Here is a 461,373-nt window from a genome sequence, read left to right as displayed (position 1 = left end):
CCACCGTGCCAGCGATCGGCTTTGCGTCACGTTGCACTGGCCGCACGCGCCGGCCCAGCTTCGCCGCCTCGGGTCTGATCTGTTGCTGTTCGATGGGCAGGGCCGACTGAGCCATATCAATACCGATAACGCCAGCCAGCACAACATCAGCCTGCACTGAGTGTGTCCGGCATCAAGGTGGCGATCAACGCCCGAATGGTGCCGGGCAACGCTTCCAACTCGCGCACCAGGATACTGCGCTCGCGAATCGCCCACGGCTCATCGAGCTTCACCGTCACCAACTGCATGGTCCGGCTGTGTCGCACGGCGGCGGACTCGGGAATGATGCCGATGCCCACGCCGGCCTCGACCATCCGGCAGATCGCCTCGAAGCTCGACACCTGAATGCGCAGCGATAAATGCTTGCCCAGGCGATCAACGTGTTCACGCAAAAAACTTAATAACGTACTGCCTTCGTGCAGGCCGATGTGCTGGTAGGCCAGGGTTTGCTCCAGCGTTACCGAAGGCTGGTCGGCCAACGGATGACCGACGGGCACCATCAGCACCAATTGATCGGTGCTGAAGTGCAACACCTGCAAACCCGCCGCCTCTACCGGCCCGGCAATGATGCCCATGTCGCTGGTGCCATCAAGCACGCCACGCACAATATCGCGGGACAAACGCTCCTGCAGGTCGACGGTCACGCCCGGGCGCTGGGACAGAAAACCCGCCAGCACCTCCGGTAGAAACTCGGTCACCGCCGTGGTGTTGGCGAAGATGCGGATATGCCCGGCCGAATCCACGCCGTATTGGGTGAACTCGCTTTTAAGGTAGTCCACCTGGCGCATGATCAGCCGCGCATGGTGCAGCAGCCGCTCGCCCGCCGGGGTGATCTCCACGCCACGGCTGTCGCGGTACAGCAGGCGCGTGTCCAACTGGCCTTCCAACGCCTTGATCCGCGCACTGGCGGCGGCCGGCGAGAGAAACGCACGCTTGGCGCCCTGGGTGAGGCTGGGGGATTCGGCGATGTGGATAAACAGGCGCAGGTCGGCGAGATCGAAATGCATGCAAACCCCTATTTTGGCAACGGTGAGGTTCAAGTGTGGGAGCTGGCGTGTTGTGGCGAGCAAGCGTGCTTGCGCTGGGGTGCGAAGCGGCCCCAAAAAGCCGGCTCCAGCTACGCTGTCGAGCGGGACGGTGCGACGACTCGCCAAGCTCCCTCGCCACAACAAGCCAGCTCCCACAGGATATGAGGGCGGACTCGAAGTTGGCGTTCAGCATAACCGAACGCTGGTTTATTGAAATGCAAATTCTCAGAACGGGCAGGCGCTTGCATGATCCGGGGCAGACACTCACTGCCCGAGGACCTGCACCCGATGAGCGCTACTGATTGGATCGGCCGAAGCGAGACCGCCCACGACCACTTGAGCCATAACCTGCTCAAACGCATTGCCGCCACATTCGGCGAGGCTGTGCCGGAACAGGGCGCCGATTTGCCGCCGCTGTGGCAGTGGTGCTTTTTCCAGGATCCACTGCCGGAATCGGCCTTGGGCACTGACGGCCACCCGGCCCGTGGCGGCTTCCTGCCGCCGGCCGACAACCGCAATCGCATGTGGGCCGGTGGGCGCATCGAGTTCCTGCACGCCTTGCGCGCCGGTGAGGCCGCCACTCGCGTGTCGACCATCACCCAGGTCGAAGAAAAGACCGGGCGAACCGGCTCGCTGCTGTTTGTCACCGTGCGTCATGACTATTCCCAGGACGGTCGCCTGGCGATCCGCGAAGAACAGGACATCGTTTACCGCGAACCGACGCCGCCCAAACAGGGCAGCGACGACGCCTTGCCCGATAGCGAATGGCAGGAGTCGATCAGCCCCACGCCAACCTTGTTGTTTCGCTACAGCGCCGTGACCTTCAACGGCCATCGCATCCATTACGACTACCCCTATGTCACCGACACCGAAGGTTATTCAGGCCTGGTGGTGCACGGCCCGTTGATCGCGACCTTGAGTCTGCGCGCGTTTTGCCGCGCCCATCCCCACGCGACCCTGCGCCATTTCGCTTATCGCGGCGTACGCCCGCTGATTGCGCCGCAGCCATTTGTGGTCGGTGGGCGCGTGACCGAAACCGGTGTGGCGCAGTTGTGGGCGGGCAACGCCGGTGGCCTGGCCCAGACCGCTCAAATCCACTTCGAATAATCCAAGAACAACAGGCGGAGAGCCGTTAATGAACCCCAATGACAACGAAGAACTCAATGCCATCCGCGAAGGCGTGCGCGCCTTGTGCGCCGAGTTCGATGCCGCTTACTGGCGCAGGATCGACGAACAAAAAGGCTTCCCCGAAACCTTCGTCAAAGCCCTGACCGACGCCGGCTGGCTGTCGGCGATGATCCCTGAAGAATACGGCGGCTCCGGCCTGGGCCTGGCCGAAGCCTCGGTGATCCTCGAAGAAGTCAACCGTTGCGGCGGCAACTCCGGCACCGTGCACGGCCAGATGTACAACATGTTTACCTTGCTGCGCCATGGCAGCGAAGCGCAAAAAAGCTTCTACCTGCCCAAGCTCGCCAGCGGCGAATTGCGCCTGCAATCGATGGGCGTGACCGAGCCCACCACCGGCACCGACACCACCAAAATCAAGACCACCGCGATCAAGCGTGGCGACAAGTACGTGATCAATGGGCAGAAGGTCTGGATCTCGCGCATCCAGCATTCCGACTTGATGATTCTGCTGGCGCGCACCACCCCGCTGGCCGAGGTGAAGAAAAAATCCGAAGGCATGTCGATCTTCCTGGTCGACCTGCGCGAAGCCATCGGCAACGGCTTGACCGTGCAGCCCATCGCCAACATGGTCAACCACGAAACCAATGAGCTGTTCTTCGACAACCTGGAGCTGCCCCTCGACAGCCTGATCGGCGAGGAGGGCAAAGGCTTCAAATACATCCTCGACGGCCTCAACGCCGAACGCACGCTGATTGCCGCCGAGTGCATCGGTGACGGCCGCTGGTTTATCGAAAAGGCCAGTGCCTATGCCCGCGACCGCGTGGTGTTTGGCCGCCCGATCGGGCAGAACCAGGGCGTGCAGTTCCCGATTGCCGAGGCGCATATCGAAATTGAAGCGGCGGACCTGATGCGCTGGCGTGCCTGTGAGGAATACGACAGCGGCAAGAATGCCGGGGCCAGCGCCAACATGGCCAAGTACCTGGCCGCCAAGGCGTCCTGGGAAGCGGCCAACGCCTGCCTGCAAACCCACGGTGGTTTCGGCTTTGCCTGTGAGTACGACGTGGAGCGCAAATTCCGCGAAACACGCCTTTATCAAGTCGCGCCGATCTCCACCAACCTGATCCTGTCCTACGTGGCCGAGCACCTGCTCGAACTGCCACGCAGTTTCTGAGGGCCTGAGCATGAGCCATACCCAAACGCTTTGCCGGTTCCTTGCGGACCTGAACTACGAACAATTGCCGGAAAAGGTCCTGGCACGCACCGAAGACCTGTACCTGGACTGGTTGGCCTCGGCGCTGGCCAGCAAGGGCGCGCACCCGATTCCCTTGTTCGAACGTTATGCGCAAAAGATGGGCCCCAGCAGCGGCCCCGCCCAAGTGATCGTCAATGGCGGCAGCACCAGTGCGTATTTTGCCGCGCTGGTGAACGCCGCATCCTCGCACCTGGTGGAGCAGGATGACCTGCACAACAGCTCGGTGCTGCACCCGGCGACCGTGGTGTTTCCGGCCGCGCTGGCTGCCGCCCAGGACCTTGGCAAATCCGGCCGCCAATTGCTGCTGGCTTCGGTGGCCGGCTATGAAGCCGGTATCCGCATCGGCGAATTCATGGGCCGTTCCCATTACCGCATCTTCCACACCACGGCCACCGTCGGCACCCTGGCGGCGGCGGTTGCCGTGGGCAAGCTGATGGATTTTAGCCAGGCGCAGTTCATCAACCTGCTCGGCAGCGCCGGCACCCAGGCCGCCGGGTTGTGGGAGTTTTTGCGCGATGCCGCCGACTCCAAGCAACTGCACACGGCCAAGGCCGCAGCGGATGGCTTGCTCGCGGCGTATTTGACGGCGGACGGGCTCACCGGTGCGCGCAATATCTTGGAGGGCGACCAAGGCCTGGCGGCGGGCATGTCCAGAGATGCTGAGCCTGGCAAGTTATCGGCCGGTCTCGGCAGCCGTTGGGCGCTGCTGGAAACCTCGTTCAAGTTCCATGCCTCATGCCGTCACACCCATCCGGCCGCGGATGCGCTGTTGGACTTGATGCAGCGCGAAGGCTTGGACGCCGATCAGATCAATCGCGTGCAAACCCATGTCCATCAAGGTGCCATCGACGTGCTGGGGCGCGTGAACGTGCCGACCAGCGTGCATCAGGCCAAATTCTCCATGGGCACTGTGCTCGGCCTGATCGCCGTGCACGGCAAGGCCGGGCTCACCGAGTTTCATGAGCGGGCACTGACCGACACCGCCGTCTCGGCCTTTCGCGACAAGGTCAGCATGACCCTGGATGCACACGTCGACGCCGCCTACCCGCAGCGCTGGCTGGGCCGCGTCACCGTCACCACGCTCGATGGCCGCACGCTGCAGGGCGCCATCGACGAACCCAAGGGCGACCCCGGCAACACCCTGAGCCGGGTGGAGCTGGCGGATAAATTCCAGCGCCTTACCCAATTCAGCGGCGCGCGCACACCCGCGCAGGCCAATGCACTGATCGAGAAGGTCTGGAACCTGCGCGATGCAGCGTCCATGGCTCACTGGCTTTGAGGAAGCGTTATGACTAACCAACGACCGCTGGACGGCATCACCGTCGTCAGCCTGGAGCACGCGATTGCCGCGCCATTTTGCACCCGCCAGTTGGCGGACCTCGGCGCCCGTGTGATCAAGGTCGAACGCCCCGGTGCCGGTGACTTTGCCCGTGGCTATGACGAGCGCGTGCGCGGCCTGGCCTCGCACTTTGTGTGGACCAACCGCTCCAAGGAAAGCCTGACCCTGGACCTCAAACAGGACGAGGCCAGTGACATCCTCCAACGCCTGCTGGCCGATGCCGACGTGCTGGTGCAGAACCTCGCGCCCGGCGCGGCGGCGCGCATGGGCCTGTCGTTTGAGGCGCTGCATGAGCGTTTTCCACGGCTGATCGTCTGCGATATTTCCGGCTATGGCGAAGGCGGGCCCTACGAGAACAAGAAAGCCTATGACCTGCTGATCCAGAGCGAGGGCGGCTTTTTATCAGTGACCGGTGGCCCAGGTGAAGACCAGATGGCCAAGGCCGGTTGCTCGATCGCCGATATTTCCGCCGGCATGTACGCCTACAGCGGCATCCTCTCGGCCTTGCTGCTGCGCGGCAAGACGGGGCAGGGCAGCCGCATCGACGTGAGCATGCTCGAAAGCCTGGTGGAGTGGATGGGCTACCCGATGTATTACGCCTTCGACGGCGCGCCCCAGCCACCACGGGCCGGGGCGGCGCATTCGACGATCTACCCGTATGGGCCGTTTCCCACCGGCGACGGCGGCACGGTGATGCTTGGCTTGCAGAACGAACGCGAATGGGCGGCGTTCTGCGACAAGGTGCTGCTCACGCCTGAGTTGGCTACCGATGAGCGTTTCTCGGCCAACTTCAAGCGTTCGGCCAACCGTGAGGCGCTGCGCCAGATCATCGTTGATAGCTTTGCGCAGTTGGACGCGCAAGCCGTGATCCAACGCCTGGAAGACGCGCAGATCGCCAGTGCCAGGGTCAACGACATGCAAGGCGTGTGGGACCACCCGCAGCTCAAGGCGCGTGACAGCTGGCGTGAAGTCGCAAGCCCGGCCGGGCCGCTGCCGTCGCTGTTGCCACCGGCGCGCAATGCCGCGTTTACCCCGCGCATGGACGCTGTTCCCGCCTTGGGCCAGCACAGCCAGGGCATTCTCGATCAGCTTGGGTTTTCGGCGCACACCATCGACGGCCTGCGCGCACGCGGCGTTATTTAATAAGGAATTCACCTGATGCCAAAGCCTTTAGTTCGTTCGGCCCTGTTTGTGCCCGGCAGCCGCCCGGAGCGGTTTTCCAAAGCCCTGGCCAGTGGCGCCGATGCGGTGATTGTGGATTTTGAAGACGCGGTAGAAGAACCCCTCAAGCGCCAGGCGCGGGATAACCTCGGGGTGTTTTTGCACGCGCATCCACAGGCTCAGGTGTGGGTGCGCATCAATGCGCCGGAGCATGCCGAGCATTTTGAGGATGTGGCGTTCTGTAAAGCTCATGCCAATGTGGCGGGTGTGCTGCTGCCGAAGGTGGAGAGCGCGGCCCAGGTTGCCGTGGTGGCGGCCGCTGGCAAGGTGATCTGGCCGATTATCGAAAGCGCCAAGGGCTTGCTGGCGGTGGCTGAGATTGCCCATGCGCCGCAGGTTGAGCGCCTGTCGTTCGGCGGGCTTGACCTGGCGCTGGACTTGAACCTGAGCAGCGGTTCTGCAGCTGCGCAGTTTGCGTTGGATCAGGCACGCCTTGCGCTGATTGTGCATTCGCGCGCTGCTGGCCTGGTAGCGCCGCTGGATGGCGTGCATCCAGCCTTCGACGACCCCGAAGGTTTGCGCCGTTCGATCCGGCATGCCTATGAAATGGGCTTTGCCGGGGCGCTGTGTATCCATCCCAGGCAGGTGGCGGTGATTCATGCGGCACTGGCGCCCAGCGCCGAAGACCTGGCCTGGGCCAAGCGCGTAGTAGAGGCGGGTGCCCATGGGGCCGGGGCTTATCAGATTGATGGGCAGATGGTGGATGCGCCCGTGTTGCTGCGCGCACAAAGGCTGCTGGCCGCCCAACTCTGACTGACACAACCGTGAGCAAAATGTGGGAGCTGCATTGTTCTGAAGTATGGCGTTCGGCCTGGCCGAACGCAGGTATCTAAAATTCGAAATTCACTACACGCGTCACATCAGGCACCTTGCCCTGTAACACAACAATAAGAAGGTGATTCCCCATGCTCAAGCTTTCTCGGGCGCTGCTGTGCGCCGCCACTTTATTTGCCGCGGGCCTGGCCCAGGCGGCCGACCCGATCGTGATCAAGTTCGCCCACGTGGTCGCCGAAAACACCCCCAAGGGCCAGGGCGCGTTGTTGTTCAAAAAGCTTGCTGAAGAGCGCTTGCCGGGCCGGGTCAAGGTCGAGGTGTACCCCAACTCATCGCTGTTCGGCGATGGCAAAGAGATGGAGGCGCTGTTGCTCGGTGACGTGCAGATACTGGCGCCGTCCCTGGCCAAGTTCGAGCAATACACCAAGCAAGTACAGATCTACGACCTGCCGTTCCTGTTCAATGACCTGGCCGCCGTCGACCGTTTCCAGGCCGCTCAGGGCAAGGCATTGCTGACCTCGATGCAGGACAAGAACATCCTCGGCCTGGCCTATTGGCACAACGGCCTCAAGCAACTCTCCGCCAATAAAGCCCTGCATGAACCCAAGGACGCCCGTGGCCTGAAGTTTCGCGTGCAGGCTTCCAGCGTACTCGAAGAGCAGTTCAAGGCGATCCGCGCCAACCCGCGCAAAATGAGCTTTGCCGAGGTGTACCAAGGCCTGCAGACCGGCACCGTAAATGGCACCGAGAACACCTGGTCGAATTATGAAAGCCAGAAGGTCAACGAGGTGCAGAAGTACTTCACCGAGTCCAACCATGGCCTGATCGACTACATGGTGATCACCAACGCCAAGTTCTGGAACGGCCTGCCGCCGGATGTGCGCACCCCCCTGGAGCAGATCATGGTCGAAGTCACCGTCGAGGTGAACAAACAGGCCGAAGCGTTGAACCAGTCGGCCAGGCAGAAGATCATCGACGCCAAGACCAGCGAAATCATCGAACTGACCCCGGAGCAACGCCAGCTGTGGCGCGAAGCCATGCGCCCGGTGTGGCAGAAGTTCGAGGGTGAGATTGGCGCCGACCTGATCAAGGCTGCGGACGCCTCCAACCAGTGATTGGGCGACCACCCAAAACTACTGTGGAAAGGGCTTTATGTGGGAGCTGGCTTGCCTGCGATGCAGGCAACTCGGTGTATCTGTAGCACCGAGTTGATCCCATCGCGGGCAAGCCCGGCTCCCACAGAGGTCCGCTTCGACATTTCGAGCCGGTTTCCACCCTGACATCTCATTGGTCTCGCGAGGTTTTGCCATGCAAACGCTAAGGCGCGTCTGGGAGCACCTGGAGGAAGGGTTTATCGCCTTCCTGCTGGCCGCCATGACCCTGGTGACATTCGTCTACGTCATGCTCAACAACATCTACACCCTGTTCTTTTCCCTGGCGGACAAGTGGGTGTGGAGCAGCAACTTTTTCAACGCCCTGGGCGACCACACCATGACCTGGGCCCAGGACATGACCTGGAGCGTGGCGCTGACCAAGGCCATGTTCGGCTGGCTGATTTTTTTCGGCATCTCTTACGGTGTGCGCACCGCCGGCCACCTCGGCGTGGACGCCCTGGTCAAGCTGACCAAACGCCCGGTGCAACGCCTGCTGGGCATGCTTGCCTGCCTGTGCTGCCTGGCCTATGCCGGGCTGTTCATGGTCGCCAGCTACAAGTGGGTGAGTGCCGTGATGACCGCGCATATCGGCGCCGAAGACCTCGACCAATACGGCGTGGACGTGGGCGATATCGTGATCATCGTGCCCATCGGTTTTGCCCTGGTGTTTATCCGCTACCTGGAAATTTTCTATCGCATCTTTACCCACCGTCAGGTCGGGTTGGGGCTGGCCGACGAGGCTGGTGAGGCCAGCAAGTTGGCCGGCAGCCATGAGGAGCGTCACTGATGGCCGTGCTCTGTCTGTTTTTGCTGTTGTTCGTGTTCATGTTCCTCGGCGTGCCGATCGCGATTTCCCTGGGGCTGTCCGGCGCGGTGTCGATCCTGATGTTCAGCCAGGACTCGGTGAGTTCGCTGGCGATCAAGCTGTTCGAAACCTCCGACGCCTACACCTTCCTGGCGATTCCATTCTTCCTGCTGTCCGGTGCGTTCATGACCACCGGCGGCGTCGCGCAGCGGCTGATCGACTTTGCCAACGCTTGTGTCGGCCACATTCGTGGTGGCCTGGCGATTGCGGCCGTGCTGGCGTGCATGCTGTTTGCGGCGCTGTCCGGTTCATCACCGGCGACGGTGGCGGCAGTGGGCTCGATTGCCGTGGCGGGGATGGTGCGCTCGGGTTACCCGAAGGAGTTCGGTGCGGGGATCATCTGCAACGCCGGTACCTTGGGCATCCTGATCCCGCCGTCGATTGTGATGGTGGTGTACTCGGCCGCCACCGAAACCTCGGTGGGCAAGCTGTTCATGGCCGGTGTGATTCCAGGGTTGCTGCTGGGCCTGATGCTGATGGTCGCGATCTACATCGTCGCGCGCATCAAGAAGCTGCCGGCGCAGCCACGTGCGACCTTGCGCGAGTGGCTGACCTGCGCACGCCGCGCGTTCTGGGGCTTGTTGTTGCTGGTGATCATCCTCGGCGGCATCTACAGCGGCATGTTCACGCCGACCGAAGCGGCAGCCGTGGCGGCGGTGTATTCGGCGTTTGTCGCGCTGTTTGTGTACAAGGACATGAAACTGCGCGATTGCCCCAAGGTGCTGTTGGAATCCGGGCGCCTGGCGATCATGCTGATGTTTATCATCGCCAACGCCATGCTCTTTGCCCATGTGCTGACCACCGAGCAGATCCCGCAGGAAATCACTGCCTGGGTGATCTCCGAAGGCCTCACGCCGATCGGCTTTTTGATTATGGTCAACGTGGTGCTGCTGGTGGCCGGCAGCTTTATGGAGCCTTCCGCGATTGTGCTGATCCTGGCGCCGATCTTCTTCCCGATTGCCATGAAGCTGGGGATTGACCCAATTCACTTGGGGATTGTGATGGTGGTCAACATGGAAATCGGCCTGGTGCACCCGCCGGTAGGGTTGAACCTGTTTGTGACCTCGGCGGTGACCGGCTTGACCCTCGGGCAGACGATTCGCGCGGCGTTGCCGTGGCTGATGATCCTGCTGGTGTTCTTGATCATGGTCACGTACTTGCCGTTTATCTCGCTGGCGCTGCCGCACTGGCTGGGCATGTAACGCGGTCTGAAAATGTGGGAGCTGGCTTGCCTGCGATAGCGGTTGTTCAGTCAGCCAATTCGGTGACTGATATACCGTCATCGCAGGCAAGCCAGCTCCCACATTTGGTTTTTGTCAGGTCTCAGTTATCCATCGCGCTCAAGATCGCATAAGCCAACTTCACCCGTTCGGCATTCGGGTAATTGCGGTTAGCCAGAATCACCACCCCCATGTCCTTGCTCGGCACATACGTCACATACCCACCAAAACCGCCGGTAGAGCCGGTTTTGTTGTACAGCACGTTGGCCGGTTGTGGCTGTGCCGGGGTCAGCCAATTGACCTTGTGCGGTTGCATCGTCATCTCGGTGGAGTTGCCATCCAGTAAGGCCTGCAGCTTGATCGGGTAGGGGTAGCGCTCCCAGCCCAGGCCCTGGGTCATGCCATTGACGGTGTAGTAACCCGCGTGAGTGGTCGCGATCGCTTGTTGCAGCGGTTTTTCCAGGGTCTCGGGGTGCAGGTTGGCGATCACGTAACGGGCGAGGTCCTGGGTGCTGGATTTGATGCCGTAGGCTTCGCTGTCGAGTGCGCCGAGGGTGACACGGACCGGCTTCTGGTCCTTATCGTAGCCTTGGGCATAGTGCTCGGATTTACCCGTGGGCACGCGCACATGGGTATTGCTCAGGCCCAGCTTGGGCAGCAGGGTGTTCTCCATGGCCGCGTCGAACGGCTGCCCCAGGCTTTGCGCCGCCAGGTAGCCGAACATGCCAATGCTGGGGTTCGAATACAGGCGTTGTTCGCCCGGCGCGTAAGTCGGTTTCCAGTGCTGGAAGTAGCCGAGCATGGCTTGGGCAGTGTCGGCCGCATCTGGAAACTGCAGCGGCAAGCCGCCGGCGGTGTAGGTCGCCAGTTGCAGCAGGCTGATGTGGTCGAACACGCCGCCGGCCAGGGCGGGCAGGTGCTGGCTGGCGGTGTCCGAGAGCTTGAGTTTGCCGGTGGCCTGGGCGTAGCCGCCGAGGGTGGCGGTGAAGGTTTTGCTGATCGATCCGATTTCAAACAGGGTGTCCTGGTTCACCGCTTGTTTGGTTTCCTTGGATGCTACACCGTAGTTAAAGTATTGGACCTTGCCTTGGTTGACCACGGCGATCGACAGGCCGGGAATCCCTTGCTGTTGCATCAGCGGTTTTACGCTGGCATCGACTACCGTGCGCAGGTCAGTGGCGGCCATGCAGCTGCCGGAGCTAATTAACAGGGCGCTGAACAGAATTTTTTGTAAGCTGTGATTCATGCGGGTTCGCTTCCATGTAAAGAATGTGCTGACGATCAAGGCCTGCGCAGGCGGGGTAAATCTAGGTGGATTTTGTTCGGCGGGCAAACGATGATATCTCGCATCAGCCATTAGTTAATTTAGGGTCAAGCATGCTGCGCTCCCATTTACCGCTGAATGCGTTGCGGGCATTCGAGGCTTCCGCCCGGCATTTGAGCTTCACCCGCGCCGCCATCGAGCTGTGCGTGACCCAGGCCGCGGTCAGTCATCAGGTCAAAAGCCTGGAGGCGCAACTGAATGTCACCTTGTTCAAGCGCCTGCCACGCGGCCTGATGCTGACCCGCGAAGGCGAAACCCTGCTGCCGGTCGTACGCGAATCGTTCGACCGTATTGCGCTGACTTTAGGCCAGTTCGAAGGCGGCCATTACCGTGAAGTGCTCACAGTCGGAGCGGTGGGCACCTTTGCCGTCGGTTGGTTGCTGCCGCGCCTGCCGGATTTTCAAAGCCGCTACCCGTTTATCGATCTGCGGCTGTCGACCCACAACAACCGTGTCGACGTCGCCGCTGAAGGCCTCGACTACGCGATCCGCTTCGGCGCCGGTGCCTGGCATGGTACCGAGGCCTGCCAACTGCTCGAAGCGCCGTTGACCGTGCTGTGCGTGCCGCAGATTGCCGAGCAATTGCACACGCCGGACGACGTGCTAAAACACACGTTATTGCGCTCTTACCGCGCCGATGAATGGAACCTGTGGTTCCAGGCCGCCGGACTGCCGGCCGACACGCCGGTGCCGCGCAGCATCGTATTCGACTCGTCGCTGGCGATGATGGAGGCCGCGCAGCAGGGCATCGGCGTGGCCTTGGCACCGGCAATGATGTTCTCGCGGCAACTGGAGAGTGATGTAATTCGCCAGCCGTTCACCGTAGGCATCAGCACCGGCAGTTATTGGCTGACGCGTTTGCAATCGCGAGCCGAAACCTCGGCCATGGCCGCGTTCAAAGGCTGGTTGAAAGCGCACACCGCCCAGGCTTGAAGTTTTTATTCTTGAAACAAAATGAAACATTTGTAACGGGCCAGCCTCTACCGTACCCCGTACCGAGTGCTTCCATGAAAATTCCGCGCCCCTCTGCCCGCATGCCCCACCTTATCCAACTGCGCAACCTCAAGATGGCGCGCTCGGCCCATGCTTATGTGCGCGGCAGCACGGTGCAGTTTTACGAGTGGTTGCACAGCCAGCCCGGTCGCCGCTTGCCCCATGGCCCGGCGATCTGGATCTGCGGCGATTGCCACGCGGGCAACCTCGGCCCGACGGGTGATACCAAAGGCCGTATCGACATGCATATCCGCGACCTCGACCAAACCGTGATCGGCAACCCGGCCCATGACCTGGTGCGCCTGGCGCTGTCATTGGCCACCGCCGCACGCGGCTCGGACCTGCCGGGCGTGACCACCGCGCGCATGCTGGAAGAAATGATGGTGGGTTACGAACAAGCCTTCAAAGACAAACCCGATGAAGTGCCGCCGCGTCCCTCCCAGGTCAAGGCCGGCATGCGCAGCGCGGTGGAGCGCACCTGGAAAAACCTGGCGCGTGAACGCATTGAAAGTGCGCGGCCAACCATTGCGCTGGGCAAGCACTTCTGGTCATTGTCGCGGGCGGAAAAGAGCGCGCTGGAGAGCGTCTGCGCCTCGGATGAAATCCATCAGTTGGTGACCTCGCTCAAAGGCCGACCCAAAGACGCCAAGGTGCAATTGCTCGACTCGGCCTATTGGGTCAAGGGCTGCAGTTCCCTCGGCTTGCTGCGTTATGCGGCCTTGCTGGGTGTGGGCGACAAGGACGACCAGGAATATTGCCTGATCGACATCAAGGAAGCCGTCGGCGCCGCCGCGCCCCGGGCGGCACGCGCGAAAATGCCACGCGACAATGGCCGGCGCGTGGTGGAAGGCGCCCGCCAGCTGTCACCGGGCCTGGGCGAGCGCATGCTGGCCACGCGTTTTCTCGATCACGGTTTCTTCATCCGGGAACTGCTGCCCCAGGACATGAAGCTGGAACTGGACGAATTGAGCGAGATCGATGCCATGCACGCCGCCGGTTACCTGGCCCGCGTGGTCGGCATCGCCCATGCGCGGCAGATGGACCGCGATACGCGCAAGGAGTGGATGGCAGTGTTGCAGGAAAACCGCTCCAGACAACTGGATGCGCCGTCGTGGTTATGGACCAGTGTGGTGCAGTTGGTGGGCAGCCACGAGCAGGGGTATCTCAACCATTGTCGGCGGTATGCGTTGGAACACTAGAAGCGGGGCATCATCGGTGCGGCTATTTATTGGGTTAAGAAAATTCCGCTATTACTTAGGAATCTTCTTAGTTGATTAGTCGCTATCTTGAAAGTGTCAAGTGAATCTCTATTGCCGCTTGTCGGAAAGGTGAAGTGTAAGAGGCACGCACATCGACTTTATTCGCATATATATCAATAAGTTAGTTGTTATTTTGTGATGGTTTTATGATTTGCCGGAATGTTGGCATATTCAAATTTCGATGATAGCTTCCCGCCTTCAATTACCGACGGATCGAATATGCACTTGTCCACGCCATGGATTCGGCCATTACTGTGCCTGACAGTGTTGTGCTTCAGCGCCCACAACAGCGCCTTCGCCGCGACTAATCCAGGTGACCAGGACCTGATTCGCGACCGGCAAAACCGCCTGCTGGAAGAACAGCAGCGGCGCCTTGAAGAACTCAAGGACCTGCCCGGCAAAGAGCTGAAACCGACGGCGCCCGCCACCCCCGTCGATACCCGTTGCTTCCCCATCCAGCACATCGAACTCAAGGGCGCCGACAACCTGTCTGCCGATGAGCGCGAGCGCCTGACCAAGCCCTATGTCAATCAGTGCCTGGGCGTTTCCCAGCTGAATGAATTGCTCAAGCGCGTGACCGACTATTACATCGACAAAGGTCTGGTCACCAGTCGCGCCTACTTGCCGCAACAAGACCTGTCCAGCGGTCGTCTGCAAGTATTGGTGGTGGAAGGCAAGCTCGAAGGGGTTAAAGGCGCCGACAACAGCAAGCTGTCCGAGCGCGAGTTGGCCATGGCTTTTCCCGGCCATAGCGGCGACTTGCTCAACCTGCGAGAAGTCGAGCAGGCCATCGATCAGCTTAATCGTTTGCCGTCCAACCAGGCACAAATGGAACTGGCGCCCGGCACTGTGGTGGGCGGCAGTACGGTGCTGGTCAAGAACAACCCGCAAAAACCCTGGCGTGCCAGCCTGTCGCGCAATAACGATGGGCAGCGCAGCACCGGCGAGCAGCAGTGGGGCACCGGCTTTGAGTGGGACAGCCCGCTCGGCCTGGCCGATCAACTGGTGCTGCGCGGCGGCCACGACGCGATCAGCGACCATCAAAAAACCTCTAAAAACGCCATGCTCTACTACAACGTGCCGTGGGGCTGGTGGAACTTCAGCTACAGCTACAACCAGAGCGATTACCGCTCGGTGGACCAGGGCGATGGCTTTGACTTCAAGCAAACCGGCGACAGCCAGAACCACCAGCTGCGCGCCGAACGGGTGATCCATCGCGACGCCTTGAGCAAAACCTCGGTGAACGTTGGCCTGGCGCACCTGCGCACCAACAACTACATCAACGACAGCCACCTCAAAGAGAGCAGCAACCGCCTCAGTGAGTTGCAGCTGGGCATCAACCACGGGCGCCGGATTGGCAGCGCCTTCGTCAACCTCGACGTCGGCATGCAGAACGGCACCGGCGCGTTCGACGCCCAGGGCAATCACAACCCCGGCCCGGGCGTGCCGGATGCGCGCTACCGCAAATACACCGCCACCGTCAGCTACCTGCAACCGTTCAGGCTGTGGGGCGAGTCCTTCAGTTTCACCAGCCTGGCCACCGGCCAACGCAGTGAAGACGTGCTGTTCAGCCCGCAGCGCATGAGCCTTGGCGGTTCCTCGTCGGTACGCGGTTACAAGGACCAGCAACTCAACGGCGACAGCGGCGGCTACTGGCGCAACGACCTGCGCTGGAGCCGCCCGGTGACGCTGGAGTGGCTGCGCCCGGTATTTGGTGAATACGGCGCCAGTGTCGGTTATGACCAGGGCGTGATTCGCAATGCACGCTACAACGGCGAAGTACACGGCCGGGTCTCAAGCAACTCGCTGGAGCTGTTTGCCCGTGGCCAATACGTGAGCACCAGCGTGACCTTTGCCCACTCGCTGGAACGACCGGCCACGCTGCTTGAGCGCGAAGCGCCGATCTACTTCCGCATGGATTTTTTCCTCTAATTCAACGCCCCGTTGCATCGAGAATTTGAAATGGATGTTCGCCAGTTTGCCTTCCTTGTTCGCCAGCCTTCGGCTGCCCTGAAAAGCCGTGACGCGTTCCTGGGCCTGCCCAAACGTGGCCTGGCCCTGATTTTGGCCAATGCGCTGTTCTGGCAGCCATTGTTGGCTCAGGCCGAAGGCATTGTGGTCAGCGCACCGGGCACCAGCGTCGGCCAGGCCGGCAATGGCGTGCCGGTGGTGAACATCGCCGCGCCCAACGGCAGTGGTTTGTCCCACAACCAGTTCAAGGACTACAACGTCGGCGCCAACGGGCTGATCCTCAACAATGCCACCGCCATCACGCAGTCGACCCAGTTGGGCGGGATCATCCTCGGCAACCCCAACCTGCAGGGCCGCTCGGCCAATATCATCCTCAACGAAGTCAACGGCGGCAGCCCCAGCCAGTTGCGGGGCTACACCGAAGTGGCGGGGCAATCGGCCAAGGTTATTGTTGCCAACCCTTATGGCATCACCTGCAGCGGCTGCGGGTTCATCAATACGCCGAATGTGACCCTGACCACCGGCAAACCGGTGCTCGACAACGGCCGCCTGGACCGTTACCAGGTCGATGGCGGCGCCGTGACCATCGACGGTCAGGGCTTGAACGCCAGCAACGTGGACCGCTTCGAAATCATCACCCGCTCAGCCAAGATTAATGCGCAGATCAACGCGCGCAACTTGACTGTGGTTGCCGGTCGTAACGACGTTAACGCCCAGACCTTGAATGCGACGGCACGTGCCGATGACGGCAGCGCCAAACCGGAATTGGCGATCGACTCGTCGGCATTGGGCGGCATGTACGCCGGTGCGATCAAACTGGTGGGCACCGAAGCCGGTGTGGGCGTGAAGCTCGACGGCACACTGGCAGCCAGTGGCGGCGATATTCAGCTGGATGCCAACGGCCATTTGAGCCTGGCGCAAACAGCGTCCACCGGCAACATCAACGTCACCGCGCAGAGCGTCGATCTCACCGACAAGGTTTACGCCGGTAACAACGTGCAGGTCACCAGCGCCCAGGCGCTGGTCAACCAGAAGAGCCTCGCTGCCCGCGACAGCATCACCGTGGCCAGCAATGGCCAGGTCACCAACAACGGGATCATCGAGGCGGGCGTCAACGCCGATGAAGCGCGCAATGCCAACGGCGATGTCAGCCTGTCTGCCGCCAGCCTTAAAAATACCCAAAGCGTGGTTGCCAGCCGCACCTTGACGGTGACAGCTGCACACAACCTCGACAACCAGAACGCGTCCTTGAGCGGCGCGAATGCAGTGGTCAACGCTGGCCAAGTGGATAACCGTGGCGGTCGCGTGCTGGGCACGGCATCGCTGAAGGTTAATGCCACGGGCCTGGATAACCGCGCCGGTGGTGTGTTGCACAGCGACAACAGCACCGACGTCACGGCGGCCACCCTGCAAAACCAGAACGGCCGCGTGATCGGCCTCAATTCCCTGACGCTCGTTGCCGGGCAAGTGGGCAATGACAACGGCTTGCTGGCCAGCCAGCAACAGGCCCACGTAACCGCCGGCCTACTGAGCAACCAGGCAGGCGAAATCTCCGCCAACCAAACCAGCGTTACCGCCACGACCCTGGATAACCGCGCCGGCAAACTGCTGGGCGCCCACCTCAATGTGCTCGCCAGCGGCGCGATCGACAACCGCCTGGGGATCTTCTCGGCCACCAGCCTGCTGACCCTGCAGGCCGCCAGCCTGGACAACAGCGGCCAAGGCACCGTCGCCAGCCAGGGCAACCTGACCGCGAACATCGCCGGGCTGTTCGATAACCACAATCAAGGCAACCTGGTCAGCCAGGGCGCCCAACAGGTCAGTGTCGGCCAACTCAACAACGCCCAGGCCGGGCTGGTATCGAGTAAAAACACCCTGGTACTGCACGGCGATACACTGGCCAACCAGGGCGGCCTGGTGATTGCCGACGGGGCAATGACCCTCACCGGCGGGAGTGTCGACAACAGCCAGCAGGGCGTGATCAGCAGCAAGGCCAATACCCGCGTCGAACTCGCCAGCCTCAACAACAGCACTGGTGGCCGACTGAGCAGCGACGGTGGCCTGATCCTCAGCGCCAGTCAAATCGAAAACGGCGCCGGCCGGATCAGCGCCAAGGGTGACCTGCTGGCAACCGTCGGCGTGCTCAACCAACAAGCCGGCGAATTAGTCAGCGAAGGCGTGCTGAGCTTCACCGGCACCGCCCTGGATAACCGCAACGGCGGCCTCATCGCTGCCACCCGTGGCGTCGACCTGTACAGCCCGAGCATTCTCAACCAGCAAGGTGAAATCTCCAGCCAGGCTCGCGTGCGGCTGGGTGCCGATCAACTCACCAACAGTGGCGGCAAGGTCATTGGTGACGGCGGCCTGGTGCTCACCGTGCAACGCCTGCTCAACCAGAACAAAGGCCTGTTGGCGGCGCGCCAAGGCCTGGAATTGAACGGCGGGCAACTGGACAACAGCCTCGGCGGCCGCGTGATCAGCCAAACGGGCGTTAACATCAACCTGAGCGGCGATCTGCTTAACCAAGGGCAGGGCGTGTTACTCAGTGACGGCGCGTTAACCCTCAATGCCGGCACGCTGAACAACAGCCAGGCCGGTGTCATCAGCGCCAAACAACAGCTTGACCTGCGCAGTGCGAGCCTTAACAACAGCCAGCGCGGCAGTATCAGCAGTGATGCCGGGATCCTGCTTAAAACCGGGCAACTGGACAACAGCCAGCAAGGCTCGATCTTCGCCAAGTCCGCTCTGCAGGCAAACCTCACCGGGCTGGACCAGCATGACCACGGCGAACTGGTCAGCACTACCAGCATCGACCTGGACCTGAACCACGGGCAACTGATCAACCGTGACCACGGCCTGATTGCCACGCCCGGCCAATTACTGCTGCGCAACCTCGGCAGCGTCGACAACAGCCAGGGCGGCGAGCTTTCCAGCACGCAATCCTTTGCGGTGGTGGCCGACACGCTGAACAACCGTGGCGGCAAAGTCATCAGTGGCGACAGCTTGCAGGTGCGCATCGCCCAAGCACTGGATAACAGTGTCGAAGGCGTGGTGTCGGCCAAGAACCTCTTGCAGGTGGCGGCGGGCAGCCTTGACAACCAGGCCGGTGGCGCGATTGCCAGCCGTGGCGCTGTGGACCTCAAGGTCAATGGCGCCCTGGACAACCGTAATCAGGGCCTGATCAGCGCGGCGACCACGCTGGATGCAACGGCGGGCGCATTGAACAACAGCGACAAAGGCCGGCTCTCGGCCGGCACTCGCCAAACCCTCAGCACCGGCGCGCTGGATAACAGCCAGGGCGGGCAACTGGTCAGCGATGGCAGCCTCACACTGACGGCGGCCGATGTCAGCAACCGCAACGGCGTGATCGGCAGCCAGCAGGCCTTGAGCCTGAACGTCGCCAACCTCGACAACACGGCGGGCCTGATCAACAGCCAGGGCGACCTCAGCCTGGCGGCGCAGCGTGTGGATTCAAGCCTTGGCGGTGAACTCTCGGCCAAGGGCAACCTGCAACTGGTGGTGCAACAGCTGATCCAGCGCCAGGGCCGCCTGATTGGCGAACGCGCCGTGGCGCTCGACCTGCAAGGCGGCGACCTCGACAACAGCGCCGGCCTGATCAGCGCCAAAGGGCCGCTGAGCTTTGCGCGCCTGGCCAACCTCACCAACCGCGAACAAGGCGAAATTTCCAGCAACATCGGGTTCAGCGTGGCCGCCCAGCGTATCGACAACAGTGATCGCGGGGTCATCCTCAGCACCGATCAACTGCGCGTCGAGGCGAACACCCTGATCAACGCCAACAAAGGCCTGATCTCCGGCTGGAACGGTTTGACCGTGGCCGGCGGCAGCCTCGACAACAGCGCCGAAGGCACGCTGTCGAGCAAAAACGGCAGCCTGCACGCCAACCTCAGCGGCGCCCTCGATAACCACGCGGCGGGCGCCCTGGTGAGCCAGGGCCTGCAAACCCTCAGCGCGGCGAGCCTCAACAACGCCCAAGGCATCATCTCCAGTCAGGGCGATGTGGGCCTCAGCATTGCCGGGCGCCTGGACAACAGCAACAACGGCTTGATTTCCTCCAGCCAGTTGCTGGGCTTCAACCACGCCCAAAGCCAGATCCTCAACCGTGGCGGCCAGATCAGCGCGGCCAACATCAACCTGATCGGCCAGAGCCTGGACAACAGCGGCGGCCAACTGATCAGCCAGGGCAGCCTGCAAGGCACCCTCAGCGGTGCACTGATCAACGCCAACAATGCGAGCCTGGCCAGTGGCGGCGCGTTGCTGCTCAACGCCGCCAGCCTCGACAACCGTGGCGGCCAACTGGTCAGCCAAAACCGGCTTGACCTGACCCTCGCCAACGGCGATTTGAACAACAGCGGCAAAGGCACCCTCGCCAGCCAGCAAGACCTGCTGATCAAACTGCTGGCCGGTGACGTCAACAACCAGCAAGACGGCCTGATCTACAGCCAGAAGGGCAAGCTTGAGCTTGCCGCACGCACCCTCGACAACCAGCAGGGCACCTTACAAAGCCAGACCGACAACCTGCTGCGTCTGAGCGGCGCCCTCAACAACCAGGGCGGCCGGGTCGATAGCCTCAGCGGCAACCTGGACCTGAACGCGGCCAATGTGGCCAACACCAGCGGCGGCATTCTCAACAGCGGCAAAGGCTGGATCAAACTGGTCAGCGGCCTGTTCGACAACAGCGGCGGCATCACCCAGGCGCAATCGCTGGATATCGACGCCAAGGGCGGTGTGCTCAACCAACTGGGGCACCTGTCGGCCCTGGGCGGTGAAAACCGCATTGTCACCAGCAGCCTGAACAACCAGGGCGGCGGCGTGTATGCCAACACCTTGCTCAAGGTGACGGCCGCAGACTTCGATAACCAGGGCACGGCAGCCAACAACGGCGGCAAGGTCGGCGCCCGCAGCATCGACTTCGGCCTCACCGGCACCTTGAGCAACCGCTTTGGCCTGATCGAAAGCGACGACACCCTGCGCCTTGCCGCACAAACCCTCAACAACGCCGGTGGCAACCTGCGCGCCATGGGCCGCGTGGGCAACACCGATATCAACGTGTCGGGCCTGTTCGATAACCGCTTCGGCGCGCTGGAAAGTGCCAACGAAAATCTCAACCTGCAAGCCGGCAACCTCGACAACAACGGTGGCCGTATCGTGCACACCGGCAGCGGCAAATTCGACCTGACGTCTGATCAAGTCACCCGCGCTGGCGGCAGCTTTGTCACCAACGGCCAGTTGGACATCAAGGCAGCGAGTTGGACCAACAGCAGCGTGATCCAGGCCGGGCGCTTGAACCTCGACATCGGCCAGTTCACTCAGACCGCCAGCGGCCAGTTGTTGGGCGCACAAAGCCTGACCGGCACGGGCGACACCTGGACCAACGACGGCCTGCTGGCGAGTGACGGCAGCCTCAACCTCACGCTCAGCGGCGGCTACAGCGGCAACGGCCGGGTCAGCAGCCTCGGCGCCATGACCCTCACCAGCGCCAGCATGGACTTGGGCGAAAACGCCCGCATTGCCGGCGGCGCGGTCACCCAGGTCAACAGCAGCACCCTGACCAACCACGGGCGCCTGACCGCCCTCGGCGACCTCACGGTAAACGCCACCACCCTGAACAACTACGGCACCTTGGGCGGCGCGGAAAAAGTCCGCCTCAACGCCACCCACCTGCTCAACGACAGGGGCCTGCTGTTCAGCGGCAACGACATGACCTTGCGCGCCAACGATGTGCGCAACAACTACGGCGACGTCTACAGCCTCGGCGGCCTGGACATTGCCCGCGACGATGCGGGCGCGCGCAGCAGCCTGATCGAAAACGTCTCCGGCAGCCTGGAAAGCGCCGGCAACATGCGCCTGCTGGCCGACACCCTGAGCAACCGCCGCGACCAGTTCAGCACGCAAAAGAAACTGGTTTCGGGCAACCTCAATATCTATTCCAACGACTTCTGCAAAGGCAAAGGCTGCGAGCTGTACTTCACCTCCGTAGAGAAATACGAAGACGTGCTGGTCGGCAGCTCGACCTCGGCGTTCATCAACGCCGGTGGCGACCTGACCGTCGGCAGCCAGACCTTCGATAACCTCTACAGCTCGGTGTCTGCCGCCAGGAACATCCTGATCAACACTGACGTGCTGACCAACCGTGGCGCGGCCGGCGGTGAAGAAGTGCACCTGAATTCGGGCTTTTATACCCGTGACCGCAGCTTCTACAACACCTTCATGGAGCGCCAGAACCAGTTCAACGTCTATAACAACCCCAACTCCGGCGACTACCGCCCAGGTGAGATGACCCTGGCCAAGATCATGGCCGGTATTGGTAACTTTTACGAAACCAGCACTTACGTAGTGCCGACCGCCGGCAGCGTCATTGCCCAGGCGGTGATTCAGGCGGCTGGCTCGGTGACGGTCAACGCCACGCAAAAAATCGACAACAGCGTGATTCGCCCCAACGCCACCGACATCAAGGCCCCGGCGCAAAACCACGACACCAACTCCGACGTGTTCGCCTCCACGGTGAAACCGGCGATTACCGCGCAACTGCCGCCAGACCTGGCTCAGCGCCAGGTCAACCCGGCCACCTTGCCCGGCTTCAGCCTGCCCACCGGCCAGAACGGTCTGTTCCGTTTGAGCGGCCAACAGGCCAAGGCGGACAGCGCCGCCAGCGCCTCCACAGGCAATGGCGATTTCAGTGTCGGCGGCCGCCAAATCGCCGGCAAAGACCGCGAAAAACCGCTGGACTACAGCGCCGTGCAAGAGCGTGGTTTCAGCGTCGATGGCCAGCCACTCAGCGGCGCGGTCACCGGCCAAGGCCCGCTGAACCTGGACAGCCGCGCACCGTCGGTAACCCGCGTACAAGGGTTGCCGCAAATCGCCGCAGTCGACAACAGCCACAAATACCTGATCGAAACCAACCCGGCGCTCACTGACCTCAAGCAGTTCATGAGCTCCGATTACCTGCTGGGCAAATTGGGCTACAACCCTGATACCGCCTGGAAACGCCTGGGCGATGGTCTGTATGAGCAACGCCTGATCCGCGAAGCCGTGGTGGCCCGCACCGGCCAGCGCTACATCGATGGCATCGCCAGTGACGACGCACTGTTCCGTTACCTGATGGACAACGCCATCAGCTACAAGGACTCGCTCAAGCTGCAACTTGGCGTGTCGCTGACCGCCGAGCAAGTCGCCGCGCTGACCCACGACATCGTGTGGATGGAAGAAGCCGAGGTCAACGGCCAAAAAGTCCTGACCCCAGTGCTCTACCTGGCCCAGGCCAACAACCGCCTGGCGCCCAACGGCGCACTGATCCAGGGCCAGGACGTAAGCCTGATCACCGGCGGTGACCTGCACAACAGCGGCACCCTGCGCGCCACCAACAACCTCAGCATGGTCGCCGGCAACATCGACAACAGCGGCCTGATGCAAGCCGGCAACCGCCTGGAAATGCTCGCCACCGACTCGATCCGCAACACCCGTGGCGGCATCATCAACGCCCGCGACATCAGCGCCACCGCCGTGACCGGCGACATCCTCAACGAGCGCACCGTCACTACCTTCAAGCAAGAAGGCGAGGACTACCAACTGCGCAACGACGTGGCCAGCGACGCCTCGCGCTTCGAAGCCACCGACACCCTCAAGCTCAACGCCGGGCGCGATGTGCTCAACGTCGGCAGCGACCTCAAGGCCGGTGGCAACGCCAGCGTGACCGCCGGGCGCGACGTGGTGATCGCCAGCCAGACCGAACAGGACGACTACGCCTACCAACGCCGCCGCGTCAAAGGCACCGAGCAAACCACCCTGCAATACGGCTCGAACGTGGACGTGGGCGGCAACCTCGCCATCGACGCCCGCCGCGACATCGCCGTGGTCGCCAGCACCGTCAGCGCCGCCAAAGACCTCAGCGTCAAAGCCGGCGAAAACCTGACCCTGGCCGCCGCCGCCAACGAACAACACGACTACTCAAAAGGCAAAAAAGGCGGCACCAAAACCACCACCCAACTCGACACCGTCACCCAACAAAGCGCCGAACTCAAAGCCGGCGGCGACCTCATCGCCATCGCCGGCACCGACCTGACCCTGGTCGCCAGCAAAATCAGCGCCGGCAACGAAGCCTACGTACACGCCGACAACGAACTGAGCCTGCTGGCCGCGCAAGACAGCAACTATTCGTTGTACGACATGAGCAAAAAGGGCGGTTGGGGCAGCAAGAAAACCCAGCGTGATGAAGTCACCCAGGTGACGAATGTGGGGAGTGAGATCAAGACCGGTGGCGACCTGACGTTGCAGAGCGGCGGGGACCAGAAGTATCAAGCGGCGAAGCTCGACAGTGGCGGGGATATTGCGATTGTCAGTGGTGGGGCGGTGACGTTTGAGGCGGTGAAGGATTTGCACGACGAGAGCCACACCAAGAGCAAGGGTGACCTCGCCTGGACTAGCTCCAAGGGCAAGGGCAACACCGACGAGACTCTACGCCAGACGCAGATAGTTGCGGAAGGCAACGTCGTGATTAAAGCCGTCGATGGCTTGAAGATTGATATCAAGCAGATCGATCAGAATACGGTTAGCCAGACGATTGATGCGATGGTTAAAGCCGACCCGCAGTTGGCTTGGCTGAAAGAGGCCGAGAAGCGCGGAGATGTGGATTGGCGCCAGGTTAAAGAGCTGCATGACAGTTTCAAATATAGCAATTCAGGCTTAGGCGCCGGCGCGCAAATCATCATTGCAATCATCGTGACGTACTTCACGATGGGTGCCGCCAGCGGTGCAATTGCTGCTGCAGGGACGGGGACGTCGATGGCAGGGGCGACGGCTGCTGCCACCGCTACCTCTGCTGCGGGCTGGGCCAATGCTGCGGGCAGCGTCGTTCTCGGCGGCATGGCGAGTAACGGTGCAATCAGCACCATCAATAACCGTGGCAACCTGGGCGCTGTCTTGAAGGATGTGACTTCGAGCGATGCGATGAGGGGCTATGTGGTATCCGGTGTCACTGCTGGCTTGACTGCTGGTGTTTATGACAAGTGGACCAGCACCCAGACCGGTACTTCCACCGCACTACCCAACACTGGCGCGGTAGCTACCACAAGTCCGTTGAGCACTTGGCAAGGTGTGGGGCAGTTCACGGCCAACCAAGCACTGCAAAACGGAACATCAGTCTTGGTGGATCGCGCGCTCGGAGGGGAAGCCCGTCTTGGGGAGGCGTTGCAAAATAGCTTGGCCAATGCATTTGCGGCTTATGGATTTAACCTGGTCGGGGATGTGTCCAAAGGCCGGTTTACAGAGGGTGGCATTACCAAGATTGGGTTGCATGCCTTGATGGGCGGGTTGGCAGCAGAGGCTTCTGGAGGCGACTTCCGCACAGGCGCGCTGGCAGCTGGCGTAACTGAAGCATTGGTAGATAGCCTCGCCAAGAACTACGCCGATATGCCCGATGACCAGAGGAAAGGTTTGCTGGTCATGAATTCGCAGTTGATTGGTGTGCTTGCGGCTTCGGTACTAGATGGTGCTGATGCGAAAAGCCTGCAGACTGGGGCATGGGTGGCGGGTAATGCAACACAGTACAACTACCTCAATCATGAGGAAAACCAAGAGCGCCGCGAGGCTAAGAAAGACTGTCAGGGAGGGGATAAGGCCGCCTGCGGTCGCGCTGACGCCTTGGACAATCTGGATAAACTTCGTGATCTGGAACTGAAAACCGCTTGTACTGCGAACGGCGCCAGCAGTACCTGCCGCGGTTTACGACAAAAAGCGGAAGAAGCCGCGCGGAGCCTTGTGGCCGCCAGGTTTGGTCCTGAAGCCAAAGAGCAGGCTAAGGAAACTGCCCAAAACAAGGAACTTGCTGCTTATTCGATTGAGGCTGAGCTTCGCAGTATCAAGGAAATAAACAACCCATTTGCTGCGGCACAAACGGCGCGGCTGGCAAAGGAACTTGCTGAGTTCGGTTCAGACTTTATCCCCATCTACGGTGACGCAAAGGGATTCTATGAGGCGCAGGATCCGTTCGATTATGCGATGGCAAGCGTTGGGTTGATTCCCGGGCTTGGAGATGCAGCTCAGAAAATTTTGGGTAAAGCGAAAAAGCTATACCTTGAAGGGAAAGTGGCCGAGTCGGCGGACTTGGTGGAAGGGCTAGCGAAGAATTTACCATCGGGAGCAGGTCCTAAAAACCCACTTCTTGGCGATTCGATATCGCGAAACGGTGAGCGTTTGGTCGTGAATCAGGGGCCTGTACCCACCTGCGGGCATAACTCCTGTGGAATGGTTTTGGATACCATGGGGAAAAAGGTTGACATAGGCAATTTGATAGAGAAACTTCCACCCGGAAAAGACGGTATTTTTCCTAACGATGTTGCAAGCTTAATGAAATCCGAGGGTATTAATGCTGCCGCCTATGCTGGCCGTAATGTTGCTGACTTGTCGAGATATACCTCAAATGGAACACCTGTCGTTGTTCAGGTGGTAGATAAAACTAATGGCACCAACTTTTCCCATTTTGTGGTGGTAGATGGCGTTACTCGGAGGAATGGTATCGATGTTGTTGCGATACGAGACCCCCATGGAAAGCAGTATTTTAGTCCGGTAACTACTTTTGAAAAGAATTTTTCCGGTTATGTTGTTGTCCCAAAGGAAGCTTTGAAATGAAATTAAATATTGTTTTTCCTCGGACGATGGTTGCCGAAAGCCTGCTTGCCCAGAGACTAATTCCGTGTGTGTGTAAAATATCAAAAGAATTTGAAATATGTTTTTTAGATCCGCTTCCTGAGGTGACAGGAGTCGTTTCGGAATGGGACCGTTCAGAACTCGAATTAAGAGCAATTTCCGGCGTGGGAGGGCAGTATTCGCACTATGCGCACAGTCGAGTAACATTAAAGAAAATACAAACTGACGTTTATCAAATTTTGGATCTTGAAATGTTTTATAGGCTTTTTGGATGGTGCAGTGTATTAAATGATGGCATCTATGCGCAGCCAGGAAAATTTTGGGATGATGAGTAGCAGGCGGAAATGGGGTGGGTTTATTTAGTCGCAAAAAAATGGGGTCAGACCCTGAGGGATCCCCACAAATTTACCCTAAACTCTGCGCTTGATGGCTTAGCTCATCACGCAGAGCCCGCTCCAATATTTCCAAGTGTCCTCGGCCCGCAAAATCTGTGCAGCTTCGCCTGGAAAAGGGCACAGATTTATTTGATTTTCATAGGGTGTTTGTGTCTAAGGTAGGCGAGTTTATTTAGGTGTAGTGTACTTTTTGGAGTTATACGTATTTTTTCGTTTGAGATATTAAAATCTAGTTCTTTAATAAATTGGCTTTTATTTTTTACATCTTGGGCTCTGAGTTTAGCCAGATCGGGCGGCTCTGCGCCGCCCGAATTTATTTATAAGTCTTGCGAAATCAATCTTCGTCCAATCACACCCATGAGATCGCAGCCATCACGCAATGGGGAAAAATGGGGTCAGACCACTATTCTTCTGACGGAGCACTAAACGTGGTCTGATCCCTATTTTTATAGTTCTGGGCATTACAAGCCGCCAGCATCGTTGAGTAGTAACTCCGGGCTGCCAGAAGATTTATTTAGCCCGAAGCGAAAAATGGAGTCAGACTACTATTCTTCTGACGGAGCACTAAACGTGGTCTGACCCCTATTTTTCTTTCAGGTTCCCGCTGGTCAAGGAAAGCACTTCATTATTGTTGACAGTGTTAAGTCTGTTGATGGCGTAAGTTACTATATGACGCGAGATCCGTATGTCGGACCAAGAGGTGTTCAGCAGGGGTTGCTGGATGGCGCAATTTCAACAGGCGTTAACGCCATTGTGATAGGAAAGTGATAATGAATGTTGGCGATATTGTTGAATTAGAGGGCTGGTTGGTTATTATTGATTATAAGCTTTTCCTTATACCAGAAAACTATTCAGAAAGTTATGAAGATGGTGAAATATTGAAATGTCTAATCCTGAAATAATGTTTTCTGTGATGGATGAAATCCTTCCCTTGGGCGGAGGGAAGAGCTTTATATTTTATAAGTCTAAGGTTTCAGGGGTCTTGATGGAGCTTTCGCCGATGAAGATTAAGCCAACAGCTTTATCTGTAGAGGAGAGAGGGCGTGGTTCTATTTCTGTAGATATCGAGGTTGATGTTGAAAAGCATAAAGCTCGGTACGAGGATTTCCTTAAGAATAGACAGAATATTAAATTCGGTGATTGGCTAGATTACTTGTAGAGAAAAATGCGGTCAGACCACTATTCTTCTAACCCCTATTTTTCCACGCAGCTATATCCTGCGAAGTTAGGTGCTGCTGACAAATTTGGTCAGAGAATAACCATAGATATGCCAATGACCGGGCCAAATGGTAATACGGCAACTGTTCGTACTGGCTGGATATTTGATCCAGGCTCGTCCACACCTAATATGACGACTCTTTATGTTAAGAGCACTAAACGTGGTCTGACCCCTATTTTTCTGGCGTGGCAACACCTACGGCGAATGGAATAATTCACTACTCTAAGGATGGTATCCACATTGTGCCAGCGAGGCCGTGAATAATGTGTTCTCTTGATGATGTGATCGTGATGGCCCGTCTGAATATTCAAAGGGCATTGTTAGGTAAGGTTTCAGGGAAGCTTCGTGCTGTTATATTTTCAGTATCGGGACTGATTCTGAATATTAGATTCTATTTTGACGGAGAAATCGATGATGATGATTTTGAGTCTGCCTCCTGTGTTGAAACTGAGGTGATTGCTGATTACGAGGATGACTGGACGGTTATAGTGAAGTGCTTGCGGCTAGATGCCTCGGAGCCCATACTTGATCAGGGAGTTTGGGTATTTAAGCGGCGTGAAGTTTAAGAGTAGCTAGGCTGGTACAAAAGCTACTGCTCCGAAAGTAACGGCAGAAGGTAAGATTGATGGTCAGGCGTTCACTGATGTTAACCAGACGGCGAGGCCTGGCTCTCAAGCCAAAATTGATCAGCCGACACTAATAGCTGATCGAGTAAATACAAAAATAGATTCATCTGGTAAACCTTGACCAAATGCGAATATGGCAACTGCACATGCCGAAATTGGAGTCATACAGCAAGCTTATAATGCTGGGAAAACCGAAGGGCTGCTATGACTCTTAAAGTTGAGGGGCAAGCTGTTTGCGGTTATTGCAGAGGGGATATTGCAGCAGCTGCGGAAAAAGCTGGCTTAAAGTCTCTTGAGATCAATGAGGTTGCTACAGGTAAAACTCTGTATTGGAGGCCCGGCATGCGTTGTATTAAAGAGCTAGATTGATGAAAAATTATTCGTTGTCGTGGGTGCTTGGCGTCGGTGATGAGGCTCATGGGGGGAATAAAAAACTCCCGGATTGGCAGGATATTGACTGCTATCTCAAGAAAATTAAGGAGGGGAAAGGCTCTCTAACGTTAAGTATTGCTGGTGGCTCAGATATAGGTCCACAGCTCCTGCAAGTTTTTTCGGATGAGGGTAAGTATGTTTTATTCCTGGGTGAAGATGATGGAGTGGATTATATTGTGCGTTCTTATTTGAACCCAGAGTTAAAAAATAGTAAATATGAGATTTTAGGTGATATTTGGAGTGGTGAGCTGGTCTGCTTGGACTTCTCCGTTGTAAAAGAGGCGTTTGAGACTTTTTTTCTGACAGGTGATGTTAGCCTAGAACTATTGAGTTGAATAAGCCTCCTCAATTTTATAGCGAGCTAAACGAGAAATGGGGTCAGACCCTGAGGGATCCCAAGCCAGCAGCGTGCAGAGCGAAAAATGGGGTCAGACTACTGTTCTTCTGACGGATCACTAAACGTGGTCTGACCCCATTTTTTTGTCAGGTCGCCAAACCTGATCGCCATATGGGCGACGGGCCGAACTACAAGCGCCGCGCCCAAACCCCCGCAAGGCATCAAAGTGCTGGCCCACGCACAACGCTTCACGTCTTCATCCCCACGGCCGATACCCTGGCGATGATTAAACGCATCAAAGAACCTGCGCTGACCAATCGCCGGCGCTCTCAACCCGCTCTACCGTCACACCACAAGGAAGAAGTACATGATCAAGCTGTTCTGCAAAGCTGCTGTTGTATTGTCCCTGGCCACGCTGTTTGGCTGCTCCTCGACGCCGTCAGTGGAGAAGATGCAGGCTGACGTGGCGAACTACTCGTTGCCCAAGGCCGCCGTCGCCGATAAAGGCCTGGTGTATGTCGTGCGCCCAAGCAACGTGGGGATGATGGTGCGGTTCAACGTGTTCCTGGATGACAAGGAAGCCGACTCGGAGATGGGTTACAACCGTGGTAACCAGTACATTTATTTCTTCGTGTCGCCGGGCCAGCACGTGATCAGTTCCAAAGCTGAAAACTGGGCTGACATGCCGATCAACGTCAAGGCCGGTGAGGTGGTTTACCTCAAGCAGGAAGTCGAAATGGGCTTCGCCGTGGCGCGCAACAGCCTCAAAGTGCTGAGCGATGTGGAAGGCCGTTATCTGGTCAAGGATGCGTCGTTGGGTACCGTGGCAAAAGAAAGCAAGTGAGTTAAAAAGCGCTTGAGGCGGCCGGGCGTTGAGCTTGGCCGTTGTTGCTGTTTACATAAGTAGGAGTGACACCGTATGGACGCAGTTACCCCCGCTAAACGGCCGACCATTCTGGCCAGCATCGGCCGTCGCGTGCTGGCCCGAATCATCGACTCTGGCATCGCGGTGCTGATCTTTTTCATCGTCAAGTTCGGCGCGGAGGTGCTGTCGACGTTTGTCCCCGCCGTGACGGCCAAGGGCGGGTTCCTTGCGGCGTTTTTCGCAGGTTTTGCCTACCTCTTGCTCGCAGACGCGCTGCCCAATGGCCAGAGCCTGGGCAAGCGCTTGCTGAGCATCGCGGTCGTCGACCGTAAAACCCGTAAGGGCTGCTGCATTTCTCAGTCGTTCACCCGCAATGCCGGGGTGCTGGTGATCATCGACTGGGTGTGGATTTTTCTTGAGTCCAGAACCCGCCTAGGCGATATGTTCGCCAAGACCATCGTGATTCAAACCGGCAACTTGACTAAGGTACGGAGTCTTGCCGACATCTATGACGACGGGAAGCCCGGCAAGGACTGAAAAATGACCGAAAATTTATTCGCTACACCTACGGCCAATCTTGAAATTACCCCGCAGACCACGCCAGAGTTTTATGTCGTTTCTGAGCGAAAGCTGTTTATTTTGTCTGTCTTGAGTTGGGGCCTTTATATGTATATCTGGTCCTACAAACATTGGAGTAACTACAAAAAAGCCACCCAGGACGATATTTGGCCTTGGGCACGCGGGCTGCTGTGTATTTTCTTCGTACATAAGCTGTACCGGCGCGCCGACCATCAGATTCGCATCACTGGGCGCTCGTATATTTTTGATTATGAGCAGTGGGCGACGATGCTAGTGGTGATCACAGTGGTGGCACATATCGTAGACAGAATGTCTGACCATATTGAAAACATGGCAGCACTTGCCGCCTGGCTTTTTATCGCGATCCCGCTGCGGGCTTACCTGATGCAAAAAGGCCAGGCGATGCTCAATTTTGCGGCGGGAGATGCTGAGGGTGAGAGTAATACCCGCTTTAACTTCTTGAACTACCTGATCATGGTGCCAGGCGCGGCGCTGTGGGGGGTAATGCTTTATGTCACGCTACGTTCGTACTTTTGAAGTGTGGCAAATGAGGTAAAAGAGATGAGCTTATTGAATTTTTTTGAGATTTTTCAAGAAAGTAAAATAAAGACGTCTTGGTGCTAAGTGTAGTGATCAAGTACGTGAAAGGTGCGAAAAAAGATAGCCCGCAAATAAGTAGTCTATATGAGGTTGTGAAATTGAAAAATTTAATATTGGTCGGTCTCGTTGCTTTGCATTTGACGGGTTGCACTTGGACAGATGCCAGTAAAATTGCACCGGGTGAGTACATGATTACCAGCAGTGGTAGTATTTTCAATTCAAGGGCGGGGCTGTTGGAGAATATAAATCAAGAGGCTAAAAAGGCTTGTGGTGGCGCGGGTTACCATTTGGAAGGCGACAAAGACGCTAATATGCTCGTTAGCACTGTATCTCATTTGGGACCTACGCCAACAACAATGCTTGGGCTAAAAGCAGTGTGTGAGGGGCGTGGTGAGTAGTTGGAGTGTAAACGAGTAGATAGAAGTTTTTCTCGCCTCTACTTGATGAGATTCTATATCCTATAGATAGGAAGCTTAAATTATGAAAGATGCCAGTAACTCAAGCTCCAGTTCTCGGCCTTGGTACGCTTCGCGTCCGGCCCCGGTCTTTATGATTGTTTTTTATTGCTTTATTGTATTTATGCAAACAGCTCTTTGGGTCGTAAGTGTCGGTTTTTTGCAGGCTCGACAAGGGGATATTTCGTTTCTGATGCTTGCGGGTGTAAGTGTAGTCGCGTTTCTGGTGTTCGCTGGTGGATTAATGTTGTTTGGAAGAACAAAGAGCAGTTCCGTATGTTTTATTGTCGCTCTGGTATTAGGAGTGGCTATTTCTCTCAGTCAGATGCGCGCTGGATCTTTTATTTACGCGCAGGCGCTTCCGATGTTTCAGCAATACGCTTTGATTTTCGGGGTCTGGGTATATAGCTTACAATTGCGTACAATTGGTTATTATTCGCCGGATAAAAAAGAATTGCCAGCAAGCTGAGGGTAAGCTTTGGGGCTTGCAGCCTCATGAAAAACTCGAGAGTAGTAGGGGGTAGTTGCAGCCGGAAGCTCTTTTCCCAAAAACATTACCCAAGTAGCTGTTATTGGATGAAGGATTATGCTTGTGATATTAAAAGCGCTTGTTTTGCTTGTTGGATTGCCAGCGGCTGTCTTAGCTGCCGAAGCCACTAGACTTCCCGGTGAAGCCGAATATCAGCAGGGAGTGGCGATTCTGAGCGAAACAGATCCTCAGGTCGTCGAATTGCTAAGAGCCTTTCATGCAAATAATAACGCCAAAGGTTCCGAGGGATTGATGGAGTCGTTGCGCGAAAAGAACACGCGTGCCGTCCAGTTGCTCAGTGAGTCTTCTGCACTTGGCCATCCTGTGGCCCAATATCGTCTTGCGCTCTACTATCAAGCCTATCTGGTTCCGAATGACGAAAAAGTGTGTGAGCTGTATAAATCTAGCTTGGCGCAGGGTTTTGCACCGGCTGCCCTGCGGGTCGGAAGCGCCTGTAAGATTTACACCCTTGGTCCCGAATACATGCCTTTGCTGGAAGAAGCCTTGGACAGATTTCCCCGGTTTGCGAAGTATTACCCGCAGCCAACGGTGTACCTGGAATGTGGAAAGTCAACGCCAAAAGATGTAGAGCTGCAATGGGGCAGACAGAATGACTATCTGGCTGAACTGTATAAACTTATGGCTAGTCAGTTTGATCGGACGACAGCAATGCCAAAGCGCATTGATTATTTAGAAAAAGCGGTGGCGACGAATGGTTGTCCCTCTGCGCAGAAAAAATTGGAGATCTACCAATCACCAAAATAGATTCTTTATCTGTACAGTAGAGTATGCGCTTGGTGTACTGATAGGCTGGAATACAAGGAAGCCCTGATATGGCTGCGGAAGAAAAAAAGAGGATGTTTTGGTATTGGGTTTGGGGGTTGATTGCCGTGGCATTGGTGGGGGATCCCTCAGGGTCAGACCACTATTGTTCTTGCTGAGGATTAATCGTGGATTGGCCCCTATTTTTCCAGAGTTGAAGAGTTAGGAATATGTACTCACAAGCCGATCTCGCTATGGCTTTAGAAAAAGCACTGGTTAACGGTTTCGATGTCTTTAGGATTTCTAAACTGGCATTTGAAATTTATCAAAACCATGGCTTAGAAATCACTGCTCCCATGGATCGAGCACTTCTCACATTGATGGCAATGGAGGACGGTGAGGAGTTTGAGTTGACTGAGTCCGAGCTTTTGGCTTTGATTTCAGCGATTAAAGCAGTGTAGATGGAGCAAAAGAGATCAAGTGGGATCAGACCACTATTCTTCTGACGGAGCACTAAACGTGGTCTGCCCCCTATTTTTTTGAAAAGCCTTCCTGAATCGGCAAATTGGCTCATGAGGGAAAGTGCTCAGTTCGGCTTGCTGGCTACGGCGGTGTATCAGTCATTAATCCCGCACTGACACACCACCTTCGCAGGCAAGCCAGCTCCCACAGTTGGTTTGTGGTGCGTCAGCAGGTTTTGGGTTGCAGGCACTCCAGCGCACGGTCGGCCAGGGTTTGGGCTATGACGATCAGGTGTTCGGTGGCACCGGCCATGTGGCGTTGATCGCCTGTCAGGCCTTGAGTGGTGTCGGCTGCGGTGGCGGCTGCGCAGCGCAGCAGGTCGCAGAGTTGGGCGAGGGCGTCTTCGAAGCTGAGGTCGTGATGCACCGTAAAGGACTGCGGTGAGGCGGGTTGCAGGTAGTGGCTCAGGGCGCGTTCAAGTATTTCGCGGCTGGGGGTGAAGCGCGTTGTATTGCTCATGCATAAGCTCCTGATAAGGGGCCTACTTGTTTCAGGTTTCCACACCTGTTCGCTGATAGGCAGCGACAGCGCACAGGCTAGCCAGTGGCATGAGCAGGCGCAAGGCCGAAGGGCTGCTTAGGAAGTTTCCTGCAAGTTTAAGGGATATGGATTGCTGGCCTTTTACACTGCATGTCGATCAGGCAACACCGATCAAAGCTGAGAGGCGGGATGTTGTGGCGAGCGGGCTTGCCCCGCGTTGGGCTGCGCAGCAGCCCCAGGAGAGTCAACGCGGTTTTCCAGATGTATCGCGTCGTGGGGTTTCAGGGCCGCTTCGCGCCCCAGCGCGGGGCAAGCCCGCTCGCCACAAGAAGTTAGCTCCCACAGTTCTGAACGTGTTCAGGCCAGGTATTTGTGGAACCAGCCGAGGGTTCTTTCCCACGCCAGATTTGCCGCCACTTCGTCATACCGTGGCGTCGAGTCATTATGAAACCCATGGTTGGCGCCTTTGTAGATATACGCCTCATAGGTCGTGCCCGCCGCTTTCAAGGCTTTCTCATACGTCGGCCAACCCTCGTTGATCCGCGTATCCAACTCGCCGTAATGCAGCATGATCGGCGCCTTGATACGTGGCACGTCCTTCGCATCCGGCTGCCTGCCGTAGAACGACACCGCTGCGCCGAGTTCCGGGTACGCCACCGCTGCCGCATTGGTCACGCCGCCGCCATAGCAGAAGCCGGTGATGCCGACTTTGCCGGTGCTGCTGTCGTGGTGCATCAGCCATTCGATGGCGGCGAAGAAGTCGTTCATGAGCTTGGTGGGGTCGACTTTTTGTTGCAGTTCCACGCCTTTTTCATCGTTGCCGGGGTAGCCGCCCACGGAGGTGAGGCCGTCGGGTGCCAGGGCGATGAAGCCGGCTTTGGCCAGGCGCCGGGCGACGTCTTCGATGTAGGGGTTAAGGCCTCGGTTTTCGTGCACGACCACCACGGCGGGCAGTTTGCCGCTGGCCTTGGCCGGGCGTACGAGGTAGCCGCGCACGGTGCCGTTGCCTTTGGGCGAGGGGTAGGTGATGTAGTCGGCGACGATGTCCGGGTCGGTGAATTTGACCTGTTCGGCCAGCGCGTAGTTGGGGCTCAGGGCCGCCAGCAGCGCCGAGGCGGTGAGGCCGCCGAAGGTGAACAGCGCGGCGCGGTCGAGAAATTCGCGGCGGTTGAGCTTGCCGTGGGCGTAGCCGTCGTAGAGTTCCAGCAGTTCGGGGGCAAAGTCTTTCGCGGTGAGACGAGTCATCGGAGCAGTCCTCGATTAGCGGTGGTCATCACTGTAGACCAGGATCAACGTTCGCGGCCATGGGCGGAATCCGACAGTTGCCGGGTATCGACGCGCACGAACACCGAGTCGCCGAGGGCGGTGAGCACGTCACCGGCGTACACCTCGCAGACCACGCGGCTTTTACGCCCCACGTCGCCTTCAACCCGCGCGCGCAGGGTCAACGTCACGCCCATGGGCGTGGGCTTGATGAATTTGATCCCCAGGTTACCGGTCACGCAGTCGATGCGCGGCAGGCTGCCGGGCTCGCGCTGCTCGTTGCGGTAGTGGTAGGCCATGGCCGTCCAGTTGGAGTGGCAGTCGACCAGCATGGCGATCAGGCCGCCGTAGACCAGGTCCGGCCAGCCGCTGTAGTGGGCTTCGGGCAGGTGCTCGGTGATCACGTGGATACCATCGGCATCCCAACGGCTTTTGATGTGCAGGCCATGGGGGTTGCTGCCGCCGCAGCCGTAGCAGATGCCTTCGGGCGCGGTGATGTCCTGCAGGGAAGGGGTGTGCATGCAAAGTCCTTATTGTTTCTTTTGGCGACTACTCTGTTTAGCAGGGCACGCTGCGAAAGGGAATAAAACCATGGCATGGCGTGTTAGCTCAGCACATCTGTTCATTTGTCTTGCGGAGTGTTGCATGAAGCGTCGAATGCCCCTGTTTGTAAGCCTGGCGGTGCTCCTTGGTGTGTTTCTCGGCAGCGCGCAGGCCGTGGAATACAAAGACGTCAACCGCACCGCCAGCCAGATCAGTTTTACCTTCCAGCAGTTCGGGCAGCGGGTGTATGGCACCTTCAGCGACTTTGAAGGCACCCTGACCTTTGATACGCAAAAGCCCGAGGCGGCGCATGCGTTGCTCAAGATCCAGCTCGCCAGCATTGACGCCGGCAGCCAGGACGCCAATACCCAGTTGCAGCAACCGGCGTGGTTCGACACCGCGGCTTATCCCGTGGGTGTGTATGAGTCCAACGGCGCCACGGCGCTGGGCGATAACCGCTACAAAATCAGCGGCAACCTGACGATCAAGGGCATTACGCGGCCGGTGGATATTGATGTGGTGCTCAAGGAGCAAAGCGGCATCGGCGTGTTTGACGGCGCGTTCATCCTCAAGCGCAGCGACTTCAAGATTGGTGAGGGGGAATGGGCGGGCAACAGCGTGGTGTCCAATGACATCAACATCAAATTCAAGATGGTTGCGCCGCAACGCTAGCGGGCGAACTTCTTCGCTCCGGCCACACAGCCGATCACCGCAACCGTCACCAGCAGCATGCCCAGGCTGACCTGCTCATGCAGCAGGCCCGCCGCCAGCGCCAGGCCGAAAAACGGTTGCAGCAACTGCAACTGCCCGACCGCAGCGATGCCACCCTGAGCCAGGCCACGATACCAGAACACAAAGCCGATCAGCATGCTGAACAGCGACACGTAGCCCAGGCTTAGCCACGCCGGCAGGCTGATGCCCGTGAGGGTTGCCGGCGCCAGTATCACGCTCAACGGCGCCACCACCGGCAACGACACCACCAGCGCCCAGCATATCACTTGCCAGCCGCCGAGGCTGCGCGACAGCGTGGCGCCTTCGGCATACCCCAGGCCGCACACCAGCACGGCCAACAACATCAGCACGTCGCCGGCAGGCGCGGCGCTCAAGCCTTGGGCAACGGCGTAGCCCATCACCAGCAGGCTGCCGAGAATCGAAAACACCCAGAACACCGGGCGCGGGCGCTCGCCGCCACGCAGTACACCAAACACTGCGGTGGCCAGCGGCAGCAGGCCGATGAAGACGATGGAGTGTGCAGACGTTACGTATTGCAGCGCGAGTGCCGTGAGCAGTGGAAAGCCAATCACCACACCCAGGGCGACGATCACCAGCGGCCCCCATTGGTGGCGTGCGGGGCGTTTTTCCCTGAACAACCACAACAACAGCACGCCGAGCACGGCGGCAATGGCGGCGCGGATCATGGTCAGAAACACCGGGTTGACCTCCATCACCGCCAGGCGCGTTGCCGGCAAGGAGCCGCTGAAGATCACCACGCCGATAAAGCCGTTGATCCAGCCTTGGGTGCTGGCGTGTGCTGCGGTGAGGCTTGAGGTGCGTTCCATGGTGAGGGCTCGAAAGAGGTGGTTGCGTAAAGGCCATCCTAGGGATCAGGATTAAGACAATCAAAAAATTGTCATGGATACATCGCCTATGCCGCGCGCCCGCTATAAGTCGCTGGTCGACACCTTTGCCCAAGACATCCGCAGCGGCGCACTGGCGCCCGGTACACGTCTGCCCACGCACCGGCAATTGGCCGCCGAACATGGCTTGGCGTTGGTCACCGCGAGCCGGGTGTACACCGAGCTTGAGGCCATGGGCCTGGTCAGCGGCGAAACCGGGCGCGGCACCTTTGTGCGGGAAATCGCTTTGCCGCCGGGGCAGGGCACTGGGCAGATGAATGTCGCCACCGGCATGCTCGACCTGAATTTCAATTACCCCTCGTTGCCCGGTCAGGCGGACCTGCTGCGCACCGCTCTGCGCCAATTGGCGCTGTCGGGCGACCTGGAAGCGTTGCTGCGTTACCAGCCCCATGCCGGCCGCTTGCACGAGCGGGCCGCTGTGGCACGGCATCTATTGAACCGAGGCCTGGCGGTTGAGGCGGAGCAGGTGCTGATGGTCAGCGGCGCCCAGCACGGCCTGGCGGTGACGATGATGGCGTTGCTCAAGCCTGGGGATGTAATTGCCGTGGATGCGCTGACCTATTCTGGCTTCAAGGTGCTGGCCGAAACCCTGCACCTGGAAATCGTCGCCATTCCGGTCACCGCCAATGGTCCGGATCTGGCGTTCCTGCACGCGCTGTGCCGCAAGCGCTCGGTGCGTGCGGTGTACAGCATTCCAACCCTGCATAACCCGTTGGGGTGGGTGATGAGCCTTGCGCAACGCGAGCAACTGATTGCCATCGCGCGTGAGCATCATCTTATGCTCATTGAGGACGCGGCCTACGCGTTTCTGGCTGAAGACGCGCCACCGCCGCTGGCTACGTTGGCGCCTGAGTGCACGGTGTATGTGGGCGGGCTTTCCAAAAGTGTCGCCACGGGTTTGCGCGTCGGGTTTATCGCCGCGCCGCCAGCCTGGGTAAAAAAGCTGGAGCGCACGATCATGGCCACCACCTGGAACGTGCCCGGTGTGATGAGCGCGATTGCGGTGGGCTGGATCGAGGACGGCACCGTCGCGCAACTCGAAGCACAAAAGCGCCAGGATGCACGGGCACGCCAAGCCTTGGCTGCGCAGGTGCTCAAAGGCGTGCCTTACATCAGCCACCCGTCTTCGTATTTTTTGTGGTTGCCGCTGGGGAACGAGGCGCGGGCCGATCAGGTGGCCATGGCCTTGCAGCGCGAGGCGATTTCCGTGTCCACCGCCGAGCCGTTTGCGGTCTCGGCCACGGTGCCGCACGCACTGCGCCTGGCACTGGGTTCGGTGAGCATGGCCGCGCTGGGCGAGGCGCTGGTGAAGGTCCGGGAAGCGGTGCGGTGGTGAGCCGCACCGCTTGGCGTCAGTATTTGTAAGCCTGACGCCCGATCAGCAGCCAATGGCCTTTTTGCTTCTGCCAGACCTGGAAGTTGTCGATATCGGTCGGCACTTCGACGCCGCTGTTCACGGCCAGGGCGTGAAAGTGGTTGCGTACCAGCGCGGTGTCGCCGTCCAGGGTGATGGTCTGGTTTTGCATTTCGAGGGTTTTGAACGCGCTGGTGTGGGTTTCCAGGTCAGCGATAAATTGCGCTTTGTTCTGCACCTTGCCGCTGGAGTGGCCATAGGTGAGCTTGTCGGAAGTCAGGGCGTGCAGCGCCTTGAGGTCCAGGTGCAACATGGCTTGGGTCAGTTGGTCGACCGCTTGGGCCACGTCCTTTTCGGCGGGGGCAGGCGCAGCTGCGACGTAGCCGGTGAACAGGCACAGAAAACCGATCAGCACTTTGACGTTTGGCATGGGTGTTTCCTTATTGTTGTTGGGGTGAACATGACGACTTAAGTCGTCGTACAACCATGCAATATTTCCGAGGGAGAAGGAAAGTGAAATTTTGAAATATCTTGAAAGGATTAGGCTTGGTCACGTTATAAAGAACTTGAGTTCTTGTACGACGTCCCAACACATCAAATAAGTGCGGGCGACGTGCCTTGTCGCTTCCAGGCCAACAAGCCGATCGCTATGCTACTGCGCAAATAACAAGCCGCCCGAGAGACAACATGGAATTTGACTGGCACAGCGACGTCATCACCCGCGCCACTCCCGTGACCCCTCACTACAAAAATACCCAGAACGTTCGCCGTTTCATGCTTGAACACTGTGGCCCGACGTTCAAGTTCGACCGGCCGTTCATGGCCTGGATCCGCAACGACTTGCCCAAAACCCTGGGCGATGTGGTGGATGAGTGGCAACGCCGCAACGAGGACACACGCCCATGACCCGCGACGAAAAATACCAGGCTGCGCAGGAGCGCATTGGCTACCGGCTGGAGGAGTTCAAAGTCGGCGGCAACTACACGCCGTTGGTGCGCGATGGCAACCACCTGTACATCAGCGGCCAGATTCCGCGTGTCGGTGACACCCTTATGCTGCCGGGCAAGGTCGGTGAAAGCCTGACCCTGGCCCAGGCGCAAATCGCCGCCAGTATCGGCGCGTTACGTTGCCTGGGGTTGCTCAAGCAGACGCTGGGTTCGCTGGATCAGGTCAAGACACTCGCGCGTATCACCGTGTATGTGCGCAGCGCCGAAGACTTTGATCAGCAGAGTGAAGTGGCCAACGCTGCGTCGGACCTGTTCCACGAAATCCTCGGCGCTGCCGGTGTGCACACGCGCACATCGGTGGGGGTGATGCAGTTGCCCAAATCGGCGGCCGTCGAGATCGACATGATCGCTGTTGCTCACGATTGAACCGGCGATGATCACCCAAGGGCTTGAGGTACTGATCGACTACGCCGTGCACTTGGCGCCGGGTCTGCTGCTGTTTGGTGCGTGGTTCGCGTTGACGCCAAGGGCGCAGGTGGCGATGCGCATCCTGATTCTGCTGGCGGCGTTTGTGCTGATGCGCGATGTGATGACGCCGCTGGGCATGTGGGCGGTGAGCCGCGATGTGCAGGTCGCGTTCAGTGGCAATGCCTTCGTGCTGGCGGTGCTCGGCGGGCTGTCGGTGCTGCTGATCATGCTGCTCTCACGCCTGGCACCGGAGTTATGGCGGTTGATGCGTTGGACCCTTGGCAACCCGTGGGTTGGCATGGCGGCAGGCATCGTCGTCGGCTGTTTGATCGGCTTGCCGCTGCGGGTTTATCAAGGCATCGATGCAAGCCAGCTCCACGGCTACTGGGTGTGGCTGCCGGGCATGGTGGTATTGGCCTATGGCGCCAATGCGTTGGAGGAGGTGCTGTTTCGTGGTTTTTTGCAGGGTTATCTGGAGCAACAGGTCTCACCCCTGCGCGCCGCATTGATCAGCGGCGTGGCCTTTGCAGCCTGCCATGCGTTCCTGGCCTTAAGCGTTACCCAACTGGGCTGGCCCGTGTTGCTGTTCACCCTGCTTGAAGGGTTGGCCTGTACGCTGGTGCGCATGCGTTACGGCGTACTGCCCGCAGCACTGGCCCACGGCACCGCCATCCTGCTGATCGCCGTGCCCTACATGGCCTGATCTGAAGCACAGTTCCCACATTGCCTGACTTGAAACACAGCCAAAAAATGTGGGAGCTGGCTTGCCTGCGATAGCGTCGGATCAGCCAGCATAGTTGTCCCTGGAAACCCGCCATCGCAGGCAAGCCAGCTTCCACAGGTTGACCGCGTTCAGGCCGTTGTGGCTCTACATGGCTTGACTTGAAATACAGTCAAATGTGGGAGCGGGCTTGCTCGCGAAGACGGCGTATCAGTCACCTGATGCATCGCCTGACACGCCGCTTTCGCGAGCAAGCCCGCTCCCACAGATTGACCGCGTTCAGGCCGTCGTGGCTCTACATGGCTTGACTTGAAACACGGCCAAAAATGTGGGAGCTGGCTTGCCTGCGATAGTGTCAGGTCAGCCAGCATAGTTGTCCCTGGAAAGCCGCCATCGCAGGCAAGCCAGCTCCCACAGGTTGATCGCGTTTAAGCAGTTGTGGCTCTACCTGGCTTGACTTGAAATACAGCCAAAAAATGTGGGAGCTGGCTTGCCTGCGATAGTGTCGGGTCAGCCAGCATAGTTGTCCCTGGAAAGCCGCCATCGCAGGCAAGCCAGCTCCCACAGGTTGACCGCATTCAGGCCGTTGTGGCTCTACCTGGCTTGACTTGAAACACGGCCAAAAATGTGGGAGCTGGCTTGCCTGCGATAGCGTCGGGTCAGCCAGCATAGTTGTCCCTGGAAACCCGCCATCGCAGGCAAGCCAGCTTCCACAGGTTGACCGCGTTCAGGCCGTTGTGGCTCTACATGGCTTGACTTGAAATACAGTCAAATGTGGGAGCGGGCTTGCTCGCGAAGACGGCGTATCAGTCACCTGATGCATCGCCTGACACGCCGCTTTCGCGAGCAAGCCCGCTCCCACAGGTTGACCGCATTCAGGCCGTTGTGGCTCTACCTGACTTGACTTGAAATACAGTCAAAATGTGGGAGCGGGCTTGCTCGCGAAGACGGTGTATCAGTCACCTGATGCATCGCCTGACACGCCGCTTTCGCGAGCAAGCCCGCTCCCACGATTTTTACAACGGCGGTGTGCGCGGTGGGATCAGGCGTTTGCTGCCGGTGGCTTCATACGCGCTGGCAAAGCTCAGCAGCGCCGAGTCATCGTACGCCCGGCCGGCAAAGGTCAGGCCGACCGGCATGCCGATGTCGGCCATCACGCCCATCGGCACGGTGACGGTGGGCACGCCGAGGTGGCGGATGGCGAGGTTGCCGTTGGCGACCCACACGCCATTGCTCCAGGCGATGTCGGCACTGGCTTCATTCACGTCGGCATCTGCCGGGCCTACATCAGCCACGGTCGGGAACAACACGGCATCGAGCCCAAGCCTGTCCATCCAGTCTTCCAGGTCGATGCGCCGGGTTTGCTCCAGGCCGCGCAAGCCGTCCGGCACTGTGCTGATCTCGTTCCACGGCGTGATGCCGCGCTGGGCCATGCGCACGTATTCGTCCATGCCGGCGGCCAGGTCATCTTCACGGTTGGGCAGGGTGCCTGGGTCGTGCGGAAAAATCTTCGGCCCGTCGACATCCGCCAAACGGTTGAGCGCCGGGTCGTTGTTGGCGCGCAGGAAGTCATCAAAAGCCCAGGCCGACAGTTCCCACAATTCGTCGTGCAGAAACTCTTTGGAGACCAGCCCACGGGTAAACACGGTTGGCGCGCCAGGGCGATCGCCTTCGCAGTTCGACACCAGCGGGAAATCCACCTCGATCACTTCAGCGCCGGCAGCTTGCAGCGCCTGGCGTGCAACTGCCCACAGGTCGATCACGCTGGCGCGGGTGTTGATCTTCTGCCCGGTCGGCCCGCCAATGCCGGGTTTTTCGCTGGTGCCCGCCTCGGGATCGGCATTGATGTACATGCGCGGCACGCCGAAGCGTTTACCGGCGAGGGCTTCACTGCTCACCGCCAAGTCGGCGTAAGACGCGGGGCGCACCGACGCCACGCTCGGGATCGGCACCCAGGGTTGCAGGCGCCACAGGTCGCCACGGGTGTCGGGGTCTTCGGCGACCACCACATCCAGCACTTCCAGCAGGTCGGCCATGGTGCGTGCATAGGGCACCACCACGTCCATGGTCGGCGTAAGCGGCCAGTTGCCGCGCACCGAAATCACGCCACGGGACGGCGTGTAGGCGCACAACCCATTGTTGGACGCCGGGCCGCGCCCGCTCGACCAGGTTTCTTCAGCCACGCCAAAGGCGGCGAAGCTTGCCGCCGTGGCGGTGCCCGCGCCGTTGGACGAGCCGGAGGCAAACGGTGCAGTCAGGTAGTCGGCGTTGTAAGGGCTTTCGGCACGGCCATATACACCCCGCTGCATCCCGCCATTGGCCATCGGCGGCATATTGGTCTTGCCCAGGCAGATGGCACCGCCCGCTCGCAGGCGTTCGATGGTGAAGGCGTCGCGCTGCGCAACCAGCTTGGCAAAGGCCGGGCTGCCGGATGCGGCCGTGAGGCCCTTGACCAGGTAGCTGTCCTTGGCGGTATAGGGAATGCCGTCCAATGGCCCCAACGTTTCGCCCCTGGCCCGGCGCGCATCGGACGCCTCGGCTTCTTTTAGCGCTTCGGGGTTACGCACCACCACGGCGTTCAACGCGGTGGCGGTCTGCGGGCCGTCATAGGCGTCAATCCGCGCCAGGTAGGCGTTTACCAGTTCAACGGCAGTGGTCTGGCCGGTTTCAAGCGCCGCGCGCAGTTGGGCAATGGAGACTTCGGTAACTTGCATCACGTTTTTTTCGCCGCCTTCAAGTGGGAGGTATGGCGGCAGTCTACGGACAGATATTTCACAAAACCAGCGCGGCATGCTCCGCATAGGCGGCGCGCATGACTTGCCACGTCAGCTCGTCAGCCGGAATCAGATGCTCGATACGCAGCGACGTGAGGGTGATGTCCTGGGGCATGCCGAACGTGGTGAAGGTCGACAGAAAGCTCAGTTCGCCCTGGGGTGAGCGGATGCGCGTCAGCACCAAGGGCGGCATGTGTTCGGGCGGTTCGGTGTGGGTGGGCGTCGGCAGACTCGCTAATAAAACCGCCAATTCAGGATTGCCCAGCGCCTCACGGCTGGCGCGTTGCCAGGCAAGCGTGCGGATCTCTTCGGCGTTGATCAGGTGGTCGCCCAAGCCGCCGGTTTGCAACAGCGTGGTCAGCAGGTTCAGCCCGTCTGCCGCATCCGGTTCAAGCCCCACCCGTTCAAACAGAACGCCGGTACTGGCATTCGCCGCGAGCACTTGCCACTGGCTGTCCAACAGAATCGCCGGGGCCGGGTTGTTGGCGTGCAACACATGGCTGACGGCTTCGCGAATCGCGGCCATGGCCGGTGAGGCGAGCGGGGTGGCGGTGTAGCGCGGCGCGTAGCCGGCGGCGAGGAACACGCGATTGCACTGCTCAAGCGGCACATCCAGCGCGGTCAATAAATTGTGCAACGTGCCCGGGCTCGGCTTGGCGCGGCCGGTTTCGATGTAACTGAGGTGGCGTTGCGAAACCCCGGTGATCAGGGCCAGGTCCAGCTGGCTGAGTTTGGCGTGGCGGCGCAGTTGGCGCAGCTGGTCGCCGGCAGTAGTGTCCATGGCGGGTTCATAACCTGTGAGGTCATTGCGAGGGCCAAGACCTTATCACTATCGTGAGCTTCATTCACTTCAAGGAAGAGACCATGCACAGACCCTCTATTGCCCTGGTCGGGTTAGTTGGATTTTCACTCTATACGCTGGCGACGATGCTCACCGCCGAGCAATCACTGCTGGCTTTCGGGCGGCAATTGATGTCGCGGCCGGACACCGCACAGGTGGTGATCGACCTGTACCTGATGGCGGTGCTGGCGTGTGTGTGGATGTATCGGGATACGCGTGGGCGCGGGCGTTCAGTCGTGTCTGTACTGCCGTATTTCGCGCTGACGGCGGTGTTTGTTTCGGTGGGGCCGTTGCTTTATATCGTCGTCAATGGGCTGCGCGATGAATGACCTGCTGGCTATCTACGCAGGCTGCGTGCTGGTGCTGTGCCTGAAGATGTTTGCGGTTTCCTGCTACCAGGGTTTTTGGCGGATTCGGCGGCGGGCGTTCACCCACCTTGAAGATGCGGCATTCTTCAGCCGCATGGCGCAGCCGCAAGAATTGCCGCAGGTTGTGAGGGCGCAAAGGGCGTGGGCCAATGACCTGGAAAATATCCCGCTGTTTTTTGTGCTGGGCGGATTGTGTGTGGCGCTGGGGAGTTCCCAGGGTGTCACGGGTTGGCTCTTTGGCGTGTTTACCCTGGCCCGGTTGGCGCACACGGTGACCTATCTGGCAGGGCTGCAACCCTGGCGTACGCTGGCGTATGCGGTGGGCGTGGCCTGCCTCTTCGGTCTCTGCGTCAGTGTGGCGGTGCATTACGACCTTTAGCCGAACGTGCCGGTCTGGTCCACCAGACGAATGCTGTCGCGCCCGCCAGGCTGGGCCTGCGAGACGTGCGCCAACAGGCGTGGTGCTTGCAGATCAAGGGCGCGATGGTCAGAACGCAGGAGGGTCGAGCGTCATGTCGTGCCGGGCTGCCTGGGTGTGTGCTGTCAATCGCGACTGTAAGCGCACACCCAGGTTTTTCGGAGTGCTAAACGCCTTTGGTCGAGGGCAGCAATATCGTGAGGATGCCCGCCAGTGGCAGGAACGAGCAGATCTTGTAGACGTACTCAATGCCGTGGTTATCGGCGAGCAAGCCCAGCAACGCGGCGCCAATCCCGCTGAAACCGAACATCAGGCCAAAGAAGATACCGGCGATCATCCCCACATTGCCCGGCACCAGTTCCTGGGCGAAGACCACGATGGCCGAGAAGGCCGAGGCGATGATAAAGCCGATGACCACGCTGAGTACGGCGGTCCAGAACAGGTCGACGTAGGGCAGGGCCAGGGTGAAGGGCGCAGCGCCGAGGATCGAGAACCAGATGACTTTCTTGCGCCCGATCTTGTCGCCAATCGGGCCACCGGCGAAGGTGCCCACGGCCACCGCGCCAAGGAACAGGAACAGGTACATCTGCGAACTGGCCACCGACAGCTGGAACTTCTCGATCAGGTAGAAGGTGAAGTAGCTGGTCAGGCTGGTCATGTAGAAGTATTTGGAGAACACCAGCAGCGCCAGCACCACCAGGGCAAAGGTCACGCGGCCTTTGGACAGGCCGTGAGTCGCCTTGCCACCTTGCTTGAGCTTGAACAGGTTGAGGTGGTTGCGGTACCAGCGGCTCAGGCCATAGAGCACCAGAATCGCAAACACGGCGAACAGCCCGAACCAGGCGATATGGCTTTGGCCGTAAGGAATGATGATCGCCGCCGCCAGCAACGGGCCGAAGGCGCTGCCGGTGTTGCCGCCAACCTGGAAGGTCGATTGCGCCAGGCCATAACGCCCGCCGGAAGCCAGGCGTGCGACGCGCGAGGTTTCCGGGTGAAAGGTCGACGAGCCGACGCCCACCAGGGCCGCCGCCAGCAAAATCGCCGGGAAGGTGCCGACAAACGCCAGCATCAGAATGCCGATCAAGGTGCACACCATGCCGGCCGGCAGCAGCCAGGGCTTGGGATGGCGGTCGGTGTGGTAGCCGATCCAGGGTTGCAGCAGCGAGGCGGTCAGTTGGAAGGTCAGGGTGATCAGGCCCACCTGGGTGAAGCTCAGCCCGTAGTTGGCCTTGAGCATCGGGTAGATCGAGGGCAGCACGGCCTGGATCAGGTCATTGATCAGGTGGGCCAGGGCGCAGGCGCCGAGGACGCGCATGACCAAGGGGCTCACTTGGGGTGTAGTGGTTGCAGCGGCGGGTGACGCGGTGACGGTCGTCATGCAGGCATTCCATACAGGGCAGCAAACTGAGGTGGCGAGTACTTGAGCTCGTCACCCATTTCTAATTGTTTCAGCGGTTATGCTAAATTCGGTGCCAATGCCTGTCTCACGAAATTCGGGAGGCAACTGTCGCAAAAAGGGCGAAATGATCAAACCACTGAATGAATTTTTGCAGGAAATCGACGCAGGCGACTGGGCTGTGATCAGTTCCGCCACCGATTACCCTGAAAACTGGGTGATCCCCGAGCATAGCCACGAAAAGCACCAGTTACTCTACGCCATCGAGGGCGTGATGGTGGTGCACTCGGCGCACAACCAGTGGACGGTGCCGGCCAATCGTGGCTTCTGGATGCCGTGCGGGCAGGTCCACTCGTTGCGCTGTGTAGGCCCGTTGAAAATGCGCAGTGTGTTTGTGCGTCCCGATGCATTCCCGAACCTGCCGACCGAGGCCAAAGCGGTGAGCGTTTCACCGTTACTGAGTGAGCTGATCAAGGCGTCGGTGAGTTTGAAACCGCCGTATGCCGAGGACTCACGCGATGCGCGGATCATGCACCTGATCCTCGATGAGCTGGCGATTCTGCCGGCGTTGCCGCTGTCGTTGCCACAACCGGGCGACCCGCGTATCAACCGGATTTGCCTGGCGCTGCAGCAGGACCCTGGGGATGCGTCGACGGTGGAGGATTGGAGTGGGCGGCTTGAGCTGGACCAGAAGACCATCCAGCGTCTGTTTCGCAAGGAAACCGGCTTGACCTTCGGCCAATGGCGCCAGCAGGCGCGGTTGCTGCTGGCGCTGGAGCGCATTGCGGTGGGGCAGAAGATTATCGATGTCGCCATCGAACTGGGTTACGAGAGCCCGAGCGCCTTTACCAGCATGTTCAAGAAGCAGTTTGGCAAGACGCCGAGTCAGTTTTTCAGGTAGAGCGGCTGGCCATCAACCCCGGCGCTGAGTGCCGCGCAGCCAGGCCTGCCAGCAGCGCAGCCAGCCCCAACGTGGCTGCGCTGAGTTCAAAGGTCGCCTGATATCCGCTGTGGTCGAACGCCAGACCACCGACAGTGGCACCGGCAGTAATCGCCAATTGAATGATCGCCACCATCAATCCACCGCCGGCCTCGGCATCGTCCGGCAACACCTGCGCCAGCCAGGTCCACCAACCCACCGGCGCGGCGGTCGCCACGAAGCCCCAGCAACCGAGCAACACGGCGGTGGTGATCGGCGAGCCGCCGAAGGCCACCAGGGCCACGGCAATCCCCGCCATGATCAATGGAATGGCCATCAGCACAGGGTACAGGCGGTTTTTCAGGACGCGCTCTATCAGCACAGTGCCCGCCAGCCCGGCCAGGCCGAGCACCAACAGCAGCAACGAGAGTGTGGCGGTACTGACGTGGGTGACGCTTTCCAGAAACGGACGCAGGTAAGTGAACAGCATGAACTGGCCCATGAAAAAGCCGCTGATGGCGAGCATGCCCAGGGCCACAGGCGTCTGTTTGAACAAGCGCAGCACGTTGCCAGTCCTGGCTTGGCCTTGCACCTTGATCGCTGGCAAGCTGAACAGCAGCCATAGGCCAGCCGCTACCGCCACCGGCACGACGCAGAAAAATGCGCCACGCCAACCGATCAGTGCGCCGAGAAAGCTGCCCAAGGGCGCCGCGATCACCGTCGCCAGTGCGTTGCCGCCATTCACGATCGCCAACGCGCGCGGTACTTGGTCGGTGGGCACCAGGCGCATGGCGGTCGCCGCCGACAGCGACCAGAAGCCGCCAATGGCCACGCCGATCAGCGCGCGACCGAGCATGAACGTCAGGTAGTTCGGCGCCAGCGCCACTACGGTTCCAGACAGGATCATCAGGACGGTCAGCGCCAACAGCAGACGCTTGCGCTCAACCCGCGCAGCGACGGCGGCGATGACCAGACTGGTGAGCAGGGCGAACAGGCCGGACACCGAGATGCCTTGGCCGGCCTGGCCTTCGGAAATCTGCAGGTCGGTGGCCAACGGCGTCAGCAGGCTTACCGGCATGAACTCGGAGGCTACCAGTGCGAACGCCGCCAGTGACATCGCAAACACCGCTGCCCAGCTATGCATGTGTGGTTTATCGGACATTATTTCAAGTGGCCTTTGAAGAAGGTGGCGAGTCTGTCGAAAGGGATCAGATCGACCCGGTCGTAAAGATCGACATGGCCTGCGCCCGGGATGATCACCAGTTCCTTGGGCTCGGCCGCCCGTTGGTAGGCGTCCTCACTGAACTCACGTGAGTGCGCGTCGGCGCCGGCGATCAATAACAGCGGGCGAGGGGAGAGCGTCTCGATATCGTTGAAGGGGTAGAAGTTCAGGAACTTCACATTACTGGTCAGGGTCGGCCGCGTGGTGGTTTGCGGTGAGCCGCCGACGGGTGTGAATTCGCCGCGCGCCGTACGGTAGAAATCGTAGAACTCATCACCCACCGCATCGCCGGTGAGCGTGGCTGGCGTGCCGCCGGTGTAGACGGTCTCGCCGCCCTGGAATTCTACATAGCGCTGGTTGGCGGCCTGGCGCAGCAGTTGCTGACGTTGCGCCAGCGTCACGCTATGTTTGAGGCCATTGCGGTTGGCCGCACCCATGTCGTACATGCTCACGGTTGCGATGGCCTTCAAGCGTGGGTCGATCTTCGCGGCGGCGATGGCGAAGCTGCCGCTGCCGCAAATACCGATCACACCGATGCGCTCGCGATCAACCTGCGGGCGGGTGCCGAGGAAATCCACGGCGGCGCTGAAGTCCTCGACGTAGAGGTCGGGCAGCACCGCATTGCGTGGTGAGCCTGCGCTGTCGCCCCAGAATGACAAGTCCAGAGACAAGGTGACGAAGCCTTGTTCGGCCATTTTGGTGGCGTAGAGGTCTGCGCTTTGCTCTTTGACGGCGCCCATCGGGTGCCCAACCACAAGGGCTGCGTTTTTTGCGCCGGGGGCGAGGTTTTTCGGCATGAACAAATGGCCCGCGACCGCCATGCCGTATTGGTTGTTGAAGGTGACGTTTTGCACCGTCACGTTGTCGCTTTTGTAGAAGTTGTCAGCACCGTTGGACATATCGGCTCCCAATGAAGAAAAAGACGTCAGCAGCACGCTCAGGGCGAGCAAAAGGCTTTTCATGGCGTGATCCCAGATGAGGTCGGTCCGCGCATTTTCCCGGCATGGGCCGGCGTTCTGTAGTGCGTTCCAGTGGATTACTTGCCTGATCCTCTGAGTCTTGTGGGTTGTCGGCGACACTTGCCTGCGGTGCGCGGTACAGTTCGGTCACGCGTTAAAAGAGCCTTTTATGACGATTAATCAATTGCCCCTGAACACCTTGATCCAAGCGATCAACGCGCAGGTCGCGGCGCCCGGCGACTACCCTATGCCAGTCCCGGGCCTGGGCTTTTATCGGCGTGAGCAGCCGGCAGCGCCGGTGGTGTGCATGGTCGAGCCGTGTGTTGTGCTGGTGGTCCAGGGTGAAAAACAACTGTGGGTCGGCGGTGAAGGCTACCCCTATGACCCGACGCGATTTCTGCTGACGTCTCTGGATATTCCGGCCAACTCCGAAGTGCTGGTCGCCAGCCCGACCCGACCCTGCCTGGGCCTGACCTTCAAACTGGACCTGCGCATCCTTGCCGAGCTGATCGCCCAGAGTGAGTTGCCACCCACTCGGGAGCGGGCGGTGATGAAAGGGGTGGGCATCGGCACGGTCACCGAAGGCATGCTGGCGGCGTTCGCGCGTTTGGTCGCTTTGCTGGACGAGCCCGAGGCAATACCGGTACTCGCGCCGTTGATTCAGCGTGAGATCCACTACCGGCTGTTAAAGACCGACCAGGCCGGGCGCCTGCGCCGGATCTGCGCCGTTGACGGGCAGGGTTATCGGATCGCCAAGGCGATCGATTGGCTGAAGCTCAATTACACCGTGCCGCTGCGGGTGGAGGAGTTGGCCGCGCGGGTGCAGATGAGCGCAGCCACCTTTCACCATCACTTTCGCCACCTGACGGCGATGAGCCCTCTGCAGTATCAGAAATGGCTGCGTTTGAATGAGGCGCGGCGCTTGATGCTCAATGAACATCAAGACGTGTCCAGTGCGGCGTTCAAGGTGGGCTATGAAAGCCCGTCACAGTTCAGTCGCGAGTACAGCCGGCTGTTCGGTGTGCCGCCCAAGCGCGACATAGCCGCCTTGCGCGGCAAGCTCACTGATCAGCCGAGCTCAAGTTAGCGAAGAAAATACAGCCGATCAGCCGCGCAAACAGGCTCAGGGTTTCCGGCAGATTGGGGTCTTCAAACAGCATCGCGCGCGAATCCAGTGCGCACAACGCGCCGAACAGGCGTCCATCGGGCAAGAAGATCGGCGCACCGGCGTAGCTTTCGATGGCGAACTGCTTGACCACCGGGCGCGCGGCGAAGCGGCCGTTGTGGCTGATCTGCGGGATGAACAGGGTCTGCGGGTTAATGCAGAACTCACTGCACAGTGTGGTCTCGAGGTCGAGCACGTCGTCGACATGAATGCCCATGTCGGCCGTGTCATGCACCGAACAGACGACCCACTCAAGGTCGGTGAATTTGGCGATGCCGGCAAAGCGCATGCCGGTCAGGCGGGTAACCAGTTGCAGGATGCTGGTGGTGGCTTCTATTTCGGCGATGGCAGCGCGTTCGTCGGCGCTGAGTAGCGAATGTGCTGCGGTGACGCTTGGAACCATGCTCAGGCACTCCAAAGGCATGGCGGCAGGGGCCGCCACACCAGGTCAGTAGTCAGTTGATGCGTGGGTGCTGCTGCACCAGGTTCTGGCGCTTGGCTTCCAGTTCGGCAATCTGAGTGTCGATGTCTTCGATCTTCTGCTCGATGTTGTCGTGGTGTTCTTGCAGTATTTCCTTGGCTTCTGCCATGTCCGAGGCCGCAGGCGCGGCGCCGCGCAGTGGCTTGTTGGCGGTTTCCTTCATGGTCAGGCCGGTGATCAGGCCAACCACGGCAAACACCATCAGGTAGTAGGCGGGCATGAACAGGTCGTTGGTGCTTTCCACCAGCCACGCCACGGCGGTGGGGGTGACACCGGCGATCAATACCGAGACGTTGAAGGCACTGGCCAGTGCGCTGTAGCGCAGGTGCGTGGGGAACATCGCCGGCAGGGTCGAGGCCATTACGCCGATGAAGAAGTTGAGGACCACCGCCAGGATCAACAGGCCGGCGAAGATCAGGCCGATCTTGCCGCTGGTGATCAGCATGAACGCCGGAATGGACAGGAACAGCAGGCCCACGCTGCCGGCGATGATGAAGGGCTTGCGGCCGATCTTGTCACTCACAAAACCAATGAACGGTTGCACAAACAGCATGCCGACCATGATCGCGATGATGATCAGCACACCGCTGTTTTCTTTGTAATGCAGGTTATGCGACAGGTAGCTGGGCATATAGGTGAGCAGCATGTAGTACGTCACGTTAGTGGCCGCGACGATACCGATGCAGGTCAGCAGGCTGCGCCAGTGCTGGGTGGCGACTTCCTTGAAGGAGACTTTGGGGCCGTGGGTCAGGCCTTGGCGGTCGCCTTGTTCGAGCTTGTCCATGTGCTGCTGGAAGGCCGGGGTTTCTTCCAGCGCGTGACGCAGGTAGAGGCCGATGATGCCCAGCGGCAGGGCCAGGAAGAACGGCAGGCGCCAGCCCCAGGCCTCGAAGTCGGCTTCACCGAGGATCGTCGAGATCAGCACCACGACACCGGCACCGAGCACGAAGCCGGCGATGGAGCCGAAGTCCAGCCAGCTGCCGAGGAACCCGCGTTTACGGTCCGGCGCGTATTCGGCAACAAAGATCGAGGCGCCGGTGTATTCACCGCCCACCGAGAAGCCCTGGGCCATTTTGCACAACAGCAGCAGGATCGGCGCCCAGATGCCTATCGAGGCGTAGCCGGGGATCAGGCCGATGGCGAAGGTGCTCAGGGACATGATCACGATGGTGGCGGCCAACACTTTCTGCCGCCCGTATTTGTCGCCCAGGGCACCGAAGAACAGGCCGCCCAGCGGGCGAATCAGGAAGGGCACGGAGAAGGTACCCAAGGCAGCGATCATTTGTACGCTGGGCGAGGCGTCGGGGAAGAACACCTTGCCAAGCACGTAGGCGACGAACCCGTAGACACCAAAGTCGAACCATTCCATGGCATTACCCAGCGCGGCGGCGGTGATCGCCTTGCGCACCTTGGTATCGTCGACGATGGTGATGTCTTTCAAACCAATGGGTTTGACGCTTTTCTTACGTAATTTCATGCGGGTCACTCTAAAACTGAACAGGGGAGGTGCCATCGTTGCGATGGCACCGCTCTGTCACTTCAGATACAAGCCGACACCAAATAATTCACCGCTATTTGCGTTTTTTTGCAGATGGGTTGAACTTTATGGCTTCAAGACGGAATTGTGCACATGCCTGACACCTCCTCACGGCTGATCTATCGCAAGCCAGAAGCCAACGATGTGCAGCGATTATTCGCGATCTTCGGTGACCCGCGGACAAACCTGTTCAATCCTACCGGGCCGATGGCCAGCCTGGAGCACGCCCAGCGCGTGCTCAATCACTGGCTGGAACAATGGGCCACCCAAGGTTATGGCTGGTGGGCGATTGCTCGCAAGGAACAGCCCGCACACCTCATCGGTTTTGGCGGCATAGCGCCGCTTAATTACCTGACCGAGCGGCGCATCAACCTGGGGTATCGCTTCGCCGTGGAGGCCTGGGGGCAGGGCTACGCCACCGAGTTGGGTCGGGATGCCTTGGCACTGGCTTTCCAGACACTGAATCTGCCGGAGGTTTTCGGCCTGGTGCGACCCGATCACGCCGCGTCGATCCGTGTGTTGGAAAAGCTCGGCATGCAGCCCTACGGCCTGCTCGACGATGTACCGGGCAAGGCGCCTAGTCGGGTGTTTAGCATTCGTCGTCCTACAACTACTTTGCGCTGATTGTTTGCACGCCCGTGTAATACCTGAATAAACGGCAATCTTTCAGATTGACACCGCCAAGGCGCCCGGCTATAAAAGTCGCAGTTGTACGACGACATATGACGTTACATATGTCCTATCTAACAAAAATAAAAAGTGATGCCATGAATTTGAATGAGCCCATCAACGCCCACCGGGTCGGCCAGGCCGTCGGCAACTATCGCTGGACCATCTGCGCGATGTTGTTCTTTGCCACCACCGTCAACTACCTCGACCGCCAAGTGCTGAGCCTCTTGGCGCCGCAACTGTCGACCCAATTTGGCTGGAGCAACACCGACTACGCCAACATCGCGGCGGTGTTCCAGTTCGTTTATGCGATTTCCATGCTGTTTGCCGGGCGGTTTGTCGACAAGATCGGCACCAAGGCTGCCTATGTGGTGGCCATCGCCATCTGGTCCACCGGCGCGATCATGCATGCGTTCTCGGTGCCGATGGGGGCGGGGATTGCCTCGCTCAGCGCCGCCATCGGCCTGGCGGTGATCCCGGTATCGATTGCCGGCTTTATGCTCTCCCGCGCGGTGCTGGCGATTGGCGAGGCGGGCAACTTCCCGATTGCGATCAAGGCCACCGCCGAATATTTCCCGAAGAAAGAACGCTCCCTGGCCACCGGCATCTTCAACTCCGGCGCCAACGTGGGGGCGATCCTGGCGCCGATCTGTGTGCCGCTGATTGCCGGAATGTGGGGCTGGGAAGCCGCGTTTATCGTGATCGGCATGCTCGGGTTTGTGTGGGTGGCGGTGTGGTCGATGCTCTATGAAAAACCGGAGCAGCAAAAGCGGTTGTCCGCCGAAGAACTGGCCTACATCCGCAGTGACCAGACCGTACAGCCTTTCACACCTGAGCCTGTAGGGGCGACGCCAAAAAAAGTCTCGTGGTTCAAGTTGCTGACCTACCGCCAGACCTGGGCCTTCGCCTTCGGCAAATTCATGACCGACGGCGTGTGGTGGTTTTTCCTGTTTTGGCTGCCCACTTACCTGTCGGCGCAATACAACATGAAAGGCGCGGATATCGTGATGCCGTTGGCCGTGCTGTACAGCATGACCATGGTCGGCAGTATCGGCGGCGGTTGGTTCCCCAGCTACTTTATGGCACGGGGTGATGCCCCGTATGACGGCCGCATGAAAGCCATGCTGGTGATCGCGCTGTTCCCACTGGTGGTGTTGCTGGCGCAACCCTTCGGTTACCTCAGCTTCTGGGTGCCGGTGTTACTGATCGGCGTGGGCGCCTCGGCGCACCAGGCGTGGTCGTGCAACATCTTCACCACCGTGTCGGATATGTTCCCGCAAAAAACCGTGGCGTCGGTGGTCGGCATCGGCGGGATGGCGGGTGGCCTGGGCGGTGTGGTGATGACCAAGATCGGTGGCTGGGTGTTCGACTACTACAAGTCCATCAACGACATTCATACCGGCTACATGATCATGTTTGCGATCTGTGCCCTGGCGTACCTGGTGGCGTGGAGCGTGATGAAAGCGCTGGTGCCGCGCCATAAGGAAATCACGGATTTGTAAAACTATCCTCTGTGGCGAGGGAGCTTGCTCCCGTTGGACTGCGAAGCAGTCCTATGCTCTTGAAACAAAGAGCAGGGGCCGCTTCGCAGCCCAGCGGGAGCAAGCTCCCTCGCCACAGTGAAAAGATTAAGTGGCGGTTATTTATTGCGCGTCACCCGCCAAACGGTGTTGGCCAGGTCATCGGCAATGATCAGCGCACCTTTGGGGTCCACCGTCACGCCCACCGGGCGGCCACGGGTCTTGCCGTCATCGCCGCGAAAGCCGGTGGCGAAATCAATCGGTTCGCCAGCCGGCTTGCCGTTGCTGAACGGTACGAAGATCACCTTGTAGCCCACCGGGTTGTCGCGGTTCCAGCTGCCGTGCTCGCCGACAAACACGCCGTCGGCAAATTGTTCACCCATGGCCGGGATCGAAAAATCCACGCCGAGTGCGGCAACGTGGGAGCCCAGGCTGTAGTCCGGCTTGATCGCGGCCGCGACTTTCATCGGGTTCTGCGGTTGCGCGCGCGGGTCGACGTTCTGGCCCCAGTAGCTGTAGGGCCAGCCGTAAAAGGCGCCTTCGCGTACCGAGGTGAGGTAGTCCGGCACCAGGTCGGGGCCGAGTTCATCGCGTTCGTTGACCACCGTCCACAATTGCCCCGAGCCCGGCTGAATGGTCAGCGCGGTCGGGTTGCGCAGGCCGGTGGCATAGGGCTTGTGTGCGCCGGTGGCCGCGTCGATCTGCCAGACCATGGCGCGGTCGATTTCCACTTCCATGCCGCGCTCGGTGATGTTGCTGTTGGAGCCGATGCCCACATAGAGCTGGCGCCCGTCTTCGCTGACGGCCAGGGATTTGGTCCAGTGATGGTTGATCTGCGCCGGCAGGTCGGTGATTTTGGTTGGCGCGCCGCTGGCTTTGGTTTGGCCGTCGGTATAGTCGAAGCGCACCAGGGCATCCTGGTTGGCCACGTACAGCTTGCCGTCGGCGAAAGCCAGGCCATAGGGCGCGTTGAGGTTGTCGGCAAACACGGTTTTGAGCTCGTATTGGCCGTCACCGTCGGCATCGCGCAGCAACGTGATACGGTTACCGCTTTTGACCTTGGTGTTGCCCTGGGCCTTGATCACGCTGGCGATCACATCTTTGGGCTTGAGCTTGGCCGCACTGCCGCCACGGCCTTCGGCGACGAGGATATCGCCGTTGGGCAGCACCAGGGTTTGCCGTGGAATGGCCAGGTCGGTGGCGATAGCGGTGACGCTGTAGCCCTGGGGCACTGTGGGTTTTTGCTCGCCCCACGGTGTCGGCTCGGCAATCTTCATGCTCGGCAGCAGGCTGCTTTGTTGCGCGGGCAATTTGGGGTCGGGGCCACGTGCCTGGGTCTTGTCGCCGGCGTCGCCACAGGCGCTCAGCAGCAGGGCCGCGCTCAGTAAGGTCAGTGTATTGAGTGGGTTCATTTGGCAGCTCCCGAGCGCAGGTTGGTCAGGCCGATCCACGTGGCAACGATCGCCAGAACTGTCACGATCACCGACAGCACCAGGCCCACAGGCATCATGGCGTAGGCGTCCTTGGCATGCTGAAACGCGTTGACCAGCCCGAGTACCCAGGTGATCAGCAACAGCAGGAAGTACGCGGCGGGGCGTCCGCCTTTATGCTCGGCACGCACCAGGTTGACCAGCGCGAACAACAATGCAAAGCCACAAAACACCAAGGCTCCGGCGATCAGCCAGGAGGCGAAGTTGGCCCATTGGATCTGATAGGTCTGGCCGTAGGCGATGTCACTGAGCAACGCGCCCAGAAACAACGGCACGGTGCCGGCCAACAGGGTCGAATGCAGCGGGCCAGGCCTGACGAGTGGGTAGGCGGGACGGGTGGTCATGGGGTCGCGGCTCCTTGTTTTATCCAACGCCCCGGGGCGGGGCAGCGCATAGGGAAGGAGCGTAGAGCCTGGCGGATAGTTCAGCGTAATTCGTGTCGAAATATTATTTGAGGGTTTGACCGGGGCTTAACGGGGCCATACATAGCGCACCTCTTCCAGCGTTACGCCACCGCGCACCAGCGTGCGACGGCTGCCGGGTTCTTCAGTGCCGCCAAGGCTTGTATAGAAACGAACGGCTCTTTGGTTTGCGGCTAAAACCCATAAAGAAATGCGTTTAAAACCCTGGTCAACCAAACGCTGGAAACCCGCCTGCCACAATTGCGCGCCGATACCCTGGCCCCAATAGTCGGCCAACACGTAGATAGCCATGACCTCTCCGGATGTCGCCTCGGGCGTGTCCGCATCACGGCAGCGGCCCATCGACAGCCAGCCGATAACGTTGCCATCCACGTCGGCGACTAAAGTTTCTGCCTCCTGGCTTTCAATTGAACGCGCCCAGTGAGCCTCCTTCTGCGGCAATGTTGTGGTCAGCGAGGCTAGAAAATCTGCCGGCATCAGGTCCACGTAAGCCTGCTGCCAACTGCGCACATGCACCTGAGCGATGTGCTTGGCGTCCTTGGGCAATGCATCACGAATCATAACCATCTCTTGTCGGTAATTTATCGAAACCAGGGTGCCCATTCACTGTTACAGAATAGGTTCTTATTATGCAGAGCACTGAAAACTGGCATGCTTCAGGGCCTGACAAAAGGAGCCGTGTCCATGCCAACCCTGCACCTGCTGTGCGGCAAGATCGCCTCCGGCAAATCCACCCTGGCCAACACGTTGGCCGCTGAACACGCCGCCATCCTGTTGAGCGAAGACCATTGGCTCGCCACACTTTACCCCGGCGAAGTCCTCTCGATTGCCGATTACGTGAGCTGCGCCCAGCGTATTCGGGGTGTGCTCGGGCCGTTGGTGATCAACGTGCTGCAATCGGGCATCAGCGTGGTGTTGGACTTCCCGGCCAATACGCTGGCTAATCGCGAGTGGCTGCTGAGTTTGGGCCAGGCTGCGCAAGCGCCGCACTGCCTGCACTATTTGGAGCTGGATGACGCCACCTGCCGCAGCCGTTTACATGCGCGCAATGCCCAGGGTGAGCATGATTTCGCCGCCACCGACGCCGAGTTTGACCTGATCACCCGCCATTTCTGTGTACCGAGTGAGGCCGAAGGCCTGGTGATTGAGGTGCATCGCCCATGAGTACGGTGACCGGTGTGGATGCCCAGGGCTGTGTGCTGACGCTCGACAATGCCGCCTTCCAGCCTGAGTTTGAGCCGCTGCTGGCGGACGTCATCGCCAGCCTCTCCCCGTCTGGGCTGGACGGCATTTATGTGTATGGCAGTGTCGCCAGGGGCGAAGCAAGCCCCGGCGAATCGGACCTGGACCTTAGCCTGATTCTGCTCGAACCGCCGGATGCATCGGTATTGGCCCACCTGGAAGCGCTGCGCCAGAGCCTGGAGCAACGCCACCCGGAGGTCACCAAGATCGACTTCGATATCGGCCACCGCGCCGAAGTGCTGGCGCCCGAAAACGCGAATAAATGGGGTTTCTGGCTCAAGCATCATTGCCGTTGTGTGTGGGGCGAGGATCTTTCGCTGCGCTTTGAACGCTTCCAGCCTTCGCGCGAAATCGCCCTGGCGTTGAATGGTGATTTTGAATCCGTGTTGAGCGGCTATCTCAACCTCATCCATCAGGCCAATACTTCAACCGAACGCCTGCGGCTGCAACGCGAAGCGGCTCGCAAACTGATTCGAGTGACCAACACATTGCGCACCCCCGACGCGCCCTGGCCGTACACCCTCGAAGAGCACGTTGCCTTGTTCGTACAGCACCACCCCGCGATGCGCATCCAGATCGCGTATTTCCTATTCGAGGCGCGCAACCCAAGTGCCGAGGGCGAGCCCTTCAGCGTGCGACTGCAAACCTTTATCGCGTGGATGGTTTCACAGCAGGTATAGACAGCAGGCATAGATAGGTAATTTGGCACTCAGGCTCACTTTGCCTACGCTGCGCACATTAGGATTTAAAGCGCCCCACCAGGCCATTCAGCTCCTGCGACAGGCTCGATAACCGCCCCGAATCATCCTGCGCAGCATTGGCCAGGCTCTCCACCAACCTTGCCTCGTCATAGATCTGCTGGATATGCCGGTTGATCTCTTCGGCCACGCTGTGTTGTTCCTCGGCGGCGGCGGAAATCTGCAGGTTCTGGTCGCGGATCTCGTTCACCGACAACTGGATGCCCTCGAAACTGTCCCGCGCGTTTTCGATGGACGACACGCTGGCGCGGGACAGGTCCAGGCAACTGCTCATCTTCTGGGTGACTTCTTCGGTCTTGCTGCCGAGGGTGCCGAGCAGTTGCTCGATCTCGCTGGTGGAGTCGGAGGTGCGCTTGGCCAGTGCGCGCACTTCGTCGGCCACCACGGCAAAACCACGGCCCTGATCGCCGGCGCGGGCGGCTTCGATGGCGGCGTTGAGGGCCAGCAGGTTGGTCTGTTCGGCGATGGCGCGAATGGTGCCAAGGATCTGGTTGATGCTGCGGCTGCCGGCTTCCAGCTCGACCATGGCCTGGGATGACTCGGTCAGGCGGCGGCCCAGGCGGTTGACGTTATCGGTGGTGACTTCGATCTGCTGTTTACCTTCGGCCACACGGCGATGGCCGTTCTCGGCCGACTCCGCCGCGCCACTGCACGAACGCGCGACCTCGTTGGCGGTGGCGACCATTTCGTTGAACGCGGTAGACACCAATTCCACCGCCTCACGCTGGCGCCCGGCGGCTTCGTTCATGTTGTGCGCCACTTCGCTGTTGACCCGTGACGCGTCCTGAAGATTGGTGGAGGCTGCGCCAATATGCTGGATCAGCTGACGGATTGCGGCGAGGAATTTATTGAACCAGCCCGCCAACTCGGCGGTTTCATCCTTGCCCTGTACTTGCAGCTCATGACGCAAATCGCCTTCACCCTGGGCGATGGACTGCAAGCCGGTGCTGACCTGGCCGATCGGTTTGACGATCACCTTGGAAAACGCCGCGGCGATCAGCCCGAAGATCAGCACCAGCACGGCCACGATTACCGTGGTCAGATAAGTCATGCGCGTCGCCGCCGCCATGACTTCGTTGTATTCGATCAGCCCCACATACCGCCAACCCAGGCCCGGTGAGGTCCACACGTTGGCCATGTAGCGCACGCCGTCGATAACCACCTCGGTTGAGCCCTGGGGCGTCTCGGCCAGGTGCGCATACGGCGCGCCGAGGTCCTTGAGCGGCTTGAAGTTGTGTGCGGCGTTGCGCGGGTCGACCAGCACCACGCCGTCCTCGATCAACATCACGTAGCCGCTTTCACCCAGCTTGATGCTCTTGAGCAATTCGGTGAGGTTCTTCAGCGACACGCTGACCACGAACACGCCCTTGGCCTTGCCGCTGCTGTCGAGCAGCGCACGGGCGGTGCCCACCAGCGCCACATCATCCTTGTCGTAGTAGTAAGCCGGTGTGCGCACGGTCTTGTTTGGGCTGGCCATGGCGGCCTTGTACCAAGGGCGGGTGCGCGGGTCGTACTTGGCCAGTTGTGGGTCATCGGGCCATTTGGCGTAGGTGCCGTCTTCAAGGCCGATGGACAGAATCGCAGCGGAAGGGTGAGTGGCGCCGAAACGGGCAAACTGGTCGATTACCTGCTGCGCCTGGGCGGGCATTGGCTGGCTCGCGGCGTTTGCAGGTTGATAATCCTTTAGAGTGTTCACGGAAGTGTATACAGGATCAGTGGACATTTGATCGACGTTCTGCAAGGTGCCGTCGAAGAATTGCCGGATATTGCCATCGATCTGACGTATTTCGCGGGTGCTGCCATCAATGAACTGATCAACCGCTTGAGTCCGCGTGTTCATGACGGAGATGACTGCAACCAGGCTGACCGGAATAAAGGCAACAGAGACGAACGCGAGCACGAGCTTGTTTTTTATTTTCATCGAGACGACCATCGGGCGAAGAGGCGATTTGATATCACTGACTGTTTCGGCCCGAGGGTTATAAAGCTTTAGCTTTATTTTGTGTACAACAAAAAATGTTTTTGTCCTGAAAAGTCCACCTGTCCAAGTATGGCGGCTTGTCAGGTTGAAAGTGTTGAGCCGCGTCGCGTTTTCACCGTTAAGATGCCTTCGATATTTTTCATTAAGGACGAGTCATGCCGCTGATCACGGAGCGTGTAGCGCTGGCCCGCAATGGCGCCAACGATAAGGTTATTTGCCGCATGGCCTCAGGTTGGGCGGTGATGGGTGATGTGCAGTTTTTGCCGGGTTATTGTTTGTTGTTGCCCGACCCGGTGGTTGCCAGCCTCAATGATCTGGACGCCGAGGCGCGTGCAATCTACCTGCTCGATATGGCGTGCCTTGGCGATGCCGTGCTGGCGGCTACCGGTGCTCTGCGCATGAACTACGAGATTCTGGGCAACTCGGAACCGGAGTTGCATTGCCATATTTTCCCGCGTTACGCCTCGGAGCCGGAGGACAAACGCAAGATGCCGGTGTGGTTCTACGACTGGAAAACCGCGCCACCTTACGCTGAAGATCAACACGGTGAGTTGCGCGACACGATCGCGCAGTTACTCAAATCCGCCATGGAAGCTGGATGATGCATAGAAATAATCTGGTCCCGGAATTGATGGTGACCGACCTGAACCGCAGCCTTGAGTTCTGGGTCGGTTGTCTGGGGTTCACCGTGGCTTATCAGCGCCTGGAAGACGGCTTCGCGTATCTTGACCTGGACGGCGCTCAAGTGATGCTTGAGCAAGTCGACCCACGCGCCAATCAATGGCTCACGGGGGCGTTGGAACGCCCATTTGGACGCGGCATGAACCTGCAGATTGATGTCGTGGCGGTGCATCCGGTTATTCAACGGCTGGAGAGGGCGGCACACCCGGTGTTCAAGGCCAGTAAAGACGCGTGGTACCGGGCAGGCGAAGTCGAGGTCGGGCAGCGCGAGTTTCTGGTACAGGACCCGGATGGTTATCTGGTCAGGCTGGTGGAGCGGTTGGGCGAAAGGGTTGTTGCCCATGCGTGAACGTCAAGCTGCGCGCCTGCTGGTGATCAGCCCTGCGCAAAAAGTGCTGCTGTTCCGGTTTGTGCACAAGAAAGGAGCGCTGGCCGGCAGGAATTACTGGGCGACACCCGGCGGCGGCGTCGAAGCCGGGGAAAGCTTCCACACGGCGGCGATCCGTGAGCTGCGCGAAGAGACTGGCATTGTGGTCAGTGACGTGCAAGCGCCGGTAGCAGACCGCCGATTTGAGCTGATGCTGCCCAGTGGTGAAACGGTGTTGGCCATTGAACAGTACTTTGTTGTTCAGGCGCAAAACGAGCACCTTTCGCGAGACGAATGGACGGCGCAAGAAGCCCAGGTCATGGCTGATCATCATTGGTGGTCGATTGAGGAACTGCGATCGACGGCAGACACGGTATGGCCGCAAGGGCTTGTCGACATGCTCGCCCAGGCCGGCGTTTTTTAAAGCAGGGCGAGGATATTGGCGGTGCCTGTGACCCTGGCGTAATCCATCGCCAGGTTGCTCAGCGACAGTGCATGCACATCCTCGGCAGGCCAGAGGCGGCCCGACAAATCAGCTTGATCAAAGGTGTAGCAGGCATCCGCCGCCACGGTGACCTCAAAACCCAGGTTGCCACCGGAGCGCGCCGTAGATTCGACAGAGTTGTTGGTGATCACCCCAACGATCACCAATTGCCGGATCCCACGCCCATGCAGCCAGCGCTCCAGGCCGGTGGCGGCGAATGCATCCGGGACGTTTTTTTCCACCACATGCTCATGCTTGAGCGGCGCCAGTGCCGGCTGGAACTCACAGCCTGGTTGGCCTGGCCAAAACACCGAGCCTTGGCTGCGGGACATATGCCTTACATGCACCACGGGGCGATTGGACTGCCGCCAGGCACGCAGCAGGTGGTGTATCTGCACCTCGGCGTCGGGGTTATTGCGGCGCCCCAGCGTGGGGTCATTCATGCCTTGCTGCATGTCGATGATCAACAATGCGGCGTTTGTGGCTAACGGTTCCATGGCACATCCTTTGGCTGGATCAGGGACGAAACATAGCAGCGATTGGGCGTGCTTAAACAGGTCTGTTGTTCGAAGCTCATTTGCACGATGCGCATCGATCCAAAGTGGGAGCTGGCTTGCCTGCGATAGCGGTCTATCAGTGCATACATCGGTGACTGACCCACCGCCATCGCAGGCAAGCCATCTCCCACAGTCGCCGATGCTCCCATCGAGCGCTGGTGCCTTCAATCGCCGTGTGAACCTTGCGCTACGGCTTCGTTAAGCAATCAGGGCCGATTGAGTGCATTCACATAAGCGCTGAACATGGCGGCCATGCCATCGGCGTACACCTCGATCTCGGCAGCGGTGCGCGGGCTGAAGGAAAAGTCCTTGCCCACGCAACCCAGCGTGCTGCGGATCAGGTCGCACGCCAGTGCGCGGGTTGCGTCGGGCACCTGGGGCAGCAACTCGAGCATGAAGGTCTCGAAGGCTTGCCGGCCGGCTGCGCGCACTTGCACGGCTTGCGGCGCATCGCGGTACAGCGGCGCCGCGTCGTGCAGCGCACCGCGCATCAGCGCCTCTTCGCACTCGGAATGGATAAATGCATGCACCAGGGTGCGCAGGCGCGTCAGCGGCGCTACGGCGGTTTTTTCGAGGATGTCGCGCAGCATTTGGGTGGTCTGCTGCCACTCATCGCTCTGCAATCGAAACAGGATCGCAGCCTTGTTGGGGAAATATTGATACACCGAGCCGACACTCACGCCGGCTTTTTCCGCGACCCGCGCGGTGGTGAAACGCGTAGCGCCTTCCTTGGCCAAAACCTGAATAGCGGCTTCGAGAATCGCCGCCACCAGCTCGGTGGAGCGTGCCTGTTGTGGCTGTTTGCGCGAGGCAATACGGGCAGTTTGGCGGGGCGTCATTTCGGGCTCCGAGCGCTGGGCGAACGCGAATAGCGAAGGCGATGAATCACTCGCATACTTTTAATGCGACGAATCAGTCGCATCTTAGTCCCCCTTCGACGGAAATCAATCATGACCACCCTGAGCACCCTGACCACCGCGCCTCTTGCCGCCTTGATCGAACGCCTCTACACCCAAGCCAATGCGGCGACCAGCCCGCTCATCGACACGGTGTCGCCGCAAGAACGCAACCGCCTGATGCACAGCAAAACCGAATACCTCGAGCTTTATACGATGCTCAAGGACCTGTGGCTGCCCGTCTCGCGTGACACCGGCAACCTGCTCTACATGCTGGCCCGCAGCAGCCGTGCAAAAGCCATTGTCGAGTTCGGCACCTCGTTTGGGTTGTCCACCTTGTTCCTGGCTGCCGCACTGCGTGACAACGGCGGCGGCGTGTTGATCGGCAGCGAATTCGAACCGTCAAAGATCGCCCTGGCCCGTGAGCATTTCATCCAAGGCGGCGTCAGCGACCTGATCGAAGTGCGTGAAGGCGATGCCCTGGTTTCACTGGCGACAAATCTGCCGCCATCGGTCGACCTGCTGCTGCTCGATGGCGCCAAGTCGCTGTATGGCAACGTGTTGAACCTGGTGGAGCAGCACCTGCGGCCGGGCGCGCTGGTGGTGGCTGACAACACCAACTACTGCCCTGACTACCTGGCGCATGTGCGCGAACCTGGGAATGGCTACCTGTCGGTGCCGTTTGCCGATGACATCGAACTGTCGATCCGCCTCGGCTGAACAGGCACCGATCGGCAGCCGATTCGCAAAACCCTGAGACTTCCCGGTGAAAATCTTCATAATGGCGGCCAATTTGTTTAGCTCGTTATTCTGGTGTGCCCGCATGGAAATTAAGGTCAACTTTCTCGACAACCTTCGGCTTGAAGCCAAGTTCGATGACTTCACGGTGATTGCCGACCAGCCGATTCGCTACAAAGGCGACGGTTCGGCCCCGGGTCCGTTCGATTACTTCCTGGCTTCGTCGGCGTTGTGCGCGGCGTACTTTGTGAAGCTGTACTGCGCAACGCGCAATATTCCAACCGAGAATATTCGCCTGTCGCAGAACAACATCGTTGACCCGGAAAACCGCTACAACCAGATCTTCAAGATCCAGGTCGAGTTGCCGGCGGACATTTCCGATAAGGACCGCCAGGGCATCCTGCGTTCCATCGACCGCTGCACGGTGAAGAAAGTCGTGCAGGCCGGGCCGGAATTTGTCATCGAAGAAGTGGAAAACCTCGACGCGGATGCCCAGGCATTGTTGATGCCCCATTCCACCTCCGAGGCGGGCACCTACATCGCCGGCAAGGACCTGCCGCTGGAGCAGACCATCGCCAACATGTCCGGCATTCTCGCCGGCCTGGGCATGAAGATTGAAATCGCCTCGTGGCGCAATATCGTGCCCAACGTGTGGTCGCTGCATATCCGCGATGCACACTCGCCGATGTGTTTCACCAACGGCAAGGGCGCGACCAAGGAAGGCGCACTGGCGTCGGCGTTGGGCGAGTTTATCGAGCGACTCAACTGCAACTTCTTCTACAACGACCAGTTCTGGGGTGAGGAGCTGGCTAACGCGCCGTTCGTGCATTACCCGGACGAGCGCTGGTTCCAGCCTGGGCCCAAGGATGAGCTGCCGAGTGAAATCCTCGACGCCTACTGCCTGAAGGTCTACAACCGCGAGGGCGAGCTGCGCGGTTCACACCTGTTCGACACTAACTCGGGCAATGAAGAACGCGGGATTGTTTCACTGCCGTTCGTGCGCCAGTCCGACGGCGAAGTGGTGTATTTCCCCTCCAACCTGATCGAAAACCTTTACCTCAGCAACGGCATGAGCGCGGGCAACACCTTGGCTGAAGCCCAAGTGCAGTGCCTGTCGGAGATTTTCGAGCGTGCCGTGAAGCGCGAAATCATCGAAGGCGAGTTCGCCTTGCCGGATGTGCCCGCAGCAGTGTTGGCCAAATACCCCGGCATTGTCGCGGGGATCGAAGGCCTGGAAGCCCAGGGTTTCCCGGTACTGGTCAAGGACGCATCCCTGGGCGGCGAGTTCCCGGTGATGTGCGTCACCCTGATGAACCCGCGCACCGGCGGCGTATTCGCCTCGTTCGGCGCGCACCCGAGCATGGAAGTGGCGCTGGAACGCAGCCTCACCGAACTGCTCCAGGGCCGCAGTTTTGAGGGCTTGAATGACCTGCCGCAGCCGACCTTTGAAGGCCAGGCAGTGACCGAGCCAAACAACTTTGTCGAGCACTTTATCGACTCGAGCGGTGTGGTGTCGTGGCGCTTCTTCAGTGCACAGTCGGACTATGAGTTTGTCGAGTGGGACTTCTCGGGCGAAGGTGAGAACTCCAACGCCGAAGAGGCCGCCACTTTGTTCGGCATTCTCGAAGGCATGGGCAAAGAATCCTACATGGCGGTGTACGAACACCTCGGCGCTACAGCGTGTCGGATCCTGGTGCCGGACTACTCGGAAATCTACCCGGTCGACGATCTGATCTGGGACAACACCAACAAGGCGCTGTTTTTCCGTGCCGATATCCTCAACCTTCACAGCCTTGACGAGGAGGCGCTGCAGGCGTTGGTCGAGCGTCTGATCGAAAGCGAGCTGGACGATTACACCGACATCACCACGTTGATCGGCATTGAGTTCGACGACAACACCGCCTGGGGCCAGTTGACCATCCTGGAGTTGAAACTGCTGATCTTCCTGGCCCTGCAGCAATATGAGGAGGCCAAGGAGTGCGTGGAGATGTTCCTGCAATACAACGACAACACCGCTGAACGCGGCCTGTTCTACCAGGCGATGAATGCGGTGTTGGAGATGCAGTTGGACGATGACCTGGACCTCGCCGATTACGAGGCCAACTTCCGCCGGATGTTCGGTCACGAGCGGATGGATGCGGTGATTGGTTCGGTGGACGGCAGTGTGCGGTTTTATGGCTTGACCCCGACCAGCATGAAGCTGGAAGGCCTGGATCGGCATTTGCGCTTGATCGAGAGCTATAAAAAACTGCACTCGGCGCGGGCCAACGTCACTTCAGCCTGACACACCCCCCCCTTGTGAAAGCTGGCTTGTGTGGGAGCTGGCTTGCCTGCGATAGCATCACCGCGGTGCAACTGATACACCGAGGTGTCGGTATCGCAGGCAAGCCAGCTCCCACAGGCGTCTAGATCAGGGCCAGCGCCTGGGCCAGGTCGGCTCTCAAATCTTCCACATCCTCAACCCCCACCGACAACCGCACCAACCCATCGCCAATCCCCAACTGCGCCCGCGTCGCCGCCGGAATGCTCGCATGGGTCATGATGGCCGGGTGTTCGATCAGGCTTTCCACGCCGCCGAGGCTTTCGGCCAGGGCGAAAATCTTCACGTTTTCCAGAAAACGTGTGGCACCCGCCAGATCACTGTTCAAATCCACCGAAATCATCCCGCCAAACCCGCGCATCTGCTGGCGCGCCAGTGCGTGCTGCGGGTGCGAGGCCAGGCCTGGGTAGTACACCCGTGAGACCTGCGGCTGCTGTTCCAGCCAGGTGGCCAGGTCCAGGGCGTTGCTGCAATGGCGCTCCATACGCAGTGCCAGGGTTTTTACCCCGCGCAGGGTCAGGAAGGCGTCGAACGGGCCAGCAATTGCGCCGACCGAGTTTTGCAAAAAGCCCAGGCGCTCGGCGAGGTCCGGGTTGTGGCCTACGATGGCGATGCCGCCGATCACGTCGGAGTGGCCGTTGAGGTATTTGGTGGTGGAGTGCACCACGATGTCGAAGCCCAACTCCAGTGGGCGCTGGATCCATGGGCTGGCGAAGGTGTTGTCGGCCACGCAGATGATGCCGCGATCGCGGCAGAGGCGCGCAATGGCGCTGAGGTCGGTGAGGCTCAGCAGCGGGTTGCTCGGGGTCTCGACCCAGACCATGCGCGTGTCTCTCTGCAGCGAGGCTTCAAAGGCCGACAGGTCGCTGAGGTCGACAAAGCTGAAACGGTGCCCGGCACTGCGTTGGCGCACCTTGTCGAACAGGCGGAAGGTGCCGCCATACAGATCGTTGCCGGAGACAATATGCGCGCCGGCATCCAGCAGTTCCAGCACAGTGGAAATCGCCGCCAGCCCGGAAGCAAATGCAAACGCCGCGCTGCCGCCCTCCAGGTCGGCGACGCAGCGCTCCAGGGCAAACCGCGTGGGGTTGTGGGAGCGCCCGTAATCAAAACCCTTGTGCACGCCGGGGCTGTCTTGCAAGTAGGTGGAGTTGGCGTAGATCGGTGGCATCAGCGCGCCCGTGGTCGGGTCGGGGGATTGCCCGGCGTGGATCACACGGGTGGCAAACGCGCTTTTATCGGGCAGGCTCATGCAAGGGATCTCCGTAGGTGGTTAAGCAGGTCGACACGGGTGATCAGGCCATGGAAGCCGGATGTGTCGGCAATAATGGCGACCAGGCCGCGATCCAGTTCCGCCTGCAGTTCGGCCAGGCTGGCGCTGGGGGCCAGGGTTTGCAAGGTTTTGCTCATGGCGTCTGCCACCACCATGGAAAAATGTGTGGCGTCCTGATGCAGGCCCAGCAGGATGTCGGATTCGTCGATGACGCCGACCAATTCACGCCCATCCACCAGCACCGGCAGTTGCGAGACATCCGCCAGGCGCATGCGCTGGAAGGCGGTGAGCAAGCTGTCGTCGGGGCTGACGCTGATCACTCGGCCGTCTTCAAAGCGCCGCGCGATCAGGTCGCGCAGGTCGCCGTAGTGTTTGTATTGCAACAGGCCTGCGTCGTTCATCCATTGGTCGTTGTAGACCTTGGACAAGTAGCGCGTACCGGTGTCGCAGACGAAGGTGACCACGCGCTTGGGCTCGGTTTGTTCGCGGCAATAACGCAGTGCGGCGGCAAGCAGGGTGCCGGTGGATGAACCGCCGAGGATGCCTTCGGCCTTGAGCAACTGGCGGGCGTGGTCAAAGCTTTCTTCATCGCTGATGGAGTAGGCATGGCGCACGCTGGAGAGGTCGGCAATCGAGGGGATAAAGTCTTCGCCGATGCCTTCCACGGCCCAGGAGCCGGGCGTTTCCATTTTGCCGCTGCGGCTGTATTCGGCCATCACCGAGCCCACCGGGTCGGCCAGCACCATTTCCAGCTCGGGCTGCACGCGTTTGAAGAAGCGCGTAAGCCCGGTGAGGGTGCCGGCCGAACCGACACCGACCACAATCGCGTCCAGATCATGCTGGGTTTGCGCCCATATTTCCGGGGCGGTGCTGGTTTCGTGGGCCAGCGGGTTGGCGGGGTTGTTGAACTGGTCGGCGAAGAATGAACCGGGAATGTCCTTGGCCAGGCGCGCGGCCACGTCCTGGTAATACTCGGGGTGGCCCTTGCCCACGTCGGAGCGCGTGATGTGTACTTCGGCGCCCATGGCCTTGAGGTGCAAGACCTTTTCAGTCGACATCTTGTCGGGCACCACCAGCACCACACGGTAGCCTTTGGCCCGGCCGACCAGCGCCAGGCCCAGGCCGGTGTTGCCGGCGGTGGCTTCGATGATGGTGCCGCCTGGTTGCAGGCGGCCGTCGCGTTCGGCGGCGTCGATCATCGCCAGGCCGATGCGGTCCTTGATCGAACCTCCGGGGTTCTGTGATTCAAGTTTGAGAAACAGCGTGCAAGGGCCAGTATCGAAACGGCTGACCTTGACCAGGGGCGTGTTGCCGATCAGTTCGAGCACGGCGGGGCGTGGGAGGCTGGGCATGAATTCACCTTGGTTGCGAGCAGACAGAGGTGGAGCAGCAAAGTAAACGCGTGCCTTGGAACATAGGCCGGGATCGCGCCGGTCGCAACCGGGCGGTCCGTTGGATGTCTTTTTTTGGCGCATGAACCCGACAGGGCGTTTACAGCAGCTCGCCCAACGCTTGCTTTACGCGCGCACTGGCAGCTTGCATCGGCGCGCGCAGTTCGCCGCCGATCAAGCCTTGCAACGCCAGCGCAGCCTTCACCGGCGCCGGGTTGGGCTCCATAAACAGAGTATTGATCAGCGGCAACAGCGTGAAAAACGTCGCCCTGGCCTCGGCCAGCTGGTGATCGCGCACTTGCTGGCACAGCGCCACAAAGGCCTCGGTGCGCACATGCGCCGAGGCCGCAATCGCGCCACTGGCACCCAGGCACAGCGCGTTGAAGATCTGGATGTCTTCGCCGCACAACACATCCACGTCACCACTGGCCAGCAACGCCAAGGTGTTGGCCAGGTTGCCGCCGCAATCTTTGATCGCAGCGATTCGCGGGTGTTTGACGATGCTTAACAGCGTGGCCTGCTCAAAGGTTACGCCGGTGCGGTAGGGAATGTCGTAGAGGACAATCGGCACGCTTGACGCATCCGCCACCGTGCGAAAAAACGCCTCAAGGCCAGCCTGGGAAGGGCGGATATAGCTGGGCGCGGGCACCAGCAGACCGGCGACCGGGCGCTGGAGAATTTCGCTTTGAAAGTGCAGCAGTTCAATCTGGTTGCTGCCCGCCAGGCCCATCACCACCCGTTGTGCGGGCACCCATTGCAGTACGGCATCGAGCACGGCGAGCTGTTCCTGGCGGCTCAACGCCGCGGCTTCGCCCGTGGTGGTGCAGACCATGATCCCGGCCACGTGTTTTTCCAGCAGGTGGCTGACCAGCCGGTGCAGGCCGATAAAGTCGATGGCGCCATCCTGAAACGGCGTGACCACGGGAACCCAGATACCTTGAAACGATGACATGCACTTTCTCCTGATGGTTGACCGCTAAAGTCACCGTCAGAAGGCCAGAGGGGATTGTGCAGAAGGAGGTGTGGTCCGTCGCGCTCAATGTCCTGTCAGCTCATCTGACGGGACAGCGCGCCCCGGTCACATGAGCGACTGTTTCTTCGATTTGAGGGCGTGCGCCACGCAACCTTGCGCCTTGGCAATCAAGCCAATGACGCAAAGGTTAACGAAAGACGCTGCTGACATGCGCTGGCACACCCTGAATAAGATCTGCATCTTCAGGGGATGTGACTGAATATGTCAACTCCGCCGAAGGTGCTCTTAGTTAAGCGACTCGGTCAACTGTGGGAGCGGGCTTGCTCGCGGATGCGGTGTATCAGTGACCGTTAAATTGACTGACCCACCGCTTTCGCGAGCAAGCCCGCTCCCACATTAGGCCTGTGTTGCGTTCAACGCCCAGCTACCGCAGCTTCGATAGCGGCCACGTCAATCTTGGTCATGGTCATCATCGCATCGAACGCACGCTTGGCGATGCCCAGGTCGGCGTGAGTCACCGCCTCAGACAAAACGCGCGGGGTGATCTGCCAGGACACGCCCCACTTGTCCTTGCACCAGCCGCAGGCGCTGGCCTGACCGCCGTTGTCGATAATGGCGTTCCAATAGCGGTCGGTTTCCGCCTGGTCGTCCGTGGCCACTTGGAACGAAAACGCCTCGCTGTGCGGGAACGCCGGGCCACCATTCAGGCCCAGGCAGGGAATGCCCAGCACGGTGAACTCAACGGTCAACACATCGCCTTGCTTGCCCGCCGAAAAGTCGCCGGGGGCGTGATGCACGGCCTTCACAATGCTGTCCGGGAAGGTCTTTTCGTAGAAAGTGGCGGCTTCCAGAGCGGTGCCGTTGTACCAGAGGCAGAGGGTGTTTTTGTTCATCTCGAGTCTCCACGGGGTGGTCGGGTGTAGAGAGTCTAGACGACAGTCGATCAAGGCTTATCGGGTGTCAGCTGTTGTGCTATCGCGGCTTTGTCGATGACTGACCAGACCTGCGCAATTTTGCCGTCGCGGCACTCGTAGAACACGTTTTCATCGAAGGTCACGGTCCTGCCATTGATCGGCAGCCCGAAGAATTCACCTCTGGGGCTCACGGTGAAATTCAACCGGCTGGCGACGGTAGGTGGGTCGGCTACCAGCAGTTGGATGCGAAATACCAGGTCGGGGATCTCACGAAAGTCGCGTTCCAGCATCGCGCGGTAGCCTGCCAGGCCGACAGCGGTGGCGTTGTAGGTCACCTGCGGGTGGACGAAGTGGCCCAGGTGCTCCCAGTCCTGACGGTTGAGGCAGTCGATGTAGCCTTGGTAAAAGTCGGCGAGCTGGGTTCGGGTCATGCTGCGTTCTCCTGGTTCAAAAGCGCTCGTCAAGGATGGCTGGCAAGGTGATGTCCTTGACGAAACTGGCCGAAGACAAACTCAAGGCCATCCGCACCACCTGCACCACATCGTGCACGGGAATCGAGTGGCCTTCATCGCGTTGCGCGGCCTGGGCGCGAGGTGTGCTCAGCGGGTCTTCGGTGTTCAGGTAGCCAAGGTTCAGGCATGTCACCGCCAGGCGCTGGTGTCGGTAGCCTTCGCGCAAGGCATCGGCGATTCCGCGCAGGGCGAATTTGGAGGCACCGAAGGCGACTTCCGGCCGACCACTTTGCGGCAGGCCGGAGGTGGAACCGGTGAGGATAATCCTCGGGTTGGCGCTCTTGAGTAGCACCGGCAGCAGGCGTTTGATCAGCAGGATGGTTGAAGTGATGTTGCAACTGACAATGGCTTCCAGCTGGTCGTCGCTGTCGGCGGTGAACAGGTAGGCCGGGTCGAAGGCTAACGCTTCCCAGATGCCGAGGTTGTAGATCAGCGTGTCCAGCCCTTGCTCTGCTACTGCGTCGGCAATGACCTGCGCAGCCTTGGCAGGCTCGGCCAGGTTGGCCTCGACCCAGTGCAGGTGCACACCGGCAAGCGGCGCGAGGGTTTCAGGACGGCTGCGGGACACACCGATCAGCGTGTCACCAGGCTCGCCAAGGCCTTCGATCAAGGCTTTACCAAGGCCTTTGCTTGCACCGACTATCAGGGTTTTCATCGACTTCTTCCTTGTCTGTGGTGTGATAATTAAGCCCTGCGCGCCATCAACAACACCGTCGCTGCCGCCGACAACAACCCGGCGCAGCAGCGATTGAAAAGGCGCTTGCCGCTGGGTTCAGCAAACCAGCGGCGCATGTGCAGGCCCATGTACGCGTAGGCGCTGATGGCGACCCATTCCAAGCCCAGGAACATCGCACCCAGCAGTGCGAATTGTGGGGTGATCGGTTGGCCTGGCACCACAAATTGCGGGAGGAACGCGGTGAAGATCAGGACGGCTTTCGGGTTGCCGGCCGCCACCAGAAACTCCTGACGCGCCAAGGCCCACAATCCCACCTGGTGCGTCGCTGATTCAGCTTCTTGCTCTGGGTTAGCCCGCCACAGCTGAAACGCCAGATAAAACAGATACGCCGCACCGAGAATCTTGATCCCGTAGAACAGCAGCTCCGAGGTTTGCAGCACCACCGCCAAGCCGGCAGAGGCGAGGGCGATCATGCCGGCAAAGGCCAGCAAACGGCCAATACCGGCAAGGCAAGACGTGCGATAGCCATAGCGCGTGGAGTTACTCACGGACAGCAGGTTATTGGGGCCTGGCGCCATGTTCAGGGCGAAGCAGGCGGGGACGAAGAGGGCGAGGGTGGCGAGGTCCATGGCGGCTCTGGGTTGGGGCGGATGGGAGCGCTGAGGATAAATGCAGTTGAGGCGCTTGAGCAATTAACACGTGAACCCCAACGTGCGTGGGGCACAATCACGAACGCTGCCCGTGAGGTCAAGCTTATCTTGGCTTACCAAGACACCTAGCCTGTCCCGCGCTTTACTTGAGCCGCCGTGCAAAATAACCTGCGCCCTGCAGGCATCGCTCTGGTTCATCAAAAACCGCGTTTTTCAGGGAGAAAATCAGTTGGTTACCACGAACATTGTTCACACGTTGGGTGTACCGACAGCGCTTGATTACTACGACCGCAGGTCGGTCGTGTTGCCCGCTGATATCACTGCACTGGAGGCGTGGAACATCATGACCGCCGAACCTGGGATGTTCATGCGGTTGGCCTTCCGAATCCGCGACCGGATTTCTTCGATGTTCGGTGTGAAACGCATCGGTGGGTTCTCGGGCTCACCGCGAAACACCGTGCAGGCGGGCGAGCGGCTGGATTTTTTCCTGGTAGAGCACAGCGCCCCGGACGTGTTGGTGCTGACCGAGCGCGACCGGCATCTGGATGTGATGATTTGTCTATCGATCAGTGAGCGGGTGTTTACGATTACCTCATCAGTCCTTACCCATAACACCTTTGGGCGTCTGTATATGTTGCCGGTGGGGCCGGCGCACAAGCTGATCGTCAACAGCAAACTGAGGCGACTCAAAAGCACGCTGGGGGGATAGAAGCGGTTGCGGTCTGACAGCGGTGGGCTCATTTGCTCTTTGCAGTCATCAGGTAATACACGACCATAGCGTTGGCATGGACATGGCCCATCCTGCATTCAGTTTTAAGCTGAAGGTTGGTAGGTGAGGCTAAAACATAGTGATCACTCTTAACGCTTTGTCGTCGGGACGGTATTCAAGTCCAACAAGTGTACGTGCAGGACTGGACGAGCCAGTGCGTGGCGTTTCTATGATTAAATTAAATTTTCTGGTGTTGTGCTCTTCAATATAGCTTAGATTATAAATGTAGCTTGATTCTATCTTGGCCCTGATAAGCGCGATCAAGTCTTTTTGTGTTGTTTGTGTTAGCCCGCTTTTAATTAGCTTTCCAGCGCTTAGTAGGTATTCGTATTTTCTATCTTCTAAAATAATTTCTAAGTTTGAAAGTTCTTGTACGTTTTCGGCAATTGCGTTAAGAGAGAAATGGGTGTCTGTTTCATGTTTTGTTAATGGCCTGCGCTCTATTTTGTAGCTGAGAAATTGAATGAAGTTAAGGCTTTTTAGGCTTTTTATACAGTACCCTTCTTTTTCAAAGTCGTAACTGGTGATGTTCACGTTCTCGTCGTTTGGTCGGTCATCCTCATGCGCTAAAATTATTGTCTTTTCACGCTTTATGCCCACGTGCACTAGGGTTGTGGAAAGGTATGTTTTCGCGGGGGAGTCATAGGTTGTGGGGATGAATCCTATGTAGGAGGCGGTTGTTTTAAGCCCTTCGTTTATTCTGTTGAGTGCCGCGTCCGTGAGATTGTTCAGATAAATGCAAAATATGTCGGAGCTGTAGCGGTACACATATTTTCTTGCTGCTTTTGTATGATTTTTTATGATTTCAAATACAAGGTTTTGCTGTTGGTTGCTAGCAATTAAATCTCCGGCGAGGATGCTTTGAGTGCTTTTAGGTTCGAGTAAAGGTAGCAAGGAGGACATGATCACTTGACCATAACTGCTGGCTTGAATCACCCGTGTGTCAAAAAGAAAGGCTGCCTCATTATTTTCAATGGAAGGGACGAGTGCGGTTTTAAGCTGCTGATAATTGACGCCGCTTTGTGCTAAAGCTTCTACGGTGCGTCGAAACATAGCCTGTATTTGGGGCCTCATTAGCTGTTGAGAAATTTCAAAGTGCTCGGTGATTACCTCAAGGAAAACGTTATTCCTAGCGTCTAGTGTAAAAATAGTTTCCATGTTTCAACCCATCCATGTTTTGTCAATCTTTAAGGGCGCTGGGAGCCAGTACTTCACACGCCGCGTAACTCACTGATGAAACCTCCTCCCCAACGCATCCAGCCGTACCGCAATCGGCGGCAACTGCTCACTGCTGCGCGCCAGGGTTTCCACATCGTCAGCGGTGCTTTGCGCAATGTTCTGCACGGACTGCAGGCGCCCGACAATCTCCAGGTTGGCCGAGGTCTGTTCGCGGGTGGTCGTCACGATTCGTCCGTTCAGCTCGTCGATATGCGCGATGTCGGCGCCTACGGCCTGCAACATTTCCACCGCCAGTTGGCTGTCCTGCACACAGCGCGTCACGCCGGCCTGACTGTCGTGCATCGCCTCGACGGCCTGGCGGCTGCCGTGTTGCAGGCCCTCAATGATCTGTTTGATTTCCTGAGTGGAGACGGCGGTGCGTTGCGCCAGGCTGCGGACTTCGTCGGCGACCACCGCAAACCCTCGGCCTTGCTCGCCGGCGCGGGCCGCTTCAATGGCGGCGTTGAGCGCCAGCAGGTTGGTCTGGTTGGCGATGCTGCTGATCACTTCAAGCACCGAGCCAATCTGTTCGGCCTGGGTGGCCAGGCCCTGTACGGTTTCGTTGGTGCCGTCGATACGTGAGGCCAGCTGGGTGATTTCATGTTGAGCTCGGCCGACGCTTTGCTGGCCGCGCACGATCTGTTCGCGGGCTTGACCTGCGTGCTCCACCGCGTGTTCGACGTGTTGGGTGATGTGGGCGGTGGCGTCTTCCATGCGCTGCATGGAGCCGGTCATTTGGTTGATTTCCGCCAACTGATGGCGCGCGCCGGTTTCCAGGGTGCCGCTGGCGCTGGCCAACGCCTGGCCGAGTTGGCCGAGACCGTGGGAGTCGCGGGTCACGCCATCGATCAGGTGGGTGATCTGCTGCAGGAAGTGGTCGAAACGCTTGGCCAGGGACACATGCGCCTTGCCTTCACCCTGGGCGGTTTCAACGGTGAGCTGGGAGGTCACGGCGAGCATTTTTTCCAGCATTTCCTGGCTTTCGACAGCCTCGGCCTGGCTATGAATGGCGAGGTAGAGCAGGGCGACCGTCTCCATCACTACGTAAAAGGCGTGTACGAACACCATGTCCCAGCCGCCATGATGGTCCATCACAAACACCGGGAAACCCTGGTGCTGTAACGCGTGAAACACCACGTGGTGGACGGCGATGGTCACTGCGGCCACCAGGATCGGCAGCCAGTCGCGGTAAAACGTCAGCACCGCCAGCAGCGCGAAGATCCCGAAGTGCGATTCGATCAAGCCCTCGGACTGGTTGATCTGCAGCGCGGCCATGACCATCAGGCCGGCGCCCAGCAAACAGCGCATCAATCGGGTGCCACCGAGGGCGCGATAGAGCAGCGTAAGCACCACGCTGGCGCCGCCGCCGACGATCACGGCTTGCAGCCAGGTGTCGTGCCAGAAGGCCAGACCCAGGGAGAATAGAAACATCAGCCAGATCAACGCCAGCATGATGCGGTCGGCTTTGCGGTAGTGCTCCAGGAAGCGTGCGCGTGCGGGCATTCACTCTTACTCCATGTGGTCGAGCCAGGAACAAAGCATGCGGCGTGCCACGATGGGCCGCCGGTAAAAAGCAAAGCAGGTATCAGGTTTTTTTGCCGGATCAGCTGTAACAAATCGTTATCGGCAGTGAATAGGAAGACTTAAGAACGGTCGCCCGAGCGGGCGACCGAAAATACAAACAGGATCAGAAGCTATATTTGGCGGTCACCATCATATTGCGCGGGGCGCCGTAGGAATCACCGCCGTAGCTCACGGAGTTGGAGATGGACTTGTAATACGTGCGATCAAAGATGTTGTTGGCATTGAGCTGCAGGTCCAGATGCTGGTTGACCTTGTAGCCGGCCATCAGGTCGGTCACGGCATAGGCGCCCTGCTTGAGGCGGTAGGTGCTGCCGTCGGCGACTTGGAAGTCGTTATACAGGCGGCTCTGCCAGGAGATGTTGCCGCCCACACGGAGCTTTTCCAGAGCGCCCTGGAAGTGGTAGTTGGTGGTCAGTTTGAACAAGTGTTCCGGGACGTCGGTGTCGAACTGTTTGTTAACCTTTTGCGGGTTGGCGTCATCCTTGATGGTGTGGGTGCGCGCATAGGTGTAGCCGCCGCCAACCTGCCAATTGGGGGTCAATGCGCCCTGCAGCTCCATGTCGATACCCTGGCTGCGAATCTCGCCTGAGGCTACCGCGCAGGATGCCTGCGGGCAGTTCGGCACCACCACCGCCACGGCACGGTTTTCCTGGTCTACACGAAACAGTGCGACGCTCGCATTCAGTGCGCCGCCCAGGTATTCGCCCTTGATACCGACCTCATAGTTCTTGCCGACAATCGGTTTGAGCGGTGTGCCGGTGCTGTCCTTGTCACTCTGCGGGGTAAAGATGTCGCTGTAGCTGACATACACCGAGTGGTGGTCGTCCAGGTCGTAGATAAGTCCGGCGTAGCGGGTGAGGTTGCGCGTTACATGGTAATCGCCATCGTTGCTGCCATGGGCATCGTAGTCATACCAGTCCAGACGGGCGCCGAGGATCAGCTTCAATGGGTCGGCCAGGCTCAGACGTGTGGTGAGGTAGACACCGTCCTGAGTGGTGACGTCGCGGTCGTTGGTGGTGTGGACGAAGTCCGGTTTGCCCGCCGTCAGCGGCCAGTTCAAGTTGTACGGGCTGTAGTTGTGGGTGGTCATGTCATAGAGGCGGCGGCTGGCGCCGACCACCAATTCATGGGTACGCCCGAAGGCCTGGAAGGGGCCGCTGGCGAAGGCGTCGACGCCGGCCTGGTTTTCATCGTAAGAGGCCTGGTAAACCGTGCGCGCCAGGGTGTTGTTGACCCAGCGCGACTGGTAGGAGCCCGAAAACAACGCGTCCTGCGCAGCGTAGTTGGCGTTGATCTGCAGTTTCCAGTCGTTGGCCAGGCGCTGACGCAGTTCGGCAAACACCGTGTTGATTTCCTGGTCCTTGTTCTCCCAAGTAGTCCCTGGGTTGTAGGAGCGCGGCAGGTTCAAGTGATGACCGTCCTGGCCGACCATCGAAGATCCCCAGAAGTAATTGGTCTTGTCCTTCTGGTTCGAGAAACCGAGGGTGAGGGTGGTGTCTTCGCTGAGGTCTGCCTCGGTGACGGCATAGAACAAGCCATGGTCTTCCTTGGCTTTATCGATAAACCCATTGGCGTCACGGTAAGAGGTCACAACCCGGCCGCGCCAAGTGCCGCTGTCATTGAGTGGGCTGGAGGCATCCAGTTCGCCACGGTAGTCGTCCCAGGTGCCGGCGGCGCCGGTGAGGGTGACTTTCTGCTCGTCCAGTGGTCGCTTGCGTATCAGGTTGATGGCCGCCGAAGGGTTGCCGGCGCCGGTCACCAAACCGGTGGCACCGCGCACGATCTCGACGCGGTCGAACATTGCCAGGTTCGGCTGGGCGCCGACTGAAACGCCGTTATAGCCGGTGGGGATGCCGTCATACATAAGGTTGTCGATGTCGAAACCACGTGAGGTATAGGCTTCTCGGCCAGGTCCACTGGAGAAATTCAGGAACAGACCTGGCGTGGCTTTTACCACGTCGTTGATGCTGGTCATCGCCTGGTCGTCCATCCGCTGACGGGTAATGACCGTGACCGCTTGCGGGGTTTCACGCAGGGTAAGCGGCAGTTTGGTCGCGGTTGCCATCGAGCCGGTGGTGTAGGACTGGCTGCCTTCGGTCGTCGCACCGAGGACTTGCTCAGTGTTGATCTGCGTCGCACCCAGCTCAACCACCTCTGGCGGCTGTTGCGCGTCGGCGGCGAAGGCCGCAGGTGAGGTGGCAAGACAAACCGCCAACGCCATCAAACTGGGTGTAAAAGCTTTGCCGCCATGAAGTTGCACAGACATGAAACGGAGTCTCCCCTGAACGCCGTCCCTAGCGAATAATAATTCTGTTGATAATTATTCGCATTAGTGTGGCAGATCGGGCCGAAGCAAAAAAGCCTTTGGGGAGACATAGTTAACAAAAATTTCACATTTTCCAGGGTGGCATATGGCTAGAACCGTCACAGCTGGTCGGCGTCTATGACGGCCTTGGCAAACGCCGCCGGCGCTTCTTGCGGCAGGTTATGGCCGATGCCGCCGCTGACCAGACGGAACTGGTACTTGCCGGTAAAACGTTTGGCGTAGTCCTCCGGTAGCGGGTGCGGCGCACCATTGGCGTCGCCTTCAAGGGTGATGGTGGGCACGCCAATGCTCGGCGACTGCGCCAGTGTTTGCTGCAGAGCAGCGTATTGCGCTTCGCCCTGCACCAGGCCGAGGCGCCAGCGGTAGTTGAATACCGTGATGGCCACGTGATCGGGGTTGTCCAGGCCTTTGGCGCTGCGCTCGAAGGTGGCGTCGTCAAAGGCCCACTTCGGTGAGGCGGTCTGCCAGATCAGCTTGGCAAAGTCGTGGGTATTTTTATGGTAACCGGCGGCGCCGCGTTCGGTGGCGAAGTAGAACTGGTACCACCACTGCAATTCCGCTTTGGGTGGCAACGGGTTTTTGCCGGCGGCCTGGTTACCGATCAGGTAGCCACTGACGGACACCAACGCCTTCACGCGTTCGGGCCACAGCGCCGAAACAATATCCGCCGAACGTGCCCCCCAGTCATAACCGCCCAGCACCGCTTGCTGGATCTTCAGCGCGTCCATGAAGTCGATCACATCCTGGGCCAACGCTGCCGGTTCACCGTTGCGAAGGGTCTTATCCGACAGAAAACGCGTGTCGCCATACCCACGCGCATACGGGATCAACACGCGATAGCCCTTGGCGGCCAACAGCGGCGCGACGTTGGCGTAGCTGTCGATATCGTAGGGCCAGCCATGCAGCAGAATCACCACTTGGCCATTGGCCGGGCCGACCTCGGCGTAGGCCACCTCCAGCAGGCCGGCCTTGACGTGCTTGAGCGTGCCGAAACCGGCTTGGTGCTGCGCTGCCGCGGGTTGCGGCTCGGGCATCTCGGCATGGGCCATGCCCACGGCAGCGAAGGGCAACAGGGCAAAGGCCAGGAACAGTGGGTGGCGTTTCAACTGAGCGTGCATGGCGAGCCTCCTTGGGCTTGATGTGTGCCGGGTGCTCAGTTGAACGTTGCGCTGTATCAGCTGTGTTTCAGGAAACGCTATGGGTTAAACGTTGTGTATCGCGACGCCTCCTGTACACAGAGTGATACAAACATGCGGTTTAGAAATCCATGCTGAGCCCCAGTGTGGCTTGGCGACCGTTGAGCGCGTTGCTGTCCAGGTTACGGTTGTAGCCCAGTTGGCTGTACAGGCTGATACCTTTGGCAATGGTCAGGTTGGCGCCGAGGTTGAGGTCCAGCGTGGTCGACTTTTGCTCAGTGTCGATGTCGGTAGCTTCATCGAAGCGCACCGTGTTGGTGCCGGCTCGGGCATGCCAGATGTTGGCGCGCATATACGGCTGCAGCGGCATGCCACGCAGCTCATAACTGCCGCGCAGGCGGGCACCGAGACGGCTGGTGACGTGGGTATCGGCGTCGTAGGCGACGGCGGAGATCCGGTCGTGCTGGCTGTCCAGTCGGGTGCGGTCGACGATGAGCTGGGCTTGTGGCTCCAGTTCCCAGTGTGCGCTCACGGTAAACGGCCAGCCCACTTCGGCGGACGCCAATGCATTGCTGCCTTTGGTTGTCATCTTGATGCCGCGGTCGGACTCGTTGTTGCCGGTGAAGCGGGTGCCCATTACCACCAGGTCCAGATAGGCGCGGTTGGCGCCGATCAGTGTCCAGTAGACGCCCAGGCTGTCGCCGCGCAAGGTGAGGCTGCCCGCGTGCTTGTTCTGGAAACCCGCGTTGAACCCCTTGACGTCGCCTTGCAAGCGGCTGTGGCCGACAAAAAAGCCGAATCGGTGAGTCTTGCCGTTGTCCGTGGTGGTGGCGTACAGGTCGCTGCCCACCTGGAACGCCGACACTGAGCTGTCCAGCGTCGGGCTGACCGTGCCGGCAAAGCTCTGGCGACTGTTGCCGCCGAACACGCGGGCCCAGCCGGTTGGAAACACTCCGGTCGGTTGCTGCCGACCCTGATCGCCCTGGCGTTCATGGTAGGTGCCCAGCATGCCTTGGACGATGTGTTCGGCGGCCTCAAAGAGCACCGAGTAAACCGGCACTTCAGCGCGGTAGAGGGGGATGGCGGCGCTGCCCGAGCTGGGTGGCAGTGCCGGTGTGCCAGGCGCAGGGGCGGGTGCCGCTATCACCGCACCGGGTGCGGGGAGGGCAGGCACAGTGGAGCGCAGGTAATAATTTTGCTCAGTACCGGCAGTCACGCCGCCTTTAAACAAGTGATAGTCAAACGCACCGGCAGACACGGGGCTTGCCAGCGAGAAGGCACCGACGCTGCTGGTGGCGCCCTGGGTTGCCTGCACCACCGCAATGCCGTCCTGTACGGTCAATGCCCCTGCACCGCCCAGGTTGGTAATGCTGATCGCCGTGGTGCCTTGCAGGGTGCCGTGGCTGACCACCAGTTTGTCGCTGGCTGAGTTATCCGCGCCCAGCACCGTTTGCAGTGCAAGTCGGCCACCCGTGCCCAGGTAATTGCCGTTGACCGTCAAACTGTCGGCGGCGCTGGAACTGTCGCTGGTCATGTCGATCAGGCCGGCGTTGTTCAAGCTCGCCAATTGCCCGGCCGTGAAGGGTGAGAGGGTGCCGGTGGTAACGCTCAATCGGCTCGTTGCATCGATGCTCATCGCGCCAGTCCCGGTATCACTGCCTCCCAACACGAATACGCCGCCCAGTGTCAGGGCTGAGCCATTGACTAAAAACACCCGTTCCCAGCCGGTATAGCGGTTCGGGGCACTGGTTTGTGTGGCGTCAAAGGTCAGTGTGTCGTTACCCAGGCCGCCGTCGAGTTGGGGGTTGGAGGCCAGCAAGGTCTCGCTGAGGTTTTTCAGCAGAGCAGCATCATCATCGGCACCCATGAGGATTGCCCCATTGATGATTCCCCCGTCGATCCAGATGAACTGATCGGCGCCGAAGCTGGTGAGGATTTGGCCGTTGACCCTGCCACCACTGACCCGAATCAGATCCACGCCGGCGCTGGTGCTGATGTTGCCGCCGATGATGCTGGTACCCGACACCAGAACGGTGTCCCTGCCAAGCCCTGTGACCAGGTTGTTGACGATGGTCCCGCCGCGCATATCGAAGACGTTGTTATCCAGTTTCATATCGACCCGGCCGATGGTGCCGCCGGTCATCAGCGCTTGATCGCCGTCTTCAAACGCGCCGATGATGGTGCCACCACGCATGTCGAATATGTCAGGGCCGTCACCTTGGGCCAGAGACTCGACAGTGCCACCGTGCATCACAAAACTGTCGATGCCCCCGCCCTGAATGATCGCCCCGGCCTGCCCGCCGCTAATCTGTACCAGGTCCGCGCCATCCCTTTGGGTGACGGCCCCGACGGTGCCCAACGTCAGGCGAAAGATGTTCGCGCCGTCGCCCTGGTCCAACGCCCCATTGATTGCCGCGGTCGCACCGTTGATGGCTACCAGGTCGTTGCCGGCACCGAAGGTGACAGTGCCGTTGACAGTGCCGCTGCCGCTGATGTTCAGCGTGTTGCTGCCGGCGGTGTCGGTAAAGCCCGGTGCGGTGCCGCTGTCGCAGGTCGAGGTGTCATTACCGGCGGTGGTGTTGATCGTGCAGGCGCCTGGCGACGGCAGTGGCCAAGCCGCCATCAACGTGATAGCCAAATACGTGAGAGAAACTGGCAGTGTGCGCATGACTGCTCCTTGTCCGAAGGTAGTTCCTGCACCTGGACAATCAGGTGCAGTTCTAGCCATGGCAAGGAAGTGCGCGATACGGAGCAGGGACTACAGGTTACCTGTTCGGCGAAAACACCGGCGAATGCAAGGGGTTGGCATGGCTTTCTCGACTGCACGTCAACCCGTGCAGGACTTTTTGCACCCTAGTCGCACATTGCGCCGGCCGCTACTGTGAGAATTAACAGGTACAGACGAGCGCTGCCCTAGGCAAACACGATCTCATAGGGCTCACGCATCCGCTCCAGCAATTCCTGGGCAAGCATCGGCGCCAGGCCGATCTCCGGGTCGCCGACCAATTGGCTGGCATACGCGTGGGTGGCGTGAAGTTTGCGCGCAACGCTCCAACTGTCCAGGCGCACTTTGCGCGCGCGTTGCCAGGGGATCACCGAGCCTTCGCGCAGCGGCCAGTGCCAGGCCCATACCGGCAGCTCATACAGGCGCGCGCCAGTGAGCATGCAAGCTTTGGCGCTGGCGCGGCCGACGGCGTCATGGTCGTCATTGCCGTCGTGGCGCCAGGTGGTAAACACCACGTCACCCGGTTGCAGGTAGCGCGCAATGAACTGGCTCATGGGCTGCTCGCGGGCGGCGAGGGCGTTGTCACAAAAACCGCCGCGAATCCACTTCAGGCTGTGCAGCGGCATGCCCAGGCGCCGCAACGCCTCGGCGCTTTCCTGCGGCCGGATCACACTCAGGCGGCTTGCCGGCCAGGCGTTTGAGCCTGGGTGGCTGGCGCTGCCGTCGGTGATCGAGATCAACTGCAGCGGGTGGTTGAGGGTGCTGAGCAGTTGCAATAAACCGCCACACGCCAACACCTCGTCGCCGGGATGAGGCGCGATGACCACCACGCGCGCACCGCGTGGCACCAGGGAGGAGGGCTTGATAAAGGGGATGTGCGCCAACTGCGGCGCACTGTTCCAGATTTGCGCAGGGCCGCGACGGCCCTCGCTCAATGAGGCAGATTTCATGGGTGTCACGTCCTTGTCGAATGATGCCGGGTCGTACCCCGTTGACGGGACGACGCTCTTGTACTCAGCACAGGCTCCGCTGCGATGAACTGCGGCCATCCAACCCTGGATGACCAGCAAGGCGATTTCAGCATAGTCAAGGATTCGGCGTTTTTACATCTTGCACGGCCGAAATTTTCAGGTGGCCTGCATCAGGCTCTTCAGGTAATCACCAAAACCGCCCTGTGCACGGCAGTCCAGGCGCGCGCTGGTAATCACCTGCGGTGTGTGGCTCCAGGCGATTGAGGCGCCGCAGCGTTCCAGGTTGCGCACCAGTTGCACATCCTCGTGGCAGGCCAGCGGCTCGAAACCACCGGATTGCACATAGGCAGCGGCACTCACGCCCAGGTTGGCACCGTGAATATGCCGATGGCCGTCGCGGGCCTCGTAGGCCTGGGTGTAGCGGATCTGCGCGGCTGCATCGAAGCCTTCGCTCCAGGCATCCACCGTTACCGTGCCGCACACGGCATCGGCGCCCAAAGCCAGTTGCGCCACCAACCAGTCGGGGGCGACACGGCTGTCGGCGTCGGTGCACGAAATCCAGCGCGCACCCTGGTTCAACAAGTGCCGCGCACCCACTCCGCGCACATGCCCGACGTTACGTGCTTGTACCTGCAAACACTGCACCGGATACGCCTGGGCAATCGCCGCGCTGCCATCACTACAACTGTCGAGCACGGCCAGGATCTGCACAGGTTCGCCGAGCAAGCCCGGGTGGCTGGCGGCAATCATTGCGGCTTTGAGGCAGTCGCCCAACAGCGCTTCTTCGTTATGCACCGGGATCAGAATGCCGATCATCGCAAGCCCTCATGGGTGGCGACCGAGGTGCCGTCACGGCTCCACAGGTCGAGTAGAAAGTCACTGTCGTGATGCTGGACGAGGTGGGCCATGCCCAGGCGTTGCGCGAGCATTTCGTGCACCTGTTCAGCCGTCTGCGGGCAGCCATCAATGCGCGGGCGCCAGTGGCAGGCGAGCAGTTGGCCGTTGTCGGTCAGTGCCTTGAGGGTGCAGTTGATCAGGCGCTGTAAATCGTCGGCATCGAGGTAGTAGCAAAGCTCGCTCAACACGATCAGTTCGAACTGGCCGGGCGGCCATTCCTGGGGCAGGCGGCTTTGCCGGACTTGGGCATGGGGAAACGCCATCAAGCGGGTTTGCGCCAGCGCCACGGCCGCGGCGGCCGTGTCGCAACACACCAGGCGGTCGCAGCGCGCTGCCAACTCGGCACTCAGCTCACCGTTGGCGCAGCCGGGTTCAAAGATCGACGTGTAATGGGGGCGGGTCAGCACGGCCAGGGTCATTGCGCGCTTGCGCTGTTCGTACCAGCGCTGGCGAAAGGCCCATGGGTCGTCATTGCCGGCGAACAACTGATCAAAATACGGCGTGGCCACGCTCATACAAACACCACTTCAAAAGGTTGCAGCAAACGCTCCACCACATAGGGTGCCAGCACCGGTGCCAGGCCCACCTGCGGGTCGCCTTCCAACTGGCTGGCAAAGGCATGAATGGCGTGACGTTTACGCGCCACCGCTTCAGGTGTCAGTGCGATCTTGCGCGCACGGTGCCACGGCACCTGGCTGTCTTCGGGCGTTGCCCAATGCCAGGTCCACACGGGCAGCTCGTAAAGGGTGGCACCGACCGCCTGCGCCGCCTTGGCGCTGGCGCGGCCAACGGCTTCATGGTCGCAGTGCCCGTCTTCGCGCCAGGTGGTGAACACCACGTCGGTGGGCTTGAGATAACGCTCTATGAATGCGCTCAACTCATCTTCACGGGCCGCGACCTGGCTGTCGGCAAAACCTGCGCGCAGCCACTGCAAACTGTGCAATGGCAGGCCGAGACGGTGCAGAGCCTGGGCCGATTCCTGCGGGCGCACCACGCTCAAACGCTTGACCGGCCAGCGCTTGGAACCTGGGTGACTGGCGCTGCCATCGGTGACGGAAATCAGCTGGATCGGCCGAGCCAGCAGGGCCAGGCCTTGCAACAGGCCTCCACAGCCCAACACTTCGTCATCCGGGTGCGGGGCAATGATGACGGCGCGGTGCCCCGCCGGCACCAACTGCTCGACACTGATCTGCGGCAACTGGGCAATCAGGGCGCAACCTTGCCACTGATGCAATGGCGTGCCCTGGCCAACGATGGGGTTGGGTTTCATAACAGCCACCTCCCTGTGGGTTCGTCCGCCACCAGCTTTCCCAACGCCGCCAGGTCGCGCTCGGCGTGGCTTTGGCGTACATACACGGGTAAGTCCGCCATCAACTGGGCGAAGTGCGGATCTTTGCAATAAGGCCCGGCACCCACCGCGCGACCGACATGGTGCATGACCTGTTCGACGGTATCCTCGATGCACGCCCGTGCCTGTTGGGCCAACTGCTGCGCATCGGCGCGAGGGTCGCGGTCGATCTGCTCAGCGGCGTCGCGCAGTACACAGGCGGCGCTGTTGAGCACGCTGTCGACCGCGCCCAAATGCGCTAGCGCATGGGGTTCAGGACGTTGGCTGCAATGTGCACGCAGCACTTCGGCCAGGCGTTGTGCACCGCCATACCAGCAGGCGGCGATACCGACGCCGCCGTGCCAGAAGCCCGGCCGTGACAAGTAATCGCCCGGCTCGCCAACCGCGATGCCGCGGGCTTCCTCGAAGAGGATTTCGACACTGCCGGTGGCCGCCATGCCCACGGCTTTCCAGCCTTCGTGGGTGACGGTGACAGCGGGCTGATCCATCTCTACCGCGACCAACTGCTGGCGGTCGTCTTCGTCCCAAGCCGTCAGTAAGCCATGGCTGACCACCGCTGCGCCGGAGCACCAGGCTTTGCGCCCATCGACGATCAGGCGCTGGCCATCACGGCGCACACGCACCTTGGCCGTCGGCGGTTCGGCGGCCCACATGCCCCAAACGCTGCCCAAGGGCGGCAAGGGGCTGTCGAGCTCGGCGATGATCGCCAGGGCATCAGTGTGGCCTTCGAACAGCTTGCACAGGCGCAGGTCATGACCTGCCACCTGTGCCAGCCGGCTGAAGCGCTCGAGCGTCTGGCCGCTGCCGGGCAATGGCAGTTGGTCCAGGCCTTCTTCCTGAAGCGCCTTCAGTGCAACGCCCAGCGCCTGAGTATCGGCGTAGCTGCGGTTGCCTTGAAGGAATCCATGCAGGGCCATGTCACACCTCATCGTCTCGTTGCAGTTCGAACAGCAGCAGGGAACGGCCCGTCACCGCGTATTCGTGCTCGAAATCAAAACGTTCCTGCCCGCGCACTGCCGGGGCATTGGTGTCGAGCATACAGGTCCAGAATTCACCCTGGGGCACCGGCGGCAGGCGGAAATTCACCATGTCGTGGTGGGCGTTGACCACCAGCAACAGGGTCGCGTCACCGCCTGGGCGACGAATCCCGGTTTCCTGGGCGCGGCCGTCCATCAGCATGCCCAGGCAGCGGCCATGGCTGTCTTCCCACTGTTCGGTGCTCATCTCGTTGCCATCCGGCGCCAGCCAGGTGACGTCTTTTACGCCGAGATCTTCGTTGTAGTCGCCCACCAGGAAGCGCCCACGGCGCAGGATCGGGTAGGCCAGGCGCAACTTGATCAGGCGTTTGACGAACTTGAGCAGTGCCTTGCCGTCGTCGTCCAGGTCCCAGTTGACCCAGCCGATCTCGCTGTCCTGGCAATAGGCATTGTTGTTGCCGTGCTGGGTACGCGCGAACTCGTCACCGGCCACGATCATCGGCGTGCCTTGGGCCAGCAGCAGCGTGGCGAAGAAATTGCGCATCTGGCGCAGGCGCAGGGCGTTGATTTCCGGGTCTTCGGTGGGGCCTTCGACGCCGTGGTTCCAGGACAGGTTGTTGTTGCTGCCGTCCTGGTTGTTCTCGTCGTTGGCCTCGTTGTGCTTGTCGTTGTACGACACCAGGTCGTGCAGGGTGAAACCATCGTGGGCGGTGATGAAGTTCACCGAGCTGTAGGGTCTGCGCCCCCGGTGGTTGAACATCTCGCCCGAGGCGGTCATACGCCCGGCAAAGTCCGCCAACTGGCCGTCATCGCCTTTCCAGAACGCACGCACGGTGTCGCGGAAGCGGTCGTTCCATTCCACCCAACCCGGTGGGAAGTTGCCCACTTGATAGCCGCCGGGGCCGCAGTCCCAGGGCTCGGCGATCATTTTCAGCTGGCGCAGCACCGGGTCCTGACGGCAGGCCACGAGGAAGCTGTGACGCTCGTCGAAACCGTCGCGGTAGCGCCCCAGAATGGTCGCCAGGTCAAAGCGGAAACCGTCCACGTGCATCTCGGTAGCCCAGTAACGCAGGGAGTCGGTGACCATTTGCAGCACGCAGGGATGGCTCAAGTCCAGAGTATTGCCGGTGCCGGAATCGTTGATGTAGAAGCGTTTGTCGTCGGGCATCAGCCGATAGTACGAGGCGTTGTCGATGCCGCGCATCGACAGGGTAGGGCCGCGCTCGTTGCCCTCGGCGGTGTGGTTGTAGACCACGTCGAGGATCACTTCGAGCTTCTGTTCATGCAGGTGCGCGACCATCTCCTTGAACTCGGCGATCTTGCCGCTGGCCAGGTAGCGCGGGTCGGGTGCAAAAAAGGCGATGCTGTTGTAGCCCCAATAGTTGGTCATGCCTTTTTGCAGCAGGTGCTGGTCGTTGACGAAGGCATGCACCGGCAGCAGCTCAACGGATGACACGCCGAGCTGGCGAATATGCTTGAGCACGTCATCTTCCATCAGCCCGGCACAGGTGCCGCGCACCGACTCGCCCACCGACGGGTGACGCATGCTGATGCCACGCAGGTGAGTTTCGTAGATGATCGTGCGGTCCCATGGCACCCGCACCGGCTGGTCGTTGCCCCAGGTGTGCGCCGGGTCGATGACCTTACACTTGGGCACGAAGGGCGCGCTGTCGCGTTCGTCGAAACTGAGGTCGTCGTCCGGGTGGCCGATGGTGTAGCCAAACAGCGCCTCGGACCATTTGAGTTCACCCACCAGCTGTTTGGCATAGGGGTCGATCAGCAATTTGTTGTGGTTGAAGCGGTGGCCATTGGCCGGGTCATACGCACCGTACACGCGGTAGCCGTAAATCAGCCCTGGGTGGGCGTCGGGCAGGTAACCGTGGAAGGTTTCGTCGGTGTATTCGGGCAGTTCGATACGTTCAAGCTCAACCTCGCCGGTGTCATCGAACAGGCACAGCTCAACCTTGGTGGCATTGGCTGAGAACAGCGCAAAGTTGACGCCCAGGCCATCCCAAGTGGCGCCTAAAGGGAAGGGCAAACCTTCACGAATCCGCGACGGCTCGTTTTCCGGCGTGGCTGAGTTGTTATCGGGTTTGCTCATTAAATTGCTCCTGCAAGGGTCTTTTTTCGGGCCGAGCGCTACCGTGCCGACGGTTGCTCAGCTGACGCACTGAAAAGTAAAAAGGGCCTCCTGCCGAGGGTGTCGGCAGGAGGCGCGTGGGCTGTTAAGGTTTCGGTTTTTTCGGCGCCGCAGGCTTTTTGGCCGCTGGCGGTGCGGGCTTGCTGGCTGCCGGGGCCGGCGGCTTGGCTTTTGGCGCAGGCTTGGGTGCGGTCTTGGGCTTGGCCCCAGCCTTGGGTTTGCTCGGGGTCAGCGCTTCGGCTTCGGCCAACTTGCGCGCCATCTCCCAGTGGCGTGCATCTTCACCGTGGGGCTTGCCTTCGGACTCCCAGATCTGATGCGCCAACTCGCGTATGCGTTTGTCTTCAGTACTCATCGCAATACTCCTCACAGAAAATTTTCAGCTTTCTTGATCATCGGAATTGATAAAGACATTGACCGGGAAATCCCCCAGGGCAGCGCTGATCAACAGCTCCTTGTTTGGTGTGACTGCGCCTGTATGAAAAAGTCCCTTCCAGTTTTGTGTTGTGGTGGCGAACGGTAATTTCACCCGCGTATCGCCCCAAACCTGCGCATTGATATGGGGTTGTTCACCGTTTTCCAGCAAGCGGTGTGGCCAGCGTGGCACCACCACCAGCAGGTGTTTGCCCTGATATTCGCGGCAAAATGCGACGACGTGATCGGCGTGTTTGCCCAGCACTTCCAGCGGGATGTAGCTGCCGCGTTGGAAGAGTTCGGCATTGGCCTTGCGCACGGCCAGCACCTGGGCAATCAGCGCCTGTTTGATACGCCCGTCGCGCCAGTGGGACAACAGCTCGCCGACGTTCGGTGGGGTCTCCAGCGCGTGTTGCCGTGCGTTGAAATCCACCGGGCGGCGGTTGTCCGGGTCCACCAGGCTGAAGTCCCAGAACTCATCGCCCTGGTACAGGTCCGGTACACCCGGCACGGTGATACGAAGCAAGGATTGCGCCAGGCCGTTGAGTGCACCCGCCGTGGCGATAGCCTGGGCGGCGCTGCCGATGGCGTTGCGTAGCGTGGCGCCGGCATCGCTGAGCAACAGGCGTGACAGGAAGGCTTCGACCGACTGTTCATAGGCTTCGTTGGGCGCGCTCCAACTGCTTTGCAACTTGGCTTCGCGCAGGGCTTTTTGCTGCCATTGCCACAAGCGTTGCTGGTAAGGCTGCATGTCCGGGTTGGTGTCCAGCGGCCAACTGCCGAGAAGCACTTGGTAAAGGATCAGTTCATCGCCCGCCGACGGGCTGTGTGCATCATCGCGCAACGGTGCGGCGAGGCGGCGCCACTGCTCGACCTGTTCGACATACCACGGCGCGCATTCGCTCAGTACCGCCAGGCGTGCCCGCGTGTCTTCGCCGCGCTTGTGGTCGTGGGTGGCAGTGGCCAGCAGGTTGTCGGGGAAGGTCTGCAGGCGCTGCTGATTGGCCGCATGAAAGTCCGCCAGCGGCGCACTGAACTGTTCGGTGCTGAAGCCCACATCGTTACGCGACAGCAGCACTGCCGAGCGGTAGAAAGCGGTGTCCTCCACCGCTTTGGCGGCCGCCGGCGACGTGAGCTGCTGGAAGCGCACGCAGGCATGCTTGAGCATCTTGCGCTCACGGCCCACCGGGCGATTGCGCCACGGCTGGCCGCCCAGCCATTTTTCCAGGTGGTCAAGCACCGGCCAGTCGCCTTCGCCCAAGGTACTGCGGGCACCGGCCAAGGCTTGCAGGAAAAACACATCATCGTGCGCACTGCGCCCACGGGCGCTGATGTAGGTGCGGTACACCGGAAAGTGCACAATCAGCGCCTGCAAGGCACGGCGGATCGCGCCCAGGGTCAGGTCGCGGGTCATCACGTCATCGCGGGCCACTTGCAGCAGCGCCTGAGCCACGCTCTCGAAGTCACCGGCCAGGGAACCGTTGAGAATCTGCTGGCGGGCCAGCCAGGCTTCTTCGATAAAGGCAGCAGGCCGTTCGCTGTGGCGCGTCCACAGCTCAGCCAACGGCCCGAAGCCTGCCGGGTCGTGTTGCAACAGCGACAGCTGGTTCATGAATTCATAGCCGGTGGTGCCGTCCACCTGCCAGTCTTCGCGCAGGGTTTCGCCTTCACCGAGGATTTTTTCCACGAAGATCGGCAAATGCCGGTTGGGCGAAAGGGAGTCCACGCGCCGCCGCAACTTGCGGCAATACCCGCGTGGGTCGGCCAGCCCGTCGATATGGTCGATGCGCAAGCCGTCCACCAGACCTTGGCTGATCAGCTCGAAAATCTTGCCGTGGGTGGCTTCGAACACGGCGCTGCGTTCAACGCGCAGGCCGCCCAGTTCGTTGACGTCGAAGAAGCGCCGCCAGTTGATATCGTCCGCTGCGGTGCGCCAACTGGCCAGCCGATACACCTGCTGTTCCAGCAAGGCGTGCAAGTGACTGAAGCCATCCGGCTGGCGCCCATCGAATTCGGCCAGCCGGCTTTCGATGGCGTGCAGCACCGAGGCTTGCGTGGCCCGTTCGGCCAGCACGTGTTTGAGCCAGCCGGCTTCGGTGTAAGCGTCATCCTGGAAGGCAAGGGCGCTGAAACGGTCGGCCAGGGGCTTTAACGGCTCATCGCTGCCCAGGATCATGGCGTAGTCACGCGGGCAAACCGGGAAGCGGTGCTCGTAATGCTCGACGTAAAACCCGCCTTGTTCGGCATCGAACTGGAGCGTCAGGTTGCCGCTTTGCAGCGCTTCACCGTAGTCGCTGCCCAGAAACGGCATCAGCAACTGGCCCTTGAGCAGCGGGTCCGGCGAGTGCCACTGGATATCGAAAAACTCACTGTAGGGGCTCAGGCGGCCCCATTCCAACAGGTCCAGCCACCACGGGTTGTCCGCGCCGCCGACGGCCATATGGTTGGAGACGATATCGAGGATCAGCCCCATCCCGTGCGCGCGCAGCGCCGCAACCAGCCTGTGCAGCGCCGGTTCGCCGCCAAGCTCGGGGTTGACGCGGGTTGGGTCAACCACGTCGTAGCCGTGCATGGAGCCGGCGCGGGCGGCCAGCAGCGGCGAGGCGTACAGGTGGCTGATGCCTAGCTGGGCAAAGTAGGGCACCAGGGGCACGGCATCATCCAGGGTAAAACCTTTATGAAATTGCAGGCGCTGGGTCGCGCGCAGGGGTAATGCATTCATCGGTCACGCTCATGGGCTTGGTTGCGCGCCACGGCCAGCAACTCCAGACGACGGGCGGCGCCGTTGTTGTCGAGCAGGCTGGCGGCCTCACCCGGCAGGCGGCGGCGCCAATTGGGGTGGGTGTCGGTGGTGCCGGGCAGGTTGGCTTGTTCCTCGATGCCCAGCGCGTCTTCCAGCGGCAACAGCACCAACGGCGCGCGGGTATGGCCCAGGTAGCGCACGCTGGCGTCGATCATATGGTCGGTGTCATTGCGGATTTCATCGACGAAGTTCTGCGGGTCCTGGCTCAAGGCCTGGCGCAGCGCCTGGCGTTCGCGCAAGCGGTGTTCGCTCCACTGCTCCACGGTGGGCGCATCGATCAGGCCCAGTTGGATATTCCATTCGATATCGCGGCTGTGCCACCAGCCGTTGAGGGTCGGCAAGTCGTGGGTGCTGGTGGTGGCCAGGGCGTTGTCCGGCCAGTCGAGGATCGGCGTGAAGTGGCCTTCGTGGTTTTGCTCAAAGAGCAACACGCGCATGCCCAGGATCGAGCGGCCGCTGAGTTTTTCGCGCAGGCCATCGGGCACCGTACCCAGGTCTTCACCGAGCACGATGGCCTGATGGCGGTGGGATTCCAGCGCCAGCAGGCGCAGCAGGTCATCCACCGGGTAATACAGGTAGGCGCCATCGCGCGGCGTAGCGTCCATGGGGATGACCCACAGGCGTTGCAGGCCCATCACATGGTCGATGCGCAGGCCGCCGGCGTGGGCGAAGTTGGCCCGCAGCATCTCGATAAACGCGCGAAAACCGTTGCGCTTGAGGCCTTCGGGGGAAAACGCCGAAATGCCCCAACCTTGCCCTGCGCGGTTGAGAATGTCGGGTGGCGCGCCGACGGTAAGGTTGGCCAGCAACTCGTCCTGCCGGCTCCAGGCCTGGCTGCCGCCGCCGTCGGCGCCCACGGCCAGGTCTGCGATCAGGCCGATGCCCATGCCACTGCCACGCGCAGCTTGTTGCGCGCGCTCCAGGCAGCGGGCGATCAGCCATTGGCAGAAGGCGAAATAGCCGATTTCTTGCGCATGCTCGGCGGCAAATTGCACCAGCGCCGGGCTCTGTGGCGAGCGCCAGGCTTCGGGCCAGTGGCGCCAGTCGAGCTCTTCACCGGCGGCAGCGCGCAGGGCCTGCACGGCTTCGAAGCGACAGTGGTTTTCCAGGGCTTCGCCGCCGGCCTGGCGAAAGCTCAGGAAGTCGGCGTGTTGCGGGTGCTGGCCGTGGCGGAAATCTTCATACAAGGCGCGCAACAGGCGCTGCTTGGCGCGGGCGGCGGTGGGCCAGTCGATCAGGCTGAGTTGCTCCAGCTCGTGCAGCTCATCGGTGAGGTCCAGTGCCTCGATGGCGTTGCGCACTTCACGCTCGCCAAGGATGCAGGCGGGCGAGGCATACAGGCTGTTGAGGAACAAACGGCTGGAGGGTGAATAGGGGCTGTAGCGCTCGGTGTCGGCACTGAACATGGCGTGCATCGGGCTGATGGCCAAGGCGTCGGCGCCGCGCTCGGCGGCGCTGCGGGCCAGGTGCTCCAACGCCAACGTGTCACCGAAGCCGCCGTCACCCAGGCGGCGCAGTGCATACAGCTGCGCACTCAGGCCCCAGGCGCGAGCCGATTGGCTGTCGACTGCTTCAGCGACGCTGTAGCAATGGGTCGGCGCCACGGCCAGGGTGAAAGTTTGGTCGTCGATATGCACCTGGTGATAACCCAGTGCGATCACGCCGGGCAGTTCGGCATTGCCATCCAGGCGCAATTCGAGGGTTTCGCCCTGTTCCAGGCTGACGCGGCAGGGCGTGTCCGGGGCAAAGTAACGCGCGAGGTCCAGACCCGCACCGGTGTCCACAGTCATCAGCGGCGGCAGGTGCTTGTCTTGTTGCACCCGTTCCATTTCGAGCAGGCTGGCATCGATCTCGGCGTCGGTATCGGCCGGGTGGCCCAGGCCTTTGAGTACGGCACGCAAGGCGGCGGGTTTGACATGTTGCGGGCGGCCGTTGGCGTCGATCCAATCGACGGCCAGGCCCGCGCGGCTGGCGAGTATTTCCAGGTTCGCTTCGCTCAAGGGTGATCTCCAACAGGGGATAAGGCGACGCGTGCACTCAATGGCGCCAGTTGCGCGCCTCCATGGGCAGACGTCTCGAATAGCAGGTGTGGCGGCGCCGGGTGATCCAGCGGCGTGGCGCCCAGGTTCAGGTCGATCTGCAACACGCTGCCGTTGCCCAGGCGCCAGCGCGCGCTGACGGCGCCGTCGGCCAGTACCTGCGCGCCCAGGGCCACGCTGCCCGGCAAGTGCGGCACGATATGCCGATGGCGCAGGCTCAGCAGCTGGCGGTAAAGCTGCGCGTGTTCGTTTTCGGTGAAGCGGGGCGCCGACTGTAGAAAGGTCGGCAGCGCATTCGGGTCTGGGATGTGTTCGCGCCGTTCAGGATCTTTAAACGCGGCGAAGTCGGCGAATTCGTTACGCCGACCTTCGCGCACGGCTTCGGCCAGCTCACCGTGGTGATCGGTGAAAAACAGGAACGGCTGCTCGGCGTTGACTTCATCGCCCATGAACATCAGCGGAATCATCGGTGACATCAGCAGTAAGGTGGTGGCTGCTTTCAGCGCCTGGGGTGAGCACAGTTGGTGCAGGCGCTCGCCCAAGGCACGGTTGCCGACCTGGTCGTGGTTTTGCAAAAACGCCACGAAGGCGCTGGGAGGCAGGTCGCCGCTGGGCTCGCCGCGCGTATGGCCGTGGCGGGTGGTGTGGCCTTGGTAGACAAAACCTTCGCCCAGGCAGCGCGCAATTTTCTCGGTGGGGTCTTGCGCGAAGTCACTGTAATACGCATCCGTTTCACCCGTGAGCAGCACGTGCAGGACGTTGTGGAAGTCGTCGTTCCACTGCGCATCAAAGTCGTGCTTGAGCAGGCTGGCCTGGTTGAGTTCGTTTTCCAGTACCAGCCACACGTGCCGGCTGGTGTCGACCTGCTGGCGTACCCGATGCGCGAGTTCCTTGAGGAAACCGGGGTTGTCGATGGCGTGCACCGCGTCCAGGCGCAGGCCGTCGAAGCGGTACTCGAGCAACCACATCAGCGCGTTGTCGAGGAAAAAGTCGCGCACCTCGCGGCGATCGAAATCAATCCCGGCGCCCCAGGGCGTGTGCACGTCTTCTTCAAAGAAGCCTTGGGCGTACTGGCCCAGGTAATTGCCGTCGGGGCCGAAGTGGTTGTAGACCACATCCAGGATCACCGCCAAACCGTGTTCGTGGGCACTGTCGATCAGGGCCTTGAGTTGTTCGGGGGAGCCATAGGAGGCTTGCGGGGCGTAGGGCAGTACGCCGTCGTAGCCCCAATTGCGCTCGCCGGGAAATTGCGCCAATGGCATCAGTTCAATGGCGGTCACCCCAAGCTCGGCCAGGCGGGGTAGCTGTTTTTCAACGGCTGCATAACCGCCCATTGCGCCGACATGCAGCTCGTAGATAACGGCCTCGTGCCAAGGGCGACCTTGCCACTGGCTGTGTCGCCATTGGTAGGCGAGGGGATCGACGACGATGCTCCAACCGTGTACGTCAGTAGCCTGAGCCCTGGAAGCGGGATCGGGCACGTCGTGTTCGCCATCGATGTTGTAGCGGTAACAAGTGCCCGCCGGGCACTTGGTTTCTACCTCAAACCAGCCATCTGCCTGGGGCAGCATGGCGATGGACTTGCCGTCTTGCAATTCAACGCTGACATAAAACGCGTCTGGCGCCCACAAGGCAAAACGCGTGTGTTGCGCGTCCAGCATGATTGCGCCGTGGGGCCAGGTTTCCAGAGTCCGTGACGGCATCTATGAAGACCTCCCTTTTTTTAAACAACAACTAAAAATTACTTCGTGGGTTTCCCCAGGGCCTTGGCCACCAGCTGTTCATACAGTTCAGCGTAGGGTTCTACCGCCTGGCTCCAGTTGAACGGCTGGGTCATGGCGCGGCTGCGCATGGCGTTGAGCAGGCCTTTATTGGCAAATACCCTGAACGCGCGGCTCAGCGCTTCTTCATAGCTCTCGACGGTGGACTCATTGAACAGGAAGCCGGTGACGCCATTTTCGATGGTGTCCGCCAAGCCGCCGGTATTGCGCGCCACCGGCAGCGAGCCGAAACGCTGGGCGTACATCTGGCTCAGACCACACGGCTCGTAGCGCGACGGCATCAGCAGGAAATCGCTGCCGGCGAACATGCGCCGAGCATCGGTTTCATTGAAGCCGATGCGCACACCCACCTGGCCAGGAAAGCGCAGGGCCAGTTCGCGCATGGCGTGTTCTTCTTCCGGCTCGCCGCGGCCGATAATCGCGATCTGGCCGCCGTTTTCAACGATGTAACGACTGACCGCTTCGGTCAGGTCCAGGCCTTTCTGGTACACCAGCCGCGATACCACCGCGAACAGCGGGCCGGTGGAATCGTGCAGGCCAAACAGTTCGCGCACATGGGCGGCGTTCACCGCCTTGCCGTCCCAGTCGCCGATATTGAAGTTATGGGTCAGGTGCGTGTCGGTGGAGGTTTCCCAGCTTTCATCGATGCCGTTGGGAATCCCACTGAGCAGGCCTTGCTGGGTCTTGCTGGCGAGGAAGCCATCGAGGCCGCAGCCGAATTCCGGCGTAGTGATTTCCTGGGCGTAGGTCGCACTCACGGTGGTGATATGGCTGGAATACGCCATGCCGGCCTTGAGGAACGACATTTTGCCGTAGAACTCCATGCCTTCCTGTTGCAGGGCGTGGGGTGGAATGCCCAACTCAGGGGTCGAGGCCAGGCTGACCACGCCCTGGTAGGCGAGGTTATGAATGGTGAACAGCGTAGGGGTGCGCGACCCACGCCAGTGCATATAAGCCGGCGCCAGGCCTGCGGGCCAGTCATGGGCGTGCACCAGGTCCGGGCACCAGTGAATCTGCGCGAGGTTGGCGGCCATGTCGGCGGCGGCCAGGCCCAGGCGGGCGAAGCGAATATGGTTGTCCGGCCAGTCGCGGCCGTTGTTGGCGCCGTAGGGCGTGCCTTCACGCTCGTAGAGCTCGGGGCAGATCAGCACATAGATGACCAGGCCATCCTTGAGGTCCATGCGCCCGATCTTGCACGGCGGCAGCGCCGCGTGGCCGCCCAGTTCGCCGATAATATGGATCGGGTTGTCGCTTTCCATCACCTGCGGGTAGCCGGGGATCAGCACGCGCACATCATGCAGGTGCGCCATGGCACGAGGCAGGGCGGCGGAGACGTCGCCCAGGCCGCCGGTTTTCACCAGGTCGGCGAATTCGGACGTCACAAACAGGACTTTCTTACGATTAGGGTTCTGACTCACGATCGGCCGCACAGTGTTGGGCAGGTCGGCCAACGAAGTCGGTCCCCCTGCCGGCTGACTAAAACGCTCTCCCTGAGTATCGACTGCAGCACTGATCATCGTTCTCTCCTACATATTGGGTCGGCTGATGGCCCGCTGCCATCGGCTCCGATTGGCCGCATCCTGCGGCCAGGCGCACAAGCACAGTACAAACTGGCAAGGCGTATGCCAGTTGCACTCATTGCGAAAAAAGAGTGGATGGACGGGCATTCGGCACAAGTGCCTTCGCTCGTCTCCCTTAAAAACTTGACCTGCGGCAGAGTTGTAAAGTTTCGATTTTTTGCGGGGTTTTTGTTTTGGAACGGACCCATCGGCCATGAGTCTAGGACAGATCCCAGAGCCTGTATGGTTTATAGGCGTTTTTTGTAGGACAAAAAACTTGTAACGATATGCACAGTTCGCAACTGTTGTGATTTTGCGAGAACGGCGGGGTGATGGTGGCGAATTGCCTGGGTGTGGTTAGCAGTCTTTTTGTGGCGAGCAGGCTTGCCCTGCGTTGGGTTGCGCAGCAGCCCCATAATGAACACACCCGATCTATCTGATGCACCGAATGGGCCATTTGGGAGCGCTGCGCGCTCCAACGCAGGGCAAGTCTGCTCGCCACAACAAGCCTGCTTGCAACAACAAGCGTGCATGCCAGAAAGGCCTGCTTGGCAAACCGCCTATAGGCTGCGAATCGGCTTCCCGCTGGCCCAGGCTTGAATATCTTCGATCATCTGCTGATAAAACTGCCGATAATTCTGTTCACTCACATACCCGACATGGGGCGTGGCCAACACATTCGGCAGACGCCGGAAGGGGTGATCAACCGGTAGTGGCTCTTCGCTATATACATCCAGCGCGGCCCCCGCCAGTCGCCCGGCGGATAACGCCTCGATCAGCGCTTGCTCATCCACAATCGGCCCACGTGATGTATTGACCAAACGCGCACTGGCCTTCATCCAGCTCAGCGCCTGGGCATCTACCAGGCCGCGACTGCGCTCGCTGAGCACCAGGTGCACGCTCAGAATATCCGCCTGTTCAAATAACTCACGCTTGCTGACCCAGCTCACACCCGCCTCGGCGGCACGCTCCGGCGTGAGGTTCTCGCTCCAGGCAATCACGCGCATGCCGAATGCCTGGCCAAACTGGGCGACTTTCTGGCCGATGCTGCCCAGCCCGAGAACCCCCAGGGTTTTGCCATACAGATCGCCGCCCAAGCCAACCTGCCAGCCGCCGGCGCGCAGTGAGTTGGCTTCGGCCAGCAAGTTGCGGGTCGAGGCCATGATCAGCGCCCAGGTTAATTCCGGCGCCGCCTGCTTGTAGCTGTCGGTGCCGCACACCTGGATGCCCAGGGCTTTGGCCGCGGCAATGTCGATGGCCGCGTTGCGCATGCCGCCGGTCACCAGCAGTTTCAGCTTGGGCAGGCCTTGCAACAGGGCCTGATCGAAGGTCGAGCGCTCGCGCATCAGGCAAATCACGTCGAACGCCTGCAAACGCTCGACCATCGTGGGGGTATCGGCGGGGTAATCGTGCAGAAAGTGCACCTGGCCCACCGCCGCCAGTGCCGACCAATCCACCACACCACTGGCTACATTCTGCCAATCATCAATGACTGCGATCTGTACCGACATTCACGAGTGCCTCGAAAAAGGTTGGATTAAAGGGCGTTCAACCCCTGCAACAGTGCCTGATGAAACTGCGCCGGTTCTTCCATCTGCGGTGCGTGGCCCAGGCCCGGGAATTCCACCAGGGTCGCATGGGGGATCAGCTTGGCCGCCTGTTTGCCCAGCACGTCGTAGTGACCAAGCCTGGCCTTGACCGCCGGCGGCGCGATATCGCTGCCGATGGCGGTGGTATCGCAGGTGCCGATCAGCAGCAGCGTGGGCATCTGCAAGTCCTTGAACTCGTAGTACACCGGCTGGGTGAAGATCATGTCGTAAATCAGCGCCGAGTTCCATGCGAACTGGGTGTGGCCGGGGCCTTTATTCAGCCCTGCGAGCATGTCGACCCAACGCTCGTATTCCGGCTTCCAGCGCCCGACGTAGTAAGTGTTGAGTTCATACTGGCGAATGCCATCGGCGCTGAGTTTCAGCTCGCGCTCATACCATTGGTCGACGCTGCGATAGGGCACGCCCAAGGCATTCCAGTCTTCCAGGCCGATAGGATTGACCAGCGCCAACTGCTCGGTTTGTTGCGGATACAGCAGTGCATAACGGGTGGCGAGCATGCCGCCGGTGGAATGGCCGACGAGGGTGGCCTTCTGAATGCCGAGTTTTTCCAGCAATTGATGGGTGTTGATCGCCAGTTGCTGGAAGCTGTACTGGTAGTGGTCCGGTTTGCTGGAGGTGCAAAACCCGATCTGGTCCGGCGCGATCACGCGGTAACCCGCTGCGCTCAAGGCCTTGATCGAATCCTCCCAGGTCGCACCGCAGAAGTTCTTGCCGTGCATCAACACCACGCTGCGGCCATTGGCACGGCCCTTGGCAGGCACGTCCATATAACCCATCTGCAGGGTTTTGCCTTGGGACTGGAAACTGAAGTGTTCGACCGGGTAAGGGTATTGAAAGCCTTGCAGCTCCGGGCCGTAGGTCGGCCCTTCGGTGACGGCAAAAGCGGGCAGGGCAGCGATCAACAGCAGGCTTGCGGCGCACAGAGAACGGATCGGCGTCATGGGTCAGGCTCCAGGAACAGTGCCCGGATGCTCTGACCAGGGGATTAAGCGAGGATTAACGGCTGCGCAGCGGCCTCGCTGCGCCCCGACGCAGGAGGGTTTAATACGCCAATAAACCCGGCATCAATGCGCTGTGAAAACGTTCGGGATCTTCCACCTGTGGCGAATGGCCAAAGCCTTCGATCTCCACCAGCTTGGCATTGGGAATCAACTGGGCGACGTGCTTGCCCAGGGTTTTGTAGTCACCGAGCTTCGCCCTGACTTCAGGTGAGGCCAGGTCGAGGTTGAGGGCGGTGGTATCGGAAGTACCAATCAAAAGCAGCGTCGGCACCTGCAGGTCCTTGAACTCGTAGTACACCGGCTGGGTGTAGATCATGTCCCAGATCAAGGCGGAGTTGCGTACCACTTGAGTGTGACCCGGGCCGTTGAAGAGCCCGACGAGCATATCGACCCAACGGTCATAGGCCGGCTCCCAGCGGCCGCCGTAATAATTGTCCTGTTGATACTTGCGCACGCCCGCGTAGGTGAGGTTGCGCTCCGATTGCGCCCATTGTTCGAGCGGGCGGTAAGGCACGCCCAAGGCTTTCCAGTCTTCCAGGCCGACAGGGTTGACGAGCCCCAGCTGTTCGGTTTGTGCCGGGTACATCAAGGCATATCGGGTGGCGAGCATACCGCCGGTAGAGTGGCCCAGCAGCGTGGCTTTTTTGATGCCCAGTTTTTCCAGTAACTGGTGGGTGTTGATCGCCAGTTGCTGGAAGCTGTATTGGTAAGCGTCGGGCTTGCTCGAGGTGCAAAAGCCAATCTGGTCGGGGACCACCACACGAAAACCATTGGCGCTCAGCGCCTTGATCGAGTCGTCCCAGGTGGCGCCGCAGAAATTCTTGCCGTGCATCAATACGATGGTGCGGTCTACGGGCTTGCCCGTGGGCGCCACGTCCATGTAGCCCATCTGCAACGACTGGCCCTGGGACGTGAACCTGAACCGTTCGACCGGGTAGGGGTATTGGAAGCCCTGAAGCTCGGGGCCGTAACTGTCATCTTTGCCGGTGGCGCAGCCGGTAAGGGCCGTAACCAAGAGCAAGCCAGTGAGATATAGCGTGCGCGTCGGTCGCATGGTGTGCTCCGTAGTGAAAAACCGGAGGCTGTCGGCACACGATTAATCGAGGATTAATTGTCTCTACCGAACGACAGACACAGCTTATTCCTACGGCAAAAGCACCTGCCACTGACAGTTGTTACGGCTTCGCCAAATGGTTCAGCGTCAACGCTGCCAGCACGGCGTAACGGGCGCCTTTTGCCAGCGTGACCAACAGCACAAAACGCCAGAACGGCTCACGCATGACCCCGGCCACCAAGGTCAGTGGGTCGCCTATAATCGGCACCCAACTGAGCAGCAGGGACCAATGCCCCCAGCGTTGATAGTGGCGGCGGGCTTTTTCCAGGTGCTTGGGGCTGACCGGAAACCAGCGCCGCTCCTTGTAGCGCTCAACCGAACGTCCCAGCCACCAGTTGACCACCGAACCCAACACGTTGCCGACCGTGGCGATCACCAGCAGCCCCCACAGGCTGTAGTGCCCGCTGAGCAGCAGGCCAACCAGCACGGCTTCCGATTGCAGCGGTAGCAGGGTAGCCGCGCCAAAAGCGGCGAAAAACAGCCCCAGGTAACCGGCGAGCATTAATCAACGGGCCGGGTAGTCGGCTACCACTACATCCTGACCCTCGCGCGTCAGGCCAATGACCTGGTAGGCCTCGCGCCGGTCACCCATTTCCATGCCGGGCGAACCCATGGGCATGCCGGGGGCGGCAATACCCAGCAGGTCATCGCGGGTGCGCAACGCCAGCACCTGTTCGGCGGGCACGTGGCCTTCGACGAACTTGCCGTCGATCACGGCGGTATGGCACGAGCCCAGGCGCGGCGCTACGCCCAGGCGCTGCTTGACGGCGCTCATGTCGGCTTCAACGTGGTCGTTGACCTTGAAACCGTTGGATTCAAGGTGACTGATCCATTTTTTGCAGCAACCGCAGTTGGCGTCGCGGTGTACGTCGATTGGGATCAGGTCGGCCGCCTGGGCCAGTGTGGTGGTGAACAGGGCGCAAAGTAAGGCCAGTCGCAACGGGTTTTTCATGCGGGTCTCGTGGGCAATAGGAGGGCGTCGGGATTTTGCGGCGATCATGACGACGTCATCGCAGGCAAGCCAGCTCCCACAGGGTGACAGGGCGTCAGTAATGTATCTGAATTATACGAAGGCCACATTTTCCAGGCGGTGCTTTAGCTGTTCCAGCGCAATGGCCGACAGCTCGACCATGCGCGCGTGCAAGGTGGCCAGTTGCAATTCGGTCTCGTAGGTGAGCACCCGTTTGAACAGCGTGCCGCCACGGTGGGGTTGCAGGAAGTAGTGAATCGAACCGTCTACTGCGAGGGAGGTGAACACGGTCTTGAATTCACTGGGGCGGCGGGCGATCTGCACGCGATAGCTCAAGGGAACGCGCACGCCCAGCAGGTCGATGATTTCGGTAAAGCGCGTGCCGGCCGGCAGTGAGCCGGTGGTGCCGGTGTCGGCACTCAGGGAGGTGGGGTGCCACTCGTGCCAGCGATCCGGCTGGGTCACGTAGTCGTAGATGACCTCGATCGGCGCCTGGATGAAGCGTTCCTGACTGATCCGCTCCAAGCGGACCGAATGCTCAGCAGCGTGCATGACACACCTCCTGTGTGGCGAGAGTTTGTCCTGAGACTGTCAGAATAGTCCCACTCCCGCGCATTGCACGGGAGTGCCTCAGTCTTTTATCAACGCACCTTGAAGCGCCCCATCAACGCAATGACCCGGCCATTGGCATCCAACAGGCTCTGGGTGTTGGTTTGCGTGGCGTGGCCACTTTCTACCAACTCATCGACCATCTGTCGGATCTGCACCATGCTGCGGTTGATCTCCTCGGTCACCGCGCTTTGCTGCTCGGCCGCCGTGGCGATCTGGGTGCTGAGGTTATTGATATGGCTGACGGAGCCGGCCATCTCGTCCAGCCCGGTGTTCACCCGTGCCGTGGCGTCGGCCGCCGACTGGCAACTGGCCTGGGTGTTTTCCATGGCCGCCACCGACGAACTCACGCCGGTAGTCAGGCGTGCGAGCATCTCGTTGATCTGCGAGGTGCTGGCCTGGGTGCGCGCCGCCAATGCCCGAACCTCATCGGCCACCACCGCAAAACCACGGCCTTGCTCGCCGGCCCGCGCCGCTTCAATCGCCGCGTTGAGGGCCAGCAGGTTGGTCTGGCCGGCAATCGCGCCGATCACCCCGAGGGTCTCGGTGATGCGTGCAGCGTCCTGGCGCATGGCCTCCACGGTGTGGGTGGCGCTGGCGACTTCGCCGATCAAGGCGCTGACACTGGTGGACGCTTCGCCCACCACCACGCGGGAGCGGTCGGCGTGCTCGTTGGCGCGCTGGGTGAACGAGGCGGTTTCCGCCGCGTTTTGCGCGACGGTGTCGGCAGTCGAGCTCATTTGCGTGATGGCGGTGACGGTCTGGTCGGTCTCCGAGGCGTGGCGCACCAGGATCTGGTTGGTGTGGGCCGATGTCTGCTGCAGTTGCGCCAGGCTCGACGACATTGCGCCCGTGGCTTGGGTCACTTCACCAATCATGTTCTGCAAGTAGACGATAAAGTGGTTGACCGAATGGCCGATGGCGCCCAGTTCGTCTTCGGCGCGAATGGTGATGCGCCGCGTCAGGTCGGCATCGCCGGCGGACAAGGCATCGATATTGGTCTTCAGTGACCGCATGCGCTGCACCAGTTGGCGGATCGCATAAGCGGCCAGCAGCACCAGCAGCAACACCATGGGGATTTGTATCAGGGCCAGGCTGCCGAGCACGTCATCGCGTTGGGCGGTGATCAACGAGGTGGGCAGGGCGGTGGCGAGGAACCACGGCGTGCCCTCGATCGGGCGCAGGTAGAAGGTGCTGGCCACGCCCTGGTTGTCGAACTCGGCGCGTACAAGCCCTTGGTCGCGGTGGGCCAGGGCTTTACTCACCTGGGCGGCAAACGCCGAGGTGCCGACCAGTTCGCTGATGTTCTTCAACACCACCGGGCCGCTGATGCGCGAACTGTTGCTGATGATCTTGCCGTCGCCTTCGACGATCAGCATCTGGCCGCCGATGTCTTTTTCCTTGCTGGCCACCAGCTCATTGAAGAACCCCAGGGTTACGTCAATGGTGGCCACGCCATAGGCTGCGCCATCGCGCTGAATGGCCATGGCACAGTTGGTGCGTGGCTCCTGGCTGGCGTCGTCCTTGTAGGCGGCGGCCCAGGCGCACTGGCCGCGCGGCGAGGCGAGGCCGCCTTTGTACCAGCTCTGGTCGTAGTAGTTGGGCGCAGCGTCGCTGTTCCAGAACGTGTTGACCGCCAACTTGCCCGAAGCATCGCGGTGCCAGAAGGTACTGAACTTGTTGCGCCCAGGCGCGCGCTGGTTGGGCAGTGGCCAGATACCGCCGCCGAAGACTTTCAGCTCGCCATACTGGTCCACCAGGCCGGGCAGCACTTTGTCGATGGCATCGCTGTCGAGCAGGGGAATGGTTTGGGTGATGCTGCGTTGTTGGGCTTGAACCTTGTTCAGTTCGCCCTGGATGCGCTCAGCCACTTCGGCGACGCGGTTGAGCACCACCTGTTCTTCGGTATGGCGCAGCGTGGGGGCCACCAACTGGCCGATTCCGACGACGGTCAACACCAATATCAGCAGGACGAACAGCACCAGAAACAGGGTGTAGCGGGTTTGGATAGAGCGCAGTGGAGGCATGGGGGTCGTCCTTACGAAGCGTTATTATCGACGCGGCTTTGTTAGAGCTTCGTAGGGCTATCGGCCTGGGGAGGAGGAGCTTTAGGTACGATGGTGCAAAGTTGTTGGGTTGGCGACGACCTTGCTGGCGTTCGTTGCGCAAGGTCGCCTGTTCGCAAAACGTGCTGCTGGGTTACCTGTTGCCCGCTTTGCCCGGGTTCACTTCAGTCAAGGGTGAGGAAGGGGGTCGGTGCCAACCGCCAGGGGCATGAATGAAAATTCGTTTTCACTGCGGCTATCCTGGATGCGGTCGGAACCTCCACCGTTGTAGCGGGTTGTGCGGTCATTCACAAACAGTTGGTTATTACCGTCGCCACCGTTCAGATGATTTTCGCCGTCAAGGGCATAGAGCACGTCATTGCCGTCGCCACCGAACATGAGATTTTTCGAGTCCTTAGCGCCGGTCTTGCTATAGATGCGGTCGTTGCCATTATTGCCGAACATGACGTTGGTGCCGTAGCCGCCCACGATCAGGTCGTTGCCGTCGTCCCCTTGCGCATAGCCGAATCCGCGACCCAACCACAGTTCATCGTTGCCACCTCCACCATAGAGTGCGCTGGGGCCTCCACCCGCCTTGAGGATGTCGTTGCCTTCGCCACCGTGAATTTCCACGACGTGCATGACGTCATCATCAATGCTGACCTTGTCATCGCCACCGTTGGTCTTGATCAAAAGGCTCGGCTGCGGGCCTTGTTGTGCTTGGGCGTCGAGCATATACGACCTGCCATTGACGAGGAACTGCAACTTGTCTCCAGGCCAACTGCGCACCTGAATGTCATCGGCATCATTGCCGCTTTCAACTATTATCCGATTTGACACAATCCTGGGCTTTTCGGAACCCACGGTGCTCCAGGTGATTTCCCGGCTGAAGGTCACATCGCCTTTTTTGAGCAGTTCATGTGTTCTAACGGCTTTTGCGCCTGGCGCCAAGTCAGACGGTGGGTCATAGGGTGAGCGTGCAGGGTTGACTGGCTCGACGCTGGGTACCAGGTGACGCGCGGTCGCTGGGGCGTAAGCGTAGGGAGAGAGCATGCGGATGTCCTTCTCGATGACCAAAGTAGAAAACCTGACAGCGTGTCAGGGCTTCTCTTACGTGGACGATCCATGCGCAAGCGTTCCTGGCAACCGCGCAGAGCTTGCGACTGGATATGTCGCTCGCGCTTGGATGGCTTCAAGCGTCACCTGGCCTATGTGCGGTGACGCTCGAACGCGCAGGGTCAGACCAGGTAGCTCTTGCGCAAAGGCCGGCCCATTTCACGGTGCATGCCATTTTCCGTGAAGTGTTCGGGATTGATGGTGGTGGGCGGGGTAGAGGGGTCGTTGTCGAAGTCAAACGGTTGCGCGGTGCTGCCCGGTAAGCCGACGACCTGAAACTCTGTGTTGTGGATGTAATCGGTAATGGCAGGATCGGACGCTGAACGGTCCAAGGTGTAGCCAGGCAGATTCGTGCCTGTAGCGCCATTGTAGGCGTGACCGATTTCATGGACCAAGTTGACGACTGGCGGGGTAAAAAAGCGTTCGTCACCGGTATCCATCGGATCGTAATTCACCGCCCCCGCATCAGCACGCGACCCGGGCTTGTTGCCAATGACCCTGCCGTATCGTGGGTCGTCAAGGTCGATTTTCTTGAACTGCTCACTCGGTAATCGACCCAGTTCAAAACTGCGAAACGAGTAGCTGTTTGCAACGGTTGCTTTCTGGATGGTGACTTTGGCCCCAGCTTTCGGGGCTTCCTTATCCATATCCGCCAGTATTTTTTGCCCATTGGGCGAGCTGCGCAGGAATTCGAAGTCGTCATCTACTCGTTGCTTGAATTCAGCATCACCACTGACTTCAAAGCCGTCATTACCGGCGAAGCTTGGTTTTACCTCGACAAATTTTGAGCCCTGAGACCGGTCGTAGGCGTCTCCAGCTTTTGCATAAATAAGATCGCCAGGTCGGTTGTTCCAGATCCGATCTCGGCCTTTACCCGTGTAAAAGGTCGTACGATCTGTTCCCAGCAGGTGATCGTCACCCTTGCCGCCGTGAAGGACAGAATGCCCGCTGCCGGCGTACAGGTGGTCGTCGCCGCTGCCGCCATCAACATAGCTTTGCTTGTCAGCCGGCCCTATACCGGCATAGAGGTGATCCTTGCCGTTGCCACCGTAAATGACCGCATTGCCGGTGCCGCCGACGATCAAGTCGTCACCGTCATTGCCTTCGGCGTAGCCTGTTCCCGAGCCCAGCCAAAGCTTGTCGTCACCTGCACCGCCTAGTGCCCTGGTCCTGCCTGCCCCGGCGATAAAGGTGTCATTCCCATCACCGCCTTCAAACGTGACGGGGTTATCGACTGTAGGGCTGATAGTCAGATGGTCATGACCGCCATTGGTTTTGATATGTAACTCAATGGGCTCACCGTTTTTACCCTTGGCGTCGAACCGGTAAGACTTACCATTGATCTGCACCTGCAAACTTCCATCGGGGTTATTGCCGACATGGAGCGTGTCGGCGGCATTACCGGTTTCCAGTGTCAGGGTGACGCGCTCGATTTTAGGCGGTTGGGCATAGATGTCCCATTTGGCCTGCTGGGTGATTTTTACGTAGCCATCATCGATTAAAGTCTCGGTTTTGGTTCGAGTTCGGCCAGTCCCGGGGGCGTAAAAATCCGGAGCGTTATAAATGGATTCCCGTGGAGCAGGGGCTGTTGTGGGGTGTGTGTTAGCGCGATTGCCGGACTGCGGGGCGTAAGCGAGCGAGGTCGGAGTCATAGTTCCAATGTCTGTGGGTCATGGACCCGCTGTGTGGAATTAACCCGCAACACAGTTCCATTATTTCTTACAGACGATGGTAAGAAAACCGACATTCGTGTTTGCTAATTCTGCCATTGACCTTTGCGATAAGCCCCAGGTTGCTGGCCGGTGGTCTTGTGGAACGCGCGAGTAAATGCCGCCACCGATTGGTAGCCCACGGCCAGCGATACATCGGCCACGGTCATGTCTTCTTTGAACAGGCGGCACGCATGGCGCATGCGCATCATCAACAGCACATGCCCTGGAGATTGCCCGCACAGTTCGCTGAAACGCTTAAAAAATGCCGAGCGCGACAAGCCGGTGCAGGCCGCCATGCTTTCCAGGGTCCATGGGTCTGCCGGACGCGCGATCAATTGCTCGAGCAACTCGGCGAACGCCGGTTGGCGGCCCAGCGCTGCCAAGCCGCCCAGTTCGGGGTTATCGATGACCTGCTGACGCAACACATACAGAAACAACAAATGGCACAGACGTTCGAGCAGTGCCGAGGAGGGCGCCGGGACGCGCTCGCACTCTTGCAGGATCAATTCGAACAGATTGCGCGCAGCGGTCAGCGATGGGTCGCCGGCGCGCAGGATGATCCAGGCGGGCAAGCCGTCGACGATCATTGCCGACAAACCGGTATGGAAGTGAAAAAAACCGCAGACCAGGCCCACGCCGTCGTCGGCGTTGCTGTCCAGTGCCAGCATCGGTCGGCGCGGGCATTCCTGCGCGGCCGCCGCCGTGGCCTCGCCGGACAGCCGATACTCAAGGTCACGCAGCAGAAATACCGCATCACCATTATTCAAGTGTAGGGGAAGGGGTTCGCCGTCAATATGCAACCAGCATTGGCCCTGCACAATCAGATGGAAACTCGCGCTGGCCAGCCCATGGGTGCTGGCGTGCCACGCGCCGCAATAGCGTCCGACATGGAACAGGCTGGTGTTGAGTTCGAGGCTGTCTAATAACCAATCAACGAGTGCACTGGACGAATTCATCTAACGGAAAGACTCTAGAGCAAGTAATCGCTACTTTAGCCTATTGAGGCGTTTTTTTATAACCAACAGACTTAGGTGATGAACCCATCAGGAGACCACTCCATGTCCCGTGTACCGTTGCTCACCCCCGAAACCGCCCCGGAAGCGGCCAAGCCCTTCCTGGAAAACGCCCTCAAAGGCTCGGGTTTCATCCCTAATCTGCTCGCCGTGTTGGCCAATGCACCGGCGGCGCTGGAAACCTACATCACCGTGTCCGGGCTCAACGCCAAGTCGCAGCTGAGCCTGGCCGACCGCGAAGTGGTGCAGTTGATTGCCGCCACCACCCACGGCTGCGATTTCTGTGTGGCCGGCCACACCGCCGTGGCGCGCAATAAAGCCAAGCTGCCCGAAGACGTGATTGACGCCTTGCGCCATCGCGGTGAATTGCCCAACGCCCGTTATGAGACACTCGCCGCTTTCACCCGCGAAGTGATCGCCACCCGTGGCGATGTCAGCGACGCGGGTTTTGAAGCGTTCCGCGCCGCCGGCTATACCGATGGCCAGGCGCTGGAAGTTATTTTGGGCGTCAGCCTGGCAACCCTGTGCAACTTCGCTAACGTGTTTGCCCGTACCCCGCTGAACCCGGAACTGGCGCAATACCGTTGGGAAAAACCGGCAAGCTGAATCGGCGATGGTCCACCTGCTGTAAAAAGGAGAATTGAATGCTTGACCCAATCTTGAGCCGTTGGCTCGATGTTCAAGCGCAGGCCCTGGATGTGGGCAGTTGCGATCCACAGGAAGTGCTGCCACGGCTGGCAGAGTCAAATGTATTAAGCATCGGCGTGCCCAAGGCGCTGGGCGGCCTGGGCGGTGATGTGACCGGCGCGGTGGAAGCCATCGCCAATGTGGCCAGCCATTCCCTGGCGGCGGCGTTTGTGTGCTGGGGCCAGCGCTCTTTTATCGAGTATTTGTTGCAGAGCCCGAATGAGCGGTTGCGCGAGCAACTGCTGCCGGACTTGCTCAGCGGCAAGCTGGCCGGGGCCACCGGGCTGTCGAACGCGATGAAGTTTTTGTCCGGCATCGAAACCCTGCAAATCAGCGCGCAGCCTACCGATGATGGCTGGACCCTCAACGGTCGCCTGCACTGGGTGACCAACCTGCGCAAGAACGGTTTTGTTGCGGCGGCGGCGATCGAGCATGCCGGCGGCGGCGCGCCGTTTATCCTGGCGATTCCGGATTCGGTCGCAGGCCTGCAGCGTTCGCGTGACCTGGAGCTGATGGGCCTGCAATCGAGCAACACGGCGGCCCTGGGCCTGGAAGGCGTGGAGCTGAGCCGCGACTGGTTGCTGCATGAAGATGCACGCAAGTTCTTGCCGGCCGTACGCCCGGCGTTCCTGGGGTTGCAATGTGGCATGTCCATCGGCTTGGCACGGCGCTCCCTGGCGGAGGTGGCCAACCACCTGGGCTCATCGCGCACGGTGTTGCGTGACGAGCTGGAAGCCTTGCGAGCGACCCTCGATCACCTGGTCACAGAACTCAAAAGTGGCCTGTTGGCCGGTCGTTTTGCCGTCGAGCCGGTGCCCTTGTTCAAACTGCGAATCGCGCTGGCCGAAACCGCCGCCAGCGCGGTGCAGCTGGAACTGCAAGCCAGTGGCGGCAAGGCCTACCTTACCGCCCATGGCAGCGGCTTTGCACGGCGCTGGCGCGAGTCGGCCTTTGTGCCGATCGTGACGCCCAGCCTGGTGCAACTGCGCACCGAGCTGCACCGCCAGGCCAACCTATGAGTCAGGTGGTAATGAACGCCCAGGGCATTTGCCTGGGCTATGCCAGCGGGCCGGTGTTGCAAGGCTTTGACTTGCAATTGCAGGCGGGTGAAGTGGTGTCGATCCTCGGCCCCAGCGGCGTGGGTAAATCCAGTTTGCTGCGTGTGCTTGCCGGTTTGCAGGCGCCCCAGGGCGGTAGCGTGCAGGTGCTTGGCGAGCCACTGGCCGGACCGCATCCACGGGTGGCCGTGGCGTTTCAAGACCCCAGCCTGTTGCCCTGGCTGAACCTGGAAAAGAACGTCGCCTTCGGCCTGGATTTCGCCCGTCAGCCGCACTTGAGCCCTGAGGAGCGCCGCCAGCGCGTCGACCACGCCATTGCGGCGGTCAGTCTGGAACATGCGCGCCAGCAGTTTCCAGCGCAGCTGTCCGGCGGCATGGCCCAGCGCACCGCGCTGGCCCGCTGCCTGGCCCGCCAGCCGCAGGTGTTGCTGCTGGATGAGCCGTTCGGCGCGCTGGATGAAGTCACCCGCGCCGACATGCAGCGCCTGTTGCTCAAGGTCAACCGCGAGCAGGGTTCGGCGGCGGTATTGATCACCCACGACATTGACGAAGCGCTGCTGCTGTCCGACCGCATCCTGCTACTGGGCAACCGCCCGGCGCGGACCTTGGGCGAATGGCACATCGAGTTGCCGCAACCACGCGACGAGCAGGTTGAAGCCATCGGCGCGTTGCGTATCGAGATTCTGAAAACCTTACGGCAGGCGAGCCGCCCTCAACCCCACCCCATTGACCAACAGGAGTTTTCACATGTGTCTGGATGACCTCACGCACTCGCGCCGTGACTTTCTCAAACTCTCGGCGGTGCTCAGTGCAGCTGGTGCCTTGCCGCTGCTCAGCAGCCTGCAGGCCCGCGCCGCCAGTGAGCCGGACGCACCGGTGCGCATCGGCTATTTGCCGATCACCGACGCCACGCCATTGCTGGTCGCGCATAACAACGGCTTGTTCGAGGCCGAAGGCATCAAGGCCGAGCGCCCGGTGCTGTTGCGCAGTTGGGCGCAAGTAATCGAGGCGTTTATTTCCGGGCAGGTCAACGTGATTCACCTGTTGTCGCCAATGACAGTTTGGGCGCGCTACGGCAGCAAGGTGCCGGCCAAGGTCGTGGCCTGGAACCATGTCGGCGGTTCGGGCCTGACCGTGTCGCCAGGCATTACCGATGTGAAGCAATTGGGCGGCAAGTCGGTAGCAATTCCGTTCTGGTACTCGATCCACAACGTGGTAGTGCAGCAACTGTTCCGCGACAACGGCCTTACGCCCGTGGCGCGTGCCGCCGGCTCTGCGATTGCGGCCAATGAGGTCAACCTGATCGTGTTGCCGCCGTCGGATATGCCGCCGGCCCTGGCCAGCAAGCGCATCGATGGCTATATCGTCGCCGAACCGTTCAACGCCCTGGCAGAGAACCTCAAGGTCGGCCGCGTGCAGCGCTTTACCGGCGATGTGTGGCGCAACCACGCGTGCTGCGTGGTGTTCATGCACGAGCATGACCTGACCAACCGCCCGGAGTGGTCGCAGAAGGTGGTCAACGCCATCGTCAAGGCGCAGGTGTGGACCCGTGATAACCGCGAAGAGGCGGTCAAGCTGCTGTCCAAAGACGGCCCTAACCGCTATACGCCGCATGCCGAGCCGGTGTTGAGCAAGGTCTTGGCCCCGGCCGCCGCCGACCGTGCCGCGTACCTGGCGGACGGCGCGATCCAGCATGCCAATTGGGACGAGCATCGCATCGACTTCCAACCGTACCCATTCCCCAGCTACACCGAGGAGTTGGTGCGGCGCCTGAAGGACACCTTGATCGAAGGCGACAAAAAATTCCTCGCCGACCTGGACCCAGCCTTCGTGGCCAAGGACCTGGTGGACGACCGCTTTGTGCGCAATGCCATCGAATCCGTGGGCGGCATGAAGACCTTCGGCTTGCCCGACGGTTATGAACGGCACGAGGAGATCGGCGTTTGAACAACGGCAGAATCCCTGGCTGGTGGCTGGGGCTGAGTGGTTTGGCGGGGTTGTTGCTGCTGTGGTGGTTGGGCGTGAAGGTGTTTGGCGACGCCGAGGGTTTATCGGCGCGCTTTTCACTGGCGGCAACCGCGAGCAGCTTGTGGGAATTGCTGGGGCGCAGCGAGCTGTACCTGCATATCGCGGTGAGCCTGAAGCGCATATTCGTTGGGCTGTTTCTGGCGCTGTTGGTCGGTGTGCCGTTGGGGCTGCTGGTGGGCAGTTCGCGCAACCTGGAGGCGGCGACTACACCGGCGTTCCAGTTTCTGCGGATGATATCGCCACTGTCCTGGATGCCCATTGTGGTGATGCTGATGGGCGTGGGCGACCAACCCATCTACTTCCTGCTGGCGTTTGCCGCGGTGTGGCCGATCATGCTCAACACTGCCGCCGGCGTACGCCAGTTGGACCCGCGCTGGTTGCAGCTGAGTAAAAGCCTGAGCGCCACGCGCTGGGAAACCCTGCGACGGGTGATCATTCCCGGCGTCGTCGGGCATGTGCTGACCGGCGTGCGCCTGGCCATCGGCATTTTGTGGATCGTGCTGGTGCCGTGCGAGATGCTCGGGGTCAGCGCGGGGCTCGGCTATTACATCCTCGACACCCGCGATCGGCTGGCATATTCGGAGTTGATGGCGATGGTGGTGGTGATCGGGTTGCTGGGGTTTGCGCTGGATGCGTTTGCGCGGTGGTTGCATCAGCGCTGGGTGCATGCTGGTTGAATGGCGCGCCTCTCGTTTTCCATCCTGGAAAGCGAGAGGCGCCCGGTATCAGCGACGTTCGTAGCCAGGGCCGCCATCGTAGCGGTGGTCGTGCCAGCCGCCACCGCCACCGCGTGGGAAAAAGAAGCAGCCGCTCATGGTCAGCATGATCAGCAATGGAATCAGCAATGTGATTCGACGGAGCATTTTCAAATCCTCTAAAGTTCCGACAGGTTCAATCAGGCGCGGAACAAGCCAAAATTTCTCAGCGCCTGTAACATATGACCCTGCCGAACCCGTGCCATCCCCGTAACCGGGTATGTGCTTGGCATGCTCGGCGGTACAAAGTGGATACATTCTTAAGGTTCAGGAACCCGTCATGACCCAAAAGCAACGTTTGAAATATTCGATTCTGATCGCCCTGGCAGTACTGGCGTCGATGTTTGGCCTGTCTTATCTGCAGAACACCGGCGTGATCAGCGAAAAAACGTTCCAGTACCTCGCGATTGCGATTGCCGTAGTGGTGGTGGTGATCAACGGCATCATGCGGCGCAAGGTCAAACCTCACTTCTGATGCCTGCTGGAGCGCCAGGCCAAAGCGTCAGGCGCGACCGTCCAGCACTTTGGCAGCCTCTGCATGGAGGCTGTAGCTTTTATCGGCATTGAGGGTGATCACGCCCTCGCTGCACAGGCGCTTGAGCACCTCACGCACGCTGAGAAACGACAGCGGGATGCCCAGCTCCAGCAAATGGCTGTGCACGCCGCGCACGCCCAGTGTGCGCTGGTTGTCGGCGGCGGTGAGCAGGGCGTCAATGACCTTCAGCCGGATCAGGCTGGTGCGCAAACCGAAGCACTTGAGCAAATGGCGGATACGCTGGTTACCGTGCTCCGGCGCTTTGCCGAATGCTTGTGCGCTGCCGCCGTAATTGGCGTCGGCAGCCGGTGAATGTCCATCCGTGGGCGGTTGCGGGTTGTACATGCAAAAAACTCCTTATCAGAGCCTGATCAGGAAAATGATGGCGCTCTTATTTGAATAAGACGAACGAGCGAGCGAAATCATGAAGTCCCGGATGTAGAAATTTTGTCGGTATCCGCTTTGTCACACTTCAACTGCCGTTTAATAAACACCCGTAGCGGCTAAATTATTCCCGGTTGCCTGCGTTCTTACGGTGGGGTCGTTGCCCCTTGTAAGGGTGTTCAATTTGACTGTGGAGCTTGCGTGATTATTTCCAACCGGTTGTCCAAGGCGTGCGTGGCAGGGCTGTTGCTGGGGCTGAGCCTGAACGCTTCGGCGCGTGAACAGGTGACACAGGCTGCTGCAGATATTCGTCGCACCAGCTTCGGCGTGCCGCACATCCGCGCCAATGATGAGCGCGGCCTGGGCTACGGCATTGGTTACGCGTACGCGCAAGACAACCTGTGCCTGCTGGCCAATGAAGTGGTCACGGTGAACGGCGAGCGCGCGCGGTTTTTCGGCCCGGACCAGGCGACCCTCGAAGAGCGCAACAACCTGGCCAGTGATGTGTTTTTCAAGTGGCTGAATACGCCCCAGGCTGTTGCCGCATTCTGGAAGGCGCAAACCCCGCAGATGCAGCAGCGCATCGAAGGCTATGTCGCCGGCTACAACCGTTATCTGAAAGAGCAGGGCGCGCCGACCCAGTGCCACGCCACGTGGGTGCGCCCGCTGGTAGCGGAAGACCTGGTCAAGCTGACGCGCAGGCTGCTGGTGGAAGGTGGTGTCGGCCAATTCGCCGAAGCCCTGGTCGGCGCCACGCCGCCTAACGCCACTGCCGCCGTACCGCAGGGCGTGAAGGCCTTTGAACTGGCAGCAGCCAATCAGCAACGCTTCAGCCTCGACCGTGGCAGCAACGCCGTGGCCGTGGGCCGTGATCGTTCGTTTAATGGCCGTGGCATGCTGTTGGCCAACCCGCATTTCCCCTGGGTCGGTGGCATGCGTTTTTATGAGATGCACCTGACCATCCCGGGCCAACTGGACGTGATGGGCGCGGCACTGCCGGGTTTGCCGGTGATCAATATCGGCTTTAACCAGCACGTGGCCTGGACCCACACGGTGGACACGTCCAAGCATTTCACCCTGTATCGGCTGACCCTCGATCCCAAGGATTCCACGCGTTATCTGCTGGATGGGAAATCCATCGCTATGGAGCATCGTGCGGTGAAGGTCCAAGTCAAACAACCAGATGGCAGCCTCAAAGAGGTCACTCATACGGTCTACAGTTCGCAATTCGGCCCGGTGGTGCAATGGCCCGGCAAACTCGACTGGGACAGCCACTACGCCTTCAGCCTGCGCGACGCCAACCTGGGTAACGACCGCGTGTTGCAACAGTGGTACGCGATGAACCGCGCCACCAGCCTTAAAGCGCTGCAAACCTCGGTGCACACCCTGCAAGGCATTCCGTGGGTCAACACCGTGGCCGCCGACGACCAGGGCCAGAGCCTGTACATGAACCTGTCGGTGGTGCCCAACGTCAGCGCGGCCAAACTGGGGCAATGCAGCGACCCACGCGCCGGCCTGCAAATGATCATGCTCGACGGCGCCCACAGCGCCTGCGCCTGGGAGGTTGACCCGCGTGCGGCGCAACCCGGCATCTTCGCTGCCGACCAACTGCCGCAACTGCAGCGCACCGACTACGTGCAACACTCCAACGACTCGGCGTGGCTGGCCAACCCCAAGGCGCCACTCACCGGCTTCTCCCCGGTGATCAGCCAGGACCACATCGGCCTCGGCCCCCGCGCACGTTTTGCCGTGCAACGCTTGCAATCCCTGGAGAAGCAACCGATCAGCGTGGCCGACCTGCAAAACATGGTGATGGACAACGAGGTGTACCTCGCCGGCCAGGTCATGCCCGACCTGCTGGAGTTCTGCGCCAAACACCTGGGCGCCGACGCCGCCGCACTGCAATCACTGTGCACCAGCCTGCAAGCCTGGGACCAGCACGCCAACCTCGACAGCGGCATTGGCCTGGTGCACTTCATCAACCTGGTCGAACACCTGCAGCAAATCCCCGACGCCTGGCGCGTGCCTTTCGACGCGGCGCAGCCGTTGACCACGCCGCGTGGCCTGGCGATCGACCGCAAAGAGGTGGCCAACGCCCTGCGCGAAGCCATGCTGGCCTCCAGTGCCGAGGTCAGTACACTCAAGGCCACGCGCTGGGGCGACATCCAGGTCAGCGGCCAAACCCCCATGCACGGCGGCCCGCAACAGCTGGGCATCTACAACGCCATGCAAACCGTGCCCCGCGCCGACGGCAAACGCGAAGTCGTCAGCGGCACCAGCTACCTGCAAATCGTTACCTTCGACGACCAAGGCCCCCAGGCGCTGGGCGTGCTGGCATTCTCCGAATCCAGCAACCCCGCATCCAAACACGCCAAGGACCAGACCCAAGCTTTCTCCGAGAAAAAACTGCGCGCGCTGCCCTTCACCGACGCCCAGATCAAGGCCGACCCGCACTATCAGCAGCAACGCATCCAGGAGTAGGGCAGGCCCGCAACCCCTTGATGGCTATACGAAATATTTTTGAAATCAAGGGGTTGCAGGTAAAAGCAAATACGTACATAATGGCGCCCATCGAACGCAACGAAGCATTTAAAACTTCAATGTATTCAATGAGTTAGAGTAGAGGCAGGGTTTTACAGCCCACTCAAGTTTTTATGCGGTGAATGTCAGCAGTCAGGGCATTGATCGTTTGAGGCCGAGTAGCAAAATGGTTATGCAGCGGATTGCAAATCCGCCTACGCCGGTTCGATTCCGACCTCGGCCTCCACTCTTAGAAACCCCGTAGATTAACGTCTACGGGGTTTTTTATTGGGCGCAGGAAAGTTAGAAGGCAATGGGCTGCCGGCATTTTCAAAGAGAATAGTGGTCTGACCCCGTTTTCTCTTGGATGGGTAGTTTCCAGCAAATTTGATCCGCACTACCGACCCCAAAGTAGGGCGAAAGGATTTATGAAAGCCTCGCCTTATGCAGGGCTTTTTCGTTTTCTGCCGTTCGTCCAGTGCTCGGCACTCACTGTGACCTGCCGACTCCCATGTTTAAGCGCGGATATTCCGCGCATAAAAACGGAGAGTCAGCATGGACATTGATAAAAGTGCCCCAGGCAACATTTCTCAGCAGGAAGTCACACGCGGCACTGATAACGAGACAGGGCATGACCCGAGGCGTAATGAGGACAAGATTCCACTGCCGCCGGACGATGATGCACCTCTTGAAGAGGATATGTCGGACGTAGATGCTGCCGATTCAGTAGCAAGCGAACACCCCGACAACTGAAGATTCGTAGATTAAAAAAAACCGGCCAGTCGCCGGTTTTTCTGAAAAGGTTTCGCCTAGTGTGCACCACAGGAACTTCTATCCTAATGCTCTTTGAGTCTTTAGGGGCGCTCGACCTTGCGGCCTATAGTTGGACTCTTCCAACCAATTGTTCGGACCTTTTTTGTGGCCAAATCCAGCGCAGTATTCGACTCGTTACGCCAGGACATAGACGCATTAGCTAAACAACTCGGTGTCAGCTCCATCCTTGTCATGCGTTCCCTGCCACAGCATATGCAGGTAGAAGCTTCGGGTGGTCATCATGAGGATACCTATCCGATAGGTGCTCAGGGCAAGAAAAGTAGCCTGGCCCACAACGGCCGAGCACTCTATTGCGAACGGGTGGTGGATACCGACCAGCCTTTATACGTAAAAGACTCGCGCTTGGAAGCCGACTGGGCCGGTAATGAAGATGAAGTAGAGTTTGGTCTCAGCAACTATTTAGGCTATCCAGTCCGCGGCCCAGACGGCGAGGTGTATGGCACTGTCTGCGCTCTGCACGAGGATCCCAAGGAATACACAGCCTCGGAGCAGGCTGCCTTGGACGAGTTCCGCAAAAAGGTTGAGGCATTGCTCGCCAGGGACTTGAAGTAACCCGTTTACGTAAGTCTTTAGCGGCCGCGTTGGCAGACTATGACAAAAAATCAGGAAGCCCGAACATGCAAGCCGGGCTTTTTTGGGTACCTCATTCAACTTTAAGCATTGTCCCGGCCATCGCCAGAAGGCTCGCCCGTTTTGCAAGGCCAATTGCGATGGCAATCCATCACGGACACATCTTGTCCCTGTGCATGCATGCGACGCAGGTAAGACACTGGCCGTATGTCGCCTCATGCCTTTCCTGGGGGATAACAATGCAAATATGGCTAATGGTTTTAGCCCCGGCGATGCTCACGGCTTGCGCCGACAGCGGTACTATAAAAGTGGGGCTTGACACCTACACCATTTCAACGCGAGTTCCCCTCGGCGGGCCGGCCTCGGCGAAAGGCCAGGCCCTGAAAGAAGCTAACCTGTTTTGTGATTCCCAAAGCCGGGAAATCCTGCTGGACCATATGCAGTCAAGCGAATGCGCCTTGCACGGCGGCTGCGGGGAAGCGGAGATATTCTTCTTTTGCCTGGCCAAAGGTGATCCGCAATTAAAACGCCAAAAATACAGCCCCGATCCAACGCAAAAAATAGAAATCGACCAGCGCTGATGCGGATAGAAGGGACGGACCTATGTTCAGTGACATGAATCCGTCCCTTTCTTTTGTTAAGCCGCGACCGGCGTAGCAGCCGGAACGCGCAGTGCTTGGTGTTCCTGATGGCTCAGCAACTGCCAGTTTTTACCGACGCGTTTATACAGATCGGCGTCGTGCGCAATCTTTACAGTCTTGAGCAACCGCTGTTGGTAGCAGCCATACAGGTGCTTCATAAAGCCGGGCGGCATCACGATGTCTGCACTTGGCACTTGGAATGAGATTGCCATGGGCCATTCTTTTTGAAGAGCGGAGCCCAGCAGAGCAGGGCTGACGTCTTCAGGCTTGCCAATAGACACCCAGGTGGCAGGGTGTTTGCCATCCATCCAATGGGCGAACCATTCTGGCAGGCGGCCGCGTTTTGCCGGATAGGGCATCAAAACGCCGGCCTGCATTTTCTTGATGAGATTTTCCCGAGTCAGTCGGTGGGTGATTCGTACGCTGGGAAGGCGGTTTATTTCCTCCAGAAACGCTTTGTTATCAGCGAGTGCGCCAAGGTGTGCAGCCACGCACATGATCATCACGATGAGCGCGAGAACCCCAAGGAAAAGCCAGAATTCAATGGACGGGTCCACATGGACGTAAAGGGGGAAGGCATAAACGACAGCGGCCAACGGGATGAACGCGGCGGTGCAATATAGAAATTTCTTGTTCACGCGGGGGCCTCAAAAGAAAAGCGGTGATGCTACATCGCTATCACTGTTTTAGCTTCTCCATTTCATCCATTTTTTTGTGTTACTACCCCAACTCCCTTCTTCCAAGGAGCACCCAGCCCATGTTCAATACTGCCAGCCTGATCACACGCCAGTTCCTCCACGGCGCCCGGGCTGAACTGGAGCTGGGTGACGGGCCATAACGGATTGATGTGGTAGAGCTCACGGGGCCGAGCCCACCTGAAGGCACAAAGTCTGGATGTGATCATTGACTGACTGCTCTCAAGCACATTAATCCCAGCGAACGTCCAGTTCAGAAATCTCCCGTTCCAACGGTTCCCTGGATTCAAACCATGCATCGAAACCGTTGAACTGGTCGTCGGACAGGTAGAGGTAATAACCTCCGGTTTCACCTGCGGTGTCATCCTGGATTGTTATCGTCCAGCCCGTGTGTTCCCCGGATAATATCGTTCCGCTGCGAGTGGTTTGCATGGATGGCGCACACGCCCTCGCAAGCGCCACCGCTGCGGTAATGGCCGCCCGCGCCTGAGGGCTGTTTTTCCAGCAGGTCGAGCCGACTCCTGCCGATGCCTGTGCAAGAATGTCACCCACGTCTGACTTTCCAAGCACTTCCAATGAGTCAATGCCCAACTGCTCCAGCCGTATAAGCACTGTGGGGCCTACGCCCTTGAGCGCGAGCAACGCGGTTCTTTCTTCCAATGAAAACGGCATGTATAAATTCCTTTTTATTGCTCACCAGGCCTCAGCGCGGATAATCCTTTGCGCCTTCACTTCTTCGGCATACACACCAAGCTTTTCCTGCTGCGCAGCCAGCAATGCGCATATTTTCATCAGCGCCACCGCTTCATCGGGTGTCCTGCCGTTCGCGGCCATCGCCGTCAGCTCAACCACCGACCAGCCGATAACTGCCCGTGCATCGTCAAGGTCGTAAAACAGTTCTTGTTGCGCGGTTCTGGGCCCGTCGAGGCCCTCTATCAGTTCGGCCATTTTAGCGCTGCGCCTGCTGTTTTAATTCCAGTCCCATAACGACCATCCCGATGTCGGCAAGGTCCGTGCTGAAGGGGATTTCGCCCATGCGCCGAAACCCGAACGCCTCATAAAAGCCCTGTGCATTGGCATTGGTTTTAAGTACGTTCAGCCACAGCAACGGTTCACCACGTTGCGCGACTTCATCGCGAACATACTGCAACAGTTGCTTGCCGTAACCTCTGCCGGCGGCGGATGTGAGCAAGTAGATTTTCTGCAGCTGCGCGCCTACTTCACCGTTTAACGGCGCAGGCACTGCCCAAATCACTTTGGCAAACCCGGCGGCTTTGCCTTGTTCATCGAAAGCAATGAACCAGCCATGGCTGCCGGGCAATTGGAGGGACTGGCTCAGGGCACTGGATGAAAAGTCCCGATCAAGAAAACCCTGCATACCGGCAGGCGACCATAACGTCGAAAAATGCTCGCGATAGGTCTGGCAGCCAACCTCGCGCAGCGTATCAATATCAGCTGTTGTCGCTTTATGAATGGTGATCATGCTCTTCCTTGGTCTTTGCACGTAGAACCCCTTACCGCGTCCAGCCTAACCCATGCGCCTTATACAGCGATGCAAAATCCTTCAACAGCTCGGCATCCGCGCAAATCCGGCTTTGATGGTCGAGGCACAAAAGCCAGCGCCGCACACTGTCGCCAACTGCTCAATAACGCCAAAGTGTACGCCTCGATCCGCCCCTGGCTGTACGGGGCGACAAGGGCTGTAACCCACTACTGTCGCAGGCATACCACTACCGTTTGGATGCCGCGCCATGTTCATGTCCACCAGCCTGTTGTCCGCTTTTGTACTGTTTGCCTTCGTGTCCTCGATCACGCCCGGCCCGAACAACACCATGTTGCTCGCCTCGGGGGTGAACTTTGGCTTTCGCCGTTCGATGCCCCACGCGCTGGGGATCAGCATCGGCTTCATGCTGTTGGTGATTTCGGTAGGTCTGGGCCTGGGCGAAGTGTTCAAGGTGTTTCCGTGGGCCTACACGGTTTTGCGCTATGTGGGCGCGACCTATTTGCTTTACCTGGCGTGGAAGATCGCCACGGCTGGCGGCATGTCCGAGAACCCTGACGAGCGTGGCAAGCCCATGACCTTTCTTGGCGCGGCGGCGTTTCAATGGGTCAACCCCAAGGCGTGGATCATGGCGCTGGGGGCGATCACCACCTACACGCCGGCCGAAGGTTACGTCACCAATGTGTTGGTGATCGCACTGGTATTTGCCGTGGTCAACCTGCCCAGTGTGTGCGTGTGGGTGGGCTGTGGCAGTGGCTTGCGCAACGTGCTGCGCGAGCCGCGTTGGTTGCGGGTATTCAATGGGTCGATGGCGGCGCTGTTGGTGCTGTCGTTGTACCCGATGCTTTTTGCGTGAGGCAGTGGAGTTGCGCTGAACCTCACACCGGCGAGATGGTTGCCAGCAAGCCGATGCCGATGGTCAGCACCAGAAAACCGAACAGGAAAAGTGCCATCTTGGTCATAAGGCCTCCGAAGGGAAGGGAGTCGACAGGAGTGTCGGGATGGCGCCCATTGTCCGCTTCACTGGCGTTTCGATACAGACGCAGATAGCAAAGAAAAAACCGTATCAGATAGGCCCGCAGCTGCCAGGCTACGGGCCTGGGAGGCGGGCGCTTTTGTAAAGATCAGGCTTGAAGGCCGTGTTGACTATCACCAGACAAGCATTCTTCATCGTGGCGGCTGCCAGTGAAGCGGCGCGCCGCATAGCAATTATTCTTTGCGGGAATGCGGCACGACAGCCGGCGCATTTGCCCCTAAGATAGCGCCCACTGCATCAATAATAAGAGTGGGCCAAGCCTCGATGGAAAGACGCCAGTTCAGCGGTGGCATGAAAGGCAAGAACCTGCGCTACCTGAATGAAAACTTCCAACAGCCGTCGCCGGTCACCCGCGTCGGTTTTTTGCTGCTCGAACACTTCTCCCTGCCGGCATTCACCCAGACCCTCGACACCCTGATCACTGCCAACCTGCTACGCCCCGATCTGTTTGCTACGCGCACGTTCGGCTGTGACGAGGGCGAAGTCATCAGCGACCTGGGCCTGGTGATCCGCCCGGATGCGCGGCTGGAGGCGTCGGCATTGCCAGACCTGGATTTGCTGGTGATCTGTGGTGGTTTTCGCACCGAGCTCAAAGCCGGCGATGAGTTCAACCAGCTGTTGCGCAGCGCCGCCGAACAAGGCGTGAGCCTCGCCGGCCTGTGGAACGGCGCCTGGTTCCTTGGCCGCGCCGGGCTGTTGCAGGGCTATCGTTGCGCGATCCACCCGGAGCATCGGCCGGCGCTGTCGGAAGTCTCCAAGGCTGCCCAGGTCACCAGCGAACCCTACGTGATCGACCGCGATCGCCTCACGGCCTCCAGCCCATCGGGCGCGTTCCACATGGCCCTGGACTGGATCAAAAGTCTGCATGGCAAAGCCTTGGTCGAAGGCATCGAGGACATCCTGGCGTTTGAAGAGTCGCGCTACCGGCGTATCAAACCCACAGAGAACATCAGCGTCAGCGCGCCACTGCGTGAAGTGGTGAAGCTGATGGACGCCAACCTTGAAGAACCCTTGGAGCTGGACCAATTGGCGGTCTACGCCGGCCGTTCGCGGCGCCAGCTCGAACGCCTGTTCAAGGAGCAACTGGGCACCACGCCGCAACGCTATTACATGGAACTGCGCGTCACCGAGGCGCGGCGCTTGTTGCAGCACACCGAACTGTCACAGGTGGATGTGCTGGTGGCGTGCGGGTTTGTGTCGCCGAGCCATTTCAGTAAGTGCTATAGCGCGTATTTCGGCTATCGGCCGTCCAAAGAGAAGCGCTTGGTCAAGTAGCGTTGGGGGCGAACACTGTCACTGTGATTGTCACTGTGGCAAGCCTGCTCGCCACAAAGCCTAAAAACGCGCCAATCGGTAAGGGGCCAGTTCCGGCAGCGCCATGCGCTTGCCCGGCGCGGCCAGTTGCACGATCATCTCCGCGGTCACCGCCGCCTGCGTCAACCCCAAGTGCTGGTGCCCAAACGCAAGCAATACCTTGCCATCCGCCACCCGATCAATGACCGGCAGCGAGTCCGGCAACGACGGGCGAAAGCCCATCCAGGGGGTTGCGTCACGGGTACTCAAGTCCTGGCGAAACAAGCCCTGGCTCAAGCGGTGCAACTGCCAGGCGCGTTGCATATTGGCGGGGCGCGCCAAGCCTGCGAACTCGACCGTGCCGGCCAGGCGCAAGCCATCGCGCATGGGCGTCATGATGAATTTGCGTTCGAACGAGGTCACGGCAAAGGGCAGGCGCTGGTGCTCGTGAGGCAGCATCAGGTGATAGCCGCGCTCGGTGTCCAGCGGGACCGATGTGCCGGTGAGTGCAGCGGTGAGTTTGGCCGAATGGGCGCCGCAGGCGATCAGTACCTGGCGAGCGCTCAGGCTGCCTTGATCGGTCAGCAGTGATACGCCGTCCGATTCCAGGCGCCCATCGAGCACGCGTTGCTGCACAAACTGCACACCGCAAGCCTTGGCCGCGCTCACCAGCGCGCACACCACGCTGTACGGATCGATAAAATGCCCTGTAGCGGGGAAGAACAGGCCGCCCTGGATCGCCTCGCTCAGTTGCGGTGCGGCCTTGCGTATGGCCTCGCGGGGCCAGAATTCCACCGGCACATGCTGCTGCTGCATGCGTTGGCGCAATGCGTCGATGGCTTGCCCGGACTGGGCGCGCTCGAACACTAACAACGAACCGTCCGTATGCAACAACTGCGGCTGCTCAATGGACAGCAGCAGGCGTTGCCACGCGCCCAGGCTGGCCTCATTCAGTGCGCGAATACCCGCCACCGTGCGCCGGTAGCTTGCCGGGCGCAGGTTGAGCAACAGCCGCGCAAACCAGGGCAGGGCGCGTGGCAGGTACTTCCAGTCCAGGCGCAGCGGGCCCATGGGGTCCATCAGCATGGCGGGCAGGCGCTTGAGGATCGACACGTCGGCAATCGGGAACACTTGCTCGGTGGCCAAATGCCCAGCGTTGCCATAGGAGGCGCCCATGCCCGGTGCCTGTGGGTCGATGACCACCACGCGCTGGCCTTGCCGGGCCAATTGCAGGGCGCAGGCGACGCCAATGATGCCGGCGCCGATCACAGCGATATCAGCACGGTTGCTGTCACTCATGGTTCAGGCCTCTCTGTGGCCGTCGAGCAAGCGCCGCAACAGCAGCGGGTTGGCGTGTTGCAGCGCAGCGGGCAACAAGCTGTCCGGGAAGTCCTGATAACACACCGGGCGCAGAAAGCGCAGGATCGCTGCGGTGCCAACCGAGGTGCTGCGTGAGTCGCTGGTGGCCGGGAACGGGCCGCCGTGGACCATGGCATCGCACACTTCCACACCGGTCGGCCAGCCGTTGACCAGCAGGCGCCCGGCCTTGCGTTCCAATACCGGCAGCAGGGCTTGGGCGCGTGCCAGGTCGGCGTCGTCCAGGTGCAGTGTGGCGGTCAATTGGCCTTCCAAATGCTCGGAAACCTGGCGCACTTCCTCGTCGCTAGCACACACCACCACCAAGGAGGCCGCGCCGAAGACTTCCGCTTGCAGATGCTCATTGCGCAAAAACGCGCTGGCCTGGGCCACAAACAGCTGTGCCTGGCCTTGATTCGGGCCTTGCGCCGCCATGCCTTTGGCAACGATTTGTGCGTGTTCGGTCAAGCTGCCGACGCCCGCTTCATAGGCCTGGAAAATACCTGGCGTCAGCATGGTCTGGGCGGCGCACGCCGGGAGCAACTCACTCGCCGTGGCGACAAAGCGCTCGAGTGCCGGGCCTGCGACCGCAATCACCAAGCCAGGGTTGGTGCAAAACTGCCCGGCACCTTGGGTCAACGAGGCGACAAAACCTTGGGCCAACGCCTCTGCACGCGTGTGCAACGCCGCAGGAAACAGATACACCGGGTTGATCGAACTCATTTCCGCATACACCGGAATCGGCTCCGGGCGCGCTTGCGCGGCCTGGGTCAGGGCGATACCGCCGCTGCGTGAGCCAGTAAACCCCACGGCTTTGATACGCGGGTCGGTGACCAATGCCATGCCGACTTCGCGACCCGAGCCATACAACAGCGAAAACACCCCGTCGGGCAAACCACAGTCCTTAACGGCCTTGGCCAGCGCACGGCCGACCAGTTCACTGGTGCCGGGATGCGCGCCATGGGCCTTGACCACCACCGGGCAGCCGGCGGCGAGCGCAGAGGCGGTATCGCCGCCCGCCACCGAGAAGGCCAAGGGGAAATTGCTCGCGCCAAACACTGCCACCGGCCCCAGCGCAATATGCCGCTGGCGCAGGTCTGCACGTGGAAATGGCTGACGCGCCGGTTGCGCGGTGTCGACGCGTACATCCAGCCATTCACCAGCGCGCACAGTGCGGGCGAATGTGCGCAATTGCGCGCAGGTGCGGCCGCGTTCGCCCTGGATCCGCGCGCGCGGCAGGCCGGTTTCGGCTGCGGCGCGTTCGATCAGTTCGTCACCAAGGGCTTCAATGTTGTCGGCAATCGCTTCTAGAAACGCTGCGCGCTCTGCCAGTGAGGTGTCGCGATAGGTGTCAAACGCAGCCCAGGCCAAGGCACAGGCTTGGTCGACGTGCTCGCCATCGCCGCCTGGGTAGGCAGGCGCCAAGGGCAGGTCGGTGGCGGGATTAATCGCCTGGATTGCTTCTCGATGGCCGAGGATTGCGTGCTGACCGATCAGCATCTTGCCCGTCAGAGTCATGGGGAGTCCTTGAAAAGTGAGGGTTGGCCGCTGTGAGAACCACAGCGGCGCGCGAGGGTGTCAGGCGACGTTCTGTTCAGCCGACCAGTTGGCGTACCACTGGCGGAACAACGCGTACTGGTGCTCGGCATAACGCTGTTGGGCGGTGCTGAGTGCGTCGGTTTCGTTGAAGTGCAGGGCGTAGCCCTGGTCGCCGTTGAGCACCATCAAGTGCTTGTAATACAGCACCAGATCGCAACCCTCGTCGAAGGACGACAGCACGGCCAGCGCGGCTTCCAGCTCTCGCGCCAGGCGCCGGGCCTTGGCGTCGCCTTTGGCGGCTTTTTTGCTCAGGGCGACCAGTTGCAGCACTTCGCGCGGCAGCGCGTTACCAATACCGGTGATGGCGCCGGTGGCGTTGCAATTGACGAAGCCGTGCACCACTTGGGTGTCGACGCCGACCATCAGGGTTACAGCATCGTCCTGGGAGGTGATGTTTTCTGCCGCGTAGCGCAGGTCGGCGCCGCCGCCGAACTCCTTGAAGCCGATCAGGTTGGGGTGCTCACGGCGCAGTTCAAAGAACAGGTCTGCGCGGGTGGCGAAGCCGTAATACGGGCTGTTGTAGATCACTGCCGGCAAGTTCGGTGCGGCCTTGAGGATCGCCGAGAAGTGCGCCTTTTGCGCGGTGGCCGAAGCGCCACGGGACAGCACGCGCGGGATTACCATCAAACCATGGGCGCCGACCTTGGCCGCGTGGGCGGCGTGGGCCACCGCTTCACGGCTGTTGACCGCGCCGGTGCCGACGATGGTCGGCACGCCAGCGGCGACCAGGCGGGCCACACCTTCCTGGCGTTCGGCTTCGGTCAGCAGCGGCCAGTCACCCATGGAGCCGCAATACACCACGGCGCTCATGCCGATATCGATCAGTTCACGGCCCTTGGCGACCAGGGCGTCGAAGTCCGGTTTGCGTTCAGGCGTGCACGGGGTCATCAGTGCAGGGATGCAACCGGTAAAGATGTTGTCGCTCATTGTTCTAACTCCAGCGTTCAGTTAAATAAGGCCCGGGCTCAGATGCCCCAGGCAAAAGGGTCCTGCTCGTCGATCAGCAACGTGCTGTCGGCGGTCATGTAGGCGCGGCCGGTGATGAAGGGGCGAATGCGTTCGCCATCCCATTCATAACGGCCTTCGAATTGGCTGCCGGTGATGCTGGCCTGCACCCAGGTGGCCCCGGGCGCGAGTTTGTCGTCAGCCGCCAGGCACGCCAGTTTGGCGCTGGTGCCGGTGCCGCACGGTGAGCGGTCGTAGGCTTTGCCGGGGCACATCACGAAGTTGCGGCTGTCGGCGTGGGCGTCGTCGGCGAACAGTTCGATATGGTCGATCAACGCACCGTCTGCACCGTGGATACCTTGGGTTTCCAGGGCCTTGAGCATCGCCCAGGTGTAGTCGGTGAGGGTGTCGACGTTGTCCATCGCCAGTCTGTGGCCGTGCTGCGACACCAGGAAAAACCAGTTGCCGCCCCAGGCGATATCGCCATGCACCACGCCATAGCCCGGCACGTCCACCGCTACCTGCTGGCGATGACGGTAGGCGGGCACGTTGCGCAAGGTCACGGCGCCGTCGTTGTGCAAGGTGGCCGCTACCGGACCCACCGGCGTGTCGATGGTATGCACGCCAGGCCCAATGCGGCCCAGGTGGTGCAAGGAGGCAACCAGGCCGATGGTGCCGTGGCCGCACATGCCCAGATAGCCGGCATTGTTGAAGAAGATCACCCCGCAGGTGGCGCCGGGCGTGACCGGCGCGCAGTACAGCGCACCGACCAGCACGTCATTGCCACGTGGCTCCAGCAGGCAGGCGCGGCGCCATTGATCGTGTTCGCTGCGCAAGGTGTGCAACTGGTCGGCAATGGTTGCGCCGGCGAGCGCAGGGAAGCCGTCCATTATCAGGCGCGTGGGTTCGCCGCCGGTGTGGGAGTCGATAACATGCAGGCGCTTCATGACAGGCTCCATCAGTGAGTGGCCGGGGACAGTGGTGCGCTGTAATGCGCATCGCTGACGGCTTCGCTTTCGTCGTCTTCGTGTTCCAGGCGCACCAGGTGTGCCGGTACGCCGGTGGCGGCGCCCCAGTAGTAGATGCCCAAGGCGCAGAGGGCGACGACCAGGGTGTCAAACGGATGGCTGATCACACCAATGCCGCCGAAACTGCCAAGCTTGGACAGCAGGATGGTCACCGCATAAAAGCCGATCAGCCAGGCCGACGAGCGCACTTGCTGCTTGAGATTCAGGTGCGCGGTGGGCACCCAGCGTGCGCACAGCAGGTACACCACAAACATCAGAATTTGCAGGCCAAGCAACCACGACACGGTGCTCCAGCCCGACCAGTAAACGATCAGCGCGGCGATGATGAACGACAGCGGGCCGAGCACCGCCATGCCTTTGACCCGGAACGGCCGCGCCATGCCCGGCGCATTGCGGCGCAGCGCGGCGACGGTGACCGGGGCCACCGCGTAGCTGAGAATCAGCGCCGCCGACACCACATTGATCAGCGCTTCCCAGGACGGAAACGGCAGGGTCCAGAACACCGACAAACCAAAGGTCAACCACAGCGCCGGACGCGGGATGCCGGACTTCTCATCAATGCGCGTAAAGATCTTGAAAAACGTGCCGGTCTGCGCCCAGCCGTACACCACACGCGGCGTGGCGTTCATGTAGATATTGCCGCAGCCGCTGGGCGAGATCACCGCATCGGCCACCACCAGGTACGCCAGCCAGCCCACGCCCAGCGCCAGGGCGATATCGCGATACGGCAGCGCCAGTTGCTTGCTGATACCCGCCCAGCCATCGGCGAGCATCTCGGTCGGCACGCCACCGAGGAACGCGGTTTGCAGCAGCACATAGATGGCGGTCGACAGCAGCACCGAGAGGATCAAGGCAATCGGAATCGTGCGTTGCGGGTTCTTTACTTCACTGGCCACCGAGATGATCGGCGTGAGGCCCAGGTAGGCAAAAATCACCCCGCCGGCCGACACTGCCATCTCGATGCCCGACAGACCGAACGGGGCAAAGCCCTGGGTCTGGAAGTTCGCGGGTTTGAAGAAGGTGAACAGCACACCAATCACCAGCAGCGGCACGATGAACTTGAATACGCTCACCAGGTTATTGGCGATGGCGAAGGTCTTGACGCTGCGGTAATTGAGCACAAAGAACAGGCACAGCAGGGCGAATTGCACCAGCCAGCCCAGGGTGGTCGGGTCGCTGGAACCGACTTTGGTCAGTTCGGGAAACCAGGCAGCGGCGTATTGGCGCGAGGCGACCACTTCGATGGCCACCAGGCTTGAAAACGCGATCAGCGTGATAAAGCCCATCAGGTAGCCCAGCAACGGGCCATGGGAGTACACCGGGTAACGCACCACGCCACCGGCGCGGGGCAGGGCGGCGCCGAGTTCGCAATACACGATGCCCAACAGCAGCACGGCGAACCCGCCGATCAACCAGGAAATAATCCCCGCCGGGCCGGCGATGGCGGACACGTGGCTGGCTGCAAATAACCAGCCCGAACCGAAGATGGCGCCTAACCCGATAAAGGTCAGGTCCATCAGTGAAAGTTGTTTCTTGAACTTGCCTTGAGCAGACATGGCGGCGCCTTCTTGTGAGTTATTGGATAGGCATGCAGTGGCGATATCCTGAACCGATCAAGGGGGGCTGCGATTGATGTTTTGCGTTGATGTGGATGACGAATTCGGCACAGTTTGAATCTGTAGATCCAGGCTTTTATGTGGGAGCTGGCTTGCCTGCGATGCGGTTGACTCGGTACATCAGGCACACTGAGTGGATGCCATCGCAGGCAAGCCAGCTCCCACAAGGTTGTGTGGATACTCAGGCTGGCATAGTGCAATCTGCCTAAAAAAACCGGAGCCTCAGGCCATGCTTCCCAGTGCATTTGCGAGCGTTCTACAGGCCAACCGCCCCAACAGCATCGAGCAACTATTGGCCGGGGTCGCGCAGTTGTTGCCCTTGCTCGACGTAATCCCCAATGCCGCGATTTTCATCAAGGATATCGACGCCCGTTACGTGCTCGCCAACCACACACTGGTGCAACGCTGCGGCCTTAAACAGCTGCATCCACTGCTGGGCAAAACCAGCGCCGAAGTGTTCCCCGCGCAATTGGGGCCGGGCTACACCGAGCAGGACCGGCGCGTGCTTGAGCAGGGTTTTGTGCTCGAAGACCAGCTTGAGCTGCACCTGTATGGCAGCCGCGAACCGGGCTGGTGCCTGACGCACAAATGGCCGCTGTACAACGACAAGGGCACGATCATCGGCCTGGCGGGTATCTCGGTGGACCTGCAATCGGCCAGCGAAACGCACCCGGCCTACCAGCGCCTGGCTGCCGTGGATGAACACATTCGCAAGCATTTCAACCGACGCGTCACCCTTGGCGAGCTGACCCGCATTGCCGGGATTTCCGTGGCGCAACTGGAGCGCTACTGCAAACGCGTATTCCACCTCACGCCCCGGCAGATGATTCAGAAGGTGCGCCTGGAGCATGCGCGTCGGCTGTTGCACACTGACCTGCCGATCACCGAGGTGGCGCTGCAATGCGGCTACACCGACCACAGCGCGTTTACCCGCCAGTTCAAGGCGTTGACCGGGTTTACGCCCAGGCAGTATCGGCAATTAGAGTAAATGCAACGAATCATGGCATCCGCTGCTCCTATGCTTACCAATAACCTTTTCACGGCAAGAGGAAACAGGCTTATGACGGCGGCGGACAACGATCATGTGAACTGGCTGGTGCAACAATCCATGCTCAATGCGGCGCGTCAGCGGGCCAGGTTGTATAGCGGGCAAGGGCGCTTGTGGCAGCAGCCGTATGCGCAGACCCGGCCGCGTGATGCCTCAGCGTTGTCGTCCGTGTGGTTCACCGCGTACCCGGCCTCGATTGTGACCCGTGAAAACGGCACGGTGCTCGAAGCCTTGGGCGACGAAAGCCTGTGGCAGGCATTGTCGAAGATCGGCATTCAGGGCATTCACAACGGCCCGCTGAAAAAGTCCGGCGGCCTGGACGGTACGCGGCATACGCCGACCATCGATGGCAATTTTGACCGCATCAGCTTCGAGATTGACCCACAGTTGGGCACCGAGGCGCAGTTGCAGGCGCTGACGCGCATGGCCGCCGCGCACAATGCGGTGATCATCGATGATGTGATCCCCTCCCACACCGGCAAGGGCGCAGACTTCCGCCTGGCCGAGATGGCGTATGAGGATTATCCGGGGCTCTACCACATGGTCGAGATCCGCGAGGAAGACTGGCCCTTGCTGCCGGATGTGGCCGAAGGGCGTGATGCGCAGAACCTCAGCCCCGCGCAGGTGGATGCGCTGCGCGACAAGCATTACATCGTCGGTCAGTTGCAGCGGGTGATCTTCTTCGAGCCCGGCGTCAAGGAAACCGACTGGAGTGCAACCCCGGTGGTCGTTGGCGTGGACGCCAAACCGCGCCGCTGGGTGTACCTGCATTACTTCAAGGAAGGCCAGCCGTCGCTGAACTGGCTGGACCCTTCGTTTGCCGCGCAGCAGATGATCATCGGCGACGCCCTGCATGCCATTGATGTGATGGGCGCCAAGATCCTGCGCCTGGACGCCAACGGCTTCCTCGGCGTGGAACGCAAGCTGGACGGCACTGCCTGGTCGGAAAGCCACCCGTTGTCGATTACCGGCAACCAGTTGCTGGGCGGGGCGATTCGCAAGGCGGGCGGGTTCAGTTTTCAGGAGTTGAACCTCACCGTCGACGATATCGCCGCCATGTCCCACGGCGGTGCCGACCTGTCCTACGACTTCATCACGCGCCCGGCGTATCAGCATGCCTTGCTGATGGGCGACACCGAATTTTTGCGCCTGATGCTGCGCGAGATGCACAGCCAGGGCATCGACCCCGGTTCCTTGATTCACGCGCTGCAAAACCACGATGAACTGACCCTGGAGCTGGTGCACTTCTGGACCCTGCACGCCCACGACAGTTACCTCTACCAAGGCCAGACCTTCCCCGGCAACAGCCTGCGCGAGCATATCCGCGAGCAGATGTACGAGCGGCTGGCCGGCGAGCATGCGCCGTATAACCTCAAGTTCGTCACCAATGGGGTTTCTTGCACCACCGCCAGCATTATCACGGCGGCCCTGGGCATCCGTGACCTGGAGGCGATCACGCCGGCCGATATCGAGCAGATTCGCCGGATCCATGTGCTGCTGGTGATGTACAACGCCATGCAGCCTGGGGTGTTTGCCCTGTCTGGCTGGGACCTGGTCGGCGCGTTGCCGTTGGCGGCCGATGCGGTTGCGCACTTGATGGGCGATGGCGACACCCGCTGGATTCATCGCGGTGCCTATGACCTGGTGGATTTGAACCCGGACGCCGAACTGTCCGCCGGCCAAATGCCAAGGGCGAAAACCCTCTACGGCAGCCTCAACAGCCAGTTGCAGGACCCGGACTCGTTCGCGTCACAGCTGCAGAAAATTCTCGCGGTGCGCAACGCCTATGGCATCGCCGCCAGCCGCCAGATTCTGGTGCCGGAGGTGGAGCATCCGGGGCTGCTGATCATGGTTCACGAGTTGCCGGCCGGGAAGGGCACGCAAATCACCGCGCTTAACTTCGGCAGTACAGCGCTGACCGAAACCCTGCACTTGCCCGACATTGCGCCGGGGCCGGTGGTGGACATTATTAACGAGCGGGTTGAGGGCGATCTGACTGCTGAGGGTGAGTTCACCATCACGTTGGACGCGTATGAGGGGTTGGCGCTGCGGGTGGTCAGCCTGTCGCCGATGCTTTAGGGGCGCGAGGCGCTGATCGCCTCGTCGATCAGCGCTGATTATGAATGTGCCGGGAGCACTCATAATATGCAAATTGAGCATTATTAAATTAATGAATATGCGCTTGATGAATTTTGTCGTTCGAGCTAGCGTAGTCTCAATGGCCACGTTTGAGCACCGGCCACTGACCTGCCGAGGGATTTCCCATGCCTTTAGTTCGAATCGACCTGGCCGCCGACACCTCCACTGAAACCGCCGCTGCGATTGGTGACGTGGTCTACGCCGCCATGACCAGCGTGGCCAACGTGCCTGAGCACGACAAATTCCAGATCATCAATCGTCACGCCAAGGATGAGTTGGTGTATCCGGCAGCAGGTTATCTGGGGATTACCTACACGCCGAACATCGTGTTTATCCAGGTAACCTGGAGCGCCGGGCGTAGCATCGCGGTGAAAAAGGCTTTTTATAAATTTATCGCCGAGGGCATCCACGCCAAGACCGGGCTGCGCAAAGAAGATGTGTGGATCAACCTGGTGGATGTGAAACGCGAGGATTGGTCGTTTGGCAACGGAGAAATGCAGTACGTGCCTGACGAGTGAGGCAGGCCCGCAAGCAGGCGGCGACTCAGTGATGAGTCGCCGTTGTTTTTATTGGGCGTTCAACGCTTGTAGAAACTGGGTGTGTTTCAGCGTTTGCGAGAACATCGGCAAGGTGAAGTTCTCGGCGGCGTGTTGTTGCTCATCACTGAAGGTGGCGGTGCAGTCGGTCAACGTCACCACGTCGTAGCCTTTCTCATAACCCGAACGAACCGTGCCTTCAACGCAGCAATTGGTCAAAAAGCCCGCGACGACCAGGTTCTGGATGCCGTTGTTGCGCAGCACCAGGTCCAGGCCGGTGGTGGCAAACGCATCCAGGCCGCGTTTGCCCTCGATCAGGATGTCAGCCGGCTCACGGCTCAGTGCCTCGCTGATTTCGGCGCCCCAGCTGCCGGCCCGAAAGGCGCTGCCGTCTGCCACACCCTTGAGAATGCCGTAGGAGCGGTGCGTCAGTTCGGGGTAGCCGTCGGCGAACTGGATCGGCATATGGATGATCTTCACCCCGAGTTTTCGGGCTTGTTCAATGGTGGTTGCAGTGTTTGCCAGCATGTCGGTGCTGTGCATGACGCCTTTGACTGCGTCGTGAAACACGCCACCCGCAGTGGTGAAGTCGTTTTGGAATTCAATCAGGACCAATGCGGTTTTCGTCGGGTTCATAGTGATGCTCCGTCAGGTGGTTTTTTCACTACAGCAGTTAGAGGTGCCAAATCCAAGGGCTGCACTCATCGTGTGGGAGCGGGCTTGCTCGCGAATGCGGTGGATCAGTCAGTGTTTACGTGTCTGACACACCGCATTCGCGAGCAAGCCCGCTCCCACATAAGAGCAGAATTGCGACTCGATGACCGCATTCATTTGGCATCGTGAAAGATGATGCCCAGCGTGTGGCGCTCTCCGCGATGCAGACGGCTCACGCCGTGACGCACGCTGACTCTGCAAAAACCACGCGCGGAACGTGCCGGGCGGCTGTTGACGGCAAAGATCAGTGCCTGGCCTTGTTCAAGGGGCACTACCTCAGCCCGTGCGGGTTTGCTGGAGCCGGAGTGGGTGAGGACGAACTCACCCCCTTCGAAGTCCACACCTGGCTGATCCAGCAGAAACACCGCCTGAAACGGAAACACCTGCTCGCCATACAAGTCCTGATGCAGACAGGTGTAGTCATCTTGCCGATAGCGCAGCATCAGCGGCGTGGGCCTGCATTGGCCGGCCCGGTGACAGATTGCCTTGAATTCCACATGGGTGTCGGGGAAGCGTTGACTCATCTTCAGCGCCGCATGCCAGCGGTTGGCGACCGGTGCGAGGTGCGCGTAAAGATGCGCGCGCAGGTTGTCGACGAGTGCCGGCAGCGGGTAGCGAAAGTACTGGTATTCACCTCGCCCGAAGGCGTAGCGCTGCATGACGATGCGGCTGCGAAAGTGGCTTTGATCGGCATAGAGCGCTGCCAGTTGCTGACAGGTTTGCCGAGTCAAGAGTCTCGGCAGCAGCGCGTAGCCGTCGTTCATCAGGGCCGCTTCGATCGTTGGCCAATCGAGGTTTTCCACGTGAGTGTTGATAAAGGCTGCTGAAGTTTCCATTGGCGATACTCGGCCGGCATGCACACGGCGCAAGGGCGATAGCCCGCTGCGATGGCGCTGGATTGGTTGAGGAAAAACACCCGGTGTTGCACATAGCCGCCATGGGCGATGGCGTGCAGCGCCGCGCGGCAATCCAGCAGGCCATAGCGTTTGCCGCGTCGATGACCAGCCAATGTGCCCGGTTCGGCGCTTGAGTAGGCTTGGCCATCACTGCCCAATAGCCGCCACATGCGCTCGTCAGTCATGCGCAGCCCCAGGGCATAAGTGAAAACTGAGCAAAAAACCGTGTCGTTCGCCGCTTCGGACCCTGCTGATCGCGTGTTTCATATTCACCCGGTAGTAACCCTTGCTGCCTTTGAACGGGCGGTAGGCAGTAGTGATTATTGCCAGATCACCTCGCTGCAACGGCACCACCATCGGCCGCGATTGCATTCTGGGCCGTTGCTCGGTGAGGATAAATTCACCGCCGGTGAAATCCTCACCGGGAGCCGACAGCACGCCGACCAGTTGAAACGGAAATACGTGCTCGCCCTCGGCGTCCTGCCCCAGCGCCTGGTGCTCGTCTTTGCGCAGGCATGTCAGTTGGGGCAGTGCGTGCTGTTGGCCGACGGCGCGGCACTGCGCGTGAAAGTCGGTGAGTTGGGGCGGGAAGCGGTAGGGCAATTGCAGGATGTCGTTCCACTGGTTGGAAACCTGAGCCAATGGCGGATAAAAGCCGTTCAGAAGGTGGGTGAAAAAGCCTGGGACCTCAAGCTCGAACATGCCGGGCAGCACGACGAAACCTTCGCGGTCGAGTTCCAGGCCGATGGTGTGCCAGTCCAGGCGTTCCAGGGTGGCGGCAAGGGGAGTCATGAAAGCCTCGGTCACTGTGCATTTGCGCCAGTGTAGGCAGGCGCCAAATCACTGAAACTCCGGTTCTTGCGACGCAATTCTCCCTGGCTGACCGAACATTGATCTCGGTCAGGTGCCCCGCCTGGCAGGCCTTTTAACCTTGTGCTTCCATCAAAGGCCAGGGACGGCTCAATGCGAGCCTGTGGCCGTGCACCTCAAGGAAGAGTCTGCCATGCGATCACTGAAGATCATCTTGTTGTCCTCTGCATTCAACGGTCTGACCCAACGGGCCTGGCTGGATTTGCGCCAGTCGGGGTTTGACCCCAGCGTGGTGCTGTTCACCGATGAAGCCTCGGTGTGCCGGCAAATCGAGGCATCGGACGCCGACCTGGTGATCTGCCCGTTCCTCAAGGACCGTGTGCCGCAGCAGCTGTGGAGCAACCTCGACCGCCCGGTGGTGATCATTCATCCGGGTATTGTCGGTGACCGTGGCGCCAGCGCGCTGGACTGGGCCATCACCCAGCAGGCCCGTCGCTGGGGCGTCACCGCATTGCAGGCGGTGGAGGAGATGGACGCAGGGCCGGTCTGGTCGACCTGTGAGTTCGACATGCCCGCCGAGGTGCGAAAGTCCGAGTTGTACAACGGCCTGGTGAGTGACGCTGCGATCACCTGTATTCGCGACGTGGTGGAAAAATTCACCCGTGGTGTGCTCCCTGCGCCACTGGATTACACGCAGCCCAACGTTATCGGGCGCTTGCAGCCGAACATGAAGCAGGTAGACCGTGCTTTCAGCTGGCACGACTGCGCGCGCTTCATCAAACGCAGCATCGACGCCGCCGACGGCCAGCCGGGTGTGTTGGCCAGCATCCAAGGCGAGCAGTATTACTTGTACGACGCGCACCTGGATGCACGCCGGGGCCTGCCGGGTGAAATGCTTGCGGTACAGGATGATGCGGTATTGGTCGCGGCGGGCGATCAGAGCGTGTGGGTCGGCTCACTTAAACGCAAGGCCCAGCCAGGCGAGGAAACCTTCAAGTTGCCGGCCCGTCACGTGTTGGCCGGGCGCCTGGCACGTGTGCCCGTGCTGGACAGCTCAATTGCCCACCAAGCCTTCAATGAGCAGGCCTATCAACCGATTCGCTACCGTGAACGCGGCGATGTCGGCGAATTGACCTTCGAGTTCTACAACGGCGCCATGAGCACCGAACAATGCCAGCGGCTGGTCGCTGCACTGCGCTGGGCCAAGGCGCGTAGCACCCAGGTGCTGCTGATCAAAGGCGGGCGCGGCAGCTTTTCCAATGGCGTGCACCTCAACGTCATCCAGGCCGCCCCCGTGCCGGGGCTGGAGGCTTGGGCAAATATCCAGGCGATCGATGATGTGTGCCAGGAGCTGCTGACGGCCCGCCAACTGGTGGTCAGCGGCCTGACCGGCAGCGCTGGCGCCGGCGGTGTAATGCTGGCTCTGGCGGCCGATATCGTCTTCGCCCGTGCCGGCGTAGTGCTCAACCCGCATTACAAGAGCATGGGCCTGTATGGCTCCGAATATTGGACTTACAGCCTGCCGCGTACGGTGGGCAGTGAAATTGCCCATAAGCTCACTGAAGAGTGCCTGCCGATCAGCGCCATTCAGGCACAGCAGTGGGGCATGGTGCAGGACATTGGGCCACGTTGCCCGAGTGCGTTCAGTGAATGGTTACTGCAAGCGGCCCAAGGCGCGCTGAGCGATGAGAAATACGCCGCGCAACGCATGCGCAAAGCCACTATCGACCTTGAGCCAATGGATCGCTGCCGCCAAAACGAGTTGGCCCAGATGGAACTGGACATGGTGCACAACCGCCAGCAGTTTGCCGAGAAGTGCCGCAACTTTGTGTTCAAGCGTAAAGCCTGCCAGACGCCGCAACGGTTGATTGCGCCGTGGGCGTTGGCGCGTAAGGGCGAACTGGTCGACTGAGCGGTACTGCGGTTTTAGTCCCAGTCCTATTTGTTTCTGTTTTGGCGCTGATAAGCTTTTTTCCTGAAACAATCTCGGGAAATTTTTGTCATGATCCAAAATGCCGTCGTGCCCAACGAGTTCAGCGCGCTACGTGTCGTCACGTTGGCATCCGATGCTGCCTGTGCGCATCGGCTCGCCTTCGCCTTGAGCAGCATGGGGGTAACTCCGATTGCCAATATTGGCACCTTGAGCGCCGTTGAGGCTTGGCTGCGCGAGTCCCCGATCGACGTCATTGTCTGCGAAATTCGCCCAGAGTGCGGTGATGGGCTGATGTTGCCGAGCCTGCTCAGGGGGCTGCACGAAGCAGGCACACTGGCCCGGTTGCCCTGCATCTTCTGGACCGGAGAGACGGCCTTGGACGCGCCCGCGGGCGAGGTCGACGTGACCCGTAAAACGCCTGCAAGCCCGCTCTGGATCAAGTACATGGGCGGGGTTGCGGTCAGTGCGCTGGAGTCCCATGCGCGGTTGGCGCGAACGGCGGGGATCTCCGTGCAAATCCTGCGCGAAGGCGCAACCCTGGCGCTGGGCGACGCCTTGCGCGCGGTCGTGCTGACGCGCGCGCAGCCGGATGCAAGGCTGAATATGAACACTTTTGATGACTTGGCCGAAGATGAGGTGATCAACGCGCTGACCACAGGCGAGGGCTTGCGTTTTGTGTTCCAACCGCAATTTGAGCTGCTGAGCCGGCGTATCGTGGGGGCCGAAGCGCTGGTGCGTTGGAAGCATCCACGATTTGGGGAAATCCCCCCTTCGGTATTGATGCCCTTGGTCAACCGCTTGGGCCTGGACCTGCTGCTGTTCAGCCTGGTGGAGATGTGGACGATCAAGGCCATGCTCGCGCTCAAACGCGAACATATCGGGATTCCCATTGCTGTGAACGCGTCGGCTAAAACCATTTGCACCCCCGATTTCTCCGAGCGCCTGGCCGCGCGGATGCGCCAGGCCGGCCTGCCGAACCGGCTGCTGAAAATCGAGCTTACTGAAGATGTACCCGAACCGGATGAGCTCTACCTATCCGCTTCGTTGACGGCGATTCGGGCCAAGGGGTTCCAGGTATCGATGGACGACTTCGGCACGGGCGCTGCTACGTTGAACCTGTTGGCGAACCTGTCGTTTGATGAGATGAAAATTGACGGATCGTTTGTGCGGGGGGTTGAACAGCACTCGTCTTCACGCAAAGTCATTGCCGGCATTGTCAATTGGGCGCGACTGCTCAGTTTGAATTTGGTGGCTGAGGGCATCGAAGACGAGTCGACGATTGCGTTGCTCTATCGTTTGGGTTGCCGAGTGGGGCAGGGTTACGCGTTGGCTCGCCCAATGGAAATGGACGATTTCTTGAACTTTGTTATTCAGCGGGAAAATAGTGCTGGTGCTGGGCGCTTTTAGGAGTGATCTGATACCCGAATGAGTGCCTGTGCATTAACTTTCGCATCCGCTCACTGTTTGAAAACTAGCGGTCACTGAGTGGGTTTGGCTGTTGTTATGTGTGTTATGTGCGATTGTTCAATATCACGGATGCCGTTGATTTTATAGGTTCGTCTGCGATGACGAGAACTTACTAAAGATGAGAATGTTGCAGGCCTCATCCTTTTGCTCGTTATAAAGAGTGCCTTCCACGTTATGAAATGCTTAAGAATCGCTTTGCTCGATGATCATGCAATCGTGCGGCACGGGTTAATCAATCGATTGCAGCAGGAACCTGATTTTGAAGTGGTGGGTGTCTACGCCCGCAGCCGTGAAGCGATGGCTGGGCTCGCGTTGCTGCCCGCCGATGTGCTGTTGCTGGATTTCGTGCTCGGGCCCAGTGAACTGGACGGCATCTTGTTGATTCGTGCGTTGCGAGTGAAGTACCCGCAATGCCGCATTCTGATGTTCTCCACGCATCACGATGCCGCCACTGTGATCCTGGCCCTGCGTGTCGGCGCGCGCGGGTTTCTTGGCAAAGGTGAAGATATCAACCAGTTGATCAGTGCGGTTCGGTTGGTGGCATCCGGGGAGGTCTACCTGAGCCCGGACATGGCCTACCGGGTAGCCGAAGCGACGGCGGTAAACCATATCGGTGACGAGCAGAACCGCGATGAAGCCTTGCGTTTTGTCAGCCTTTCCGCGCGTGAACAGGACGTGATTCGGTGTTACTTGACGGGTATGACCATTACCGATATCGCCGAAAAATTCAATCGCAGCATCAAGACCATCAGCTCACAAAAAGCCTCGGCGTTTCGCAAGTTGGGCGTGGTATCGAACAATGAGTTGTTCAGGATCAAACACATTATTGATGGTATTTGATCCTGGTTTCCGACACCCAGCAACGAGCGGGGTGTGATTTACCGATCCTTGCTTATACTCAAAGACGGGTTGAACGTTGTAGCGGTGGGGTATCCCAGTATTCCGACAGCGTTGTGCCGAGTGGGTCGATCACGATGAAACCAATACGTATTGCTTTGCTGGATGATCATGCAGTTGTTCGACACGGGCTAGCCGCCACGTTGGCGGCCGAGGCGAACTTTGAAGTGGTTGGCATTTATGCGCGCAGCCGCGACCTGATCGCCGGCCTCGCCTCGGCGCCAGCAGACCTGCTGCTGCTGGACTTCTCCCTGAACCCTGACGAGCTGGACGGGGTCTCACTGATCCGCGCCTTGCGGGTCAAATTTCCCAGCTGTCATATCCTTGTTTTGTCCACGCATCACGACCCGGCGACGGTCAGCCTGGCCATGCGTGTCGGTGCCCGTGGCTTTGTCGGCAAGGGTGAAGAAATGGCGCAATTGGTCAAGGCCATCCGCAAGGTGGCGGCGGGTGCGGTGTACCTGAGTACCGACATGACCTACCGCCTGGCGGAGACGGTGACCAGCGATACTGGCCAAGGCCGTGGCGATGCGCCTGACGCGTTGGTCCAGGCGGAGTTGACCAGCCGTGAGCAGGAAGTCATTCGCTGTTACCTGGCGGGCATGACGGTGAGTGAGATTGCCGAGAAATTCAATCGCAGCATCAAAACCATCAGCACCCAGAAAACCGCAGCGTTTCGCAAGCTTGGGGTCACCTCGAACAACGAGCTGTTCAAGCTGAATAAACTCATCGGCACGCCATGACAATCGGGTTGTGGAGGGCAGTGCTATTGGCGCTGATTGTGCTGGGCTCGCCGCTGGTCTGTGCGGCTGCCGTCGCGCTGAGCGACGAGCAACTGCAGTGGATAGCACTGCACCCGGTGTTGCGCGTCGGGGTGGTGGAGGGCTTGATTCCGTTCGAGTACATGAACGGTGGAGAACTGCGCGGGCGGTCCATGCAGTATTTGCAGTTTGTGACGGCCGCTACGGGCCTTCGTTTCAGCTACGTGCCCGGAAATACAATGGCCGCACGCGAAAACATGCTGCTGGCAGGTCAGGTCGACCTGCTGTCCTCATACTTGCGCTTTCGCTCTGAGCCTGCGACCCAGGGCATTGTTGCGCTGGTTTACCACACCACCTCGCCGATCATCGTCACGCGTGTCGACAGCCCGGGCATCTTCGACCTTGAACAACTGCAGGGCAAAAACGTGATGGTTCCCGATGTGGAATATTACGAGACGATATTCCGGGACAAGGCGACCAAGTCCCATCTGATCAGAAGCACCTCGGCCCTGCAGATGCTGACCATGGTGAAGGAGGGCAAGGCCGATGCGGTAGTGGCCTCGGAAACTTTTTTAATGCCTTACCTGTATCGACAATTCCAGGGCGTGCTGGAAGTTTCCGGCGTGGTCGGCAGCCAGATGCTGGATGTGAGCATGGCCGTGCGCGCTGATGACCTCATGTTGCGCTCCATACTTGAAAAGGTACTGGGCTCCATAACGGCGGAGCAGCGCAATGATATCTATGAGAATTGGTATCACGACCTGGAAGTGGACGTGCCGTCCCTGTCAAACATCGTCAATCATTATGCGCATGTGTTCATCCTCGGCGTGTTGGCGTTGGCCAGCTTGTGCGCGCAGGTCTATCGCGGTCATCGGTTGCGCCGGCGGGCGTTGCGCAATGAACAAGAAAAATCCATGTTCCTGGCGGTCATGAACCATCAAATACGTTCGCCCATGAACGCAGTGCTGGCGGCGATGGAGTTACTGGGGCACACACGGCTCAATCAGCAACAACGCCACTTTGCCCAGCTGGCAAATAGTGGTGCCGACGCGATGCTGCATTTGCTGGACGATGTCCTTGAAACCTCCGGGTCGCAGGTCAAGCCGAAACGCCTGAAGGTCGAGTCGACCGATGTGACAGCGTTGGTGCAGGCAGTCGTCGGGCTGCATCGCCTGCGGGCCAGGGAAAAACGCCTGGAGCTCAATGCGCATATCCAAGAGGCGTTGCCCCTGTTGATGCTCGACAGTGCGCGCCTGACGCAAATCCTGCATAACCTGCTCTCGAATGCGATCAAGTTTACCGATGCGGGCAGTATTGATATCGACGTGCGCCAGATTGGCCTGGACGCGAGCAACGGCCGCTTGCAGATCGAGGTCCGCGACACCGGCATCGGCATATCGGCGGCGGTGCAGGCGTCGTTGTTTCGACCCTACGCGCAGCATAGCCAGTCATACAAACGCGCGGGCGGCTCAGGCTTGGGGCTGGTGATCTGCCAGCAGTTGGTCAACTTGATGCACGGGACGTTGACGCTCAAGAGCGCGCCGGGCGCGGGCACCACGGTGACGATCTGCTTGCCCGTGATAAACGCCCCGCAACCCCTTGCATCGCAACCGGCAGAGGCGCCATTAACGGCAAACGCTGGCAAAGCATTGCAGATCCTTGTGGTGGAGGACACCCGGGCGAACCAGCAGGTGTTGGGCGCGCAAATCAACAGCTTCGGCAGCCTGCCGGTGATAGCCGGCGATGCCGCCCAAGCCCGCGCCTTGTTTGTGCACACCCGTTACGACCTGGTCCTGATGGACTGTGATCTGCCGGACCAGGATGGCTACAGCCTGACCCGCGAACTGCGCGGATTCGAACAGCAAGTGGACCGACTGCGTTGCCCGATCATTGCCATCTCTGCCTTGACCGGTGAGCAACATCTTCAGCGCTGCCTGGTGGCGGGAATGGACGCGGTGTTGAGCAAGCCTATTCGCCTGGGGCCATTGCGCGAGGTGATTGAGCGTTGGTGCGACGTCACACTGGCAGACCCTCGGTTAAACCTGATGGCCCCTGTGCTGGACCAGGCCGGGATCAATCGCGAAGTGGCCGCTGACCTGGGCAGCCTGACCAAGGCGCTTGCGCTGTGTGATCGCTCCTCCGCTCTGCACGTGACCCACCGTTTGCACGGCGCAGCGCTGATCATGGAATGGTCGGCGATGGGTCAGGCTGCCGAAAACCTGCAGAACCTGCTGCGCGCGCAGTCGGGATGGGATGACCCGGCGTATGCGCAGGCTTTGCGGTTGCTGCTCCAGCAATGGCGTGACCTGGGCGGCGATCGGCAGGTTGATGCACTGCCTGCCACTCGTTCGTACCGGATGCTGCCTTGATGTGGCGCTCGTTGGCGGTGTTGGCGCTGATGGGCCAGATTGGCCTGTGTGTTGCGCAGGCCAACGCGCCGGCGTTGGCGTTGACACCACAGGAACTCGATTGGATTGCAGCCCACCCGGTATTGCGTGTGGGGGTGTTCGATAACCTGTTGCCCTTTGAGTACATCAGCGGTGGCGAACTGCGAGGGCTGTCGGCCAAGTACCTGGACTTGATCGCACGGCGTACGGGGCTGCGTTTCAAGTCTGTGCCGACCACCTCACGCAGTGCGCGCAAAGACATGCTGCTCAGTGGCGAGGTGGATATCTTGTCCACCCGGCGCCGGTCTGACGACCCTGCTGAAGATCGCGGCGTCCTCTATACCGCGCCTTACAACAACAGCTCGACCATCCTTATCAGCCGTTTTGACGATCAGCCGTTTGCCGAACTGGGCCAGCTCGCCGGCAAACGCCTGGTGATGCTGGGGCGTGAAGGCTATTCGGCGTTTTTGCGTGAGCGGGTGCCGGGCATCACGATCATTTCGGCCCAGAACGCGATCGACATGATGGCAATGGTTAAGGACGGCGATGCGGACGCCGCCATTGCTTCGGAGTGGTTGCTGATCCCGTATCTGTCTCGCCAGTACCAGGGCGTGCTGCAGGTTTCCGGTGTGGTGCCCGAACAGCGTACCGGGGTAAGCATGGCGGTGCGCGACAACGACGTGATTTTGCTATCGATTCTGCAGAAGGTACTGGGGTCCATCTCGGGCGATGAGCGCCAGGCGATCTACGATGCCTGGTTCGCGGACATGAACCTCGATATCCCGCCCATCAAGGCCATCCTTGATCACTACAAAAGTGAGTTGTGGTTGCTGCTCAGCAGCGTGCTGATACTCATCACGCTGGTGTGGCAAAGCCGCGTGCAACGCCGGCGCGCCATCCATAACGAACGGGAGAAGGCGATGTTCCTGGCGGTTATGAGCCACGAAGTCCGTTCGCCCATGAACGCGATACTGGCCGCTGTTGAGTTGCTGGAGCACACCGCACTTGACGAACAGCAACATCACTTTGCGGCCCTTGCGAACAACGGCGCCAATACCCTGTTGCGGTTGGTGGACGATGTGCTGGATATCTCCAGGATGGAGGCCGGGCAATTGACGCTGAATGTGGAGGCTGTGGACCTGGGCGCGCTGGTCCAGCGCGTGGTGGACAGCCAGCGCGCGTCTGCCGAGGCAAAAGGCCTTGAACTGACGGTAACGGGTGAGCACCTGCACGCCCCGTTATTGCTGGATGAACTGCGCGTGGCGCAGGTCTTGCGCAATCTGATCGTCAATGCCATCAAGTTCTCCGACAGGGGCCATGTAGAGATTCGGCTTCAGGTGCTTGAGGGCGATCACCACCTGATGATTGAGGTCATCGACAATGGGATCGGGTTGTCCGACCAGGCACACGCCTCATTGCTGAGTTCACCCGCGCGTGCCAGGGGCAGTAACGGGCTGGGGTTGGTGATCTGCCAGCGGTTAGTGCAGTTGATGGGGGGCGAGTTGACGCTCAGCAGCCTCCAGGGCAAAGGCACCCGCGTGGGTGTGAGGTTACCGGTTCAATGGGCTGCGCCGCTTGATTCACCTGCACAGGTGATGCCTTCGCGCGACGAACCTGTGGGCTTGAGGGTGTTGGTGGTGGGGGGCACCAATGTCGACCAGCAAGGGCTGGTGATGCAGCTGCGCGCGTTAGGTTGCCATCCCGTACCGATGGACGATGCCAACCAGGGTTTAAGGTTTTTCAATGCACACAAGGTTGATTTGATACTTATCGACTGCGACCTGCCAGCAGGCGCTGGCTATAAACTGGCCGGTGAATTCAGGCAGGTGCAGAGCCAGCGACAGCGTACACACTGCCCGATCATCGCGGTCTCACAGCTTACCGGCAATGACATGCTGGAATGCTGCTTTGAAGCGGGTATGGATGGCGCGCTGAGCAAACCCATTGGCGAGGGCCTTCTACGCGAAACTATTGAACTGTGGTGCGAGGTCAACTTGCTGCAACCCTCATCGGCGCCGAGTACTTCCGGGCCTGAAATACTGCGCAAACAGCTTGGCGGCTTGCTTGAGGCGGCAGCCCTGCGTGATCGCAGCCTGGCGTTGCTCGCCGCGCATAACCTGCAGGCTGCCGCGCTAGTCGCGGGGTGGATAGACATCGCGACCACGGCTGACCTGATCGATGCGGCCTTGCAGGATAAAACAGCCTGGCCAACTGTCGTTATTGCCGGTCATCTCAGCCGTATGGTTGAACAGTGGGCAGCATTAAGCGCTTGAGTGTTGCCCTTGAGTTGTTGGGGTGACGGCGTTGTTTTTAGGAGTACTCCTATTGACCATAAAGTTGTCTGCAGAATAAAAACCCTCCTCGGTAGATTGATTTTTTTTGCGCGGCCATCGCCAAGTTAATTAATTAAAATCTGCAGGGCTTAGTTGCTTTTTCGGAGCAGTCCTATTTGGACAGTTCGGTGACTTCCTTACACTTAACTCCGCAACAACACAGCAGTTCTCCTGCAACAGGGAACTCACTCTCTACTCAGCATCTTGCGCTCTTGGAGTTACTCATGGATTACAAAGCCCGCGTCCTCGCTGTATTGGTCGCCGCCACCGCCACCTCCGCCGCCATGGCGTCGGACGGCACCATCAATTTCAACGGCGAACTGAAAGCCGAAACTTGCCAAGTCGCAGTCAATGGCGCGGCAGGCTCAGCAGGTAGCACCGTCACGCTGCCGACGATTTCGACCGCTTCGCTGGCTGCACAGGGCCAAGTGGCGGGCCAGACCGGGTTCAGCATTCAACTGAGCAAGTGCTCTGCGGCGCTTAAAACCGCTTCTGCGTTCTTTGAAGCAGGTGGCTCGGTGGACCCGGCCAGCGGCAACTTGAAGAACTTGAGCGGCACCGCCACCAAGGCGCAACTGCAATTGGTTGACGCCTCAAATGGTAAAGCCATCAAAGCCGGTGACACCGGGCAAGTGGCGTCTACCAGCCGTATCAGCATCGATACAACAACACTGAGTGCCGACCTGCCTTACGCCGTTCAGTACTACGCCCAGGCCGCAACTACGCCGGGCACCGTTATCAGTAACGTGACGTACTCCATTAATTATCAGTAAGTCGCTCGCCAATGAACACACGCCCTGTGTGGTCGATAAAAGGGCGTGTTTTCTGGCGGCGATGGGACACTGTCATGCCTTGCAAACTTCCACTTAAACAGTTGCTGCTGGCAAGCCTTCTGGCCCTGGCAAGCGCCCAAGCCATTGCGGGCGTGGTGATTACCGGCACGCGGGTGATCTACCCGGCTGGCCAGAAGGAAGTCACCGTCAAACTCAATAACAACGGCACGCAGCCTGCGCTGATGCAAGCCTGGATCGATACTGGCAGTGTCGAGTCCACGCCCACCAGTTCCAAGGCGCCGTTTCTGCTTTCGCCGCCGGTGGCACGTATCGACCCGGCCAAAGGCCAAAGCCTGCGGGTATTGTTCACGGGGGCGGCGTTGGCCTCGGACAAGGAGTCGGTGTTCTGGCTGAACGTACTGGAAATTCCGCCCAAGCCCGAGGCGGGTGAGGACCTTAACACCCTGCAAATGGCATTTCGCTCGCGAATCAAGCTGTTCTATCGCCCCACCGAGTTACCCGGAACAGCCACTGAAGCGATTGAACAGGTGCAATGGCAAGTGGTTTCCAGCCGTGATGGCTTGGGCCTGGCCTTGCAGGCGTTCAACCCGTCGGCCTTTTACGTGTCGCTGGTTGAACTGGAACTGGTGTCGGGCTCAGTACGTGCTCGCAGTGAGGACGGCATGGTCGCTCCGGGTGAAACCCGGCAGTTCCCGCTGCCGACTCTCAAGACTCGGCCTGCCGCCGATGCCCAAGTGGAGTTCAACGCCATCAACGATTACGGCGCGCTGATCCCGACTCGGAAAGCACTCAAGCCTTGATCAACTCCTGACGTCTTTACACGCGAGTTAATTATGCAAACCTCTTCCAGCTCCAGGCTTGCCCTGCGGGCGCAGCCTCGCTTTGCCTTGAATCCGCTTACAGCCTTGGTGCTCAAGGTGCTGGCCATCGCGCCTGGTGCATGGGGAATACAGGGCGCATTGGCGCAAGAGGTGCAGTTCAACGACGCATTCCTGCCTGAGGACTCGCGTAACCTCGACCTGGGTAAATACCAGACCGGCAACCCGGTGACGCCGGGGCAATACCGCGCCGATGTGTTGCTCAACGGCCAGTTGAACAGCCGCCAGGACATTCGCATTGAGGCCCAGCCCGACGGCAGCAAACCGGTGGTGTGCATGGACCATGGCTTGCTTGAACGTCAGGGCGTGGACATGTCCAAGCTGTCCGAACCGCTGGACACCACAGGCTGCGTGTCTTTGGGCAGTTTGATCCAAGGTGCCAGTGCGAGTTTTTCACCGGAGAACCAGGCGCTCGACCTCAGCATTCCTCAGGCCGCCTTGAAGCGTAATTCCCGGGGTTACGTCAGCCCTGAGTTATGGGACCGCGGTGTGACCGCCGGCATGCTCAGTTATACCTTCAACGCCAACCGTAATCGCACCCGCACGGGCGACTATGACTCGGCGTTCATGGGCCTTAATGCGGGCCTTAATCTGGGTGACTGGCGCCTGCGCCACAACGCGTCGATGAGCTGGCAGTCGCGTCAGGGCAACAAGTACCAGGCTCTGGACACTTACGCTCAACGTGATGTGACGGCGCTGAAAAGTCAGTTGACGGTGGGGGAGTCCAACACCAGCGGCGAGATCTTCGACACCTTGTCCTTTCGCGGCGTGCAGTTGGCCAGCGATGACCGCATGCTGCCTGATTCCATGCGCGGTTATGCCCCGGTCATCCGTGGCATTGCCCGCACCAACGCCCGCGTGACCATTCGCCAGGCCGGCAATGTCCTGTTGGAGACTACCGTAGCGCCGGGTGCTTTCGTGATCGATGACCTGTACTCCACCGGCTACGGCGGTGACCTTAACGTGAGCGTTGCCGAGGCAGACGGCACCGAACAGAACTTTATCGTGCCCTATGCCTCGGTCAGCCAGTTGTTGCGCCCCGGTACCTCGCGATTCAGCTTCACCGCCGGTGAAACCCGCAACAACTTTGTCGACCAACAGGCACGCGTGCTGCAAGGCACGCTGCAGTACGGCCTGAACAACACGTTCACAGGCTTCGGTGGCCTGCAGTCGAGCGACCACTACACGGCGCTGCTCACGGGCCTGGCGTTTGGCACGCCCATCGGCGCCATGGCGGTGGACGTGACTCACGCACAGACCGAGCTGGCTGCCGGGACGGCCAAAGGGCAGAGCATGCGCTTGTCCTATAGCAAGAATGTACTCAGTACCGGCAGCAACTTCTCGGTGGCGGCTTACCGTTTTTCTACCGGTGACTACCTGGATTTCAGCAATGCCGTGCAACTGGTGGATGCCGAGAAAAATGGTTGGGACACCCGTATGTTCGGACGTCCGCGCAGCCGCCTGTCCATCACCGCAGACCAGACGCTGGGGCCTTGGGGCCAAGTGACTCTTAGCGGCTATGCGCAGAATTACTGGAACCAGCCGGGCAGTGATGTGCAGTACCAGTTCAGCTACAGCAAGCAATTCAATCGCGTGAGTTTCAGCGTGAACGCCAATCGCAGCCGCATGGGCCTGGGCGATATGGAGAACAGCTTCCTGCTGACCATGAGCATGCCCCTGGAGTTTGGTGGGTCTGGTTATGGCCCACAGGTGACGGCGCAGGTTGGCCGTGACACGCGCGGCAACTACAGCGAGCAGGCCGGCATCAGCGGCACCGCGGGCGACGATCGCCAGTACGGCTACGGCGCAACCTTCGGGCATGACGGTGGCAGCAATAGCAAAAGTGTAGCGCTCAACGGGCAGTACACCGGTGCCAGGGCGATGCTCAGTGCCGCACTGGGGCGTGGCGACGGCTACACCAGTGCTTCCGTGGGGGCCAGCGGCACGCTGGTGGCCCATGCCGACGGTATGACCATGACGCCTTATCGCGGCGAGACCATGGCGGTGATCAGCGCGCAGGGTGCGCAGGGTGCCAAGGTGTCGGGCTATCCAGGTCTGAGGCTTGATGCAAGCGGTAACGCCGTGGTGCCGTATTTGCGCCCCTATGAATTGAACGAGGTCGCCATCGACCCGATCGGCAGTTCCCTGGACGTTGAGTTCAACGAAACCAGCCAGCAGGTCGCGCCGCGTGCCGGCGCCGTAGTGCACCTCAAATACACCACCAACCAGGGGCGGGCAGTACTGCTCAACGTGCGCCTGGACAATGGCAACAGCTTGCCATTTGGGGCCGGCGTAACGGATGGCGAAGGCGCCACGGTGGGCGTGGTCGGGCAGGGCGGTCAGCTCTACGCACGCATCAAGCCTGATACCCGGCAGTTGCTGATCAATTGGGGCAGCAAAGCGCACCAGCAGTGTGCGTTGGTCATTCCACCGGGCCCGGGCGAGGGCCAGCAGTTGCAGCAGCTGGACGCCGTGTGTGCGGCAGGCAAACAGGTCGCTGACCGCGTGCGGCCCAACACTATGCAAAAGGTACCGTTATGAACATCAGGGCTTTGATCAACTCGGGATTGGCAGTCATCGCACTGTGGGTAGCGGCCGACACGGCCATGGCGGTCACGTGCACCTACATGAATGGCATCCAGCCAGCGAATGGCTCCATGCCGTTGCAAATATCGTCGATCACCGTCGGGCGAGATGTGCCGGTAGGCGCCGAAGTTTATCGACAGAAGTTCAGCATGGCAGCGGGCCAGGCGGTAAAGCTGGAGTGCCTGTATGCTCCGTATGAACAGTCGACTGAGATTACGGTTGATTCGGGCTATGGCCTGGCCAACGTCACCAGCGGGGTGTATGCCAATAAAGTCTACAGAACCAGCATTCAAGGACTAGGGGTCGCCTTCACTAGCACGGGCGGCCCTCTGCCACGAGCAACGAGCAAAATTTGGACCTCGTGTACGCCGGGCTGGCGGTGCCTGGTCCCGTTTGACGGACCTTCCAATTTTGAATTGGTATTAATCAAACTGGGCGATGTGGAACCGGGCGTGTTGGTGGGCAATACGTTGCCGACCGTGAGCCTATTTGGCAGTTTTGGCGACGCCAGAATGCTGGGCTTCAAAATGGGTATCTCTGGCACTATCCAGATTGTCTCGCGCACCTGCAGCACGCCGGATGTGAACGTCCCTATGGGTACACATCAGACCAAGACATTTACGGGAGTCAACACTGCCAGCGCCTGGGTCGATTTTGCCATTCGATTAAATGATTGCCCGGCGTTTACGGGGACCTTCAGGACAACAGGTCCCGGTTGGATTTCCCAGAGCGGCAATTCACCCTCCGGCAGTAGCACGCCTGGCACCGTGGTCAATAACACCCTGCAATATCGCGTCGACCCGGCACGGGCAGCGATCAACGGCGGCAATGGCGTGCTGAGCCTCGACCCTACAACGGGCGGCAGTGCACCTGCCGCCACAGGCGTAGGTGTGCAGGTCGCAACCCCTAACGGAATCGGCTTGCCTTTAGCGACGAATCAAAACAGTGGCCTGGCCCTGCGAGCGACCGAGGGCAGCTATTCAATCCCGTTGCGCGCACGTTATCTGCAAACCCAGTCCAAGGTCACACCGGGGCCGGCCAACGCGTCGGCAACGTTTACGATTATTTATCAGTGATGGAGTACGTAAGACTAATCGCGAGGATGCGAAAGATGCCAAATAAAGCACTCAGGATTCTGATCGCAGATGACCAGCATTTCTCCCGGTTGAGGATCGAGCGTGCCCTGAACCATCTGGGTTACTACCGGATTGCGCCGATGCACCGGCTGGAGGAGGTATTAAGCGCGCTGGAGTATGACTGCGAACCCTTGGACCTGCTGATCATCAACGCTTCACTGGTGAAAGGCGTGAAATTTGATCTGTTTTCGTTCTGCATGGACAACCCGTACGTGCGTTGCGCAATGATCTACGATGAAAGGCAATCGGGTATCCCGGCGTTTCTGGTGTGCCGTCAGGACAAGGTATTGATCAGTGCATTGCCGTTGCCGGACCTCGACACGCTCACCCAGCTCATGGCCAGGGTTGATCCCAGCCTTGTGGCCACTGCACGCAACAGAGAAGTGGGGGTGTAGCTTCACGGTGGCTCACCGGTTGTTGCGAATGCAATCGCCCATGCGCGATGATCTGGCACTGTCAGCGCCTGGAGTACAGTAATGCAATCGCTACCCATCCCGCCCTCCATCAAGGGCGCGTTACTTGAGCTGCGCCCGCTGGAAGCCGGGGATTTTGAGGCCCTGTATGGCGTCGCCTGCGACCCGTTGATCTGGGCCCAGCACCCCAGCCCCACGCGCTACCAGGAACCGGTGTTTCGCGAATGGTTCGAGCAGGCGCTGGCATCCCCCAGCGTACTGGTGGTGATCGACCTTGAGAGCAACAGGGTGGTGGGCAGCTCTCGTTACTACGACTTCAGTGAGCCGCAACGTGAGGTGGCCATCGGTTACACGTTTCTGGCCCGTGAAAAATGGGGCGGCGGGGCCAATGGCGAGCTTAAGCAACTGATGCTCAAGCACGCCTTTCAGTGGGTCGATACCGTATGGTTCCACGTCGGCGCCGACAACATTCGCTCGCAACGGGCAATGGAGAAAATCGGCGGGCAGCTTTCGCATACTTCGGTAAAAACGTTCGCTGGGCGTTCGCAAGAGAATCGTTTTTATAAAGTTGAGCGTGCTGCATTTGAGCGCTCCGTAATGGGCGAGCGCTACTGATTTCGGCAATTCGATCTATATTCAAAAGGGCAGTCCCTTCTGGAGTGAATGATCATGTTCAAATCTCGCTCGTTGGCAGTCGTCATCACTTGCATTGCTCTGGTCGCGGGCTCGGCGACGGCGTTGGCTGATCCTGGTAACGGGAAGGGGCAAGGCCATGGCAACGGCAACGGCAACGGCCAAGGGGGGCAGGGCAAGAAGGGCAAAGGCGGCGATTCGCACTATGGTCCAAGCGTTGATCGAGGCAGCGTGCTGGGCGTGCTCGGTGGCTACCGTGATTATTGGCGGCCTGGCCCATCACTGCCACCTGGCATACAGAAGAACCTCGCTCGAGGAAAGCCGCTGCCTCCAGGGATTGCAAAAAAACTGGACGGCCGATTACTCGGCAGGCTGCCTCATTACGACGGCTACGAATGGCAGCAGGCAGGCACGGATTTGATCCTCGTGGCTATTGCTTCCGGGATCATCTACGAAGTGCTTAACGGCGCTTTTGACTAGTGCGCTGAAAGCCTGGCGCACGATAAACGTATCGTTCGCCGTCCTCTATGCAACTAGCCTAAATGGCAGGGCCCTTCAGCTCGATCCGGTTGTCATCCGGATCGTTGAAATAAATCGACCAGCCAGTCCCGTCTGCGCCATAGCGCTGCTGCGCCTTCTCAGCAAACACACCCGCCTCAGCCAAGTGGCTGAGAATGGCGGACTCATCAAAAGGCTCAACCCTGAGACAAACGTGATCGACGTTATGCCTCTGCTTGCCCGCCGGCTCCCCACCCTCACGACCAATCGACCCGTTCACATCGACCAGGTCAATCAGGGACGTCCCGGCGCTCAGGTGGATCATGCCAAGGTCGTCACGGCGCTTTTTGACCTCACAGCCCAGTACCGAGGTGTAAAACGCCAGGCTGCGGGTGATGTCTTTCACGCGTAAAACAACATGATCTATATGTTGGATTGAAAAGGTGCGCATTGCGATCATTCCTGTTTGATCATTGGGTTTGGTGTCGCCAAAGTCTTCAACTTAGCTGATTCTGGAAAACGAGTGCTGCATTTAACCCGTGGCATCGGCCCAGGACGGTCAGCCAACTGGCTGGGTGCAATGCCGGGTTCACTGCGTAGATCACTGATCTGACAAGCTTTTTCAGCTTGGAATGAGCACCATAAAGGTACGCTTCGACCTTGCGTCCAAGCGCCAGGGTCTATATATTCCCAACCCTGCAACACCGCGCTACCGCCCGAATGGCGAAACTGGTAGACGCATGGGACTTAAAATCCCCCGCTCGTAAGGGCGTCCCGGTTCGATTCCGGGTTCGGGCACCATAGATATCAAGGGCTTGCATGATTTTTCATGCGAGCCCTTTTTCGTTTGTGCTCCCCAAAATTTTAAAACTCCATCGCTCGTTTTGTCGGTATGACCTGTTTGCCGATCCTTTTGCGTGTGTAGCCATCCTGACATTTCCCTGATCCTTCGCGGCCTTTGCTTTAACTCAGAGCAAAGCGGCAACGCGTTGATTCTTTGTTCGGTTTTTGTAACAGATTGTTTGCGGCGCGCGCAGAAACCTATAAAGTTAACCTTTCGGTCAGCTTTGCACTGTCAATTCCAGCCTTTGGCTTCCAGCGAAAGCGCTCCTGCAAGGATCGATTCCCCAGAACATAACTAAAAGGGCGGACCCATAACCGCCCAGAGGATGATCCATGTCCAACCGTGATATCTCCCGGCGCTCGTTCCTTCAGGGCGGGCTGGTGGCGGGTGTGAGCGTGACGCTTACACCGCTCAGCACCCAGGCGCTGGCGGCCTTGATGGAAAACAGCGTGACCCTGCCGTCCGAGCAATGGCTCGGCAACAACGGCAAGGCGCGCTCGCGTAACGACGCCTTGTCCAAGGTCTGCGGGAGCAAGGTCTTTGCCCGCGACATCCGCGCCAAGGACATGCCAGGCTGGCCGCAGCAGCAGGGCCACGCCATGTTGCTGAAGACAACCAAGGCCGATCGCATCTACGCCGGCTACGATCTGTCGTGGCTTGGCGCCGAGTTGCAGCCTGACCGCATCGTCACCGCCGCCGACCTGGACAAGGACGGCATCGTCTTCCCGGAAGAGCACGCGCCAGATCCGCTGCTGCCGGAAGGCAAGGTGCCGATGTTCATCGGTCACCCTGTGGCGATCCTGATCTGGAACGACTTCGAGCGTTTCCGTCAGGCCAAGGCCAAACTCAAATTCAATGACAAAGCCATCCGTTACGGTGCCCAGGTGCCGTATTACGAGCGTGATCCTTACGGCAGCTTCCGCTACGTGCGCGTCGGCGGTGCGACCTCGGCGGACGCGGATGAATTCGCCAGCCTCAAGGATTCGATCCTGTTCCCGATGCTGAAAAACCGTCGCCCGGTGTGGAATTCCCAGCCGAACCTGCACGGCAACCTGACCGAGCGCGGGCTGTTTTACGCCGACCGGATGCAGCAGCAGATCGATTCGCCGCCCGATAACTGGCTGGTGTTCGACGAGCGCTACAAAACCCCGTCGATTGAACCGGCGGCGATGGAGCCGGACAACGGAAACGGCTGGTACGATCCGGCCACCAAGACGTTGCACTTTGTCGTCGCGACCCAGTGCCCGCTGGAAGCCGCCACCGAAACCGCGAAGATGATCGCGCAATCGCGCTTCGGCCTGGCGAATCTGAACATGCACCCGGGCTACACCGTCGGTTACGGTTCCAAGGACCACAACATTTTTGTCTACTACGCAGCCCTCGCAGCGCTGTACGGCGCCGGTGTGCCGGTGCGCCTGGCCAACGACCGCTATGAGCAGTTCCAGAGTGGCATCAAGCGTCACCCGTTCGACATCCGCTACCAATTGGCGGTGGACAAAAACGATCACAGTTTCCAGATTTTCCGCGCCGAGATGAACGTCGACGGCGGCGGGCGGATCAACTACAGCCCTTCGGTGGCAGCGGTTGGCGCCACGGCAGCGCAGTCGATCTACTACATGCCGCAGAACGATTTGCAGGTCACGGCCTACCATTCCCGCGCGGTTGAAGCGGGTTCGATGCGCGGTTACGGCACCCTGCAAAGCATGGCCTCGACCGAGATGATGGTCGACGAAATCGCCGGGCGTCTGGGCATCGATGCCATCGACCTGCGCAAGAAAAACGCCCTGCTGTCGGGCATGAAAAACACCCAGGGCGCGGTGCCGGCCGGGGCGTTGCGCTTACACGAGATACTCGACAAAGCGGCTGCCCACGACGTCTGGAAAAACCGCGACCAGATCAAAAAGACCCGCGAAGCCGCTGACCCGGATAACTGGTATGGCGTGGGTTTTGCCATCTGCCAGAAAGACTTCGGCACCGGTTCCGAGGCGCCGATGGCCAGCATCGAATTCACCGCCGAAGGCCACGTGACGTTGCGCCATATCGGCATTGAAATCGGCACCGGCATGTCAACCTCGCAAGCCCTGGTGGTGGCGGATTTCATCGGCATTCCGGCCACGCAAGTGAAGACCGGCGAAACCGAATGGGAAGAGTTGCAACTGATCACTGGCGGCAACCCTTACGTCATGAGCCAGGCCGAGCAGGATGGTTTTCTGCGCAACCCGCGTTGGGTCGGCAAACTGGCGTCGGCCTCGTCGGCGACCAACTCGGCGTATTACTTCAGCCACGCCACCCGTGAAGCCTCCCGGGTGCTGTTCAACCACGGCTTGTGGCCGGCGGCGTTGCAGATCTGGGGCCAAGGCCCTTACGGCGGCCAGGCCAACCCGTATGTGGTGCGCCGCGAAGACGCGCATTGGGTCGACGGCAAACTCACCGCCAACGGCATGCAGCCGCTGAGCTTTGAGCAATTGGCCAAACACGCCCACGAAAAAGGCCTGGTGACCGGCGCTACCGTGCACGGCTTCAACCGTTGGAGCTGGGCCGAAGCCGATTACAGCATCGACGGCGTGCGTGAACGCCTGCCGCTCGACGGCCTGGCCGTGAAGTACGGCGACGGCGCGCCAAACGCGAAGAAAGCCCAGATGACCAGCAACGGTTTCCACCTGCTGGATCGCCAGAACGTCCACTACCCGGACACCCAGTTGAACAACGCGGCGGTGACTTACTACAGCCCGGTCGCGACGCTGGTGGAATTGAAAGTGAACAAGGGCTCCGCTGAAGTGCAAGTGCTCAACCATCACTCGTGGGTCGAGTGCGGCCGGGTGCTGGTGGAAGAACTGGTCAAGGGCCAGCTCGAAGGCGGGATCGCCATGGGCATAGGCCATGCGTTGATGGAAGAGATGCCGCTGTACGAAGGCGGGCCGGGGGAGGGGGACTGGAATTTCAACCGTTACCGTTTGCCGATGGCCCGGCACGTTGCGGTGTGGAACCAGACGGCCGAGATCCTGCCGCCGCTGTCGCCGAGCGACCCGTCCAAGGGCATCGCCGAAGTGGTGATGATCCCGATCGTCGGCGCCATCGGTAACGCCGTGGCCCACGCCATCGGCAAACGTGTCCGCGACCTGCCAATCACTTCTGCGCGCATCAAGGAGGCCCTCAATGGCTAACCGTCCGTTTCAACTGACCCTCAACGGTCAATCCGTCGGCCCGGTGGACATCCCTGATGACCTGCCGATGATCGACTACCTGCACGAATACAAAAACCTCACTGGCTCGCGGCTCGGCTGCGGCCAGGGCATTTGCCACGCCTGCGTGGTGATCGTCGACAACCCGGACGGCACCAGCGAAGAAGTGCGCACCTGTATCACGGGGGCACACTATTTTGCAGGCAAAAAAGTCCGCACCATCGAAGGCCACGCAACCCGCGACGAGCAGGGCAAAGTCACTGAGCTGAACCCGATCCAGCAGCGCTTCGTCGATGAGTTCGCCTTCCAGTGCAGCTACTGCGCGCCGGGTTTCGTCAATGCCGCGACCGTGCTGGTGGAGAAGCTGCAGCGTCAGCCGATCGTCAAAAGCCAGCTGGAAAAAGTCATCGAGGACAGCCTCGGCCACCACATCTGCCGCTGCACCGGCTACGTGCGTTACTACAACGCGACCCGCAGCGTGCTGACCGATCTCGGCCTGGTCAAGGAGGGTTAAGCATGAAGCCACTACTTTCCCGCCTTGCGCTGGCGGTTGGCCTGGCTACGCCGGTGTTGCTGGCGCACGCGGACGATCAAGTCAAACGCGGCGAATACCTCGCCCGCGCCGCTGACTGCATGGCCTGCCACACCGCACCGGGTGGCGCGCCGTTTGCGGGCGGTCTGCCGATCGTTTCGCCGTTCGGCACGATCTATGGCACCAATATCACCCCGAGCAAAGAGCACGGCATTGGCCTGTACACCGATGACGAATTCTTCGCCGCGCTCACCGAAGGCAAGCGCCGGGATGGCGCGAATCTGTACCCGGCGATGCCTTACACCTCCTACCACCTGATGCCCCGTGCAGATTCGGACGCGATCCATGCGTACCTGAAAACCATCGAGCCCATCGAGCGTGCGGCGCCGGTTACCCGCCTCAGCTTTCCGTTCAACGTGCGTCTGGGTCTGATGGGCTGGAACATGCTCTACGGCAAGGATGTGAAACTTGCGCCGACCGAGGGCAAAAGTGAAGCATTCAAGCGTGGCCAATACATGGTCGAGGTGCTCGGCCACTGCGGCGAATGCCACACGCCACGCGGCTTGCCCGGCGCAATGCAGCAGGATAAACGCCTGACCGGCGGCGTGCTGAACGGCTATCTGGCACCCAGCCTGTTGGCCACTGACCTGGCCGCTCGCGGCTGGAATCATCAGGACCTGAGCACGTTCCTCAAGCACGGCATGAGTGCCCAGGGCACGATGTTCAACGAGATGTTCCCGGTGTTCCATAACAGCACCCAGGGCCTCAACGATCCGGACCTGGCTGCAATGGCGACCTTCCTGCTGGGCGATCAACCGCCGCAGGCCAAGGTGCTGAGCGAGACGTCGCTGGACGCCATGAGCCCAAGCGCACAACGCGGTCGTCAGGACTATCTGAACGTGTGCGCCGGCTGCCACGCGCCGAACGGCGAGGGCAAGCCGCACATCGCGGTGGCCATGCGCGGCAATACCACGCTGCGCCTGGAAGACCCGCGCAACCTGCTGCGGGTGATTGAGGACGGCATCGGCGAGCAGCAATTCACCGGGTTCGAGCGCATGCAACCGATGCCGGGCTTTGCCGACAAGCTCAATCATCAACAGCTGACCGACCTGCTCAATTATCTGCGCCAGGGTTGGGGCGGCCAGTCGGGTGAGCTGGCGGTCAGCGACGTGCAGAAGCTCGCGGCCGATGCGCCGCCCGCCGAGCACAAGGCGCACTGAACTGCCGACGCCGGGAACGACCGGCAATGCCTGTCAGTCTACCTTGATGTACTCATGGGTAAGGCGCAGCAAAATGGATAAGACAATCACGGTGGATCAACTGGCGATCACCGACCTTGGTGCAATCAACGAAATATGGCTCGGCGGAACTCATACCCAGCTATGCCTATGGCGTGGCGAACAGGTTTTCACCCACGAGATGATGAGCGAGGGCACTCACGATCAGAATGTCCGACGCCTGTGCTTGCAGTGGGTCAACGCTGACGATCAGGCTGCAGTGGCCCGGGTTGAGGTAATGGTGCGCGAACGCCTGAAAAAGATAGGGAAGGAGGGCGTGTTTTATCCCGCTGAGCAGGCGGACACTCACCTATAGGAAAAAGAGCATCGCCCAGGTGATCCTGGGATTTGAGGCACAAGAGGTTGAGTCGGTGTTGCCACAAGTGAGCAGCGCAGAGGTACGGATGCCGGTGACGAATATGCCCTGGGGCACTAAGTCTGCGCTGCTGCAGGATCCCGATGGGAACCGGGTTAATCTGTTTTCAACCCCTGAACAGCTTAGACAAATGGCTGCCCGCTGAAACCTCGTGGCAGGCGCTGCAGTCCAGGCAAGTCGGTGAGGCGTTGCGTCCAGGCACTGCGCCAGTCAACGACAGTATGGGTTTTGACCTTGCGCGCGGAGCGGCGGGCAGCGTTGCGCTGGGTGCGGCGCGCTTCTTTGTAGGCGTCGGTATTGCGGCAGGTACGGCATTTGACTCGGTTCAGCTCGGTGCTGGACGTGAGGTTGGTGCCGTGATGGCCGCAAGCCAGATGCCCGGCGACCTTGAAGTGAGTGACCATGTAAGCGTCTCCTTCTTATGGGGGTACGCGCGGCCAAAAACCAGCGGCGACGCGTGGGCAGGACCGGGGCAATCAACCCCGAGCCCTCAGGGTTGTGACCGCGCGGGCAGCGCGGCGTTCGGTTTTATTCCACGGGCGGTTCACGCTACCCTGTGGTGCCAACAATCATAAAAAGGAGTGAGTGATGAGCGTCGAAACCTTGCCGCTGGAGGGCAGTTGCCGCTGTAGTCGGGTGCGTTTCAGCGTGAGTTTGCCGCCGGTAATCACCATGGCGTGCCATTGCAGCGGCTGCCAGAAGATGACCGCCAGTGCGTTTTCCCTTAGCGCGTTGATTCCGGCCGCGGGTTTCACCGTGATCCAGGGTTGCCCGGTGATCGGCGGCTTGCACGGCGTGGACCGCCATTATTGCTGCCCGCACTGCATGAGCTGGCTGTTTACGCGCCCCCATGGCATCGATGAGTTCGTCAATGTACGCGCAACCTTGCTGGATAACGCCCGCGACTACGTGCCGTTCATGGAAACCTGGACCAGCGAAAAACTGCCCTGGGCTGCGACGCCGGCGGTCGAAAGCTTTGCGCAACTGCCCGAGCCGCAGGACTTCCCGCGCTTGATGCAGGCTTACGCCACGTTCAGTGCCGGCTGAGTTCAATCAACCAGGGCCAGCAAGTCGGTATCACCGACGTCCACGCCCGCCTGGGTCAGCAATGTGGTTGCCTGGCCCCGGTGGTGGGTCTGGTGGTTGAAAAAATGCATCAGCAGTGCAAAGAACGGCTTGTGGTTCGCCACGCCGCGCATGTTGTGGTACTGCAGACGCTGGTCGAGATCGGGCTCGCGCAGGCTGTTGGCCCAGTCGATGATCAGTTGGTCCAGCCAGGCGCGGCGGGCCTCCAGCTCGCGCAGGTTGGCGAAAGCCAGTTGCTTCAAGTCAGAAGGCGTGGCAATCGACGCTAATGGCGCCAGTTGGGCAAAGCCTGCCGGATGCTCGGCAAATCGCTTGAGCCACACCGTGTCCCCCAATGTCAGGTGATTGAGTGTGCCGAGGATCGAGCCGAAGAACGCCTGCCGGTCCGTGGTCAGTTCTGCGTCGGTTAGCTGGCTGGCGGCTGCATAGACTTTGCGGTTCATCCACTGGTTGTAGTCAGCCATCAACACTATGTGCTCAAGACGGTTCACGCGGTTTCTCCTTCAACGTGGTGGGGCCATCATAAGGCGTGCCCGCTCGGCGGTCTTGGTGTTCCTGCGCTGGCGGGCTATGGTTGTTGAACGCCAATACGACGCTGCGGGAGAGTGACACCATGAATACCGGCAATTTACTGGAACAGCTGCTGCGCGCCAGCCAGCAAAACGGCGGCGGCTCAGGCGGTGGACTGGGCGGCCTGGGTGGTTTGCTGGGCGGTTTGTTGAACCGCTCCGGCAGCGGCAACGCTGCGGCAGGTGGTGGCGGGCTGGGCGGTTTATTAGGTGGCCTGGGCGGATTGTTGGGCGGTGCGCCTGCCGGTGGCACCCCTCAAACGCGTTCCGGCGGGATGAATTATGCGGCGTTGGCCTCCTTGGGGATGGCGGCTTTCCAGGCGTATCAGGCCTGGCAACGCCAGCAGGCCAGTGCACCGCAGCAGGCCATTCAGACGGTTGATCAGCTCGATGGTCAAGAAGCTGAAGCCCATAGCCATGCGCTGTTACGCGCGCTGATTGCGGCCGCCAAAGCCGATGGCAGGATTGATGAAAACGAGCAGCAAATGATCTCAACCGAAATAGGCCGCCATACCGATGAGCCGCAGTTGAAGCAGTGGCTCAACGACGAAGTCGCCAAGCCGCTGAATGCCGCAGATTTTGCCGAATATGCCGCTGATCCAGGGTTGGCGTCCGAGATCTACCTGGCCAGCGTGATGCTGGTCGACGATCAGCAGGATGCGGAGCGCAGCTATCTGGACGAACTGGCCGCGCAGTTGCAGATCGATGCGAACCTGCAACTGCACCTGGAGCAACAGGCCAAAGCTTAAAACCGGACGGTCGCGCCGGTGGTCAGCCATTGGTTGTGATCACCGGTGAGGCTCTGCCCCACCACCACATCCACATCGACCAATTTGCCCACATGGAACCGCGGCCCGGCCTGCCACGCCTGGTCACCGCCTTCCTGGCCGTAACGCTCACCGATCAGCGTAAGCGCGTCTGCCAACTGGTACTCAACGCCGGTGCCCCACGTCAGGCGGTGGTTTTGTTCACCGCCGTTGTAGGCGTGGGTCCAGCCGCCATTGAGGCTCAGGCGCAATGCCTGCACCGGTTGCCAGGTCAACGGCACATTAAAGTCCGCGCCGTCGAATGCATGCTGGCGGTCCAGGGCAAAGTGGCCAGTGGCAGACACGGCCATTTGCAGGCCCAGGCTTTCCTGTGACCACACCTGCGCCTTTACTTGTGGACTGATTTGCGTCTCGGCATCCCCCGCATTACTGGCGCGCGACAGTGCGGCGCTCCATTCCACGGCAGGCAGTGCGCTGAAGGTACACGCCGGATTAAGCGTCTGGTTATGAATGTTGCCTTGATGCCGGTTGGCGGTGTACCAGGCGTCAACGCTGCATTCGCCCGGGTCGTTGATCCCGCCGTCGTCGACCACATATGAACCGCCGGCCGCCTGGGCTTTCGAAAACAGCGCGATGAGTAAGATAAGGCCGAGTGTGGTACCGATAAAGATCAGGTTACGTTGCAGTGCGCGGCGCTTGGCCGGTGGCAGCAGCAACAGGGTATGGCGAGCGCCCCGGTAGTGACGTTCGCGGTATTTGGCAAACCCGTCCGGGCGTTGTGGGCTGTGTTTTTTGTGCATGATGCACCTCGCTTGAATTCAGCTTTCTACGGTCAGCACCGAAATGCCGCTGGCTTTGGCCTGGCACACCAGCTCCGAGGTGTCGTCACCACCCGGCAGGGCGATGATCACGTCGGGGCGGCTGTCGGCGAGCATGAAATGGTTGCGCTGGCGTTCCGCCTGCTTGCCGTGGCGTTGCCAATTGGGCGGGTAGCGCACCACGTCGATGCGCATTTCCCGCGCCCATTCCTCGATGTCACTGCCGAGGAACTGGTTGCCGCCGTGAATCAAAACCTGCACCGGGCGCAGGCGGTGGTAGGCGTCCAGCACTTGGCGGGTTTTTTTGGTGTCAGCGTAATGACGACCTGCACAGATAAGCACGCGCATAGTCAGGGTCCTTGTGATGCACGGTGGCGGCCGGGCGACCGCCACCGTTTAAACGGCGGGGGTGATCAGTACCACTGCTTGAAGCGGCGGATGTAGATCGTTTTCATCAGTTGTGCCACGCAGCAGTAGGCGAGCAGGGTGCCGACCAGCCATGGGAAGTACGCGAGGGGGAGCGGTTGCAGGCCGACCAGGGTGCCCAGCGGCGAGAACGGCACGTAGATCCCCAGGCAGATGACGATGGCGGTCATCATCAACACCGGCCAGGCAGCCGTGCTCTGGAAGAACGGGATCTTGCGAGTGCGCAACATATGCACCACCAGGGTTTGCGAGAGCAGGCCCTCGATAAACCAGCCGGACTGGAACAGGGTCTGCATTTCTACGCTGTTGGCGCTGAACACGTACCACATCAACGCAAAGGTGGTGATGTCGAAGATCGACGAGGTCGGCCCGATCCAGATCATGAAGCGGCCGATGTTCTTGGCATCCCACTTGCGCGGTTTGGCCAGGTATTCCTTGTCCATCTTGTCCCACGGCAAAGCCAACTGGGAGATGTCGTACATCAGGTTTTGCAGCAGCAGGTGAATTGCCAGCATCGGCATGAATGGGATGAACGCACTGGCCACCAGCACCGAGAACACGTTGCCGAAGTTGGAGCTGGCGGTCATGTTCAGGTACTTCATGATGTTGCCGAAGGTTTCGCGGCCCTTGAGCACGCCTTCTTCCAGCACCATCAGGCTCTTTTCCAGCAGGATGATGTCGGCCGATTCCTTGGCGATATCGGTGCCGCTGTCCACCGAGATACCCACGTCGGCATCACGCAGCGCCGGGGCATCGTTGATGCCGTCGCCGAGGAAGCCCACGGTGTGGCCGTTGGCTTGCAGGGCTTTAAGTACGCGGGACTTCTGCAATGGCGTGAGTTTGGCGAACACCGTGCGTTCTTCCACGCGGCGCAGCAGCGTGGCGTCGTCCATCGCTTCGATTTCCACGCCCAGCAGCGGCTGGCCGGGTTCGAGGCCGACCTGGCGGCAGATCTTGCTGGTGACCACGGCGTTATCGCCAGTCAACACCTTCACGGCCACGCCGATTTGTTGCAGCGCGGCAATCGCCGGGCCTGCGGTTTCCTTCGGTGGATCAAGGAAGGTCAGGAAGCCCTGGATCACCAGGTTGCGCTCATCGGCGGTGGTGTACTGCTGGCGCGCCATGGATTTGGGAATATTGCGCGTCGCGACCACCAAGACGCGGAAACCGTCTTCGTTGTAGTCGTTGGCCAATGCCAGCAGTTCATCACGGCGTTGATCATCCAGCGGCACGGCGGTGCCACCTTCGAGCGTGTGCGTGGAAATGCTCAGCATCTCTTCCACGGCGCCCTTGCACACCAGCAATTGGTCGCCGGCCGTGTCGCGCACCACAATCGACAGGCGCCGGCGCACGAAATCAAACGGCAGTTCATCGACCTTGCTGTAGGCCAGCGGCAACTGGAACTTGGGATTCTGCTCCGAGAACTGCACCACGGCCTGGTCCATCAGGTTTTTCATGCCGCTCTGGTGGAAGCTGTTGAGCCAGGCCAGGGACAGCACCGCGTCATCGCGTTGGCCGAAGGCGTTGACGTGATGCTCAAGGATGATCTTGTCCTGGGTCAGGGTGCCGGTCTTGTCGGTGCACAACACGTCCATCGAACCGAAGTTCTGGATCGCATTGAGGCGCTTGACCACCACTTTGTGCTTGGCCATGGCCGTGGCGCCCTTGGCCAGGTTGGCACTGACGATCATCGGCAGCATTTCCGGGGTCAGGCCCACGGCAACCGCCAGGGCAAACAGGAACGCATCGCCCCAGTCACCTTTGGAGAAGCCGTTGAGGAAGAACACGATTGGCACCATCACCAGCATGAAGCGGATCAACAGCCAGCTGACGCTGTTCACCCCACGGTCGAAGGCGGTTTGCACGCGGGAGCCGACAATCGCCTTGGCCAAGGAGCCAAAGTAGGTGCGCGGCCCGGTGGCGACCACCACGGCCTTGGCGCGGCCGCTGACCACGTTGGTGCCCATAAAGCAGATGTTCGGCAGGTCCAGCAGGTTGCCTTGGTCGGCCGCCAGCGTAGAGGCGGATTTTTGCGTGACATCGCCGAGGGTGTCGTACTTCTCCACCGGCAAGGCTTCGCCGGTCAGCACGGCCTGGCTGATAAACAGGTCGCGGGACTCGATCAGGCGAATATCGGCCGGGATCATGTCGCCGGCAGACAGCTGCACGATGTCACCGGCGACCAGGTCGTGCATCGGCACTTCACGCAGGATCGGCTGGCTGCCGACTTGCTCGCGGCGCAATACGGTGGCAGTGGTGCGCACCATGGCTTTGAGGGCTTCGGCGGATTTGGCCGAGCGGTGCTCCTGCCAGAAACGCAGCAGGCTGCTGAGCAGCACCATGGTCATGATGATGATGACCTTGGTCAAATCCACTTCTTCACCGGCCTGCAATGGTAACCAGTAGTCAGTGACAAAGCTGATCCCGGCGAGGGTCAGCAGTACATAGATGAACGGGTTGTTCAGTGCCTGCAGGAACTGGACGATGGCGTGAGGCGGCTTGTCGTGGGCCACTTCGTTGTAGCCCTCGCGTTGCAGACGTGCCGAAGCGTCCAGTTCGGTCAGGCCATCCTGGGTGGCACGCACATTGGCGAGGGTGGCCGACAGGCCGTTTTGGGCTTCACGGGCGGCACGCATCGACAGTTTGGTGTCGGGTGCGGTGCCATCTTTCTTGTGCAGAGGCGTGTTTTTTACGGCGCTCATTGTCTGTACTCCTGTCGCCAATTCTCGACAAAACATACCCGGTACTTACCTGAATACAGGCGAGCGAAAGCATGCCGAGCCGCGGACTTCGCGATCGGTTTAAATAGGGTGTTCACATAACTTCTACAGTGCCCGCTTAGTGCGCGTTAGTTAACTGGCGCGCAGCGGGCTACTACTGGATGTGTTCATAACGAACTCCAGAATAATCATCAGGAAGTTGCTGTTTCCAGCTGGTTTAAGCGGCGCGAGTGCTCAGGTAAAACTCGAGCAACAGGCTGGCTTGAGCCAGGGTGGAAACCTGAGGTCTCTGCGGGTCTTGAGGGTCGGCGTGGTCCCAGTGCTGCAGCAATTGGCCGCTGGCAGGGCAGATACGCCAGTGCGCCAGCGGGGGAGCTGGGCGCAGTTGATCTTTGCTTGCTTGAGGGAAGGGTGCAGCAAAGGTTGAGCGCGTAGGTGAAAAGCCTACAGGCTCGCGGCACAGCTTGGCGCGCAGGGCTGCGGCTAGCGTGCGAATGTCAGGCAAAACAATCAGTTGAAAGGTCATAACACACCTCGGGACCGGACGGGCGACCGGCGAGGCAGTTACGGTGGAGCATCAAGCTCTAGCGCAGCTTACCGGACCTGGAAGGCGTCCTGTCATATTCTGGGTTTGGCGCCCGATGCCCGCGTGAGCGGTGCTCGGACAGCGACTAGATACTGTGTCCATTGGCTTCTTTTGTGAGGTTTAAAAAAGGCCCCAGTTGTGGGCAGGGGCAATCTACTCAGCGGGGTACAAAATGTCAACGCATAGTTGGTTAAATACATCGGTGTTCAGAGTTCATTCAGATAAGCCGCATCGACAAGTTGTGCGATATATAACTTCATATCCCTTGTGCAGCCAAAACGGCCAGATAGATCAATACCACACCGCAGGCGCCATAACTGATGCGTTGCCATAACGGTGAGGCGTTCTTGCGCAGCAGGTTGACCAACGCTGCAATCAGAAAGCACGACAACACCGATGCCAGCATAAAGCCCGCAAAAAACATCAGCGTTTGCCCATGGCTGGGCGTGGTGCCGACGATGCCGGACAAGGCGCTGCCCAGTGCACCCCAATAGACAATGTTTTTCGGATTGGCCAGGGAAATCGCCGCGCCTACCGCCAGCGCATTTTGCCCGGAACTGGCGGGCGCGCTGCTCGCCTCGGGCAAGCGCCAGGCATCGATCAAGCTGCGGATCCCCAACCAGGCCAGGTACAGCGCGCAGACCACCGTGAGCGGCACACGCACTGCGTCATGCTGGATCAGCAAGGCGATGCCGGTAAGGCCGATCACTGCCCACACCGCATCGCCTACCAGCGAGCCGATCTGCACCAGCAAGGCCGGGGTAAAACCGTGCAGCAGGCCCCGGCGCAGCGTCTCTGCCAGCACGGCGCCGGGCGAGAGGCAAAATACAAAACCGAATACCAGCGCGTAAAAGAAGATCGTCAACATGCCCGCGTTCCTTCAAGAGAGGGCGGGCAGTGTGGCGGCAGGTGGGGCAGGCGTCTTGAACCAGATTGCGCTTCAGCGTTTAAACAACACGCTTTGATAGAGGCCGGGCGTGATGCCATAGGCGGCGCGAAAATGCCGGTTGAGGTGGCTCTGATCAGCAAAGCCCAGGTCATGGGCGACTTCGCTGGCTGCTATGCCATTGCGCAACAAGCCTTTGGCGCGGCGGGTGCGCAGTTGCATCGCCCATTGCCGCGGGCTGAGCCCGGTTTCCTTCTGGAAGGCGCGCAGCAGGTGAAATTTGGACAATCCCAGCTCATCGCCGAGGTGGTCCAGGGGCAACACTTGATGCAAGTGCGCAGCCAGCAATTCCTGGGCGCGGCTGATCATGCTTTTGCCCGTTGCTGTGCTGCCAGGTACACGCACACCACTGACGCCGACCACTTCACCCAGTAGCAACACCAAGGCTTCCTCATTGAGATCGCGGACCAATGCATCGGTACTCATGGCGCCTTTCACCGCCACAGCCAGGCGCTGCGCCAGATCAGGCTGAAAGCACAACGAGCGATCAAACTCCAGCTGCCCCAGCCCCAGGTCAGCCGCCAATTGGTCGGCTGTGGCATACAGGCTGACAAACTGCCAAGGCGCGCCTTGCGCCGCGCCACCGCCCTGAATCTGACCGGGGTTGTACAGCGTAATGCTGCCCGGCCCGGCTTCGAATTCGCGGCGGTCGAGCCAGACCTTTTCCTCACCGACGAGGTTTACGCCGATCACGCATTCATCATGGCTATGGCGGGCAAAGGTCAGGCCGGTGCAGGCGGTGCTGCTGACTTCGTAATTGCCCAGCCAGGCGTGATATATGGCGCTCATGCGTCAGCTCGAAAGGAGTTCAGCGTGAGCATACGCTGACAGGGCCGCTCAAATCGACCGTTGGCTGACACGTTGCGTCAGGGTTGTGCTCGGATTTGGCAACCTGGTCATCCGCTTCTCCAGTTACAACTGCGCGATGTGGTCGAGTTCGGTCTTTAGCGCGGCAGGGCTAAGGCTGGCGAAGTGCAGAGCGAAAAACGCCCTGCAGCGCCTGGCGATGATGTCCAATGTTGTGTTGAAGGCCGCGTCGATACTTGCCTCGTTACCGTCAATGTCGGACGGGTCTTCCAAGCCCCAATGCGCCTTCACCGCCGGCCCGAAATACACCGGGCAGGCTTCGCCCGCAGCTTTGTCGCACACGGTAATCACTAGATCCGGCGGGCTGCCCTCAAAGGCGTCATTGCCCTTGCTGTACAGACCTTCGGTGTTGATGCCCGCCGCCTGCAGCGTGCTCAGGCTGCGCGGCAGCACCTGGCCTTTGGGGAAGCTGCCGGAACTGATCGCCTCGAAACCTGACGGCGCGAGGTGGTTGAACATCGCCTCGGACAAGATGCTGCGGCAGCTGTTGGCGGTACACATGAACAGGACTTTCATTGCGGTATCTCCTTCAGAGACTCAGGCGCAAGGCGAGGGCGGCGAGGGTGATCAACAGCACCGGCAAGGTCAGCACGATGCCGACCTTGAAGTAGTAACCCCAGGTGATGGTGATGCCTTTGCGCGCCAGAATATGCAGCCACAACAAGGTGGCCAGGCTGCCGATCGGGGTGATTTTCGGGCCCAGGTCGCTGCCGATCACGTTGGCGTAGATCATCGCGTCCTTGACCACGCCCACGGCATGGCTGGACTCGATCGACAGCGCGCCGATCAGCACCGTCGGCAGGTTGTTCATCGCCGATGACAACAGCGCCGTCAGCACGCCGGTGCCCATGGCCGCGCCCCATACGCCGTAGGTGGCGAAGGTGTCGAGCCAAGTAGCGAGGTAGGTGGTCAGGCCGGCGTTGCGCAGGCCGTAGACCACCAGGTACATGCCCAAGGAAAACACCACGATCTGCCACGGCGCTTCTTTCAACACTTTGCGTGTGGAGATCTTGTGGCCCTTGGCGGCGATCACCAGCAGCAACACAGCGCACACGGCGGAAATCGCACTGATGGGAATGCCCAGCGGCTCTAACGCGAAACAGCCCACCAGCAAGATGCCCAACACCCACCAGCCGGCGCGAAAGGTCGCACGATCATGGATGGCGCTGGCGGGGTCTTCGAGGTCGGCCGGGTCGTAGGCCTGGGGAATATCGCGGCGAAAGAACCACAGCAGGACCGCAAGGGTGGCGGCGACACTGACGAAGTTCACCGGCACCATCACCGCCGCGTATTCGTTGAAGCCGATCTTGAAGTAATCCGCCGAGACGATATTCACCAGGTTCGACACCACCAGCGGCAGGCTCGCGGTATCCGCGATAAACCCCGCGCCCATCACAAACGCCAGGGTCGCTGCCGGAGAAAAGCGCAAGGCCAGCAGCATCGACATGACGATGGGCGTGAGGATCAACGCGGCGCCGTCGTTGGCAAACAGCGCCGAAACCAGCGCGCCCAGCAGCACCATATAGGCAAACAGCCGCCGGCCACGCCCACGACCCCAACGCGCCACATGCAGGGCGGTCCAGGCAAAGAAGCCGGCCTCGTCGAGCAACAGGCTGATGACGATCAGCGCAACAAAGGTGCCGGTGGCGTTCCAGATGATGTGCCACACCACGGGGATGTCCGCCAGGCTGATGACCCCGCAGGCCAGCGCCAGGATGGCGCCCATGCTTGCACTCCAGCCGACTCCTAGGCCTTTGGGCTGCCAGATGACCAGAACGATGGTGAAGATAAAAATGCCAATTGCGACAAGCATGAATTAACGCTCCGATGGCTCAGCAGCAGGTGCTGGCCCGTTGTGGTCGGTCGCCCATGGCAGCAAGACGCTGCGCGTCGTGGTGCAACCAGGGTTGGTTGGCTTGCAAGGTGGTGTCCAGCACTTGAGTGACCCAAACGGGCAGTGCCGGGTTGATGCGGTAGTAGATCCATTGGCCCTGACGACGATCCAGCAACAACCTGCAACTGCGCAGTTGCGCCAGGTGACGGGAGATCTTTGGCTGGCTGTCGTCCAGAGCATGGATCAGTTCGCACACGCAAAGTTCGCCTTCGCGCAGGATCAATAACGTCAAGCGGGCACGGGTGGCGTCGGCCAGGCATTTGAACAGGGTGGGCGGGGAGAAGGGGTCTGACATGATGAAGGTCTTTTTCATATGCGTTTATTCGAATATACGTATGTCCATATATGTAGGTCAAATCCTGTATTCGATTGATATGGATCAAACCCCGCCCAATCAACCACAAGTGACTGAAATTAAAATGAAACACGAATGTCCTAAAGTGCCTGCCCATTGCTGATGAAGGATGAACCCGCGTGACCCGTGCCACTCGCAACCTGCGCAAGACCCTCGATTCCGTCGCGGACAATAACGAAATCGCGGCGTTTGACCTGATGCGCGCCGTCGAAAAACTCGGCGATGAAGTGCTGCGCCAACGCCTGCTCAATACCATTCACCGGCTCAATCAGGACGCCCATGAACTGCGTGAGGCGCGCGACTCGGTGGAGCAGGTGTCGGTCAAGCTCGCCTGAGTGCGCAAGATCGTTCAAGACAACCTGCTTTAAACGCTGGCATGCTTGTCGACTGTTTGTCGATGAGCCGTCTCCATGCCTGCTGCCTTACCGCATTACGCCTTCGCCCGCGGCGCCATCGCCGTTATTCCGTTATCCCTGGCCTGTGCGCCGTGGGGGCTGCTCGCCGGCTCCATGGCCATTGACGCGCAATTTACCCCACTGCAAGCCCAGGGTTTGTCCGCCATCGTGTTTGCCGGTGCTGCGCAGTTGGTGGCCATCGGCATGGTCAAGAGTGGCGCCAGCCTGATTTCGATTGTGCTGACCACCTTGCTGCTGACTTCCCAGCATTTGCTGTACGGCATGCATATGCGCCCGACACTCTCGTCACTTAACGCCCGCTGGCGCATGAGCCTGGGCTTTCTGCTCACTGATGAGTTCTTCGCGCTGGTCAACCACTATGACCGCCAGACGTTCAATCGCTGGTATGCGCTGGGGGTGGGGCTGACGTTTTACATCGCCTGGAACCTTTTTACCCTGGCTGGCATTGTGCTCGGCAAAAGCATTCCCGGGCTTGACCAGTTGGGGTTGGAGTTTTCGATTGCCGCGACCTTTATCGCGCTGATTACCCCGGTGGTGCGTGATGTGCCGACGGTGGTGTGTGTGGCGGTGTCGTTGCTGTTTTCGGTGTGGCTGAGCTTTTTGCACTGGGAGTCGGCGGTGGTGGTGTCCGGGGTGGTGGGCATGACTGCGGGGTTTGCCTGCAAACGGCTGGGGGTAGGGCAGAAGTGATCTACATCATGATTGTGGCCATGGGGCTGGTGGTTTTCCTTAACCGTTACCTGTTTATCGAGCCGCGTTTGCCGGTGCGGCTTAACCGTGGGGCGCGGGAGTTTCTGGGGTTTGCAGTGCCTGGGATGCTGACGGCGATTTGCGGGCCGATCATTTTTCTTGCTGACCATCAGTTGAATCTGAGTCCGGCTAATCCTTATTTGCTGGCGGGAGCCTGTGCGGTGGCGTTGATGTTTTGGACGCGTAGCGTGTTGATTACGGTGCTGTTGAGCATGGGGTTGTTTTATTTGTTTCGCTGGTGGTTTTGAGGGTACATATCCGTTGCTGCGGTAACGGCGGCCTATGGTTCCGCTCTTACAGCGGGTCACTTTTGCAAGGACGCAAAAGTAACCATGGACTTGTTCCCTCAAAACGTACGCCATGAAGCGAGTGTTAAGCAGTTTGCTTCAGTTGCTTTGCGTAGTCATTAGGTGAGCTGTATCCCAGCGCCGAGTGCAGCCGTGCCGCGTTGTAAAACCCATGGATGTAGCTTGCGATTGATGCATGGGCCTGTGCTTTGCTGGGATACACACCGATGGCTTCCTCCTTCTTGAGTGTGGCAAAAAAGCTCTCTGCCACGGCGTTATCCCAGCAATTCCCCTTACGGCTCATGCTTTGCACGAAGCCTCTTTCCGCGATCATGCTACGAAAACCGCTACCGGTGTATTGTCGGCCTCGATCAGAGTGAAAAATTACACCGTGATCAACTGGCGCTCTGGTCCAGGCGTTCATGAACGCCTGTTGTACCAAACCCTCGGGCATACGATCCGACAGGCTGTAACCCAGCACCTGCCGGGTCTGGATACTCAACACCACAGCCAAGTACAACCAACCCTGGCGAGTCGAAATATATGTGATATCCCCCACCCAGGCGGGTGCCGGGCTTGTCACGGAAAAACGTCGTTTCAACACGTTGTCAGAAATGGGTTGGATATACCGGTTATCCATCGAGTGTTTGAACCGGGCTTTGATTTTTCCTCGCAGCATCTCCTCTCTCATCAGACGAGCTACTCGCTTGTGCCCTATCGCGTACGAACGGTTATGAAGCGCCTTAACCATGCGTGGGCGCCCATAAGTGCCTCGGCTTGCCCGATGAATCGCACGAATTTCCAAGCGAATCGCCGCATCTGGATCAGGACGTTTCTGACGCTTCAAATAGCCGTGAAAGCCCGACACCGAGACCTCCATCACTCGACATAACAGCCTGACTGGAAAGTGAGTCCGTTCACGGGCGACGAAGGCGTATCTCAGTTGGACTCTCTGGCAAAGAACGCCGTCGCTTTTTTTAGGATTTCTCGCTCCATTTTGAGCGTGGCATTTTCAGCTCGAAGCCGAGCCAGCTCACTTTCCAGGTCAGAGACCGGATGCCGGGCAGGAGAACTGAGAGGACGCCCGTTGCGTGCGGCGTCCAGCCAATTACCTAAGGTTTTGACCGAGATATCCAACTGTCGGGCAGCTTCTCCTCGACCAATGCTTTCAGCGAGTGTCACTGCCTGAGCTTTGAAGTCATCGGTGTAACGGCGGCGAGTTTGCTGTGCCATAAGTGCCTCCAAGATTGCGATTAAAATATCGCTTCTTGGCGTCCGCTGCGAGGGAACAAGTCCACCAAAAGGTCCTCGCCCCACCACTCGGCACCTCGCTAATGCTCGGTGTGCCCTCACTCCGGCTTGAATCCGTGGGCCGCCGCGATGGGCCGTCCTTGGCCCAGCGCGGCTAACCCGGCGTCCTGCCGGGTTACCCACGGATTCAAGCCTGCGTTCGGCCAGCGTGGTTAACGGGGCGTCTTAGATCAAAAGCAGATCAAGATCAAAAGCAGAGCACGGCGGCCTAGTAGCCGACCTGAGTGGTTAGATCAAAAGCGAAAAGCGGATTTGCATACACCTGGGATCTGCTTTTCTGTGGGAGCTGGCTTGCCTGCGATGCAGACACCTCGGTGTGTCAGGTACACCGAGTTGATGCCATCGCAGGCAAGCCAGCTCCCACATTAGACCGAGTATGGCTTTGCTGTTGCTGTTGCTGTTGCTGTTGCTCTTACATCCTTTTGCTGGGCCGGCATTCCGGTCCCTCAAAAAGTAAGCCGCTGTAAGAGCGGAACCATAGGCCGCCGTTACCTAAATAATGGATATGCCCCCAACAAACATCACCACCGCGTGCTCAACCGCCGCCAAAAAAACCAGGCAAAAAAAAGCCCGCGGGAGAGCGGGCAGAAGGGATACTTCTTAAAAATGAGCCTGATGACTATAGGGGCCAGTCGCGCCCTTCACAGTGAAACAAAGTTCATGCACGCATCAGACAATCACCGGAGAGTGGTAGAGTCGCATTTTTTCCAAGGAAGCAATGGCATGCGAAAGCTGGTAATTGGCGCATTGGCAGTGGCCGCACTGTCCGGTTGTGCGGGCTCGAAGATGAAGGACGCGCGCAGCGGTCAGCCCTACAAGACCCTGGCGTCGGACAAGGCCACATTGGTGGTAGCCCAATGCATTCAGTTCGGCTGGCAGGACGAGGCTGTGTTCGGTATTGACGCGGGTGGCTTCAAAGAGCCGCTCGAAGCCGGTGGTTTTACCGTCTACACCACGGGCGGTGACTACTTTGCCGATGTGCGCGTAGCCGGTGGCGGTTCCAGCATCAAGTACTATGCCGCCCAGGACACGATGCCGGCCAAGCGTCGGTTGGCCGCACTGGCAACCTGTCTGTAGGCTGTCTCCTTAGCATTTTTCGGAAATGCCCGGCGGGACAGGCGCGGGGCATAGGTTTATCATTCGTTTCGCTCGCTCGACGTGATGGCTCTTTACCAGTACACGGACGTCGAGGCCTTATCGTCGAGCGGGCCTCGTTTTCTTCCTAGCGCGGCATGTAGCCCAAGTGCCAGCGCCGGGGAATCTTCAGTGACACCAGCCCCAGCACGGCAGCCAATGCGCCACTGACCAGCAGCGCCTTGAGCCCGAGTTGGTGCTCCAGCACCGCGCCAATCACGGCGCCCACGAACATGCCGACCCACGGCACCAGTTGCACCCGCCAACCATTACGCCGTTCCCCCAGTATCCAGCGCCCCAACCCGCGGCCAAAACGTGAGAGCGCGCCGGTCACATAGGTCAGGCCCACCGGCAAACCGTTGACCTCTTCCACGGCCGCATTGAGCATGCCCATGGCCAGGATCGCCGCCAGCAGCGCCGGCAACGTATCGTCGAAGGGCCACAGCGCTGCGCCGCACAACAAGGCGGCGATGCACAGCAGCAAAGGCAGCGCATGCCGGCGGCTGAAGCGGCTGACCACCACGCCCAGGGCGTTGCCCAGCACAAACATTGCCACCAGCAACAGCAGGCGCCCGGTCAGGCCCAGGTCACCGGCGCTGATTGCCACCGCCAGGCGCGTGGTGTTGCCGCTCATGAACGAAACAAAATCTCCGCTGGCCATAAAGCCAATCGCATCGGTCATGCCCGCCAGCACCGACAGGCTGGCCACCAGCATCAAGCCGACCCGCCCGCGCCAGCGTTGGCGATGGGCAAGCGCTGCATTGGCGTAAGGCCTTTGGGACGAAGGCAACATAGGACCGGGCTCCGCGGTGAGATTATTCGGCCACTACCGTAGGACGCTTTGGCGGTGCATGCAATGACCTCAGACACTTTCCAGTCGCCAGCCGCTGGGCTGCCAGGTCAAATGGTGGGTCGGCCGGATCGCCTGGATGAACGCCTCGTCATGGGACACCGCGACAATGGCCCCGGTAAACCCGCGCAACGCCTGCTCAAAGGCCAGTACCGATTCCAGGTCCAGATGGTTGGTGGGCTCGTCCAGCAATAACAGTTGCGCCGGGGAATCGCGCCACAGGGTCACCGCCATCGCAGCTTTCAAGCGTTCGCCGCCGCTCAGTTGGCCGGTGGGTTGGGTGACGCGCAGGGCATCCAGTTGCAACCAGGCCAGGCGCGTGCGCAGCTCGGCTTCGGCCAGGGGCGTGTCGAGCAGGTTGAGTTGTTCGACGATGGAACGCTCATCCATCAGCAGCGCCAGGTGCTGATCGATATACGCGGCGGGTATCGACACCGTACAGGTGCCGCTGACCGCTTGCCATTGGCCCGCCAGCAGCTTGAGCAGCGTGGACTTGCCGCAACCGTTCGGCCCACGCACGGCCACGCGTACCGGGCCGATCAGGTTGAGCGTGAGGTAAGTCGCCGGCTGGTGCGGGTCGAGCCACGGCAGTTGGGCATGCTCCAGGGTGAGTACGTGTCGGCCGTTGGGCAAGGCCGAGCCGGGCAGGGCGAGCAAGGTCGGGGTTTCATCGACGACACGTGCATAGGCTTGGCGCACCTGCCCATCCAGCTCATTCTTGTAGGCGTGGTGAGCGCTGCGCACCGTGCTGACGATTTCCTTGGCGGCGCCTTTCCAGCGGGCTTTGGTAAAGCGATCAACGTTGGCGGTTTCGGCATGCTTGCGTGAGCGTGCGGCATTGCGTTGCAGGCTGTCGTGATCTTTTTGCAGGCGCTTGCGTTCGCGGCTGCGTTGCAGGCGAGCTTGCTCAAGCGCCATGGCGGCAGCGTGCTGTTCGGTATCGCGTTGCTGGCGATAGGCAGCGTAATTGCCGCCATACACACGCATGCCAAGGGGCGACAGCTCGACGATGCGCGCCAGGGTATTGAGCAGCTGTCGATCATGGCTGACCACCACCAAACCGCCGCGCCACTCGCGCAAAACCCGCAGCAGCCACTCGCGCCCATGGCTGTCGAGGTGGTTGGTGGGCTCATCCAGCACCAGCAGATCCGGCGCTGCCAATAGCGCACCGATGACGGCAACCCTGGCCAGTTGGCCGCCACTCAGTTGATTGGCTGGCGCGTCAAAGCCGAGCGCGTGTAAACCCGCGTCATCAAGTGCGGCACGCAAGCGTTCGGCAAGGTCCCAGCGATCGTCAATCAGCTCAAGGTCACCGCCCCGGGCCTCGCCTCGGGCCATGCGCTCAAGCGCGGCCAAGGCCTGGGCAGTATCGGTGATCTGCGCAAGGCTTGCTCCCGGTTGCAGCGTCAGGCTCTGTGCGACGTAAGCGACGCGGGCCTTGCCGACCAGCGTACCGGAAGAGGGTGCAAGCACCCCGGCAAGCAGCTTCGCCAGGATACTTTTACCGCGACCATTACGGCCGACAATCCCGGTGGGTGTGTAATCAATGGACAGGGTGAGGTCGTCCAGCAAGGTTTCGCCATTGGCGAACTGGAAGCACACGTGTTGCAGGGAAACCAATACGGGCAGGCGTTTGACGTCAGTCATCAGCACCTCCAAAAAAATGTCGGACAGGCCAACAAGCGCGCCAGGCGGCTCGTTGCAGGTACATTTTGGAAGGCTTAGTGGTTCACGTCGGCGCTCATCCCGTGAGTCAGAAGGGACCCGAAGGCTAACCCAGCTTGGCGCCCTTGGGCAAGTCGGTGGCCAATTGCTCGAGGAACATCGCCAGCGCGACTTCTTCGGCTTTGAGGCCCTTGCGCACCCGTGGCTTGGGCAATTTGGACAGCTCGCCCAGGCTGAAATGCTCCAGCACGGCGGGGTGGATGTAGCACTTGCGGCACACCGCTGGCGTATTGCCCAACTGCTTGGCGACATCTTTAACCATCGCAACCACGTGGCGCTTGGCATCGGATTCGGGCTGCCACTCCAACTCGCGCAACACCGCCAGCGCCATCGCGGTGCCGGCCCAGGTGCGGTAGTCCTTGGCGGTGAAATCGGCGCCGGTGAGGCTGTGCAAATAGGCATTCACGTCGTGGGAACTGACGGTGCGGCGCTCGCCGTCTTCGTCCAGGTACTGAAACAGATTCTGCCCCGGCAACTCCAGGCAGCGCTTGACCACCGTGGCCAGGCGCCGGTCCTTGACGCTGACCTGGTGCTCGACGCCACTCTTGCCGCGAAACTGGAACTGGATCTCGCTGCCCTTGATGTCCACATGGCGGTTGCGCAGGGTGGTCAGTCCGTAGGATTTGTTGTCGCGGGCATATTGGGTGTTGCCGACGCGGATCAGTGTGGCGTCCAGCAGCATCACCACGGTGGCCAGGACTTTTTCACGGGTGAACCCCGGCGCGGCGATTTGCGCTTCCAATTGCTTGCGCAGTTTGGGCAAGGCATTGCCGAACTCTTGCAGGCGCGAGTATTTGTCGGTGTCGCGCACTTCGCGCCAGCGCGTGTGATAGCGGTACTGCTTGCGGCCTCGCGCATCACGGCCGGTGGCTTGCAGGTGCCCGCGCGGGTCGGCGCAGATCCACACATCGGTGTAGGCCGGTGGCACGGCCAACGCATTCAGGCGCTTGATTTCATCGGCATCGGTGATGCGCTGGCCTTTGGGGTCGAGATACTGAAACTTGCCACGCAGCTTTTTGCGGCGGATGCCGGGTTGGGTGTCGTCAACATAATGCAGGTCGCGGGGCAGGTCGGCAGGCAGCGCAGAGTCGGGCATGGTGCAGGTTCCTTGGCAACAGATCAGGCCGGTATACCTGATTGACCACAGGGTTTTGCGCGGGTGCCAAATACTTACGCCAGCACGGCTACCGCCTTGATTTGCGCCCACAACGCCTGGCCCGCATGCAGGTGCAGTTGGTCGCGGGAGAAGCGTGTAATCCTCGCCAGCAGTGGCGTACCGCCGGCATCCAGGCGCACCAGTACATGGGCGCTGTTGTCCGCCGCTATTTCCTGGGAGACCGTCACCGGCAAGCGGTTGAGGATGCTGCTGGCTTCTTCGGCGTGCAGGCTGAGGCTGACGTCGCGTGCCTGCACCTTGACCCGCAACGGTTTGCCCAACGCCAGCGGTGCATGAGCCACGCGCATTTGCAACGGGCTGTCGGGCAATTGCAGGGTGAGCAGTTGATAGTGTTCATCGTAGGCAATCACGCTGCCATTGATGACCACCCCGGCGTTATCGCCCAGCGCCATCGGCAAGTCCAGGCGTGCCAGGGTTTCGCCGATGGGGCCGCTGGCCAGCGCTTTGCCGTCGCTTAATAGCACGATGTGATCGGCCAGGCGCGCCACTTCGTCCTGGGCATGGCTGACGTACAGCACCGGAATATCCAATTCGTCATGCAGGCGTTCGAGGTAGGGCAGTATCTCGCTTTTGCGCTTGCTGTCCAGGGCTGCCAGGGGTTCATCCATCAACAACAGCTGCGGGCTGGTGAGCAGCGCGCGGGCAATGCCGACACGCTGACGTTCGCCGCCGGACAAGTGCTGCGGGTGGCGTTCAAGCAAGTGGCCAATGCCCAGCAGTTCGGCGGCCTGGGCCAGGTCCACGCGGCGAAGCGAGCGGGCAATACGCTTGAGGCCGAATTCCAGATTGGCGCGCACAGACAGATGCGCAAACAGGCTCGCCTCCTGGAACACATAACCCAATGCGCGCTTATGCGGCGGTACAAACACGCCGTTGCGGCTGTCTTGCCAGACCTCTTCGTTGATCTGGATAAACCCGTCTTCAGCCCGCTCAAGCCCGGCGATACAGCGCAGGCATGTGGTCTTGCCAGACCCGGAATGCCCGTACAGTGCGGTCACGCCACGGCCGGGCAGGTGCAGGTCTACGTCCAGCGCAAAACCTGGGTACTTCACGTTCAGGCGAACATCAATCATGGCGGTCAGCTCCAACCCATCCTGGTTTTACGGCTGGAATAGAGCGCCAGCAATACGAGAAAAGCGAACACCACCATGGAGCCGGCCAGCCAGTGGGCCTGGGCATATTCCATGGCTTCGACATGGTCGTAGATCTGCACTGAGACCACGCGGGTCTTGTTGGGAATATTGCCACCGATCATCAACACCACGCCGAACTCACCGACGGTGTGCGCGAAGCCCAGAATCGAGGCGGTGATAAAACCGGGGCGGGCCAGGGGCAGGATCACCGTGAAAAACGTGTCCCAAGGGTTGGCGCGCAGCGTCGCGGCCACTTCCAGTGGGCGCGTGCCAATGGCGGAGAAGGCGTTTTGCAACGGCTGCACCACAAACGGCATGGAATAGATCACCGAGCCGATCACCAGCCCGGCGAAACTGAACGTCAGGGTGCCCAGGCCCAGCCATTGGGTGAACTGGCCGAAATAGCCGTTGGGGCCCATGGTCAACAGCAGGTAAAAACCGATCACCGTCGGTGGCAACACCAACGGCAACGCGACAATCGCGCCTATGGGGCCGCGCCACCAGGAGCGGGTGCGCGACAGCCACAGGGCGATCGGAGTGCCGATGATCAGCAGGATCACAGTCGTCAATGACGCCAGTTTGATGGTCAACCAGATGGCGGAAAAATCGGCACTCGACAGCGGCATATTCAGTTGGCCAATTCGTAACCGTAGGACTTGATCACCGCAGCGGCTTTTGGCCCCTTGAGGTATTCAACCAAGGCTTTGGCCGCCGCACTGTCCTTGCCTTTATTGAGGATCACCGCGTCTTGTTTGATCGGGTCATGCATGGCCGCCGGCACGATCCACGCCGAACCGCTGGTGACCTTGCCGTCTTTGTAGATCTGCGACAGCGCGACAAAGCCCAGCTCGGCGTTGCCGGTGGACACGAACTGGTAAGCCTGGGTGATGTTCTGGCCTTCGACCAGCTTGTCCTTGACCTTCTCGCTCAAGCCTTCTTTAGCCAGCACTTGAGTGGCGGCCAGGCCATAAGGTGCCGCTTTGGGGTTGGCGATGGACAGGTGTTTGAAGTCGTTTTTCTTCAGCACATCGCCCTTGGCATCCACGTAACCTTCTTTGGCCGACCACAGCGCCAGGGTGCCGACCGCGTAAGTGAAGCGTGAACCTTTGACCGTGTCGCCTTCGCTTTCAAGCTTTTGCGGGGTGGTGTCATCGGCGCTGAGGAACACTTCGAACGGCGCACCGTTCTTGATCTGGGTATAGAACTGGCCGGTAGCGCCGTAGGCGGCGACCAGTTTGTGGCCGGTGTCTTTTTCGAAATCGGCGGCAATCGCCTGGATCGGCGCGGTGAAGTTGGCGGCGACAGCCACCTGGACTTCATCGGCGTGGGCAGAGCCGAAGGCAAAGGCGGCAATAAGGGGGGCCAGGCGTGAAGCGCGGATCATCATGAAGCAGCTCCTTGGGAATGTACGGCATGCTCTAGGCAGAAGGCTTTACCGCTATGTATGAGAATATATAGCGGTTGGCCATTGCCGGTACAGTGCAAAGTTGCCCCAAATGTCAGTCGCGCTTGAGCTTGGCAAGCACCTGTTCGGCCAGCTGACGGGTCAGGTCATACGTGGAAATATCTCTACCCAGACGCAGTGCCTGGCCTGCCCACAGGTTGCTGAAGCCGGCTTCATCCCTGGCCTTGAGCGGCATCAGGGCGCCGCCAGAGGTGGGGAATGCCGGTGCCGATGAGTTGATCGCGCCCAGTTCACGCATCACTCGATTGACGATGCCGCGCGCCGGGCGGCCGGTGAACAGGTTGGTCAGCGCGGTTTCGCTGGCCTGGGCGTTACGCAGTGCATGGTGGTGGGACGCGCTGACATTGGCTTCGGGAGTAAACAGGTACGCGGTGCCGATTTGCACCGCCGAGGCACCCAGGGCCAATGCCGCGACGACGCCGCGTGCATCGCCAATGCCGCCTGCGGCGATCACCGGCACCTTCACCGCGTCGACCATTTGCGGCACCAGCGCCATCAAGCCAATTTGGGTGTTGAGGTCGTCACTGAGGAAAATTCCTCGGTGGCCACCGGCTTCAATGCCCATCGCAATGATTGCATCGCAGCCATGCTGTTCGAGCCAAACGGCTTCTTCAAGGGTGGTCGCCGAGGACAGCACCTTGGCACCGGTGGCTTTAACCCGATCGAGCAAGGCTTGTTCCGGCAGCCCAAAGTGAAAGCTCACCACCTCGGGGCGAAATTCTTCGACGACTTTGCAGGCCGCTTCGTTGAACGGCGCGCGGTTGGACACAGGGGTGGGTGCATCAAAATCGGCGCCCAGCTCGCGGTAGTAGGGTTCCAGCAACGCCTTCCAGCGCTGGTCACGCGCTTGATCAGCCGCTGGCGGTTGATGGCAGAAGAAATTGACGTTGATCGGGCTCGCGCTGGCTTGGCGAATGGCGCTCAAGGCTTCGCGCAGTTGCTCGATGCTCAGCGCGGCGGCGGGCATTGAGCCCAAGGCGCCGGCCTGATTGGCGGCGATGACCATCGCGGTGGTGGTGGCGCCGGCCATCGGCGCCTGGATGATGGGCACGTCGATGCCCAGCAGGTCGAGAATGCGAGTGTCTGGCCAGGTGCTCATGGGGCGTCTCCAGCGTGAGTAAGACTTTGCGCTGTTTTAGCAGGGCCATTGGCACCCGGCCAGTCTGTTTTATTCACTGGACGAGGTAGCGGTTTCGTGCTTTTGCGTCAGTCGATGGCATGCCCCAACACCGTATGAATGCGCTCGGCGATATGCGCGGCGTGGGTTTCCAGGGCGAAGTGGCCGGTGTCCAGCAACTCGACCACGGCATTGGCATTGTCGCCCTTGTAGGCGTGGGCGCCGGGTGGAATGAAGAACGGGTCGTGCTCGCCCCAGATCACTAGCGTTGGCACCTGCGTGGCCTTGAAAAATGCCTGGAATTGCGGGTACAGGGTGAGGTTGTTGCGGTAGTCGAGAAACAGGTCCAACTGGATCTCGTCATTGCCGGGGCGCTGCATCAACAGCACATCAAGCATGTAGGATTCCGGCGCGATCAACTTAGGTGTACTCACGCCGTGCAGGTACTGGTAGCGCGTGCCCTCCAGGCTGATCACCGCGTTGCGGATCACCTCGCGGTTGGCCTGGCTGGGCTCGGCCCAATAGGCACGAATCGGTGCCCAGGCATCACCGAGGCCTTCCAGGTAAGCATTGCCATTTTGCGAGACCAGCGCGCTGACCCGTTGTGGGTGCGCCACCGCCAGCCTCAGGCCAACCGGTGCGCCGTAATCGAAGACGTACAGGGCGTAGCGCGTGAGTTTCAGTGCATCGACAAAATGCCCCACGGTGGTTGCCAGGTTGTCGAAGCTGTAGTGGTAGTCGCGTTCTGCGGGCACTTCGGTAAAGCCGAAACCTGGCAAGTCCGGCGCAATCACCCGAAACCGCGTGGCCAGCAGCGGGATCAGGTCGCGGTACATGTGCGAAGAACTCGGGAAGCCGTGCAGCAGCAAAATCACCGGGGCTGCCGGGTCGCCGGCTTCACGGTAGAACATGCGCACGCCGTCGGCATCGACGTGGTGGTAGCGAACGACAGGGGCTTGGATAGACATGATCAGTACGCCTTTTGTAACTTGATTGATTTGGTTTAGTGGTTACACGCCCTAAAAAGCTGCGCTCAAAAAAGTAACCTGTCAAATGATTTATACCGGTTATAAATTTGCCTGGTGTAACTACACAAAATTGGAAATAACGGTTACGATTGCGCCGTGATCAAGAGGATTCACCATGGCCATCTCTACGCCCTCAGTTGCACCGCTCGAACCTTATGTCCTGGCCGATGAGCCGGTGTTGGACATGCTCAATACCCTGGCGAACATCGACGGCGTGCCGTGGGATTTCTGGCAGGCGGACGCGGACGTGCAGCGTTGGCTGGTGCGTTTGCAGTGGGCCGAGGCGGGCGGCATTCCGGTATTTGATGACGGCGCGTTGCTGCGCGCCGCGCGGGAGCTGCGTGAGGTGATTCGTGAATTGGTCGCCGCACGCAAGCAGGGCCAGGCGGGCAACCCGGCGGCCCTCAATGGCTTTTTGCGCAAGGCGGTGAGCCACCCGCAGCTGCTTTGGCCGGCATCCGGCGCGCCGCAATTGGAGCGCCAACGCAAGGTGCAGAGCGCCGAGCAATTTTTGTCGCCGATTGCCGAAGCAGCGGCTAATTTATTGGTGGCTGGCGACTTCAACCTGATTCGCCGCTGCGAGCATCCGGAATGCATCCTGTGGTTTTATGATCGGACCAAGGCTCACAAGCGCCGCTGGTGCAGCATGGCGTTGTGTGGAAACCGGCATAAGGTGGCCGAATTCCGTAAACGAAAACTGGGGCTTTGAAGGCGAGGGCGCTGCAAGCGATCAAATAACAGCCGGTGTATATATCGGTATTCCCTAGCGTTTCACCGACTGTTCGCGCTCCAACAGTTGCCGTTTGCGCTCTACGCCCCAGCGGTAGCCCGACAGCTCTCCATCACTGCGCACTACCCGGTGGCAGGGAATCGCCACCGCCAGGCTGTTGGCGCCACAGGCCTGGGCCACCGCGCGAAATGACTTGGGCGCGCCGATCTGCGCAGCTATCTGTGCGTAGCTGGCGGTGCTGCCCACCGGGATGTCGCGCAGTGCTTGCCACACCCGTTCCTGAAAGGCGGTGCCGCGCAAATCCAGGGGCAAATTCAAACCCAGGGCAGGGGCTTCGATAAAACCCACGACCTGGGCGATCAACTGTTCGAATTCATGATCTGCGCCGACCAGTTCGGCTTTGGGGAACTGGTCTTGCAGGTCGCGCAGCAGGGCGTCCGGGTCATCGCCCAATAAAATCGCACACACGCCGCGTTGGCTTTGCGCCACCAGAATCGCCCCCAGCGAGCATTGGCCCACGGCAAACAAAATCGTGCTGTTGGTGCCGCCGGCTTTGTAGTCGCTGGGCTTCATACCGAGCAGTTGATTGGCTGACTCATAGAAGCGGCTGTTGGAATTAAAGCCCGCGTCATACAACGCGTCGGTCACCGAATGCTCGCCCTTGAGGCTGTGGCGGACTTTGCGCGAACGCAAGGCGCTGGCGTAGGCCTTGGGTGTAAGGCCGGTGACGGCTTTGAATACGCGATGAAAATGGAATGCGCTTAGGCCGGCGCCATGGGCGAGTGCTTCCAGGCTGGGCGCGGTTTCGGCTTGCTCAATCTGCCGGCATGCCTCGGCCACCAGTTGGGCGTGGTGGGCCGCCAATTGCGTCTGGTCGCCGGCCGTGCGTTTGCTCGGGCGATAACCCGCCGCTTCAGCCTGTGCCGGGGTGTCGAAGAACTCGATGTTTTCCGGGCGTGGCAACCGCGAGGCGCTGCTGGGGCGGCAATACACGCCGGTGGTTTTAACGCCGTAGACAAACAGGGCGTCGGCCTTGGCATCACGGGCGACGATAGCGGCCCAGCGAGGGTCTTGTTCGGTGGTCATGGCCTGCACTCTTGACGGATCACAGCCAGATTAACCGTGTTGCTGATGGCCGACACTCTGAAGCTTGCGGTCAAATTAGCCGGCAGTGCGAAAGGTCAGGTTGATGCGCTGCGGGCCCATGACCGCATGCACGCCTTCCTTGATGGGCATCACCCCATGAAAACGCAAGCGATCGACGCCACCCCAGACCACCACGTCGCCGTGGAACAGTGAAATTTTTTGGGTTTTGCTGCTGCGCTCATGGCCGCCAAACAGAAAGATCGCCGGCAGGCCCAGGGAGACTGAAACCACAGGGGCGTTATAGGCGCGTTCGTTTTTATCCTGATGCAGGGACATCTTGGCGCCCGGCACATAGCGGTTGATCAGGCAGGCGTCCGGGGCAAACGCGCTGAAGCCCGCTTCGGCTGCGGCAAGCGTGGCCAATTCACGCAACGTCTCGGGCATAGCCGGCCAGGGCTGCTGATTGCGTGGGTCAACCGGGCTGTAGCGGTAGCCGGCGCTGTCGGTGGTCCAACCCAATGCGCCGCAACTGCTCAGTGCAGCCGACATGGTGAAGCCGCCGGGCGTGACCATTTGCCGGAACGGCGATTGGGCCAACACCCGTCGCAACTCAGGCAGCAGGCGGTCAATCCAGGGCAAGGCGAAGCCCTTTAGCACGTAGGACTCTTCGCCAATCTGCTCGCGCCCCGCCGGTTGCTGCAAGGCGTCCTCAGCGAACAGATCAGCCGTCGGGCCTGGCATGGTTTACAGCGCCTTGCTCACGGTGATGTCGGTGATTTCATCGGTGGCATCGTGGATTTTTGCCAGGGCTTCCTTGGCTTCTTCAACGCTTCCCGATGGCAGCAGGGCGAATTCAAAGCGACGTTCGCCATTGAGCTTGTACTTCATAACGTATTTAGTCACAGCGGTTTTCCTGTCGAGGGTTCGGCTCAGCTCAGTTTGGTGCTGGTGCGGCGAACAATGCGAATCTTGTGGGACAACGCAGGTTTGCGGGTCACGCTGATGGCGCGGCGCGTGACCACATCCAGGGTAATGTTCCAGAATCCGGTGCTGGGTGCGGTGATTTTCGCCGGGAATTTGTCAAACGCGCCGCCATGGTAGGTGTGGCGGCCGCCGTTCTTGAAACTGCGGAAATTGGCATCGCTCATCAGGCGAATGTTGCAGGTCTGCGAGCATTCGATGACAACGATGTCGCCCTCGTTGAGGTGCTCGCGCTGGTGGATGAATTTCATGGGGGTGTCTCCAGAAGGGCTTTTTCTGAAAAATCAGAATGATACGTAGGTTAAGATAGAGTTTATCAGCCCTGACGCGATTATTATCGGGTCGTCGTCGACGACTTCGACAATTTAAAACAGTTATTTCCCGAGTTTTCAGAGATAAATCCTACATATGCGGGAGAAATTTTCTCTCTACGCTGTCGTAGGGTCTTTATCGGAGGTTTAAGTATGAAGTGGAGTGTGTTGGTTCTGGCCTTGGCGTTAGGTGGATGTGCTTCGGTTGCAGATATCAAGCAGACCCCGCCAACCTTAGTGGTTATTTCAGGCAAAAAACCGCCTGAATATGCCGCGTGTGTGGTCCGAAAACTGGAAGCGACGCGCCGGCCGCCGCAGATTGAGCCGCATAAGGACGGTGTACAAGTGATTGTGCCGCAGAAATTCTCGGCCGACCCTTCGGCGATCTTCGAGATCGAAGAGCGCTCCAGCGGCAGCAGTATCAAGCTCTATGAAAGCATGTCAAATGTGCCGATTCGCCCAGGCGACATCAAGAAAGCCGGGGAGGATTGCATCTCCGGCTGAGCCTCTGGTTTATCCGCGTACTGAACCCGATAAAAAAGCCTGACCCTGCCGTTGCAGCGTCAGGCTTTTTTTTGCGTCTATTCGAGTGTTGTCGCCTGAGGATCATTGCCCTACTATTTGTAAGCTTATGCGTTTGTAGTCTAAGCATATAACTATAAGGAAGGAGCCGTGATGATGTTTCTGGAACGACTGTTGATAGGCAGCGCGTTGTTATTGCTAGTGGGCAACGCCCACGCGCTGGAGGGAAAAAAAGTCTTTACCGAAGGCGGCTCACAGCCCGGCGCCATGCCCTGTGTGGCGTGCCACGGTGCCGATGGGCTGGGCCTGGCTGCCGCCGGTTTCCCCAGGCTGGCAGGGTTGCCGGCCGAGTATGTGCGCAAACAGTTGGCGGACTTCAGCAGCGGGGCGCGCAGCCATCCGGTGATGCAACCGTTGGCCAAGGCGCTGACTGAAGAGGAAGTGACGGCGGTCAGCGAGGCGGTGGCGGCAATGCCGTTTCCGGGCGTCGCAACGGCGTATCGCAGCGATATGCCTGTGGGTGCCGCGCAAAAGCTTGCACTGCAGGGCGCTTGGGAACGTCAGATCCCCGCGTGCGTCAGCTGCCATGGGCCTGCCGGTGTTGGTGTAGGTGATGCGTTCCCACCGCTGGCGGGCCAGCCTGCCGCGTACCTGGCAGCGCAGTTGATGGCCTGGCAGAACGGCAGCCGTCACAATGACCCCAATGACTTGATGGGCCATATCGCCAAGTCCCTGACGGCAGAAGAAGTGCAGGGCGTGGCCCAGTATTTCGCAGGGTTGAAACGGGAGGCCAAGCCATGAAGCCCTTCACGTTAGCGGCTGTACTCGGCTTGCTGGTTGCACTGCCTGCCCACTCGGCACCGATTGCCATGGAAGACCAGTCCCAATTGCAGCCATCGGCCAAGCTCGCAGCGGCCGACCTCTTCCAGCCGCCACAGGAAAGCGAGCTGCCCGACAATGCCTACGGCAAGCTGGTGCGCCAGGGCTACGCCTTGTTCGTCGACACCAAACGCCTGGCGCCACAATTTGTCGGCAATGGGCTCAACTGCAGCAATTGCCACCTGGATCAAGGTCGCCTGGCCAACTCAGCGCCGCTGTGGGGCGCGTACCCGATGTACCCGGCGTATCGAAAGAAGAACGACAAGGTCAACACCTTCGCCGAACGCTTGCAGGGCTGCTTCCAGTTCAGCATGAATGGCGGCACGCCACCGGCCGCCGACAGCCCGGAGATTACCGCGCTGTCAGTCTATTCCTACTGGTTGGCCAGCAAGGCGCCGCTGGGCTTGGAACTTGCGGGGCGCGGCTACCCGGACGTGGCGCAACCGGCCAAGGGTTACAACCTGGCTCAGGGCGCCGAGGTGTACAAGGGCCAGTGCGCGGTGTGCCACGGCGGCGAAGGGCAGGGGCAAAAAGTCGGTGACAGCTATGTGATGCCGCCGCTGTGGGGCAAAGATTCCTACAACTGGGGCGCCGGCATGCACCGAATCAACACGGCAGCCTCATTCATCAAGCACAACATGCCGCTGGGCAAGGGTGGGAGCCTGAGTGATCAGCAGGCGTGGGATGTGGCGGCTTACGTCAACAGCCACGAACGGCCGCAGGATCCACGCCTGGTTGAAGGCTCCATAGAGAAGACCCGGGTCAAGTTTCACGCCAATGACGGGGTCAATCTTTACGGTCAGACGGTAGAGGGCGTGCTGATCGGGCAGGGCATCCGTTAAACTGTCGGCCATTCAATGCGCCATTCAATGCAAAAATGCCGCTCAAACCCTGGGTTTGCGCGGCATTTGTCCTTCCTGGAAAGCCCGTCATGAAACGAGAACACGTCAAAGCCCGACATGCCGAAGGCCATATTTCGGCCACCCATGTTATCCAGAACCCCGCCGACCTGGGCGAGTGGATCGTATTTTTCAAGAAGAGCGGCGGTCGCAGTTACTTCCTGGTTGACGATCAGGACGAGGTTGAGTCATTCCCGCGCCTGGACGACCTTATCGAGACCTTGCGCGGCCTGGGGATCAAATTCGCCGAAGTTCATCTGTAGCGCGCAAGGTTACTTGCACACCACCACGACGCTGCGGCTTTTGAAGTTGCCCACGTCTTTACCCAGGGTCTTGTCGCTTTCCTTGAGTGCCGGCGTGCCTTCGGTGCCGACGATGCGGTAGCCGGTGCCTGCACACGAAGCATCAGCTTTTTCGTAGCAACTGGCCCACGAATTGGCCTCGCCCGAGCAGTCGATGGTCAGGCCTTGCTCGCCGTTTTTCAGGTAGGTGTCGGACGTGGTGGTGCAGCCGGTCATCAGCGCCAGGGCCGCAGTCAATGCCAGAATCTTGTTCATGAGTTGGGTCGTCGTTGAGGGTGTAGGTGGGGCGCAGACACTGTCGTGGGGCGTTTTCTGCAAGATTATAGCGAACGGCCATCAAGGTACAGACAAACACAAAAAAGCCCCGTCGACCGGGGCTTTGTGCGCAAGCAATGACGCTTACTTTTTATCTTTTGGGCGCTTGCTCGACGCGTGGCCGGCTTCGTCCACAAACACTTCAGCCACCGCAACGGCCATGCTTTCGCTCGCGAATACCCCGGCGACGCTGTCGCCGTGGAAGTTGATCAGGTGCCAGCCGTCCGCTCGCTTGGTGATCAGGTAGCCGTTTACGCCTTTTGGTTCTGACATCTATCAATCTCGTGGTGTGGTTCAGGCGAGCAATGATAGCGCCAATTGGCCCCGAGGCGCGCAAGTTGTTGCAGGCCAGTGCCGTGCAGCGAAAAGCGTGCTAAAACCATTGAGGCGCTCGTAAGCAAAGGGGCGATGACGGGTTATGTCGCGTCCTGAGTAAATGCTCTTCGTAGGATCAGCGGAACTTACGCGCACATTTTTTCTCTATGTTGACATCGCAACGCCAGCAGGACCCATTGTAAGGTGACTGCGGCCTGATTAGACTGCGCCGAATTCCGTACGCACAGCCCTTTGTAAGGACTTATATGATCAAGAAATGCTTGTTCCCAGCAGCCGGTTACGGCACTCGCTTCTTGCCAGCGACCAAAGCCATGCCCAAAGAGATGCTGCCGGTGGTGAACAAGCCACTGATTCAGTACGGCGTCGAAGAGGCACTGGATGCCGGCCTGAACGAAATCTCCATCGTTACCGGCCGTGGTAAGCGCGCGCTGGAAGACCACTTCGACATCAGCTACGAGCTGGAAAACCAGATCAAGGGCACCGACAAGGAAAAGTACCTGGTCGGCATCCGTAAACTGCTCGACGAGTGCTCGTTCTCCTACACCCGTCAAACCCAGATGAAAGGCCTTGGCCACGCCATCCTCACCGGCCGCCCGCTGATCGGTGACGAACCGTTCGCCGTGGTCCTGGCGGACGACCTGTGCGTCAACCTGGAAGGCGACGGCGTACTGACCCAGATGGTCAAGCTGTACCAGAAATACCGTTGCACCATCGTTGCGGTTCAAGAGGTCGACCCTCAGGAAACCAACAAATACGGCGTGATCGCCGGCGACGACATCGGTGATGGCCTGATTCGTGTGCGCGACATGGTTGAAAAACCCGCGCCGGAAGATGCGCCTTCGAACCTGGCGATCATCGGTCGTTACATCCTGACGCCGGACATCTTCAAGTTGATCGAAGAAACCGAGCCAGGCAAAGGCGGCGAGATTCAAATCACCGACGCCCTGTTGAAGCAAGCCAAAGATGGCTGCGTGATTGCCTACAAATTCAAAGGCCGTCGCTTCGACTGCGGTGGCGCTGAAGGTTACATTGAGGCCACCAACTTCTGCTACGAGCACTTCTACAAGACCGGTAAGGCTTACTGATTCACAGTAGCTCGCCCAAAAAGCCACCTTCGGGTGGCTTTTTCGTTTTTCAGCCCCATGTAAGTCGGTATGCTGATGAGCTGCCGAGGAGAGTGAAATGGCCTACGATTTTGATCTGTATGTAATTGGCGCCGGTTCCGGCGGTGTTCGCGCAGCGCGCTTTGCCGCAGGCTTTGGCGCAAAAGTGGCGGTAGCTGAAAGCCGTTACCTGGGCGGTACCTGCGTGAACGTAGGCTGCGTGCCGAAAAAGCTGCTGGTGTACGGCGCGCATTTCGCCGAAGACTTTGAGCAGGCCAGCGGTTTCGGCTGGTCACTGGGTGAAGCGAACTTTGACTGGGCGACCCTGATCGCCAATAAAGACCGAGAAATCAACCGCCTCAATGGCATCTACCGCAACCTGCTGGTTAACAGCGGCGTGACCCTGCACGAAGGGCACGCGCGTTTGGTTGATCCGCACCAGGTAGAGATCAATGGCGAGCGCTTTACGGCCAAACACATCCTGATCGCGACGGGAGGCTGGCCGCAGATCCCGGAAATTCCGGGGCGTGAGCACGCCATCGGGTCCAACGAGGCGTTCTTCCTTAAAGAGCTGCCCAAGCGCGTGCTGGTAGTCGGCGGTGGCTACATCGCCGTCGAGTTTGCGGGCATCTTCCATGGCCTGGGCGCACAGACAACCTTGCTGTATCGCGGCGACCTGTTCCTGCGCGGGTTTGACGGCGCGGTGCGCACGCACCTGAAGGAAGAGCTGACCAAGCGCGGCCTCGACCTGCAATTCAATGCCGATATCGAGCGCATCGACAAGCAGGCCGACGGCAGCCTCAAGGCCACCCTCAAAGACGGCCGCGTGCTCGAAGCCGACTGCGTGTTCTACGCCACCGGTCGCCGCCCGATGCTCGACAACCTGGGGCTGGAAAACACCGGCGTCAAATTGGATGAGCGTGGCTTTGTCGAAGTCGACGACCTGTACCAGACCGCCGAAGCCTCGATCCTGGCGATTGGCGATGTGATCGGGCGGGTGCAATTGACGCCCGTCGCGCTGGCCGAAGGCATGGCGGTTGCTCGTCGGCTGTTCAAGCCTGAGCAATACCGTCCGGTGGATTACGCGATGATCCCGACCGCGGTGTTCAGCCTGCCGAATATCGGCACCGTGGGCCTGAGCGAAGAAGATGCGAAGAAAAACGGCCATAAGGTGCAGATCTTCGAAAGCCGCTTCCGGCCGATGAAGCTGACGTTGACCGATTGCCAGGAAAAAACCTTGATGAAGCTGGTGGTCGACGCCGACACCGACAAAGTCCTGGGTTGCCACATGGTCGGGCCGGATGCAGGTGAGATCGTTCAGGGCTTGGCGATCGCGCTCAAGGCGGGCGCGACCAAGCAGCATTTCGATGAAACCATCGGCGTGCACCCCACAGCGGCGGAAGAGTTCGTCACCATGCGCACGCCTGTGGCGGGCTGATCAGGCCTCGGCGGTTGCCTCTGGCGGCGTTGCAACGACGGCCGCCAGGCGCAATGCCTCGATACTGGCCTGGGCCTTGATCAGGTCCAGCTCCAGGGTTTTGCTGACCTGCTGTTGCTCGCTCAGCGCCGCCTGGCGCGCTTGACTTTCCTCTACCGCAACCCGCAAACGCTCCTGAAGCAGGGTGCGTTCGCTTTCGATTCGGCCCAGTTGCTCGCTGAGTGTTTGCTGTTGCGCCTGCTCCTTGCGTGATTGCTCCTGCAGGGCGGTCAATTCCTTGCTCGTCACGCGGTGCTCGATCAACAGTCGCTCATTGTCGCGATGCAGCTGGGTGATCTCATCCTGACGCACCATGGCGCTTTGTTGCGCCTGGCGCAACTCGGCCTGCACCTGCTGCAACTGGCCTTCATGGCGCCGTTGTTCCTGCTCGCGTTGCTCCTTGACCGCATTGCGGTAGTGCTCAAGCGCGTCGCGGGCGTGCAGGTGCTTGTCTTCCAGCGAGCGAATCTGCTCGTCCTTGTCATTGATGCGCAACTCGTAATCGCTGCACGCCTGGCTGAGCCCCGCATTGCGGGTTTGTTCGGTTTGCAGGCTGGTGCTGGCGGTCTGCAAGGCGGCGCTTTCTTCGGCGAGTGCGGCGGCCTGGATATCAAATTGCTGCTTGAGCTGGCCGTGGGCTTCTTCAAGCGCTTGCACCTGGGCGAGCAGGGCGGCTTTTTGCTGTTCGAATTGCGCCAGCGCCAAGTCAATCGGCTCCTGGGCCTTGTCTTTAAGGCGTTGGGCCAGCCGCGCTACCAACTCGCCCAGCTCGTCGTCGATGGGCGCCTGGGTGATAGTCAGCCGGGTTTCGCTGTCATCCAGCTCCTTCAAATAGCGGTGAATGGTAGTTTTTGAGCCGGTATTGCCCATCTCGATGCGTACCGCATCGATGCTGGGGTTTTCGCCACGGGCCAGGATCGCCAGGCGTGCCGTTTGAACCACTGCTTTGTTTATGCCGCCGCGCGCCATGGGGTCTCCGTCGATTTAGTACTGTGGTACGTGGTATGTAGATACATACTGTATCACGAATAAAATACCGTTTAAATTCATGAATTAACAGATGGGATATTGGCGTATTATCCCGTGTCAGAGCGTTTTTAACCGTTAATACACCCGCCAGCAGTACGAATAGGCCTTTTATGAGCGACCTGGACCGTTACCTCAACGCCGCCACCCGCGACAACACGCGGCGCAGCTATCGCGCGGCGATCGAGCATTTTGAAGTGAGCTGGGGCGGGTTCCTGCCGGCCACCAGCGACAGCGTGGCGCGCTACCTGGTGGCCCATGCCGGGGTGCTGGCGGTCAACACCTTGAAGCTGCGGCTTTCGGCATTGGCGCAGTGGCACACCAGCCAGGGTTTCCCGGACCCGACCAAGGCGCCCGTGGTGCGCAAGGTGCTCAAGGGCATCCGGGCGGTGCACCCGGCGCAGGAGAAGCAAGCCGAGCCTTTGCAGCTCAAGCACCTTGAGCAGGTGGTGGCCTCCCTTGAGGTTGAAGCCAGGCAGGCCATTGAGGCGCGGGATCAGCCGCGATTACTGCGCGCCAAGCGCGACACCGCGTTGATCCTGCTGGGCTTCTGGCGCGGCTTTCGCAGCGACGAGTTGTGCCGCCTGAGCATCGAACACGTGCAAGCGGTGCCCGGCACCGGCATCAGCCTGTACCTGCCGCGCAGCAAAAGTGACCGCGACAACCTCGGCAAGACCTACCAGGCCCCGGCACTGCTGCGCCTGTGCCCCGTGCAGGCTTACAGCGAATGGCTCAGCGTTTCGGCCTTGGTGCGCGGCCCGGTGTTCCGTGGCGTAGACCGCTGGGGCAACCTGGGCGAGGAGGGCTTGCACCCCAACAGCGTGATCCCGCTGCTGCGTCAGGCCCTGGAACGCGCGGGCATCCCTGCGGATCAATACACCAGCCACTCACTGCGCCGTGGCTTTGCCACGTGGGCCCACCGCAGCGGCTGGGATTTGAAGTCGCTGATGAGTTACGTCGGCTGGAGCGACATGAAATCCGCCATGCGCTATGTTGAAGCGACACCCTTTTTGGGCATGACCTTGGCTACTCAACCGCTGCTTTGAGATTTCTTCTATTAATACAGAGACCTGATAGGGAAAACCAATCGTCAGCATCAGGTTTGCCAATGAGCCATCGACGGAAAGAGTGAGTAGGATTCATCTCATCAACTTTTCAACCACTGACGGAGAGTCACCGATGCCTATCATCAACAGCCAAGTAAAACCGTTCAAAGCGACCGCCTACAAAAACGGCAACTTCGTAGATGTGACTGACGCTGACCTGAAAGGCAAATGGTCGGTAGTTTTCTTCTACCCAGCCGACTTCACCTTCGTTTGCCCAACCGAACTGGAAGACCTGGCTGACAACTACGCCGAATTCCAGAAACTGGGCGTCGAGATCTACAGCGTTTCCACCGACACCCACTTTGCCCACGCTGCCTGGCACAACACTTCGCCAGCCATCGGCAAAATCCAGTACACCATGATCGGCGACCCAACCCTGACCATCTCGCGCAACTTCGACGTACTGATCGAAGAAGCTGGCCTGGCAGACCGCGGTACTTTCGTGATCAACCCGGAAGGTCAGATCAAGATCGTTGAACTGAACGACGGCGGTGTTGGCCGTGACGCTTCCGAGCTGCTGCGCAAAATCAAAGCCGCTCAATACGTCGCTGCTCACCCAGGTGAAGTTTGCCCAGCCAAGTGGAAAGAAGGCGAGGCTACTCTGGCTCCGTCCCTGGACCTGGTCGGCAAGATCTAAATCTGTGAAACATCAAGGGCGGATTGCCGCACCTTAAGTAAGCTGCACCGCCCTCAAAACGCCCGGGCGAGAGTCGCTCGGGCGTTTTTTTGTCTGCAATAAACCGAATTAACAGGAAATCGCCCGTATGTTGGACGCCAATCTTAAAGCTCAGTTGAAGTCATACCTGGAACGGGTCACCCAGCCGATCGAGATCGTCGCCTCCCTCGACGACGGTGCGAAATCCCAGGAAATGCTTGCCCTTTTGCAAGACGTAACCAGCCTCACCACGCTGATTACCCTCAACACCGATGGCAATGATGCGCGCAAGCCGTCGTTCTCCATCAACCGCCCGGGTGCCGATATCAGCCTGCGTTTTGCCGGCATCCCAATGGGCCATGAATTCACTTCGCTGGTGCTGGCCCTGCTGCAAGTCGGTGGCCACCCGTCGAAGGCCAGTGTCGAAGTGATTGAACAGATTCGTGCCTTGAAAGGCGAGTTCAGCTTCGAGACCTACTTCTCGCTGTCGTGCCAGAACTGCCCTGACGTGGTTCAGGCGCTGAACCTGATGGCCGTGCTTAACCCGAACATCCGCCACGTCGCCATCGACGGCGCGCTGTTCCAGGCTGAAGTCGATGAGCGCCAGGTCATGGCGGTGCCCAGTGTGTACCTCAATGGCGTGAACTTCGGCCAGGGCCGTATGGGCCTGGAAGAAATCCTCGCCAAGCTCGACACCAGCGGTATCGAAAAGGCCGCCGAGAAAATCAGCGCCAAAGACGCCTTTGATGTACTTGTTGTGGGTGGTGGCCCGGCCGGTTCTGCTGCTGCCATTTACGCCGCACGTAAAGGCATTCGCACCGGTGTTGCGGCTGAGCGCTTCGGCGGCCAGGTGCTGGACACCATGTCCATCGAAAACTTCATCTCCGTGCAGGAGACCGAAGGGCCGAAACTGGCCAGCGCGTTGGAAGCCCACGTGCGTCAGTACGACGTGGACATCATGAACCTGCAACGTGCCAGCAGCCTGGTGCCGGCCAAAAACGCCGGTGACTTGCACGAAATTCGCTTTGAAAGCGGTGCGACCCTCAAGTCCAAAACCGTGATTCTGGCCACCGGGGCCCGCTGGCGCGAAATGGGTGTGCCGGGCGAGCAGGAATACAAGGCCCGCGGCGTGTGCTTCTGCCCGCATTGCGACGGCCCGTTGTTCAAGGGCAAGCGTGTGGCAGTGATCGGCGGTGGCAACTCCGGCGTTGAAGCGGCCATTGACCTGGCCGGTATCGTCAGCCACGTGACCTTGCTCGAGTTCGACAGCAAATTGCGCGCCGATGCCGTGTTGCAGCGCAAGCTACACAGCCTGCCGAACGTGGACGTGATCACCAGTGCGCTGACCAGTGAAGTCAAAGGCGACGGCCAGAAGGTCACCGGCCTGGCGTACAAGGATCGTGACAGCGGCGAGTTCAAGACCATCGACCTGGAAGGCATCTTTGTTCAGATTGGCTTGTTGCCCAACACCGACTGGCTCAAAGGCACGGTGGAATTGACCCCGCGCGGCGAGATCATCGTCGATGCGCGTGGCGAAACTTCACTGCCTGGCGTGTTTGCTGCCGGTGACGTGACGACCGTGCCGTACAAGCAGATCGTGATTGCGGTAGGCGAGGGCGCGAAGGCTTCGCTGAGTGCTTTTGATCACCTGATCCGCACGTCGGCACCGGCATAAATTCAGGTACCGCACATAAAAAACCCCATGAGTGATCATGGGGTTTTTTTCGCTTACAGCGGCGCTGGCTGAATAATCTCTACCCAGTAAGCATCCGGGTCTTTGATGAACGCCAGGCTTTTCATGCGGCCATCGCTCAGGCGCTTCTGGAAATCGCAGCCCAGCGCTTCAAAACGCTCACAGGCCGCGACGATATCCGGCACCGAAATGCAGATATGGCCAAAGCCACGCGGGTCGGTATTGCCGTTGTGGTAAGCGAAGTCGGCATCGTTTTCGGTGCCGTGGTTGTGGGTCAGTTCCAGGATGCCTGGGATCGACTTCATCCACTGCGTGCGCGCAGCGGCGTCGGCCGGGATCTGGGCCTTGTCCACCAGGGCCAGGAAATACAGGCTGAATTCGGCTTCAGGGAAGTCGCGTTTTTCAACCAGGGAAAAGCCCAGGACGCGGGTGTAGAAATCCAGCGACTTGGTGATGTCCTTGACCCGCAGCATGGTGTGGTTGAACACGAAGTTCGCGGTGGCGGTGTCAGGTTGGGCAGTGACGCCCGGGAAAGTGTTCAGATCGTGCAGGCTCATGGGCCCTCCAGAAAAAATGGGGCAAACGCGACTCGTGACTTGAGTGGTCCCTTGGCTTGCGGCCGGCATCCGTGCCGCACCGTCATGATACGCAAGCGTGGCCGGCCGAGCCAAATGAAAAAGGTCACTCAGCCCTTGCGAGTCAAGGGTGCCAGGCTCAAACTTCGACGCTTGAACCTTGGGTGTTTGTCTTGATGATTGAATTTCGTAAACCGCTGTTGAGCGCTGTCTGTATGTTGCTGAGCAGCCCCTTTGTGTTGGCGGCCGATCCGGAAATTCATTGGCCCAGTGGCTGGCAAGTCGAGGAAGTCGTACCCGACGACGCGCCGGCAAAACCTCAGGCGGTGTCCCGTCAGCGCGCCATCAAGAATGATGAAAACGGTAACACCTTGATGGTCATGGAGTTGACCGGCACACCGATTGAGGCAGGTCATAAAGTTAATCTTGAAGGTGTACTGCTGGAAATGCGCAAATCCATCCAGAAGGATTTTGCCGGCAGCGGTTATCAAAGCGTGTGCACAAAGATGCACACCAGCACATTGAGCCGTCTTGACGCGCTGGAAACTACTTGCGTGATTACCGAGAACGGCCGGCACATATTGTCACAAACATTGGTTGGCGCAGTTGATACCGATAAAGCCTATGTCTTTTCATTTGCCGGCCAGGCCCAAGCCTATGAAGCCAGTAAGGACGAAGTCAATTCGGTGCGTGATAGCCTTAAACTTTGAACGGGTTATCTCGCTGGTTTTTGAACAACGTGAGCCGTTAATCAAGTTCGTTTTCGAAGCAAAAAAAACCCCGCTTCCGCGGGGTTTTTTGTACGCGTCTTTCGATCAGCCGCGCAACCAGGAATCTACAGTGGCAGCGCCATACTGTTCTTTCCAGGCTTTCAGGCCGCGGTGATTGCCGCCTTTGGTTTCGATCAGTTCGCCGGTGTGCGGGTTGTGGTAAACCTTGACCACACGTGCGCGGCGCTGTTTTGGTGCGGCGGCGGCAGCGCTGGCTTTGCCAGGGTTAGGATCAAGGATCGAGATGATGTCGCGCAGGCCTTTGCCGTAGTGCTTCATCAGGCCTTGCAGCTTTTCTTCGAATTCGATTTCTTTTTTCAGGCCGGCGTCGTTCTTCAAGGATTCCAGCTGAGCCAGCTGCTCTTGAAGGGCTTTTTCTGCTGCGCGAAATTCGGCGAGTCTGGACAAAATCTGTACTCCAATAGTGTAGTTGGCTGATATCAACTGCAGATAAAGCGTGTAAGCCAAGAGCTTTAAGGTAACTCAAAGAAAGAGGCCTTTCTGCGAGTTCAGCACAGGCAGGAAAAATTGTAGTAGTTAATGCCGCACGAGTAAATCACGGCGTTACCTAAATAAGATTATTTCATCCGGCGCACTAGATGGCTGTTCAATGGCTGGCCAGCGACTTAATGAACTCTTCACCGGGTAACGGCCGACCGAACAGGTAGCCCTGCAGGAAATCCACACCTTGGGCCGCGAGGTATTCGCATTGCTCTGCTGTTTCCACGCCCTCGGCCACAATACCCAGGTCCAGCTTGCCGCTGAGTTCTATGATGCTGTCCAGAATATGCCGTGAGAGTGCGTCGGCGCCGATCATGGCGACAAAGCTTTGATCGATTTTCAAGTAATCGACATTGAAGTTGCGCAAGTAACCCAGGCTGGAATGGCCGGTGCCGAAGTCATCAATCGCGATCATCACCCCCAGTTGATGCAGGGCCTCGAACAGGCGGGCGGTGGTGTCGGTCGGCTGAATCAGCTCACGCTCGGTCAACTCCAGTACCAGCGTCACCTGGCCCGGGGCGAAGGCGGCGAGAAACTCCCGACAGTCCTGCACCAGATCCAGGTCCTGGCAGTGACTGGCGGTGATGTTCACGCCGATATGGAAGCCCGGGCTGAAGCGTCCGGCATGCGGGGCCAGTTGCGCAGCGGTCTGGCGGAGCAACGAGCGGGTCATCGGCACGATCAGGCCCGAATGTTCGGCCAGCGGGATAAACAGGTCAGGGCGAACCAGGCCTTCCTTTGGGTGCCGCCAGCGCATCAGCACTTCACAGCCGGCCCATTCGCGGGTGTCGCCACGCACCACTGGCTGGAAATACGGAATGAATTCATTGGCCCCCAGTGCCCGCTGCAACTCATGGGTCGGCGCGGATGAGCGCTTTTGCAGCCAGTGGGCCAACACGCCCGCCAGCACCCCAAAGAACACCAACAGACTGAACAGCGCCGGGTAACGCGCCTCCATGTACCGCCACACTTCACCGACGGGCATGCCGGCATCGACACTGTACGGGTAACGCTCAGAGGCCAGGTGCTGATGGGCCACCGCAAACTGCGGCATTGCAGTGGTGTGCACCTTGCCGTCAGCGTCCAGCCAGTTGGGCCCCACGTTCAGGATCAGGTGCGCGTAGCGGCTGATCAGGCGCAAGGCGTTGGTCAGGTGGTAGCCGTCAACCGAGGCAAATGCGGCTTTATCGCCATCGACCAGGCGGTAAACCAACAACGCGGTATCGGGCGTTACCGGATTGCCGTTCATCAACCACAGCCTGCCCGCTACGTAGTCGTCCGGGTTGACCGGTGACTGGTAGCTGCCGCCGAACAACGAGCTGCAATAGATGTTTTTTTGCCAGGACAAGGTGGTTGCCCGCACAAAAGGGCGCCGCGTGACCTGCTCGCGCAGGGCCAGTTGCGCGCCGTTGTCGCACGGTTGGCCGGCCAGCGGCAGCAATGTCTGGGCGGCGAGGGCGGTGTTGTCGAGCATTAAATCGAACTGGCGTACAGCCTCCTGCGCGGTTTGGGCGGTGCTTTGCTCAAGGGTGCGCTCGGCTTGCCAATGAAGAATCACAACCCCCAATAAAACGGGAATCAGGCCGCAGGCACTGGTGATGAACGCGCGTGCGGTTCGGCTTCGGGGGCCTTTGGCGGTGAGGGGCATAGAGGCAGCCAATATCGGAATAAAAAGACGGGTGTGTGCCGATGATAGTTGGCATTGCGCAGTGCCGCTCACTTGTTTGGTGCGACGTGACCTAGCCGTTCGGTCAGTTGTTGCGATTGTCTCAGCTTGGCAAGATAAACATCGTTGCAAAAAGTAAGAGACTTCGGAGTACCGACCCTTCCAGCCTCTCTCTCAGCCGTTTCAGCCCACTTCTGGCGGGACGGTCGACCCTCGTCTTTCAATTGTTGAAATTCGTTTCGTAACCCGTTAACGCGACTTGATAAGGAACTACCTGCAATGAATAACCTCCGACTGGCCGCTGCCTTCCTGGCCGCTACCGGCGTCGCCGCGCTGCCTGCTTTTGCCGCAGACGGTACCATCAGCCTGACCGGTGAAATCACCGGCACCACCTGCAGTATCAGTGGCGGGGCAGGCTCGGCGCCTGGCGCCAGCCCGAACTTCGCCGTGGTGCTCAACAAGGTCCAGGCCAGCACACTCAAGGCAAAAGGCCAGACGGCCGGCACCACCCCTTTTGTTGTGCGTGTGGGTGCGTGCCCCAAGGATACGACGGTGGCGGTGTTGTTCGAGAGCGGCAGCCCGGCGATCAACCCGGCTACCGGCAACTTGAAGAATCAAGCGCCGGCCAACCCCGTGCCTGCCAGCCTCGTTGAGGTGCAGATTGTCGACGGCACCACCCAAAAGCCTATGGACCTGCGCCTGGCGCTCAATTCGAGCAGCGCAAAAGTCCCCGAGAAGGGTGAGGTGTCGCTGCCGTTTGCCGCGCAGTACTTCGCCACCGGCGCCGCAACCCCAGGCCCGGTAAGCACGCAGGTGCTGTACTCCGTCACGTTCCCCTGATCAGGGCCCGGAGCCTGGCGGTTCGCCAGGCACTGGACAGCGCCTTGGAGGACCGCCCCATGTTTTCCCGACTCCTGTTCGCAATTGCCTTGCTGTTCGCCATTTCGGTGTGCAGCGGATGGCCATCCATTGCCCATGCCGGCGTAGTGATCGACGGTACGCGGCACATTTACCCGCAACAGCGTCGCGAAATCACCTTGCGCCTGACCAACGACGACGAACGCGCTCCGCGCCTGGTTCAGGTGTGGCTGGACCAGGGCGACCCAGCGTCAGACCCCTCTAACAGCGAGGTGCCTTTCAGCCTTTCGCCGCCGGTATTTCGCCTGAACCCACAGAAAAGCCAGGCCGTGCGCCTGGTCTACACCCAAGAGCCACTGCCGGCGGATCGGGAATCGTTGTTTTGGCTGAATGCGCTGGAGATCCCGCCCAAGGTCAACACCGAGGCCGATGCCGATGCCGATGATGCCCCGGCCAACCACCTGCAGTTCGCCTTTCGTATCCGTACCAAAGTGTTTTTTCGCCCCACCGATCTGCCCGGCAGCCCGAACGAAGCGCCCACGCAATTACGCTGGACCTTGCGCCGCAGTGCCCAGGGGGCGCTGCTGGAGGTACACAACCCATCGGCCTATCACGTGACATTCAACGAGGTGGCGTTGGCCATGGGCCCGCAAAAAGACGCGCCGCTGCTGCAGGCGCAAGAGGGCATGGTGCCGCCTGGCGGCAACCTGACCCTGACGGTGCGCGAGGCCGTACAGGCCATCCCCGCCGATGCGCAAGTGCATTTCAAATTCATCAATGACTACGGCACGTTTTCCGCGCCGCAGCGTGCTCCTCTGAAGTTCTGACTATGCCTGCCTTGTTGCCATTCACATTCTGCCAAGGCGCTGCCTGGCTGCTGTCCCACCCTCGACTGCTGTTGCTGTTTGGCTTGCTGAGCACGCTTGTGTTATCGGCCGAGGCGGCCCCGTTGTTGTTTGATCTGGAGGCCTTTACCAGCGGCATGTCCAGCGCGGCGGATCTCTCGCGCTTCAATACCGGCAGCGTGTTGACGCCTGGGGTTTATCGCGTTGACGTGATACTCAATGGGCAATCACTGGGCCGTCGCCCGATCACCTTCGTAAACGTGGACAAACAGAACGCTGCGCAACCCTGTGTGAGCGCGCAACAATTGGCCGAACTCGGGGTGGTACTGCGCAACGCGCCGAGGCAGCCGCCGAGGAGGATTGTCGCGATTTCGCCGCATGGATTCCCATGGCCAGCAGCCATGTCGATGTCGAGTCCCTGACCCTGGACGTGAGTATCCCGCAGGTCTACATCAGTCGCTCTGCTCGCGACTACGTTGACCCCGCCCAATGGGACCCAGGCATTGATGCCGCGCTGCTCAATTACATCTTCAGCGCCGCGGCGGTGACCTCGGGTGCGGGTGAAGATCGTGGTTACCTGGGCCTGGACGGCGGGGTCAACCTGGGTGACTGGCGGCTGCGCCACCAGGGCGGGCAAGCCTGGGCTTCGCGAAGCGGTCATTTGCCTTATCAAGCCACGGCCACCTACCTGCAACGCGCCGTTGCCGCCTGGCAGTCGCAACTGACCGTGGGCGACAGTTTCAGCAGCGGCCAGATCCTCGACGGCGTGCGCGTGCGCGGCATTACCCTGGCCACTGATAACCGGATGCTGGCGCCGTCGCAACAAGGCTATGCGCCCCAGGTGCGCGGCGTTGCCGACAGCAATGCCACGGTGACGGTGCGCCAGAACGGCTACACCCTTTACGAAACCACGGTGGCGCCCGGGCCTTTTGTGATCGATGATCTCTACCCCACGGGCTACGGTGGCGACCTCGACGTCAGTGTCACCGAGGTAGACGGGCGGCGCAGCACCTTTGTCGTGCCTTATTCGGTGGCCCCGCAGCTCTTGCGTTACGGCGCCACGCACTACAGCGCAACGGTGGGGCAGGTGCAGCAGCATGGCGTCAGCGATGCCAACGCCTCGGTGTTTCAAGGCACGCTGCAACATGGGCTGATCGATAGCCTCACCGTTTACGGGGGCGCCACCCTTTCCCAGGGTTATAGCCAAGGCAAGGCGGGCCTGGCGATCAGTACAGCCGTTGGCGCATTCGCCCTGGACACCACCTACTCGCGCACACAGGTGCAGGGGCAGGCGATAGCGCGCGGACAAAGCCTTGGCCTGGCCTATAACAAGAACCTGCCGTTGTCGGGAACGCATTTTGCGCTCGGCGCCTATCGCTTCTCGACCGCTGGCTACCTGAACCTGCCGGACGCCTTGAATGTGCGCGAACTGGGCCGTCACGGCGGGAACCTGGACAGCTATGCCCGGCAAAAAAGCCGCCTGGACCTGACGATCAGCCAGCAGTTGGGGGAGGGCACCCTGAGTGTGTATGGCAGCTCTACTGACTACTGGGCCGGGCAGCAAGGGCGCCAGACCTCGTTCACCGCCAGTTATGGGGCCAACTGGAAGTCACTGAGCTGGAACCTTTCGGCGCAGCGTTCGAGGATCAGCGAGCTGTATCGGGCGAGCGACCGTGAGCGCGCCGAGGATGTTTTCTTCGGCCGCTCGGCGCGCACCGAGCGCGTGGAGAATCACTGGGTACTGAGCCTCTCCATGCCATTGGGCGAGGGCACGCGCGCACCGACCCTGAGCAGTTCACTGTCGCGGGATGCGGGTGATTCGCGCGGCAGTCAGCAACAACTCGGCATCAATGGCTTGCTGGGGGAGAAGGCGCACACCCATTACGGTTTGGTCGGCAGTCGTGGCAGCGGCGATCACGGCGGTTCAAGTTTCAACGCTTACGCAGGCTATCGCAGTCACGCCGCCAACCTGCGCGGCGGCTATGGTCAGAGCCAGCGCAATGCACAAGTGTCCATGAGCGCCGACGGCGGCCTGATCGCCCACAGCGGTGGCATCACCCTGGCGCAAAACCTCGGTGAAGCGTCGGCGCTGGTGCATGCGCCGGGCGCCCAGGGCGCGCAGCTCGGCGGTTCCGGGGTGCGTATCAACAAGCAGGGTTACGGGGTCATGTCTTCTTTGCGGGCGTACCAGCCCAACGCCGTGGACATCGACCCGCAAGGCATGCCCATGGACGTGGATTTAAAGGAGTCGAACCGTTCCGTGGTGCCGACCCTGGGCGCAATATCGCTGGTCAAGTTCGAGACCGTCAGTGGCCGGGCGGTGGTGATCAAGGCCACCCACCCGAACGGCAAGCCCCTGCCGTTCGCAGCCCAGGTATTTGACGCACAAGGTCATGAAGTCGGGGTGGTCGGCCAGGCGGGCAAGGCCTTTGTACGCGGAGTTGCCGACCACGGCAGGCTGACCGTGCAGTGGGCTGAAGCGGCGGGTGAGCGGTGTTTTATCCATTACCGTTTGCCGCCCCGGGCACCCGACGAGCGTCAGCAAAACGCCGACCAACTGGCCAGCCAGTGCTCGCCCGACACCCTTGCACACGAGGAAAACAGCTGATGAACCGCACGCGCTGCCAACGGCCGGCCCTGCTTGTTGCACTGGCCTGCCTTGCACTATTGGTCACGGCAAACACCCAGGCCAATGCCCGCTGCGAGCCCGGCGCGCCCACGGTGTTTTCGCTGCCGCGTATCACTGTGCCCGCCAACCCGGCGGTCGGCCAGGTTCTGGGCAACCCGGACGGCTACCCCATTGAGGCACCGCACGGGCTGAGCTGCACCTATTCCAACCTGGTCATCCAATACTGGTCGAGCATCGACATCTCCCGCGATATTCGCTGGACCGGGCGCTATTTCGGGCATTCATCGCTGGCCATGCCGGTGTATGAAACCGGCGTGCCGGGGGTCGGCTTTGCATTTATGGCCCAGGACCGTGACGGCGGCCCGATGAAAATTGTGTCGACGGGTGTCACCGTACTGCGTGGCCCCCTGCATCCCGGCCTTTCCACCTGGGGCATGCGCGGGCGCTTGTTTTTTGTGGTGACCGGCGCGATCCAGGGCGGCTTTGTCACGCCGCGAACCTTCTCGGGCCTTAACCTGTACACCAACCCTACGTACCACGCCTTTAACTTTGGCAGCATCGAAATCGGCGAACCCAGTCGGCCCACCTGCAGTGTGTCGACCTCCACCGTGGCGATTGCCTTGGGGGCCGTCGAAAGCCGAGCCTTCAAGGGCATCAACAGCGTCGCCGGCAATGGCAGCGGGACGATCACTTTGCAATGCCCCGTCGGCAGCCCGGAGCAGTATGTGCGGGTGACATTGGTCGACCAGACGCAGCCGGCCAACCGCAGTGACCGGCTGTCGCTGACCGCCAGCTCCACCGCCAAGGGCGTGGCCTTGCAGGTAGTGTTTGGTGGTCGCGTGATCACTTATGGCCCTGTGACGGGCGCTCGTACTGCCGATCAACCCCTGGGCCGCGCTCGCGCCAATGGCACTTACCAAGTGCCGTTGACGGCTCACTACATCCAGACGGCCGCGACGATTGAACCCGGCACGGCCAATGGCCTGGCGACATTTACCCTGGTCTATCGGTGACCCACTTCTGCGCAAGCGCGAGAAAAGCCAGTGTGGCAGGCGAGGCCTGGCGGCGATCCAGCACCGCCAGGCCGATGCGGCGCGGCACGGGCGGCGATAACGGCCGCTCGACATAACGGCCGTCGGCGTGTTCGGGCAGCGATGCCTGCGCCACGATGCTCACGCCGTCGCCACGGCTGACGGCCGCCAGCGTGCTGAGCAATTGCGCGCAACGAAAACGCACGTTGGGCCGCAAACCGGCGACGCTGAACAAGCGCATCACCAGTTCCGAAGAGCCGGCTTCGGTGAGGATGAACGGGTCCTCGCAGAGTGCCTGTAACGGCACCGACGCGCTGGCAACCAGCGCATGGGTGGCCGGCAACAACGCGACCAGCTGATCCTCGAACAACGCCACGGTGTCGAAACGTTCACTGTCTGTTGGCGTGTCGGCAAGCACCACAAAACCCACGTCGACGCGCCGCTCGTCCAGCCACTGGATGACTTGCCGATCTGGCCCCTCGTCCACATGCACTTCAATGCCGGGGTAGGCCAGCCGGAAGTGGCTGAGGATTGTCGGCAGCAAGCGCACCGACGCAGTGGGGCCGAAGGAGCCGATGCGCAAGGTGCCACGCTTCATGCCGCGGGCGTCGGCGGCTTCCTGCTGTAAGGTCGCGGCCAGGCCGAGCATGGCACGGGCGCGGCCGAGTAATTGCGCGCCGATGTCGCTCAGCTCCACCAACGTCTGGTGGCGCCGAAACAATTCCACGCCCAGCTCCTGTTCCAAAGCCTTGACGGCATGGGACACCGCCGACTGGCTGATGCCCAGGCGGTGCGCCGCACTGGTGAAGCCTTGCAGCTCAGCCACCAGAGAAAAAATTTCCAGTTGGGTCAAGGTCATGAGTAAAGGCTCATTTTACGATTACTGATCATTAGTCGAAGAATATGCCCATCCTGTCGCCTGTCGAGCAACTGCTGATGCAACCTCCGTCTGATCGCCTCACCTACCTGAAGCTCGCCGCTGTGACCATGATCTGGGGCGGCACTTTTGTCGCCGGGCGCTACCTGGCCAATCAAGTTGACCCGCTGCTGGCCGCCAGCCTGCGGTTTATCCTGGCCAGCCTGGCGCTGCTGCTGTTTATGCTGTGTGCACGCATCCCGCTGGCGCGGCCACGTCCCCGGCAACTGCTGCGTCTGGCGGTGCTGGGGTTTTTCGGGATCTTTTTTTACAACCTGTGTTTTTTCTACGGCCTGCATTACATCAACGCCTCGCGCGCTTCGTTGATCGTGGCGTTGAATCCGGCGGTGATCGGCCTGGCTTCCTGGTGGTTGTTCAAAGAGCGCCTCGGCGCTGCCAAGGTGCTGGGTATCGCGTTGTGCCTGGCCGGCGCTGCGGTGGTGATCGTCAGTCGCAACCCGCAGTTGCTGCAAGGTGCATCGAGTACCTGGCAGGGCGACGTGCTGGTGTTTGGCTGTGTGCTGGGGTGGGGGATTTACTCGTTGTTTTCCCGCGCGTTGAATCAAAGCCTGGGGCCGTTGCAAACCGTCACCTGGTCAGTGCTGCTGGGCACCCTGATGCTGACGGTTGTCACCGCGCTCGCCGGGCGCTTCACGCTTGCCGGGCTTGGCAGCCTGCACCTGCCGCAGGTTGTGAGCCTGTTGTATTTGGGCGTGCTCGGCTCCGCGCTGGCGTACATCGGCTATTACGATAGCATCCGGCGTATCGGCGCGACCCGCGCAGGCGTGTTCATCGCGCTGAACCCGCTGACGGCGGTGATCTGCGGCGCGCTGCTGCTCGGCGAACAACTAACGTTACCCATGGCGCTCGGCGGCGCGGTGATCCTGTTGGGCATCTATTTGTGCAACAAACCCCTTGCGCCGCCCAGCGCAATAGGGATTTGATGAGAGTGCGGACAAATACTGTTACGCTGTGTAGAATCGATTTACGCATACAAGAATATGGACTTGCGCTCACGCAAGCCTCGGCCGTCAGAGACTGATGTAATCATGAAGCTACTCGGCTCCCCCCTGATCTTTGGTGACTTCCTCGCCCGCAGCGTGCGGGGTCTGTCGTGCGCGCCACCCTGCAACCTCATCCTTGCCTGTAATTGACTGCTTGCTACTTACAAGAATGATGAGGTGCCGAAATGGCCGACCAATACGAAAACCCAATGGGCCTGATGGGCTTTGAATTTATTGAATTCGCATCGCCGACTCCGGGCACCCTGGAGCCGATCTTCGAGATCATGGGTTTCACCAAAGTGGCGACCCACCGCTCCAAGAACGTGCACCTGTATCGCCAGGGCGAGATCAACCTGATCCTTAACAACCAGCCCGACAGCCTGGCGTCGTACTTTGCCGCCGAACACGGCCCCTCGGTGTGCGGCATGGCGTTCCGCGTCAAAGACTCGCAGCAAGCCTACAACCGCGCGTTGGAACTGGGCGCCCAGCCGATCCATATCGAAACCGGCCCGATGGAACTCAACCTGCCGGCCATCAAGGGCATCGGCGGTGCGCCGCTGTACCTGATCGACCGTTTTGGCGAAGGCAGCTCGATCTATGACATCGACTTCGTGTACCTCGAAGGCGTTGACCGCAACCCGGTAGGCGCGGGCCTCAAGGTCATCGACCACTTGACCCACAACGTGTACCGCGGCCGCATGGCCTACTGGGCCAACTTCTACGAGAAGCTGTTCAACTTCCGTGAAGCACGCTACTTCGATATCAAGGGCGAATACACCGGCCTTACGTCCAAGGCCATGAGTGCCCCGGACGGCATGATCCGCATCCCGCTGAACGAGGAATCGTCCAAAGGCGCCGGCCAGATCGAAGAGTTCCTGATGCAGTTCAACGGCGAAGGCATCCAGCACGTGGCGTTCCTCACCGAAGACCTGGTCAAGACCTGGGATGCGCTGAAGAAGATCGGCATGCGCTTCATGACCGCGCCGCCCGACACCTATTACGAAATGCTCGAAGGCCGCCTGCCCAACCACGGCGAACCGGTGGACCAACTGCAGGCGCGCGGTATTTTGCTGGACGGCTCCTCGATCGAGGGCGACAAGCGTCTGCTGCTGCAGATCTTCTCGGAAACCCTGATGGGGCCGGTGTTCTTCGAATTCATCCAGCGCAAAGGCGACGATGGGTTTGGCGAGGGCAACTTCAAGGCACTGTTCGAGTCGATCGAGCGTGACCAGGTACGTCGCGGTGTACTGACCACCGACTAAGCGTCAAGCAACAAAAAAGCCCGGCCGAGAAGGTTCTCAGCCGGGCTTTTTAGTGCCTGCACATTTTAAGCTTTACGCTGACGCACCAAATGTTTGAAGCCTTCATACACCAGCACCATCACGGCCAGCCAGATCGGGATATACGTCAGCCACTGCCCGCCCTTGATGCCTTCGCCCAACAACAAGGCGACAAAGAGCAGTAACACTGGCTCCACATAGCTGAGCAACCCGAACAGGCTAAAGGCCAATAAACGGCTGGCGATGATGTAGCTCACCAGCGCCGAAGCACTGATCAAACCCAGCATCGGAATCAACGCATACAGCTTGGGGTACACATCGAGCACGGCAAAACCTTGTTCGCCGTGCTGCACAAACCACCAGGCCACCGGCAACATCAGCGCCATGTCCAGCCACAAGCCACCCAGGTGATCAGTGTGCAGGTATTTACGCACCACGAAGTACACCGGGTAACCGATGATCACCACCAGGGTCGCCCAGGAAAAACCACCGGCCTGGTACAGCTCATTGAGCACCCCAAGCGCGGCAAAAAATACCGCAATTTGCTGCAAACGCGACAAGCGTTCGCCGTACACCAGGCGCCCGGTCAGCACCATGGTCAGCGGCAACAGGAAATAGCCCACCGACACATCCAGGCTGCGCCCATTCAGAGGCGCCCACATAAACAACCACAATTGCACGCCCAGCAGGGCCGACGACAGCAACACGCCGCCGATCAATCGCGGTTTGGCCGCAAGCATTCGCAGCAACTCCCACACGCGTCGCCATTCACCGCTGACAATCATGAACACAGTCATACACGGCACGGTCAGCAGCATGCGCCAACCAAAAATCTCCAGGCCGCTCAAGGGCGTTAGCAGCGAGGTGAAGTAATACATCACGGCAAACAACACCGAGGCCAAGACCGATAAAACAACACCTTTAGACACACTGTCCTCGCGAAACTGTCTGATACAAAAAGAAGGGGAATTTCAGAAGGTGATTATGGTGCTTTTAGCGAGAGGCGGTTGCGCTGTTTAGGGGCGTTTTGCAGAAATTTACTCACGAGCAGGGCTTCGCTTGAAACGGTGGCGAGCAGGTTTACCTGCTCGCCACAAGGGCAGGGTGAGCGGTTTTTATCTGCTACGAGCGCGCAACGCGCCCCGAGACAAAATGGCTCACATCATTAAACCCCGGCGTAGACGAATGCCCCGGCGTCACCAGCGAGTCAATAAACGCCTCATCTTCTGCCGTGATGTTCACGTCCAGCGCCCCGGTGTATGCATCCCACTGCGCCTCGGTACGCGGCCCGACAATCGCCGAACTCACCGCCGAGTTGTTCAGCACCCAGGCAATCGCAAACTCGACAATCCCCACGCCACGCCCTTGGGTGTACTGCTGAATCTGCTGGGCGATGCGCAGCGACTCCACCCGCCATTCGGTTTCCAGGATGCGTTTGTCCTGGCGCGCCGCACGGCTGCCGGCTTCGGGTGTCACGTCGGGCGCGTACTTGCCGCTGAGTACCCCACGCGCCAATGGGCTGTAAGGCACCACGCCCAAGCCATAGGCGGCGGCTGCGGTGATCTGCTCGACCTCAGCCTGACGGTTGACGATGTTGTACAGCGGCTGGCTGATGATGGGTTGATCCACACCCAAACGCTCGGCCACGCGCATCACTTCGGCGATACGCCAGCCCCGGTAGTTGGACAGGCCCCAGTAGCGGATCTTGCCTTGGCGGATCAGGTCGCCAATCGCTGACACGGTGACCTCCAGCGGCGTGTCGTGGTCCTCACGGTGCAGGTAATAGATGTCCAGGTAATCGGTATCCAGGCGTGTCAGGCTGGCTTCCAACGCATTGAACATGCGCTTGCGGCTCAAGCCACTGCGGTTGGGCAAACCGTCTGCCGGGCCGAAACCGACTTTGGACGCCACCACCCAGTCCGCCCGATGGCGGGTGATCGCTTCGCCGACGATTTCCTCGGAGCGCCCGCCGGTGTAGACGTCGGCCGTGTCGATAAAATTGATGCCCTGGTCCCAGGCCTTGTCGATGATGCGCAGCGAGTCTTCCGTGTTGGTCTGCTCGCCAAACATCATGGTGCCCAGGGTCAGTGCGCTGACCTTCAACCCGGACTGGCCCAATGTGCGGTAAATCATGCAAAGCTCCTCGTGGCAGGGAAACGTTACCCATGCAATACCAGACTCGGCAGCTCTGGAACAAGCCCTGCGCGTGTTTCTTCATGGATTCAGCAAGGCCTGGCAACGCTGCTGTAAAAAGCCATGCAGCACTTTCACCCGTTCCGACACTTGCAGGCGGTGTGGGCACATCAGGTTGAACGGCGTGGGCTCGCCTTGCCAGTCGGGCAGCAACGGCACCAGCCGCCCGGCCTTGATATCGCCGGCAATATCGAGGTTGGCCTTATACGCGATGCCGTGGCCTGCCAGCGCCCAGCGCCGCACGATTTCACCGTCATCGCTCAGGTAGTCGCCCGACACCTCGACCTCCTGCAGCAAGGCGCCTTGGCGAAAGTACCAGGTGCTATTCGCCTGCCCACGGCGCATGTAGCGCAGCGTACTGTGCTGCGCCAGGTCAGCCGGCGTGCGCGGTGTGCCATGGCGCGCCAGGTAGTCGGGGCTGGCGCAGGGGATGCGACGGTGGCCAGGCACCACAGGCAACGCCACCAGGCTGGAATCCCTTGGCACACCAAAGCGCAGGGCGATGTCGACGGTGTCACGAAACAAATCCGCGTTGCTGTCGTTGAGCAGCAACTGCAGGCGGATAGCCGGGTGTTCGAGCTTGAACTCATCCAGCCAGCCCAGCAGTACGTTACGGCCAAAGTCCGAAGGTGCCGCCAGTTGCAATAACCCACTCAAGCTCTGGCCTTGTTGCTTGATCGCCTGTTCACCTTCGGCCAGCGCTTCGAGGGCCACCCTCACGCTGTCCAGGTAGCGTCGGCCTTCTTCGGTCAGACGCATGCTGCGCGTCGAGCGGGCGAGCAAGCGGATGCCCAACCGGGTTTCCAGGCGCTTGAGCGCAATACTTGCCGCCGCCGGGGTGAGGTTGAGGCTGCGCGCCGCCGCCGACAGGCTGCCGGTGTCGGCGGTACGCACGAACACTTCAAGGTCCAGGGTCGAGCTCATTTGTAAAAATCCTTTAAAGATCTTGTCGTTTTACCGGGATTTTTCGCCGATTGCCAAGCTGAGAAGATCAACGCTCACTTTCTTAGCCAGGTAGCAACCCCATGACATCTTCCCTCAGCGGTAAAACCGTCATCGTGATCGGCGGCAGCAGCGGCATCGGTGCCGCCGTGGCCAAGGCCGCCACCGCCCGTGGCGCACACGTGGTGCTGGCCGGGCGCCGTTTGACCTCCGGGGCGGACAATGGCGTACGCAGCGAACCCGTCGACGTAACAGACAGCGCTTCGTTGCGACGGTTGTTCGAAACGGTCGGGCGCTTTGACCATTTGGTGTACACCTCTGGCCCGTCGGTGCGGGCCAAACCGCTGATCGAGACGGACCTGGACGAGGCCCAGGACAATTTCAACGTGAAACTCTGGGGCGCATTGCGCGCGATTCAGCAAGCGCTGCCGTTTTTGGCAGAGCATGGCAGTATCAGCCTGACCTCGGGCCAACTGGGTCGTAAGTTGATGGCGGGTCAGTTCATCAAGACGGGTATCAATGCTGCAACTGAAGCGTTGGGCAAGCAGCTTGCCAAAGAGTTGGCGCCACGTCGGGTCAATGTGATCAGCCCGGGCGTGATTGATACACCGGCTTATGCAGGGTTGGCAGAAGAACAACGCCTGGCGATGTTCGCCAAGGCCGGTATGGCATTACCGGTGGGCCGAGTCGGGCAGGCAGAGGAGGTGGCGGCGGGGTATGTGCTGGCGATGGAAAATGGTTTTGTAACGGGCGCGGTCATCGATATCGACGGCGGCGGCCTGTTGTAAACACTGGATAGAAATGTGGGAGCTGCTTGTGTGGGAGCTGGCTTGCCTGCGATGGCATCAACTCGGTGCACCTGACACACCGAGGTGTCTGCATCGCAGGCAAGCCAGCTCCCACACAAGCCAGCCCCACAGTGTGCGCTATACCTTCAAGGTACGCGTCATGCGCAACGCCAACACACTGCCGGCCACAATTACCGCCGCCAGCAGGTACAACGCCATGTCTGTGGACCCGGTGGCATCCTTCACAAAGCCGACGATATACGGGCTCAGGAACCCGGCCATCTGGCCCATGGAGTTGATCAGCGCCAAGCCGCCAGCCGCCGCACCCGCACTGAGCAGGGCGGTGGGCACCGGCCAGAACATCGGCAGGCCGGTAAGCGCGCCCATGGTGGCGATGGTCAGGCCGAGAATGGCAAGGGCAGGGGTGGTGGCGAAGTTCACCGCAATCACCAGGCCAATCGCGCCCATCAACATCGGTACCACCAGGTGCCAGCGACGTTCCTTGCGCAAATCGGCGGAGCGGCCCACCAGCAGCATGAACACGGCGGCCAGCAGGTAAGGGATCGCACTCAGCCAGCCAATCACCAGGTTATCGCTGAAGCCCAGGTTCTTGATGATCGATGGCAGCCAGAAGTTGATGGCGTACACGCCGCTCTGGATGCAGAAGTAGATCAGCCCGAACGCCCAGATCGCCGGGTTCTTGAACACCTCGCCGAGCGAATCGGTGGTGGTTTTCGGCTTGTTGGCCAAATCCGTCGCCTGATCGGCTTCCAGCACCGCACGCTCACGGGGCGTGAGCCACTTGGCGTTGGCAAAGCTGTCGCTGAGCAGGAAGTAGGCGAGGGCGCCGAGTATCACGGTGGGGATACCTTGCAGCAGGAACATCCACTGCCAGCCCGCCAGGCCGCCCTGGCCTGCGGCGAAGTGGTTGAGGATCCAGCCGGAAAACGGGCTGCCCAGCAGGCCGGACACTGGAATGGCCGACATGAACAACGCCATGATCCGCCCACGGCGAAAGGTCGGGAACCACTGCGAGAGGTACAGCACCACGCCGGGGAAGAACCCGGCTTCTGCGGCGCCGGTCAGCAGGCGCAAGCCGTAGAAGTGGCTGGGGGTGGTGACGAACAGCAGGCACGTGGAAAGCGTGCCCCAGACAATCATCATCAGCGCAATCCAGCGCCGTGGGCCGAATTTGGTCAGCGCCAGATTGCTCGGCACGCCGCACAGCACGTAGCCGATAAAGAAGATCCCGGCACCGAGGCCGTACACCGTCTCGCTGAATTTCAACGCATCGAGCATCTGCAACTTGGCAAAGCCAACGTTCACCCGGTCAAGGTAGTTGAACAAGTAGCAGATAAAAATGAAGGGGATCAGGCGCAGGGTAATGCGCTTGTAGATGGCGTTTTTATCGTCATCGGTGGCCAGTGTGGCAGCGGCGCTCTGTGACATGGCAGTCTCTCTTTATTATGATTTTTCGCGATGCGAGGGTAACGTTGATCGCCCAAAGAGTCTCGGCCACCTTGTTGGGTGCTGTCTTTGTGCCTGTGCACTGTCAAGCGGGCTTTGCGCTGTGCCTCTGAACAACGGCATGAACAAGAGCATGAACAACAACATGAACAACACCATGAACAACCACGCCTTTAAAGGAACTCAGCCCCATGTTCGAGCTGGATCATGACCTGGCGCAGGATATCGTCAATCGCACCATGGCGATCCTGCCCTATAACGTCAATGTCATGGACAGTCAGGGCCTGATTCTCGGCAGTGGCGAACCGGAACGAATCAACACCCGGCATGAAGGCGCGCAGTTGGTGTTGGCCAACGGCAGGGTGGTGGAAATCGATGGCCAGACCGCCAAACACCTGAAAGGCGTGCAGCCCGGCATCAATTTGCCGTTGATGCACGACCAGCGCCTGATCGGCGTGCTGGGCATCACCGGCGAGCCTGAGTTGTTGCGCACCTACGCGCAACTGGTGCGCATGACGGCCGAAATGCTGGTCAGCCATCGGCATCAACAAGCCGAGCAACAGTGGCGGCGCCAACGCTGTGATGACCTGCTGGCCTTGCTGCTGGCCGACAGCGGTGACTCACCGCGCCTGGTCGATGAAGCCCGGCAGTTGGGGCTCAAACCCCAGCTGGCCCGCACACCGTACCTGTTCGAACTGGGTGCAGGCCAATCAGCGGAGGCCTTGGGTAACTGGCTGAGCAGCCGATTCCCGGACAGCTGGTGCGTCAGTTCTGCACAGTTTTCCTTACTGTGGTGCAGGCCTGCGGCGGCCCAAGTGGATAACCCAAAGCTGCTGGAAAAGCTTCAGGGCCTGGGCTGGAAGGTCTTGCGCGTGGCGGTGGGCGGGCAGGCCGATGGCCTGGCCGGGTTGCGCCGTTGTTACCGCCGTGTCACAGACTTGCTGGCCTATGGTCGCGATATCCTGCCGCAATCGCAGCTGTTGACCCTCAATCGCTATCGCCTGCCGGTGATGCTCTGGCGCCACCGCAACAACGACGCCTTGGACGAATTGCTCAACCCCTTGCGCAAAGTCCTGGCCAAGGACGCCAATGGCCAGTTATTGGCTACTTTGCGCAGTTGGTGTGAACACGACGGCCAAAGCCAGGCTTGTGCCGATGCCCTGGGCATTCATCGCAACAGCCTGCGTTACCGCATGGAGCGCATTGCCGAACTCAGTGGTGTCGACCCGCTGAAACTCGACGGCATGCTCGCGCTGTACCTCGGCGTACAGCTATTGCCCCAGGCTTTGTCGGAATGAACAACAAACCTCACCGGCACTTGTGCATCGGACCGGCGTCATTGCCGATGGCAACTGGCAGCATGGGCGTTATAAAAACCGGAGAAAGCCCATGAAAATCATCATCGCCCCCGACTCATTCAAGGACAGCCTGAGTGCCGAAGGCGTTGCCCAGGCGATTGCCGACGGGCTCGTTCAGGTATGGCCGGATGCGCAGTTAATCCAGTGCCCAATGGCCGACGGCGGTGAGGGCACGGTAGATGCGGTACTCGCCGCCTGCAACGGCGAACTGCGTCGCGAAACGGTGCGCGGGCCCTTGGGTGAGGCAGTCGAAGCACGCTGGGGTTGGCTTGCAGACAGTCACACCGCAATGATCGAAATGGCCGAAGCCAGCGGCTTGCAACGCGTACCGACTGGCCAGCGTGATGCGTGCATCAGCAGCACATTCGGCACTGGCGAGCTGATCCGCGCAGCCCTGGATGCCGGTGCGCAGCGCATCATTCTGGCGATCGGCGGCAGCGCCACCAACGACGGTGGGGCAGGCGCGATGCAGGCGCTCGGCGTGCAGTTGTTCAACGCCCAGGAACAGGCCCTTGCACCGGGCGGCCTGGCCTTGGCAGAGCTGACGCGCATTAGCCTGGAGCACTTGGACCCGCGCTTGGCCCAGGTGCGTTTTGAAATTGCGGCCGACGTGAATAACCCGCTGTGCGGGCCGCACGGCGCGTCCGCCATTTTTGGCCCGCAAAAAGGCGCTGACCCACAGCAAGTCGAACAACTTGACGCGGCGCTCGGGCACTTTGCCGATCACTGTGCCCAGGTTCTGCCCAAAGACGTACGCGATGAGCCGGGCAGCGGCGCGGCTGGCGGTCTGGGTTTTGCCGCCAAGGCCTTTCTCGGGGCGCAGTTCCGTGCAGGCGTAGAGGTGGTCGCCGAGTTGGTGGGCCTGGACGCGGCCGTGCGTGGAGCGGACCTGGTGATCACCGGTGAAGGCCGCTTCGATGCCCAGACCTTGCGTGGCAAAACACCTTTTGGTGTGGCACGGATTGCTCAGCGTCATGGCGTGCCGGTCATCGTGATCGCCGGCACCTTGGGCGAAGGCTATGAGCACATGTACGCCCATGGTGTGGACGCCGCGTTCGCCTTGCCTTGCGGCCCCATGAGCCTGGAGCAGGCGTGCAGCGAGGCACCGCGTTTGCTGCGTGAGCGCGCGGTGGACATTGCGCGGGTATGGCGCACAGCGCTCGGCCAGCGTGGCTGACAGGCGCCTCATGTAGCTGGTTGTTCTTGTGTGGGAGCTGGCTTGCCTGCGATGGCATCAACTCGGTGTACCTGATGTACCGAGGTGTCTGCATCGCAGGCAAGCCAGCTCCCACAGAAAAGCAGCTCTTCAGTGTATTCAGATAGGCTTTTGCTTTGCACTTGATCTGGCTTTTGATTCAACCACTCAGGTCGGCTTTCAGGCCGCCGTGCTGTAGATTTTGATCTTGATCTGCTTTTGATCTGAGGCGCCCCGTTAACCACGATGGCCGAACGCAGGCTTGAATCCGTGGGTAACCCGGCAGGACGCCGGGTTAGCCGCGCTGGGCCAAGGATGGCCCATCGCGGCGGCCCACGGATTCAAGCCGGAGTGAGGGCACACCGAGCCAGAGCGAGGTGCCGAGTGGTGGGGCACAGACCTTTTGGTTACTTTTGGGGCGTTTGCCAAAAGTGACCCGCCGTAAGGGCGGAACCATAAGCGGCCGTGACCGCAGAAATGGATATGTACACCGACAAACCGCCACAACCGTCAGCCCCTAGCCAGCATGCAGCCTCGGCCCCTACACTGGCCGGCCACTTGTCTTTCAAAGGATGAAGCACAATGCACGCACCTGAACCCCATATCGTGATCCAGCGCTTTACCGAAGCCCACCTTGAAGGCGTCGCTGCGCTCTATAACGACCCGGCCGTGTGCCGTCAGGTGCTGCAAATGCCTTATCAGTCGGTGGAGGCGTGGCGCAACAAGCTGGCACTCGATAATGAGCGGCGGCTACAGCTGGTGGCGGTGCATGGTGGCGAAGTGATTGGCCAGCTTGGCCTTGAACAGACCCTGCGCGTGCGGCGCAGCCATGTCGGCTCATTCGGTATGGGCGTGGCCACGGCCTGGCAGGGCAAAGGCGTGGGGTCGCGGCTTTTGACCGCCGCGTTGGAGGTGGCCGACAACTGGATGAACCTGCACCGCGTGGAACTCACGGTGTATGCCGACAATCAAGCCGCGCAAGGCCTGTACAAAAAGTTTGGCTTCGAGGTTGAAGGCCTGCTGCGCGATTACGCCCTGCGTGACGGCCAGTTTGTCGATACCTTGAGCATGGCGCGCCTGCGCCAGTCGGCTTAATCCTGCAGTGCAAACGCCACCGCAGCCTGCGCATGCAGCTCGGTGGTGTCCAGCAGCGGCAGGTGGCTGTGCTGCGGCTTGATCAGCAGGCCGATTTCCGTACAGCCCAGGATGATCGCCTGGGCACCTCGCGCCGCCAGTGATTCGATCACACGTTGGTAGACCTGGCGTGAAGCCTCGCTGATCACCCCGACACATAATTGCTCATAGATGATGCGGTGTACGGCCTGGCGCTCGTGTGTTTCTGGCACCAGCACGGTCAAGCCCTGCGCGGCCAGGCGGGATTTGAGAAAGTCCTGTTCCATGGTGAATGCAGTGCCGAGCAAACCCACGGTCAACGTACCGGCGTCGACCGCCGCCGCACCCGCGGCGTCGGCAATATGCAGGAATGGAATCGACACCGCCGCTTCGATACGCGGCGCCACCAAATGCATGGTGTTGGTACACAGCACCACACAGTCCGCGCCGCCAGCCTGCAGGCGGCGCGCGGCGTCTTCAAGGATCAGCGCGGTGTCGTCCCAACGCCCGGCATGCTGAGCCTGCTCCACCGGGCCGAAGTCCACGCTGTACATCAACAGTTGCGCCGAGCGCAGCGGCCCGAGTTGGTCACGCACGCGCTGGTTGATGATGCGGTAATACTCGGCGCTGGACTCCCAGCTCATGCCGCCGATAAGGCCGATGGTGCGCATGCGATACTCCGGACAAGGAAGGTTGCTTCACCTTACCCATCGGCCACGCATTAGTCATATGCAGTTGCCGGCGAAATCACCGGTGCAGTTTCGCGGGCGTTAATCATACGGCCGGCCGCCGCATCTGCCATGATCATGCCTCGCAACCTGGCTCACCCAAGGAAACTGGCAATGGACGATATACAACAACTGGGCGAGATGCTTCGTCATTACGCCGACAGCGAAGCGCATAAAAAACAGCAATTTGATCTGCAGTCGGCGCGCTGGGCACACAAGCTGGGTGAGCTGTTCGGGCACATTGAGCAGTGGCTGGAGCCGGTCAAGCGCGTCGGTTTGCTTGAAGTCCAACGTGAAGCTTATGTCGCCAGCGGCCCTGGCCTGCCGGCCGAGAGTTCGACCTTCAAGACCGAGAAGCTCACCGTGCATATCACTGGCAAGGCCGTGGAATTTGTGCCGGAAGTGATGGGGGCAGGCGGCTCGATAGCCGTGTCGGTAATGGGCTTGACCGCCGCGCGACACGGCAGTGTGTCACTGGTGCTGCCGGCGGACAAAAACGATTGGCTGTGGAAGAAAACCAACGGTTTGAAAGACCCGGACACCTTTGCCTTCGATGCCAACTTCCTGGCCGCGCAGCTGCAGAGCCTGATTCCACGTGACCGGGGCTGATCGCATAAGGTCGACCTGCGCGCTGGCCGGAGCCAGCCGCGCCCGCTGGGCTGGCAGAGCATTGCCAGGTTGAGATTGGCTTCAGCGCGTTTTTTCCAGGATTGGCTATACCTACAGTTCAGTGTCTCGACGATGACTGCCAGGGAGCTCAATGATGAAATCAAGGCTAATAACCAGCACGCTGTGCGTTGCAATCGCAATGGTCGGCTGTGCCAGCAAGGTAACGCAACCGGACGAGTATTCAGGCTTTCTCTCGGACTACAGCCAACTCAGAGAGGCGAAGTCGCCTTCAGGGACCGAGGTGATGCGCTGGGTTGACCCCGACCTGAACCTGAATAACTACACGGCAGTGTTCATTGAACCGACGCAGTTCTACCCCAAACCCCAAGCCACCGCGAAAATTCCCGACAGCACCCTCAACGGCATCAACACCTATTACAACCAGGCGCTCAAGCGTGAGCTGGCCAAGTCGCTGCCGCTGGCCAACGCGCCGGGCCCAGGTGTGATCGTGGTGCGCGCGGCCATTACCGCCGTCAGCAGCAAGACGGAAAGCCTCAAGCCCTACGAGTACGTGCCTGTGGCACTGCTGGCAGCTGCAGTGAGCACCGGCACCGGCATTCGTGACCAGGAAACCACCCTGGGCACCGAGGCGCAGTTCCTCGACGGTGGCAGCGCAAAAGTGATTGCCCAGGTGGTGCGCAAAGGCACCGGCAAGCCGTTGTCCAACGACTCGCAGGTGATGAAGGCCGATGACGTGAAAAGCGTGATAGACGGCTGGGCGTCGGACTTGCATCAGTCCTTTGTGAAGCTCAAAAAGCCCTGAGAACTGACTGTGGCAAGGGCGCAAGCTCCCTCGCCACTGGTTTCAGTCGTGCACGTGATGCTCCCATGTCGGCCTGATGTCTTGAGGCGCGTACCGGAGCATCACTTAAGCGGTGTCAGTGGCGGCAGCTTACATTGACCATTGCCCACCTCGGGCTTGGGCAGGTAAATCCGCAGCACGGCGTAAAACGGACCGGGTGGGGCCGGCAACCAGTTGCTCTGTTCGGCTTTTGGCGGCTCGTGGTGCTGCAAGGCCAGGGTCAGGCCGCCGTCGGCGTCCCGCTTGAGGTTGGGCAGCATCGCTGAGTTGATCAGGTAGCGCTTTTTGAGGTTGGGCGCCAACAGTTTGGTCTTGGCGTCGTACATGGTCAGCGACCAGAACGCTTCGGCCGGTGGCAGTTGGTCCTTGGCAAAATGTACGGTGTAGCTGTGACGTGCGCCGTTGGCCGGTTTACCTTCGCTGTCGACGAAGTAGGTCATGTAGATGGCTTCGTCGGTGGAGTTGCCGAAAATACCCAGGTTGGCGCCGGCGTAGCGGTACAGGTAGTTGTTTTTCAGGCGGTCACGGCTGCCGAACAGGTCGCTGCTGGTGACTTGGTGGGTATCGACTTTGTCTTTCTTGAACGCGGCAAACTCGGCGCGGCCGTCGGCGATCCCTTCTTCCAGGGCTTTGCGCTGTTCAGCGGTCAGGTCCTTGACCTTGAAGGGCGCACCGGGGGCGATACCAATCTTGGCAAAGCGCGCCATCAGGTCTTTTTCGCTGTCCTGGGGCGCGGCAAAGGCCAGCATGAAGTTCAGGTAGCGAAACAGCTGCGGGCCTTCGGTCATGGTTGCCATGGGTTTGGGCCATTCGATCTTCGCCACTTTGGCCGGCGCAGGCTGCTTCACGTAGGCACTCAGCGGCTGCACTTTGTAGCCATTCTGGATCTGCTTGACCTTGTTCAGGTCCTTTTCATCAAACAGCTGCGTGCGGTACAGCGCATAGGCGATATTGCTTTCGCTGTAGATCACGCGGTCGACGTCGACAGGCTGCTGACCTTTCCAGTCGGGCCCGGCGATCATGTAGTGGCCACCATTGTTGCCGGTGCTGCGGGTGCCCAGGTAGGCGATGTTCTGGGTGTAGAGGTCGATCAACTGCACCGAGTAGTAACGGTTGTCGTCGATTTTGGGCAGGGTCAGTACCAGCGGCTCTTTGCGCAGGTCCATCCATACGAAGGAGTAGGGCGTGTCCGCGTTCGGGGTGACGAAGGCGGTGTCCCTGGGCGTGAACACCTGGGCGGTATTGCCGATATGGTTGAACGGCGCCTTGTAGTTGGCACCGCCCTTGTCGACGGCCTGGGTGTAGAGCGTCTTGTACATCTCTACTACCGGGTAGCCATACAGGTAGGCTTCCTTGGCAATGGCCCGGGCTTCAGTCGGGGTCGCCGTAAAGTCGGCCCAGGCGCCGGTGCTCATGAGTATCGAGAGGCTCGCCAACAGCAGGCGCGTCGGTTTTCCAATCATGTTGTTGCGTCCTTCCTGAGTGCTTTATAGAGGGCGTGGGATCAAAGCGCCGAGTTTCCTGTTTTATTGGCCGAACGTCACGTTAATCCCTGCAAACAACGTGAACTGAGGTCATCCATCCCGGTCACCGGCAAGCGAACTGCAGCTAGCTGCCCGAAGAAACTAGTTTGTTCGTGTGGAGATGTTCACGGTTTGAGTGCCGCAGGTGTGGGGTACTATCGGTGAGGTATTGTTTGTGGGTCAGTGTTCTCAAGCAGCTAGCAACATCGATTTGACCTTGTCACGCAGTTGGTCGATGGAGAACGGCTTGGCAATTACCTGCATACCTGCGGGTACGTCGATGTTGTCGGCGTAGCCGCTGGCGAACAGAATCGGCAGGCCAGGGCGTAGTTCGCGTACTTTGGTGGCCAATTGCTTGCCATCCATGTCAGGCAGGCCCACATCGGTCATCATCAGGTCGATAGGCTGACCGGTATTTTCAACAACCTTGAGGGCTTCTTCGGCGTCGGGAGCCTCAAGCACCGAGAACTCCAACTCTTCGAGTACATCGACGATCAGCATGCGCACGATGGCGTCGTCTTCGACTACAAGGATAATGGAGGGGGCAGCGGACATAGGGAGAATTCCTGAAAAATGGAAGGGCAGGTATCTGGCGGTTGAAAGATCGCTCTCTAATGAGTCGCGGTCATCTCGGCAAGTTCCATTGCAGGGGCATTGTGAAGGGAATGGGGGCGAATGTCGCCTGGTCTGCGAGGCTCTGCCGGCAGCGCGGGCGAGGCGTCAATGGCGCGCTTGAAGCGCAGCCATTGACGCAAGGAGTGGGGTCACAGGGTCAAAACGCGACTTCCCGGGTGTTCATTTCAATCTTACCCATCAAGTGAGATCGTCGTAGTCATCAAAATCAATGTTTGGCACTTCACTTCCTCGTCTTTCGTTCAGTACGACAGGCTCTGGTACATAAGGCGCTTTAGGTGGTTTGAGGGGTAGCGGTTGGCCCAGCGCATCAAAATGGACTGGGTTGTAATTTGGATGCTGAGTGTAAGTGAAACGGCCGTCCTCAGTCATTCCTGTGGGGTGGAGTTTGGTGATGTGTTTTTTAGTGCCAATCACCGTATCGTTGATTAGCTCCTGCTGCTTGGCGCCTCCAACTTTGTAGCTGGCGGCTGCGATATCTTCTACCTCTTTACTTGTGTATATGATTCCCTCGAACGCCTCTGTCGGTTTTTTGGTAAGTCTGGAAAATTGCGCCGCAAATGATTGCGCCCCGCCCGTACCGGAATGGCACATCGTCAAACGAATCTCGGCGTATTCCTCCGTTTTGACACCCTTTGACTTGAGCTTTTCCAATAACTCATAGGGGGTTATAAACTCGCCATCTATCTGGATGAGCGCTGAGTTATGTCCTGGGGGTATAACACCATGAGCATCGACTGTTAGACGAAGCCCGCGTTTTGTTGTATCAACAGAGAAGCCTGCATCGTTTGAGAGCATTTTGAATTTTTCAATTTTTCCGCCCATGGCTACGCAATCGGGAGTAAACATCGCAAGCGGCTTGCCATAAGGGCGTCCGTTCACAGGGTTGTAGCCGTACCATTTACCATTGCAAAGTACGGCGGAGCCTTCGAAGGCTGCTTCTCCGATTTTGTAGGTCCCGATTGCGACGACGCCCTGGCTTTTACTGGCAGCCTTGAGCAGGTCGTAGCTGCCGCTTGCGCCTCTTAGCATATTCGCCAATTCAACACTTTTAGTGGCTCCCTTGGCGAGCAGCTTTCCACCCCCCGTTAGCAGGTTACCCACTAGAGTAGTAGGCAGGGGGTTGAGCGCCTGCAATGCGGACGTCCCTATGAATTTGATAACTTTTGAAGCTTTCTGGGTGACGCTCAAACCTTTACCCAAGGCGCTGGAGGCTTGCGCAGCCTTCCCCGCGCCCAGGGTCACGAATCCAAAAATATCAAAGGCCAAGTCTCCCACGGCTTCACCGTAGCGACCGTTAGACAAGTTAACGATGGCGGCGCGAAACGGGATCAGATTGAGAAGGAAATTCCCGATTGCCTGGTCACCCAGCCGATCCTTGTCGAAGGACGTTACGCCCCTCGCGTAGTTGAGGAAATCCTCTCCATCCAGCGCGAGGGCATTGACGTAGAAATCGGCAATGTTGTTGGTCCGGTCGGAGTTGTAGCTGTCGGGGATTCCAGGAGTGTCCGGTTTCTCTGCGCTATTGGGGGCAGGTGAATCGCTGAAAGGGTGATAGGGCCTTACCATTGAAACAATTTTTTCCGATTTCTCATTAGTTGTTTCACGGTGATCAAGCAGCGTTGCCAATCGATCGTTTTGTTTATTAATTGTTCCTTTTGTGGTGTCGAGTTCATACAGATTGGTCTCACCCTTGTGAGTGGTTTTCACAATCAGTGTATGCCCGCGCTTCACCAGTTTGAGTGGTTTACCTTCTGCGCTTTTGTAGTCATTGCTGTAGAAATACTCGAGCTTGCCGAACTCGCAGTTTTTGCGATCAGCCACTGGCAATTGGGAAATCAGGTGTTGGACCATTCCGTGATGGCCTTTTTTTTGCGCTTGTATCGCCGGCTCGAATTGAGCCTCGAAAACTTCGGGCGCGTGAAATCTTTCGGAGCGTGCAAAGTCGTTGAACACATCGATCGGAACGCGGCGGTCGTTGGTGACCCATTTGTAGTTTTCCCCTATCTTTTCCCCTTCCATCACAATATCAAGCATGGAACGTAACCTGGGGTCGCCGGCGCGGGCGCGGCCTGTGTAGAGCTTGGCTACCACTTGGGCTTCAAAAACCGCAGGATCAAGATTCGGAAACTCCGCTTTGAGGCATCGGAGTGCAACCTCCTTTCGAGTGGCCAGTGGCGTATACAAAGCAGTAGACGTGTCTACCAGCGCCTGCAACCGACTGTTGTAGGCCACTCTGACGCGTTCCATTTCGGACGCTGTCGGTTCGGGTTTTGAGGCAACCGGTACGAAATCCACCGGGGTCCAGACAGTTTGCACGATGGGCAGCAAACCATTAGCCACCCCCCACTCTTTCAGGGCTTCGCGTTGTGCATCTTGAACGCCGACGTTTGCGGCCGGCAGGGAGTCCGCTTGGGTAATGACCTCGGCATAGCTCATGCCAGGCACGCGGCCAGGCGTCTGGGCTTCGACCTTGGCTGCCGCTATTGCCAATTGGCCCCAGAGAACACTGCCAACCTTCACGGTAGGGGGAATATCTTTGATCAGAAACTGCGGCGCTTGGCTCGCCATCAGAATGTGGGTCGCAAGTTTAGCCGTCCAGGTTGCCGCCATACCTTGCTTGAGCAGATGATCGCTAAGGTCCTCGACAGCCAGCGAGGGTGATTGCCCCCAATACACGGGGGAGTCCAGATAGACACCGCCGAGTCTGTTGGGTTCTGGATACCCAAGGCTACTCACGTCGAGCCCGTCGATAATCGCGGTCAACAGATAGTCATAAATACTGCTGGGTGTGTCCACACCCTTCATGTGCTTCTGTAACTCCTGCCCCAATGCCTGAGCCCTGGGAGTATCGAGCAATTGTTGTAGCACCGCCTGAGGATCACCCTGCAAGTCACTGCGTGTCAACGAACTGCCTTGGATCAAATAATCCAGCGTGCCGTTGGTATGTGTTGCCCGCAACGGCAGGCCAGGCAACCCGCTCTTATCGGAAAGAAGGAACGAGCGAATACTCTGTCGATCCTCTTTGGACATTGGAAGTAGCCAGGACAGCCCGCCGCCCAAGTTTCCCAGCACAGGGGTTGAAGCCTTTTGCTTGATTTGCTGGGCCAACGTAGCGACTTGATCGGCGGTAACTGGGAGTACATAACCCAGGTCGGTAATGACGGTCGCCAATGTCGGCGGTGTGGAACGAGTCAGCGCGTAGGTTGAACCTACGAAAGGCACGTCGACTTGACTTTTTAAAGCGCTGGCAATTTGATCTGGAGTAAGGGGGGTGCCATCATTCTGGGTACTCATGAGCTTAAGCTGGTCGGCCAGTTGCCACAGGTTCTGTTGGTCTGCCTGTAGCTGGGCTACGGGCTTGGTGAGGGGCTTAGGTGTTGGCGGCGTGTTTTGAGCTTCTGGAGGTGTTGTAGAGCTGGAGGCGATTTCTACAGGGGGGGAACGCTCAGGCGTGTTTTGGCCGGCTGCGATGTTTGTGGTTTGCTGAGGAACGCTGGAAATATTCATTTATCTACCTAGTTGGGTCATATAAGACGCCTTCCAAAAGATCTTCCGTGTTCCTGAGGCGCAGTTCTGAGTGTCGAAACCCTTCCTCTACGTTCCGCCGCATCTGTGTGTATGTGTGTATGTGGCCTGACGAAATCGGCCCGGATTGGCGCGAAACTCACTTGCAGCCTGTAGGCAAGCACTTCAAAACTATGCACAAACATAGCCTTGCCCACTGCTATTCGGGCAAACTCCCCCTTTTTCTGCACTTGGCCAAGGCATGCCCATGACTCCCGCGTCGTCCGTCGATGAAAAGAGCTTCCGTACCCTGCTGAGCCGAAACGTCGCGTTACCTTTGGGCGTCGGCGTACTCAGCGCGGTGTTTTTCGTCTGCCTGATCACTTATTTGCTGTCGGTGATCCAGTGGGTGGAGCACACCGACCGGGTTATCAATAACCTCAATGAGTCGTCCAAGCTCACGGTGGACCTGGAAACCGGCCTGCGCGGCTACCTGATCACCGGCGACGAGCATTTCCTCGACCCTTACGAAGTGGCCAAACCGCGCATCATTGGTGACCTGCACAACCTGCAGGCGCTGGTGGCGGACAACCCGCAGCAGGTCGATCGCCTCAAGCGCCTGGAGTCAATGCAATACGAGTGGAACAAGTACGCCCAGTCGATGATCGACTTGCAGCGCAACAGCGGCGATTACCGCGGGGCGGTGAAGGCCGGACGCGGCAAGAGCCTGACCGACGCGATCCGCAATGAATACGCGGATGCAGTCGCGATGGAGCAGGCATTTCGTGTCAGCCGCAATGCCGATGTGACCCGCACCACGATTATCAGCGTGACCTTGTACCTGGTTTTTGTGCTCGGGTTGAGCGGGTTCCTGGCCTATATCGGAAGAAAAAATTTAGTTTCTCTTTCAGAGAGTTACAGCGCAAACCTCGCGTCGCAACAGAAGATCGCCCGGCGCCTGGAGCAACAGGCCTGGCTGCGTAACGGCCAGACCGAACTGGCCGAACAGGTGCTCGGCCAACTGACCCTGAACATGCTTGGGCGCAATATCCTGCAGTTTTTTGCCCAATACATGGGGTCGGCGGTTGCAGCGCTCTACGTGCGCGAAGAACACGGCGGCCTCAAGCGCGTGGCCACCTACGGGTTTTCCCGCGAGCAAGAGCAAAAAGAACAGGCGATCTACAGTGATGAGGGCATTGTCGGCCAGGCCGCCCAGCTTGATCGCCTGATCCGTCTGGACGATGTGCCGGTGGATTACTTCAAGGTCAGCTCCGGCCTGGGCGAAGGTTCGACCCGCAGTGTACTGGTGGTGCCCACCAGTGATGATGACCGCGTCAATGGCGTGATCGAGCTGGGGTTCCTGCGCCCACTGGAGGAGCGTGACGTTGAGTTGCTGGAACTGATCGCCGGCAATATCGGCACCTCCATCGAAGCCGCGCGCTATCGCCAGCGCCTGCAGGAAGTGCTCGCCGAGACCCAGCAGCTCAATGAAGAGCTGCAAGTGCAGCAGGAAGAACTCAAAACCGCCAACGAAGAACTCGAAGAGCAGTCGCGCATCCTCAAGGAGTCCCAGGCCCACCTGGAAACCCAACAGGCGGAGCTTGAACAGACCAACGAGCAACTCGCCGAACAGACGCAAATCCTGTCCGATCAGCGCGATGCCATGGACCGCAAGAACGTCGAGCTGAACCAGGCCCAACTGGAGCTCGAAGACCGTGCCGACGAGCTGCAGCGCTCCAGCAAATACAAGTCCGAGTTCCTTGCCAACATGTCCCATGAGCTGCGTACGCCGCTCAACAGCTCGTTGATTCTGGCCAAATTGCTGGCCGAGAACCCGCAGGAAAACCTCAGCGCCGAGCAGGTCAAGTTTGCCGAGTCGATCTATTCGGCGGGCAACGACCTGTTGAACCTGATCAACGATATTCTGGATATTTCCAAGGTCGAAGCCGGCAAGCTGGAAATGCGCCCGGAAAACTCCAGCGTGGCGCGCCTGGTCGATGGCCTGCGCGGAATGTTCGAACCCTTGGCCGCCGATCGCAAGCTGGGTTTCCAGGTGGACATTCAAGCGGACGCGCCGCCGATGCTGTTCACCGACCGCCAGCGCTTGGAGCAGATCCTCAAAAACCTGCTGTCCAACGCGGTCAAGTTTACCGAGCAGGGCGATGTCAGCCTGTCGGTGTCCCGTGCGCCAGGGGAGGGCGTAGCCTTTACCGTGCGCGACTCGGGCATTGGCATCGCGCTGGACCAGCAGGAAAGCATTTTCGAAGCCTTCCGCCAGGCCGATGGCACTACCAACCGCCGTTACGGCGGCACGGGCCTGGGCCTGTCGATCTCCCGTGACTTGGCGAGCTTGCTCGGCGGCTATATCAGCGTGACCAGCGAGCCAGGCAAGGGCAGCGTGTTCACCCTGGTACTGCCGGAGCATTATGTAGAGCGCGAGGAAGGTGCCGCGCCGATCGAGGCGCCACGCCAGGTGGTGGCAGCGCCGGCGCCCAAGCCCATGGCGATCTCACCGCTGCCGGTGGCCGATGCCAAACAGATTCCGCGCTTTGCCGATGACCGCGACAAGGCGCCGTTCGCCACCCGCTGCATCCTGGTGGTGGAAGACGAACCCAACTTTGCCCGCATCCTCTTCGACCTGGCCCACGAACTGGGCTACCACTGCCTGGTCGCCCACGGCGCAGACGAAGGCTACAGCCTGGCCGAGGAGTACATCCCGGACGCGATCCTGCTGGACATGCGCCTGCCTGACCATTCCGGGTTGACCGTGCTGCAACGCCTCAAGGAACACGCCAATACCCGCCACATTCCCGTGCACGTGATCTCTGTCGAAGACCGCGTCGAAGCCGCCATGCACATGGGCGCCATCGGTTATGCGGTGAAGCCGACCACCCGCGAAGAGCTCAAGGACGTGTTTGCGCGCCTGGAAGCCAAGCTGACCCAGAAGGTCAAGCGCGTGTTGCTGGTGGAGGACGATGACCTGCAGCGCGACAGCATTGCCCGCCTGATCGGCGACGATGACATCGAAATCACCGATGTCGGCTACGCCCAAGAGGCACTGGACCTGCTGCGCACCAACATCTACGACTGTATGATCATCGACTTGAAGCTGCCGGACATGCTCGGCAATGAGCTGCTCAAGCGCATGGCCACCGAAGATATCTGCTCGTTCCCGCCGGTGATCGTGTACACCGGGCGTAACCTGACCCGTGACGAAGAAGCCGAGCTGCGCAAGTATTCGCGCTCGATCATCATCAAAGGCGCACGCTCACCTGAACGCTTGCTGGACGAAGTGACGCTGTTTCTGCACAAAGTCGAATCCCAGCTGTCCCATGACCGCCAGAAGATGCTCAAGACCGCCCGCAGCCGCGACAAGGTCTTCGAGGGGCGCAAGATCCTGTTGGTCGACGACGATGTGCGTAACATCTTCGCCCTGACCAGTGCCCTGGAGCACAAAGGCGCGGTGGTGGTGATCGGGCGTAATGGCCATGAAGCCATCGACAAACTCAATGAAGTCGAGGACATCGACCTGGTGCTGATGGACGTGATGATGCCGGAGATGGACGGTTACGAGGCAACTGCCTTGATCCGCCAGGACCCGCGCTGGAAGAAACTGCCGATTATTGCGGTGACGGCCAAGGCCATGAAAGACGATCAGGAGCGCTGCCTGGCGGCAGGCTCCAACGATTACCTGGCCAAGCCGATCGACCTGGACCGGCTGTTCTCGCTGATTCGCGTATGGCTGCCGAAGATGGAACGCATTTAAGTGGAGCACGTTTTCTTGGAAAAAAGCAGCGACATTGAGCTGCGCCTGCTGATTGAGGCGATTTACCTCAAGTACAGCTACGACTTTCGCGACTATTCCGGCGCGTCCGTCAAGCGCCGCGTGGCCCACGCACTGCGCCAGTTCGATTGCGCGACCATTTCTGCGCTGCAGGAGCGGGTGTTGCATGATCCGACGGCCTTCATGCAGTTGCTGCAGTTTCTGACGATCCCGGTCAGCGAGATGTTTCGCGACCCGTCGCATTTTCTGGCGATTCGCCGGGAAGTGGTGCCGCTGCTCAAGACCTACCCCTCGATCAAAATCTGGATCGCCGGGTGCAGCACGGGCGAGGAGGTGTACTCCATGGCGATCCTGCTGCGCGAAGAGGGCTTGCTGGAACGCACCATCATTTACGCCACCGACATTAACCCGGCGTCCCTGGACAAAGCCAAGCAAGGGATTTTTTCGCTGGAGAACGTGCGTGCCTACACCGCCAATTATCAGCAGGCGGGCGGCCAACGTTCATTTGCCGACTACTACACAGCCGCTTACGATTACGCGATCTTCGACAAGACGCTGCGCGAGAACGTGACCTTTGCCGATCACAGCCTGGCAACCGATAGCGTCTTTTCAGAAACTCAATTAATTTCATGTCGCAACGTATTGATTTATTTCAATAAAAAGTTACAGGATCGAGCGTTCGGGTTGTTTCATGAGTCGCTGTGCCATCGCGGCTTTCTGGTGCTGGGCAGTAAGGAAACCCTGGATTTCTCCGCCTACAGCAAGCAATTCGAACCCTTGGTCAAACAGGAACGGATCTACCGAAAATCATGAGCGACGCCTCAATTAACCCGCCACGCGGGATTGAAGCCATCGTCGTCGGCGCCTCCGCCGGCGGCGTTGAGGCGTTGCTGACAATTTTTGGTACGTTGCCTGACACCTTCGGCTTACCGATCATTGCCGTGCTGCACCTGCCGGACGAGCGTCGCAGCCAATTGGCCGAAGTTTTTGCGCGGCGCCTGAGCATTCCGGTGCAAGAAGCACGCGACAAGGAAACGATCGCGCCAGGCACCCTGTATTTCGCCGGCCCCGGCTATCACTTGTCGGTAGAAAGCGACCGCAGCCTGTCGATGAGCCAGGAAGACCGCGTGCATCATTCGCGGCCGGCCATCGATTACCTGTTCGCCTCGGCTGCCGACACCTACGGCAACAGCCTGTTGGCGATTCTGCTGACCGGCGCCAACCAGGATGGCGCGCGTGGCCTTGCCCATGTCAAAGACTCGGGTGGCACCACCATCGTCCAAGAGCCCACAGAAGCGCGTATCGCCGTGATGCCCTTGGCGGCGCTGGCCTTGCACACACCTGATCATATTCTCACCTTGAGCCAGATTGGTTCACTGCTGGCTTCCCTGGAATCTTCCCCATGTTAAGTACTGTCCAGGCCAAACTGCTGATCGTCGACGATCTGCCGGAAAACCTGCTGGCCCTTGAGGCGCTGATCAAGCGCGAAGATCGCCAGGTCTTCAAGGCATTGAGCGCTGACGAGGCCTTGTCACTGTTGCTGGAGCATGAGTTCGCCATGGCGATTCTCGATGTGCAGATGCCCGGCATGAACGGTTTCGAGCTGGCCGAACTGATGCGCGGCACCGAAAAGACCAAGAACATCCCGATTGTGTTCGTCAGCGCTGCCGGCCGCGAACTCAACTATGCCTTCAAAGGCTATGAGAGCGGCGCGGTGGATTTTTTGCACAAGCCGCTGGATATCCACGCGGTGAAGAGCAAGGTCAATGTGTTCGTTGACCTGTACCGCCAGAGCAAGGCCATGAAACAGCAAGTCGAAGCCCTGGAGCGCAGCCGGCGCGAGCAGGAGCTGCTGCTGACGCGCCTGCAGGCCGCCCAGGCGGAGCTTGAGCAGGCTGTGCGCATGCGTGACGACTTCATGTCGATCGTTGCCCACGAAGTGCGCACGCCGCTCAACGGGCTGATCCTCGAGACCCAGTTGCGCAAGATGCACTTGGCGCGGGATAACGCCGCCGCGTTCACCCTGGACAAGATGCACGCCATGGTCGACCGCGACGAGCGCCAGATCCAGAGCCTTATCCGCCTGATCGAAGACATGCTCGACGTGTCGCGCATCCGCACCGGCAAACTGTCGATTCGTCCGGCGCGTTTCGACCTGGCGCAACTGGTGCGCAACCTGGTGAAAAACTTCGCCCCGCAAGTGGCATCCGCCGGTTCTTCGATGCACCTGGTTGCCGATGAGCCGGTGGAGGGCAACTGGGATGAGTTCCGTATTGAACAAGTGGTCACCAACCTGCTGACCAACGCCCTGCGCTACGGTGCCAAAAGCCCGGTGGATGTCCGTGTGTACACCGAGCACGGTGAGGCGCGCGTCGAGGTGCGTGACCGTGGCATCGGCATCAGCGCAGACAACCAGAAGCGTATTTTCCAGCAATTCGAACGCGTTTCGGCCAGCCATGTCGCGGCAGGGCTGGGCCTGGGGTTGTTTATTTCCGAGCAGATCGTGACGGCCCATGGCGGCACCATCGAGGTCGAGAGCCAGATAGGCGAGGGCGCGCTGTTCAGGGTGTGCCTGCCACTTGGCGAGCCGCAATGAAATCAATCGTCAGCTCGACGCAACCTCTGCGTGACCCCATGGTCGTACTTGCAGCAACTGACCGGACGAAGGCTTCCCATGAGTGAAGATGCACAAGATGTCGTACTGATCGTCGAAGACGACGAATCCATTATGTTTGTGCTGGGTGAATACCTGGCAGGCCTGGGCTACCGGGTACTGAAGGCGATCGATGGGGAGCAGGCCTTCGAGATTCTGGCCACCAAGCCGCACCTGGACCTGATGGTCACGGATTACCGCCTGCCGGGCGGGATTTCCGGCGTGCAGATCGCTGAGCCTGCGATCAAGCTGCGTCCTGAATTGAAAGTGATCTTTATCAGCGGTTATCCGCAGGAGATCCTCGACTGCAACAGCCCGATCACACGCAATGCGCCGATTCTGGCCAAGCCGTTTGATCTGGATACCTTGCAAGAGCATATCCAGCGCCTGCTGGCCTGAAGCAACGGGGCTGCCTGGCAGCAGCCCTATTGCTTGATCATCTCCCGCACCTTCGCCGTCAACAAATCGAAGGTAAAGGGCTTGGTGATCAACTGCATTCCCGGATCCAGGAACCCCCCGCGCACCGCCGCATGCTCGGCGTAGCCAGTGATAAACAATACCTTGAGTTCCGGGCGCAATTGCCGCCCGATTTCTGCCAGTTGCCGCCCGTTCATGCCAGGCAAGCCCACATCACTGATCAACAGGTCAATACGCTGGTCGGATTGGATGATCGGCACAGCGGTATTGGCATCGCCAGCCTCGACAAAGGCATAGCCCAATTCCTTGAGCACCGCGCTGACTAACAGACGCACGGCGGCGTCGTCTTCGACGATCAGTACGGTTTCGCCGGCATTGGCGAAGGGCAGCAGCGCCGGGTTGACGACAGCGTCCGCGACACGCTCACCGATAAAGCGCGGCAGGAACAGGCTGACCGTCGTGCCCTTGCCGACTTCACTGTGGATGGTCACATGGCCATGGGACTGCCGAGCAAAGCCGTAGATCATCGACAGGCCGAGGCCGGTGCCCTGGCCGATCGGTTTGGTCGTAAAGAACGGGTCGAAGACCCTGCCCAGCAGGCTTTCGGGAATACCACAGCCGGTGTCGCTGACGCTCAGTTCCACGTAATCGCCTGGCAGCAAGGTGCCATAGGCGGCCGTGAACACATTGTCGAGGTGGCGGTTGGTGGTCTCTACAGTCAGGCTACCGCCGTTGGGCATGGCATCGCGCGCATTGATCACCAGGTTGAGCAGGGCGCTTTCCAGCTGATTGGGGTCGGCCTCGGCGGTCCACAGTTCATCGCTCAGGCGCATGTCCAAAGCAATGCTTTCGTTGATACTGCGTTGCAGCAATTCGCCCATGGAACTGACCAGTTGGTTGATCTCCACGGGCTTGGAGTCCAGCGACTGGCGGCGTGAAAACGCCAGCAAACGGTGGGTCAGGCCGGCAGCGCGGTTGGCCGAGGTCACGCCCAGGTCGATCAAGCTGTCGAGGTCGTCCAGTTTGCCGCGGGACACCCGCCTGCGCAGCAGCTCCAGGCTGCCGATAATGCCAGTGAGCATGTTGTTGAAGTCATGGGCGATGCCACCGGTCAACTGGCCGACGGCCTCCATTTTCTGTGACTGGCGCAGCGCTTCTTCGTTGTTGCGCAGTTGCGCCGTGCGTTCTTCAACCTGCTGCTCAAGGGTTTCCAGGGTGCGTTGCAGGCGCAGTTCGCTCTCGCTCAGGTCGATCAAGCGGTCACGCGCTTCGTATTGCCGACGCCGACCGCGCAGGGCTGCGCTCACCAGGCTGATCAAGGTCACCGGATGAAAAGGGCGCTCCAGGAAGGTCACGTTGCCCAGCAAACCGCTCAGGTGCGATGAACCGTTCTGTTCACGGCCGCCATGGTGGGTCAGCAGCACGATGGGCAAGTCGGACCAGGCCGGCTGCTCATGCAGGTAGGTCAGCAGCGGCTCAAGGTCGACACCGCGCAGGGCTTCGGCGGCAATCACCAACATACCGACGCCTTGCTCAAGTGCTTCGCAGAGTACGGTCAGGTTGGCGGCAACCATGCCGGTGTAGCCGGCTTCCTTGAGCATCATCAGCGCCAGGGAGCCATCACGGCCCAGTGGCGCGAGGATAATTGCGCGCTCGGAGACGGGAGAAAGACCGGTCACACGCCCTCTTCCTTGAGCAGTGGGGAACCGGCGCCCATATAAGTCGGGATACCGCGCAGTACGCCCTGGAAGTTGTTCAGAGGCTCGCCTACCGTCAAACCCGTGCTGCCAATACGGTATTCGCGAATGGTGGACTCGTGGGTGCCGGTGCGTTTCTTGATGATCGAAATAGCCCGGCGGACCTTGCCGAGTGCTTCGAAGTAACGCAACAGGATCACCGTATCAGCCAGGTAAGTAATATCGACGGGAGCCTGCATGTCGCCTACCAGCCCGTGTTGAGCCACCGTCATGAACGTCGCCGCACCGCGACGGTTCAGGTACAGCAGCAACTCGTGCATATGCAGGATCAGAGAGTTTTCCTCAGGCATGGCCGCCTGGTAGCCGTTGATACTGTCGATGACCACGGTCTTGATCCCACGTTCATCGACGCAACGCCTGACTCGGTGGGAGAACTCGCCAGGCGACAGCTCTGCCGCGTCCACCTGCTCGATCAGCAGGTTGCCGGTGTCTTGCAGCGCGGCCACGTCAATGCCCATGTTTTTCATGCGTTCGAACAGCAGGCCCAGCTCTTCATCGAAAATGAACAGCGCGGCTTTTTCGCCGCGCGACACGGCAGCGGCGGCGAAGATCATCGAGATCAAGGATTTGCCGGTACCGGCAGGGCCGAGGATCAGCGTGCTGGAGCCGGTTTCTACGCCGCCGCCCATCAAGGCGTCCATTTCACCGATGCCGCTGCTCAAGGTCTGACGCACGTAACCACCACGATGCTCGGCGGCCACCAGGCGTGGGAACACGTGAATGCCGTCTTGCATGATGGTGAAGTCGTGAAAGCCACCCCGGTATTTCTGACCACGGTACTTCACCACGCGGATGCGGCGGCGTTCAGCGCCGTAGGTGGGCGTCAGCTCTTCCAGGCGAATTACGCCGTGGGCCACGCTGTGCACGGTTTTATCCAGGGACTCGGTGGTCAGGTCGTCAAGCAGCAGCACGGTGGCGTCATAGCGCACAAAATAGTGTTTGATCGCCAGGATCTGGCGTCGATAGCGCAGCGAGCTTTGCGCCAGCAGGCGGATTTCCGAAAGGCTGTCGACCACCACGCGGGTGGGCTTGATCCGTTCCACCACTTCAAAAATCTGCCGGGTTGCCTCACCCAGTTCCAGGTCGGAGGAATACAGCAGGCTTTGCTGGTGCTCGGCGTTGAGCAGGCTTTCCGGTGGGGTCAGCTCGAAGATATGAATGTTGTCGTCCAGGTCCCAGCCGTGGGACTTGGCACCTTGGCGCAACTCGCGCTCGGTTTCCGACAGGGTGATGTACAAGGATCGCTCACCGTTTTTCGCGCCGGCCTGCAGGAAGTGCAGCGCTACGGTGGTTTTCCCGGTGCCGGGTTCGCCTTCCAGCAGGAACAGGTGGCTGCGTGATAGCCCCCCGGAAAGAATGTCATCAAGACCTTCGATGCCGGTGGCCGCCTTTTCACTGAACAGCTCTTTGGATGTAGACAAGAAGTGCCCTCGGGTCACGTACATGTAATGGGGGCGCACCACCTTGGGCGCGCCATATTTACTTGACCGTGGCGGTTTGTGGCGGTTCAACCTGTCGTATAAATCGTAGTGGATTTGTGACCTGCGCCAAAGCGCTGCTTTTATGTGGGAGCTGGCTTGTCGAATCGTCGCACCGCTGCGATGCAGGCACCTCGGTGTGTCAGGTACACCCAATTGATGCTATCGCAGGCAAGCCAGCTCCCACCTTTGACCGAGTATGGCTCTGCTGTTGCTAAAGCCCTTGCTGCAACGCCGGATCATCCGGGTTCTGTTGTTCCAGCTGCGCCAGCAATACCTGCACATTCTGCAACTGCCCGGTTTCTTTCCAATAGCTGACCAGTAACACACGCGCCTTGCGATTGGCGGGGTGGCGCTGGACGATTTCTTCCAGTTGACGCTGGGCGGCGTCCACTTCTTCCTGGGCGTGCAGGGTGGTGGCGAGGTCGAAGCGGTAATCCTGATTGTCGGGCTCAAGCTCTACGGCTTTGGACAGGCCAAGCAACGCGTACGGCCGCTCCCCATGGTGCAGCAACCACATGCCCAGAGCGTGTTGCAGGTAGGCCGACTCCGGGTGCGCCGCCAATTGCCGCGCCAGCAACTGGCGGGACTCGTCGGTTTTGCCCTGCTTATCGAGCAATTCGATCTGCGCCACTACGGCTTGCAGGTTGTCCGGCTGCAGGCGCATGGCCTGCTCCAGGGCATGTTGTGCGTCCGGCAGCAGGGCGCTGTGGATGTACAAGCGTGCAAGCTGGATCCAGCCCTCGGCGGTTTCGGGCTCAGCCTTGAGCTTTTTCACAAACTCATCGAGCACTTGCTGCAGAGGCCCGAAATACAGGCCCAGGGTATCCGGCGACAGGCCGAGCAGGGCGTTGGCGGCGGCAAAGCGCACGGCTTGTTCAGGGTCGTCCAGCGCCGGGCCAAGCAGCAAGGTGCGCTGGCCGCTGGGCACCAGGCCGACAATGCTGTGAATCGCCGCTTCGCGAACCAGCGGCGACTCATCGGCCAGGTCTTTATCCGCCAGCTTCAATGCCTGAGGGCTTGGGTAATTGGGCAGTTCAGCGTGTAACGCTGCGCGGCGTTCAGGTGACAGGTCCGGGCGACCCAACTGCTGATACAGCACACGGGCGGCGCCGGGTTCGCCGTTGCGCGCCTGTTTCAACGCCTTGGCGTAACCATGGGCAATCGCCGGCGGCACGGCCACCGGAGTGGAACGGGAGAAAAACCAGGTGACCAACACAAGCAACAACAGGGCGCACAGGCCGAGGATGGAATAACGGCGTGACTTTGACATGCAGGCGTCCAAAAGCTGGGGGCAGCTAATCGCAAAGCCACAAGCTTCGGCCAGACCACGACGAGTGTCAAACCCGTATCAGCCGAGCACGTAATCCACCGGTTCCAGGGCAGGGGGCAGGTCGATTTCGCCCAGGGCGGCAAGAATCTCGCGCTCCAGCGTGCGCACTATCGCATTGCAGGGCAGATCGTTTTCATCGAAACCGAACGGGTCTTCCAGATCATCACCGATTTCATCCAAACCAAAGAACGTGTAGCTGACGATGGCGGTGAACACCGGCGTCAACCAGCCCAACGGCTCGGCCATGGCGAACGGCAGCAAAATGCAAAACAGGTAAATGGTGCGGTGCAACAACAAGGTGTAAGGGAAGGGCAGCGGTGTGGTTTTGATCCGCTCGCATGCGGCCTGGACCAGGCTGAGGCTGACCAGCCGGGTTTCCAGCTGGGTGTAGCGCCATTCACTGATCACGCCCTGTTCTGCCAGCCGCGAAAACCGCGCGCTGAGTTGTTGCAGCACGTGGTCGGGGAGGTTGGGATGCGTCGGGTCCACAGTAATCCAGGGCGTGATAACGCGGGCTTGATCTTCACGGCGCAGGTGCGCGACCAGGCCGTGGGCAAACCCGCACAGCCCACGCAGCAGGCTGGCGCGTTCAGGTGAGTCGCCCAGCACTTGGGTTTCGCGAATCAGCGAGCGCACCTCAATAACCATCTGCCCCAGTTGCTTGCGGCCCTCCCACCAACGGTCGTAGCAGGCGTTGTTGCGAAAGCTCATGAAGATCGACAGCGACAACCCCAGCAAGGTAAACGGCGTGGCATTGACCTTGGAGAAGTAGGCCGGGTGCAGGGTCTCCACCAGCACGATCACCGACGCCAGCAACGTGACCATCAGGCTGCGCAAGGCGATGCGCTTGGCAATCGAACCTTTAAGGGAAAACAGGATACCCATGAGGTTGGGTTTGGGGCGGACGATCATCGGGACACGGCTTCTTTGGCGGCGCAGGCCTGGAGAGTAGGAGTTTGCGCCCAGAGCGTCCAATCACTGCGGCTGACCGGCTGATAGGCCGGATCAATGATTAGCCAAACCAGTCAGCCAAGTTGAAGGCTTTGACCATTGCCGCCACCGCGCGCCAGGGCGATTATTTCAACGATTCTCGTCGTGAAAATGTCCTGAAAATAAAAACACACAAGGATTTGGAACCATGCGTGAGTATTTGGCTGCCACCACCGCATTCGATTACCAGCACACCGTTGACGCCGCCCTGTCCGGCAACCTGCAAGCCTTGAATGCCTGCGTGGAGTGTTGCGACCGCCACGCGCTGCCGGGGCGCATTGCGTTGTTTTGGGAAGGCAAGGATGGGCGCAGCGCCAGCGTGACCTTCACCCAATTGCAGGACCAGGCGGCGCGCTTTGCCAATTTCCTTCTGGCCCAAGGCGTGCAACGCGGTGACAAGGTGGCGGGGCTGCTGCCACGCACGGCAGAATTATTGGTGGTGGTGTTCGCCACGTGGCGTATCGGCGCGGTGTATCAGCCGCTGTTTACCGCCTTCGGCCCCAAGGCCATCGAACATCGGCTGAACAGCTCCGGCGCCGCATTGGTGGTCACGGATGCGGTCAACCGCCCCAAGCTGGCAGAAGTCGAGGGCTGCCCGACCATCGTTACGGTGGCCGGGGACAAGGGCGAAGGCATTGTGCGCGGCGACTACAGCTTCTGGGCTGAGCTGCCGAATTATTCGAATACCTGCGAGCCGGTGTTACTGGGCGCAGAAGACCCGTTCCTGTTGATGTTCACCTCGGGCACCACCGGCCCGTCAAAAGCGCTGTCGGTGCCGCTCAAGGCCATCGTCGCGTTTCAGAGCTACACCCGCGACGCGGTGGACTTGCGCCCCGAGGACGCGTTCTGGAACGTCGCCGACCCGGGCTGGGCCTATGGCATCTATTTTGGCGTGACCGGGCCGTTGTCCATGGGCCACCCGATTACGTTCTACGATGGGCCGTTCACCCTGGAAAGCACCTGCCGGGTGATCAATAAATACGGGATTACCAACCTCACCGGTTCGCCCACTGCTTACCGCCTGCTGATCGCCGGCGGCGAACAGTTCGCGCGCTCGATCAAGGGCAAGCTGCGTATCGTCAGCAGTGCCGGCGAGCCGCTGAACCCGGAAGTGATCCGCTGGTTTGCCGACAACCTGGGCGTGGTCATCCATGACCATTACGGCCAGACTGAACTGGGCATGGTGTTGTGCAACCACCATGGCCTCGAGCATCCCGTGCACGTCGGCTCGGCGGGCTTTGCCTCACCGGGCCACCGCATTGTGGTGCTCGATGATGAGTACCAGGAACTGCCGGCGGGCCAGCCGGGCATCCTCGCCATTGACCGTGAGCATTCGCCGATGTGCTGGTTCGCCGGTTACGACGGGGTAAAGACCAAGGCATTTGTCGGCAAGTATTACCTCAGTGGCGACACTGTGGAGCTGAATCCCGATGGCAGCATCAGCTTTGTCGGGCGCAGTGATGATGTGATCACCACGTCCGGCTACCGCGTAGGGCCATTCGACGTCGAAAGCGCACTGGTCGAACACCCGGCCGTGGTCGAAGCCGCCGTCGTCGGCAAACCCTGCCCGGAGCGCACCGAACTGGTCAAAGCCTTTGTGGTTCTCAACGAACAGTACCGCGCCACGCCGGAGCTGGCCGAGGAGCTGCGTCTGCACGTGCGCAAGCGCCTGGCGGCCCACGCCTACCCACGGGAAATCGAATTTGTCAGCGACTTGCCCAAGACCCCGAGCGGCAAGCTGCAACGCTTTATTTTGCGTAATCAGGAAATTGCGAAGGCACAGGCCAACGCCTGATCCACTTTTAAGGAAACAATGATGCAGATTGAAAACAAGGTATTCCTGGTCAGCGGAGGCGCTTCGGGCCTCGGCGCGGCCACCGCTGAAATGTTGATTGCCGCCGGTGCCAAAGTGATGCTGGTCGACCTGAACGCTGACGCCGTGGCGGCCAAAGCCAGGCAACTGGGCGACAACGCCCGCAGCGCCGTGGCCGATATCAGCCAGGAAGCCGCCGCCGAAGCGGCCGTACACGCCGCCGTTGCAGCCTTTGGTGGCCTGCACGGGCTGGTGAACTGCGCCGGGGTGGTACGTGGCGAGAAGATCCTCGGCAAGAACGGCCCACACGCGTTGGCCAGCTTTGCCCAGGTGATCAACGTCAACCTGATCGGCAGCTTCAACCTGCTGCGCCTGGCGGCTGCGGCCATCGCTGAAACCGAGGCGAACGCCGACGGTGAGCGTGGCGTGATCATCAACACCGCCTCGGTGGCCGCGTTTGACGGGCAGATCGGCCAGGCGGCATATGCCGCCTCCAAAGGCGCCATCGCCAGCCTGACCTTGCCCGCCGCCCGCGAACTGGCGCGCTTTGGCATTCGCGTGATGACCATTGCTCCGGGCATTTTCGAAACCCCGATGATGGCCGGCATGACCGCCGAAGTGCGCGATTCGCTGGCCGCAGGCGTGCCATTCCCGCCGCGTTTGGGCAAACCGTCCGAGTACGCCGCGCTGGTACGCCACATCATTGAAAACAGCATGCTCAACGGCGAAGTGATCCGTCTCGACGGCGCCTTGCGCATGGCAGCCAAGTAAGGAGAACACCGCATGAACGATCCGATTGTCATTGTCAGCGCTGCGCGCACCCCCATGGGCGGTTTCCAGGGCGACCTCAAAGGCCTGACCGCGCCGCAACTGGGCGCTGCCGCGATCCGCGCCGCCGTCGAACGGGCCGGGATTGCCCCGGATGCCGTGGACGAAGTGCTGTTCGGCTGCGTGCTGCCCGCAGGCCTTGGCCAGGCGCCTGCGCGTCAGGCAGCGTTGGGCGCCGGGCTGGACAAGGCCACGCGCTGCACCACCTTGAACAAGATGTGCGGCTCGGGCATGGAAGCGACCATCCTCGCCCACGACTCGCTGCTGGCCGGCAGTGTCGACGTGGTGGTCGCCGGCGGCATGGAAAGCATGTCCAACGCGCCGTACCTGCTCGACCGCGCGCGCAGCGGCTACCGCATGGGCCACGGCAAGGTGCTCGACCATATGTTCCTCGACGGCCTCGAAGACGCCTATGACAAGGGCCGCCTGATGGGCACCTTTGCCGAAGACTGCGCCGAGCACAACGGCTTCACCCGTGAAGCCCAGGACGCCTTCGCCATTGCCTCGCTGACCCGCGCGCAAGAGGCCATCACCCACGGCAGCTTTGCCGCCGAAATCGTTCCGGTGCAGGTCACCGTCGGTAAAGAGCAAAAGACCATCCTGCATGACGAACAGCCGCCCAAGGCCAAGCTGGACAAGGTCGCCAGCCTGAAACCGGCGTTCCGCGAGGGCGGCACGGTGACGGCGGCCAACTCCAGCTCGATTTCCGATGGGGCGGCGGCGTTGTTGCTGATGCGTCAGTCCGAGGCGCAACAGCGTGGTCTCAAACCCTTGGCGGTGATCCACGGGCACGCGGCGTTTGCCGATGAACCCGGGTTGTTTCCGGTGGCGCCGGTGGGCGCGATTCGCAAGCTGATGAGCAAGACCGGCTGGAGCCTGGGCGACGTTGACCTGTTTGAAATCAACGAAGCCTTTGCGGTGGTCAGCCTGGTGACCATGAGCAAGCTGGAAATCCCCCACAGCAAGGTCAATATTCACGGCGGCGCCTGTGCCCTGGGCCATCCGATTGGCGCTTCCGGTGCGCGTATCCTGGTGACGTTGCTTTCGGCCCTGCGCCAGAAAGGCCTCAAGCGTGGGGTTGCCGCCATCTGCATCGGCGGCGGTGAAGCCACGGCCATGGCCGTCGAATGCCTGTATTAAGGACTCAACATGCTGCCCAATGACGAACAACTGCAAATCAGCGAAGCGGCCCGGCAATTTGCCCAGGAACGCCTGAAACCCTTCGCTGCCGAGTGGGACCGTGAGCACCGTTTCCCCAAGGAAGCCATCGGCGAAATGGCCGAGCTGGGCTTTTTCGGCATGCTGGTGCCGGAACAGTGGGGTGGTTGCGACACCGGCTACCTGGCCTACGCCATGGCCCTGGAAGAAATCGCCGCCGGCGATGGCGCGTGCTCGACCATCATGAGCGTGCACAACTCGGTGGGTTGCGTGCCGATCCTCACATTCGGCAACGACCAGCAGAAACACCAGTTCCTCACGCCGCTGGCCAGTGGCGCCATGCTCGGTGCCTTCGCGTTGACCGAGCCCCAGGCCGGTTCCGACGCCAGCAGCCTGAAAACCCGCGCCCGCCTTGAGGGCGACCATTACGTGCTGAATGGCTGCAAACAGTTCATCACCTCCGGGCAGAACGCCGGGATCGTGATTGTGTTTGCGGTCACCGACCCGGCCGCAGGCAAGCGCGGGATCAGCGCGTTCATCGTGCCCACCGACTCGCCGGGCTACACGGTGGCGCGAGTGGAGGACAAACTCGGCCAACATGCGTCCGACACCTGCCAGATCCTCTTCGAAGACGTAAAAGTCCCGGTCGCCAACCGTTTGGGCGAGGAGGGCGAAGGCTACAGGATCGCCCTGGCCAACCTCGAAGGCGGCCGCGTCGGTATCGCCTCGCAATCGGTGGGTATGGCCCGCGCCGCCTTCGAAGCCGCCCGTGACTATGCCCGCGAGCGCGAAAGTTTTGGCAAGGCGTTGATCGAACACCAGGCCGTGGCCTTCCGGTTGGCCGACATGGCTACCCAAATCGCGGTGGCGCGGCAAATGGTGCATTACGCCGCGGCCCTACGTGACAGCGGCAAGCCGGCCTTGGTCGAGGCGTCGATGGCCAAGCTGTTTGCTTCGGAGATGGCCGAGAAAGTCTGCTCGGCCGCCTTGCAAACCCTGGGCGGTTACGGTTACCTGAGCGACTTCCCACTGGAGCGCATCTACCGCGATGTGCGGGTCTGCCAGATTTACGAAGGCACCAGCGATATTCAACGCATGGTCATCTCACGCAACCTTTAAGGAGCCGATACATGAGTTACGAAACCCTTTTGCTTGAAGTCCAGGGCCGCGTCGGGCTGATTACCCTCAATCGCCCGCAAGCCCTGAACGCCTTGAACGCCCAGTTGGTCAGCGAGTTGAACCAGGCGCTGGACGGCCTGGAAGCCGACCCGCAGATCGGCTGTATCGTGCTGACCGGCTCAAAAAAGGCCTTCGCCGCCGGTGCCGACATCAAAGAGATGGCCGAGCTGACCTACCCGCAGATCTACCTCGACGACCTGTTCAGCGACAGCGACCGCGTGGCCAACCGCCGCAAGCCCATCATTGCTGCCGTTAACGGTTTCGCCCTGGGCGGCGGTTGTGAACTGGCCTTGATGTGCGACTTTATCCTGGCCGGTGACGGCGCCAGGTTCGGCCAGCCGGAAATCAACCTCGGCGTACTTCCGGGCATGGGCGGCACCCAGCGCCTGACCCGCGCCGTGGGCAAGGCCAAGGCCATGGAAATGTGCCTGACCGGGCGCTTTATCGACGCCGTCGAAGCTGAGCGCTGCGGGATTGTGGCGCGTATCGTGCCGGCCGATGACCTGCTTGAGGAGGCGCTGAAAACCGCGACCTTGATTGCCGGCAAGTCCGTGCCGATCAGCATGATGGTCAAGGAAAGCGTGAACCGTGCGTTTGAGGTGAGCCTGTCTGAAGGCGTGCGCTTTGAGCGCCGAGTGTTCCATGCCGCGTTTGCCACCCAGGACCAGAAGGAAGGCATGGCGGCATTTGTGGCCAAGCGCGCGCCTGAGTTCAAGGACCAGTAACCCGGCCTCAAAATCACTGAAGTTCAAAATGTGGGAGCTGGCTTGCCTGCGATGCAGACACCTCGGTTTATCGGTTAGATCGAGGTGATGCTATCGCAGCGGTGCGACGATTCGACAAGCCAGCTCCCACATTGGTTTTGTGTGGCTTTTAGAGCTGGTAGTTCTTCAGCTCCCTGGCAATCACCATCCGCTGAATCTCGCTGGTGCCTTCGTAAATCTGCGTAATCCGCGCATCCCGGTAGTAACGCTCCACCGGGTAATCCTCAAGATACCCATACCCGCCATGGATCTGCATCGCCGAGGAGCAGACCTTTTCGGCCATCTGCGAAGCAAACAGCTTGGCCTGGGAAGCTTCCGACAGGCACGGCTTGCCGGCACTGCGCAGGCGTGCAGCGTGCAGGATCAGCAAGCGGGCGGCATTGAGCTGGGTCTGCATGTCGGCCAGCAGGTTGGCAATGCTTTGGTGCTCGATAATCGCCTTGTTGAATTGCACCCGATCACGCGCATAGGCCAGCGCCGCCTCAAACGCCGCACGGGCGATGCCCAACGCTTGCGCGGCGATGCCGATACGCCCGCCTTCAAGGTTGGACAGGGCGATGGCCAGCCCTTTACCGCGTTCACCCAACAGGTTGGCTTCGGGTACTGTGCACTGGTTGAGCGTGACGGCGCAGGTGTCCGAAGCGCGAATGCCCATCTTGTGTTCGGTACGGTCGACCACAAAGCCCGGCGTGTCGGTGGGCACCAGGAAGGCGGAGATACCTTTCTTGCCCAGCTCCGGGTCCGTCACCGCAAACACAATGGCCAACTTGGCGCGCTTGCCGTTGCTGACAAACTGCTTGGCGCCGGTGATCACCCACTGGCCATCGCGCAATTCGGCGCGGGTGCGCAGGTTATGGGCTTCGGAACCGGCCTGGGGCTCGGTGAGGCAGAAGCAGCCAATGGCCTGGCCGCTGGCCAGTTCGGCCAGCCAGGTGTGTTTTTGCGCATCGGTGCCGTAGTTGAGGATTGGCCCGCAACCGACTGAATTATGGATACTCATGAGTGCGCCGGTAGCGCCATCACCGGCGGAAATCTCCTCGACGGCCAGGGCATACGCCACGTAGTCGACATAGGTGCCGCCCCATTCTTCAGGCACCACCATGCCCAGCAGGCCGAGTTCGCCCATCTTCGCGACCAGGGCGTCATCGATCCAGCCGGCTTTTTCCCAGGCTTGCGCATGCGGGGCGATTTCGCCACGGGCAAAGTCGCGGGCCATGTCGCGAATCATCACTTGTTCTTCAGTATATTCAATATCTTGCATGGCTTATTTCTCGCTCTGCGTGAAGTTGCTGAAGAAGCTCTCGACATGGCTCGCGTCCAGCTCATGGACCGTCGCGGGGTTCCAGTGTGGGGTTTTATCCTTGTCGATAATCAACGCGCGAACCCCTTCGATCAGGTCGCCGCGTTCGAACCACTGGCGATCCAGGTGAAGCTCCAGCGCGAAGCATTGTTCCAGCGGCAGGCGGCGGCCACGGCGCAGCATCTGCAGGGTCACGGCCATCGCCAGCGGCGAGCGGGTCTGCATCAGGCTGGCGGTGGTGAGCGCCCATTCGTGGCTGTCGGCAACGGTGACTTGCTGCAGTTGCTCGACCATGCTCGGCACATCCGGCAACGCGAAGAAGTGGTCGATCGCCGGGCGCAGCGCGGCCAGTGGGGCGTCGGGCAATTGTTGAACCGCAAGCTTGGCCAGTACGCCTTGCAGGTCCTTGAGCGGCGAATCCTGCCATTGCAGGCGGTCGAGCTTCTGGTCGAGTTCGGCGAGTTTGGCGCTGTCGATACACCAGTCGGCCAGCCCGCAATACAGCGCATCGGCGGCGCGGATCTGCACGCCGGTGACGCCAAGGTAAACCCCCAGCTCACCAGGGATGCGCGAGAGGAAATAGCTGCCGCCCACGTCCGGGAAATAACCGATGGCCACTTCCGGCATCGCCAGGCGGCTGCGCTCGGTCACTACACGCAAATCGGCGCCTTGCACCAGGCCCATGCCGCCGCCGAGAACAAACCCGTCCATCAGCGCCAGCACGGGTTTGCAGTAATGATGAATCGCCAGGTCGAGGGCGTATTCCTCGACGAAGAAATCCTGGTGCAGGCTGTCGCCCTGCTTGAAGCTGTCGTAGAGGGAGCGAATATCACCACCGGCGCAGAACGCCTTGTCACCGGCGCCGCGCAGGACCACGGCATACACCTGCGGGTCATCCGCCCAGGTCTGCAACTGCGTGGTCAGACTGCGGACCATGTCCAGGGTGATGGCATTCAAACCGGCGGGGCGGTTAAGGGTGAGGTGGCCGATATGGTTGCGGACTTCAGCCAGTACCTCGTCTTGAAGAATTCTGGCCTGGCTTGCTTCGGATGAAACCTGAGCAGTCATCACTAACTCCCTGCTTTTATTGTTCTTTATCAAGATGTTCGCGTACGAACTATCTCGCGATCGTACCAGTGCAAATTTGCCCAGTACAACCCGGAATCATGCAGGTCGTTTTTGCATTTATGCAGCGCTGCGGCCACCCAGCACTTCAGCGATGCTGCGGCGCCGGGCATGGCCTTCTGCTGCGTGGATCAATTGCTCCAGCTCGGTCGGCTCCACATCAAAGAACTGCTCCATGTCGGCCAGGGCCAGCTTCAGATCGGCTGCCGTGATGGCCGCGTCGGTCACCGGCGCGGTGTTGCCCAGCACGATGGCAGGCGGCTCGACTGCGCCCTTGGGGTAACGCGTGCGTGTCAGGTTGTTATAGGCCAGCGCACAGGCCAGCAGCGCGCCCGCGCCGAGCATCACCGGCGCCACTTCCTGCCAACCCAGGGCGATGGAGGCCGGGTCTGCGAGTACCAGGGTCATGGCCAGGCCACCGGCGGGCGGGTGCAGGCAGCGCAGCCAGCAAATCAGCACCACCGTCATGCCCGCCGCCAGGCAAGCACTGCCCAGGGTGCGGCCAAGTACCCGCGCCACCAGCAAGGCGACGACGGCGGCACACAAGTAGCTGCCGATAATCGACCAGGGCTGAGCCAGCGCACCGGACGACACGGCAAACAACAAAACCGCCGATGCACCGAGCGGTCCGAGCAGGTGCAAGGCGACTTCCATACCGAATACCTGGGCACACACCCAGACACTCAATAGCGTGCCCAAGGCCATGCCAATGGCGGCGCGGCTCCATTCGGCGGGGCGGGTATTGATTGCAGCGGGTAACCAGCGAGCGAGCATCGACACGATCCATAAAGCAGCAGGCGAAAAAAAAGGCTCGCCTGGTTACCCGGATAAGCCCTTTGAACGTTCCAACAGTTGGGGGAGGAACCTGTGCAGTGTGCCGAGCTTGCTGCCATGGTGCCAATGCATATTAATGAAGATTAAATGCAAAAATAATGCAGTTAATGGCCCTCGTTATAGAAGATGCGATGCGTCGGTTGCGGCAGTGGCGTGCAGATGCGTCCGAGTACACGAGTGTCCGTCTCTTCATTGAACAGCTGTCTTTGCAGGTTCTCCTGCAATCCAGGGTCGTCGGCCAGCGGCCCCTTCAGTGCCACCAAGGCGTCGCGCAACGCCATCAATCGATCCAGCCTCGGCGCAGGTATAAGCAACAGGTCTTCTGGCACGGCATTGCCCTTTTGATCAAGCAGGTCGGTGTGCGTGGAAGGCTGACTGCGCCCGGTAGTAGATAGTTAACGCACATGACAAAGGAGTCTACATTTGGGTTCCGGGCATCGGAAGGCAAAGTGCGCCAGCGTTTACGCATAGCTGTGTAGGCGCTTTCCGGGCGGTTATAACGAAAAACGCCCACTCTCGAAGGAGTGGGCGCCGTTTCCGTCAGACCGCTGTCAGCGTGATTACGGCGCGCTGACTTTCTCCAGGTGGAGCAACACATACGGGTCTTTGTCGAATTCCCCGGTCAGCGTCGGCGTGATCGAGCGCAAGCGCGGATCCTGCAGTTTTTCGAAGTCCTGAGCACTCATCACCAGCCACGCCGGGCCCTGCAGCGGCGCCAGGTCTGCCGCCGACTGGGTAAACAGCGGCACCTTATCGCAGTTGAAGTTGACCATGAACTTGATGGCTTTCGCATCCTTGCCCAAACCATGCAGCACCACCGGTGCCGGTTGCTGCATGATCTGCTCTTTTACCCCAAGGCTGAATGTGCGGGTGTCGTAGAGGGTGCGTTCCAACGGTTCGACCACCACAATGTAGGTCGACCACAGCGCCAGTACCGCCGCCAGTGCCGACCCCAGCGGGCGTAGACGCGGCTTGAGCAGTGACAACAGCGCCACGGCTTGCAGCACGCCAAGCACGCCGAAGACCAGCCCCAGGCTGTCTAACTGTGCCGGGTAACGCTTGCGCGCCACCACCAGCCCGACTACCAGCAGCGCCGGCAGCAGCGTCCAGATGCCCAGCATCAAGCCGCGCAGCCAGGCGAACAGCCGCCCTTGTCTGACCTGGAACGGATAGGCCGCAATGATCGCTGCCATGGGCAGCATCGGCAGGATGTAGCGTGCCTTCTTGGCCTGAGGGACCGACAGGCCGAGCATCACCAGCAAACCCGCCGCGGCGCAATACAGCACCAGTTTCAGTGCCGGGTCGGGTGCCCGACGGCCACTGATGGCGACTGCCAGCAACACCAGCAACGCCAGCGGATAGGCCAGCGCGTAGTTGCCCATGGAACTGGTGAAGTAATACAAAACGCCGCTGGAACCTTCGGTGCCGTCCATGCGCCCCAGGAACTGCATGCGGATCACGTCCTGCATGAAGTCCTCGCCACCACTGAGCTTGGCCAACAGCAACAACAGGCCGACACACGCCGCCAGCACGGCCAGGGCGATAAAGCCGAAGGTGAACAGTTGGCGCCATTGGCGGTTGATCAGGTAGTAGCTGCACAGCACGCCGGTGGGGATCACCAGGCCGATTGGCCCACGCACCGCAAAGCCCAGGATCAGCAGCAAGAACAGCCAATGCAAGCGTTTAGCCGCGCCGAAGTGGTCATGGGCATAGCCCAGGTAGAACACCGTCAAGGCGATGGCCGCGAGCATCTGGTCCAGCGAAACTGAGCGGGTTTCACTGATAAAGGTGCTACTGAGCAGCAACATCGCGATGCTGAGCAGGCCCCAGCGCGTGGAGTAGGGCGCCGTGAGGCGATACACCAGCACCACGATCAGCGCCGAGGCGATGGAGGTGGGCAACCACGCCGTCAGGCTGCTGACCTCGCCAAACGGCAAGGACAACAGCCAGGTCAGCAGGGTCGAGGTCGCCAGGTAGTCAGCGTAAGGCTGGCCATAGGTGGTAGGGAAAAAACTCGGCCCATGGCGCAGCATTTCCTGGGCAAACACCACAAAGCGCGAGTCAAAGCCGATGATTGCCTGGTGCCAGTTGCCGACAATAAACAGCACCAGCGCCAGGAGCCCGAGCCCCAGCGACTGGTTGCGCAGCGTTGCTGTAAGCAGCGGCGGTTGAGCTTTGTTCACGTCTTTAGTCTTCCTTGGCTGGCGCGACCCAGTTTTGCTGGGGAATCGGCAGCTCGCAGGAGTCGCCACGGCCCATCGGGAAATACTTGAAGCCTTTGCGCGCCAGGCGCTCGCCGTCGTAAAGGTTGCGACCGTCGAAGATCACCGGGTTTTTCAGGCGGGCGTGGATCAGTTCGAAGTCCGGCGCCTTGAATTGCTGCCATTCGGTGCAGACGATCAACGCATCGGCGCCGCTCAAGGCCGATTCCGGCGTGCCCAGCAGGGTCAGGCGCGACTCGTCACCGTAGATGCGCTGGGTTTCCTGCATGGCTTCGGGGTCGAACGCACGGACATTGGCGCCGGCCGCCCAGAGGGCTTCCATCAGCACGCGGCTTGGGGCATCGCGCATGTCATCGGTGTTGGGCTTGAAAGCCAGGCCCCACAAGGCGAAGGTTTTGCCTTGCAGCTCGCCCTTGAAGTAAGCGTTGATGCGTTCGAACAGCTTGCTCTTCTGGCGCTGGTTGATCGCTTCAACGGCTTCGAGCAGGTCGCTGGAGCAGTTGGCTTCCTTGGCGCTGTGGATCAGGGCGCGCATGTCTTTAGGGAAGCACGAACCGCCGTAGCCGCAGCCTGGGTAGATAAAGTGATAGCCGATGCGTGAATCGGCGCCGATGCCCAAACGCACGGCTTCGATGTCGGCGCCCAAGTGTTCGGCCAGCTCGGCGATCTGGTTGATGAAGCTGATCTTGGTGGCCAGCATGCAGTTGGCGGCGTACTTGGTCAGTTCGGCGCTGCGCAGGTCCATGAAGATGATGCGGTCATGGTTGCGGTTGAACGGCGCGTAGAGGTCGCGCATGACTTCACGCACTTCTTCGCGCTCGCAGCCGATGATGATGCGGTCCGGGCGGCGGCAGTCGGCTACGGCCGAGCCTTCCTTGAGAAATTCCGGGTTGGAGACGATATCGAACTCCAGGTGACGACCGGCAATGTGCAGGTTTTTTTCGATATGGGCGCGCAGGGTGTCGCCAGTGCCGACCGGCACGGTGGATTTTTCCACCAGGATCACCGGCTCCACGCGATGGCGGGACACGGCATCGCCCACCGAGAGCACGTATTTGAGGTCGGCCGAACCGTCTTCGTCCGATGGCGTGCCCACGGCGATAAACAGTACTTCACCGTGTTCTACGGCGAGTTTTTCGTCAAAGGTAAAGTGCAGGCGCCCGCTTTCCAGGTTTTCCTTGACCATGGCCGCCAGGCCCGGCTCGAAGATGGTCACGTGGCCTTTTTGCAGCGACTCGACTTTGCTCTTGTCCACGTCCATGCAGATCACATCGTGACCGACTTCGGCCAATACGGTGGCCTGTACCAGACCGACGTAACCGCTACCAAATACACTGATTTTCATGGGGCATTCCTGGGGCTTGCAACGCTAGCACGACGAGAGTTAATAACCAGAACACCGAGAATGACCAAGGCCACTCCCAGGGTTTTTGAAAGCGAAAAATGTTCGTTGAACACCGGCAGGCTGGCGGCCAGCAGGTACACCAGCGCGTAGCTGATGCTCAGCAATGAATAGGCGCGGCCCAGGGGCAGGTGTTTGAGCGCGCCAAGCCAGCACAGCATCGACAATGCGTAGGCGATGATCGCCAGCACCACCACGCCCAGGGCGCCCAGATCAATGGCGTTGCTGTTGAACGCATTCAACCATTCGGTCGGCAATGGCAGGCGCGTCATGCTCCAGCGCATGCCCAACTGGGCGGCACTGACCAGGCCGACACTGCCCAAAGCCAGGGCAAACCCTTGCGCGCGGCTCATACGTGACGCCCCAGCAGCACTACGCCACCGATCACCAGGACGACACCCAGCCAATGACGGCCATCGATGTGCTCATGGAAGACAAACCGCGCCATCAGCGTGACCAGCACAAAATTGAGGCTGAGCATGGGGTAGGCGATGCCCACTTCCAGGCGCTGCAACACCAGCAGCCATACCAGCAGGCCAAGGCCCAGGCACACCAGCGCCGACCACAGCCACGGCGAGCGCAATTTGGGCGCCCAACCGTCGGGCTGGTCACGCCAGCTTTCCACCGCAAACTTTTGCGAAACCTGGCCCATGCAGGTGAGCAGACAGGCGCCCAACAGGAGAAGCAAAGTGGTCATTGCGCAGCCTGTGGGAAAATCAGGATGACGATATTGCCTTGCTCATAGCGCTTGCCGTCTTGGGGCAGCAGGTTCACTTCGGCCACTTCATCGTCGCCCTTGACCCGCATGACCACGCCAACCGAGCCTTTTTTACGCGCTTCGCTCATCCACTGTTGAACGTCAGCGGTGCCGACCTTGCGATAGGCGGTGTCCGGATAGGCAATGCCGTATTTCACCTCACCGATGGTGTTGTATAGCGCAACGTCGGGGCGACCCAGGCGCCATGACAACGCCGATGCAGCGCCAAGGTCATTGCTGAGCAGGGCGGTGGTCGGTTGCAGTTCGGGCAAGTGGTCGATGATGAATTGGTCCGGGGTTTTGTTATAAACCACCGAATGGGGCAGGGCGGCCGGCACCAGGGCCACCAGCAACCAGCTGCCGATGACCGGCGCAGCCCACAGTTTCAATGGGCGCGCAGCTTGCAGCAGGTTGACCACGATCCAGCCGAACAGGAAGGTAAACACCAGCACCAGGCTGAAGGTTTCCTGACCCGGCTCATACACCGGCTTCTTTAATTGGAACCAACTGATGGCCAGCAGCGCCACGATCCCAATAACCAGGTTCAACCAGCCATTGATGCGCAAGGCGCGGCCATGCCCCTTGGCCAGCTTGTCGCTGAGTGTCGAGCCCATCAACAGCGCCAAGGGCAGCAGGCACGGCATGACGTAGGACGGCAGCTTGCCTTTGGCCAGACTGAAGAACGCCAGGGGCATCAACAGCCACAGCAGCAGGAACGCGGTCTTGGGCAGGCGCTTTTCCAGCCAGGCCTGTTTGACCGTGGACGGCAGCAGGGCGATCCATGGCAACGAGAACGCGACCATCAGCGGCAGGTAGAACCAGAACGGCTCGGCATGCTGGGCGTCATCGCCGGCAAAGCGCTGGATATGCTCGTGCCAGAAGAAGAAGTTCCAGTAGTCCGGCTCTTGCAGGTGCACGGCCAGTGCCCAGGGCAGGCTGACGACAATGGCGACGACCACCGCGACCACGCCATAGCCAAGCAACTCACGAAAGCGTTTCTGCCAGATCGCATAGGGCAGGGCAATCAACACCGGCAGCAGCCAGGCCAGAAACCCTTTGGTCATAAAGCCCATGCCGCAGGCAAAACCGAGCAAGGCCCAAGATCCCAAGCGGCCGTTGCGCGTGGTGCTGTCGAAACAAAACCACAGGGCCACGCCCGTCAGGTTGACCCAGAAGGTGAATTGCGGGTCCAGGTTGGCGTAACCGCCGAGCAAGGCCACGCTGACAAAGCTCATGTACAGCACGCTGCTGACCAGGCTTTTTTGCGGGTCGTTCCACAACCGGCGCGAAACCAGATATACCAGCAGGATGCTCAGCCCGGTGCTCAAGGCCGACGCAAAGCGTACGCCGAACAGGTTCTGCCCGAAAATCGCCTGGCCCAGCGCAATCATCCAGTAGCCCGCAGCGGGTTTCTCGAAGTAGCGGATGCCCATGAAGTGTGGCGAGGCCCACTTGCCGGTCAGCAGCATTTCCTGGCTGATCTGCGCGTAGCGGGTTTCATCCGGGATCCACAGGCCATGACTGGCTAGCGGCAACAGGTAAAACACGCCAAACGCCAACAGGAGCAGGGGCAATGCCCAGCGCCGGATCATGCCTTTTGCACTCCGAGCCAACCCTCACGGCCGCTGAGCGCGCCGCGCACCAGCTGTTGCCGGGGCAGGGTGGAGACATCCGCGGGCAACAGGTCGCCCAAGGGTTTGAAGTCGATGCCGCGCTGCCCGGCCTGGGCGAGCAGTTGGCGAAAATCGTCAGCCATCAGAATCCCTTCTACTTCTGCGTGGATCGTATAGACGTTCAGCTTCGACTCGGTGAACCGGTCAAGAATGAAGCCGTTGAAATCTTTGGCAGCCACTACCGGGCCGACGACTTCGTCGAAGGTCGGCAGGTCTACCGGAATTTGTGGGGTGCCCGCGCTGCCATCGGCCAGGGTCGGACGAAACAGGCTGGTGCCCCGGCAATCGCTGTTATAGCGAAAGTTAAAGCCTTGTTTGGCTTGCACCACGCGCTCATCGGCACGCCAGCCGGCGGCGGCTGAACAGTCGATGCGTTCACCCAGGATGTCGCTCAGGGTGTCCACGCCTCGACGGATCTGCTCGACCAGCTGTGCGTCGCTCCAGCGCCCGGTGTTGGCTTGCCAACCATGATGGTCCCATGCGTGGAGGCCGACTTCATGGCCGGCGGCCTTGGCCTGGCGCATCAAGTGCCCCAGGTCACGGCCGATCGGCTTGCCCGGCCAGGCGGTGCCGGCCAGGAGAATATCCAGGCCATACAAACCGACGGCATTGGAACGCAGCATCTTCCACAGAAACTGCGGGCGGATGAGACGCCACAAGTGGCGCCCCATGTTGTCCGGCCCGACACTGAAGAAGAACGTCGCCTTAACCCCGGCTTCATCCAGGGATTCGAGCAACCGCGGCACACCTTCACGGGTGCCTCGGTAGGTGTCGACGTCGATGCGCAAGCCTGCCTTCATTACTTTTTGTCCGCGATTTCGAGCATGGCTTCTTTGAGGAAGAAGTCCAGTGTGTTGCCGATGGTCTCGCTCATCTCAACGGTCGGCTCCCAGTTCAACAGGCGCTTGGCGTTGTCGATGCTTGGCTTGCGGTGTGCCACGTCCTGGTAACCGGTGCCGTAGAACGCCTTGCTTTCTACGTCGCGGAAACCGGCGAACGGAGGGAAGTTGCTGCGCAGCGGGTGAGCTTCGAACTGACGCAGCAGTTCTTCGCCCAGCTGACGGATGCTGGCTTCGTTTTCCGGGTTGCCGATGTTGATGATCTGGCCGTTGCAGACATCGTTGTCGTTATCAATGATGCGGGCCAGGGCTTCGATGCCGTCGGCGATGTCGGTGAAGCAACGCTTTTGCTCACCACCGTCGAACAGGCGGATTGGCGTACCTTCCACCAGGTTCAGGATCAACTGGGTGATGGCACGGGAGCTGCCGATACGCGCCGAATCCAGACGGTCGAGGCGTGGGCCCATCCAGTTGAACGGACGGAACAGGGTGAAGTTCAGGCCCTTGTCGCCGTAAGCCCAGATCACGCGGTCCAGCAGTTGCTTGGATACCGAGTAGATCCAGCGCTGCTTGTTGACCGGGCCGACCACCAGGTTGGAGGTGTCTTCGTCGAAGTACTGGTCCTGGCACATGCCATAGACTTCGGAGGTCGACGGGAAGATCACGCGCTTGTTGTACTTGACGCAGTAGCGCACCAGTTTCAGGTTTTCTTCGAAGTCGAGCTCGAACACGCGCAACGGGTTACGGGTGTATTCGATCGGCGTGGCGATGGCCACCAGCGGCAGGACCACGTCGCACTTCTTGATGTGGTACTCGATCCACTCGGAGTGGATGCTGATGTCGCCTTCCACGTAGTGGAAGTTCGGGTGGCTGCGCAGGCGCTCGATGGCGTCGGAGCCGATGTCCAGGCCGTAGATTTCGTAACGGTCGTCACGCAGCAGGCGCTCGGACAGGTGGTTACCGATAAAACCGTTAACACCCAGGATCAGTACACGGGTGCGACGTGGCTTGCGGCCGGACTCGGCGCCGCGCAGCACGGAACCGTCGACCAGGCCCAGTTCGTCAGCCAGGGAAGGGCCGGCCAGGTACAGGCCGTTTTCGTTGCGCTGGCCGAACTTGACCACCAGGGAATCTTCACCGCAGGCGATGCGCAGCGGGTTGACGCTGATCACACGGCCGGGGGCCAGGCCTTCGTTGCCCTTGACTACGTCAGCTTGCCAAACGATGAGTTTGTGCTCGCCGACAGCGCAGAAGGCGCCTGGGTACGGCTGGGTCACGGCACGAACCAGGTTGAACAGCTCTTCAGCCGGCTTTTTCCAGTCCAGCTTGCCATCAGCAGCAGTGCGGCGACCGAAGTAGGTGGCCTGGCTTTCGTTCTGGGCCGTTTCGGCCAGTTTGCCTTGAGCCAGTTGTGGCAGGGCATCGCGCAGCAGGTTGGTGGCCGCGTCACGCAGTTTGGCGTGCAGGGTCAGGCCGGTGTCGGTGCGGTCGATGATGACTTTTTGCTGGGCCAGGATCGCGCCGGCATCGGCACGCTTGACCATGCGGTGCAGGGTCACGCCGGTTTCGGTTTCACCGTTGACCAGCACCCAGTTGGCCGGAGCGCGGCCACGGTACTTAGGCAGCAAGGAACCGTGCAGGTTGAACGCGCCTTTCTTGGCGGTGGCCAGCAGGGCTTCGCTCAGCAGGTTGCGGTAGTAGAACGAGAAGATGAAATCCGGGTTCAGCTTGGCAATACGCTCGATCCACAGCGGGTGGTTGGCGTCTTCCGGTGCGTGCACCGGGATGCCGTTACGGGCGCAGAGTTGGGCGACGGAGCCGTAGAAATTGTTTTCCTTGGGGTCGTCGGCATGGGTGAACACGGCAGCAATGTCGTAGCCGGCGGTCAGCAGGGCTTCAATACCTGCACAGCCAATATCGTGATAAGCGAAGACAACAGCTCTTGAATTCATGACGAAACCTGATCGGAAGGAGAAGTAGGAGAGTGGGAAGTTGCCAGGCCGTCGACGACGACGACCGGAGCCGGTTCTGCGGGTTGGTTACGCAGCACCTTTTCAATAAAGAACCGTGGACGGGCACGCACGTCACTGTACATGCGCCCCAGGTATTCACCCAAGAGGCCCATGCCGATGAATTGGCCGCCGGTGAACACAAACAGCACCGCGAACAGCACGAACATGCCTGAACCGGCCCATTCGGCGCCGAACACCAAACGCAGGAACACCAGCGCAAAGGCAAAAAGCATGCCCAGCGCCGCCAGGCTGAAACCAACGATGCTCAGCAGGCGCAGCGGGGTGGTGGTCATGCAGGTGAGCAGGTCGAACATGAGGCTGATCAGGCGCATGGCGCTGTACTTGGACTCGCCATGCTCACGCTCGGCGTGGTGCACCAGGATCTCGGTGGTGTGGCGTGCGAAGCCGTTGGCCAGGATCGGGATGAAGGTGCTGCGCTCACGGCAGGCCAGCATCGCGTCGACGATGGTGCGGCGGTAAGCGCGCAGCATGCAGCCGTAGTCGGTCATGGCCACGCCGGTGGAGCGTTGCACGGCCAGGTTGATCAGGCGCGAAGGCCAGCGGCGGAAGGCCGAATCCTGGCGGTTGTTACGCACGGTGGCGACGACGTCGTAGCCCAGGGCGGCTTGCTCGACCAGGCGCGGGATTTCTTCGGGCGGGTTCTGCAGGTCGGCGTCGAGGGTGATGATCACCTCGCCACGGCATTGCTCGAAGCCGGCCATGATCGCCGCGTGCTGGCCGTAGTTGCGGTTGAGGATCACCGCCACGACGTTGCTGCCATCTTCTGCGGCGGCGTCTTCCAGCAATTGGGCGGAATTGTCGCGGCTACCGTCATCCACCAGGATGATTTCGTATTCGTAAGCCAGTTGCTTGCACGCTGCGGTGGTGCGACGCAGCAATTCAGGCAGGCTCTCTTGTTCGTTGTAGACCGGGATAACGATCGACACGCAATGAATAGGGTAGGGTTTCAAAGATTCATGACCTCGGGGCTAGAACAATTGGAGCGTGAAAACAGCAGTAATCCATCGATAAACAACGCCGAAAGATTAAACAACGTAGCGTGGGTGTGCGGCATTCATTCGACTTTCCTGAGGACGGGCAACGGTTTCTTCCATGGGCTAGCAGATTAAAGACGAAAACTATTAAAGGTAAAGCGTAATCAACAGGTTAGTCGGGGAAGGCGCGGTTCGTTCTCAAGTCCTGGGGCCAAGATTAAGCGGAAAATTGTTGAACGAATATGAAAGGCGGATGAAAAACTCGTTTATTTGACAGGTAGACAGGTAGGGTTCAGCTAAACCACTGAGGCGCCTGGGGATTGGTTCTGCGGGCAAAACCGCGACGGATTCTGCACCGTTGCGCTGATGCGCAGGGTAATTCAACAAACTTCTCTGCATTGGCCCTCAAGTGCCGGTAAAGTAAGCCATCTCTTGCCAGGGTAGTCGGATGAATAGTGTGCGGATTTTGCGCGGCCAGTTGCGGCCTGCATTGATGGGCGTGTTGATGGCGGTGGCCTGTGTCACCACCGTTCGAGCCGACGATGGCGTGGCGCTTACCAGCGTCGAGCAGGTGCCGGACGGCGTGGAAGTGCGTGGCAAACAGGTCGCGGCCTATACCTGGGATGACCACCAAGGCAAGAACTTGCTGGTACTCGCCGAGCAGGTCAGCGAACGCGATGATGACGGCACCCAATCGGCATTTGTCTACGCGGCCCAGTATTTGCTCGGTGGCGAGCGCCCCAAGCGGGTCTGGATGCTTTATGACGATGTGCAGCATTGCGAATTCGACGCGGGGTTGCGCTTTGATATGGCGGCAACCAAGGTCACTGACCTTGCCGGCGATGGCATTACCCAGGCCACGGTGGGCTATTCGCGCACCTGCACCAGTGATGTCAGCCCGCGTGAGTTCAAGCTGATCATGCATGTGGGCAAGTCGCAGAAGTACCGCCTGCGCGGTGTTGATCGCGTCGGTGCAAGCTGGTGGGACGAGGACGCCGGTGCCCTGCGGGGAATGCCGCTGCCTACCGACTGCAGCGTTGCCGCGCAGCAGGCACTGGTCAGCCAGTACAAGGAGCAGGGCACCGAGTTGCCGCTGCCGGGCTGTTACGGCGATGAAAACGACTTTGCCAAAGCGCCGGACAGCTACCTGGCGTTCATGCGTCAGCACTGGTTTGCACTGATGCAGAAACAGGACGCCGACTGGAGCCAGTCCCAGGCGCAGCCTCAGGGTGAAAACCCGACCGAGGACGACGAATCGGTGCCGTGATTTTGTGCCGTGATTTGGTGCCAGGCCCGGTCCTGGGTTAGACTCGGCCTTCGCCAATTCACTAAATACCTCGATTAAACAATGGCTTGAACGAGGTATTTAATCCAAAGGCTGATCTACCTTGACTGAGTCTATCCGCAACCCACTGACCCTTTATCTCACCCGCTTGGCGCCCTCCAGCCAACTGACCATGCGCTATGTGCTGCAAGATGCTGCCGACCGCCTGGGCTATGAAGACATCAACCTGGAAGAGATCGACTGGCACCTGCTGCAACCCGAACAGGTGATTGCCCTGGTCGGCGCCTTGCGCGAGGACGGTTGTGCGCCAAACACTTCGTCGCTGTATGTGAATGCGGTACGCGGGGTGATGAACGAGGCCTGGCGGATGAGCCTGATCAGTCAGGACCATCTGTTGAAGATGCGCTCGGTCAAGGCCACTCCGGGAACGCGCCTCAGCCAGGGGCGTAACCTGCGCCGCAGCCTGATCCGCGAAATGATGGAAGTCTGTGCCGCCGACCCACGCCCCCAAGGCTTGCGGGATGCCGCCGTGATCGGCATTTTGTATGGTTCAGGCATGCGCAAGTCGGAGTCGGTGAACCTGGATCTGGCCCAGATCAATTTCGATGAACGCAGCTTGCGTGTGATTGGCAAAGGCAACAAAGAGCTGATCAAGTACGCTCCAACCTGGGCGTTTGACAAGCTGCAGGCCTGGCTGGCGTTTCGTCGCGAGCAACTGAAGGACGGCGAGCAGGACGATAGTTTCCTGTTCAACCGTATCCGCCGTGGCAGCCATATCACCCGTGAACGCATCACCAAGCACGCGATTTACTACATCGCCCGTCAACGCGGTGAGCAGGTGGGCGTAAAGATCATGCCCCATGACTTTCGGCGCTCGTTTATCACGCGGGTGATTGAAGAACACGATCTATCGATTGCGCAGAAGCTGGCGCATCACACCAATATCCAGACCACCGCCAGTTATGACGTGCGCGATGACAACGAGCGGCGTCGGGCGGTGGACAGGTTTGATTTGTAGTTTTCAGGCCAGACACTGATTAAAACTGTGGGAGCGGGCTTGCTCGCGAAGGCGGAGTGTCAGGTAGTCAATCTGTAACTGACACACAGCCTTCGCGAGCAAGCCCGCTCCCACATTAGGGCTATGTGAGGCTTAGAGAATCGGTTTGCCGCCGGTGACCGCGTAGCGTGAACCGGAGATATAGCTGGCTTCGTCCGAGGCCAGCAGCACATAGATCGGTGCCACTTCCACAGGCTGGCCTGGCCGGCCGAGCGGTGTTTCGCTGCCAAAGCTCTGCACATCCTTGTCGGGCATGGTCGCTACGATCAGCGGCGTCCAGATCGGCCCAGGTGCCACACTGTTGACGCGAATACCCTTGTCACCCAGCAACTGCGCCAGGCCACCGGTGAAGTTGGCGATCGCGCCTTTGGTGGCGGCGTAGGCCAGCAGAGTTGGCTTGGGCATATCGGAATTGACCGAACTGGTGTTGATGATCGAGCTGCCGGCTTTCATATGGGGCAGGGCTGCCTTGCAGATGCGAAACATCGAGGTGATGTTGATATCGAAGGTCTTGACCCATTCTTCATCCTCGATTTCTTCGAAGGTTTCGTGGGTCATCTGAAATGCGGCGTTATTGACCAGCACATCGATGCGACCAAACTGCTCGACAGTCTTGTCCACCAGCGCCTGGCAGTTGGCTTTTTGCGCGATATCGCCTGGCAACAACAGGCATTGACGCCCGGCTTCTTCGACCCAGCGCGCGGTTTCCCGGGCATCTTCATGCTCATCCAGATAGGCGATGGCCACGTCGGCGCCTTCACGGGCAAAGGCGATGGCCACCGCACGGCCAATACCGCTGTCGGCGCCAGTAATCAGCGCGATTTTGTTGGCCAACCGGCCGGAGCCTTTGTAGCTCTTCTCGCCGCAATCGGGGTACGGGTCCATTTTCTTCTGGGTGCCTGGCACGGATTGGGCTTGAGGCGCGAAGGGTGGGCGAGGGTAGTCGGTCATGTCTAACTCCATAGATCGTCAAAGGTGCTATGGAGTTAGTAGTTTTTTGTTCCGCCATAGTTTTAGTGAATGTTGGGCAAAACCGACGAAAGGTTTCCCTTGCTGGAAGGCCGACGCTCGAGACATGTCAGCTCGAAAATCAAAATCAATTGTGTCGATTCTAGCCAAAGATGGGAGAAATTTCGGTATTTGCCGTACTGGAAGTTGAGATTTTATTCGTAGTATCATTTTGATCTCATTTTGCATTTTTTGGCTTCGTTGCAACGCACACGTGATATTTCAATGATGATTGATACCTCGATTTGGAAGGAACTGAATTTTGCTCTCACGCATTGAACTGGGTTCAAAAACAATCTGCATGAAAGAGGAAGGACAGGGGAATATTTTTGACATTGATTCTCTTTCCCTCTTGATTGGCCCCAACGGCTCTGGCAAGACTATGATTTTGAAAAGATTAGTTGACTACTTCACAGGACAGTTTACTGAGCGGGTTAACAGTGAGCTTAAGGTTTATAAGGTTGGAAATGTACAAATGGATTCTGCTGAAGCGGTAGAAGAGTGGGGTATAATTTATTACTCCTCGCTGCCTTACACTCCAAATTTTCAGCGTTCACAAAACTTGATCGATGCCTCGCCAAAGCGAAAAAAACTATCGATACTTGATGAGCTAATTTCGAATCGAAAGCATATTGAGCAGTTTGCGTTTGATCCTCGTTTAAATATAATGACTCGAATCAATTTTGATAAATGTATAGGCAACATAATGCACGCGTGTGTTTCCTCGAAAAATTTCAGTGGCGAGATCTTTCCAGGAAGTAAAATTTTTGAGAATATTTATGAAGACTCGTCAAGAATCAGATTAAGAAACTCACGACGAGCAGGCTCGTCGTGGTGGAAAGCTATTGAGGCACTTAAAAGTCATCTTCTGAACTTGCCGAATAAAAATCTGACGATTGCAACGTTAATAGTTGTCGATCGAATGATCATGTTTTCTTCTCGCGTGGAGGAGGCTGTTAGTTATTGTCATCGAATCTTGAAGATCCCAATGAATCGCACGGGGTATTCAAAGACGAAGTTTGATAGTTTTGACGATGTTCGTGACGTATTAAAGGTAGTGGATGCTTCCCACTCTCGGATAACAACGGTGCAGCGCGAAGATTGGATTGAAGTGGATTTGCAAGTAGATCTTTACAGTCGTCCTTCGGCTGCATTTAGAAGAGTCACCAGCGTGTATTTTGAAACACGTCTAGATAAGATGAGTTCTGGAGAGATCGCGATCTTATTGCAATTTTGTAGTCTTTCAGCTGCTCTGAAAAAAATAGCGAAAAAGTACAGTAAGGTTTTGTTACTTGTCGACGAGGGTGACGCTTTTCTGCATTTGGAGTGGCAGCGGATGTACATACAGCAGCTAAATAATTTACTGGGCACTTTGAGTGGAAAAATTGGACTTGACGCGCTGCAAGTACTCATGGCGACGCATTCCCCGCTCCTTGCGACAGATGTCCCAAAGCAGTATGTTTGCAGCCTGAATGACGGTCAAGATGGAAGAACACCTAAAGCGTTCGCCGCGACCCTTCATACTCTGTTTGGGCAGTCGTTTAACGCAAAAACTATAGGTGAATTTGCGTCTGAAAAAATCAATGAAGCTGTCGAAAACCTACAAGCTGGCGAAGGCAACCTAAAAGACACACTTATCATCAACTGCATTGACAATCCGATTATAGGGCGAGAAATCGCCGAAATATTAGCGCAAAAGGAAATTGTGTCTTGATTGTTTCTATTTCGAATAGCTGGGCGGGAGCTTATAAGGAACACACAGCGTTCCTTAACAGAAAAATTGATCTCTTTGTCAATCCCAAGCGAAAGTATGGGAAGCGAATAAAGAAGCCGCTTCAGCATTCCGTGAAATTTGTAAATGCTATTCGATATCATCTGACATCAACTGAACTTCCGGTTATTCTCGACAGCATAGCCGTGTTCAATACCTATGCTGCGAGTGCTGGAAAAAGTCGCTTGCGGTTCATCTCGGAAATAACATATCTTTTTAACTACGAGAATTTTCGAACAAAAAAAATTGGTTGGGACGCCTATAAGCTTTGCCTTTCTTCAACTATAAAAGTCTGCCCGTACTGCCAACAAATAGACATTCCTACTCTGCTAGATCAGAATACGGGTAGGGGGTTCAGACCGCCATTAGATCATTATTTTTGCAAAACTAAGTATCCGCACCTGGCACTCAGCCTAGGCAATCTCATTCCTTCGTGCACAAACTGTAATACGAATCTGAAAGAGAAAGCTGATTTTTTTAATGAAGCCCACCTGCATCCATTTCATGATGAGGAAAATATATTTTTTTCATTGTGCCGAACATCAGGGGAGTTATTTATTTGGGACGATATCACTAAGGGTGGTGACTTTTTAAGAGTAGGAGTCAGTGCCGGCAATTCATGTGATAAAACTCTAAAATCACTGGAGACATTTATGATTTCGCAGCGATATGGCACTGTTGAAATTGCCCTTGAGGCCATCGATTACGCAGTGAGCAAACTTGACTGGGAGGGCACAAAAGATAATACGCAGATAGCGGTTATCAGAGGCGCGCGAAATAAAGAGTCGGCGCTTACGCAGTTTGATCGTGCAAATTATAAAAATCTTCGCCTGGGTAAACTTCGTGCAGATATTCATGACCTGCTCAGCTAATCCACCACATTTGTTGTGCGCACCTACAAATGAGACTGGGAATGAAAATGCGCCGTCAAACGACGCAAGGTCCACAAGGTCACCAGCATCGCCGCCACCGCGCACAGCGCGATGCCGACCAGCATGGGCGCGGGCGTATGGTCGGCAAACACGCCAACCAGCGTCATCGACACGGCCGCCGTGATCATCTGGATAGCCCCCAGCAGCGCCGACGCAGAACCCGCGACTGCGCCGTGATCCTCCATGGACAACACCCCGGCGGCCGGCAGCAGCAGGCCGAGGAAGCCGAAACCGATAAACAGCAGCGCCATCATCAAGGCGAGGTTGTCGCTCCACAAGGTGGTGACGGCCAGCGCACTCATGACCACCGCCACGCCGATCACCGACCCGCGAATCAACGGCGCCAGGCCAAAACGCGCACTCAGGCGTGCGGTCAGCTGGCTCATGGCGAAGAACGACGCGGCGTTGACTGCAAAACACAGGCTGAATTGCGTGGGCGTGAGGCCGAAATACTCGATGTACACGAACGGCGCGCTGCCGATAAACACAAAGAACGTCGCCAGGCCAAACCCGCACACCACCGACAGGCCGGTGAATACCGGGTCGCGCAGCAAGGCGCCGTAGCTGCCGATCGCACTGCCCAGGGTCTTGCCCAGGCGGCGTTCGGCAGGATGGGTTTCGGGCAGTTGCACAAAGGTCATCACCAGGCACAACAGCGAAACCACCGCGAGCACCAGGAACACTTCACGCCAACTCCAGAGTGAAATCACCACGCTGCCGGCCAAGGGCGCGAGGATCGGCGAAACACTCATCACCAGCATCAGCAGGGCCATCAGGCGCGCCGCTTCGTGGCCGGTGTACAGGTCACGCACCACCGCCCGCGGGATCACCATACCGGCGCAGGCGCCGAAGGCTTGCAGGGCACGAAACCCAATCAGCACTTCAATCGTCGGCGCCAGCGCACAGCCGACGCTGGCCACCGCGAAAATCGCCAGGCCCGCGTAAATCGGCGGCTTGCGCCCGTACACATCACTGATAGGCCCGTAGAACAACTGGCACACGCCAATGATCATGAAGAACACCGTGAGGCTCATCTGCACGGCCGCCGGCGACGCCTGCAGGCTGGCGCCCAGGGTCGGGAGCGCAGGCAGATAGCTGTCGATGGCGAAAGGGCCAATGGCGGTGATCAACCCCAGCAACAAGGCCAGGTGGGCAATACTTCGAGACATGGGGGTTCCGGGTTAAAGCAAAAGATCGGCCAGCTTAGTGAGCTGTACCTGGGCACACAAGGTGACGCTTACACAGACGCTACATTTTCCTGCCGCTTGACGAGTCTTCATAAAATAAAGATTGAATAATCACACTTAATGTTATTTAAATAACAAAACAAGAGCGCTACGACCTGCCTGGTCGTGCCGCAACAAGGTGAGATAGCAATGGGCAAGATCGCAGTCATCGGCAGCAACATGGTGGATTTGATTACTTACATCGACCGCATGCCGGACCAGGGCGAAACCCTGGAAGCGCCGGGCTTTGCCCTGGGGTGTGGCGGCAAAGGCGCCAACCAGGCGGTGGCGGCGGCCAAGCTTGGCGCGGATGTGCTGATGCTGAGCAAAGTCGGTGACGACATGTTCGCCGACAATACCCTGGCCAACTTCCAGCGTTTTGGTATCGACACCCGTTACGTGCAGCGGGTGCCGGGCGTCTCCAGTGGCGTGGCGCCGATTTTCGTGCGCGCCGATTCCCATAACAGCATTTTGATCGTCAAAGGCGCCAATGCGCATTTGTTGCCGGCGGATATCGAGGCAGCGGCTGCCGACCTGCGTGAATGCACGCTGATCGTGCTGCAACTGGAGATCAACCTGGACACGGTCTACTACACCATCGAATTCGCCCGTCGCCATGGCATTGCAGTGCTGCTTAATCCGGCACCAGCCCTGGCCAACTTGAGTGCCGAGCACCTGGCGCAGCTGGATTTCCTGATTCCCAACGAATCGGAGCTGGCATTGATCACCGGCCGAGTCGTGGATTCGCCGGACTCGGCCCGCAGCGCCGCGCACTCACTGGTCGCCAGCGGCATTCGCCACGTGATCGTCACCCTCGGCGAGCACGGCGCGCTGTACGTGGGCGCGGAGGGCGAGTTCCAGGTGCCTGGCCAGCGGGTAGTTGCCCGTGACACCACCGGCGCCGGTGACGCCTTTATCGGTTGTTTCATCCAGCACTGGTGCCGCAGCGGCGCTATTCGCCAGGCCATGGAGCAGGCAGTGGCGTATTCGGCCTGTTCGGTCACAGCGCTGGGTACGCAGACCTCCTATCCCGACGCCGAAGCGTTCGCCCGTTTCCAGCAACAACGGTAAGACCCTCATCCCAGCCCGGAGAACAATAATGAACAAACCTGCGCTGCAACAGACACCCGATGGCTTCTATCTGAACCGAACGCCCTGGTTCGCGTTTATCCTGCTGTGCAGCATCTTTGCGTTGTGGGCCGCAGCGGCGAGCATGAACGACGTGTTGATCGCGCACTTCAAGAAAGCCTTTCTGCTCAGCGATTTCCAGACCGCCTTTGTGCAGTCGGCGTTTTACCTGGGTTACTTTTTCGTGGCGATTCCGGCCGCGATGGTGGTGCGCCGCTTGAGCTACAAAAGCACGATCCTGATCGGCCTGTTGCTGTACATGCTGGGCTGCCTGCTGTTTTTTCCCGCTGCGTCCACCGCCAAGTACGGCATGTTCCTGCTGGCGCTATTTGTGATCGCGGCGGGCCTGTCGTTCCTGGAAACCGCGTGCAACACCTATTCAACCCTGATGGGTCCACGGGAAACCGGGACGCGGCGCTTGAACATCTCGCAAACTTTTCACCCGTTCGGCGCCATGGCCGGGGTGTACGTGGGCAGCTTTGTGATGTTCAAGGACACCGATGCCACCACCGAGCAACTGACCCAAATGAGCGCCTCCGAGGCGGCGGTGCAGCAGTTGCAGATGATCCAGTCCACGCTGTTGCCCTACAAGTGGATGATCGCCGTACTGGTGCTGATGTTTATCCTGATCGCCATCACCCGCTTCCCAGCCTGCAAGGGCAATAAGCCCGTCGACAATAAATCCGGCAGCCTGCGTCAAAGTCTGGGCCGGCTGTGGCGCAACCCGCGCTTTACCTTTGGTGTACTCGCGCAGTTTCTGTATGTGGGCGCGCAGGTTGGTGTGTGGAGTTTCACCATTCGCCTGGCCATGCAAATGGGCGGCATGAATGAGCGCAGCGCTTCATGGTTTTTGCTGACCACGTTTGCCGCCTACTTTGTCGGCAAGATGATCGCTAACCTGCTGATGCGCCGCCTGCACCCGGCCCGGGTATTGGCGATTTACGGCGTGCTGTGCATTGTGCTGCTGGCCTACACCATCCTGGTGCCGAACATTTCCGCGGTGTATGCGGCAGTTGGCGTGAGCATTTTTCTCGGCCCGTGCTGGCCGACCATCTACGGCCTGACCATCGATGGCCTGGGTGAAGACACCGGTGTCGGCGGTTCACTGCTGGTGATGAGTATTGTCGGTGGCGGGGTGATTCCGATCTTCCAGGGCCTGTTGTCCGACGCCAGCGGTGGCAACATGCAGTTGGCCTACAGCGTGCCGTTGCTGTGCTTTATCGTGATCGTGATGTATGCGCTCAAGTGTATGCGCCAGTCGGACAGCGTGCCGTCGGGTGCAGCGGCGGTGGCCTCATGAACGCGCGTATCCCGTTGTATCCCGTGCTGTTCAGCGAGCAGGAAAAGGTCCTGCTGCACTCCGACGACTTCAAGGTCAGTGCCTGGGTTTACCCGTCCGGCGTGCTGGCCGTGAGCCTGGAGAACAGCCGTGGACGCCTGGTGGTGTTGCCTTATCAGGGGCAGATGATCTGGTCAGCCGTGTTCGACGGCTGCGACCTGACCATGACCCATCTCTTCGAGCAGCCAAGGCCCAGCCCGACGATAATCGACACTTACGGCTGCTTCATGTTTCACAGTGGCTTGCTGCGCAACGGCTGCCCGGCGCCGGATGACACCCATGCCTTGCACGGCGAAATGCCCTGCGCGCCGATGGACACGGCCTGGCTGGAAACAGGCGAGGGCGTCGTGCGCCTGGGTGGCACCTACCAATATGCCAAAGGCTTTGGCGATCGCTACAGGGCAACCCCAAGCGTGACACTACGCGCCGATTCGGCCCTGTTCGATATCGACCTGGACGTCACTAACCTGGCCGGCAAGCCCATGGAACTGATGTACATGGCCCACATGAATTACGCCTATGTGGCCGGCGCGCAGTTTGTCGAGCCGCTAGGGATGCAGCGCTTGCGCCTGCGCACCAGCGTGCCGGACCACGTTAAGCCAACGCCGGACTGGAGCGCCTACATGGCGCAACTGGCCGAGCATCCGGCGCAGTTGGCGTGTCTCGACACACCGGCGTTGTACGACCCTGAAATCGTGTTTTTCTTCGACGATGTGGGTGCAGATGCCACTGGCCATGCGCATTTTCTGCTGGACCACCCCAATGGTGCGGCGTTTTATACCCGTTATCGGCCCAAGGAGTTTGAGCACGCCGCACGTTGGATCCTGCACTCACCGGACCAGCAAGTGGCGGCGTTCGTACTGCCGTCAACCTGTGAACCCGAAGGTTATACCGCCGAAAAAGCCAAAGGCCACGTGCGGGTGCTGGCGGCCGGGGCCAGCGCTTCGTTCAGCGTGACCACCGGCTATTTGAATGCGCGGGAGCGCCAGATGTTGCTGGGTTAAACCAGCAGTTGCGCGCCGCTGGCCTGGATGGCGTCTTTGTAGGCCTGGGGGATTTTCTTGTCGCTGACCACGTAGTGGAAGTCTGCAAGGCTGGCGAAGTGCGCCGTGCGCACCGTGTCGAACTTGCTGAAGTCCGCCAGCAACACGCGCTGCTGGGCTTGGCGCAGGACCTTTTGCTTGACCTCGACTTCATTGAAATTGAAGCAGGTCACGCCAAATTCCTGGCTGACGCCCGCCGCCGTCACGAAGGCCCACGTGAGACGCACGCTGTCGAGAATGCTGCTTTCGGCACTGCTTTCAAACACCTGGTTCTTGCGGTGAAAGGTGCCGCCGCACAGCACGATATGGCAGTTGGGCTTGTTCTGCAGCTTGAGCAGCACGTTCAACGAGCTGCACACCGCCGTGAATTCCAGCTCGTCGGGAATGAAATCAATCACAAACGGAGAGGTGGTGCCGCAGTCGAAAAATACCGTGTCACCGGGCTGTATCAACCGCGCAGCGAGTTTGCCGATGCGACGTTTTTCTTCGACGTGACGCGTGCCTTGGTCAGCGACCCGGTAATCACCGACCTCACTGCCGACCCGTGTGATGTAGCCACCGAGCAGGCGCAAATGCTCGCTGAAGTGGCTGAGGTCGCGGCGCAGGGTCATCTCGGAAACGTCCAGCAGCGCCGCCATTTCCCGCAGGTGAATGGCGCTCTGGTCCTGCAGGGCTTGCTGGATAAGCTTGAGTCGCTCGGCTTTTTTACTGTCCACGGGCATTCCAGGGCTTGATTGTTTGTGTTAACTAAGTAACATTAATTGTGATTATTGTAACGCTTAATGTGAGCGCCGCAACACGCGGCACACCACCATTGGCAACATACAGGCAAGGGCACGTTATATGAATACGCTTCAACCCGCAGTATTGGCCAAGTACATCGATCACACCTTGCTGGCCCCCGATGCTACCCGTGAACAGATTCGCACCCTGTGCGAGGAAGCGCAGGCGCACGGCTTTTATTCCGTGTGCCTGAACTCGGGGCAGGTGCCTTACGCCGCGTCCTGCCTGAGCGACGATCGCGTGGTGATCTGTGCGGTGGTAGGCTTCCCGCTGGGCGCCGGCCTGAGCGACACCAAGGCCTTCGAAGCCGAACGGGCGATAGCCGCCGGGGCAGGGGAGATCGACATGGTGCTTAATATCGGTTGGCTGAAGGAAGGGTTGCTTGACGCAGTGCGCGAAGACATAGCCTTGGTGCATAAAGCCTGCGGCGCCGTGCCGTTGAAGGTAATCCTGGAAACCTGCCTGCTCAGCGACGAACAGAAGGTCCAGGCCTGCGAAATCTGCCGGGATTTGGGGGTGGCATTCGTCAAGACGTCCACGGGGTTCAGCCGCAGTGGCGCCACGCTTGAAGACGTGGCCTTGATGCGCAAGACAGTAGGCGCCGGCGTTGGGGTCAAGGCGTCCGGCGGCGTACGTGATTATGCGACGGCGGTGAAGATGATTGAGGCCGGAGCGACGCGCTTGGGCAGCAGCTCGGGGGTTGCGATTGTGGGTGGAGAAATGGCGGCGGTGGGTAGTTATTGAAGTACTGTTTATATAACTCAACTAAATAGACATTTAGTTGAGTTATGCTCATTGGTTATATTGTTAGGGCAGAGCTAGTTGATCCTTTACTCTAGTGTGGGTACATGCGCGTTACTTCACATTTGGCATCATAAAGGGACGATCTATATGCGGGGAAGGCTTACGTCAGGTCTGTGGGTGGCATGTTTCATGACCAGTGCTACGGCGCTCGCGGATGAACTACCGCGTAGCGAGCAGTTAAAAGCATTCCGCGCTGCTGGATTTAACCAACAGACGTCGGAGTGCGAAATCGAGACAACAGGTGCCTACACGCCGGTAACCATGGAGCTGGTTAAGGACCTGAACGGTGACGGCCGGCCGGATGCGTTGATTACCGAAGGCAGCACTGACTGTTATGGACAAGCGGGCACAGGATTTTATCTAGTCAGTCAGCAGTCTGACGGCCACTGGAAACTCATGCTCAAAGAAAGCGGTGTCGCTGAGTTTCTCGCTAGCAAAGGCAGTAATGGTTGGCCTGATGTCGAGGTCGGCGGCCCAGGCTTTTGTTTCCCAGTACTGCGTTACGACGGGCAACGTTATCGATTTCACCACAGCGTTGGTGAACGGTGTGCTGACTCGCCGTAAACGTCCGATGGCCCAAGGGTCAAACGAAGGCAGGTCAGCGACGACGACGGAGGCTGTTTTTGAATCTGGCGCGCGGTGGTTCTAGGTTGCTTAGTGAAAAGCAGCCTCAGAGCCCTCAGGCCCGTATAGGGTTTTTCGCATAATGTATATTATGTTAAACCAGATGCTATGTTAGAAATGTTCATGAGGCTCATAAGGTACTGATTCGACAAACCTGCTTCTGACGTCCACCTGTTAACGGGCCATGTAGGTTGTGTTCATGGTGAGACATTGAATGAGGTGGCTGCCGAGTTCCATTCATCTACGTTCAACTCAAGCTCAGATACCGCGCTTACAATACTGCTGCGGCACATCTGCGCGCGATCCAGGCTTTATCTATGCCAAAAGCCGCGACCTCAATAAGGCGTTTACAGAGCGCTACCAAGTGCTGTCTGTGGACATTGAGTCTGCCGTGCAGAAAAAAATCTTCCTTCAAGGAGCAGTCGCACGCGATCCCCATATTTCTGGGCAACAAAACAGTCATCGATCTGCTGGAATGCGACCGCTACAACCACAACTGGAGTTTCGCGAACAATCGCTGTTTGCTTGATTGGACGCGAACCGACTTCGAGAGCTACTCGGCCTTCATCATTAACCCAACTAGCGGTCACCACAAAGATCTACCACCCCACCTCCTCCTCGCATCACTACATTCACCCGCCATTGCCAACGGTCCCTTCACCCGACCGAGCAGACTCTGGAGCGTGAACCATGACCATCGGATCCACCTACGACTACCCCGCCTTCGCCGCCAAGCACCTTACAGCACATGACACATCCTCTTGGCGAGGCCGTTTCCCCAGCCCTCCGGACTTGTGCTTCAACTACCGGAAATTGGTCGAGCAGGAACTCGGCATCGCCAAAGCGACCCAACCCGACTACAAGATCTGCATCGTCGGCGCTGGCGTAACCGGACTAACTGCTGCGCGTGAGTTGCTTCGCTGCGGATTCACCAACGTCACCTTATTGGAACAGTCGCGTCGCATTGGTGGGCGCCATCTATCGGTGCTCAACTTAGGCCAATCACTCCTGCTGGGGCAGACACCTTTTGAGATGGGTGCCATGCGCATGCCACTTTTCAATCAGGTCGGTGAATCGCCTTTAGACGGCCAATCCCTGATGGCCTACTACTGCAAACTCTTTGAACTGCGGCTATCCGATTTCCCCAACCCAGGCACACCGCATGTGCGCAGCACCGGTATTTACCTGCGTGAAGGGTTGCTTGAGGGGCAGCCTGAGCCGCAAATGCTGATCTGGAAAAACCCTCAAGGCCACACACCACCACCCACAGAAAAATTGCAGCAGGTGTATGCCAAGTGGCGCCAATTCGCTGATCAGATGACGCGACAAGTCGCGCAGAGCTATGGCACGCCACAGTGGGAATCTCTATGGGCCGCGATCGTCATCCGCTACCAGAACCTGTCCTTTCGCGACCTTGTGACGCTGGCAAGCGTTACGTGGAAGACCACTACCCCCGACGACTTTGGTGGGCTCGGCATGACCTCGGAAGAGTCCACCCTTTTCTATTCCATCGGTATCGGCGATGGCAGTTGGGGCGCGTTTTATGACGTGTGCTGCCTCTATCCCTTACGAACGGCGATTTTCGGCTTCAGCAGCCAACTGCAACTGGTGCACGGGCGCGTGGGCCCTAACGGCAACCCTACGCCGTCTCCGTATCTAGGGGAAACCACACTGAAAGACTGCAATGACTTGGCGTTCGACGCGCCACGTTATCTCGGCCTGGCAGCACTGGATGAGTGTTTGCTGTTTATGGAAACCAACGTCAACGGCCAGTCCTTTTATGATCACAGCCGGCAACGCGGCGCAGGTTTTCTCACCGACAGCTCGGTGACACGACTGACCAAGCTGGAAAACGGTCAAATCCGTGTGACTTACGACTGGCACGCCAGCAGCGCCAACGGCAAAACCGAACGCCATGAAGACTTCGACGCCGTGATCATGACGCTGCCGTCCTGGATCATCGAAACCCATATTCAACTGGAGAACTTCAATCAGGCCATGCTGCCGTACACCGTCACCAACGCTTACAAAACCGCTCACTGGGAAACCAGCTGCAAGGTCTACGCGCCGTTGAAAAAGAGCTTTCTGTCGAAAAACAAAAAGATCCCGCAGATCATGGTCACCGACAGTTTTATCCACGATGTGTACACCTACCGCTACCACGACACCTATCCCTATGACTGCATTTTGCTCAGTTACACCTGGGAGGATGACGCCACCAAACTGGCCGCCTTTGACGATCAAACGCTGATCAAGAAATGCGTCACGGAACTGGACCGTATCTTGTTGCGCAGCGCCAATATCAAAACGCCGATATCGCCCTATATCGACACAGAAAACGCCGTCGTTCAACGCTGGATGACTGACAAGAACGCGCTGGGCTGCGCCAAGCTGTATCGCGCAGGCACTTATTACGACGCGGTCAGCTTGATGCAGTACAACCGCGACTACGCCCATGTGTCCGGGCTCTACCTTGCAGGCGAATCGTTTTCCGTGGATGCCGGCTGGACCGAGCCCTGCCTGCGCGGCGCCGTCGACGCGGTGATCAACCTCTGCCACACCACCCAAGCAGCCTTCAATGGAGGGTTTAGCCTGGACGATTACCCACGCTATCAGGGGCAATCGTCAATACAGCAACAGCCTACGTTTTAAACGGAAACAACCTACTGACGCACAAGCAAAAAAGACTTCCTATTAAACGCCCACCCCTACAGGTGGGCTCAAAACAATAAAAAGAGGTCTAAAACATGAACGACTCTACAAGTCCCGTACGCGTCGCCGTTGTGCAATTCGATCCGCAAGTCGGCACACAAAACCGCCCCGCCAATCTGGAGACCAGCCTCAGCCTTGCGCTGCAAGCGGTGAACAATGGTGCCAACCTGATTGTGCTGCCCGAGTTGGCCAACACCGGGTATCTATTCAACAATCGCCAGGATGCCTATCTCCATTCCGAACCCGTTCCAGACGGCCCCAGCATCCAGGCCTGGATGGATTTTGCACAGTTTCACCAGGTGTATCTGGTGGCCGGTTTGGCTGAACGTGACGGCATGCAACTGTTCGATACGGCTGTGCTGCTGGGGCCAGAGGGCCTGATCGGTAAGTACCGCAAGGCCCACCTGTGGAACAAGGAAAAGCTTTGGTTCACTCCCGGCAACCTCGGTTTCCCAGTGTTCGAAACACCCATCGGCCGCATCGGCTTGCTGATCTGCTGGGACATCTGGTTCCCCGAAGTGCCACGCATATTGACCCAGCAAGGCGCCGATATTATTTGCAGCCTGAACAACTGGGTGTGGACGCCGCCGCCGTTGTTCGACGAAGCCGGCAAATGCATGGCCTCGTACTTGACCATGACTGCCGCCCACGTCAACAACGTGTTTATTGCGGCCGCCAACCGCATCGGCGAAGAACAGGACGCGCGTTACCTCGGCTGCTCGTTGATTGCCGGCACCAATGGCTGGCCTATCGGCAAGGTCGCCTCACCCAACGAACAAGCGATTATTTACGCTGACATCGACCTCTCCAGCGCCCGCAGCGCACCGATCTGGAACAGCCTGAACGACCTGCAGCGCGATCGTCGGGCGGACCTCTATGACAGCATGCTCGGCTATCGCCATCACCCGTGCCTGCCACGCTGACGGGGGGTGGGAATATGGACGTCAAACCAACAAAAACGTCGTCTGACTCATCGGTTCGCCACCTTGTCATCCTGATCCTGGCCTCCCTCACCCTGGTCGTGTCGCTCACGGGATTGTCAGTGGCTTACTCCACATCGGCGCCGGTGCTCTGGCCCAGCTACAACGACATGATGGCCAGCCTGCCCGCACCGACCGCGTGGTTGCGCTGGGTGGTCGGCGATATCAGTGAAGTGGCGTTTTACAAACACGAGTTTGCGTCAATCGGCTTGCTGCTCGGTGGCGCTTTCGGTTACTGGACCAGTCGTTATGCCCAAGGTTGGCAAGGTTTCAGCATCGCCTACGGCACGGGGCTTTGGCCTTGGTTGGTGACCAGCTCATTGCTGGGGCTGTTACTGAGCAATGCACTCTGGGGCTGGACACTGACGGCTGACGCTTGGCAACCGACGTTCGCTGCCTTTGTATCACTGCCGGCGGCCATGGTGCTGTTGTTTGGCGGAGGTTGGAAGGTCACGCTCAATGGTGCCCTACTCGGCGCGCTCCTGGTGACGCCAAGCTGCCTGTTGATGGTCAACTTTTTATGCATCCCGTTGGGCTTGCCGGTGGTGATTGGCAATGTGTTGGGTATGGCTTTAGGCAGTGTGGTGGCATTTTTATTGTGCCGTGCAATACCGATGCTGGTTAGTCGTACACCTGAAGCCGAGGTCAGCATTCCTCCCGCTACACCTCTGAGAACACCCGATTACGGCCTACGCTGGACGTTACGTCGTGTACTGGCAGACTTTTCCGAGGCGCCTTTTTTCGGAAATGAGTGGGCCAGTCTGGGTTTGCTCGCGGGTGTGTTACTGGCTTACTCGCTCAATCCCCTAAGCCCCGCCTATGGATCGGGCTGGGTACTGCATCTGGTGGCAGGCCAGGCGCTGACCTCACTGCTGGGCATCCTGCTGTGGCGACAGCAATGGCGTAAGCGCGGTTGGTACCCGACCTATGTGCCCTTGGTGTCGGTGGTGCCTGCTGCTGTGCTGACCTATGGCGGCAGCACGACGGTCATTGTGCTCAGCGCGGTGCTGGGCGCGCTGATTGCGCCGCCGTTGGCGTGCGCGATTGCGGGCCGGTTGCCGAGTTACCTGCATCCGTATATTGGTAATGTGCTGTCGATGGCGATCAGTACGGCGTTGATTGTTCCTGCCATCGGCTTACTGATCGCGGATTGATCCAGGGCGATGGGCGAGTATCTTAGTGAGGCTCGCCCATCTGCATCTCTGGTGGAAACACAGGCATCAACCAACCGGATCGCCACAAACAAAACATCTCAAAGAACAGCATAAATCTCAGCAACCACCTGCCCCGTCGCCTGTTCAATCGCCCCCTCATTACGGCACAAAACCCAACCCTGCTCTTGCGCCGCTCGCACGAACGCCTGGGTACATTCGACATGCTCCTGCAGCGTATGGATCAACGTACTGCCCAACCCGCGCCGTCGTTGCGCGGCCCTCGACCATGAAACCTCGGGGTCGGTGATAACGCCCACATGCAGGTCCGGCACTTGCACGTGTCGGTCCAGGTTTAACTGCAATATGTCTGCGAACGGGACTGTCCGGCGAAACGCGGCATCTGAAGGGTACCAACGGTCTATCAGGATGATGCTGTCGGCTGGCTGTTTAGTCAGCACGTGCCGGGAAATCCAGAGTCGGCTATCCGCAAAGCGCTCACACACTCTCCACTCCGAATCATCGGTGGGGTTTCTGGCGTGTGTGTTGACCAGGGCCATGGTCTCAGCCCTGTAGGGATCGCTTTTTCTTTCGCAAAGACGGATCACTTTTTTGTTGTCTGCCCGCAGTGCTTGGGTGACGGCTTCCAACAGCGTAGTTTTACCCGTGCCTTTGGGCCCATCCAGGGAAACAAATAATGGACGATTCATGCTTCACGTAATGATGGATAAGTGATGAGCACCTTAACTTAGTTTGAAGGCGATGACGCTTGGCGATGCTATGGCTCACGCAGCAAAAAGGAAGCCCCCCACGCCAACGGTTCCAACCCCAAATGCACCGCCAGCGTCTGGCCGATATCGGCAAAGCTGGCTCGCTCGCCCAACCAGCCCGCCGCCACGCCTGCACCATAAGCCAGTACGGGCACATGCTCGCGGGTATGGTCGCTGCCCGGGCGCGAGGGGTCGCAGCCGTGGTCGGCGCTGATCATCAGCAACGTTTGCGGGTCCATCAACGCCAGTAATTCCGGTAGCCTGCGGTCGAACGCTTCCAGCGCGGCAGCGTAACCGGCCAGGTCTCGGCGGTGCCCGTAGAGCATGTCGAAGTCGACGAAGTTGGCAAACACCAGGCTGTTGTCGGGTGCTTCCCGGTAGGCCCTGAGCGTGGCGTCGAACAGCGCGTCGTTGCCATCGGCCTTGTACAAGCGGCTGATGCCTCGGTGAGCGAAAATATCGCCGATCTTGCCCACCGCATGCACGCTGCCGCCGGCGTCACAGAGGCTGTCCAGCAACGTCGCTGACGGTGGCGGCACGGTGTAGTCGCGGCGATTGCCGGTGCGGCGGAACTGGCCTGCGTGCTCGCCGGTGAACGGTCGGGCAATAACCCTGCCGACCGTGTATTCATCACATAAAGTACGGGCGATTTCACACACCCGGTACAGCGCTTCAAGGCCAAAATGGCTTTCATGGGCGGCGATTTGCATCACGCTGTCGGCCGAGGTGTAGCAGATCGGCTGTTGGCTGCGGATGTGCAATTCACCCAAATCATCCAGCACCGTGGTGCCCGAGGCGTGGCAATTGCCCAGGATACCCGGCAACCCTGCCCGCTCAATCAGGTCCGCCAGCAGTTGCGGAGGAAAGGACTCGGTCGGTTGCTCGAAATAACCCCAGTCGAACAACACCGGTACACCCATCATTTCCCAATGCCCGGACGGCGTGTCCTTGCCGGATGATTGCTCGCGCGCATGGCCAAAGGCGCCGATCGGTGCCACGTCGCCCCAATTGCCTGGCAACGGTCCATTGCCACTGGCCGCCGCTGCGGCGCCCAATCCCAATTGGCCCAGATTCGGCAGGTTCAAAGGTCCACGTCGCAATGGCCCATCGGCCTCACCACGGGCACAGGCTTCGGCGATATGGCGCAAGGTGTCGGCGCCGGTATCGCCAAACAGCGCGGCGTCCGCACTCGCCCCTATGCCCAATGAGTCCAGCACCAACACAATGGCCTTGCTCATAGGATTGCCTGGATCAATTCGCGCGCGGCCGGGCTTGCACCGCCTAGCCGATACGCTGCGCGCAAGGCGGATGCGCCCTGCCCGGCCTGCTCTTGGGTGCGCGCGTGAACCCAGCCCAGCGGTCGTTGCGCGCTCACGTGTTCGCCGACAAAGGCCAACTCGCTGAAGCCCACGGACAGGTCCAGCACGTCGTCCGGATGGCTGCGTCCACCGCCCAATGTCACCACCGCCAAACCCACCGCTCGGGTGTCGATCTCGGTGACACAGCCCTCCTCCTCGGCCCACACCGGCACCGACACGACAGCCTTGGGTAAAAACTCATCGGGGGTAAGGGTAAAACCCTGCGGGCCGCCCAGCGCAACCACCATCTGTTCAAATCGCTGCAAGGCCGCGCCGCTCTGCCAGGCTTGAAGCAATTGATCACGGGCCTGAGCCTCGTCCCTCGCCAGGCCGGCCATCGTCAGTGCCTGGGTGGCCAGCGCCAACGTCACCGCCCACAGGCGCTCGCTGCGCACCTCGCCTTTGAGCAGGGCTACCGCTTCAGCCACTTCCAGGGCATTGCCGGCACTGCGGGCCAGCGGCTGGTCCATGTCGGTGATCAGGGCGCGGGTATTGACCCCGGCACCGTTGGCCACTGCGACGATGCTGGCGGCGAGTGCTCGCGCCTGCTCAGGCTCAGCCATAAAGGCGCCGTTGCCGGTCTTCACATCCATGATCAATACATCGAGGCCGGCGGCGAGTTTCTTGCCGAGGATCGACGCGGTGATCAGGTCTATCGACTCCACCGAACCCGTCACATCACGGATCACGTACAAGCGCTTGTCCGCCGGCGCGAGGTTGGCGGTCTGGCCGATGATCGCGCAGCCGACTTCAGCCACCACCGCACGCAGGCGTTCGGTGCTGGGGTGGCAGTCGTAGCCGGGGATGCTTTCGAGCTTGTCCAGGGTGCCGCCGGTATGCCCCAGGCCGCGCCCGGAGATCATCGGCACGTAACAGCCGCAGGCGGCCAGCAAGGGCGCGAGCAACAAGCTGATCATGTCGCCGACGCCGCCAGTGGAATGCTTGTCGACGATCGGCCCCGGCAATTCCCACTTCAGTGTCTGGCCGGAGTCGCGCATTGCCTCGGTCAAGGCAATGCGCTCGCTCACGTCCATGCCCTTGATGAACACCGCCATGGCGAACGCCGCCACTTGCCCATCGCTGAGGCTACCGTCGGCAATGCCGGCGACGAACCGTTGAATGTCGATAGCGGCCAGGGCATGCCCGTCGCGCTTACGGCGAATCACTTCTTGTGGCAACCACATACTGTGCTCCTTACAGCGAAATGAAAAAGCCGACGATCGCCGCGCTCATCAGGTTGGAAAGCGTGCCGCCGATCATGGCCCGCAGGCCCAGCCGCGCCAGTTCTTGACGCCGTTGCGGGGCGATACCCGTGAGGCCGCCCAGTTGGATGGCAATCGAGGACAGGTTGGCAAAGCCGCACAGGGCGAAGGTGACGATCACTTGGGTGTGTGCCGACAACAACGGCACCCCGGCTGCGGCGGCCTTGTCTGCGGTCAGGTAATTGGCCAGGTCGGCATAGGCGACGAACTCGTTGAGCACCAGTTTTTCCCCGATAAAGCCGCCGGCCAGCACCGCTTCATGCCACGGCACCCCGAGCAGAAACGCGATGGGCGCCAACACGTGCCCGAGCACCAGTTGCAAGGTCAGCTGCGGGTAGCCGAACCAGTTGCCCGCCCAGCCCAGCAGCCCGTTGAACAAGGCGATCAACGCGATAAACGAAAGCAGCATCGCGCCCACCGCCAAGGCCAGGCGCAAGCCGACCTGTGCGCCCTCGGCCGCCGCGTCGATGATATTGGTCGGCCGATTCTCGGCCTGCCCCAGCTCTTCAATCACCTCGTCGGTGCGCGCCGCTTCGGTTTCCGGCTCCATAAGCTTGGCCATTAACAACGCCCCAGGCGCCGACATGAAACATGCGGCGATCAGGTACTTGAGTTCCACCCCGAGCCCGGCGTAACCGAGCAGCACCGAACCTGCCACCGCGGCAAAACCACCGACCATCACCGCGAACAACTCAGAGCGCGTCAGCTTGGCAATGAACGGCCTTACCACCAGCGGCACCTCCGACTGGCCAATGAAAATCGCCGACGTCACCACCATCGACTCAACCCGACTGGTACCCAGCAACAGGCGCAGGCCGCCGCCCACCAGCCGGATAATCCAGCCCATCACGCCGATGTAATACAGCACCGAGATAAAGCTGCCGAAGAACACAATCATCGGCAACACCCGGATAGCGAATACAAACCCGCCATTGCCGAACACTTCAAACATATGCGGCGAACTCAAACCGCCGAACAGAAACTCGATACCTTTGTTGGCATACAGCTGCAGCGAGGCTACCGCGCCCGATAGCGCGGCGAGCACCGTCTGGCCCCAGGGCACGTACAGCGCAAAAGCGCCGATCAACACCTGGATCACAAAGGCGACCGAGACCGTGCGCCAGTTGATCGAGCGTCGCTGGTGGGATAAAGCAATGGCAATGACAATAAGGGTCGCTATTCCGACAAGACTGATCATGCAGGCGTCTCAACAAGGGACCAAGCGGACGCAGGCCGGTTGGCCTGCCCAGGATTAGAAAGCGTCGAAGGCGCCCGGCAGCAATTGCGCCAGGGTCCAGGTACGGGTGGCGGCCGGGTCACTGCCCTGGCAAATCACCACTGCATCCTTGGCCATCAACTCCAGCATCACCTGGCGGCAGGCACCGCAAGGGCTTATCAGTGAAACGTTGGGTGCGTAAACCGCGATTGCCCTGAAACTGCCCGGCGCATGGCCCTGGCTGATGGCACTGAACAAAGCGCTGCGTTCGGCACAATTGGTCAGCCCGTAGGAGATGTTCTCCACGTTGCAGCCCAATACGACCTCACCGTCGGCGGTCAGCAACGCCGCGCCGACCGGAAATTTGGAATAAGGCGAATACGTACGCTCGGCCGCCCGCTTGGCCTGTTCCATCAAACGCTGTTCAATTGTCATTTACAGGGTGCATCCCATTTTTTGCGAGCACGTCCAGGACGGTCGTGACGCTCTTATGGGTGTTATTAAAATAACATTTGATGTGAATACTCAATCTTTATTTTTGCCCAGACACAAAAGCACCAAACGGTGCCGCCATGCTGGGCGTCGGTGCACGTCACTCAACTTTGTGTGCAACCCTCGGAATCTTTAGGCCAAGGCTTTCGCGCAACGTCGTACCTTCATACGCCGCGCGATACACACCGCGTTCCTGCAATAACGGAATGACTTCCCGGGTAAACCGCGTGAACTGCCCCGGATGCCCAATATAAATATTGAACCCATCCACCGCCCGCGCCTCCAGCCAATCCGCCATTTTCTGCGCAACAGTATCCGCCGTCCCCACAAACGCCCCCGGCCGCAGTTGCCGGCCAAATTCCACCGCCTGACGCAAGGTAAACCCCTTCTCCCGCGCCTGATCGGCAATGCGCTTGGCATTGGTAAAAAAGCTGCTGCGTGCAGCTTCCAGGCTCTCCTGCGGAAACGGCGCATTCAAGTCGTATTGGCTGAAATCATGCCAGCCAAAATTACGCCCGAACTCCTTCAACGCCAGCTCAAAGCTGTGATCGACCTGGTGGTAGTACTGCTCGATTTCACGCGCATGCGCGTCAGTGTCACCGACATAGATCTCCGCGCCGGGCATCACCAGCAATTGCTCCGGAGCGCGCCCGTGTTGCAGCGCCCTGCCCTTTATGTCCCGGTAAAACGCCTGGCCCTGTTCGATGCTGGCGGCGTGGGTGAAGATCACATCCGCCGTAGCGGCGCCGAGGTCGCGGCCTTGTTCCGAGTCACCGGCCTGGAAGATCACCGGCTGGCCCTGGGGCGAGCGTTGGATATTCAGCGGGCCGACCACGGAAAAGTGCTCGCCCTTGTGGTTCAGGCTGTGCAGTTTGCTCGGGTCGAGGAACTGGCCTGTCGCACGGTCGCGCACGAAGGCGTCATCCTCGTAGGAATTCCACAAGCCCTGCACCACTTGGACGTGTTCGGCGGCGCGGCCGTAGCGGGTGTCGTAGTCGTAATGCTCGTCGCGGCTGTAATTGCCGGCCGTGCCGGCATCGCCGCTGGTGACCACGTTCCAGCCGGCGCGGCCTTTGCTGATCAGGTCCAGGGAGGCCAAACGCCGTGCCACGTTGTAGGGCGAGTTGTAGGACGTTGTCAGCGTGCCGACCAAGCCGATATGCCGTGTGCTGACGGCCAGTGCCGACAACAGTGTCAGCGGTTCCAGGCGATTGAGGTAATGGGACGGCGAGCCGGGCGTGATGAACTGGCTGTCGACGATAAACATCAAGTCGAACAACGCGGCCTCGGCCTGGCGGGCAATGTCGATGTACCAGTCGACGTTGACGCTGGCATCGGCCGGTAACTCGGGATCAAGCCACAGGTTGTGGCGGCCCGGCCCGCCGCAGCCCATCGTCAGGGCGCCAAGTTTCAGCTGTCTTTTAGTCATTGATTAAGTGTTCCTTGAAGCGTTTTGGCCACGGCGGGTTGCAAAGCGGCCGCGAATGAGTCGTCAAACAGGCTGGCCGCCGAATAGGATTTGACCAGGCCCTGGCTGGCAAAAAAGTCCACGGTCTTTTGCGCTTCCATCGGCGACTGGGCCGTGACCGGCTCGACCGTGGTGCGCGCGCGGGCAAACCAGGCGCGGGCGATGTCGGCATCGGCGCGGGTGCGTTTGGCCCAGGCATCCGCATACGCGTCGGCATTGGCCGGGTTTTGGCGGGTCCAGTCGCGGGCTTTTTTCAGGCGCTGGAGAAAATCACTGATTGGCGCACGCTTGGCCTCGATAGCCTTGGCGTTGGCGGCGATGAAACTCTGGGCCGGGATCAACCCCTCAGCCGTCGCCAGCACCCGCGCGCCTTGGCGTTCCTGCTGGGTAACGTAAGGTTCCCAGGTGGCGATCACATCGACAGAGCCGCCTTCCAGCGCATGGGAAGCATCCAGCGCGCTGAGGTAGCGCAGTTCCAGCGAGTCACGTGGCACGCCGGCTTTGTCCAGCGCCGTCATCAGCAACTGCTGGCTCCAGGAGCCTTTCCAGACGGCCGCGCGCTTGCCGGCAAGGTCCGCAAGGCTGTGGATCGAGGAGTCTTTTCTGACCAGAATCGCCACGCCCTCGAGGTTCTGTCGGCTGATGCCAATCACTTTGATCGGCGCGCCAAGTGCGCCCAGGAACAGCACCGGCGCATCCCCCAGCAGGCCGATGTCCAGGCTGTTGGCATTCAGCGCTTCGGCGACGGGCGAGCCGGCGGTGAATTGCTTCCATTCCAGCGTGTAAGGCAGATCGTTGAGCACCCCCGCCGCTTCCATCACGGCCTGGGCGTTGTAGCTTTGATCGCCCACCACCAGCGTTTGCGCGTGCACAGTCAGGCATAGCAAGGCGGCCGTCATGCCGGCCGCCAGTGTTGTCAGGTAACGCACGTTTTTCTCCAAATGCCTGTTTATAAGGAGGGAGAAGATGAGGGACTGATCACGCGGTGTAAAATACTGATAATGCATATCCTAATTCTATAAGAATGCGGAATATGCATTTTATAGGCGTGGTTGTGTTCGCAGCTCAGGGGCCGGTATTGCGTAATTCGCGGCACCACCGACACTGGCTTGAGTCCACCCATCCCCAGATGCACCGCTCGCGGCGCCAAACAAGCGGGCCCCGTGCCCGTGGCGGTGCCTGACCACAGCCGGTAACCTGAGCGCTCACCCACGCTGACCATCGAGGCGGCACTTGGATTATTTCGCTGCGCTAACCGCCTTTGTCGAGGCCGCCGAAGGCAATAATTTTTCCCGGGCGGCTGAGCGACTGGGCATCAAGGCATCCACGGTCTCGCGCTACGTGAAGGACCTTGAGCAGGATTTGGGCATCGCCCTGTTCAACCGCTCGACACGCACGCTGCACCTGACCGAAGGCGGCCAGACGTTTCTGCTGCACGCCCGCCGTGTGCTGGATGAGCTTGAGCAAGCCAAGGCCGCCACCTCGGCGCTCAACCAGCAACCCCGTGGGGTGCTCAAACTCAATTTGCCGCCGGCGTTTGCCCGTCACCATATCCTGCCGGTCTTGAACCTGTTCCTGGCGCGCTACCCGCAAATCAAGCTGGAATTGGTACTGGATAACGCCCAGGTCAACCTGATCCATTCAGGCGTTGACCTGGCGATTCGGATTGGCGCCCTGCCCGACTCCACGCTCAAGGCGCGCAAGATCTGCACGGGAAAGTACCTGCTGGTGGCCAGCCCGGGGTTTTGTGCGCAGCACGCGGCCCCGGCGACACCGGCAGACCTGGCCGGCCTGCCGGCCATCCTGAGCCTCCATGATGTTGCCTTCGAGGCCGGTGGTGAAGTGTTGCCGCTGGTATACGGCGACTGTATCCGTATCAACGACCTGGACGCGCAACTGCTCGCTGCACGCCAAGGCCTGGGCTTTGCCTTGCTGCCGGATTGGCTGGTGAGCAAAAGCCTTGAGGCGGGTGAGCTACAGGTGTGGCTGCCGCACTGGAACATCCTGGGGGCTGAACAGGCGTTTGCGGTGTGGTTTGTCTACCCGCCCAAGCGCATCGTGTCGTCCAAGGTGCGCTGTTTTATCGACTTTATCGTCGAACAGCTGGGCGAAACGCCGTATTGGAAATAGGGCCGACCTGAATGGCTGGCACTAAAGCAAAACCTGTGGGAGCTGGCTTGCCTGCGATGCAAGCAGCTCGGCACATCAGGCATACCGAGTTGATGCAATCGCAGGCAAGCCAGCTCCCACAGAAAAGCAGATATTCATTTGCGTTCAGCTGAAGCGGATATCCAGCGCCCGCAGGTAGGTTTGCAGCCCGGCGTCCTGGATCGGGATCAGGAATGCCTCGGTGTCCGATTCGTTGAAATGCGCATGCCAATAACCCGGCGGCGTTACGAACGCCAAGCCTGGCGACCAGTCAACCCGCACCGGGTTGCGGATCTGGCCGTCGGCGTCCAACTCCGTACCCACCAGTGAATAACAGCCCTTGGGGCAGTCGATGATGAAGTCCAGCGCAATCGACTGGTGCCGGTGCGGCTTCTGGATCGAGCCCGGCGGCAGAATGCCGTACATGGCCCAAAGCACATGCGTGACGGTTCGGGTCTGGGGGAAGTTGCGGTTGCCGAGCAAAATGCTGATGCGGCTGCGGTCCTGGGCGCGGGGGTCATCCGCGGCTTCCCGCAGCTTCTGGTTGGCCAGCGCGGCGGGATACAGCGTCGGCACGAAGCGATCAGCGCTGCGCGTCACGCCCAGGTAGCGCAACAGCGGTTCATCATGCACGTAGTACAGGCGTGCATCCTGTGACGCAGTGAAACGCGCGGGCTGCAGGCCAGGCAGCGCGATAAAGCAACCGCTGGACCATTGGATATCATGCTCGCCCTGCACCACCCGGCCCTCGCCTGCGATGACATAAAACACCTGTGAGGTCGCATTGGGGTGCAGGTCCAGGGCATCACCGGCGTTCAAGCGAATAAAGTTGGCACACAACCCCGGCCCGGTCGCCGGGCCGTCACAGCCCAACGCGTCGCTGAGGTCCAGCGCGACCACCCGCGAGGCGCCGCTGTCGTACAACGAGGCCGGGAAGCTGTGGTAGGGAATGCGGGTAATCAGGTTGGCACTGAGCGGGTTGGCCGCCTTGCTGTATTCGAAGTACTCGGCGTCCACTTGCTCGTTTGGCACTGCATCGGTCAGGTCGGGTTTGAATTCGCGGTTCATCAATCACCTCAGGCTTGGGCGGGTTTGAATCCACTATAGGCAGTGCGTCTGCAGGAATTAAGCACTGCGTCGGCACAGCAGTTGTGCAGGATGGGGCGGCTCTGCCCTGTGACGGTGCAATCGGCCTGTCCAGCGCCTGAGTGTGAACCGATGATCCATGTATTCGGCGTGTATCTCATGCTCAAACGTCATAATCCCCGGTTCCTCTGCGTGGTAATCTTGGCGCCACCACGAATAGACATTGATCGTCACATGACGATGACCAAAGCCAGGAAAGAACATGCCAAAGATTTCTCACTCAGCGTTGCGCCGCAACTTCCGTGAACTGCTTGCAAAACACATCTGCGTTGAAACCGCCTCCGTCTTCGACCCCATGTCCGCGCGCATCGCCGCCGACCTGGGTTTTGAAGTCGGCATCCTCGGTGGTTCGGTTGCCTCGTTGCAGGTACTGGCAGCCCCCGATTTTGCGTTGATCACACTGAGTGAGTTCGTTGAACAGGCCACCCGCATCGGCCGCGTCGCCCAACTGCCGTTTATTGCCGACGCCGACCACGGTTACGGCAATGCGCTGAACGTGATGCGCACGGTCGAAGAGCTTGAGCGTGCCGGTGTTGCCGCGCTGACCATTGAAGACACGCTGTTGCCGGCGCAATTCGGGCGTAAATCCACCGATTTGATTTCCGTGGAGGAAGGCATCGGTAAAGTGAAAGCCGCGCTGGAAGCGCGTGTCGACCCTGAACTGTCGATCATCGCCCGCACTAACGCCGGTGTGCTGCCCACCGAAGATGTCATCGCACGCACCAAGGCCTATGAGAAAGCCGGTGCCGACGGCATTTGCATGGTCGGCGTCAAAGACTTCGACCACCTTGAGCAGATCGCCGCCAACCTGACGGTGCCGTTGATGCTGGTGACCTACGGCAACCCGCAGCTCAATGACAGCGAGCGCCTGGCGGCCCTGGGCGTGCGCATTGTGGTGGCCGGCCACGGTGCTTACTTCGCGTCGATCAAGGCCACTTACGACAGCCTGCGCGCCCAGCGCAAGCTGACCAGCAGCACCTCCAACCTCAGTGCTACTGAGCTGACCCATACCTACACATTGCCGGAAAGCTATGTGGCGTGGGCTGAAGAGTTCATGGACGTCAAAGAGTAATTGCCGCAACGGTGCTGATTGTTGCAATCAGCACCGGATGCACGCGGTGCGGGCTGCTTCAATCAATCCTCCAGCGTTCCCCGCGATTATTGCCCGTGCCTTTGTAGCCGCCCTCCCCATCCGGCTCCCAGCCGCCGCCCGCATTCAAGCCGGTGCCGATAAAACCACCGCGACCATCGGATTCAAGCCCCCGGCCCTCGTTCTTGCCGGTGCCTATATAGCCGCCGCGACCATCGGACTTGTACCCACGCTTGCGGTACTCACCGCTGCCCTCATACCCGCCGTTGCCATCAGAGCGCCAACTGGCGCCTGAAGCCTTGCCGTCGCCACGGAAATAGCCCTTGCCGTCAGACCGGTAGTCCTCACCCGCGTTAAAGCCTGTGCCCTTGTAGCCGCCCGAGCCATCCGGGCTGAACCCTCGGCCATTGTTGTAGCCGATGCCTCTGAGGCCACCGTCATCAGCGGGAATATAGCCTTTGCCCATATTTTTACCGGTGCCCCTGAGCGAACCATCCTTTTGCAACTCATAGTCACCGCCCAGGTTTCCCCCAGTGCCTCTAAGACCGCCGCGGCCGTCCGGCTCATAGCCGTTGCCTGTGTTGATGCCGGTGCCAATAAAACCTTCGGCTGCCAGTGCGCTGGCGCTTAGTCCCAATAAAACAGCGGCGAGCAGGATGTGTGACGCTTTTTTCATGAGGCCTCTGGTCCTTTCAGAGAGGATGATGGGCGTCATGATAGGGCATGGGCTTTGCGCCGCAAGTGCAACAGTCTTGTTACAAATAAATAATTAGACGCGCGCAGCCATATCGCCACTATTTATGGCGAGTTTCAAGTATCAACTTTTTATATAAGGATTAAAAAATCCGCCACAGAGCCTGCGGCGGCAAACCAAAGGTTTTGTCGAAGCAGAGCGGCTAAGACCTTATCAACGCTACACCCGTAGAAAATTAAAAGAGGTGAAGTTTAATTAATCGAGTTTAATCCGCGCCACCGCTGCAGCCCTCGAAAAATATGATAAAAATCGGCTTCGACAACCACGTCGAGCACAATAAAAACAGCATTACGCTCACCTGAAATATCTGCCATACAACCTTAAGCGCACTCCAAGCATGCGGTGTTTCTGTGCACGCGTTAATTATTCCGGGGAAGTAACAACATGATCAAACAGTGGAGCCTGTTAACGCTGGCGGTGTGCGCCAGTATCAGCCAAGCGGCCCTCGCCGAGTCAGTCAGCGACCAGGCCGATTCCAAAGGTTTTATCGACGGCAGTAGCATTACCGGGTTGTTGCGCAACTATTACTTCGACCGCGACCGCCAAAGTGGCAAGGCCGACAACCGCGACTGGACCCAAGGCGCGATGCTCAACTACGCCTCGGGCTTTACCCAGGGCACCATCGGTTTTGGTGTGGATGCCTACGCCTACGGCGCGATGAAACTCGATGCCACCCACGCCGATGCAGGCACCGGTGAATTGCCGACCAACCGCAATGGCGACCCGGAAAATGGCTATGGTTCGGTGGGCGCTGCGGTGAAGATCAAGGTTTCCAAGACCCAGCTCAAATTCGGTGACATGCAACCCACCGCGCCGGTATTCGCCACCGGCGGCACGCGCATTCTGCCGCAGACCGCCACCGGGTTTGACCTGACCAGCAGCGAAATCGCAGGCCTGGACCTGGAAGCCGGGCACTTCACCAGCACCAACAGCGGCATGACCAGCAACCATGACCATGATATCTACGCGACCTACGCCAACGTGGCGGCGAACAGCGCAAGTTTTGTCGGCGGCAAATACACTTTCACCCCATCGTTGAGCGCGACCCTGTATGCCGGCGAGCTGGAGGACATCTGGCGCCAGTACTACACCAACCTCAACTACGTCATCGCGCTGGGGCATGACCAATCACTGGCGCTGGACGGCAACCTGTACCGCACCCTCGACACCGGCAGCGCCAAGGCCGGGGCCATCAACAACACCACCTACTCGGTGGCGGCGGCCTACTCGTTCCTGGCGGCGCATACCCTGACGCTGTCGTTCCAGAAAGTCCACGGCGACACGCCGTTCGACTACATCGGCACCGGCAACAACGGCGCGGGCGAAGGTGGCGACTCGGTGTTCCTCGCCAACTCGATCCAATGGGGCGACTTCAACGGCCCGGGCGAACAGTCGTGGGGCATTCGTTATGACCTGAATATGGCCAGCTACGGCGTACCGGGCCTGAGCTTCATGACCCGCTACGTCAACGGCTCGGACATCAACGGCACCCACACCCCCACCAACAGTGCCTACGCCGGCGACTATGGCGCCGACGGCGACCACCACGAGACCGATGTGGAAGCCAAATACGTGCTGCAAAGCGGCCCGGCGAAGAACCTGTCGTTTCGTGTGCGTGACGCCATGGTTTCATCCAACGCCGACCAACGCGACGGCAAGTTGAATGAACTGCGGGTGATCGTCGACTATCCGTTTACCCTGTTGTAAGTGACTTGGATGCGCGGGCCGATGGTTTCGTGGCCCGCGCAGACCGGTCTGGGGCTGTGCAGCACGTTTTCAAACGTCTCACGACCTGACAATGAACCCGCTGTAATCGGTGGACGGCTGCATTTCATAGTAAGTCTGCTGAGCATTGAGCGTAGGAACAGGACCATGCAGGAATAATCTTACGTGCTGGCCACTGGTCCAGCCTTCAGCCACAGGGTCATTGGGTTTGATTTTCACCCGGATGGGCACGGGCTTATTGGCTGTCTCGAACTTCAGCCAAGTCACGACCAAGATGGCTTTGTCCAGGACAGTGGCAGTCGCTTGGGCATACATGACCTTCTGATCACATCCCAGCAGCGCAATGTTCTTTTGGGATGCGTTCATCTGAGCGAAAGCGTCGAAGTAAGTCCGTTGTTGCCCGGCGATCGATAACGGCACTTGCTGATGTTTACTCACTGACATTGCGGACCATGCGTCTACCACTTCGGCCAATGTGCCCGGGTGCATGGCAGGCGCCTTACTTACCTGCGCTACCAAAGCTTGCTTTTGCATCTGCGAAGGCTTGGCTCCTTTACGTCGCTTGGCCAGTTTGCCCAGATGAGTGGGAATCAACGGCGGCGCTATATGGGCAGGTCTTGGAGTGAGTTGCACAGGAACGTCGGACGCTTGAGTTTTCTCCTTTTCGTGGGCGCAGCCCGGCTCGTGTGAATTCAGGGCTTTGAAAAAAAAGTTATTCCTTTTCGAAATTGAAGCTACAACTTCTTCAAGGCAACAATCGCAAAAATAGAAGAGTTCTCTGTCGCTATGGGCAAAGCTGGCTGACACCTTCGCATCCATGTCCCAGCACACTGCCACCGTCATCAGTTCTTTTGCCATTAGGTGTGCTTCCGTTCACTTAACGTTGTTTAGCACACCAGCTTACCCATCAACGTTGTGAACGACCACCGCAACGGACGCCGTGACCTTGCCGTCCCCTGTGTTTAAACTGCGCGCCAACGTTCGTTCAAACTTTTATGAGGCGCCCATGGCCAACCACGACCTGTCCTTCACCCCCGACCCGGATGCCGATTCCATCTCCAGCGACGTCATCGGTTTCAATGGCATCCTGGTTTCCACCCAAATCCCCACTCACGCCGACGGCAGCCTGGAACTGGGCGATATCACCCTGCAAAGCGAATGCACCCTGCAAGCGCTGAAGGTCGCGCTGGAGAAAGCCGGCAGCTCCATGGACCGGGTGATGCACCTGACCATCTACCTCACCGACATGGCTGACCGCGCGGCATTCAACGAAGTCTACAAACGCTTTTTCGCCAAGCCCTGGCCTGTGCGTGCAGCCGTTGGCGTGGCTGCGTTGGCGGTAGAAGGCATGCGTGTGGAAGTCACCGCGATGGCAGCCAAAGCCTGAGTTCCAAGCCACAGCACACATCCACTGTGGGAGCTGGCTTGCCTGCGATGGCATCACCTCGGTGTGCCTGATGGACCGAGTTGCCTGCATCGCAGCGATGCGGCGACCCGACAAGCCAGTTCCTACATGGCAGCCCTGCGGTAGATGCCGGTCAGGCATTTCACAGCTACAATGCGCGCCTCAACCGTGACAAGCCTGACTAAAAAAACTATGTCCTTGCCCAAGCACCACCTGGAATTGCTCAGCCCCGCCCGTGATGTCGCCATTGCGCGCGAGGCGATCTTGCATGGCGCCGACGCCATCTACATCGGCGGCCCAAGCTTCGGCGCACGCCATAATGCGTGCAACGAAGTGAGCGATATCGCTCAACTGGTCGAATTCGCCCGCCGCTACCACGCCCGCGTGTTCACCACCATCAACACCATCCTGCATGACAACGAGCTGGAACCTGCGCGCAAGCTGATCCATCAGCTCTACGACGCCGGTGTCGATGCCTTGATCGTGCAAGACCTGGGCGTGATGGAGCTGGATATTCCGCCCATCGAGCTGCACGCCAGCACCCAGACCGATATCCGCACCCTGGCCCGCGCCAAGTTTCTCGACCAGGCCGGTTTTTCGCAGTTGGTATTGGCCCGTGAGCTGAACTTGCAAGAGATCCGTGCGATCGCCGACGAGACCGATGCCGCCATCGAGTTCTTCATCCACGGCGCCCTGTGTGTGGCGTTCTCCGGGCAGTGCAATATTTCCCACGCGCAAAATGGCCGCAGCGCCAACCGTGGCGACTGCTCCCAGGCCTGCCGCCTGCCCTACACCTTGAAAGATGACCAGGGCCGCGTCGTGGCCTTTGAAAAGCACCTGCTTTCGATGAAAGACAACAACCAGAGCGCCAACATCCGCGCCCTGGTCGAAGCCGGCGTGCGCTCGTTCAAGATCGAAGGGCGCTACAAGGACATGGGCTATGTGAAAAATATCACCGCCTATTACCGCCAGCGCCTTGACGACGTGCTTGAAGACCGCCCGGACCTGGCCCGCGCCTCCAGCGGCCGTACTGCGCACTTCTTCCTGCCCGACCCGGAAAAAACCTTCCACCGGGGCAGCACCGACTATTTCGTCACCGACCGCAAGGTCGACATTGGCGCTTTCGATACCCCGACCTTTACCGGCCTGCCGGTGGGTGTAGTGGAAAAAGCCGGCAAGCGTGACCTGCAGGTGGTCACCCATGAGCCGCTGTCCAATGGCGATGGCCTCAATGTGTTGGTCAAGCGCGAGGTTGTGGGTTTCCGTGCGAACATCGCCGAAGCCAAGGGCGAGTTTGAGGAAGACGGCCAAAAGCGCTATCGCTACCGCGTCGAGCCAAATGAAATGCCGGCCGGCTTGCACCAGCTGCGCCCGAACCATCCGCTGAACCGCAACCTCGACCACAACTGGCAACAAGCGCTGCTCAAAACCTCCGCCGAGCGCCGCATCGGCCTGGCCTGGGTGGCACGCCTGCGTGAAGACCAGCTTGAAGTCACCGCCACCAGCGAAGAAGGCATCAACGCCAGCGTCACCCTGCCCGGCCCGTTTGGCGTGGCCAACAAGCCGGAACAGGCGCTCGACACCCTGCGCGATCTGCTTGGCCAACTCGGCACCACCGAATACCACGCCACGCACATCGAGCTGGATGCGCCGCAGGCGTTCTTCATCCCCAACTCGCAACTCAAGGCCTTGCGCCGTGAAGTGATCGAGGCATTGACTGCCGCACGCGTTGCCGCGCACCCGCGTGGCGGGCGTAAAGCTGAAACCTCGCCGCCGCCGGTGTACCCGGAAGCGCACCTGTCGTTCCTGGCCAACGTCTACAACCAGAAGGCCCGCGACTTCTACCACCGTCACGGCGTCAAGCTGATCGACGCCGCCTTCGAAGCCCACGAAGAAACCGGCGAAGTGCCGGTGATGATCACCAAACACTGCCTGCGTTTCTCGTTCAACCTGTGCCCTAAACAGGCCAAGGGTGTGACCGGCGTGAAAACCAAGGTGGCGCCGATGCAGTTGATTCACGGCGATGAAGTGCTGACCCTCAAGTTCGACTGCAAGCCGTGCGAGATGCACGTGGTGGGCAAGATCAAGGGGCATATCCTTGGGTTGCCGCAGCCGGGCAGCAAGGTGGAGCATTTCAACCCGGAAAACATCATCTTTCAGGGTACGCACTAGCGCTTGGGACGCGGGGCCACCACCAGCCCCGCTGCAACCCCGCTGCCGCCAGCAGGATTGCGGCCACACCCAGCCATTGCAGCCAGCCCAGGCGATGGCCGAACGCAATCCAGTCGACGAAAATCGCCGCAATCGGATAGATAAACGACAGTGCCCCGGTGATGGCAGTGGGCAGTTTCTGGATCGCGCCGTACAACAACACGTACATCAAACCGGTGTGCACCACGCCCAGCGTGACCAGCGCGGCCCAGGCAGTTGGCGCTGTCGGCAGGCTGTTCCAAGGCACCAACGGCGCCAGCAGTAATGCGCCGGTTGTCACCTGGATCAACGCCATCAAATGCGGCGGCACTTCCTTCAGGCGCTTGATGATCAGCGCGGCAACCGCATATAAAAACGCCGCGCCCAGGGCCAGGGCGATACCCGCCAGGTAATCAGCGCCACCGCTTTGCTGCTCGCCATGGGCGGTGACAATCGCCAACATGCCGAGGAACGCGACGCTCAACCACGCGAGTTTCCGTACGGTGAGTTTTTCCCCCAGAAACACCGCAGCCAGCATCACCAACATAAACGGCTGCACGTTGTACACCGCCGTGCTGATAGCAATGGACGCGTGGGAATAGGACTCGAACAACAGCAGCCAATTGCCGACGATGGCCACGCCACTGAGCATCGCCAAGCCGAACTTGGCCCAGGTGAGCAGTTCCAGGCGCAGATAACCCAGCAATGCGCAGACCAGCAACAAGGCCACTGCGCCGATCACGCAGCGCCAGAACACCACCTCGATCACCGATACACCAGAGACCAATACAAACCAGCCAATGGTGCCCGAGATCAGCATGGCGGCGACCATTTCCCACGACCCGCGACGGATAGATGTGTCCACGATGAAAGCTCCTCAAGTGAGGCACAATTATGGCAATCTGCTGCTTAAGAGCTCCAGCGACTAAAAAAGGCAAAAACCTATATTCACCTTTTGTTATTAGGCAGACAGAATGATTGACACCATCGACCAGCAACTGATCAGCGCCTTGATGGACGACTCGCGCCTGTCGCTCAAGGCCTTGGCGGGCATTACCGGGCTGTCATCGCCCAGCGTCGGCGAACGCTTGCGGCGCCTTGAAGAACGCGGCGTGTTGACCCACTACACGGTTGATATCGACCCCAGGCATTTTGGCTACCTGCTGCAAGCCATCGTGCGCATCCGCCCCTTGCCGGGCAAGTTGCAGGAGGTGGAGCGCCAGATTCAGGCGATCCCCGAGTTCACCGAGTGCGACAAGGTCACGGGTGACGACTGCTTTATCGCGCGCCTGCATGTGCGCACCATGGACCAGCTCGACAGCCTGCTCGACCGCCTCAACGCTTATGCCGAAACCAATACGGCCATCGTCAAGAAAACTCCGGTAAAACGCCGTTTGCCGCCCCTGGAGGATTAGTGATTTTGCGTCACTAACGCAGTGACGCAATCGCTATTCTGTCATCACTGGCCGATCTTTATGCTGGGCTCCACTCAATGGAAACCACAGGTATAAAGCTCATGTATGTGATTACGGGTATTACCGGCAAAGTCGGCGGCGCCCTCGCGCGCAACCTCATCAAAGCCGGCCAGCCGGTGCGCGCGGTGATGCGCGATGCGGGCAAAGCCGCTTTTTGGGCCGATCAAGGGTGCGAAGTGGTGTTTGCGCAGATGGATGACGCGCAGGCGTTAACCGAAGCGTTCAAGGGCGCAACCGGCGTGTTTATCCTGCCACCACCCGGGTTTGATCCGCAGCCTGATTTCCCCGAAGCTCGAGCGGTGATTGCCGCCGTCAGCCAGGCGCTGCAGGCGGCCACGCCGAAAAAGGTGCTGTGCCTGTCGACCATCGGCGCCCAGGCCACAGAGGTCAACCTGCTGACCCAACGCACCCTGATGGAACAGGCCCTGGGCGCGCTACACATCCCGGTCACCTTCCTGCGCCCTGCCTGGTTTATGGAAAATGCGCTGTACGACCTGATCTCCGCGCGTGAAACCGGTGTGATCCACAGCTTTCTGCAACCTCTGGACAAGGCGGTGCCCATGATCGCCACGGCGGATATCGGCACTCTCGCCGCGCAACTGCTGCAACAGGAGTGGGCCGGCCATCGGGTGGTTGAACTGGAAGGCCAGTGGGTCAGCCCCAACGACATCGCCCAGGGCTTGTCGCAGGTACTCGACCGCGACGTGCACGCTGAGGCGGTGGCGCGTGAGACTTGGAAGGCATTGTTGCACGCCCAGGGCGCCCAGAACCCATTGCCACGTATGCGCATGGTCGATGGGTTCAATGAAGGTTGGATCTGTTTTGAACATAAGCAGGTGCTTAAAGGGCAAACATCGTTGCTGACGGTGTTGCGCGAACTGGCTGACAACACCCACTGAGAAAACAGGCTCCCTGTGGCAAACACGCTCCCTGTGGCGAGCAGGCTTGCCCTGCGCTGGGCTGCGCAGCAGCCCCAAAACACTCACCGCGTATTTCCAGGGGTATTGCATCGTCAGGTACAGGGGCCGCTGCGCGCCCCAACGCAGGGCAAGCCTGCTCGCCACGGTAGGATTGGTCGACGGGTTTAAAGCGTGAGCAGGTGCTTAAAGGAGAAACATCGTTGTGCGTGAACTGGCCGATAGCACCGCTGATTTTCGCAAACACGCTTCCTGTGGCGAGCAGGCTTGCCCTGCGCTGGGCTGCGCAGCAGCCCCAAAACACTCACCGCGTATTTTCAGGTGTATTGCATGGTCAGGTACAGGGGCCGCTGCGCGCCCCAACGCAGGGCAAGCCTGCTCGCCACAACAGGCCTGTTCGCCACAGGAAATCGGTTCAACACGGGGATGGGCGTAGAAATATCGGGACACGCAAGTGTTCCGGGCTGGGACGATTGCGCTGCTAGCGTCAAAGCTTCTTATTCATGCAAGGAACAACGGAGTGTGTCCTCAACCCAATTCCCATCTGTTACGTCGTGGCCGCTATTCAGAAAATGGTCGAGCGTATTTGGTCACTGCCGTGGTGCATCAGCGTCTGCCCTTGTTTCGGGATTTTCAGCTGGGCCGTTTGTTGGTCGCAGAATTTAAACGAACTCACGAAGCGGGCCTGGTCAACTCACTGGCGTGGGTGGTGATGCCGGATCATTTTCATTGGTTGTTCGACCTGAACAACTCAACACTGCGCGATGTGATGCGCCAGGCCAAGTCACGCAGCACGCTCAGTATCAATCGAACGCGCGGCAGTCGAGAAAGATTCTGGCAGCGTGGTTACCATGACCGCGCCGTTCGAGCCGATGAAGATGTTCTGAAAATGGCCCGCTACATCATCGCTAACCCGCTAAGAGCCGGGCTGGTGGAACACATTGGCGATTATCCGTTATGGGATGCGGCCTGGTTATAAAACCGGCTTACTGGATGCACCGACCTGTTCTAGCAATCAGCATCCCTGTGGCGAGCAGGCTTGCCCTGCGTTGGGCTGTGCAGCAGCCCCAAAACAGCCACCGCGTATTTCCAGGTGTATTGCGTCGTCAGGTATAGGGGCCGCTTCGCGGCCCAGCGCAGGGCAAGCCTGCTCGCCACTACAAGCCTGCTCGCCACAAAAGCTGTGTTCGCCGTGTTAGTCGTGCAGCGCTTTTGCAGCAGTCAGCAAGCCTTGAAATTTGCAATACCGGACCTTCAGCGTCGTTTGTTGCCGAGCATCCGGTCTGTAGCGCATCTTCACACTCATCCCCGCCGCCAACAGGTCTATACCGATCGCCATAAACCCCAACTTCGCCGCCCCCACACACACGCTCAATTCACTGCCCTGCAGCGTGAAGATCTCCCGCTGCAGAATGTTGGCCAGCAACTGCGCCCAATACTCACTCCGGGCCCCGCCGCCGACCAAGGCGCAGGCGGTCACGTCGGCACCGGTCGATTGCACCGCACGCAGCGCATCGAGCAGGCCGAAACCTACGCCCTCCATCACTGCATAACCGAGCATCGCCGGGGTGCAGTCGTGGCCCAGGCTCATAAACCCAGCGCGCAATAACGGGTCGTTGTGCGGCGTGCGTTCACCGGCCAGGTACGGCAGAAACAACGGCGTCGACAGCGGCACCGGCTGCTCGATGGGCAACTGCGCCTGCACCTGGTCAAGCAGAGTCTGCTCATCCGGCATGCCGGTGAGCCGCGTCACCCAGCGCAAACAACTGGCCCCGGCGAGCATGGCGCCCATGGTGTACCAGCGGTTGGGCAAGGCGTGGCAGAAGCTGTGCACGGCACTGGCCGGGTTGCCGGTGGCGTGGTCGGTGATGGCGACAATGGCCGCGCTGGTGCCCAGGGTGATAAAGCCGTCACCGGCGTTGACCGCGCCAATACCCACCGCCGCCACCGGGTTATCGCCGCCGCCTCCGGCAATCACCACCTCGGGCGACAGGCCCAACCCGCTGACATTCAGGACCCCACTCGCCGCACCGCCTTCCACCAGCCGGGGCATTTGCGCAGGCGAAAGCCCCGTGGCGTGGAGCATCGGCGCAAACCATTCACGCTGCGCTACGTCCAGCCACAGGGTGCCGGCGGCATCCGACATGTCGCTGATGCGCTCGCCCGTCAGGCACAACCGCAGGTAATCCTTGGGCGACAGCACACACTTAATCGCCTTGAAGACTTCGGGTTCGTGCTGCTGTAACCACAGCAGTTTGGGCGCCGTGAGCCCGGCCATCGGCAGGCTGCCGGTGGTGTCGGCAAAGCCGCTGCCCAGTTGCTCGGCCTGGGCCACTGCGCGCGCGTCATCCCACAGGATGGCCGGGTACAGCACACGATTATCCTTGCCCAGCAACACCGCGCCGTGCATCTGCCCGGACAGGCCGATACACGCCACACGCGCAAATGCCGCATGCTCACGTAACTGCGCCAGCGCCTGCAAACAGGCCTGCCACCAGTCTTCGGGGGCCTGCTCGGACCAGCCGCTGTGGCGTCGTGAAACACTCAGGCGCACACCGGCGTGGGCCAGCACGCTGCCATCGACGTCCATCAGGATCGCCTTGAGCTCTGAAGTGCCGAGGTCTATGCCGAGGGAAACAGGGTTGCGCATATGTAAGTTATTCCACTTCAATACAACCACAGGAGTCACGCCGCTGCAGGCTCGGCGCCAGGCGCACGCTTTGGGTGGGTGCGCCGGGCGTGGCCATGCGTTGCAGCAGCATATGCACCGCGCGGGCGCCCAGCTCCTTGACCGGCTGGGCGATCAGGGTCAGGCGTGGCACGAAGAAATCCGCCCAGTCAAAGTCATCAAAGCCCACCAGGGCCATCTGGCCGGGCACCTCAATGCGCGCATCACGCAGGGCATGCATGGCACCCAGCGTCATCAGGTTATTGCCGGCCATGATTGCCGTGGGTGGCACCGGTAACGCCAACAACTGCGCGGTTGCTTGCCGCGCAGGCTCGCTGTTGGAACCGCCGTTGACCAGTAACTGTGGGTCGAACACCAGCCCCGCGGCCTGTAACGCCGCACGGTAACCGGCCACGCGTTCATCGGTAGTGCTCAGCCCTTCGCGCCCGGCAATAAAGCCGATGCGCCGGTGCCCATGTTCAACCAAGTGTGCGACCAGCGCCTGGGTGGACTGAGTGTTCTCCACCCCGACCTGATCAAACTGCGCGCTCATCATGCGGTCTACCAGCACCGTCGGCATCTCATTGGCCTGCAGATAGGCCAAGGCGCTGGAGCCGGTCGACGGCGCCAATAAAATCCCGTCGACCCGCCGGTGATGCAGCGCCGTGACCACCCGCAACTCCTGCTCCGGGTCGTCGTGCGGGTCGGCAAACAGCATCATGTAGCCGTGGCGAACGCACTCGGTTTCAATCGCTTGCACGGTTTCGCTGAAGTAATGGTTGGACAACGCCGAGATCGCCACGCCAATGGTATTGGTGCTCGAACGCGCCAGCGAGCGCGCCAGGGTGTTGGGGATATAGCCCAACGCCTGAATCGCGCGCTGCACCGCCTGCACCGTGACCGGGCTGACCTTGCGGGTGCCGTTCAACACGTGGGACACGGTCGAGGTGGACACCCCGGCCCGGCTTGCCACGTCATCCATGGTGACCACGATGCTTTCCCCTTTGACTCAATGTTTGCTCGACCAGCCGCTGTACGTCGCAACGTTGTCGCGGGTGATCAGTTTTGGCGTGAGCAGGGTAACCGCTTCGGCCGGGGCTTTGTCATTGAGAATGTCATTGCCGACGTTGACGGCAGTCTGGGCCATTGCCCAAGGGTCCTGGCTGGCAGAGGCCTGGATCTGGGTGTCGGTCTTCAGCGCGTTTTCGATATCCGGCGCACCGTCTACCGAGGTAATGATAATGCCGCTGCGCTTGAGCTGTTTGGCCGCCAGGTCGCTGCCGATGGCTTGCGGGTCATTGATCGCGAACAAGCCATCGATTTTCGGGAAGCGCGTGAGGTAACCCTGCATCACATTCAAGCCCCCTTCCCGTGAGCCTTTGCCGTCCTGGTCATCGGACAGCACCTTGATATCCGGTGCACCGGCCAATGCCGCCTTGCAGCCTTTGACGCGGTCGGTCACGGCGGTCACTTGCGGGCCGTTCTGGATAATCACATTGCCCTTGCCCGCCAGCTTGTCCACCAGGAACTGGCAGGCCAGCTTGCCGGCTTCGACGTTGTCGGTTTGCACCGTGGCGTTTACGCCTTTGGCGTCCACATCCACCGCCACCACTACAATGCCGGCATCCCTGGCTTTCTTGATCGCCGAGGCCATGGCCGATGGGTCGACGGCATTGAGCAGGATCAGGTCGACCTTGGATGAGATGAAGTTGTCGATCTGGGAAAACTGCTTGCTCAAGTCATAGTCGGCCGACACCGATGTCACTTTCACAGCGGGGTTCAGCTCTTTGGCCCGCGCAGTGGCTCCGTCGGCCAGGGTCACGAAATACGGGTTGCCCAGCGAGCCCATGCTGATGCCCAGGGCTTTGAGTTCGCGGGCTTCGACGCCATGGGACATCAGGGCAGCCAAGGCCATAACGGGAAAGATACGTTTGAAGTTCATACCGGTCTCTCTTGTGATTGTTGTTGAGGTGAATCAGGTACGTGCGCCGGACTGGCGATAGCGATCCAGCGCCACTGCGCCGATGATCACGATGCCCTTGATGATGTACTGCCAGATATCCGATACCCCCAGCAGCACCAGGCCGTTGGTGAGCACCGCGATAATCAGTGCGCCGATCAGCGTGCCGCCGATGGTGCCCACGCCGCCGGTAAAACTGGTGCCACCCAGGATCACCGCGGCAATAGCGTCCAGTTCATAGGATTGCCCCAGTTGCAGACCGTTGGCGGCGAACAGGCGCGAAGCACTCATCACGGCGCCAAGCCCGGCCAGTGCGCCGGACATGGCATACACAAACAGCAGCACTTTCCACACCTTGATGCCCGACAGCCGCGCCGCTTCCGGGTTGCCGCCCACCGAATAGATCTGCACGCCCATCACGGTGCGGCGCAATATGAACCACGACAACAGCACCACGGCCACGGCGATGATCACCAGCCACGGCACGCCGAGCACGGAGTCATTGCCGATAAACGCAAACGGCAGGTCGGGGTTGAACACGGTTTTGTCATCGGCCAGCAAACGCGCCAAGCCACGCATGGCCGTCAGCGCCCCCAGGGTGACGATAAACGGCGGCAGCCGCATGAACGCGATCAGCCCGCCGTTGACCAAGCCCAGCAACAGACCAAAACCAATGCCCGCCGCAATCCCGAACATGCCGAACTGCGGCGACATCGAAGCCTGCAAGGCCACCACCGCAGACGCCGCCAGAATCGCGCCCACTGACAGGTCAATACCCGCCGTCAGGATCACAAAGGTCATGCCCGCCGCCAGCACCACATTCACCGAGGCTTGCTGGGTGATGATCGACAGGTTCTGCACCGTGAGGAAATTCTCGCTGGCCAGGGCAAAGCCCACCAGCAGCAAGACCAGCACAGGCAGCATGCCGACGGTGCGCATCAGCTCACGCACGCGTTCGGCCTTGCCGGTTGTTGCACTCATTGAATCAGCCATGGGCAGCCACCTGATCGCCACCAGTGGCGAGGTCGATAATTCGTTCCTGGGAAATGACGTGGCCTGAAGCCCCGCCGACTTCAGCCACTAATTGGCCTTCGCGCATGATCAGCACACGGTCGCAGGTGCCGATGATTTCCGGCAGCTCGCTGGAGATCACCACAATGCCCACACCGGCCAGCGCCAGTTGATTGATGATGCGGTAGATCTCGGACTTGGAGCCGATGTCCACGCCACGGGTGGGTTCGTCGAGGATCAGCACATGCGGCTTGACCTCCAGCAGCCGCGCCAACAGCACCTTTTGCTGATTGCCACCGGACAGCGCGCCAACATTGACCTTGCCCGACGCCACGCGAATCGACAGCGACCTGATCGCATCGTTAGCGCGTTGCGCCGCGTGCCCACGGTCCAGCACGCCACCGGCATGTGCATCCGGCACACAGGCGCACACGTTGATGTTGTCGGCCACGCTCATGTCCAGGAACAGGCCTTGAGCCTTGCGGTCTTCGGTGAGGTACACGACCCCTGCGCGAATCGCATCCGCCGGGTTTCGCAGTTGGGTGACGGTCTTGCCGACCACTTCCAGGGCGCCGGACGTGCGCGGGTCGGCGCCGAAGATCAGCCGTGCCAGTTCGGTGCGCCCTGCCCCGACCAGCCCGGCAATGCCCAGTACTTCACCGGCGTGCAGGTCGAAGCTGCAATTGCGCACGCGCTTGCCGTCAGCCATATCGCGCACGCGCATCACCACATTGCCGGGGTTATACGCGGCATGTTCCTTCTTGTAGAAGCCTGACAGGTCGCGGCCGACCATCATCTTTACCAGCACGTCGGCCGACAGCGCATCGCGGGTCAGTTCGCCGATGTACTGGCCGTCGCGCAGCACCGAGACCCGGTCCGACAACTCGTAGATCTCGGCCATGCGGTGGCTGATATAGATGATCGCCAGGCCCTGGCTGCGCAGTTGTTTGATCAAGGCAAACAGGCGGTCGGTTTCACGCGATGACAGCGGCGTGGTCGGCTCGTCCATCACCAGAATGCGTGCATGGGCATGCAGGGCGCGGGCGATTTCGACCAATTGGCGCTCGGCAATCGACAGGCTGCTGACGGGCGTCGCGGGTTTGAACTCGGCGCCCAGGCGTTGCAGCACTTCGATGCAGCCTTCTTGCATGCCCTTGCGGTCGATGGTCCAACCACGCCGCAGTTCACGGCCCAGGTAGATGTTCTCGGCCACGCTGAGGTTCGGGCACAGGCTCAGTTCCTGGTAGATCACGGCGATGCCGAGGGTCTTTGCAGTGGCGGGGTCGAAGGTGGCGACGGGCTGGCCGTCGATGCGGATTTCGCCGCCGGGGTCGGCCTGGTAAGCGCCGGAGAGGATTTTCATCAAGGTCGACTTGCCGGCGCCGTTCTCACCCATCAAGGCGTGAATTTCACCGGGGTAAACCTTCAGGCCGACATTCTTGAGCACGCGCAAACCATTGAAGGTTTTGCTGATGCCCTGCATCTCAAGCAAGGGTTCAAGGCTCATGGATGAGCTCCTGGATTTATTATTTTTGTAATCGAGTGTTGCCGACTCTATGTCAGATGCATTTGCACACGCAAGCGCTTGCGTGAGCATTTTTTCGTTTGATTAAACGTTTCATCACGTGCAAAACGCTGAGATGCATGTCAGGCGCGGCCAGATGAAATGAATTTTAAAGCCCCCCGGAATCATCCCCCGCGTTGATCTATCCGTTTGAAGGCAGAAAGTTTCCGGAGGGACGCTTCCAGCCTTCGAATCGCCATAATCTCTGCTATTGTCCAAAGACCTCATCTCCTCCTTATCGCTTCAACGCGATCTTCTGTGAGCATGCTCTGCGACACCGCCGCGCCGGTGTCGGACCTGAATGTCACGGAAACCAAGCGATGGACTCAGCCTTACCCGACCCGCCGCAATCGCGCGCAGAAAAGATCGTCGAATTCAAACGCCAGAAAACCCTGCTCAAGACCGGCGCACTGCAAGACGCCATCTTCAACAGCGCGTATTTCTCCAGCATCGCCACTGACGAAAAAGGCGTGATCCAGATCTTCAACGTCGGCGCTGAACGCATGCTCGGCTATGCCGCTGTTGACGTGGTCAACCGCATTACTCCCGCCGACATCTCCGACCCCGCCGAGTTGATCACCCGCGCCGCCGCCCTCAGCCAGGAACTCGACACGCCCATCACCCCAGGCTTCGAAGCCCTGGTATTCAAGGCCTCGCGGGGCATCGAAGACATCTATGAGCTGACCTATATCCGCAAGGACGGCAGTCGCCTGTCGGCCATGGTCTCGGTCACGGCCTTGCGCAATCGCCACGATACGATCATCGGCTACCTGTTGATCGGCACCGACAACACGGCGCGCAAGCAGGAAGAACTCGAGCGCCAGGGCTTTGAACGCGCCCTGGAAGAAAAGAACCTGGAGCTGGAACACGCCAACCATATGAAGTCCGAGTTCCTCGCCACCATGTCCCACGAATTGCGCACCCCGCTGAACGCCGTAATCGGCTTTTCCGAGGCGCTCAAGGACGGGCTGGTGGGCGACATGAGCGACATCCAGCGCGAATACATCGGCGATATTTTCAGCAGTGGCCAGCACTTGCTGTCGCTGATCAACGACATTCTCGACCTGTCCAAAGTCGAGGCCGGGATGATGGACCTGGAACTGGAGCCGGTTGAACTCGCAGGCTTGCTGGCCAACAGTTTGCTGATCGTGCGCGAAAAAGCCGCGCTGCAACGCATCCAGCTGAAACTGGACAGCCAGGGTGACTTCGGCACCCTGGCGCTGGACCTGCGCAAGACCAAGCAGATCATCTACAACCTGCTGGCCAATGCGGTGAAGTTCAGCGCGCACGGCAGCTGCGTGACCCTGACCGTGCGTGAAGTCAGCCGCGATCAAGTCGGGCGGATTGCCGGCGACTGGCCCGTGCACAGCTTCGCCCTGTCACCCAGTGCGCAGCAGCAGTTCCTTGAATTGAGCGTCAGCGATACCGGTATCGGCATTGCCGTGGACAACATGGGCAAACTGTTCAAGGCCTTCAGCCAGATCGACAGCAGCCTGGCGCGCAAATTCGAAGGCACGGGCCTGGGCCTGGCAATGGTCAAGCAGTTGACCGAACTGCAGGGCGGTAGCGTGGCGGTGGCCAGCCAGCCCGACCTGGGCGCACGCTTTGTGGTGTGGTTGCCACTGCATCGCGCCAGGGAGGCAAGCTGATGGCCGACATCCTGATCGTCGAAGACAACGAGGCGAACATGCGCCTGGCGCGCCTGTTACTGGTCAATGCCGGGTACAACGTGCTGTGGGCCGCCGACGCCGAAACCGGCCTGACCCTGGCCCGCGAACAGCAACCGGCGCTGATCCTGATGGATATCCAATTGCCCGGCATGGACGGCCTGGCGGCAACGCGCTTGCTGAAACAAGACCCCCACACCGCGCACATCCCGGTGGTCGCCCTGACGGCCATGGCCATGAAGGAAGACTGCGAAAAAACCCGCCAGGCCGGCTGCGACGCGTATGTCAGCAAGCCCCTGAGCTACAAAGAGCTATACCGCGTGATCGCCACCCTGCTGCCCCCACACATCACATCCTCTGTATGAGTCCTCTCCATGGCCAGCTCACCCGCAACGCTGTTGATCGTTGATGACGAACCCCAGGTTCGCAAGCTGCTGGAAACCCTGCTGCAACATGAGGGCTACCAGACCCTGACCGCCAGCAGCGGCGAAGAAGCCTTGCAATTGGTGGCGCAGCAGCCGCCCGACTTGATCCTGCTGGACATCATGATGCCAGGCATGGACGGCTATGAAGTCGCCAGCCAACTCAAGGGCAATGCCACTACCGCGAACATCCCGATCATCATGCTCACGGCGCTCAGCGAGTCCGAGGCGCGGGTCAGTGGCTTGGAAACCGGTGCCGAAGAGTTCCTCAGCAAGCCGGTGGAGCACATCGAGTTATGGCTGCGGGTGCGCAACCTGCTGCGGCTCAAGGCCCATGGTGATCAATTGAAAACCCATAACCTGATGCTCGAACTGCAACTGCAGAATCAGACCCACGAAACCGTGCATGACCTGGCCCGCGAGGCGCTGGAAAACGACCTGCGCCTGGCGGTCGAGCGCAGCGATTTCACCCTGCATTACCAACCCAAGGTCGAGCTGGCCAGTGGTGCCGTGTGTGCCCTTGAAGCCCTGCTGCGCTGGGACCGCCCCGGCCATGGCGCGGTCTCGCCGGCAGTGTTTGTGCCGCTGCTGGAAAGCCTGGGCCTGATCGTGCCCGTCGGCCGCTGGGTCATCGACAACGTGTGCCGGCAGATCGCCGCATGGCAACGCAGCGACATTGGTGCGGTGGAGGTCTCGGTGAACGTCTCCGGGCATCAATTGATTGAAGGCGACCTGATTGCCGATATCGCCGCCAGCCTGGCAAAGACCGGCGTTGCGGCCCATTGGCTCGAGGTGGAACTGACCGAAAGCTCACTGATGGAAAACACCCAGCACACCATCGCCAGCCTGCAACGCCTGCGCGCGATGGGCGTGAAAATCTCCATCGACGATTTCGGCACCGGCTATTCCAGCCTGGCCTACCTGCGGCGCTTTGCGATCGACACGCTGAAAATCGACATTGCGTTTATCCGCGAAGTCACCAGCAACCCGCAGGACGCAGCCATTACCCGCACCATCATTGAATTGGCCCACAGCCTGGAATTGCGCGTGGTGGCCGAAGGCGTCGAGTCCCAGGCGCAACTGGCGTTTCTGAAGGCAGCCGGCTGCGATCAGATCCAGGGCTACTTGTTCAGCCGGCCGTTGCCGATGCAAGAGCTTGAGCGTTTGCTCCTGGAAAAACGCAGCCTGGAACGAGGCTGACGAACTGCAGCAGCCAGACTCCTGCGCATACGAGGGTAAATTGTGGGAGCGGGCTTGCCCGCGATGGCGGTGTATCAGTGAACGATGAGCTGGCTGACCTACCGCTATCGCGGGCAAGCCCGCTCCCACAAGGGTTATGTGTAGGTCTGGAGATCTAAGGGTCCAGCACCCCGCCGCTGTAGCTGTCCGACAAGCGTGTGCCGGTGAATTTGGCCACCACCGAACCCTGGGCCACCAGGCGCTCGCGGTGGCCTGTGACCCTGCGCCCGGTTTGTGCGGCATGCAAAACCACTTCCGAAGACGGGTCGCCAGGGCGGCCGATAATGCGCGCGAAACGCTCGCCCTCTTCAACCGGGTCACCCAGGTTTTTTTCAAACACCAGCACGCCGGCACAGGGCGCCAGGACGGTTTCCATGCAGCCCATGTCCACCACTTCGCCCTGCCATTCGCTGATCGCGGCGACTTCATCAATCACGCCATTGATGCACAGCCACGCCCACAGCCCGTCGGCATCTTGCTGCGCGAGCGCGTCGCTGACATCGGCTTGGCCGCGCAATTCGACCGTCGCGGCCAAGCGCGGTGCGCCATGGTTGATGATGGTTTCTTCAAAGGAGCCGTCACCACCTTCATCCCACACAATCACCACCTCGACCTGCAACGCGGCCGCCAGTGCCAGGCCGTGTTCGGGCCAGAAACTGCGATGAATGTAAAGGTACGGCAGGGCCTCATCGTCGGTGTGCAGGTCCAGCACCAGGTCGGCGTCGGCCGCCAACTGCACTAAACTTTTTTGCCATTGCGCCAGGTTGCTTGCCGGGCGTTCCATGGACAGGGAATGATCGAAGGCGCGGTTAAAGTTTTGCCCGGTAGCTTCATGGAAACGCCCGAGCAATTTGCCCTGGCGAAACTGGCCAATGCCAAAGGGGTTGGCCTGGGGCACCACAGTCACGCTGCCGCGCAAACGGCCCTGCGCCTGGCACACCTGCAAGCGCGGCAGCAGCTGGTGCAGCACCAGCATTCCGGCGATTTCATCGGCGTGTACGCCAGCCTGCAGGTGCACGTTGGGGCCACTGCCGTCGCCTTCAAAGCGCCAGGCGCCGATGTGCAGCGTGTTGCCGGCATCGCCTGGCACCTGCCACGAAAGGTCTTTTGCCATGCCTTGCCCTCCTCTGATCATTTAATCGCTAGAGATTGAACACACGTTCAATTAACCTGAGCACTCTGGTCTTACATCAAAGGCATCTCTGTGACTGTCGACCCTCCTAAACTGCGCCGCGCCGACCCCGATGAACGCCGTGACTTATTGGTTGCCGCGACCCTCACCTGCCTGGCCCGCGACGGCCACGCCGGGATTTCGGTGCGCCGCATCGCCGCCCAAGCCGGGGTGTCGGTGGGCTTGCTCAACCACCATTTCGGCAGCATCGACGCGTTGATCGCCGAGACTTACCACAAGCTCGCCAATGAGCTGACCAGCGCGTTATGGGCGCAAGTCGAGCTCGCCGAAGGCGCCGCCGCGCGTCTGGACGCGTTTCTACGCGCGTCGTTTTCGCCACGGGTGATGGACCCCGACCTGCTCGGTGTGTGGGTGGTGTTCTGGAGCCTGATCCGCCACTCGCCCCACGTAAACCAATCCCACGAAAACAGTTACCGCGCCTACTTGGCGTTGATCCAACAACTGCTGGACGACCTGGCCCGCAGCGAAAACCTCAAGATCCACGACAGCCATCTGGCGGCCATCGGCCTATCGGCGATGCTCGACGGGCTTTGGCTCGAGGGGTGTCTGAACCCCGGCACTTTCAGCCCCGCCAACGGGCTGCACATCTGTCGCTGCTGGGTACAGGGGTTGCGTCACGGAGCATTCGGCGCCGACCACGTCCTGTGATTCCGGGTGGCGGGCGCTGAGCATGGCCAGGGTGCCGCTGACCGCGATCAACACCGCGCCAATGATCAGCGACACATCCATCGACGTACCCCAGATCAGGCTCGACAGCAAAAACGCCCAAATCAACCCGGTGTATTCGAACGGCGCCAGCAAGGTCGCCGTGGCCCGACGGAAACTCGCAAACAACAAAAACTGGCCTATGCCGCCGACCAGACCTGCGGCCAGCATCCCCAGCCAGGCCGGGGTCGGCGCCGGGGTATGGGTCCAGGGCAAGGTCACCGCCATGCAAATCACGAACACCCCGTTGGTGATCAGCATCTGCTCCAGCACCGAGGTTGCCGGGTCGACCTGGCGCAGCTGGATATAGGTGAACGCCCAGCACAATGCCGCGGCCAACGTCAGCACGATAGGCACCGGATCGACCATGTTGTTCGGGCGACAAGCGATTACCACGCCGACAAAGCCGATGATCAGCGCCACCCATTGCCCACGGCTCGCACGCTCCTTGAGGATCAGCGCAGCCAGCAGCGTGACCATGATCGGCGCGGAGAAATACAAGGTGGTCATTTCCGCCAGGGTCAGGTCCTTGGCGGCGGTGTAATACAGCAACCACGCCAGCAGCGAGAGCAGCCCGCGAATGATCAGCAGCTTGCGGCTCACCGAGGTCCATGCCCTGCGCAACAGGCCCATGCGGCCGGCGATCACACAGGCGCCGACCACCACCAGGCTGCGCCAGAACAGAATGCTGAACACCGAGTAATCGGCCACCAGCCATTTGATCGCCGCGTCCTGCAACGCCAGGAACGCGTAGGCCAGTGAGCACAGGGCAATGCCCTGCAGCGCGCGGTCCTGTTTCATCCCGCCGACCTGCGCAGCGGCGTGCCGCGCCGTTCGGCGATGGCGTAGACGCCCTCGATCAGGAAGGTCAGGCACAGGTAAACGCTGGCCACCAGCAGCAAGGGTTGATAGATCTGCAAGGTCTGCGCACGCACGACGTTAGCCGCGCCCAGCAGGTCGACCACGGCGATGGTCGACGCCAGCGCGGTGGATTTGAGCAGCATCACCGTCTCACCGGCCAGGGTCGGCAAGAGCAGGCGCATCGCCCGTGGCAAGCGCACCCGCAGCAGCGCCTGACGCGGGGTCATGCCGAACGCCGAAGCGGCTTCCATCTCGCCCTTGGGCACCGCCAGCAGGCCACCGCGAATCACTTCACCGACATAGGCGCCCACTGACAGCACCAGGGCAAACACGATGTACCAGTAGCCGTCACGCAGGAACGGCCACACAAAGCTGCCCCGAATCATCGGGAACTGCGCGAACAGGCTGCCCAGGCCGTAGTAGAAAATGTAGATCTGGATCAGCAGCGGCGTACCGCGCAGCACGCTGGTGTAGGCCAGCGCACCGCGCGCCAGCCACTTACGGCGTGACAACCGTGCCAACGCCACCAGCACCGCCAGGGCAAAACCCAGTACGGCGCTGATCAACAGCAACGACAAGGTGGTCTGCAAGCCCTTGGCGATCAGCCCCGCGTAGTAACTTATCCACTCAGGCATGCGCGCCTCACTCGACAACCGGCATCCAGCGACGGATACGTCGCTCCAGGCGCCCGGACAGGTAGTTGGAAGCCAGCGTCACCAGGTAATACAAGGCGGCGGCCGTGAGGTAGAACAGCAAATAATGACGCGTGGAACCCGCCGCCTGCTTGGCGGTGTACAGCAGCTCGTTGGTGCCGACCACGCTGATCAAGGCACTGTCCTTGATCAGGTTGATCCACAGGTTGGACATGCCCGCCAGCGCGTACGGCGCCATGATCGGCAAGGTCACCCGGCGAAACAGGCCAACGCCGCTCAGGCCAAAGGCCCGCGCCGCTTCTATCTGGCCGTGGGGAATCGCCAGGATCGCAGCGCGGAAAATCTCCGAGGCATAGGCGCCCTGCACCAGCCCCAATACCAGGATCGCCACCAACGGCCCGCTGATGTTGACCTGGGCAAACCCCAGCCACAGCATCAAGGCGTTGAGGCCCATGGAGCCGGCGTAATACAGCAGCAGGATCAGCAGCAGTTCCGGCACCGCGCGAAACACCGTGGTGTAACCGCGCATCAACAGCGCAATCGGGCGCGGCGCACTGAGCTTGGCGCAGGCCACCACCAGGCCGATCAGCAAGCCCACGGCAAATGCGCCGACAGAGATTTGCAGGGTCATCCATAACCCTTTGAGCAGTGCGTTGCCCCATCCTTGGTCACCAAAGCTGAGGAGATCGAGCATTATTCGGTCTTCTGGGCGATTTGCTTGTAGGGGCTGTCACAGGTCTTGCTCACAAACGCCGGCGTGTCGCCGCGCTTGCACGGGCTGACCGACAGGCCGAAGTAGTGCTGGGACAAGTCGTCATAGTCCTTGCTCACCAGCAGTTCGCCGATGGCCTTGTCCAGGCGGGCCTTGAGCGCGGTGTCTTCCTTGCGCAAACCGGCACCGACGCCACGCCCGATAATCGGGTCGTAGGGCACGCTGGCGATATGCGCCAGGCCGCTGGCTTCCGGGGTCTTGACCATCATGGCGATGGCGGTGTCGTCGGCCATCATGTAGTCGATACGCCCGGCGATCAGGTCGGCATTCGCTGATTCCTGGGTGTCGTAGTACTTGAGGTCAGCGATATTTTCGTAATACTTCTTCAGGTAGTTGGCGCTGACCGTGGAGATCTGCACGCCGATCAGCTTGCCCTTGAGGCCTTCGGGGGTGATGTCCACCGTGGCGCCTTTGGGGCCTGCCACGCCCAGCAGTGAATCGTAATAGGCGCGGCTGAAGGCGATCTGTTTTTCACGCTCATCGGTCACCGACATCGAAGAGAAAATCACGTCGATTTTCTTCGCCAGCAACGATGGAATGATGCCGTCCCACGCCACTTCCTTGATCTGACACTCGGCTTTCATGCCTTCACACAGCTTGTGGATCAGGTCCACTTCAAAGCCCGACCACTGGCCGTTCCCACCTTTTACGGTGAACGGCGGATAGGGTTCGGCCGCCACCGCAAACACGATGGGTTTTTCTGCCGCCAGGGTAAAACCTGCGGTCAACATCAACACTGCACTGCCCAACCACGTTGCCATGCGTTTGCATTTCATGATTTGCCCCGTCTTTTTCTGGAGTTAGCGAGTTTGATGCGCGTTGACGAACTGTCGGCAACGCTCACTGCGTGGGTCGAGGAACACCGCGTCCGGCGTGCCGGTTTCTTCGATCAAGCCTTGGTGCAGAAAAGCCACTTTGGAGGACACATCCCGGGCGAAGGCCATTTCATGGGTGACCAGGATCATGGTGCGGCCTTCTTCGGCCAGGGAGCGGATCACGCGCAGCACTTCGCCCACCAGTTCGGGGTCGAGGGCTGAGGTGGGTTCGTCGAACAGCATGACTTTGGGGCGCATGGCCAACGCACGGGCAATCGCCACACGCTGCTGTTGGCCGCCGGACAGGAACGCCGGGAATTCATTGCGTTTGGCGGCCAGGCCAACGCGGTCGAGCAAGGCTTCGGCGCGCTCGATGGCTTCGGCACGGCTTTCGCGCAATACCTGGGTGGGCGCTTCGATAAGGTTCTCGAGGACGGTGCGGTGCGGCCACAGGTTGAAGTTCTGGAACACCATGCCCAGGGTCGAACGGATGCGCACCAGTTGCTTGGCGTCTGCCACCAGTGGCGCACCGGGCATGCCGTAATTGAGCTTGATGCTTTCACCGTCGACATGGATGCTGCCCTGGTCGGGCACTTCAAGCATATTGATGCAGCGCAGCAAGGTGCTTTTGCCCGAGCCGCTGGCACCGATCAGCGAAATCACCTCACCTTCGTTGGCCGTAAGCGAAATGCCCTTGAGCACTTCGATATTGCCGAAGCGCTTATGCAGGTCGATCACCTCAATCATCTTGCGCGCTTCGACCGGCGCCAGCACCTCGATTTCAGGCGTCGGCGCCACACGCGGCTCGCGGGCGAGCTTGGCGACAAACTCGGCGATCCGCTCGCAGGCCTCAGCCAGGCGGGCTTCGCCCAAGGTGAACGACAGCCGCACAAACCCTTGCGCCGGCTCGCCAAACGCCGCGGCATCCAGCACCGACACGCCGGCCTCGCGGAACAGGCGCCAGGCAAAATCCAATGAGCCCAGGCCCGTGCCGCGCACGTCCACCAGCACAAACATCCCGGCTTGGGGCGCCTGCACCTTGATGCCGGGGCACGCACTCAGGCCGGCCACGACCAGGTCACGGCGGCGCCGGTAGATGTCGAGCATGCCCAATGTCACTTCATCATGGGCCAGCACAGCCGCCGTGGCGGCTTCCATCACAAACCCCGGCAAGCCGTAGAGCATGCTCAGCACCAGGGTTTCGGCGTGGCTGATCATGTCCGGCGAGGCGATTAGCCAGCCAGTTCGCCAGCCGGTCATGGCGTGGGATTTGGACAGGCTGCCGATCACGATGCAGCGCTCGGCCATGCCGGGTAAGGCGGCGAGGCTGTGGTACTGGCCGTCGAACACCAGGCTTTCGTAGACCTCATCCACCACTACCCACAGGTCGTGGGCAATGGCCAGGTCGGCTATCGCTTGCAGTTCCTGCGGGTTGAGCACCACGCCGGTGGGATTGTTGGGGTTGGAGAAGAAGATGGCGCGGCTGCGCGGGGTAATGGCGGCGGCGAGCAAGCGTGCATCCAGGCGAAACCCGGACTCCGGCGAGCACGGTACGCGCACCAGGCTGGCGCCGCTGGCTTTGAGCGTGGCTTCGTAGGTGACGTACATCGGGTCGAGCACCAGCACTTCATCACCGGCTTGTAACAGGCACAGGGAGCTGATGAACAACGCGTTCTGCGCGCCGGGCACGATGATCACGTTTTCGGCGCTCAGTGAGCGCGCCAGGGTCTTGCTGTAACGCGCCGCGACGGCCTCGCGCAGGGCGCTGCGGCCGGGGATTTCGGTGTAGTGAGTGTCGCCGCTGCGCAAGGCGCTGACGGCGGCGTCGGTGATGAACGACGGCGTGGCGAAGTCGGGGTCGCCAACGCTGAGGATGATGATGTCTTCGCCCTGGCTGGCGGCCTGGAACGCTGCGTGGTGGATGTCCCAGGCGGCGACGCCCTGCCCTGCAATTCGTTCGACGAAGGGGGAAAACCGCATGCCAGAGCCTCTCGTTCAAGAAGAAAACGCGCGAACCCGTTGGTGTGCCAACGGGTGGATGCGGTCAACATAGTGCAAACTGAACAGTCGTTCAATGGGTATGTTTGAGGGGGTGTCGTTTATCGAGTGAACAGGTCGTGAATAACTTTTTTCGGGGGGCGTTTGGATTTGGAGAGGCATGCACTGAAGATCTGCTTTTGCCAGGCCCGCCGACAGCACCGCACGGTGCCGCCAGGCCTGGGTAAAGTAATGCGGCAACGGATGACGGCCCAAGGCCGGGTCCTCAATGCCGGTGATTTTATCCACGAGGATCAACAGGTCCTGGAACGGGCCGTTGCGGTCCTTTAGCAGGGTGTAGCCACGGTCGACGAACAGGGATGGTTTTTGTGCCGACATCCCTGTCGTTAAGGCTAACGGCCTGTGGGGGCAGAAATATAGAGCAACGACATAATCGGCGGGTCGAGGGAATCAATCCGGGGGCGGTTGTCACGCAAGGGAAACACTCTGTGAGCACCCCAGGCCAAGGGGGTGTTTTCAAACGCCAAAGGACGCTCCCCCTATGAACAGTATTTCCAAGCAGATCATCGCCGCGCCTCAAGCGGGTCCAACTATGTCGCTACCCCCGCCGCTTTCACGGCTGAAACGTGATACCGCTTCCCCGCAGGAAGAGCAGGCCACCACACGTGCCACTGGAGACAGCGAGCTGGCAATGCAATACGCGATCGCCCTGAACCTGGCTGGCCGTCGTACTCCTGTTAAAGACATCGATCACATTCCTCCCCACTCCACCTTTGGCCAATGGTGGCGGCACTTGCATGATGCCTTCCAATCGCCCGATGTTCAGCAGTGGATGAAAGCCCTGGGAGTCGATACCACCTCGATAAAAATCGATGCCAAGTCAGGGCGAATATCCTTTTACCTTGAGCACTTTCTTGACCCGCTGCGCACGTTGCACACGCTGGGTCAGGACGACAGCCAATGGGCGGCTCTGAGCGGGCCTATCCTTCGGGCCGCGAGCGTCTTAGAGGGCGAATTTCCTTTTGCACCTCCCGTCAATACCCCGGACGCACCTGTACCCTGGCAGCTGGTCGGCGGATTTTATCTGGAGCCACGGAACCTGACGCTGTCTGGCATGCTCAAGCGAGCGGACGAAATCAGCCACCAGACGTATAACTTCAAGCGCCTCGATCCTGCCCGCTTTACGGACAAGATCCAGGCGCGCAGCGAAGAAACACTTGAGCATCAGAAAGCGGCGCTGGGCGACATCCGCAACTGGCACCTGGCGGGCACTGCACTGCAACGCCTGGCGATGGCCCTGGAAGATGGCAGTAAAAAGATCGAGGAGCTTCAGACCGAACTCGAACAGCCGCTCTCTCTGTCCGCAGACAGTACCTACCGGCCAACGGGCAGTGGCGCCCCAACTGAAGTCAGCCTGCAGCAGTTTCTGCAGGATCATGGCTGGGACATCCCCACCAACTCCGAGCAACTTGAAAACTTGGCCAGCGCCCTCCTCGCGCCGAATTTAAAGTCCGCCACCCATGGCAATCTAGGGGGCGCGTTAGCATGGCTCGAACCTCTTGCGCCTGACGACCAGACACGGCTGAGGAGTTATATCAGCGAGGGGAAATTCGGCGACCTCAGTTTAAAACCCTTCAAGCATGTGCTGGGCTATCTGCTCAACGGCCGACCGATCTCCGCGCAGGAACAGCGCAATCCCAGGCAACTGATCGACAGTTTGGTCAGTTCACCCCGGGCCATGGCACTGGGCGAGGCCATTCAAGCCACATTCGAGGCACACTCGGTTAAAGGCAGTGCCACCGACTGGCTGCTGGCGGCCTTAGGCGTGGGAAAATACGGCGACAAAGGCGGTGAGACGAGTATTGAAGGCTACCCACTGGTATCAGCGAGCAACAGCCACAAATCGCCATCCGCGGTGGTCAAGGAGCTGGAAGCGCATCTGCTCGCCGGCAGCCTCGCCGACTCCGCGCAAACAGCATCAGTACAGGCCTACGCCATGCTCGCCAGTCGCGCACCGCAGTTCCTGGTCAAGGGTATCCCGAATGAAGTGACGATAGGTTCCCACAGCTGGGTCAGCTTCACCACGGCGGTTGCCCGCGTGGAAGCAAAAGCGCCGGGCGCAACAAGCAGAATGAACTATGCGCAAATCATGTTGGCGGCCAACACGGCACCGATCTCGGATGAGGAGCGCCAGGTTGAATATGCCGCCCAGAACGAAGCGATCAAAACATGGGCGATTGCCAGTGGCATGGGCTATCCGACAACCGATACCGCCCTGACCGAGGTACGCACCGCGTTCGACCAGCATGTCAGAGAAATGAGCGAAGCAGCCGCGCTGCCCCCCCTCCAAACACCGACCACCAAAGCCATTGCGCTCGAACATCTGAAAAAAACCTTCCCCGACATGGACCCCGCGCTGTTTGAGCAAAAGTGCATTGAGTCCAAACCCTACACCTACCAATTCCCCGGCCCCTACTCACTGTTGGACCTGTACATCGATGGCAGAGCGCTCAGGTCCCCGCCGCCCGATTCCGACGACAGAAAGCCTGCGGCATGGGTTTCATCGTCAGACGAAATCAATATCAGCGATCTGCTGCCAACCCTCAAGTCCCTGCCGGATCCGATCAAGCAATTTAATCAGGACTTTCGCACATACTCTGACGCCGTCAAAAAGGCCACGTCGGCGCAGCTCAAGGTTATGATCTCGAGATTGCCTCTGGAAGACAGGCAGAATCTGGAGTTCGGCGAAATCGTCGTGCACCAGGACATTCGCTACGACCGTGTGCCTGGCTCCAGTTATGACAAGCGTGTTGAAACAGGCGTGGTGCTGGTCGAGACCCGGCGCACCGTCAACGGTAAAACCCAGAGCATGCAGTATGCAATCAACCGGATGGAGGGCACTATCACCCGGCAGCGGAGCCAGTTTTATGAAGAACTCTCGCCCGCCAGTCTTGCGTCTACTCGCCCACGTTATATCGCAAACCAGATAACGCCCAGAGGTGGTTCCCCCTCCGGGATAACGAACGAACGCAAAGACGCCACGGGTGCACCGAAGAGCTTTGCCAGTGCCAGAACCCAATACCTGGTCGATGCATTGATCGAGGATATGAAGCTGCCTGAGTTGGGCGCATATTCCAGGGGAGCAACGACCTTTCAAACCGAACACCGTACCACCGAAGCCATTCGCGAGGTCATACTGGGCCTTATTCCGTTCAGGTCCGCGATCAAGAACTTCAGCGATGGCAAGACGGGCGCAGGCGCTGTCGACTTGGCGTTCGATATCTTTGGTTTCCTGGTCGGCGTCGGCACCGCTGCCAAGGCCGCAAGAGCTGCATTTGTCGGTGCTTCTGTGCTGTCAAAAGCTGGCCTGGTGCTCAAGATTGTTGGACGGGCAGCAGTGGGCGCGCTCAATCCGTTGGGTGGTATTGATGACCTCGCGCGTGGGGCCGCAAAGGGCGTAAAGTTTGTAGCCGGCAAAGCCTATAAAGGTGTCAATTACCTGCGCGGTTCGTACCGCCGTGTCAACCTGTTGGAGTTGGCCAAAAAGGCCGATATCGCTGAAGGCACATACAGTGCCGCCAACAGTGCTCGCAGCACAAAAGCCCTGGCTAAGTTCGATGAGGCAACCCATAAGTGGTACGCCTTGGATCCTCGCACGAAACAGGCCTACGGCAAGCCGTTGGAGAACTTCGTCCCAGACGTGCCCAAGCCGGGCGACTCGAACAGTTTGCGAGCAATCGCCAGTGACGACGCAATCCAGAACGTCAGCAAGCAGCACGGCCTGGCAGCAACCGGGACGACCCGGGTGGGGCAAGAAACAGTCGAGCGCCAGGCTGTGATGTTCCAGGGCAATTGGCATGAATACGATGCGTTGAAGCAACGCGCTATTGGCCCACCCTTGAAAGACTTTAAACCCAATCGCGTTGCTGCCAGTGGAGAAGTACGCTCACTGGACGATCTGCACAGCTATGAAGCCCGCTACATCGCCGCAGACGAGTTATCGACCAAGGGCTTGCAGAACAACGTTTGGGTGGGCCGCAGTCAACGCGAATATGTGAAAGTGGATGGCAGGCTCTTTGAATCCCAGGTCAAAGACGGCCAGCGCGTCACCCGCCATCCAAACGGCACTGGCCCCGATATACCTGTCAAGGATCTAGGCGCTTCAGGGTGGGCACCTTTATCCCGTTCCGAACGTTTGCTGGGCGGCGCAAGTGATATATCGACGCCTTTTAGATTGGGGGATGGAACCTACGTAGTGCCGATGGACGATATTAAAATCGTGGAAACGTCAGGCAATCCCTTCAGGATCAATTACAAAAACGCCGATCAGGAAGTTGCGTTCGATACCACGGCGGGCGCATGGAGAAGCCCCCACGAACAAGGCCATCACTATTATTGGCGAACGCCCAAAGGCCACTGGCAACGGGGAACACTTGATGAATCCAGAAAGGCTAAAAAAGCCACCGACCACCACTATAACTTTGTTGATATTTCGTCGATCCCCAGAATTCCCACACAACTGGCTCCCGTGCCCAAAACATTGAACTATTTTTGGGCAGGCCAGGAGATTCCCGCCCATTTGGTCGACAACATGGCCAAAAACGCCAGCCGAGCCTCAGGGTATAAAACAGTCCTTCACGTGGACGCCGACAGCCCTGCTGTTTTCAAACAAATAGAAAGCAAGCTAAAGGAGAAAGTGCCTGGCGTGACGGTGCTCAACCTTAATGAAGATGCCGCATTCACGCAGTTGAAGAACGGTGAAATGTACAGTTACTTCCGACAAGGGCAAGGCAAGAATCTGGCCGCAGCTTCGGATGTAGCCCGCTACCCGATCATGAATAAACACGGTGGTTTTTATCTGGACACCGATGATCTGATTCAAAGAAACATCAGTGCCGCCGATGATCTAGCCGCTGGCGCTAACGATGTGCTGCTCGGTTCACCAGTGGTCCACCAAGTGAGCGATTACAAGACGTTCTATAACACCAGTAACTTTGCGACTCGACCCAACAATCCAGTGCTGGGCGAAATGATCAGTGAAATGAATAAACGGTTTGCGGCGAACAAAGCCTACTTTGCGAATAAACGACCGACAGTCGCCCGAGGCCCCGATGGCAAAGTCCAATACACCCCGGAATTCAAGGCGTATGAGGCAAAAATATTCGATACCGTAGGGCCGAATATGTTTAACGACATGCTTAAAAAGAAACGACCCGACATGTACGACTTGGGTTTAGATGGCCTCCCTAGAGAAGCGGTACTGACCGATGGCAAACTCGTGCCGCACGGTCCGATCGTCAACATTGAAGAAAGGGTGAGGGAGGCCTATGCGCATCAGGGCGTGGTGGTACCGATAACAGCGCCCTACCAGATCCTGAAGACTAAGCAGCATTACTTCCCGCTTCGCTACAAATTCGATGTGAAAGTTGGCGCTGACCATTCCTGGATCAATACCTGATCGAACCCGATTGAACCTGCACCGAGCCGTGGCCCTCCAACCGAGATAGACCACGGCCCGGTACACGCTCGATGACGTTTATTCTATGGATGGCCGTACTCGGCGCTGTACTGCTCACCCTCGCCCTCACCTCCGCCTACCTGCGCTGGATGCCGGTGACCACCTCGGCGGTGTGCCTGTTGCTGGGTATCGCCATTGGCCCGCTGGGCGTCGACCTTCTGGGCTTGGATATCAAAGGCTCGGCGCGCTGGATGGAGCACCTGACCGAAGTCGCGGTGCTGTTCTCTCTATTTGTCAGCGGCTTGAAACTGCGCCTGCCGCTCAAGCATCGCACCTGGCGTGTGGCATTTGGCATGGCCGGGCCGGTGATGCTGCTGACCATCCTCGGTGTAAGCCTGGCGCTGCATTATGTGTTTGCGTTGTCCTGGGGTGTGTCGCTGCTGGTCGGCGCGATTCTGGCACCGACCGACCCGGTGCTGGCCGGGCTGGTCCAGGTCAATAATGCCCAGGACTATGACGCGCTGCGGTTCGGCTTGTCCGGTGAGGCCGGTTTGAATGACGGGACTGCCTTCCCGTTTGTGATCTTTGCCCTGCTGTTTATGCAACACGGCGGGTTTGATGGCGACTGGTTCGGTGGCTGGGTCCTGAAAAACCTGGTGTGGGCGGTGCCCGCCGGGTTGTTGATCGGTTATTGGATGGGGCGTGGTATCGGCCGTGTGACCCTATGGTTGCGTATCACCCATGCCGACAGCACGTTGTCACCCAACGACTACCTGACCCTGGCGCTAATTGCGCTGGCTTATGTGGCCGCCGAGGCCGTGGGCGGTTACGGATTTTTGTCGGTGTTCGCCGCCGGGTTGGGCTTGCGCCAGGCGGAGTTCCGCTCCACGGGGCAATCGCAGACGCCCTCGGAGCACTTGGCATTACCGGTGGTGGGCCATCTGGAAGTGGAACCTGAGCGCGCCCTGCAAGGCGATGTCAGTGAACTGCAAGATACGCAAATTGCTGCCGGCGTGATGATGGGCGACATGCTGTCGTTTGGCAGTTTGGTGGAGCGTTCGATGGAAGTATTCCTGGTGACCGTGCTAGGCATTGTGCTGGTCAGCCACTGGGATTGGCGGGCGCTGCCGGTGGCTGCGCTGCTGTTTTGCGTGATCCGGCCATTCAGCGTGCTGGTCATCCCTTGGGGCCGCCTGATCAGCACGCGGCAACGCGGCTTGATGGGCTGGTTCGGCATCCGCGGTATCGGCAGCATTTACTACCTGTTCTACGCGCTCAACCACGGGCTGGTCGGCACCAGCAGCGCGTTGGCGGTCGACCTGACGATTTCAGTGATCGCCTTGAGCATCGTCGTTCATGGCCTGAGCACCCAACCGATGCTGGCCTGGTATGAACGACGAGCCAAGGCGAACGCTCAGTCCTGATTTTCGGTGTTGCCAACATCCGCTGCATCATCCAGATCGTTGAGCGGTACTTCTGCATCGTCCATCAATGAGCCCGGGTCTTCGTTGCCCGGGTCATTGAGTTCTTCTTCATCATCGAGTTCCTGGGACATGACTGTCTCCTCTAACCGCCTTGGGTGTCGATATCGGCATCAGTTTCAGGCTTGGGCGCACGCTCGGGCTTGAAGTCTGGACTGTAGTCGTTTTCCCGTGCTTTGGGGTCGCTGGCAGGCTTCGGGTCTTTGGGCGCATCGGCAGCGGTGCCGGGCGCCGGCTCGCCGCCATCGATGGCCGGGTCGTTACGGTTGCTGGTTTGGGGGTCGTTACTGGTGTTCATGGATCACCTCTGTGTAAAACGCACACTGCGTAACGTTAAGGTTCCACCCAGCGCCACGAAGTTCAAATTGCTTAAGACACTGGGTTATCCACCTGAATATAAAACGCATAGGCGCCCAGCAGCACCCAGAACACCATGAACAGCCACGGCGCGCGCATGGAGAACAGCAGCGACTTGCGATAGCCCTTATGGGATGACTCGGTCTCGCAGAACAGCGGTGAATCGTCATAGGCCAGGCCCATCACCGGCTCGCTGCGCAGCAACTCGCTCTGCTTGTAGTGCCAGTGGTCGATGATTTCGTAGGCGGCCCGAATACCCGGCCAGGCATTCAGTGAGCTGAGAATGCCGAGGGCGGCCAGAAACGCCGGCACGATCAAAGTAAAAAACTTGCCCCATTCCGGGTTCAGGTTGCCCATGCCGGAGACAAACGCGATCACCAGGAACGACTGGGCCGTGAGGTAGGCGTCGGTGCGGTTGGCCAGGATGCTGGTTTCGTACTGGATTTCACGGCGATAGAAGTCGAGGCGGTCCTTGGGCGAACCGAAGATCTTGGCATTGTGTTCGCTGTGATCGTCCACGGCAGCAGCCGGGGTGTTGGCAGAGATGATTCTGGGCACGACGTGCTCCACAAGGTGACGAAACTTGTTAGAAGAATCAGGGCGGGATGAAGTTCAAGTTTGTTCATGCACCAATTCGGCGCATACGCCGCACCCTTCTAGTGAGCGGTTTTTTGTGGCGCTGCGCTTTTGTAGGATTGGGCTTGTGTGGCGAGCGAGCTTGCTCGCGCTGGAGTGCGCAGCGCTCCCGCTTTTTTGGGGCCGCTACGCAACCCAGCGCGAGCAAGCTCGCTCGCCACAAGGGAATAACCGCCTTGAACAGCGTTCCGGCACAGGCATTGCTTAATGCATTCATCTGCCCGGATACAGGAGCATTCGTTACCCCCCGACCCAGAGCCGACCCCATAAGAAAGTAAGGACCAGGCCCGTTGGCACCGTCAGCCACAGGCTCATAAAAATATGCGTTTTTTTAAGCGGCAGTGCCACCCAAGGCAATCCTGGGCACTGACAAGGTACTGGAATGGCTCGATCTTTCTTTGATGAAATGAATGACGCAAACGGCGCCTGCCGTGCGCACTATCAGGATTTCTCCCGCTGGCTGGCCAATACGCCGCCGGAACTGTTGGCCCAACGGCGTCGCGAGGCCGATTTGCTGTTCCACCGCGCCGGAATCACCTTCACCCTCTACGGCGACGAACAAGACACCGAGCGCCTGATCCCCTTCGACATCATCCCGCGCAGCATCCCCGTCAGTGAATGGGCCGTGATCGAGCGCGGCTGCATCCAGCGCGTGAATGCGTTGAACATGTTCCTTGCCGATATCTATCACGACCAGCGCATCATCAAGGCCGGGATCATCCCGGCCGACCAGGTGCTGGGCAACGAGGGTTATCAGAAGGCCATGGTCGGGCTGGACCTGCACCGCGACATCTACTCGCATATTTCCGGTGTCGACCTGGTGCGCGACGGCGACGGCACCTACTACGTGCTCGAAGACAACCTGCGCACCCCCAGCGGCGTGAGCTACATGCTCGAAGACCGCAAGATGATGATGCGCCTGTTTCCGGAAGTGTTCGCCAAACAGCGCATTGCGCCGGTGGACCACTACCCCAACCTGCTGCTCAAGACCCTTAAAAGCGCCAGCCGGCTCGACAACCCCAACGTGGTCGTACTGACGCCGGGGCGCTTTAACAGCGCGTTTTTCGAACATGCGTTCCTGGCGCGGGAAATGGGCGTGGAGCTGGTGGAAGGCGCCGACCTGTTCGTGCACGACCTCAAAGTGTTCATGCGCACCACCGACGGGCCCAAACCGGTGGACGTGATCTACCGGCGTATCGACGACGCCTTCCTCGATCCCAAAGCCTTCAACCCGGATTCCATGCTCGGCGTGCCCGGCCTGGTCGCCGCCTACTGCGCCGGCAATGTGGTGCTGGCCAATGCGATCGGCACCGGCGTGGCCGATGATAAGTCGATCTACCCCTATGTGCCGGAAATGATCCGCTTCTACTTGGACGAAGAGCCGGTGCTGCAAAACGTGCCAACCTTCCAGTGCCGCAAGCCGGATGAGTTGTCCCACGTGCTGGCCCATCTGCCCGAACTGGTGGTCAAGGAAACCCAGGGCTCCGGCGGCTACGGCATGCTCGTCGGCCCGGCGTCGAGCGCCGCCGAGATCGAGGACTTCCGCCAACGCATCAAGGCGCGCCCTCACGCCTACATCGCCCAGCCGACCCTGAGCCTGTCCACCTGCCCTACCTTCGTCGAAAACGGCATCGCACCCCGGCACATCGACCTGCGCCCGTTCGTGCTCTCGGGCAAGGAAACCCGCCTGGTGCCTGGCGGGCTGACCCGCGTGGCGTTGAAGGAAGGCTCGTTGATCGTCAACTCGTCGCAAGGCGGCGGAACCAAGGACACCTGGGTGGTGGAGGGCTGAGTATGTTGAGTAGAACCGCCGCAGATCTGTACTGGATGTCCCGTTACCTGGAACGTGCCGAGAACCTGGCGCGCATGTTGGAAGTCAGTTATTCGCTGTCGTTGATGCCCCAGGCGGGGCGCAGTGACGGGCTGGATGAGTTGGCCATGTCGCTGCTCAGCAGCGGCACACTGGACAGCTACCTCGAACGCCATAAACAACTGGACGCCGAACGCATGCTGCACTTCTTCGCCCTAGACGAAGAAAACCCGGCCAGCATCTACAACTGCCTGCGCGCCGCCCGTGGCAATGCCCACGCCGTGCGCGGACGCATCACCGCCGATATGTGGGAAAACCTCAATGCCACCTGGCTGGAAATGCGCAGCATCGCCGCCGGCGGCCTGGCGCGCCATGGCATCAGCCACTTCTGTGACTGGGTTAAACAGCGCTCGCACCTGTTTCGCGGGGCCACCTCCGGCACCATCATGCGCAATGACGCCTACCGATTTATACGCCTGGGCACCTTTGTCGAACGTGCGGACAACACCTTGCGCCTGTTGGATGCGCGCTACGAGATGTTTGGCGAGGAATCCGAAGAGGTCAGCGACTTGTCGGCGCGCGGTTATTACCAATGGAGCGCCCTGCTCCGTGCGTTGTCGTCATTCGAGGCTTACACCGAGCTGTACCCGAATGCACTGAATGCGCGCTCGGTCTCGGAGTTGCTGCTGTTGCGCAGTGATGTACCGCGCTCACTGCATGCGTGCATCGAGGAATTGAGCCATATCCTCGCCGACTTGCCCGGCAGTTACGGGCGCACGGCCCAGCGCCTGGCGGCCGAGTTCGAAGCGCGCCTGCGTTATACCGGCATCGATGAGATCCTGGAGGACGGCTTGCACAGCCGGCTCACGGACTTTATCGACACCGTGCGCGAACTGGCGCGGGCAATTCACAGCTCGTACCTGGAAGTGGTGTGAGTGCATTCGGGTTACTTATCTGTCAATTCGGGTGATTGACCCTGCTTGAGTGCCGCTCTTATGTTGGGCAGGTGAACGACCTTCCCAACATAAGAACAGGTACAGCCCATGTCCGAACTCCACCTGAATCCCGCCGCCGCCCACACCCTGCAACGCTGGCACGCCATGCTGGCCACTCGCGACCTCAACGCCCTGCCCGAACTGCTTGCGCCTGACGCGGTGTTCCGCTCGCCCATGGCCCACACGCCCTACCCCGGCGCGCCGGTGGTGTCGATGATCCTCAACACCGTGATCAAGGTGTTCGAGGATTTCGCCTATCACCGTGAACTGGCGAGTGCCGACGGGCTCAACGTGGTACTGGAGTTCAGCGCACGCGTGGGTGAAAAACAGCTCAAGGGCATTGATATGATTCGCTTCAACGAACAGGGGCAGATCGTCGAGTTTGAAGTGATGGTGCGCCCATTGAGTGGGTTGCAGGCGCTGGGTGAGGAGATGGGCCGGCGGCTTGCACCGTACCTGGCCAAGGCCAAATCCTGAGCCCTGAGTAGCACTAAGTGTGGGAGCGGGCTTGCTCGCGAATGCGGTGGGTCAGCCACACATGTGCTGACTGACACTACGCCTTCGCGAGCAAGCCCGCTCCCAAATTGGGTACTGCGGTGTTTATTGGTTTTTGACCAATACCGGCTCAGCGCGGTACTGGTCGGGGAACAGTTTCTTGAGCTGCGCCACCTTGGGCAAATCATTGATTACGATGTAAGGGTAAGACGGGTTCTCGGTCAGAAAGTCCTGGTGATAGGACTCCGCCGGGTAAAACGTCTTGCCCATCTCCACCTTGGTGACAATAGGCTTGTCGAAAGCTTTCGCCGCCTCCAACTGGGCGATGTAAGCCTGGGCGATTTTTTGCTGTTCGGCATTCTGCGCAAAGATTTCCGAACGGTACTGGGTGCCGCTGTCCGGGCCTTGGCGGTTCAGTTCAGTGGGGTTATGGGCCACCGAGAAGTAGATCTGCAACAGCTTGCCGTAACTGACTTTGCTCGGGTCGTAAGTCACTGACACCGACTCGGCGTGGCCGGTATCGCCGTCGCTGACCGACTCGTACTGGGCCGTGTTTGCCGCGCCGCCGTCGTAGCCGGACACGGCGTTTTTCACGCCTTGCACATGCTGGAACACGCCTTGTACACCCCAGAAGCAACCACCGGCGAACACTGCGGTTTGCAGGTTGCCGGACTCGGCGGGCAGGTCCATGGCCGGTGGCGCGATCATCACCGCGTCATCGGCACCCCCGAAGGAGAACGCCGAGCTTTGGCCGACGAAAGCGGCGAATGCCAGTGCGGGTAAAATCTTGAGAAGCTTCATCACAGTCACTCCAGTGCAACTGAATAAACAGGGCGAAAATGTGGGAGCGGGCTTGCTCGCGAATACGGTCCAACAGTCACAAAAGCTTTGGCAGATCGACCGCTTTCGCGAGCAAGCCCGCTCCCACACTGATTGGGTTATCACTTCATGTCAGGCTTAGCCGAAGGTGAAGGCATACGCCGACACATGCGGGTCGAGAAATTCGATGCTGAACGTGCGGTCTTTAACGCCGGCTGGCTGACGCACCAGCTGGTACAGACGCTGCTCGGTCACGGTACCGCTGCCATCCGGCGCCACATCGGTGCCATGGGCATCGCCTGGTGCCTGGCCATCAATCGTCACCTTGAAGCGTACCGGTTTGCCATCTGCGCCAGGCCCCAACACCAGGTGCAGGTCACGGGCATGAAAGCGGTACACGACACGCCCACCGGCCTGGTCGAGGGTGGCTTGCTGGCCGCCGACATTCCATGGGCCTTCCAGGGTCCAGTTGTTCAGGGCCAGGTGGCCGGCGGCCGGGTAATTCACGACTTTGTCGGTGCCTAACGTGCCGGTAGTGACGAAATTTTCCGCACGCTGAAAGCCCAGGTAGGTTTCCGGCGATTGCACCTCGTTCATGTCCGGCGCCTGCTGCACACCCTTGGCATCAGCCTCGATCAAACCACCGGCGACGTGGGTTGCACCGGCCTCACGCAGCAGTTGCTGAATCACCCGCTCCGACTCGGCGTAATCGCCTTCACCGAAGTGGTGATAACGAATCTGGCCCTTGGCATCGGCAAAGTAATGCGCCGGCCAGTATTGGTTGTTGAAGGCGCGCCAGATCTTGTAGTTGTTGTCGATCGCCACCGGGTAGGTGATGCCCAGGTCTTTCATGGCCTTGGTGACGTTGTTCACATCGCGCTCAAAGGCAAACTCCGGGGCGTGTACGCCAATCACCACCAAACCCTGGTCTTTGTATTTCTCGGCCCAGGCTTTGACGTACGGCAAGGTGCGCAGGCAGTTGATGCAGGAGTAGGTCCAGAAATCCACCAGCACGACCTTGCCCTTGAGTGCTTCGGCCGTCAGCGGCGGGCTGTTGAGCCATTGCACCGCGCCCTCCAGCGGCGGCAGCGAGCCTTCGATCGGCAGTGTGTCGCTGTGGTTGGCTGCCGCCATCATGGCGCCACCGGCCATCATCGCCCCGCTCTTCTGTGCAGGCTTGGCGCTCAGTTGATCCACCAGGCGTTGTTCCAGGCCGCCGGTTGAGGCGGTCGACAAGCGCGACAGCACGCCCGTGTCCAGGCCCAAGGCGATGGCAGCCACACCGGCCAGCATCAGCGCACCCAGGCCACGGCGCAGCCATTCACCGGCGCCCAGGGATTTTTTCATCAAGCCAAAGACTTTACCGCCGACCAGCAGGGCCAAGGCCAGGGACGTGGCAGCCCCGGCGGCGTAGGCCAGCAAGAGCAAGGTAGTGCCGATACTGGCCCCTTGCAGCGCGGCGCCGGTCAACACCAGCCCGAGGATTGGCCCGGCGCAAGGCGCCCAGAGCAAACCGGTGGCCACGCCGATCAGGAACGACGCGCCCGGACGCGGTTTGGCATCGGCCCCGGCGGCTTCCGACAAGCGACTGCCGGCGGCCACCAACGGCCGCGTCAGGCGCTCCGACAGCTGCGGCAGCAACAGCGTGAGCCCAAACAGGGCAACGCACAGCAACGCGAGCCAACGCCCGTATTGATTGACTTGCACCACCCAACCGCCGCCCACCGCAGCCAGTGAGGCCACCAGGGCGAATGTCACCGCCATCCCCGCTAACAGCGGCAAGCCACTGCGCATAAACGGCTGCCCGGTGCGAGCGAAGACAAAAGGCAGAACAGGCAGGATGCACGGGCTGACAATTGTCAGCACGCCGCCCAGATACGCGAGAACCAGCAGCCACATGGGATCGACCCTTATACGAATTAAAAATAGACATCGGCTTAAGCCGCCGTGAACGTCATGGCGACGCCATTCATGCAATAGCGCAGGCCGGTAGGCGCCGGGCCGTCGTCAAATACGTGGCCTTGATGGCCACCGCAACGGCGGCAGTGGATTTCCTTGCGCACCACGCCATAGGAGGTGTCGACGTGGCTGGCGACCGCGTTGTCCAGCGGCTGCCAGAAGCTTGGCCAGCCGGTGTGGCTGTCAAACTTGGTGGTCGAGGAGAACAGCGGCAATGCGCAACCGGCACAGGCAAAGGTGCCGGCACGGTGTTCATCATTGAGCTTGCTGCTGTAGGGGCGTTCGGTGCCCTCCTCACGCAGCACGTCGAATTGCTCGGCCGTCAGCAAACTGCGCCACTGGGCTTGGGTGTGGTTGACCTCAAAGGTCTCGGCCGCTTCGACTTCGGTGACCATGTTGAGCTGTTTCAGCAGGCCACCGGCCAGGACGGCGACGCCCAGGCCACCACCGGCCAGCAGCATTTGTCGACGTGAGTACATACGATTCTCCTCAACCCATAGGCATTCATGGCGAGCGGGCTTGTTGTGGCGAGCGGGCTTGCCCCGCGTTGGAGTGCGCAGCGCTCCCGCTTTTTTGGGGCCGCTACGCAGCCCAACGCGAGCAAGCTCGCTCGCCACAACAGCGCACTTGCAATGTCGCCATCCTGAGCCTTGGACGGTCGCGAAATCCTCACGCAGAGTTAAACAATTCGTGATAACTACACTCTGGCAAAAGCCGCACAATGCGCGCACTACAAGCGAAGGTTTTCTGTTATGGATCAGCCCAAACGTGTCCTGGTGGTCGAGGACGATGCCCATATTGCCGACTTGATCTGCCTGCACCTGCGCGACGAGCAGTTCGAGGTGGTGCACAGCGCCGACGGCACCGAAGGCCTGGGCCTGCTCGAGCAAGGTGGCTGGGATGCACTGATCCTCGACCTGATGCTGCCCGGCGTCGATGGCCTGGAAATCTGCCGCCGTGCCCGCGCCATGGCGCGCTACACACCGATCATCATCACCAGCGCGCGCTCCAGTGAGTTGCACCGCATCCTCGGCCTGGAGCTGGGCGCCGACGACTACCTGGCCAAGCCGTTTTCGATGCCGGAGCTGGTGGCACGGGTCAAGGCTCTGTTGCGCCGGGTCGACGCCATGGCGCGCAACCTGAAGATGGACGCCGGCAGCCTGGAGCTGGGCGCGTTGTTCATCAACCCGCTGACCCGTGACGCTACCCTGCAAGGCCAGCGCCTGGACCTCACGCCGCGCGAATTCGACCTGCTGTACTTCTTTGCCCGTCAGCCCGGCAAAGTCTTCTCGCGCATGGACCTGCTCAACGCGGTGTGGGGCTACAGCCACGAAGGCTACGAGCACACCGTGAACACCCATATCAACCGGCTGCGCGCCAAGGTCGAGGTCGACCCGGCCAACCCGGCGCGCATCCTCACGGTGTGGGGCCGTGGCTACAAATTCGCCGAGAGCGCGCCATGAAGCTGACCCTGACCCAACGCTTGTCGGTGGTGTTCGCCGTGTTGCTGGTGATCTGCAGCGGCACCTCGGCGTGGCTGCAAGTGCGCTCCAACCACATGCATGAACTGGAAGTGGTGCAAGGTTTGTCCCGCGACCTGGCGGCGCACATTGCCCGCGATACCCAACTGATGGACGCCGACGGCCTCAAGCCGGATGCCGTGCGCAACCTGTTCAGCCAGCTGATGCTGGTCAACCCGAGTGTCGAGGTGTACCTGCTCGATATCGACGGCCGTGTGGTCGGTAACGCAGCACCCAGCGGGCATTTGCTGCGTGACCATGTGGATCTTGCGCCAGTGCGGCGCTTTCTCAGCGGCGCCATGCTGCCGATCCTTGGCGATGACCCGCGCAGCGTCGACGGGCGCAAAGTGTTCAGCGCTGCGCCGCTCAAGGCCAACGGCCAGCAAACCGGCTTTCTGTATGTGGTGCTGCTGGGCGAAGCCCATGATGTGTACGACGCCAAGGACGCCACGGGCATGGCCTTGAAGATCGCCCTGTGGTCCATCGGCCTGATCGCCCTGCTCTGCCTGATGGCTGGCCTGCTTGCCTTTGCCTGGATCACCCGGCCACTGCGTCAACTGACCGACAAGGTCGGCCAATTCGACATTAACGGCGCGCCGAAAGCCACCGAAACCAGCGCGCCTGAACTCGACAGCGGCGATGAAATCGCGGTGCTCGATCACGCCTTCGTGCAGATGCAAAACCGTCTGGGCGAACAATGGCGCGCCATTACCCACCAGGATCAGGAACGCCGCGAGATGGTCGCGAACATTTCCCACGACCTGCGCACACCACTGGCATCCTTGCATGGCTACCTGGAAACCCTGTCGCTCAAGGACGCGAGCCTGAGCTCCGAAGAACGCCGGCGCTACCTCGGCATCGCCCTGGACCAGAGCCGCAAGGTCGGCGGGCTGGCCCAGTCACTGCTGGAGCTGGTGCGCCTGGAACATGGTTTTGTGCAGCCGGTGATTGAGGGCTTTTCGCTGCCGGATCTGGTGCAGGACATCTTCCAGAAGTTCGAACTCACCGCCGAAGCCCGCGCCATCACCCTCACCGCCACGCTACCGCCCAAAGTGCCGACGGTGTTGGCCGACCTGGGTTTGATCGAGCGGGTGCTCACCAACCTGCTGGACAATGCGCTGCGCCATACGCCGGTGAATGGCGAAGTCGAGGTGATCCTGGCCCCTGAGGGCGGTGCCGTGGCGGTCACCGTCAGCGACAGCGGCCCGGGCATTGATGCGCAGCTGCGTGAAGGCTTGTTCCTGCGCGCCTTCACCATCGGCGGCGCGCGCCGCGATGGCGGCCTGGGCCTGCGCATCGTGCACCGCATCCTGCAATTGCATGGGCGCAGCATCCAGTTGGTGGAACGCCCTGGGCACGGCGCAACCTTCAGGTTCTCCTTGGAAACCCGCGCATCAGTGCGTTGACTGACTTCTGAACTGGGGTGGCGGCCTGTCCTTTGGAGTGCCTCCGTCCTTAGGGCGCTGGCTTGTGTGGGAGCTAGCTTGTGTGGGAGCTGGCTTGCCTGCGATGCAGACACCTCGGTTTTCAGTGTCACCCGGTTGATGCCATCGCAGCATGGGTATTAACGTTGAAGCGGTCTTGGGGCTGGGCGGTCGGGGGGCATATCCGTTGCTGCCGTAACGGCTGATATTGGTTCCGCTCTTACAGCGGGTCACTTTTGCAAGGACGCAAAAGTAACCAAAAAGTCCTCGCCCCAACACTCGGTGCCTCGCTGTGGCTCGGCATGCCCGCAATCCGACAGTGATTTGGGGGGCCGCCGCCACGCGCCATCCATGGCGCGGGGCGGCTAAACCGGCATCCCTGCCGGTTTACCCCCCAAATCCCTGTCGAATTCCGGCCATCGTGTTTGACGGGGCGATTTCAGATCAAGATCAAAAGCGCAGATCAAAAGACCGCTGACTTCGTCATCGGGAAGGATGTAAGGGCCAGAGCAACAGCAACAGCAACAGCAACAGCAAAGCCATACTCGGTCAAAGGTGGGAGCTGGCTTGCCTGCGATGGCATCAACTCGGTGTACCTGACACACCGAGGTGTCTGCATCACAGGCAAGCCAGCTCCCACAGAAAAGCAGCTATTCAGTGCATGCAAATCTGCAGTCGACTTCATATTCAAAACTGCATGCGGTCAACTGTGGGAGCGGGCTTGCTCGCGAATGCGGTGGGTCAGTCAATTCATCTATAACTGACATACCGCATTCGCGAGCAAGCCCGCTCCCACATTTAGACCGCGTTGCATCAGGTAGATAAGCTTTTGCTTTGCACTTGATCTGGCTTTTGCTTCAACCACTCAGGTCGGCTTTCAGGCCGCCGTGCTGTAGATCTTGATCTTGCTTTTGATCTGAGGCGCCCCGTTAACCACGATGGCCGAACGCAGGCTTGAATCCGTGGGTAACCCGGCAGGACGCCGGGTTAGCCGCGCTGGGCCAAGGATGGCCCATCGCGGCGGCCCACGGATTCAAGCCGGAGTGAGGGCACACCGAGCCAGAGCGAGGTGCCGAGTGGTGGGGCACAGACCTTTTGGTTACTTTTGGGGCGTTTGCCAAAAGTGACCCGCTGTAAGAGCGGAACCATAATCAGCCGTTACCGCAGAAATGGATATGTACACCGAAAAACCGCTATAGCAGGCAAGCCAGCTCCCACATTTTCCACCGAGTTTGGCCTGAACTGATGTTCCAGCGGCTACATCCCATCCACCGCCCACCAGCGCGGCAACAACTGCCGCACACGGGCTTCGCCAAAGCGGTCATCGATCAACATCACCACACCTCGGTCCTGCTGGCTGCGGATCACCCTGCCTGCCGCCTGCACGACCTTTTGAATGCCGGGGTACAAATAAGTGTAGTCGTAACCCGCGCCGAAAATCGCGCCCATGCGCGCTTTCATCTGCTCGTTGACCGGGTTGAGCTGCGGCAAGCCCAGTGTGGCGATAAACGCGCCGATCAAGCGCGTGCCGGGCAAATCGATGCCTTCGCCAAACGCGCCGCCCAGCACGGCAAAGCCGATGCCCCGGCTGTGTTGGGTGAACTGGTCCAGAAACCCTTGGCGCTCGGCTTCGGCCATGCCGCGTGACTGCAACCACAGCGCAATCTGCGGGTGCCGCTCGGCCATCAACTGCGCCACCTGTTGCAGGTAATCAAAACTTGAGAAAAACGCCAGGTAGTTGCCCGGCTGCTTGGCAAACTGCTCGGCAATCAACTCGACAATCGGCGCCAGGGAGGCTTGGCGATGCACAAAACGTGTGGAGATGGCATCGATGATGCGCACCTGCAGTTGCTCGGCCTGGAACGGCGACTCCACATCGATCCACGCGGTATCCCCAGGCAAGCCGAGCAAGTCAGCGTAATAGTGGCGTGGGCTTAAGGTCGCAGAGAACAGCACACTGCTGCGGGCGGCGGTCAACCTGGGGCGGATGAATTCGGCGGGCACCACGTTGCGCAGGCACAGGGTCGAGGCGCTGTGCTTACCGAACTGGCGCTTGCTGATATCAAAGATGAAGTGTTCATTGAACAGCTCCGCCACCTTGGCAAACTGCAGCGCCTCGAAATAGAAGGCTTGCAGGTCGCCGCTGAGGGCTTCGGGGTGGTCGTTGAAGTAATCGCCCATGGCGCTGCTGCACAGGCTCAGGGCCTGGAGCAATTTGTCGGGTTTGCCGGCGTAAGCCTGGTACGGCGCGAGCTGGTCCTTGTGCACGGCGTTCCATTCACGGCTCAGGCGCTGCAATGGTTTTTTCAGCAGCTGCGGGGCGCTGTCGCGCAGAGTCTTGAGGCTGTACTGGTCGAGACTGGCGCTGTACATCGAACGGGCGCGCTCCACCAGGTTGTGGGCCTCGTCCACCAGCACAGCGGCGCGCCATTGGTTCAACTGGGCCAGGCCGAACAGCATGGCGCCGAAGTCGAAGTAGTAGTTGTAGTCGGCCACCACCAGGTCGGCCCAGCGCGCCATTTCCTGGCTCAGGTAATACGGGCACACCTCATGGGCCAATGCCACCTCGCGCAGGTTGCGCTGGTCCAGCAGGCGCACCTTGGACGCTGCCACGCGTGCCGCCGGCAAACGATCATAAAAGCCCTTGGCCAACGGGCAGGAATCCCCGTGGCAGGCTTTGTCCAGGTGCTCGCAGGCCTTGTCGCGCGCCACCAGTTCAAGCACGCGCAACGGCAAGTCGGGGCTGCTGGTGTAGAGCACGTGCGCGGCGTCGAGGGCCAGCTTGCGGCCGGGGGTCTTGGCGGTGAGGAAAAACACCTTGTCCAGCTGCTGCGGCGCCAACGCCTTGAGCATCGGAAAGATCGTGCCGACGGTCTTGCCAATCCCGGTAGGCGCCTGGGCCATCAGACAACGGCCGGTGCTGACGGCCTTGTAGACCGACTCGGCCAATGCACGCTGGCCGGTGCGAAATTCGGCATGGGGAAACGCCAGCGCCTGGGCGGCGTGGTTGCGCGCCTCGCGGTGCTGCATTTCCTGGTGGGCCCAGCCGAGGAACAGCGCGCATTGCTGGTTGAAGAACTGCTCAAGGTCGGCCGCTTGAAAGCGCTGGTTCAGCAAGGTTTCGCCTTCGCCGACAATATCGAAGTACACCAGCGCCAGGTCGATCGCTTGCAGGCCGAGTTTGTGGCACATCAGCCAGCCGTACACCTTGACCTGCGCCCAATGCAATTGGCGATGGTTGGCGGGCTGGGCATCGAGGTCGCCGCGATAGGTTTTGACTTCTTCCAGGCGATTGCTGTCCGGGTCGTAGCCGTCTGCCCTGCCCCGCACCTTGAGCTGCTGATACTCGCCTTCCAGCGCCACTTCATTCTGGTAATGGGCGCTACGGCGCGAGGCTACCGTGCGATGGCCGATGATGCCTTCCTGGGCGCTGGGCGACGGCGTAAAGCGCAGGTCCAGGTCGCCGACCTTGGCCGTGAACTCGCACAGCGCGCGTACCGCAACGTTGTAGCTCAAGCGGTTTGCGCCCAGCGCACATAACAGACGGTGACGGGCATCTGGTACTCGCCGCAGAACTCCAGCCAGCGCAGTTGGTTGTCCTGCAGGCGGTCACCAGGGCCTTTGACTTCGATCATGCGGTAGCTCTTTTGCGCCGGCCAGAACTGGATCAGGTCCGGCATGCCGGCGCGATTGGCGCGGATATCCAGCAGCAGGCGTTCAAACCAGTAGCGCAGGTGGTCGGCGGGCAGGCAGGTCAGGGCCTGTTCCAGCAGCTCTTCGCTGAGCAGGTTCCAGAACACGAATGGCGACTGGATGCCCCATTTGTCTACGTAGCGCTGGCGGATGGTGGTTTTGTAACGCTCATCCGTGAGCTGTTCGAAGCAGGCGGCGAACAACGCTGCGCGACGTTGGTGAAAGTCCTCGCTGTGCAGGTCCACCGGCCCGCGCTGGAACGGGTGGAAAAACGAACCCGGCAGCGGCGCGAAAATCGCCTCCCAGCACAACAGCCCGAACAGCGAATTGATCAACCCGTTTTCGACGTAATGCACCGGCGCATCGGGCTCACTCAAATGCGCCTGCACGCAGGATTCCACCGACATCAGCGGCGCCTGCACCAGTGCCAGGTCCAGGCGCGTGACCTCACGCGGCTTGACCTTGGGAAGCGCCGGCTCGCCGAGCTTGCGCCGCAGGCGTGGCAGCACGCGCAGCAGGTGTTGCTGTTCGGCAGCGCTTTGCGGTGCTTGCTGCGCCGCGCATGCCAGGGCCATGGCTTGCGCGTACTCCTCCTGGCGTTCGAGCACGCGAATCAAGCGCGAGCGCGCGCCGGGATAGGCGCAATCACGGTAGATCTGCGCCGCCAATTCCAGCTCGGCACTGCGCTCACAATATTGGCCGATCTGGAACAGCAATTTAGCCCGGCGTTTTTCCAGCCAGGGGTTGTCGGTGGCCAGCAGCACGATCTGCGCCAGTACCTCGTCCAGCGCCTGACCGGCTTCGAAGGCTTGCTGGCATTGGTGCAGGAACAGAAAACCATGCACGTCGTCACGGCTACGCAAGCCACGGGATTCGGCGCAGAACTCGACTTTTTCGTAGGTGTAGATGCCCAGGTCAGCCAGCACGAACTCCGACCAGTCCTGGTGCAGGTTGCCGAAGAACATCAGCCGCAGGCGGTCGCACAGGTCCATCACGGTGAGGCTGTAGAGCGTGTCGCTCAGCTCGGGGCACCACTGGGCAAAGCTGCGTGACTCGGTGAACTGCGCCGCCAGCCCTTCCAGCCAGTCGGCCTTCTTGCCTTTGGGTTGGTCAATCCATGGCGCGAAGGCGGCGAGGATTTCGCTTTTTTGCAGCAGCGCGAACAGCTCATCAACACTCAACGGGCCCTGCTGATCGACCCAGCCCTGCTGCACCAGCGCAAGCGCCGCCGTGTGGGTGCAGCCAATTTCCAGATAATTGAGTTTGCTCCCGCGAAAATGCACACCTTTGCGCATCACCATGCGCACCAATAACGCCTGGGACGGCTGCGGCAACCTGTCAAATTGCTGAATAAACTGCATTTCGTCCGGGTCCAGCAAATCGGCATAGCGCTGCCCCAGCCACACTAGCACTTGGCGGAAGTTATGCAGGTAATACAAGGGGTCGTCGAGGGGGTTGGCCATGTCGCGCACTGATCAAATACTGGTTATGCATACAGAGTGCCGCCAGTGGCGGGCTGTTGCAATCAGTAATAGATAAATGGCCCACGCAACTTTTTGTATAAAAGTGATCAGATAGGACAGTTGATGGCGTAACATTTGTGGCCCGAAGCCTTAGGCGCGGGACTTTTCAGGGTTAAAGGTAAGGGTAATGAACATGAAGAATTTGGGTCTGCCGCTGGTTGCACTCACTTTTCTGCTGATGGCCGGTTGCTCCACGCAAACCGTAGTGACATTGCAAAATGGCACGCAGTATTTGACCAAGGACACCCCCAAGACCAAGACAGCCGATGGGTTCTATGAATTCACCGACATCGCCGGCAAGCACATCCGCATCAAGGCTGACGACGTTGCCACGGTACGCAACGAAAAGTGAAAGCAAACGCCTGAACGTAAAAAGCCCCGCAATGCGGGGCTTTTTCTTACCTGCTTGATTTTGATCGTTCCCACAGCGTGGGAACGATCAGTACCGGTAGTACGGGTGGTAATACGGGTGATAGTAGGGATGGTAATAGTACGAGTGGTAGTACGGCCGGTAGCAGCATGGGCCGGGATAGGCCGGGTACACCGCACACCCACCCAGGCCCAACAGTACCAGGGCACACAGCAGCAATCGAAGTCGGGACATGCTCGGTTCCTCACATGACGCGCGAAACAGCTCGCGACGAGTGATTAAACGTGTGAGGCCCGTCCAACCCGTCGCAGCGCTGCGCCGTTGATCGATGAAGATTTATTTACCGAAGGATTTTCGCCAACCCGGCGTTTAACCGATAAGCCGCCTTCATCTTCGAAGGCGGTAGAACGGAGAAAGACGGCCATGGCACTCATGCCCCGGACGGTACGCGCGCTGTTACTCATCCCCCTGAGCCTGGCGGCCCTGGCCAGTGCACCGACGTTTGCCGACACCCTCATCATCCGTCAGCCGCCGCGGGTCATCGTGGTCGCGCCCCCGCCGCCGCCGGTTTATTACGGGCGTTGGGGTTACGCCCCACGGCCTTACTACTATCCACATCATGTTTACAGCTATGGCTACGGCTACCCCCACCGGCCGTATTGGGGCGGTGGCTGGCGGGGGCAACACTGGCATTGATCAGCCGATGCTGACGCCGTCCGCCCACAGGCCGCCATGCCCGACGCCGACCAGGGTCACCGAGTCGGCGCCAAAGGTCAGCACCGTGTCGGCACCGACCACTTTGGCATGGTCGCGCAGGTCGGTGCTGCCTTCCACATTCTGGAACACCAGCTTGTCCGTGGTTTGGTAGCCGATCACCCGATCATTGCCAAAATTGCCGCTGAACAGGAAGGTGTTATGCCCACTGTTGTCGCGGATCGTGTCATTGCCTTTGCCGCCTTCGATAAAGTCTGCGCCCTTGCCGCCCTGAATCAGGTCATTGCCGTGGCTGCCGATGATGAAGGTATTGCCCTTGTGCGGTTCGGCATTGCGGTTGAGGTCCTGCACCCAGGTGGTGGCCCGCGCCGGGTCGGACAGGTTGGCGACGATTACCGTGGAGTCACGGGTCATCTGGTCGTAGAAGCCGGACTCGAGGATGCGCGTCATGCCGTCGCCATAACCGGTGGGCAAATGCGAGACCCAGGTCGGCAGGTTGACGATGGAAAACGGCAGGATATTCCACAACGTCGAGGCGTAGTGGTCGTTGAAGCTGACGATATTGTCAGTGGTCGACTCGTGGGGTTTGTCGTGCACGCCCAAGGACGACACGTTGAAGGATGAGCCGTCAAGCGCGCGGAACACCGGGTCGTTTTCGTAGCCGATGTTCAGCACTTTATCGCCCGCGCTCTGGGTCGGTGAGGCATAGGCCACGTAGTTGGCGTCCTTGTAGAACCCCGACCATTTGTTGTCGCTTAAATCCGCCATGCTGTTGACCGCGAGCCCGCCCAGGCTATGGCCGCTGACCACCACGTCCTTGCCGCTCAGGCCATGGGCACCGGCATAGTCGGCGACATTTTTGAGCAAGCCGCCAAAGGCTTCGCCCGCATAGTTCTTGGCATAATCCTTGGGGCCAAAGGCCGCCAGCAGGTCGCTGATCACGTCGCCGATGGAGTCGGTGATCAAGCTTTCCCGTGGCCCCGAGGTGCCACGAAAGCCGATGCCGATTTCGAGCAGTTTGCCGGCGTCATCGTACTTGCCCAGCACCTCGACCTGGGCCGTGGTGTAGCCGGCCTTTTCGCCAAAGAAAGTGCCGCGCGCATCGACCTTGCCGCCATAGCCCAGGGCACTGGCGCTGATGGGCGTCCAGCCGGCTTTTTGCACGGCTTCCAGCGCGGCTTTTTCCGAGTCGGGGTTCCAGGGAATGCCGGGAATCACACCTTGTGAATCCGTGCTGCCCAGCAACGCCCCCACCAGCGTGGCCGGCAAGCCAAGCCCCAGGCCATTGTGCTGGTAACCCACGGCAAAGCCGTTATCCAGGTTGTGGTAGGAATACAGCGTGATCGCCATGGCATCGGCGAACAGCGTTTTGGAGCCCTCGGTGCCGAGGTTTTTATAGTCAAAGATACCCATGGTAGTGCCTCTCTGTTGTTGGATTTGTAGAGAAAGCGAAAAACACGTTTTAGCGTTGGACGCTGGCTTTATGTGGGAGCTGGCTTGCCTGCGATAAACTCACCTCAGTGTCACTGACACACCGAGTTGCCTGCATCGCGGGCAAGCCCGGCTCCCACATAAACCCAACCCCATACAAGGGGTGAAGCCTTTTAGAACGCCCAGTCGAGGCTCAACCCCACCCCGTGGACCTTGTCCTTGCTGGCCAGCAGGCCGTTGTAATCAAAGTTCACCCGCGCATCCTTGCTCAACGCCAGGCTGACCCGCGCACCGACCAACGCCGCGTCACGCACCATCGGCGCACTTTCCACCGCGAACGCCGGGCCGCCCGAGGCAAACGCCAGGTGCCGCTCGGAATCGGTGCTGCTCAGGTTGTGCTGCCAGCCCAGGGTGCCGGACACTTCCAGCTGCTGGTGATCGTTCACGTTAAAGGTCTTCAAGGCGCGCACGCCCAGGGTGCTCAGCACCACATCGCGGGTGTCGTCGTGGCCTTTGAGCGCGGCGGCGTCACCCTTTTCGGTGAACCCATCAGTGTTCAGATGCACATAGGCCAGGTTGGCGAACGGCTCCAGGGCCAGCGGTTGCAGGTTGACGCGGTAAGCTGCCTCACCGAACACCTGGGTGCTGCTCGCGTCGACTTTGACCTTTTGCTTGCCGGCCACATCGCCGTATTGCAGGTCACGCTTTACATCGCCGCGATGCCAGCTGTAGGTCGCCCCGCCGCTCAGGCGCAAGGCACCGATCTCATGCCCGGCATAGGCACCGAAGTGGTAGCTGTCGACCGAGGCACGGGAGTGGGTGTCGTTGCCCATGTTCAACGAGGTGTCGCTGTAGCCGGCGACCAAACCGATACGCGTCGACTCATCCAGCGCGCCATCCACACCGGCGAGCATGCCGCCCAGCGACGTGGTGTAGCCCGCGGTGTCGCTGCGGCTGTCGGTCTTGCCCCATGCGCCCAAGGCCTTGACCCACACGTTGCCACGGCTGTCGAGGGTGTCGCTGCCGGCGCCCATCTCGCCATGGCGCAGGCGTTCGCCCACGGCTTCGCGCACGTAACGGCTGTCGTTGATCAACGCACTTTGCAGCGCCGGGTAGATTTCGCCGGAGAGCTGCTGGAACGCGCCTTGGGCCGAGGCCGCATTCGGCGCCAGCAACAGGCTTTCATACACCGCATTGCCTGCGCCCAACTGGTCCGCCGCCGCCGCGACCGCACGCTGGTTCGGCGTGACCGCCACACTGGCGAAGCTGTTGGTGCGCGCCACGTCCAGTTGCACGCCGTTGGCGGCATAGTTGAGGGTGCCGCCGATAAACAGGTAGTTCGGCAGCACTGCGCCGAAGCTGCCGGTCACCCCGCCAGCGGCTTGCAGGATGTTGTACTGGCGGCCGATCAGGCTTTGTGCCTGGGAATTAGTCAGCAGTGTCGGGCTGTTTTCCAGGGCCAGGGTCACGGTGCCGCCATTGAGCGTGGCGGTGCCGCCGGCAACAATGCGGTCGCTGCTGGTGGGCGACAGCTCCACCGCGTAGGTCGAACCCGCGTCAAAGGTCACGTTGCCCGCCACATTCAAGGTGCCGATGGAATTACCCGGCGCCACGGTGCCGCCGCTTTTGGCCGTCAGCGAGCCGATACGGCCCGAGCCTCCGAGCACACCGGTCTGGCTGACCGTGACGTCGGAAGTGACCGAACCATTAATCGCCAGCAAGCCCTGGTTGACCAGGGTCGGCCCGCTGTAAGTGTTGGTGCCGCTCAGCACCAGCGTGCCGATGCCTTGCTTGGTCAGGCCGCCATGGCCGGAGATGGCATTGCTCCACACATCCAGGCCGCAATGCACGTCAGTGCACAGACGCTGGGTCGGTTTGCCGGCGTCCACCACGGCGCCGATGCCTGGCAAGTCGGCGACAAACTGGCTGCTGCCATAGGCGCCGTCGATACGGAACTCGGCAGGAATATCCTCGGCGGTGACGAACATCCCTGGCCCGTTGACTGCTTTGCCCAGGTTGATCATGCCCCAGCCATACAACGCGTCGATGCCCGGTGCGCCGAGGTCGGTGGCGGTGGTTTTGAGCACGGTGGCGACCTGCTCGCCGCTCATGTAGGGGAAGCGCTCCATCAGCACCGCCGCTGCGCCGGCCACATGGGGCGCCGCCATGGAGGTGCCGTTTTTGTTGGCCCAGTCGCTGGTCAGGTTGCTCAGGTCGGTGCCGTTGATGATCGAACTGAAGATCTTGGTGCCGGGCGCCGACACACAAAAGCTTGCCGCATAACCACAGCGCGACGAGAAGGTGCTGATCACATACGGGTTGGCACTCGCGGTGTCCGGATTCTGCTGCAAGGCCGCTACCGACAGCCAGTTCGGTGCAATTTCCGGCACAAAGTACGCCAGGCCCGACATCGCATCCGGGTTGTTGCGGTTGTAGTCGTTACCGGCAGCAAAGATGGTCAGCACGCCGCTGCGGGCGGCATCGATTGCGCCTTGGTAGGCGCCGCCAGCGATGGTGCCGAGGATCGGCCGGATGTTGTTGAACTGCGCCTGGGCTTCATTGACCGTGAAGTTGGGGAACGCCGGATCGCGGCCGCCCTTGGCGTATTGATCGCCAATGCCGATGCCCCAACTGTTGTTGATGATGCGTGCGCCGCTGGCCACCAGCCCATCCCAGCCGGCCTTGTACACCGCGCCGTCGTTGCCGAGGATGATCCCGTCTTCCGGGCCTGGGTCGCCGTTTTCGGCGCTGAGGATTTGCGCATTGAACGCCACGCCGTGCATCGGCCCGCCGTCACGGTTACCGGCGGCAATCCCGCCGACGTGGGTGCCGTGGTTACCCAGCTTGCCGTTGGAGTCCTTGGACGGCGTGCCGTCATAGCGGAACGCATCGCCGGCCTTTACCGGAATATACGGGTCGGTGTATTGGCGGATGCCTTCGGTGACAATCGTCACCACCTTGTTGGGGCTGGCGAACTCCGGGTGCTGCGCATACACCGGCTGGTCAAAGATGCCCAGTTTGACGCCTTTGCCGGTGTAGCCGGCGGCATACGCGGTGTCTGAATGGATGGCGCCCAGGCCCCAGTCGGCCTTGAACTCGTTGCTGCGCCAACTGGCGGCGTCGCCCAGTTTGCCGGTTTCCACATAGGGTGCGGCCTGGGCGGTCCCCAGACTTGCCAGGCAGCACAGCAACGCGCCATATGGCACGCAGCTCAAAGCCTTGAGCGGGTAGCTCGGGCCTGTGTGAGTGGCGATCATTAACCCTGGTTTGCGTTTGTTCACGGTGACCTTCCTTAGTTTTCTTATTGCCGGTATGTGAATCACTTTTCTTCAGCGCCGCAGTGCCCAAGTGGGAGCTGGCTTGCCTGCGATAGCGTCAGCTCAGCCAACCTTTTCATCGACTAACCCGCCGCCATCGCAGGCAAGCCAGCTCCCACAGTTAGAACTTCCAGTTCAGGCTCAGGCCCACGCCTTGGGTTTTCGCACGCCCGCCCAGCTGGCCGTTGTAATCCAGGTTGACCCGCGTGGCCTTGCTCAGCGCCAGGCTGGCCTGCACACCGACCAGCGCGGCATCACGCAGCAACGGCGAACTGCGCACGGCAAAGGACGGCCCGCCGGCGACAAACGCCAAGTGTTCTTCGGATTCAACCGCCGTCAGGCTGTGCTGCCAGCCCAGCGAGCCGGACAACTCCAGCTGCTGATGGTCGTTCAGAGCCAGGGTTTTCAAGGCCCGCACGCCGAGGGTGCTGAGCACCGCATCGCGCCGATCACTGCCACGTTCCAGCGCCGCCGCAGCGCCTTTTTCATGAAAGGAATCACTGTCCAGGTGCACATAGGCCAGGTTGGCGAACGGCTCCAGCGCCAGCGGTTGCAGGTGAATGCGGTAGGCAGCTTCAGTGAACAACTGCGCCGTACGCGCATCCAGCTTGGTCTTTTGCTTGCCGCTGACTGCGCCGTATTGCAAGTCACGCTTTACGTCGCCGCGGTGCCAGCTGTAGGCGCCGCCCACGCTGAGGCGCCAGTCACCCAGTTCACGCCCGGCATACGCGCCGAAGTGGTAACTGTCGATGGACGCCGATGAATGCGTGCCGCTGCCCATATTCAACGAGCTGTCGCTGTAGCCGGCGACCACACCCACGCGGGTTTGCTCGTCCAAAGCGCCGTCCACACCGGCGAGCAAACCGCCAATCGAGGTGGTCGAGCCTGCCGTTTCGCTGCGGCTGTCGGTCTTGCCCCAGGCGCCAAGGGCCTTGAGCCACAGGTTGCTTTCGCCGTTCACCGGCACATGGCGCAGGCGTTCGCCCACGGCATCGCGCAGTTGCAGGCTGTCGTTGATCAACATCGCGCCAATCGCCGGGTAGATCTCACCCGACAGTTGCTGCAAACCCTGGCGGGCCGTGACCACCGAGTCCGACTGCAACAGGCTTTCATACACCGGGTTGCCGGCGCCCAACTGCTCGGCCGCCGCCGCGACACTGCGCTGGTTGCGCGTGGCGGCAACGCTGGCGAACGCAGCATTGTTGCGCCCCACCTCCAACTGCACGCCGTTGGCGGCGTAATCGAGGCTGCCGCCGAGGAACAAGTAATTCGGCAACACCTGGCCAAACTGGCCCTGAATGCCGCCCGCCGCCTGCAGGATGGTGTACTGGCGGCCGATCAGGCTTTGCACTTGGCTCTGGCTGAGCAGTGTGGGGCTGTTTTCCAGTGCCAGGGTCACGGTGCCGCCGCCCAGCACGGCTTTGCCGCCTGCGACGATGCGGTCGCTGCTGGTGGGCGTCAGTTCCACCGCATAGGTGGAGCCTGCGCCCAGGTTCACATCACCGGCCACCTGCAAGGTGCCCACGGAATTGCCCGGTGCCACGGTGCCGCCGTTGTTGACGTTCAAGGCGCCGATGCGCCCGGAACCGCCGAGGGTGCCGCTGTTGTTGACCGTCACCGCCGAGGTCAGCGAACCATTGACCGCCAGCAGGCCGCCATTGACGCTGGTTGCACCGCGATACGTGCTGTCGCCGCTGAGCACCAGGCTGCCGGCGCCGGATTTGATCAGGCTGCCCTCGTATACGCGGTTGGCGGCTGCCTGATCACGGGCAGTGCCAACGGCGTAATCGGTCTGGTCCTGTTGGCTGGCATTCGCCCCCACGCCGTTCTGCCAGCCCTTGTCGATCAGGGTTTGCTGCCAGGCGCTGTGCTCGGCGCGGTCTTCAGCCTGGCGCTGGACCAAGGCCTGATCCGAGATGCCGTTACTCCACACATCCCCCTGCCCGGCCGCCAAGTTGACGTTCATTGCACCGAGCAATTGCCCCGGCCCGTGCATGGCCCGGCCGAGGTCCGGCACGCCCCAGCCGACGATGGTATTCGGTGCTTGAGTAACAGAGCCATCGAGCTGCGTGGCGGTGGTCAACAGCACCTGCAACGCCTGCTCATTGGTCATGTACGGGTAGCGCTCCATCACCAGCGCCAGCGCGCCGGTGGCATGGGGTGCCGACATCGAGGTGCCGGACTTGACCCCATAACCGCCGTCGGGAATGGTGCTGTTGATCAGTGCGCCGGGCGTGGAGATGCACCAGTACTTGGCAATCCCGCATTTGTTGTATTTCTGGTTATTGGCCTTATCCAGGCCGGACACCGCCAGCCAGTGGCCTTCCAGTTCCGGCTGGAAATACGGCAAGGCCGAGCGCACGCTGGCATTCGCATACCCGCTGTTGCCGGCGCTGAACACGTTGATCACGCCAGCCTTGGCCACATCCGCTGCGGCATCCAGCCAGGTGCCTCGGTTGTAATGCTGGGCATAGGCCGCATGCAGGTCGCCGAGGGTCTGGTAGCTGACATCCTTGGGCTGGCTGCCCCAGCTGTTGTTGATGGCACGCACGCCGGAATCCACCAGCGCGGTGTACACCGCCTTGAAATACTTGGGGTCCGGGGTCGGGCCAAACAGGAAGCTGTCGTTGGCGTTGGTGTTGCCCACGTAGATTTGCGCGTTGTACGCCACGCCGTGCATGCCCACGCCATCACGGGCCGCGCCCATGGTGCCGGTGACATGGGTGCCGTGGGAATCGTTGTTGGGGTTGAGTGCGCCGGTGGTGCTGAACGCGCTGCCATCCACATACGTGCCGCTGGCGCTGACCGCGTGGTAGCGGTCTTTGGAGGCTTCGGGGTGGTTGGGGTCGAAACCCGAGTCCAGCGCGCCGACCTTGACCCCGTTGCCGGTGATGCCGGCTGCGTAGGCTTCGTCGGCCTTCATGCGCCCCAGGCCCCAGTCACTCTGGAATTCGGCGGAGCGCCAACTGGCGGGGTTACCTGCTTGGCCGGTTTCGGTGTAGGCCGCCTGCGCCGCAACGGACAACAGGAGTAACGAGCCTGCGGTAAACGGTTTGAAACGTGGTGAATGGGTGATCATCTAACCCCTCCTTATTCTTCTTATGGATGCTCATTTCACCGGGCCGAAAGCCTCATCGACTTTCGCCAGGTCGGTGTCGCGCAAGTTGCCCGCGTAGTAGTGCAATTTGGTCCAGGCCATCAGGTAGTCGTAACGCGCCTGGGCCAGGTCGCGACGGGTGCTGTACAGCTGTTGCTCGGCGTTCAGCGCATCCAGGTTGACCCGCTCGCCGCCGAGGATGCTTTGCTTGGTCGACACCACCAGCGCCTCGGCCGAGGTCAGCGCCTTTTGGTACGCGCGCAGTTTGCTCACGCCCGATAGGCACGCACTGAACTGGCGGCGCAGTTCGATCAGGGTTTCACGGGTCTTGCCTTCCAGCTCGTACTCGGCCTGTTCCATGCCACGGCTGGCCTGACGGGTGGAGGCGGAGATGCCGCCACCGGCATACAACGGCAGGCTGACTTCAACGCCGATGGTGTTGGTGTCGTAGCGCTGGTTGTAAGTGTTGCCGCTGTCGGACTCCTGTTTGCGCGAGCTGGCATACGCGGTGATCTTGGGCAAATGCCCGGCGCGGTTGCGCTCAACTTCATAGCGCGCGACTTCCACGGCCTGGCGTTGCGACGCCAGCGTGGGGTTATTGCTCAGCGCCAGTTCATGCCAGGTGTCGTAGTTGGCCGGGGTCAGGGTGAAGGCGGCAAAACTCTGGTTCAGCGGCGCCAGGTCGTGGATGTCGACGCTTTGCACGCCGATCAACGCCCCCAGCTCGCGCAACGACGCGTCCTGCTCATCCAGCGCCTGGATCTCTTCGGCGGTGGCCAGCTCATAGCGCGACTCGGCTTCGAGAATATCGGTGCGCGTGCCTTCGCCCTGTTGGAACAGGTGCTGGTTCTGCTGGAACTGCTGCTCGTAGGCCTTTTTCTTGGCGCGCGCGATGTCGATCTGGTCCTGGGCAAACAGCGCCTGGGTGTAATAGCTCAGCACCCGCACCAGCAACGCCTGGCTCTTGTCGCGAAAGCTTTCATCGGCAAACAGCGCCTGGGCCACGCCCTTGCGGTAGTTGGCGTAGGCTTCGTAGTCGAACAACGGCTGTTGCAGGCTGAAGGTCGAGCCATAGCTGTTGTAGTTGCGGTCGTCGCGGTAACTGCCGCCGCGCCCGTCCGGCAGGTGCGCTTCGGAGTTGTTGCGGCCCTTGTTGTAGTTGTACGACAGGCGCGGCAACAGCCCGGCACGGCCGATGGTGCGGTTTTCCAGGCCGGCGTCGCGCTCCTTGATGGCGCCGAGGAACACCGGATCGTTACGCAATGCCTGCTCGTACACATCAAATGGGCCCATGGCGGCGTGGGCACTGGTGCAGCTCAACAATAAGGTGATGAACACAACGCGCATGCTCATTCCTCAGTCAACGCAGAACCGGCGCGATCGAGCAGCGGCTTGAACAGGTAATTGAGCAGCGAGCGTTCGCCGGTGCGCACAAACATCTCGGCGGGCATGCCCGGCTTGATCACCAGGCCGTGGAGTTTTTCCAATGCCGCCTCGCTGACCGTGGTGCGCAGCACGTAGTAAGGCTGGCCGGTCTTTTCATCGAGCATCTGGTCGGCCGAGATCAGGCTGACTTCGCCCGGCACGCGCGGGGTACGGCTTTGGTTGAACGCCGTGAAGAGGATATCGACCGGCAGGTGGGTGCCTACTTTATCGACCAGATTCACCGGCAAGCGCCCTTCCACCTCCAGGCGCGTGCCTTGTGGCACGATCTCCAGCAGGGTTTCACCGGCGCGCACCACGGCGCCCTCGGTGTGCACGCTGAGGTTGACTGCAATGCCATCGGCCGGCGCATTGATTTCGCTGTGCTGCAAATCAAAACCCGCCGAGGTCAGCTGCTGCTCCAGGGTCAGGCTGCGCAGTTGTGCGTCGGCCAATTGGCTGCGCACTTCTTTCTGATATTCCTCGCTGTGCTGCTGCAACTTGAGGCGCGACTCGAGAATGCCCTGCTCCACTCGGCCACTTTCGCCGCTGTTCTGGGCCAGGTCCTGTTGCACCTGGGACAGTTGGCGCTGGTAATCCAGCAAGCGGTTGCGCGGGATGTAACCGTTGTCGGCCAGGGGTTGCAGGTTGGCCAATTGATCACGCAGCGATTGCGCCTGGGCGGACAGGTCGGTGCGCGCGCGGCGCATGCCGCTCAGCTGTGAAGTGGCACCGTCGATGTTGGCGCGAATACCGGCCTGTTCACGGGCAAAGGCTTCGCGGCGGCTGCTGAACAGCTGGCGTTGGCCTTCCAGCACCAGCGCCAGGGCCGGGTCGGGGTTGGCGCTCAGCTCAGCGGGAAAGGTAATCGCGGCCTGGTTGTCACGCTCGCTCTGCCAGCGCGCGACGCTGGCCCAGGCCATGCGGTACTGGGCTTGCAGCGACTGCACGTCGGCCTGGTTCTGGGTCTGGTCGAGGCGAAACAGCGGTTGGCCCTGTTTGACCTGTTCGCCCTCCTTCACCAGGATGCGGCTGACCACGCCGGGGCTGAAGGTTTGCACGGCTTTGCGCTTGCCCGAGACCACCACCGTGCCTTGCACCGGGATGCCCTGGTCCAAGGGCGCGAGGCTGGCCCAAAGGAAAAACCCACCGGCGCCGACAACCGTCAGCAACCAGCCCATTTTCACGAAAAAACCGGCGTCACGCTCTTTAAAACGGGGCTCAACTGTAAGGCTGCTCATGCGCCTGGATTCCTTCCGGTCTGGTACTGACGGCTAAGGCTCACACCGGCCCTTTCCCGTGGCGCTTCCTGCTGTTGCTGGCCCGACAACGCGCGCAGCACTTCCTGGCTGGGGCCGAAGGCCTGCAATTGGCCTTCACTGAGCACCAGCAACTTGTCGGCCTGGGCCAACGCCGAGGAACGGTGGGTGACCAGCACCACGCTGCTGCCCTGGGCTTTCATCTGCACGATGGCGCTGGCCAAGGCGGCCTCGCCCACGGTGTCGAGGTTGGAGTTGGGCTCATCCAGCACGATCAAACGCGGCGCGCCATACAGCGCACGGGCCAGGGCCACCCGCTGCTTCTGGCCGCCGGAGAGGCCGCCACCGTTGTCGCCCAGCACGGTGTCGTAGCCTTGGGGCAGACGCAGGATCAACTCATGCACACCGGCCTGTTGCGCGGCTTTCACTACCCGCTCCGGGTCGGCGTCACAAAAACGCGCAATGTTGTCGGCGATGCTGCCGCTGAACAGCTCGATGTCCTGGGGCAGGTAGCCGATATGCGGGCCGAGGTCGTCGCGGTTCCAGCGATGGATATCCGCACCGTCCAGGCGCACGGTGCCGGCCAGGGTGGGCCACACGCCAACCAACACGCGGGCCAGGGTCGATTTGCCCGAACCCGAGGCACCGAGCACGCCCAGCACTTCACCGGCGCCGAGGCTGAAACTGACCTGCTGCAACGTCGCCACACGCCGCCCCGGCGGACCAGCGCTGACCTGCTCAAAACTCACCTGGCCCTTGGGCGCCGGCAAGGTCATGGGCTCGGCTTCGGGTGGAAACTCACGCAGCAGGTCATCAAGGCGCTGGTAAGCCAGTTTGGCCGAACTCCACTGCTTCCAGACCGCAATCAATTGGTCGATGGGGCTGAGCACACGGCCCATCAGGATGGACCCGGCGATCATCATCCCGGCCGTCATCTCGCCCTTGATCACCAGGAAAGCCCCCAGGCCCAGCACCAAGGATTGCAGGCACAGGCGCAGGGATTTGCTCAGCGAGGTGATCACCGAACCGGTGTCGCTGGCCTTGTTCTGAAACCCGAGGAACTGCGAATGCACCGCGAACCAGCGCTTGCGCAACGCGCCGAGCATGCCCATGGCCTGGATGGTCTCGGCGTTGTGCAGGTGGCTGGTGGCCAGCTGGGTCGACTGCTGGGAAAAAGCACCCGCCTCGCCCAGTGGTTTTTTGGTCAAGTATTCATTCAGGCACGCCAGCGCGATCAACAGCACAGCGCCTGCCGTGGCCAACACGCCCAGCCACACGTTGAAGAGGAAAATCACAAACAGATAGATGGGAAACCACGGCGCATCAAAGAACGCGAACAGCGCCGGCCCGGTGATGAATTGACGGATCACGGTCAAATCGCCCAGCGACTGCCCGGCATGCCCCTGGCCGCGTTGCAGGTTGCGTTCAAATGCGGCTTTGTACACGCGCAAGTTGAAGCGCCGCTCCAACTGGCTGCCGATGCGGATCACGACAAAACTGCGCAGCACTTCCAGGGTGCCGATAAAGACAAAGAAGCCCACGACCATCAGCGTCAACATCACCAGGGTGGTTTCATTCTGGGAGGACAACACACGGTCATACACTTGCAGCATGTAAATCGACGGCACCAGCATCAACAGGTTAATCAAGGCGGTAAAGCAACCGATGCTGATCAAAATGCTCTTGTATTCACCCAACGCCCTGAATAAAGGCGCAACCACATGGGACTTCGCCATAGTATCTGTTCTTCCCCAAAGCCAATGACGCGCAATAGTTGCCCCAGCCCTGAAGTGGCACGGCCAACTATTAATCTCTAGTTATAAGCTTATAACGTTTTAATTAAGGTGTTCGTTGCAGCACAACTTCCGCTATTGAAGCTGTATGCCCTTTGTATTCACCGTCTTTTTCGCGGTTCAAATGAATAATCCCGCTGCCCTCGGTGTTAAACAGCCAGATACCGTCCGGGGTCGGCGACCAGCTCATCGGTTTATCACCCAGCCAACGTTCGGCGCAGGCGACATCACCAGCCAGGGCATTGGGCTGATCCAACAGATCGAGTGCGCACACCTGATCCTGCTGCTTCAACTCCCAATGGCCGGCCAGCTGCGCGGTGGTGGGTAAAACAAGACTGCTCGCCATGACGTGGGCTCCTGCCGAAACGAACAACACCTGTGAAGCACAGGCGATCAAATGAGAAAAACGCGGCATCTGCTGCTCCATCCTGAGCGCGCGGCGCCGGGGCGCCGCGCGCTTTACATCAAGCTACGATATCGCTGGCGACTGCCTGCCCGACGGTGGTGACGAGGAAATCCGCCACGCCGTGCCCGGAGAAGTCCACCGCCAAGGTGCCCAGGTTGGTACCCGAGGCATAGCTCAGTACAGCATCGCCGGCATGCCCGGTGAATGCATTGACGAAGCTCAAGCCTGCACCTTTGGTGATCCCGGACAGGTCGATCTTGTCCGAACCGGAGGTGAAGTCAAAGATCTTGTCCGCCGCACCCGGCTTGGAGTCGGAACTGGCACCGTACACGAAGGTGTCATTGCCGGCGCCGCCCCACAGTTGGTCCGCACCGCCACCGCCGTAGATGATGTCGTTGCCGGCACCGCCCTTGATCACGTTGACGGCGTTGTTGCCGATGATCAAGTCATTGCCCGAACCGCCGAACGCGTTCTCGATGGTGACGCCCTTGGCGATGGACACGTTACCCACCAGGCCGCCAACGTCGGAGAACGAGGCCTCATTGAGGTTGATCTTCTGGTTTTGGGTAAAACCGGAGAAGTCCAGGGTGTCGTTGCCGCCGCCGTCCCATACCGAGAACACCAGCTTGTCGGCATTGGAGGTGGCGCTGAGGAAGTCACGCCCGGTGTTGGAGTTGAAACCGTAGGTGGTGTCGCCGGCGCGGGTCGCGTAGTTGGCGCCGTAGAGCTTCTGGATCGCGGCAATGTCGTCGATCAGCGGGCCGGACGAATAGGCTTCGACCCCGCCTTTACTGAAGTTCTGGTTGGTGTTGCTCTCACTCCAGTAACTCATGACGCTGTAGCCACGCGTGTCCTGTCCATAGTCCGCGTCTTTGTAGGAAGGGTTGCCGGTCCCGGCGTTGTAGTCGCCAGGGTGATCCAGGCCCAGGGTGTGGCCGATTTCGTGGGTCAGGGTCTGCCGGCCATAGTTGTTCAGGTCCGGCGTCTTGTTCGGCGTGTAGCTGTTGTTGGTCAGGTACCAGGAGGTCCCGTCCAGCCCGCTCTCGTTGTACTTGGCATTGGTGCCAGGCAGGTAAGCAAAGGCCGCTGCGCCGTCCTGGCCGCTGCTGTAGTTGCCGAAGGTCATGTGGAAGTCACCGCCCGAGGCTTTCTCGGTGAAGGTGACCTTGGCCACATCCGCCCAGGATTGCATGGCCAGTACGGCCTGTGCTTTCTGCTGGGTGTTGAACTGGCTGAACCCGGAGATGCCATGTTTGTTCATGGTGGCCGAGGAAGCCGAGGTCAGGAAGGTGTAGGTGAGATCGATCTTGCCGTTGCCATCAATGTCCCGATACGCAGCGTTCTCGCGCAGCAGGTGGTCGGCGGCCTGGTCCACGGTGAACGAGGGCTTGCCGTTGACCGTGAGGTTACCGCCACGGTCATACAGATGGCTGAAGCTATCGATTTGCGAGTAAGCAGTGCTGGCTTGCGCGGCAGATACAATAGCTTTGTCTTTTACTTTTGACATAAACGTACTTCCTTGTTTGCAAGTGCATCAGTCTTTGTTCGATAGGAACCTCGCGGGCGAGGATCGTCCTATCACTCGCCTCTTTTGAAGGCGTATCGAAACTGACACAACTTGAAATCTTTCGTCTACACATATTTCAGCAACAAAAATGTGACGTAGATTCAACTTATGGAAGTCGCACACAGCGTTTATTGGGGGTAATTGCGCTGGCGTCGCAAATCGCCGCCGAGTGTTATTTAAATATTAAATAGCGGTAAAGCCGCTCTTGATGAGCGGCCCTCTGGAATAATGGATCCAATATATTGACACGGTGTCATAGTTCAATATTAAAGAGCCACTACCGGCACTATTAAAGTGCATGTCCCCCCTTACCGGGGCAGGCTCCAACCGCACTTGTTTAACGCGCCGATTAATACTTCGTCGGCAAGTCCTGGCACCGTGACGCCGTCTTCTGTGGTCATGTCCTCGCCCGCCAGGATCGCGTTGATGATCGCCTCCTCCACCGCCTCTGCGGCGGCACTGAACAACGGCGAAATATGGTCGTTGTTGACCATGCGCAACACGCTGCTGAGTGCCAGGCCCTTGCGCCCGTAATCTGCCGGTGGCAGCCCGTGATTGCCGGTGGCGAAGGCCAGGAACAGGTCGCCACTGGAATCCTCGGTGCCGCCGCCGGTGCGCGCGATACCGATGGACGCGCGTTGTGCCAGGCGCTGGCATTGATGGGGCAGCAACGGCGCATCGGTGGCGATGATGACCACGATCGAACCCATGCCCGGCGTGCCGCGCGCGGCGAAGGGCGATGGTATGTCCATCAACTGGCGCCCCACCGGGTAGCCATCCACTCGCAACTCCTGGCGCTTGCCATGGTTGGCCTGCACCAGCACACCGACGGTCCAGCCGCCCTGCTCCTCAGGCACACGTCGGGATGCGGTGCCGATACCGCCCTTGAACTCATGGCAGATCATGCCGGTGCCGCCGCCGACTGCGCCCTCTTGCACCGGGCCGCCCTCGGCCGTGTCCAGCGCCTGGCGCACATGTTCTGGCTTGACGTACTGGCCCCAGATATCGTTGAGCAGGCCGTCGTAGGTTTCCATCACCACCGGCATGCACCAGTACACCGCCGGGTCCGCCAGGCGCTCGCGCTCCAGGGCGATCAGGCTGTCGCGCACAATTCCGATGCTGTGGGTATTGGTGATGGCGATCGGTGTGGTCAGCAGCCCCGCTTCGCTGATCCACTCAAGGCCGGTGGCGTCGCCGTTGCCGTTGAGCACGTGGTAGCCGGCGAAACACGGTTGCTGTCGCGCCTCCCCGGCGCGCGGCTGGATCACACTGACGCCGGTGCGCACCTGCTTGCCGTCGACACTCGCCTTAAGCGTGGCGTGGCCCACGCGGACGCCGGGAACATCGGTGATGGCATTCAATTCGCCGGGCGTGCCCAGCCCCAACGTAATGCCCAATTGACGTGCACGCATACCCACTCCTTACAATTTCTGAAACGCCGGACTCGTCCGGCCACTGATGCAATACAAAATCACCGACAAGGCCAGCAAGCCGATGATGATCATGATGTCGCGCACCGACGCCGCCGCGATCAGGGTCACCAGCAGGTAGCCGGCGCCCAGCACGGCCAGCACTGCCGGCAGCGGCCATAACGGCATGCGATACGGATGCTCGCGATCACGCAGCAGCACCCGGCTCATCAGCGCGCTCAGCGCCACCACCAGGTACACCAGCATGATCAGCAATACGCTGAACGACGTCAGGTCCGCCAGGTTCGAGCTGAAACTCAACAGCGCCGAAGGGATGGCCAGAAACAATGTCGCCAGCCATGGAGAGTCCCAGCGCGGGTGGATACGTGTAAACAGCGAGTTGATGCGCGGCGTCCACAGGGCATCGCGGCCGCTGCTGAACACCACCCGGCCAATCTGGATGACGATGGCGACAATCGCGTTGAACACCGACAGGAAGATCCCGGCGCTGACCAGACGTGACAGGGTTTCATTGCCGTGGCTGGTCAGCAGATAGCCAATCGGGTCGGGGCTGCTGATCATCGCGCTCAGCGACGGCGCCCCGATCAATAACGCCGTGATCGGCACCAGTTCGATCACCACCACCAATCCCAGCGACCACAGCACCGCCTTGTGTACGCCTTTGCCACCGCACTTCATGTCTTCGGCCAGCAATACCGCCGGACCATAGCCATTGAACGAGAACAGGCCGATGCCCACGGCACCGATCACCAACGCCCAGGGCGCCAGGTGCAACACGCCGTTTTCGACGATCTGCGGCTGGAACAGCACGCTGGCCGGTTGTACCGGGTTGCCAAAGCCGATAAATACGATCACCAGCAAGGCCGCCACTTCCAGCAGCAGGCACGTGCCGGTAATCCAGGCATTGAGCTTGATATTGAGGATGCCCAGGGCATAGCTGCACACCACGATGACCAGGGCCACGGTTTGCGAGTCGAATGTTGTGCCCAGGGCGTTATTCAGGTACGTCGCGGCGCCGGTGGCCAATACCGGCGGGATAAACAACAGCATCACCAGCACCGTCAGAAATGTCGCGTAACCGGCCATGCCGCCAAACACCCGCTTGGCATATACGTATTCACCACCGGCGCTGTTATGGGCGCGACCGAGTTCGGCGTAACAGAAGGCGAACATCAGCGCGAGCAAGGCCGCCATCACAAACGCCAGGAATACACCACTGCCCGCCTGCTGGATGGCAAAGGGTGCAATCACGAAGACCGAGCTGGCCGGCGTGACCGCCGACACTGTAATGGCCACCACATCGAACACACTCAGGGTTGGCTTGAGCACGCCGTCTGGCGCGGGGGAAGCACTCATATCGTTATCCTCTATCGTTGTTTTTGGTAGGAGGCAGAAACGAAAAAAATCGGGCGCTTGCGAGATATGCTTCTCGCTGGATGACGGAAAAGTAAACGCTGTGTTTATGCAGGCCAATTCCCCTATTGGCGTACTCCCCTTGACGATACGCGGCAAAAGCCGAACCCTTGGCCGATCTATTGAGGGCTGGAGCCGTGTTTATGAGCCTGTTCAGAGAGGTCGGCATGCATGCTGGCCTGGGCCGCACCGTCGCACACCTGGGCAGCGAGCGCTTCTGGAAACAGCTGGTGCTGTTGCTGCACCAATGCCTGCCGTTCGATAACGCCCTGGCGATTTTTTATCCCCTCGATGGCCCGCCCCTGGCCCTGGAAGAGTACGACGCCCAGCCCAGCAGCAAACCGGCCTCGATGCTGGTGTACCTCAATGGCCTGTACCTGATCGACCCGTTTTACCAGGCTTACCGCGAAGGTTATGCCAGCGGCGTGTATCGCCTGGAGGAAGTGGCACCCGACCATTTTCGCCAGAGTGAATACTTCCTCAACTACTTCCACGACAACGTGCTGGAAGACGAGGTGCAATTCATTCTGCAATTGCCGGGTACAGGCACGCTGTCGTTATCGCTGGGCATGCAGCGGCGCTTCAACTTTGAAGAAACCGGGTTGATGACCACACTGGCGGCCTGGGTGCTGCCGCTGATGCAGCAGCACTGGCAGCAAAGCACCCAGCGTGTACCGGCGATGGACACGCAGATTCGCGACGCGTTGAGCCACTTTGGCAGCGGTGTGCTGTCGGAGCGCGAGCTGGAAGTGGCGCGCCTGGTGTTGCGTGGGTTCTCGTCCAAGGCCATGGCCGAGCGTTTGAAGATCTCGCCGGACACCGTGAAGGTGCACCGGCGACACCTGTACGCAAAGCTGGATATTTCGTCACAGCCGGAACTGTTTTCGTTGTTTATCCAGTCGTTGGGGCATGATCTGGAAAATCCCTAAAAACCGGCATTGCACAGTCAAAATGTGGGAGCGGGCTTGCCCGCGATAGCGGTGTGTCAGTCACCCAATGGCCAACGGACAGGTCGCAATCGCAGGCAAGCCAGCTCCCACAGGGGCTCAGGGTAACGCCTAGCGCCCGGTACGAATGGTGTTCCACACCCGCGTACGAATCCGGTCGATGTTCAGCGGCATCGCTTCCAGGGCAAACAACTTGCCCATCATTTCCGGGCTTGGGTACACCTTGGTGTCGGCCTTGATTGCAGGGTCTACCAGGCTGTCAGCCGCCGCGTTGCCGTTGGCGTAGTGCACGTAGTTGGTGATGCTGGCCATCACTTCCGGGCGCAGCAGGTAGTTCATGAACGCGTAGCCGCCTTTTTCGTTCGGGGCATCGGCGGGCATGGCGACCATGTCGAACCAGATGGCGGCGCCTTCCTTGGGAATGTTGTAGCCGATGTTCACACCGTTCCTGGCTTCCTTGGCGCGGCTTTCGGCCTGCAGGATGTCGCCGGAGAAGCCGACCGCCACGCAAATGTCGCCATTGGCCAGGTCAGCGGTGTATTTCGAGGAGTGGAAGTAGGCCACATACGGGCGCACTTTCATCAGCAGGTCTTCAGCCTTTTTGTAGTCCTCGGCCTTCTTGCTGTGGGGCGGCAAGCCCAGGTAGTTGAGCGCCGCCGGCAGCAGTTCCGGGCCGTTGTCGAGAATCGCCACGCCGCACTTTTGCAGCTTGGCCATGTTCTCGGGTTTGAAGATCAGGTCCCAGGAGTCCACCGGCGCGTTGTCGCCGAGCACCGCCTTGACCTTGTCGATGTTGTAGCCGATGCCGGTGCTGCCCCACAGGTAGGGGAAACCATGTTCGTTGCCCGGGTCGTTGTTTTGCAGAGCCTTGAGCAGCACCGGGTTGAGGTTTTTCCAGTTCGGCAGCTGGCTCTTGTCGAGTTTTTTAAGGGCGCCGCCCTGGATCTGCCGGGCCATGAAGTGGTTGGAGGGGAACACCACGTCATAGCCGGATTTGCCGGTCATCAACTTGCCGTCGAGGGTTTCGTTGCTGTCGTATACGTCGTAAGTGAAACCGATGCCGGTTTCTTTCTGGAAGTTCTTGGTGGTGTCCGGCGCGATGTAGTCCGACCAGTTGTAGATCTTGACCGTCTCGGCGGCCTGGCTGATAGCGGCCACCCACATCAAGGGCAACAGGGCAATGGCTTTCATGGTTCGATTTCCTGGCGGTTTTAGGGCTGTTTTTATGGCAGGCGATCAAGGATCAAAGCGTTACAGGATCAATACGTAGGTCTTGCGCACGGTCTCGTGGATATCCCAGATGCCGGTGCTGTTGGCCGGCAACATCAGTGCATCGCCGGCTTGTAGGTGTACGACTTCACCGTTGTCCGGCGTGAAGGTGCAGCGGCCCTGGATGAAGTGGCAAAACTCCTGGGATGTGATCTGCCGGCGCCAGCGGCCTGGGGTGCATGCCCAGATGCCGGTTTCGACGCCATCGCTGCGCTCCACGCTCAAGGTCGAGGCCACGGCGATGGGCTCGCCCAAGGGCACGGCTACCGGTGACGAGTCCGGCAGATGGGCGTTCAGCGCGTCTTTGAAGTGAGTGATGCTCATGGGTTTTCCCGTGTGAGTGAAACGTCTCAGTGCATGAAGCCTTCCATGAACCCGGCCACGCCGGTCGCCAATTTGCGCCGCCACGGCGCGGTGTTGGGGTTGACCAACACTTGGTCTTCATGGACAAAACTGCGAATGATCGCGTTGTAACCCAGCCAGCGGCAGGGCTCGGGCTCCCAGGCCTTGAGCGCGTCCAGGCCACGCTCGCGAATCACCCAGGGCTGGGTGGTCAGCGGCGTATCGAGGCCCAGAATCATATCGGCGAGCGTACGACCACCGAGGTTGGTGGCGCCGACGCCCTCCCCGCCATAACCGCCGGACAGCGCGATGCCGGTGGTGTGATCGCACAGCATGTGCGGCCGGAAGTTGCGCGACATGCCGAGGTTGCCGCCCCAGGAGTGGGTAATCTTGACGTGTTTGAGCTGTGGGAAGAGTTCGCTGAACAGGTAGCGACGCAGCTCCACTTCGTCGGTGCTCAGGTCGAAGTTATGGCGCAGCCTGCCGGCAAACTGATAGCCGCCACGGGCGCCGAATATCAGGCGGTCATCCGCCGAACGCTGGCCGTAGGTGACCTGGCGGCTGCTTTCGCCGAAGGCCTGGCCCCGGTTCAAGCCAATCTCATCCCAGGTGCTGGCCGGCAACGGTTCGGTGGCGACCATCAGGCTTTGCACCGGTAGTTGATAGCGCCCCAACGGCGGCAACGTGGTGGCGTAACCCTCCACCGCCGGCACCACCCACGCGGCGCGCACGCTGGCGTTGGCTGTGCGCACGCTGCCGGACTGCCATTGACTGACGGGGCTGTTCTCATAGATCGTCACGCCCATGCTCTCGACCACTCGCGCCAGGCCGCGCACCAGTTTGGCCGGGTTGATAGTCGCAACATGGGGCGCATAGATACCGCCATAGGGCTTGGCGATGCGGATCTGCTCGGCCAGTTGTTGCGGGCTCAGCCAGCGGTAATCCTCTTCGGTGAGGCCCTGAGCGTGGAGCTTGTCCAGGTAACGGCGCAGGCTGCCTTCCTGCTCCGGGTAGCGCGCCGCGCAGTACAGCACACCGCCCTTGCGGTAGTCGCAGTCAATGCCTTCACGGGCCAGTACTTGGGCAACTTCGTCGGGGATGCCATGCAGCAGGTCAAACGAGGCGCGCCGTTGTGGCGGTGACAGGCCGGCCAGCAGGCGGTCTTCGCCCAACAGGTTGCCCATCAGCCAGCCGCCATTGCGGCCCGATGCACCGAAGCCTGCGGTCTGCGCTTCGATAATCGCGATCTTCAGCTCCGGGGCCTGGCGCTTGAGGTAGTAGGCGGTCCACAACCCGGTGTAGCCGGCGCCGATAATCGCCACATTGACGTCCAGGTCATGCGCCAGGGACGGGCGCGCCACCAGCGGGTCGTCCAACTGGTCCATCCATAAACTGATGTTGCGCCATGCCGGCATGCCAAGCTCCCCAACCTCGTTTCGATAGGCTGGATCCTAGAGCGCGGCGTCAGGGAGTGTCTTGCGCGCGTGCACGCAGAGAAATATGTTTGACGTAGGCCTTGGGCGATTGCCCGGTGTGTTGGCGGAACGCGCTGTAGAACGCCGACAGCGAATTAAAACCGGCGGCGAACGCCAGGTCATCGACCTTTATCGGCGGCACGGCCTTGTCCAGCGCGGCCAGCAGGTGCTGAAGCCGGGCCTGGTTGACGTAGCGGTAGAAACTCTGGCCCAGCACCTGGTTGAGCAGGTAGGAAATCTGATTGCGGCTGTAGCCACACTCATTGGCCACACGTTGCAGGTCCAGCTCCGGGTCCAGATAGGGTTGCTTGAGTTCGAAGTACTGCTGCAGATCGTTGGCCATATGCCCCAATTGCTGGGGCGACAGGCCCAGGCGGCTGACCGTCGGGCGCAGGTTTTGGGCCGGCTGTTCATGCACCAGGGAGGCGTACTCGTTGACGCGCCAGATCAACCCATCGCGCACGGTGATCGCTTCACTGGTGCGAAATGACACCAGGCCCTGGCCGCCGCGCAGCGTAATGCGGTACTGGATAAACGCGGTGTCGCCGTCGGCGCGAATGCGGTCGATGTGCTCGATCGCCTCGTCGGCGCCACGCGGCATGCTGGCTTGCAGATACTCGCGCAACTCGGCCTGACCCACCACGCGGTTTTGGAAGAAGTCGTGGTACTGAATGTCGGGGTGATAGTAGGACATCACGCCATCCAGGTCGCGATGGCGCCAGCACAGGTGATGGCGCAACACCAGATCGCCGGTGGCTTGGGTTTGTTCGCGCTCTTCACTCAAGACGGGCTGCATGGAAGGCTCTGCGGCGGGAATGCCTGGGAGATTGCCGAATTTGCCGGCGGCATTCAATGGTCAATTGGAACTTCTGACTAGTGGCCTTTTGCTTAGTCATGAGTAAGACATGACCCATGTCATATAATCGCGAAAGAACTGCCGAACGGCTCCTAAAAAGTCACCGCGCGCTTGCGAACGAATGCTACTTTGAACTTCTTGATGCCACGACCAGTGAAGGTCATGGCCCCCCTGCCGCGAGCTAAAGGAAGCGCTCAATGAACAAGGTGGGCAACATGAACAAAGTGACATTTCCCAATGCCTGCCAACTGATGCGCTGGCACTTTCATCCGATGGGCTTCGAGGGGAGCATGGACGCCCCCGGCAGTATGGTCGCCCGCCTGTTCGACCGAGCCAGCGGCGAGACGTTGATCGCGATTGCCGGCATTCCTTGCGCCACGGTGATGAATGCGGCGGATGTGGAGCGCATTATCGAAGCGGTGGAGGATGAGCTGGAGTGTTTTGTGCCGCCGCTGTCGTTGCGGGCGTGAACCCGGTCCTTCAGGCTATAGGTGTTCAGTGTGGGAGCGGGCTTGCCCGCGAAGACGTCGGCCCAGCAAACATTGATGTTGACTGACCCACCGCTTTCGCGAGCAAGCCCGCTCCCACAGGGGATTTGCGCTTAACTGACTGGCATTAGGGCTTGCCCGCGATGGCGGAGTGTCAGTTTGCAAAGTTGCCAACTGATCTACTGCTATCGCGGGCAAGCCCGCTCCCACATTGGGTACTGTGTTTAGCTGCTAGCTGCGTCGGTCATCAAAAAACGCCTTTCGCCCATCAACGCGCTCCGAAGCCCTTGGCACGTTCACGCCCTGGCCTTCCGGCTTCTCCACATACCAATAACAATGGCTCACCGCGCGGGTAATCCCGACATACGCCAGGCGCAGCACTTCGTCTTTCTGCGCGCTGTCGTAGGGCTCGCTGTCGCCGTCCTTGCCCAGGCCCGCCATGCGATAAACCTGGTTTTTGTAAGGCGAGCTGGTGACGTGCTGGCAGTCCCCAAGCAGGAAAACGGTGTCCGCTTGCAGGCCCTTGGCACTGTGATAAGTCAGCTGTTTGAGCCGACGGTCCTGTGGCGGCAAGCTAGAATCAACATTAACTACAGACTTAATATGCTCTTGTATCAATAACTTATCGCTACTTTTTCGATAAAGCATTAGCACTGTATTACCGCGCTGATAGTGCTCCAGCAACTGCCGTCCCAGTGCGGCGTCGTCCCGCTCCAGTACCACCACGGGTTGCAAAGCCTTGGGCTCGCCACTGGCCTTGGCCTTCTTGCCGGGGATCGCCGGGGCTGCGCGCACCACATGTTCGGCAGCGTCGATGATGTGCTGGTGGCTGCGGTAATTCTCGCTGAGCATCACGCGGGTGGTGCTGGGCGACGGGAATTCCTGGTTGAACGCCACGAAGTACTTGGGTGAACTGCCGCGCCAGCCATAGATCGACTGCCAGTCATCACCCACGCACAGCAAGGAGGAGCGTTGCGCGCCACGCCCCACATGCATCGCCGGGCCACGGCTGCGGATCTCGCGCAGGCTGGCGCGGATCCACGAGACGATCTGCGGCGATACGTCCTGAAACTCGTCGATCATCAGGTGCGACATCGGCCGCAGCAGTGGATCGCTGAGCAGTTTGAGGTTTTCCGGGGTGTTCTCACCAAACAGCGAGAACATGCGGTTATAGGTCATGATCGGCGGCGATTGATCGAGCAAGTGATCTTCCAGCGCCTTCCAGAAAATGCTCAAGGCTTCAAAGTAGCCGCGGTCCGGGTCGTCTTTGGCGAAGCTCATTTGGCCAACGGCCGTGGGCACATCCAGCCCGAGGTTCTCGATAAACCCGGCAGCCATCACGAAACTGTCCAGCAGCGGCGCCGAGGCCAGCTCGCCCTTGACCTTGTAATCAAAGCCAGGCCCGGCGCTGGCGTCGCCCGCCAGGCTGCTTAAAAGGCGCTTTGACGATTCGTAGTTATCCAGCCATATCAATGGCTTGCGACAGAAAGCTTGAAACAGGGTGCGCTTTACCGCCCATTCCGCCCGCACCGAAAGCTTTGAATTGGGCCGGTTGATCTGAGGGTTTTCCCGTGGATCAAAACCCAGCACCACCCAGGCATCCAGATCCGCGATGTAGCCGTGACAGTGAAACAGCGCACCATTGATTTCGAAAGTCTGGCGACTCGGTTCTATGCCCTTGATCGGCCAGGCGCCGGCGCGAAACCACAGGTCCTCGATCACGTCGCAGAGTTCTTCATCGCGCTTGGCCGCCAGTTCGGTGACGGCGATGCGCTTCTGCACGTCGGGGTGGTCGCGCTCCAGTTCCTTGAGTTGCAGGCCATGGCGGGCCAGCGGTGCGATCAGCTCGCGAAAGCGTGCATGGCGGCCATGCAACCGGTGATAACAGGTGTTCATCTGTTGGCGCTGGGCGTCACTGATACGCAGGTCGAAGGGGTTGCTGTCGGCATCCTCGAAACCGCTGCTGAGGTTCTCAAACGCTTGCAGCCGTTCGAAGCCTGGCAGGCTGCGCACCATCGGCAGGATGCGTGAATGAAAGGTACGCACCACGGCCTGAGCTTCTTTGAAACCAAGGGGCTGGCCCCACAGGCCGAGAATTTCCATGAGCTTGTTAATGAAGTCTTTGCGCGATTCGCGGGTGAAGGTCACCACGGTCATCGAACTCAGCTCAAAGCCCAGGTAGTGGCTCAGCAAGAGGATGCGCAGCACCAGCGAGGTGGACTTACCCGCGCCGGCACCGGCAATCACCGAGGTCGAGGGGGTGTCACTGAAGATCATCTTCCACTGCGCGGCACTGGGCTGGGCGTGGGCCGGCAGCAAACGTGCTACGTCAGCCTTCATGCGCTTTTTGACGTCGGCCGTGAGCGGCAGGCGCCAATCGTCGAACAAGCTGTCATCCACACCCGGCGCGCGGTGCTCGTCCGGGCGAAAGTCGCGGATCAGCAACACCTGGCGGCCTTCCTCGATGCCGTCGGCCTTGCCCTCGCGGTAGCCATATTCCACGCCGGCTTCGTGCCCGCTGCGAAAGCCGTCCGCCTGGCCGTGCAGCCAGGAAAACCGATGCTGGGCACGCAAACGCGTCAGGCCATGGCCAAACAAACGGGCGGCGAGTCGTTTCAGCAGGGGCATTTCTGCCAGGGGACGCAGTTCGGGGGGCAGATCAGGCGTTTGTTGCGGCACGCGGACTCCAGCGATGAGGTTGGTTCTGGCGAAGGTGCCATGGTCGCCGGAATCGGCGCGCAGTTCCAGCCAATTGCTTTGTTGTCATGCAGTTAGGCGATGAAGTAAAAGTCAAAACGCCAGCAATCAATCGAATAAACAGATTGGAATCCGGCATTTTTTACGCTTTTTATCGATCATGTGCTGCTGGATGATAGCCACCATCCACAGGAGACCCATCATGCTCGAACTTCGACCTTTCACTACCCTGGGCGGCGCCCATCATGGCTGGCTCGATGCCCATCATCACTTTTCCTTCGCCGAGTACCACGACCCCAAGCGCATGCACTGGGGCAACCTGCGGGTGTGGAACGACGACATCATTGCGCCCGGCACGGGCTTCCCGCAGCACCCGCATCGCGACATGGAAATCATCACCTACGTGCGTGAAGGCGCCATCAGCCATGCCGACAACCTCGGCAACAAAGGCCGCACCGAAGCGGGTGACGTACAGGTCATGAGTGCCGGCACCGGGATTGCCCACAGCGAATACAACCTGGAAGCCACGCCGGCCAAGATCTTCCAGATCTGGATCATCCCGAACGAGGCCGGGCTGCCGCCTTCCTGGGGTGCCAAGCCGTTTCCCAAGGGCAATCGTGAGGGCTTTGTGACCCTGGCCAGTGGCAAGGCTGGTGACACTGAGAGCTTGCGCATTCGGGCAGATGCACGCCTGGTGGCGGCTAACCTGAAAGCTGGGGAAAGCGCCGAGTATCGGCTGGACAGCGGGCGCCGGGCGTATCTGGTGCCGGCGACGGGGGTGATTGAAGTCAATGGCCTGCGTGCGCAAGCGCGAGACGGGGTGGCGGTTGAAGATGAGCAGGTGTTGCGGGTAACAGCGGTTGAAGACAGTGAAATCGTCCTGGTAGATCTGGCTTAACAAAAAACAATGTGGGAGCGGGCTTGCTCGCGAATACGGTGGTTCAGTCAATATATCCAGCGACTGACACACCGTATTCGCGAGCAAGCCCGCTCCCACATGTCTGGATCTGCGGTGTTACTGAGAGATGGCGCCGTCTACCAGCACCTGCGCCTCTTCAACCAACTGCTTGAGGTGGTCTTCACCCACAAAGCTTTCGGCGTAGATCTTGTAGATGTCCTCGGTGCCCGATGGCCGTGCGGCGAACCAGCCGTTCTTGGTCATCACCTTCAAACCACCGATTGCCTGGTTATTACCCGGCGCATGGCTGAGGATCTGCTCGATGCTTTCCCCGGCCAGTTGCGTGGAAGTGACCTGCTCAGGCGACAGCTTGCCCAACAGCGCTTTCTGCGCCGGGGTCGCCTTGGCGTCGACACGAATCGCGAACGGCTCGCCCAGCGCATCCGTCAGGCCACGGTAGATCTGGCTGGGGTCCTGGCCTTTGCGCGAGGTCATTTCGGCAGCCAGCAGAGCCGGGATCAAACCGTCTTTGTCGGTGCTCCAGACCGTGCCGTCCTTGCGCAGGAACGAGGCACCGGCGCTTTCTTCGCCGCCAAAGCCCAGCGAGCCTTCAAACAGGCCATCGGCAAACCACTTGAAGCCGACTGGCACCTCAAACAGGCGCCGGCCGATACGCGCCGCAACGCGATCGATCAAGCCGCTGCTGACCACGGTCTTGCCCACGGCTGCATCGGCGCGCCATTCTGGGCGGTTCTGGAACAGGTAATCAATTGACACCGCGAGGTAGTTGTTCGGTGCCAGCAGGCCACCGGATGGCGTCACGATGCCGTGGCGGTCGTGGTCCGGGTCGCAGGCGAAGGCGACGTCGAAACGCTCCTTGAGGCCGATCAAGCCTTGCATCGCATAGCTGGAGGACGGGTCCATGCGGATCTGACCGTCCCAGTCGACGCTCATGAAGCGGAACGTCGAGTCGACCTCGGTGTTCACCACGTCCAGGTTCAAACGGTAGTGTTCGGCAATTGCCGACCAGTAGCGCACCCCTGCTCCGCCCAACGGATCCACGCCCAGGCGCAGGTCGGCGCTGCGGATGGCGTCCATGTCGATCACATTGACCAGGTCGGCTACGTAGCTGTTGAGGTAGTCATGGCGATGGGTGGTATCGGCCTTGAGCGCCTGGGCGTGGGTAATGCGTTTAACCCCGGCCAGCTTGTTGGCCAGCAGCTCGTTGGCCTTGGCTTCGATCCACTTGGTAACGTGGGTATCGGCCGGGCCGCCATTGGGCGGGTTGTACTTGTAGCCGCCGCTTTGTGGCGGGTTGTGCGACGGCGTAATCACGATACCGTCTGCCAGGCCGCTGGTACGGCCACGGTTGTAGCAGATGATGGCGTGGGAAATGGCCGGGGTCGGCGTGTATTCATCGCCTTCGGCCAGCATCACGTGTACGCCGTTGGCGGCCAGCACTTCCAGGGCGCTGGCGCCCGCCGGGGTCGACAGCGCGTGGGTGTCCAGGCCGACGAACAAGGGGCCATTGATGCCCTGGGCTTCACGGTACAGGCAGATGGCCTGGCTGATGGCAAGCACGTGCCATTCGTTGAAACTCAGCTCGAACGAGCTGCCACGGTGCCCGGAAGTACCAAAGGCCACGCGCTGGGTGGAGATCGCTGCATCAGGCTGGCCGGTGTAATAGGCCGTGACCAGTCGCGGGATATCCACCAGCAATTGAGCTGGCGCCGGCTTGCCCGCAAAAGGACTGATTGTCATGCATAAACCTCGAAGAAGAAGGATTCGGAAAAAATGACAGTTTACTGAGAGTTGGACTACTGCGCGACGGTATTGATCCTACAAGCCACAGAGAAGTTTCATGCATTTAGCTGATCTGTGCATCACGCAGCGCCTCGCCCACCAATGCCAGGGCACTGTCCAGGTTGGGCTGCCCGTGGAAGGTGTTGCTCAACCGCAGGTGCTGGTGGTGCAGGCCGCACACGCTGAACAGCTCACCGGGCGCCATGACGACCTGACGCGCCAGCAGGTAGTGGAAAGCCTTGCGCATGTCCACCGCCCGGGTGACGCCTAACCAAAAGGTCGCGCCGCCCGCCGGCATCCGGTAAGTCACTTGATCACCCAGGTGCTGGCCGAGTAGTTTGCTCATTTCGCCTGCCTGCTCAAGCAGCAGCCCGCGCAAGTGGTGCAGGTGCTGGTCGATTTTGCCGCTCAGGTACAAGCGTGCAATCGCGCGCTGGCGAATGGCGGACAGTCGGAACGAGCGCAGCAGGAACTGTCGCTGCAATTCACCGCTCAAGTGCCGCGACAACGCGTAGCCAAACGGCGCCTCTGGGCCGAGGATTTTCTCGAAAGAGGCAAATACCACCAACCGCTCAGGGTTGACCAGGTCGCGCAGGGCAACCGGTGCCGGCTTGAATCCCAATTCGCCGCAGGTGTCGTTTTCCAATAGCCAGCAATCGTACCGATCAAGCAGTTGTGCCACCGCCAGGCGGTCTTGAGGCTGCAAGGCAAAGGCGGACGGCAGGCTGAGCGACGACGAGAGCACGAGCAACTGCACCGACTCGTTACGCAGCATCCCTTCGAGCAAGGCCAGTTCCAGGCGGCCATCGTTGCCCCAGGGCAGCTCAAGGATACGCACCCCGGCATCCTGCAGCAGGCGCAGGATTGACCACTCGCAGGGCGATTCGACCACCACCGAGGCGCCGCGCAAGCCCAATACCTCGATAAGGATGTCGAGCACACCGCGCACGTCTGCGCCGATGTACACGTCATCAGCCTGCCAGCAGCGGGTCGGTGATGAGGTGTAGCGAGCCGCCAGCGCCGCCCTCAGTTCCCACACCCCGCAAGGTTGTGACCAAGGCTGCAGATGCCCTGGATATTGACGCACCAGCTCGCGCTCGAGGCGCAGCAAGGTGCCGTCCAGTGAGGCCAGCAAGGCCGGTTCATCGCCACTGAGCACGGTCATGCCCGGGCGCCGGGACGCCATATAGAGGCGTTCAAGCAAATCCCCGCTGGGACACCCCACTGGGCCAGCGGCAAGCGGCCAAGCGTAATACCCCGACTTGGCCACCGAATACACCCGGCCCTCCTTTTCCAGCAGCGAATACGCATACTGGATGGTGGAGATCGACACGTTGAGTCGCTGGGACAACTGGCGCAGCGACGGCAGCTTTACGCGCGTATCCGTGCTGACTTCGTTGATCAGGTTGATCATGTAGCGATAAACCGCCTGATAAGCAAAATCAGCCTGCCGTGCGCCCCGCAGCGTCATCGTCCGGACAGCTGAAAGGCCCTGCCACCACGGGCTTGAGACCTTTGCACAGGTGCATTGTGGGCGCCGCGAAGGGCCAGGTTCATCGGCCGCTTGCGGTACAGATGCTGGAGCAAAGGCAGCGGCAACCCGCTGGCATCGGCGACCCATTGCTGCAGCATCTCGGCTGCCGGTTTGCCCTGCAATACCTTGTGCAGTTCAGGCAACGCCACCAGCATGCCAGGGTGGCACTGACGCAAATAGCCTTCCAGGCGTTCGCCGTGATGAATGAAAGGCGAAAACAGCAGGCAGACCAGCTGGTTCTCGTCCAAGCCGAAAAATTGCTGGGCAAGGCTGCTCGCCAACGCACGCTCCCCGCGATTGGCCAGCTGGCTCACCAGCTCTTCGGGCACCCGCCGACGCCGCAGGTGATTGCGCGCCTGCTCGAGGAACTCCTCGACACCTTCCTCGTAATGCAGCTCGCGCAGGCATTCGGCTTGCAGGCCGCGCAGGTGCGCCATCAACGGTGGGTTGGCAAAGCTTGGGTGGCTGAAGTGAAAGCCCAGCGGATCTGGCGTATAAGCCATGAAGTCGACGAGCAACGGTGCGCTGGCGCGGTCGATGCCTTCAAGCAAGTCGGCGATACCGATATAGGCCAGGTGGCGATACCCTCCCGGGCTGACGTCAGCCTTGGGCACATAGTGCTCGCCGTACAGGTCACGGTAGAAGTCGCCGCTCCACTCATCCATGCGCGTAAACAACCCGCCAAGCGACGTCGGCTTACCCTTGGCAGCCTTGACGCATTTGGCCTGAGCGGCTTTTTTCAGCCAGGCCAGCAGTTGGCTCTGTTTGCGCGCGGAGTCGCCACTGACCAGTGCGTGCACGCCACCGTTCCAGGCGGTGACGCGCTGATAGAAATCCCCCAGTGCCAGGTAGGCATCGTTGCACAGCGTGGCGCGCACATCGCCGGAGGTCAGATGCCCCACCATCAACATGTTGCGCTGGTGAGCTTCACAGCCGCGGCTGGGGGCCGGGCGCTGATGGTTGAAGGGCAACACCTGTTCGTTTTCGACCATCAACAACTCGACTCGGTCGTCATCATGGAAAAACAGCCGGCTGTAACCGCGATGAATCGCCTCGAGGGTGTCTTGCGTCATACCCGCGTGGCGGAGCGTCGCCACCCGTAACTGGAAGGTCCTGGGCGCACGCGCGGCGATACTCAACTGTGCGGCACGCAGTAACGCCAGGGTGTAGCTGCTGACTTCACCACCGCCATGGGCCACCAGCACTTTGTAATCGCCCACTTGTTCCATGCCGCCGGCGGCCACGACAATACGCTGAATCAATAATTGAAGTGCAGTGCGCTCCGCGCGTGTGAAATACCCAACCAAGCGTTGTTGAACTTGCTGGTAAACATAATTCATGGCCTGCTCGTGAATAGCGCTCATAGTTCTACTACCTGAGTTGAAATATCAGTTCAAAACAACTACCGAGCGTAGTTGCCCGATCTATTGCATGTGTAAGAACGTTGCCTGCGGTGCAGTGTGTGCGACAGATAAACACTAGCACCCGGTTACAAATCGATAAGCGCTGATCAGGGGGCTCGTCTCCCAGCATTCCTGGGACGAAGGCGCCGTGTCACAGCATCTTGGCGATTGGCAGCAATGCTCCTAGGAATATTCAGACAGGCTCCTACAGCCCTTTAACCTTGAATTCAAAGACACATCTGACAAATAGAACTTGTCAAACTTCAACCTCCAGCTATGCATCGTTTGAAAGCCACCCTTGGAATAGCGATTGCCTCGCGTCCTGGCAGAGGCTGTACCACTCGTAGTTGCAGGAAGTGCCTGCTGATGAATCAGGAAATCATTCATAACTCAGTCCTTGAGTTGAAAGTGAAGTGCCAATTATCAGGGCTGAAATAATGATTAACAGATACAGAAGCTGACCAAAAAGCAGTTCAGATAATGACGGGGGCAAATGTGCAGGGCACAGACACAACAACGCCGCGCTGAATTTCAGGGCGGCGGCGGGGAAAAGGGCATCGTTTGCGGGACCGGACGGCCGTTGCGCGTTTCAGACAACGCGCGGATTCAACCCTGTCATATGGCGCATTTGCCCCATGCGCCCAGGGTTTGCAAAACTCATTTACGAATCTTCCTACACCTCAAACAGCCTCAACCTGCAACGCAACACGCTCGCGGCACGGGCATTCATCCATGTAACGGTGCGCTTCTACAAACTGGTTGAAGGCAAACACGGTGGTTTTCAGTGGCACCAGCACGCGGTCGGCCGTCAGTTGGTTGATGTCACGCAATGCGCGTTGCAAGGCGACGTGGTCCTGAATGATGCCCAGTTCCGGCTTGCCGGTGAAGTTACCAATACAGTGCACAAAGAACTGGATGTTCTTCTGGAACGCTGCACAGGCCGGGAACGGCGTCTGGTTGCCGCCCTGCAAACCGTAGAGCACCAGGCTGCCACGGGGCGCCAGCACATCACCGAGCAGCGACATCTGCGGACCGCCCAAGCCATCGAACACCACATCCACGCCGCGGTTATCGGTGAACTTGTTGATTTGCATCAGCAGGTCCTGCTCTTCGGTGACGATGACCTTCTCGGCCCCCAGCGACAGCAGGTATTCGCGCTCGGCGCTGTCCTTGGTGGCGGCGATCACCCGAACACCCAGCGCCTTGCCCAGTTGCACAAACGAAGGGCCGGCACAGTGGCTGGCGTCGGTCACCAGGGCAAATTGGCCGGGTTTGACCCGCGCCAGATCCATATAGGCAAAGTAGGCGATCAACAGCGGCGTGTAATGCACGCTGGCTTCAATCGGGCTCAATACATCCGGATAACGGGTCAATGCCGAGCGCGGCAATACGATTTGCTCGCCATATACCGGGTAATCATTGGGGCTTTCGGCCGGAAAACTGGCGACTTTATCGCCTACCGCCAAGTCATCCACGCCCTCACCGAGGGCCACCACCACACCGGCCATCTCATGGCCAAGGCCGGACGGCAAGCGTGCATGGGAGGACGCCAGGTTCTGGCGCCACAGAATGTCATACCAGCTGATGCCAATCGCTTCGACACGCACCTGCACTTCGCCCGGTGCGGGCTGTGCGGCTGCATGCTCTTCGCATTTGAGCACCTCGGCCGGACCAAACTTGTGAAAACGGATCGTGCGGGACATCGCAAACCTCGTCAAAGTAACCTCTAATGCCATGAACTCTATCTGGGCTTTCCGGGTAAGGCCACCGGTCGCCATTAATAGTCGACATGTCTGTCATTGATTCCGCAAGTGAGGCATTCACCTCAAGTATCGTAGGAAAACTCAATTATCCGGTGCAGAGTACCAGCCTTTCCCCGTAAGATTCATGCCGGTCATTGTTTACATGTGGCCGCTCACGTCAAGTTTGCTGACTCTTCCAGGACACAAGATGAACCGTAACGACCTGCGTCGTGTCGACCTTAACCTCTTGATCGTATTCGAAACCTTGATGCATGAGCGCAGTGTGACCCGCGCTGCCGAGAAATTGTTCCTTGGCCAGCCGGCCATCAGCGCGGCGTTGTCGCGCCTGCGCGGGCTGTTCGATGACCCGCTGTTCGTGCGCACCGGGCGCAGCATGGAGCCGACGGCGCGCGCCGTGGAAATCTTCGCCCTGCTCTCCCCGGCCCTGGACTCGATCTCCACCGCCGTGAGCCGCGCCGCCGAATTCGACCCGGCCACCAGCACCGCCGTGTTTCGTATCGGCCTGTCCGACGACGTCGAATTCGCCCTGCTGCCGCAACTGCTCAAACGCCTGCGCGCCGAGGCGCCAGGCATCGTGCTGGTGGTGCGCCGCGTCAACTACATCCTGATGCCGGGTCTGCTGGCCTCCGGGGAAATTTCCATCGGCGTCAGCTACACCGCCGACCTGCCCGCCAACGCCAAACGCAAAGTGCTGCGCCGCAGCCTGCCGAAACTGCTGCGCGCCGACAGCGTGCCCGGCTCCCTGAGCCTCGACGACTTCTGCGCCCGCCCCCACGCCCTGGTGTCCTTCGCAGGCGACCTGAGCGGGTTTATCGACGAAGAGCTGGAAAAGCTCGATCGCAAACGCCACGTGGTATTGGCCGTACCGCAGTTCAACGGGCTGGGCACATTGCTGGCGGGCACCGACATCCTCGCCACCGTGCCGGACTACGCCGCCGAGGCACTCACCTCGGCGGGCGGTTTGCGCGCCGAAGACCCACCGTTGCCGGTACGCACGTTTGAACTGCATATGGCCTGGCGCGGGTCGCAGGATAATGATCCGGGGGAGCGGTGGTTGAGGTCGAGGATTCAGATGTTTTTTGGCGACCCTGACAGTCTTTAGGGTCCGTCTGGCGGGCTGTTCGGCTGATCATTTTGCCTTTTTCACTGTTGCGCGGAATGCACCGTGGCGGTGCCTCGGTGGCGTCGACGCGAATCCCGCTGCCGGCAGTCTCCAGGGCCAGGTAGGCCGTCAAGGCATTCACGCCGCCCTTGGCCGCGCCCAGCTCCAGCATGTGGGCAGCACGTAATGGCAGCACCACAACGTAGGGAACAGCGAGCGGCGCACTTCGGCCTCGACTTCGGCCTCGGCGTAATGCTCGAAAGGCTTGGCCTAGAGCGTCCCACCGACGTAGTCCGGCACCGCGCAGGCATCGGCGCCCTGGAGGTATTGTCGGGCGTTCTGCGCCAGGGTTTCAGCAGTGCACTTGGGGACCTAGCGATACCCCCGCGCCTGAACATCGAACAACTCGGCATAGCGCCCAGCCGCCGCCATCAGTTGGTGATGGCTGCCCTCCTCCAGGATTCGCCCGCCGTCCAGCACGATGATGTGGTCGGCATTGCGCACGCTGGAGAATCGATGGGAAATCAACAATGTCATGCGGCCCTTGGCGTGTTCGCGAAAGTGCTCGAACACCGCCGCCTCGGCGCCGGCGTCCAGCGCAGCCGTCGGCTCATCAAGAATCAGCAGGTCCGCCTCCTGGCGCATATACGCGCGTGACAAGGCGACCTTCTGCCATTGCCCACCCGACAACTCCTGGCCGCCCAGCCAGCGCCCTAACTGTGTGCCGTAGGTTCTGCTCAGGCGCTCGATGAATTCGGCGGCCACGCCCTGGGTTGCGGCAGTGCGCCAGCGCGCCTCGTCGTTCAGCGCATCGACGTCACCCACGCCAAGGTTCTCGCCGACGGTCATCTGGTAGCGGATGTAATCCTGGAAAATCACCCCGATGCGCTGGCGCAGTGTCTGTTCATCCCAGTCTTGCAAGTCGCTGCCATCCAGCAGAATGCGCCCCTCGTGCGGTGTATACAGGCGCGTGAGCAGTTTGATCAGGCTGGTTTTGCCCGAGCCATTCTCGCCCACCAGGGCCAGGCTTTGCCCCGGCGCCAAGTGCAGGTTGATGTCAGTCAATGCCGGCCGCTCAGCGCCGGGGTAACTGAACCCCACGTGCTCGCAGCGCAGACCGTCGCCGGGACGCGCGCCCTGGGTAAGCTGGCCACGCGGCACGACCACGGGGGTCAGCAGGTACTCATAAAGGTCCGACAGAAACAGGCTGTCGTCATACAGGCCGGCAATCGCGCTGAGGCTGGCGGTGATCGCGCTTTGCCCCTGCTTGAACAGCACGATGTACATGGTCATCTGTCCCAGGCTGGTCTGGCCGCGCACGGTGTCCAGCACCACCCAGGCGTAAGCCACATAAAACGCCGCGGTGCCCAGCAGGCCCAGGGCAAAGCCCCAGGCATCCCGGCGCACCGTCAACTGGCGGTCTTCGGTGTACAAGCGCCGGGCGTTGTCGCGGTAGCGCTTGAGGAACAGCGGCGCCAGGCCGAACAGTTTGACCTCTTTGGCGTGGGTCTCGTGGGATAGCAGCGATTCCAGGTAATTCTGCTGACGGGTCTCGGGCGCGCGCCGGTGGAACAGGCGAAACGCATTGCCCGAGAAATGCGTCTCGGCGAAGAACACCGGTAACGCGCCGACCACCAGAATCACCAGCGCCCACGGCGAAAAGTGCACCAACAGCACGGCAAAGCTGATCAGCGAGATCAGGTTCTGCACCAGCCCCAGGCCCTTGGTGACCAGGCTCAGCGGGCGTGTCGACGCGCCCTGGCGCACGCGCACCAGCTTGTCGTGGAACTCGGCGTCTTCAAATTGCAGGAGTGAGAGAGTCTGGGCTTTCTCCAGAATCATCAGGTTGACCTTCACCCCCAACTGCACCCGCAGCAACGATTGCTGCATGGACAACGCACGCTGGGCGGCGGCCAGCAGCGCCAACACGCCCGCCTCGGCCAGCACGTACTGCATCACCGGCCACACGGGCGCCTGGCTGCCGGCTGCATGAATCTGCATCGCGTGCACCACGCCATCGACAATGCGCTGGCCGATCCAGGCAGCCAGCGCAGGCAACAGACCGGCAACGATGGTGGCCAGCAGCAGGCCTATGAATAAGGGACGCGACGTCCCCCACACCAGCTTCAGTGCCCGGCGCGCCTGGATGGAAAACGCGCTCAATCGATTGAACAGCACCATGAATGGCATGGACTCCGTGTGGGGGCTGGGGTGAGACGGGTGGATTATGGCAGGCGATGGCGTTGCGCACATCCAACAGCGAGGCAACAGGGGCAAGTGGTGGAGCAAGGGGCACCACGGCAGATTCTCGGCGCGCCGCAGCATGACAACCCCCGCAATCCCTATGCGCAGCCCAGAACCTGCGACATTCAATCCTTGCTCAATTTGGGTATGGCCATACGGCTGCCCGCTTTGATTTCACGCAACGCCAGACTCGACTGAATAGACGCGATACCGACCTGGCGCCTCAGTACTTGCTCGATAAAGTCGCTATAGCTATCAAGGTCCTCCGCCAAGACTTGGAGCACGTAGTCGGCGTCTCCGGTGATCTTGTGGCAGGCCAATACCTCTGGCAACTGCGCAATTACTGCCTCGAAGGCGTCCGGAGCGTGATCGGCATGGGTGGAAAAGCGAATGTGCACGAATGCCATGATATCCAGCCCCAGCATTCTTCGATCAAGCGTTGCCTGATAGCCCTTTATCACCCCCGCCTCCTCCATTCTCTTGCGCCGTCGCCAGCAAGGCGTAAGGCTCAATGAAAGCCGCTCACTGAGTTCGGCATTGGAAATGCTCGCGTCCTCCTGCAATAGCTCAAGAATGGCCAGATCGGTCTCATCGAGGCTGATGCGTCTGGATATATTTTTCTTCATTACGCCATTCCTGAGTTAAATCGCCCGATAAATATAGAGAAGCACAGAAACAAAGCAAAGAAATCGCGTCCTGACCAGAACAGAATATTTGCACTGGCCCACATTAACGGATGCGCAGAATGTTTACAGTTTTCAGTGATTCCCACCGTCTGCACCATGGCACCGAGTTGAAGGATGGCGTGCTCAAGCCGTCGTTCGAGCAGCCCAGTCGGGCCGACACCGTTCACAACCGCGTCAAGCAAGTAGGCCTTGGCCAGATAGTCGAACCCCGCGTGTTCGACCGCTCGTGTTACGTCAACGCGCACAGCGAGCGCTACGTGAGCTTCCTGGAAAGCGCCTGGTCGCAATGGTGCGCCACAGGGCGCACCCATGATGCGCTGCCACTGGTGTGGCCTGTACGTGACTTGGCCAACGATCAGGTGCCGACGTTCATTGACGGCAAACTCGGCTTCTATGCGATGGATGCCGGCTCGCCGATCACTGCCACCACCTGGCAGGCGGTCAAGACCAGTGCCGATATCGCCTTGACGGGTCTGGCGCTTATCGATGAGGGCCATGACAGTGCCTTTGCCCTTTGTCGTCCGCCGGGCCATCACGCGGCGCGTGAATACATGGGGGGTTACTGCTATCTCAACAACGCGGCCATTGCTGCACAGCAGGCAATCACCCAGGGCGCCAAACGCGTCGCGGTACTCGACGTCGATTTTCATCACGGTAACGGCACCCAGAACATTTTCTACCAGCGCAATGACGTGATGTTCATATCGCTGCACGGCGAGCCGGCCGTGTCCTATCCCTACTATTCGGGGTTCAGCGATGAAGTCGGCGCCGGCCGTGGCGAAGGGTTCAACCTCAACTACCCGCTGCCGAAAAACACTGCCTGGGATACCTACCGCGACGCCCTGCTGCATGCCTGCAGGAAACTCCAGCAATTCTCGCCGCAGGTATTGGTGATCTCACTGGGGGTCGACACCTTCAAGGACGACCCGATCAGTCACTTCCTGCTGGAAAGCGAGGATTTCATCGGGATCGGCGAACTGATAGCGAGTGTGGGTTGCCCCACCCTCTTTGTGATGGAAGGCGGCTATATGGTCGATGAAATCGGAATCAATGCCGTGAACGTACTGCATGGCTTCGAGAGCAAGCGCGCTTGAGCATCCGCCCGAAGACGGTGTGATCGACCTGAAAATATAAAAAACCTGTTCCAGAGGCTTGATCAGCAGCCGACCAAAGCCGCCCATCTGCGCACGGCCCGTTGACCGGCGAGTGACGCCCCCAGCCATGTGCAAGGGGCCGGCGCTGTCCACCCTAAACCAACACCGTCAACCGCCATTGCCTCCTGACAATGGCGCTGGCTATGCACTTTTCTGCCAAAACTCAAAAACATAAGATCAAGAGGTTTTGAAATGAAATCGAATGTATCAGAGCAGGTTGAGCAACCTGCTCTGCAGCGCACGCTCAGCAATCGTCACATCCAGTTAATGGCAATGGGCGGAGCCATTGGTACAGGTTTGTTCATGGGCTCCGGCAAGATCATCGCCCTCTCCGGCACCTCGATCATCCTTATCTACATGATCATTGGCCTGTTCGTTTACTTCGTCATGCGTGCCATGGGAGAAATGCTGCTTTCCAATTTGAATTTCAAGACCTTTGCGGATTTTGCCGGCGCCTACCTGGGGCCTCGCGCTGCGTTTTTTCTCGGCTGGTCATATTGGCTAAGCTGGAGCGTTGCAGTGATCGGCGATGCCGTCGTTGTCGGCGGCTTTTTCCAGTACTGGTTCCCCCATCTGCCGGCCTGGATACCGGCTATCGGGATGCTGGCGACACTGTTTGCCTTGAATGTGCTGACGGTCAGGCTTTTCGGTGAAGTCGAATTCTGGTTCGCGATCATTAAGATCATCGCCGTCGTGACGCTTATCGGGGTCAGCATCGTGCTGATTGCCAGCGCGTTCGTTTCCCCCAATGGCGTCACCGCGTCCCTGGGCCATCTGGTGGATAAGCAGGCTGCATTCCCTCATGGCTTGCTTGGTTTTTTTGCCGGTTTTCAGATGGCGATATTCTCATTTGCCGGCACCGAGTTGATCGGCACCGCTGCAGCAGAAACCCGTGCTCCGGAGAAGACGTTACCCAAGGCAATCAACTCGATTCCGCTGCGAATCATCCTGTTCTACGTGTTGGCATTGGCCTGCATTATTGCCGTAACGTCCTGGCAACAGGTTTCACCGGTAAAAAGCCCTTTTGTCGAGCTTTTCCTCGTCGCAGGCTTTCCCGCAGCAGCCGGCATCGTTAACTTCGTGGTCCTGACATCCGCCGCGTCATCGGCCAACAGTGGCGTATTCTCCTCCAGCCGCATGCTGTTCGGGCTGGCCAATCAAGACAACGCTCCGGGTATTTTTCGGCGTCTATCGGGCAACAGCGTGCCTCTGTTGAGCCTGGCCTTCACGACACTGTTGATGCTGTCAGGTGTGCTCGTGCTGTTCATCGTTCCGGAAGTCATGACAGCATTCACCATCGTGTCCACCGTGTCGGCGATTCTGGTGATCTTCACGTGGTCGACCATCCTCGCGTCTTACATTGCCTATCGCAAAAAACGTCCTGAGCTTCACGCCAAATCTGCTTACAAGATGCCAGGCGGCGTGCCAATGGCGTGGTTGTCACTGGCTTTTATGGGCTTCGTGCTCTGCCTGCTGGCATTGAGACCGGACACACGCGTTGCGTTGATGGTCATGCCGGGGTGGTTTATATGGCTGGCAATTGCCTATCAGCTGACACGTAGCAGGAAACCAAAAACCGCCGTTGAATCGGCAGGCCAATTCGGTTGAGTCAAAAGACGTATTTCAACCGGCAATGACCACGGCGCAGACCCCCACGCGTGCACGCCTCAGAGGTTAATTAAAACAGAATAAAAAAGGCGCTCCGCAGAGCGCCTTGAACACAATTATTGCAGGCTTACTTGACGCTGGTCTGGCTTGCCGGCAGTACCGATCTCGATACGCTTTGGCTTGGCTTCTTCGGGTATAACCCGAAGCAGCTCGATGGCTAACAGACCGTGGGTGAGCGATGCACCTTGCACTTCGATATGGTCAGCCAGCCGGAAGGACAAGCGGAAGGCGCGTTGCGCTATCCCTTGGTGCAGGTAAGTCACCTTCTCGTCGTTTTCACGTTTTCCACCAGAAACGCTCAATACGCCATTTTCAACCTGAATGTCTATGTCCTCCTCAGTAAGACCCGCCACTGCAATCACAATGCGGTATTGATCCTCACCATGCTTCTCCACGTTATGCGGTGGATAGGTATTACCAGCCTCACTACGAAGCGCTGATTCAAACAGGTCGTTGAAGCGATCAAAACCCACAGACTGACGAAACAGAGGGGCCAAAGAAAGAGTAGTAGCCATAGTAAATCTCCTGAGTGTTCTCCAAGTGATTTAAGACGCGACCCGATTGCGGCATCGCGTAGAACCGAAAATAGGTGCTACCAAAACGTTTTCAAGAGCCTCTCGAAAAAATTTTTTCAACTCGATTGTTCGGGCAGGCGGAGCCCGATCCCCCATGGCTCCGGGTAGGTAGATGCAGTACTCACTGATCAGTGGCGAGCAGCTTTTTAACTTCGGCAATGATCAAGTCGATGTTGAATGGCTTCGCCACTACCGCATCAAACAGATCCGATCTCTGCATGCCGATGTGTGCCTGAGCACCGCTCATCAAGATGATCGGCAATTGATTAGCGCACGGGAGAGCTCGAACGGCTGTGGCGAATTCCAGGCCGTCCATCACGGGCATCATAAAATCGGTGATGATCAAGGCTGGCCGCTCTCTATCCAGCACTTCCAGCCCTTTTCGACCATTGCTGGCAGTCACCACCATGAACCCCTCATCCTCCAGTGCGAAGCTGAGAATGTCAGCGATCAAATACTCGTCGTCGACGACCAGGATGGTGGTCATGTTAATTCAACCCACTCAAAAGCTTAAGAAAGTGAACCGGGCGATGTCTCAGTGGGGGCTGAAGGTTCATGTCTCGAAGCCTTTTTCAGGAAAACATCGCGATCTTGAATGACAACCTCAAATCTGGAGGGGTCATAAGAGCTATCTCGTACCTTAAGAATGGAAAGCGTCCTGCTTAGTTCAGAGTGATTCTCAGAGAAACGCATCAGCATCAAGTTATCGACGATGCTGGACAGGTCAGAGTTTGGCGCGCTGACCTCGGAGCCAAATAGATCACGCATTTCCCAGGATGCGAATACGGTTACGCCCCTGGATCGAAGCTCATTCATCAGCGCACTGAAGAATTCAGTAGTTCGCGCCGGGTTTGTAGAGACTCGGGTCATACCGCTGAGGCTATCGATGAACAGGCGCTTGATGCCCTTTTCTTCTACAAGGCTCAACAGGCGTGCGCCCAACCCATCCAGTAACCCCTCAGTCGTCGGCTGCCAGGCAATGCTCAGGGCGCCGCTGTCCTCCATGCCTTGGATATCGATACCCAGTGATTGGCCTTTGAGTCGTAACCGTTGTGGGCTTTCATAAAAGCCAAAATGCAGTCCTGGAGCCGCCACCGTCGACTCGGCCAGAAACTTCAGGCCCAGCGTCGTTTTACCAATGCCGGAGGGGCCCATGACCAGAGACACGCTGGAACTGTAAAGGCCGCCACCCAATATGCCGTCCAACGAACCAATGCCACTGGGAATACGCGTCATGTCGGCGCTGTCGGGGGCGGACGGGTGGCTATAAAGGCTTTCGAGACGAGGGTAAACCACTAAACCATTGTCGGTAATCTCACATTCATGAAGGCCTGTCATGGCTCCACTGCCGCGCGTTTTACGCAGTTGAATACGACGTACCGAGCGCGTGCCAAACAGCTCTTCGCCCATTTCAATGACGCCATCAACCATGGTGTGCTCAGGGCTGCCGTCGTCGAGACGGGAACTGGTCAGAAATAGCACCGTGCAACCGGCGAAAGCAGCGTGCCCTTGCAACTCGGAAATGAATTTCTTGGTGTCGATGTGCGAGTCGGCTTTTGAGCGAGCATTGAGCAAGCCATCCACCACCATCACCGTAGCTTTTTGGCGACTTATCTCGCGCCGAAGCAGTTTCACCACCTCGTCCAGCCCTTCGTTTTCCAACGTGTCAAACGCGCTGACAAACTGAATGTCGGCGCCCACTTTGGACGCGTCGAAAAAGCTCAGAGTAGAAAGAAACTGAAACAGACGGTCGTGTGACTCGGCCAGCAGTGTGGCGACCAGAACCCGGCCGCCATTGTTCGCATGATGGAACCCAAGTTGGTTGGCCAGGATGGTTTTGCCAGACCCTGGCCGCCCCTGGATTATGTAGGAGGCGCCCGCGACCAGCCCTCCCTTGAGCAGAGCGTCGAGCCCTTCGATTCCACTTTGGAGGCGTTTTAGCTTTTCCACAATGCGACCCTGATCTGAAAAACAGGCTGTTTAAGCCCAATGATGGGAATGCTAACGCCATTTACGCTTTAGAGCCATTCAGACCTGGAGCACGGTGGGTTAATCAGCGGCGATGGAGTCCCAGATCATCTATCCCATGCGCGTATTGCGCAAGAAACGCTCAAGCACGTTGTTGGTGATCATCACGGTGTAAATGTCTGCTTGCATGAGCCCATGCACCCATTCGCACGTGGCCGCAGTAAAGACCTCGCCTCGACCTTTGTGGAAGTGCACCACCATACCGGCCCCGCGGCTATGCACATCGACACTGGCGTCACCAGGATCGGGCGCCAGGATGGAGGCACGAAACCGGGCATCGCCATCGCCGAGCATGAATGAATAGGCATCCTCGGACCGGCCATGCTCGGCATTGGTCGCCCAGCCCATTGCGAGGATTTGCAGTCCGCCGGGCGCATCGTCGGTGTAGAGCGGTTCCGGGAGGCCATCGACGAACGTGTAGTCCAGGCCATCGACCTCATAGCCAAAGATGTTGGCTTCGTCTGCGAACATGTCCGCGTAACCCAGGCCCGTCCCCATGAACGCCCAGTGCTCAGGCCTGAAGACGGTGTACCCGCGAGGGCCGCGCGGCGCCATTCCCCCGAAGCTTGCGTATATGCCGCGCAAAGCGTTGACCCCAAACGTCTTTGCCCCTGGGTGATTGACCCGCGGATCTTCCCAGGCCCCCGTTAGCCGATGAGGCGCGGTAGCGGCCACAGGATCGAGCGCAGCGGCATCGTACTTGTAGGCCACCTGCCGCCGACCCTCATCCTCCAGGCGGATCTGCCACATGAAATTGCCGGCGAAACGCGCGACCTTGCCGCCCTCCTCGACAAACGCGTCGACATGGTCACGCATTTCCCGCGTCCAGTACTCGTCGTGCCCGACGAAGACGGCGCAAGCGTAGCCCTCAAGCGCGTGCGGGTCGTGATGCAAATCGTCCTGGGTCAGAATATGTACCGTGTAACCCTGCTGTTCGGCCCAGACCACAAAAGGTCTTTCAAAGGAGGCCCAGCCCGCCAGCGCGTAGTACTTGGCGTAGCCGTTAAGGCTGGCCCATTCGATGAACTCATAGCGCGCCGGCCCTGGCTTACGGGGCCGGGTCGCGTTGACGCAACGAGGTGCATCCTCCGGCAGCCACACCTGCCCTCGCGCCCAGGGGCGCTGTGTCGACAGCAACGGTGAGCGACCACGCGGCGTGCCGGGGTGAAGGCCAAAGTAATGATTGGCACCGCCCCAGTCGTTATAAGCCGCCCACGTTGAGGTGGCCGCAACGAGCACCAAGGCATCGGCACGCTTGAGTAGCGCCTTGACGATAAACAGATGATGCCCCAGGACGCTGTCGTCGCCGTCCCGTACTTCCACGATATAGCCACCCGGCTCGGCATCCGCCGGGATTGACCAGTGCATGAAGGCGGGCCATTGGCAGCCATGCTCGTAGGCGCGTTCGGGGATGGGATGGAAGCGAGCATCAAGGTTGTCGGTGGTATGCAGCGTGCGGGCGATGGCGCCATCACGGTAGATGCGGATTTTCACCTGCGGGCGGTTCGACGACAGATACAGGCAAACCGAATCACCCGGGCTATAGGCGCGGCGATCCGAATAGCACCAAGCGGCCGCGGGGCCCGACTCGGAAGGGACTTCGACCCAGGTCTCGCGGGCGCCCTGACGCGGCCCCGACGCCTGACTGACGGTCACATTGGTGCCCGGTCGTTCGCCTCGTGCAGCGGCGGTTTTGAGGTGTGCGGCATTCATAGCGTCGTACTCCTTTGATCGGCTGAATCTGCGAATCGTAAAGGCGATTGATTGACGCTGGCTCGAACGCCAGGCGCCTCGATGTGCGCAAGGTCGATGCCCGCCGTTTCGTCGATAAGAAACCCGGCCAGGACGGTGACGACGCCCAAGCCGATGACATAGCTGACGTACAGATAGCCAAGGTCGGCGCCGCCGAGATAGTTGTGCAGATAGGGGGCGGTGCCGCCAAAGATCGCCACCGAAACGGAAGACACCAGGCCCACACCCTGAGCCCGCGCCTGGGTCGGCACCTGCTCGGAGAGCACGGCAGGGAAAATCGCCGCGATCAGCGACCAGGCGCCAAGCCCCAGCACCTGGGCCAGGAACAGCGTGTAGGGCTCGGTTGTCACCATTATCGAGAGGGGGTAGGTCAGCACAATCACACCCAGGCCCCAGGCGATGACCATGGGCCGGCGCCCTACCCGATCCGACAACATCCCGCAGACCGGCAACCAGCACACACAGAGGATCTGCGCGAGGAGACTGGCCACATAGGCACCCGTGGCGTCCATGCCTTGGGCGATCGCCGTCGACGCGCCGAACGTGACCCACGCGTAGTAAGTGACATTGGCGGCCGCTGCAAGCATGACGATGTTACGCGCGACTCGCAGCATCTCCCCCGTGGACAGCTTGCGCGGCCGCGCCAGCCCCTGCTGCGCTACGAACACATGAGACTCCTGCGCACCACGGCGCAAAAACAGCGCGTAAATACCGAGTACTCCACCAATGGCAAAACCGATCCGCCAGCCGTAGTCACCCATGGCCTGGGCGCCCAGCAGCCAGGTCAGCGCCGCCGCCACGGCCGTCGCCGCCATCACCCCGAGCGTCACGCCCACATAAACCGAACTCGACCATAAGCCACGGTGCTTGCTGGGGGCGATCTCAGCGACATAGGTATAGGAAACCCCTGTCTCGCCGCCATGGGCGAGCCCCTGCATCAGGCGAAAAAACAACAGCGCGACCGAGGCATACAGGCCAATGCTCTGGTAGTCAGGGATAAGCGCGATGCCAAGACTGCTGATCGCAAGCAGCAGCATGGTCATCACCATGATGGTCCGGCGCCCCAGTCGGTCGCTCAGCCGGCCAAACAACCATCCACCGACAGGGCGAGCGACAAAGCCAACCGCAAACACGGCAAGGGTCGCGAGCATCGCCGAGCGCGCATCGGTCTTGTCGAACAGGTTGCTTGCCAGGTACACCGAAAAGGTTGCGTACAGGGTCCAGTCGAACCATTCGAGCGCATTGCCGATACCTGCCGCGCGCAACGATTTGAGGCGTCCTTGGTGAGACGTCGTATTGTTCATGGTGTATCTCCTGGTTACGGACGGGTTCGAAACGGTTTGGCAAACCGGATCAAAGGTGCAACGCGGGCTTGGACTGGCGGATGCCATGGGCGCAAGGGACGCGGACACGCAGCGCTATCAGCAATGCGGCCAGCAGCATCAGCACGGCCGCGGCGACGAATACGCCTGCGCTGCCGCCGAGGCTGAACACCGCACCGCCAGCGGCGGCGCCCGTTGCGATGGCGGACTGCACCGAGGCCACCACCATGCCCCCGGCGCTTTCCGCCTGGTCGGGGACCGCGCTGGCGACCCAGTTCGACCACGCCACCGGCACGCCACCAAAGGCCAGGCCCCAGATCGCCAGCAGGACCGCCTGCCCCGGCACCGAGGCCGGCAACAGCACCAACGCCAGCGCGGCGACGCCGACCAGTGCGGGCATCAACACCAGCGTGGCCAGCGGGTGGCGCTCCAGCAGCCTCCCGGCCAACAGCGTGCCGACGAAGTTTGCGACACCGAACCCCAGCAACATCAGTGACAGCCCTTGGGCGCCGATACCCGTAGTCCCCTCGAGGAATGGCCGAACATAGGTGAACATCGCGAAGTGCCCGCTGTGCACCAGTACACAACCGAACATCCCCATGGCGATGCCCGGGCGCAGCAACACTTCAAGAACGGTGCGCAGGCGTGCCGGCCGGCGCGGCGCAAGGCGCGGCAGAGTGAACGACTGAAAAGCCAGCGTGACCATGCCTACCGCCGCCGCCGCAAAGAACGCGCTGCGCCAGCCGTATAGCCCACCCAGATAGCTGCCCAGCGGTACCGCAACGACCGTGCCGATGGCGATGCCGCTGAAAATGATCGACAGCGCCCTGGGCAACAAGGCACTCGGCACCAGGCGCATCGCTACCGCCGCCGCCATGCTCCAGAACCCGCCAAGGGCAATGCCCAGCAAGATACGCATCAACAACAGCACCGCGAAGCTGGATGAAACGGCGACCAACAGATTGGAGGCGACCATCAACGTGGAAAAACCCAGCAACACCCAACGTCGGTCGATGCCACGGGTCAGGCCTGGCACCAACAAGCCGGCGAACAGCGCCACCACCGCCGTCACGGTGACTGCCTGGCCAGCCAGCGCTTCGGACACGCCCAGGTCAGTCGCCATCAGCGTCAACAAACTGGCCGGAAGGTACTCAGCGGTCAGTAATCCGAACACACCCATGGCCAAGGAAAATACTGCCATCCACGCGGGGGATGCAGGTTCTACGTCCGAGTCGACGCCAACATGGCGGTCGGAAACGGCATTACACACACAGTCAGTCATTGCACGGATCTCCCAATCTTCATTGCGAGCCGCAGTCTAGGCGCGGGAATCCGGATGATCTATGATCTAAAGTCTCTACTTTTTGACTAAAACACCTGAACGATGCCTACAGATCAGTTTGCGCTTTCCTCAGATCTCATCAACGAGCTGTTACGCGGCATGCGCCTGCGTGGGGTCGAATACCGGCGTATCCAAACGGGGCCGACCTTTGGTTTGGGCTTCGCGGAAAAACCCGGGCACGCCTGGTTCCACTTCATGGCCGTCGGCACTGCGGTCTTGAAGATGGAGGACGGAACCACCTACGCGCTGTCTGCCGGCAACGCCGTGTTTATTTCCCATGGCGCGGCCCATCAACTGCTTTCCCATACGGACGTGCCGGTTCAAGACATCGACCGTTTAGACGGCGACCCTCTCGGCGACACCGTCAGCGCGGTGGATACCGGAACCGATGGCAGCCCCACGCCAAGCACTATTGTGTTCAGTGGTTGCATGGAGTTTGAACTGGGCAGCATCCATGGTCTTGGTCGGCTGATGCCGGGCCTGATGCTGATTGATGCCGGTGGCCAGCGTTACCCCGGACTGGTACCGATCCTGACCACCATGGAACGCGAGGTCAGCGCCGCCCGTGTCGGCTTCGCCGGTATCCTCGCGCGGCTGGCCGACGTGGTGGCGGCCATGGTCGTTCGCGGCTGGGTGGAGTGCGCCTGCGGCAATGCCTCTGGGCTGGTCGCCGCCTTGCGCGATCCACGTTTGGCCGGTGCGCTGCTTGCGCTCCACCAACAACCGGGTCGCGAGTGGACCGTTGCGCAGCTGGCAGAGCACTGCAATACCTCGCGCTCGGTGTTCGCGGACCGCTTTCAAGTGACTATCGGCATGACCCCGCTGCGCTATGTCACCGAACTGCGAATGCGGCTTGCAAGCCAGTGGCTGACCCTCGAAAGGCTGCCGATCGAAGAGGTGGCGCAGCGCTTGGGCTATACCTCCCAGGCCGCCTTCAGTCGTGCATTCAAGCGCATTACGGGGCAGACACCGGGATTGAGTCGCAAGGTCAGGCAGCCCGCGCTTACTTGAACCGAGCGCAAGCAACCGATGATCCGTGGCGCCGGCTCATTTACCGCCCGTCACGTCGAGGAATGTACCGGTAACGAAGGATGCCTCAGCGCTCGCCAGCCATAGAATCGCGCGCGCCACCTCCTCGGGCTGTCCACCGCGCCCCATGGGGATCGAATCCTTGACCCGATCGACCCGCCCCGGCTCACCGCCACTGGCGTGCATGTCGGTATAGATATGCCCGGGGCGGATACAGTTGACGCGTATGCCTTCGCGCGCCACCTCCTTTGCAAACCCAATGGTGAACGTCTCCAACGCGCCCTTTGACGCCGCATAGTCGACGTACTCATTGGGGCTGCCGAGGCGCGCCGAGGCCGAAGAGACATTGATCACCACACCGCCCGGGCCGTTGTGGCGGTAAGCCATGCGTTTCACCGCCTGTTGGGCACAGAGTATTGGCCCAATGGCATTGACCGCAAAGATGCGCTGCATCCGCTCCACGCCAAGGTCTTCCAGGCGAGACTGAGGCCCCAGCATCCCGGCATTATTGACCAGCACGTCGATACGTCCGAACCTGCGGTCGATGGCCGCGAACAAATCGGCCACCTGTTGCGGGTCCGCACTGTCGGCCCGCATCGCCAACGCCCGGCGCCCCAGTGCTTCTACATCCGCAGCCACTGCCAGCGCTGCGGATTCGTTGGCAACGTAGCTGATAGCCACGTCATAACCCCTTTCGGCGGCGAGCCGGGCGGTGGCGGCCCCCACTCCACGACTGCCACCCGTGATTAGAATCAGCGGTGCCTGCGAGACATTGACCATTGAACATAGCTCCTGAGCTGTTGGCTGTATCAACCGATGATGAGAGTACCGCCGGCGATCACCACGCACGCCAGTATTCGGCGTGCAGTGAGCGTCTCGCCAAGAAACGCATAGCCGATCAACGCCGCGAACAGCACGCTGGTTTCGCGCAGTGCCGATACCGCGCCCAGGGGCGCTTCGTTCATGGCGTAGATGATCATTCCATACGCGAGCAATGAGACCAGCCCGCCGACCAACGCGGTCATTGTTCCGGGCCGGAAACAGAACAAGCTGCGGCTGTCGCGCAGGCCGATGTAGACCACCGGCATCAGTACGCCCCACAGGGCGCACATCCACACCGTGTAGGCAAGTGGCGCACCGGAGAGCCGCGCACCGATGCCGTCGACCACGCTGTAGGCCGCGATAAAGCCGCCCGTTCCCAGCGCATAGGGCAAGCTGGGAACCGACAGACTGCGGCCTCTGAAGGCCAGCGAAATAATCCCGCCCGACACCAGCGCAATACCGACGAGCTCGCCAGGGGTGATGGTTTCTCCGGCAAACACGGCGGCACCGAAGGTGATCAGCACCGGCGACGATCCACGTGAAATCGGATAGACCTGCCCCAGGTCGCCGACCCGGTAACTGCGCACCAGAAACAGGTTGTAGCCCACATGCAGCAACCCCGACACCACCGCGTAGCCCCAGCTTTCAATCGCCGGGGGCGCCATGAATGTCGCAGCAACCACACTGGTGATGGCGATGGCAACGCACATCACCGTCATCGACCACAGCCGATCGGCGCCGCTACGCAGCAGCGCGTTCCAACTGGCATGCAGGAGCGCGGCGAACAGCACGAGGAAAACGAGATGAATAGGCATGCGCCACTTTAGGCAATGCGGCGCCGGGGCTAAAGCGAAGTCTCCTCATTGCACCATGAGCAAATGCTCATAACTCACGGATCTACGCCTGTACTTTCAGCGCCTCGCTGACCAGCCATTGGCGAAAGCTGGCGATGTGCGGCTGCGATTCGATGCCCTTGGGGCAGACGAAGTAGTAAGCCAGCGGCGATGGCAGCGGTATGTCGAACAGCCGTACCAAACGGCCATCGCTGATTTCATTCTCGACATGCCCGCTGCGCACCAATGCAACGCCCTGGCCGAGCAAGGCCGCCTCGACCGTCATGTTGGTATCGCCAAACCTGACGCTCTCCTTGAGCGGCAAATAGGCCAGGCCGACGGTTTGAAACCACACCTCCCACTTTGGCACCAACTCGGCGCCATCGCGCGTCAGCAGCGGGAAGTGCAACAAGTCTGCGGGGCTCAGCGGCGTTCCCACGCGTCGCAGCAGTTCGGGGCTGGCCACAGGAAACACCTGCTCCCCAAACAGAAACTCCGAATGCAGACCTGGGTAATTGCCCTTGCCGAGCCTGATCGCAACATCCGCCTGGCCGTGCGAGAAGTGGATAATTTTATCCGTGGTGTCCAGCGAGACCAACAGCTCGGGGTGCTGACGAGCCAGACGTGGCAAGCGTGGCAGCAACCATTTGAGCGCGAAGGAATAGGTGGTGCTGACGCTGAGTCGCACCCTGCCCTTTTGCTCGCGCAAGTCACCCAACGTCGCCTCCAGGCTGATGAAAAACTCCCGCACGATGGGCGCCAGCGTAGCCCCCGCTGCCGTGAGGCGTAACGCCTTGCCACGCTCAAACAACTGCACGCCCCAAAGCGCCTCCAGGTGCTTGAGCTGGTGACTGACCGCGCTTTGAGTCACATGCAACTCCTGTGCGGCGGCTGTAAACGTCGGATGGCGGGTCGCAACTTCAAAAGCACGCAAGGTCGCGGTGGGCGGCAGATCTCTCATTGAGGCGGTATCCAGCGAGTTTTCGCAAAAGCGCGTACATGAAAGTTAGCTCATGCCGAAGCGAAGTTCACTGTAAACGTCGCATCCCTGGCGGGACAGTGGCTCAATTGAACCCTTTACTCCTTCGCCCTCAGCACAACAATCCCCGGCGTATTGGCCACATACGCCAGAAACGGCGAATCCACCACCTTCTGGCTGCCTGAATGCGAAGACGCATTGCGCAGTACGGGGCCTTTGTCCGTCATGATAAAGAACCCCACATGGGTCACATCCAGCCCGGCCAGGGGCGTATAGATGCCAATAAAATCGCCCTCGTGCAGGCGATTGATGACCGTCTTGTCGATAAAATCGGCGGGAATGTAGGTGACCGTACGCAGGACCACCGGCAGGCCAGGCAGGTAGGCGCTGCCGTCGGCTTTTTGGTTGAGGCGTTTTTCGCGGCGAACGGCATGGGCGCTTAGCTGCGCGGTGATGTCTTGCGCCGGTTTATACGTGCCGCTGTAGGCCCAATCGGTGTAGAAGTGCTTACGGCTGAGAAAATCAAGATCGCCATCCACATAACGCGTGCGCAACAGGTTTTTCATAAAGTCGGGTTGTGCTGCTGATTGTCGCAGGGCCTCGACGTAATCCAGGTAGGTGAAGCAATCCAGGCCTCGAAAATCGACCACCAGTTGTTCGGGGGTGCTCAGTGAGCCCTGTAACTTGTTGGCAACATAGGGCGTGCCTAAAAAGGCCTCCGAGATGAGGCCGATCTGTTGGCCTGCGGGAAGCAACCGGTAGTTTTGACGCTCATGAAGAATCGCATTGAGCTTCTCAACGGTGTAAGGATCCAGCCGTGCATTGGACGTCAGCGGCGCGTTTTGCTGGCGTTCGAACGCATGATTTCCAGTGGTTGCCCCCGACGAACCACAACCCGCCAACAACATCGACATCAAGATAAAAACATAGGGTGTGCGCATCTGACTCTTCACTTATCCAAAGGGCATCCGAACATACCGGCCAGCGCCGGTCAGCCGTGGCCAGCGCTCAAGCGCTCCCACAAAAAGCCGTAGACCAGTGCTTTCATGTACGCACTCTGGGCATTATCCGCTGCGCCGCCGTGGCCGCCCTCGATGTTTTCGTAGTACGTCACGTCCTGGCCGGCATCGATCATCCTGGCCGCAAGCTTGCGGGCATGGGCCGGGTGTACGCGGTCATCGCGGGTCGAGGTGGTGAACAGCACCGGCGGGTAGGTCTTGGCCGGGTCGAACAGGTGGTAGGGTGAAAACGTCTGGATGTAGGCCCATTCTTCGGGCACGTCCGGGTTGCCGTACTCTTCCATCCACGAGGCGCCTGCCAGCAAATGGTGATAGCGCTGCATGTCGAGCAACGGCACCTGGATGACCACGGCCCCGAACAGCTCGGGGTATTGGGTGAGCATGTTGCCGGTCAACAGGCCGCCATTGCTGCCACCTTGCACGGCCAGGTGCCGGGGCGAGGTGATGTTGCGGCTGATCAGGTCTTGCGCCACTGCGGCAAAATCCTCATAGGCGCGCCCACGCTTGTGCTTGAGTGCCGCCTGATGCCAACGCGGGCCGTATTCGCCGCCGCCGCGAATATTCGCCACGGCATACACGCCGCCTTTGGACAGCCAGGCGCGACCCAGCCCGCCGGAGTATTCCGGGCACAGCGAGACTTCAAAGCCGCCATAACCGTAGAGCAAGGTCGGCGCGTTGGCGTTGTACTGCAAGCCCTGTTCGTGCACCAGGAAATACGGCACGCGGGTGCCATCTTTGGACACGGCAAAATGCTGTTCAACCACATGCCGGCTCGCATCGAAGAACGCCGGCATGGCTTTCAGCACTTCGGGTTGCGCGCCAAGCTCGGCCAGTGACAGCGTGACCGGCGTAAGAAAACCTCGGGTGACCAGCCACACGGCGTCGCTGTCATCGCTGTCGACGGCGCTCACATCCACGGTCGCCATCGCCGGCGCGCCGACAAATGCGCTGCGTGCCCAGCCTTGTGGACCGGGCGTCAGCACGCTGAGACGGTTTCTGACGTCCTCCAGCACGTTGAGCACCAAGTGGTTGCGGGTCCAGTCCATGCCGGCCAGCGAGGTGCTGTCCGATGGCACGAACAACAGGTCGAAATCCCGCGCGCCGGCCATGAAGCGTGCAAAGTTGATCGCCAGCAACGAGCCGGCCACATAGCCATCCCCCACCGCCCAATCATCACGCAACTGCAGGAGCAACCAGTCTTTGTGCACCGACTTGTCGGCCGAGTTCGGCGCGTCGATTTTGCTCAGCGTGCCATCCGGGGCGCGCAGGTACAGTTCGTTGTTGTAGAACGCCAGGGTGCGGCTGACGAAATCACGCTCGTAACCCGGTGTGCTGTCGTGCATCGCCGCGATATACATATCGTCGTGCCGGCCTTCGTAGACGATCGTCGCGGCACTCAGGGGCGTACCGCGCGGCCATTGCTTGACGATGCGCGGGTAACCCGAGCGGGTCATGCTGTCTGCACCGAAGTCGGTAAACACATACACGTTGTCGTGGTCGATCCAACCCAGCCCGCCCTTGGATTCGGGCAACTCGAAGCCGTCTTTGACCCAGGCTTTTTCGACCAGATCAAATTCGCGCGTGACACTCGCGTCCGCACCGCCACGGGACAGTGCGACCAGCGCGCGTTGATAGCCAGGATGCAGGCAGTCGGCGCCGTGCCAGACCCAATTTTCACCTTCCAGGGCATTCAACGCGTCGATATCCAGCACGGTTTCCCAGGCCGGTTGCGCCTTGCGATATTCCGCCAGCGTGGTCCGCCGCCACAGGCCGCGAGGGTGCGCGGCGTCGACCCAGAAGTTGTAATAGTGGGCGCCGATTTTTTCCACGTAGGGGATATTGCTGTCCGAGTCGAGCACCGCCAGCAGGTCGGCCTGCATAGCCTTGAAGGGCGCGGATTCGGCGAGCCGGGCGTGGGTCTTGAGGTTTTGTGCGCGCACCCAATCCAGCGCCTGCGTGCTGTCGACGTCTTCCAGCCAAAGGTAAGGATCGTCGCCCGTGGAAGGCGGTGTCGGGAGGTTTGGCATCTGCGCATCCTGTGGAAAATTTGTTCGGAAAATCAATGAGTGTCACTCAACCGCGCCCAACCCTGCAACCAGCACTTCCACCACCGCACGCACCTTGGGCAGCGCGTGGCGGTGTTTGACCCAGGCCACACTGATGCCCATGCCGACACAGGCCAAGTGCGGCAAGACCTGCACCAGCGCGCCGTCCTGCAAGTGTTGCTCGACCAGCCACGACGGCAGTTGCGCGATACCGCAGCCGGCCAGCGCGGCCAACTTCAGCCCGGCGCCATGGCCGATCACCAGTTGCGGCTGTATGTGTGTATGCAGCGCCAGGCCTTGTTCGCCGGTATGCCGCCAGGGGCTGACGCGGCCATCGACCCAGCCGTAGGCCATGCACTGATGCTGCTCGAGGTCATGCTCGGACTGTGGCATGCCGTGGCGAGCGAGATACGCCGGGGATGCGCAGAGCACATGCCACTCTCGGGTGAGTAACTGATGCCCTACCGTCTCCGGCCAGGCCGGGGCGTCGCCGATGTGCACGACGATATCCACACCTTCCTTGAACGGATCGACAAAGCCATCGGAGAAAGAGATGTGCGGGGTCAGCAATGGATGAGTGTTCAGCCACGGCAGCAGGATCGGCAGCACCTGCGCCTGGCCAAAGGCGCCGGGCAGGTCGATGCGCACACGCCCGCGCAGTTCGGTGTTTTCAGCCTGCAATGCCCATTCGGCTTCTTCCAGGTCGGCTAACACGCCGGTGCAGGTGCGCAGGTAGGCCACGCCGGCATCGGTCAGCGACAACCTGCGCGTGGTGCGGTGGAACAGTCGGGCACCCAGGCGGGCTTCCAGGCGCGCAATGCTTTTACTCACGGCCGAAGCAGTCAGGTTCATCTTCCCGGCGGTCGCCGTAAAGCTGCCGTACTGTGCGACACAGACGAATACATCGATGCCCTTCAGGCGCTCTGAAGAAAACATGCACAGCCCTTATTCATGAATTGAGTTCCTGTATCTGGATAAAAACCATCCTAAATCAGAACCCGGTTCAAAGGTAAGCTGCTTGCACTCTGATAAATGGACGCTGAGGCTCGAATGCTGGCCACGCTGAAACACTATCCCCCTGCCCTAAACCTGCTATTGAGTGCCTCGCTGATACTGACGCTCGCCCGCGCAATCACCCTGCCCTATCTGGTCATCTATTTGTCGGGCCACTTTGGCTTGAGCATCGCCGATATCGGCCTGGTGATCGGCAGCACACTGATCATCGGCTCGCTGCTGAGTCTGTATGGCGGCTTCCTGGTGGACCGGATGCGCAGTTACCGGCTTATGCTGACCTTCTGCGCCGTGTTCACACTGGGCTTTCTCGGCGCCGCTATCGCGCCCGCGCTCTGGCTGTTTTACCTGTGCCTGGTGGCGGTGAACCTCGCGTATGCGGTGATCGATATCGCGGTAAAAGCCGGGTTTGGCAGCCTGCTTGCCGTCGACCGGCGCAGTGAAGCGTTTTCGATCAAATACACGCTGACCAATATCGGTTATGCCGTCGGGCCGTTCCTGGGCGCGGGGTTGGCCACCGTAGATGCCAGCCTGCCATTCATGCTGTCGGCCGGGCTTGGCGCCGGGTTCTTGTTGATCTACTGCGTGTGGGGTGACAGGCATCTGCTCACGGCCGAAGCCAACCCGCCCTCCATTGCGTTCCTGGCGGTCGGCACACTGCTGCTACGGGATTACCGCCTGGTGTGCTTTACCTTGGGCGGCTTACTCAGTGCCGTGGTGTTCGGCCAGTTCACGGCCTACCTCTCGCAATACCTGATCGTCACCACCACGCCTCAAGAGACCTACCGGATCATCAGCACCCTTGTGGCCACCAATGCCTTGATGGTGATCAGCTTGCAATACAGCCTCGGCAAGCGGATTTCCCCGCGTTACCTGAATCGGTGGCTGGCCGCTGGCCTGAGCCTGTTTATCGTCGGGCTGGGCGGGTTTGCGCTGTCGACCACGCTGGTGATGTGGGTGCTGTCGATGGCAATTTTCACCCTCGGCGAAATTATCGTGTTCCCGGCCGAATACATGTTTATCGACAACATCGCGCCCAATCACCTGCGCGGCATGTATTACGCCGCGCAGAACCTGAGCAACGTCGGCGCGGCGTTGGGGCCGGTGTTGTGTGGGTGGGTGTTGGCGACGCAGCCGGCGTACAGCATGTTTTATATGTTGGTGGTTTTTGTTGTGGCGGGCGGGTTGATGTACTGTTTAGGCGGTTCGATCGGCAGCCAGCGCGGCCACCTGACGCCACCGGCTGACGGCTGAAAGGGAATTGCTGGGCAGCGACCTCCGCCTGTAAGCGTCGTTCCTTGCACGCTGCGCAATACACCTTTGTCATCACGCCCATTGATAGCTCCCTAACGAAAACGCCATTCTAGAGGGCTCGCCTCTCGCTTATATCATTCCGAATGATAGTTACCTTTGTTTCATTCGATTCGTGACATAGCACCTCGCCGCGCATGATCCGCCCATCTCAAATACATTGGCGGATGCACCTCATGGAACAGTCACTCAAACACTTGCGCTTCCCCTTGGCGATTTTGGCCGTGGTGGTGATGAGCGCCTGCGGCAAGACCCCGGACCAAGCGGCCGCCATGCCCCCGGCGAAAATCAGTGTGGCCAAGGTGCTGGAGCAACCGGTCAACGAGTGGGACGAATTCACCGGTCGCCTGGAAGCCCCGGAAACCGTGCAGATTCGTCCGCGCGTGTCCGGCCAGATCGACCAGGTGGCCTTCACCGAAGGCGCCCTGGTGAAGAAAGGCGACCTGCTGTTCCAGATCGATCCGCGCCCGTTCCAGGCTGAGGTGCGCCGCCTCGAAGCCCAACTCGCACAAACCAAAGCCGCCGCCAGCCGTAGCGATAACGAAGCGCAACGTGGCGAGCGTCTGCGCCAGAGCAATGCGATCTCTGCCGAACTGGCCGACTCGCGCACCACCGCCGCCCAGGAAGCCCGCGCTGCTGTCGCCGGGATTCAGGCGCAGTTGGACCTGGCCAAGTTGAACCTGAGTTTCACCCGCGTGACCTCGCCGATCAGTGGCCGCGTCAGCCGTGCTGAAATCACCGCCGGCAACCTGGTGACCGCCGACACAACGCCGCTGACCAGCGTGGTCTCCACCGACAAGGTTTACGCCTATTTCGACGCCGACGAGCGCGTGTACCTCAAGTACACCGAGCTGGCCCGTGAAGGCCGCCGTGGCGCGACCACCCCTGTGTACCTGGGCCTGTCCAACGAAACCGGCAACCCGCACCTGGGCCAGATGAACTTCGTCGACAACCAGGTCAACCCGGCCACCGGCACCATCCGTGGTCGCGCCGTGTTCGATAACAGCAAGGGCGAATACACCCCTGGCCTGTATGCGCGTTTGAAGCTGGTCGGCAGCGGCACCTACTCCGCCGTGCTGATCAACGACGAAGCGGTCGGTACCGACCTTGGCAAGAAGTTCGTGCTGGTGATGGACGGCGACAAGCCGGCTTATCGCTCGGTGGAACTGGGGCCGAAGATCGAAGGCCTGCGCATTGTGCGCAGCGGTTTGACCAAGGACGACACCATCGTCGTGAAGGGCTTGCAGCGCATTCGTCCGGGTTCGCCGGTTGCGCCGGAAACGATCCCGATGGCCAGCAAGGAAACCCTCGCCGCCTTGGCACAACAACGACAAGCGCTTGAAGCCAGCAACCTCGAGCAAGTGGCGCCGGATAAAGCCGCGCCCAAGCTCGCAGCCGTCGCGACTCCACGCGGTTAAGGGATACAACTCAAGATGAATTTTTCCAAGTTCTTCATTTCGCGGCCGATCTTCGCAGCGGTGCTGTCGCTGTTGATTTTGATCGCCGGTGCGATTTCGCTGTTCCAATTGCCGATCAGCGAATACCCGGAAGTGGTGCCGCCTACCGTGGTAGTACGTGCCAACTTCCCGGGCGCCAACCCCAAAGTCATCGGTGAAACCGTGGCCGCTCCGTTGGAGCAAGCCATCACCGGCGTCGAGAACATGCTGTACATGTCCTCGCAATCGACCGCCGACGGCAAGCTGACCCTGACCATCACCTTCGCCTTGGGCACCGACCTGGACAACGCGCAGGTACAGGTACAGAACCGCGTGACCCGCACGCAGCCAAAACTGCCTGAGGAAGTGACGCGCATCGGTATCACCGTGGACAAGGCGTCTCCTGACCTGACCATGGTGGTGCACATCACCTCCCCGGATCAGCGCTACAACATGCTCTACCTGTCCAACTACGCCATCCTCAATATCAAGGATGAGTTGGCACGGCTGGGCGGCGTGGGCGATGTGCAGTTGTTCGGCATGGGCGATTACTCCCTGCGTGTATGGCTGGACCCGAACAAGACCGCCTCGCGCAACCTGACCGCCACCGATGTGGTGACGGCCATTCGTGAACAGAACCGTCAGGTGGCGGCCGGTGCGCTGGGCGCGCAGCCTGCGCCCAACGACACCAGCTTCCAGCTGTCGGTCAATACTCAGGGCCGCCTGGTCACTGAGGAAGAGTTCGAAAACATCGTGATTCGTGCTGGCGCTAACGGCGAAATCACGCGCCTGAAGGACATCGCACGGGTGGAGTTGGGTTCCAGTCAATACGCCCTGCGCTCGTTGATCGATAACCAGCCGGCCGTGGCGATTCCGATCTTCCAACGCCCTGGCTCCAACGCCATCGACATCTCCAATGAAGTGCGCGCCAAGATGGCGGAGCTGAAAAAGAGCTTCCCGGAAGGCATGGATTACCGCATTGCCTATGACCCGACAGTCTTCGTGCGCGGCTCCATCGAGGCGGTGGTTCACACCTTGTTCGAAGCACTGATTCTGGTAGTGCTGGTGGTGATCCTGTTCCTGCAAACCTGGCGTGCCTCGATCATTCCATTGGTGGCGGTGCCGGTATCGTTGATCGGTACGTTTGCAGTCATGCACTTGTTTGGCTTCTCACTCAACGCGCTGTCGCTGTTCGGATTGGTGCTGGCCATTGGTATCGTGGTGGACGACGCCATCGTGGTGGTGGAGAACGTCGAGCGAAATATCGAGTTGGGACTGGAACCGTTCCCGGCCACTGAAAAGGCCATGAGCGAAGTGACTGGCCCGATCATCGCGACTGCATTGGTACTCTGTGCGGTGTTCATTCCGGCGGCCTTTATCAGTGGGCTGACCGGGCAGTTCTATAAGCAGTTCGCCTTGACCATTGCGATTTCCACGGTGATTTCGGCGTTCAACTCGCTGACCTTGTCGCCCGCACTGGCTGCGGTACTGCTTAAAAGTCATAACGCACCGAAGGACGGCTTCTCCAGGTTCCTCGACAAGATGCTGGGTGGCTGGTTGTTCAAACCGTTCAACCGCTTCTTCGACAAAGCCAGCCATGGTTATGTAGGCACCGTGCGCCGGGTGATTCGCGGCAGTGGCATTGCGCTGTTCCTGTACGCCGGCCTGATGGTGCTGACATGGTTGGGCTTTGCCCACACGCCGACCGGTTTCGTACCGGCCCAGGACAAGCAGTACCTGGTGGCCTTCGCGCAATTGCCGGACGCCGCCAGCCTGGACCGCACCGAAGACGTGATCAAGCGCATGTCCGACATCGCCATGAAACAGCCCGGCGTGGAAAGCGCTATTGCCTTCCCCGGCTTGTCTATCAACGGTTTTACCAACAGCCCGAACAACGGCATCGTGTTCGTTACCTTGAAGCCGTTCGATGAGCGTAAAGACCCGAGCATGTCCGCCGGCGCAATTGCCGGGGCACTGAACGGTAAATACAGCAGCATCGAAGAAGCCTACATGGCGATCTTCCCACCGCCGCCGGTACAGGGCCTGGGTACGATCGGCGGGTTCCGCCTGCAAGTCGAAGACCGTGGCAACCTGGGTTATGACGAGCTGTACAAAGAAGTGCAGAACATCATCACCAAAAGCCGTGGCGTACCTGAGTTGTTCGGCCTGTTCACCAGCTACACGGTCAACGTGCCCCAGGTCGATGCCGCCATTGACCGCGAAAAGGCCAAGACCCACGGCGTGGCGATCAGCGACATCTTCGACACCCTGCAGATCTACCTGGGTTCGTTGTATGCCAACGACTTCAACCGCTTCGGGCGTACCTATCAGGTCAACGTGCAGGCTGAGCAACAGTTCCGCCAGGATGAAGACCAGATCGGCCAGCTGAAAGTGCGCAACAACAAGGGCGAGATGATCCCGCTGGCGACCTTTATCAAGGTCAGCGACACCTCGGGGCCGGACCGCGTGATGCACTACAACGGCTTTATCACCGCTGAAATCAACGGCAACGCCGCACCGGGCTACAGCTCCGGCCAGGCTCAGGCTGCGATTGAAAAGTTGCTGAAAGACGAACTGCCTAATGGCATGACCTACGAGTGGACCGACCTGACCTATCAGCAAATCCTCTCGGGCAACACCGCGCTGTTCGTGTTCCCGCTCTGCGTACTGCTGGCGTTCCTGGTACTGGCCGCCCAATACGAAAGCTGGAGCCTGCCACTGGCGGTGATCCTGATCGTACCGATGACGCTGCTGTCGGCCATCACCGGGGTGATTATCTCCGGCGGCGACAACAACATCTTCACCCAGATTGGCTTGATCGTACTGGTGGGCCTGGCGTGTAAGAACGCGATTCTGATCGTCGAGTTTGCCAAGGATAAACAGCAGGAAGGTCTCGATCCGCTGGCGGCGGTACTGGAAGCTTGCCGCTTGCGTCTGCGGCCGATCCTGATGACCTCGTTCGCCTTCATCATGGGTGTGGTGCCACTGGTGATGTCCAGCGGTGCCGGTGCCGAGATGCGGCATGCCATGGGCGTGGCGGTGTTCTCCGGGATGATCGGGGTGACCTTCTTCGGTCTGCTGCTGACGCCAGTGTTCTACGTACTGATCCGTCGCTTTGTGGAGCGCGGCGAAGCACGCAAAGCGGCCAAGGCCTTGAAGCTGGAGACACAGCAATGAGCGTGAAAGTATTTTTGCCGAGCTTGCTGGTACTGGCGCTGAGCGCCTGCGCCGTGGGCCCGGACTACAAAACCGAAAAATTGGAGGCGGCCAATGTTACGGCCGCCGCCGACACCAAAAGTTATGACCACGCCCAGTACGAAGGCATCTGGTGGCAGCAGTTCGACGACCCGACCCTCAACCAACTGGTGACCCAGTCGCTGAGCGGTAACCGCGATCTGCGTGTGGCGTTCGCCCGTCTGCGGGCGGCACGTGCCATCCGTGATGACGTGGCCACCGATATCATGCCGGTCGTCACCTCTCGCGCCAGCAGTGACGTGGGCAAAGGCCAGATCCCGGGCCAGACCACCCAGCGTGTCAACAGCGAGCGCTATGACCTGGGCCTGGACATGGCCTGGGAAGTCGACTTGTTCGGCCGTATCCGCCGCAACCTGGAGGCCAGCGACGCTGACCAACAGGTCGCCGAGGCCGACCTGTACCAACTGCAAGTCACCATGATTGCCGAATTGGTGGATGCCTACGGTCAACTGCGTGGTGCGCAACTGCGTGAACGTATCGCCCTGGACAACCTGAAGAACCAGCAGGAATCGCGCACCATCACTGTGAGCCTGCGTGATGCAGGTGTTGGCGATCAGCTCGATGTGGAACGCGCCGACGCACGCCTGGCGGCCGTTGAAGCCAGCGTGCCGCAACTGCAGGCCGAGCAAGTGCGCGAGCGTAACCGCATCGCCACCCTCCTCGGCCAGCGCCCCGACAAGCTGAGCGTAGACCTGAGCCCCAAAGACCTGCCGGCGATTGCCAAGGCCTTGCCGATCGGCGACCCCGGCCAGTTGCTGCAACGTCGCCCGGACATCCTCAGCGCCGAACGCAAACTGGCTGCGGCCACCGCGCGTATCGGTGTGGCCAAGGCCGACCTGTTCCCACGGGTCAGCCTCAGCGGCTTCCTCGGCTTTACCGCCGGGCGCGGTTCGCAGATTGGCTCGGCAGCAGCGAATGCCTGGTCCCTTGGCCCAAGCATCACCTGGGCTGCATTTGACTTGGGCAGCGTGCGTGCGCGTTTGCGCGGTGCGAATGCCGAAGCCGATGGCGCTCTGGCGACCTATGAGCAGCAAGTGTTGCTGGCGTTGGAAGAATCGGAAAACGCCTTCAGCGATTACGGCAAACGCCAACAGCGTCTGGTCTCGCTGATCCGTCAAAGTGAATCCAGCCGCGCCGCCGCCGACCTTGCCGCGATTCGTTACCGCGAAGGCACCGTGGACTTCCTGGTGCTGCTCGATGCGCAACGTGAGCGCTTGGCGGCTGAAGACTCCCAGGCCCAGGCCGAAGTCGACCTGTATCGCGGCATCGTCGCGATCTACAAGGCCCTCGGTGGCGGCTGGCAGCCGGACACGGTCGTCGCCAGCAGCAAGTGATGTAAAGAGCTCCTTTGGTTGGTCGCATCCAGCCAATTTTTAGCCCCGCGCCCCATTCGGTCGCGGGGCTTTTTTTGTTTGGCGGTTGAGGAACGGATTGTTGCTGAGCAGTACTTCATTTACGTAGCCAGATAAATGCGCCACAAACGAAGAAAAACATGCTGACGAGGAACATACCTTGAAAAAGTCTTTTAAAAACGCGAGGAAATTCCTGAACTTGATGCCCGGCCACTGAGAAGGCGACCTGATTAAGGGCAAAGATAATGGGTCGTCTGTCGGCACTATTGTGGAGCGCACGAGTGGCTATTTGATGTTGGTGAAAATGAACGATGCTACGGCTACTTCTGCTGTTCAAGGCTTCAGTGCAGCACTGAACAGCATGCCGCTGGCGGTGCGTAAAAGCATGACGTATGACCAAGGCCGCGCAATGGCAAAACATGCTGAAATCACGCAGAACACCGGGGTGACGCGCAGTATCTGGATAAACCAGCGAGTAATAAGCATCCCTGCTCGAAACAGCAACCGCCAGGCGTTAAATCGCCAGGGAGTTGCTGCCTTTAGACACTTGGGTCGGTGATTGCTCGGCAAAATCTACCATGCCTTTAATCGTGTTCGGCAAGGCAATATTTCCCATCAAGTTATTGACCTCTTTGCCTATACGCTGACGTGGCGATAGCCTGAATAATTTCTGAGCGTTTTTGCCGCCACACACCAGTCTGCTGAAATCAGTGAGTCCTTTGGCGAGTGTTTTCGGTACGTTCACGCCCATGCTTCTGACGCCCATTGCGGTGAGCCGAAATAAGGATTTCGCCGTGCCCGCCACGGCTCCCGGTAAATTAAACATCGACACCACGGCTTTACCAACACCCGCAAACCTCGTGGCTATCGATGCGGCCTTGGCGACGTCCGCAACCGCAGTGGCGACCACCACCAGAGCCCCTACAATTTCCAGGCCCAACCCAATAGCGCCCAGGGCAACACGACGGCGATCACCCGAGGCGATCTCTTCGATATTGCCTTTGAACGGAATCAGGGTATTGATAATGAAATTATCGATGACGTCCAAGCGCTGCTGAACGGCTTCGTTATACGTCGTGCCTGCAGCTTGCTTCGTCAGAAGCTGGGGGTCGACAAGCAAGTTGTCCAATTTCAGCACCCTGAGAACTTCAGTTGTCCGCGTCGATGCATAGGTATTGGGCAAACCCGCTGATGCACCCTGACTCTTTGACTTCGCGGGGAAGTGCGCTTTGACGTCAATATCAACCGGCAATGTCGGGTTGAGACGCCGGCGCATGATTCTGCCAAAGGAATTGGTACCCGAATCGCTCATGAACGTCATCGCATCGACCAGTTCCGGGCGCTCTACGTAGCGATGAGTGGTGGGGTCAAGCTCATAACACTTGGCGCCCACCTCATCCCTGAGAAATAGAATCGGCCCTATTTTTTGCTGGGCCTGTTCTTGACTGAGGTCCCCCTCCTGACTCGAAGCACCATAGACAGTGACTTCGCCAAACTCCAACCGTCGCCTGTCTTCAACGGGCAGTTCGCTCAGCAGCATTTTCGCGGCCATGAGCTGATAGTTTTCCAGGTTATTAAGCCCGAGCATGACGGGCATATCAAACAACGCCTGGATCGGCTTCAGATTCACCAGTTGACGTTTTAACGCCTCAAAGGCTGCTTTATCCAGAGGGTTAACAAAATTCAGGTCCTGCGTGTTTATATTTTCAGCGGTCAACACGCCTGACAAGTAAAGATCCTTGATCGAACAAGGTCCCGATAAAAGCCCAAGGGCCGTGGTGTCGGGTCCTCCCCACAGGCTAGCGAATGCGTCCGTAAGGTTGCTGAATGGCAGTGCATTAACAAGTAACGACTTGGGCGTGAACAGCACCGTGCGTCTATTTAAGAACTCATTCTGGCCAGGGCACACCCGCTCCAGCTCCTGCTCACCCACTTCCATGCGGGTTTTAAACGATGACCTGGCCTCATCAAGACTCGTGGCCATTAACCTACTGTCCTGCACGCGCTCATTGTAAGTATTCAACGCGGTATTCAGTGCCATGGAGGAATAATCATCCTCCTCGGTCACGACGCCTTGGGCCAGCGCCCAGTCGTATATCGGCCCGGCACTGTGCATCACCTCTAACTGTTTGTGTTCAGGTGAGATCGGCGTAAATAAGGCACGAGCGCTGAGTTGTTCTGCGCTCATCAGGCGCGAGCTGCCTTGGGAGACCATTTCCACCAGTGCCACTTGAACGCGCAGGCTGACCAGTGACAACGTCCCCACACGTATGGTCTCGGCGCCCTTCACCAGAAACTCGGGGGCGACGGTCGATAACAACGCATGCGTGACCAGTATGGCTTGGTCGAGGGGCAGTTGCTTTTCCCGGGCGAGGTGCTGTTCAAGCTCAGTACGCACCTCGAACAGGGTTTTGCCTGTGTTCGATGCCGAATACAGGTTGTAACCGCCAATAACATTGCGCTGGGTGCCCAGGGTTGGATCAATGACCAGCAGATCACGGGTCAGGATCATCTGTTTGCGATAACTGGGCGAAGACTTTTCAGGCGCCGCTGGCGGATCTTTAAGTGCTGCCAGAATCGGTTCGCAGCGCTTTAGTCCTGCGCCTTGAATCAATGCCTGGCTGATAAGTTCGTCGGCATGCTGGCGGATGTCTTCCGGGCTCTGGCCTGCCCAGGGTTTGGGTGAGCAATCCAGCAGTGTCAGCTGTGGCGGTATGCTGGTGCCGGGCGCTGACCGGCGCACTCTGATACGTTGCTCCTCGGTCAGGGAATCAGGTGATTGCTGATCTTCCAGAAAATTACGGGCATAGCTGCCAAGTGGTGGCTCTGGTGGTAGCGGGTTGAGTTTCCAGTTCAAAATGTTGCGCAAGTCGCTGGCAGTCATGACGGCCGGTAATTCGCTCGACGTTGCAAACCGAAGCAATTGCCATAGATCGTCGACTGATTGTGATCTGATTATTTTTCCGGTTGCTTCAGATTGCTGAATGGCACTGTCGAGCAGTTGCGCAAGCGTTGGATGGGCCAGAACTTGCTCCGTCACGTTACGCCACGATCCAGATGTGCCATTGGCGCTGACCATAAACTGCCCATTCTCCAGCCGAACCTGGGCATTCACACCTAAGTTATTCGCGCTCAAGATGGGCGCCATCAGGGGTTCACGCATCAAGTGCTTCAATATTCTGAGCCCCGAGCGATTGGCAATGCCAAGTGACGAACCCGGTGCAATGGCCTGGGAAATCGCTCTGAGGTCGATGTCCTCGTCGTCTGGTTTGTCCTTGAGCTTACTGAGCAGCGTCTTTATCAATGCGCTTTCATTTTCTACATCCATAAACTCGCGTTCTGCCAGCTTGCGCATTTCAGGTGAGCGCAGGGGGTCATCCTCTACACGCTTTACGGGAAAACCGTTGGCTCTGAGTGCTTCGCCACGCTACTGTTGATTGGCCAGCGAACGCCGTAGAACGCCGCGATCTCAGAGGGTAAAAGCCTGGTTCCGGGGTTGCTCAGGCCATTCCCTTGCGGATCAAGCATGCCAGCACTGGCTATCACCTGCCGTCCGATCGGCCACCAACCGCTGCCATCAGAAGGGGTAAACGTAGTGACTTTGCCGCTATCGAGCGATGTTACCGTTAAGGTGGAACCCACTATGCGAAACGAAGGTATCCCGAAGTTTTGCGCCCTTACCCAAGCCTGCATGGCCGGCGAGTTCCACGAGTCAACAAAATGGCCCACCCACTTACCAACCGACGTCTTTGACGACAAATCTTGAAAGCGCCAATCGCCTTGGTGATGATCTGCCAGCAGGGTGGCCAGTTCAGTGTCAGCTTCAGCGGTTGTTTTAACGACAACAACCGGCTTGTCCGATTGAGGGGTTGACGCCGCCAGGTTCAACTCACCGGGTGGCGGACTTGATCGGTGGGAGAGCGCACTACTGGCTGATTCAATACGGGATAAGCTCATCAAACGTACTCCAGAGAAAGGAGCCTGATAGTCTGAGAACCGGCCCTTCCAAATGGATCGGCTTATTCCGAAGCTGAGCATAGCAAGTGTATGTACGCATTTCCTCCTGCGGGTTATCGCATCAGCCTGCGTCACACAGACGGCAACGCGTCACTCAGGATCAGACTGCGATAGTGCCCAGGGTTTGAGCCGGACCATTTGCGGAAGGCTTTGTAAAAGGAGCTGACATCCGCAAACCCAAGGCGCACGGCAATTTCAACAAAACTGATATCGGCTTCGGCGAGCCACACAATCGCCAATTCCTTGCGCACGCTATCCTTGAGCCCCTGATAAGTCTGGCCCTCATCTGCCAGCCGGCGACGCAGGGTCGACGCGGATATACACAGGTTGGCGGCCAAGCCTTCGGTTTCCGGCCAGGTATTGGCAGGCATATGGCGCAGGTCATGTTTGATGCGATTGGCCAGGCTCGTCGGGTCGCGGTATTTGACCAGTATGTTGGCCGGCGCATGCGCCAGGAAACGCTTGAGTTCTTCCGGGCTGCGCTTGATCGGCAGGTCCAGGCAGTCGGCAGAAAAGATCATGCGCGTGCGCGGCCGGTCGAAGCGCAGGTTGTCGGAGAACATCACGCGATAGTCGTCACAGAACTCCGGTGGCGGACAGCGCAATTCAATGGCGAGAATCGGAATCCGCCGACCCGCCAGCCAGCAGGCGACGCCGTGGACAATCATCCAGTAGGTGAAATAGGTAAACGCGCGTTTGGGTTCGGGTTCGAGCAAAACGATTTCTGCCAGGCTCTGTTGGCGCACCAGTTGTGCGGGCATCTGCTCGAGCATCAACGACAAAAAACCCAGGCCGGTTTCCAGGCCGGCATCCAGGCTCGGTTGCGCCATCGCGGCGCGGCACAGGAACGCCAGGCTGCCGGACTTGAGTGGGCGCGGGTCCATGCCAAAAAACTCGTCGTCCATGCGCCGCGCCAGCAAGCGCCACAGGCGTGCGTAGGCGGTGGCGGGCACGCGGGCGTCGGGATGCTCGAGCAGCGCTGGGTCTATCCCGACCTTGCTCAAGGCTTCAACCGTGGCCGCGCCGGGCGCGCAGCTTTGCAGCAGGGCTTCGCGCACAAGATGGATGGAGATGGTGTCTTTTTCCGCCATGGGAACCGGGCTATTCAATGCTGCAAAAGATGGGGTGCATCATAAGGGCGGTTGCGATTCGCCACCACCGTTCAGCCGCAGTTCAGCAAAGGTCCATATTGGCTGTTTAGTAATGAGTATCATTATGTTACAAATTAGCATCCTATCCAGCCTTGATGCGGTGCCGAATGCTCGTTCCTTTTCTAATCATGCTGCGCGAAGGCATTGAAGCTGCATTGATCGTTGGCATTATCGCCAGTTACCTGCAACAGACCGGCCGTGGCCAGTGGATGCCCGCCGTGTGGATCGGCGTGTTCCTGGCCGCCGCGTTGGCCCTGCTGGTAGGCGGCGGCCTGGAACTGGTCAGCGCGGAGTTCCCGCAGAAACAACAGGAACTGTTTGAAGGTATCGTCGGCCTGGTAGCCGTCGGCATCCTCAGCTCCATGGTGTTCTGGATGCGCAAGGTGGCGCGCTCCATCAAGCATTCCCTGCACGAATCCCTGGATCACGCGTTGGCCGGCTCCAAGCACCAAGTCATCGCGCTGATCGCCATGGTGTTTTTCGCCGTGGCCCGTGAAGGCCTGGAAACCGTGTTTTTCCTGCTCGCAGTGTTCCAGCAGAGCGAAGGCCCGGGCGCACCGATTGGCGCCCTGCTCGGCTTGATCCTGGCAATTATCGTCGGCTTCCTGATCTACACCGGCAGCATGCGCCTGAACCTTGGCGCGTTCTTCCGCTGGACCGGTTTGTTCATCCTGGTGGTGGCCGCCGGCATTCTTGCCAACTCGGTGCAGGCCCTGCACGAAGCCGGGGTGTGGAACCACCTGCAAACCGTGCTGTTCGACTTCAGTGCCGTGCTGCCGATGGACAGCCCGCTGGGTTCGGTGCTCGCCGGGATGTTCGGCTACCAGGAAGCGCCGACCGTGAGCACCCTGGGTGCCTATCTGATTTATCTGGTGGTGGCACTGGTGATGTTCTTCCTGCCCTCGCCCCCTGCCAAGCCTGTCGCCCAACCTTCTTCCGTTTCCAGCCAGTAAGGACCGTCTCTTGTCCAACCCAACCCTTCAACCGGCACCGCCGTCGCGGGCCCTGCGCTGGGCAGTGGCCGGCTCAGTGGTGGTGATGATCGCCGCCGGTGCGCTGTTTTATTACGCCTCGCAACTGGCTGCCGCCAAGCGCCAGACCAACCACAATGAAATCGCGGTGACCATTCACGGCCACGCCTGCGAGCCGAATGAAATCAGCGTGCCCGCCGGGCGCGCGAGTTTTCGCATCATCAACCGCTCCGACCGCGCGGTGGAATGGGAAATCCTCGACGGCGTGCTGGTGATCGAAGAACGCGAAAATATCGCGCCGGGCCTAAGCCAGGTGATCAACGCCAACCTGTTGCCCGGCGACTATGCAATCACCTGCGGCCTGCTGAGCAACCCGCGCGGCACGCTGCATGTGACCCCGACCGCCGAGTCCGACGCCCAGGCCAAGGCCAAGCCGTCGATGGTGGCGTTTATTGGCCCACTGTCGGAGTTCCGGGTGTACCTGAGCGGCCAAGGCAGTGCGCTGGTCAAGGCCGTGACCGCGCTGCAGCAAGCAATTGCCGCCGGTGACCTGGCCCAGGCGCAGGCGCTGTATGTGCCGGCCCGTGAGGCGTATCAGCGCCTGGCTCCGGCCGCGCAACGCCTGGCGGAACTGGACAACGCGATCAACGCCCGCGCCGATTACTTCGAAAAACGCGAGCAAGACCCGGCGTTCAGCGGCTTCCACCGCCTCGAATACAGCCTGTTCCAGCAGCGCAGCCTTGATGGCATCGGCCCGGTCGCCGAGCGCCTGGTCACTGACGTCACCACCCTCAAGCAACAGTTGCTTGCGCAATCACTGCCGCCGGAACAACTGGTCAGCATTGTGGTGCGCAACCTCAACAGCCTGGCGGATGTGCGGGCCGCCAGCGGTGAAGAGGAGCGCTACAGCCATATCGACTTGAACGGCTTTGCCGCCAACCTGGAGGCTGCCCGCAAGGTGGTCGACCTGATGCGTCCATTGCTGACCAAATCGGCGGCGGACCTGCTGCCAAACATCGACAGCGCCCTGGAGGCCTTCGATGCCCAACTCAACAGTTTGAAAGTCGACGGCCAGTACAGCCGCTACGACAGCGTCACGGCCGACCAGCGCAAGCAGATCGCCGACAAGGCCAAGGCTCTGGCCGTTGCACTCGATGGAATCGACCCCGCCCTTGGCCTTTCCGGCCTGCAGTGAAGACGACCTAAGACATGAGTGATTCAGAACAGTTTTCCGCACACTTTTCAGCACAGCGCCGCCGCGTCCTGTTGGGCATGGCCGCCACCGGCGCCGCGATTGCCGGCAGCACCCTGACCTGCCCGGCCATGGCTGCCGCAGCCGAGCAAGTCACCACCGCACCGCGCAGTGACAAGACTCAGGACCATCATGACTTTTTCGGCCAGCACCAGACCGGCATCGTCACCCCGCGCCCGGCTTGCGGCATGCTCGTCGCCTTCGACGTGCTGGCCAGCGATCGCGAAGACCTGGAGCGCCTGTTCCGCACCTTGAATGAGCGCATCGCGTTCCTGATGACCGGCGGCACCGTGCCGCAAGTCGACCCGAAACTGCCGCCCACCGACTCCGGAATCCTCGGCCCGGTGGTGACGCCGGATAACCTGACCATCACCGTCTCGGTCGGCGAATCGCTGTTCGATGAGCGCTTCGGCCTGGCCCCAGCCAAACCCAAGCGCCTGAGCCGCATGGTTGGCTTCCCCAACGACGCGCTGGAGCCCGCGCAGTGTCACGGCGACCTGAGCCTGCAATTCAGCTCGAACACCCCGGACACCAATATCCACGCCCTGCGCGACATCGTGAAGAACCTGCCCGACCTGCTGCTGGTGCGCTGGAAACAGGAAGGCAGCGTACCGCCCCAGGCACCGGCCAAACCCGGTGAGCCGGCGCAGAGCGCACGCAACTTCCTCGGTTTTCGTGACGGCTCGGCCAACCCGAACTCCAACGATGCCAAGGCCATGGACCAGATCGTCTGGGTACAACCCGGCAGCGACGAACCGGCCTGGGCCGCCAACGGCAGCTACCAGGCCGTGCGTATCATCCGCAACTTCGTCGAGCGTTGGGACCGCACGCCCTTGCAGGAACAGGAAAGCATCATCGGCCGCATCAAACCGACCGGCGCGCCCATGGACGGCGACAAAGAAACCCAGGTACCCGACTACAGCAAGGACCCGCAAGGCAAGTTGACCAAGCTCGATGCGCACATCCGCCTGGCAAACCCGCGTACCCCGCAGACTCAGGCGAACCTGATCCTGCGTCGGCCGTTCAACTACTCCAACGGCGTCAACAAAAACGGTCAGCTGGACATGGGCCTGCTGTTCATCTGCTACCAGGCTGACCTGGAGAAAGGCTTCATCAGTGTGCAAACCCGGCTCAACGGCGAGCCCCTGGAGGAATACCTCAAGCCGGTCGGCGGCGGGTACTTCTTCACCTTGCCGGGGGTAACGGGGCCCAAGGACTTCCTTGGCCGCACACTGCTCGCTGCAACGCACTCTCAAACCACTGCCAACACCTAAAACACATCAGAGCGGAAAACGTCCCATGAAGAAGTCGATTATCGCGTTGTCGTTGCTAATGACCCTTTCACCGTTGGCAGCCTTCGCCGCCACCGCGCCCCTGGACCTGGTAGGCCCGGTGTCGGACTACAAGATCTACGTCACCGAAGAAATCGGCGAACTGGTCACCCAGACCAAGGCGTTCACCGATGCCATCAATAAAGGCGACCTGGCCACCGCGCAGAAGCTCTACGCGCCGACCCGCGTGCACTATGAGTCCATCGAGCCGATCGCCGAGCTGTTCAGCGACCTCGACGCTTCGATCGACTCACGTGTCGACGACCACGAGAAAGGCGTGACCGCTGAAGACTTCACCGGTTTCCATCGCATCGAGTACGTACTGTTCTCCGAGAAAACCACCAAGGGGCTGGAAGCGCTGACCGCCAAGCTCAACACCGACGTCAACGACCTTAAAACCCGCGTGGACGGCCTGACCTTCCCGCCGGAAAAAGTCGTCGGCGGCGCTGCAGCGCTGTTGGAAGAAGTGGCGGCCACCAAGATCTCCGGTGAAGAAGACCGTTACAGCCACACCGACCTGTATGACTTCCAGGGCAACATCGACGGCGCGAAGAAAATCGTCGACCTGTTCCGTGGCCAGATCGAGAAGCAGGACAAAGTCTTCCTGGCCAAGGTCGACAAGAACTTTGCCACCGTGGACAAGATCCTCGCCAAGTACAAAACCAAAGATGGCGGTTATGAGACCTACGACAAGGTCAAGGACACCGACCGCAAGGCTTTGGTGGGCCCGGTCAACACCTTGGCTGAAGACCTGTCGATGCTGCGCGGCAAGTTGGGTCTGAACTGATTAAACACCCAGGTGTTCGTGCGGCCCTCGGGGGCGGCCGAACACCTGGGCGCTCAAAAACATCAAACGGCGTCGGGTGTGAAGTGCTCCAGCGGCGTCCCTTCGGGTTTATGGCTTATGGGGTTACCGTCGCGTATCACAACGCCCATAACGTGATCATTGAGTACCCGTATGGTTTCGGGCTTCAACGCTTGAGAACGGAACCACGCCTGGACGGATGGCTCATTAACCGCCTGGTTGTACATCTCGATGAAGGGCTCTACGGATGATTTTTTAGGATTGGCTTTTTCATCCGTTTTGCCAGTGTTCAACCCGTTAACCAACCGTTTCTGCAGCGCAATGTCCGCCTTTTCAGCGTCAGCTGTTGCGGGGTATCGCCGCCCGACGTTGCCTGCTTTGGCGGGTGGCACCGCTGCGCTTTGAACGTCAGTGTCACGTTTAACCCGGCCTGCCTGTTCCTGCAGCTTCACCTCGCGCAATGACCTGGAATGATGCGTATGAGTTGGGCTGGGGCCTGGGGTCACAGCGATAACGGAGGGAGAAGCCGGTACATCGGGGGCGGGTAAGTGTGGGGTACTGACCTGAGCGGAGGAAGAAAGGGGTAAAACCGGAAAGCCACCTTTTGCAACGATTGTCGACATTCAAAAGCTCTCTACCGATTGGGTTGATGAGAGTTCTCGTCCCTAAAAACAGATGGCTAATAAAATATTAAGTAATGCGAAGTTGGGCCGTAGGAGTTTTCTCAACTAGGTGGTAGTAAAATCTTGGCAATAACACCCCCAAGCCTTGGCCAGGCTTGGGGGGGCGTTTTTTATGCAGCCGTCGCGTTCAGCGGTTTAAACCCGTCCAACGGGGTGCCGATCGGCAGATGAGTGGTGGGATCCGTCGCATACCAATAGCTACCCATTTGCACCGCTTGAACCAGCACCGAATAGTTGTGCCCATTGTGAGTGGCCATCTGCCCGGCAGGGCTTCGGATTGCCTGAGGTTGCTTCAGCGCGCGGCTCACGCCCAGGCATGTACGCATTTTTTCCTCCACAGAGCCCAGCGAGGTCAACAACGAAAGCTTGGGTGCTTTGTCCAGCAGTTTAGGCAGGGCGAATATGCCTCTGGTAGCGCCGTTCAGCAGGTCCGCCGTGCCATCCAGTGGGTTCAGGAAACCACTGACGACGCTGACCCCTTTTTCCAGTACACGAAAAGCCTTGGCACCGAAGGGCGCGACAACTTTTGTAGATTTGAACAAGGGTTTCACCGTCGAGCCTGCGCCCCCGAGAAGAGCGCCCACCGTGTCGATAATGAGCCCTCGCGTGCCGTCGACGATGTTGCCCTGCACCAGATCCATGATTGCTCCTACGAACGGAATCATGCCCAGCAGCACCTGGTCCCTGTGAGCCGATAGCTCGCGCTGTTGCTCCAACGGCAACTTGCCCTGAGCGAGCTTCAACACGGTATCGCGATGATGAACAAAGTTGCCCGACATTATGCGGTCGACAATCGTCTGGGTGCGGTCCGAAGAAAAACTGTTGGGCACTATCGTTTGCATATCGCTCTGCCCGGTAGACTGCGCAGGAGGCAAGGTATCCCCAATTTTTTCGATAATTATGCGTGGCGATTTGACGCCGGGCCTTGGCACTGCGTCGGAGCTGTAAGCCATAAAATCAAACGGTTCCTCTAAACCGTTCTGCAGTTTCGTTTCGGTGGGCGCCCAAGGCCCGTACACCTTGGTGTGGTTTTGCAGTTCACCGCCCAGTTTCAATGTGTCCGGTAGATCATCACGTTTGATGATCAACAACTTATCCGGGAACACCTCGAAATAGCTGATCACACCCAAGTGTTCGCAACGTATCACCGTACCTTTGCGCCCTCGCCGCTCCTCCACCTGATCGGGTGTCTGGTCCACAGTGGGCACGTCGTCCACTTGTTCACGCAGTGCAAACAGCTCGACCTTGCCAAGTTCCAGGGCCTGGCGATCAGCCAAAGGCAGGTTGGCAATCATGCGTTTGGTGACGGTGCTCAAGCCCTGCTTGAGGTTGGCCAGGTAGGTGTCGACCTCTGCGGGCAACTGGGCCTGCACATTCGGTAACTGAACGATTTTGGCATTCAGGGCCCGGACGTTTGCATCAATAGCGTCCTGGTCCGCTTTGCTCAGGTCCTGGTTGAAATCAAACGGGGTTTTGCGGGTGGGCGATTTTGGCAGCGCCTGCCCCGGCGTCAGGAGCATCCAGCGGCCCTCAGCCAGGTCGTCGGTCATGTACGTCTCGACCAACGGGCGTGTTACCGGCTCCGACGGCTTCTTGTTGCGACGCTCATTTGGGTCTGCAATATACACGCGCAACGCTTTTATTTGCTCAACGCTGAGATCGGGAAAGACTTGCTGCAAGTTCTCAATCGCGCGTTTTTCTCGTGTCGGCAGCGCCACATTGAAGTGGTTCAAGGCTTGAAGGAGCTGCGTGCGCTGCACGTCGAAAGCCTCGTTGGCCTGCTGGTACATCTGGGGTGTATAGCGCCCATCCGCCGGTCGGGTGTAGACGCCCTGCATCATGCCCCAATCGAGTAATGCGTCCATCCCGTAATTATCGAGTATGGCGGCCTCTTCCGGCGTGCGCGGGTCCAGCCGGCTGAGTGCCATAACCTGCGCGTAACTCATGGCACGCGAAACGCCGGCGCCGCCCTGACGCTCGGCAAACATGACGCCCAGGCGCAAATCTGCCCATTCAGGCGAACCTATGCGCAGCGTGTCGGGAATGCCCCGTACAAGAAACTCAGGCGCAGCATTGGCCAGCAACAAATGGGCCACGAGCGGCGCGGCTCGGGGATCGAGTAGTTTGTTCCGTTTGAGATGGGCTTCGAGATCCCTGCGTACTTCGCCCATACTGCGCCCACTGTTGGCTGACTGATACACGTCATAGCCGGCGATTGTGCCTGGACGTGCCGCCGCCTGCGGATCAATTTTGAGTTTGATGGCAGCGATGATCCACTGCTTGCGTTCAGCGTCTGTCAACTGCTGGGTGCCAGACGCCCCATGAAAACGCCGGTCAAACGCTAAGCTATCACCCAACAGCAATACCAGCGGGTCACTTAGCAACTGGCTGATGAAGTGATCGGCTTGAGTACGCAAGTCCTCGGGCGTATGCCGATCGAGGATACCTCCCGTATTGAGTAGCCCAAGCATGGGGTCGCTCGAGTTGCCATCAGTTTGGTCCTCTCCCACCGCAACCAGCGCGGCTTTATCGGCGGCAGACAAGTCTCCGGGTGCCCAGGTGTGGCCTAACAGGCCGGAGTAATTTCCCAACGGTGCAGGCGGCGGTAATGCCGTGGTCAGCCAGCGCACGGCATTACGCAACTCACCCACGGTCTTGGGCAATGACAATCCATAAGCCTGTAAGGCGTCGCTGATCCCGACCTTGCCGGCTTCGTTACGGGTCAGTCCTGAGGTGCTGCTGACCGGCACGGCCAACTCGGCCAATTCCACGGTTTGCTCATCGGGCTTGTCTGTGATGTGTTGAGTCAGGACGCCTGCCAGATGAGCGCGCTCATCCAGGGCGCCAATCGCTTGCCTGGCTGTTTGCACGCGAATGCCGAGTTCAGCCTTGTTTTCGGGTGCTGACCAGTCAGCCGCCGCCAGTGCTTGCTGAGCTTGCGTCACAGTGGTATCGCCGCCGGGCGGTTGCACTCCATACCAACGCATGACCGCATTGCGCGAAAAAGTACTGCCGTTGGGGCTGGCATATGGCAAACCTGCGCCTTCAGGGTCAAGCCCCTGGGCAGCGGCACGCAGCCTTGCACTGACTTCCCACCAACCGGATGCATCGCCGGTAGTAAAGGTTTGCACGCGGGTGACACCGTTAAGGGTTACGTTGCCCGTCACCGAGTGCGGCTTGATCACCACCGTCGATAATGCCATGCCTTTTTTCAGAAACCAGGCATGGATTTCAGGTGTGTTAAACGCGTGCCGGTAGGCGTCGAAGAGCGGAAAAATTGTGCTATCGGCAACCAGATTCACACGCCTGTCTGCTGCATGAACCAAGGCCTGGCTGCCCAGCGCAGTCTGCAGCATATGGTCGGCAGTGGCAGAGGCCTCGGCAGTGGCTGTGGGCAAAGAAGGGAGTGTCCAGGCCGGGGGGGCCTGCGGGTCAAGGCTGCGCTTGGGCCGAGCCGGCGTGTCGGCAGGGCGAATCAGATCAGGTGCCGTAGGCAGCACCTGTGGAGTAAACGTTCGCGCTTGATAGAGTGGCGAGATGTTCGACATTTCTAGTTCCTCTGTACCAGTGAGTGGCAAGAGTTCTCGTCCCTAAGAACTGTCTAGGGCGAAATGTACGAAGTTGGGCCGCGCCCAGGTGCAGGCAAACTCTCAAAACAGCGAAGGCCATAAGAGAGTTTGCTGTAGGTAGGTACCGATTACAGGATTCTGTAAAGCAGCCGCTCGATTCGTACCCGACTGACCCGGCGTAGGAACCTGCCCACCGCTGGCGGATACTCCACCAACGTCTGCAAGTGTTGATACCGCTCGATACGCGTGGTGTGCTGGAAGATCTGCGCGAGCTCTGTGCGCCGCGGCGCCAGCCACTCGCCCTTGGGATCATCGATCAGCAGGGCATTTTCCAGATCCAGGCGGAACGCCCGTGGGTTGAGGTTGTTGCCCGTCAGCAAGGTGTAACGCTGGTCGACCCACATCCCCTTGAGGTGATAGGTATTGTCACCGTCACGCCACAGATGCAGGTTCAACTGGCCGCTGTCGATCATCGGTTGATGGCGTTTGGCGAAGCGGCGCAGGCTGATTTCATACAGGTAAGGCAACGCCGAGATCACCTTGAACGGCTCGCTGGGCGGAATGTAGAAATCGTTGGCGGTTTTGTCGCCGACGATAATGTCGACCTTCACCCCACGCGCCAGGGCGCGGTTTATTTCGCGGGTCACCGGCAGCGGCAGGTTGAAATACGGCGTGCAGATGGTCAGTTGATGCTGGGCACTGGCGATGAGTTCGAGGATCACCCGGTTCAACGGGTTGTTCTTGCCCACACCCAGCAACGGGCTTACCGACAAGTGCCCATTGGGCAGCAAACCCGTGGTGGTGTCGTAGGTCGCGTGCTTCAAGCGGCTACGCAAGTCACCGATGTCATTGCGCAGGCTGCGGGTGGTCGGCAGGTTTGGCAGGTCCAGGCGATGCACGGCCTTGGACGCGACCAGGCCGTGTTCCACCAGGTGTTGCATCGAGTCAGCCAAGGGCTTGCTGTGGATCAGGTGATAGCGGTCAAAGCGGTATTTGTCGAACTTGTGCAGGTACACATTGTTCAGGCTGGCGCCGCTGTAGAGCACGCTGTCATCGATCACAAAACCCTTGAGGTGCAACACGCCGAACAGTTCGCGGGTTTGCACAGGCACGCCATACACCGGCACTTCGCTGGCGTGGGAGTGGGTCATGGCCTGGTACCAGGCGCTGTTGCCCGGCTGCTTGCCGGCGCCGATCAGGCCGCGCTGAGCGCGCAACCAGTCAACCACCACCACGATATCCAACTCGGGCCGTGCCGCCTTGGCAGCATGCAAGGCGTCGTAGATTTCCTGCCCCGCTTCGTCCTGCTGCAAGTACAACGCAACGATGTAGATGCGCTGGGTGGCCTGGGCGATTTTTTCCAGCAGGCACAGGCGGTACGCAGCGGCACCGGACAGCACGTCGATGGCATCGGGAGACAGCGGGAAACCACGCAGTTTGGGCAGCAGGGAGCGTTTGAAGAACGACGGCATAAGGCTCGCAATGGGTCGAATCCGAAGAGGCACAGAGCTTACACCATGGGGCTGCTCAGGTCTCGCCGCGGCAGATGGAAAAAATTTAATTGACCAAGAAGAACGATCGTTCTACTGTCCACACCATGAACGATATCAACAGCAATGAAACCCGCGACATTATCCTTGACGTCACCGAGAAGTTGATCTATCGCCACGGCATCGCCGCCACCGGCATGGAGTTACTGGTGAAAACCGCCGGCGTCTCGCGCAAAAGTATTTACCGTTACTTTGCCAATAAAGACGAACTGGTCATCGCCGCCCTGCAACGCCGCGACGCACGCTGGATGCAGTGGCTACGCACTGAAGTGGAACGCAGCGAAGGCAGCGGCGAGCGTCTGCTGGCGCTGTTCAGCGCACTCAAGGCCTGGTTTGGCTCGGCAGACTTTCGCGGTTGCGCCTTTATCAACACCAGTGGCGAAACCGGCGATGCGCAAGACCCGGTGCGCCTGTTGGCCAAGGCGCATAAACAAAAACTGTTCGAGTACGCCCTTGAACTGTGTAAAGCACATGGCACCCCCGACCCCGAACGGCAGGCCGCGCACCTGCTGATCCTGATCGATGGCGCCATTACCGTTGCCCTGGTCATGGGCGATTCAACAGCGGCTGATAATGCGCAATGCATGGCGCGAACGTTATTGGGGCTTTGAACGCACACGCTGAGCAACTTTCGACACCACTTTGGTCTTTACAGGAGCTGCCCCATGTCATCGACAGCAGAACAACGCCCTCCACTGCCACCGTTTACGCGTGAATCGGCGATTCAAAAAGTGCGCCTGGCCGAAGACGGCTGGAACTCCCGCGACCCGCAACGGGTGTCGCTGGCGTATACCCTGGACACGCAATGGCGAAACCGCGCCGAATTTGCGCATAACCGCGAAGAGGCCAAGGGTTTTCTCACGCGCAAATGGGCCAAGGAACTGGATTATCGGCTGATCAAGGAGTTGTGGGCATTCACCGACAACCGTATCGCCGTGCGTTATGCCTATGAGTGGCATGACGACTCCGGCAACTGGTTCCGTTCCTATGGCAACGAAAACTGGGAATTCGACGAAAACGGCCTGATGGCCAACCGTTTTGCCTGCATCAACGATCTGCCGATCAAAGAAACCGAACGCAAGTTCCACTGGCCGTTGGGCCGGCGCCCGGATGATCATCCGGGGTTGTCTGAACTGGGCCTGTAAGCCTTACGCAAACCAAATAGGGGAGCTGGCTTGCCTGCGATACAGACGATTCGGTTAATCAGGAACACCGAGGCGATACTATCGCAGGCAAGCCAGCTCCCACATTGGCCTATAAGCCTCTGTCATTCCTGATTCAGTCCTGATTCAGCCCGACGCGATACAGCACGCCCTTGTCCTCATCGGTCAGCACGTACAGGAATCCGTCCGGCCCTTGGCGCACGTCGCGAATCCGCGCTTTCAACCCGCCCAGCAGGCGCTCCTCATGGATCACCTTATCGCCATCGAACTGCAGGCGAATCAACTCCTGGCTGGCCAACGCACCGATAAACAGGTTGTGATCCCAGGCTTTGAAACGCTCGGAGTCGTAGAACGCCATGCCACTGATGCCGGGGGACTTTTCCCAGACGTGGTGAGGTTCCACAGTGCCCTCCACGGTCTTGCCCTTGGCTTCCGGAATCGGCGTCAGCGAATAATTGATACCGTGGGTTGCCAGGGGCCAGCCGTAGTTCTTGCCGCGCTCGATGATGTTGATTTCATCGCCGCCGCGCGGGCCATGTTCGTTTTCCCAGATCGTGCCGCTCCAAGGGTTCAACGCCAGCCCCTGAGGGTTGCGCTGGCCGTAGGACCAGATCTCCGGGCGCACGCCCTGCTGGCCCACAAAGGGGTTGTCGTCCGGCACACGGCCGTCCGGGTAAATGCGCACGACCTTGCCTTGCAACTTGTCCAGGTCCTGGGCCGTCGGCCGGTCATTGTTCTCGCCCAGGGTCACAAACAGGTAGCCATCGCGGTCGAAGGCCAAGCGCGAGCCGAAGTGATTACCGGTCGACAGCTTGGGCTCCTGGCGCAATATCACCTTGAAGTCTTTGAGCCCGCTCAAGTCATCGGCCAAGCGCCCACGCCCCACGGCAGTGCCGGCCTTGCCACCCTCGCCGCCGCCTTCGGCATACGACAGGTAGACCAGGCGGTCCTGCTTGAAGTCTGGCGACAGCACCACGTCGAGCAAACCGCCCTGCCCTTTGGCCCACACCTGCGGCACGCCAGTCAGCGGCGCGGACAGCTTGCCGTCCGGGCTGACAAAGCGCAGGTGGCCAGGGCGCTCGGTCACCAGGAAGCCTTGTTTGTCCGGCAGAAACGCCACGGCCCACGGGTGGTCGAGGCCTTTGGCAATGGGGGTGGCGGTGATGCTGCCTTGTTCGCTGGGGAACTGCTGGGCATCCGCCGCCATGACGGCCGTCGCGGGCAGCAGGGTTGCGCAAAGAGCGGCTAACAGGGTTTTACGTAGGAACATAAGACGGAGTCCTTACCGGCGATTGCCGTTGGCATCGTAAGTGGGCGCTTTGGGTGCAGTGGCTGGACGGCTCGGGGCCGCGTTACGGGTCGGGTAACGATTGCCGATACCACCGTTTTCGACGGTGGGTGCAGGGCCGGTCGGCGCGGGTTGTACCCCACGGGTGGTGGCCGGCGCATTGGGTTGGGTGCCCTGCATGCTGTTCGGGTTAGCCCGATGGATTGGGCTGTTATTGGTGTTGTAGCTGCCGGGCAGGTTCTGCGCCTGGGCCAATGGCGCGATGGCCAGGCCCAGCGCGACTACGGCGAGGTAACGCACACAGCTGTTCATGACAAAACCTCTTTGGGGCGAGTAGTACGTGCTTTCGATAACACGCTACGCCTTGGGTTCGGCTTTCGACATTAAATAGTTTCTCATCAGATGTAACACGATCTGTCCGCGCATCTGTCCGCGCATCTACCAGCCGAAACTTTTGCGCCCGCCTGCGAGTCACCAGAACACCGACACTTCTCAAGGAACCGCAGCCATGCCAAGGGCAATCTGGAAAGGCGCCATCAGTTTCGGCTTGGTCCATATCCCGGTCTCGCTGGTCTCGGCCACGTCCTCCCAGGGCGTTGATTTTGACTGGCTGGACAAACGCAGCATGGACCCGGTGGGCTACAAGCGCATCAACAAAACCACGGGCAAGGAAGTCACCAAGGACAATATCGTCAAGGGCGTGGCCTTTGAGAAAGGCCGCTACGTGGTGCTCAGCGAAGACGAAATTCGCTCGGCCCACCCCAAGTCGACCCAGACCATCGAAATCGTTGCCTTTGTCGCCGCCGACCAGATCCCGCTGCAAAACATCGACACGCCCTACTTCCTGGCCCCGGACAAACGCGGCGGCAAGGTCTACGCACTGCTGCGTGAAACCCTGAAAAAAACCGCCAAGGTCGCCCTGGCCAATGTGGTGCTGCACACCAAGCAGCACCTGGCAGCGCTGATGCCGCTGGAATCAGCGCTGGTCCTGGTGATGCTGCGCTGGCCCGCCGAAGTGCGCAGCCTCGACGAGCTGGAACTGGGCAGTGACGTGACCAAACCGAGCCTGGCCAAGGGCGAATTGGACATGGCCAAGCGCCTGGTCGAAGACATGAGCGCCGACTGGCAGCCGGACGAATACCGCGACAGCTTCCAGGAAAAGATCATGGCGCTGGTGGCGAAAAAGGCCAAGGCCGGCAAGGTTGAAGACGTTGAGAGCCAGGCCGGCAGCGAAGAGCGCAAATCGGCCGATGTGATCGACCTGACCGAATTGCTCAAGCGCAGCCTGGCCGGCAAGCCCGCCGCGAAAAAGCCCGCGACCAAAAAACCGGCCGCGAAAAAAGCCAGCAAAAAGGCCTCTTGAGCCCGCCATCAGCCGGAGAACGCCATGGCCAAGCCCCTGAGTGAGTACAAACGCAAACGCGACTTCGAGATCACCGCAGAACCGGCAGGCGAAGTGCCCGCCGGTAAATCCAAGGCCTCGGCGCTATCCTTCGTGATTCAAAAACACGACGCGCGCAACCTGCACTATGACTTTCGCCTGGAACTCGATGGCGTACTCAAAAGCTGGGCCGTGCCCAAAGGCCCGAGCCTGGACCCCAGCCAGAAACGCCTGGCGGTCCACGTTGAAGACCACCCGCTGAGTTATGGCAATTTTGAAGGCAATATCGCCGCCGGGCAGTATGGCGCCGGTGATGTGATCGTGTGGGATCGCGGGGTCTGGCAGCCTCACGACGATCCGCACAAGGCGTATGCAGCCGGCAAACTCAAATTCACCCTGGTCGGTGAAAAACTTTCCGGCGATTGGGCACTGGTACGCACTCGGCTCAAGGGCAGTGGCGACAAGGAACAGTGGCTGCTGATCAAGGAAAAGGATCAGCAAGCCCGCCCGGCCGAAGACTACGACATCGTAAAGGCCCAGCCCAAAAGCGTGCTCAGCGACGCCACCGTGGGCAAGCCCGCACCCGCGCCTGCAGCGCGTGCAAAGCGCCAGAAAGCCAAGACCGCCCTGCCCGATGAATTCGCGCCACAACTGGCCACCCTGGTCGACCGCGCCCCGGCCGGCGATTGGCAATACGAGATCAAATTCGACGGCTACCGCATGCTGGCGCGTATCCGCGACGGCGACGTGCGCCTGTTCACCCGCAACGGTCATGACTGGACCGAGCGTTTGCCGCGCCAGGTCAAGGCGCTGCAAGCCCTCAAGCTCCAGGACAGCTGGCTGGATGGCGAAGTGGTCAGCCTCAATGCCGACGGTTTGCCGGACTTCCAGGCGTTGCAAAATGCCTTCGATATCGGCCGCAGCCTGGATATCGTCTATTACCTGTTCGACGCGCCGTTTCTACAGGGCCAGGATTTGCGCGAAGCCCCCGTGGAACAACGCCGTGCCGCGCTTAAGGCCGCGCTGTCGAGCAGCCGCAGCAAATTGCTGCGGTTTTCCGAAGCCTTCGCCGCCAACCAGCGCGACATCTTCGAAAGCGCCTGCGACCTGGCGCTTGAAGGCGTGATCGGCAAGCGCGTCGGCAGCCCTTACGTGTCCAGCCGCAGCGCCGACTGGATCAAACTCAAATGCCGCCTGCGTCAGGAGTTTGTGATTGTCGGTTACACCCGCCCGCAAGGTTCGCGCACCGGCTTCGGCGCACTGTTGCTGGCGGTCAATGACGACAACGGCTTGGTGTATGCCGGGCGTGTCGGCACCGGGTTTGATCAGCACACGCTCAAAACGATCTACGCCCAGCTCACGCCTTTGGAGCGCAAGACTTCGCCGCTACACAAACCGCTGACCAGCAGCCAGGCACGCGGCGTGCACTGGGTGAAGCCCGAGTTGGTCGGCGAAGTCAATTTCGCCGAATGGACCCGCGAAGGCGTGGTACGTCAAGCCGCGTTCATTGCGCTGCGCAGCGACAAGCCTGTGGCGCAGATCATCCATGAACAACCGCGTGCGGCCAAATCGCTCAAGCAGGCTTCAGCACCGAAAAAAGCCGGCAATGGCGTGAACATCACCCACCCCGACCGCGTGATCGACCCACAAAGTGGCACGCAAAAGCAGCAGTTGGCAGATTTCTACGCCAGCATCAGCCAATGGCTCCTGCCGTTCCTGCACCACCGGCCGGTCTCGCTTCTGCGCGCGCCGGAAGGCATCGAAGGTGAGCAATTCTTCCAAAAGCATGCAGAGCGCCTCGCGATTCCCCATATCAAGCAACTGGACCAGCGCCTCGACCCCGGCCACGCACGGCTGATGGAGATCGACACCGCCAAAGCCCTGCTCGGCGCCGTGCAGATGGGCACGATCGAGCTGCACACCTGGGGCGCCACTGCCGACAAAATCGAAACCCCGGACCTGTTTGTGCTCGACCTCGACCCGGACCCCGCATTGCCCTGGAAAAGCATGCTGGAAGCCGCGCAACTAACCCTGTCGGTGCTCGACGAGTTGGGCCTTCAAGCGTTCGTCAAAACCAGCGGCGGCAAAGGCCTGCATCTAGTCATCCCGCTGGCGCGCCGGGATGGCTGGGACACGGTGAAGGCCTTTGCCAAGGCCATCGCGCAGTTCATGACACAGCAACTGCCCGAACGCTTTACCGCCACCAGCGGCCCGAAAAATCGCAGCGGCAAGATCTTTATCGACTACCTGCGCAATGCCCGCGGTGCGAGTACGGTGGCGGCCTATTCGGTACGGGCCCGCCCGGGCCTGCCGGTCTCGGTGCCGGTGAGCCGGGAGGAATTGAAAGGGTTACGCGGTGCGCAGCAGTGGACGGTGGCTAATCTGCATGAGCGTTTGGAGAAGCTCAAGGACGACCCTTGGGCCGGTTACGCCAACCGGCAGAAGATCAGCAAAAAGATGTGGGACAAGCTGGGGGCTGAGCCGCCGCAGTGATAGTAGTAACCGTACCAGGTCAATAGGTGGGAGCTGGCTTGCCTGCGATGGCATCAACTTGGTGCGCCTGAACAATGTTGCTGCGCAGGGCGTTTTTTTGGCTGTGTACATATCCGTTATTTGGGTAACGGCGGCCTATGGTTCCGCCCTTACGGCGGGTCACTTTTGCAAGGACCGGAATGCCGGCCCAGTCAAAAGTAACCAAAAAGTCCTCGCCCCAACACTCGGTGCCTCGCTGTGGCTCGGCATGCCCGCAATCCGACACTGATTTGGGGGGCCGCCGCCACGCGCCATCCATGGCGCGGGAAGGATGTAAGGGCCACTGCAACAGCAACAGCAACAGCAGAGCCATACTCGGTCAAAGGTGGGAGCGGACTTGCTCGCGAATGCGGTGGGCCAGTGACAGATAAATTGACTGACCCACCGCATTCGCGAGCAAGCCCGCTCCCACATTTGGACCGAGTTGCATCAGGTAGAGAGGCTTTTGACTTGCACTTGATCTGGCTTTTGCTTCAACCACTCAGGTCGGCTTTCAGGCCGCCGTGCTGTAGATCTTGATCTTGATCTGCTTTTGATCTGAGGCGCCCCGTCAACCACGATGGCCGAACGCAGGCTTGAATCCGTGGGTAACCCGGCAGGACGCCGGGTTAGCCGCGCTGGGCCAAGGATGGCCCATCGCGGCGGCCCACGGATTCAAGCCGGAGTGAGGGCACACCGAGCCAGAGCGAGGTGCCGAGTGGTGGGGCACAGACCTTTTGGTTACTTTTGGGGCGTTTGCCAAAAGTGACCCGCCGTAAGGGCGGAACCATAGGCCGCCGTGACCGCAGCAACGGATATGTACACCAAAAAAACCCCATAAAACGTAAACCAGGCAAGTCAGATCAGAATAAATATCACCGCCAACCCAGCAAAAATCGCCCACTTCTCCAGGTAATACCGCGCCCGATTACGCTTTTTCAGCTCTTTGCCACGCAAACGGATCTTGTACAACCGCGTAAACGCACGGTTCAACCCGCCCGTCTTGTCACCCTCATCATTAGGCGAACCCGCAGCCGCCATCACATTACGACTGAACCACCGGTTAAACGCCGCCGCCCAGCGGTACTTCATCGGGCGCTCAATGTCACAGAACAAAATAATGCGGTTCTGCTGCGTCGTGTTCTCAGCGTAGTGAATGTAAGTCTCGTCAAACATCACCGGCTCACCGTCACGCCAGTAGTAACTCTCGCCATCCACATTGATATAGCAACCCGGATCGTTCGGCGTATCCAGCCCCAAGTGGTAACGATAGGAGCCTGCATAAGGGTCGCGGTGGCGCACCAGCTTGGAGCCCGGCGGCAACTCGGCAAACATCGCCGCCTTGATCGAGCCAATACCTTGCACCAGCTCAGTGGTGCGCGGGCACAGCTTCATCGCCGACGGGTGACTGTCGCCGTACCACTTGAGGTAAAAGCGCTTCCAACCCGATTTGAAGAACGAGTTGAAACCCACGTCATTGTATTGGTCCGAGCGCTTGATCTCGCCCGCGCGCATCAGGTTCTGGCCTTCCTGGCGAATTTCCTCCCAGTGCTCCTGCAGCGGGCTCAGGTCCGGAAAGTCGCTGGGCGACAGAAACGGACGGCTTGGCTGCTTGGAAAACAAGTAGAGGAAGCAGTTGATCGGCGCCAGGAACGTCGAGTGATCGCTAAGCTGGCGACCCAGCTTGTGTCGCACTCTGCCACGCAGGTGAACATACGCAATGGAGGCAACGTAGAGAACAACAATGATGAGTTTCAAGGGATTCGTCACAAGTCAGAAGAGAACAGGCTGCTCCTGCGTGCACACAACGGCCGAGGATTAATAAGCAGCACCTGAAATCACAATTACACATTGGCGGCTGGCCGGACGAGTCACTTCCGGAACCAGGCCATTGGCCTTTATTTAGCCACAGTTTGTAACCAAAGGTTAACTAAGAATTGTGAAAAGCTGTCTACGCAGCGTGCAGGACGCGCAACCGCCTGTCTGGACGCAAGCCCGGAGTGGGGCTACTTACCGTGCAGGCGGTTGCGCGGCCAACGCAGAAAAAACTCGCCATCCAACCAGGTTCCAAGCCCCTTTCAGTTACAATCGCGCCGATCAACCTCCAGCAAAAGGAACTTGCATGACACCTCAACCAGACCCGGACTTCACCGCGCTCCAGGGCGCCTGGGAGCAAATCGCCCTGGAAGACAGCGGCATACACAACCCGCCCGACGCACACAGCGCGCCGGGTGCCATTACCACTATTCGTGGCGATCAGTTCGAAGTCCAAACCGTCAATGGCGACATATTGCTGGCTGGCCGGTTCACACTGGACAGCAGCACCACGCCCAAACGCATTACCTGGGTGGACTCCATGGGCGATGACGCCGACAAAGCCTTACCCGCCAGCTATCGCCTCGAAGGCGACGATTTTGTGTTTATCGCGGCGGATGAAGGCATGCCCCGCCCGACCGTCTTCAGCACCGGGCCAGGGCAAACCATGCGCACCTTTGTGCGTCGCCGGTGAAACCGCAGGCATCCGAAACGCCGACATGGTTTTCACACAGCCTTCACCTCCAGGCCTTTAGCGTGAGGCCACCTACTCCAGTGATTCACTTGGCCCGCCGCTACCGTCGCGGGCCTTTTTTTGTGCGCAAAAACCGCTTTAAACCGAGCGTTTGATGGCCGTCAGGGTGAAACACAACGGCAATTGAGCCGGCTGGTGTTCGTACTGGTCATACAGCTCTTCCCGGTTAGAGTGCGGGTACTCCTGCAGATGCTCGATCTGCAGGTGCGCCGCAATCGCCCCGCTGACCACGCTGCCCAGGGTATGCACGTACCAATAGGACGTCGGCCCTGGAACCTGTGTCAGTCCTTCATACACAATCGACGCCTGCAGCACGAACGGATCGCGTTGAAAGTACGAACTGGCGGGCAATAGCGGATTGCTGGCCTGAGGGTCGAAGACTTCCAGGAAAGGATGCGTCTCATAGATCACCAGGGTGCCGCCGGGCTTGAGGGTACTGGCCACGTGCTGCATGAACAGCGCCACATCCGGCATCCAGCCGAGTACGCCAATGGTGACCAAGGCAATATCAAACCGGCCAAGCAGTTGCTCAGGCAGGTGATAGATATCGGCTTCGATGAACTGCGGGTTATGCGGGGAAACATCCGCCAACGCCCGAGCTTGTGCCAGGAAGGCTGCCGATTGATCGACGCCCACTACCTCGCGCGCCCCCAGGCCAAACAACGACAGGCTTTCACGCCCGTTGTTGCAGCCGAGTTGCACCACCGCCTTGCCGGCAACGCCGACGGTTTGCAACAGCGCGGTAATGGTGGGGTCGAGGCACGAAAAGGTCGGTTCAGCGACTGATTGCAGGAGTGTGTTCCAGGTCGCGGTGCCTTTGTGCAGCGCGGCAGAGGCGTCCCAGGCGGCCTTGTTACTGGCGATCGCCTGTTGAGCTGAGGGCATGTCCATTGCGTCTCCAAAGAGTCATTTCAGCGGGCTTCGAAAAATAATCCAAATACCCGCCAGATAAAACCCTCAGCAGCAGCGAAACTTCTGTTCAGGCCCATGGGTCACTAACCCAACGAGTGTCCAGCCCCTGAACACCCTTTGCGAAGACAACGCCGTGGCCAATCACTCTGACCTGCGTAATACCTTGTCCCTGGACAGTCTCAACTTTTTCCTGGCGGATGTGCGCGACGGCCTCGGACCATACCTGGCGATTTACCTGCTGGCCGTGCACCAATGGGACCCGGCCAGCATCGGCGTGGTCATGACCCTGGCCGGCATCGCCGCACTGGTCACCCAAGGCCCGGCGGGCGCGCTGATCGACCGCACACGCAGCAAGCGCGCCGTGATCGCCGTGGCTGCGATCCTGGTGACCGCCAGTTGCCTGCTGCTGCCATTTGTCAGCACCTTCAGTTGGGTGGCCCTGACCCAGGCTGCCAGCGCCGTGGCCGCCTCGGTGTTTGCCCCGGCCATATCCGCCATTTCCCTTGGGATTACCGGGCCACGCGCCTTCACCCGGCGTACGGGGCGCAATGAAACCTTCAACCACGCCGGCAATGCCGTGGCCGCGCTGCTGGCCGGCGGCCTGGCGTACCTGTATGGCCCGGTGGTGGTGTTTTACCTGATGGCCTTTATGGCGCTGGCCAGTATCGTGGCCGTGAGCTGCGTGTCGGCCAAGGCGATTGACCATGAAGTCGCCAGGGGCTTTGACCCGGCCCACCACAGCGATCACGAACAACCGTCCGGCGTGAAAGTGCTGCTGGCCAACCGGCCGCTGCTGATATTCGCCATCTGCTGCGCCCTCTTCCACCTGGCCAATGCGGCAATGCTGCCGTTGGTCAGCCAGAAGCTCGCGCAGATCAACCTGCAGATGGCCACGCCGCTGACCTCGGCGTGCATCGTCGCCGCGCAGTTGGTGATGGTGCCGATGGCCTGGCTGGTCGGGCTCAAGGCCGATGTGTGGGGGCGCAAACCGTTGCTGCTCGCAGGTTTCCTGATCCTGCCGCTGCGCGGCGTGCTGTACACCTTGTCCAGTGATCCTTACTGGCTGGTGGCGGTGCAGATGCTCGACGGCATCGGCGCGGGGATCTTTGGCGCACTGTTCCCGGTGATCGTCAAGGACCTGACCCAGGGCACCGGGCGTTTTAATGTGAGCCTTGGCGCGCTGTCGACGGTATTTGGCCTGGGTGCGGCGTTGAGTAGCAGCCTGGCCGGTTTCGTGGTGCAACAGGCCGGCTACAACGCGGCATTCCTGACCCTGGCCGGCGTGGCCGCCGTGGCCTTGGCGCTGTTATGGCTGGCAATGCCGGAGACTCTGGAGAAACCATCGTTCGCCTGCCATACAACTGTCGCCTGACATATGCGACAATGCGCGCCAAATTCCAACACACAGCCAAAATATTCTGCTCAGCGACCGGGTTTCGCGCCTTGATGTCGCTGTTGACGCATGCCTGAAGGCTCCTGCCGCCACGCTCGCAACTCATTGATAGGTAAAGTAATTGATCTCCACAGCTAACATCACCATGCAGTTCGGCGCCAAGCCGCTCTTCGAGAACGTCTCGGTCAAATTCGGCGCCGGCAACCGTTATGGTTTGATCGGTGCCAACGGTTGCGGCAAGTCGACCTTCATGAAAATCCTCGGCGGCGACCTCGAGCCGTCCGGCGGCCAGGTCATGCTGGAGCCAAACGTGCGCCTGGGTAAACTGCGCCAGGACCAGTTCGCCTACGAAGAATTCACCGTACTCGACACCGTGATCATGGGCCACGAAGAGCTGTGGCGGGTCAAGGCTGAGCGTGACCGCATCTACTCGCTGCCGGAAATGAGCGAAGAAGACGGCATGGCCGTCGCCGAGCTGGAAACCGAATTTGCCGAGATGGACGGCTACACCGCCGAGTCCCGCGCCGGTGAACTGCTGCTGGGCCTGGGTATCCCGCTGGAACAACACTTCGGCCCGATGAGCGAAGTTTCTCCAGGCTGGAAACTGCGCGTGTTGCTGGCCCAGGCGCTGTTCTCCGACCCTGAAGTGCTGTTGCTCGACGAACCGACCAACCACTTGGACATCAACACCATCCGCTGGCTGGAAAACATCCTGACCCAGCGTTCCAGTCTGATGATCATCATCTCTCACGACCGTCACTTCCTGAACAGCGTGTGCACCCACATGGCTGACCTGGACTACGGCGAGCTGCGCCTGTTCCCGGGCAACTACGACGAGTACATGACCGTGGCGACCCAGTCCCGCGAGCAACTGCTGTCGGACAACGCCAAGAAGAAGGCGCAGATCTCCGAACTGCAATCCTTCGTCAGCCGCTTCTCGGCCAACGCCTCGAAAGCCAAGCAAGCCACGTCCCGTGCCAAGGCGATCGACAAGATCCAGCTGGCCGAGGTCAAGCCATCGAGCCGTGTGAGCCCGTTCATCCGTTTCGAGCAGAACAAGAAGCTGCACCGCCAGGCGGTGATGGTCGAAAAAATGGCCAAGGGTTTCGACGGCAAGCCGTTGTTCAAAGACTTCAGCTTTCAGGTTGAAGCCGGCGAGCGCGTGGCGATCATCGGCCCGAACGGTATCGGCAAGACCACCCTGCTGCGCACCCTGGTCAACGAACTGACCCCGGACGCCGGCAGCATCAAGTGGACCGACGCTGCGGAGCTGGGCTACTACGCCCAGGACCACGCCCATGACTTCGAAGACGACGTGACCCTGTTCGACTGGATGGGCCAGTGGACCCAAGGCGAGCAAATGATCCGTGGCACCCTGGGCCGCATGCTGTTCTCCAACGACGAGATCCAGAAGTCGGTGAAGGTGATTTCCGGTGGTGAGCAAGGCCGCATGCTGTTCGGCAAGCTGATCCTGCAAAAGCCGAACGTGCTGATCATGGACGAACCGACCAACCACTTGGACATGGAATCCATCGAAGCGCTGAACCTGGCGCTGGAAAACTACCCGGGCACGCTGATCTTCGTCAGCCACGACCGTGAGTTCGTATCGTCCCTGGCCACCCGCATCATCGAGTTGAGCGCCACCGGCGTGATCGACTTCAGCGGCACCTATGACGACTACCTGCGCAGCCAAGGCGTGGTGTTCTAAGCACCCGCTGTGGCAAGCCGGCTTACTGTTGCAGACCCGCTTGCTGTGGCAGGCCGGCTTGTTGTGGCGAGCAGGCTTGCCCTGCGCTGGGCTGCGAAGCGGCCCTAAAACCAAACACCGCGTTTTGCCTGGCAGAACGCGGTGTTTTTTATTGGGTCTGCTGCGCAGCCCAACGCAGGGCAAGCCTGCTCGCCACATCGAGCCTGTTCACCACAATAGACCTGCTTATGACGACGGGCCTCTTCAGCAAAACCCGTTAGCCAGCTTCCTTTTCCCCCACGCCCTTGCCATCATGCCCTCACCGCCCGCCCGCGAATGAGTGACCATGTCTGCCGCCGCCCCCAACTCCCTGTCGATCACCCTGCAGATCGTCTCCATTGTCTTCTACACCTTTATCGCCTTTATCTGCATCGGCCTGCCGATCGCGGTAATCCCAGGCTATGTGCATGAACAACTGGGCTTCAGCGCCGTAGTCGCCGGGGTCACCATCGGCGCGCAATACCTGGCCACCCTGCTCAGCCGCCCGATGGCTGGGCGCATGTCGGATAACGTCGGCACCAAACGCGCGATTGTGCTGGGTTTGGCGGGTATCCTGGTCAGCGGCGTGCTGACGTTTTTCGCGACACTGGTTGAAAGCATGCCCGCCTTGAGCCTGGGCATTCTGATCGTCGGCCGCCTTTTGCTCGGCGTGGCCCAAGGCCTGATCGGCGTTGGCACCATCAGCTGGTGCATGGGCGCGGTCGGCGCCGAACACACGGCGCGCTCAATCTCCTGGAACGGTATCGCCTCCTACGGCGCCATTGCCATAGGCGCGCCGCTGGGCGTGGTGATGGTCGCCGACTACGGCTACACCAGCCTGGGTATCGCGCTGTCGGTGCTGGCTGCCGTGGGCTTGGTGTTGATCCGTAATAAACCCTCGGTGCCGGTGGTGCGTGGCGAGCGGCTGCCGTTCTGGGCGGTGTTCGGGCGCATTGCGCCGTTTGGCGCCAGCCTGTGCCTGGCGTCGATCGGCTACGGCACGCTGACCACCTTTATCACCCTGTATTACCTCAACCGTGGCTGGGCCGGTGCGGCGTACTGCCTGACGGTGTTCGGCCTGTGTTTTATCCTCTCGCGCCTGGTGTTTATCTCGGCCATCAGCCGCTTCGGCGGGTTCAGTGCGGCGATTGCCTGCATGACCATCGAAACCGTCGGCCTGACCCTGTTGTGGCTGGCGCCGTCCACCGGTGTGGCGCTGATCGGCGCCGGGCTCACCGGCTTCGGTTTGTCGCTGGTGTACCCGGCGCTCGGCGTGGAGGCCATCAAGCAAGTGCCCAACAGCAGCCGTGGCGCGGGGCTGAGTGCGTATGCGGTGTTTTTTGATCTGGCCCTGGCGATTGCCGGGCCATTGATGGGTGCCGTGGCACTGAACCTCGGCTATGGCTGGATCTTCTTCTGCGCCGCGCTGCTGTCGGTCACGGCCCTGTGCCTGACCGTGCAGCTCAAGCGCCGTGCTTACTGATCAGCAGTCTGCAAACCGGCGCGGGTCGACTGGCCCAGGGTATGCACGAAAAAGCGCCCCGCCTCCGAGATCAGGTCGCGGTGGATGCCTTCGCGATCGACACCGTCGGCATCCGTGCAAATCGCCGGCATGGCCAGCAGTTGGTCACTGTCACACGGCGCCATGAACACAAAGTGCCCGGCCCCGGCCAATAGTTTGAAATCCGGCGGTTGCGGCAGTTTGCGCGCCAGGGCGGCGGCGTTCTTGTCCACGGCCACCAGCTTGTCGCCGTCGCCGCTGTAGAGCAGCACCGGCACATGCACATCAGCCAGGGTGTGGCGGCCGAACATCAGGCTCAGCGGCGCCATCAGCATCAAGGCATGAATACGTGGGTCGGCTTGCGGCTGCAGGTCTTCGCGGTCGACCACCAGTTCGCCCTTGGTGGTGCAGGCGTCGCGGTCTTCCGGGCGCTCCTGGCAATAACGGCGCAGGCGGTCGAAGTCCGGCTTGGCCCCGGCCAGGATCAGCGCGGTTTCACCGCCGGCTGAGTACCCGATAACGCCCACCTGGTCGATATTGACGAACGGCGACAGCATCGTATCCCCGAGCGTGGCGGTAATCGCTGCAGAAATCTGGATCGGCCGCCCGTACAGGTTGCTCACCGTGCCCAGGCGGCTGTGATCCTTGTAGTTGTCGCCAGGGTGCAAAACGGCCACCACCACAAACCCCTTACGCGCCAGCGAAGTGGCCAGGTCGTGCAGCGCCAGCGGTGTACCGGTGTTGCCGTGGGACAGCATCAGCATCGGGAAACGGCCGATAGCGACTTTGGAATCCTGGGTGGCCGCCACGTGGTAAGGGCCTAACTGCGTGGAATGTTCATCGTCGGTGGACGGGTAGAACGCGATGGCATTCATCGGCTGCTGATCCAGCGGGTCGAGAAAACTCATGCGATGAAAGCCCACACTCCAATGCGGGTGCGGCGCCGGGGCGGCGTGCACTGAAATCAGGCCGCCGAACAGGGAAAGAACCAAAACAGCACAAAGACGCATCATGGGGATGTCCACCTTTGCTGCGCGACCACGTTCAACACCCGCGGCATGTCGGTTTGAAAAGTCCATGGGCCAAGGCACTCGCTCCGGGTGATAAACCCATGCGTGCATAACCTGGGCCAAAGTAATGACAGCGGGCAAACGAAAAAACTCCGTACTCCGGTCGCGTTCAGGCGATCAGAATACAGAGTTTAGGCGCCCCGGCTCAGATTGGAACCGAACGGAGGCGAACTTTACACAAGCCTTACGCGGCGGCGAACAATTGTTCGTTGATCACGACGTTGGCGTCGCTCAAGGCCTTGCTGCGAACTTCTTCACCGTAGGCCAGGCCTTGGGCGCGGACAAATTCGATATCCGTGATGCCGAGGAAGCCAAATACCAGTTTCAAATAGTCCTCGTGGCCCACATTGCTTGCCTGGCCTGCGTGCAGACCGCCAGCGGTGGAAACAATGATCAGCTTCTTGCCGCCGCACAGGCCTTCAGGGCCGGCTTCGGTGTAACGGAAGGTTTGGCCGGCCACCGCAATACGGTCGATCCATGCCTTGAGCTGGGACGGCACCGAAAAGTTGTACATCGGCGCACCGATGACTACAGCGTCGGCGGCGATGAATTCAGCCAGGGACGTGGCGCTCAGTTCAGCCTCGTGTTTTTGTACGGCGTCGCGCAATTCGGCAGCAGTGCCCAGGGCGCCCAGGGTCAGGCCGGAAAAGTGGCTGATGCCTTCGGCAGCCAGGTCACGATAGGTCACTTCCACACCCGGCTCAGCCGCTTGCCAGGCCTTGACCACACCAGCGCTGAGCTGACGCGAAGCCGAGTTGTCGCCGAGGATGCTGGAATCGATATGCAACAGTTTCATGCGGGTTCTCCAAGTGAGGATCGCGGCTGGGCGATCGAATGAGGTTAATCCTACACATGAACCCAATAGTCGATTAGACGGTACAAATGTGATTGTTCGTCCTGCCAGCAGGACAATCAACCTAAATACTTAGTGCGACGACACATAAATAGACGCCGACGCAGGCGCCGGGAGCGCGTAAGTGCGCTTCATCCACTGAATCTCTTGCTGGGGCGTGCGCCCGAACAAGCGCTTGAACTCTCGGCTGAACTGCGAAGCGCTTTCATAGCCCACCTGGGCACACGCCGTGGCGGCGCTGATGTCGTTGCGCAGCATCAACAAACGCGCCTGGTGCAGGCGCGTGGACTTGAGGTATTGCATCGGCGAGGTGTCGGTGACGGTGCGAAAGTGCGCATGAAAACTCGGCACGCTCATCATCGCCTCCTGCGCCAGCACTTCCACGTCCAGGTGCTGGTGGTAAAACCCATGAATCTTGCGAATCGCCCGCGCCACCTTGCCGAACTGGCCCTGGCGGTTAAGCGCAGCGCGCATCGACCCGCCCTGCTCGCCCGTGAGGATGCGGTAGTAGAGCTCGCGCATCAGCGTCGGGCCGAGGATCTGCGCATCCATGGGTGTGCTCATGGCCTCAAGAAAGCGCAGCAGTGATTCGCTGAGTTGCTCATCCATCGGCGATGAATACATGCCTCGGGGTTTGGCCTCGACCAACCCCGGAAAGTCATCCAATGCCAGCATCAGTTCGGCGGCCAGGGTGAAATCCAGCCGCAGGTACACCGCCAGCATGGGTTCCTCTGCGCTGGCCTCGGTTTCCATGGTGAACGGCACCGGCACCGACACCACTAGGTAATGCTGGGCGTCGTACAGGTAAATCTCTTCGCCCAGATAACCGCGCTTGCGCCCCTGGCAGACAATCACAATGCCTGGGTCATAGAGCACCGGAACGCGGTGCAAGGGCTGATTCGAACGCAGGAAGCGCACGTCATCCAAAACGCTCAGGTTATAGCCTTCGACAGGCGCCAAGCGGCCCATCAGCTCGATGATTCGTTGGGTGCGGCCCATGGCACGTGGCTCCTGACGAAAACAGCACGGTACTGCGCAAAAACCGCCATGGCTATGCACTCATAGGAATAGGCAATCAGCACATTGGAATGGATATTCGCTCAAACCGCCGTGTTCCGTAGCCTGAAACAGCACTTTCAGCCTTCGGAGTTTGCCCATGCTTATCGTCTACAACCCCGCCACCGGTGAAGAAATCGGCCGTGTGGCCAAGCACACCTCAGCCCAGGTCAAGGCCGCCGTGGACCGCACCTGCGCCGCCTTTGCCGATTGGTCCGGCAAACTCGCCAAGGAGCGCAGCGACATCCTGCGGCGCTGGCACGACAGCGTTAAGGCCGACAAGGAAGCCTTCGCCGAACTGCTGTGCCGCGAAAACGGCAAGTGCCTGAGCGAAGCCCGAGGAGAAATCGACTACGGCCTGGGCTTTATCGAGTGGTACGCCGAAGAGGCCAAACGCGTGTACGGCGACACCATTCCCACCCACGACCGCAATGCCAATGTAATGGTGACCAAAGAAGCCATTGGCCCGGTTGCGGCCATTACGCCGTGGAACTTCCCGTTCATGATGATCACCCGCAAAGTCGCCACGGCCCTGGCCGCCGGCTGCACCATGGTGATCAAACCCGCTGAAGACACACCGCTCACCGCCCTCAAGCTGCTGGACTACGCACGCAAGGCCGGTATCGAAGCCGGCGTGCTTGAAGTGGTGGTGGGTGACCCGCAGGAAATCGGCCTGATCTTTACCGGCGACCCACGCATCCGCAAGATCTCGTTTACCGGCTCCACCGGCGTGGGCAAATTGCTCGCATCGCAGTGCGCGGCAACCGTCAAGAAGATGACCCTGGAACTGGGCGGCAACGCGCCGTTTATTGTGTTCGCGGACGCCAACCTGGATGAGGCGGTACAAGGGCTGGTCAGCGCCAAACTGCGCAACTCGGGCCAGGTGTGCATCTCGCCGAACCGGATCTTTGTGCAGCACAACATTCTCGAAGCTTTTATCGAACGTGTGAAGGCTGCCATCGCCAACATCGAGGTTGACCAGGGCTTGCGCGAAGGCTTTGTGGTCGGGCCGCTGGTCAATCAACTGGGCTTTGACAAAGTCGTGCGTCTGGTCGAGGACGCCAAGGCGGCGGGCGCCAAGGTGCTGATGGGCGGCAAACCCCACGCCAAGGGCGGGTTGTTCTATGAACCGACCGTATTGACCGGCTTGCTGGACGACTCTCCGCTGGCGACTGAAGAGATCTTCGGCCCCGTGTTCGCCCTCTACTCGTTCAAGGACGAAGAAGAAGTCATCGCCCGCGCCAACCAGACCGAGTTCGGCCTGGTGGCCTACGCCTACACCAGCGCACTGGGCCGGTCGTTGCGCCTGTCACGTCAATTGGAGGCTGGCATGGTGATCCTCAACTCGGGCTCAGTGGGCACGGCGTCGGTCCCGTTTGGTGGCATCAAGCAGTCCGGCTATGGGCGTGAAGGCAGCTATTACGGGATCGAGGAGTACGTGCATGTGAAGTATGTGTTGATGGCGGGGGCGCAGTTCTAAGCCCTCTGCCCCTCCAAAAGCCAGTGCCTGCAAGGTGCTGGCTTTTTTTTAGGCTGGATTTGCGCACGCCAGACGCGGATAGTTCGTCCCACTGACAGGACAATAGGTTGACCATGCAAGACCTCAACGACCTTTACTATTTCGCCAAAGTCGTCGAAGCCGGCGGCTTTGCGGCGGCCGGCCGGCTGCTGGGGATTCCCAAGTCACGGCTGTCGCGGCGCATTGCCGAGCTGGAAGAACGCCTTGGCGCCCGCCTGTTGCAGCGCACCACACGCCAATTGACCCTCACCGCCGTCGGCGAGCGCTACCTGCGCCATTGCCAGGCGATGCTGCTGGAAGCGGAAATGGCCGACGAGGCCGTGGCCAGCATGTCCAGCGAACCCCGAGGGCGCCTGCGGGTGAGTTGCCCGGTGGGCATGGCCCAACACATGTTGCCAGGCATAGTTGCCGGCTTTCTCGCCGCTCACCCACTGGTGCAGCTGGAGATGACCCTGGTCAACCGACGCGTCGACCTGGTGGCCGAAGGCATCGACGTGGCCCTGCGCGTGCGCGAGTTGGGCGATGAAGACCCGTTGCTGGTGACCAAGCGCCTGCGTCAGGCCCAAACAGTCTTGGTGGCCAGCCCGCAGTTCCTGCAAGGCCGCCAAATCAATACCCCGGACGATCTCAAGCAATTGCCGGTACTCGCCGCGCTTGAGGCCGACCGCCTGGTGCACCTGCGCTTGATCGACCCGCAGGGCAATACCGAAAACTTATCCATGGAAGCGCGACTGGGCATCGACGACTTTATCGTGCGCAAAGCCTGCGCCTTGCAGGGCCTGGGCTTTACCCTGCTGCCGATGATGTATTGCGAAGAAGAATTGGCCAGCGGCCAATTGGTACAGTTGCTGCCCCAATGGTCCTCGCCGGGCGGCTGGCTGCAAGCGGTCTACCCGCATCGCCGTGGTGTTTTACCGGCGATTCGGGCCTGGATCGACTATCTGGAAGAAGCCTTCAAGGGTTGCGGAGACCGTTTGCTATGAAGATGAGCGAAGCACAAGTCGCGGCGTTCTGCCTGGGCCTGCCTGGCGCACGTGAAGACTACAAATGGGGCGGCGTACGCGTGTTCTCGATTGCCGGCAACAAGATGTTCGCCCTGCAGAACCTGCGCGGTGACTCGCTGGCGTTCAAGGTCGACAAGGAACTGTTCCTCGGCCATGTGGACCGCCCCGGCATCCACCCGGCGCCGTATCTGGCGCGGGCGAAGTGGGTGATCATGAACACGCCCTACCCGCTGGGCGCCGAGGAACTGCGTGGCCTGTTGCAGCGTTCACACCAGTTGGTGGTGAGCAAATTGCCCAAACGTACGCAGGTGGGGCTGAAGCTGGATTGATGCTTCAACGCGCAAACGGCAGTGCGCGCTCAATGGTCATCGCCGCCGCCAGCGCCAAATGCTCGTGCCAGGGTCGCGCAACGATCTGTACACCCACCGGCAAACCCGAGTCAGCAGTACCGGCGCGCACCACCACACAGGGCCAACCGGCCAGACTGTATGGCAGCGTATGGCTGAACAGCCCTGGCCGGGCGGTGCCCAGCAGCGGGGCCGGGGCCGCGTCAACCGGGCACAGGATAATGTCGTAGTCCGCGATGAACCCCTGCATTGCACTGCGAAACTGATCCCAATCCGAGAGCAACTGTATCGCCTGTGCCCCGGTGCCTTTGCTCATTGACCAGTAGCGCTCGGTAATATCACGGGCACTGCGCAGTACTGAAGGGAACGCCGAACGGACTATGGCGCCGGCGCCCGCCAGCAGGTCGGCAACCACCTGCAGTGTGGCCTGGGTGCACGCGTCCACCGGTTCGATGCCGCCCTCGCTGTACCAGGCGACGCGCAAACCATTCAGTGCCTTTGGCGGCACATCCGGCAGCGGCATAGGAATCACCCCGCAATCGTACCCATCCTCACCGGCGATCACCCTGAATACCAGGTCCAGGTCTTCGACATGCCGGGCCATCGGGCCGATCTGGCTGCGGCTATCACTCAACCCACCCGGGTGATCGAAAACTCCGGTGTTGGGCACACGGCCCGTGGTGGGCTTCAAGGTGCTGACGCCACAAAAATGCGCGGGTATGCGCAAGCTGCCACCGGAATCGCTGCCCAGCCCCAGCGGTGAAAGGCCGGCAGCCAGCGCAGCAGCTTCGCCACCGCTGCTGCCGCCGGGGCCATAGGACAACGCATGGGGGTTACGGGTAGCGCCGTAGACCGGGTTATCGGTCACCCCACCGCCACCGCCCGGCGGGCAGTTGCTTTTACCCAAAAGAATGGCGCCGGCCGCTTTCATGCGCGTCACTGCAACAGCATCGTGCTGCGGACAATAATGAGCCCGATCAACCAGGCCCGCTGCCGACACCACCCCACGAGTATCGAAAACATCCTTGACCGTAAAGGGAACACCCTGCAACACGCCGCCATACTCGCCCTGAGCGATAGCACGATCAACCGCCCAAGCGTCGGCCAACGCCGTATCGGCACAGACCTGCACCAGCGCGTTGACCGAAGGGTTGAGCGCCTCGATACGCGCAAGGTAAAAGCTGACGACGGCGGTGGAAGTGAGCGTGCGCTGTTGAATAAGCGCCGCCAGCGCTGTCGCTGAATGGCGTAGCAATGAATCGGGTAGAGACATTCGTGTGGTGCCCATGGGTTCAAGTGCCTGGAGCATAACGCGTACCCGCTACTGGTTTACAGAACTGCCTGGGCAAGCTGCTTCTGACAATTAAGCAGGTAATTTCTCAGGCATCTCAGTGCTATAACACCGACAGCAGCGTGCCGCCGAGGAATAACTGGTCCAGCCAGAACACTTGGTGCAGCAACACAATCACCCAGAACAGCACCTGATACGACACCTTGCGCGTCTTGTGGCGAAACACCTGTTGGGCAATCAACGCCCCCGGCCAACCACCGGCCAGTTCCACGGCATGCAGGATATTTTCGCGCACGCGCGGGCCTTCGGCCTGGGCCTTGCGTTTGTCGCCCCAGTACAGGACAAACGCCACCACGCTGACCACGCCATAGGCGGCCAGCGGAATCAGCGTTTCGCCGCGATACCACAGCAGCGCCGAGCCGATCAGCGGCGCGGCGCACAACAACACAAAAATCAGCGCCTTCAGGCGCGGGTATTGAATGCTCATGGCTTGACCGCCGTCCAGTCGATCCAGCCAAACTGCCAGGTGGCCAGGATCACCAGGCCGAACGCGATCCGATACCAGGCAAACGCCGCGTAACTGTGGCTGGCGATGAACTTGAGCAACGCCTTGACCGCTATCATCGCGAAGATGAACGAGGTGACAAAGCCGATGGCAAACACCGGCAAGTCATCGGGCTGGAACAGGTGACGGTATTTGTAGCCCGAATACACCGCCGCGCCGACCATGGTGGGCATGGCCAGGAAAAACGAGAACTCGGTGGCGGTTTTACGCGACAGGCCGAACAACAGGCCGCCGATAATGGTCGCGCCGGAGCGCGAAGTGCCCGGAATCATGGCCAGGCACTGGGCCGCGCCGACCTTGAGTGCGTCTTTCCAGGTGATCTCATCCACCGTTTCAGCGTGCACTGCATGTTGGCGACGCTCGGCCCACAGCATGATCACCCCGCCCACCACCAACGCGGTGGCCACCGTGATCGGGTTAAACAGGTAATGCTTGATCAGGTCGGCAAAAATCACCCCCAACACCACCGCCGGCAGCACCGCGATGATCAGGTTGACGGTAAAGCGCTGGGCCTTGGGCTGGGTCGGCAAGCCCATCACCACGTCGAGGATCTTGCGCCGAAACTCCCAGACCACCGCGAGGATCGCGCCCAGTTGAATAATGATGTTGAACGCTTCAAAGCGTTCGCCGCCGAAGCCGATCAGGTCGGCAACGATGATCTGGTGCCCGGTGCTGGAGATCGGCAGGAACTCGGTCAGCCCCTCCACCACGCCAAGAATCAATGCCTGTATGGCGATCCAAAAATCCATGTATCCCCCAAAGGTCATGCGCTGCGGCACGCCTTGTCTGTCTTTTTAATGTTCACTGACCACGTGCAATCGTGATGCGCTGCTGATTTTCACCAGCCGTGCGCAAAAATTTCGTGAAAAATCAGGGAGTACTCAGGTTTTTAGATTCCTGGCCGAAAGCCTATCAGACACGCTGGAATTGTCGATGCAGCACACAACTATAAAAAGCACGGAGTGACAGGACGATGAACAGTTTGCGCAGCATGTCGATCAGCCGCCGTCTTTGGCTGATCCTGATAGTCGCCGTGTTGATGCTGCTGACCCTCGGGTTGCTGATGCTCAAGCAGATCCATGACGACCTCTACCAGGCCAAACGCCAGCAGACCCAGCACGTGGTGCAGACCGCCAGCGGCGTGCTGGCTTACTATCAGAACCTTGAAAAAACCGGCGTACTCACCCGCGAGGCCGCGCAACAGCAAGCCCTCAGCACAGTGCGTGGGCTGCGCTACGACCACGATGATTACTTCTGGATCAACGACCTGACGCCCGTGATGATCATGCACGCGGCCAACCCCAAGCTCGACGGCAAGAACCTCTCGGCCATCCGCGACCCGGACGGTTTTGCGGTGTTCAATGAATTTGTGCTCCTGGCCAAGGCCAAGGGCGCCGGCATCGTCAACTATCGCTGGCCCAAACCGGGCGCCGACGCGCCGGTGGAGAAAACCTCGTACATCCAACTGTTCGAGCCGTGGGGCTGGATTATCGGGTCCGGCGTGTATGTGGATGATGTGCAGGCCGAATTCAACGGCCAGGTTTGGAAAGCCTCGCTGATCGGCCTGGGCATTGCGCTGGTGATGGCGCTGCTGGTGATCCTGATCGCGCGCAGCATCGTGCACCCACTGCAGGCGGCAGTGAACGCCATGGGCAATATTGCCAGCGGCGAAAGCGACCTGACCCGCACCCTCGACACCCACGGGCGCGACGAGGTCACTCAACTGTCGCAGCACTTCAATAGCTTCACCGCCAAGCTGCGCCAGGTGGTCGGCCAATTGCAGGCGTGTGCCAACGCGCTGGGCCAGTCGTCCACGGAGCTGGGCACCAATGCCAGCCAGGCCCACGACCGCAGCCAGCAGCAGTCCCAGCAGATGGAGCTGGTGGCCACGGCGATCAATGAAGTGACCTATGGCGTGCAGGACGTGGCAAAAAACGCCGAGCATGCCGCCAGCGAAATGCGTGACGCCCAGGCCCAGGCGCAGCAGGGCCAGGTGAATATCGACGGCAGCCTGCAACAGATCGACCAGCTCTCCAGCACCATCAGCCAGGCCGTGGAGGTGATCCGCACGCTCTCCAGTGAAAGCACACAGATTGGTGGCGTGCTGGAAGTGATCCGTTCAATTGCCGACCAGACCAACTTGCTCGCGCTCAATGCCGCCATCGAGGCGGCGCGTGCCGGTGAGCAAGGCCGTGGGTTTGCCGTGGTCGCCGATGAAGTGCGGCTGCTGGCCCAGCGCACGCAAAAATCCACCGCCGAAATCCAGGTGATGATCGAGCGCCTGCAAGGCCATTCGGAAGCGGCGGTCAAAGTGATCAGCGACAGCCACAGCGCCTCGCAATTGACCATCGAACAAGCTGGCCAGGCGGGGGCGAGCCTCACCGCCATCGGCCAGGCGTTGCGCAACCTCAACGGGCTGAATGCCTCGATCGCCAGCGCGACCTTGCAACAGGCGCATGTGGTGGAGGACATCAACCAGAACGTCACCCAGGCGGCGGGTTTGTCCCACAGCACCGCGCTGGCGGCGGAGCAGTCCAGCGTGGCGAGTGCACATTTGCGCGGGTTGAGTGAGCAGCTTGAGGGGCTGTTGCGCCAGTTCAAGATCTGAGGCCGGAGCTGGACTTGTGTGGGAGCTGGCTTGTGTGGGAGCTGGCTTGCCTGCGATGGCATCAACTCGGTGTTCCTGATACACCGAGGCGCCTGAATCGCAGGCAAGCCAGCTCCCACAGAAAGCATTTTCATGCTCGTTCCTACGACCCATCATCTTGGTTACAATCACCGCCCTCACCCACTCTCCCAAGGAACCGCCATGTCCGGGCTTGAACTGTTCGCCGCCGCCCTGGGGGTGATCGCTGTCTGGCTGACGGTCAAACAAAACCCTTGGTGCTGGCCCATCGGCCTGGTGATGGTGCTGCTCTACACCTGGGTGTTCTTCGACGTAAAACTCTACTCCGACATGCTCCTGCAAGTGGTCTACGCCGGCCTGCAACTCTATGGCTGGTGGCAATGGACCCGCGCCGGTGAGGTCAAGCAGGGCCGCCAGGTCACAAGCCTGGGCTGGCCCGCGATCATGGTCAGCCTCGCCGTCGGCGCCGTGTTCAGCGCGCTGCTCGGTGCCGCCATGGCCCACTGGACCGATGCCGCGCAACCCTGGCTGGATGCCGCCCTCACCGGTTTCAGCCTGGTGGCGCAAATGTGGATGGCACAAAAACGCGTGCAATGCTGGGCGCTGTGGATCGTCGTAGACGTGATCTTCGTCGGCCTGTTTCTCTACAAAGGCCTGTACCTCACCGCTGCGCTGTATGCACTGTTCACCGTGATCGCCGTGCAGGGCTGGCGTGAATGGCGCGCCGACCCGGCGTTGCAGGCATGAAAGTGGTGGTACTGGCCGGCCCCGAATCCAGCGGCAAAAGCTGGCTGGCCGCGCAACTGCACGCCCGCTTCGGTGGGCTGATGGTGGGTGAATACGTGCGCTATTTCATCGATCATCACCAGCGCGACACCACCCTGGCGGACATCCCGGCCATCGCCCGTGGCCAACTGGGCTGGGAAGACGCTGCGCGCGCCGAGCAGCCTCACCTGCTGATCCTCGACACGAACCTGCTGACCAACAAGCTCTGGAGCCAGACCCTGTTCGGTGATTACCCGGCATGGCTGGATGACGAGCTGCTGGCCCGCCATTACGACCTGCACCTGCTGCTGTCCCCCGAAGACGTGGAATGGAGCGCCGACGGCCAGCGCTGCCAGCCGGAACTGGCAGATCGACGGGTGTTTTTCCAGGGCAGCCTGGACTGGATCGAACAGCACCACCAGCCCGCCCTGGTGATTCGTGGCGACTGGGAAGCACGCCGCGCCATAGCCTTTGAGGCGGTCGAGCAACTGCTTGCCCAGCCGTGCCGAGGACATCTTGCATGACCAGCTCACTGCGTATCGCCATTGTCGGTGCCGGCCCCGGCGGGCTGACCTTGGCGCGTACCCTCCACCGTCACGGGCTGGATGCCTGCGTGTTCGAGCGCGAACGCGGGCCGCTGGAACGCCCCCAGGGCGGCACCCTCGACCTGCATGTCGAATCCGGCCAACTGGCGCTGCAACAGGCCGGGCTGGAAGACGCGTTCCGGCGTATCGCGCGCTACGAAGACCAGGGCACGCGCCTGATGGATCAACACGGCCGCCTGCTGTTCGAAGACCCCACCCCCGATGACGGCGAGCGCCCGGAAGTCGACCGCACCCAATTGCGTCAGATCCTGCTCGACTCACTGCCTGAAGGCTGTGTGCAATGGGGCGTGAACATCAACGACATCCGCCCGGCCGGCGCTGCACGCTGGACCCTGCATCAAGGCGAGTTCACCCACGGCCCCTTCGACCTGGTCGTCGGTGCCGATGGTGCCTGGTCCAGACTGCGCCCATTGCTGTCGCCCTACTTGCCGCAGTACAGCGGGCTGACGTTTATCGAATTCGGCATCGACGATGTCGACCGCCAACACCCGCACATTGCCACGCTGGTGGGGCGCGGCAGCCTGCAAGTGCTGGGCGGCGCCAAAGCGATCATCGTGCAGCGCAACGCCAATGCGCATCTGCGCGGTTATGCGATCTTTCGCGTGCCCACCGAGTGGGCAGCCGACCACCTCAGCCTGCCTGCACTCAAGGCTCAGTTTGCAGGCTGGCACCCGGACATTCTGGCGCTGTTTGAAGCGGCAAATGAAAGCGTCCTGGCCAGGCACATCCACGCCCTGCCGGTGGGCCATCGCTGGGTCCACCGCCAGGGGTTGACGTTAATTGGGGATGCGGCGCACCTGATGTCGCCGTTTGGCGGCGAAGGCGTGAATGCCGCAATGCTCGATGCGGCCGAACTGGCCTGGCAGCTGCTCAGCACGCCTGACTGCTCAGCCGCCGTACAGGCGTATGAAAACCACATGTTCGAACGGGTGATACCGGCAGCCCAAGGCAGCGCCGAGGGCGCCGCCATCCAGTTATCCCATGACAGCCTGGCGCTGTCCCTGGCCTTCCTGCATCAACACCTCCCGCCTCAGTAACCGAGCGACAACCCGGTATTGCGGCGTGGGTCGTTCGCCCCGTAGAAGCGGTTGTTGCCCACCGGTTTGCCCCCCAGCGAAGGCGCGCCCACCAGGATCGCCGCCAAATGGTTGGCATCCTGGGGACCGGCAAACTTGTGGCCCCAGCTTTCGAGAATCTTCTGGGTGTCCGGGCTGACCGCGAAGGTTTCCAGGTTGGTGGTTTCCGGCATCCACTGCTGGTGGAAACGCGGCGCGTCCACGGCTTCCTGGATGTTCATCTTGTAATCGATGACATTGAGGATGGTCAGCAAAGTCGCGGTGATAATCCGGCTACCGCCCGGCGTACCGACCACCATCACTGCCTTGCCATCCTTGGTGACGATGGTCGGGCTCATCGACGACAACGGCGCCTTGCCCGGTGCGATAGCGTTGGCTTCGCCCTGCACCAGCCCGTACATGTTCGGCACGCCGACCTTAACGGTGAAGTCGTCCATTTCATCGTTGAGGATCACCCCGGTTTTGCTCGCCATCACGCCGGCACCGAACCAGTCGTTGAGGGTGTAGGTCACGGACACCGCGTTACCCCACTTGTCGACGATGGAATAGTGGGTGGTGTTGTTGCCTTCATGGGGCGATACACCTGGCTTGATCGCCTGGGAATCTCCGGCTTTCTGCGGGTCGATGGCGGCACGCAGCTTGGCGGCGTAGTCCTTGTCCAACAGGTGCGCGATGGGGTTCTTGACGAAATCCGGGTCGCCCAGGTAGCTGTTGCGGTCCACGTAGGCGTGACGCATGGCTTCGATCTGGTAGTGCAGGCCTTGGGCCGAGTGATAACCCAGGTCAGCCATCGGGTAGCCTTCGAGGATGTTCATGATCTGGCAGATCACCACACCGCCGGAGCTTGGCGGTGGCGCCGAGACCACGTGGTAGCCACGGTAGTCGCACTCGATGGGCGCCAGTTCGCGGGTCTTGTACTTGTCGAGGTCAGCCTGGGTGATGATGCCCTTGCCGGCCTGGCTGGAATCCACCAGCGCCTTGGCGACCCAACCTTTATAGAAACCGTCGGTGCCCTTGGCGGAGATTTCCTTGAGGGTCTTGGCCAGGTCTTTCTGCACCAGCTTCTGGCCGACCTGCATCGGCTGGCCGTTGTGCAGGAAGATCCCGCGCAGGTCCTTGTCTTTTTCAAACTCGCCGGTGGCGGTGTGCAGCAGGTCGATATCACCCTGCTCCAGTTCAAAGCCGTTTTCGGCCAGTTTGATCGCCGGGGCGATCACCTGGGCGCGCTTGAGGGTGCCGTATTTGTTCAGCGCGGTTTCCATGCCGGACACGGTGCCGGGTACGCCGACGGCCAAGTGGCCCTTGGCGCTGAGGCCGTCGATGACCTTGCCGTCTTTGTCCAGGTACATGTCGGCGGTGGCTGCCAACGGGGCTTTTTCACGGAAGTCGAGGAAGGTCTTGCGCCCGTCTGCCAGTTGCACGGTCATAAAGCCGCCGCCGCCGAGGTTGCCCGCTGCCGGGTACACCACAGCCAGCGCATAGCCCACGGCAACCGCCGCATCCACCGCGTTGCCGCCGGCCTTGAGCACATCCACACCGACATGAGTGGCCAAATGCTGGGCGGTCACCACCATGCCATTTTCCCCGGCCACTGGTGCCTGTGACGCGGCTTGCACGCCGTTGACCGTCAACACCAGCGCAGTGGCAATCAGGGTACGGCTGAAGGGTTGGTATTTCATCCATGGCTACTCTATTTATTGAGGTGCACCAAAATAGCCCGACTCGAATCCAATCCCCAGCGCAATGGCGTTTTTATTACAGAACTTGTCGGTCATAGAACGGGCACGAAAAAGCCCATGCTATATTTCGCGCCCAGCCTGGCGGCAAGGCGCTTTGTGATTGGCTGGGGTTTATCAGTAACTTGGTGCTGCGTGGTGTAACGCCGATTTCACTGTAGAAACCGGTTCATCCTGTGGGAGCGGGCTTGCTGTGGCGAGGGAGCTTGTCGAATCGTCGAACCGTCCCGCTCGACAGCGAAGCTGGAGTCGGCTTTTTGGGGGTGCTTCGCACCCCAGCGCAAGCAAGCTTGCTCGCCACAGAAAGCCCACTCACACATTTGGTTTGTGACATGCCCGCAGTATCTGCAGCAGCCTCACCGCCAGCTCAGTGGCCTGTTCCGCCGTCGCCACATTGGTAAAGCCCATCAACAACCCCTGCCCACCTCCCGGCTCAAGGGTCCACGACGACAAGGCGTTAACCGCCAACCCCGTCTCATTGGCTGCCTTGGCAACCACGCGATCCGGCACGGGCACCAGCAACCGCGCCAACAAATTAATCCCCCCAGCCTGTTCATCCACGCGTAAAAAATCCGCGCAATGCGCCTGTAAGGCGGCCACCAAAAAGCCCCTTCGCAACGCATACAACTGACGCATCTTCTTCAAATGCCGGGTGAAGTGGCCCTGCTCGAGAAAGTCCGCCGCCGTCAGCTGCAACAACTGCGCACCGCGCTGCTGCAAGGCCTCGGCGCTGCGCCCGAACACCTCCACCAACGCCGCCGGCACCACCAGATAGCCCAAGCGCAAGCCCGGAAACAGCATCTTGCTGAAGCTCCCGGCATGAATCACCCGGTCGTGCACGTCCTGGCTCTTGAGCGCCGCCAATGGCTGGCCGTGGTAGCGAAACTCACTGTCGTAATCATCCTCCAGCACCCAACTGCCCTGCGCTTGCGCCCAGGCCAGCAAGGCCTGGCGCCGCGCCAGGCTCAATGCCACACCCAGCGGGCTCTGGTGGGCCGGCGTGACAATCGCCAATCGCGCCTGCGGCTCACGCTGGATGCCCTGCGCCACATCCAGCCCATCACGGTCGACCGGTACCGGCACCAGCTCAAGCCCTTGATGGAGCAACAACTGCCGCGCATGCACATAACCTGGGTCTTCGTACCAGCAGCGCTGCCCGGCCATCTGCAGCGCGTCGCACATCAGCGTCAGGGAGCCGGCATACCCCGAACAGATAAATACCTGTTGGGGCGTGCATTCCACGCCCCGGTACAGCGCGAGATAACTGGCAATCGCCACGCGCAACGCCTGGGCGCCGCGCACATCGCCCATGGCCAGGCTGTCGGCGTCGGTGCGGCGTACCTGCTGGGTGACCAGCCGCGCCCAGAGCTTGCGCGGGAAAGCATCCAGCGCCGGCTGGCCCATTTGCAAGGCTGGCGGCGCCGAGGTTGGCGGCGGTGCGACGGGCTGGGGTTTCATTGCCACCTGCGGCAATGTGCGCGCAATCACGGTGCCCGCCTGCCCACGCGCCTCGAAAAAACCCTCGCTGACCAGCAACTGGTAAGCCGCCTCCACGGTCCCGCGGGCGATCTTGAGTTCCAGCGCCAGGCTGCGCACCGACGGCACCCGATCACCGGGGCCAAGTTGGCCCTGGTCGATGGCCAGGCGGAAGCGGCGGTAGATTTCCTGATATTTGGGCAATGACGACATCACAAGGGGGCTCGGCAAAACGACAAGGTGGAGTCTGATCATGTCCCAACCCACTTGTCCAATCATGCCCCTGTCGAGCGACCCGGCCACCACCGAAAATGACGCATCTCTTAACGCAACCCAAGGATCACCCATGAAACACCGTCTCGATTACGGCCACGCCGCCCCTGTTGGTTACAAGGCCCTGGGCGCCGTGCACAGCTATGTCCATGGCTGTGGCCTGGAGAAAGAACTGATTGAACTGGTGTACCTGCGGGTTTCGCAGCTCAATGGCTGCGCCTATTGTCTGGACTCCCATTCCCGCGACCTGCTCAAGCAAGGCGTGAGCCTGGAAAAGATCATGCTGCTGGCCGCCTGGCATGAAGCCCTGCCGTTGTTCACGGTGCGTGAACAAGCCGCCCTGGCCTGGGCCGAAGTGGTCACCCAGGTGGCGCAAACCCACGTGCCGGACGCCGATTACGCCGCCGTGGCCACGGTGTTCAACGACAAGGAAATCGCCGACCTGACCCTGGCCATTTCCTTGATGAACGCCTTGAACCGCGTGGCCATCAGTTTTCGTAAAGTACCGGAGGCGATCAAGGCCCACCTGGTGAACCTCAATGACCAATGAGCACGTCGAGTTCGCCCTCATGGAAACCGAGGCCGACTGCATTGCAAGCTTTGCCGTGATGCAGCAACTGCGCCCGCACCTGGCCGACGCCGCCCGTTTCGCCGCACAGGTTCAGCGCCAGCGCCAGCACGGCTATCACCTGCTGGCCGCGCGTGAACACGGCAAGGTCATTGGCCTGGCCGGCTATCGCCTGACGGAAAACACCCTGTACGGCGAGTTTATCTACGTCGATGACCTGGTGGTGGACGCCACCTTGCAGCGCCGTCGCCTGGGCGAGCAGTTGCTCGACCGGGTCCGCGCCGAAACCCGCGCCCGCGGTTATCGTTACCTGGTGCTGGACACCGGCCTGCATATGGCCCTGGCCCAGCGTTTCTACTTTCGCCAAGGCCTGCTGCCGCGAGGCATGCACTTTTCCCAGGACCTGCGCCTATGACCCGCGCCCTGCTCCTCAGCTTCAGCCCCCACGGCAAGGCCGCGCAGACCTTCAAGCTGGCCCGTGCCCTGCTCAACGACCTGGTGCCCGGCGCCGACGTCATCGAGCGCGACTACGGCAGCCAGGCGCTGGCGCCGCTGACCCGTGAATACGCGAACGCACTCACCACCCCTGGCGGCTTGAGTGGCAGCGCCACGGCGTTGTCGGAACAGTTGATCGTCGAACTGGAAGCCTGCGACCTGTTGATCGTCTGCACGCCGGTGCACAACTTCACCGTGCCGGCGGCGCTCAAGGTTTGGATCGACCATGTGGTGCGCATCCATCGCAGCTTCACCATCAATGCGCAGTTCGAAAAGGTCGGCCTGCTCAAGGACCGACGCACCTTTGTGCTGGTCAGCAGCGGCAATGCGCGCAAGGGTCATGAGCCGGACTTTCTCACGCCGTACATGACCACTATCCTGTCTACGGTGGGTATCCATTCGGTGGACTTCGTTTACCTGGGCGCCATGGTGCGCGGCGAAGAAGCGGTGGCCCGCGCCGTGGAACAGGCACACCGGCAGCTGTCGGCGGCAATCAGCACTGGCCTATAAAATTAATGGCGCTAAAATCAGCGCCATTCCTGCACCTGCCTCCCTGATACGAGCCCCCCATGAGCTTTGATTTCGACACGATCCACCCCCGCCAAGGCACCGGCAGCACCAAGTGGAACCGATACCCGCAAGACGTTCTGCCGATGTGGATCGCCGACATGGATATCGCCGCGCCACCCGCCGTTCTGCAAGCCCTGCACGCACGCCTCGACCAGCAGATCCTGGGCTACAGCGTGGCTGGCCCGGATGTGCGCGAAGCCATCATCGCGGACCTGTGGGCCAAGTACGCCTGGCGCGTACAGCCTGAAGAGTTGCTGTTCCTGCCCGGTGTCGAGCCTGGTTTCAATATGGCCCTGCATGCGTTCGTACAGCCGGGCCAGCCCGTAGTGCTGCAAACCCCGAACTACCGGCCAATCCGCCTGGCACCGGGCCACTGGAACCTGCCGCGTATCGAAGTGCCGTTTGAATTGATCAATGGCGAGTACATCACCCCCATGCCCGCCATGCGCCAGGCGCTGAACGGCGCCGGTGCGCTGCTGCTGAGTAACCCGCACAACCCGGTGGGCAAGGTCTTTGCGCGTGAAGAATTACTGGCCGTGGCCAATGCCTGCTTGGACAACGGCACACTGATCATCAGTGACGAAATCCATGCCGAGCTGTGCTTTGACGGCCGTCGCCATATTCCCACCGCCAGCCTCAGCCCCGAGATCGCCCAACGCACCATTACCCTGATGTCGGCGAGCAAGGCCTATAACGTCGCCGGCCTGAAGACCTGCTTTGCCGTGGTGCAAAATGCCGAGGTGCGCGAGCGCTTCAACAATGCCCGCTGCGGCATGGTCGACAGCGTCAGCCCGCTGGGCCTGGAAGCCACCCGCGCCGCCTACAGCCAATGCAGCGAATGGCTGGACGCTCTGGTGCAGTACCTGCAAGCCAACCGTGATTATCTGCTGCACGCCGTGCAAAACCGCTTGCCCGGCGTGGTGATGCACGCGCCACAAGGCACCTACCTGGCCTGGCTGGATTGCAGCGCCCTGGGCCTCGCCGACCCACAGCAGTTCTTCCTGGAACAGGCCAAGGTCGGACTGAGCGCAGGCATCGAATTCGGCGATGACAGCCAGCAGTTCGTGCGCCTGAACTTCGGCTGCCCACGATCGATGCTCGAAGAGGGTTTGCAACGCATGGAACGTGCACTGCGTCAGCGCTAAAACGCATTTCACAACGTTTCGCAACGCGTGCCGAACCCTGCCACGATGCGCCGCCGGATAAACCGCAGACGCATCAGTCGGGCGGCGGTGGCCCACAAGCTATCTGAACAGACATAGAACAATGTGGGAGCTGGCTTGCCTGCGATAGCGAATTAACATTTGCCATGTATATGACTGATACACCGCCATCGCAGGCAAGCCAGCGCCCCCCACTTGCGAACACATTTACAGCTTGGCGATCGACACTTCAGTCGACTTCACAAAGGCAATCACTTCACTGCCCACTTTCAATTCCAGGTCACGCACGGAGCGGGTGGTGATCACTGAGGTGACGATGCCGGACGCGGTTTGCACATCAATTTCGGACACCACTTCCCCCAGCAGAATTTCCTTGATCACGCCCTTGAACTGGTTGCGCACGTTGATCGCTTTAATGGTCATGTCGGCTTTCCTTTTGGCTGTTGGGTCAATCCGCACGAATGCGCAGGCCCTCAAAATGCGTTATCGGCACCAACATTAAAAGGAATATATAAGTCTTTATTTATACGATACAGATATATGCGAAGTGTTCGCCTGCCAACAGCAGTTCAACAGACTGCCCTCTCCCGCTACAGCCGCATCGGTAAAAACCCGTGTATATACGCTGCGCACAAGGTGGCACAGAGACTGCATATTCCTATAAAGCATGATGGAACATGCCATTTCAATTTTCTGAATATAAGAAAAGCCTTCTCTCAACGCCTTGTCTGGAGCTGTTCCATGAAACCCTTTGCTTTATTGAGCGCCTGCGCCCTCGCCCTGTGCCTGCAACCCCAAGCCTTTGCCGCTGAAACCGACCCCGCCCAGGTCAACCTGGATTACGCCTACTACTCGCCCGTGAGCCTGGTACTCAAGCATTTCGGCTGGCTCGAACAGGCTCTTCCTCACACCAAGGTCGGCTGGGTGCTGAGCCAGGGCAGCAACCGCTCGCTGGAATACCTCAACAGTGGCGGCGTCGACTTCGCCTCGTCTGCCAGTTTGTCGGCGGTGTTGAGCCGCGCCAATGGCAGCCCGATCAAATCGGTGTACGTCTACAGTCGGGCTGAATGGACCGCGCTGGTGGTGCGCAAAGACTCGCCGCTCAAAACCGTCACAGACCTCAAAGGCAAAAAAATCGCCGCCACCAAAGGTACCGACCCGTACCTGTTCACCCTGCGCAGCCTGCAACTGGCGGGGCTGAAAAAGGATGATGTGGAGCTGGTGCATTTGCAGCATCCCGACGGCCGCACCGCCTTGGAGAAAGGCGACGTGGACGCCTGGGCCGGCCTTGACCCGCACATGGCCGCGAGTGAAATCCAGGCCGGTTCGCGCTTGCTGTATCGCAATAAAGACTTCAACAGCTACGGCGTGATCAGCGTCACCGAGCAATATGCCAAAGAACACCCGCAGACCATCACCAAGGTCCTCGGTGCCTATGAAAAGGCCCGCGATTGGGCCGTGAAGCACCCGGATGAATTCGCCAAATTGCTCGCTGACGAAGCCGGCCTGCCGCTGGAAGTGGCCAAGCTGCAATTGTCGCGCACCGACCTCGGCAACCCACTGCTGAGCGCCAAGGACGTGGCGTCATCCAAGGCCGCCGCGCCGATCCTGGTGTCTGAGGAATTGGTCCGTCGTGGCGTGGATGTCGACCCCGTGATCGATCAGTTGATCGACACGTCGTTTGGCCAAACCCTGCCCAAGCCTTAACGGAGGCGTGATGACCGATAAAAGCCAATCACTGCCGCTGCCGACGGCCGTGGTGATCAACCGCAGTGCCTGGCCAAGACGCCTCAAGGGCCTGGTGCTGCCGGTGTTGATCCTGCTGGTGCTGGAGGGAGTGGTGCGCATCGGCTGGCTGCCGTCCTACCAGATGCCGGCGCCCAGCGAAATCGCGGTGACCCTCACCGACCTCGCCGAAGGCGCGTTGTGGAAACACATCAGCGCCAGCCTGTTACGGGTACTGGCGGGGTTTGCCATCGGTGCCAGCCTGGCCCTGGTGTTTGCCGCCTGGGTGGGGTTGAGCCGTGAAGCCGAAGCGTATCTTGAGCCGACTTTCGCCGGGCTGCGCTCGATCCCGAGCCTGGCCTGGGTGCCGCTGTTGCTGCTGTGGCTGGGTATCGATGAAACCTCCAAGGTCGTGCTGATCGCGATTGGCGCGTTCTTTCCGGTGTACCTCAACGGTGTCGCGGCGATTCGCGATATTGACCGCAAGCTGGTGGAAGTCGGGCAAATGTACGGTTTCAAGCGGTCACGCCTGGTACGCCGGATTCTGCTGCCCGCCGCCCTGCCCGGCCTGTTCACCGGGCTGCGCAGCGGCCTGAGCCTGGCGTGGATGTTCCTGGTGGCAGCGGAGCTGATCGCGGCCACCAAAGGCCTCGGCTACTTGCTCAGCGATGGTCGAGAAACCTCACGGCCAGACATCGTGCTGGCCGCCATTATCGTGTTGGCACTGCTGGGCAAGCTCAGCGATGGCCTGCTCGCAGCGCTGGAAAAACGCTGCCTGGCCTGGCGCGACACCTTCTCAGGCCAGGGTGCGGAGCAATGAGTATGCAAGCGTTATTGGAGCTTCGCGTGGCGCGCAAAAGCTTTGCCGGCATTGTGGTACTGAACAATCTGCAGTTGGCGTTGCAACCGCGCGAAACCGTCAGCCTGCTGGGCCCCAGCGGTTGTGGCAAAAGCACGTTGTTGCGCATCGTCGCCGGCCTGGAGACCGACTTCCAGGGCGAACTGCGCAGCCCGGAAGGCGAAGTCGCCTTTGTGTTCCAGGAACCACGGCTGATGCCCTGGCTGACGGTGGAACAGAACATCGGTTTCAGCGATGACCGCCACTACGACAAGGCCTGGGTCACCCAGTTGATCGAAGAAGTCGGCCTGACCGGCTTCGCCCAGGCGCTGCCCAAGGCCTTGTCCGGCGGCATGGCGCAACGCGTGGCCATTGCACGCGGGCTGTATTCACGCCCGCAGGTGTTATTGCTCGATGAGCCGTTCAGCGCAGTGGATGCCTTTACCCGCATGAAACTGCAGGACTTGCTGCTGCAACTGGCCGAACACCACGCGATTGCCTTGCTGCTGGTGACCCATGATGTCGACGAGGCGCTGTACTTGAGTGACCGGGTGCTGGTGATGGACAACCGGCCGAGCAGTATCCGCCAGGAACTGGCAGTCGACCTGCCACACCCACGGGACCGGCGTGACCCGGCGCTGGCGCAGCTCAAGGCACAGTCATTGACCGAGTTGCAGCGCGCGCATGTGATTTAGGCCAGGGTTCGGCTGAGTGTCACCCAATACCGCGTGCGCGCTCGCACCTCGAACCCCAGGGTCTGGGCCAGCAGCGTGAGGATGCGATCGGTGTCATCCAGGCGAAAGCTGCCGGTGACCCGTAGCGTTTCCAGGCTCGGGTCCCAGCGCAACACACCAGGGCGGTAACGTTCCAGCTCACGCAGGAAATCCCCAAAGGGTTGGTTCTGCGCGGTTAATACGCCGTCACGCCAGCCCAGTTGCTGCACATAAAACGCCGCCCCGGCACTCAGCCCGTGAGGCCTTAACGAGGCTTGCTGACCGCTGTTCAACGTCGTCAATTGCCCGGCCAGATCACGCACCTGCACTGCGCCCTTGAACACCGACACCAGGCAGCCGGACGCCAATTGCCGCACGCACACGTCGGCCTGGCGCACCGCTACCTGGCCATAGCGCGTGTGCACGCTGATCGCCGCTGCGCCCGGCACCGTCAGCGCCAACTCGCCGTCCACCAGCGTGATGCGCCGCTGTGCCAGGTCAATATCCACCGCCGTCGCCGTGTTGAGTTGCAGGCTGCTGCCATCGGCCAGTGGCAGGCGCTTGCGCTCGCCGGTGGCGGTGTGCAAATCAGCCCGCCATGCCTCGATGGGCAACTGGCGGCTGATCAACCAGGCGGTCGGCACCAGCGCCGCCACGCCCAGGGCCCGCTTGAGCAGCGCACGCCGCCCCGGTTGCGGGCGGTCGAGGCTGGCCATTGCCACGGCCTGGGGCAAGTCACTAAAGCGCCGGCGCAGCGATTGGGCCTTCTGCCAGGTCTGTTCGTGCTGAGGGTGGCTGTCACGCCACGCCTGCAAATTGGCGTGGTCACGCTCGGTGGCCGCGCCGGATTCCAGCAGCGCCAACCATTGGGCGGCGGCGCGCGCAACCTCGCGGCTCACATGTCCACCAGCAAGCAATGTTCATAGGCCTGGGCCATGTAGCGCTTGACCGTGCGCTCAGAGACGTCGAGCCGCTCGGCAATCTCGCGATAGCCCAGGCCCTCCAACTGGCTCCACAGAAAGGCACGGCGCACCACCTGCGGCAAACCGTCAAGCAACTCATCCAGGGCGTGCAGGGTTTCCAGTACCAGCCAGCGTCGCTCGGGTGACGGCACGCAGGTTTCGGGCAAACTCGCCAGCGCCTTCAGATAGGCGTGCTCAAGGCTGCGGCGCTGATGAAAGTTGGCCAGCAAGCGCTTACCAACGGTCACCAGATACGCCCGTGGCTCCTGCATTTGCGCAATCGGCTGGGCACTGGCCAGCACCCGCACGAAGGTGTCCTGGGTCAGGTCCGCTGCATCCCAGGCATTGCCCAGGCGCCGCCGCAACCAGCTTTCGAGCCAGCTGCGATGATCACGGTACAAACTCGACAAGGTCAGTTCGCCAGTGTGGGTCTGGGCAACAGCATCAGTCATGGCAAGCAACCTGCGCGGCGCGAGTGAGTCTCAAATGAGATTCATTCTATTTAATATCGCGCTGGTGCACCATGCTCTTTTCAACTTTGCGTTTATGCCGTGAGTTCTGCGTCAAACACTTGCCCACGCCCTACTACGCTGGCAGGCGCCAACACCGCGCCCGGTGCCAATACCGCGTTGGCACCAATCCGGCACTGATCGCCCAGCAAGGCGCCAAACTTGTCGCAGCCGGTACGCTGCAACTGCCCGGCGACGCGCACCCACACCTCCTTGTCCAGCCGCTCGTTACGGTAATTGGCGACAATACTGCCGGCTTCCAGATTGATCCCATGCCCCAATACCGAATCGCCGACAAAGTTGAAGTGCGCCAGTTTGCTGCCACTGAATACAAATGAGGTTTTCAACTCTGCGCCGGGGCCGATGATGCACTGCGCATCCAGCCAGCAACCGCCGCGCAACAGCGAGCCACTGGCAATAAAACACTCGGCGCCGATGATCAGCGGGCCTTTGAGCAAGGCGCCGGGCTCGACCGTGGCGGTACGGTGGATGGCGATTTCATCCTGAATGATGTAATCGGCTGCCAGCAGTTGAGTGAGCATCTGGCGAACAATCACGGGGGCCTGGGTTGTCAGAGCCCAGGGTGCGAGGTCAGCCCAGGGTGCCAGCGGCGATTGGGAAAAGTCGGCGATGTATTCGGCGAGTCGTATCAACGTCGAGCCCTCTCGTAGTCAGAGAAACGCAAAACTTTAGCACTTCGACAGGAGCAGGCAGAGCTTTACTATTTGTCTTTATATAGATATTTTATCTAGATCAGCAAACGAGGACCGCTCATGCAATTGCCCGACTATTCCGATGTCGTCGCCGCCGCCCAACGCCTTGAAGGCTTCGCCCATCAAACACCGGTGTTCACCTCACGCACCCTCGACGCCGAAACCGGCGCCCAGGTGTTTATCAAATGTGAAAACCTGCAACGCACCGGCTCGTTCAAGTTTCGCGGTGCGTTTAATGCCCTTTCGCAGTTCGACGCGCAGCAGCGCAAGGCCGGGGTGGTGGCGTTCTCCTCCGGCAACCATGCCCAGGGCATTGCGTTGGCCGCCCAATTGCTGGGCATGCCGGCGACCATCGTGATGCCCACCGACGCGCCCGCCGCCAAGGTCGCCGCCACCCGGGAATATGGCGCCAGCGTGGTGCTGTATGACCGCTTCAACGAGGACCGTGAGCAAATCGGTCGCACCTTGGCGGTTGAGCATGGCATGACGTTGATCCCGCCTTACGACCACCCGCACATCCTCGCCGGCCAAGGCACGGCCGCCAAGGAACTGTTGGAATTCAGCGGCCCCCTCGACGCCCTGTTCGTCGGCCTGGGTGGTGGCGGCATGCTCTCGGGCACCGCGTTGTCGACCCGTGCGCTGGCCCCCGATTGCCAGCTGTTTGGTGTTGAGCCCCAAGCAGGCAATGACGGCCAGCGTTCATTCCAGACCGGCAGCATCGTGCACATCGACACCCCGGCGACCATCGCCGACGGTGCGCAAACCCAACACCTGGGCGACTACACCTTCCCGATCATCCGCGACAAGGTCACCGACATCCTCACCGTCTCCGACGCGCAGCTGGTGGCCGCGATGAGGTTCTTTATGCAACGCATGAAAATGGTGGTCGAACCCACCGGCTGCCTGGGCCTGGCGGCGTTGCGCCAGCTGGGCGAGCGGTTCAAGGGCCGGCGCGTGGGCATTATCGTCACCGGCGGCAACGTCGATATCGCGCGCTACGCTGCGCTGCTCAGCGAGGCACCATGAACATCATCCACACCGAAACCGCCTCGGCGCCTGCCGGGCATTACTCCCAGGCCGTCAGCCACGGCGACACGCTGTATATCTCCGGGCAATTGCCGGTCAGCCCCGACGGGCGCCACAACCTTGAAGCATCGTTTGCCGAACAGGCCCAGCTTGCGCTGGCTAATCTGCTGGCCATCCTGAAAGCCGCTGGTGGCTCGCCGCAGGATCTGGTGAAAGTCACGGTGTATGTGGCCGGGGTGCAGCATTGGGCGCAATTCGACCGTATTTACGCCGCTGCGCTGGGCGAGCACCGCCCCGCCCGCGCGGTGGTGCCGGTGCCCGAGTTGCACCACGGTTACCGGGTGGAAATTGAAGCTGTAGCGCGCTACTTGGCGTAGGTGTAGACCGCCGCACGGGACACGCCCAGGTGCGCAGCCACGGTCTCCATCGCCCGGCGAATGTCCATGCAGCCCGAGTCTTTGAGCTCTTGCAGCAACAGCCGTCGATCCGCCGCCTTGAGCGCGCGCGGCGTGGTGGCCAGGCGTGCGGCGAACTGGTCGATGCGGGTGCGAATCACATCGGCGCCGGACGGCTCCAGGGATTCAATCAAGGTGTCGCCGGTGACCGAGCCAAATTGCTCGAGCATGCCCTGCAGGCCACGGAACAATGAGAGATCGACGTTCATGCACAAGGCCGCGACGTACTTGCCGCTGGTGTCCTTGATGCCGATGGAGGTGCTTTTGACCTGGCGGCCATCGGCGAACTGGTTGCGGTAGTTGGCAATGATCTGCGGGTAGTCGGGGTCGGCAATCCGCGCCAGGCCCAACTCGGTGGTCGGGTCGCCCGGCGAGCGCCCGGAGAGGTTGTTATGGATCGCCAGGATCGCCTGCTGCGGGTCGCGCAAATCGTGCAGCACCACTTCGCAGAACGGGCTGAAGGTTTTGCTCAAGCCTTCGGCAATCTGTTCGAGCTGGCTGATCAGGGTGGTTTCTTCAAGAGAGGTCTTTTTCATGCAAGACAACATATCCAGTCCTGGACAGGCCGTCAATTTGGCCGCTGTCCGCCCTAGTGGAGCTTCAACCATGGACACCCCGGCAGCATTGATAGACACGTTGAAAATGCAGCGCAACATCCAACGCATGCAACAGCGCGCCGACCACCTGGGCGTGCACCTGCGCCCCCACGTCAAAACCCACAAATGCGCCGAAGTGGTGGCCGCGCAGATAGCGGCCGGTGCCCATGGCATCACCGTGTCGACGCTCAAGGAAGCCGAATATTTCTTTGACTTGGGCATCCAGGACATCCTCTACGCCGTCGCCATGGCCCCGCACAAACTGCCCCAGGCCCTGGCATTGCGCCGCCGGGGTTGCGCGCTGACGCTGATCACCGACAGCCTCGCCGGCGCCCACGCTATCGTCGATTTCGGCGCCGCACAGGGTGAAACCTTTGCGGTGATGATCGAGATTGATTGCGACGGCCACCGTTCCGGGGTCAAGCCGCAGGACGCGTTATTGCTCGACATCGCCCGACTGCTCGGAGACAGCCTCGTCGGCGTAATGACCCACGCAGGGGAAAGCTACGGGCTGGATACGCCCGAAGCGTTGCAGGCCATCGCTGAACAGGAACGTGCACGCTGCGTTGAAGCGGCGCAGCGTATCCGCGCCGCCGGGCTGGCCTGCGATCAGGTCAGTGTCGGCTCCACGCCTACCGCACTGTCAGCCGTCAGCCTTGAAGGCGTGACCGAACTGCGCGCGGGTGTGTACGCGTTTTTTGACCTGGTGATGCACAACGTCGGCGTATGCCGCATCGAAGAACTGGCCTTGAGCGTGCTGACCACAGTGATCGGCCATCAAGCGGAAAAAGGCTGGATCATCACTGACGCCGGCTGGATGGCCATGAGCCGGGATCGCGGCACACACGCACAAAAACGCGACTTCGGTTATGGCCAGGTGTGCGATGAGCACGGGGAGTTGCTCGACGGGTTGCTGTTGAGCAGCGCCAACCAGGAACATGGCGTGGCACGGTTCGAAGCGGGCGGCGTCGATGTGGTGGCGCAATTCCCGCTGGGTACGCGCCTGCGTATTCTGCCCAATCATGCGTGCGCCACGGGGGCGCAGTTTGGCAGTTACAACGCCGTGCTGCGCACCGGTGACGTGCAGGTCTGGGAGCGACTGCGTGGTTGGTAGACCCACCGCTACAGGGCGAGCTCCATCTTGATGATCTCGATGGACACCGGGCTGTTGCCCCGGCTGAAGGTGCCCTCGCCGACCTTTTCAAAGCCGAACGCGGCATAGAACATTTCGGCGTTGAGGGTCGCTTCCAGGCAGGCCTTGGCATGGCCGGCGTTCTTGATGCGCTGCAAGGCCTCATTGAGCAGGCGTGCACCGACGCCCTGCCCGGCGGCAGCGCCGCGCACGAACAGTTTGCTGATTTCATTGCCATCGATCTCGATGAACCCCTGCAGCCTGTCGGTGTACGCCAGCCACAGGTTGCCGGCGGCGATGGCCTCGCGGTAGGTCGCGGGTGATCGGCCGTTGAGCCACATGGCGATCTGCTCGGGGCCATAGTCGCCCGTGCAGAGGTTTTCGACGGAGTTCTTATGCACCTCGAAGACACTTTGCGCGTCTTCCAGCTGGGCGGAGCGAATCAGTACTTTTTTCATTCCCTTGAAATTCCACCGGCAGCCAATGAACCCAGGTTTTATAGCTCAACCGGCGCTGCGCCGCGACCCAAGACCGCACATCTTGTGCGTTGACCTGTTTTGTTACACACCATATAGTGTGCCCACAAACACAAACCACCACTACATAGTGTGCAGTATCGGTATTTACCGACCACACTCTGCGCAGTATTTCAATGCCTTGAAGCCTGCAAAAACCTATTTTTCGAGTACCAGGAAGGAGAATTTCAATGTTGAGTTGGGATGAAGTCGACAACGAAGACACCGGTGCAGCGGTGATCAAGGGCGCCAACGCCGGCCACGCCAGCGAAGCCAACATGGACCGTCTCGACGGTGCCGGTGCTGCCGCCGCCCTGGAAGCGCGCAACGTGACCGCCAGCGACTCGGCTGCGATCATCCGCGCCAAGGCCGCCCTGGACAAACTCGACGTCGCCGAAGGCCTCGCTGAACTCGAAGGCTCCGCCGCCCGCGTCGCCGTTGACGAAAAGCGCATGATCAACTGCCGCGCCGACCTCAACCAACTCGTACCCTTCAAGTACGACTGGGCCTGGCAAAAGTACCTCGACGGCTGCGCCAACCACTGGATGCCGCAAGAGGTCAACATGACCGCCGACATCGCCCTGTGGAAAAACCCGGAAGGCCTCACCGACGACGAACGCCGCATCGTCATGCGCAACCTCGGCTTCTTCTCCACCGCCGACTCCCTGGTTGCCAACAACCTGGTGCTGGCCGTGTACCGCCTGATCACCAACCCGGAGTGCCGCCAGTACATCCTGCGCCAGGCCTTCGAAGAAGCGATCCACACCCACGCCTACCAGTACTGCATCGAATCGCTGGCCATGGATGAAGGCGAGATCTTCAACATGTACCACGAGATTCCATCGGTCGCTAAAAAAGCCGCGTGGGGCCTCAAATACACCCGTTCGATCTCCGATCCGAAGTTCGAAACCGGCACCGTCGAAACCGACAAAGAACTGCTGCGCAACCTGGTCGCCTACTACTGCGTCCTGGAAGGCATCTTCTTCTACTGCGGCTTCACCCAGATCCTGTCCATGGGCCGTCGCAACAAAATGACCGGCGTGGCGGAACAGTTCCAGTACATCCTGCGCGACGAGTCGATGCACCTGAACTTCGGTATCGATGTGATCAACCAGATCAAAATCGAAAACCCGCATTTGTGGGATGCCGAGATGAAGGAAGAAGCGACCCAGATGATTCTGCAGGGGACGCAGCTGGAGATTGAATACGCGCGCGATACCATGCCACGTGGGGTGTTGGGGATGAATGCGGCGATGATGGAGGACTATCTGAAGTTCATCGCTAACCGTCGGTTGTCGCAGATTGGGTTGAAGGAAGAGTATCCAGGGACGACTAACCCGTTTCCTTGGATGAGCGAGATCATGGACTTGAAGAAAGAGAAGAACTTCTTCGAAACCCGTGTGATCGAGTACCAGACCGGCGGCGCGCTGAGCTGGGATTAAAAATGTGGGAGCGGGCTTGCCCGCGATGGCGGCGGGTCAGTTAAGCATGTATTGGCTGACACTCAGCTATCGCGGGCAAGCCCGCTCCCACATGGGTTAGCGGTATTTTTTAGACTTGCGTACAAACCTTATGCCCAACCAAACCATCAAAACGCCCTGCGTCGGCCTGTGTTCCACCGTTTACGGCGACCTGGTCTGCCGGGGCTGCAAGCGTTATCACCATGAAGTCATTCAATGGAATGGCTACAACGCCGAGGAAAAACAGGCGGTGTGGCTGCGCCTGGAACAGTTGCTGGTGCAGGTGATGGCCAGCAAGCTTGAGGTGTTTGACCCGCAGCTTTTGCGCCAGCAACTTGAAACCCGCAAAATTCGCTTTGTGCCGCACCAGTCGCCGTACTGCTGGGCGTACCAGCTGATTGCCCGGGGTGCGCGGGTGATTTCCAGGCTGGACGCGTATGGGCTGGCGCTGCTGCCGGAGTTTCGCGAGCGTCATCTGGCGGATTTGCGTGATGCGATTGACCGCGAGTTTTTCCTGCTGTCCGAGGCGCATTACGAGCGCTATATCGCGCCAGGCTTTTTGCGTGAGTCTTTTGGCGCTCCATTGATCGCAAGTATTTAAGCGGCAGCACAAAACCAATGTGCGGTGCGCGGCCTTCGCGGGCCAGCAGGTCGAGGATCTGGCGCGCGCGTTCTGGCCCGTCATTGGCCACCAGCGAGGCCAGGGCGTCGCGCCACTCATTCAGTGCTTGCGAGTCTTGGGCGGTGTGATGGCTGCACTCGCGAAACCGTTCATGGGGACCTCCGGGGTTTTTTTCCAGTTTATGTCGGTGACTGTGTTTAAAATGCCGCCCGCTCAACGACTGACGCTCAACGATGAACCCAGACGCACTCGCTACCCTGCACGCCCATTTGCTCGCCGCCCTGGCCAACCCGCCGAGTGAGACCCGGCGCCTGTTCCACGGCCGTGGCCGCTGCTGGCCGGGCCTGGAGCAACTGACAGTGGACTGGTTGCAGGGCGTGCTGCTGGTCTCGTTGTTCAAGGAACCCGAGCCTGCGCAGCTCGAAGCCCTTAAACAACTGCTGCAAACGCAGTTCAGTGCTCACACCGTTGCGCTGCAACACCGCTACCTGCCACAAAGCACCACCGAATGGCTGGCGGGCGAAGCGGTAGACGAGCTGACGATTACCGAAGGCGGCCTGCGTTACCTGATCGACCTGGGTAAAAAACAGAACAGCGGGCTGTTCCTCGACATGCGCTACGGCCGCAACTGGGTGCGCGAACAGGCCAAGGGCCAGCGTGTACTCAACCTGTTCGCCTACACCTGTGGTTTCTCGGTGGCGGCCATTGAAGGCGGTGCCGACCATGTGGTGAACCTGGACATGGCCCGTGGCGCCTTGAGTCGCGGGCGCGACAACCATCGCCTCAATGGTCATGACCTGAGCCGCGTCAGCTTCCTGGGCCACGACCTGTTCAAGTCATGGGCCAAGGTGACCAACAGCGGCCCTTACGATCTGGTGATCATCGACCCACCGTCCTTTCAGAAGGGAAGCTTCCTGCTGACCAAAGACTACCAACGCGTGCTGCGCCGCCTGCCGGATTTGCTCACGGCCCAAGGCACCGTATTGGCCTGCATGAACGACCCGGCCTTCGGTGAGGACTTCCTGATTGGCGGCGTAACCCGCGAAGCACCGGGCCTGCGCTTTGTACAGCGGCTGGAAAACCCGCCGGAATTTCCCGATGTCGACCCGCAGAGCGGTTTAAAGGCATTGGTGTTCCGTCAGGGTTGATGCCGAAACGTCTGACCCTTGCTACGCTAAGTGATACGCCGGGGCGGTGAACCTTATACCTCCCTTCCCGGTCGATACCTGCATTCCCCGGCCAGACTCGACGGCGTTACGTCGTCGGCTGCCCTGTTTCATCTTTTGGAGAGCCGCCCGTGATATCGACCCTGCATGTAGCCAGACTCAAAGCCTGGGGCGCCCACGGCTTTACCGCCACCGGCGTGGTGCTGGCGTTCCTGGCCACCCTGGCCTTGCTGGAAAACTCACCCAAGGCCTGCCTGCTGTGGCTGGGCCTGGCGCTGGTGGTCGATGGCGTCGATGGCTCGCTGGCGCGACGGGTAAATGTCAGCACGGTACTGCCCAGCTTTGATGGCTCGGTGCTGGACCTGGTGATTGACTACCTGACCTATGTGTTTATTCCGGCGCTGTTTATCTACCGCTATATCGACCTGCCGGACTTCACCCACTTGTTTACAGTGTCGGTGATCCTGGTGTCGTCGCTGTTCTGCTTCTGCAATGTGAACATGAAGAGCAAAGACAACTATTTTGTCGGCTTTCCTGCGGCCTGGAATGTGGTGGCCTTGTGCGTTTACATCATCCAGCCGGACGCCTGGGTGACCCTGGCCACGGTGATCGGCCTGGCGCTGCTGACCGTCACACCGATGAAGTTTCTGCACCCGTTCCGGGTCAAGCGCTTTATGCCGATCAACATCGCCGTGACCACCATCTGGTTGCTGTGCAGCTTTTTGATGGTGGTGGACTACCCCAATACCAACCCGTGGACGTTTGGGTTGTGGTCGGTGATGTCGGCGTATTTTCTCGGGATTTGTGTGTGGCGCACGGCGTTGGAGTGGCTGGGAACCCACAAATAGTCAGGCGGGCACGGTTTAAAGGTGGGAGCTGGGTGCATCCGGCAGGTAAGATGGCGATCTTTGACGCAGCCCTTTTCTGCGCCCTGCCAATAATAAGCCCTGCCCATGCCCTTCGAACTCAGCGTTGACCTGACTACCCTCGCCATTCTTGCCTGCGTGGCCTTTATTGCCGGCTTTATCGACGCCATCGCCGGCGGCGGCGGGCTGCTTACCACGCCGGCCCTGCTCACCGCCGGCATGCCACCGCACCTGGTGCTGGGCACCAACAAGCTCAGCTCGACCTTCGGCTCCGCCACCGCCAGTTTTACCTTCTACCGGCGCAAGCTGTTCCACCCGCGCCAATGGGTACACGCCATCGTCGGCACGCTGGTCGGCGCCTTGGCCGGTGCCGTGGTTGCCCACTACCTGCCCGCCGAAACCCTGAACAAAATGCTCCCGGTGATCGTGTTCGCCTGTGGTGTGTATCTGCTGTTCGGCGGCACGCCCAAGGCGCCGCTGGATGCCGATGCACCGATCAAGAAGAAATGGCAGTCCACCCAAGGCTTCGGCCTGGGTTTCTATGATGGCGTGGCCGGCCCCGGCACCGGCGCGTTCTGGACAGTCAGCACGATGCTGCTGCACCCCATCGACCTGGTCAAAGCCAGCGGCGTGGCGCGCAGCATGAACTTCGTCAGCAACGCGGCGGCGCTGTCGGTGTTTATCTTCAATGGCTCGGTGGACTGGATCGTCGGCCTGGCGATGGGCTTCTCGGTAATGTGTGGCGCGTTTTTTGGCGCACGCAGCGCAATCAGCGGCGGCGCCAAATTCATTCGCCCAGTGTTTATCACCGTGGTCCTCGGCCTGACGGTGCGCCTAGCCTGGCAGCACTGGTTCAGCGTGGCCTAAACGGCGCGCCAGGTAGAGGTCGATCAGGTAACGCGCAATCGAACGTGACGCCGGCAACGGCGGCAAGTCGTGGATGTTGAACCACTGCGCGTCTTCGATCTCGTCGGCCTGGGGCACGATGTCCCCCCCGGCGTACTCGGCATGGAAGCCCAGCATCATCGAGTGCGGGAACGGCCAGCACTGGCTACCCATGTACTGGATGTTCTTGACCTCCACCTGCACTTCTTCGCGCACTTCACGAATCAGGCAATCTTCGGCCGACTCACCCGGCTCGGCGAATCCCGCCAGCGTGCTGTACACGCCCGTAACAAAACGCGGCGAACGCGCCAGCAGGATCTCGTCGCCACGGGTCACCAGCACAATCATGCTCGGCGAAATCCGTGGGTAACTGCGCAGGTCGCAGGCCTGGCAATACATCGCCCGCTCGCGTGGTACCTGCACCATCGCCTGGCCGCAACTGCCACAGAACCGGTGCTCCCGCGCCCAGGTGCCGATCTGCGCGGCGTAGCCCAGCACTTTGTACAGGGTGTGGTCGCCCTGCAACATAAAGCCGCGCAAGCCCTGCCAACTGCAACCCGGCACCTCGGCCGCCGCGTTCAGCTCCAGCAAGTACACCGGCTCACCGTCAAGGTGACCAATGCCATGTTCAGCAAACACCGACAGGTCCTGGCGCTTGAGCCATTCACGCGGGAACAGCGGACCATTGGTGTCATGTAAAAAGCCCTCGCGGCTGCGGGCGACGGCCCAGCCGCCAGGGGCGTCGTTGTCCAGCAGCGTTGTGGTAATCCAGCCTGGTGTCATATCAGTCAATCCACGAATTCGGGTTTCTGCTTACTCATATGGGCCGCGATGGCCACGCGCAGGTCGTTGGATTGCAACATAGCCGAGTTCCAGGTGGCAACGTATTCCAGACCATCATTGACCGTATGGTCACGCATGTAGCTGATCATGGCCTTGGTGCCGGCCACGGCAATCGGTGATTTGCTCGCGATTTCATGGGCGATTTCCATGACCCCGGCCAACAGGCTGTCCTGATCGGGATACACGCGATTGACCAGGCCGATGCTGCGTGCTTCTTCGGCGCCGAACGGGCGACCGGTGTAGGCCAGTTCACGCAACATGCCGTCGCCGATAATGCGCGGCAGCCGTTGCAGCGTGCCGACGTCGGCAGCCATGCCGATATCGATTTCCTTGATCGAGAACTGCGCGCCTTCGGCGGCGTAGCGCATGTCACAGGCGCTGATCAGGTCAATGGCGCCGCCGATGCAGTAACCCTGGATCGCCGCCAGCACCGGCTTGCGGCAGGTGTCGACGGCATTGAACGAGGCTTGCAGTTCGAGGATCTTGCGCCGCAGCAGGCGTGCGTTGCGGCCCACGTCCTTGCCAAAACTATTGGCCACCGAGGCCATCATCATCAGGTCGATGCCGGACGAGAAATGCTTGCCGGCACCGCTGAGCACCACGGCGCGCACGGCGTCGGTGTCTTCGACCCACTGGAAGATGTCGATGATCTCGGTCCAGAACGCCGCGTTCATCGCGTTGATTTTTTCCGGGCGGTTGATCTGCACATGGGCAACATTGCCGGTGAGTTCGACGATGAAAGCTTGGTATTCGGACATGGCAGTGATCCCTGACTGGCGAGTAATAAGGCTCGAACTATAACAAGGGAACATGACGGCGCATCGGCCAAAAACGGGACTGGCAAAGTAATGAAATGTTGTGGCGGCCGGGTTTATCGCCTGCCGATACATTTCACCCAGGCGCCGCGCTTTATCGGCTATACACTCAGGGCCACTGCCTGGAGCCCGCTATGCCGTCCACCTTTCGTTCATCATTGATTCTGGCCCTGGTGGTCGTGCTGACCGGCATTGGCGCCGGGCTGGGCGGTATGCTGCTGGCGTTGCTGCTGCACGGCATCCAGCACCTGGCCTACGGTTACAGCCTCGACAGCCTGGTCAGCCACCAAACCTTTTTGTGGGGCGTCACCGCTGCCGCGCCGCAGCGCCGTCTGCTGGTGCTGGTGG

The 461,373-nt window shown here is 60.1% G+C and carries 414 protein-coding genes, 2 tRNA genes and 7 pseudogenes (2 of these 423 cut by a window edge); 200 read left to right on the top strand and 223 right to left on the bottom strand.

What is annotated here, in order from left to right; genetic code table 11:
• Positions 1–160, top strand: the 3' end of a protein-coding gene (locus PSH96_RS15560) for a bpX6 domain-containing protein (protein WP_305453750.1). The gene continues 2,735 nt to the left of window position 1, outside the view; 160 of the gene's 2,895 nt are visible here — the last part of the coding sequence; the start codon falls outside the window, past its left edge; the stop codon is at positions 158–160.
• Here PSH96_RS15560 and PSH96_RS15555 read toward each other — a convergent pair.
• The gene (locus tag PSH96_RS15555; RefSeq protein WP_305453749.1) at positions 147–1,046 is read right to left on the bottom strand and encodes a LysR family transcriptional regulator; all 900 of its coding nucleotides are present in this window, start codon (positions 1,044–1,046) and stop codon (positions 147–149) included. The two genes, PSH96_RS15560 and PSH96_RS15555, sit on opposite strands and share 14 nt — an antisense overlap.
• Before the next feature lie 309 nt (positions 1,047–1,355).
• On the opposite strand from PSH96_RS15555, the gene PSH96_RS15550 reads away from it, so the two are divergent.
• From PSH96_RS15550 to dctM, 8 genes are all read left to right on the top strand, one after another.
• Positions 1,356–2,174, top strand: coding sequence for a MaoC family dehydratase N-terminal domain-containing protein (locus PSH96_RS15550; protein WP_305453748.1), 819 nt, complete (start codon positions 1,356–1,358; stop codon positions 2,172–2,174).
• 28 nt (positions 2,175–2,202) lie between these two features.
• Positions 2,203–3,366, top strand: a complete 1,164-nt coding sequence (locus tag PSH96_RS15545; RefSeq protein ID WP_099549621.1) for an acyl-CoA dehydrogenase family protein — start codon at positions 2,203–2,205, stop codon at positions 3,364–3,366.
• Positions 3,367–3,376: 10 nt separating this feature from the next.
• Complete coding sequence (locus tag PSH96_RS15540) at positions 3,377–4,726, top strand: MmgE/PrpD family protein (protein ID WP_305453745.1); 1,350 nt, start codon at positions 3,377–3,379, stop codon at positions 4,724–4,726.
• Between the two features lie 9 nt (positions 4,727–4,735).
• On the top strand, positions 4,736–5,929 hold the full coding sequence (locus tag PSH96_RS15535) for a CaiB/BaiF CoA-transferase family protein (protein WP_305453744.1): 1,194 nt from the start codon (positions 4,736–4,738) through the stop codon (positions 5,927–5,929).
• A 15-nt stretch (positions 5,930–5,944) separates the two neighbouring features.
• Positions 5,945–6,760 (top strand): CoA ester lyase, encoded by an 816-nt coding sequence (locus tag PSH96_RS15530; RefSeq protein WP_305453742.1) that lies wholly within the window; start codon positions 5,945–5,947, stop codon positions 6,758–6,760.
• 152 nt (positions 6,761–6,912) lie between these two features.
• Positions 6,913–7,896: a TRAP transporter substrate-binding protein gene (locus PSH96_RS15525; protein ID WP_305453741.1), complete on the top strand. Its 984-nt coding sequence runs from the start codon at positions 6,913–6,915 to the stop codon at positions 7,894–7,896.
• Positions 7,897–8,089: 193 nt separating this feature from the next.
• Positions 8,090–8,722, top strand: coding sequence for a TRAP transporter small permease (locus PSH96_RS15520; RefSeq protein ID WP_305453740.1), 633 nt, complete (start codon positions 8,090–8,092; stop codon positions 8,720–8,722).
• A complete protein-coding gene (gene dctM / locus PSH96_RS15515; protein ID WP_305453739.1) occupies positions 8,722–10,002 on the top strand; it encodes a C4-dicarboxylate TRAP transporter large permease protein DctM in 1,281 nt (426 codons plus the stop codon). Before PSH96_RS15520 ends, dctM begins: the two co-directional genes overlap by 1 nt.
• Before the next feature lie 121 nt (positions 10,003–10,123).
• Here dctM and ampC read toward each other — a convergent pair whose 3' ends face one another.
• Complete coding sequence (gene ampC, locus PSH96_RS15510) at positions 10,124–11,266, bottom strand: class C beta-lactamase (protein ID WP_305453738.1); 1,143 nt, start codon at positions 11,264–11,266, stop codon at positions 10,124–10,126.
• 131 nt (positions 11,267–11,397) lie between these two features.
• Between ampC and PSH96_RS15505 the strand changes: the two genes are divergently transcribed.
• The 17 genes from PSH96_RS15505 (at position 11,398) to PSH96_RS15435 (ending at position 33,488) form a co-directional block, all read left to right on the top strand.
• Positions 11,398–12,276: a LysR family transcriptional regulator gene (locus tag PSH96_RS15505; protein WP_305453737.1), complete on the top strand. Its 879-nt coding sequence runs from the start codon at positions 11,398–11,400 to the stop codon at positions 12,274–12,276.
• 74 nt (positions 12,277–12,350) lie between these two features.
• Positions 12,351–13,535: a DUF2252 family protein gene (locus PSH96_RS15500; RefSeq protein ID WP_305453736.1), complete on the top strand. Its 1,185-nt coding sequence runs from the start codon at positions 12,351–12,353 to the stop codon at positions 13,533–13,535.
• A gap of 279 nt (positions 13,536–13,814) precedes the next feature.
• Positions 13,815–15,527 carry a ShlB/FhaC/HecB family hemolysin secretion/activation protein gene (locus PSH96_RS15495; protein ID WP_305453735.1) on the top strand — a complete coding sequence of 571 codons (1,713 nt, stop codon included), beginning with the start codon at positions 13,815–13,817 and terminating at the stop codon, positions 15,525–15,527.
• Between the two features lie 30 nt (positions 15,528–15,557).
• Complete coding sequence (locus PSH96_RS15490; RefSeq protein ID WP_305453734.1) at positions 15,558–26,210, top strand: filamentous hemagglutinin N-terminal domain-containing protein; 10,653 nt, start codon at positions 15,558–15,560, stop codon at positions 26,208–26,210.
• Positions 26,207–26,563: a hypothetical protein gene (locus tag PSH96_RS15485; protein WP_305453733.1), complete on the top strand. Its 357-nt coding sequence runs from the start codon at positions 26,207–26,209 to the stop codon at positions 26,561–26,563. The genes PSH96_RS15490 and PSH96_RS15485 overlap by 4 nt, the downstream gene beginning before the upstream one ends.
• Before the next feature lie 943 nt (positions 26,564–27,506).
• Complete coding sequence (locus tag PSH96_RS15480; RefSeq protein ID WP_305453732.1) at positions 27,507–27,782, top strand: hypothetical protein; 276 nt, start codon at positions 27,507–27,509, stop codon at positions 27,780–27,782.
• A 6-nt stretch (positions 27,783–27,788) separates the two neighbouring features.
• A complete protein-coding gene (locus PSH96_RS29620; protein ID WP_370694299.1) occupies positions 27,789–28,055 on the top strand; it encodes a DUF6883 domain-containing protein in 267 nt (88 codons plus the stop codon).
• Positions 28,028–28,102: a polymorphic toxin type 50 domain-containing protein gene (locus PSH96_RS29615; RefSeq protein WP_370694368.1), complete on the top strand. Its 75-nt coding sequence runs from the start codon at positions 28,028–28,030 to the stop codon at positions 28,100–28,102. Before PSH96_RS29620 ends, PSH96_RS29615 begins: the two co-directional genes overlap by 28 nt.
• A gap of 30 nt (positions 28,103–28,132) precedes the next feature.
• Positions 28,133–28,408, top strand: coding sequence for a hypothetical protein (locus PSH96_RS15475; protein ID WP_305453731.1), 276 nt, complete (start codon positions 28,133–28,135; stop codon positions 28,406–28,408).
• 428 nt (positions 28,409–28,836) lie between these two features.
• Positions 28,837–29,235 (top strand): hypothetical protein, encoded by a 399-nt coding sequence (locus PSH96_RS15470; protein ID WP_305453730.1) that lies wholly within the window; start codon positions 28,837–28,839, stop codon positions 29,233–29,235.
• A 453-nt stretch (positions 29,236–29,688) separates the two neighbouring features.
• Positions 29,689–30,081 (top strand): DUF2846 domain-containing protein, encoded by a 393-nt coding sequence (locus PSH96_RS15465; protein WP_305460082.1) that lies wholly within the window; start codon positions 29,689–29,691, stop codon positions 30,079–30,081.
• A gap of 75 nt (positions 30,082–30,156) precedes the next feature.
• Entirely contained in the window at positions 30,157–30,639 is a 483-nt protein-coding gene (locus PSH96_RS15460; RefSeq protein WP_305453729.1) for an RDD family protein, read from the top strand.
• A 3-nt stretch (positions 30,640–30,642) separates the two neighbouring features.
• Positions 30,643–31,218: a hypothetical protein gene (locus tag PSH96_RS15455; RefSeq protein WP_305453727.1), complete on the top strand. Its 576-nt coding sequence runs from the start codon at positions 30,643–30,645 to the stop codon at positions 31,216–31,218.
• Positions 31,219–31,310: 92 nt separating this feature from the next.
• Positions 31,311–31,679: a hypothetical protein gene (locus tag PSH96_RS15450; protein WP_305453726.1), complete on the top strand. Its 369-nt coding sequence runs from the start codon at positions 31,311–31,313 to the stop codon at positions 31,677–31,679.
• A gap of 82 nt (positions 31,680–31,761) precedes the next feature.
• Complete coding sequence (locus PSH96_RS15445) at positions 31,762–32,205, top strand: hypothetical protein (RefSeq protein ID WP_305453725.1); 444 nt, start codon at positions 31,762–31,764, stop codon at positions 32,203–32,205.
• A 117-nt stretch (positions 32,206–32,322) separates the two neighbouring features.
• Entirely contained in the window at positions 32,323–33,030 is a 708-nt protein-coding gene (locus tag PSH96_RS15440; protein WP_305453724.1) for a hypothetical protein, read from the top strand.
• Positions 33,031–33,257: 227 nt separating this feature from the next.
• Positions 33,258–33,488, top strand: coding sequence for a hypothetical protein (locus PSH96_RS15435; protein ID WP_305453723.1), 231 nt, complete (start codon positions 33,258–33,260; stop codon positions 33,486–33,488).
• A 226-nt stretch (positions 33,489–33,714) separates the two neighbouring features.
• Here PSH96_RS15435 and PSH96_RS15430 read toward each other — a convergent pair whose 3' ends face one another.
• From PSH96_RS15430 to PSH96_RS15420, 3 genes are all read right to left on the bottom strand, one after another.
• Entirely contained in the window at positions 33,715–34,008 is a 294-nt protein-coding gene (locus PSH96_RS15430; protein ID WP_305453721.1) for a hypothetical protein, read from the bottom strand.
• Between the two features lie 378 nt (positions 34,009–34,386).
• On the bottom strand, positions 34,387–35,274 hold the full coding sequence (gene yghX, locus PSH96_RS15425; protein ID WP_305453720.1) for a YghX family hydrolase: 888 nt from the start codon (positions 35,272–35,274) through the stop codon (positions 34,387–34,389).
• Positions 35,275–35,318: 44 nt separating this feature from the next.
• Positions 35,319–35,813, bottom strand: a complete 495-nt coding sequence (locus tag PSH96_RS15420; protein ID WP_305453719.1) for a PaaI family thioesterase — start codon at positions 35,811–35,813, stop codon at positions 35,319–35,321.
• A gap of 124 nt (positions 35,814–35,937) precedes the next feature.
• Here PSH96_RS15420 and PSH96_RS15415 point away from each other — a divergent pair, with 124 nt between their 5' ends.
• On the top strand, positions 35,938–36,507 hold the full coding sequence (locus PSH96_RS15415; RefSeq protein ID WP_305453717.1) for a YceI family protein: 570 nt from the start codon (positions 35,938–35,940) through the stop codon (positions 36,505–36,507).
• On the opposite strand, the gene PSH96_RS15410 is transcribed toward PSH96_RS15415, so the two are convergent.
• Positions 36,504–37,394: a DMT family transporter gene (locus PSH96_RS15410; RefSeq protein WP_305453716.1), complete on the bottom strand. Its 891-nt coding sequence runs from the start codon at positions 37,392–37,394 to the stop codon at positions 36,504–36,506. The two genes, PSH96_RS15415 and PSH96_RS15410, sit on opposite strands and share 4 nt — an antisense overlap.
• A gap of 88 nt (positions 37,395–37,482) precedes the next feature.
• Here PSH96_RS15410 and PSH96_RS15405 point away from each other — a divergent pair, with 88 nt between their 5' ends.
• Positions 37,483–38,808: a PLP-dependent aminotransferase family protein gene (locus PSH96_RS15405; protein WP_305453714.1), complete on the top strand. Its 1,326-nt coding sequence runs from the start codon at positions 37,483–37,485 to the stop codon at positions 38,806–38,808.
• A gap of 16 nt (positions 38,809–38,824) precedes the next feature.
• Here the strand turns inward: PSH96_RS15405 and PSH96_RS15400 are convergent, their stop codons facing one another.
• The gene (locus PSH96_RS15400; protein WP_056860201.1) at positions 38,825–39,256 is read right to left on the bottom strand and encodes a nuclear transport factor 2 family protein; all 432 of its coding nucleotides are present in this window, start codon (positions 39,254–39,256) and stop codon (positions 38,825–38,827) included.
• 257 nt (positions 39,257–39,513) lie between these two features.
• Between PSH96_RS15400 and PSH96_RS15395 the strand changes: the two genes are divergently transcribed.
• The 3 genes from PSH96_RS15395 to PSH96_RS15385 are packed head-to-tail and all read left to right on the top strand — an operon-like array spanning position 39,514 to position 40,944.
• The gene (locus tag PSH96_RS15395) at positions 39,514–39,732 is read left to right on the top strand and encodes a DUF6434 domain-containing protein (protein ID WP_305453713.1); all 219 of its coding nucleotides are present in this window, start codon (positions 39,514–39,516) and stop codon (positions 39,730–39,732) included.
• Positions 39,729–40,199 carry a RidA family protein gene (locus PSH96_RS15390; protein ID WP_305453711.1) on the top strand — a complete coding sequence of 157 codons (471 nt, stop codon included), beginning with the start codon at positions 39,729–39,731 and terminating at the stop codon, positions 40,197–40,199. The genes PSH96_RS15395 and PSH96_RS15390 overlap by 4 nt, the downstream gene beginning before the upstream one ends.
• Positions 40,200–40,206: 7 nt before the next feature.
• Positions 40,207–40,944 (top strand): CPBP family intramembrane glutamic endopeptidase, encoded by a 738-nt coding sequence (locus PSH96_RS15385; protein WP_305460081.1) that lies wholly within the window; start codon positions 40,207–40,209, stop codon positions 40,942–40,944.
• 1,034 nt (positions 40,945–41,978) lie between these two features.
• Here the strand turns inward: PSH96_RS15385 and PSH96_RS15380 are convergent.
• Positions 41,979–43,679 carry an amidase gene (locus PSH96_RS15380; RefSeq protein ID WP_305453709.1) on the bottom strand — a complete coding sequence of 567 codons (1,701 nt, stop codon included), beginning with the start codon at positions 43,677–43,679 and terminating at the stop codon, positions 41,979–41,981.
• A gap of 55 nt (positions 43,680–43,734) precedes the next feature.
• Complete coding sequence (locus PSH96_RS15375; RefSeq protein ID WP_305453708.1) at positions 43,735–44,517, bottom strand: helix-turn-helix domain-containing protein; 783 nt, start codon at positions 44,515–44,517, stop codon at positions 43,735–43,737.
• 83 nt (positions 44,518–44,600) lie between these two features.
• Here PSH96_RS15375 and PSH96_RS15370 point away from each other — a divergent pair, with 83 nt between their 5' ends.
• Positions 44,601–44,906, top strand: a complete 306-nt coding sequence (locus PSH96_RS15370; protein ID WP_305453707.1) for a DUF2834 domain-containing protein — start codon at positions 44,601–44,603, stop codon at positions 44,904–44,906.
• A complete protein-coding gene (locus tag PSH96_RS15365; protein ID WP_305453706.1) occupies positions 44,899–45,324 on the top strand; it encodes an MAPEG family protein in 426 nt (141 codons plus the stop codon). The genes PSH96_RS15370 and PSH96_RS15365 overlap by 8 nt, the downstream gene beginning before the upstream one ends.
• A gap of 205 nt (positions 45,325–45,529) precedes the next feature.
• Here PSH96_RS15365 and PSH96_RS15360 read toward each other — a convergent pair whose 3' ends face one another.
• Positions 45,530–46,741, bottom strand: a complete 1,212-nt coding sequence (locus tag PSH96_RS15360) for an MFS transporter (protein WP_017138958.1) — start codon at positions 46,739–46,741, stop codon at positions 45,530–45,532.
• Between the two features lie 97 nt (positions 46,742–46,838).
• Here PSH96_RS15360 and PSH96_RS15355 point away from each other — a divergent pair, with 97 nt between their 5' ends.
• A complete protein-coding gene (locus PSH96_RS15355; protein WP_305453705.1) occupies positions 46,839–47,660 on the top strand; it encodes a helix-turn-helix domain-containing protein in 822 nt (273 codons plus the stop codon).
• Here the strand turns inward: PSH96_RS15355 and PSH96_RS15350 are convergent.
• Entirely contained in the window at positions 47,653–48,840 is a 1,188-nt protein-coding gene (locus tag PSH96_RS15350; protein WP_305453703.1) for an MFS transporter, read from the bottom strand. The genes PSH96_RS15355 and PSH96_RS15350 overlap by 8 nt on opposite strands.
• Entirely contained in the window at positions 48,840–49,862 is a 1,023-nt protein-coding gene (locus tag PSH96_RS15345; protein WP_305453702.1) for an alpha/beta hydrolase, read from the bottom strand. The genes PSH96_RS15350 and PSH96_RS15345 overlap by 1 nt, the downstream gene beginning before the upstream one ends.
• 166 nt (positions 49,863–50,028) lie before the next feature.
• Between PSH96_RS15345 and PSH96_RS15340 the strand changes: the two genes are divergently transcribed.
• Positions 50,029–50,946 carry an AraC family transcriptional regulator gene (locus tag PSH96_RS15340; protein ID WP_305453701.1) on the top strand — a complete coding sequence of 306 codons (918 nt, stop codon included), beginning with the start codon at positions 50,029–50,031 and terminating at the stop codon, positions 50,944–50,946.
• Here PSH96_RS15340 and PSH96_RS15335 read toward each other — a convergent pair.
• Both PSH96_RS15335 and proP read right to left on the bottom strand, forming a co-directional pair.
• Positions 50,921–51,427 carry a GAF domain-containing protein gene (locus PSH96_RS15335; RefSeq protein ID WP_305453700.1) on the bottom strand — a complete coding sequence of 169 codons (507 nt, stop codon included), beginning with the start codon at positions 51,425–51,427 and terminating at the stop codon, positions 50,921–50,923. The two genes, PSH96_RS15340 and PSH96_RS15335, sit on opposite strands and share 26 nt — an antisense overlap.
• Positions 51,428–51,479: 52 nt before the next feature.
• The gene (proP, locus tag PSH96_RS15330) at positions 51,480–52,982 is read right to left on the bottom strand and encodes a glycine betaine/L-proline transporter ProP (RefSeq protein ID WP_017138953.1); all 1,503 of its coding nucleotides are present in this window, start codon (positions 52,980–52,982) and stop codon (positions 51,480–51,482) included.
• Positions 52,983–53,135: 153 nt separating this feature from the next.
• On the opposite strand from proP, the gene PSH96_RS15325 reads away from it, so the two are divergent.
• Both PSH96_RS15325 and PSH96_RS15320 read left to right on the top strand, forming a co-directional pair.
• A complete protein-coding gene (locus PSH96_RS15325; RefSeq protein WP_305453699.1) occupies positions 53,136–53,666 on the top strand; it encodes a GNAT family N-acetyltransferase in 531 nt (176 codons plus the stop codon).
• Between the two features lie 143 nt (positions 53,667–53,809).
• Complete coding sequence (locus tag PSH96_RS15320) at positions 53,810–55,213, top strand: MFS transporter (RefSeq protein ID WP_305453698.1); 1,404 nt, start codon at positions 53,810–53,812, stop codon at positions 55,211–55,213.
• Positions 55,214–55,350: 137 nt separating this feature from the next.
• On the opposite strand, the gene PSH96_RS15315 is transcribed toward PSH96_RS15320, so the two are convergent.
• The 3 genes from PSH96_RS15315 to PSH96_RS15305 all read right to left on the bottom strand — a co-directional run bounded on the left by PSH96_RS15315 (position 55,351) and on the right by PSH96_RS15305 (position 57,704).
• Complete coding sequence (locus tag PSH96_RS15315) at positions 55,351–56,643, bottom strand: sorbosone dehydrogenase family protein (protein ID WP_305453697.1); 1,293 nt, start codon at positions 56,641–56,643, stop codon at positions 55,351–55,353.
• A complete protein-coding gene (locus PSH96_RS15310) occupies positions 56,640–57,065 on the bottom strand; it encodes a DUF2231 domain-containing protein (RefSeq protein WP_305453696.1) in 426 nt (141 codons plus the stop codon). Before PSH96_RS15310 ends, PSH96_RS15315 begins: the two co-directional genes overlap by 4 nt.
• 126 nt (positions 57,066–57,191) lie before the next feature.
• A complete protein-coding gene (locus tag PSH96_RS15305) occupies positions 57,192–57,704 on the bottom strand; it encodes a GNAT family N-acetyltransferase (RefSeq protein WP_305453695.1) in 513 nt (170 codons plus the stop codon).
• 123 nt (positions 57,705–57,827) lie between these two features.
• Between PSH96_RS15305 and PSH96_RS15300 the strand changes: the two genes are divergently transcribed.
• Positions 57,828–58,307: an ATP-binding protein gene (locus PSH96_RS15300; RefSeq protein ID WP_305453694.1), complete on the top strand. Its 480-nt coding sequence runs from the start codon at positions 57,828–57,830 to the stop codon at positions 58,305–58,307.
• On the top strand, positions 58,304–59,065 hold the full coding sequence (locus PSH96_RS15295) for a nucleotidyltransferase domain-containing protein (protein ID WP_305453693.1): 762 nt from the start codon (positions 58,304–58,306) through the stop codon (positions 59,063–59,065). Before PSH96_RS15300 ends, PSH96_RS15295 begins: the two co-directional genes overlap by 4 nt.
• A gap of 58 nt (positions 59,066–59,123) precedes the next feature.
• Here PSH96_RS15295 and PSH96_RS29610 read toward each other — a convergent pair whose 3' ends face one another.
• Together PSH96_RS29610 and PSH96_RS29605 are read right to left on the bottom strand one after the other, a co-directional pair.
• Entirely contained in the window at positions 59,124–59,828 is a 705-nt protein-coding gene (locus PSH96_RS29610) for a methyl-accepting chemotaxis protein (protein WP_370694367.1), read from the bottom strand.
• A gap of 198 nt (positions 59,829–60,026) precedes the next feature.
• Positions 60,027–60,866, bottom strand: a pseudogene (locus PSH96_RS29605) (cache domain-containing protein); the annotation flags it as partial.
• A gap of 413 nt (positions 60,867–61,279) precedes the next feature.
• Here PSH96_RS29605 and PSH96_RS15285 point away from each other — a divergent pair.
• The 3 genes from PSH96_RS15285 to PSH96_RS15275 are packed head-to-tail and all read left to right on the top strand — an operon-like array spanning position 61,280 to position 62,596.
• On the top strand, positions 61,280–61,726 hold the full coding sequence (locus tag PSH96_RS15285; protein ID WP_305453691.1) for an HIT family protein: 447 nt from the start codon (positions 61,280–61,282) through the stop codon (positions 61,724–61,726).
• A complete protein-coding gene (locus PSH96_RS15280; protein WP_305453690.1) occupies positions 61,723–62,154 on the top strand; it encodes a VOC family protein in 432 nt (143 codons plus the stop codon). Before PSH96_RS15285 ends, PSH96_RS15280 begins: the two co-directional genes overlap by 4 nt.
• The gene (locus PSH96_RS15275) at positions 62,147–62,596 is read left to right on the top strand and encodes an NUDIX hydrolase (RefSeq protein ID WP_305453689.1); all 450 of its coding nucleotides are present in this window, start codon (positions 62,147–62,149) and stop codon (positions 62,594–62,596) included. The genes PSH96_RS15280 and PSH96_RS15275 overlap by 8 nt, the downstream gene beginning before the upstream one ends.
• Here PSH96_RS15275 and PSH96_RS15270 read toward each other — a convergent pair.
• Together PSH96_RS15270 and PSH96_RS15265 are read right to left on the bottom strand one after the other, a co-directional pair.
• A complete protein-coding gene (locus tag PSH96_RS15270) occupies positions 62,593–63,153 on the bottom strand; it encodes a cysteine hydrolase family protein (protein WP_305453688.1) in 561 nt (186 codons plus the stop codon). The genes PSH96_RS15275 and PSH96_RS15270 overlap by 4 nt on opposite strands.
• A 266-nt stretch (positions 63,154–63,419) precedes the next feature.
• Positions 63,420–64,052 (bottom strand): TetR family transcriptional regulator, encoded by a 633-nt coding sequence (locus tag PSH96_RS15265; protein WP_305453687.1) that lies wholly within the window; start codon positions 64,050–64,052, stop codon positions 63,420–63,422.
• A gap of 120 nt (positions 64,053–64,172) precedes the next feature.
• Here PSH96_RS15265 and PSH96_RS15260 point away from each other — a divergent pair, with 120 nt between their 5' ends.
• Both PSH96_RS15260 and PSH96_RS15255 read left to right on the top strand, forming a co-directional pair.
• Complete coding sequence (locus PSH96_RS15260) at positions 64,173–64,829, top strand: O-methyltransferase (protein WP_305460079.1); 657 nt, start codon at positions 64,173–64,175, stop codon at positions 64,827–64,829.
• 103 nt (positions 64,830–64,932) lie between these two features.
• Positions 64,933–67,131 (top strand): OsmC domain/YcaO domain-containing protein, encoded by a 2,199-nt coding sequence (locus PSH96_RS15255; protein ID WP_305453685.1) that lies wholly within the window; start codon positions 64,933–64,935, stop codon positions 67,129–67,131.
• A 121-nt stretch (positions 67,132–67,252) separates the two neighbouring features.
• Here PSH96_RS15255 and PSH96_RS15250 read toward each other — a convergent pair whose 3' ends face one another.
• The 7 genes from PSH96_RS15250 to PSH96_RS15220 all read right to left on the bottom strand — a co-directional run bounded on the left by PSH96_RS15250 (position 67,253) and on the right by PSH96_RS15220 (position 73,535).
• Positions 67,253–68,419, bottom strand: a complete 1,167-nt coding sequence (locus PSH96_RS15250) for a cystathionine gamma-synthase (RefSeq protein WP_305453684.1) — start codon at positions 68,417–68,419, stop codon at positions 67,253–67,255.
• Positions 68,416–69,792, bottom strand: coding sequence for a cystathionine beta-synthase (locus PSH96_RS15245; RefSeq protein ID WP_305453683.1), 1,377 nt, complete (start codon positions 69,790–69,792; stop codon positions 68,416–68,418). The genes PSH96_RS15250 and PSH96_RS15245 overlap by 4 nt, the downstream gene beginning before the upstream one ends.
• 139 nt (positions 69,793–69,931) lie before the next feature.
• Positions 69,932–70,783 carry a 4-hydroxy-tetrahydrodipicolinate synthase gene (gene dapA, locus PSH96_RS15240; RefSeq protein ID WP_305453682.1) on the bottom strand — a complete coding sequence of 284 codons (852 nt, stop codon included), beginning with the start codon at positions 70,781–70,783 and terminating at the stop codon, positions 69,932–69,934.
• 434 nt (positions 70,784–71,217) lie between these two features.
• On the bottom strand, positions 71,218–71,697 hold the full coding sequence (locus PSH96_RS15235) for a VOC family protein (protein WP_305453681.1): 480 nt from the start codon (positions 71,695–71,697) through the stop codon (positions 71,218–71,220).
• A 50-nt stretch (positions 71,698–71,747) separates the two neighbouring features.
• A complete protein-coding gene (locus PSH96_RS15230; protein ID WP_305453680.1) occupies positions 71,748–72,149 on the bottom strand; it encodes an ester cyclase in 402 nt (133 codons plus the stop codon).
• Between the two features lie 16 nt (positions 72,150–72,165).
• Positions 72,166–72,885, bottom strand: coding sequence for an SDR family oxidoreductase (locus PSH96_RS15225; RefSeq protein WP_305453679.1), 720 nt, complete (start codon positions 72,883–72,885; stop codon positions 72,166–72,168).
• 29 nt (positions 72,886–72,914) lie between these two features.
• The gene (locus PSH96_RS15220) at positions 72,915–73,535 is read right to left on the bottom strand and encodes a LysE family translocator (protein ID WP_305453678.1); all 621 of its coding nucleotides are present in this window, start codon (positions 73,533–73,535) and stop codon (positions 72,915–72,917) included.
• A gap of 250 nt (positions 73,536–73,785) precedes the next feature.
• Between PSH96_RS15220 and PSH96_RS15215 the strand changes: the two genes are divergently transcribed.
• Complete coding sequence (locus tag PSH96_RS15215; protein ID WP_305460078.1) at positions 73,786–74,265, top strand: DUF2867 domain-containing protein; 480 nt, start codon at positions 73,786–73,788, stop codon at positions 74,263–74,265.
• A gap of 129 nt (positions 74,266–74,394) precedes the next feature.
• Here PSH96_RS15215 and PSH96_RS15210 read toward each other — a convergent pair whose 3' ends face one another.
• The 27 genes and pseudogenes from PSH96_RS15210 to PSH96_RS15085 all read right to left on the bottom strand — a co-directional run bounded on the left by PSH96_RS15210 (position 74,395) and on the right by PSH96_RS15085 (position 109,376).
• The gene (locus tag PSH96_RS15210; protein WP_305453677.1) at positions 74,395–75,483 is read right to left on the bottom strand and encodes a hypothetical protein; all 1,089 of its coding nucleotides are present in this window, start codon (positions 75,481–75,483) and stop codon (positions 74,395–74,397) included.
• 69 nt (positions 75,484–75,552) lie between these two features.
• Positions 75,553–76,257: a methyl-accepting chemotaxis protein gene (locus PSH96_RS29600; protein ID WP_370694366.1), complete on the bottom strand. Its 705-nt coding sequence runs from the start codon at positions 76,255–76,257 to the stop codon at positions 75,553–75,555.
• A 973-nt stretch (positions 76,258–77,230) separates the two neighbouring features.
• Complete coding sequence (locus PSH96_RS15200) at positions 77,231–79,393, bottom strand: TonB-dependent siderophore receptor (protein ID WP_305453675.1); 2,163 nt, start codon at positions 79,391–79,393, stop codon at positions 77,231–77,233.
• 158 nt (positions 79,394–79,551) lie between these two features.
• Positions 79,552–80,571, bottom strand: a complete 1,020-nt coding sequence (locus PSH96_RS15195; RefSeq protein ID WP_305453674.1) for an alpha/beta fold hydrolase — start codon at positions 80,569–80,571, stop codon at positions 79,552–79,554.
• 139 nt (positions 80,572–80,710) lie between these two features.
• Positions 80,711–83,257 (bottom strand): autotransporter outer membrane beta-barrel domain-containing protein, encoded by a 2,547-nt coding sequence (locus PSH96_RS15190; RefSeq protein WP_305453673.1) that lies wholly within the window; start codon positions 83,255–83,257, stop codon positions 80,711–80,713.
• A 245-nt stretch (positions 83,258–83,502) separates the two neighbouring features.
• Positions 83,503–84,264, bottom strand: a complete 762-nt coding sequence (locus PSH96_RS15185; RefSeq protein WP_305453672.1) for a PIG-L deacetylase family protein — start codon at positions 84,262–84,264, stop codon at positions 83,503–83,505.
• A 177-nt stretch (positions 84,265–84,441) separates the two neighbouring features.
• The gene (locus tag PSH96_RS15180) at positions 84,442–85,101 is read right to left on the bottom strand and encodes a glycosyltransferase family 2 protein (protein WP_305453671.1); all 660 of its coding nucleotides are present in this window, start codon (positions 85,099–85,101) and stop codon (positions 84,442–84,444) included.
• Entirely contained in the window at positions 85,098–85,697 is a 600-nt protein-coding gene (locus tag PSH96_RS15175) for an SAM-dependent methyltransferase (protein ID WP_305453669.1), read from the bottom strand. Before PSH96_RS15175 ends, PSH96_RS15180 begins: the two co-directional genes overlap by 4 nt.
• Positions 85,694–86,452, bottom strand: coding sequence for a PIG-L deacetylase family protein (locus PSH96_RS15170; RefSeq protein ID WP_305453668.1), 759 nt, complete (start codon positions 86,450–86,452; stop codon positions 85,694–85,696). Before PSH96_RS15170 ends, PSH96_RS15175 begins: the two co-directional genes overlap by 4 nt.
• Positions 86,449–87,447 carry an acyl-CoA dehydrogenase family protein gene (locus tag PSH96_RS15165; RefSeq protein ID WP_305453667.1) on the bottom strand — a complete coding sequence of 333 codons (999 nt, stop codon included), beginning with the start codon at positions 87,445–87,447 and terminating at the stop codon, positions 86,449–86,451. The genes PSH96_RS15170 and PSH96_RS15165 overlap by 4 nt, the downstream gene beginning before the upstream one ends.
• Before the next feature lies 1 nt (position 87,448).
• Positions 87,449–89,608, bottom strand: a complete 2,160-nt coding sequence (gene glgX / locus PSH96_RS15160) for a glycogen debranching protein GlgX (RefSeq protein ID WP_099489000.1) — start codon at positions 89,606–89,608, stop codon at positions 87,449–87,451.
• A gap of 124 nt (positions 89,609–89,732) precedes the next feature.
• On the bottom strand, positions 89,733–90,002 hold the full coding sequence (locus tag PSH96_RS15155) for a DUF2934 domain-containing protein (protein ID WP_305453666.1): 270 nt from the start codon (positions 90,000–90,002) through the stop codon (positions 89,733–89,735).
• A 24-nt stretch (positions 90,003–90,026) separates the two neighbouring features.
• A complete protein-coding gene (locus tag PSH96_RS15150; protein ID WP_305453665.1) occupies positions 90,027–92,783 on the bottom strand; it encodes a malto-oligosyltrehalose synthase in 2,757 nt (918 codons plus the stop codon).
• Complete coding sequence (gene malQ / locus PSH96_RS15145; RefSeq protein WP_305453663.1) at positions 92,780–94,864, bottom strand: 4-alpha-glucanotransferase; 2,085 nt, start codon at positions 94,862–94,864, stop codon at positions 92,780–92,782. Before malQ ends, PSH96_RS15150 begins: the two co-directional genes overlap by 4 nt.
• The gene (gene treZ, locus PSH96_RS15140) at positions 94,861–96,606 is read right to left on the bottom strand and encodes a malto-oligosyltrehalose trehalohydrolase (protein WP_305453662.1); all 1,746 of its coding nucleotides are present in this window, start codon (positions 96,604–96,606) and stop codon (positions 94,861–94,863) included. The genes malQ and treZ overlap by 4 nt, the downstream gene beginning before the upstream one ends.
• Before the next feature lie 38 nt (positions 96,607–96,644).
• Positions 96,645–98,201 (bottom strand): glycogen synthase GlgA, encoded by a 1,557-nt coding sequence (glgA, locus tag PSH96_RS15135; RefSeq protein ID WP_305453661.1) that lies wholly within the window; start codon positions 98,199–98,201, stop codon positions 96,645–96,647.
• A gap of 602 nt (positions 98,202–98,803) precedes the next feature.
• Positions 98,804–99,754: a D-2-hydroxyacid dehydrogenase family protein gene (locus PSH96_RS15130; RefSeq protein ID WP_305453659.1), complete on the bottom strand. Its 951-nt coding sequence runs from the start codon at positions 99,752–99,754 to the stop codon at positions 98,804–98,806.
• A gap of 26 nt (positions 99,755–99,780) precedes the next feature.
• Complete coding sequence (locus PSH96_RS15125) at positions 99,781–100,794, bottom strand: alpha/beta fold hydrolase (protein ID WP_305453658.1); 1,014 nt, start codon at positions 100,792–100,794, stop codon at positions 99,781–99,783.
• Positions 100,795–100,894: 100 nt separating this feature from the next.
• The gene (locus tag PSH96_RS15120) at positions 100,895–101,908 is read right to left on the bottom strand and encodes an alpha/beta fold hydrolase (RefSeq protein ID WP_305453656.1); all 1,014 of its coding nucleotides are present in this window, start codon (positions 101,906–101,908) and stop codon (positions 100,895–100,897) included.
• A gap of 121 nt (positions 101,909–102,029) precedes the next feature.
• Positions 102,030–102,470 (bottom strand): YqaA family protein, encoded by a 441-nt coding sequence (locus tag PSH96_RS15115; protein ID WP_305453655.1) that lies wholly within the window; start codon positions 102,468–102,470, stop codon positions 102,030–102,032.
• Positions 102,471–102,473: 3 nt separating this feature from the next.
• The gene (locus PSH96_RS15110) at positions 102,474–102,920 is read right to left on the bottom strand and encodes a DUF411 domain-containing protein (protein WP_305453653.1); all 447 of its coding nucleotides are present in this window, start codon (positions 102,918–102,920) and stop codon (positions 102,474–102,476) included.
• Between the two features lie 111 nt (positions 102,921–103,031).
• Positions 103,032–103,490 (bottom strand): SRPBCC family protein, encoded by a 459-nt coding sequence (locus tag PSH96_RS15105; protein WP_305453651.1) that lies wholly within the window; start codon positions 103,488–103,490, stop codon positions 103,032–103,034.
• Positions 103,491–103,579: 89 nt separating this feature from the next.
• Positions 103,580–104,287, bottom strand: coding sequence for a methyl-accepting chemotaxis protein (locus PSH96_RS29595; RefSeq protein ID WP_370694365.1), 708 nt, complete (start codon positions 104,285–104,287; stop codon positions 103,580–103,582).
• 201 nt (positions 104,288–104,488) lie between these two features.
• A pseudogene (locus PSH96_RS29590) lies at positions 104,489–105,574 on the bottom strand (cache domain-containing protein); the annotation flags it as partial.
• Positions 105,575–105,781: 207 nt separating this feature from the next.
• Entirely contained in the window at positions 105,782–106,645 is an 864-nt protein-coding gene (locus PSH96_RS15095; RefSeq protein ID WP_305453647.1) for a calcium-binding protein, read from the bottom strand.
• Between the two features lie 185 nt (positions 106,646–106,830).
• On the bottom strand, positions 106,831–108,360 hold the full coding sequence (locus tag PSH96_RS15090; protein ID WP_305453645.1) for a M91 family zinc metallopeptidase: 1,530 nt from the start codon (positions 108,358–108,360) through the stop codon (positions 106,831–106,833).
• 104 nt (positions 108,361–108,464) lie between these two features.
• Positions 108,465–109,376 carry an AraC family transcriptional regulator gene (locus tag PSH96_RS15085; protein ID WP_305453643.1) on the bottom strand — a complete coding sequence of 304 codons (912 nt, stop codon included), beginning with the start codon at positions 109,374–109,376 and terminating at the stop codon, positions 108,465–108,467.
• Between the two features lie 102 nt (positions 109,377–109,478).
• On the opposite strand from PSH96_RS15085, the gene PSH96_RS15080 reads away from it, so the two are divergent.
• From PSH96_RS15080 to PSH96_RS15060, 5 genes are read left to right on the top strand one after another with little or no spacing between them, the layout of a single operon-like run.
• Positions 109,479–110,039 (top strand): carboxymuconolactone decarboxylase family protein, encoded by a 561-nt coding sequence (locus PSH96_RS15080; RefSeq protein ID WP_305453641.1) that lies wholly within the window; start codon positions 109,479–109,481, stop codon positions 110,037–110,039.
• A 38-nt stretch (positions 110,040–110,077) separates the two neighbouring features.
• A complete protein-coding gene (locus PSH96_RS15075) occupies positions 110,078–111,139 on the top strand; it encodes an acyl-CoA dehydrogenase family protein (protein ID WP_305453639.1) in 1,062 nt (353 codons plus the stop codon).
• Positions 111,136–111,939 carry an ABC transporter ATP-binding protein gene (locus PSH96_RS15070; protein ID WP_305453637.1) on the top strand — a complete coding sequence of 268 codons (804 nt, stop codon included), beginning with the start codon at positions 111,136–111,138 and terminating at the stop codon, positions 111,937–111,939. The genes PSH96_RS15075 and PSH96_RS15070 overlap by 4 nt, the downstream gene beginning before the upstream one ends.
• The gene (locus tag PSH96_RS15065; protein ID WP_305453635.1) at positions 111,926–113,125 is read left to right on the top strand and encodes an ABC transporter substrate-binding protein; all 1,200 of its coding nucleotides are present in this window, start codon (positions 111,926–111,928) and stop codon (positions 113,123–113,125) included. The genes PSH96_RS15070 and PSH96_RS15065 overlap by 14 nt, the downstream gene beginning before the upstream one ends.
• Entirely contained in the window at positions 113,122–113,883 is a 762-nt protein-coding gene (locus tag PSH96_RS15060; protein ID WP_305453634.1) for an ABC transporter permease, read from the top strand. The genes PSH96_RS15065 and PSH96_RS15060 overlap by 4 nt, the downstream gene beginning before the upstream one ends.
• 48 nt (positions 113,884–113,931) lie before the next feature.
• Here PSH96_RS15060 and PSH96_RS15055 read toward each other — a convergent pair whose 3' ends face one another.
• Positions 113,932–114,069: a hypothetical protein gene (locus PSH96_RS15055; RefSeq protein ID WP_162843025.1), complete on the bottom strand. Its 138-nt coding sequence runs from the start codon at positions 114,067–114,069 to the stop codon at positions 113,932–113,934.
• Positions 114,070–114,241: 172 nt separating this feature from the next.
• Here PSH96_RS15055 and PSH96_RS15050 point away from each other — a divergent pair, with 172 nt between their 5' ends.
• Complete coding sequence (locus PSH96_RS15050) at positions 114,242–114,436, top strand: hypothetical protein (protein WP_065931559.1); 195 nt, start codon at positions 114,242–114,244, stop codon at positions 114,434–114,436.
• Between the two features lie 27 nt (positions 114,437–114,463).
• Here PSH96_RS15050 and PSH96_RS15045 read toward each other — a convergent pair whose 3' ends face one another.
• A complete protein-coding gene (locus tag PSH96_RS15045; RefSeq protein WP_305453632.1) occupies positions 114,464–114,841 on the bottom strand; it encodes a fe2+ zn2+ uptake regulation protein in 378 nt (125 codons plus the stop codon).
• A gap of 240 nt (positions 114,842–115,081) precedes the next feature.
• Here PSH96_RS15045 and PSH96_RS15040 point away from each other — a divergent pair, with 240 nt between their 5' ends.
• From PSH96_RS15040 to PSH96_RS15020, 5 genes are all read left to right on the top strand, one after another.
• Entirely contained in the window at positions 115,082–117,361 is a 2,280-nt protein-coding gene (locus tag PSH96_RS15040) for an acylase (RefSeq protein ID WP_305453631.1), read from the top strand.
• Positions 117,362–117,573: 212 nt separating this feature from the next.
• A tRNA-Cys gene (locus PSH96_RS15035) sits at positions 117,574–117,647 on the top strand.
• A 308-nt stretch (positions 117,648–117,955) separates the two neighbouring features.
• Entirely contained in the window at positions 117,956–118,153 is a 198-nt protein-coding gene (locus tag PSH96_RS15030; RefSeq protein ID WP_305453630.1) for a hypothetical protein, read from the top strand.
• A 165-nt stretch (positions 118,154–118,318) separates the two neighbouring features.
• Positions 118,319–118,786, top strand: a complete 468-nt coding sequence (locus tag PSH96_RS15025; RefSeq protein ID WP_305453629.1) for a GAF domain-containing protein — start codon at positions 118,319–118,321, stop codon at positions 118,784–118,786.
• A 65-nt stretch (positions 118,787–118,851) separates the two neighbouring features.
• Positions 118,852–119,385, top strand: coding sequence for a hypothetical protein (locus PSH96_RS15020; protein ID WP_305453628.1), 534 nt, complete (start codon positions 118,852–118,854; stop codon positions 119,383–119,385).
• A 56-nt stretch (positions 119,386–119,441) separates the two neighbouring features.
• On the opposite strand, the gene PSH96_RS15015 is transcribed toward PSH96_RS15020, so the two are convergent.
• The 4 genes and pseudogenes from PSH96_RS15015 to PSH96_RS15000 form a co-directional block, all read right to left on the bottom strand.
• A complete protein-coding gene (locus PSH96_RS15015; protein WP_305453627.1) occupies positions 119,442–120,083 on the bottom strand; it encodes a hypothetical protein in 642 nt (213 codons plus the stop codon).
• A 504-nt stretch (positions 120,084–120,587) separates the two neighbouring features.
• Positions 120,588–120,812, bottom strand: a pseudogene (locus PSH96_RS15010) (helix-hairpin-helix domain-containing protein); the annotation flags it as partial.
• 21 nt (positions 120,813–120,833) lie between these two features.
• Positions 120,834–121,088: a hypothetical protein gene (locus PSH96_RS15005; RefSeq protein ID WP_305453626.1), complete on the bottom strand. Its 255-nt coding sequence runs from the start codon at positions 121,086–121,088 to the stop codon at positions 120,834–120,836.
• 1 nt (position 121,089) lies between these two features.
• The gene (locus tag PSH96_RS15000; RefSeq protein WP_305453625.1) at positions 121,090–121,623 is read right to left on the bottom strand and encodes a GNAT family N-acetyltransferase; all 534 of its coding nucleotides are present in this window, start codon (positions 121,621–121,623) and stop codon (positions 121,090–121,092) included.
• Positions 121,624–121,891: 268 nt separating this feature from the next.
• Here PSH96_RS15000 and PSH96_RS14995 point away from each other — a divergent pair, with 268 nt between their 5' ends.
• Together PSH96_RS14995 and PSH96_RS14990 are read left to right on the top strand one after the other, a co-directional pair.
• Positions 121,892–122,497: a LysE family translocator gene (locus PSH96_RS14995; protein WP_056860123.1), complete on the top strand. Its 606-nt coding sequence runs from the start codon at positions 121,892–121,894 to the stop codon at positions 122,495–122,497.
• Between the two features lie 471 nt (positions 122,498–122,968).
• On the top strand, positions 122,969–123,952 hold the full coding sequence (locus PSH96_RS14990) for a GlxA family transcriptional regulator (protein WP_305460076.1): 984 nt from the start codon (positions 122,969–122,971) through the stop codon (positions 123,950–123,952).
• A 60-nt stretch (positions 123,953–124,012) separates the two neighbouring features.
• Here PSH96_RS14990 and PSH96_RS14985 read toward each other — a convergent pair whose 3' ends face one another.
• The 5 genes from PSH96_RS14985 to PSH96_RS14965 are packed head-to-tail and all read right to left on the bottom strand — an operon-like array spanning position 124,013 to position 130,454.
• Positions 124,013–125,269: an FAD-binding oxidoreductase gene (locus PSH96_RS14985; protein ID WP_305453624.1), complete on the bottom strand. Its 1,257-nt coding sequence runs from the start codon at positions 125,267–125,269 to the stop codon at positions 124,013–124,015.
• Between the two features lie 3 nt (positions 125,270–125,272).
• A complete protein-coding gene (locus PSH96_RS14980; protein ID WP_305453623.1) occupies positions 125,273–126,844 on the bottom strand; it encodes an aldehyde dehydrogenase (NADP(+)) in 1,572 nt (523 codons plus the stop codon).
• A gap of 60 nt (positions 126,845–126,904) precedes the next feature.
• Positions 126,905–127,852 carry a dihydrodipicolinate synthase family protein gene (locus PSH96_RS14975; protein ID WP_058420398.1) on the bottom strand — a complete coding sequence of 316 codons (948 nt, stop codon included), beginning with the start codon at positions 127,850–127,852 and terminating at the stop codon, positions 126,905–126,907.
• A 38-nt stretch (positions 127,853–127,890) separates the two neighbouring features.
• A complete protein-coding gene (locus PSH96_RS14970) occupies positions 127,891–128,817 on the bottom strand; it encodes a 4-hydroxyproline epimerase (protein ID WP_305453622.1) in 927 nt (308 codons plus the stop codon).
• A gap of 11 nt (positions 128,818–128,828) precedes the next feature.
• Entirely contained in the window at positions 128,829–130,454 is a 1,626-nt protein-coding gene (locus PSH96_RS14965; RefSeq protein WP_305453621.1) for an APC family permease, read from the bottom strand.
• Between the two features lie 289 nt (positions 130,455–130,743).
• Between PSH96_RS14965 and PSH96_RS14960 the strand changes: the two genes are divergently transcribed.
• From PSH96_RS14960 to PSH96_RS14950, 3 genes are all read left to right on the top strand, one after another.
• On the top strand, positions 130,744–131,502 hold the full coding sequence (locus tag PSH96_RS14960; protein WP_305453620.1) for an AraC family transcriptional regulator: 759 nt from the start codon (positions 130,744–130,746) through the stop codon (positions 131,500–131,502).
• Between the two features lie 72 nt (positions 131,503–131,574).
• Positions 131,575–133,641: a maltose alpha-D-glucosyltransferase gene (gene treS, locus PSH96_RS14955; RefSeq protein WP_305453619.1), complete on the top strand. Its 2,067-nt coding sequence runs from the start codon at positions 131,575–131,577 to the stop codon at positions 133,639–133,641.
• A gap of 185 nt (positions 133,642–133,826) precedes the next feature.
• Entirely contained in the window at positions 133,827–134,219 is a 393-nt protein-coding gene (locus tag PSH96_RS14950) for a tautomerase family protein (protein ID WP_305453618.1), read from the top strand.
• A 48-nt stretch (positions 134,220–134,267) separates the two neighbouring features.
• Here the strand turns inward: PSH96_RS14950 and PSH96_RS14945 are convergent, their stop codons facing one another.
• From PSH96_RS14945 to PSH96_RS14930, 4 genes are all read right to left on the bottom strand, one after another.
• On the bottom strand, positions 134,268–134,873 hold the full coding sequence (locus tag PSH96_RS14945) for a cysteine hydrolase family protein (RefSeq protein ID WP_305453616.1): 606 nt from the start codon (positions 134,871–134,873) through the stop codon (positions 134,268–134,270).
• Between the two features lie 191 nt (positions 134,874–135,064).
• Positions 135,065–135,787, bottom strand: coding sequence for a 2OG-Fe(II) oxygenase (locus tag PSH96_RS14940; protein WP_305453614.1), 723 nt, complete (start codon positions 135,785–135,787; stop codon positions 135,065–135,067).
• Complete coding sequence (locus PSH96_RS14935) at positions 135,715–136,032, bottom strand: metal-binding protein (RefSeq protein ID WP_305453613.1); 318 nt, start codon at positions 136,030–136,032, stop codon at positions 135,715–135,717. The genes PSH96_RS14940 and PSH96_RS14935 overlap by 73 nt, the downstream gene beginning before the upstream one ends.
• The gene (locus tag PSH96_RS14930; RefSeq protein WP_305453612.1) at positions 136,025–136,639 is read right to left on the bottom strand and encodes a 2OG-Fe(II) oxygenase; all 615 of its coding nucleotides are present in this window, start codon (positions 136,637–136,639) and stop codon (positions 136,025–136,027) included. The genes PSH96_RS14935 and PSH96_RS14930 overlap by 8 nt, the downstream gene beginning before the upstream one ends.
• Before the next feature lie 211 nt (positions 136,640–136,850).
• Here PSH96_RS14930 and PSH96_RS14925 point away from each other — a divergent pair, with 211 nt between their 5' ends.
• The 13 genes from PSH96_RS14925 (at position 136,851) to PSH96_RS14865 (ending at position 153,355) form a co-directional block, all read left to right on the top strand.
• Positions 136,851–138,569, top strand: a complete 1,719-nt coding sequence (locus PSH96_RS14925; protein WP_305453611.1) for a hydrogenase maturation protein — start codon at positions 136,851–136,853, stop codon at positions 138,567–138,569.
• A gap of 90 nt (positions 138,570–138,659) precedes the next feature.
• On the top strand, positions 138,660–139,997 hold the full coding sequence (locus PSH96_RS14920) for an EAL domain-containing protein (protein ID WP_305453610.1): 1,338 nt from the start codon (positions 138,660–138,662) through the stop codon (positions 139,995–139,997).
• Positions 139,998–140,231: 234 nt separating this feature from the next.
• Positions 140,232–140,897 (top strand): response regulator transcription factor, encoded by a 666-nt coding sequence (locus PSH96_RS14915; RefSeq protein WP_170037525.1) that lies wholly within the window; start codon positions 140,232–140,234, stop codon positions 140,895–140,897.
• A gap of 134 nt (positions 140,898–141,031) precedes the next feature.
• Positions 141,032–141,697, top strand: a complete 666-nt coding sequence (locus PSH96_RS14910) for a response regulator transcription factor (RefSeq protein WP_017138859.1) — start codon at positions 141,032–141,034, stop codon at positions 141,695–141,697.
• A gap of 26 nt (positions 141,698–141,723) precedes the next feature.
• On the top strand, positions 141,724–144,084 hold the full coding sequence (locus PSH96_RS14905) for an ATP-binding protein (RefSeq protein WP_305453609.1): 2,361 nt from the start codon (positions 141,724–141,726) through the stop codon (positions 144,082–144,084).
• On the top strand, positions 144,084–146,375 hold the full coding sequence (locus PSH96_RS14900; RefSeq protein ID WP_305453607.1) for a transporter substrate-binding domain-containing protein: 2,292 nt from the start codon (positions 144,084–144,086) through the stop codon (positions 146,373–146,375). Before PSH96_RS14905 ends, PSH96_RS14900 begins: the two co-directional genes overlap by 1 nt.
• A 284-nt stretch (positions 146,376–146,659) precedes the next feature.
• Entirely contained in the window at positions 146,660–147,208 is a 549-nt protein-coding gene (locus PSH96_RS14895) for a fimbrial protein (protein ID WP_017138856.1), read from the top strand.
• Positions 147,209–147,282: 74 nt separating this feature from the next.
• Positions 147,283–148,029 carry a molecular chaperone gene (locus tag PSH96_RS14890; RefSeq protein ID WP_017138855.1) on the top strand — a complete coding sequence of 249 codons (747 nt, stop codon included), beginning with the start codon at positions 147,283–147,285 and terminating at the stop codon, positions 148,027–148,029.
• Between the two features lie 33 nt (positions 148,030–148,062).
• Positions 148,063–150,648 carry a fimbria/pilus outer membrane usher protein gene (locus PSH96_RS14885; protein ID WP_305453606.1) on the top strand — a complete coding sequence of 862 codons (2,586 nt, stop codon included), beginning with the start codon at positions 148,063–148,065 and terminating at the stop codon, positions 150,646–150,648.
• On the top strand, positions 150,645–151,769 hold the full coding sequence (locus PSH96_RS14880) for a fimbrial protein (RefSeq protein ID WP_305453605.1): 1,125 nt from the start codon (positions 150,645–150,647) through the stop codon (positions 151,767–151,769). Before PSH96_RS14885 ends, PSH96_RS14880 begins: the two co-directional genes overlap by 4 nt.
• A 35-nt stretch (positions 151,770–151,804) precedes the next feature.
• Positions 151,805–152,224 carry a response regulator gene (locus tag PSH96_RS14875; RefSeq protein WP_305453604.1) on the top strand — a complete coding sequence of 140 codons (420 nt, stop codon included), beginning with the start codon at positions 151,805–151,807 and terminating at the stop codon, positions 152,222–152,224.
• An 81-nt stretch (positions 152,225–152,305) separates the two neighbouring features.
• Positions 152,306–152,857 (top strand): GNAT family N-acetyltransferase, encoded by a 552-nt coding sequence (locus tag PSH96_RS14870; RefSeq protein ID WP_305453603.1) that lies wholly within the window; start codon positions 152,306–152,308, stop codon positions 152,855–152,857.
• Between the two features lie 54 nt (positions 152,858–152,911).
• Positions 152,912–153,355, top strand: a complete 444-nt coding sequence (locus tag PSH96_RS14865; protein ID WP_305453602.1) for an anti-virulence regulator CigR family protein — start codon at positions 152,912–152,914, stop codon at positions 153,353–153,355.
• A 58-nt stretch (positions 153,356–153,413) separates the two neighbouring features.
• On the opposite strand, the gene PSH96_RS14860 is transcribed toward PSH96_RS14865, so the two are convergent.
• Positions 153,414–153,824, bottom strand: a complete 411-nt coding sequence (locus PSH96_RS14860; RefSeq protein WP_058420377.1) for a VOC family protein — start codon at positions 153,822–153,824, stop codon at positions 153,414–153,416.
• A 263-nt stretch (positions 153,825–154,087) separates the two neighbouring features.
• Here PSH96_RS14860 and PSH96_RS14855 point away from each other — a divergent pair.
• The 5 genes from PSH96_RS14855 (at position 154,088) to PSH96_RS14835 (ending at position 159,524) form a co-directional block, all read left to right on the top strand.
• Positions 154,088–154,174: transfer RNA gene (locus tag PSH96_RS14855), tRNA-Leu, on the top strand.
• A gap of 375 nt (positions 154,175–154,549) precedes the next feature.
• Complete coding sequence (locus PSH96_RS14850) at positions 154,550–157,381, top strand: xanthine dehydrogenase family protein molybdopterin-binding subunit (RefSeq protein WP_305453601.1); 2,832 nt, start codon at positions 154,550–154,552, stop codon at positions 157,379–157,381.
• Positions 157,374–157,913 carry a (2Fe-2S)-binding protein gene (locus tag PSH96_RS14845; RefSeq protein WP_305453600.1) on the top strand — a complete coding sequence of 180 codons (540 nt, stop codon included), beginning with the start codon at positions 157,374–157,376 and terminating at the stop codon, positions 157,911–157,913. The genes PSH96_RS14850 and PSH96_RS14845 overlap by 8 nt, the downstream gene beginning before the upstream one ends.
• 2 nt (positions 157,914–157,915) lie before the next feature.
• On the top strand, positions 157,916–159,151 hold the full coding sequence (locus PSH96_RS14840) for a cytochrome c (RefSeq protein ID WP_305453599.1): 1,236 nt from the start codon (positions 157,916–157,918) through the stop codon (positions 159,149–159,151).
• Between the two features lie 73 nt (positions 159,152–159,224).
• Entirely contained in the window at positions 159,225–159,524 is a 300-nt protein-coding gene (locus PSH96_RS14835; RefSeq protein ID WP_305453598.1) for a hypothetical protein, read from the top strand.
• 182 nt (positions 159,525–159,706) lie between these two features.
• Here the strand turns inward: PSH96_RS14835 and PSH96_RS14830 are convergent, their stop codons facing one another.
• On the bottom strand, positions 159,707–159,988 hold the full coding sequence (locus tag PSH96_RS14830; RefSeq protein ID WP_305453597.1) for a hypothetical protein: 282 nt from the start codon (positions 159,986–159,988) through the stop codon (positions 159,707–159,709).
• Between the two features lie 184 nt (positions 159,989–160,172).
• On the opposite strand from PSH96_RS14830, the gene PSH96_RS14825 reads away from it, so the two are divergent.
• Complete coding sequence (locus tag PSH96_RS14825; RefSeq protein WP_305453596.1) at positions 160,173–160,631, top strand: GFA family protein; 459 nt, start codon at positions 160,173–160,175, stop codon at positions 160,629–160,631.
• A gap of 2 nt (positions 160,632–160,633) precedes the next feature.
• Here the strand turns inward: PSH96_RS14825 and PSH96_RS14820 are convergent, their stop codons facing one another.
• The gene (locus PSH96_RS14820) at positions 160,634–161,161 is read right to left on the bottom strand and encodes a DinB family protein (RefSeq protein ID WP_305453595.1); all 528 of its coding nucleotides are present in this window, start codon (positions 161,159–161,161) and stop codon (positions 160,634–160,636) included.
• A gap of 122 nt (positions 161,162–161,283) precedes the next feature.
• Between PSH96_RS14820 and PSH96_RS14815 the strand changes: the two genes are divergently transcribed.
• Complete coding sequence (locus tag PSH96_RS14815) at positions 161,284–161,988, top strand: tellurite resistance TerB family protein (RefSeq protein WP_305453594.1); 705 nt, start codon at positions 161,284–161,286, stop codon at positions 161,986–161,988.
• On the opposite strand, the gene PSH96_RS14810 is transcribed toward PSH96_RS14815, so the two are convergent.
• From PSH96_RS14810 to PSH96_RS14770, 9 genes are all read right to left on the bottom strand, one after another.
• Positions 161,985–162,806: a hypothetical protein gene (locus PSH96_RS14810; RefSeq protein ID WP_305453593.1), complete on the bottom strand. Its 822-nt coding sequence runs from the start codon at positions 162,804–162,806 to the stop codon at positions 161,985–161,987. The two genes, PSH96_RS14815 and PSH96_RS14810, sit on opposite strands and share 4 nt — an antisense overlap.
• An 18-nt stretch (positions 162,807–162,824) precedes the next feature.
• Positions 162,825–163,172 (bottom strand): SLOG family protein, encoded by a 348-nt coding sequence (locus PSH96_RS14805; protein ID WP_305453592.1) that lies wholly within the window; start codon positions 163,170–163,172, stop codon positions 162,825–162,827.
• A 65-nt stretch (positions 163,173–163,237) separates the two neighbouring features.
• Positions 163,238–165,952 (bottom strand): magnesium-translocating P-type ATPase, encoded by a 2,715-nt coding sequence (mgtA, locus tag PSH96_RS14800; RefSeq protein ID WP_305453591.1) that lies wholly within the window; start codon positions 165,950–165,952, stop codon positions 163,238–163,240.
• A 235-nt stretch (positions 165,953–166,187) separates the two neighbouring features.
• A complete protein-coding gene (locus tag PSH96_RS14795) occupies positions 166,188–166,496 on the bottom strand; it encodes a hypothetical protein (RefSeq protein WP_305453590.1) in 309 nt (102 codons plus the stop codon).
• 316 nt (positions 166,497–166,812) lie between these two features.
• Positions 166,813–167,424 (bottom strand): LysE family transporter, encoded by a 612-nt coding sequence (locus tag PSH96_RS14790; protein WP_056860094.1) that lies wholly within the window; start codon positions 167,422–167,424, stop codon positions 166,813–166,815.
• 72 nt (positions 167,425–167,496) lie between these two features.
• On the bottom strand, positions 167,497–168,291 hold the full coding sequence (locus tag PSH96_RS14785; RefSeq protein WP_305453589.1) for an AraC family transcriptional regulator: 795 nt from the start codon (positions 168,289–168,291) through the stop codon (positions 167,497–167,499).
• Between the two features lie 123 nt (positions 168,292–168,414).
• A complete protein-coding gene (locus PSH96_RS14780; RefSeq protein ID WP_305453588.1) occupies positions 168,415–168,885 on the bottom strand; it encodes an arsenate reductase ArsC in 471 nt (156 codons plus the stop codon).
• Between the two features lie 13 nt (positions 168,886–168,898).
• Entirely contained in the window at positions 168,899–170,182 is a 1,284-nt protein-coding gene (locus PSH96_RS14775; RefSeq protein ID WP_177024447.1) for an arsenic transporter, read from the bottom strand.
• A gap of 19 nt (positions 170,183–170,201) precedes the next feature.
• Positions 170,202–170,558, bottom strand: a complete 357-nt coding sequence (locus tag PSH96_RS14770; RefSeq protein WP_305453586.1) for a metalloregulator ArsR/SmtB family transcription factor — start codon at positions 170,556–170,558, stop codon at positions 170,202–170,204.
• Between the two features lie 179 nt (positions 170,559–170,737).
• Here PSH96_RS14770 and PSH96_RS14765 point away from each other — a divergent pair, with 179 nt between their 5' ends.
• The 3 genes from PSH96_RS14765 to PSH96_RS14755 all read left to right on the top strand — a co-directional run bounded on the left by PSH96_RS14765 (position 170,738) and on the right by PSH96_RS14755 (position 172,032).
• Positions 170,738–170,953, top strand: coding sequence for a hypothetical protein (locus PSH96_RS14765; RefSeq protein WP_305453585.1), 216 nt, complete (start codon positions 170,738–170,740; stop codon positions 170,951–170,953).
• 75 nt (positions 170,954–171,028) lie between these two features.
• Entirely contained in the window at positions 171,029–171,724 is a 696-nt protein-coding gene (locus PSH96_RS14760) for an AzlC family ABC transporter permease (RefSeq protein ID WP_305453584.1), read from the top strand.
• The gene (locus PSH96_RS14755) at positions 171,721–172,032 is read left to right on the top strand and encodes an AzlD domain-containing protein (protein WP_305453583.1); all 312 of its coding nucleotides are present in this window, start codon (positions 171,721–171,723) and stop codon (positions 172,030–172,032) included. Before PSH96_RS14760 ends, PSH96_RS14755 begins: the two co-directional genes overlap by 4 nt.
• A 124-nt stretch (positions 172,033–172,156) precedes the next feature.
• Here the strand turns inward: PSH96_RS14755 and PSH96_RS14750 are convergent, their stop codons facing one another.
• Positions 172,157–173,014, bottom strand: a complete 858-nt coding sequence (locus tag PSH96_RS14750; protein ID WP_305460074.1) for an IS3 family transposase — start codon at positions 173,012–173,014, stop codon at positions 172,157–172,159.
• Positions 173,011–173,304 carry a transposase gene (locus PSH96_RS14745; RefSeq protein ID WP_305453582.1) on the bottom strand — a complete coding sequence of 98 codons (294 nt, stop codon included), beginning with the start codon at positions 173,302–173,304 and terminating at the stop codon, positions 173,011–173,013. The genes PSH96_RS14750 and PSH96_RS14745 overlap by 4 nt, the downstream gene beginning before the upstream one ends.
• A gap of 801 nt (positions 173,305–174,105) precedes the next feature.
• On the opposite strand from PSH96_RS14745, the gene PSH96_RS14740 reads away from it, so the two are divergent.
• Positions 174,106–174,459 (top strand): lipoprotein, encoded by a 354-nt coding sequence (locus PSH96_RS14740; protein WP_305453580.1) that lies wholly within the window; start codon positions 174,106–174,108, stop codon positions 174,457–174,459.
• 145 nt (positions 174,460–174,604) lie between these two features.
• On the opposite strand, the gene PSH96_RS14735 is transcribed toward PSH96_RS14740, so the two are convergent.
• The 8 genes from PSH96_RS14735 to PSH96_RS14700 form a co-directional block, all read right to left on the bottom strand.
• Positions 174,605–175,309, bottom strand: coding sequence for a YoaK family protein (locus PSH96_RS14735; protein ID WP_058420356.1), 705 nt, complete (start codon positions 175,307–175,309; stop codon positions 174,605–174,607).
• A gap of 69 nt (positions 175,310–175,378) precedes the next feature.
• Entirely contained in the window at positions 175,379–177,013 is a 1,635-nt protein-coding gene (locus PSH96_RS14730; protein ID WP_305453579.1) for an ABC-F family ATP-binding cassette domain-containing protein, read from the bottom strand.
• A 124-nt stretch (positions 177,014–177,137) separates the two neighbouring features.
• Positions 177,138–178,187, bottom strand: coding sequence for a DNA topoisomerase IB (locus tag PSH96_RS14725; RefSeq protein ID WP_305453578.1), 1,050 nt, complete (start codon positions 178,185–178,187; stop codon positions 177,138–177,140).
• Between the two features lie 74 nt (positions 178,188–178,261).
• The gene (gene modC, locus PSH96_RS14720; protein ID WP_305453577.1) at positions 178,262–179,341 is read right to left on the bottom strand and encodes a molybdenum ABC transporter ATP-binding protein; all 1,080 of its coding nucleotides are present in this window, start codon (positions 179,339–179,341) and stop codon (positions 178,262–178,264) included.
• A gap of 5 nt (positions 179,342–179,346) precedes the next feature.
• Complete coding sequence (gene modB / locus PSH96_RS14715; RefSeq protein ID WP_305460072.1) at positions 179,347–180,033, bottom strand: molybdate ABC transporter permease subunit; 687 nt, start codon at positions 180,031–180,033, stop codon at positions 179,347–179,349.
• Entirely contained in the window at positions 180,030–180,788 is a 759-nt protein-coding gene (gene modA / locus PSH96_RS14710) for a molybdate ABC transporter substrate-binding protein (protein ID WP_305453575.1), read from the bottom strand. Before modA ends, modB begins: the two co-directional genes overlap by 4 nt.
• Positions 180,789–180,900: 112 nt before the next feature.
• Positions 180,901–181,965 (bottom strand): nitronate monooxygenase family protein, encoded by a 1,065-nt coding sequence (locus PSH96_RS14705; RefSeq protein WP_305453574.1) that lies wholly within the window; start codon positions 181,963–181,965, stop codon positions 180,901–180,903.
• A 107-nt stretch (positions 181,966–182,072) separates the two neighbouring features.
• Entirely contained in the window at positions 182,073–182,951 is an 879-nt protein-coding gene (locus PSH96_RS14700; protein WP_305453573.1) for an alpha/beta fold hydrolase, read from the bottom strand.
• Positions 182,952–183,126: 175 nt separating this feature from the next.
• On the opposite strand from PSH96_RS14700, the gene PSH96_RS14695 reads away from it, so the two are divergent.
• Positions 183,127–183,720 carry an ABATE domain-containing protein gene (locus tag PSH96_RS14695; protein WP_305453572.1) on the top strand — a complete coding sequence of 198 codons (594 nt, stop codon included), beginning with the start codon at positions 183,127–183,129 and terminating at the stop codon, positions 183,718–183,720.
• 54 nt (positions 183,721–183,774) lie between these two features.
• Here PSH96_RS14695 and ada read toward each other — a convergent pair whose 3' ends face one another.
• The 4 genes from ada to PSH96_RS14675 form a co-directional block, all read right to left on the bottom strand.
• Complete coding sequence (gene ada, locus PSH96_RS14690; protein ID WP_305453570.1) at positions 183,775–184,827, bottom strand: bifunctional DNA-binding transcriptional regulator/O6-methylguanine-DNA methyltransferase Ada; 1,053 nt, start codon at positions 184,825–184,827, stop codon at positions 183,775–183,777.
• Between the two features lie 75 nt (positions 184,828–184,902).
• Positions 184,903–185,568 carry a DNA oxidative demethylase AlkB gene (alkB, locus tag PSH96_RS14685; protein WP_305453569.1) on the bottom strand — a complete coding sequence of 222 codons (666 nt, stop codon included), beginning with the start codon at positions 185,566–185,568 and terminating at the stop codon, positions 184,903–184,905.
• A 3-nt stretch (positions 185,569–185,571) separates the two neighbouring features.
• On the bottom strand, positions 185,572–185,730 hold the full coding sequence (locus PSH96_RS14680; RefSeq protein WP_156376419.1) for a hypothetical protein: 159 nt from the start codon (positions 185,728–185,730) through the stop codon (positions 185,572–185,574).
• 26 nt (positions 185,731–185,756) lie between these two features.
• Positions 185,757–186,059, bottom strand: a complete 303-nt coding sequence (locus PSH96_RS14675) for a DUF1883 domain-containing protein (RefSeq protein WP_003173824.1) — start codon at positions 186,057–186,059, stop codon at positions 185,757–185,759.
• Positions 186,060–186,272: 213 nt separating this feature from the next.
• On the opposite strand from PSH96_RS14675, the gene PSH96_RS14670 reads away from it, so the two are divergent.
• The 4 genes from PSH96_RS14670 to PSH96_RS14655 all read left to right on the top strand — a co-directional run bounded on the left by PSH96_RS14670 (position 186,273) and on the right by PSH96_RS14655 (position 188,682).
• A complete protein-coding gene (locus tag PSH96_RS14670) occupies positions 186,273–186,623 on the top strand; it encodes a hypothetical protein (RefSeq protein WP_065929976.1) in 351 nt (116 codons plus the stop codon).
• Positions 186,624–186,794: 171 nt separating this feature from the next.
• On the top strand, positions 186,795–187,442 hold the full coding sequence (locus PSH96_RS14665; protein WP_305453568.1) for a c-type cytochrome: 648 nt from the start codon (positions 186,795–186,797) through the stop codon (positions 187,440–187,442).
• Positions 187,439–188,362 carry a c-type cytochrome gene (locus PSH96_RS14660; RefSeq protein ID WP_305453567.1) on the top strand — a complete coding sequence of 308 codons (924 nt, stop codon included), beginning with the start codon at positions 187,439–187,441 and terminating at the stop codon, positions 188,360–188,362. Before PSH96_RS14665 ends, PSH96_RS14660 begins: the two co-directional genes overlap by 4 nt.
• Before the next feature lie 89 nt (positions 188,363–188,451).
• Positions 188,452–188,682, top strand: a complete 231-nt coding sequence (locus PSH96_RS14655) for a hypothetical protein (protein ID WP_056860072.1) — start codon at positions 188,452–188,454, stop codon at positions 188,680–188,682.
• 9 nt (positions 188,683–188,691) lie between these two features.
• Here the strand turns inward: PSH96_RS14655 and PSH96_RS14650 are convergent, their stop codons facing one another.
• Positions 188,692–188,976, bottom strand: coding sequence for a hypothetical protein (locus PSH96_RS14650; RefSeq protein ID WP_017135492.1), 285 nt, complete (start codon positions 188,974–188,976; stop codon positions 188,692–188,694).
• A 144-nt stretch (positions 188,977–189,120) separates the two neighbouring features.
• The gene (locus PSH96_RS14645; RefSeq protein ID WP_017135493.1) at positions 189,121–189,309 is read right to left on the bottom strand and encodes a hypothetical protein; all 189 of its coding nucleotides are present in this window, start codon (positions 189,307–189,309) and stop codon (positions 189,121–189,123) included.
• Between the two features lie 308 nt (positions 189,310–189,617).
• On the opposite strand from PSH96_RS14645, the gene galU reads away from it, so the two are divergent.
• Both galU and gorA read left to right on the top strand, forming a co-directional pair.
• Positions 189,618–190,457 carry a UTP--glucose-1-phosphate uridylyltransferase GalU gene (galU, locus tag PSH96_RS14640; RefSeq protein WP_003212579.1) on the top strand — a complete coding sequence of 280 codons (840 nt, stop codon included), beginning with the start codon at positions 189,618–189,620 and terminating at the stop codon, positions 190,455–190,457.
• Between the two features lie 97 nt (positions 190,458–190,554).
• Positions 190,555–191,913, top strand: a complete 1,359-nt coding sequence (gene gorA, locus PSH96_RS14635; RefSeq protein WP_138817749.1) for a glutathione-disulfide reductase — start codon at positions 190,555–190,557, stop codon at positions 191,911–191,913.
• On the opposite strand, the gene PSH96_RS14630 is transcribed toward gorA, so the two are convergent.
• Positions 191,914–192,921, bottom strand: coding sequence for a DNA-binding protein (locus PSH96_RS14630; RefSeq protein ID WP_305453565.1), 1,008 nt, complete (start codon positions 192,919–192,921; stop codon positions 191,914–191,916).
• 170 nt (positions 192,922–193,091) lie between these two features.
• On the opposite strand from PSH96_RS14630, the gene PSH96_RS14625 reads away from it, so the two are divergent.
• From PSH96_RS14625 to ahpF, 3 genes are all read left to right on the top strand, one after another.
• The gene (locus PSH96_RS14625; protein WP_305453564.1) at positions 193,092–194,024 is read left to right on the top strand and encodes a site-specific integrase; all 933 of its coding nucleotides are present in this window, start codon (positions 193,092–193,094) and stop codon (positions 194,022–194,024) included.
• A 133-nt stretch (positions 194,025–194,157) separates the two neighbouring features.
• On the top strand, positions 194,158–194,721 hold the full coding sequence (gene ahpC, locus PSH96_RS14620; RefSeq protein WP_003173835.1) for an alkyl hydroperoxide reductase subunit C: 564 nt from the start codon (positions 194,158–194,160) through the stop codon (positions 194,719–194,721).
• Positions 194,722–194,848: 127 nt separating this feature from the next.
• Positions 194,849–196,414 carry an alkyl hydroperoxide reductase subunit F gene (ahpF, locus tag PSH96_RS14615; protein WP_305453563.1) on the top strand — a complete coding sequence of 522 codons (1,566 nt, stop codon included), beginning with the start codon at positions 194,849–194,851 and terminating at the stop codon, positions 196,412–196,414.
• Positions 196,415–196,467: 53 nt separating this feature from the next.
• On the opposite strand, the gene gloA is transcribed toward ahpF, so the two are convergent.
• Complete coding sequence (gene gloA, locus PSH96_RS14610; RefSeq protein ID WP_078742582.1) at positions 196,468–196,989, bottom strand: lactoylglutathione lyase; 522 nt, start codon at positions 196,987–196,989, stop codon at positions 196,468–196,470.
• A gap of 194 nt (positions 196,990–197,183) precedes the next feature.
• Between gloA and PSH96_RS14605 the strand changes: the two genes are divergently transcribed.
• Positions 197,184–197,717: a DUF4946 domain-containing protein gene (locus PSH96_RS14605; protein WP_305453562.1), complete on the top strand. Its 534-nt coding sequence runs from the start codon at positions 197,184–197,186 to the stop codon at positions 197,715–197,717.
• A 105-nt stretch (positions 197,718–197,822) separates the two neighbouring features.
• Here the strand turns inward: PSH96_RS14605 and PSH96_RS14600 are convergent, their stop codons facing one another.
• Positions 197,823–198,185, bottom strand: coding sequence for a histone-like nucleoid-structuring protein, MvaT/MvaU family (locus PSH96_RS14600; RefSeq protein ID WP_065929983.1), 363 nt, complete (start codon positions 198,183–198,185; stop codon positions 197,823–197,825).
• A 199-nt stretch (positions 198,186–198,384) separates the two neighbouring features.
• Positions 198,385–199,926 carry an EAL domain-containing protein gene (locus tag PSH96_RS14595; protein ID WP_305453559.1) on the bottom strand — a complete coding sequence of 514 codons (1,542 nt, stop codon included), beginning with the start codon at positions 199,924–199,926 and terminating at the stop codon, positions 198,385–198,387.
• Between the two features lie 297 nt (positions 199,927–200,223).
• Between PSH96_RS14595 and PSH96_RS14590 the strand changes: the two genes are divergently transcribed.
• The 5 genes and pseudogenes from PSH96_RS14590 (at position 200,224) to PSH96_RS14570 (ending at position 205,289) form a co-directional block, all read left to right on the top strand.
• Positions 200,224–200,784 carry a fimbrial protein gene (locus PSH96_RS14590; protein WP_305453558.1) on the top strand — a complete coding sequence of 187 codons (561 nt, stop codon included), beginning with the start codon at positions 200,224–200,226 and terminating at the stop codon, positions 200,782–200,784.
• A gap of 59 nt (positions 200,785–200,843) precedes the next feature.
• Positions 200,844–201,629 carry a molecular chaperone gene (locus tag PSH96_RS14585; protein WP_305453556.1) on the top strand — a complete coding sequence of 262 codons (786 nt, stop codon included), beginning with the start codon at positions 200,844–200,846 and terminating at the stop codon, positions 201,627–201,629.
• A gap of 2 nt (positions 201,630–201,631) precedes the next feature.
• A pseudogene (locus tag PSH96_RS14575) lies at positions 201,632–203,886 on the top strand (fimbria/pilus outer membrane usher protein); the annotation flags it as partial.
• Complete coding sequence (locus PSH96_RS29585; RefSeq protein WP_370694364.1) at positions 203,869–204,255, top strand: FimD/PapC C-terminal domain-containing protein; 387 nt, start codon at positions 203,869–203,871, stop codon at positions 204,253–204,255. The pseudogene PSH96_RS14575 and the gene PSH96_RS29585, both read left to right, overlap by 18 nt.
• Positions 204,255–205,289 (top strand): fimbrial protein, encoded by a 1,035-nt coding sequence (locus PSH96_RS14570; RefSeq protein WP_305453553.1) that lies wholly within the window; start codon positions 204,255–204,257, stop codon positions 205,287–205,289. Before PSH96_RS29585 ends, PSH96_RS14570 begins: the two co-directional genes overlap by 1 nt.
• On the opposite strand, the gene PSH96_RS14565 is transcribed toward PSH96_RS14570, so the two are convergent.
• Positions 205,270–206,166 carry a LysR family transcriptional regulator gene (locus PSH96_RS14565; RefSeq protein ID WP_305453552.1) on the bottom strand — a complete coding sequence of 299 codons (897 nt, stop codon included), beginning with the start codon at positions 206,164–206,166 and terminating at the stop codon, positions 205,270–205,272. The genes PSH96_RS14570 and PSH96_RS14565 overlap by 20 nt on opposite strands.
• Before the next feature lie 77 nt (positions 206,167–206,243).
• Between PSH96_RS14565 and PSH96_RS14560 the strand changes: the two genes are divergently transcribed.
• Positions 206,244–207,167 (top strand): DMT family transporter, encoded by a 924-nt coding sequence (locus tag PSH96_RS14560; protein WP_305460070.1) that lies wholly within the window; start codon positions 206,244–206,246, stop codon positions 207,165–207,167.
• Between the two features lie 245 nt (positions 207,168–207,412).
• Complete coding sequence (hppD, locus tag PSH96_RS14555) at positions 207,413–208,489, top strand: 4-hydroxyphenylpyruvate dioxygenase (RefSeq protein WP_099489136.1); 1,077 nt, start codon at positions 207,413–207,415, stop codon at positions 208,487–208,489.
• A gap of 65 nt (positions 208,490–208,554) precedes the next feature.
• Here the strand turns inward: hppD and rarD are convergent, their stop codons facing one another.
• The 3 genes from rarD to PSH96_RS14540 all read right to left on the bottom strand — a co-directional run bounded on the left by rarD (position 208,555) and on the right by PSH96_RS14540 (position 211,624).
• Positions 208,555–209,436, bottom strand: coding sequence for an EamA family transporter RarD (gene rarD, locus PSH96_RS14550; protein WP_305453551.1), 882 nt, complete (start codon positions 209,434–209,436; stop codon positions 208,555–208,557).
• Between the two features lie 193 nt (positions 209,437–209,629).
• Complete coding sequence (locus PSH96_RS14545; protein WP_305453550.1) at positions 209,630–210,640, bottom strand: aldo/keto reductase; 1,011 nt, start codon at positions 210,638–210,640, stop codon at positions 209,630–209,632.
• A gap of 81 nt (positions 210,641–210,721) precedes the next feature.
• Positions 210,722–211,624 carry a LysR family transcriptional regulator gene (locus PSH96_RS14540; RefSeq protein WP_305453548.1) on the bottom strand — a complete coding sequence of 301 codons (903 nt, stop codon included), beginning with the start codon at positions 211,622–211,624 and terminating at the stop codon, positions 210,722–210,724.
• 101 nt (positions 211,625–211,725) lie between these two features.
• Here PSH96_RS14540 and PSH96_RS14535 point away from each other — a divergent pair, with 101 nt between their 5' ends.
• Positions 211,726–212,430 (top strand): SDR family oxidoreductase, encoded by a 705-nt coding sequence (locus PSH96_RS14535; protein ID WP_305459955.1) that lies wholly within the window; start codon positions 211,726–211,728, stop codon positions 212,428–212,430.
• A gap of 138 nt (positions 212,431–212,568) precedes the next feature.
• On the opposite strand, the gene PSH96_RS14530 is transcribed toward PSH96_RS14535, so the two are convergent.
• On the bottom strand, positions 212,569–213,879 hold the full coding sequence (locus PSH96_RS14530) for an MFS transporter (protein ID WP_305459953.1): 1,311 nt from the start codon (positions 213,877–213,879) through the stop codon (positions 212,569–212,571).
• A 209-nt stretch (positions 213,880–214,088) separates the two neighbouring features.
• Between PSH96_RS14530 and PSH96_RS14525 the strand changes: the two genes are divergently transcribed.
• The 3 genes from PSH96_RS14525 to PSH96_RS14515 all read left to right on the top strand — a co-directional run bounded on the left by PSH96_RS14525 (position 214,089) and on the right by PSH96_RS14515 (position 217,545).
• The gene (locus PSH96_RS14525) at positions 214,089–215,195 is read left to right on the top strand and encodes a sugar diacid recognition domain-containing protein (protein WP_305459951.1); all 1,107 of its coding nucleotides are present in this window, start codon (positions 214,089–214,091) and stop codon (positions 215,193–215,195) included.
• Between the two features lie 91 nt (positions 215,196–215,286).
• Positions 215,287–216,432, top strand: coding sequence for a glycerate kinase (locus PSH96_RS14520; RefSeq protein WP_305459949.1), 1,146 nt, complete (start codon positions 215,287–215,289; stop codon positions 216,430–216,432).
• 600 nt (positions 216,433–217,032) lie between these two features.
• Positions 217,033–217,545, top strand: a complete 513-nt coding sequence (locus tag PSH96_RS14515) for a GNAT family N-acetyltransferase (RefSeq protein WP_305459947.1) — start codon at positions 217,033–217,035, stop codon at positions 217,543–217,545.
• On the opposite strand, the gene PSH96_RS14510 is transcribed toward PSH96_RS14515, so the two are convergent.
• The gene (locus PSH96_RS14510) at positions 217,542–218,234 is read right to left on the bottom strand and encodes an aspartate/glutamate racemase family protein (protein ID WP_305459946.1); all 693 of its coding nucleotides are present in this window, start codon (positions 218,232–218,234) and stop codon (positions 217,542–217,544) included. The two genes, PSH96_RS14515 and PSH96_RS14510, sit on opposite strands and share 4 nt — an antisense overlap.
• Before the next feature lie 171 nt (positions 218,235–218,405).
• Here PSH96_RS14510 and PSH96_RS14505 point away from each other — a divergent pair, with 171 nt between their 5' ends.
• On the top strand, positions 218,406–218,900 hold the full coding sequence (locus tag PSH96_RS14505) for a hypothetical protein (RefSeq protein ID WP_305459944.1): 495 nt from the start codon (positions 218,406–218,408) through the stop codon (positions 218,898–218,900).
• Positions 218,901–219,054: 154 nt separating this feature from the next.
• Positions 219,055–219,723: a DUF3313 domain-containing protein gene (locus PSH96_RS14500; RefSeq protein ID WP_305459942.1), complete on the top strand. Its 669-nt coding sequence runs from the start codon at positions 219,055–219,057 to the stop codon at positions 219,721–219,723.
• 101 nt (positions 219,724–219,824) lie between these two features.
• On the opposite strand, the gene PSH96_RS14495 is transcribed toward PSH96_RS14500, so the two are convergent.
• From PSH96_RS14495 to PSH96_RS14485, 3 genes are all read right to left on the bottom strand, one after another.
• Positions 219,825–221,225 (bottom strand): DUF1254 domain-containing protein, encoded by a 1,401-nt coding sequence (locus PSH96_RS14495; RefSeq protein WP_305459940.1) that lies wholly within the window; start codon positions 221,223–221,225, stop codon positions 219,825–219,827.
• Positions 221,226–221,474: 249 nt separating this feature from the next.
• Positions 221,475–221,840 (bottom strand): response regulator, encoded by a 366-nt coding sequence (locus PSH96_RS14490; RefSeq protein WP_305459938.1) that lies wholly within the window; start codon positions 221,838–221,840, stop codon positions 221,475–221,477.
• 258 nt (positions 221,841–222,098) lie between these two features.
• Positions 222,099–225,428: a hypothetical protein gene (locus PSH96_RS14485; protein WP_305459936.1), complete on the bottom strand. Its 3,330-nt coding sequence runs from the start codon at positions 225,426–225,428 to the stop codon at positions 222,099–222,101.
• A 265-nt stretch (positions 225,429–225,693) separates the two neighbouring features.
• Here PSH96_RS14485 and PSH96_RS14480 point away from each other — a divergent pair, with 265 nt between their 5' ends.
• From PSH96_RS14480 to PSH96_RS14460, 5 genes are all read left to right on the top strand, one after another.
• Complete coding sequence (locus tag PSH96_RS14480; protein WP_305459934.1) at positions 225,694–229,191, top strand: response regulator; 3,498 nt, start codon at positions 225,694–225,696, stop codon at positions 229,189–229,191.
• Entirely contained in the window at positions 229,192–230,022 is an 831-nt protein-coding gene (locus tag PSH96_RS14475) for a protein-glutamate O-methyltransferase CheR (protein ID WP_370694339.1), read from the top strand.
• Positions 230,019–230,618, top strand: coding sequence for a chemotaxis protein CheB (locus PSH96_RS14470; protein ID WP_305459931.1), 600 nt, complete (start codon positions 230,019–230,021; stop codon positions 230,616–230,618). Before PSH96_RS14475 ends, PSH96_RS14470 begins: the two co-directional genes overlap by 4 nt.
• Entirely contained in the window at positions 230,612–231,805 is a 1,194-nt protein-coding gene (locus tag PSH96_RS14465; protein ID WP_305459929.1) for a hybrid sensor histidine kinase/response regulator, read from the top strand. The genes PSH96_RS14470 and PSH96_RS14465 overlap by 7 nt, the downstream gene beginning before the upstream one ends.
• A 78-nt stretch (positions 231,806–231,883) precedes the next feature.
• Entirely contained in the window at positions 231,884–232,261 is a 378-nt protein-coding gene (locus PSH96_RS14460) for a response regulator (protein ID WP_003217591.1), read from the top strand.
• 26 nt (positions 232,262–232,287) lie between these two features.
• Here PSH96_RS14460 and PSH96_RS14455 read toward each other — a convergent pair whose 3' ends face one another.
• The 4 genes from PSH96_RS14455 to PSH96_RS14440 form a co-directional block, all read right to left on the bottom strand.
• Positions 232,288–233,958, bottom strand: coding sequence for an ATP-binding protein (locus PSH96_RS14455; protein ID WP_305459927.1), 1,671 nt, complete (start codon positions 233,956–233,958; stop codon positions 232,288–232,290).
• A complete protein-coding gene (locus PSH96_RS14450) occupies positions 233,955–235,457 on the bottom strand; it encodes an ATPase domain-containing protein (protein WP_305459925.1) in 1,503 nt (500 codons plus the stop codon). The genes PSH96_RS14455 and PSH96_RS14450 overlap by 4 nt, the downstream gene beginning before the upstream one ends.
• A 271-nt stretch (positions 235,458–235,728) precedes the next feature.
• On the bottom strand, positions 235,729–236,787 hold the full coding sequence (locus tag PSH96_RS14445) for a tetratricopeptide repeat protein (RefSeq protein WP_305459923.1): 1,059 nt from the start codon (positions 236,785–236,787) through the stop codon (positions 235,729–235,731).
• Positions 236,788–236,865: 78 nt separating this feature from the next.
• Entirely contained in the window at positions 236,866–237,759 is an 894-nt protein-coding gene (locus PSH96_RS14440) for a bestrophin family protein (protein WP_305459921.1), read from the bottom strand.
• 226 nt (positions 237,760–237,985) lie between these two features.
• Between PSH96_RS14440 and PSH96_RS14435 the strand changes: the two genes are divergently transcribed.
• Genes PSH96_RS14435 through PSH96_RS14415 form a run of 5 tightly spaced genes read left to right on the top strand, consistent with a single transcriptional unit; the run spans position 237,986 to position 243,540 of the window.
• Positions 237,986–239,632 carry an AMP-binding protein gene (locus PSH96_RS14435; RefSeq protein ID WP_305459919.1) on the top strand — a complete coding sequence of 549 codons (1,647 nt, stop codon included), beginning with the start codon at positions 237,986–237,988 and terminating at the stop codon, positions 239,630–239,632.
• A gap of 21 nt (positions 239,633–239,653) precedes the next feature.
• Positions 239,654–240,421: an SDR family NAD(P)-dependent oxidoreductase gene (locus PSH96_RS14430; RefSeq protein WP_056860004.1), complete on the top strand. Its 768-nt coding sequence runs from the start codon at positions 239,654–239,656 to the stop codon at positions 240,419–240,421.
• Positions 240,422–240,433: 12 nt separating this feature from the next.
• Positions 240,434–241,618: an acetyl-CoA C-acyltransferase gene (locus PSH96_RS14425; protein WP_305459917.1), complete on the top strand. Its 1,185-nt coding sequence runs from the start codon at positions 240,434–240,436 to the stop codon at positions 241,616–241,618.
• A gap of 9 nt (positions 241,619–241,627) precedes the next feature.
• Positions 241,628–242,755 carry an acyl-CoA dehydrogenase gene (locus PSH96_RS14420; protein ID WP_305459915.1) on the top strand — a complete coding sequence of 376 codons (1,128 nt, stop codon included), beginning with the start codon at positions 241,628–241,630 and terminating at the stop codon, positions 242,753–242,755.
• Positions 242,756–242,766: 11 nt separating this feature from the next.
• Positions 242,767–243,540, top strand: coding sequence for an enoyl-CoA hydratase (locus PSH96_RS14415; RefSeq protein WP_017138783.1), 774 nt, complete (start codon positions 242,767–242,769; stop codon positions 243,538–243,540).
• A 148-nt stretch (positions 243,541–243,688) separates the two neighbouring features.
• Here the strand turns inward: PSH96_RS14415 and PSH96_RS14410 are convergent, their stop codons facing one another.
• The 12 genes from PSH96_RS14410 to arnC form a co-directional block, all read right to left on the bottom strand.
• Positions 243,689–244,840, bottom strand: a complete 1,152-nt coding sequence (locus PSH96_RS14410; protein ID WP_305459913.1) for an acyl-CoA dehydrogenase family protein — start codon at positions 244,838–244,840, stop codon at positions 243,689–243,691.
• Between the two features lie 3 nt (positions 244,841–244,843).
• Positions 244,844–245,947, bottom strand: a complete 1,104-nt coding sequence (locus tag PSH96_RS14405) for an enoyl-CoA hydratase/isomerase family protein (protein ID WP_305459911.1) — start codon at positions 245,945–245,947, stop codon at positions 244,844–244,846.
• Between the two features lie 117 nt (positions 245,948–246,064).
• Positions 246,065–246,778: an HPP family protein gene (locus PSH96_RS14400; RefSeq protein WP_305459909.1), complete on the bottom strand. Its 714-nt coding sequence runs from the start codon at positions 246,776–246,778 to the stop codon at positions 246,065–246,067.
• A gap of 164 nt (positions 246,779–246,942) precedes the next feature.
• Complete coding sequence (locus tag PSH96_RS14395) at positions 246,943–247,119, bottom strand: hypothetical protein (RefSeq protein ID WP_305459908.1); 177 nt, start codon at positions 247,117–247,119, stop codon at positions 246,943–246,945.
• Between the two features lie 279 nt (positions 247,120–247,398).
• Positions 247,399–249,021: a glycosyltransferase family 39 protein gene (locus tag PSH96_RS14390; RefSeq protein ID WP_305459906.1), complete on the bottom strand. Its 1,623-nt coding sequence runs from the start codon at positions 249,019–249,021 to the stop codon at positions 247,399–247,401.
• A 4-nt stretch (positions 249,022–249,025) separates the two neighbouring features.
• Positions 249,026–250,405 carry a UDP-glucose/GDP-mannose dehydrogenase family protein gene (locus tag PSH96_RS14385; protein WP_305459904.1) on the bottom strand — a complete coding sequence of 460 codons (1,380 nt, stop codon included), beginning with the start codon at positions 250,403–250,405 and terminating at the stop codon, positions 249,026–249,028.
• Positions 250,402–250,815, bottom strand: a complete 414-nt coding sequence (gene arnF, locus PSH96_RS14380; protein ID WP_305459902.1) for a 4-amino-4-deoxy-L-arabinose-phosphoundecaprenol flippase subunit ArnF — start codon at positions 250,813–250,815, stop codon at positions 250,402–250,404. The genes PSH96_RS14385 and arnF overlap by 4 nt, the downstream gene beginning before the upstream one ends.
• Complete coding sequence (gene arnE / locus PSH96_RS14375; RefSeq protein ID WP_305459900.1) at positions 250,812–251,159, bottom strand: 4-amino-4-deoxy-L-arabinose-phosphoundecaprenol flippase subunit ArnE; 348 nt, start codon at positions 251,157–251,159, stop codon at positions 250,812–250,814. The genes arnF and arnE overlap by 4 nt, the downstream gene beginning before the upstream one ends.
• Entirely contained in the window at positions 251,156–252,811 is a 1,656-nt protein-coding gene (gene arnT, locus PSH96_RS14370) for a lipid IV(A) 4-amino-4-deoxy-L-arabinosyltransferase (RefSeq protein WP_305459898.1), read from the bottom strand. Before arnT ends, arnE begins: the two co-directional genes overlap by 4 nt.
• Positions 252,808–253,692, bottom strand: coding sequence for a 4-deoxy-4-formamido-L-arabinose-phosphoundecaprenol deformylase (gene arnD, locus PSH96_RS14365; RefSeq protein WP_305459896.1), 885 nt, complete (start codon positions 253,690–253,692; stop codon positions 252,808–252,810). The genes arnT and arnD overlap by 4 nt, the downstream gene beginning before the upstream one ends.
• A complete protein-coding gene (gene arnA / locus PSH96_RS14360; protein WP_305459895.1) occupies positions 253,692–255,683 on the bottom strand; it encodes a bifunctional UDP-4-amino-4-deoxy-L-arabinose formyltransferase/UDP-glucuronic acid oxidase ArnA in 1,992 nt (663 codons plus the stop codon). Before arnA ends, arnD begins: the two co-directional genes overlap by 1 nt.
• On the bottom strand, positions 255,680–256,714 hold the full coding sequence (gene arnC, locus PSH96_RS14355; RefSeq protein WP_056860018.1) for an undecaprenyl-phosphate 4-deoxy-4-formamido-L-arabinose transferase: 1,035 nt from the start codon (positions 256,712–256,714) through the stop codon (positions 255,680–255,682). The genes arnA and arnC overlap by 4 nt, the downstream gene beginning before the upstream one ends.
• 472 nt (positions 256,715–257,186) lie before the next feature.
• Here arnC and PSH96_RS14350 point away from each other — a divergent pair, with 472 nt between their 5' ends.
• Both PSH96_RS14350 and xerC read left to right on the top strand, forming a co-directional pair.
• Complete coding sequence (locus PSH96_RS14350; protein ID WP_305459892.1) at positions 257,187–258,005, top strand: M949_RS01915 family surface polysaccharide biosynthesis protein; 819 nt, start codon at positions 257,187–257,189, stop codon at positions 258,003–258,005.
• Positions 258,006–258,126: 121 nt separating this feature from the next.
• Positions 258,127–259,041: a tyrosine recombinase XerC gene (gene xerC / locus PSH96_RS14345; protein WP_305459890.1), complete on the top strand. Its 915-nt coding sequence runs from the start codon at positions 258,127–258,129 to the stop codon at positions 259,039–259,041.
• A 132-nt stretch (positions 259,042–259,173) separates the two neighbouring features.
• Here the strand turns inward: xerC and PSH96_RS14340 are convergent, their stop codons facing one another.
• A complete protein-coding gene (locus tag PSH96_RS14340) occupies positions 259,174–260,031 on the bottom strand; it encodes an SDR family oxidoreductase (RefSeq protein WP_305459888.1) in 858 nt (285 codons plus the stop codon).
• Between the two features lie 319 nt (positions 260,032–260,350).
• Here PSH96_RS14340 and PSH96_RS14335 point away from each other — a divergent pair, with 319 nt between their 5' ends.
• A complete protein-coding gene (locus PSH96_RS14335) occupies positions 260,351–261,802 on the top strand; it encodes an AAA family ATPase (RefSeq protein ID WP_305459886.1) in 1,452 nt (483 codons plus the stop codon).
• Positions 261,799–262,731, top strand: a complete 933-nt coding sequence (locus PSH96_RS14330; protein WP_305459884.1) for a hypothetical protein — start codon at positions 261,799–261,801, stop codon at positions 262,729–262,731. Before PSH96_RS14335 ends, PSH96_RS14330 begins: the two co-directional genes overlap by 4 nt.
• 23 nt (positions 262,732–262,754) lie before the next feature.
• Here PSH96_RS14330 and PSH96_RS14325 read toward each other — a convergent pair whose 3' ends face one another.
• The gene (locus PSH96_RS14325) at positions 262,755–263,960 is read right to left on the bottom strand and encodes a multidrug effflux MFS transporter (RefSeq protein ID WP_305459882.1); all 1,206 of its coding nucleotides are present in this window, start codon (positions 263,958–263,960) and stop codon (positions 262,755–262,757) included.
• Positions 263,961–264,167: 207 nt separating this feature from the next.
• Between PSH96_RS14325 and rbsK the strand changes: the two genes are divergently transcribed.
• The 3 genes from rbsK to PSH96_RS14310 are packed head-to-tail and all read left to right on the top strand — an operon-like array spanning position 264,168 to position 267,488.
• On the top strand, positions 264,168–265,088 hold the full coding sequence (rbsK, locus tag PSH96_RS14320) for a ribokinase (protein WP_305459880.1): 921 nt from the start codon (positions 264,168–264,170) through the stop codon (positions 265,086–265,088).
• A gap of 28 nt (positions 265,089–265,116) precedes the next feature.
• Positions 265,117–266,445, top strand: coding sequence for an L-fucose:H+ symporter permease (gene fucP, locus PSH96_RS14315; protein WP_017135709.1), 1,329 nt, complete (start codon positions 265,117–265,119; stop codon positions 266,443–266,445).
• A complete protein-coding gene (locus PSH96_RS14310) occupies positions 266,442–267,488 on the top strand; it encodes an aldose 1-epimerase family protein (RefSeq protein ID WP_305459878.1) in 1,047 nt (348 codons plus the stop codon). The genes fucP and PSH96_RS14310 overlap by 4 nt, the downstream gene beginning before the upstream one ends.
• Here PSH96_RS14310 and deoR read toward each other — a convergent pair.
• Positions 267,485–268,243 carry a DNA-binding transcriptional repressor DeoR gene (gene deoR / locus PSH96_RS14305; RefSeq protein ID WP_305459876.1) on the bottom strand — a complete coding sequence of 253 codons (759 nt, stop codon included), beginning with the start codon at positions 268,241–268,243 and terminating at the stop codon, positions 267,485–267,487. The genes PSH96_RS14310 and deoR overlap by 4 nt on opposite strands.
• Positions 268,244–268,370: 127 nt before the next feature.
• Between deoR and deoC the strand changes: the two genes are divergently transcribed.
• The 6 genes from deoC to PSH96_RS14275 all read left to right on the top strand — a co-directional run bounded on the left by deoC (position 268,371) and on the right by PSH96_RS14275 (position 274,584).
• Positions 268,371–269,054: a deoxyribose-phosphate aldolase gene (deoC, locus tag PSH96_RS14300; RefSeq protein ID WP_305459874.1), complete on the top strand. Its 684-nt coding sequence runs from the start codon at positions 268,371–268,373 to the stop codon at positions 269,052–269,054.
• A gap of 189 nt (positions 269,055–269,243) precedes the next feature.
• Complete coding sequence (locus tag PSH96_RS14295; protein ID WP_305459872.1) at positions 269,244–269,678, top strand: hypothetical protein; 435 nt, start codon at positions 269,244–269,246, stop codon at positions 269,676–269,678.
• 274 nt (positions 269,679–269,952) lie between these two features.
• A complete protein-coding gene (locus PSH96_RS14290; protein WP_305459870.1) occupies positions 269,953–270,267 on the top strand; it encodes a hypothetical protein in 315 nt (104 codons plus the stop codon).
• Positions 270,268–270,428: 161 nt separating this feature from the next.
• A complete protein-coding gene (locus PSH96_RS14285) occupies positions 270,429–272,390 on the top strand; it encodes an FAD-dependent oxidoreductase (RefSeq protein WP_305459868.1) in 1,962 nt (653 codons plus the stop codon).
• A gap of 95 nt (positions 272,391–272,485) precedes the next feature.
• Entirely contained in the window at positions 272,486–273,373 is an 888-nt protein-coding gene (locus PSH96_RS14280; protein ID WP_305459866.1) for a nitrilase family protein, read from the top strand.
• A 14-nt stretch (positions 273,374–273,387) separates the two neighbouring features.
• Complete coding sequence (locus tag PSH96_RS14275; protein ID WP_305459865.1) at positions 273,388–274,584, top strand: hypothetical protein; 1,197 nt, start codon at positions 273,388–273,390, stop codon at positions 274,582–274,584.
• Between the two features lie 98 nt (positions 274,585–274,682).
• On the opposite strand, the gene PSH96_RS14270 is transcribed toward PSH96_RS14275, so the two are convergent.
• The 7 genes from PSH96_RS14270 to PSH96_RS14240 form a co-directional block, all read right to left on the bottom strand.
• On the bottom strand, positions 274,683–275,291 hold the full coding sequence (locus PSH96_RS14270; protein ID WP_305459863.1) for a dTMP kinase: 609 nt from the start codon (positions 275,289–275,291) through the stop codon (positions 274,683–274,685).
• A gap of 68 nt (positions 275,292–275,359) precedes the next feature.
• Positions 275,360–276,589, bottom strand: a complete 1,230-nt coding sequence (locus PSH96_RS14265; protein WP_305459861.1) for a phosphopentomutase — start codon at positions 276,587–276,589, stop codon at positions 275,360–275,362.
• Positions 276,586–277,893, bottom strand: a complete 1,308-nt coding sequence (gene deoA / locus PSH96_RS14260) for a thymidine phosphorylase (RefSeq protein WP_305459859.1) — start codon at positions 277,891–277,893, stop codon at positions 276,586–276,588. Before deoA ends, PSH96_RS14265 begins: the two co-directional genes overlap by 4 nt.
• Positions 277,894–277,903: 10 nt before the next feature.
• Entirely contained in the window at positions 277,904–279,169 is a 1,266-nt protein-coding gene (locus tag PSH96_RS14255; RefSeq protein ID WP_017135630.1) for a NupC/NupG family nucleoside CNT transporter, read from the bottom strand.
• 54 nt (positions 279,170–279,223) lie between these two features.
• The gene (locus tag PSH96_RS14250; RefSeq protein ID WP_177024411.1) at positions 279,224–279,622 is read right to left on the bottom strand and encodes a cytidine deaminase; all 399 of its coding nucleotides are present in this window, start codon (positions 279,620–279,622) and stop codon (positions 279,224–279,226) included.
• Between the two features lie 157 nt (positions 279,623–279,779).
• Entirely contained in the window at positions 279,780–281,108 is a 1,329-nt protein-coding gene (locus PSH96_RS14245; RefSeq protein WP_305459857.1) for an LLM class flavin-dependent oxidoreductase, read from the bottom strand.
• A complete protein-coding gene (locus tag PSH96_RS14240) occupies positions 281,105–282,076 on the bottom strand; it encodes an ABC transporter substrate-binding protein (RefSeq protein WP_305459855.1) in 972 nt (323 codons plus the stop codon). Before PSH96_RS14240 ends, PSH96_RS14245 begins: the two co-directional genes overlap by 4 nt.
• Positions 282,077–282,380: 304 nt before the next feature.
• Here PSH96_RS14240 and PSH96_RS14235 point away from each other — a divergent pair, with 304 nt between their 5' ends.
• Positions 282,381–283,277, top strand: a complete 897-nt coding sequence (locus tag PSH96_RS14235) for a LysR family transcriptional regulator (RefSeq protein ID WP_305459853.1) — start codon at positions 282,381–282,383, stop codon at positions 283,275–283,277.
• 144 nt (positions 283,278–283,421) lie between these two features.
• Here the strand turns inward: PSH96_RS14235 and PSH96_RS14230 are convergent, their stop codons facing one another.
• Entirely contained in the window at positions 283,422–284,363 is a 942-nt protein-coding gene (locus tag PSH96_RS14230; protein ID WP_305459851.1) for a cupin, read from the bottom strand.
• A 280-nt stretch (positions 284,364–284,643) separates the two neighbouring features.
• Here PSH96_RS14230 and PSH96_RS14225 point away from each other — a divergent pair, with 280 nt between their 5' ends.
• Positions 284,644–285,513 (top strand): oxaloacetate decarboxylase, encoded by an 870-nt coding sequence (locus PSH96_RS14225; protein WP_056860037.1) that lies wholly within the window; start codon positions 284,644–284,646, stop codon positions 285,511–285,513.
• A gap of 58 nt (positions 285,514–285,571) precedes the next feature.
• Here PSH96_RS14225 and PSH96_RS14220 read toward each other — a convergent pair whose 3' ends face one another.
• Entirely contained in the window at positions 285,572–286,207 is a 636-nt protein-coding gene (locus tag PSH96_RS14220; protein WP_305459849.1) for a hypothetical protein, read from the bottom strand.
• Positions 286,208–286,669: 462 nt separating this feature from the next.
• Here PSH96_RS14220 and PSH96_RS14215 point away from each other — a divergent pair, with 462 nt between their 5' ends.
• On the top strand, positions 286,670–287,992 hold the full coding sequence (locus PSH96_RS14215) for an OprD family porin (RefSeq protein ID WP_305459847.1): 1,323 nt from the start codon (positions 286,670–286,672) through the stop codon (positions 287,990–287,992).
• A 78-nt stretch (positions 287,993–288,070) separates the two neighbouring features.
• On the opposite strand, the gene PSH96_RS14210 is transcribed toward PSH96_RS14215, so the two are convergent.
• Positions 288,071–288,868 carry a hypothetical protein gene (locus tag PSH96_RS14210; RefSeq protein WP_305459845.1) on the bottom strand — a complete coding sequence of 266 codons (798 nt, stop codon included), beginning with the start codon at positions 288,866–288,868 and terminating at the stop codon, positions 288,071–288,073.
• Positions 288,869–289,016: 148 nt separating this feature from the next.
• Between PSH96_RS14210 and PSH96_RS14205 the strand changes: the two genes are divergently transcribed.
• Both PSH96_RS14205 and PSH96_RS14200 read left to right on the top strand, forming a co-directional pair.
• Positions 289,017–289,397: a RidA family protein gene (locus PSH96_RS14205; RefSeq protein WP_017135617.1), complete on the top strand. Its 381-nt coding sequence runs from the start codon at positions 289,017–289,019 to the stop codon at positions 289,395–289,397.
• A gap of 210 nt (positions 289,398–289,607) precedes the next feature.
• The gene (locus PSH96_RS14200; RefSeq protein ID WP_305459843.1) at positions 289,608–291,587 is read left to right on the top strand and encodes a U32 family peptidase; all 1,980 of its coding nucleotides are present in this window, start codon (positions 289,608–289,610) and stop codon (positions 291,585–291,587) included.
• On the opposite strand, the gene PSH96_RS14195 is transcribed toward PSH96_RS14200, so the two are convergent.
• Complete coding sequence (locus PSH96_RS14195) at positions 291,565–292,470, bottom strand: DMT family transporter (protein WP_305459841.1); 906 nt, start codon at positions 292,468–292,470, stop codon at positions 291,565–291,567. The two genes, PSH96_RS14200 and PSH96_RS14195, sit on opposite strands and share 23 nt — an antisense overlap.
• A 109-nt stretch (positions 292,471–292,579) precedes the next feature.
• Here PSH96_RS14195 and PSH96_RS14190 point away from each other — a divergent pair, with 109 nt between their 5' ends.
• The 3 genes from PSH96_RS14190 (at position 292,580) to PSH96_RS14180 (ending at position 294,976) form a co-directional block, all read left to right on the top strand.
• Positions 292,580–293,020 (top strand): Lrp/AsnC family transcriptional regulator, encoded by a 441-nt coding sequence (locus tag PSH96_RS14190; RefSeq protein WP_305459839.1) that lies wholly within the window; start codon positions 292,580–292,582, stop codon positions 293,018–293,020.
• Positions 293,021–293,121: 101 nt separating this feature from the next.
• Positions 293,122–293,979 (top strand): NmrA family NAD(P)-binding protein, encoded by an 858-nt coding sequence (locus PSH96_RS14185; protein ID WP_305459837.1) that lies wholly within the window; start codon positions 293,122–293,124, stop codon positions 293,977–293,979.
• A gap of 538 nt (positions 293,980–294,517) precedes the next feature.
• The gene (locus tag PSH96_RS14180; protein WP_305459835.1) at positions 294,518–294,976 is read left to right on the top strand and encodes a transposase; all 459 of its coding nucleotides are present in this window, start codon (positions 294,518–294,520) and stop codon (positions 294,974–294,976) included.
• 216 nt (positions 294,977–295,192) lie between these two features.
• Here PSH96_RS14180 and xylB read toward each other — a convergent pair whose 3' ends face one another.
• From xylB to PSH96_RS14155, 5 genes are read right to left on the bottom strand one after another with little or no spacing between them, the layout of a single operon-like run.
• On the bottom strand, positions 295,193–296,647 hold the full coding sequence (xylB, locus tag PSH96_RS14175; protein ID WP_305459833.1) for a xylulokinase: 1,455 nt from the start codon (positions 296,645–296,647) through the stop codon (positions 295,193–295,195).
• Positions 296,648–296,654: 7 nt separating this feature from the next.
• Positions 296,655–297,656, bottom strand: coding sequence for a LacI family DNA-binding transcriptional regulator (locus PSH96_RS14170; protein ID WP_305459831.1), 1,002 nt, complete (start codon positions 297,654–297,656; stop codon positions 296,655–296,657).
• Between the two features lie 18 nt (positions 297,657–297,674).
• Positions 297,675–298,607 (bottom strand): ABC transporter substrate-binding protein, encoded by a 933-nt coding sequence (locus PSH96_RS14165; RefSeq protein ID WP_056860049.1) that lies wholly within the window; start codon positions 298,605–298,607, stop codon positions 297,675–297,677.
• Between the two features lie 33 nt (positions 298,608–298,640).
• Entirely contained in the window at positions 298,641–299,618 is a 978-nt protein-coding gene (locus PSH96_RS14160; protein ID WP_305459828.1) for a ribose ABC transporter permease, read from the bottom strand.
• The gene (locus PSH96_RS14155; RefSeq protein WP_305459826.1) at positions 299,611–301,143 is read right to left on the bottom strand and encodes a sugar ABC transporter ATP-binding protein; all 1,533 of its coding nucleotides are present in this window, start codon (positions 301,141–301,143) and stop codon (positions 299,611–299,613) included. Before PSH96_RS14155 ends, PSH96_RS14160 begins: the two co-directional genes overlap by 8 nt.
• Before the next feature lie 377 nt (positions 301,144–301,520).
• On the opposite strand from PSH96_RS14155, the gene PSH96_RS14150 reads away from it, so the two are divergent.
• The 3 genes from PSH96_RS14150 to PSH96_RS14140 are packed head-to-tail and all read left to right on the top strand — an operon-like array spanning position 301,521 to position 304,489.
• Complete coding sequence (locus tag PSH96_RS14150; RefSeq protein ID WP_305459824.1) at positions 301,521–302,849, top strand: HAMP domain-containing sensor histidine kinase; 1,329 nt, start codon at positions 301,521–301,523, stop codon at positions 302,847–302,849.
• Positions 302,849–303,232, top strand: coding sequence for a response regulator (locus PSH96_RS14145; RefSeq protein WP_305459822.1), 384 nt, complete (start codon positions 302,849–302,851; stop codon positions 303,230–303,232). The genes PSH96_RS14150 and PSH96_RS14145 overlap by 1 nt, the downstream gene beginning before the upstream one ends.
• 9 nt (positions 303,233–303,241) lie before the next feature.
• Positions 303,242–304,489 (top strand): EAL domain-containing response regulator, encoded by a 1,248-nt coding sequence (locus PSH96_RS14140; protein ID WP_305459820.1) that lies wholly within the window; start codon positions 303,242–303,244, stop codon positions 304,487–304,489.
• Between the two features lie 154 nt (positions 304,490–304,643).
• Here the strand turns inward: PSH96_RS14140 and PSH96_RS14135 are convergent, their stop codons facing one another.
• Positions 304,644–305,642, bottom strand: a complete 999-nt coding sequence (locus PSH96_RS14135) for a succinylglutamate desuccinylase/aspartoacylase family protein (protein WP_305459818.1) — start codon at positions 305,640–305,642, stop codon at positions 304,644–304,646.
• 90 nt (positions 305,643–305,732) lie between these two features.
• On the opposite strand from PSH96_RS14135, the pseudogene PSH96_RS14130 reads away from it, so the two are divergent.
• Positions 305,733–306,272 (top strand): annotated as a pseudogene (locus PSH96_RS14130) (TetR/AcrR family transcriptional regulator); the annotation flags it as partial.
• Here PSH96_RS14130 and PSH96_RS14125 read toward each other — a convergent pair.
• From PSH96_RS14125 to PSH96_RS14100, 6 genes are read right to left on the bottom strand one after another with little or no spacing between them, the layout of a single operon-like run.
• Positions 306,228–307,226 carry a DMT family transporter gene (locus PSH96_RS14125; RefSeq protein ID WP_305459816.1) on the bottom strand — a complete coding sequence of 333 codons (999 nt, stop codon included), beginning with the start codon at positions 307,224–307,226 and terminating at the stop codon, positions 306,228–306,230. The pseudogene PSH96_RS14130 and the gene PSH96_RS14125 sit on opposite strands and share 45 nt — an antisense overlap.
• Positions 307,223–307,921: an ABC transporter permease gene (locus tag PSH96_RS14120; protein WP_305459814.1), complete on the bottom strand. Its 699-nt coding sequence runs from the start codon at positions 307,919–307,921 to the stop codon at positions 307,223–307,225. The genes PSH96_RS14125 and PSH96_RS14120 overlap by 4 nt, the downstream gene beginning before the upstream one ends.
• Before the next feature lie 7 nt (positions 307,922–307,928).
• Positions 307,929–308,633, bottom strand: coding sequence for an ABC transporter permease (locus PSH96_RS14115; RefSeq protein ID WP_056859985.1), 705 nt, complete (start codon positions 308,631–308,633; stop codon positions 307,929–307,931).
• Complete coding sequence (locus tag PSH96_RS14110) at positions 308,633–309,487, bottom strand: transporter substrate-binding domain-containing protein (RefSeq protein ID WP_305459812.1); 855 nt, start codon at positions 309,485–309,487, stop codon at positions 308,633–308,635. Before PSH96_RS14110 ends, PSH96_RS14115 begins: the two co-directional genes overlap by 1 nt.
• A 24-nt stretch (positions 309,488–309,511) precedes the next feature.
• On the bottom strand, positions 309,512–311,506 hold the full coding sequence (locus PSH96_RS14105; protein WP_305459810.1) for an aminotransferase class I/II-fold pyridoxal phosphate-dependent enzyme: 1,995 nt from the start codon (positions 311,504–311,506) through the stop codon (positions 309,512–309,514).
• A 15-nt stretch (positions 311,507–311,521) separates the two neighbouring features.
• Entirely contained in the window at positions 311,522–311,902 is a 381-nt protein-coding gene (locus tag PSH96_RS14100; protein ID WP_305459808.1) for a CDP-diacylglycerol diphosphatase, read from the bottom strand.
• A gap of 163 nt (positions 311,903–312,065) precedes the next feature.
• On the opposite strand from PSH96_RS14100, the gene PSH96_RS14095 reads away from it, so the two are divergent.
• Positions 312,066–316,982, top strand: a complete 4,917-nt coding sequence (locus PSH96_RS14095) for a glycosyltransferase (RefSeq protein WP_305459806.1) — start codon at positions 312,066–312,068, stop codon at positions 316,980–316,982.
• A 71-nt stretch (positions 316,983–317,053) separates the two neighbouring features.
• Positions 317,054–318,406, top strand: a complete 1,353-nt coding sequence (locus PSH96_RS14090; RefSeq protein WP_305459805.1) for a sodium:proton antiporter — start codon at positions 317,054–317,056, stop codon at positions 318,404–318,406.
• On the opposite strand, the gene PSH96_RS14085 is transcribed toward PSH96_RS14090, so the two are convergent.
• The 3 genes from PSH96_RS14085 to PSH96_RS14075 all read right to left on the bottom strand — a co-directional run bounded on the left by PSH96_RS14085 (position 318,397) and on the right by PSH96_RS14075 (position 319,378).
• Positions 318,397–318,537, bottom strand: a complete 141-nt coding sequence (locus tag PSH96_RS14085; RefSeq protein ID WP_164488403.1) for a hypothetical protein — start codon at positions 318,535–318,537, stop codon at positions 318,397–318,399. The genes PSH96_RS14090 and PSH96_RS14085 overlap by 10 nt on opposite strands.
• 11 nt (positions 318,538–318,548) lie before the next feature.
• Complete coding sequence (locus PSH96_RS14080; RefSeq protein WP_056859983.1) at positions 318,549–318,761, bottom strand: hypothetical protein; 213 nt, start codon at positions 318,759–318,761, stop codon at positions 318,549–318,551.
• Positions 318,762–318,832: 71 nt separating this feature from the next.
• Positions 318,833–319,378, bottom strand: a complete 546-nt coding sequence (locus tag PSH96_RS14075; protein ID WP_058420258.1) for a hypothetical protein — start codon at positions 319,376–319,378, stop codon at positions 318,833–318,835.
• A 460-nt stretch (positions 319,379–319,838) separates the two neighbouring features.
• On the opposite strand from PSH96_RS14075, the gene PSH96_RS14070 reads away from it, so the two are divergent.
• The 3 genes from PSH96_RS14070 (at position 319,839) to PSH96_RS14060 (ending at position 322,738) form a co-directional block, all read left to right on the top strand.
• The gene (locus PSH96_RS14070; protein WP_305459802.1) at positions 319,839–321,248 is read left to right on the top strand and encodes a circularly permuted type 2 ATP-grasp protein; all 1,410 of its coding nucleotides are present in this window, start codon (positions 319,839–319,841) and stop codon (positions 321,246–321,248) included.
• Positions 321,249–321,250: 2 nt separating this feature from the next.
• Complete coding sequence (locus PSH96_RS14065) at positions 321,251–322,201, top strand: alpha-E domain-containing protein (RefSeq protein ID WP_017253783.1); 951 nt, start codon at positions 321,251–321,253, stop codon at positions 322,199–322,201.
• A 108-nt stretch (positions 322,202–322,309) separates the two neighbouring features.
• Positions 322,310–322,738: a nuclear transport factor 2 family protein gene (locus PSH96_RS14060; protein WP_305459799.1), complete on the top strand. Its 429-nt coding sequence runs from the start codon at positions 322,310–322,312 to the stop codon at positions 322,736–322,738.
• A 123-nt stretch (positions 322,739–322,861) separates the two neighbouring features.
• Here PSH96_RS14060 and msrA read toward each other — a convergent pair whose 3' ends face one another.
• The 3 genes from msrA to msrB all read right to left on the bottom strand — a co-directional run bounded on the left by msrA (position 322,862) and on the right by msrB (position 326,013).
• Complete coding sequence (msrA, locus tag PSH96_RS14055; protein ID WP_305459797.1) at positions 322,862–323,557, bottom strand: peptide-methionine (S)-S-oxide reductase MsrA; 696 nt, start codon at positions 323,555–323,557, stop codon at positions 322,862–322,864.
• A 156-nt stretch (positions 323,558–323,713) separates the two neighbouring features.
• Complete coding sequence (locus PSH96_RS14050; protein WP_305459795.1) at positions 323,714–325,474, bottom strand: cytochrome c biogenesis protein DipZ; 1,761 nt, start codon at positions 325,472–325,474, stop codon at positions 323,714–323,716.
• Between the two features lie 38 nt (positions 325,475–325,512).
• On the bottom strand, positions 325,513–326,013 hold the full coding sequence (msrB, locus tag PSH96_RS14045; protein ID WP_305459793.1) for a peptide-methionine (R)-S-oxide reductase MsrB: 501 nt from the start codon (positions 326,011–326,013) through the stop codon (positions 325,513–325,515).
• Positions 326,014–326,286: 273 nt separating this feature from the next.
• Between msrB and PSH96_RS14040 the strand changes: the two genes are divergently transcribed.
• Together PSH96_RS14040 and PSH96_RS14035 are read left to right on the top strand one after the other, a co-directional pair.
• Positions 326,287–326,997 carry a response regulator transcription factor gene (locus tag PSH96_RS14040; RefSeq protein ID WP_056859975.1) on the top strand — a complete coding sequence of 237 codons (711 nt, stop codon included), beginning with the start codon at positions 326,287–326,289 and terminating at the stop codon, positions 326,995–326,997.
• Entirely contained in the window at positions 326,994–328,460 is a 1,467-nt protein-coding gene (locus PSH96_RS14035; protein WP_305459790.1) for a HAMP domain-containing sensor histidine kinase, read from the top strand. The genes PSH96_RS14040 and PSH96_RS14035 overlap by 4 nt, the downstream gene beginning before the upstream one ends.
• Positions 328,461–329,735: 1,275 nt before the next feature.
• Here PSH96_RS14035 and PSH96_RS14030 read toward each other — a convergent pair.
• On the bottom strand, positions 329,736–331,994 hold the full coding sequence (locus tag PSH96_RS14030) for an ATP-dependent DNA helicase (protein ID WP_305459788.1): 2,259 nt from the start codon (positions 331,992–331,994) through the stop codon (positions 329,736–329,738).
• Entirely contained in the window at positions 331,991–333,634 is a 1,644-nt protein-coding gene (locus PSH96_RS14025) for a VRR-NUC domain-containing protein (RefSeq protein ID WP_305459786.1), read from the bottom strand. Before PSH96_RS14025 ends, PSH96_RS14030 begins: the two co-directional genes overlap by 4 nt.
• Positions 333,635–333,821: 187 nt before the next feature.
• On the opposite strand from PSH96_RS14025, the gene PSH96_RS14020 reads away from it, so the two are divergent.
• Positions 333,822–334,046, top strand: coding sequence for a YgdI/YgdR family lipoprotein (locus PSH96_RS14020; RefSeq protein WP_058420249.1), 225 nt, complete (start codon positions 333,822–333,824; stop codon positions 334,044–334,046).
• Positions 334,047–334,133: 87 nt separating this feature from the next.
• Here PSH96_RS14020 and PSH96_RS14015 read toward each other — a convergent pair whose 3' ends face one another.
• Positions 334,134–334,298, bottom strand: a complete 165-nt coding sequence (locus PSH96_RS14015) for a hypothetical protein (protein ID WP_164487936.1) — start codon at positions 334,296–334,298, stop codon at positions 334,134–334,136.
• A gap of 189 nt (positions 334,299–334,487) precedes the next feature.
• On the opposite strand from PSH96_RS14015, the gene PSH96_RS14010 reads away from it, so the two are divergent.
• Positions 334,488–334,760 carry a hypothetical protein gene (locus tag PSH96_RS14010; RefSeq protein ID WP_305459783.1) on the top strand — a complete coding sequence of 91 codons (273 nt, stop codon included), beginning with the start codon at positions 334,488–334,490 and terminating at the stop codon, positions 334,758–334,760.
• On the opposite strand, the gene PSH96_RS14005 is transcribed toward PSH96_RS14010, so the two are convergent.
• The 10 genes from PSH96_RS14005 to PSH96_RS13960 all read right to left on the bottom strand — a co-directional run bounded on the left by PSH96_RS14005 (position 334,761) and on the right by PSH96_RS13960 (position 351,856).
• On the bottom strand, positions 334,761–336,191 hold the full coding sequence (locus PSH96_RS14005) for a lipase (protein WP_305459781.1): 1,431 nt from the start codon (positions 336,189–336,191) through the stop codon (positions 334,761–334,763).
• 191 nt (positions 336,192–336,382) lie between these two features.
• Positions 336,383–339,490 carry an autotransporter domain-containing protein gene (locus PSH96_RS14000; RefSeq protein ID WP_305459779.1) on the bottom strand — a complete coding sequence of 1,036 codons (3,108 nt, stop codon included), beginning with the start codon at positions 339,488–339,490 and terminating at the stop codon, positions 336,383–336,385.
• A 157-nt stretch (positions 339,491–339,647) separates the two neighbouring features.
• Complete coding sequence (locus PSH96_RS13995) at positions 339,648–342,605, bottom strand: autotransporter serine protease (protein WP_305459777.1); 2,958 nt, start codon at positions 342,603–342,605, stop codon at positions 339,648–339,650.
• A gap of 30 nt (positions 342,606–342,635) precedes the next feature.
• Positions 342,636–343,970 (bottom strand): TolC family outer membrane protein, encoded by a 1,335-nt coding sequence (locus PSH96_RS13990; protein WP_056859967.1) that lies wholly within the window; start codon positions 343,968–343,970, stop codon positions 342,636–342,638.
• 2 nt (positions 343,971–343,972) lie between these two features.
• On the bottom strand, positions 343,973–345,286 hold the full coding sequence (locus PSH96_RS13985; protein WP_305459775.1) for an HlyD family type I secretion periplasmic adaptor subunit: 1,314 nt from the start codon (positions 345,284–345,286) through the stop codon (positions 343,973–343,975).
• Positions 345,283–347,040: a type I secretion system permease/ATPase gene (locus PSH96_RS13980; RefSeq protein WP_305459773.1), complete on the bottom strand. Its 1,758-nt coding sequence runs from the start codon at positions 347,038–347,040 to the stop codon at positions 345,283–345,285. Before PSH96_RS13980 ends, PSH96_RS13985 begins: the two co-directional genes overlap by 4 nt.
• A 103-nt stretch (positions 347,041–347,143) precedes the next feature.
• Positions 347,144–347,512 (bottom strand): protease inhibitor Inh/omp19 family protein, encoded by a 369-nt coding sequence (locus tag PSH96_RS13975; protein WP_305459771.1) that lies wholly within the window; start codon positions 347,510–347,512, stop codon positions 347,144–347,146.
• Between the two features lie 49 nt (positions 347,513–347,561).
• Positions 347,562–349,010 (bottom strand): serralysin family metalloprotease, encoded by a 1,449-nt coding sequence (locus PSH96_RS13970; RefSeq protein WP_058420241.1) that lies wholly within the window; start codon positions 349,008–349,010, stop codon positions 347,562–347,564.
• 368 nt (positions 349,011–349,378) lie between these two features.
• Positions 349,379–350,482 carry a P1 family peptidase gene (locus tag PSH96_RS13965; protein ID WP_305459768.1) on the bottom strand — a complete coding sequence of 368 codons (1,104 nt, stop codon included), beginning with the start codon at positions 350,480–350,482 and terminating at the stop codon, positions 349,379–349,381.
• Between the two features lie 9 nt (positions 350,483–350,491).
• The gene (locus PSH96_RS13960; protein ID WP_305459767.1) at positions 350,492–351,856 is read right to left on the bottom strand and encodes an APC family permease; all 1,365 of its coding nucleotides are present in this window, start codon (positions 351,854–351,856) and stop codon (positions 350,492–350,494) included.
• Positions 351,857–352,056: 200 nt separating this feature from the next.
• Between PSH96_RS13960 and PSH96_RS13955 the strand changes: the two genes are divergently transcribed.
• The gene (locus tag PSH96_RS13955; RefSeq protein ID WP_305459765.1) at positions 352,057–352,842 is read left to right on the top strand and encodes a helix-turn-helix transcriptional regulator; all 786 of its coding nucleotides are present in this window, start codon (positions 352,057–352,059) and stop codon (positions 352,840–352,842) included.
• Positions 352,843–352,971: 129 nt separating this feature from the next.
• Here PSH96_RS13955 and PSH96_RS13950 read toward each other — a convergent pair whose 3' ends face one another.
• From PSH96_RS13950 to PSH96_RS13935, 4 genes are read right to left on the bottom strand one after another with little or no spacing between them, the layout of a single operon-like run.
• Entirely contained in the window at positions 352,972–354,051 is a 1,080-nt protein-coding gene (locus PSH96_RS13950; protein WP_305459763.1) for a polyamine ABC transporter substrate-binding protein, read from the bottom strand.
• Between the two features lie 60 nt (positions 354,052–354,111).
• Positions 354,112–354,453, bottom strand: coding sequence for a cupin domain-containing protein (locus tag PSH96_RS13945; RefSeq protein ID WP_305459761.1), 342 nt, complete (start codon positions 354,451–354,453; stop codon positions 354,112–354,114).
• Positions 354,454–354,479: 26 nt separating this feature from the next.
• Positions 354,480–355,886 (bottom strand): FAD-binding oxidoreductase, encoded by a 1,407-nt coding sequence (locus tag PSH96_RS13940; RefSeq protein ID WP_305459759.1) that lies wholly within the window; start codon positions 355,884–355,886, stop codon positions 354,480–354,482.
• Between the two features lie 49 nt (positions 355,887–355,935).
• Positions 355,936–356,742, bottom strand: coding sequence for an AraC family transcriptional regulator (locus tag PSH96_RS13935; protein ID WP_305459757.1), 807 nt, complete (start codon positions 356,740–356,742; stop codon positions 355,936–355,938).
• 257 nt (positions 356,743–356,999) lie between these two features.
• Here PSH96_RS13935 and PSH96_RS13930 point away from each other — a divergent pair, with 257 nt between their 5' ends.
• Complete coding sequence (locus tag PSH96_RS13930) at positions 357,000–357,272, top strand: DUF1652 domain-containing protein (protein ID WP_026013572.1); 273 nt, start codon at positions 357,000–357,002, stop codon at positions 357,270–357,272.
• Positions 357,273–357,521: 249 nt separating this feature from the next.
• On the opposite strand, the gene PSH96_RS13925 is transcribed toward PSH96_RS13930, so the two are convergent.
• Positions 357,522–359,969, bottom strand: coding sequence for a UvrD-helicase domain-containing protein (locus PSH96_RS13925; RefSeq protein WP_305459754.1), 2,448 nt, complete (start codon positions 359,967–359,969; stop codon positions 357,522–357,524).
• A 220-nt stretch (positions 359,970–360,189) separates the two neighbouring features.
• Between PSH96_RS13925 and PSH96_RS13920 the strand changes: the two genes are divergently transcribed.
• Entirely contained in the window at positions 360,190–360,885 is a 696-nt protein-coding gene (locus PSH96_RS13920; RefSeq protein WP_058420234.1) for a pirin family protein, read from the top strand.
• A gap of 117 nt (positions 360,886–361,002) precedes the next feature.
• On the opposite strand, the gene pgm is transcribed toward PSH96_RS13920, so the two are convergent.
• From pgm to PSH96_RS13900, 4 genes are all read right to left on the bottom strand, one after another.
• A complete protein-coding gene (pgm, locus tag PSH96_RS13915) occupies positions 361,003–362,646 on the bottom strand; it encodes a phosphoglucomutase (alpha-D-glucose-1,6-bisphosphate-dependent) (RefSeq protein ID WP_305459751.1) in 1,644 nt (547 codons plus the stop codon).
• Positions 362,647–362,752: 106 nt separating this feature from the next.
• Positions 362,753–364,159 (bottom strand): GntR family transcriptional regulator, encoded by a 1,407-nt coding sequence (locus PSH96_RS13910; RefSeq protein ID WP_305459749.1) that lies wholly within the window; start codon positions 364,157–364,159, stop codon positions 362,753–362,755.
• The gene (locus PSH96_RS13905; protein WP_305459747.1) at positions 364,156–365,586 is read right to left on the bottom strand and encodes a hypothetical protein; all 1,431 of its coding nucleotides are present in this window, start codon (positions 365,584–365,586) and stop codon (positions 364,156–364,158) included. Before PSH96_RS13905 ends, PSH96_RS13910 begins: the two co-directional genes overlap by 4 nt.
• 719 nt (positions 365,587–366,305) lie before the next feature.
• A complete protein-coding gene (locus tag PSH96_RS13900; RefSeq protein WP_017135574.1) occupies positions 366,306–367,328 on the bottom strand; it encodes a zinc-dependent alcohol dehydrogenase family protein in 1,023 nt (340 codons plus the stop codon).
• Positions 367,329–367,575: 247 nt separating this feature from the next.
• Here PSH96_RS13900 and PSH96_RS13895 point away from each other — a divergent pair, with 247 nt between their 5' ends.
• The gene (locus PSH96_RS13895) at positions 367,576–368,490 is read left to right on the top strand and encodes a LysR family transcriptional regulator (RefSeq protein WP_244972951.1); all 915 of its coding nucleotides are present in this window, start codon (positions 367,576–367,578) and stop codon (positions 368,488–368,490) included.
• Between the two features lie 43 nt (positions 368,491–368,533).
• Here PSH96_RS13895 and benD read toward each other — a convergent pair.
• From benD to PSH96_RS13880, 3 genes and pseudogenes are all read right to left on the bottom strand, one after another.
• Positions 368,534–368,760: pseudogene (gene benD, locus PSH96_RS13890) on the bottom strand (1,6-dihydroxycyclohexa-2,4-diene-1-carboxylate dehydrogenase); the annotation flags it as partial.
• Between the two features lie 102 nt (positions 368,761–368,862).
• Positions 368,863–370,671: an ABC transporter ATP-binding protein gene (locus PSH96_RS13885; protein ID WP_305460068.1), complete on the bottom strand. Its 1,809-nt coding sequence runs from the start codon at positions 370,669–370,671 to the stop codon at positions 368,863–368,865.
• Positions 370,672–370,859: 188 nt separating this feature from the next.
• A complete protein-coding gene (locus tag PSH96_RS13880) occupies positions 370,860–371,360 on the bottom strand; it encodes an Lrp/AsnC family transcriptional regulator (RefSeq protein ID WP_056859928.1) in 501 nt (166 codons plus the stop codon).
• Positions 371,361–371,479: 119 nt separating this feature from the next.
• Between PSH96_RS13880 and PSH96_RS13875 the strand changes: the two genes are divergently transcribed.
• Both PSH96_RS13875 and PSH96_RS13870 read left to right on the top strand, forming a co-directional pair.
• The gene (locus tag PSH96_RS13875) at positions 371,480–372,514 is read left to right on the top strand and encodes a histone deacetylase family protein (protein ID WP_305459742.1); all 1,035 of its coding nucleotides are present in this window, start codon (positions 371,480–371,482) and stop codon (positions 372,512–372,514) included.
• A 252-nt stretch (positions 372,515–372,766) separates the two neighbouring features.
• The gene (locus PSH96_RS13870; protein WP_305459740.1) at positions 372,767–374,182 is read left to right on the top strand and encodes an amino acid permease; all 1,416 of its coding nucleotides are present in this window, start codon (positions 372,767–372,769) and stop codon (positions 374,180–374,182) included.
• 116 nt (positions 374,183–374,298) lie between these two features.
• Here PSH96_RS13870 and PSH96_RS13865 read toward each other — a convergent pair whose 3' ends face one another.
• From PSH96_RS13865 to PSH96_RS13840, 6 genes are all read right to left on the bottom strand, one after another.
• Positions 374,299–374,757 carry an Hsp20 family protein gene (locus PSH96_RS13865; protein ID WP_236374232.1) on the bottom strand — a complete coding sequence of 153 codons (459 nt, stop codon included), beginning with the start codon at positions 374,755–374,757 and terminating at the stop codon, positions 374,299–374,301.
• 181 nt (positions 374,758–374,938) lie between these two features.
• Positions 374,939–375,304 (bottom strand): response regulator, encoded by a 366-nt coding sequence (locus PSH96_RS13860; RefSeq protein WP_056859924.1) that lies wholly within the window; start codon positions 375,302–375,304, stop codon positions 374,939–374,941.
• A 23-nt stretch (positions 375,305–375,327) separates the two neighbouring features.
• Positions 375,328–376,770, bottom strand: a complete 1,443-nt coding sequence (locus tag PSH96_RS13855; protein WP_305460066.1) for an ATPase domain-containing protein — start codon at positions 376,768–376,770, stop codon at positions 375,328–375,330.
• Between the two features lie 126 nt (positions 376,771–376,896).
• A complete protein-coding gene (locus PSH96_RS13850; protein WP_305459736.1) occupies positions 376,897–378,558 on the bottom strand; it encodes a N,N-dimethylformamidase beta subunit family domain-containing protein in 1,662 nt (553 codons plus the stop codon).
• A complete protein-coding gene (locus PSH96_RS13845) occupies positions 378,555–379,901 on the bottom strand; it encodes an MFS transporter (RefSeq protein WP_305459734.1) in 1,347 nt (448 codons plus the stop codon). The genes PSH96_RS13850 and PSH96_RS13845 overlap by 4 nt, the downstream gene beginning before the upstream one ends.
• 49 nt (positions 379,902–379,950) lie before the next feature.
• Complete coding sequence (locus PSH96_RS13840; protein WP_305459732.1) at positions 379,951–381,201, bottom strand: MFS transporter; 1,251 nt, start codon at positions 381,199–381,201, stop codon at positions 379,951–379,953.
• 102 nt (positions 381,202–381,303) lie between these two features.
• On the opposite strand from PSH96_RS13840, the gene PSH96_RS13835 reads away from it, so the two are divergent.
• A complete protein-coding gene (locus tag PSH96_RS13835) occupies positions 381,304–382,272 on the top strand; it encodes an AraC family transcriptional regulator (protein WP_305459730.1) in 969 nt (322 codons plus the stop codon).
• Between the two features lie 36 nt (positions 382,273–382,308).
• On the opposite strand, the gene PSH96_RS13830 is transcribed toward PSH96_RS13835, so the two are convergent.
• The 6 genes from PSH96_RS13830 to PSH96_RS13805 all read right to left on the bottom strand — a co-directional run bounded on the left by PSH96_RS13830 (position 382,309) and on the right by PSH96_RS13805 (position 388,924).
• Entirely contained in the window at positions 382,309–383,070 is a 762-nt protein-coding gene (locus PSH96_RS13830) for an SDR family oxidoreductase (RefSeq protein WP_065930170.1), read from the bottom strand.
• A gap of 29 nt (positions 383,071–383,099) precedes the next feature.
• Positions 383,100–383,927, bottom strand: coding sequence for a DMT family transporter (locus PSH96_RS13825; protein WP_305459728.1), 828 nt, complete (start codon positions 383,925–383,927; stop codon positions 383,100–383,102).
• 82 nt (positions 383,928–384,009) lie between these two features.
• Complete coding sequence (gcvA, locus tag PSH96_RS13820; RefSeq protein ID WP_305459726.1) at positions 384,010–384,906, bottom strand: transcriptional regulator GcvA; 897 nt, start codon at positions 384,904–384,906, stop codon at positions 384,010–384,012.
• A 116-nt stretch (positions 384,907–385,022) separates the two neighbouring features.
• Positions 385,023–385,865 carry a DUF1460 domain-containing protein gene (locus tag PSH96_RS13815; RefSeq protein ID WP_305459724.1) on the bottom strand — a complete coding sequence of 281 codons (843 nt, stop codon included), beginning with the start codon at positions 385,863–385,865 and terminating at the stop codon, positions 385,023–385,025.
• Between the two features lie 50 nt (positions 385,866–385,915).
• Entirely contained in the window at positions 385,916–387,970 is a 2,055-nt protein-coding gene (locus PSH96_RS13810; protein ID WP_305459722.1) for a prolyl oligopeptidase family protein, read from the bottom strand.
• 42 nt (positions 387,971–388,012) lie between these two features.
• Positions 388,013–388,924, bottom strand: a complete 912-nt coding sequence (locus PSH96_RS13805) for a LysR family transcriptional regulator (protein WP_305459720.1) — start codon at positions 388,922–388,924, stop codon at positions 388,013–388,015.
• 114 nt (positions 388,925–389,038) lie between these two features.
• Here PSH96_RS13805 and PSH96_RS13800 point away from each other — a divergent pair, with 114 nt between their 5' ends.
• From PSH96_RS13800 to PSH96_RS13780, 5 genes and pseudogenes are all read left to right on the top strand, one after another.
• Positions 389,039–390,253 carry an MFS transporter gene (locus PSH96_RS13800; RefSeq protein WP_305459718.1) on the top strand — a complete coding sequence of 405 codons (1,215 nt, stop codon included), beginning with the start codon at positions 389,039–389,041 and terminating at the stop codon, positions 390,251–390,253.
• Between the two features lie 233 nt (positions 390,254–390,486).
• A complete protein-coding gene (gene mexE / locus PSH96_RS13795) occupies positions 390,487–391,728 on the top strand; it encodes a multidrug efflux RND transporter periplasmic adaptor subunit MexE (protein WP_058419743.1) in 1,242 nt (413 codons plus the stop codon).
• Positions 391,729–391,743: 15 nt separating this feature from the next.
• Positions 391,744–394,923 (top strand): efflux RND transporter permease subunit, encoded by a 3,180-nt coding sequence (locus tag PSH96_RS13790; protein ID WP_305459715.1) that lies wholly within the window; start codon positions 391,744–391,746, stop codon positions 394,921–394,923.
• Entirely contained in the window at positions 394,920–396,335 is a 1,416-nt protein-coding gene (locus PSH96_RS13785) for an efflux transporter outer membrane subunit (protein ID WP_305459714.1), read from the top strand. Before PSH96_RS13790 ends, PSH96_RS13785 begins: the two co-directional genes overlap by 4 nt.
• Positions 396,336–396,552: 217 nt before the next feature.
• Positions 396,553–396,801 (top strand): annotated as a pseudogene (locus PSH96_RS13780) (IS30 family transposase); the annotation flags it as partial.
• 66 nt (positions 396,802–396,867) lie between these two features.
• Here PSH96_RS13780 and PSH96_RS13775 read toward each other — a convergent pair.
• From PSH96_RS13775 to PSH96_RS13765, 3 genes are all read right to left on the bottom strand, one after another.
• Positions 396,868–399,708, bottom strand: coding sequence for a hypothetical protein (locus PSH96_RS13775; RefSeq protein WP_305459712.1), 2,841 nt, complete (start codon positions 399,706–399,708; stop codon positions 396,868–396,870).
• Positions 399,709–399,743: 35 nt separating this feature from the next.
• On the bottom strand, positions 399,744–400,310 hold the full coding sequence (locus tag PSH96_RS13770; protein WP_305459710.1) for a hypothetical protein: 567 nt from the start codon (positions 400,308–400,310) through the stop codon (positions 399,744–399,746).
• A 131-nt stretch (positions 400,311–400,441) separates the two neighbouring features.
• Complete coding sequence (locus tag PSH96_RS13765) at positions 400,442–401,461, bottom strand: AraC family transcriptional regulator (protein ID WP_305459709.1); 1,020 nt, start codon at positions 401,459–401,461, stop codon at positions 400,442–400,444.
• Between the two features lie 167 nt (positions 401,462–401,628).
• Between PSH96_RS13765 and efeU the strand changes: the two genes are divergently transcribed.
• From efeU to efeO (PSH96_RS13745), 4 genes are read left to right on the top strand one after another with little or no spacing between them, the layout of a single operon-like run.
• Complete coding sequence (gene efeU / locus PSH96_RS13760) at positions 401,629–402,474, top strand: iron uptake transporter permease EfeU (RefSeq protein ID WP_305459708.1); 846 nt, start codon at positions 401,629–401,631, stop codon at positions 402,472–402,474.
• Between the two features lie 10 nt (positions 402,475–402,484).
• Complete coding sequence (gene efeO / locus PSH96_RS13755; protein ID WP_305459707.1) at positions 402,485–403,687, top strand: iron uptake system protein EfeO; 1,203 nt, start codon at positions 402,485–402,487, stop codon at positions 403,685–403,687.
• A gap of 14 nt (positions 403,688–403,701) precedes the next feature.
• Positions 403,702–405,018, top strand: coding sequence for an iron uptake transporter deferrochelatase/peroxidase subunit (gene efeB, locus PSH96_RS13750; protein ID WP_305459706.1), 1,317 nt, complete (start codon positions 403,702–403,704; stop codon positions 405,016–405,018).
• 25 nt (positions 405,019–405,043) lie between these two features.
• Positions 405,044–405,862: an iron uptake system protein EfeO gene (gene efeO / locus PSH96_RS13745; protein WP_305459705.1), complete on the top strand. Its 819-nt coding sequence runs from the start codon at positions 405,044–405,046 to the stop codon at positions 405,860–405,862.
• Between the two features lie 62 nt (positions 405,863–405,924).
• Here the strand turns inward: efeO (PSH96_RS13745) and PSH96_RS13740 are convergent, their stop codons facing one another.
• From PSH96_RS13740 to pssA, 3 genes are all read right to left on the bottom strand, one after another.
• Entirely contained in the window at positions 405,925–406,503 is a 579-nt protein-coding gene (locus PSH96_RS13740; RefSeq protein WP_305459704.1) for a hypothetical protein, read from the bottom strand.
• A gap of 170 nt (positions 406,504–406,673) precedes the next feature.
• Positions 406,674–410,111, bottom strand: a complete 3,438-nt coding sequence (locus PSH96_RS13735) for a hypothetical protein (protein WP_305459703.1) — start codon at positions 410,109–410,111, stop codon at positions 406,674–406,676.
• A gap of 149 nt (positions 410,112–410,260) precedes the next feature.
• Entirely contained in the window at positions 410,261–411,604 is a 1,344-nt protein-coding gene (gene pssA / locus PSH96_RS13730; RefSeq protein WP_305459702.1) for a CDP-diacylglycerol--serine O-phosphatidyltransferase, read from the bottom strand.
• Positions 411,605–411,729: 125 nt separating this feature from the next.
• Here pssA and PSH96_RS13725 point away from each other — a divergent pair, with 125 nt between their 5' ends.
• Complete coding sequence (locus tag PSH96_RS13725; protein WP_138453363.1) at positions 411,730–412,293, top strand: TetR/AcrR family transcriptional regulator; 564 nt, start codon at positions 411,730–411,732, stop codon at positions 412,291–412,293.
• Positions 412,294–412,347: 54 nt separating this feature from the next.
• Positions 412,348–412,827 carry a nuclear transport factor 2 family protein gene (locus PSH96_RS13720; protein ID WP_305459701.1) on the top strand — a complete coding sequence of 160 codons (480 nt, stop codon included), beginning with the start codon at positions 412,348–412,350 and terminating at the stop codon, positions 412,825–412,827.
• Between the two features lie 133 nt (positions 412,828–412,960).
• On the opposite strand, the gene PSH96_RS13715 is transcribed toward PSH96_RS13720, so the two are convergent.
• The gene (locus tag PSH96_RS13715) at positions 412,961–414,115 is read right to left on the bottom strand and encodes a PQQ-dependent sugar dehydrogenase (protein WP_305459700.1); all 1,155 of its coding nucleotides are present in this window, start codon (positions 414,113–414,115) and stop codon (positions 412,961–412,963) included.
• 12 nt (positions 414,116–414,127) lie between these two features.
• Complete coding sequence (locus tag PSH96_RS13710; RefSeq protein WP_305459699.1) at positions 414,128–414,445, bottom strand: hypothetical protein; 318 nt, start codon at positions 414,443–414,445, stop codon at positions 414,128–414,130.
• A gap of 196 nt (positions 414,446–414,641) precedes the next feature.
• Between PSH96_RS13710 and PSH96_RS13705 the strand changes: the two genes are divergently transcribed.
• Together PSH96_RS13705 and ligD are read left to right on the top strand one after the other, a co-directional pair.
• Complete coding sequence (locus tag PSH96_RS13705) at positions 414,642–415,496, top strand: Ku protein (protein WP_305459698.1); 855 nt, start codon at positions 414,642–414,644, stop codon at positions 415,494–415,496.
• Between the two features lie 24 nt (positions 415,497–415,520).
• On the top strand, positions 415,521–418,007 hold the full coding sequence (ligD, locus tag PSH96_RS13700; RefSeq protein WP_305459697.1) for a DNA ligase D: 2,487 nt from the start codon (positions 415,521–415,523) through the stop codon (positions 418,005–418,007).
• 19 nt (positions 418,008–418,026) lie between these two features.
• On the opposite strand, the gene PSH96_RS13695 is transcribed toward ligD, so the two are convergent.
• Both PSH96_RS13695 and lpxO read right to left on the bottom strand, forming a co-directional pair.
• Complete coding sequence (locus tag PSH96_RS13695; RefSeq protein ID WP_305459696.1) at positions 418,027–418,359, bottom strand: hypothetical protein; 333 nt, start codon at positions 418,357–418,359, stop codon at positions 418,027–418,029.
• A gap of 524 nt (positions 418,360–418,883) precedes the next feature.
• On the bottom strand, positions 418,884–419,783 hold the full coding sequence (lpxO, locus tag PSH96_RS13690; protein ID WP_065911666.1) for a lipid A hydroxylase LpxO: 900 nt from the start codon (positions 419,781–419,783) through the stop codon (positions 418,884–418,886).
• Between the two features lie 364 nt (positions 419,784–420,147).
• Between lpxO and PSH96_RS13685 the strand changes: the two genes are divergently transcribed.
• Positions 420,148–420,534 (top strand): TIGR03067 domain-containing protein, encoded by a 387-nt coding sequence (locus tag PSH96_RS13685; RefSeq protein ID WP_305459695.1) that lies wholly within the window; start codon positions 420,148–420,150, stop codon positions 420,532–420,534.
• A 138-nt stretch (positions 420,535–420,672) separates the two neighbouring features.
• Here the strand turns inward: PSH96_RS13685 and PSH96_RS13680 are convergent, their stop codons facing one another.
• Positions 420,673–421,485, bottom strand: a complete 813-nt coding sequence (locus tag PSH96_RS13680) for a bifunctional 2-polyprenyl-6-hydroxyphenol methylase/3-demethylubiquinol 3-O-methyltransferase UbiG (RefSeq protein WP_305459694.1) — start codon at positions 421,483–421,485, stop codon at positions 420,673–420,675.
• Positions 421,486–421,639: 154 nt separating this feature from the next.
• On the opposite strand from PSH96_RS13680, the gene PSH96_RS13675 reads away from it, so the two are divergent.
• The 3 genes from PSH96_RS13675 to PSH96_RS13665 all read left to right on the top strand — a co-directional run bounded on the left by PSH96_RS13675 (position 421,640) and on the right by PSH96_RS13665 (position 426,108).
• Entirely contained in the window at positions 421,640–422,878 is a 1,239-nt protein-coding gene (locus PSH96_RS13675; protein WP_056859894.1) for an MFS transporter, read from the top strand.
• 142 nt (positions 422,879–423,020) lie between these two features.
• Positions 423,021–424,607 carry an ABC-F family ATPase gene (locus tag PSH96_RS13670; protein ID WP_074854431.1) on the top strand — a complete coding sequence of 529 codons (1,587 nt, stop codon included), beginning with the start codon at positions 423,021–423,023 and terminating at the stop codon, positions 424,605–424,607.
• 325 nt (positions 424,608–424,932) lie between these two features.
• Positions 424,933–426,108, top strand: coding sequence for an MFS transporter (locus PSH96_RS13665; protein WP_305459693.1), 1,176 nt, complete (start codon positions 424,933–424,935; stop codon positions 426,106–426,108).
• Here PSH96_RS13665 and PSH96_RS13660 read toward each other — a convergent pair.
• The 3 genes from PSH96_RS13660 to PSH96_RS13650 form a co-directional block, all read right to left on the bottom strand.
• Positions 426,102–427,139, bottom strand: coding sequence for a dienelactone hydrolase (locus PSH96_RS13660; protein WP_065911674.1), 1,038 nt, complete (start codon positions 427,137–427,139; stop codon positions 426,102–426,104). The genes PSH96_RS13665 and PSH96_RS13660 overlap by 7 nt on opposite strands.
• Before the next feature lie 241 nt (positions 427,140–427,380).
• Entirely contained in the window at positions 427,381–427,992 is a 612-nt protein-coding gene (locus PSH96_RS13655; protein ID WP_017138816.1) for an FMN-dependent NADH-azoreductase, read from the bottom strand.
• 129 nt (positions 427,993–428,121) lie between these two features.
• Positions 428,122–429,048, bottom strand: a complete 927-nt coding sequence (locus tag PSH96_RS13650) for an AraC family transcriptional regulator (protein WP_305459692.1) — start codon at positions 429,046–429,048, stop codon at positions 428,122–428,124.
• Between the two features lie 157 nt (positions 429,049–429,205).
• Between PSH96_RS13650 and PSH96_RS13645 the strand changes: the two genes are divergently transcribed.
• The 3 genes from PSH96_RS13645 (at position 429,206) to PSH96_RS13635 (ending at position 431,957) form a co-directional block, all read left to right on the top strand.
• Entirely contained in the window at positions 429,206–430,585 is a 1,380-nt protein-coding gene (locus PSH96_RS13645; protein WP_305459691.1) for an NAD-dependent succinate-semialdehyde dehydrogenase, read from the top strand.
• Positions 430,586–430,698: 113 nt separating this feature from the next.
• Positions 430,699–431,607 (top strand): LysR substrate-binding domain-containing protein, encoded by a 909-nt coding sequence (locus tag PSH96_RS13640; protein WP_017138819.1) that lies wholly within the window; start codon positions 430,699–430,701, stop codon positions 431,605–431,607.
• A complete protein-coding gene (locus tag PSH96_RS13635) occupies positions 431,604–431,957 on the top strand; it encodes an MmcQ/YjbR family DNA-binding protein (protein ID WP_305459690.1) in 354 nt (117 codons plus the stop codon). Before PSH96_RS13640 ends, PSH96_RS13635 begins: the two co-directional genes overlap by 4 nt.
• A 4-nt stretch (positions 431,958–431,961) precedes the next feature.
• On the opposite strand, the gene PSH96_RS13630 is transcribed toward PSH96_RS13635, so the two are convergent.
• The 3 genes from PSH96_RS13630 to PSH96_RS13620 form a co-directional block, all read right to left on the bottom strand.
• Entirely contained in the window at positions 431,962–433,248 is a 1,287-nt protein-coding gene (locus tag PSH96_RS13630) for an amidase (protein WP_305459689.1), read from the bottom strand.
• A 121-nt stretch (positions 433,249–433,369) separates the two neighbouring features.
• Positions 433,370–433,753 carry a DUF1294 domain-containing protein gene (locus PSH96_RS13625; protein ID WP_305459688.1) on the bottom strand — a complete coding sequence of 128 codons (384 nt, stop codon included), beginning with the start codon at positions 433,751–433,753 and terminating at the stop codon, positions 433,370–433,372.
• The gene (locus PSH96_RS13620) at positions 433,750–434,580 is read right to left on the bottom strand and encodes an undecaprenyl-diphosphate phosphatase (RefSeq protein WP_305459687.1); all 831 of its coding nucleotides are present in this window, start codon (positions 434,578–434,580) and stop codon (positions 433,750–433,752) included. The genes PSH96_RS13625 and PSH96_RS13620 overlap by 4 nt, the downstream gene beginning before the upstream one ends.
• A gap of 224 nt (positions 434,581–434,804) precedes the next feature.
• On the opposite strand from PSH96_RS13620, the gene PSH96_RS13615 reads away from it, so the two are divergent.
• The 4 genes from PSH96_RS13615 (at position 434,805) to PSH96_RS13600 (ending at position 438,864) form a co-directional block, all read left to right on the top strand.
• Entirely contained in the window at positions 434,805–436,439 is a 1,635-nt protein-coding gene (locus tag PSH96_RS13615; protein WP_305459686.1) for a methyl-accepting chemotaxis protein, read from the top strand.
• A gap of 201 nt (positions 436,440–436,640) precedes the next feature.
• A complete protein-coding gene (pnuC, locus tag PSH96_RS13610; protein WP_305459685.1) occupies positions 436,641–437,204 on the top strand; it encodes a nicotinamide riboside transporter PnuC in 564 nt (187 codons plus the stop codon).
• The gene (locus PSH96_RS13605) at positions 437,201–437,746 is read left to right on the top strand and encodes an AAA family ATPase (RefSeq protein WP_305460063.1); all 546 of its coding nucleotides are present in this window, start codon (positions 437,201–437,203) and stop codon (positions 437,744–437,746) included. Before pnuC ends, PSH96_RS13605 begins: the two co-directional genes overlap by 4 nt.
• Complete coding sequence (locus PSH96_RS13600; protein ID WP_305459684.1) at positions 437,743–438,864, top strand: NAD(P)/FAD-dependent oxidoreductase; 1,122 nt, start codon at positions 437,743–437,745, stop codon at positions 438,862–438,864. Before PSH96_RS13605 ends, PSH96_RS13600 begins: the two co-directional genes overlap by 4 nt.
• Here the strand turns inward: PSH96_RS13600 and ggt are convergent.
• The gene (ggt, locus tag PSH96_RS13595; RefSeq protein WP_305459683.1) at positions 438,858–440,582 is read right to left on the bottom strand and encodes a gamma-glutamyltransferase; all 1,725 of its coding nucleotides are present in this window, start codon (positions 440,580–440,582) and stop codon (positions 438,858–438,860) included. The two genes, PSH96_RS13600 and ggt, sit on opposite strands and share 7 nt — an antisense overlap.
• Positions 440,583–440,951: 369 nt before the next feature.
• A complete protein-coding gene (locus PSH96_RS13590; protein WP_305459682.1) occupies positions 440,952–442,328 on the bottom strand; it encodes a PLP-dependent aminotransferase family protein in 1,377 nt (458 codons plus the stop codon).
• Between the two features lie 133 nt (positions 442,329–442,461).
• Here PSH96_RS13590 and PSH96_RS13585 point away from each other — a divergent pair, with 133 nt between their 5' ends.
• Genes PSH96_RS13585 through PSH96_RS13570 form a run of 4 tightly spaced genes read left to right on the top strand, consistent with a single transcriptional unit; the run spans position 442,462 to position 445,166 of the window.
• A complete protein-coding gene (locus tag PSH96_RS13585) occupies positions 442,462–442,938 on the top strand; it encodes a carboxymuconolactone decarboxylase family protein (protein WP_056859870.1) in 477 nt (158 codons plus the stop codon).
• Positions 442,928–443,371, top strand: coding sequence for a GNAT family N-acetyltransferase (locus tag PSH96_RS13580; protein WP_305459681.1), 444 nt, complete (start codon positions 442,928–442,930; stop codon positions 443,369–443,371). The genes PSH96_RS13585 and PSH96_RS13580 overlap by 11 nt, the downstream gene beginning before the upstream one ends.
• Entirely contained in the window at positions 443,368–443,961 is a 594-nt protein-coding gene (locus tag PSH96_RS13575) for an FMN-dependent NADH-azoreductase (protein WP_058419663.1), read from the top strand. The genes PSH96_RS13580 and PSH96_RS13575 overlap by 4 nt, the downstream gene beginning before the upstream one ends.
• Positions 443,962–444,020: 59 nt before the next feature.
• The gene (locus PSH96_RS13570) at positions 444,021–445,166 is read left to right on the top strand and encodes a MalY/PatB family protein (protein WP_305459680.1); all 1,146 of its coding nucleotides are present in this window, start codon (positions 444,021–444,023) and stop codon (positions 445,164–445,166) included.
• A 225-nt stretch (positions 445,167–445,391) separates the two neighbouring features.
• Here PSH96_RS13570 and PSH96_RS13565 read toward each other — a convergent pair whose 3' ends face one another.
• Complete coding sequence (locus tag PSH96_RS13565; RefSeq protein ID WP_003173733.1) at positions 445,392–445,607, bottom strand: molybdopterin-binding protein; 216 nt, start codon at positions 445,605–445,607, stop codon at positions 445,392–445,394.
• Between the two features lie 318 nt (positions 445,608–445,925).
• Here PSH96_RS13565 and PSH96_RS13560 point away from each other — a divergent pair, with 318 nt between their 5' ends.
• Genes PSH96_RS13560 through PSH96_RS13550 form a run of 3 tightly spaced genes read left to right on the top strand, consistent with a single transcriptional unit; the run spans position 445,926 to position 448,442 of the window.
• Positions 445,926–446,891, top strand: a complete 966-nt coding sequence (locus PSH96_RS13560; RefSeq protein ID WP_305459679.1) for an aliphatic sulfonate ABC transporter substrate-binding protein — start codon at positions 445,926–445,928, stop codon at positions 446,889–446,891.
• A 10-nt stretch (positions 446,892–446,901) separates the two neighbouring features.
• Positions 446,902–447,729 (top strand): ABC transporter permease, encoded by an 828-nt coding sequence (locus PSH96_RS13555; RefSeq protein WP_305459678.1) that lies wholly within the window; start codon positions 446,902–446,904, stop codon positions 447,727–447,729.
• Positions 447,726–448,442: an ABC transporter ATP-binding protein gene (locus tag PSH96_RS13550; RefSeq protein ID WP_305459677.1), complete on the top strand. Its 717-nt coding sequence runs from the start codon at positions 447,726–447,728 to the stop codon at positions 448,440–448,442. Before PSH96_RS13555 ends, PSH96_RS13550 begins: the two co-directional genes overlap by 4 nt.
• Here PSH96_RS13550 and PSH96_RS13545 read toward each other — a convergent pair.
• The 3 genes from PSH96_RS13545 to PSH96_RS13535 form a co-directional block, all read right to left on the bottom strand.
• A complete protein-coding gene (locus tag PSH96_RS13545; protein WP_305459676.1) occupies positions 448,439–449,359 on the bottom strand; it encodes a FecR domain-containing protein in 921 nt (306 codons plus the stop codon). The genes PSH96_RS13550 and PSH96_RS13545 overlap by 4 nt on opposite strands.
• Positions 449,356–449,874, bottom strand: coding sequence for a sigma-70 family RNA polymerase sigma factor (locus tag PSH96_RS13540; protein ID WP_305459675.1), 519 nt, complete (start codon positions 449,872–449,874; stop codon positions 449,356–449,358). Before PSH96_RS13540 ends, PSH96_RS13545 begins: the two co-directional genes overlap by 4 nt.
• Before the next feature lie 92 nt (positions 449,875–449,966).
• Entirely contained in the window at positions 449,967–450,584 is a 618-nt protein-coding gene (locus tag PSH96_RS13535; RefSeq protein WP_305459674.1) for an LpxA family transferase, read from the bottom strand.
• A gap of 120 nt (positions 450,585–450,704) precedes the next feature.
• On the opposite strand from PSH96_RS13535, the gene PSH96_RS13530 reads away from it, so the two are divergent.
• Both PSH96_RS13530 and PSH96_RS13525 read left to right on the top strand, forming a co-directional pair.
• Positions 450,705–451,670 carry a threo-3-hydroxy-L-aspartate ammonia-lyase gene (locus tag PSH96_RS13530; RefSeq protein WP_305459673.1) on the top strand — a complete coding sequence of 322 codons (966 nt, stop codon included), beginning with the start codon at positions 450,705–450,707 and terminating at the stop codon, positions 451,668–451,670.
• The gene (locus PSH96_RS13525) at positions 451,667–452,047 is read left to right on the top strand and encodes a RidA family protein (protein ID WP_058419655.1); all 381 of its coding nucleotides are present in this window, start codon (positions 451,667–451,669) and stop codon (positions 452,045–452,047) included. Before PSH96_RS13530 ends, PSH96_RS13525 begins: the two co-directional genes overlap by 4 nt.
• On the opposite strand, the gene PSH96_RS13520 is transcribed toward PSH96_RS13525, so the two are convergent.
• Positions 452,035–452,661: a transcriptional regulator gene (locus PSH96_RS13520; RefSeq protein WP_305459672.1), complete on the bottom strand. Its 627-nt coding sequence runs from the start codon at positions 452,659–452,661 to the stop codon at positions 452,035–452,037. The two genes, PSH96_RS13525 and PSH96_RS13520, sit on opposite strands and share 13 nt — an antisense overlap.
• A gap of 70 nt (positions 452,662–452,731) precedes the next feature.
• On the opposite strand from PSH96_RS13520, the gene PSH96_RS13515 reads away from it, so the two are divergent.
• Positions 452,732–453,835 (top strand): alanine racemase, encoded by a 1,104-nt coding sequence (locus PSH96_RS13515; RefSeq protein ID WP_305459671.1) that lies wholly within the window; start codon positions 452,732–452,734, stop codon positions 453,833–453,835.
• 8 nt (positions 453,836–453,843) lie between these two features.
• Here PSH96_RS13515 and PSH96_RS13510 read toward each other — a convergent pair whose 3' ends face one another.
• On the bottom strand, positions 453,844–454,311 hold the full coding sequence (locus PSH96_RS13510; RefSeq protein WP_305459670.1) for a GNAT family N-acetyltransferase: 468 nt from the start codon (positions 454,309–454,311) through the stop codon (positions 453,844–453,846).
• Positions 454,312–454,559: 248 nt separating this feature from the next.
• Between PSH96_RS13510 and PSH96_RS13505 the strand changes: the two genes are divergently transcribed.
• The 5 genes from PSH96_RS13505 (at position 454,560) to PSH96_RS13485 (ending at position 459,349) form a co-directional block, all read left to right on the top strand.
• Positions 454,560–455,810 carry a ribonucleotide-diphosphate reductase subunit beta gene (locus PSH96_RS13505; protein ID WP_099489316.1) on the top strand — a complete coding sequence of 417 codons (1,251 nt, stop codon included), beginning with the start codon at positions 454,560–454,562 and terminating at the stop codon, positions 455,808–455,810.
• Positions 455,811–455,940: 130 nt separating this feature from the next.
• Positions 455,941–456,429: a DUF1289 domain-containing protein gene (locus tag PSH96_RS13500; RefSeq protein WP_305459669.1), complete on the top strand. Its 489-nt coding sequence runs from the start codon at positions 455,941–455,943 to the stop codon at positions 456,427–456,429.
• A 254-nt stretch (positions 456,430–456,683) separates the two neighbouring features.
• Entirely contained in the window at positions 456,684–457,598 is a 915-nt protein-coding gene (locus PSH96_RS13495) for a class I SAM-dependent methyltransferase (protein WP_305459668.1), read from the top strand.
• 149 nt (positions 457,599–457,747) lie between these two features.
• Complete coding sequence (gene pcsA, locus PSH96_RS13490) at positions 457,748–458,464, top strand: phosphatidylcholine synthase (protein ID WP_200434200.1); 717 nt, start codon at positions 457,748–457,750, stop codon at positions 458,462–458,464.
• A 105-nt stretch (positions 458,465–458,569) separates the two neighbouring features.
• The gene (locus tag PSH96_RS13485; RefSeq protein ID WP_017139107.1) at positions 458,570–459,349 is read left to right on the top strand and encodes a TSUP family transporter; all 780 of its coding nucleotides are present in this window, start codon (positions 458,570–458,572) and stop codon (positions 459,347–459,349) included.
• Here the strand turns inward: PSH96_RS13485 and nudC are convergent.
• Complete coding sequence (gene nudC / locus PSH96_RS13480) at positions 459,317–460,150, bottom strand: NAD(+) diphosphatase (RefSeq protein WP_017139108.1); 834 nt, start codon at positions 460,148–460,150, stop codon at positions 459,317–459,319. The two genes, PSH96_RS13485 and nudC, sit on opposite strands and share 33 nt — an antisense overlap.
• A 5-nt stretch (positions 460,151–460,155) precedes the next feature.
• Complete coding sequence (locus tag PSH96_RS13475) at positions 460,156–460,968, bottom strand: crotonase/enoyl-CoA hydratase family protein (RefSeq protein WP_017139109.1); 813 nt, start codon at positions 460,966–460,968, stop codon at positions 460,156–460,158.
• Positions 460,969–461,159: 191 nt separating this feature from the next.
• Between PSH96_RS13475 and PSH96_RS13470 the strand changes: the two genes are divergently transcribed.
• On the top strand, positions 461,160–461,373 hold the start of the coding sequence (locus tag PSH96_RS13470) for a chloride channel protein (protein ID WP_305459667.1). The gene runs 1,076 nt beyond the window's last position; the window shows 214 of its 1,290 coding nt (coding positions 1–214); it begins with the start codon at positions 461,160–461,162; the stop codon falls past the right edge of the window.

Origin of the sequence: Pseudomonas sp. FP2338 (genome assembly GCF_030687515.1) — a bacterium.
Taxonomy (GTDB): Bacteria; Pseudomonadota; Gammaproteobacteria; order Pseudomonadales; family Pseudomonadaceae; genus Aquipseudomonas; species Aquipseudomonas salomonii.
This window is presented reverse-complemented; position numbering and strand designations above follow the sequence as displayed.

Coding starts and splice junctions, on each gene's coding strand:
- PSH96_RS15555 (WP_305453749.1), bottom strand. CDS start 1,046: ATGCATTTCGATCTCGCCGACCTGCGCCTGTTTATCCACATCGCCGAA.
- PSH96_RS15550 (WP_305453748.1), top strand. CDS start 1,356: ATGAGCGCTACTGATTGGATCGGCCGAAGCGAGACCGCCCACGACCAC.
- PSH96_RS15545 (WP_099549621.1), top strand. CDS start 2,203: ATGAACCCCAATGACAACGAAGAACTCAATGCCATCCGCGAAGGCGTG.
- PSH96_RS15540 (WP_305453745.1), top strand. CDS start 3,377: ATGAGCCATACCCAAACGCTTTGCCGGTTCCTTGCGGACCTGAACTAC.
- PSH96_RS15535 (WP_305453744.1), top strand. CDS start 4,736: ATGACTAACCAACGACCGCTGGACGGCATCACCGTCGTCAGCCTGGAG.
- PSH96_RS15530 (WP_305453742.1), top strand. CDS start 5,945: ATGCCAAAGCCTTTAGTTCGTTCGGCCCTGTTTGTGCCCGGCAGCCGC.
- PSH96_RS15525 (WP_305453741.1), top strand. CDS start 6,913: ATGCTCAAGCTTTCTCGGGCGCTGCTGTGCGCCGCCACTTTATTTGCC.
- PSH96_RS15520 (WP_305453740.1), top strand. CDS start 8,090: ATGCAAACGCTAAGGCGCGTCTGGGAGCACCTGGAGGAAGGGTTTATC.
- dctM (WP_305453739.1), top strand. CDS start 8,722: ATGGCCGTGCTCTGTCTGTTTTTGCTGTTGTTCGTGTTCATGTTCCTC.
- ampC (WP_305453738.1), bottom strand. CDS start 11,266: ATGAATCACAGCTTACAAAAAATTCTGTTCAGCGCCCTGTTAATTAGC.
- PSH96_RS15505 (WP_305453737.1), top strand. CDS start 11,398: ATGCTGCGCTCCCATTTACCGCTGAATGCGTTGCGGGCATTCGAGGCT.
- PSH96_RS15500 (WP_305453736.1), top strand. CDS start 12,351: ATGAAAATTCCGCGCCCCTCTGCCCGCATGCCCCACCTTATCCAACTG.
- PSH96_RS15495 (WP_305453735.1), top strand. CDS start 13,815: ATGCACTTGTCCACGCCATGGATTCGGCCATTACTGTGCCTGACAGTG.
- PSH96_RS15490 (WP_305453734.1), top strand. CDS start 15,558: ATGGATGTTCGCCAGTTTGCCTTCCTTGTTCGCCAGCCTTCGGCTGCC.
- PSH96_RS15485 (WP_305453733.1), top strand. CDS start 26,207: ATGAAATTAAATATTGTTTTTCCTCGGACGATGGTTGCCGAAAGCCTG.
- PSH96_RS15480 (WP_305453732.1), top strand. CDS start 27,507: ATGTCTAATCCTGAAATAATGTTTTCTGTGATGGATGAAATCCTTCCC.
- PSH96_RS29620 (WP_370694299.1), top strand. CDS start 27,789: ATGCGGTCAGACCACTATTCTTCTAACCCCTATTTTTCCACGCAGCTA.
- PSH96_RS15475 (WP_305453731.1), top strand. CDS start 28,133: ATGGCCCGTCTGAATATTCAAAGGGCATTGTTAGGTAAGGTTTCAGGG.
- PSH96_RS15470 (WP_305453730.1), top strand. CDS start 28,837: ATGAAAAATTATTCGTTGTCGTGGGTGCTTGGCGTCGGTGATGAGGCT.
- PSH96_RS15465 (WP_305460082.1), top strand. CDS start 29,689: ATGCAGGCTGACGTGGCGAACTACTCGTTGCCCAAGGCCGCCGTCGCC.
- PSH96_RS15460 (WP_305453729.1), top strand. CDS start 30,157: ATGGACGCAGTTACCCCCGCTAAACGGCCGACCATTCTGGCCAGCATC.
- PSH96_RS15455 (WP_305453727.1), top strand. CDS start 30,643: ATGACCGAAAATTTATTCGCTACACCTACGGCCAATCTTGAAATTACC.
- PSH96_RS15445 (WP_305453725.1), top strand. CDS start 31,762: ATGAAAGATGCCAGTAACTCAAGCTCCAGTTCTCGGCCTTGGTACGCT.
- PSH96_RS15440 (WP_305453724.1), top strand. CDS start 32,323: ATGCTTGTGATATTAAAAGCGCTTGTTTTGCTTGTTGGATTGCCAGCG.
- PSH96_RS15435 (WP_305453723.1), top strand. CDS start 33,258: ATGTACTCACAAGCCGATCTCGCTATGGCTTTAGAAAAAGCACTGGTT.
- PSH96_RS15430 (WP_305453721.1), bottom strand. CDS start 34,008: ATGAGCAATACAACGCGCTTCACCCCCAGCCGCGAAATACTTGAACGC.
- yghX (WP_305453720.1), bottom strand. CDS start 35,274: ATGACTCGTCTCACCGCGAAAGACTTTGCCCCCGAACTGCTGGAACTC.
- PSH96_RS15420 (WP_305453719.1), bottom strand. CDS start 35,813: ATGCACACCCCTTCCCTGCAGGACATCACCGCGCCCGAAGGCATCTGC.
- PSH96_RS15415 (WP_305453717.1), top strand. CDS start 35,938: ATGAAGCGTCGAATGCCCCTGTTTGTAAGCCTGGCGGTGCTCCTTGGT.
- PSH96_RS15410 (WP_305453716.1), bottom strand. CDS start 37,394: ATGGAACGCACCTCAAGCCTCACCGCAGCACACGCCAGCACCCAAGGC.
- PSH96_RS15405 (WP_305453714.1), top strand. CDS start 37,483: ATGCCGCGCGCCCGCTATAAGTCGCTGGTCGACACCTTTGCCCAAGAC.
- PSH96_RS15400 (WP_056860201.1), bottom strand. CDS start 39,256: ATGCCAAACGTCAAAGTGCTGATCGGTTTTCTGTGCCTGTTCACCGGC.
- PSH96_RS15395 (WP_305453713.1), top strand. CDS start 39,514: ATGGAATTTGACTGGCACAGCGACGTCATCACCCGCGCCACTCCCGTG.
- PSH96_RS15390 (WP_305453711.1), top strand. CDS start 39,729: ATGACCCGCGACGAAAAATACCAGGCTGCGCAGGAGCGCATTGGCTAC.
- PSH96_RS15385 (WP_305460081.1), top strand. CDS start 40,207: ATGATCACCCAAGGGCTTGAGGTACTGATCGACTACGCCGTGCACTTG.
- PSH96_RS15375 (WP_305453708.1), bottom strand. CDS start 44,517: ATGGACACTACTGCCGGCGACCAGCTGCGCCAACTGCGCCGCCACGCC.
- PSH96_RS15370 (WP_305453707.1), top strand. CDS start 44,601: ATGCACAGACCCTCTATTGCCCTGGTCGGGTTAGTTGGATTTTCACTC.
- PSH96_RS15365 (WP_305453706.1), top strand. CDS start 44,899: ATGAATGACCTGCTGGCTATCTACGCAGGCTGCGTGCTGGTGCTGTGC.
- PSH96_RS15360 (WP_017138958.1), bottom strand. CDS start 46,741: ATGACGACCGTCACCGCGTCACCCGCCGCTGCAACCACTACACCCCAA.
- PSH96_RS15355 (WP_305453705.1), top strand. CDS start 46,839: ATGCCTGTCTCACGAAATTCGGGAGGCAACTGTCGCAAAAAGGGCGAA.
- PSH96_RS15350 (WP_305453703.1), bottom strand. CDS start 48,840: ATGTCCGATAAACCACACATGCATAGCTGGGCAGCGGTGTTTGCGATG.
- PSH96_RS15345 (WP_305453702.1), bottom strand. CDS start 49,862: ATGAAAAGCCTTTTGCTCGCCCTGAGCGTGCTGCTGACGTCTTTTTCT.
- PSH96_RS15340 (WP_305453701.1), top strand. CDS start 50,029: ATGACGATTAATCAATTGCCCCTGAACACCTTGATCCAAGCGATCAAC.
- PSH96_RS15335 (WP_305453700.1), bottom strand. CDS start 51,427: ATGGTTCCAAGCGTCACCGCAGCACATTCGCTACTCAGCGCCGACGAA.
- proP (WP_017138953.1), bottom strand. CDS start 52,982: ATGAAATTACGTAAGAAAAGCGTCAAACCCATTGGTTTGAAAGACATC.
- PSH96_RS15325 (WP_305453699.1), top strand. CDS start 53,136: ATGCCTGACACCTCCTCACGGCTGATCTATCGCAAGCCAGAAGCCAAC.
- PSH96_RS15320 (WP_305453698.1), top strand. CDS start 53,810: ATGAATTTGAATGAGCCCATCAACGCCCACCGGGTCGGCCAGGCCGTC.
- PSH96_RS15315 (WP_305453697.1), bottom strand. CDS start 56,643: ATGAACCCACTCAATACACTGACCTTACTGAGCGCGGCCCTGCTGCTG.
- PSH96_RS15310 (WP_305453696.1), bottom strand. CDS start 57,065: ATGACCACCCGTCCCGCCTACCCACTCGTCAGGCCTGGCCCGCTGCAT.
- PSH96_RS15305 (WP_305453695.1), bottom strand. CDS start 57,704: ATGATTCGTGATGCATTGCCCAAGGACGCCAAGCACATCGCTCAGGTG.
- PSH96_RS15300 (WP_305453694.1), top strand. CDS start 57,828: ATGCCAACCCTGCACCTGCTGTGCGGCAAGATCGCCTCCGGCAAATCC.
- PSH96_RS15295 (WP_305453693.1), top strand. CDS start 58,304: ATGAGTACGGTGACCGGTGTGGATGCCCAGGGCTGTGTGCTGACGCTC.
- PSH96_RS29610 (WP_370694367.1), bottom strand. CDS start 59,828: ATGGTCGCCACCGCCAACGAGGTCGCGCGTTCGTGCAGTGGCGCGGCG.
- PSH96_RS15285 (WP_305453691.1), top strand. CDS start 61,280: ATGCCGCTGATCACGGAGCGTGTAGCGCTGGCCCGCAATGGCGCCAAC.
- PSH96_RS15280 (WP_305453690.1), top strand. CDS start 61,723: ATGATGCATAGAAATAATCTGGTCCCGGAATTGATGGTGACCGACCTG.
- PSH96_RS15275 (WP_305453689.1), top strand. CDS start 62,147: ATGCGTGAACGTCAAGCTGCGCGCCTGCTGGTGATCAGCCCTGCGCAA.
- PSH96_RS15270 (WP_305453688.1), bottom strand. CDS start 63,153: ATGGAACCGTTAGCCACAAACGCCGCATTGTTGATCATCGACATGCAG.
- PSH96_RS15265 (WP_305453687.1), bottom strand. CDS start 64,052: ATGACGCCCCGCCAAACTGCCCGTATTGCCTCGCGCAAACAGCCACAA.
- PSH96_RS15255 (WP_305453685.1), top strand. CDS start 64,933: ATGGAAATTAAGGTCAACTTTCTCGACAACCTTCGGCTTGAAGCCAAG.
- PSH96_RS15250 (WP_305453684.1), bottom strand. CDS start 68,419: ATGAGCCTGCCCGATAAAAGCGCGTTTGCCACCCGTGTGATCCACGCC.
- PSH96_RS15245 (WP_305453683.1), bottom strand. CDS start 69,792: ATGCCCAGCCTCCCACGCCCCGCCGTGCTCGAACTGATCGGCAACACG.
- dapA (WP_305453682.1), bottom strand. CDS start 70,783: ATGTCATCGTTTCAAGGTATCTGGGTTCCCGTGGTCACGCCGTTTCAG.
- PSH96_RS15235 (WP_305453681.1), bottom strand. CDS start 71,697: ATGAACAAAAACACCCTCTGCCTCTGGTACAACGGCACCGCTCTGGAA.
- PSH96_RS15230 (WP_305453680.1), bottom strand. CDS start 72,149: ATGACCCGAACCCAGCTCGCCGACTTTTACCAAGGCTACATCGACTGC.
- PSH96_RS15225 (WP_305453679.1), bottom strand. CDS start 72,885: ATGAAAACCCTGATAGTCGGTGCAAGCAAAGGCCTTGGTAAAGCCTTG.
- PSH96_RS15220 (WP_305453678.1), bottom strand. CDS start 73,535: ATGGACCTCGCCACCCTCGCCCTCTTCGTCCCCGCCTGCTTCGCCCTG.
- PSH96_RS15210 (WP_305453677.1), bottom strand. CDS start 75,483: ATGGAAACTATTTTTACACTAGACGCTAGGAATAACGTTTTCCTTGAG.
- PSH96_RS29600 (WP_370694366.1), bottom strand. CDS start 76,257: ATGGAAGACGCCACCGCCCACATCACCCAACACGTCGAACACGCGGTG.
- PSH96_RS15200 (WP_305453675.1), bottom strand. CDS start 79,393: ATGTCTGTGCAACTTCATGGCGGCAAAGCTTTTACACCCAGTTTGATG.
- PSH96_RS15195 (WP_305453674.1), bottom strand. CDS start 80,571: ATGCACGCTCAGTTGAAACGCCACCCACTGTTCCTGGCCTTTGCCCTG.
- PSH96_RS15190 (WP_305453673.1), bottom strand. CDS start 83,257: ATGCGCACACTGCCAGTTTCTCTCACGTATTTGGCTATCACGTTGATG.
- PSH96_RS15185 (WP_305453672.1), bottom strand. CDS start 84,264: ATGAAATCTGCCTCATTGAGCGAGGGCCGTCGCGGCCCTGCGCAAATC.
- PSH96_RS15180 (WP_305453671.1), bottom strand. CDS start 85,101: ATGATCGGCATTCTGATCCCGGTGCATAACGAAGAAGCGCTGTTGGGC.
- PSH96_RS15175 (WP_305453669.1), bottom strand. CDS start 85,697: ATGAGCGTGGCCACGCCGTATTTTGATCAGTTGTTCGCCGGCAATGAC.
- PSH96_RS15170 (WP_305453668.1), bottom strand. CDS start 86,452: ATGAAACCCAACCCCATCGTTGGCCAGGGCACGCCATTGCATCAGTGG.
- PSH96_RS15165 (WP_305453667.1), bottom strand. CDS start 87,447: ATGGCCCTGCATGGATTCCTTCAAGGCAACCGCAGCTACGCCGATACT.
- glgX (WP_099489000.1), bottom strand. CDS start 89,608: ATGAGCAAACCCGATAACAACTCAGCCACGCCGGAAAACGAGCCGTCG.
- PSH96_RS15155 (WP_305453666.1), bottom strand. CDS start 90,002: ATGAGTACTGAAGACAAACGCATACGCGAGTTGGCGCATCAGATCTGG.
- PSH96_RS15150 (WP_305453665.1), bottom strand. CDS start 92,783: ATGAATGCATTACCCCTGCGCGCGACCCAGCGCCTGCAATTTCATAAA.
- treZ (WP_305453662.1), bottom strand. CDS start 96,606: ATGCCGTCACGGACTCTGGAAACCTGGCCCCACGGCGCAATCATGCTG.
- glgA (WP_305453661.1), bottom strand. CDS start 98,201: ATGATCAGTGCTGCAGTCGATACTCAGGGAGAGCGTTTTAGTCAGCCG.
- PSH96_RS15130 (WP_305453659.1), bottom strand. CDS start 99,754: ATGTCGGTACAGATCGCAGTCATTGATGATTGGCAGAATGTAGCCAGT.
- PSH96_RS15125 (WP_305453658.1), bottom strand. CDS start 100,794: ATGACGCCGATCCGTTCTCTGTGCGCCGCAAGCCTGCTGTTGATCGCT.
- PSH96_RS15120 (WP_305453656.1), bottom strand. CDS start 101,908: ATGCGACCGACGCGCACGCTATATCTCACTGGCTTGCTCTTGGTTACG.
- PSH96_RS15115 (WP_305453655.1), bottom strand. CDS start 102,470: ATGCTCGCCGGTTACCTGGGGCTGTTTTTCGCCGCTTTTGGCGCGGCT.
- PSH96_RS15110 (WP_305453653.1), bottom strand. CDS start 102,920: ATGAAAAACCCGTTGCGACTGGCCTTACTTTGCGCCCTGTTCACCACC.
- PSH96_RS15105 (WP_305453651.1), bottom strand. CDS start 103,490: ATGCACGCTGCTGAGCATTCGGTCCGCTTGGAGCGGATCAGTCAGGAA.
- PSH96_RS29595 (WP_370694365.1), bottom strand. CDS start 104,287: ATGAGCTCGACTGCCGACACCGTCGCGCAAAACGCGGCGGAAACCGCC.
- PSH96_RS15095 (WP_305453647.1), bottom strand. CDS start 106,645: ATGCTCTCTCCCTACGCTTACGCCCCAGCGACCGCGCGTCACCTGGTA.
- PSH96_RS15090 (WP_305453645.1), bottom strand. CDS start 108,360: ATGACTCCGACCTCGCTCGCTTACGCCCCGCAGTCCGGCAATCGCGCT.
- PSH96_RS15085 (WP_305453643.1), bottom strand. CDS start 109,376: ATGAATTCGTCCAGTGCACTCGTTGATTGGTTATTAGACAGCCTCGAA.
- PSH96_RS15080 (WP_305453641.1), top strand. CDS start 109,479: ATGTCCCGTGTACCGTTGCTCACCCCCGAAACCGCCCCGGAAGCGGCC.
- PSH96_RS15075 (WP_305453639.1), top strand. CDS start 110,078: ATGCTTGACCCAATCTTGAGCCGTTGGCTCGATGTTCAAGCGCAGGCC.
- PSH96_RS15070 (WP_305453637.1), top strand. CDS start 111,136: ATGAGTCAGGTGGTAATGAACGCCCAGGGCATTTGCCTGGGCTATGCC.
- PSH96_RS15065 (WP_305453635.1), top strand. CDS start 111,926: ATGTGTCTGGATGACCTCACGCACTCGCGCCGTGACTTTCTCAAACTC.
- PSH96_RS15055 (WP_162843025.1), bottom strand. CDS start 114,069: ATGCTCCGTCGAATCACATTGCTGATTCCATTGCTGATCATGCTGACC.
- PSH96_RS15050 (WP_065931559.1), top strand. CDS start 114,242: ATGACCCAAAAGCAACGTTTGAAATATTCGATTCTGATCGCCCTGGCA.
- PSH96_RS15045 (WP_305453632.1), bottom strand. CDS start 114,841: ATGTACAACCCGCAACCGCCCACGGATGGACATTCACCGGCTGCCGAC.
- PSH96_RS15030 (WP_305453630.1), top strand. CDS start 117,956: ATGGACATTGATAAAAGTGCCCCAGGCAACATTTCTCAGCAGGAAGTC.
- PSH96_RS15020 (WP_305453628.1), top strand. CDS start 118,852: ATGCAAGCCGGGCTTTTTTGGGTACCTCATTCAACTTTAAGCATTGTC.
- PSH96_RS15005 (WP_305453626.1), bottom strand. CDS start 121,088: ATGGCCGAACTGATAGAGGGCCTCGACGGGCCCAGAACCGCGCAACAA.
- PSH96_RS15000 (WP_305453625.1), bottom strand. CDS start 121,623: ATGATCACCATTCATAAAGCGACAACAGCTGATATTGATACGCTGCGC.
- PSH96_RS14995 (WP_056860123.1), top strand. CDS start 121,892: ATGTTCATGTCCACCAGCCTGTTGTCCGCTTTTGTACTGTTTGCCTTC.
- PSH96_RS14990 (WP_305460076.1), top strand. CDS start 122,969: ATGAAAGGCAAGAACCTGCGCTACCTGAATGAAAACTTCCAACAGCCG.
- PSH96_RS14985 (WP_305453624.1), bottom strand. CDS start 125,269: ATGAGTGACAGCAACCGTGCTGATATCGCTGTGATCGGCGCCGGCATC.
- PSH96_RS14980 (WP_305453623.1), bottom strand. CDS start 126,844: ATGACTCTGACGGGCAAGATGCTGATCGGTCAGCACGCAATCCTCGGC.
- PSH96_RS14975 (WP_058420398.1), bottom strand. CDS start 127,852: ATGAGCGACAACATCTTTACCGGTTGCATCCCTGCACTGATGACCCCG.
- PSH96_RS14970 (WP_305453622.1), bottom strand. CDS start 128,817: ATGAAGCGCCTGCATGTTATCGACTCCCACACCGGCGGCGAACCCACG.
- PSH96_RS14965 (WP_305453621.1), bottom strand. CDS start 130,454: ATGTCTGCTCAAGGCAAGTTCAAGAAACAACTTTCACTGATGGACCTG.
- PSH96_RS14960 (WP_305453620.1), top strand. CDS start 130,744: ATGCTTCCCAGTGCATTTGCGAGCGTTCTACAGGCCAACCGCCCCAAC.
- treS (WP_305453619.1), top strand. CDS start 131,575: ATGACGGCGGCGGACAACGATCATGTGAACTGGCTGGTGCAACAATCC.
- PSH96_RS14950 (WP_305453618.1), top strand. CDS start 133,827: ATGCCTTTAGTTCGAATCGACCTGGCCGCCGACACCTCCACTGAAACC.
- PSH96_RS14945 (WP_305453616.1), bottom strand. CDS start 134,873: ATGAACCCGACGAAAACCGCATTGGTCCTGATTGAATTCCAAAACGAC.
- PSH96_RS14940 (WP_305453614.1), bottom strand. CDS start 135,787: ATGGAAACTTCAGCAGCCTTTATCAACACTCACGTGGAAAACCTCGAT.
- PSH96_RS14935 (WP_305453613.1), bottom strand. CDS start 136,032: ATGACTGACGAGCGCATGTGGCGGCTATTGGGCAGTGATGGCCAAGCC.
- PSH96_RS14930 (WP_305453612.1), bottom strand. CDS start 136,639: ATGACTCCCCTTGCCGCCACCCTGGAACGCCTGGACTGGCACACCATC.
- PSH96_RS14925 (WP_305453611.1), top strand. CDS start 136,851: ATGCGATCACTGAAGATCATCTTGTTGTCCTCTGCATTCAACGGTCTG.
- PSH96_RS14920 (WP_305453610.1), top strand. CDS start 138,660: ATGATCCAAAATGCCGTCGTGCCCAACGAGTTCAGCGCGCTACGTGTC.
- PSH96_RS14915 (WP_170037525.1), top strand. CDS start 140,232: ATGAAATGCTTAAGAATCGCTTTGCTCGATGATCATGCAATCGTGCGG.
- PSH96_RS14910 (WP_017138859.1), top strand. CDS start 141,032: ATGAAACCAATACGTATTGCTTTGCTGGATGATCATGCAGTTGTTCGA.
- PSH96_RS14900 (WP_305453607.1), top strand. CDS start 144,084: ATGTGGCGCTCGTTGGCGGTGTTGGCGCTGATGGGCCAGATTGGCCTG.
- PSH96_RS14895 (WP_017138856.1), top strand. CDS start 146,660: ATGGATTACAAAGCCCGCGTCCTCGCTGTATTGGTCGCCGCCACCGCC.
- PSH96_RS14890 (WP_017138855.1), top strand. CDS start 147,283: ATGCCTTGCAAACTTCCACTTAAACAGTTGCTGCTGGCAAGCCTTCTG.
- PSH96_RS14885 (WP_305453606.1), top strand. CDS start 148,063: ATGCAAACCTCTTCCAGCTCCAGGCTTGCCCTGCGGGCGCAGCCTCGC.
- PSH96_RS14880 (WP_305453605.1), top strand. CDS start 150,645: ATGAACATCAGGGCTTTGATCAACTCGGGATTGGCAGTCATCGCACTG.
- PSH96_RS14875 (WP_305453604.1), top strand. CDS start 151,805: ATGCCAAATAAAGCACTCAGGATTCTGATCGCAGATGACCAGCATTTC.
- PSH96_RS14870 (WP_305453603.1), top strand. CDS start 152,306: ATGCAATCGCTACCCATCCCGCCCTCCATCAAGGGCGCGTTACTTGAG.
- PSH96_RS14865 (WP_305453602.1), top strand. CDS start 152,912: ATGTTCAAATCTCGCTCGTTGGCAGTCGTCATCACTTGCATTGCTCTG.
- PSH96_RS14860 (WP_058420377.1), bottom strand. CDS start 153,824: ATGCGCACCTTTTCAATCCAACATATAGATCATGTTGTTTTACGCGTG.
- PSH96_RS14850 (WP_305453601.1), top strand. CDS start 154,550: ATGTCCAACCGTGATATCTCCCGGCGCTCGTTCCTTCAGGGCGGGCTG.
- PSH96_RS14845 (WP_305453600.1), top strand. CDS start 157,374: ATGGCTAACCGTCCGTTTCAACTGACCCTCAACGGTCAATCCGTCGGC.
- PSH96_RS14840 (WP_305453599.1), top strand. CDS start 157,916: ATGAAGCCACTACTTTCCCGCCTTGCGCTGGCGGTTGGCCTGGCTACG.
- PSH96_RS14835 (WP_305453598.1), top strand. CDS start 159,225: ATGGATAAGACAATCACGGTGGATCAACTGGCGATCACCGACCTTGGT.
- PSH96_RS14830 (WP_305453597.1), bottom strand. CDS start 159,988: ATGGTCACTCACTTCAAGGTCGCCGGGCATCTGGCTTGCGGCCATCAC.
- PSH96_RS14825 (WP_305453596.1), top strand. CDS start 160,173: ATGAGCGTCGAAACCTTGCCGCTGGAGGGCAGTTGCCGCTGTAGTCGG.
- PSH96_RS14815 (WP_305453594.1), top strand. CDS start 161,284: ATGAATACCGGCAATTTACTGGAACAGCTGCTGCGCGCCAGCCAGCAA.
- PSH96_RS14810 (WP_305453593.1), bottom strand. CDS start 162,806: ATGCACAAAAAACACAGCCCACAACGCCCGGACGGGTTTGCCAAATAC.
- PSH96_RS14805 (WP_305453592.1), bottom strand. CDS start 163,172: ATGCGCGTGCTTATCTGTGCAGGTCGTCATTACGCTGACACCAAAAAA.
- mgtA (WP_305453591.1), bottom strand. CDS start 165,952: ATGAGCGCCGTAAAAAACACGCCTCTGCACAAGAAAGATGGCACCGCA.
- PSH96_RS14795 (WP_305453590.1), bottom strand. CDS start 166,496: ATGACCTTTCAACTGATTGTTTTGCCTGACATTCGCACGCTAGCCGCA.
- PSH96_RS14790 (WP_056860094.1), bottom strand. CDS start 167,424: ATGTTGACGATCTTCTTTTACGCGCTGGTATTCGGTTTTGTATTTTGC.
- PSH96_RS14785 (WP_305453589.1), bottom strand. CDS start 168,291: ATGAGCGCCATATATCACGCCTGGCTGGGCAATTACGAAGTCAGCAGC.
- PSH96_RS14780 (WP_305453588.1), bottom strand. CDS start 168,885: ATGAAAGTCCTGTTCATGTGTACCGCCAACAGCTGCCGCAGCATCTTG.
- PSH96_RS14775 (WP_177024447.1), bottom strand. CDS start 170,182: ATGCTTGTCGCAATTGGCATTTTTATCTTCACCATCGTTCTGGTCATC.
- PSH96_RS14770 (WP_305453586.1), bottom strand. CDS start 170,558: ATGTCAGACCCCTTCTCCCCGCCCACCCTGTTCAAATGCCTGGCCGAC.
- PSH96_RS14760 (WP_305453584.1), top strand. CDS start 171,029: ATGCCTGCTGCCTTACCGCATTACGCCTTCGCCCGCGGCGCCATCGCC.
- PSH96_RS14745 (WP_305453582.1), bottom strand. CDS start 173,304: ATGGCACAGCAAACTCGCCGCCGTTACACCGATGACTTCAAAGCTCAG.
- PSH96_RS14740 (WP_305453580.1), top strand. CDS start 174,106: ATGCGAAAGCTGGTAATTGGCGCATTGGCAGTGGCCGCACTGTCCGGT.
- PSH96_RS14735 (WP_058420356.1), bottom strand. CDS start 175,309: ATGTTGCCTTCGTCCCAAAGGCCTTACGCCAATGCAGCGCTTGCCCAT.
- PSH96_RS14730 (WP_305453579.1), bottom strand. CDS start 177,013: ATGACTGACGTCAAACGCCTGCCCGTATTGGTTTCCCTGCAACACGTG.
- PSH96_RS14725 (WP_305453578.1), bottom strand. CDS start 178,187: ATGCCCGACTCTGCGCTGCCTGCCGACCTGCCCCGCGACCTGCATTAT.
- modC (WP_305453577.1), bottom strand. CDS start 179,341: ATGATTGATGTTCGCCTGAACGTGAAGTACCCAGGTTTTGCGCTGGAC.
- modA (WP_305453575.1), bottom strand. CDS start 180,788: ATGATGATCCGCGCTTCACGCCTGGCCCCCCTTATTGCCGCCTTTGCC.
- PSH96_RS14705 (WP_305453574.1), bottom strand. CDS start 181,965: ATGAGCACCTGGCCAGACACTCGCATTCTCGACCTGCTGGGCATCGAC.
- PSH96_RS14700 (WP_305453573.1), bottom strand. CDS start 182,951: ATGTCTATCCAAGCCCCTGTCGTTCGCTACCACCACGTCGATGCCGAC.
- PSH96_RS14695 (WP_305453572.1), top strand. CDS start 183,127: ATGGCCATCTCTACGCCCTCAGTTGCACCGCTCGAACCTTATGTCCTG.
- ada (WP_305453570.1), bottom strand. CDS start 184,827: ATGACCACCGAACAAGACCCTCGCTGGGCCGCTATCGTCGCCCGTGAT.
- alkB (WP_305453569.1), bottom strand. CDS start 185,568: ATGCCAGGCCCGACGGCTGATCTGTTCGCTGAGGACGCCTTGCAGCAA.
- PSH96_RS14675 (WP_003173824.1), bottom strand. CDS start 186,059: ATGAAATTCATCCACCAGCGCGAGCACCTCAACGAGGGCGACATCGTT.
- PSH96_RS14670 (WP_065929976.1), top strand. CDS start 186,273: ATGAAGTGGAGTGTGTTGGTTCTGGCCTTGGCGTTAGGTGGATGTGCT.
- PSH96_RS14665 (WP_305453568.1), top strand. CDS start 186,795: ATGATGTTTCTGGAACGACTGTTGATAGGCAGCGCGTTGTTATTGCTA.
- PSH96_RS14660 (WP_305453567.1), top strand. CDS start 187,439: ATGAAGCCCTTCACGTTAGCGGCTGTACTCGGCTTGCTGGTTGCACTG.
- PSH96_RS14655 (WP_056860072.1), top strand. CDS start 188,452: ATGAAACGAGAACACGTCAAAGCCCGACATGCCGAAGGCCATATTTCG.
- PSH96_RS14650 (WP_017135492.1), bottom strand. CDS start 188,976: ATGAACAAGATTCTGGCATTGACTGCGGCCCTGGCGCTGATGACCGGC.
- PSH96_RS14645 (WP_017135493.1), bottom strand. CDS start 189,309: ATGTCAGAACCAAAAGGCGTAAACGGCTACCTGATCACCAAGCGAGCG.
- galU (WP_003212579.1), top strand. CDS start 189,618: ATGATCAAGAAATGCTTGTTCCCAGCAGCCGGTTACGGCACTCGCTTC.
- gorA (WP_138817749.1), top strand. CDS start 190,555: ATGGCCTACGATTTTGATCTGTATGTAATTGGCGCCGGTTCCGGCGGT.
- PSH96_RS14630 (WP_305453565.1), bottom strand. CDS start 192,921: ATGGCGCGCGGCGGCATAAACAAAGCAGTGGTTCAAACGGCACGCCTG.
- PSH96_RS14625 (WP_305453564.1), top strand. CDS start 193,092: ATGAGCGACCTGGACCGTTACCTCAACGCCGCCACCCGCGACAACACG.
- ahpC (WP_003173835.1), top strand. CDS start 194,158: ATGCCTATCATCAACAGCCAAGTAAAACCGTTCAAAGCGACCGCCTAC.
- ahpF (WP_305453563.1), top strand. CDS start 194,849: ATGTTGGACGCCAATCTTAAAGCTCAGTTGAAGTCATACCTGGAACGG.
- gloA (WP_078742582.1), bottom strand. CDS start 196,989: ATGAGCCTGCACGATCTGAACACTTTCCCGGGCGTCACTGCCCAACCT.
- PSH96_RS14605 (WP_305453562.1), top strand. CDS start 197,184: ATGATTGAATTTCGTAAACCGCTGTTGAGCGCTGTCTGTATGTTGCTG.
- PSH96_RS14595 (WP_305453559.1), bottom strand. CDS start 199,926: ATGCCCCTCACCGCCAAAGGCCCCCGAAGCCGAACCGCACGCGCGTTC.
- PSH96_RS14590 (WP_305453558.1), top strand. CDS start 200,224: ATGAATAACCTCCGACTGGCCGCTGCCTTCCTGGCCGCTACCGGCGTC.
- PSH96_RS14585 (WP_305453556.1), top strand. CDS start 200,844: ATGTTTTCCCGACTCCTGTTCGCAATTGCCTTGCTGTTCGCCATTTCG.
- PSH96_RS29585 (WP_370694364.1), top strand. CDS start 203,869: ATGCCCATGGACGTGGATTTAAAGGAGTCGAACCGTTCCGTGGTGCCG.
- PSH96_RS14570 (WP_305453553.1), top strand. CDS start 204,255: ATGAACCGCACGCGCTGCCAACGGCCGGCCCTGCTTGTTGCACTGGCC.
- PSH96_RS14565 (WP_305453552.1), bottom strand. CDS start 206,166: ATGACCTTGACCCAACTGGAAATTTTTTCTCTGGTGGCTGAGCTGCAA.
- PSH96_RS14560 (WP_305460070.1), top strand. CDS start 206,244: ATGCAACCTCCGTCTGATCGCCTCACCTACCTGAAGCTCGCCGCTGTG.
- hppD (WP_099489136.1), top strand. CDS start 207,413: ATGGCCGACCAATACGAAAACCCAATGGGCCTGATGGGCTTTGAATTT.
- PSH96_RS14545 (WP_305453550.1), bottom strand. CDS start 210,640: ATGATTTACCGCACATTGGGCCAGTCCGGGTTGAAGGTCAGCGCACTG.
- PSH96_RS14540 (WP_305453548.1), bottom strand. CDS start 211,624: ATGAGCTCGACCCTGGACCTTGAAGTGTTCGTGCGTACCGCCGACACC.
- PSH96_RS14535 (WP_305459955.1), top strand. CDS start 211,726: ATGACATCTTCCCTCAGCGGTAAAACCGTCATCGTGATCGGCGGCAGC.
- PSH96_RS14530 (WP_305459953.1), bottom strand. CDS start 213,879: ATGTCACAGAGCGCCGCTGCCACACTGGCCACCGATGACGATAAAAAC.
- PSH96_RS14525 (WP_305459951.1), top strand. CDS start 214,089: ATGTTCGAGCTGGATCATGACCTGGCGCAGGATATCGTCAATCGCACC.
- PSH96_RS14520 (WP_305459949.1), top strand. CDS start 215,287: ATGAAAATCATCATCGCCCCCGACTCATTCAAGGACAGCCTGAGTGCC.
- PSH96_RS14515 (WP_305459947.1), top strand. CDS start 217,033: ATGCACGCACCTGAACCCCATATCGTGATCCAGCGCTTTACCGAAGCC.
- PSH96_RS14510 (WP_305459946.1), bottom strand. CDS start 218,234: ATGCGCACCATCGGCCTTATCGGCGGCATGAGCTGGGAGTCCAGCGCC.
- PSH96_RS14505 (WP_305459944.1), top strand. CDS start 218,406: ATGGACGATATACAACAACTGGGCGAGATGCTTCGTCATTACGCCGAC.
- PSH96_RS14500 (WP_305459942.1), top strand. CDS start 219,055: ATGAAATCAAGGCTAATAACCAGCACGCTGTGCGTTGCAATCGCAATG.
- PSH96_RS14495 (WP_305459940.1), bottom strand. CDS start 221,225: ATGATTGGAAAACCGACGCGCCTGCTGTTGGCGAGCCTCTCGATACTC.
- PSH96_RS14490 (WP_305459938.1), bottom strand. CDS start 221,840: ATGTCCGCTGCCCCCTCCATTATCCTTGTAGTCGAAGACGACGCCATC.
- PSH96_RS14485 (WP_305459936.1), bottom strand. CDS start 225,428: ATGAATATTTCCAGCGTTCCTCAGCAAACCACAAACATCGCAGCCGGC.
- PSH96_RS14480 (WP_305459934.1), top strand. CDS start 225,694: ATGACTCCCGCGTCGTCCGTCGATGAAAAGAGCTTCCGTACCCTGCTG.
- PSH96_RS14470 (WP_305459931.1), top strand. CDS start 230,019: ATGAGCGACGCCTCAATTAACCCGCCACGCGGGATTGAAGCCATCGTC.
- PSH96_RS14465 (WP_305459929.1), top strand. CDS start 230,612: ATGTTAAGTACTGTCCAGGCCAAACTGCTGATCGTCGACGATCTGCCG.
- PSH96_RS14460 (WP_003217591.1), top strand. CDS start 231,884: ATGAGTGAAGATGCACAAGATGTCGTACTGATCGTCGAAGACGACGAA.
- PSH96_RS14445 (WP_305459923.1), bottom strand. CDS start 236,787: ATGTCAAAGTCACGCCGTTATTCCATCCTCGGCCTGTGCGCCCTGTTG.
- PSH96_RS14440 (WP_305459921.1), bottom strand. CDS start 237,759: ATGATCGTCCGCCCCAAACCCAACCTCATGGGTATCCTGTTTTCCCTT.
- PSH96_RS14435 (WP_305459919.1), top strand. CDS start 237,986: ATGCGTGAGTATTTGGCTGCCACCACCGCATTCGATTACCAGCACACC.
- PSH96_RS14430 (WP_056860004.1), top strand. CDS start 239,654: ATGCAGATTGAAAACAAGGTATTCCTGGTCAGCGGAGGCGCTTCGGGC.
- PSH96_RS14425 (WP_305459917.1), top strand. CDS start 240,434: ATGAACGATCCGATTGTCATTGTCAGCGCTGCGCGCACCCCCATGGGC.
- PSH96_RS14420 (WP_305459915.1), top strand. CDS start 241,628: ATGCTGCCCAATGACGAACAACTGCAAATCAGCGAAGCGGCCCGGCAA.
- PSH96_RS14415 (WP_017138783.1), top strand. CDS start 242,767: ATGAGTTACGAAACCCTTTTGCTTGAAGTCCAGGGCCGCGTCGGGCTG.
- PSH96_RS14410 (WP_305459913.1), bottom strand. CDS start 244,840: ATGCAAGATATTGAATATACTGAAGAACAAGTGATGATTCGCGACATG.
- PSH96_RS14405 (WP_305459911.1), bottom strand. CDS start 245,947: ATGACTGCTCAGGTTTCATCCGAAGCAAGCCAGGCCAGAATTCTTCAA.
- PSH96_RS14400 (WP_305459909.1), bottom strand. CDS start 246,778: ATGCTCGCTCGCTGGTTACCCGCTGCAATCAATACCCGCCCCGCCGAA.
- PSH96_RS14395 (WP_305459908.1), bottom strand. CDS start 247,119: ATGGCGTTGCGCGACGCCTTGGTGGCACTGAAGGGGCCGCTGGCCGAC.
- PSH96_RS14385 (WP_305459904.1), bottom strand. CDS start 250,405: ATGAAAATCAGTGTATTTGGTAGCGGTTACGTCGGTCTGGTACAGGCC.
- arnF (WP_305459902.1), bottom strand. CDS start 250,815: ATGAGCCGCGCGCAAGGGTTTGCCCTGGCTTTGGGCAGTGTCGGCCTG.
- arnE (WP_305459900.1), bottom strand. CDS start 251,159: ATGACCACTTTGCTTCTCCTGTTGGGCGCCTGTCTGCTCACCTGCATG.
- arnT (WP_305459898.1), bottom strand. CDS start 252,811: ATGATCCGGCGCTGGGCATTGCCCCTGCTCCTGTTGGCGTTTGGCGTG.
- arnD (WP_305459896.1), bottom strand. CDS start 253,692: ATGAAGGCAGGCTTGCGCATCGACGTCGACACCTACCGAGGCACCCGT.
- arnA (WP_305459895.1), bottom strand. CDS start 255,683: ATGAATTCAAGAGCTGTTGTCTTCGCTTATCACGATATTGGCTGTGCA.
- PSH96_RS14350 (WP_305459892.1), top strand. CDS start 257,187: ATGAATAGTGTGCGGATTTTGCGCGGCCAGTTGCGGCCTGCATTGATG.
- PSH96_RS14340 (WP_305459888.1), bottom strand. CDS start 260,031: ATGACCGACTACCCTCGCCCACCCTTCGCGCCTCAAGCCCAATCCGTG.
- PSH96_RS14325 (WP_305459882.1), bottom strand. CDS start 263,960: ATGTCTCGAAGTATTGCCCACCTGGCCTTGTTGCTGGGGTTGATCACC.
- rbsK (WP_305459880.1), top strand. CDS start 264,168: ATGGGCAAGATCGCAGTCATCGGCAGCAACATGGTGGATTTGATTACT.
- fucP (WP_017135709.1), top strand. CDS start 265,117: ATGAACAAACCTGCGCTGCAACAGACACCCGATGGCTTCTATCTGAAC.
- PSH96_RS14310 (WP_305459878.1), top strand. CDS start 266,442: ATGAACGCGCGTATCCCGTTGTATCCCGTGCTGTTCAGCGAGCAGGAA.
- deoC (WP_305459874.1), top strand. CDS start 268,371: ATGAATACGCTTCAACCCGCAGTATTGGCCAAGTACATCGATCACACC.
- PSH96_RS14295 (WP_305459872.1), top strand. CDS start 269,244: ATGACCAGTGCTACGGCGCTCGCGGATGAACTACCGCGTAGCGAGCAG.
- PSH96_RS14290 (WP_305459870.1), top strand. CDS start 269,953: ATGAGGTGGCTGCCGAGTTCCATTCATCTACGTTCAACTCAAGCTCAG.
- PSH96_RS14285 (WP_305459868.1), top strand. CDS start 270,429: ATGACCATCGGATCCACCTACGACTACCCCGCCTTCGCCGCCAAGCAC.
- PSH96_RS14280 (WP_305459866.1), top strand. CDS start 272,486: ATGAACGACTCTACAAGTCCCGTACGCGTCGCCGTTGTGCAATTCGAT.
- PSH96_RS14275 (WP_305459865.1), top strand. CDS start 273,388: ATGGACGTCAAACCAACAAAAACGTCGTCTGACTCATCGGTTCGCCAC.
- PSH96_RS14270 (WP_305459863.1), bottom strand. CDS start 275,291: ATGAATCGTCCATTATTTGTTTCCCTGGATGGGCCCAAAGGCACGGGT.
- PSH96_RS14265 (WP_305459861.1), bottom strand. CDS start 276,589: ATGAGCAAGGCCATTGTGTTGGTGCTGGACTCATTGGGCATAGGGGCG.
- deoA (WP_305459859.1), bottom strand. CDS start 277,893: ATGTGGTTGCCACAAGAAGTGATTCGCCGTAAGCGCGACGGGCATGCC.
- PSH96_RS14255 (WP_017135630.1), bottom strand. CDS start 279,169: ATGATCAGTCTTGTCGGAATAGCGACCCTTATTGTCATTGCCATTGCT.
- PSH96_RS14250 (WP_177024411.1), bottom strand. CDS start 279,622: ATGACAATTGAACAGCGTTTGATGGAACAGGCCAAGCGGGCGGCCGAG.
- PSH96_RS14245 (WP_305459857.1), bottom strand. CDS start 281,108: ATGACTAAAAGACAGCTGAAACTTGGCGCCCTGACGATGGGCTGCGGC.
- PSH96_RS14230 (WP_305459851.1), bottom strand. CDS start 284,363: ATGAACCGCGAATTCAAACCCGACCTGACCGATGCAGTGCCAAACGAG.
- PSH96_RS14225 (WP_056860037.1), top strand. CDS start 284,644: ATGCCAAAGATTTCTCACTCAGCGTTGCGCCGCAACTTCCGTGAACTG.
- PSH96_RS14220 (WP_305459849.1), bottom strand. CDS start 286,207: ATGAAAAAAGCGTCACACATCCTGCTCGCCGCTGTTTTATTGGGACTA.
- PSH96_RS14215 (WP_305459847.1), top strand. CDS start 286,670: ATGATCAAACAGTGGAGCCTGTTAACGCTGGCGGTGTGCGCCAGTATC.
- PSH96_RS14210 (WP_305459845.1), bottom strand. CDS start 288,868: ATGGCAAAAGAACTGATGACGGTGGCAGTGTGCTGGGACATGGATGCG.
- PSH96_RS14205 (WP_017135617.1), top strand. CDS start 289,017: ATGGCCAACCACGACCTGTCCTTCACCCCCGACCCGGATGCCGATTCC.
- PSH96_RS14200 (WP_305459843.1), top strand. CDS start 289,608: ATGTCCTTGCCCAAGCACCACCTGGAATTGCTCAGCCCCGCCCGTGAT.
- PSH96_RS14190 (WP_305459839.1), top strand. CDS start 292,580: ATGATTGACACCATCGACCAGCAACTGATCAGCGCCTTGATGGACGAC.
- PSH96_RS14185 (WP_305459837.1), top strand. CDS start 293,122: ATGTATGTGATTACGGGTATTACCGGCAAAGTCGGCGGCGCCCTCGCG.
- xylB (WP_305459833.1), bottom strand. CDS start 296,647: ATGCGCAACCCTGTTTCCCTCGGCATAGACCTCGGCACTTCAGAGCTC.
- PSH96_RS14165 (WP_056860049.1), bottom strand. CDS start 298,607: ATGAACTTCAAACGTATCTTTCCCGTTATGGCCTTGGCTGCCCTGATG.
- PSH96_RS14160 (WP_305459828.1), bottom strand. CDS start 299,618: ATGGCTGATTCAATGAGTGCAACAACCGGCAAGGCCGAACGCGTGCGT.
- PSH96_RS14155 (WP_305459826.1), bottom strand. CDS start 301,143: ATGAGCCTTGAACCCTTGCTTGAGATGCAGGGCATCAGCAAAACCTTC.
- PSH96_RS14150 (WP_305459824.1), top strand. CDS start 301,521: ATGGACTCAGCCTTACCCGACCCGCCGCAATCGCGCGCAGAAAAGATC.
- PSH96_RS14145 (WP_305459822.1), top strand. CDS start 302,849: ATGGCCGACATCCTGATCGTCGAAGACAACGAGGCGAACATGCGCCTG.
- PSH96_RS14140 (WP_305459820.1), top strand. CDS start 303,242: ATGGCCAGCTCACCCGCAACGCTGTTGATCGTTGATGACGAACCCCAG.
- PSH96_RS14135 (WP_305459818.1), bottom strand. CDS start 305,642: ATGGCAAAAGACCTTTCGTGGCAGGTGCCAGGCGATGCCGGCAACACG.
- PSH96_RS14125 (WP_305459816.1), bottom strand. CDS start 307,226: ATGAAACAGGACCGCGCGCTGCAGGGCATTGCCCTGTGCTCACTGGCC.
- PSH96_RS14120 (WP_305459814.1), bottom strand. CDS start 307,921: ATGCCTGAGTGGATAAGTTACTACGCGGGGCTGATCGCCAAGGGCTTG.
- PSH96_RS14115 (WP_056859985.1), bottom strand. CDS start 308,633: ATGCTCGATCTCCTCAGCTTTGGTGACCAAGGATGGGGCAACGCACTG.
- PSH96_RS14110 (WP_305459812.1), bottom strand. CDS start 309,487: ATGAAATGCAAACGCATGGCAACGTGGTTGGGCAGTGCAGTGTTGATG.
- PSH96_RS14105 (WP_305459810.1), bottom strand. CDS start 311,506: ATGCGGTTTTCCCCCTTCGTCGAACGAATTGCAGGGCAGGGCGTCGCC.
- PSH96_RS14100 (WP_305459808.1), bottom strand. CDS start 311,902: ATGTCGGCACAAAAACCATCCCTGTTCGTCGACCGTGGCTACACCCTG.
- PSH96_RS14095 (WP_305459806.1), top strand. CDS start 312,066: ATGAACAGTATTTCCAAGCAGATCATCGCCGCGCCTCAAGCGGGTCCA.
- PSH96_RS14090 (WP_305459805.1), top strand. CDS start 317,054: ATGACGTTTATTCTATGGATGGCCGTACTCGGCGCTGTACTGCTCACC.
- PSH96_RS14085 (WP_164488403.1), bottom strand. CDS start 318,537: ATGTCCCAGGAACTCGATGATGAAGAAGAACTCAATGACCCGGGCAAC.
- PSH96_RS14080 (WP_056859983.1), bottom strand. CDS start 318,761: ATGAACACCAGTAACGACCCCCAAACCAGCAACCGTAACGACCCGGCC.
- PSH96_RS14070 (WP_305459802.1), top strand. CDS start 319,839: ATGGCTCGATCTTTCTTTGATGAAATGAATGACGCAAACGGCGCCTGC.
- PSH96_RS14065 (WP_017253783.1), top strand. CDS start 321,251: ATGTTGAGTAGAACCGCCGCAGATCTGTACTGGATGTCCCGTTACCTG.
- PSH96_RS14060 (WP_305459799.1), top strand. CDS start 322,310: ATGTCCGAACTCCACCTGAATCCCGCCGCCGCCCACACCCTGCAACGC.
- msrA (WP_305459797.1), bottom strand. CDS start 323,557: ATGAAGCTTCTCAAGATTTTACCCGCACTGGCATTCGCCGCTTTCGTC.
- PSH96_RS14050 (WP_305459795.1), bottom strand. CDS start 325,474: ATGTGGCTGCTGGTTCTCGCGTATCTGGGCGGCGTGCTGACAATTGTC.
- msrB (WP_305459793.1), bottom strand. CDS start 326,013: ATGTACTCACGTCGACAAATGCTGCTGGCCGGTGGTGGCCTGGGCGTC.
- PSH96_RS14040 (WP_056859975.1), top strand. CDS start 326,287: ATGGATCAGCCCAAACGTGTCCTGGTGGTCGAGGACGATGCCCATATT.
- PSH96_RS14035 (WP_305459790.1), top strand. CDS start 326,994: ATGAAGCTGACCCTGACCCAACGCTTGTCGGTGGTGTTCGCCGTGTTG.
- PSH96_RS14025 (WP_305459786.1), bottom strand. CDS start 333,634: ATGGCCAACCCCCTCGACGACCCCTTGTATTACCTGCATAACTTCCGC.
- PSH96_RS14020 (WP_058420249.1), top strand. CDS start 333,822: ATGAACATGAAGAATTTGGGTCTGCCGCTGGTTGCACTCACTTTTCTG.
- PSH96_RS14015 (WP_164487936.1), bottom strand. CDS start 334,298: ATGTCCCGACTTCGATTGCTGCTGTGTGCCCTGGTACTGTTGGGCCTG.
- PSH96_RS14010 (WP_305459783.1), top strand. CDS start 334,488: ATGGCACTCATGCCCCGGACGGTACGCGCGCTGTTACTCATCCCCCTG.
- PSH96_RS14005 (WP_305459781.1), bottom strand. CDS start 336,191: ATGGGTATCTTTGACTATAAAAACCTCGGCACCGAGGGCTCCAAAACG.
- PSH96_RS13995 (WP_305459777.1), bottom strand. CDS start 342,605: ATGATCACCCATTCACCACGTTTCAAACCGTTTACCGCAGGCTCGTTA.
- PSH96_RS13990 (WP_056859967.1), bottom strand. CDS start 343,970: ATGCGCGTTGTGTTCATCACCTTATTGTTGAGCTGCACCAGTGCCCAC.
- PSH96_RS13985 (WP_305459775.1), bottom strand. CDS start 345,286: ATGAGCAGCCTTACAGTTGAGCCCCGTTTTAAAGAGCGTGACGCCGGT.
- PSH96_RS13980 (WP_305459773.1), bottom strand. CDS start 347,040: ATGGCGAAGTCCCATGTGGTTGCGCCTTTATTCAGGGCGTTGGGTGAA.
- PSH96_RS13975 (WP_305459771.1), bottom strand. CDS start 347,512: ATGCCGCGTTTTTCTCATTTGATCGCCTGTGCTTCACAGGTGTTGTTC.
- PSH96_RS13970 (WP_058420241.1), bottom strand. CDS start 349,010: ATGTCAAAAGTAAAAGACAAAGCTATTGTATCTGCCGCGCAAGCCAGC.
- PSH96_RS13965 (WP_305459768.1), bottom strand. CDS start 350,482: ATGCGTGCACGTCAATTGGGCATTACGTTGGGGCTGGGCACGCCCGGC.
- PSH96_RS13960 (WP_305459767.1), bottom strand. CDS start 351,856: ATGAGTGCTTCCCCCGCGCCAGACGGCGTGCTCAAGCCAACCCTGAGT.
- PSH96_RS13955 (WP_305459765.1), top strand. CDS start 352,057: ATGAGCCTGTTCAGAGAGGTCGGCATGCATGCTGGCCTGGGCCGCACC.
- PSH96_RS13950 (WP_305459763.1), bottom strand. CDS start 354,051: ATGAAAGCCATTGCCCTGTTGCCCTTGATGTGGGTGGCCGCTATCAGC.
- PSH96_RS13945 (WP_305459761.1), bottom strand. CDS start 354,453: ATGAGCATCACTCACTTCAAAGACGCGCTGAACGCCCATCTGCCGGAC.
- PSH96_RS13940 (WP_305459759.1), bottom strand. CDS start 355,886: ATGCCGGCATGGCGCAACATCAGTTTATGGATGGACCAGTTGGACGAC.
- PSH96_RS13935 (WP_305459757.1), bottom strand. CDS start 356,742: ATGCAGCCCGTCTTGAGTGAAGAGCGCGAACAAACCCAAGCCACCGGC.
- PSH96_RS13930 (WP_026013572.1), top strand. CDS start 357,000: ATGAACAAGGTGGGCAACATGAACAAAGTGACATTTCCCAATGCCTGC.
- PSH96_RS13920 (WP_058420234.1), top strand. CDS start 360,190: ATGCTCGAACTTCGACCTTTCACTACCCTGGGCGGCGCCCATCATGGC.
- pgm (WP_305459751.1), bottom strand. CDS start 362,646: ATGACAATCAGTCCTTTTGCGGGCAAGCCGGCGCCAGCTCAATTGCTG.
- PSH96_RS13910 (WP_305459749.1), bottom strand. CDS start 364,159: ATGACGCTGCGGGGCGCACGGCAGGCTGATTTTGCTTATCAGGCGGTT.
- PSH96_RS13905 (WP_305459747.1), bottom strand. CDS start 365,586: ATGAGCGCTATTCACGAGCAGGCCATGAATTATGTTTACCAGCAAGTT.
- PSH96_RS13900 (WP_017135574.1), bottom strand. CDS start 367,328: ATGTCCCGCACGATCCGTTTTCACAAGTTTGGTCCGGCCGAGGTGCTC.
- PSH96_RS13895 (WP_244972951.1), top strand. CDS start 367,576: ATGAACCGTAACGACCTGCGTCGTGTCGACCTTAACCTCTTGATCGTA.
- PSH96_RS13885 (WP_305460068.1), bottom strand. CDS start 370,671: ATGGTGCTGTTCAATCGATTGAGCGCGTTTTCCATCCAGGCGCGCCGG.
- PSH96_RS13880 (WP_056859928.1), bottom strand. CDS start 371,360: ATGAAGAAAAATATATCCAGACGCATCAGCCTCGATGAGACCGATCTG.
- PSH96_RS13875 (WP_305459742.1), top strand. CDS start 371,480: ATGTTTACAGTTTTCAGTGATTCCCACCGTCTGCACCATGGCACCGAG.
- PSH96_RS13870 (WP_305459740.1), top strand. CDS start 372,767: ATGAAATCGAATGTATCAGAGCAGGTTGAGCAACCTGCTCTGCAGCGC.
- PSH96_RS13865 (WP_236374232.1), bottom strand. CDS start 374,757: ATGGCTACTACTCTTTCTTTGGCCCCTCTGTTTCGTCAGTCTGTGGGT.
- PSH96_RS13860 (WP_056859924.1), bottom strand. CDS start 375,304: ATGACCACCATCCTGGTCGTCGACGACGAGTATTTGATCGCTGACATT.
- PSH96_RS13850 (WP_305459736.1), bottom strand. CDS start 378,558: ATGAATGCCGCACACCTCAAAACCGCCGCTGCACGAGGCGAACGACCG.
- PSH96_RS13845 (WP_305459734.1), bottom strand. CDS start 379,901: ATGAACAATACGACGTCTCACCAAGGACGCCTCAAATCGTTGCGCGCG.
- PSH96_RS13840 (WP_305459732.1), bottom strand. CDS start 381,201: ATGACTGACTGTGTGTGTAATGCCGTTTCCGACCGCCATGTTGGCGTC.
- PSH96_RS13835 (WP_305459730.1), top strand. CDS start 381,304: ATGCCTACAGATCAGTTTGCGCTTTCCTCAGATCTCATCAACGAGCTG.
- PSH96_RS13830 (WP_065930170.1), bottom strand. CDS start 383,070: ATGGTCAATGTCTCGCAGGCACCGCTGATTCTAATCACGGGTGGCAGT.
- PSH96_RS13825 (WP_305459728.1), bottom strand. CDS start 383,927: ATGCCTATTCATCTCGTTTTCCTCGTGCTGTTCGCCGCGCTCCTGCAT.
- gcvA (WP_305459726.1), bottom strand. CDS start 384,906: ATGAGAGATCTGCCGCCCACCGCGACCTTGCGTGCTTTTGAAGTTGCG.
- PSH96_RS13815 (WP_305459724.1), bottom strand. CDS start 385,865: ATGCGCACACCCTATGTTTTTATCTTGATGTCGATGTTGTTGGCGGGT.
- PSH96_RS13810 (WP_305459722.1), bottom strand. CDS start 387,970: ATGCCAAACCTCCCGACACCGCCTTCCACGGGCGACGATCCTTACCTT.
- PSH96_RS13805 (WP_305459720.1), bottom strand. CDS start 388,924: ATGTTTTCTTCAGAGCGCCTGAAGGGCATCGATGTATTCGTCTGTGTC.
- PSH96_RS13800 (WP_305459718.1), top strand. CDS start 389,039: ATGCTGGCCACGCTGAAACACTATCCCCCTGCCCTAAACCTGCTATTG.
- mexE (WP_058419743.1), top strand. CDS start 390,487: ATGGAACAGTCACTCAAACACTTGCGCTTCCCCTTGGCGATTTTGGCC.
- PSH96_RS13790 (WP_305459715.1), top strand. CDS start 391,744: ATGAATTTTTCCAAGTTCTTCATTTCGCGGCCGATCTTCGCAGCGGTG.
- PSH96_RS13785 (WP_305459714.1), top strand. CDS start 394,920: ATGAGCGTGAAAGTATTTTTGCCGAGCTTGCTGGTACTGGCGCTGAGC.
- PSH96_RS13775 (WP_305459712.1), bottom strand. CDS start 399,708: ATGCGCAAGCTGGCAGAACGCGAGTTTATGGATGTAGAAAATGAAAGC.
- PSH96_RS13770 (WP_305459710.1), bottom strand. CDS start 400,310: ATGAGCTTATCCCGTATTGAATCAGCCAGTAGTGCGCTCTCCCACCGA.
- PSH96_RS13765 (WP_305459709.1), bottom strand. CDS start 401,461: ATGGCGGAAAAAGACACCATCTCCATCCATCTTGTGCGCGAAGCCCTG.
- efeU (WP_305459708.1), top strand. CDS start 401,629: ATGCTCGTTCCTTTTCTAATCATGCTGCGCGAAGGCATTGAAGCTGCA.
- efeB (WP_305459706.1), top strand. CDS start 403,702: ATGAGTGATTCAGAACAGTTTTCCGCACACTTTTCAGCACAGCGCCGC.
- efeO (WP_305459705.1), top strand. CDS start 405,044: ATGAAGAAGTCGATTATCGCGTTGTCGTTGCTAATGACCCTTTCACCG.
- PSH96_RS13740 (WP_305459704.1), bottom strand. CDS start 406,503: ATGTCGACAATCGTTGCAAAAGGTGGCTTTCCGGTTTTACCCCTTTCT.
- PSH96_RS13735 (WP_305459703.1), bottom strand. CDS start 410,111: ATGTCGAACATCTCGCCACTCTATCAAGCGCGAACGTTTACTCCACAG.
- pssA (WP_305459702.1), bottom strand. CDS start 411,604: ATGCCGTCGTTCTTCAAACGCTCCCTGCTGCCCAAACTGCGTGGTTTC.
- PSH96_RS13725 (WP_138453363.1), top strand. CDS start 411,730: ATGAACGATATCAACAGCAATGAAACCCGCGACATTATCCTTGACGTC.
- PSH96_RS13720 (WP_305459701.1), top strand. CDS start 412,348: ATGTCATCGACAGCAGAACAACGCCCTCCACTGCCACCGTTTACGCGT.
- PSH96_RS13715 (WP_305459700.1), bottom strand. CDS start 414,115: ATGTTCCTACGTAAAACCCTGTTAGCCGCTCTTTGCGCAACCCTGCTG.
- PSH96_RS13710 (WP_305459699.1), bottom strand. CDS start 414,445: ATGAACAGCTGTGTGCGTTACCTCGCCGTAGTCGCGCTGGGCCTGGCC.
- PSH96_RS13705 (WP_305459698.1), top strand. CDS start 414,642: ATGCCAAGGGCAATCTGGAAAGGCGCCATCAGTTTCGGCTTGGTCCAT.
- ligD (WP_305459697.1), top strand. CDS start 415,521: ATGGCCAAGCCCCTGAGTGAGTACAAACGCAAACGCGACTTCGAGATC.
- PSH96_RS13695 (WP_305459696.1), bottom strand. CDS start 418,359: ATGGCTCTGCTGTTGCTGTTGCTGTTGCAGTGGCCCTTACATCCTTCC.
- PSH96_RS13685 (WP_305459695.1), top strand. CDS start 420,148: ATGACACCTCAACCAGACCCGGACTTCACCGCGCTCCAGGGCGCCTGG.
- PSH96_RS13680 (WP_305459694.1), bottom strand. CDS start 421,485: ATGGACATGCCCTCAGCTCAACAGGCGATCGCCAGTAACAAGGCCGCC.
- PSH96_RS13665 (WP_305459693.1), top strand. CDS start 424,933: ATGTCTGCCGCCGCCCCCAACTCCCTGTCGATCACCCTGCAGATCGTC.
- PSH96_RS13660 (WP_065911674.1), bottom strand. CDS start 427,139: ATGATGCGTCTTTGTGCTGTTTTGGTTCTTTCCCTGTTCGGCGGCCTG.
- PSH96_RS13655 (WP_017138816.1), bottom strand. CDS start 427,992: ATGAAACTGTTGCATATCGATTCCAGCATCCTCGGCGACAACTCGGCT.
- PSH96_RS13650 (WP_305459692.1), bottom strand. CDS start 429,048: ATGGGCCGCACCCAACGAATCATCGAGCTGATGGGCCGCTTGGCGCCT.
- PSH96_RS13645 (WP_305459691.1), top strand. CDS start 429,206: ATGCTTATCGTCTACAACCCCGCCACCGGTGAAGAAATCGGCCGTGTG.
- PSH96_RS13640 (WP_017138819.1), top strand. CDS start 430,699: ATGCAAGACCTCAACGACCTTTACTATTTCGCCAAAGTCGTCGAAGCC.
- PSH96_RS13635 (WP_305459690.1), top strand. CDS start 431,604: ATGAAGATGAGCGAAGCACAAGTCGCGGCGTTCTGCCTGGGCCTGCCT.
- PSH96_RS13630 (WP_305459689.1), bottom strand. CDS start 433,248: ATGTCTCTACCCGATTCATTGCTACGCCATTCAGCGACAGCGCTGGCG.
- PSH96_RS13625 (WP_305459688.1), bottom strand. CDS start 433,753: ATGAGCATTCAATACCCGCGCCTGAAGGCGCTGATTTTTGTGTTGTTG.
- PSH96_RS13620 (WP_305459687.1), bottom strand. CDS start 434,580: ATGGATTTTTGGATCGCCATACAGGCATTGATTCTTGGCGTGGTGGAG.
- PSH96_RS13615 (WP_305459686.1), top strand. CDS start 434,805: ATGAACAGTTTGCGCAGCATGTCGATCAGCCGCCGTCTTTGGCTGATC.
- pnuC (WP_305459685.1), top strand. CDS start 436,641: ATGTCCGGGCTTGAACTGTTCGCCGCCGCCCTGGGGGTGATCGCTGTC.
- PSH96_RS13605 (WP_305460063.1), top strand. CDS start 437,201: ATGAAAGTGGTGGTACTGGCCGGCCCCGAATCCAGCGGCAAAAGCTGG.
- PSH96_RS13600 (WP_305459684.1), top strand. CDS start 437,743: ATGACCAGCTCACTGCGTATCGCCATTGTCGGTGCCGGCCCCGGCGGG.
- ggt (WP_305459683.1), bottom strand. CDS start 440,582: ATGAAATACCAACCCTTCAGCCGTACCCTGATTGCCACTGCGCTGGTG.
- PSH96_RS13590 (WP_305459682.1), bottom strand. CDS start 442,328: ATGTCGTCATTGCCCAAATATCAGGAAATCTACCGCCGCTTCCGCCTG.
- PSH96_RS13585 (WP_056859870.1), top strand. CDS start 442,462: ATGAAACACCGTCTCGATTACGGCCACGCCGCCCCTGTTGGTTACAAG.
- PSH96_RS13580 (WP_305459681.1), top strand. CDS start 442,928: ATGACCAATGAGCACGTCGAGTTCGCCCTCATGGAAACCGAGGCCGAC.
- PSH96_RS13575 (WP_058419663.1), top strand. CDS start 443,368: ATGACCCGCGCCCTGCTCCTCAGCTTCAGCCCCCACGGCAAGGCCGCG.
- PSH96_RS13570 (WP_305459680.1), top strand. CDS start 444,021: ATGAGCTTTGATTTCGACACGATCCACCCCCGCCAAGGCACCGGCAGC.
- PSH96_RS13565 (WP_003173733.1), bottom strand. CDS start 445,607: ATGACCATTAAAGCGATCAACGTGCGCAACCAGTTCAAGGGCGTGATC.
- PSH96_RS13560 (WP_305459679.1), top strand. CDS start 445,926: ATGAAACCCTTTGCTTTATTGAGCGCCTGCGCCCTCGCCCTGTGCCTG.
- PSH96_RS13555 (WP_305459678.1), top strand. CDS start 446,902: ATGACCGATAAAAGCCAATCACTGCCGCTGCCGACGGCCGTGGTGATC.
- PSH96_RS13550 (WP_305459677.1), top strand. CDS start 447,726: ATGAGTATGCAAGCGTTATTGGAGCTTCGCGTGGCGCGCAAAAGCTTT.
- PSH96_RS13540 (WP_305459675.1), bottom strand. CDS start 449,874: ATGACTGATGCTGTTGCCCAGACCCACACTGGCGAACTGACCTTGTCG.
- PSH96_RS13530 (WP_305459673.1), top strand. CDS start 450,705: ATGCAATTGCCCGACTATTCCGATGTCGTCGCCGCCGCCCAACGCCTT.
- PSH96_RS13525 (WP_058419655.1), top strand. CDS start 451,667: ATGAACATCATCCACACCGAAACCGCCTCGGCGCCTGCCGGGCATTAC.
- PSH96_RS13520 (WP_305459672.1), bottom strand. CDS start 452,661: ATGAAAAAGACCTCTCTTGAAGAAACCACCCTGATCAGCCAGCTCGAA.
- PSH96_RS13515 (WP_305459671.1), top strand. CDS start 452,732: ATGGACACCCCGGCAGCATTGATAGACACGTTGAAAATGCAGCGCAAC.
- PSH96_RS13510 (WP_305459670.1), bottom strand. CDS start 454,311: ATGAAAAAAGTACTGATTCGCTCCGCCCAGCTGGAAGACGCGCAAAGT.
- PSH96_RS13505 (WP_099489316.1), top strand. CDS start 454,560: ATGTTGAGTTGGGATGAAGTCGACAACGAAGACACCGGTGCAGCGGTG.
- PSH96_RS13500 (WP_305459669.1), top strand. CDS start 455,941: ATGCCCAACCAAACCATCAAAACGCCCTGCGTCGGCCTGTGTTCCACC.
- PSH96_RS13495 (WP_305459668.1), top strand. CDS start 456,684: ATGAACCCAGACGCACTCGCTACCCTGCACGCCCATTTGCTCGCCGCC.
- PSH96_RS13485 (WP_017139107.1), top strand. CDS start 458,570: ATGCCCTTCGAACTCAGCGTTGACCTGACTACCCTCGCCATTCTTGCC.
- nudC (WP_017139108.1), bottom strand. CDS start 460,150: ATGACACCAGGCTGGATTACCACAACGCTGCTGGACAACGACGCCCCT.
- PSH96_RS13475 (WP_017139109.1), bottom strand. CDS start 460,968: ATGTCCGAATACCAAGCTTTCATCGTCGAACTCACCGGCAATGTTGCC.